Here is a 458619-nt window from a genome sequence, read left to right as displayed (position 1 = left end):
CAGCTGGCAAGCTCTGCACGAGGAGATCCGGACCCACGGCTACGAGCCGTACGGTCCGTGCCGTGAGTTCTACATCCGCGCCGCATCCTCCGATCAGTCGAGCTGGCTCACCGAACTTCAGCAGCCGGTCCGGGTGAACAAGAGCCCGTAAGCCGGAACACGGCGAGCAGGTAGGCTGGAGGAACCCCACTTTCAGATGTCTCGGCCACAAGCCGATGTGAAGGAGCCTTCCATGGAGATTACTCTGCGCGATGTGCAGGCGGAGGACTTGGACCAGTTCTTCGCCTTTCAGCAGGACGCTGACGCGGCTCATATGGCCGGTTTCGCGCCGACCAACCCCAGGGATCGGTCGATTTTCGACCACCACTGGGGCGAGCTTCTCAACGATAAGAGGTCCTTGGTCCGCACCATTGACGTGGACGGCCAAGCCGCGGGTTCAATCGCCGTGTTCCGCGATGGTGACATCCACGAGGTGATGTTTTGGACCGATAAGCAGTTCTGGGGCAACGGTGTCACAACCACAGCGTTCGACCAGTTCCTTGAGGAGTTCACCGAACGTCCCCTCCGTGCCCGGGTGGTTACTGACAATGTGGGCACGCTGAAGATTCTTGAGTCCCGCGGCTTCACCGAGATCGGGGAGGAACAGGTATTCTCCAATGCCCGCGCCCAGGTCATCACCGAGAAACTTTTTGAACTGACGCGTTGAGCGCCGCAGCTCAACGGTATGACGGCGTCTCACGCGATGCTCACTGCTGCGGCATTCTGGCCACTGGATGAACGGTTCGCCGCCAGGTCGGTGTGACCTACCCTGGTGAGGAATCTCCAGGAGCCAACGTCGCCCGGTAGGCGTGCTCCAGCTCTTCGAAGACGGATGGATGCTCCTGCGGCGGTGCTCCCAGGTGCATCGTGCGGAGTTCCGACATGAAGCGCTCCCACAACTGCGGCCCGCCATCCTCGAGCACCTTGGAGCGGATGCTCAGTTCCGGGCTCACCGGCAGAAATTTGCGACCCCAAGCGCCAAGCTGCACCAGCACAGGTACCAGCTGGATGGCCCTTTCGGTCAGACTGTACAGCTGGCGCTGCTTATGTGAGGGGTCCTGTTCCTTGGTGACCAACCCAAGGTCAAGCAGCTGTTTGAGGCGGGCGCTGAGGATGTTTGAGGCGATGCCCTCCTCAGACTCCCCCAACAACTGACGGTAGTGCCTGCGGTTTCCAAACATGATGTCCCGGATCACGATCAGAGACCAGCTGTCCCCCAACACTTCCAAAGACAGGTTGATGGGACAGCCTGATCGATGCTGCGCCGTTTCGGTCACGGGGTCCTCTCCCAAAGTTTGTATAACTGATTGCATTCTACCTTCGGTTGTGGTGCTATATGTACATGCTCCTGAGGGCGACCCTGATTTATGGCGCATCGCTGCCTCTGTACGGCGACAGAGCTGCAGGTCGACCACGTGTGGAACGTCGATGGACGGAGCGATGACCACCTTCATCTATTCCGCCGCAGCCTCCGCCGATGGATACATCGCTGGCCCCGGCGGCGACATGCAATGGTTACGGGCCTTTATGGGCGGGGACCCAGACCCGCTGTTGGAGAAGATGATCCCCCAGGTGACAGCACTGCTGATCGGCCGCACCACCTTCGACGGGGACGATCCGAACGCTGGTGACTCCAAGAAGGAGGGCGCTTTCGAAGGCCGCTGGGAAGGCCCCCAAATCGTACTGACCCACCGGCCCGCAGAAGGGGCAGCCGAAGGGTTCACCTTCACTCACTCTCTGGAGGAAGCCATTGAGACTGCGCGCCAAGCTGCCGGCACTGACGGAATGGTGCATGTGCTCGGGGCCGACGTCGCCCGCCAGTGCCTCGAAGCCGGTGTGTTGGACGAAGTGCTGCTGGCCACCGTCCCAATTTTTCTGGGTGGGGGGACCCCTGCATTGCGGGGCGCCAAGCGTTCGTTTCCGCTCGAAGTGGTCACCAGGTCACCGAATGGTTCGACATGCCACTACCGTGTGCTCAGGTGAACCCCGCACTGTGATCACTACTCGTCTGTGTCAGGTCTTGAGTCTCCTCAGAATTGGCGCGGCAGCAGGAGAGCCCGGACAATAGCGGCCTCGCGCCTGATTTCGGCATCTCGGATTCGACGCCGCCTGGTCTCGCGCCGCTTTCTAGGTTCAGTGGAGGCTGCTGCGGTGCGGTGGTTGTGCGCCATGAGGTTCTTCTCCGTAGACTAGTACCAAGAAATACTTGCAGAGTTTTCTTTGCAAGTATTTGAATGCAACTATACATCTGCAAAGGTTTCTCTGCAATATGTCTGAATCGCGCAGCACCGCGGAACGGTTCGCCGAAAATGCCCAGGTCAAAGATGTCCGCACCCTGAAGGCGTTCACCCATCCACTGCGGATGAGAATCCTCGACTACTTGAATGACCGAGAAGATGCCACGTCGACTACGCTGGCCAAACATCTCAATGAGTCAACCGGACAAACCTCCTACCATCTGCGGCAGTTGGAGAAATTTGGGCTCGTGGAAGAAATCGCCGGGAAAGGAACTGGGCGTGAGCGATGGTGGCGATCCAAGGGTCTCAACGTCGCCCCCGAGGACGCTCAGGCACTCGCCCAACAGACCCCTTTGCTGCGCACTCTCGCCCAGCGTCAAACTGCTGAACGTGCAGAGAAGCTCAGTGCCTTCCAGGGACGGCTCGCAGAGGAGGAGGCAGCGTGGGTGGAGGCCTCCGCCATGACTACTATCAGCACACCACTGACGGCTGCTGAACTCGCGGCCTTCCGCAATGAGGTGTGGGACGTCGCTGATCGTCATACGGAGGCTGCCAAGAGCCGCCGGGATGCCGGTGAGTCAGACGGCCGCCGCCGGGTGCGGATCCACTTTGACGCTTTCCCGCTTCCAGAGGACGACGCCGCGGGAGAAGATTGAGCGATAGCAGGGCTGGCACCTTCGCCGCCTAGCCCATCGCTCCAGCCCTGAATCGGCCCTTCACTGCGGCCGATCTCATCAGCCGACTGAGGCCATAATCTCAGTCATACGGTCAAGGAAAGCATCCACCTGAGCCTCGTCATAGGCCTCAGCCGCGGTTGCCGTCGCGAAGGTGATGGTGCGAATCTCGTCCACACTCATGGGATTTTCCCCATCGAGGTACTTCTCCAGTTCTCGGCATAAGTGGTCCACCTCACTCCGGCGATAACCTACCGTGCTTTCCCCGGCGGGCTCACGGAAGCGCTGCCCGTCAGGCCGCTCCATTCGGCGGCGCAGCGGCTGTGAACGGTAGTGGAGCTGCTCATACCAGGCATCCTCACCGAACTGATCAATGTAGCGGTCGCGCTCCGCCCCGGCGAAAGCGTCTTCAAGTCGGTCCAGGGCGGAATCAACCTCCACAGGACTGTATCCCCCGGGGCCCATAGAGAAGCTGGCCTGGCGAATCTCCGCAAGCGGCATGCCGCGACCGGAGTCATAGGCCTCGCGGGCGCGGGCCATGAACTGGTCAACTTCGGCGCGATCGTACCCCTGATCTTTATCCTCAAGCAGAGTGAACAGTGGTGCGGAAGTGGTAGACATAGCTATAAGCCTAACGGCAGACCGGCTGAGTCTCCGGTCAACGCCACGATCACGAAGTAAGCGGTGGGCATCGCGAACACAAGTGAGTCCAATCGGTCCATCACTCCGCCGTGGCCGGGCAACACTTGGGACATGTCCTTGATGGCGAGCTCGCGTTTGACCATCGACTCGCTGAAGTCGCCGGCGGTGGAGGCGACCACAACCGCGGCGGCCAATAGTGCACCCACATACACCGGTTCGTCGAAGATCAGCCACGAGGCCAGCACTCCCACCAGGATGGCCCCACCCATAGACCCGGCGAAACCTTCCCAGGACTTCTTCGGTGAAATCTTGGGGGCCATGGGGTGCTTGCCGAAAATCACTCCGACGACGTAGCCGAAGGTGTCATTGGAGACCACAAGAAGGACGACCACCACGAGTCTCCATTCACCCTGGTCAACCTGGATCACCAGCAGGGCGAAAGAGATCAGGAAGGGCACCCAGCAGGCGACGAAGAGCGAGGCCACAATGCTCCGGCCCGGGTCAGGCACACGCCACACGGCTGCGCCTACAAGGACGGCGACTCCGGTGATCATCAGCGCAAGGGTCAGCGCCTCCACACCACCCCAGTATGCTGCTGCGGGCATGGCAGCAGCACCCAGGTAGAGGGGAACTTTGGGGATCCGCAACCGAGGGGCGTCGTCGAGCTCATGGGCTTCGAGAGCCCGCGCCACTTCCCACACGCCCAGGCAGAGCACCACTATCCAAACGGCGATCAGCAGGGGTTGGAACCAGAAGATTCCGAAGACTGCCGGGACCAACAGCACTGTCCCGGTGGCGATGGCCGCAGGCAGGTTGCGCCCGGCCTTGACCCGACGCGCCTTTTCGGGAGCCGCAGCGGGCTGAGAGTCTCGTGGCGGCGTCGTCATCATGTGCTCAGACTTCGAGCAGTTCCGCCTCTTTGCGTTTGATCATCTCGTCAATGCGGTCGGTGTACTGCCTGGTCATCCCGTCGAGCTCTTTGAGCCCGCGGTCGCCGTCATCCTCGCCGATGTCGCCGTCCTTGACGGCCTTGTCGATGGCGTCCTTGGCTTTGCGGCGTGCGTTGCGAACCGAGACTTTGTGGTCCTCACCTTTGGACTTCACCAGTTTGACGTACTCTCTGCGGCGCTCTTCGGTGAGATCCGGCATGGTGATGCGGATCTGTTTGCCGTCATTGGAAGGGTTCGCGCCGATCTCTGAGTCGGACAGCGCCTTCTCGATCTCGCGCATCGCGGAGATGTCATAGGGAGTGATGAGGATGGTGCGGGCGTCCGGAGTGGTGAAGGAAGCCAACTGCTGCAGCGGTGTCGGCGCTCCATAGTAGTCGACCAGCACTTTGGAGTACAGGGAAGGGTTGGCCCGGCCTGTGCGCACGGTGGCAAAGTCTTCGGATGTGGCATCCACGGCCCGCTGCATCAAGTCGTCAGCTTCGAGCAGGGTCTCTTCAGTCACGGGTCTCTCCTTGAGCTGTAGGGTCTTAAATCACAGTCTATCGGTCAGTGACACCCCTTCAGGGAGTGACCAGTGTGCCGATCTCCTCACCGAGAAGCGCGCGCGTCACGTTGCCCTCAGCTTCCATCCCGAATACCCGCATATCGAGTCCGTTGTCATTGCACATTGTCATGGCGGTCTGGTCCATCACGCGGATATTGCGGTGCAGCGCCTCAGTGTAGGTGAGCCGGTCGAGCTTCTCAGCGTTGGGGTCCTTCTGCGGATCGGCAGTGTAGACGCCGTCCACCCCGGACTTACCCATCAGCACCATGTCGGCACCCACTTCGAGTGCCCTCTGGGCGCAGACGGTATCTGTGGAGAAGAACGGCATGCCGGCGCCGGCGCCGAAAATAACCACCCGACTCTTCTCCATGTGCCGGATGGCCCGAAGTGGAATGTACGGTTCTGCGACCTGGGCCATGCCGATTGCGGTCTGCACGCGGGTCGGCTGGCCGGACTGCTCCAAGAAGTCTTGGAGAGCCAAGGCATTCATCACCGTTCCGAGCATGCCGATGTAGTCCGCTCTGGACCGGTCCATTCCAGCCTTGGAGAGCTCGGCCCCGCGGAAGAAGTTGCCTCCGCCAACCACGACTGCGACCTCCACCTGATCGTAGACCGCGGCGATCTGTTCAGCTATCCCCCGCACGGTGGCGGGGTCGACTCCGACGGCACCTCCCCCGAAGACCTCGCCGGAAAGTTTGAGCAGCACACGACGGCGCGGGGTTGCGTTCTCAACCATCAGATTCCTTTCAGGGCAGACGAAAAGGGGGCGACCATCTGAATGAGATGGCCACCCCCTTTTCGGTCGGTCAGACGTTAGGGGTAAGTCTAACCGTTACGGTGGGTTCTTCAGCCTGTTTTCAGGAGCTGCCAACGCGGAAACGTGCGAACGCCACTGCGTTGGTGCCGGCCTGCTCCAGGACCTTAGCGACTGAGACCTTGGGGTCCTTCGCAAAAGGCTGGTCAACCAAGACGTGCTCTTTGAAGTACGCGTTGGTGCGGCCTTCGATGATCTTCGGCATAGCCTGCTCGGGCTTGTTCTCCGCCCGGGCAGTCTCCTCCGCGATCCGACGCTCATCGGCCACGGTCTCCGCTGGGACTTCATCCCGTGTCAGGTAAGACGGAGAGAAGGCGGCAGCGTGGACAGCCACGTCGTGTGCGGCGGTCTGAGCCTCCGGAGTGTCTGCGTCGACGGCCACCAGAACGCCCACCTGTGCGGGGAGATCCTTGGAAGTCTTGTGCAGGTATGGATCCACGTAGGAACCGGTGACCTTGGCCAGACGGCGGACCACGATCTTTTCACCGAGTATCGCACCACCTTCCTCGGTCACGTAGTCGCTGACCTTGCGGCCATCGAGATCAGCTTCAAGCAGCGCTTCGACGGAATCAACACCGTGGGCAACGGCTGCCTCGAGAACTTTCTCAGCGAGGCCGATGAACTTGTCGGACTTGGCCACGAAGTCGGTTTCGGCGTTGATTTCCAGCAGGTAACCGGTGGTGCCGTCAACGACCTTGGCCAGCACGATGCCCTCAGCGGCGGAGCGACCTTCGCGCTTCGCGGCGCCCTTGAGCCCCTTAATCCGAATGGCCTCGATGGCCTTGTCGACGTTGCCGTCAGCCTCGTCGAGAGCCTTCTTTACGTCCATCATGCCTGCGCCGGTCCGCTCGCGCAGGGCCTTGATGTCAGCAGCGGTGTAGTTCGCCATAAATGTCTGTGTCCTCTCAGATCAGAGTAGGTGGATCAGCTGTCGAAAGTCTTCTGAGCAGCCTCGCCGGCATCAGCGTTGACCGGCACTTCAGCCTCACCGGTCTCTGCCTGGGCGGCGGCATCCTCTGCAGTGCTGGGGGAAGACTGGTCCGGCTCCTGCTCTGCGACTGTCGCCGCTGAGTTCTGCTCGGCGGTCTTCTGCTCAGCTGCGTGCTTCTCCAGCAGTTCGCGCTCCCATTCGGCCATCGGCTCTGCTGCCGCACCGGAGCCGCCTCCGCGGCGCTCTTCGCGGGCAATCAGGCCGTCTGCCACGGCGTCGGCCACCACACGAGTCAGCAGGTCGACAGAGCGGATGGCGTCGTCGTTGCCCGGAATCGGGTAGTCAACCTCGTCCGGATCGCAGTTGGTGTCCAAGATCGCGATGACTGGGATGCCGAGCTTCTGCGCCTCATCGACGGCCAGGTGCTCTTTGTTGGTGTCCACGATCCACATGGCGGAAGGGGTCTTGGTCATGTTGCGGATGCCGCCGAGGTTGGCCTGGAGCTTGTCCAGCTCGCGACGCAGCAGCAGCAGCTCCTTCTTGGTGTGACCGGAGCCAGCGACGTCCTCGAAGTCGATCTCTTCCAGTTCCTTCATGCGCTGGACGCGCTTGGAGACGGTCTGGAAGTTGGTCAGCATACCGCCGAGCCAACGGTGGTTGACGTAGGGCTGCCCCACGCGAGTGGCCTGCTCTGCAATGGCTTCCTGACCCTGCTTCTTAGTGCCGACGAACAGGATGCTGCCACCGTGGGCGACAGTCTGCTTGACGAACTCGTAGGCGCGGTCGATGTAGCTCAGTGACTGCTGCAGGTCAACGATGTAGATGCCGTTGCGCTCAGTGAAGATGTAGCGCTTCATCTTGGGGTTCCAGCGGCGGGTCTGGTGGCCGAAGTGCACACCGGAGTCGAGCAGCTGACGCATAGTTACGACAGGCATGATGTCCTTTCACTGCCGGGCTTCTCACACAGGGGCCTGTGCAGCACCGGCTCAATTGTTTATCGGTTGCAATATTGCTCGGTTCTCCCGAGCTCCTAGCGCGGTCAGAGGTCTGACCTGATGCTCCCGGACACGCAAATGACTCCTTGTCAGGAGCGGATTGTCGTGGACCGAAGGGAACACCCTCACCCAAACTTCAAGTGAGCTTCCCACGCGCGTAGTCAGATGTCTTGTGGGCACCACGAAGTGCTCACAGTCAACCTGCTGGTTGTAGTCTAGCGCGGCCGCAGAGTTTTCCCCAACTGGGCGCGAAGGGGACCTCCTCCCCTGAGCCCCCACAAAATGAGGTCCTCCAGCTGCGAGGTCCGAGATGTGACTCACCCTGGTTCGATGGCCCCCGACCAATCCACGGCGACACCGGCACTCTTTCCGGATTCGGGCCGCCCTGTGCTCTGGTGGCCTCGTCCGCGCCAGCTACTGATGATGCTGCTGGTCGGCATTGCGATAGTGGGGGTGCCCCCGGCCGTTGCGCAGGATAATCCTCCTCTGTGGCTGCGCCCCGTGGAGGGTGACGTGGTGGAAGAGTTTATTTCTCCACCGGCACCATGGGCCTCCGGGCATCGCGGTGTGGACATGGCCGCTCCCGAGGGTGGAGAGATCCGCTCCCCCGCCGATGGTGTGGTGAGCTTCTCCGGCGTCGTCGTGGACCGTCAGGTGCTGTCCATCAATCATGGTGGTGGATACGTCAGCTCCTTCGAACCCGTCGAGTCCGACCTCAAGCCCGGCGACGCGGTTTCACAAGGCAAGGCCGTCGCATTACTCAGCACCTATAACGACGGTACCCACCACTGCGCATCCCCCTGCCTGCACTGGGGCGTGCGCCTGCACGGTGACTACATCAACCCACTCTTACTGCTCGGCGACCTGGAGCCATCGATCCTGCTCCCCCTCAACAACCGTTGAACGGCCCAAGAACGGCCTGACTCTCAGAACCCCGGAACCCAGTCCTCTCCGCCCTCAAGCTCAAGCACGCCAAGTCCCTCTGCACGCAGTTTGGCTGCTGGATATCAGGCAGGCTACGGGGACACAGGAGAAATCCTCGAAGGGCGCACTCCTCCTCTGTGCATAGAAGTAGGCCAGCGGCTCAGATACCCTACTGGATTGAGGCGAGCATACGCTCGAGAGCACCTTCGTCCAGCGACGCATTCTGGAAGCCGGTGAAGTACGTGCTATGAGTAACTTTGACGGTCTCTATCGAATCTGACCCAACCAGGACGATGTCGATCGTCCTGGAATCCCGGTATTGCTCCTCGAGGCTCTCATATCGCGAAGTTGCAGCCCGGGAGTCATGGCCAAAATCTTCGACGCCGATAAGTTCGTCGCGAGCATGGTCGAAGGTCAGTAAGAAGTGGCGGATAGAAGAACTCATCAGTCTCACCCACTCCTTTCTGCTCGTTGTACTAGATGGGCGATGCGAGCACGTTGTGTTCTGAGGGTATCAGCAAGCCCCTCAGGGACCGGTGAGCCTGTCTCCACTGCTTCGTAAAGGCTGGAAAGGTTTTTCATGTACTCCTGGTACTCAGAGCCACCGTCCTGTTTGTAGTTTATGCCCATCCGGGCAGAGACGTTCTCAACATCTTCAGCCCATGCATGCATCAGAGTCGTTCTCAGTTGCACTTCGATTGTTAGGCGTGTGCTGTGGTCCCGCACGAAGCAGTGCACGGCCCGATATCCGGATTCGCGAGGACTCCTCACATAGTCAGCAGGGTCCTCAGTACCGCCCCGCCAATTGGAGACGATGGCGGCATGAACATGATCCAGCTCCTGGAGGTCGTCCAACACGATTCGGCACCCACCGATGTCCCTCATTCTGGAAAGGTCCAGTCTTGGCTCGCGCCGCAACTTGTCCAGAATGGTCGGCATCTTCTTGAGCCGCTGAGTGACTCGAGCTTTGCTTCCAGCAGACATAAGTCGCTGTCGCAGACGATTGTTCACGCGAGTTAGCGGATCGCTGAACTGCGCCCGGTGGGCCTCGATGGTTCGAAGCGCTTGGTCTAACCCTTCCAAGTCCACGGAGGAGTCACCGCGGAAAAACTTGCGTACCTTACTCCCAGCCTTTTTGACCTGCTTGCTGCTGGGAGCCGTGTTCTCCATACACACCAGACTAAAACACTGCGAGAGCCTATCCCTGGTTGCCTGCGGTTGAGGCCAAGTCGTCTGAATTCTCACACGTAACGCAGGATCGTTCACAAGTTCCTTGGAGGAAAGTTGTTGCGAGCGACAGCAACCGCGCAGCACCAGCTCTTCTCACGTCCTGGTGGCGCCCTCCGTAGTCACGAGGACACAGGGCGGTCGACATAGGCGCACCCGCGAACCCGCAGACCCGATGCCCCGCCGACGGAGTCCTCAGCTTCTCCACAAGAAGTTGTCAACCGTCAGATGCTCTCCATCAACCACGGCGGACGAGCTGCACGCCGGAAGCCAACTCAGCGAGCGAGCAGCTCGTCCGCCTGGAGAAACTGGCGGCCTTTACTACGAGTAGAATCACTTGCCCTTGGTGGAAGGTGGATCATGTAGAACGTGAAAATACGCATATCCATAACGGCCAGGTGGTTCCTGAACCACTGGCAAGCCAAAGTCTTTGGCGTCGCCCTGTTTGCCCTAGCCGCCGCGTGGTGGTGGGGACCGCTGGGTTTTCTAAGCCTCAGTGCCGTCTCACCTGTTCTCGCTGCCCTCCTGGCAGGCATCGTTGTATTCTCCATCAACGAAACCGTTTCCGAAAGGCGTGCCGGAGAGCGCGCAGCCGACACAATCGCGCAGGATCGGGAACGCGAATCACGGGTCCATGAGAAACGAGTCAACGTGTACTACGAGCTCCTCGAGCACGTCCTAGGCTCGTTCAGTGGGACTGCTCCTAAACGGTCAGAAGTATCTATTCGACCGTTGATCGCGGTATGGGGATCTGAAGAGTTCACGACTGCGTACCAGAACTGGCGTAGTTCCATCGAGGGACTTGCTGGGACCGGCCGCGCCGTAGCTATTCCATCTGACCGCAAACGCCCGATCCAGGGTAGCCTTGCGGGCTTGGTCGCTACGGTCAAGAAAGATCTTGGGAAGTGTAGGAACTTCCATCTTCGGAAGGCCTCGACGTCTATCTGCGCACTGCCACGCCATCACTGGCCAGCAGTTGCTACACCCTCAACTGCGGAGAGCCGCATAAGGTCTCTTGACCTCTGCGGTGATCGCCCACTGCACGTCTCACCTGAGAATCTAAACGTATGACGAGCTCGGAGCGGGGGTGGGGTCATGTAAGCGTCGCCGCTGGCTTGAAGCTGGGCCTCACAGTATGAAGAGCAGCAAAGTCCGGTCGGCAGAATTGATGGTATGACCCATTCGACTCAAAGTATACGCTTATTTGCGCTGGATATTGGCGTTCTCGATACGAGAAATAGGGAATCTGCTTTTTTATCCACACTGCGCCCCTAAGCGTTGGATGTTTCAGGCAGGAAAGTCACTATCTCCGGGACCATGATCAGGATTGCCACAACAACGACATCTGCCAGTAGGAACGGCCAAACTCCTTTGAATATGGTTCCTAGCCCAGCCTCAGGGACAGCCCCTGAGTAAACAAACGCGTTCATGCCAACTGGCGGCGTAATGAGGGCCATCTCTGCAACCTTCACGACAAGGATACCTACCCAGATACCTTCAAAACCGTAACCAGTGAGAATCGGGTGGAGAAGGGGGCCCGCGATAAGAATCATAGACAGGCCGTCCAGGAACATACCCAGGGGCAGTAGGAGTAAGAGACATAACAGCAAGACTGCGTAAGGGGGGAAGTCCGCACCTACTACCGCATTCACCAGTGCTGCGCTGACTCCCGAGGTGGCCAAGAAGAATGTAAAGACACCTGCACCGACCATCAGGAGAAAGGTCATGGCGGTCAAACCCACTGCCTCGGTGAGTGAGCGTTGGACCATACGGAGCCATGAGGGTGGCCTATTGCGAATCAACAGGACTATCAATGCCGTTATTGCCCCAAACGAAGCCGCCTCCGTGGGAGTAGCGACTCCCAGGTAGATGGTGCCAATTGATACCATGAAGATGACAGATAGAAATAAGAGCCCCATAAGATCCAAGCGTTTTAACACCCCCACGGTAGCTTGAGGCTCGCTCTCTCGAGTAGCTGTAGAAGGGTAACTTACGTCGCTAGCTGCTTGGTCGCGGCGCTTCTTTAGCACCACAAGGATCATGATGGTAGCTGCGTAGGCAGCAATTGTCAGAAGCCCCGGACCAACACCGGCGAGTAGCATGGGGCCAATACTTACACCCGTCACAACTGCGTATAGAACCAATACAATAGAGGGCGGAATCAGTACTCCGAGAGTGCCCCCCGCGCACACTACCCCAGCCGCCAATCGGACACCGTGGCCGGCCCTTACTATGGCATCTGTTGAGACTCTGGCCATTGTCGCCACGGTGGCCACACTCGACCCCGTTACCGCGGCAAAGAACCCTGAGCCCGTGAGGGAAGCCAGCGCGGCTCCTCCTGGAACGCGACGTAGTAAGTCATTCGCCGCGTCGAAGCCAGCATCTGCCAACCGTGCGTTGACCGCTAACACGCCCATGAGGATGAAAAGCGGGATGATTGTAAGGGTGTAACTCGCCGAGACGTTGAAAGGTTGGCTGGAGATAGCGCTGAGAGCCCCTCCCATACTAAGCAGCAACGTGATGCCCAGAGCTCCGGATGCTAGCAAAGCGAGTCCGACGTGCAGCCGGAGCGCAAGGAGGAACAGGAAGGAAGTCATTACAGCGACTAGAGCGATTATAGTCTCGTTATCCACGGGGCACTTCCTCCGCTTCTGAATCTGTTTCGAGCGGTTTCGAGCTAGTGGGCATTGGTTTGGGTTCTCGGCTCTTCTGGAGTTGGAGGAAAACCATTACTTCTTTCCATATTGCTAGCACAAAGAAGATTGTGAAAGAAACGAGGAGAATCAGCCTCCACGGCGCTGTGGGGAGCCGAAGAATGTCATTGGTTCGATCTCCCCGGTCCACCGCATTAAGCCATGAGTCCGCGAGACCCCAGATAAGTAGAACTGCCAGCCCAGCCAAGAGCACCAACCGCAAGAGTGAGGAGAGTACCCGTGCGCCTATTGGTAACCGTTCTTCGACCAACCCCACGGCCACATGTTTACCATTGAGTTCAGCAGCGCCGAGTCCTAAGAAGGCTATAGCTACTAACAACATCGTCGAGATATCGATAGTCCCCAGAATTGACTGATTGCGCACGTTGCGGCTGAGAACATCCGTAACGGTTAATATCACAAGAGCAAGAAGAAAAACCCCCGCGATCAGACTAAAAACGCTGGCTACAAGGCGCGCTGGGCTAGGCAGCTCTGCTCTCATCAGTCGATTTCCATGCAAGCAATCAGCGGATCAGTGTAATCAGACTCGGCGGCGGCGTCTTCGATAAAGCTTCGATAGTCCTCAAGTACGCTCTCGGCGCCTTCGTCACCAGACTGTACCCACTCTTCCGCCAATCCTGCTTCATTCTGCCAGGATTCAACCTCGTCAGAAGAGAACGATGAGAATTCCGTCCCCTCCTCACGCAGCTCCTCACAGGCCTGCTCGGCAGCTTGATCGAGCTCTTCAAGACCGTACTCGACGGCGTTTCTTGAGGCCTCGAGGACAGCGTCTTGATAAGCCTCTGGCATTGAAGTGAAGAGATCCTCACTCATAACCACAACCGACGACGCGTACGAACCAATGCCAGGTTCGACGATGTAGGGCGTATTATCAGCCAGTCCGAAGGTAGAGAGGTTCGAAAGGCCAAGTGAAGTGTAGCCGTCGATGACGCCGCGGGACATTGATTCGTAAATATCAGTGGCGACCATGCCGACTGGATTTGCCCCCGCGGCCACGAAGGCATCCCCTACAACCCCGCCGGCTCTGATGCTTCGACCGGAAACGTCCTCCAATGACTCAGCGGGGTCGTTGAGGCCCAGCGTCGCGATTCCGATGGGTAGAGGAAACAGTTGCCTTACGCCTTGGTCCTCAAAGTTCGAACGGTATGCATCGTTCTCTTCGTAAAGACGGTTCAATGACCTGAGTTGCGCTTCTGGGTTTTCAGTTTCAAAAGGCATTTCTGCAACGGTGTACATGGGCAAATCACTGCCAGCGTAGATCGACCCTACTTGGGCTAGATCAGCCCGTCCGTCGGTAGTTGCCTGAAGCGAGTCTTCGGCGTCTACAAGGCTGCCTGAGTAATGAAAATTGACGGATATGCCACCTTCGGTGAGCTCTTCGACCTCTTCGGCCCAGCGCTGCACAGTGATGGATTGGTCTGATTCCTGAGTGGAATACGTAGTGTAGGTAATATCGAAGGTTTCGTCGACCTCAGATGCGTCGCCTCCCTGGTCTGCGTCGTTTCCGCACCCGACTAAAGCTAGTGTGCTGATAGAGGCAATCGCCAGCCCCTGGGATGCGCGCCTTTTGGCGCCGTATTTTGAATCAATGAAACGCATTGTAATGCTCCTGTTCGTTAGTTGGTGATGACGCGGTAACGCCTAAGCGACAGTGCGGGGTTAGACTCACGCACCGATTTGAGCCGCTCTTGGTGAAGCGCTGCTGTGGCAATGTCGGTATTCTCGCCTACCCCCGCCAGCGCAATGCCCATAGGGTCTAGGAGGAGGCTATTACCAGACCCGGTGGGGGGCGCCTGGTCGGCAGCTGCCACGTACACAGTGTTTTCTATGGCGCGAGCACGGACGAGGGTCGTCCAGTGAAACTCTTTCAGAGGGCCGGGCACCCATTCAGCTGGGACTGCAAGCAAGTCCGCTCCTGCGTCTACTAGAGTGCGAGACACCTCGGGAAACCGGAGGTCGTAGCAAGTCTGCATTCCCACTTTGAAAGGCCCCACGCTGAAAAGTTCGGGTTGCTTCAACGGACCGTGAAGCACAAGAGAGGATTCCTTATACCCGAATGCGTCATACAGGTGTACTTTGCGATAGAGCGCATTTATTTCGCCATCTTTGATCCCCAACAGGGTGTTGTATATCCTTCCTTGCCCTGCTGGTTCGTTGACACCGGCCACGAGTGCGAGACCCAACTCTCGGGACAAATCTTTCAACCGCTCGACCACGGGGCCGTCAAGTGCTTCTGCATTCTCCACCCAACGCTCATCCATAACGGGAAGTGTGTAGATGGAATACTCCGGTAGTACTAGAAGCTCGGCTCCTTGGCTAACTGCTCTGCGCGCGAGGCGTTCAATTTCATCGAGATTGTGTGCCTTATCTGCGGTGGGCGCGTATTGCGCGATAGATACTGTCAACATTATGCTTCGACCCTTTCAGGAGCACGATTGATCTTCGTCAGTGAGGCATGGGCACTCTGGAATCCCTGCAAGAGAGCTCCGTACTGCATTGTCAGAATCACTAATTCGGCATCCTCCCGAACAGCCAGTTCCTTCTCCTGGGGTGACCAGGCGGGCAGCACCCACGGTTTGCCCGCCTGGCGGGCTGCCTGGGCCAACAAGCGAATGTCCTCTAGGTCCTCAGTTCCGGCATCGTAGGCTCCGCGATTACGTCTCATGGAGAGATCAGACGGACCGACAAAAATGCCGTCAACAACATCAAGGGCAAGTATTTCCTCGATGTCTCTATAGGCGCTGGCATCCTCGATCATAGGGAAGCAGCGCGTACCCAAGTCTTGCTGAAGTAACCAGTCGTCGCTGAACCCTCCGTAACGGGACGTTCTCCCGCCCGCAAATGAACGCTCGCCCATCGGCGGGAATTTCGCGTACCCGCAAACCTCTGCAGCATGTTCTTTGGATTCAATGTGAGGAACCGCTACCGCATTGGCACCCATATCCAATGCTTGTTGAATGGCCTCTCTGGATGGCCCGAGCACCTTCACGAGGGCTTCCATCCCTCTAGCTCGAATAAAGGGGATCAGCCAGTTCAAAGACGGCAGATCGAAGGCACCATGTTCTACATCAAGAACCACGGTGTCGTAACCCACTTGCGCGGCGATCTCCACGGCAGACGCGGAAGGATCGGAGAGCCAAACCCCCGCCTTGCCTGTTCGTGATGTCTCAGGGTTCATATCTCCTCTTTCGCTCAGAACTAATGTGACGTAGACAATACACGAGACATATGCGCTGTGCATATAGTGTGTATACATCTAGAACTCACAGTGCGTCCTAAGCTAGAATCGCTGCATGACTAGTCAAGACGGCGATGCCCCGCGGAAGGGTGCGGCCCGACCCCGACCATCGGCCCGCGAGCGTGCTCACACATGGATCAGTAGCGCAATTCTTGCGGGCGACTTTGCAGAAGGTGAATTCTTGGATGAAATCACCCTGGCGCGAGAGGTGGGCACTTCTCGCACCCCGGTGCGTGAGGCGTTCCATCGGCTACAAGCCGAAGGCTTCGTGGACTTGGTCCCTCGGCGAGGAGCTCAAGTTCGTGTTATCAACGCGCGAGAACTCGAAGAGATTTACCAGGCGCGCTTTCTCATCGAGTCCGAGGCAATTCTTCGGATATGCCGCAAACGCAAGGGGGCCCCCGAACGCCTGGAAGAACTACTCGACGGAATGGAGACTGCCGGTCGCAAAAAAGATTGGCGCCTTTCAGCCAAGTTAGACCAAGAGTTCCACCTCTCTATCGTTCAGCAGCAGGGGAACGATGTGGTGTCTGAGATGTATGAATCTCTCGGCCCGCGCCACGTCAGATTAGCCGTTAGAACACTGGTCGAAGCCCCAGAGCGACTCCCAACTATTCAAGCTGAGCATCGCGAATTAGCTAACGCGCTGCAAAGTCACGACGGGTCGTACGGGGTTCAGGTCCTGCGGAAACATTTACGCATCGTGCCCGAAGTGGTGGAAGCTTTCCCCCAATAAGTCGTGAAACGGGGCAACCTCATGGAGCCCGACCCCAGACGTCTTGTGTTCGTTTCGGGTAGCCTTCGAGCCGTACATGGCAGATTCAGCCCCGCGACCCGGTGCGCGGTACCAAGCGGCGCGTTAGCACTCCCTAGTGGCCGTGCCCCTGGTCACGGGGACACAGAGGAATTGACCTAGGCACACCCGCGAACGCGCAGATCCGCTCCCCGGCAGATGGCGTGGTGAGCTTCTCCGGCGTCGTCGTGGACCGTCAGGTGCTGTCCATCAATCATGGTGGTGGATACGTCAGCTCCTTCGAACCCGTCGAGTCCGACCTCAAGCCCGGCGACGCGGTTTCACAAGGCAAGGCCGTCGCATTACTCAGCACCTATAACGACGGTACCCACCACTGCGCATCCCCCTGCCTGCACTGGGGCGTCCGCCTCCACGGCGAATACATCAACCCACTACTCATGCTCGGCGAACTCGAGCCCTCGGTCCTACTCCCATTGAACGATCATTGATTCGCATTGGTGCGCCCAATCAGGGCAGTGGGCGACCACAGCGATGCCTTTGGTGTACCGGTCAGATATGCCCTCAGAGTTGTGAACCAATCAACAGCTGGCGTGCCATAAGAGGAGTTTTACTCATTTTCAATGCGGCTCGGAGTTCAATTGATAGCGATACAGTCCCAGCAGTGCCAAGATGTGGACTGCGGCGCCGAGCTCGCAAACCGCCCAACAGAATGCATTTCACGACCACAGAGGAGCACCCGTGGCCCAGAGTCCCAGGCAGGATGCGGTGAAACACCCTCAGGAAGGCATCCACGGTAGCTCCCCGCGTACGCCCTCCTTCCGCGGCGGCGTCGACTGGATCCGCAATGTGATGCAAAAGCCAGAGTTCCTGACCGATGTGCTGCAGATTCTCAAGACTGTGATCGCGGGAACTGGGGCATGGTGGTTCTCCACCGCCGTTCTGGACTCTGAGCTTGCGTTCCTGGCGCCGTGGACAGCGTTGCTCACGGTCCACGCAACGGTTCACCGTTCACTCTCCCGGGGTGTGCAGACCACCATCGCGTCAAGTATCGGTGTGGGGCTGTCCTTCGTCATTGGATACTTCCTCGGTGTAAGCCTGTGGACCTTCGCTTTGGCTCTGCTCGTTGGTGTGGCTGCTGCACGTATCTCCTGGATCCGGGATGAGGGAGTTGCGATCGCCACTACCGCAATATTCGTGCTCGGCAGCGGGTTTGGTGAGCAAGCGCCATTGCTCGACGACCGGATACTTGAAGTCGCCGTGGGGGTGGCAGCCGGTGTTCTCGTCAACATGTTGATTGTCCCCCCACTCGGAGACAAACAGGCCGGGCGGTACGTGGACAGCCTCAATGAACGCATGGGGGGCCTGCTGGTCAACATGTCCCACGAATTCTCTGACTCTTGGGACACCGACAGGGCAGAAGCATGGTTCAAAGAGACGGAATCGATGAGTCAGGAGCTCAATTCGGCATGGACAGTGGTTCGTTTCGCCAGAGAGTCTCGCCGTGCCAACCCCCGCGGTCACCATGTCAGGAGCAAACTCCACCAGAGCGGCTGGAAGTCTGAGGAAGCGAGCTACGAAGAAATCCTAGAACGGACTGACGAGGGCATTTCACATCTGCGCCATCTGGCTCGCTCACTGCGGGAGGCCTCCTACTCTGACGGGGAATGGGATGACCGTTTCCGTGAGCGTTGGGCCCGCATCGTCGGAGACGTCGGGCGTTCGATCGCAGACCCGGACAAACAAGTCGCTCCCCTGCACGAAGACCTGACTTCCCTTTCCACAGCTATGGCTGCAGACAATAGGCTCCCAAAGGAGGCGTGGCCCACATACGGCTCCCTCGTAGCTAGCCTGCGCCACATGGTCCTAGTGGTCGACGACGTCGCCTCGGCCCGTAAGGCCCGGGAGGGACTGGCTGAGAACCCGAAGGTGTCTCATTAGAGACCGGGGGTGAGGCCGTCATAATGACCATTATCTCGATGCAGATGCGCAAACGTTAGAAGATGCTCGGATTACTGACCTTCGTGTCCGCACCCTAAAGTCTTGTTGGCAATTCTTACGAGCGGAGGTTGGCCTCGATGCGGTCGATCATGGCCTCCAGGCCGATCTCAAACTGCTCTTCGCTGGTGTTACGTTGCAGCAGTCCGCTGAGTTCCTGCACGGTGGGGTGAGTATCGAGGTTGATCCGGCCAAATGGAGCGGGCGCGGGTGCTTCCTCTTCCCGGATGGCCGTTGCAGGAGCCGTAGGGTCAGCTCCAGCATGCATGGCCTCTAACAGCAGATGGCCCATCAGGAAGCTGCTAAAGGATTGGTATACATCAACGACCATATCGTCGGGCAGGCCGTACTCACGTAAGGTGCGCAGTAGATGCTCGATCAAGTCCAGGTCGCGTATCGGAGGGCGGATCCACGGAGCTGCAGGGTGTTGAGTGACGACCAACGGGAAAGCCTTGGGGTGCCGAATCGCCACGTCACGAATTCGGTGGGCAATATCTTGCAAGTACCCCTGCCAGCTTTGCCCTAGAGCCTCATCGAGACCATCCACCACCCCTGACATCAACCGCTGCAATACGCAATCGAGCAAGGCTTCTCGACCTTCGACATGGCGATAGATCGCCATCGCCTCAACGCCGAGATAAGTGCCGAGCTTACGCATACTCAGCGAAACTGAGCCGTGCTCATCGATGAAGTCCAGCGCAGCTTGCGCTATTCGTTCGCGGTTTAGATGTGTGCGGACCATCTGCGCTCCCCTAACGGACATCCAACTGGCGAACAAGATCGCCTCAAGTTTACAGTGTAGTTCGGTCTGTGTTTACACTGTAATCAGCACGAATTCTTGGCTGAGCCGTATCGGCTGGCTAAGAGGGGTGCACAACCGCAGAATTGCAGGAAAGGAACCGGTCCAGTAAGAGTTTCTTGCCCGGCTACCTGCACCCGCAGAGCGGCGCACGGAGCACCGAGCGTTCTTCGCTGACGCAGAACACGCAGGAGCCCAAGCGTCGGTCCGGCAAGAGGCACGAGTAGACCTCAAGTGCTGAGTTCCGCAGCGACCGCCAGCAAAATCACTGGCGAGGTCCCGCTGAACGACGAGACATGATGAAAGTCTCGCCTGACCAGCAAAGGCGTCTGGTCAAGCGAGACGCTAACCTGTTAGGAATACTATGACTTCGAGTATAGAAACCACCGTTCGTGACCAATACCCGACTCGTACGGGTGACCAAACCACCGTGACGGATCGCCATGACCCAGTAGTCCATGGCTGGAACACTGAGGGCCCTCTGGATAGGAGCACGCTCCAGCACTACGAGGACACGGGATACCTGACGATTGACCGATTAATCTCTGAGGAAGAGCTTCAGCTGTTTCGAAACGAGCTTCATCGACTGGCCAACGATCCCCAGGTCAAGGCAGATGAAGCGACCATCGTTGAAGCAAAGTCTGACGAAGTGCGCTCGATCTTCGATATCCACCGCACGAATGAGATCTTCAAAAAGATTGCTAACGATCCCCGAGTAGTAAAACGTGCTGAACAGCTGTTGGGCTCAAGAGTCTACATCCATCAGAGCCGCATCAACTACAAACCTGGTTTCGTAGGTAAGGATTTCTGGTGGCATTCGGACTTTGAGACGTGGCACGCAGAGGACGGAATGCCCGCACCCCGGGCTGTGAGCATCTCTATCTCATTGACTGATAACTATTCATTCAATGGGCCCCTGATGATCATGCCCGGCTCTCATAAGAAGTACATCAGCTGTGCTGGCGGCACTCCAGAGGATAACTATCAGAAATCCTTGGTGATGCAAGGGGCGGGAACACCAGACAAGTACACCCTGACTGATTTCGCCGATCAGTACGGAGTCGATGTCTTGGAAGGCCCTGCCGGTGGGGCGGTCATGTTCGATTCCAACTGCATGCACGCATCCAATGGAAACGTCACCCCGTACTCACGATCCAACGTGTTCATCGTCTACAACTCCGTGGAGAACACCCTCGTGGAACCCTTCTCCGCCCCGGGTCCACGACCTGAGTTCGCAGGCAGCACTGACTTCACACCTGCAGGCTAAAGACTCTGACGTGGCTGCCCGGCCACCTGATGAATAAACAAAACCATGGTGCCCCCGGCGGAATGCTTCAAGAAGACTCCCTCCGGGGGCACCATGCGTTATGCAGGTGATGCCCGACCTTGTAGGCCCGTTACACAAGCCTCACTGGCTCGGCACGGCCTTGATGCCCGGGGGTCACTTAGCCCGACCTGGAGCCTTCTCCCAGGTCTCCGCTGGAATCCGCAGCAAATTGGAAGCGTCGTCCGCTGATTTCGGTGGGTATGATCCGCACATAGTGATCCTTGAGCGTTGGCACCCAGGGACGTAATTTCAGGTCCTCCGCCTCCTGGATTTCTGCAGACTTCTGCAACCATTGCGCATGACCGCGGACCATGACTGACCATGCCTGGTTAGAAGAGATGTCATCCACCTCAAAGAGCACCTTTTCATTGACCGTTAGTTCAGCCAACTTTGTGCCTGAAGCTGTTTGGAAAATGATTGCTCGGTCTGGTGAGCTGGCATAATTAATGGGAAATATATCCACTCTGCGATCCACCACTAGTACCAGGCGTCCGAAACTGTTCTTCCCCAGCAACCTCCAGATCTCTTCAGTGTCCAGGACACTTACCGAATGACTTTCCCCGTATTGATTCATCGCTAGCATCTCCTGGTCTGTTATCCGCGATACAAGTGGGCAGTTTGGGGGTGCATTCAACGTCGCAGCCGCCAGCATGGTGCAACTGGAGGCGAGGTCGAGTTCAACAGTGTCGGAATTGTCTGTCTCCTCTTAGCTCTTGTGAGTTGGCACTACCAGCACAGGACACACTGCGCGAGTGAGAACTGCCTGGCTGACTGAGCCCAGCACGAGACCGGCGAATCCACCGTGCCCGCGTGTTCCGACCGCGACGAGCGCTGCTGTCCTCGAAGCTTCCGACAGCACCCCGGCTGGCGAGCCGTCAAAGAACTGCCACCGAACAGTGATGTTAGGGAACATCTCAGAAATGTGTTCGGCTGAGCTCTGCAGTTGGTCGGTATACGGGCGGCGGAGATTTGGGAGCTCAAGATTGTGCTCAACTGTATTGGCAAACCAACGATTGTCTGCATTCAGTGGCGCAGCCGATACGAGGGCGAGAGGGCTATCGAGCATTGCAGCGGCCTCTGCCGCTAGTCTGACCACGTCGCTGGCATGGTCGCTGACGTCGACTCCTACAACGACTTCCGAGTCGAAGTTGAGTTCGGGGGCGACGTTGGCGAAATCTCGGCGGCCATGTGCTCGAGGGGCCGATTCCTCGACTTGGGAGAGCGGCTCACTCATGGCGGCATCGCCGTGGGCGAGATCTTGCGGCTGCGCAAGCAGGTTCTCTGTCGACTCGCTCTCCCACTTCTCCGGGATAACCACAGTGGGGCAATGCCCGTATGCGGCAAGCTTGGAAGAAACGCTGCCAAGGAAACGGCCAGAAAAACGGTTCCGCCCACGCTTGCCCACCACCGCGACTGCAGCCGTTCTGCTCTCCTCGACCAAGGTCTGCCCAGGGTCCCCCATTATGGTGCGGGTGGTGACTTTCACGCCAGAGCCCTCTGCCTGTGAAACATATCCACTCAGCATCCGCTGGGTCTCCTCTACCGCCGCGTCGAGGTAGTCGTCCATCATCGTGACGTAGTACGAGTCAGTCATCACCAGCCGCGGGAACGCTCCGACAAGCCGCAACGGTAAGTCACGACTCCTTGCGATCTTCAAACCTGCCAAGAACGCACGCTCGCTTTGCGCTGAACCGTCCATTCCGACCACAACGTCGCGACCTTGGTCCGCACTCACATCATGCGTAGGACTCATAGGTCGAGCGTATGCCCACTGCGCCGGCCGAAGTAGGGTCTAAGGGCCCTAGTAAGGCTCTAGTTGATGGAGGTGAGGCTGACGTCTAAACAGTCCCACAGTCCCACCGAGGAGTAACGCTCGCTACAGTCATCCCACGTGGCATAGTTACATCACACGAATCGGTAATATTTCGTACCCTGTTTCGATACTCTTGCACACACCGTATACTTACTTCACGTCACAGGGGAGTAAAATGCGCGTAGACAATTCGTTTTATAAAACCACGAGGGACGTTAGACTCCATAGCTCATCTCAGCAGGTCGTCGCTCCAGATCGCCGGTTGTTGGCTGCTCAACCGGGGCTGCAAAGCTTGTTCGAAGAATGTCAGCTCGTCACGAGTGAGCTGGACCTGACACGCGTTCTCCATCAGGTTGTGGAATACATAGTGACTCTGGTGGATGCACAGTACGGAGCGCTTGGTGTTCTTTCCCTAGATGGGTGGCTGGAGCAATTCATTCACGTCGGGGTCTCAGAAGAGCTCGTCGATCGGGTCGGTCACCTTCCCGAAGGACACGGGATCCTTGGTGCCGTCAACGATTCCTCCCGCCCGATCCGCTTGAAAGACCTCACTAAGGATCCTCGAGCAGTCGGCTTTCCCGAACACCACCCGCCCATGGACTCCTTCCTAGGTGTACCGATCAAGATTCGAGGGGAAACTTTCGGGAACCTCTATCTCACGAATCGCGCCGGGGGCCCCTTCACCGCAGAGGACGAGGAGCTAGTCACCGCCCTCGCGGCAACAGCGGCCACTGCGATTAATAACGCACGCCACTATGGTGAGGCTCGGCGCGCCCAGCAGCTCAGTGGCGCATTGAGTGAGGTGACCTCAGCCCTCCTGGCCTCTCCCAGTACTGACGCCCTCGGCGTGCTCACTGAAAGTGTTGCTGCTCTGACCCGTGCAGAGCTAGTCAGCGTCGTGGTCTCTGAAGCTGTAGGCAAGGAGCTTCACGTCGACTCCGCGCGAGGTGAGGGCGCCTCGCTGATTGAAGGCACCTCCGTGCCGTGGATAGATTGTGTCCTTTCGCGTGCCATGAGTGGCGAACCGGGAATAGCCCCCACGGACGGAGACGAACCGGTTCCATTCATGGGTGATATCCCTAGCGCCTCCATGATCGCTGTGCCGCTTGTGGTCTCCGGAGACCGAGTGGCCGCGCTGTGTGCCACCCGGACCGCAAATGAGTCACCATTTACCTCGAGCGAGCTTGAACTGCTCTCAGACTTCGCCTCTCAGGCTGGTCTTGCCGTAGCCCTTGCCTGGTCCCGGGCTGATCGGCAGCGGCTCGAACTAGTCGAGGAGAGGGCCCGCATCGCTCGGGATCTGCACGATCATGCCATCCAACGACTATTCGGCACCGGGCTGGGGCTGCAAACTCTGGCTTCGGCTGATTCGAACCACGCAGCTTGCCTTGAAGCACACGTCGCGGAGATCGATGCGGCGATCGCTGACATTCGCACCGCCATCTTCGCACTGCAGACCCACGCAACATCTCGGACTGCCAGACACCGTCTCTTGGACGTGATGTCTGAATTGGCTCCAAGGCTTTCCACCATCCCCCGCATGAGCTTCGCCGGACCTGTGGACCTGATCCTGGAGGACTCTTTGGCTGATGACGCCATCGCTGTGGTGCGTGAGGCACTGACCAATGTCGCACGCCATGCCCACGCAGATGCGGTCTCGGTAGAAATCAACGCCTCAGACACCCACCTCACCATCATCGTCGAGGACAACGGGATAGGCCCCTCCTCCGGCTCATCCCGCAGCAGCGGCACCAACAACCTCAGCGCCAGGGCTCGGGCTCGCGGTGGAGAATTTCAACTGACTCCTCGCAACTCAGGGGGCACCAGAGCCCAGTGGCATGCCCCCGTCCCCTCCTCAGAGCTCTCATGACACGGGTCTCCATAGTCGATGACCACGAGAGCGTCACACGGACGGGACCTATGGCCCTACAACTCCCTGTCACAGCGGACGACAGTGGAGGCAGGCTCGCACGACGGCGAGCAGACACGGAAGGGCTCCGCCTATGGACACTGCAACTAGGCCCCACTCGAGCAGATCGCACCATCCAGAGTGCAGGCAAAGCACCAGACATATGACATCTGCCATAGCGCCCTTCAACGGCCTGCACCTTCACCCCGCGAACCTGCGCCAGGCTGCCCAGTGCGCCATCGCGTAGCTGTGCGACTGCCACAGTCACAGTAGAAGGACATGACCATGACACGCTATATAGTGCGCTTCGATCCATTTGCCGGATTTCTGAGCCTCCGTAGCGAGCTCTTCAACGACGGGGCCTTGCCCGGCACAACGTCCACCACGGACATATACACCAATGAGGACAGAGAACTCGTTGTGGAGGCCCACCTGCCCAAGTTTGATGAAGAGAACATCACCATCAACCTCGCCCAGGGCGCCCTGGTCATCCGGGCCGAACGTCACAACGAAGATAAGAACAAGAAGTACTTGATCCGGGAAAGCAGCAGCAGCTTCTACCGCAGCATCGACCTGCCCGAACAGGCCGAAACCGAGCAGATCGACGCCACCTTCGAAGGCGGGGTCCTGAGGGTCAGGGTGCCTCTCAAGAGGATGCCGGCCCCCACAAGAATTCCTATCAGCAACGAAGACGCTATGAAGAACGGAACCTGAGCTGCCTGCACTCCTTGGGGCTGGGGGCCGTAGTGGTGACATCACCGCGCGGAATGTCTGACGGCATTGTTGCTTCTGTGGGGAACTTTGACAGATGACCCGCTGCATCAGGAAATCATCTGATCAACGGGCCACATCGGTAGGGGGTGCGGGACTTGAACCCGCGACCAAAGGATTATGAGTCCAATTTAGCACTTATCCCCGGTTGTCCCCCGTTGTCCCCCGTTGTCCTCTGACCTGGGGTTATGGCGCTAATGGGCGTCTCCGGTTGTCCTCGGCCGTCCCCCGTTGTCCGGTAGAAAGGCCGTCAAAAAGGCCGTCAGAATTCGCAGGCCTAGGCCCTCGCCAACACGCGCACTCGACGCGATTTGGCGTGCACTTAGCTAGTTTCGTGTGCGGACTTCGATGGGGAGGCGCCTCTTTGATCGTTCTTCGCGATGCTTTTCGCTAGCCGCAGCGTGGCTCTGGAAGCCTCAGACATGTCATCAGTCTCAGCGAGGTAGTTTTCATTCACACGTAGCACTTCCACGGCCTCCTTCAGCGTGATGGGTTCACCTCTGCTTTGGCGGATCAGGATGTCTTCCGAGATTCCCATTTTTCTAGCTATCGACTTCATGCCCTTCTCGGTGAACTCCTGTGCGGCTGGTCCACCAGGAAAATGTATGGCGAGCTGCAGGTCCTCACCAAGGTATTGAGTGAGGTCAATGGGGCGCGTATCTGCCTGCGCGACGGCCGTAGACAAAAGAGCGAACCAATGAAGTAAGGAACGCTCTGGATCCTGGGTATCGCCCATGATGCTGTTAGGAGTTGGCCACGGACTGAAGTGTGGCTGGTTAGTCTCCCAATCGATGGTGGCGTTGATTCCTATACCTCTGTCTAAGTAACAGACGGTGTCGACACGCTCTTGCGGCAAGATTTCCATTTGAGAGTCGTTGAAGACACCCGCATAGCTACCCTCACTTTCGAAGGCGAAGACGCTGTAATAGACGGGCATGTCAGTGTAGGTCTGACCGTATCGCTCGCGTTTCCGCACCAGACCTCCAGGCAAGAACGCCTTCTTCTGCAACGTCTTCACCTTCTGACAGCTTTTGATGAGATCCGAAACCATGTGTTTCTTTAGGCGCGTCTTCACCTCAATGACACCTATAATGCCTTCGACGGGCACCGAATGATTTCGACTGCCTTTTTCTCCAAATAACATTGGAGTTCGAGGCTTATCGAACAGGATCACATCGAGTTCACCACTGCGTCCTCCATCCACATCCACGACTTCACCAGAGGTAATTCCGACAGAGTCGGGCAGGTGGCGGCGTAGAAAATCGTGGAACTTCTCCTCGGCACTAGTCCCCTTGATGCCGTTATGGTCGAAGTTGTCACGAATGTTCTTCAGTTCCAGCCGGAGGCTCTCAGCTGTAGTCCGTAGGGTCGCTCTCAGCCCTTCAATATCATTTCTACTCATATCTTATCCTTTTTTTGGGACCGCAGTGAAGCGAATCTTCACGCGATAAATGTTAGGAGGTCATCTCTGCGTAACGGGCAAACAGAATCTCCTCTCGCTCCTTCTTAGACTCACAATGTCGATCGGCGCCGAACGCGTGGTCAACCACAGTGTCGAGCGCATTATGGGCTTTTAACAGGGCGGGGTCCATACCTAGCGGGTTGTACGCATCAGCTAAGGAACGGTCTGGATGCTGAGAGCGGGCGTCCAAGACGCCTTGTCCAGCCTCTATGATGCGTTGTCGTGAGCCCGTCTCTAGACCCGGCAAAGGTAACGTATTCCAGACCAAAGTATTTGAGAAACTCAGGTCGGACTTTAGTCGCCCTCCTACTGCCTTCTGCCAAGTAACAAACATTGAAGAACTTATGATGCCAAACAGGAGGCCGTGCGGATCCTCGGCGGTATAAACTTTGTCTCCCGCTATTATGTCCGGCGACAGGTGTTTGACCGTGTAGTAGCGTCGTGACCCCGAGACCACACGGGGGATGGCTACGTAGTTCGAGCCCGGCTGACGATTCTCCTGGAAAAGATGCGGGGTAGAAGCGCTCTCTCTAGTTGCTTTCTTATTGCTGCTCAGTCGTTTCTCCCTGACAGCGGTGACGCGTTCCCGAAGCACCTTTGAGCGGTTCAGGTCCTGCGGATCGAAATCCGGGCCGGCCATCCAGAGACACCACCGGTCCAGGCCCCGAACGAGCTCCCGCCCCATGCGGAATGGGCGAAGGTATTTCGCAGCGACGGGGTCGTTACTGACCTGTTCGTAGTCCGTCGGCTCAACGATTAGGTGCCCACCGTCGGTCGGCTGGCTTCCTCTTATGACTTCGGACGCTGCTGGGGCAAGAGGCTTCATGCGTTTGCGCACGAGCACTTCCGGTGCATCTATGAGGTAGGCGTTGATACCAGTTGACACTTTCTGCTCTAACGGTTCACCTTTGACCTCGGGATAGTCCCACAGCCGCCGCCGACCTCGTCGGGACCTTGTGAAACCGACGATGACGCAGTGAACAGCCGCCTGTCCGGGGGCCTCAGAACTCCAAGCGAAGGTGCGGTGCGCGAAGTTGATGGACCATCCGCGCTTGAAGATGGGGCCGAACAGCGCCGGCACTGGCTGCCCCTGGGCGATGGAATTGGTAGAGACGAAAGCGAACTGGCCAGAAGCTTTGGCGTAGTCGTAATAGTCGATCGCCTTCTTATACCAACCCGTCACGTAGTCCAAGTAACCGTCGTACTGGTCCCCCCAGACGTACTTCATGTCAGCTTTTTGGTCTGCGGATTTGATGTACTGCCCAATGAACGGGGGGTTGCCCAACACGTAGACGCTTTCATGTGCCTGTACCACGTCGTTCCAGTCCATCCTCAGCGCGTTTGCAGTGTGGATTGTTTCGACTTTGTCCAACGGTAGGAGCTCGGGTGCTACTCCAAGGCGCGCCTGCATCTCTAGGTTGGCTTGATGCTCTACGAGGTGGAGGGCGGTGGCGGCGATGCGGGCTGGCCAGTCCTCGATCTCGATTCCATGAAAATTTTGTACTCGGACCCGGATCTGTTCGCCGAGAAAAGTGAGGCCCTCATCTTCCAGGGCCGTCGATTTGCGGCCGCGTGCACGGTCGAGGTGTTGTATGCGTTCAATTATGCGTAGTTCGAGGTCGCGCATCTTTCGATAGGCGATAATCAGAAAATTGCCACAGCCACACGCGGGGTCGAAGAACTGCATCTCTCCCAGCCGCTCACGGAGATTACGTAACGCTCTCGGTTGATTCACCTTCTCTTCGAACTCCGTCTCGAGTTCGTCGAGGAACATGGGGCCGATTACGCGCAGAATATTAGTCTCGGTGGTGTAGTGCTCACCGAGTGACCTGCGGGCAGCCTTGTCTTTCACCGCTTGGAAAAGGGAGCCGAAGGTGGCCGGCGAGATTGTTGACCAGTTGAAATAACAAGCTTCGATCATGCGCGTTCGCATGTCCGAAGTGAAGAACGGAATGTCGACGCGTTCCTCAAACAGTCCACCGTTGACGTAGGGGAAGCGGGCTAGTAGCCCTGTCATGTTGGTCTGGCGCTTCTGCTCGGGCGTGCGCAGCACCTGAAAGAGCAGGTTCATCTGGGAACCAAGGTCTCCTCCGTCCTCGGCTGTGCGGTTCTCCAGAAACTCTAGGAACAGGTCTCGCTCCCAGAGCCCAGAGTCGTCCGCATACAGCGCGAAGAGGGTGCGCACCAGGAACACAGATGCTTGATGGTCGTCGTATCCGGACCCCGACAACCCTTCGTACAGGGAGGCCATAAGTTGCGCAGCTTTGATCGAGGCGGTTTCGCGCTCATCCCAGGAGACGTGTCGCTCTCCATAGCCGGCGAGGAAGCTCATTGAGTCAGCATGTTGTCTGAACTCCTGGAGGCTCCACTCGATGGGACCTTCGTCAGTACTGCGGATGTTGAGCAGGCGGAAGCGCTTGAAGTCACTAGTGAGGACGTGTGTGGGCATTTCGGTGTCTGAAAGCCCGTTCAGGTAGTCCAGCGCCTGGCGCTCGGCCTTCTCCAGGTCCCCGCCTTCGGATTTCATTTCGATGGCCAGCTTGCCGGGGACTAGCGCGTCGATGTATCCCTGCCGGCCCGTTGAGGTTCTCTTAGCTCGCATCTCGTAGAATGCTGCCCGCGTTTCGGTCAGGCCGTAGACCTGCAGAAGGTCTCGTACGAATTGCTGAGCCCACTGTCGCTCATCGCCGGGAATGTCCCGCCAGTCGTGGGCGAACTTGGATGCCCAGTTGCGGATCTCTTCGAACGAGCGAGCTTTCGACATAGTTCCCAGGCTATATGTCGGGGCCCACATTAACGCCTCGCTCCGCGTCTCGGGGCGCTCCAGTCGTCGGCGCGGGCGATTGTCCTCGCCGCTGCAGAACCCCTAACGTGGGCTGGACGCCCCCTCGCTCATACCTGAAAGGCAGCAGACGCATGACTCGCACACTCGCAGCCACCGCAGCACTCGCAGCGCTCGCCCTCGCAGCCTGCAGCAGCCCCAACAGCGGCTCGGACCCCCAGGGGGCACAATCACCCGCCAGCAGCCCAGCAGCCACTGAGAGCACCGAAGACGGGGCGGACCCCGTGGCCGACCTGCACCGCGTGGACTCCGCCCCAGGGCAGAGCACCGGGGGGCGGGCCGGCGGCGCTAGCGGCACCGGCCAGATAGCCGAGAGGCCGGAGTCCGCAGGTCCACCGACCGAACCATCGGGCAAATGGCCGGAAGAGCAGGAAACCGCATGGGAATACTCCGAGGACACCGGCTGGTACGAAGTCCCGGTGAACCTCGGTGTGGGCGCCGACGACTTCAACCCCGCCCCCGCGCCGGGCCCACAGATTGACGTGCCCCACACCGACACCTGCCCATACCATGAAGAAGTCGGGGCGGTCGATGGCAGCGTATCGGACCAGATAGACCGGGCGCTGGAGCTCGGCTGCGAGCTGGACATACACGGGACGGTCTCATTCGGCCAGCCCCTCGACGCCCCCGCGAACAGCAGCGGAACCTACAGCCTCACCAGCGTGCATGACGCCCTCAGCGTGATCGAAATGTGCGAACAGGGCTACATTCCCGCCGACGATCCATGGTGTGACCCAGATTTCCCAGGGTAGCCACCTTCCACCGGCAGAAACACGAAAGTGCCCCCAGCCCGCAAATGCGGGCCGGGGGCACTTTTATGTGCGCCTCGGGGCGCTACGCCGGGCTAGATCCGGTTGCGGCGCTGCAGGTCCGCCACCTGGGCCATTACGTCCTGGTTGAACCAGTGCGTGGACCAGATGTAGACGGCGGCGACAGTGGCGCTCATGATGGGCGTCTCGGAGCCTGTGGTCATGGACATGATGGGCTGGTCTCAGGTGTCCATGCTCAAGCGTTACCGGCACGTCATAGACGATATGCGCAGGGACGCAGCGCAGGTGATGGGGCAGGCGCTGTGGTCCGCGCCCTCTACGCCCGAGCCGGACCCTGATCCTTCGGACACCGTGGTGGAGCTCGACACCCTTCGTCGTCGGCGAACCTGGTAGAGAAAGGCCGTCAGGCCGCTAAATAGGGCCCCGCCGGAGATATGCTACGGGGCCCTCCCCTGTTATAGCCGGGATGTAGCTGGTAGGGGGTGCGGGACTTGAACCCGCGACCAAAGGATTATGAGTCCTCTGCTCTAACCAACTGAGCTAACCCCCCTCGCAACCGTTCCTGACGTGCAACGGCAGCCGCTCTATCCTAACTGAGGTGCGAGAGAACTGCGCCCAGCCACGAACGGAAGTACTTTCATTAGTGACCGAGCTCAACCCGTACGGAGGCCCGTGCACGAGGGTGCTCATCAGCGGCGATCTCCAGGGCTCGCAGGCCGTGCTGGTCAGGCAGTGCCTGCGCCATCTGCATGGCCACATGCTGGCAGACGACCTCGGTAGTTGAAATCTTGTGAGTGAAATCCGGGTGCTCATCCAAGTTTCGGTACCGCAGGTCATCTAGCACCTCAGAGAGCAGCGAGGTCGCCATACCGATGTCAATGACCACCCCGTGCTCGTCCAGCCCTTCCCGCTCAAATGTCGCGCTAATCGCCAAAGTCGCTCCGTGCAGCTGCTGCGCGGGGCCAAAGAAATCACCGGGCAATGAATGGGCGATCATCACGTGGTCGTCCACAGAGATGCGGAATACGGGCGTGTGGGCAGAGGTCATACGGCTCCTTGCATCTGGTACGGGGTGTAGGTAACCGCGTGCAGCAGTTGGCTCCGAGTCCAGTCTGCCTTACGCGCGAAGTCTTCAAATACTGAGGGAAGATCTTCCAAACTCGAGCGCCCGGTGACCAGTGCGTCGAATCGTGAATCCAACAGGTACAGGGAGGCGCCAAGGCGCTCTGCTCGGCTGCGTCGGAGCCGTTTGGGCACCGCCACCTGCCCAACCTGTGCACCGATGATCCGCAACCGCCGAGCGTGGAAGTCCACACCTAACGGGACGGCGGGCTCGCGCGTGCCGTACCAGGACATCTCGACCACAGCACCGTCGTCACCGGTGATCTCCAGGGCACGACGCAGACCGGCAGGGGCTGCCGAGGTATGGAACACGGCGTCGTTGTCCTTCGCGGCGTCATCGGGAGAGACCGATTCGAGGCCGAGCTCAGCCGCCAATGCGCGGCGAGTTGGGTCAATATCCACCACCTGCAGCCGGGCCGGTGTGACCTGTGACAGAAGCAGCGCCGTGACCAGCCCCACCAGGCCAGCGCCCACTACAGCCACCCGGTCACCCAGGGTTGTCTGGGCCTCCCATATGGCGTTGAGTCCCACCTCCGCGATGCCCGCCAGCAACGCTCGTTCGCTGGGTATGTGCTCAGGGACAACGTGGCAGGCCTCGGTCGGCACCACCGCGTGGGCCCGGTGACCAGTCAGCGTGAAGACCCGTTTACCCACTAGCTCCGCCGGGCCCTGGCGCACCACCGCTACATTGAGATAGCCGTGAGAGACCGGAAACGGAAGGTCACCTAACTGGTGTGGGGCCGCCATGAGTGGGGCCACCGACTCAGGGACCTCTCCTCGGTAGACCACCGTCTCCGTACCTGGAGATATCCCAGAGAGTTGAGTCTCCAAGAGCACCTCATCTGCACCGGGCTCAGGCGTAGGGACTTCACGCACCCGCGCAGAACTCGGCGCCTCGATCCATAATTCATGGGTGAAGGAAGTCATCTGACCTATCGTCGCACGTGGACCGGAGCAACACCTGGAAGTGAAAGACTGAGCTCCATGAGGCTCTTCATTGACTGCCGCTATGTGCGCCCGAAAGTACATGACGGGATCTCTCGGTACACCGCCTCTCTGGTCAGGTCCGCCGCTGGCATGGCTGACATCACCATGCTGGTTCACGACCCGGATCAGTTGAAACAGCTGCCGGACCTTCCACACCTGCGCCTCAGCTCACCCACCGGCCCGAACGAGCCGTTCGTAGCCCGCCAGATCAATCCCCACTCCCCCGATGTCGTGTTCTCGCCCATGCAGACTATGGGCAGTCTGGGCAGGCGTTATCGGCTGATCCTCACCCTGCATGACCTCATCTACTACCAACACCGGACCCCACCGAGGAACCTTCCGAGTCCGGTGCGGCTTGGATGGTGGCTCTACCACCTCAGCTATGTGCCGCAGCGGATGGCACTGAACCGGGCCGACGCCGTCGCCACCGTCTCCCAGACCACAGCCGAGCTGATCAGCGATCACCGACTGACCCACCGGCCGGTGCACCTGATCTCCAACGCCCCCCAAGAAGTGAACGAACCACGCGATCCCCATCAGAAACCTCAGAAGGACTTGGTGTATATGGGGTCGTTCATGGGGTACAAGAACGTGACGGCGCTCGTCGCGGGGATCAATGCGCTTCCCGACTATCGGTTGCATCTGTGCTCGCCTGTTGACCCGGCACAGCGGGCACAGCTCGCGGCACTCGCACAGCGGCCCGGGCAGCTGATCTTTCACAACGGTATAGCGGACTCGGACTATTACCACCTCTTGCGGCGAGCCACAGCACTGGTGACTCTCTCGCATGCGGAAGGGTTCTGCCTGCCGGTGGTTGAGGCTCTCAGTCACGGCACCCCGGTGGTCACCTCGGAGCTTCCGATCTTCCGTGAGGTCGCCGGATCTGCCAGCGCGACTCACGCCGCGCAGATTATCGGTGACGATGATCCGTGGCGTCTTGCAACTGCCGTGCGCAGCCTGGAAAATCCGCAGACCTTCGCTGCAGCCAGCCGAGCAGCCCGGGCACGGAGTCGAGACTACTCCTGGGCGCAATCGGCCACGCAGCTGATAGCGTTGGCCGAATCCTTGGCAGACACTAGCTAGCACATTCTGCGGGTTAACACTCGAACTGGTAGGTCTCTGCCCAATCGGCCCCGTAGTAGAGCTTCTCGTAGGTCGCCATGGTTCTGCCGATAGCGTGCTGGCCAGCCTTCTCTCGACTCACCCGCCCCATGGCAGCGCGCTGCTGTGGTGATATGCGGAAGATGCGGTTGAGCTGTTCGGCCAGGTGCTCGCTGTTGAACGGCTCAAAGAGAAATCCGTTCTCCCCCTCAGCCACCAAGTGCGGCAGTGCCAAGGCATCGGCCAGAACCACCGGCTTAGCTGCACTCATGGCTTCCAATGAGACCAGGGACTGCAGCTCGGAAGTGCCGGGCTGGCAGAACACATCGGCGGCGATGTAGGCTTCGCGCAGCTGAGCATCATCAACATGGCCCCTGAAGGTGAATCGATCCTCGATGCCCAGCTCTGCGGTCTGTTCGCGGAGCTTGTCCCGCTGATCACCATCGCCGACGATCTCTGCGCAGATACCCAGCTCCGGAGCAGTCTTGGCCACCGCGTCAATCAGCACGTCCACATTCTTCTCCACTGCGAGCCGCCCCACAAAGAGCACCGTTGGTTTGGTCCGCCGAGGAATGGATTCACCGGGACGGGGACTGTAATGGTCCACGTCGATTCCGTTGGAGAGCGGAAGCACATGCTCGAATCCACCCTTGGCACGCATCGTGTCCGCGGCCAGTGGGGTGGGAGTGGTGACCACAGATGCTCTGCCCATCAACCGCCCCATGTCCTTCCACGAATTCCTAGCCACTATCCGCTTGAACCACTTGGGGAACGGAAGGAAGGGGTCGAGGTTCTCCGGCATGAAGTGGTTGGTTGCCACGGTCCTGACTCGCGCGGCGTCGGCGGCGAGAATCGCGGCCTTGCCGATCATGTAGTGGCATTGCACGTGGACGACGTCAGGTCGAATCCTGTTCACGAGGCGACGCATAGCCGGTTCCACCAGCCACGGCAGGCACAGGCGGTGATATTCGTGCGTGGGTGCTTTGAAAGAGCGGAAGCGGTGAACCGTGGCTTCCTCGTGGTGTTCGACCACATCCGGGCCGGGAACCGGCCGCGCGGCCGCGATATGTACCTCATGCCCACGTGCTGTCATGTGCCTGGCTAAGCGATAGCCGAAGATTGCTGCTCCATTGACATCGGGCGGATAAGTGTCAGCAGCAATGAGAACGGTCAGCGACTTGCGGTGGCTCACTCTTCCTCGGCCCTCCGCGGGGAGCGTTCCGCTGCATCTGCAGGGCTGGCACGCGGAGGGGATGGGCGCGGGTCTGCCCTCCCGACAAGAGGACCACCGGCCGGTGCGGCTACGCCTATCCGGGCCCAGGTGCTGCGTCTCCACGGGTTGATGTTCGCTGCTCGCAGTTTCTTGAACTTGCCGAGTGCTTGGACGAAGTAGTCGGCGGAGGCGATAATGTGCATCACGGCCGCCGCGACCAGGAAAGATTCAACTATCAGCGGGAAGAGCCCATTCACATACTCGGCAAACTCTGGCAGCTGCGCCAGCAGAAGCAGCGGCAGGCTGACCATCAGTGAGGCGGTGCGCACTCTGCCCAGGCCTGAGACGGACAGTTGGGGTGATCCTGCAAAGAGGATGGCTGAGTTGACCAGGAGGACCAGGTCAGGAACAAGGATCGCCCATATGAGCCACCAGGGAGCGATCTCGGCGTGGACCAGGGTAAGCGTCACCACAATCATGGCGATTCGGTCAGCCAGCGGATCCAACCAACGGCCCACTGTGGACATCTGGTTGAAGAACCGAGCGATGAAACCGTCGAGCCAGTCGGTGGCTCCCAACGCAACTAAGACCCAGAAAGCGGGCATGTGCTCCTCTTCGCCCACGAGGTAGACGAAGACTGGGATGAGCAGGAATCGCAGAACCGTCACAACATTTGGGACAGTCCAGAAGGTCTCCCTGACGGTGTACTCGAAACCCCGGCGCGTTCCGGCACCAAAGATCCTCACGGGGCTCAGCTATTTCTTGATGAGCTCACGCAGAAACGCTCCGGCGGCAGCGGTGGAGCCCGCGGCCACAGCCAGCGGCTTCCAGCGCTCTGCCAAGAACTCCTTGGCGCCGCGACCCTCGTCATGAGGGGCGGTCTGCGGCTGAGCGGTTGCTGGGGGTGACGGCGCGATCGGGGGTTGTCCACCGCCCGCCTGCTCTTTACTCGAGCTGCTCTTTGTGAACCGGTTTCGGAGCTGGTCCTGCAGACCTGCGATGTGATCGCGGCGCAGGGCCGTACGGCGCAGCAGCTCAGTGTAAGTGGGCTTCTCCGGCTCACCCTCACCGGGGGTCTTCTTCTGCTCCGCGGCCCGACGCTTGGCCTCTTCTTTGGCCTGGCGACGCTCCTCATCCGCCCTGTCCAAAGACGCAGGATCGAAGTCAGAGCCCTCTCTCGCCACGCCGAGGTCCATTCGGAAACCGCGTATGGCATCCTGCGGGGTCAGAGGCTGAGCGCCCTTGAACTTCAGCAGGGCGACCAGCGCAAAGATCAGTGCGATCAGCAAGAAGGCCCCGGCCACGATGAGCGCGGCGACCCACAGTGCCAATCCCGCAGCGTGCAGTCCGGCGATTGCGGCCACAATCAGAGCCACCACCAGGAAGGTGAGAAACACCAGCCCGACAACCATGAGGGCTGCAGCGACACCAGCGGCGATTCCCTTCGCCTTCAACTGGGCGATGGCCAGGGAGATCTCATCGTTGATCTGCTTGGGCCCGAGCCTTGCGAGAACTTTGGCGACATCGAGCACGGAAGGTTTCGATGCCGCGCTCTGGTTAGTCTGCTGCGCCACGACAGCGCCTCCATCCATAGTTGAGAAGCGTGTATTCAGGTCCAAACTACCACCTGCATCCCTTGTCAGGTGCGCAGTGCACTGGCTTGTGTTGGCGCTAGACTTGAATGTATGGCCGGTAACTATGATCTCGATGAGCTGTACGCCAACACGTACACCGATGAGGACCGGCTTGCCTTTGAGACCCAGCCCGAATCGACCAAGAAGTTCCTGATCGCCTGGGCTCTGGCATTGTTTCTGGGCCCAATTGGAGCTCAGCGATATTACTTGGGATATCTTCCCACCGCTGTGCTGAAGACCAGCCTGTTCTGCGCAGGAGTGGTGCTGCTGATACTTGATGTGCCCAACGCAGGGCTGGCGCTGATCGGCGTGGTCGGTGCTTGGACGATCATCGACCTGTTCCTTCTGCTGTCGGGCACTATGCGGGACCGGGCGGACCGTCGGCTTCAAGGCTTCACCCGGTTCGCCGGCATCTGCGCGGCGGCCACTGTGCTGGTACTGGTCGGCTGGCTGATCGTCGCCCTGGTGATCGGCACCAGCTCCGGAGTGACCAGCTAGCCGTCGGGGTCGATTTTCCCCTGAGGCGTCTTTTTCTCCGCTTGGAATTGGTCTTCTATACGCCCGTAGGCCCAGTAGGCCGACAATGACATTCCCTTGCGTTCCAGCCCACGCTCCTTGACCAGCATCTTCCGGATGCGCTTCATCTGCTCCCGCTCCCCGTGGATGAAGACCTGGACGTCACCGTCGGGTATGTCCACGGCCTGCAGGTGCTCGGCGAGGCGGGTGGTCTCAGGTGTGAAATCGCCTCCCCGGTGCAGCCACCGTACGTCAATACCCTCTGGGGCGCTCAGGGGCACCTCCTCTGAGGAGTCACGAACCTCCAGAACCGCGACGCCGCGGGCGTTCCGGTCCATTCCTTCCAACGCTGCTGCGACAGCTGGCAGAGCGGCCTCGTCACCGGCAATGAGGTGAAAGTCGGCCTCGGGTCTGGGGGTGTAGCCCGAACCAGGTCCGAAGAAACTGATGAGATCCCCTGGCTGCGCTTGTGCGGCCCAGGGGCCCGCGACGCCTTCATCGCCATGGATGACGAAGTCCACCCAGATGTGCTTGTTCTTCCAGTCGATATGCCGGATGGTGTACGTCCGACGAACTGGCATCTGCTGTGCGGGGAGCAGTTCCCGGAGCGCCTCCATGTCGTAGGGCCTGCGCAGCCCCAGCGCTGGGTCGGCAAACAGCAACTTGATGTACTGGTCGGTGCCACCTTTGAATTCAATCGAATCAAACTGCTTCCCGCCGAGCACGAGGCGCACCATATGGGGGGTGAGCCGCTCCGTGCGGACCACTTCCAGCAGGGATTGGACTTTGGGCTTACGAGGCTTCTTCTGCTTGGCGGAGTTCGAGGGCGACATCACTTCAGCCTACAAGACAGGTGACCCTAAGTGGCCAAGGTGGCTACTACGAAAGATACTCATACTGAAATCTAGGAGAGAGTATCTTGAGTGCGAGTGGCTCAACTTTGGGAATACCTGCGGGGGCTCCGTCGTTTGATCGAATGACAGTGTCACAGTGGCACAGTCCACCGTTGTAGGTGATGAGTTGCTTCCCTGAAAGGAGCTGATTGCTGATGATCGACTCAACCTTTACCCGCCTTGATCCTTTCGCCCTGGTGGATGACATTCTCCGCCAGTCCCGCATGCCACAGTTCAACGAGGACCAGCGCAGATCCGGATTCGTTCCGCCTGTGGACGCCCGCAGGGAGGACGAAGACCTGGTGGCTTCGGTCGACCTTCCCGGCGTTGACCCGGAAAGTGACATCTCCGTAGAACTTTCCAACGGCGGGAGGACGCTGACCATCGCCGGCGAGCGCAAAGTCCGCCATGGGGCCGAGGGATTCCGCGAAGTCCGCTACGGCACCTTCTCCCGCACCCTGCACCTGCCCGAAGCCGTGCGCGACAGCGCCATCTCCGCTGAATACGAGGCCGGCGTCCTCACAGTGCGCGTGGCCGGTGTCTACGCAGAGGAGCAGCCGCAGCGCATCCGCGTCAGGTCCAACCCAAACTCGCAGCAGGTGAGCTCTACCGGAGCCGAAGCCAAAGAGATCAAACAGTAAGACCGCCGAGCACCACCATGTAGGTGCAGGAAGAGGGCCGCCGTTCCCGGCGGCCCTCTTCCTGTTCAACCCCTAGAAAACGATCGTCGTGCTGCCGTGCCGAATAACCCGGTCTTCGCAGTGCCACTTCACGGCTCTGGAGAGCACGGCGCGCTCCACGTCCGCCCCAAAACGTGTGAGCTGGGCAACGTCATCGGCGTGGGAGACGCGGATGACGTCCTGCTCTATGATGGGCCCCTCATCAAGGTCTTCAGTGACGTAGTGAGCTGTGGCTCCAATGAGCTTCACGCCACGATCTTTTGCCTTCTGGTACGGTCCCGCACCAATGAATGCGGGCAGGAAGCTGTGGTGGATGTTGATGATCGGGACACCGACTTCGGCGAGAAAGTACGGCGAAAGTATCTGCATGTAACGAGCCAGCACCACCAGATCAACCTTCCCACGCAGCAGCTTCAAGTGTTCGGCTTCAGCAGCATCCTTATTGTCCCGATCCACCGGGATGTGAAGAAAATCAATGCCAAAGCGCCGAACATCGCTCTCCAGGTCCGGGTGATTCGAGACCACCATGGAAATGTCCATCGGTAGGTCACCACGGCGATGGCGCCACAGCAGATCAAGCAGGCAGTGATCGGTCTTGGAAGCAAAAATGGCCACTCGCTTCGGCTCATCAGCCGCAGTGAGGTGAAACTCCATAGAGAATCGCTTCGCGAGTCGTTCCTCCACCTCTTGCTGAACCGTCTGCCGGCGCTGCGCGAACCCCGGGAGATGAAAGACAGTACGCTGAAAAAATTGACCGTTCTCCACACCTGTGGAGTATTGATCGAGCGTAATGATGTTCCCGCCAATGTCAAAGATGAGCTCTGAGACGGCAGCGACGATCCCATGCTGGTCCGGACAGGAGATCACCAGACGGGCGATGTCGGGACGCTGCTCACTGTTCATCGGGGACCTCCGGGCCAAAGCTGCCAGCGGACCAAAATGCCCTCCACCCGAAGGGCAGAGGGCACTTGGATCTTCGCTCCCCCGGCTGGACTCGAACCAGCAACCACCCGATTAACAGTCGGGTGCTCTGCCATTGAGCTACGGAGGAATGGACCTCGAAATTCTAGCAGGCCAGTGAGGTCCATGAAAAATCGGAACCTGCTTCAACGGCAATTATAAGATGGGAAGTGTGACTTACCTTCACCGCATCACCGTCTTCACCGGCGGCGCCTCAGGCCACGATCTGGCCTATCAGCAGCATGTGCGCACCCTGGGCGCCGAATTGGCGAGGGCGGCCATCGGGGTGGTTTACGGCGGCGGAAAAGTCGGATTGATGGGACAGATCGCGGACTCCGCACTGGAGGCCCGGGGAGAAGTCATCGGTGTGATTCCCGAGGTCCTGATGGAGCGCGAGGTCGCCCACCGCGGCATCACGTATCTCGAAATCGTGCCCGATATGCACTTCCGAAAGGCCCGCCTCGGCGAACTGGGCGACGCTTTCGTCGCGCTCCCAGGCGGCATGGGAACCCTGGAGGAGCTCTTCGAGGTGTGGACCTGGCAGTACTTGGGAATCCACGCCAAACCGGTGGCCCTCTACAACGTCAAGGGCTTCTGGAACCCGCTGCTGGAGATGATCGACCATCAGGTGGCCGAAGGTTTCATTGCAGGATGGCGGCGAGACGCCCTCGTCGTGGCCCGCACCCCGGGAGACCTCATCGCCCAGCTGCGCGCGTGGCGACCTCCCGTGCAAGACTTGTGAGCCTCACTTCAGGGGTTGATCGGACGAATGGTGAGCTCGTCAATGCCTGAAGCAGCCTCATTATCGACAGCTAAACGAGCGGACTTGGCGACCGCCTCCGGAGAGATGTAGCGAGCGCCGTCGTAATTGGTGTTCCCGGCGGCGGCCTGCAGGGCCACCTGCATATCGGTGTCGACCTGACCGGGATGCAGAGAAGTGACACGAACCTTGCCGCGCTCCTCTTCGCGCAGAGCATCAGTGAAGGCCCGCAGCGCGAACTTTGACCCGGAGTACAGCGCGCTGTTCGAACGGGATCTGAAACCAGCCCCAGAATTGATGGCCACCACATGCCCAGCGGCAGCTCGCAGGGCAGGCAGCGCCAGGCGCGTCAGCTCCGCTACGGCGAAGACATTGATCTCGAACATCTCCCGCCACTGCTCCAGTGGAGCCTCCCCCACGGGCGTTGTCCACGCCACCCCCGCAGAGTGGACCAACACGTTCAGCTCCTGAACTTCGGACTCTTCCCAGGCCCGCCGCACAGCTGCAGCATCCGTGAGGTCAGCCAGGAACGGCGCCGCGTTCGGAAGCGCAGAGACCACTTCGTGGACCCGTTCAGTGTCGGTACCACCGACCAGCACCCGGTGATCAGGAGCCAGCTCATGGGCAATCGCGCGGCCGATTCCCCGCGAACCTCCAGTGATCAGTGCAACTTTCTCAACCATGTGAGACAGCCTATCGTCACCCGCGTCCGCTCATCAGAGGCAGGGCGATACAGTGGTTTCATGACCTCTCCCGAGAACTCCCCTGCCAAGCAGCTGACGCTGAGCTCAGGGCTGATTGTCCGCGAACTCAGCAATTACGGAGAGCTCAAACAGGCCTGCCAGCTCTACCGCGGGGTGTTCGGCTACACCGGTGAAGACGAGTCACTGAACCCACGCATGTTGAGCTCTCTGTTGAGGCACTCAGGCTCGGTAGTCGGAGCGGTGGACCCTTCCGGGACAGTACTGGCCTTTGCCTACGGGTGGGCCGCCGTAGACACCGGCGACGACCCGCACGTTTACCACTTCTCACAGGCCGCCGTGGTCTCCTCCGTGCTGCAGGGGCAGGGTGTGGGCCGCTCGCTGAAAAGGGTCCAGGCGGCCATGGCGGAGAGGTCCGGAGCCCAACGGATGCGCTGGACCTACGATCCGCTAATGGCCCGCAACGCTCACTTCAACCTTGATGTGCTGGGCGCCTGCGGACGTTGGTACACCCCTGATGCCCAGGGCCTGCCGGGCACCGACCGGGTCACCGTGGAGTGGCGCTTCACCGACGACGACGCCCTCAGCTCTCCACAGACCGCAGAAGAGGCCCGCACTCCCCACGTCCCAGTGGGCGAGCTGCGCACTGACGCCAACGGCACTCACCTGGGTGTTCCTGCGGCCAAACCGGTGGACCCCGACCTCGCGGCCCGACTCCGCCAGCAAATCCGCGGCGTGTTCGAGGAGGGCTATGCCGCCATCTCTTGCTTCCGTACCGACCCGCACACTGCTGTGTACACCTTCCTGAAGGACTGATTTATGCGCATAGTTAACGCCACGCTCCACGATGTAGAACTCCCCCTGGTCCACTCATTTGAGACATCGAGCCACCGAAAGTCGTCCCTGAGGCACCTCCTGGTGGAGATCACCGATGAGTCCGGCGCCAAAGGTTGGGGGGAGATCGCTTCACCCGCCGGCCCCTATTATGCCTCGGAAACCACCACCATCGCCTGGCACACTGCGACGGCTTATCTCATTCCCGCTCTCCTGGGCGCAGAATGGGAACACCCCGATGAGGTCTCCGAGCTCTACGCCAAAGTCCGCGGGCACTGGTTCGCCAAGGCTGGGATCGATATGGCGGCGTGGACACTGTACGCCGACCGGACTCAGCAGCCTCTGGCAAAGGCGCTGGGCGGCACCCGCGGCACAGTGGTGGCCGGTGTCTCCCTGGGGATCGAACCGAGCATTGACGCCCTGCTCGACCAGGTGGCCAAACACGTGGACTCCGGCTACCCGCGAGTCAAACTGAAGATTGCCCCGGGGTGGGATGTGGAACCGGTCAGAGCGGTACGTGCGGCTTACCCCGACCTGGACGTGCACGTGGATGCGAATGGGGCTTACCCGGGTGACCGGCACGCCTTCGACGTCTTCCGCGCTCTTGATCCCCACCGCCTGACCATGATCGAACAGCCTTTCGCCCCTCGAAACTTCTTGGACTCTGCGCGGCTCCAAGCCGAACTGGAGACACCCGTCTGCCTCGATGAATCGGTAGAGACCCTGGACGACCTGCGTACCGCCCTGGAGTTGAAAGCCGGTGGGGTGCTGAACATCAAGGTCTCCCGCATGGGCGGGCTCAGCGCTGCACGGGACGCTCACGATGTTGCACAGTCAGCCGGCTGGCCCGTGTGGTGCGGCGGAATGCACGAGTTCGGGATCGGGCGACTCGCCAATGTGGCAATCTCTTCCCTGCCGGGTTTCACACTGCCCTCAGATGTGTCCGCCAGTGGAAAGTATTACGCCGAGGACATCATCAACCCCGCAGTCACGGCCGAAAGCGGCGTCGTCATGGTTCCCTCAACCCCCGGACTGGGCGCCGAGGTGCGCACTGCACTGATCGCTGCCCACGCAGCACGGACCGAGCACTTCTCGGCCTAGCCGCCGTCACTGCCTGGCGGCAGAACCTTCGTGCGTATCAAAGTGCACGTCGTCGCCTGAGTCCATGTCAGCCTTGTAGCCGCGTGCTCGCAGGACCGCCTGAATGGCCACGCCTGCCGCGACGACGCCGAGGCCTGCGCCGGAGACCATCACATCCGGGTAGATGAGCATGATTCCGCCGACGACCAGCAGTGTCCGGTCCACGATCATGCCCCGGGCTATCAGATAGCCCGCCAGCCCTGAGGAGACGCCGATCATTCCCAGGATCACCGTCCCCAGTGCAAGTATCAGCTCCGTGAACGTGCCCTCCAGCAGCAGAGCCGGCTCCAGGATGAAGGCATAGGGAATGAGGAACCCAGCTATTGCCATACGCATGGCGCTCACCCCGGCGCGCATGGGATTGGCACCGGCGATGCCGGCACCGGCGAATGCCGCAAGACACACTGGTGGCGTGACATCAGCCAAAATGCCGAAGAAGAAGACGAACATATGGGCCGCGATCAGCGGCACGTCGAAGTTCTGGTACAGGATCGGCGCGGCGACAGTAGCGGTGACCACGTAGTTTGCCGTGGTGGGCAGTCCCATGCCCAAAATGATGCAGGCGACCATCACCATGACCAGAACCAGCATGAAATTGCCGCCGGCGAGCTGGACCAGCCCCGCACCCAACTGGCCACCCAGTCCGGTGGAGGTGACCGTCCCGGCGACCATACCGGCGGTGGCACACGCTGCGATGACCGGGAGGGCCGTCCGGGCTCCTGCGATCAGCATCTGGGCGACCACATACACCAGGGAGAGAAACATCTTCCCGGTCTCCGTCAGTGGGCTCTTGCCCTCCTTGGTCGCCTGACTGATCACTGGGATCAGATGCTCGATGAGCGCGCGCAGCAGGCTGAGGCCCAGAGCGGCACCGATGCCGAAGAGCGCAGCTCGCATGGGGCTGGCCCCACCCAAGAGGGTGCCGATGATGATGACCAGCGGCAGCAGCATGTCGATGCGGGTGATGATGGACTTCCAGCTGGGCAGCTCGTCCGGAGGGATGCCCTTGAGCTCGTTGCGCTTGGCCTCGAAGTGCACCGAGAGGAAAGCCCCGGTGAAGTACAGCGCGGCCGGGATGATGGCAATGACGATCAGCTCGTTGTACTCCAGGCCCGAGATGTTCTGCGCCATGATGAATGCCGCTGCACCCATTATGGGCGGGACCATCTGACCACCGGTGGAGGCCGTCGCCTCCGTCGCTGCGGCGACATGAGGCTTGAATCCTGCGCGCTTCATGATCGGGATGGTGAAGGACCCAGAGGCCACCGTGTTCGCCACGGATGACCCGGAGACCATGCCCTGGAGTCCGGAGGCGGCTACCGCAGCCTTGGCCGGTCCGCCGCTGAACCGTCCGGCTGCGCGGAAAGCAAGGTCGTTGAAGAACTGGCCAATATTGGTGCGCAGCAGCACCACGGCGAAGAACAGGAACAGGAAGATAAACTCGGAGGAGACACGAATCGGCGTGCCGAAGATACCTTGGCCCGCCGAGAGGAACATATTGGTCGCGAACTCATTCCAGTCCTGTCCGCGGTGGCCCCAGTTCCCTGGCATGCGGGCGCCAGTGGCAAAGAGTGCGTAAAGGATGGCCACACCGGCCACCACCACAATGGGGGTGCCCACGCAGCGCCGCGTAGCTTCAAGGACCAGAAGGACCCCAAGTGTAGCGACCAGAATGTCAGTGTCGCTGTAGCCCAGGATCGCGACCTGGTTGGAGACCAGGTACTCGTAGTTGAAAAAGATGTAGAAGCTGCATGCGGTGGCCACCGCGGCCAGCACCACGTCATACCACGGGATGCCGCGGTGCCGTCCGGTGAGCACGTCCAGGACTTTGTTACCGCTGGGCTTCACCTGCAGCAGACGTTTGGATGCGGGATAGAGCAGAAAGGTCAGTGCGAGGGCGCCAGCCACGTGCAGTGAACCGTGCATCCAGGCGTTGTAGGGCCGTTCGAATGCGGCATAAAGATGGTAGAGGGTGAAGACGATAGCGATACCGCCGACGACCCAACCCCACCACCCGAGGTCAGTCCGAAATCGGCTGGAGATGTCGTGTGCGCGCAGGACATCGTCAGCCTTCTGCTGAGCCGCAGCCCCAGTGGCGGCATCCTCATCCTGTGAAGATGCCGGCCCCCGGGGCTGCGCGGCTGCGGCAGACTGTGTCACGGCAGGTCGACGTCCTGCTCTTCGTAGTAGCGCTCAGCGCCGGGGTGCAGCGGAATTTCACCGAGGCCCAGAAGCGCCTCATCAGTGCTGATGTTCTCACCGACCTCCAAGGTGATGCTGTCGGAGTTGTCGAACAGTGCGGCGGTGATGTCGTAAGCCAGATCGTCGCTGACCTGGGTGGTGGATGCCGCCAGGGCTGCGAAGACTGACAGGGTGGTGACGTCCTCGTCGAGGAAGTCATAGATGTCACCTTCGATGTCATACGGATCGAAGAGCCCACCCTCCGCGATCTCTTCGGCGTCAGAGTCGTCCACTGACAGCAGGGTCACATCGGTGGTGGCTGCCAATGAGGTCAGAGCTGCCACAGGGGGTCCGGCGACAAACATGGAGGCGTCGATCTGGTCATCGCCGAGCATCTCGGTAGATGCACCAAAGTCGGTGACCTCTGGGGTGTAGTCGATCTCGTAGTACTCGAGGATGGCGTCAGAGATTGCGCGAGTTCCCGATCCGGCGTCACCGACTGCGATGGTTGTGCCGTCCAGGTCCTCGATGGACTCAATGCCGGAGTCTTCGCGGACCACGATGTGCATAGCCTCGGGGTAGAGGTTGGCGATCCACCCGACGTTGTTGATCTCAATGCCATCGAGATCTTCGAGCTCGCCGTTGATGGCCTCCGCGGCGGTGTCATTCTGGGTCAGTGCCAGCTGAGACTGCTCGTTGTAGATGCGGCCCAAGTTCTCACCGGAGCCTCCGGACTCCACGTAGTTGACTGAGGCATCAGTCTCCGCAGAGAAGATTTCGGAGAGTTCACCGCCCAGCGGGTAGTAAGTACCACCAGTGCCACCGGTGGTGAACTCAAGGTCGGTGATGAAGTCGTCTTCGCTGCCGACCTCGACCTCGGCGTCGCCCTCATCCCCGTTGCCGTTGTCATCACCGTTATCATCCCCACAGGCGGCGAGTGCGGTCATCGCGGCCACGGCAGTCATTGCTGCGGCTGTTCGGCGGATAGTCATTGGTCCTCCTGGTAAAAATGATTCATGGGTGCGACCGAGCTGGTTCACCTCAACGCAAGCTTACGTTGAGGGTATCCCCAGCCGACCCCGTGGGGATCACACTAGAGCAGGTCAGCGGCTTTCGGCCAGTCCGCACGTGGGCTGAAACACAAACGTAACCTTCCCGCTCCCCGCGACGGTGGTCAACACGGCACTACTGCGCTCATACGTAGGATGGAGCCCATGACTTCTTCAGCTCGTACCGCCTCCGGACATGGACTCGCCACGATCGCCGCAAACGGCACCGTTCTGGATACGTGGTTCCCCTCCCCCGCACTCGCCCCTCTTGCAGAGAACTCCGACGACGCACTCACCCGTCAGCTCCAAACCGCTGAGACCGAGGACTCCGACCGCGGCGTCAAGATCCGAGCAGTCTCGGTGGAGACAGACCTGGACGCAGAGGCCACTGGGACCTCCGATGTGTGGCTGCGCCTGCACCTGCTTTCGCACCGGCTGGTCGCACCGAACAGCATCAACCTCGACGGGATCTTCGGTCACCTCTCCAACGTGGTGTGGACCAACTTTGGGCCCTGCAGCGTCGAAGGGTTCGAGCGGACCCGTCTGAAACTCCGGGGCCGGGGACATGTGACGGTGTACTCGATCGACAAGTTCCCGCGACTGGTCGACTACGTCACACCTTCAGGTGTGCGGATCGCAGATGCCGACCGCGTGCGGCTGGGCGCCCACCTGGCTGAGGGCACCACCGTGATGCATGAAGGGTTTGTCAACTTCAACGCGGGCACGCTGGGTGTCTCCATGGTCGAGGGCAGAATCTCCGCCGGCGTCGTCGTTGGCGATGGCACGGATGTCGGCGGAAGCGCCTCCATCATGGGCACCCTTTCCGGAGGCGGCAAGGAGAAGATTTCGCTGGGTGAGCGGGTTCTCCTCGGTGCGAATTCCGGGGTTGGCATTTCGCTGGGCGATGACTGCGTGGTGGAGGCCGGGCTTTACGTGACCTCCGGAACCAAAGTCACCGTGCTGGACAATGAGGGCGGTGTGAGCGGAACGGCCAAGGGTGCTGAACTGTCTGGCTCCAGTGGACTGCTGTTCCTCCGCGATTCCGTCACCGGCCAGGTGCAGGCCCGGCCGCGCAAGGGCCAGAAGGTTGAGCTCAACGCCGCGTTGCACGCCAACTGAGGCTGATCGATGAGTCCCTTCCGCAGACGCCGCACCACGGTGATCACTCGTCCTATGGCCCGACGCCGTCGACGACGCCGCGCGCTACTCGCGCTCGGGGTGACCACCGCGCTGGTTGCTGGGGCCTCCTACGGCACATGGCGCTACATTGAGGAGAATGAGTTTCTCTTGGATCAGCGGTGCGCGGTCAGAGTCGGAGACACCGATCACGAGCTGAGTCCTACGCAGACCCGCAACGCCGCACTCCTTGCGGTGACAGCTGTGAATCTTGGGCTTCCCCCAGAGGCTGCGGTTGACGCTTTGGCAATGTCCCTGCAGGAGACTGAGCTTAACGTCCGAGACTCCGGTGACGAGCGCGGATCCGAGGCGCTGTTCGCCCGGGGCGCGCCCGATTGGACCGCAGAGGACGGGGCCCGGCCCGTGGAGATCACCGTAGATGGTTTCTTCGAGGTGATGGAAGAGTCCTGGCGCGAAGGTCTCGACGCGGAAGAAGAGGATGAGGAAGCCGAACTCTTCTGGGCTCCGGATCTCGAGCTGGATGACGCTGCAGAAGCGCTGGACCGGCCGCACAACCCGCAGTTCTATCCGCAGCACGGATCTGCAGCCCGCGCATTTGCCTTGCCGCTGGCCGGGCAGACCCAGGGTCCGGACATGACCTGTCATCTGTCTCAGCTGGAGGTCCCGGGCCCAGACCCTGAAGGCGTGACCGAGGATCTGGTCACCCTTATGCCGACAGTCTTGGAGATCCCCTTCACCGAACAGGAGGAGGATGAGGACGATGACGACTTTGAGGCTGAGCCGATACTCGATGGCATCATCGAAACCTCCGGCGAGGAGGAGTCCGCACTGGTGTCTGTGCAGATGCCCGAAAAATCAGACTCCGAAGTCAATCATCAGTGGCTCACTGCGCACTGGGCAGTGGCCAGTGCCGAGGACTACGGCATCCAAACTGTCACTTCAGCGCCCTACCGCTGGGACCGCGACTCTGCTCGCTGGCAGAGACTTGCCGACGACGAGGCCGACTCCGTGCCTAGCGACATCGTGCAGATCGGATTCTCCCGCGACCACTGAGCTTGCTTGCCATTCCTCACGCTCACTGGCCGATTATGCCGCTGAATCTGCCCCCGGGAACCGGAATTGGCGACACTTGCGGCCAATGAGCAGCAGCGGCAGTGCCGGGTGCAGTGGGCAGCGTGCGGACAGCACTTTCCGCACCGCGTGCAGCAGAAAAGAACTCGCCGCACACTTCACAGAAGCGCTAGACGGTCTGGTCCGCGCTGACAATGCCTGTCATTAGTGGAGGATGACCTCCGCACCCCGCCGCAAAGTTCGACGACGCCGCAGCCGGGATTATCCATTACCTCTGCGCGGCGTGCGCTATGCCGAACTCACCGACGTCCCAAGACGCCGTGACATCAGGCACGCCACGCACGGAGGCGAGCTTCACGCAGTGGGGCACGGTCTCTATATCCCCGCCCCAGGGACACTTTCAGAGAAACATCGGGCCACACTGGAAGCTTTGTGCTGGGACTCAAAGCACCTCGTAAGTCACCACACAGCGGCCGCACTGTGGGGCCTCCTGGAGACGGATCCCGGACCGCCCTATCATCTGAGCACGCCGCCCCAGGGGTCGCGAATCAAGCGACCACACCTGGTGATCGCTCACCGCATCCACATTCCGGAGCCTGACCGTGCGGCTCTTGATGGGCTTGCCATCACTGCCCCGGCAAGGACGTGGGTCGACATCGCCCTAAACTCGTCAGTGCTCCAGGGCCTGATTGTTGCGGATCGTTGCCGACGCCGCGGGCGCACCAAATTCGGCGAGGACCCTCGCGCGATGGCGTCAGTTACGGAGCTGGACGCAGCCCTCATCAGACGTGGCAGACCACGCGGCATCATCCGCGCCAGGCAGGCGCTCCATCTGAGTCGGGACGGTGTGGACTCACCCCAAGAGACTCGACTGCGTTACTTCATGGCCATGGCTGGACTCCCAGAGCCCGCAGTGAACGCGTGGATCCGCGACGTCCACGGCAGAGGGGTGGTGCAACCGGACCTGAGCATCCAGCAGTACCGGCTCGCGATTCAGTACGAGGGATGGGAGTTTCACATAGAGGCGGACCAGATGGCCAAAGACATCCGGCGTCAGGAAATCACTGAGGCATTGGGGTGGGTTGAGGTGAGGATCACCCGGGAGCACATGCGCGGAGGCGGACACCGGGCGATCGACAAGCTTGTCCGAGCTCTGCGTCGCCAGGGCTGGAGGGGCTGAAGCTCTCAGTGACCAAATGTGCCGCTCCGGAATCCTCTGGAGCACCATCAGGGCGGCACATTCGCCCACTCAACGATTCTGAACGGCTCAGGCAGGGTAGTTCCGTAGGCCCTCTCCGGTGTAGACCTGGCGCGGACGGCCGATCTTGGTTCCACGATCGGTGAGCATCTCCCGCCACTGAGCGATCCAGCCCGGCAGACGTCCCAGCGCGAAAAGCACGGTGAACATCTTCTCCGGGAACCCGAGCGCCTTGTAGATCAGCCCGGTGTAGAAATCCACATTCGGGTACAGCTTGCGCTCCACGAAGTAGTCGTCCTCCAGGGCCTTGGCCTCTAGACGCTGAGCGATGTCGAACAGTTCGTCGTCGCCGCCGAGCTTGGCAAGCAGATCATCAGCCAGACCCTTGACGATGCGGGCACGCGGGTCGTAGTTCTTATACACCCGGTGGCCGAAGCCCATCAGTCGCACGCCGTCTTCTTTGTTCTTGACCTTCTCCATAAAGGTCTCCGGGGAGACGTCACCGGCCTGGATCTCGCGGAGCATCTTCAGAACGGCCTCATTCGCACCGCCGTGGGCTGGCCCGTAGAGAGCGTTGACACCGGCGGAGACGGAGGCGAAGAGGTTGGCCTGCGCTGAGCCCACCATCCGGACCGTGGAGGTGGAGCAGTTCTGCTCGTGGTCGGCATGCAGGATCAGCAGTGTGTCGAGGGCCTTCGACACATCCGGGTCCACCTCGTAAGGTTCCGCAGGCACACCGAAGCAGCCGCGCAGCAGGTTCTCCGCCAGGCTCAGGCTGTTGTCCGGGTACAGCATGGGTTGACCGACTGACTTCTTATAGGCGTAGGCGGCAATTGTCGGCAGCTTCGCGAGCAGCCGGTAGGTGGACCGTTCCACGTGGTCGGGGTTGAACGGGTCTAGCGAGTCGGGGTAATACGTCGACAACGCGGAGACGGCCGAGGAGAGCACCGGCATAGGGTGCGCGTCGCGGGGGAAGCCGGAGAAGAAGTTCTTGAGCTCTTCATGAAGCAGAGTGTGGCGCCGGGTGACCCTGTCGAAATCGGCCAGCTGCCCTTCGGTAGGCAACTCACCGTAAATCAGCAGATAGCTGACTTCCAAGAAGTTCGAGTGCTCCGCTAGCTGCTCGATGGGGTAGCCACGGTAGCGCAGGATTCCCTCATCGCCGTCGATGTAGGTGATCGCCGACTTCGTGTTGGCGGTGTTCATGAAACCGGGGTCGTAGGTGACCGCGCCGGTCGTCTTCAGCAGCGAGGCTATGCTCAGTCCGTCATTTCCTTCGACGGCGGGCTCCACCGGAAGGTCGAGCTCATGGCCCTGATATTTCAAGTGCGCTGGGGTCTGCTCGCTCACTGGCTCTCCTTAGGATCTTGAGGACACGCAGGGGTGACAACAGTAAGTAACCTACCGTGTTGCCGCGCGCTCGCGCGAATGCGAGGAAGTGGCCTCAGCTGGGCACGACAGGCCCTGAACTGGAGCTCAGTCGATCTGCAGCCGCTTGGATTCGCTCATCGCTGGCGGTCAGCGCCACGCGAATATACCCCTGACCTGCGGCACCGTAAAAGACTCCCGGGCCCACCAGTATGCCCTGCTCCGCCATGCGCTGCACCAGCCCCCAGGTATCCGCCGGGGCAGGTGCGCTGTCTCTGCACCACAGGTAAAGTCCGGCCTCAGAATGCTCCACCATCAGCCCGGATGCCTCCAGGGCGGGTCTTAGCACCGCGCGACGACGCCGGTAGACCTCCCGCTGTTCACTGACGTGGGTGTCGTCGCTCACTGCTGCGGTCAGCGCTGCCTGAACGGGGGCCGGCATAATCATCCCCGCATGTTTACGGGTGTTGACGAGGTTGGTGATCAGCTCCTGGCACCCGGCGACGAACGCTGCACGGTAACCAGCAAGGTTGGACTGCTTGGACACCGAGTACACCGAGAGAAGGTCGCGGTGGCTGCCACCGCAGACGCGGGGATCCAGAATGGAGGGGACCTCCGCAGACTCCCAGGCCAGCTCCGCGTAGCACTCATCGGACGCGACGACGGCTCCGGAGCGCCTGGCGAGTTCCACGACGGAGGCGAGCCGAGCGGAGTCGAGCACTTCTCCGGTGGGGTTGCCGGGAGAGTTCAGCCAGATGAGCTTGACCCGACTCAGAATTTCGGCGTCAAGGGAATGGATGTCATCAGTGGGCAGCCCTTCAGCGCCGGCCAGCACAGCTCCCATCTCATATGTGGGATAGGCGATGCGGGGATAGACCACGATGTCTTCGGCGCTCAGTCCGAGCAGTGTCGGCAACCACGCCACCAGCTCCTTAGAACCGATGGTGGGCATCACTGCGTCAGGGTGCAGGTGCGGCACATTCCGCCGACGGGCGTACCAGTCCGCGATAGCTTGGCGCAGTGACGCCGTGCCGTGCGTGGTGGGATAACCCGGTGCGTCGGCGGCTTCGGTGAGGGCGGTGCGGATCACCTGTGGCGTGGAGTCGACCGGTGTGCCGATTGAAAGGTTGACCGTTCCGTCAGCGTGCTGCTGTGCGAGTTCTCGGTACGGCCCCATCGCATCCCAGGGGTAGTCCGGGAGTTTCAGCATGTGCTCAGCCGTCAGTCGAGGTTGTGCTCTTGCGGCGGAAGCGCCTGAACGACCTCATGGTCCTTCTCAATCATTCCGAGGCGCGCAGCACCGCCTGGCGATCCGATGTCGTCGAAGAACTCGACATTTGCGCGGTAGTATTCGCTCCACTTTTCCGGAAGATCATCTTCGTAATAAATGGCCTCCACCGGGCAAACAGGTTCGCAGGCGCCGCAGTCCACACACTCATCCGGGTGGATGTAAAGAGCACGTTCACCCTCGTAGATGCAGTCGACCGGACACTCGTCAATGCAGGCCTTGTCCTTTAGGTCTACGCAGGGCAGAGCGATCACATAGGTCATAGTGTGCTCAAGTCTACCGGTCTTTGGCCAAGATCCATGTGCTGATCAGCATCGAGAGCAATGTCACTGCACCTGCGCCTAGCCACCACACCAAGGATGCGATCACAGGCCCCGGGAGCGTCTCCATGGCCAGTGGAGAATAAGGCACAACGAGCTGATCGGAACCCGGCCACAGGTAGGCGATGGTAGCCACGGTGAATGCGGTGCCACCCATGACTAAGACTTCCACCAGAGATCGGCCTGTGGTGCCTGCCCAGAGCAGAGCCAGCAGCAGCACCAGCAGGCCCAGTGCCGCGCCCCAGGGTATGACGAAGCCTGATTCGGCGCCCCCAACAACCCAGATATTTCCGTGCAGCACCGTGCCGAGCACCCCTAGGAATACCCCTGAGGCGAAGCAGATGCCAAGGAGGACGGGGCGAGGCATCAGCGGCTCAGACTCCCAGTGCCTGCTTCTTGCGGCGGGAGGCTTTGAGGCGCTCACTGGGATCCAGGAGGACCTTGCGGATGCGGATGGCCTCTGGTGTGACCTCCACGCACTCATCGTCGTTGGCGAACTCCAGGGACTCTTCCAACGTGAACTTGGTGGGCGGTGTGAGACCTTCAAAGGAATCAGCGGAAGCAGCTCGCATGTTCGTAAGCTTCTTCTCTTTGGTGATGTTGACTTCCATGTCCTCATTGCGCGAATTCTCTCCCACCACTTGCCCCGAATAGACCTCGGATGTGGCTTCGACGAAGAAGGTGCCGCGCTCCTGAAGGTTGATCATCGCGAAAGGTGTGGCGGTACCCGCGCGGTCAGCCACCAAGGACCCTGAGGTGCGGTACTCAATTTCGCCCTTCCACGGCTCGTACCCGGCCGAGTAGGACGACGCGATTCCTGCACCTCGAGTCTCGGTGAGGAAGCGGGTGCGGAAGGCTATGAGCCCACGTGCCGGAACAGTGAACTCCATGCGGATCCACCCGGAGCCGGAGTTGGACATGGTGGTCATGGTGCCCTTGCGGGCCGCCAGCAGCTGAGTGATGGCGCCCATGTACTCTTCAGGAGCATCGATGATCATAGCTTCCATAGGCTCGTGGAGGACACCGTCGACCTCCTTCGTGACCACCTGAGGTTTGCCGACGGTGAGCTCGAAACCTTCGCGACGCATCTGTTCCACCAGGATGGCCAAGGCCAGCTCCCCACGTCCCTGGACTTCCCACATGTCAGGACGATCCGTGGGGAGCACTTTGATGGAGACGTTACCGACAAGCTCCTGCTCCAGACGGTCCTTGACCTGGCGAGCAGTGACTTTGGCGCCTTTGACCCGACCTGCCATCGGGGATGTGTTGATACCGATGGTCATGGAGATGGCCGGGTCATCCACCACGATGTTAGGAAGCGGCTTGGGGTTCTCCAGGTCGGTAAGCGTTTCACCGATCATGATGTCCCCGATGCCAGCCACGGCGACGATGTCGCCGGGCCCAGCGGACTCGGCGGCGACGCGCTTGAGCCCCTTGGTCGCAAGCAGTTCGGTGATCTTGACGGTCTTGATCGTGCCGTCTTTGCGAGCCCAAGCGACCTGCTGGTTCTTGCGCAGAGTGCCGTTGAACACACGAAGCAGCGCAAGACGGCCCAGGAAGGGTGAGGCGTCAAGGTTCGTGACGTGGGCCTGAAGGACCTCGGCGTCGTCGTACGTCGGAGCGGGCACGTGCTCCAAGATGGTTTCGAATAGCGGTTCGAGGTCCTCGTTCTCAGGGAGGCCGCCGTCTGCCGGCTGTTCTTTGGATGCACGTCCTGCCTTGCCCGAGGCGTAGACGATGGGGAGGTCGAGCACCGCGTCCACATCTAGTTCGGGGTTCTCCTCCGCCACATCTGAGGCCAAGCCGAGCAGGAGGTCCATAGTGTCAGAGACCACGCCGTCGATCCGTGCGTCAGGCCGGTCAGTCTTGTTGACCACCAGGATGACAGGCAGGGACGCCTGCAGCGCCTTGCGGAGGACAAATCGGGTCTGCGGCAGCGGGCCCTCTGATGCGTCGACCAGTAGTACCACACCGTCAACCATTGACAGCCCGCGCTCCACCTCGCCGCCGAAATCGGCGTGACCGGGGGTGTCGATGATGTTCATGGTGACCGCCTCGGCGTCGGCCACCTTTTCAGCCGCTGGCCCTGCGTAGAACACGGTTGTGTTCTTGGCGAGAATGGTGATGCCCTTCTCTTTCTCCAAGTCCCCGGAGTCCATGACTCGGTCTTCAAGATCGCCGTGGCCGCCGACTGCTTTGGTCTGGCGGAGCATGGCGTCAACCAACGTAGTCTTGCCGTGGTCGACGTGGGCGACGATCGCGACGTTGCGCAGATCATTGCGTGACACAGTGCTCATGGAAAAAGAAGGGCCTTCCGAAAATAGGGATCAGCACTTCGACAGTCGAGTGCTCAACCACACTAGTGTACGCGAGATCAACCCATGATTTCTCATCGACGGGTGAGCATGGCTCAGCGGTCTTCGGCTGCGACGGCTTTGTTCGGCTCCGCGTGGTGGCAGGCGACCTGCTGTGTGACGCCAGTCCGGACTATGAGCTCCGGCTCATCCGTGGCGCAGATGTCGGTTGCTTTCCAGCACCGAGTTCTGAACCGACATCCTGAGGGCGGATTCGCAGGATTGGGCGGATCACCCTTGAGTACGATCTCGTCCCGTTGGCCCCGCAGCGTGGGGTCCGGAACCGGCACTGCGGACAGTAGGGCCTGCGTATACGGATGGGCCGGCGCCCCGTAAAGCTCATCATCAGTACCCAGCTCAGCCAGTCGTCCGAGGTACATCACGGCGAGCCGATCGGAGATATGGCGAACCACTGAGAGGTCGTGGGCGATGAAAATGTAACTCATGCCGAACTCATCCTGGAGGTCTTTGAGTAGATTCATTACCTGCGCCTGCACCGAGACGTCCAGCGCAGAGACCGGCTCATCACAAATGATCACATCAGGGTTAAGGGCCAGACCGCGAGCAATGCCTATTCTCTGCCGCTGCCCCCCGGAGAACTGATGTGGGTAGCGATTGATGTGATCAGGGTCGAGCCCCACCACATCAAGAAGTTCTTTGACACGGTTGCGCACACCCTGAGCGGGTTTGGCTTCGGGGTGCAGTTTGAAGGGCTCGGCAACTATGTCACCGACAGACATCCGCGGGTTCAGCGACGTATAGGGGTCCTGGAAAATGATCTGGATCTTTCGGCGCATGTGGCGCAGCGCTTCACCGCGCATAGCCAGAAAGTCCTCGCCGCGGAACCGCACAGACCCTGAATCCGGCTCCTCCAGACGCATTAACAGTTTGGCCAAGGTGGACTTTCCGCAGCCGGATTCCCCCACAATGCCGAGGGTTTCGCCACGCCTGAGCTGGAAGCTCACTCCGTCTACAGCTTGGACAGCCCCGGTCTGACGTTTGAAGATGAGACCCTCCCGGACCGGGAAGTGCTTGACGAGGTCTTCCACCTCTAGCACCAAATCGGTGTCTGCGGGTCGGATCGTGGGTGCGTCGTCGTTGGGCTGGCTCATGCTTGGGCCTCCTCGGGGGTCTGCAGGTGCCCACGGTGCATCTCCTCGCGATAATGACAGGCAGAAGTGTGCTCACCCACGATGGGCAGCAGCTCAGGCATCTCATTGCGGCACAGGTCGGTGGCGTATGGACAGCGGGGGCTGAACGGGCATCCAGAAGGCATGTCTGTCAGAGACGGGGGAAGACCCGGGATCGCATTCAGTCGTTCTCCAGCGGCATCGATCCGGGGCAGTGATTCCAGCAGCCCTTTAGTGTAAGGGTGTCCAGGTCTGGCATAGATTTCGTAGACATCCGCAGCTTCCATGACGCGTCCGGCATACATGACCGCGATCTTGTCAGCAACATCCGCGACGACGCCGAGATCATGGGTGATCAGGATCAATCCCATGTTGTTTTCGGTCTGGAGTTCTTTGAGCAGCCGCATCACCTGCGCCTGCACAGTGACGTCGAGGGCCGTGGTGGGCTCGTCAGCGATGAGCACATCAGGGTCGAGGGCGATAGCCATGGCGATCATGATCCGCTGTCGCATCCCACCTGAGAACTGGTGGGCATAGTCCCCTACACGTTGTTCAGCTGCCGGGATCCCTACCCGTTTCATCAGCTCAATTGCACGCTGCCGGGCCGGCCTGCGGCGCATTTTCTGGTGCACGCGGAACATTTCGGCGATCTGCCAACCCACCGGCAGCACTGGGTTGAGCGACGAGAGCGCGTCTTGGAAGATCATCGAGATGTTCACACCGCGCAGGCGACGCCGCTGCTCGGGTTTCATCGCCAGCAGATCCTGGCCACGGTAGCGGATCTCTCCGCCGGCGATGTGGCCAGGCGGCATGTCCAAGATTCCCATGATGGTCTGCGCCGTCACAGACTTCCCGGAACCTGACTCGCCGAGAATGGCCAGGGTCTCCCCTGCCTCCAGGGTGAAGTTCAGACCGTTGATGGCCTGAGCCACTCCTTGTTTGGTGTGGAACTCAACATGAAGGTCCTTGACCTCCAGCAGCGGACCGGTGCTGGTGAAGTCCCCATCACCCTGAGCTGGGGTGGTGGGCTGCGGTGCGGTTGTCATCTCTGACTCACCTCTTCTTGGACTTCGGGTCGAGGGCATCACGCAGCGCCTCACCCATTGTGGTGAACGCGAAAACGGTGAGCGCGACGAAGATCAGCGGGAACGTCAGCAGGTGCGGCATCTGCTGGAGGTAGCTCTGGGCATCGTTGAGCTGCAGGCCCCAGGAGATCGCCGGAAGCTGCAAACCGACACCGAGAAACGTAAGGGTTGCCTCAGCCCCAATGATCACCCCAGTGTAGACAGCAGCGTAGCCGACCACCGGCCCGAGGGAATTCGGGATAATGTGCCGGCGCATAATGGTGAGCGGGCCTGCCCCTAGGGCGCGAGCGGCGGTCACGTAGTCGTTGTTGATCACGGCCAGCACCGAGCCGCGCATCAGTCTCGCCATAGTGGGCCACGTGAAGACGATCAGGATAAAGGCTACGTCCCATACATTTCGGTTCTCCTGCACCGCGAGAAAGACCAATGCGCCGAGCATATATGGAATGGCGAAGATCAGGTCCGTCAGGCGCATCAGCACCGCGTCCACCCATCCGCCGAAGTAGGCCGCCATGAGCCCCAGCAGCGAGCCAAGTACGAGGATGCTGCCCGTGACGATCACACCGACTGCCATGGAGTTCGCAGCTCCGTAAATGACCCGGGTGTAGTAGTCGCAGCCTTGGATATCTGTTCCGAACCAGTGCTCCGCCGAAGGCTCTTGCCTAGACCGTCCGAGAAAACACTCCCTGGGGTCATGCGTGGCGAAGAGTTGTGGGAACAGCGCGACCGTGATCAGAACCAGCAGAAGCACTGCCGATACCAGAAACCATGGGTTCTTGCGCAGCGACCTCCAGGTGTCCATCCAGAGACTGGCGTCCTCCTGTGGACGTCCCTGAGTTGTGGGGCTGGGCGCCGGACCCCCCGCTGGGGCCGCAGAGCGCGATCTGGCAAGCTCAGTCATAGCGGCTCTCCTTAGTCGTACCGAATACGGGGGTCGAGGGCGGCGTACAGGAGATCCACAAGTAAGTTGACTACCACGTAGAAGAGGACGAAAAGCGTAACGATACCCACCACAATGGTGTTCTCCTGGGCCTGAATCGAGCGGAAGACTTGCCCACCGAGGCCGGGCATATTGAAGACAGACTCGACAACGATCGCTCCACCCATCATGGTGGCAAGGTCTGCGCCGAGGAAGGTGACCACGGGAATCAGTGAGTTGCGGAGACCATGCCGTGTGACCACTCGACTTCGTTTCATGCCCTTGGCGGTAGCGGTGCGCACATAGTCGGACTGCAGCGCTTCGATGAGTTCACTGCGCAGCATACGTGCGACGATGCCGGTGGAGACTGCTGCCAAGACTATGCCGGGCAGAATGTAGCTCACGAACCCATCGCGAATACCCGCAATGGGGAACCACCCCAGGTTGAGCCCGAACGTCAGCTGCAGCAGGAAGGCTATGGCCAGTGTCGGAAGAGCTACAGCGATGACTAGGGAGACCTGCACGAACCGGTCAATGAAGCTGTCCTTGTAGACAGCGGCGAGGATTCCGGCAATTGCTCCGATAATGGCTTGGAAGCCGAAGGCCACTGCCGCCAAGGTGAGCGTCACCGGAAGGCCTTGCTGGATGATGTCCAACACCGGACGACCCTGGAACGTAGTGCCGAAGTCTCCTTGCGTGATGACCCCCCACATGTACTTTCCATACTGCACGAGGAATGGGTCATCAAGGTTGTACTGATCACGAAGCTGCGCCTGGACCGCATCGCTCATTGGCCTGTCACCGGACAGCGCCCGGATGGGATCTCCCGGCATGAGGAAGACCATGGCATAGACGATGAGGGTTGCCGCAATGAGTACTGGAACGAACTGCAGCAGACGCCGAATGATGTATCCGGTCATTGGTGTCCTCGGGGGTGCGGGGCGGGTCGGGCTGAACTGGGCACAGAGAAGGCTATCAATGTTCTTTCAGGGGTTTCCCCTCCGCCTGGGTAAGGCCGGAGGGGAAACCGTTGAATTCAGTCCTCGTCAACCGTCACATCTTCGACCCGGACGTAACTCGAGAGGTCTGAGTACACGTTGTCCACACGGTCGGTATGAACAATGAAGTAGTCCTGGAAGAACAGCGGCAGCACCGGCAGGTCCTCCAGCAGGTGGTCTTCAGCTGCCTGGTACAGCTCATCAGCGTCTTCGGCATCCGCAAAGTTGGCTTCCCGAATGGCCTCATCAAATTCCTCGCTGCTGTACTCCGCGTTGTTCGAGGCAGCTCCAGTGGTGTAGAGCGGCTCCATCGCGTACTGAGCGCTGGGGTAGGCCAAGAGCCAACCCAGTCTGTATGGGCCGGTCACTTCGCGTGAATCATGAAGATCCAGATACTGAGCGAACTCCAGCGATTGGAAGGTGATGTCATCAACAGGAAGGTTGGACATCCACTGATTGGCAATAGCCTCCACGTATTCGTTGTGGCCGGTCCCAATATCTGTGTACATCGTGAACTCGGAGGGCCCACCGGCTTCCTCATAAAGCTCGGCAGCCTGTTCGGGCTCAAACTCACAGTACTCGCAGGCGTCATTGCGCGACATCGGCAGAATGGGTGGAAGTATGCCGTAGGCCGGAGTCATAGCGCCTTCGAAAATCTGCTCGTTGATCTCCTCCCGGTCCATGGCCATGGACAGTGCCCTGCGCAGATCGACATCTTCCCAGTCATCCTGGTAGGTCGGCAGACCTATGTAGACGAATCGCGATGATTCGTTCTGCGAGTAGTTCTCCCCGAAATCATCCTCGATCTGTCCGATACGGCTGGGTGGGACTTCACCGAGGATGTCCAACTCGCCGGCTTGGACATCGAGGTAGGCGGTTTCGATGTCGTTGTAGATGCGCCATTCGATACGGTCCGGAGTTCCAGGATCCTCCCCCGGCCAATCCTCATAGCGGTCCATATTGATCTCTGCATCGTGAACCCATTCACCGTCCATCTGGTAACGGCCGTTGCCGATGGGCGCCTGCTGAAAGGCATCCATGTCATCGAAGGCTGCCTCTGGCATGGGATAGAACCCGTTATATGTCAGCACAATCGGTAACTGTCCGAAGGGCTCTACGAGCTCTATCTCCAGGGTGTAGTCGTCCACCGCACGGATGCCTTCCATCTCTTCGGCTTCGCCGTTGACGACCTCCTCATATCCCAGGAACTTATCGTGGAAGTTTGCGGTGGCCTGAGCGTTGTCCGGGTCCACCACCCAGTTCCACGTGTCCACGAACGTCTGAGCGGTCACAGGGTCTCCGTTGTGGAACGTGTATTCGTCGGACAGTTCGAAGGTCCACTGGACTTGGTCGTCGGTCTGCCAATCAGTGGCCATGGCCGGTTGGGCCTCGTAGGTCTCGTAGTCGACCTCGGTAAGACCGGTGAACAGCTGCTGCAGGACACGTGAGCCACAGTTTTCGGTGTTGTTGCCAGGCTGCAGATTCTGCGGTTCGCAAGTGTAGGTGCTGATTGTGCCCCCACCTTCGGAGGCTTCTGCGTCACCATTGCCATTGCCATTGCCATTGCCGCAGGAGGCGGCCACCAGCGCCAGTGCCAGGGACCCGCCCACTACTGCCGCGGATCTGCCGCGGCGCCGGCGAGTTGGGTTCAGTACTCGTTCTGAGTTCATGATGATTAGCTTCTCGTTTCGGAGTTGTGGGGCAGAACGCAGCGGCCCGCACCATCCCAAGACCCAGGGCTGGTGCGGGCCATCATGCATCGGCTGCTATTCCTCGTCGGTGACCTGGAGCTGCTCAACGCGCAGGAAGGTGCGCGGGTCCATCGTGACCGAGTCGTGCTCGATCTGGTCACTGTGCACCACTCCCATGCTCTGGAACCACATGGGGATGACGGGCATCTCTTCCAGCAGGATGTCTTCTGCCTGCTGGTAGTACTCGTCGGCCTCCTCAGGGTCTGAGGCATTCGCCTGGGCAATGAGGTCGTCGAATTCCTCGTTGTCGAAGGTGGTGTAGTTGGAGGACTGACCTGACGTGTAGATCGGCTCCATCGCGTACTGCGGGCTGGGGTATGACAGGACCCATCCAAGCCGGAACGGACCGGTGACGGACTGGTCATCATGCAGGTCCAGGTACTGGGCGAACTCCAGGGACTGGAAGGTCACATCTTCAATGCCGAGGTGCTGCTGCCACTGGTTGCTCACCGCCTCAACCCAATCTTCGTGTCCTGCACCGGAGTTGAAGTAGACCGTCAGCTCACTGGGGCCATCTGCCTCCTCATACAGCTCGGCTGCGGCGTCCGGATCAAACTCACAGTACTCGCAGGCATCCTCGCGTGCTTGAGGCAGCATTGGTGGGATGATGTTGCGCGCAGGCACCTGGGCACCGTCGAAGATGCTGTCGATGATCTCTTCACGGTCTATTGCCATGGAGAGAGCATGCCGAACATCGGCATCGTCAAATTCTTCTTGGTACAGCGGCAGCCCCATGTAGGTGAATGACGAGGTCTCAAAGAGGGCCTGGTCATCGCCGAAGTCATCCTCCATAGTGCCCAAACGGCTTGGTGGCACATTGTCCAGGATGTCGAGTGCGCCGGCCTGAACATCCAGATAGGCAGTCTCAATGTCACTGTAGATCTGCCACTCGATGCGCTCGGGCACTCCCGGGTCCTCTCCCGGCCAGTCCTCGTAACGCTCAACCGCGATCTGGACGTCGTGTTCCCACTCGCCGTCCATCTGGTAGCGACCATTGCCGATGGGTGCGTCTTCGAAGGCTTCCGGATCGTCAAAGGCTTCCTGCGGCATGGGGTAGAAGCCTGTGTAGGACAGCATCATCGGAAGTGGGGAGAAAGGCTCGTTGAGCTCCAGCTCCAGAGTGTAGTCATCGACGGCGCTGACGCCCTCGAGCTCGTCCGCATCGCCCTCCACGAGGTCCTCATATCCGACGAAGACATCATAGAAATCGTTGTTCTGCTGGGCGTTCTCCGGGTCTACGGTCCAGTTGAACGTATCCACGAAGGTCTGGGCTGTGATTTCTTCACCGTTGTGAAAGCTCCAGCCTTCACCTATCTCGAAGGTCCAGACAGTCTGATCCTCATTGGAGTCCCAGCCGGTGGCCACACCGGGGACTGGCTCGAATGTGTCATAGTCCACCTGCGTCAGCCCGGTGAACAGCTGCTCAAGCACCCAGGAGCCGCACACCTCGGTAGAGTTGGACGGCATCAGATTCTGCGGCTGGCAGTTGTACACGGTGACGGTGCCTCCGCCGGATACCTGCTCGCCGTTCTCAGCGCCATTGGCGTCGGCGTCATCAGTGGCTTCCTCGCCATTCCCGCAGGCCGACAGCAGCAGGGCCAGGGAGGCTGTGGCAGCCACAGCGCCGCGGCGCCACCGCTGCCTATGGATTGCACGATTGCTCATCGAAGATCTCCTCATCATTGGGTCGATCGGGTAGTGCAGACCACGCTAGTACAGTTTTCTTTGCGGTTGTGTTTCGACACTGTTCAGTTTGGCCTTGAGTCTCATCGTATCGGCAGCTAACGCGATTTACGATGGGAATCTGTTCGGGTAACTCCCCATTTCTAAGCCCCTTCACTTGTCAGTCAGCCGCGAATAACAGGTAGCCGGCTTCCCAAGTGAGCAAGTAGTGATTCTCTCCCACGGGGGCCAGGTGCTGAAGCTCCTCAGCAGCAGCCTCATGGGCCTCGCGCGGTATCTCTATTTCCCCTTTGGCAGTGTGCGACCCAAGGGAGACTCCCGGGTCCGGCTGTACCTCTTCAGTGGCCACATCCACCAGGCTCACCTCGTGGTGGGGCGAATCTTGCTGGCCTCCGTGATAAATAAGGTATCCATTGGCCGAGGTCTTCCGAGCATTCAGGTTAATCGTTTGGCTCCAGGCGCGCACGGGGTCCGGCTGCGCGGTGAGCACCTCAACAGTGTCCACGGCTCCCTCCAGACGCACACACTTGGAGCCTTGCGCGGAGTTCTTATCAGCGATCACCAAGTCTGTATCGCCCCGGTACGTCGGGGTCTGGAGCACCACAAGGTCATCGGTAGTGCCCACACCGTAGAGCACCCGTGGGCGGTCGTCCCCGGCGAGATCCTGATCATGCACAGGATGATCCAACTCCGCGGTCCACGTGATGGCCTCAGCCGTCACGCTGAAGACTGACACGCGGTCAGTGGCAGACCAGAACGCCTGATGGTGTCCGATTACCAGGTCCTCACCGACGACGGCTGCAGAGGACTCCCGCTGAGTGATTGCCTCGTAGAACTGTCCCATCAGCGGCTCAGCCTCGAACTTTGCCGCCACGATCTCTGCAGCGGCGAGGAATCCTTCACCGTCGACCTCATCCGCCGCGGCTACCTCCTGCCGGTGCACTTCCCACTGATTCATCGGGCTCTCCACCGACTGTGGGTCACCGATCTGTACATACTCGCCACAGGTGAGGCCCAAAGTGTCCGTCAGCCCGGACTCTCTGGGATAGTCATAGATGACGAATGCCGCGACAATGACCGCTGCGGCCACCGCTAAGCCGAGGCCGACGGTCCGCCGGCGCCACCTTCGATGATTCTCATGCTTCTGCTGGTGCCACTGTTCGTCTTTCGCGCGGCCGTAGAAGCCGGTCAGCCTACCCTTGTCCTCTGCCATACGCATATCCCTTGAACAACACACCTGCTGACATTTCTGCGAGTCGCTATAGCAGACCCTGCGCTGCCAGCAGCTGATGCCGGGCCTCACGGCGCTCACGCTGCTCCTGCGGGTCCGGCACCGGCGCAGCGGCCAGCAGGCGTTTGGTGTAGTCCATCCTGGGCTCGCGCAGGATCTGGTGTTTGTTTCCCTGCTCCACTACTCGCCCCTTTTCCAGCACCATGATCTGATTCGCCAATTGGTCCACCACAGCAAGGTCGTGGGTGACGAAGAGACAGGCAAACTCGAACTGTTCCTGCAGCTCAATGAACATTTCCAGGACTCGGGCCTGGACGGAGACGTCCAAGGCTGAAGTCGGCTCATCGGCAATGAGAATCGACGGGCTCAGCGACAGCGCTCGGGCGATGCTGATGCGCTGTCGCTGACCTCCGGAGAGCTCGTGGGGGTAGCGGTTGGTCACGCTCCGGGGCAGTTTGACCGCTTCCAGCAGCTCCGCGGCGCGCTCTTTTCGGTCCTTGGGGGAACCTACGTTGTGCACCACCATGGGTTCGGCGATGATGTCCCCGATCGGGAACCGCGGGTCGAGGGAGGCCGCAGGGTCCTGAAAGACAACCCCTATGTCCTTCCGCACGGCCTTGCGATCCTTCCGAGAGAGGGTTGGCAGGTTGCGCCCACGAATCAGAAGTTCTCCGTGGTCGACATCGAGCAGACCGAGCACCGCCTTAGCGATGGTTGACTTTCCGGAGCCGGACTCTCCGACGAGCCCCAGAATTTCTCCCCTGGGAACAGTGAAGTTCACACCTTCGACCACGCGGATTCCCTTACCGCGGTTCTTATACGCGAGAGCGAGGTCCTTGGCCTCGATGGCAATTTCGGCCGCGGCAGGGGTCCCGGGCTGCTCCACCGGTTCCTCTGAGACCTTAACGCGCGGCGACTCAGCACCCTGTTTCTGGTGAAGCTTCGGCATAGCCTCCAGAAGGCGGCGCGTATAGGGGTGCTGGGGAGACATGAGAATCTGCTCTGCCGTGCCAGACTCCACCACTTCACCCTGGAACATGACCACGACTCGGTCGGCCATGTCCGCCACGACGCCCATATTGTGGGTGATCAACATGATGGCTGTATTGATCTCGTCCTTGAGCCTGCGCAGCAGGTCCAGGATCTCGGCCTGGACAGTGACGTCCAAAGCCGTCGTCGGCTCGTCCGCGATGATCATCGATGGGTTGCAGGCGATTGCCATGGCGATGACGATGCGCTGGCGCTGCCCGCCGGAGAACTGGTGCGGGTATTCGAAGATCCGATTCGCAGGGTCGGGGATGCCGACGAGTTCCAGCAGCTCAACACCCTTCGCCAATGCATCTTTACCGAATGCCACACCGTGCACTTCCATGGCCTCTTTGAGCTGGTCCGAGACTCTGAGAACTGGGTTGAGCGCGGTCATGGGCTCCTGGAAGACCATGGAGACCTCCGAACCCCGCAGCCGGCGCAGCTGAGTTGGGTCCATGGCGGTAATTTCTTGGCCGTTGAGGTACACCCTGCCGGAGACTGTGCCGTTCTTGGGCACAAGCCCCATGGCAGCTGCAGAGGTCACCGACTTACCGGAACCGGACTCGCCCACCACTGCCACCACTTCACCCGGCATGACATCGAAGCTGACGCCCTTGACTGCCTCCACGGTACTGAACTCCGTATTGAAGCTCACGTGCACATCTTGGAAACTGAGCGCAGCTTCTGGGCGCTCCACCCTCGCCGCCTCAGCGACTTCTTCCTGAGTCGCCGGTGCAGCGCTTCGGTATGCCATCACAGCCGCGTAAACGGCGATGAGCAGACCGATGCCAATGGCTGAAAGCGCCACCGAATCCGCCAAAGTGACCGCTGCTCGGTCGACTTGGGTTCCGCTGAGCCTCAGTGGCGTCATCACCAAGGTCGGACCGACGGCGATCACCAGCCACGCAATCATCAGTTTCAGCCCAAATTCTCGCTGCCTGAGCACCACCAGCTGTCCCAGTCCGGGAACCACCAGTGATAGCACTGCCGGCACCCAGGGGTTCGAGACGGACTTCTTCACCGCAGTGTCGTCCGAGGCTCTGTTCTCACTCATGTGTTCCTCCGCAACTGCAGGACGTTAGTCTTCGGTTTTTCGTGAGCGCTCACTGAGTTCACTCCTGGTCCTTGTCGGTGCTGCCCGACTCGGTGCCAGCGCGGCGCTGCTGCGACATGGCGAAGCCGCGCAGGCCGAGGATCTGACGCAGACCGGGACGGCGATCACCCTTGCGCTGCTGGCGCGGGTCGAAGGCGTCGCGCAGACCATCACCAATGAAGTTCACACACAGTGTGATGGTCAGAATGAAAATGCCGGGGATCCAGAACAGGTGAGGCCGGGTGTTGATCGCAGACTCACCCTGAGAGACGAGCATCCCCAGCGACACCTCTGGCGCCTGGATCCCCATACCAAGGTAGGACAGAACGGACTCAAGCAGAATCACAGCAGCGACGGTGAATGAGGCATTGACAATGATCACACCAATGGCATTGGGCAGCATGTGCTTGAGAATGATGCGCCAGGGGGAGGCGCCCATGGCGATCGCGGCGGAGACATACTCCTTCTCCCGGAGAGACAGCACCTCAGCGCGCACTAGGCGGGCCATGCCTGTCCACAGAGCCAGCCCCAGGGCAATGGCCAGAGGGAAGGGAGCGAACGGCATATCGCTGACGTAACTGCCCAGAATGGCCGCTATGACCAACAAGGGGACCACAATGACGAAGTCCGTCAGGGTCATCAGGACTGATTCGATCTTCCCCCGGAAGTACCCTGCGATGGCGCCGACGAGGATTCCGATCACTGACGAGACCAGGGCCACGACCGCTCCAATGATCAGCGACTGCTGTGTACCGCGCATGACCCGGGCGAAGATATCGCGAGGCAGCCCGTCCTGACCGAAAGGATGTGGGCCGACGATCTGGCCGTCTTGGAACATCGTAGGCTGCCCATCGTTCACCAGCTGAGCGCCCTGGGGGAGCCGGAAAGGATGCTGCCACCAACCCGGGATAATTCCATAACCTACAGAGGTGAAGGCGAGGACAGTGATGATCGACAGAACGACCAACGAGACCATCGCTGGCACGTGAGAGAAGAACCGTCTCCGAATCAGCTGGTTCTGGGAGTACGACTTGTGATCTGCCGTCAGCTTGGCGTCTTCGACCTCCGCGAGATCCACCATCTGCTGCTCGAGGTCAGAGTCTGGAGTCTGTTCGTTGCTCATACTCGGATCCTTGGGTCGAGAACGGCGTAGAGAATGTCGGCGATGAAGTTGAATATCACCGCTATCCCTCCGGTAAAGATAATGACGGCCATCACGGGGGCGGGGTCGACGTTGGTCAACCCGGTGATGAACATCGTGCCCATAGAGTTCCAGCCAAAGACTCTCTCAACGATGATCGCTCCTCCAACGAGCCCGGCGAAGTCGAACGCCACCAAAGTGGCAAGCGGGATCATCGCGTTGCGGAAGGCATGCTTGAGCACCACAGTGCGTTCGGTGACGCCCTTGGCCCGGGCCGTACGGATATAGTCCTGCTGCACCACCTCCAGCATGGAGCTGCGCGTGTAGCGCGTGTAGGTCGCCAGGGAGGTCAGCATCATCACCAGGGTGGGGAGCCAGAGCTGGCTGAGATGGTCCAGGGAGATGACCCAGAAGTCATCTGCGCGAAGATTCGGGGTGGAGGCTCCCACAGTCCGGATCGGGCGCGGTTTGACCGACAGCAGACCTGGCCAGGTGTACATGTAGTGGTCCAGAAGGATGATGCCGGAGGTCAGCATTCCGGTCAGCAGCGTCACTGCCGTGGCCTGGCCTTTGGCGTAGCCCCCAAAGATTCGTCCGATGGCCACGCAGATCACAATGGTGAGGGCGAACAGGCCCATGGGGATCAGGTAACCCTGCGCTCCGCGCATCAGGTCCCAGGTCAGCAAGTAGGAGAGGATGCCCAGCGCCGCGACGGCCAGTCCGCAGTAGAGCACCTTGCGGTTCTGCATCCCGGCGATGAGAGCCGTGAAACCTACCGCAAGCGCAACGGCGGCGACAGCGATGAAACCCGTGCCCAGCCGTGGCTGCTCCATGAAATGGATGTGATCCAGGAAAGGCATCACGGTGCAGGTGTAGATGAACATCACCGCACCTGTAGCTATACGGCGGCGGGGGCTCCCACCCAAGACCGTCGGGACGACGACGGCGAGCAGCAAGGCCACCACAAAAATTGTCGGAGCCGTGAAGTGCGGGTCAGCCATCCAGTTGTTGTAGCGAATCGCGAGGTATTCCTTGGCGATCACTGCAGCCCAGAACAGTGGCAGTGACCAAAAGAGGAACATCACGAAACTCATGGAGTAGTCGAATACCGAGTACTGCCGCATCGCTGAGACGATGCCGGTCAGAACGCCGAGAACGATAGCCAACAGCGTGGCGATCAGGACCAGCCGCAGGGAGACCTCAGCCGCGTTGGCGATCTGCGCTGTGACATCGCCGCCGTTGACTGTGGTCCCCCAGTCACAGGGCCCGATGACCCGGTCGGTGGGGTCGAGACAGCCCAGAACCCCGGTCAGCCAGTCCCAGTAGCGCTCATACCAGGGAAGGTAATACTGGTCGGTCCAGGGCAGCTCCAGGTTCAGCTGCTGGGCTCGGAGCTCCATTTGGTACTCGGCGTCAGCATCTGTGGACTCTCGGAGATCCTGCAACGGATCCCCGGAGTGGACTACAAGCGCATATGAGACAACGGATGCCCCGAAGAGGACAAGGAAGAGCCGTCCGAAGCGCTTAAAGATAAATTTCAGCACGGTGCGTTTTTCGCCTTCCGGTCTGTGCGGGTCAGTGAGCGCAGCACCGGCCGGGGCCCGGCAGAGAATCCTCTGCCGGGCCCCTGAACCTTGGTGCTTTACCGTAAGTGGTGAGGCCGGTCCCTAAGGGGACTGGGTCACTCAGCCCGCTGCCACTGCTCAGCGTTCCACGGCACGCTGGTCTGCGCGGCGGTCATCCGGACATTGGCGATGGTCGCATCTGCAGCCACGACGCCGGGGTGAACGTAGAGCGGGATGCCGTGCAGGTCATCCCAGAGCGCCTGTTCAATTTCGATCAGGGCTTCCATGCGCTCTTCGTCCGAGACGTTGTCGGCGACAACTCCCCACTGCTCGTCGACCGTGTCGTTGGAGAAGCCGGTGGAGTTCTGTGCGCCGTCAGAGGAGTAGATGTTCTGACCTGATACGACCTGGCCGGAGCCGGCCCAAGCGAACATCGCTACGCCGGACCAGTTGCCCTCAAGCAGCTCAGCTGAGAAGTCTGGGGTGCCAGCGTCCACGATGTCGAAGCCCGCGCCCTCAGAACCGCAGTAGGTGTCGATGATTTCCACAGTAGCGGCGCGGCGCGGCTGTCCGAAGTGGTTGATCTCCACGGTGGTACCGGCAGCGTCGTGCTCCTCGATGATTTCTGCGGCCGCGTCGACATCAGCCTCGTCATAGCGGCCGTCGTAGGCCTCCTCGACGTACTCCTCATAGTCGTCCTCGAAGGACAGCATTTCGCGGGCGTTGAGCACCTCAGCGTCGGGGTTGACCGGCGCGATGAGCTGATCGACGATCTCCTCACGTGGCAGGCAGAGCGCAAATGCTTCTGCCAGTTCCGGAGTTTCGGCGAATGGGCCCTGCTGGTACTGGAAGTCGATGTGCTCCCATGTGGCTACGTCACCTTCGTGGACGACGAAGTCGCCAGTCTCGGCAAGTGAATCAAGGCCCAGCTTCACGTCCTCGTCGCCCTGGGGCTCAACGATGTGAACGTCAAGGTTCTCCAGTGCCTGAACGTGTGTGTCCTCGTTCAGGAAGTCGAAGACCAGGTTCTCTGTCCCTGGTGGGGTGCCCCACCACTCCGGGTTGGGCTCCAAGGTCACGGATCCGCCCGTCTCCTCGCCCTCCCAGTTCCACTCGGCGAGCTGATAGGGGCCAGCGGACAGTGCGATCTCTGGATCCCACTCCCCCTCACTGCCCATGCCGGTGTTCCACACTTCCGCCACAGGTTCGAGAGCTTCAATGTCTCCCTCATCCATGGCCTCATCAAGCTCCTCAACGCTCATACCCGCCTGCTCGGCCACGATGTGAGCCGGAACGTTCGGTCCGCCGACCAACAGTTCCCAGTCGGCGTAGAAGTCCGGGAGCTCCATGGTGAACGTCTTGGAGTCTGGCTCCTCAGACTGGAAACCATCCGGAATGTACATCGCCAGCGACGTTCCCGACGGGCTGAAGCCTGCTCCCTCATCTTCGTCATCCTCAGTGCCGGCGTAGGCCTGCGCCGCCCAGTCGATCTGGTAGTCCCGGACTGTCACCGGTGTGCCGTCGGACCAGACCGCTTCATCGTTGATCGTGTACTCGACGGTATATGGGTCATCCTCACTGATGACCTCATAGCTGCCGAACTCTTCGTTGGGGTTGATCGACAGATCAGTCCCGAAGTAGATGAACCCGGAACTCATGCGGGCGGCAACGATGGCGTTGCTGACGGAGTTTGCCCCGGAGTAGTCGTCATTGACATTGATGAACGGGGATTCACCGGGAGAGACGATGATGGTGTCTTCCTGGGTTTCAAAGTCTTCCGGCATCTCCGCCAACTCACCGGAGTCGGGGAGCGTGGTGTAGAGGGCGCCCTCTTGGTCGAATTCTCCGCCGGTCCCCTCCTGGACGCCGCCGTCGCCGTTTTCGCCGTTGCCGTTCTCGCCGTTTTCGGCGCCGTTGGCATCGCCGTTGCCATTCTCCCCATCATCGCCGGGGGTGCATCCCGACAGGACGAGTGCGCTGGAGGCCACAATGGCCGCAGCAGCAGAGAGTTTGCGTAGTTTCACGTGTTGCTCCTCATGAAAGGTAGGTGCGGAGTAGAAGTGGCGTGTGCCACAAATCCATACTCAGGTGGCTCCCAGATTACGACCGAGTGACTCAACTGATGAGACGATTCGCGCCCCGTGATCGAATCGTTACCGAGTCATGTGCGGCGCAGAAGAAGCGACTAGCGCAAATCACAAAGAAGTCAAGGCGGTCATTTGAACATTCGTGAAACCGTTTCGCGCGGCCGCAGCCCTCAACGATGTCTGGGCTAGAGGCCTGCCATTCCGGGCAAGTCCGCACTCAGGTGGGGAACAGGTTGCCGCAAGGTTACCCAAAGTTCACAAGCACCTGACAATCACATGAAACATTTCGGTAACACGGACTGGGAGCAAGCTGTGCAAAGCCTGAGGATTTTCTCACGACGAATATGACGGAATATTTCACTTTGTGTCGTGAATCACACGACTACGTTTCCGAGGAATGCCGGCGCCAGAACTCGTCTGGATCATTGATGTTTCCCTTCGAAAGACGGAGCGCGCGGCCGGACGCCACGAGCTTCTCGTGCTTCGCGTGCTTCTTCTCCGCAGTTTTTGTCTCCCGAGGTGGCAGCATGATCGTGCGTTCGGCGACGATCCCAGCCTGGAGCTGGCGACCACGTTCCAGCTCGGCGTCGAGTTCCGCGCCCAGCAGCAGGACGATGTTCATGATGTAAACCCAGAAGAGGAAAATGATGACGCTGGCCAGCGCACCGTAGGTTGCCTCGTAGTTGGCAAAGTTCATGACATAGACCGCAATACCGGCGGTGCTGAGGATCATCACCAGGATCGTGACCAACGCCCCCGCTGAGGTCCACTTCATTCCCGCCTGCCGAATATTCGGCGTGGTGGAGTACAGCAATGCAATACCGGCCGCAGCCACCACAATGAGCACCACGGGGGTCGCCCAGTTCCACACTGTCAATGCCGTATCCCCCAGGCCTATGGCGTTGCCCAGAGATTCTGCGATTGGCCCGGAAACCACCAACATCATGCCAGCGGCCGCCACCAGAAGAATCAGTACCACCGTGACGAGGTAGACCAGTGGACGCAGCTTAAGGACCGAACGGCCTTCCTCGACTTCCCAGATTCGATTCATGGCTCTGGAAAATCCGTTGACATAGTTCGACGCCGTCCACATCGCCAGCAGGATGCCGACGACGAGCCCCAGCCCGGCTCCACCGACACCCGTAATGTTGCCGACGACAGTATCGACGGTCTCCATCACCTCCTCGTTGCCATCGGTCATGTCATCGACCATGTCAACGAAGAACCCCGTGACTCGATCAGCTTCACCGATGACCCCCAAAATGGAGACAAGGGCGATCAGCGCGGGGAAAATGGACAGGACCGCGTAGTAGGTCAGGCCGGCGGCCAGGTCTGTGCAGTGATCCCGCCCAAACTCGCTGAAGGTCCTTTTCAAGCTGTACTTCCATGTGGCAGCGGTCAGTTTCAGCGGCGATTCTGCTTTGTGCTCATCCTGGTCGCTACGGTCACCCTCCTCATGCTCCTCACGCTGGCGAGCCTTCACCATGAACGGCTGATCCGCTGCCGCAGAGACGGTGCCCGGCTGGGCCCCGTGCTCGTAGGTGGCAGTCTCATCAATGACTTCTATGGACTCATCATCCTGACGGCCCAGCTGGTGCGGCTGGAGGGCTGAAATCGCCGCGGGCTGCTCACGAAAAGTGTTCATGATGCCCCAGTATCCGGATACTTCCTGGGCGATCGGTGAACGCTGGGTGAAATTACCTTGAGGGTTCGCCGTGCGAGTCTGCGTCGAGGTCCCGTCGGGTCTTCAGCAGGTCATCGGTATGGGTGATCTCTGCAGGCATGGAGTTGTTGAGGTAACCAGAACGGGCGATCGCCATAGATCCCACGGCGGAGGTCAGAAGCTGCGCGATCACTGCCACCGCTGCCTTGATCAAGTTCAACCCACTGAAGTCCATCAGCAACGCACCGATGACAATGGACGCCACTCCCAGACCGGCGGAGGTGCCGACGGCAGAGGCGCGCAGGTAGAGGTCCGGGAGTCTGAACAGCCCAATCCCAGCCACAATGATGGTCACAATTCCCAAGAAGATAAACAGCAGGCCAGCGCCATGCATGAGGTCGTAGAGTTCCATCAGCGGCGACCTCCTGATCCGAGCCGGGCCATCGAGATCGCAGCCATGAACCCCAGCAGAGTGGCGATGAGAATGATGTCGAAGAGGGCTTCAATGTTGGCCCGCAACCCGATCAGCGCAATGAACCCGATGATTGCGAAGAAGATCAGGTCAGCGGCCACTGCCCGGTCGGTAATTTTTGGCCCCAGGTAGGCTCGCACCCCAGCCAGCAGCATTCCAAGTCCCAACAGAATCAGAGCTATCTCCAATGTGACGTCAGAAATCACCGAGCTCACCTCCGGGAGGCTCCTCAACCGGCTCCACGTCGGGGACCTGAATGGGACGTCTCAGGTCGCCCGGAGATCGGCGTAGGGCCCGCAGCATCCGATCTTCCATCTCTTGGATCTCCCCCACCAGGGACTCTCGGGAGTCGACGAACATCCCGTGCACATACAGGATCTGGTGCTCCCGAGAGATTGACAGGGTCAAAGTCCCGGGCGTCAATGTGATCAGGCAGGAGATCAGGGTCCATTCCGTGTCAGACCGACTGGCCGCTGGTACCGCGATGATCGCTGGGGCCATCTTCATCCGCTTCTTGGGCCGCAGGACGTCGAGGGTGACGTACACATTGGCGAGCACGAATGCTTTGGCGTACCAGACCAGGAAACTCAACATCCGCCAGGGCCATGAGGTCAGAGAGGATGCGGTGCTCATGCGTTCATCACCGCCTCCACGTATTCTTCGGGGTTCAGCAGGTTTTCCGCAGCCGTCTCCGACAGCATCATCAGCAGCTCGGCACCGAAGCCGAAGAACACAGTGATGGCGGCCAGGATGGCACCTGGAATGATGAGCTTGGCTGGAACTCTGACCGCCCGCTGGCGTGACAGCACTGCCGACATGGCGGCAGTGGGCGGGCCGATGGTGAGCGTGGGGCTCTCCGCCTGCGCCTGCACCCGGAGGTAGCGCTTGCCGTGCATCCGCTCCTGGTAGGCCAGGGCGTTTTCCTCCAGGTCCGCCGGGGGCTTGCCCATGAAGACGCCGACCCAGATCTTGAGCATTGACAGCAGGGTGAACACACTGACGATTACTGCTACCGCAGCCACCCAGTAGTGGGACTGCTCCAAAGTGGCCTGGATAATGCTGAACTTCGCCACGAAACCGGAGAACGGAGGCAGACCTGCCAGGGAGAGAGCAGCGATCATAAACGTGATTGCGATCAGCGGCTCGCGTTTGAGCATTCCTCCGAGCTTGTTGATCTCTCCAGTGCCATAGGTCTCCTCAATGGCGCCGGTGGACATGAACAGGCTGGCTTTCACAATCATGTGGTGCAGCAGGTAGAAGATCCCTGCAGTCAGCCCCAGTCCGGTGAAGAGGCCCACACCGATGAGGATGTAGCCGATCTGACTGATCATGTGGAAGACCAGGATGGACCGCGTGGTCTTCTCGCCAATAGCGCCCAGCACTCCGATGAGCATGGTCAGGCTGGTCACGACCAGTGCAATCCACAGGAACCGTTCGTCTCCGTCGAACATGACTGAGTAGATGCGGTAGATCGCGTAGATGGACACTTTGGTGTGGATGCCGGAGAAGAGCGCGGTCACCGCGGGGGACGTCATCGGGTAGGTGCGTGTGAGCCACCCATGCACCGGGACCACAGCAGCCTTGATTCCGATGGCGGTGAGGACGACGGCGCCACCCACCGCGACTGCGGGGTCGTCCACACCGGCCCCATGGAGTTCGGCGAGGTTCACCGTGCCGGCTGTGCCGTAGACCAGACCCACGCCGAAGAGGAGCAGCGTTGAGGCCAACAGGTTGACCGAGACGTAGATGCGCGCCCCGTGAGCGCCGAGCTTGGCTCCCATCATCGCGAGCAGCCCGTAACTCGGCAGCAGCATGACCTCGATGAAGACGAAGAGGTTGAAAATGTCACCGGTCATCAGTGCCCCCGCCACCCCGGCCATAAGGATCAGGACGAACGGATGGTAGAACCGTGACCGAGCCTCATGAGTCGCCATGGCGAACATGACACTGGTGATACCGAGGATCGTGATGATCATCAGCACCAGCGAGTTCAGGGCATCCACCACGAACGGGATGGCGACCTGGGGCGTGAAGTCCCAAAATCCCACTTTGTGGGCCAGCACGGTGCCGTCGTGGGTGGCGATCACCAGCAGGAGGGAGAAGACGAACATGGCGGTGAGGGTGCCAAGGCTGATGATGTGCCGAGCCCGCTTGCTTCTCCGCAGGGCCGCACCCAAGGCACCCATCAGTAGTGGGATACCGACCAGCAGCGGCAGCAGCGGAGGAAGGATCTCTGTCATCTCACGTCCTTCCTCGACTGGTGCTCGCCCGTCCCTTCATCAGCATTGGGCGCCTCCGCGGAGTCGTCGTCCCGACCTTCAAAATCGTGGACCGGGCTCAACGGTGATGCGTGCGCCCCTCCGGTGCCGGCGGCCATTGCCCCAGTGACCAGAGGGTCGAACATGGAGTCAGCATCCGCATCGGCGGCTCCCAGCACCTTAGCCGGGGACTCCTCGTCGTTCTCCGTGTCGTCGTCATGGGTGGTCGTAATCGCGAGGGTGATCATGAACATCGTGATAGAGAAGGCGATCACAATAGCGGTCAGCACGAAGGCCTGCGGAAGGGGGTCCCCACCATCGCCGTAGTCCGAGGTGCCGATGTACGGCACACCGCGAAAGGCGGTGTTCCCAGCTGCGAAGAGGAGCAGGTTGGCGGCATGGCTCGCCATAATGAAGCCCAGCACAATGCGGACCATACCCCGCTGCATGAAGAGGTAGACCGCTGCGGCGGTCAGCAGCCCGACTGCTATCGCAATACTCATCAGCTCTCATCTCCCCTGCTGGTCTTCGGTCGGCCAGCATAGGGTTCCGGGTGCCAACCTTCGCCCTCAGCCTCCAACGGCACGTCCCCGGGGTCCTCGCCTGCGTGCATTTCAATGCGTTCGATCTGACTCGTCCGCTGCCCCTGAGACTTCATATGGGCTTTGAGCAGTTCCGCCGGGTACCGCTGGGCCTGACCAAGCCGGTCCAGTGCCACCAGGACAGCGCCGATCACCGCCAAGTAGATGCCGACATCGAAGATCAACGCCGTAGTGAGGGTGAATCCCGCCTCTGTGCCCCATGGCAGGGGCAGGCCCTCCCAGATGACGATCGGGCGCAAGTACGACCCTTCCGCGCCGTCGAGGAAGCCCGCAAGGCCCACCACCGCGCCGATGGCGATGCCTCCGACGATGATCAGCGCATAATCGAAGCGCAGCTTGACCGCTGAGTCTGAAGGTGCCACCAAGTACCGCAGCGCGAAGAACCCGCCGAGCACCAGGGCGGAGATGAAGCCGCCGCCGGAGTCATAGTGGCCGCGGAGCAGCAGCACCACTGAGAGCAGCACAATGAAGGGGGCCATCCAATTGAACACGCTGCGCATGGCCTGAGTGTTGTCAGCGGCGTTGTCCAGCGGGGTCCCGATCCAGACCTTGGATTCAGCCGGATGGGAGTCAGAGGTGGAGAAGGCGGAGTTGAGGACCGCCAGGATGGCGAATCCAGCCACCCCGAGCACAGTCAGTTCGCCGAAGGTATCCAGTGCGCGGAAGTCGACCAGGATGGAGTTGACGGTGTTCAGCGCACCAACAGTCTCGTAGGTCTCCTCAAGGTACCACTGGGCCGCTGGCGACTGGCCTCGCCGATTGGTCAGTGCGTAAGCCGCCACGAAGGCGGCCAACCCGAAAGCGACTGCGAACACGGCTGAGACGGCGGTTCGCGACCGCGACACTTGGTGAAATTTGCGCGGCAGTTTGCGCAACACCAGCACGAGGACAACCACGGTGAGAATCTCCACCAGAAGCTGAGTCATCCCGACATCAACGGCACCCAGTGCGAAATACCAGGCTCCCACCACGAACCCTGCGCCGCCGGCAAGGACAACAGCCGCTGTACGGGACTGAGAGATCACGGTGCCCAGCAGGAAGAGGGCCAGCAGCCCGATGAGCACCCAGTCGGTCATACGGGTGTGGCCAGCAGTGAATTCACCGACCTCTCCGACGTTGAGCACTCCGGCTACGAATATGCCGACAAGGAAGATCCCTGGGGCCGTAAGGTGCACGGCGTGCACATCGGTGCGGGTAATGTCTCCCACGCGGCGGCCGAAGGCAATGCTGCCGATGCGCATCTGCTCCACCACTCCGACACCAGTCCATGGGAGCACCTTCCGCGGAATGAGACTGTCGAGTCGGGTGCGGCCCAGCACGGCTGCGAGACCGACGCCGATGATGATCACCGAGAGCATCAGATCGGTGCTGAGCCCGCCGTAGAGATAGAAATACGGCTCATAATCCGAGGTGGTTGACGCCTGCGTCGAGGCAGTGATCAGCCCGTCGAAAAGGAAGGGCACGAAACCCAGGACAGCGCCTGCCGCAGCGGGCAGCAAGGCCGGAGCGTAGAAGGCGAGCGGCGCCTCGCGGGCGCTCATAGGCGCCATAGGTTCTTTGGCGTCGTCGCGCCGTCCGGCCCCGGTGTAGCTGGTGAACACTCCCAAGACGATCCGTCCGCAGTACGCGAACGTCCCGAGTGCAGCGAGGACTCCGAGCACTGTGATGGTCCACGTCAGGCCCGGTCCGAAAAGCGCAGGATCCTCCGCAGCTGAGAGGAACCCCTTCAGGAGGTTCTCCTTGGAGACAAAGCCGAAAAGCGGCGGAATCCCAGCCATCGAGAGGCAGCCCAACACTGTGATGATGAAGCTGACCGGCATAGTGCCGCGCAGTCCGTTGAGCTCGCGGATGTCACGAGTGTGTGTTTGGTGCTCGATGAGCCCGACCATCATGAACAGACTGGACTTGAACAGTGCGTGAGCGATGACATGGATCGTGGCCGCGGCAATGGCAGTGGGAGTGCCGATGCCGATGATCGCCACCAAAAACCCCAATTGAGAGACGGTGGAATAGGCCATGATTTCTTTGATGTCATGACGCTGCAGGGCGAACAGGGCACCAATCAGGGCGGTGATGAGACCGCAGACGATCAGCAGGGTCTGCCAGACCGGGACCCCCTCAAACACCGGGGAGAAGCGCAGCAGAAGGTAGATGCCAGCCTTGACCATCGCCGCCGCGTGAAGATAGGCACTCACCGGGGCCGGGGCCACCATTGCGTCAGGCAGCCACAGGTGGAAGGGGAATTGAGCGGACTTGGTGAACGCGGCGAAGGCGATGAGGACCGCCACAACCCCAGTGAACACTGCGTCCTCAGCCCACACCTGATGCTGCAGAGCCTCCGAGAGGCTCGTGGTTTCAGTGCGGACAATAATCCACAGGACTGCAGTCAACAGTCCCAGACCACCTGCCATGGTGATCAGCAGCGTGCGCTGGGCGGGACCCGGCGCCCTGTCTCCGGAGCGGTTGATGAGGAAGAAGGAGCACAGGGTGGTGAACTCCCAGAAAACGAACAGCAGGATCATGTCATCGGCCAGCACCATCCCGGACATCGCGAAGACGAACAGCAGCATCCAGATGTAGTAGTCGCTGGTCTTCTTCTTCACCGAGAAGTACCGAGCGCTGTATGCCATCACCAGCGCTCCGATGAAGAGTACGAGCATCAGGAAGACCATGCCGAGGCCGTCGAGCCGGAGTCTGATGCCCACGTCGACTGTGGGGATCCACGGCAAGTACTCATCAATGGTCTGCCCTGCGATCACCTCCGGCAACCAGATGAGGCTCAGTCCACCCAGCACCGTCAGACCCGCAGCTGCGAACCAACCGGTGTCGCGGCCCAGAAATTTGTGTACCGCGGCTGCTGCGGGGACAAGCAGCAGGGTGAGAAACAGCAGGACCATCAGGGTCATTGGGCGCCTCCCGCCGGGCTCGGGGCGGGGAGCAGAGCTGAACGGCACACAGCGGGCAGGGGGCTTCGCGACATCTCCGCCTCCTGTGTGCTCGTGGTTGGTCAATCGGGTGCGATCAAGCGCAACATGCGCTCAGAGCATCCTACATTTTGACCCAATGAACGCAGTGTTGCGACTGCTCTTGCCGACCAGACTTCCCGGCACACCGTCCCTTACCCTAGCGAGTTCATAGGCTGCCGAGCAACGAGAGCGTCATCGCCCGGTGTTCTCAACACGCTGCTGTGCTATCAGGGCATGAATCTCAGGCGGTTGCTGCCATGTCAGTGTGCTGCAGGAAGCTGACCTCTCAACAACCCCCTGAAAGTTGGAAGTGACCTATTCGACGACGCCGCAGGCTACCCGGTCGCCGGTGTCGCCGGTGGTCTCCGACACCACATCGGGGCCGTAGGGAGCGTAGCGTTCAGGAACGTTGCCGTGATGGTCCGGTGCGGAGTGGATGATGACCGCTCGGCCGTCACCTTCGAGCAGCAGGTCCTCGCTGAGCCGGTCGGTCACCACTTCCAGGTAACCGGACTCGTCCTCATTGACCAGAAGGTTAGGGAGGCTGCCAGCTCTATCGGTGTGCGCCACCTCCCCCTCAGCATCAGCGACCCCCGGGGTCTCGGCCTCGAGCTCACCCTCCCCCTCGATGACGTCCATATCCTCGACATGATCACCTTTGAGAGAGCCGCCGGCGGAGTAGAAGTCTCCGATCTGACCCAGTTCGTTGGTCGACTGCGCCTCGCACGCGCCACGTTCGTGGATACTCACGCCCCGAAAGCCTGGTCCGAGACCCCAGGCCTCAAGACGCACCTGGACGCCAGCGTCCTCCTCCGCCTCTGCGAAGCTGATGCGACCGACATCGTTTCCGGCCACATCAGCCAGTTCTGCCTCAGCGAACGGTTCGTCGGAGGGATCAGCTGAGTCTTCGTGGGTTGAGCCCTCATCCGTCCCCTCATCGGCCGCGGTAGCAGTCTCTTGGTCGGGTTCGGGCTCGGGGGACGAGTCGGCATCGTCGTCGTTTCCGCATGCTGCGAGAAGAAGGATAGCGCTGAGCGTGAGGGGAATCAGGGCAGGCCTGGGGCGGGAGGTTTGCATCGCTGCACACTATAACCCCGCTGCGGCGCGGAATGCAGAGTACTCCAGCGTAGAAGAGTCACACCGCCTGCCGCGGCGGCTGTCAGCAGAACAGCCTGGGCGCCTACTGCTAGGTGCGGGCGTAGCCCATCAGCACGGTGGGTGGTTGAGGCGGGGTCCAGACGCCATTTGATCACTCCGTGGCAGACTGACACATATGGCTGAATCGATCTTCGCTGACCTGGACCGTTACGTCGCCCACCCCCGGACCGCCGGACTCTGCATGAGCCCTGACGGGTCCCGCCTGGTCACCACAGTGCAAACGCTGAACTCCAAGAAGAATGGCTACGTCACCGCCCTGTGGGAAGTGGATCCGACCGGCCAGAGTCCCGCACGGCGGCTGACCCGCAGCATCAAGGGGGAAGCCGGTCCCGCGTTCGCCGCCAACGGCGACTTGTACTTCACCTCAGCCCGCCCCGATGAAGCAGGAGAGGACGAAGACAGTGCTTTGTGGTGTCTCCCGGCGAACGGCGGTGAGGCTCGCGTGGTCAATCGCCGGGCCGGAGGCATCACCTCCGTGATCACCGCAGCTGAGGCTGATGTCACAACCGTCACTGCACCCCTGCTGCCCGGTGCTGCCGATGAAGACTCCCAGCAGAGCCTGCACAGCCTGCGCAAGGACAATTCTGTGAAGGCCGTTCTGCACTCCGGATACCCGGTGCGGTACTGGGATCATGACCTGGGGCCCGCCCAGACGCACGCGTTCATGCTGGAAGCCGAGGACACAACAGGCGGCGACGCGCCCCTCACCCCGGAGCCTGCTCTGCCACGATTGCGGTGGATCACGGAGGGCCTGGGCCGAACCTTTGAAGGCACTGTGCATCTCAGCCCCGATGGTTCTCAGGCACTTGTCGGTGTCACCGTGCCCGAAGCTAAGACTGACCGCCGCTCTGGCATCAGCCTGGTGGATACCGTCACCGGAGCACACCATATGCTGATCGACACTCCCGGCATGACGTTTTCCCCAGGGCCTATCAGCCCGGATGGCACCAAAGCTGTCGTCATTGCCTCAGCCAAGCCCACCCCGGACAACGCCCTCGCCCCTAGGCTCTCTGTCTTGAACATCAGCAGCGGGGCGGTGACGCCCGTGGCCGAAAATCTGGACCTGTGGCTGAACCCCGCCTCCTCCCACCCCTGGATCGACGAGCAGCGACTATTGGCGGTCGCGGACAGCAACGGCCGCGGCGGGCTCTTCATCGTAGACATCAACACCGGCGAAGCCACCCAGGTTCCGGTAGAAGACGCCGTCTATTCTGAGGTCTTCCCCGTCCTTCACGGGACCACGGCATACGCGGTGCGCAGCAGCTACGCCTTTCCCGATGAGGTGGTACGCATCGATCTCGACACAGGTGCCGTTACCCGCCTATGGAATCCCACCCAGCGGCCTGAGCTGCCCGGCACCTTGGAGGATGTCCACACTGACGCCAGCGACGGCGTGGTCGTCCGTGGATGGCTGTGCCTGCCCAAACGAGCCTCCGCTGAGCAGCCAGCTCCGCTGCTGCTCTGGATTCACGGCGGACCTCTGAGCTCATGGAACGCATGGACCTGGCGGTGGAACCCGTGGCTGGCGGTGGAACAGGGCTACGCGGTGCTGCTGCCGGATCCAGCCCTCTCCACCGGATACGGTCAGGATTTCGTCCAGCGAGGTTGGAACGCATGGGGGGATAAGCCCTACACGGACCTGATGAGCATCACCGACGCGGTCGAGGGTCGCGAAGACATCGATGCTTCCCGAACGGCGGCCATGGGAGGCTCCTTCGGCGGCTACATGGCCAATTGGATTGCCGGACAGACTGATCGGTTCAAGGCGATAGTCACCCATGCCAGCCTGTGGGCCCTGGACCAGTTCGGGCCCACCACCGACATGTCGCCGTTCTGGCGCCGGCAGATTGATCAGACCATGATGGACCGGGACTCCCCGCACGATTTCGTCGGCGAGATCGTCACCCCAATGCTGGTGATCCACGGCGACAAGGACTACCGCGTACCCATCGGCGAGGGGCTCAGGCTGTGGTATGAGTTGCTTGCCGACTCAGGACTGCCCGCTGACGAGAATGGGGATACTCTGCACCGGTTCTTGTACTTTCCGGATGAGAACCACTGGATCCTCAAACCACAGCACACCAAGATCTGGTATCAGGTGATCTTCACGTTCCTCGCCCAACACGTCCTCGGCCAGCAGAGAGAGCTTCCCCCTCAGCTGGGCCTAACCCCTCCGGAAGCACCTTCCGACGACGCTGGCTGAGCCCTACGTCCCTAAGGGGACTCACTTCCGCCGGACCTCGAAACCCTCCTGGGGCAGTGCTTGAAGTTCCTCCGCTGACGCTTCCCGGGTGTCCACCGCAGTGACCTCCGCCCGCTTCGGACCCTTGCCGCACCAGCTGATCAAAGAGTCGACGGCGGGACCATCGCCACCGATCAGCAACTCCACGGCGCCATCACCGGTGTTGCGCACCCAACCCACGAGGCCCAGCTCATCGGCCTGTCGCTTGGCGGAGTTCCGGTAGTTCACCCCTTGGACCCTGCCGGTGACGCGAACTGAGGTGCCTGCACTGAATTGAGATTCCATAGGCTCAGTCAAGCAAAGCTGGAGGCTGGTGTGAAGGGCACCTACCAGCGGGGCAACACCGAGCCAGTACCAGTGGTCGAATCGTAGGAGTAGACCTCTTTGCCCTCGATCCAGGTGCGCAGAGCCCGGTGGCGAGTGTCCAGCGGGTCGCCCTCCCAGAGCGCAAGGTCGGCGTCCTTGCCCGGCTCAATGGAGCCGATCCGGTCAGCGACCCCCAGCACTTCGGCGGGATTGATGGTAACCGCCTTGAGCGCTTCCTCCGATTCCATCCCCTCTTTGACGGCCAACGCAGCCTGATTGATTAGAAAATCGATGGGAACGACCGGGTGGTCGGTGATGATCGAGACCTTGACACCGGCCCGAGCCAAAATCCCAGGTGCGCGCGGACTGCGGGCCCGGACCTCCACTTTGGACCGCGAGACCATCATGGGTCCGTAGAGCACAGGGATTCCCCGAGCTGCGATGCGATCAGCGACCAGGTGTGCCTCAGTCCCGTGGTCCAGAACCAGCTCGTAGCCGAACTCCTCGGCGATGCGCAAGGCGGTCATGATGTCATCAGCTCGGTGGCAGTGCTGGCGCCATGGGATTTCGCGATTAAGAACTTTGGACAGCGCCTCGGAGACGAGATCGGCTGGGCGATCCTCAGCACTTTTGGCAGCCCAGTGCTGAGCCTCGGCAAATGCCTTCCGTGCCGCAAAAGCGGTTCCCAGCCGCGTGTTGGGCGCCTTCCTCTGGTCGCCGTAGACACGTTTGGGGTTCTCACCGAGGGCGGCCTTCAGCCCGGAGGGCGAGCGCAGGACCATATCGTCGACGACTGCGCCGTGGGTCTTGATCGCGACTGTCAGGCCACCGATGACGTTGGCAGAGCCCGGATTGACGTTGACGGTTGTGATGCCGTGGGAGAGAGCGTCGTCGAACCCGATGTCCACAGGGTTGATTGCATCGACAGCCCGCACCGCCGCAGTGACGGGATCAGTGGACTCGTTGAAGTCGGCCCCGGCCCAGCCTTCACCCTGCTCATGGACTCCCAGATGAACATGCGCATCAACCAACCCGGGCAGGATCCACCCGCCGGCGGCGTCGATCACTTCGTGCCCGGCCGGGGCTTCCACATCTGGACCCAGCGCGGCGATCCTCCCGTTGGTGACCAACACTGAACCGTCAAAGGACTCCGTCGTGATGGGGACCACCCGAGCGTTAGTGACTATATAGTTTCCTGAAGCAACCATGCGTCCACCCTAACGGAGCCGCTTGTACTAATGGTGCTGCGCAAGCTTCGCACCATCGCTATTCTCAATAGTCGGGCTTATTGTGAATACATGGGATCCAGGTATGGCCATAGTCAGGACGCGACGGCCCGCGACGCGGCTGCGCAGCGGCGTCGCCTGCTGATCGCCTGCGCCATCACCGCTGGAATTGTAGCGGCGCAAGCCATTGGTGCATGGATCACAGGGTCATTGGCGCTGCTGACTGACGCCGTCCACTCCCTCGCCGACAGCATCGGGCTAGTGGTGGCGGTCATTGCAGCCAGCTTGATGTTCCGCAGCGCCACCCGCACCCGCACCTGGGGATACCGCCGGGTGGAAACCCTAGCCGGCGCTCTGCAAGCGGCACTGCTGGTGGGAATCGCTGTCTACGCCGCTGTGGAAGGGATCCACCGCCTCAGGGATCCGCAGGAAATACTCCACGTAGAGCTGCTGCTCTTCGGTGCGGCGGGTTTGCTGGGAAACATTGTCGCCCTTCTTGTTCTAGCGCCTCAGCGGCGGGCAAACCTCAATCTGCGGGCTGCGTTTCTGGAGGTCTGCGCAGACGCGCTCGGGTCGCTGGGCGTCATCACAGGCGCGATAATCATCTGGGTCACCGGATGGTACGGGGCCGACGCCGTTATCGCCCTGCTGATTGCTGCGATGATTGTGCCTCGGGCGATTCTATTACTGCGGGAGACAGGTCGAGTGCTTCTGGAGTTCACCCCGCGCGGACTGGACCTGGACGAGGTTCGCCAACACATGCTCGCCCTCAACCACGTGGAGGAGGTCCACGATCTGCATGCCTCCACCGTGGCTACCGGGCTGCCCGTCATCTCCGCTCACATCGTTGTCGACGACGCCTGCTTCAGTGAGGGCTGCGGGCCCGAGACGCTAGCCGCCCTTCGCGCGTGCGTTGCAGAGCACTTTGATGTGCCAATCACGCACTCCACGTTCCAGCTGGAGACCGCGGAGTTGGCCTCCAGCGAGCGGCGCGACTCCAACACAAACCCCAGAACCTGCTCCTGACCAGGGGTTGCACTCCACGGAGGGCCTGATACGGTCCTGTTGACGGCACCGGTGCTGTCGCGAACTCCTTGGGTCCGGCAGCAACGGCTGCCGCGGACGAAGCACACATCGAAAGACCAAGGAGGCTCTGACCAATGACCACCATCGCCCCGGAAGTCGCCGACCTCTATCCCACACGGCAGGGGGAGAATCGCGTCATGCCCCGAGCGGGTGCTGTTGTGCACGGCACCGCAGACCAGGGTCCACTCGACGCGGCAACGCTGGAGAGTTTCGACCAGCGCGGTTACCTGACAATCGACAAACTCATCGACGACGATGAGCTGACCCTCTTCCGCAACGAGCTCAAGCGGCTCGCCGAGGATCCTCAGGTCAAAGCTGATGAGCGCACCGTGGTGGAAGCCAAATCCAATGAAGTGCGTTCGATCTTCGATGTCCACAGGAGCAACGAGATCTTCAAGAAGATTGCCCACGATCCGCGCATTGTGAACCGGGCACGGCAGATCCTCGGTTCGGACGTCTATGTTCACCAGAGCCGGATCAATTACAAGCCTGGCTTTGTGGGCAAGGAGTTCACCTGGCACTCCGATTTTGAGACCTGGCACGCGGAGGATGGGATGCCTACTCCGCGCGCGGTGAGCATCTCTATCTCGCTGACGGACAACTACTCGTTCAACGGGCCGCTGATGATTATGCCGGGTTCCCATAAGCACTACGTCTGCGCCGCGGGCGAAACTCCAGAAGACAACCATAAGCTTTCCCTGATCATGCAGGGAGCCGGTGTCCCGGCAGCCTCCACACTTGAGGAGTTTGCCAACATTTTTGGCATCGATGTGTTGGAGGGCCCCGCCGGAGGAGCCATCATGTTCGACTCCAACTGCATGCACGCCTCCAACGGCAACGTCACACCCTATCCACGCTCCAACGTGTTCATTGTGTACAACTCCGTGGAGAACAAGCTGGTGGAGCCGTTTGCAGCTCCGAAGCCGCGGCCAGGTTTCCTCGGAAGCCGGGACTTCACTCCGGCAGGGGGCTGAACCGCAGCTCCAAGGTGGGGGCAGACCGCGGCCTTCAGCGAGGACGCTGGAGCGCTATGACGGCGTCCATATCATCGTCGGGGGCGATCTTGTTGCGGTCAGCCCCGCCACAATCGGTGCAGCGATGAAGAAGGATATATCCCTTCTTGCCTGAGTAGTCCACACCCACGGGCCTCATGGGCCCGCCGCAGTCCGCGGCTCGATCCCCCGGCAGGTGATCGACATGGCGAGACCACAGGCAGTACGGACAGTGATTGCGGTAGCTCCCACCGGCGTGTTTGGGAACGGGCTCTCCGCAGTGGACACAGCAAAAGCCGGTGTTCTCAACGTTGCGCCTCCCTCCATGATCATCCTGAGCGGGGCTCACCCGGAGAGTCCCTTCTTGAGCTCGGGCCAGCGGGCAGGCCTGAACTCGACGAGGCGGAGTGCTGAGCCATGGCGGTGAAGTAGAGGCAGATCGTAGCCGCGGTGGCCACATTGAGCGACTCCGCCTTGCCATAAATCGGAATCGCCACTACGTGATCCGCCAACTCGATCTCCTGAACAGTGAGGCCGCGCGCTTCATTGCCGAAAAGCCAGAGCGTGGGCTCTGCGGCGTTGAATGGTCCCGTCTCCTCCCCTGAGGGCGACAGCTGAGTCAGTTGGACTTCAGCCTCTCCAGCGGAGGCCACCACCTGCCCTCCCGCGGACTTCGCGACCCGCGCGTACTCACCCATTTCAGCGCCAGTGAAGATGGGGACATGAAAATGAGATCCGGCCGCGGAGCGGACCACCTTCGGCGCCCAAGGGTCAGCTGCTCCCGAGGAGAGAACCACCATGTCGACTCCTGCGGCGTCAGCGGTTCTGATAATCGTCCCCACATTCCCCGGATCCTGAACGCGCACCATTCCGGCAATGAGCGACACAGAGGGCGCTGCTGTCGCTGACTCAAGGCTCCTGGACTCGGAGCTTCGATCGGGGATGCGAGCCACCGCCATCAATCCCTGTGAGGTCTCCGCATCGCCCATGGCTGCCAACACCTCAGGGGTTGCTTCGCGCAGGAAGGGACGCGCACCACGTGGCAGATCGAGGGTGGGGTCGAAAAGCACTGCACGCAGACGGTCCAACAACGCCTCAATATCTGGAAAGCGCTGCACTGCGGAGGCATCAAAAAACAAAGCATCCAACTCCGGCAGAACCGAGGAAACAGTCATCTCGTGGAGCAGGGAGCGCTCCTGAGGTTCGTACCGGGCTAACCACAGCGCCAAAGCTTCGCGCACCGGCTGGGGGCCCTCCGCCAAGAAGAGGCGGTGCTTCTTGCGGCCAGCACGAGTGGCCAGCGACGCGACACGCTTCACCCGCTCACTGCGCGGATTATCCATCAAATATTCGTCAATCACTGCATCACTCTCTCAGGCTCTAGGGCACAATCGGATGAGACGTCACCAGCCAGCCCCCCTGGACCAGGAATCCAGACGTCGCACGGTATCACTCGATGCTGCAGTTAATGCAACGATGCCCGCTCCATTGAATGGAAGCGGGCATCGTCGCGTCATGCCAATAGGTCAGGCAGAAGCCTTAGGGGCGTTGACGTCCGAGGGCAGAGCCTGGCGTGCAGTTTCCACCAGGGAGCCGAAGGCGTTCGAGTCGGACACGGCCAGCTCAGCAAGCATCCGGCGGTCGACCTCGACACCGGCAGCCTTCAGGCCTTGGATGAAGCGGTTGTAGGTCATGCCGTGAGCGCGGGAGGCAGCGTTGATGCGCTGAATCCAGAGGCGACGGAAGTCGCCTTTGCGCTTCTTGCGGTGCTGGTAGTTGTAGGTGTAGCTGTGCAGCAGCTGCTCTTTGGCCTTGCGGTACAGGCGGGAACGCTGTCCGCGGTAGCCGGAAGCCCGGTCGAGGACCTTACGGCGCTTCTTGTGGGCATTGATCGCCCTTTTCACACGTGCCATGAATGTTTCTCCTGTGAGCTAAGTCTGTGGTCTTACGTGATGCGTGGGACTCAGAGGCCCAGCATCTTCTTGATGCGCGATTCGTCAGCCTTGGTGACGATCTGGTCAGATGCCAGGCGACGCGTCAGACGCGAAGACTTGTGCTCCAGGTAGTGGCGGCGGTTAGCCTGCTGGCGCTTGATCTTGCCGGAGCCGGTCTGCTTGAAACGCTTCTTGGCCCCAGAGTGAGTCTTGTTCTTCGGCATAGAGCCGCACTCCTTCGGGTTGTTCGGACCTGCAGTGCCTTCACTGATCGCCAAGAAAACTTCGACGACGGCACGGAGGTGGGCTGCCCCAGCACAGGTGGTGAGCGACAGCCCCTTTGTCATGGGAGGGACGCATGTTCCACATGCGGGCACAAAGCGTCCAGACCCAACGACCCATGTTACGTGAACGCTTCCATCGACCCAAATTTGTTAGACACGCCTCACTACACTGCCGCGCCAGCGGCGGGGCCCCATTGAGGATTCGCAGGCGGCGTGAGTGTTTCAGCGGTTCTTGAGCTCGTCTGGAAGGTAGTCCTCCATGGAGTGCGAGAGCGGCTTGACGTCCTTCGCATCCGTGGAAACGCGCTTCTGGCGCTCCTGAGTCTTCTGGGCACGGCGTTCGTTCTTGGCTTTGGTCTTGGCCTTATTGTCCTCGTTGTCGGAGACTTCACCGTCGCCGCTGGCTGCAGCCTTAGCCTGCTGGGCTTTGGTGCGCAGAGGCCCAACGACCATTACCATGTGTCGGCCGTCCTGACGGGGAGAGGATTCCACCTGCCCCAGATCGGAGACGTCTTCGCTGAAGCGCTGCAGCAGCCGCACACCCATCTCGGGACGCTGCTGTTCACGTCCGCGGAACTGAATCATTGCTTTGACCTTGTCTCCGGCGTCCAGGAAACGGCGCGCGTGACCGACTTTGGTCTGGTAGTCGTGGTCGTCGATCTTCAGACGGAAACGAACTTCCTTGAGGGTGGTGGTGGATTGGTTCTTGCGGGACTCGCGGGCTTTGACCGCGGCCTCGTACTTCCACTTGCCGAAGTCCATAAGCTTGCAGACAGGTGGCTTGGCCTGCGGAGCAACCTCGACCAGATCAAGATCAGCTTCGCCCGCCAAACGCAGTGCGTCTTCGATTCTGACGATGCCCACTTGCTCACCTTGAGGGCCCACCAGACGGACTTCTGGAACTCGGATTCGGCTGTTGATGCGTGGTTCGCTGATCTGTCTTGCTCCTGATTCGATGAAAGATTCCATGAGGCCGATGTCTAGGCGCGCAGTAGCGCGGTTGAAATCGACTGTGAGAATCTTATCAGTATGACTAGTGACCAGAACACCCCGGATATTCAGAACCCTGCTGATGAGGACCTCGTGTCACTCACGGGCACCCACACCCGCGACATCGCCGAGGTCCCCGCCGTGGAGCTGATCAACACGGTGGCTGTGCACCTGATGAGCGCCGCCGCCGTGAAGACCGGCCTGGCAGATGGACCAGATGCCGAGGAACTCAAGGATCTCGACGAGGCCCGCAAGCTTATTACGGCCCTTGCCGGGTTGGTCACTGCCGCTGCGCCGGAGGTCGGCGGCACCCACGCGGCGCCCCTGCGCGACGGCGTGCGGTCACTCCAGCTGGCATTCAGGGAGGCTTCCCTGATTACCGATGAGCCCGGGAAGGGCCCCGGGGAGAAATGGACCGGCGCGGTCTCCTAAATTTGCAGCGGGTCTGCTAGTCCTGTTTCGCCTCGAGCCACTCCGCCGTCGGCCTTACGAACAGGAGCACCAACGCCGTGGCGGCAGGCAAGAGAAAGATCAGCCCCGTGGCAAGCGCACCGCCAGCAAAGAAGCTGAATGACAGCACCACAATGAGCAGCTGGAGCACCATGGCCGGGGTGCGCGCGGTGGCTGACCCGAGAAAGATGCGGAAACCCAGCAGCACCAGTACAGCCCCGGAGAGGATGTAGAGGACCGTCAGCGCAACCGTTCCAGCGGTGTCGAGGACCTCTGCATCCGAGCCTAGAGTGGTGATCAGGGTACCCCCTATGATCGCTGCACCCTGGCAGAAGAGGATCACGTAGACGATCCAGACAGAGGTCGGGCGTGGGGGTCTGACCGAGGGCGTCACTGACATGGAGACTATTCAACCACCTGCGCCCTGCTGCGAAGGGCACAGTAAAGCGTGGTGTCCCGCTCTCTGTGGGGAGAGTGAAACACCACGCCTCAGATACGCTTAGTCTGTTGTCAGCTGGCCCGGCGTGCGCGGGCAGCGCGACGTTTGAGTGCGCGCCGCTCATCTTCGGACATCCCACCCCAGACTCCGGCGTCCTGCCCGGTGTCCAGTGCCCACTGCAGGCAGGTGTCCATCACCGGGCAACGCCGGCAGACGCTCTTGGCCTCTTCAATCTGAAGCAGAGCGGGCCCGGTGTTACCCACGGGGAAGAAGAGCTCGGGATCTTTGTCCAGACAAGCTGCTCGGCTGCGCCAATCCATGGCGATCACTACTCCTTGTTCCTGACCACGTGACACGCGTCAGACCAGTCTTAGATGCTTTAGTATTAAAGGCTGGCATGTAACGAGCAGGCAAACAAGACCTCTCACTCAGTCAATGTGACAAAAATCTGTGTGATTCGTCACTTTCGCCCCTGGAAAGCTTCTGCGACAGCTTGCGGAGGGTGGGCCGGGCTACGGGTAGCGCCTGACGCTTCTTAGTGCTCAGCCGAGAATCGGGGCCCGAATCACCACCCGGGTCCCAGGTCTAGCCGGATCCTCACCGTGCCCGGGCAACCATTCGATGGCGCCGGAGAGCTCGCCACGGACCAGGGTGCGAACAATCTGCAGTCCCAGACCCGGCTCCCACTCACCGTCGGGGATTCCGACGCCGTCATCTGTGAGCTCAATCTCAAGCCGCTGGCGTCCAGCCGCGTCGGTGAGGCGCTTCACGCTCAGAGTCACCCGCAGACGCTCGTCCGCTGGAAAGTCCGGCAGTCCGTGCTCGACAGCGTTGGCGATCACTTCGGTGATGACCAACACCAAAGGCGTCACCATATGGGGCGGAAGCTGGCCGAAGCTACCTTCGAGTCTTGTTTCTGCGGTGTGCTCCGACTGCGCCATCTCGGCAGCAAGATGCAGCTGGCGGCGCATCAGCTCATCAACGTCTACGCTCTCTTCCAACCCCTGTGAGAGCGAGTCGTGCACCATAGCAATAGTCTCAACCCTACGCATTGCCCGGCGCAGTCCGTCGCGGCCCTCGCTTGACTCCATCCGCCGGGACTGCATACGCAGCAAGGCGGAGACCGTCTGCAGGTTGTTTTTCACCCGATGGTGGATCTCTTTGATCGTCGCATCTTTGCTCATCAGCTGCTTATCTCTGCGACGCAGCTCAGTAACGTCCCGACAGAGAACAAGTGCTGCGAATCGTTGCCCCTGCCGCAGGAGCGGGATGGACCGCAGGGTCACGGCAGCTCCGTGGGCCTCCAGTTCGGCCCGCATCGCGCGGCGCCCGGTGAGCATCAGTGGTTGTGACTCGTCGACAACGACGCCAGTCGCGCGTTGAAGCTCAGCCCCTATCCCAGCCAGGGACCTGCCCTCCAGGGCATCCTGAACCCCCAGCCGAAGCAGAGCGGAGACAGCGTTGGGGCTGGCGAAGGTGATCTTTCCCTCGGTGTCCAACCGCAGGAGACCATCCCCTACTCGCGGAGCACCGGAGTAACCGGTGAATTCCTGTGAGGCATCCGGCCATGCGCCCTCGGTCACCATGGTGAGCAGATCTGCAGCACAACGCCGATAGGTCAGCTCCATCCTGGACGGTGTGCGCAGCGCAGCGACCGAGAAGTGCAGCGTCATGACAGCCACCGTCCTGCCCGCACGCACTAATGGAATGGCGGTGACGCGCATCCGAGCCGGGGAGGGCTGGCCCTGGTCTGAGGAGTTGGTCTCTACCTGAGCCACCCAAGCCCGTTCCACCATTCGCCGCAGATCAGCTCGAATCCGATCACCGACGACATCCCGGTGGACCAAAGTTTGCGTTGTGGAAGGCCGGGCCTGAGCCAATGCGACATAAGAGCGGCCTGCCGGCTCCACGACCCCGTCAGCAGTGCTGGGAAACCAGAGCACAAGATCTGAGAAGGCCAGATCGGAGAGTAACTGCCAATCCCCCACCAGAGCATGCAGCCACTCCACATCCCGGCGTCTCAGGTGCCGGTTGCCGTCCAACCGTTCACTGAGCACATCTCCACCCACAGCTATGCGCCGACGAGACCGCGCAAATGACGCAGCAGAACTGTGATCGAAGCCATGGTGAACTGGTGGTCTCGCACCTCTGCCGAGAGCCGTTCTGCCCGCGCGAGTGAGGAGGCGTTGGCCTGTTTCCATTCGTCCAGTCGACGTTGCGCATCCTGCTGCGCGTCTGTCGTCGTCAGGATGGATTGGGTGATCTCATGGAGCGCGAAGTACAACTCGTCTCGCTGCGCGCCCCGAGCGAGTGCCTGCCACTTATCTTCCCGGGGAAGATTCGTGATGTGGTTGAGAAGCGAATCGGCATCGAAATCTGCGTACACCGCATAATAGACCTCAGCCACAATGCGAGAGTCCATACTGTGTGCACGGGCCAGAGCCGCAATGTCCAAGAGCGAGAATGACTCGAACAGCTCTGCGTACCAGGCAGCGAGCTCCTCCCCCATTCCCAGCTGCAGAACTTCCTGTCTTCTGGCGCTGACCCGTTCGGCGTCGGGCCCTGCCAGCAGCTCGTTGAGCTGTCGGTACAGCGGGGCCATGTGCACCTGGTACGCGGCGATGTCATTTTCCAACGAATCGCTCTCCACACCGTGGTTGACCAACCATCGCACTGCTCGGTCGAGCAGACGGCGCATATCTACATAGGCTTCAGCCCATGAGGAGGTGGGGAAGTCTACGGGAAGACGGCGCAGGGCGGCGTCGAACTCAGCAAGGTTGAACAGCTCGCGAGCAACGAGGAATGCGCGCACCACCTGGGCGGGAGAGGCAAACGTCTCCTCAATCGTGCGGAAGACGAAAGTTGACCCGGCCATATTGATCACGTCATTGGCCACCTCATTGGCGATGATTCGTTCGGCCAACGGATGCCGGGGAAGCTGCTCGGAAAACCGAGCGGTCAGCTGGCCGGGGAAGTAGTTCTCCAGAGTTTGCCGCAGCCACGGGTCCGCGGGAAGCGAAGATTCGGCCAGGGCCCCCTTCAGGTGAATCTTGGCGTACGCTGCCAGAACCGCGATCTCCGGGGCGGTAAGCGGCGCCACGCGGGCATCCAGCCTCTGCTGCATCTCCTGGTCCGTGGGCAGGACCTCAAGCTGCCGGTCCAGGCCTGCGTTTGCCTCTAGCCATGCGATAAGACGGCCGAAGCTGGGAGACCATTCTGTGAGCCGGTGTCGTTCAGCCAGCAGAAGCACGTTCTGGTCCTCATTGGTCCGCAGGACCAGCTCGGCGACCTCCTCCGTCATCTCCTCCAGCAGCCCGTTGCGTGACTCCGACTCCAGAAGACCCGAGGAGACCAGAGCCTCAAGGAAGATTTTGATGTTGACCTCGTGGTCGGAGCAGTCCACTCCGGCAGAGTTGTCAATAGCGTCAGTATTCAGCAGCACTCCGCACTGGGCTGCCTCAATCCGCCCAGCCTGAGTCAATCCCAGGTTTCCACCCTCGGCTACCACTTGCGCACCTACATCCGCGCCATTGATGCGGATACCGTTGTTTGCTCGGTCGCCAACATCCTCGTGAGACTCAGTCTCTGCCTTGATGTAGGTCCCGATGCCGCCGTTGTAGAGCAGATCGATGGGGGCTTTCAGCAGAGCCGTGATCAGCGCTGGGGGTGTCAGCTGATCAGCCTCTATTCCGAACCTCTCCTGCATCTGTGGACTGATGTCGATGCTGCGCGCATCGCGGGAGAACACCCCGCCTCCGGTGGAGATGAGGTCCGGGTCGTAGGCGTCCCAGCCGGATTTCTTAGCAGTGAACAACCTCTTCCGCTCAGCGTGGGAGAGCTGCGGATCTGGGTCTGGGTCGATGAATATGTGCAGATGGTTGAAAGCTGCCACCAGCTTGATGTGCTCGGAGAGGAGCATGCCGTTGCCCATCACATCGCCGCCCATGTCCCCGATGCCGACCACCGTGAAATCCTGGGTCTGAGTGTCGTGACCGAGGGTCTTGAAATGGGACTTGACCGACTCCCAGGCACCCCGTGCCGTGATCCCCATTGCCTTGTGGTCGTAACCCACCGAGCCTCCGGAGGCGAAAGCATCTCCCAGCCAATGACCATATTCCTGGCTGATCTCATTAGCCGTATCGGAGAAGGCGGCCGTACCCTTATCGGCCGCAACCACCAAGTAGGGGTCATCCCCATCGTGTCTGATCACGTTGTCGGGCGCCACCACCCGCATGGTGTCTTCACCGGTCACCTGGTTGTCCGTCAGGTCCAACATGGCGCGGATGAAAGTCATATACGCTTCACGCCCTGCTTTGAGCCAGGCTGAGCGGTCCTCAGTGGGGTCCGGGAGCTGCTTGGGGTAGAAGCCGCCCTTAGCGCCGGAGGGTACGATCACGGCATTCTTGACCATCTGGGCCTTGACCAGGCCAAGCACCTCCGTACGGAAGTCCTCTGATCGGTCTGACCAGCGCAAGCCCCCGCGGGCGATCCGGTCGAACCGCAGGTGTGAGCCTTCGACCGTGGGTGAGTAGACCCAGATCTCGTGGGCGGGACGAGGTGCTGGAGCAGCATCGATGGACTGTGGCCTGAGCTTCAGAGCCACCCAGTCCTTCCCTTGATAAAGGTTGGTGCGATCTGTGGCGTCGATAAGATTCAGGAACGCGGAGAGAACTCGGTCAGCATCCAAAGTTTTCACCGACTCCAAAGCAGTCAGGACCTGGTCGTGGCACGCTTGAACAGCCTCAGCACGGCCCGATCCCAGATTAGGGTCGAACTTCGCGGTGAACAGCGCAACCAGAGCCCGGGCCACCTCCGGGTTGGACAGCAGCGCGTCCGCCAAGAAGTCGTAGGAATTCGGCATACCCAGCTGTCGCATGTATTTGGCGTAGGCACGCAGAACCGTCACCCGGCGAATGTCCATCTGCAGGTGAAGGACCAGTCGCGAGAACTCGTCGGACTCCACTCGACCGACCAACACCTGGTGGTACGCCTCCTTGAAGACCTCACTGGTCCCGTAAGCATCGACCCCAGCCGGGTAGCAGATGCCCAGATCGTAGAGATAGCAGGTCTCACCATCGGCCGTGACGATCGTGTACGCTCGCTCGTCCAGCAGGGAAAGGCCGAAGTCGTCGATGATCGGCAGCGTGTCAGTCAGTGTCTTAGCGTCGGCCAGGTACAGCTTCAGGCGCATATCCGCCGGATCGTCCTGATCCGGGGCGTAGAAGTACAGCCTAGGACCCGCTTCAGGTTGGGCTTGGAGAGTCTCGAACTCGGCGGCGTCGTGCAGCGCATCGGGAACTTCGTAGACGGCGCGATACTCAGGAGGAAAAGCCTCACCCCAACGGCTGGATATGCGGTCGGCGTGGGCCAGGGAGTACCGTGCCGCGGCTTCCTCAGCTATACCCTCACCCCAGGACCGCACAGCCCGGGCCAACCTCACCTCGAGGTCCTCCTCGCTGATGCTCATTTCCTCGGCGTCGGGGTTCAGCCGCATCCGGAAGAACACGCGAGCCAGTACCGAATCGGAGAGCCGGACCGTGAAGTCGATGGACTCAGCATCGATGTGCGCCATCAGCTCGGCTTCAGTGCGCTGCCGAGTGTTCGTGTTGTACCGGTCACGCGGCAAGTACAGCAGTGCGGTCATGAAACGCCCGTAGTGGTCCTTGCGCAGGAACAGTTTGATGCGTCTGCGTTCCTGAAGCTGCAAGATTTGCCAGGCGACCTCTTCCACCTCGGCAATATCCATCTGCATCAACTCGTTGCGCGGATAGGTCTCCAGAATCTGGAGCAGGTCAGAACCGGAGTGTGAGTCGGGGCTGAACCCCGAGCGAGCCAAGAGCTGCTTGGCCCGCGAACGCAGCAGGGGGATCGTGGAAATTGACTGGGTGTAGGCCCGTTGACTGAAAAGTCCCAGGAAACGACGCTCGCCCATGACCTGGCCGTCATCACCGAAAGTCTTCACCGCCACATAGTCCATATAGGTGCGCCTGCGCACCGTAGAACGCGAGTTCGCTTTGGTGATGACCAGCGCCCGAGGCTGCAGGGCACGGGCGCGGCCGGCCGCAGAAAGTTCAGATGAGCTGCGGGACCGCGGGACTCCGTCGACGTCGGCGAGGATACCGAGTCCTGTGCCGGGTACGGGCTCAAGTCGAGCGTGTATGTCTTCGTCGTCGGGCCACTGATCCGAAGGGTCGGACCCCTCGGCATCGGCTGGCTCACCCCCCTCAAAGGTCAGTGAGTATTCCCGGTACCCCAGGAACAGGAAGTTCCCCTGGCCCATCCACTCCACGAACTCTGCGGACTCATCTCTGTCCATCACACCGTCGAGCCGCCGGATGGTCGACGCCGCCCGGTGTGCCTGCGCAATCATCCTCTCCTGGTCACTATGACTGGCGCGCACGTCGTGCAGTACCCTGCTGAGGCCGGCGGTCAGAGTCTCGGCGGCTTCCTCGTCAATGACCCTGTCCAACTCGACCGTAATCCAGGACTCCACCTCAAACCGGTCCTGCTCATCGATGAAGGCTGCCAGGCTGGGAAGCGCCTGCGTGTCCCCGGAGGACAGGGATCTGCCCTGCGTGGGCAGTGACTGGACGGCTTTCAGTCGGGCGTCTCGGGTGCTGCGCTTTGTCAGCAGGATGGGGTGCACCACCAAGGAGATCGCGTGACCGCACCGAGTGACCTCGCTGGTGACTGAGTCCACCAAATAGGGCATATCGTCGGTGGCGACCTGCACCACGCTCCGGTGGCCGGCGCGTGTAACAGCCACTGCCGGCCGGGCACTTCTGCGAGTATCAGCCAGCCGCACATGCGTCTCGACTCTCTGCAACCGCGCCGAGGCATCAATATCGGCGAGATCCTCTTGAGCAATATGGGCGAAGTAAGCTTCCGCGAGCGCCTCAAACTGATCGTCGTCCCGGGTCCAGAGTGTGGTGGGCTGCTCTGCCATCGCCTGTTGTCTTCTCCCTCGAAGTTCCAATGAAGCAATTGCCAGCCTATCCTCCGTTCTCACCCCCAGGAAGCCCTGCCAACGCTTCAGCGGGTCGCCGGCGGCGTGCTCGCCTGGCGGAGCCGGGAGAGCGAGCGATGCGACGACGACCTCTGTGGACTTCAATTCCCCCCAGCGCGGCGATCTGCTGACGCAGCGCTGAGTCGCCTGCTGATTCGGCGAGCACCTGACCGGCCCGCAGCGCACCGTCGCACGCTGCAGGCTCCCAAGGAAGGAATGCCGTGATCGGCTCATTTTGCCCAAGCTGGAACCACGCGTCGCTCAGCTGCCTACGCGGGGCACGTCCGACCACGTCCCTGCGGAGCTTGTTGACCACCACTTGCGGAAGGGGCGCTTCGGGCAGCTCCTCAGCAAGGTGCTGGACAGCTTTGATGAGCCGTGAAAAGCCGATGGGATCGGGTAGACCAATGACCAATGCATCATCTGCTGAACTGAGGACTGTCCGAGCAGCGGTGTTGCGTTGGACTGCAGGCTGTTCGTAACCCCATTCGTGATCGCAGGTGATCTCAGACGCAAGGTCCACTATGACGTGGTCGTAGCGACCGCGACACATGGTAAGCACTTTGTCCAACGCCCGGGGGCGGAGCTCAGTCCAGCGGTGCGGCCGAGGCAGCCCGGTCAGTACATCGAAACGGGCGTGCGCCACGTCCACTCCTGACGTGGCACGCAGCAGCACCTCTGAGTCTAGGTTGCCGAATTCGGCGGCACGGCATACCTGGGCGATACCCGCTGACTCCTCGAGGAGACCCAGGTGCACTGTGACTGAGGCGCCGTAGGTGTCGGCATCGATCAGCAGCACCGACCTGCCGCTCAGAGCCAGCTCCGCCGCCAGGTTTGCCGCCACCGTGGTGCGACCCGGTGCTCCCGCGGTTCCCCACACAGCGGTGATCCCCCGGGCGTTCTTCGTCGATGAAACGTGCTCCGCCCGACTGGGCTCCGGCGCCTCGGTCAAGCCCTGCGCCGCCATCATGGCCGCAAAGTCCGCGTCCTCCTCTGCGTGGTGAACCATGGACTGCTGCCCCTGCGGCGACGTTTCTGAACGTAGAGCATGGGCAAGCTCGGCAGCGGTGACGGCGTCGTCGAACGCTGTCAATCCCAACTCACCCAACCGGGCACGTTCCGAAGCGAGGTCGGAGATTGTGACAATCGCGGGGACGTCCCGGCGAAGGTCATGAATGGTGGTTTCGGTGACCTGGTGAGTGGTGCCGATGATGAGGACGGCATCAGCTCGACCCATACGGGCAACAGCGATGACCTCGGTCAGATCGGCGCAGCGCCGGTCGATGGTGACGTCAGTGTGAAGGCGCTCGAGCGCGGCCACATGGTCAGTGGAGAGTCGACCCGTGGTGATCACAGCGCAGCGTCCCATCAGTCCTCCCGTCCGCCTGCTGGCAGGACTGTCAGGGCATCACCGGCACCGAAGGCTGCCAGCAGGTCTGTCACCTCATCCGGATCGACCAGCAGTTCGACGGTCACGGCTGCGCTGGTTCCGAATGTCGAACTCGACTCTCGAATGTCGGTGACTTCCGCCGCCGTGGCCAGCCTAGTGACTTCACCGGTGTCGTCCACTGTCGAGTAGCCGGAGGCCGACCAGACGTCCACGCTGCGGCCCGGCTGCACTGACCGGGCCAGGTCATGCTGAACCTCGACCGTCACGGCCTGACGCAGCTGCGAGTCCACGGCTGCCAGTGCTGCCGCGGGCAGCAGCTCTCCTTCGGACAAGGGCCTGATCAGCTCGACATCCGGTGGAGGTTCGGCCTCAGCAGAGAGGTAGTGTTCAGCGGCGGCGTCGAGCCGAACATGCACCACGTGCAGGTCATCTGCGCTCAACCGCGTCCCGGTGCTGAGCTCCCGGTCGGCGGCGTAGACGGGGGCTGTGCGGTTCTGGGAATTGACCAGAAGCGTCATTCCGACGACCGAGACGAGGATCAGCGCAATGCCAATCAGCACCCGCGGATCTCTCCAGGTGGGGCGACGCAAGCGCCGGGCGGGTGCCGGTTGCGGGGCACTACCTGGCGAGGTGCGGTCGGTGAGCTCTGAGTCTCTGGATGTATAGCCCAACGTGGCCACTATCCACTCCTGATCACGATCCTGAGTCTGTTCGATACGAGTGTTCAGATGCTAACCGATTGACGATCCTGTGGCGAGGCCGCATCCACAACGCGGTGATGCTTGATTCTGAACTCGAGGGTGCCACAATAGGAACAAACAGAAGCAAACGTCAAGTAAGGTGCCAAAATGCGAACTTTTCTCACGTTGCCCGACGTGGCCGAGGCGCTGAATATCTCGATGTCGCAGACTCGCGCGCTGATTCAACGCGGAGATCTTGAGGGTATCCAGATCGGCGGCCGAGGGCAGTGGCGGGTGGAGGAGGCCAAGCTCGATGAGTACATCGATCGCCTTTACGCTGAGCAGCGGCAGGCGCGAGCTGAGCAGAAGAGCAGTTAGTCCGATCTAGACGCGTGCGCTGCGTACGGCCGTCATAACGGGCAGCGGTACGGTCTGGACACGCCGGAACTGACCCTCAGGTCGAATATCCAGGAAGTCTCGACCGATGCCAAGAAGTCTTCCCTCCACAAGAACTCCCGAGGCACAGTGCACTGCAATATGGGGATCCGCCTCAGCAAGTGCTCTCAGCGGGGAGGCAATCCCTAACCGTCGCCGAGCCGGACTGGACTCCACCTGGACGCGGCGCGTCATGCCGGAAACCAGTTCCAGCACTGCCACTGGCATCAGCCACTGATGCCCTCGACCCACACCGCTGACCCAGTCACTGCCCGCTGCCGTAATCTCCAGAGGGACAACTTCTCCTCCCCGCAGCCTGATAGCAAGCTGCTCACCAATGTGGCCGCGGAGGCGGTCGGTCAGTTCTGCCCGTGACCACTCGAGCGCAATTGTCTCAGCGACCCCGAACTCGAATTCTTCCTGCCGCAGGGCCGAGGTCTGAACCTCCAGATCGGCAAATAGGGCTTCCCAGCGCACTCTTGCCTCCTCATTCCAAGCCGCCAGACTTTGTGAGCTCAGTTTATGCACAGCGTATGGTGCACCACCAGAGCGTGCGTGTACTATCAGAAGACATCAAACAGCATTAAAAAAAATACTAAGGACTCATATGATGCCTTTCATTCCCAAACGTCCCTCAGTCCCCGCACCGCGCCACACAGGAGAGACCTCGCGCCCCCAAACAGATAAAACAACAGTCGCGCGTCCCGGGACGACCCTCTGGACACTTGCCGCCGAGCATCTTGGTGGTGACGCCACCGACTGGGAGATCGCTCAGGAATGGCCACGCTGGCACCGGTACAACCAAGACCGCATCGGCCAGGATCCTGATGGCCTGCGTCCCGGCACGATCCTGCGATTGCCGCCGCCGTCGGCGCGTTGATCGCAAGACTTTTTCAGCAGGTGCCCTCGTGAGGACAGAAGGAGAAGACGATTATGATCCCCGCCCCCCGAAAAGCAACAACGATGGTGCAGAACCTCGTGCCTCCTGGATCGCCGCCCCTGCGCGCTGGGCGAGGCTCGCAGGGCGCGGGTACGCAGAGCTGGACGGGCGAAGTCGATCCAGAGCACCGACTGTTCCGGATTCAGCGAGAGTCAGAGGTTCCACGACTGCTTGCCTTCATGGGGGAATGCGAGTCGGATGCCAGATCGGGTCAGGAAGACCCCCAACGTCCAGATACGCTGGCGAGCGAACGGCAGGAGCGCCGCCAGGTGGTGGCGGTGGCACGCGTAGTCTGTCAGGCCACCGCAGAGACCCTTCTGGGACTGCGCCCGGTCAGTCAGCTTCGCAGGTGGTTGGATGCCGAGGTTTACCACAAAGTGCAGCAGCGCTCCGCCATCATGGCAAGACACCGGCAGGGCTCCACAGTGCACCCCCGGCCGCTGATATTCCGCTCCGAACGTGCCTGTCAGCCGAGGCCCGGCTGCTGGGAAGTCACTGTCGTCTTCAGTGATGAACTCCGCACCAGAGCGTGCGCGATGAGACTCCAAGCCCACCGCGGACGGTGGCGGGTGGTCGCCATGGAGTTAGGCTAGCCCGCTAGGCCAACTAAGCCGCGGTGGGTCCCTTCGGCTCGCTGACTCCAGGCACCTGAACCGACTTGCCGGCAGCTGCCGCTCGGCCATCTTTGACTCCGGGAAGATTTGGTGCCGCAGACTGAGGAGTAACGGCTTTGATCTCTGCCTGGAAAAGCTTCCGGACGGATTCTTCTCTGATGTCCTCAGCCATAGCATGGAAGAGCAGATAACCCTCACGCTGGTATTCCACTAAGGGATCACGCTGGGCCATTGAGCGCAGACCGATCCCAGACTTCAGATAGTCCATCTCATACAGGTGATCCTGCCACTTCTGGTCGATTACCGACAGCAGAACGCGACGCTCGAGCTGGCGTAGCGGCTCCGCCCCCACCTCAGCTTCCTTCCGTTCATAGGCGATCTTGGCGTCGGAAGTGATCTCGCGCTTCAACATCTTGGCTGAGAGCTGGTCGATACCTCCAGCTTCCTCAATAAGGTCAGCAATCTCCAATGAGATGGGGTAGAGATCACGCAGATCGTCCCAAAGTCCTTCGAGATCCCAATCTTCGGAAGAGGAGGCGATGGTCTTCTCCTCAATAATCAGCGCGATAGCATCCTCTAGGAAGTGTTGAACTTTTTCATGGACGTCGTCCCCCTCAAGGATTCGCCGGCGATCCGAGTAGATGGCCTCACGCTGACGATTCATGACGTCGTCGTACTTCAGCACGTTCTTTCGCTGCTCAGTGTTCTGCGCCTCACGCTGCTGCTGAGCTGAAGCGATCGCTCCTGAGACCATCTTGTGCTCAACCGGCACATCGTCTTCCAACACAGATGACTGCATCAGCCGCTGGGCGGCCTGCTGGTTGAACAGGCGCATCAGATTGTCTGTCAGAGAGATGTAGAAACGGGATTCACCCGGGTCACCCTGACGGCCGGAACGACCGCGGAGCTGATTGTCGATGCGTCGGGACTGGTGCCGCTCAGTACCGAGAACGTAGAGTCCGCCGGAGGCACGGACTTCTTCAGCCTCTGCCTCTGTCTCCGCTTTGGCCGTTCCAAAGACGTCGTTCCACCTGGCCTCGTACTCCTCAGAATCCTCCTCAGGATCCAGCCCGAGCTTCTCCATTTCGCGGACGGCTTTGAACTCGGCATTGCCGCCGAGCATGATGTCAGTTCCGCGACCAGCCATATTCGTCGCTACCGTCACGGCACCTTTGTGTCCGGCCTGTGCCACGATGGCGGCTTCACGCTCGTGGTTTTTGGCGTTGAGCACCTCATGTCGGATTCCCTGCTTCGCTAACAGTTTCGACAGGTACTCCGACTTTTCGACCGACTCGGTGCCGACAAGTATCGGCTGACCCCTACGGTTGCGATCGGCGATGTCTTTGACAACGGCGTCAAACTTCACCAGCTCGTTGCGATAGACCACATCGTTGTGATCGGTCCGCTGCCGCGGCCTGTTCGGGGGGATCGGCACTACGCCGAGCTTGTAAGTTGACATGAATTCGGCAGCTTCAGTCTCGGCCGTACCAGTCATGCCGGAAATCTTGTGGTATTGACGGAAATAGTTCTGCAGCGTGACCGTCGCCCTAGTCTGGTTCTCGGGCTTGATGCGCACGTCTTCTTTGGCCTCGATAGCCTGGTGAAGACCCTCATTGTAGCGCCGACCCTTGAGGATACGACCAGTGTGCTCATCCACGATGTGCACCTCGTTGTCCACCACCACGTAGTCGGAGTCCCGCTTGTACAGTTCCTTGGCCCGGATGGCGTTGTTCAGGTACTGAATCAGTGTGGTGTTCTGAGTCTCATAGAGGTTCTCGATACCGAGATAGTCCTCGACTTTGTCGATCCCGGACTCCAGGACACCGACGGTGCGCTTCTTCTCGTCGACTTCATAGTCTTCGTCCTTGGTCAGGGTCTGCACCAACTTGGCGAAGTCGGTATACCACCGGGAGATGTCACCGCTGGCTGCCCCGGAGATGATCAGCGGAGTCCGGGCCTCATCAATGAGGATGGAGTCGATTTCGTCGATGATCGCATAGTGATGTCCGCGCTGGACGAGGTCGTCCAGGGACTGGGCCATATTGTCACGGAGAAAGTCGAAGCCAAACTCGTTATTAGTGCCATAGGTGATGTCTGCGGCGTAGGCTTCTCGGCGTTGAGCTGACTTCAGATTGTTAACGATGACACCGGTTGTCAGACCCAGGAAGCGATAGACGCGCCCCATCAGCTCCGCCTGGTACTTGGCCAGATAGTCGTTCACCGTGACCACGTGCACACCCTGGCCCGTCAGCGCGTTGAGGTAGGCCGGTGCGGTAGCGACCAGAGTCTTACCCTCACCGGTGCCCATCTCCGCGATGTTGCCCAGGTGAAGGGCGGCACCGCCCATTATCTGCACGTCATAGTGCCGTTGCCCCAGCGTGCGGCCAGCGGCCTCGCGGACTGCGGCGAAACTCTCCGGAAGGAGCGAGTCAAGCGACTCACCGTCTGCTACCCGCTCCTTGAATCGCTCAGTCTCCTGCCGCAGCTCCGCGTCGGAGAGCTGTTTGAACTCGTCCTCAAGCAGATTCACTGCGTCGGCGTAGCCGCGCAGCTTCTTGAGGATCTTCTTCTCCCCAGTCTTGAGGACTTTTTCGAGCAGGGTGGGCATAAGCGCGGGATCTCCGTCAAAGTTTCTACAGCGTCAACAAAACAGTGTATGCCCGAGAACCGCTGTCGGCTAACCTGCCGCATGGGTCGACAGGACTGGCGGAGCCCCCTTCCGTGTCAGAAGGAGGCTCCGGGTCAGTCCTGACTTAGGGACAGGATTGCGGTCTCAGGCGGAATTGACGTGCGAAAGTGTCGTTCCCTGTGAGGGACGGTAGGCGCGCTCCTCGACGTCGCTCTCAGCGGACTGACCCGAGGGATCCAGCGAGATCACCCCATAAGTCCAGCCCCGCCGACGGTATACAGCTGAAGGCTGCTGCGTCTCAGCGTCCAGATAGAGGTAAAAGTCGTGGCCCAGAAGCTCCATGGCATCCACCGCTGCGTCAACACTCATGGACTTGGCGGGGAACGCCTTGCGGCGAATACGAATCGGCTCTTCCCACTCATCGGTCTCCGGAGGCACCTCATCAACTGCCTCGGTGTCCAGCACCTGCTCATACAAGGGCCGGTCCGGGTCCACCGGAGTCAACCCGGCTAATGCCTGCCCGACGGACTGGGCAGGCTGGCCTAGCGTCCCGTTGCTGCGGGCTCGGGACTTCTTTTTGTCCCGCACCCTGCGCAGGCGCTCGCAAAGCTTGTCCCACGCAACCTCGAACGCCGCAAACTTGTCCTCGGCCTGCGCCTCGGACCGAACTATCTTTCCCCGTCCAACGAGAGTCAGTTCCACAGTGATCGACGTCTCTGCTCGGCGATGCGCGCTTTCACTGGACACCTTGACCTCAAGTCGCTGTCCCTTATCCGAGAGCTGCTCCACCTTGTCGAGTTTGGACTCGAGGTGCTCCTTGAACGCTGACGGGATAGTGATGTTGCGTCCGGTGTAGGTGGTCTGCAGAGTCATTATGGTTCTCCTTGACATCCGTCATGCGGTTGGCGCGACGACGGCTGGGGACTCTTTTCAGAGCCCACCGTCGCAGCGATGGGTCTCTTCATCTAAACACCCATACTTCACCGTATGCCTTGCGCGCCACTTTCGGAAGTGCTCACCGCACACCGTGTCCCGAGGTCCGTCGGTCAGACTCGTGACCAGCTCGCGGAGTGACTGCCAGCACTGCCGCCCCGCGCACAAGTGCCCCCGTTTCGACCAAGGCGGCGTACATCCCGTGCAGTGTTGCTCCGGTGGTGAGAACGTCATCAATTAGCAGCACCTCCCGCCCTGCAAGGCGGGGACGTGACTCGGCAGCCACACGGAACTGCCCTACTGCGGCGCGCCGACTGCGCTTTGAGCGGCCTTTTTGGCTGAGGGGACTGAAAACAGGCAAAGGTCTGCGCGAGCTGCGTCGCAAGCCCTGCCCGTATGGCCTGAACCCACGGGGAAGGGCCGCTTCGTTCACAAGCTCCTCCACCGGCGCCCGTCCTCGTCTCAGTCTCGCCCGCGGTGAGGTCGGCGGCCAGACGAGCAGAACCTCGTCATCCAGGAAAAATGTGTCGGCAGCAGCGCGCACTGAGCGGGTCAGAGCAGCAGCTAAGACACGCCTCAGCCCGATTCGCTCATAGTCCTTGAAAGCGACGACGACGTCGGCGACGAGGGTCTTGTACAAGCCGGCACTGGTGACCGGCAGGAGGTGGATTCCATGCTCATCCACTTCTGTGATCGGCAGCGCCTCAGCGCCACCCTCGGCATCGAAAGGATGCCGAGTGAGCAGTCGAAAGTCCAAGGAGCACTCTGGACAGAGGTCCGCAGCTTGGGCACCGCAGCCCACGCAGGACGTCGGCAGGAGCAGGTCAGCAGTCTGCCGTGCCGCACGCCGGAGTGAGCGGCCCATCGATGAGAACCACAACCGATCCAAATCTGAGCCGAGAGGCAACGGTGACCGTGTCATTCCTTCAGCATGACGCGCCGGACTCCCCCGCGCCACGGCATTCGCCTGGTTGTGGAAAGAACTCCTAGCCGGAGTAACTGAGATCCTGGACGTCGTCGTCGATCTCATCCTGAATCATGTTGGAGTCACCCACGATCTGCCACACACCCGAGTCCTCCTGCTCGAAGTACACCGGACGCCCCTCCCCCACCGAGACGTTGAGCAAACCCGACAGTCCTTCAGAAGGTGGCCCTGAGGCACCGGAAATGTTGATGCGCTGCATGTAGCGAGTCTCAACCTCCTCCGAATCGTGAGGGCGCCAAACAAGCACTTCGTCGTTGTTCGACCAGCGCACCTCCTCCAACTCCACCTGCTCATCATGGTGGAGGCGCTGGTGCTGCTCCAGGCCCCACGGCACCCCAGTGGCTCCGTCTCGCTGCACCGAGGCGATGTAGAGACTGCGCACTCCGGCGTCGTCCAGGATCAGTGCAGCTCTGGTGCCGTCTTGGGATATGCGCAGTGAAGTCACCTGGCGTCCTTCGACAAAGTCGGCGGTCACAGCCACCGAGCTGGCGTCCTCATCTTCATAGCTGAACGCCCGGATGGTGGCAGACCCTTCATCATTGCTGGTCACAGTCCACGTCCAACCGAAGTTGTCCATGGATGGCCGAGGCATGTGGTCTGACTCGACCAATAGCTCAGGCTCCTCAGCATCAGCCCGCACATGGTAGAGCTCATCCATGTCTCCCGACATCACGGCGATCACTTCCCCCTCTGCCTCGGTGGACACCGCAGGGAATCGCGGTTCGATGTCGCTGAGGTCCGGCATTCCCGCGACTCGTGAAGTGTCAGTGTTCAGCTGCCACACCAGTTCGTCATCCTGGACGCCGATCTGGCGCTCCAGCGCTCGCGGCTGCGTCTCAATCTGTAGGCCCTGCTCCTCGGGTAGCTCCGGAAGCTCCACATCCGCCCCGCCTACCGTCACCCGCACCTCACGGACCGAACTGAGTTGGGTCAGGGCCATAGAGAGCTGGTTGTGCATCAGGGCAATCTCCCGGTCGGAGGCGCCAGCGGTGACCGAGGGCTCCAGATCAACCGTTGCGGTACCTTCAGAGACTGGAACGGCCGGTGTGCCCAGGCTGGCATTTTCGTCGAATGCGGAGAGCACCCCCGGCGCCAGCCAGGGAGCCGGTCCGCGCAACAGAAGATCAACCAGTTCGGTGGACTGACCCGAGAGGTTGATCAGCCACCGCACGTCGGGCACCGCGTAGCGCTCCTGAGGATCATAGAAGTACAGGGTGAACTCGTCATAGGCACTGTTGAAGGCCCCCACTTCGAGGATCTTGCCGTCCGGGGCGCCGCTGATGCGCCATTCACCGTCCACCTCTTCGACCTCGAAGGTTTGGCTGGTCGGCTCATCAGGTCGGGCCATAATGCCGTCAGTGTCCACCCGGGCGTCCATTGTCAGTTGGACGTTGTACACCGCTTCCCCGGAGGCATCGACGCTCATGTTTCCCTCTGTGTAGACCAGCGTCTGCGCCCAGGGGTCCCACTCCTCGACGAAATCCTCGGTCAGGTACTCGCGGGCTACCGTGTGATCGTCGTCAGGGCGCGCTCCCGCCTGAAGGAATCCCTCGATGATGTCTTCAGGGCTGGCCCCGGACTCCGGGGACTGCACCACCACGCCGGAGTCCCGTTCGGACCCCGCCGGGGCCTCTGCTGTTCCCACGTCTCCATCGGTGGGCAGCGTAGGGGTACAGGCGGTCACCGCGAGAGAACTCGCGGCCACCAGGCCCACCCATCGTTTCAGTCCAACGCGCATCAGGCTCCGCCCTCCTTATACAGCGCCTGCTCATTGACCCGATCATGAGCCTGTTCCACCGCGATCAGGTCCGTATCGGCGCTTATTCGGTTCCGCTGCTCGACCGAGTAGACCGGCGGAAGGGCCAGCGGGGATGATGCGTACGGTTCGCCTTGAATACGAGGCAGCACCAACCGGAAACAGGAGCCCTGTCCGCTCTGACCCCACGCATCGAGGCTGCCCTGGTGCAGCCGGATGTCCTCCGTGGCGATCGACAGACCCAGACCTGAACCTCCGGTGGTTCGCGCACGGGCCGGATCAGCTCTCCAGAAGCGGTCGAAGACGTGGGCCACCTGGTCAGGGGTCATGCCCACGCCGTAGTCCCGCACTGCTATAGCCACCGCGCTCTCATTAGCGGAAATGATGAGGTCCACCGGCTGACCTTCGGAGTGTTCAATGGCGTTGTTGACCAGGTTCCGCAGTATGCGGTTGATCCTGCGCCGATCCACCTCAGCTATGTAGCTGTCTACATTGCCTGGGACGACCATATTCAGCTCCGCCCCGGCTCTGTCGGCCAAAGGCACGGCTGCGGTCATCACGTCTTCAGCTAACGCCCAGAGGTCCACCTCAGAGAGGGCCAATTCTGCGGCTCCGGCATCGAACCGGGACATCTCCAGCAAATCGGCGAGCAGCGCCTGGAAGCGTTCCACCTGGTGGTGCAGCAGTTCGGTGGAGCGTTGACTGACCGGGTCGAATTGTTCGCGAGACTCGTACAGCATGCTCGACGCCATGCTGACCGTAGTCAGTGGGGTCCGCAGCTCATGAGAGACGTCGGAGACGAAGCGCTGCTGCATCTGGGAAAGATGGGCCAACTGGGTGATCTGCTCCTGCAGGGTGGAGGCCATCCGGTTGAAAGACACTCCCAACCGGGCAATTTCATCCTCCCCCACCACGGCCAAGCGCTGGTCCAGCTGTCCGTCGGCGATCCGTTCTGAGACCTCAGCCGCCTGAGAAACCGGTCTCACCACCGACCGAGCGACCCATGCGGCGATCATCAGGTTCATCACCAGGATGGCCGCGGCTGCGATGAGAAACACCCGGAAAACAAAATTCACATTCTCTTGAACTGAGGAGAAGTCGTAGACGAAGAAGAGACCGTAGGGGGGGCCGGTAGGAAGCTGGATGCTTATTCCGAAAGCCACCCCGGGAGCCTCACCACCGTCATCGGTCTCAATTCCCACTGGTTGCCAGTGCTGGCGGTCGGGGCCGCTGACCAACACCGCCTCACGCAGCTCTGTGCTGATGACGTCCTGGGAGATGTCCGTGGAACGCGGCATCACCGGAAGGTTCTCTGCCTCCTCCAGGGGGATCAGGAGGCTTTCGCGGATCAGCGCCGATGATCCGCCCAGACCCTCGAATATCTCCGGGACGCGTTCCTCGAGGGTCGCTGACTCCGATGTCTCGATCGCGCCGAAGGCCCGGCGGGCTTCTGCCAACCCCGCAGTTGCTTCAGCCTCCACCTGCCCCAGTCGCTCTTGGTAGAGCCCTGTGGTGACTTGCTGCACCAGGAAGTAGGCGATCAATGCCGAACCCACCAGCGTGATGACACCAGTCAGCACCATGGCTCGAGCCATCAGGGAGCGCGCCCAGAACTTCGACAGCCTGGCCACGCGCCGCCGGAGAGTCGTCCTAGGCGCTGCGTCCGCGGATGCTGTGGGGTCCGGATCTTCCATCAGGCGATCACCTGGCGGGCTGCTCTGCTCAGTGATATCGGCGCCGCTCCTCAGCCGCCGGCCTTGTAGCCGATACCGCGAACTGTCTGAATGATCTCTGGGTTCTCCGGGTCTCTTTCGACTTTAGACCGCAGCCGCTGTACGTGGACGTTGACAAGTCGGGTGTCGGCCTGGTGGCGGTAGCCCCACACTTCCTCGAGCAGCATCTCCCGGTTCCAAACCTGCCAAGGCTTCTTCGCGAGTGTGGAGAGCAGATCGAACTCCAAGGGGGTCAGCGAGATCCGAGTATTGCCGCGGCGGACCTCGTGACCGGCAACGTCGATGGTGAGGTCTCCGATAGTCAGTGTTTCACCATCGGGCCTCCCTGACGGTTCCGGGGTGCGCAGCCGTGCCCGTACCCTAGCAACCAACTCCGCAGGTTTGAAGGGCTTTGGCACGTAGTCGTCAGCACCGGCTTCGAGCCCTCTGACCACGTCTGCGGTGTCAGACTTCGCCGTGAGCATCACAACGGGGGTGTCTGCTTCTTCGCGGATTTCGCGGCAGACCTCGATCCCGTCCTTGCCCGGCAGCATGAGGTCCAGCAGAACCAGGTCAGGTTCGGCGGCCCGGAATGCCTCGAGAGCGAGCTCGCCGGTAGCGCAGAAGGTCGGTTCGAACCCGTCATTGCGCAGCACGATTCCGATCATCTCCGACAGTGCCTCGTCGTCGTCGACCACCAAGATGTTAGCTCTCATGGAGCTCCGTCCTTCCTCACTGCTGCTGACGCCGGGGGATGCGGGGCCTTATGACCCGCACACCCGCTGATTATCCAGGATATATGAGGCGATAGGGTTGGACTCGTACCTCATGGTGGCTTATGGACAGGCGGGGTGGTATGAGCACGACGGCGGCGGCGCGGCTGGTTCATCCCCCGGTACGTCCCGGAGGTCTGTTTCCGTTGCGCCCGATGGCTCAGGATGAGATCTTCAAAGGCGCATTTACCGTTATTCGGCGCAATCGGCGCGCGACGCTGGGATTGCCCTTCGTAGCCGCTGTGATGAACTTCCTCATATCTCTGCTGCTGATTGCGGTGATGCCCGGGGACACCTATCTCCGGTTGCTCACAGATCCCGCGGCATTCGAAGACGAGGAGTTGTTGTTTGCTGCGTTGAGCGAGGGCGGAATGGTCCTCATGGTGCTGGCCACCTCCTTCCTCGGCGGATTGCTGTGGGCTATGTCTCTGGGGCTGCTTGCCATTCCGGTGGTTCGCTCAGTGTATGGTCTGCCGACCACGCTGCAGCAGACCCTGCGGCTGCGCGCGTCGAGGTTGGGGTGGCTGCTGTTGCATCTGCTGATTCTGCTGGTGGTGATCGGGGTTCTCGCTTTGGTCATCGTCATCGCAGGCGTGCTGCTGACAGTAGCCACGCTCGGTTTCGGTCTGCTGCTACTGGTGCCGGGGTTCCTCCTGCTGCTGTGCTGGCTGACCGCCGGGTTGATGTTCGGACCGCTTCTCATCATCGTAGAGCGGCGAAACGCGTTCAATGCCATAAGCAGGTCCTTCGCGCTGAACCGCGGCATGTGGTGGCGACACATCGGCACAGTGGCCCTCCTGTACCTGATGCTTCTCGTGGTGCTGGCAGTCACCTCACTGCCGGCCGGAATCGTGGCCAGCCTGGGTGGCGAGCTCGCTTGGCAGTCAGAGCAGGGACAAAATGACGTCATCGTGCTGCTGGTTCTGGGACTCGGGCAGCTCTACGACCTGGTGCTCAACACTCTGCTTGTGGCCCTCATCGGGACCGTCATCGGTGTCATGTACCTCAACGCCCGCTTCCGCCGGGAAGCTTTGGACGTGATGTTGCAGCACCTGGCTCCGCCCTCACCGCAGACCGATTCAGATGCTGAGTCTCTGGCTGCCGTGCTACCGGGCTCCCCTGAGCATCTAGCAGCCGGGTCCCGGACTCCTCCGGGGGGTGCGCCGCAATGAACCCGCAGCTGTATGACCGCGAGGGCGCCCGGCGCTTGTTGGAGGATGAGCTTGCTGACAGTTCCTACCAGCGGCAGTTCACCGGGCCGCTGCGCGAAGCCATTGATGCGTTTCTCGATTGGATGGCGGAGCGGGCTTTTTCGATCGGCGGAGTCGACGTTCCTTTTGGACCACTGCTGGTCCTGGGGGCCGTGATCGTCACCGTCATTATCATCATCGTGGTGGTTCGTCCACGGTTGCAACGGGGCTCCACGGCGCAGGAGGCGGTGCAGATAGATCCCCAAGTCACGGCCGCAGCGTTCCGCGCCCACGCTCAGGAATGCGCGCGCTCCGGGGACTTCAACACCGCCGCTCAAGAAGCTTTCCGCGCAGTAGTCCGAGCTGCTGAGGAGCGAGGGGTGGTGCGCCAGCAGCAGGGACGCACAGCTACGGAAATCGCCGAGAGCCTGAGCAGTTCGTACCCGCCCTTCAGCACGACTCTGCAGCGCGCCGCCGATCTGTTCAACCGCTCGCTCTACGGCTCAGTCTCACTTGCCAAGGCGGACTTAGAGTTCATCGCTGACTTGGACATGCAGCTGCAGAGGGAGCCTGCGCAACATGGTGGCTCAATTGACGGGCCCCACTTGGCGGTCCCCCGATGAGCTCCTCGACAGACCCATCAACTGTGGTCTCAGCCGGGACGGCTATGCGCTCGGCGGCTTCGCGTTGGCAGTTCTGGATCGTGCTTTTGGTGATCGGATCCGTGGTGGCGCTCCTCATCCAACTGTTGGACACCTCCGATACCGAAATCTACGGCACAGAGAACACCGACCTGGACGGATACGCAGCGGTGGCCAATGTTCTCGATGATCACGGCGTGAACCTGCACCGCGTCTATTCTGCTGAGGCCGCCCGAGAGCTTCTGGAGCAGGAGCAAGCTGCCAGCCTCGTCGTTCTCCTGCGCGAGTTTCCACCAGATGAGCGATTTGCTGCTGAGCTCGACGCTGAATGGGACGCTGGGCGTGAGGTGCTTTGGATCAGCGACGATCCCTGGCTCCTGACCGAAGTGTTCGCTGCTGAGACGCAGACCGGTGCCCGTATTCCAGTGGGCGCAGCCGGCACCCCCGAGGTGTTAGAGAGCGGCCCCCGCTGTGCGCTACCCGCCGCGGAGGCAGCCCGGAGCCTGCAGGCTCCGGGTGTGTCGCTGCGCACCGACTCTGGATGCTTCCCCATCGGTGAGGACGGCTACGTGCTGGCCGAAACCTCCCGCGGGGTGGTGTTCACCGCTCCGGAGGCATTCACCAATCAGCACATCACCGCGGAGGGCAATGCCGCCCTCGCGCTCGGACTGCTGGGAGCCAAGGAGGGGAACGACGCTGCGCCGCAGGATCTCATTTGGTACACGCCCTCGGGCGCCGATTCGGTCGGTGATCAGCAGTGGGGCTCACCGCTTGACTACCTGCCTGAGTGGCTCTGGCCTTTGGTCTGGTGGCTGATCATCTGTGCCGGCATAGGAATGGTGGCGGCCGGTCGGCGCTACGGGCCCGTGGTGAGCGAACCTCTGCCGGTCAATGTTCCAGCAGAGGAGGCAGCTGTAGGACGCGGTCGGCTGTATCAGCGCGCCAACGCGGTGCCCGCAACTCTCCAGGTGTTGCGCAGTGCGCACCTGCTGCGCCTGACCAAGCTGCTCAGACTGGGCCGGGGGGCCGCCCCGGAAACGGTCGCAGTGGCAGCTGCCCACGTCGCCGGGTGGGAAACGTCGGCAGTGCGCCAGCTGTTGGAGAGACCAGGACCCGATGGAGCCGCCCCGCCTCACGCTCCCGCGATGTCCCACAGGGATATGGTGACCCATGCTCAGGCGCTGGCGAAGCTGGAGAGTGATGTCAGGCAAGCACTCAGAACACGAAGGAGAACCGAATGAGCGATGACTACCCCGCCCATCACCGCACGATCGAGACCGCACGTCCTGTGATCTCCGCAGACGAGCTGCGCAGCCGACTCACCCGGGTGCGCGAAGAGGTCGCCAAAGCAGTCGTGGGGCAGGATGCGGCGGTAACCAGCGTCATCATTGCTCTGCTCGTCCGCGGACATGTGCTCTTAGAGGGTGTACCTGGCGTTGCCAAGACGCTGCTCGTGAGGGCAATCTCCGCCTCGCTGGGTCTGCGTACTGCCCGCGTCCAATTCACCCCTGACCTGATGCCCGGTGATGTCACTGGATCACTGGTCTTTGACTCCCAGACTGGAGACTTCAGCTTCCGGGAGGGGCCCGTCTTCACCAACCTCCTGCTGGCCGACGAGATCAACCGCACACCGCCCAAGACACAGGCCTCCCTGCTGGAAGCGATGGAAGAGAGACAGGTCTCCGTCGATGGTGCGGGCCGTCCCCTCCCGGACCCGTTCTTGGTAGCGGCCACGCAGAACCCCGTCGAGTACGAAGGCACCTATCCCCTGCCCGAGGCTCAATTGGACAGGTTCCTGCTCAAGGTGGAGCTTGGGCTGCCGGAACGGGAGCAGGAGGTCGAGGTGATCCACCGGCACGCCTCCGGGTTCGACCCCTCGGACCTGGCCGCCGCCGGTGTGCGTCCGGTGGCCCATGTGGAGGATGTGCTCGCTGCGCGAAAGTCAGTCAGTGAGGTGCAGATCGCCCCGGATGTCGTCGGTTACATTGTCGACATCGCGCGCGCCACCCGAGCTGCACCCAGCTTCCAGCTCGGGGTATCGCCCCGCGGGGCCACCGCTCTGATGAACTCCTCCAGGGCGTGGGCCTGGCTCTGCGGGCGTGACTATGTGACTCCCGACGACGTGAAGGCCCTTGCGCTGCCGGCCCTTCGCCACCGTGTAGCACTTACCCCTGAGGCGTCCATGGACGGCACCGGGGCTGACGACGTGCTGCAGAGCATACTGACGACGACGCCCGTCCCCCGGTAGAGACTGTGCTGACCCTTCGATACTTCTGGGTAGCCCTGGGGATGTCGGGCCTGGTGGTTCTGGTGCCGGCATGGCTGTGGTTATGGTTAGTGGTTCTCGCCGCCGTGGCATTGGTGGACATTCTGGCCTGCGCCTCCCCCCGCAAGGTGCGGCTGACCCGTCAGCCGACCAAGTCCACCCGGACAGGCGAACGGACCACGGCGGTGACCAGGGTGGAGAATCTGGGAGCGCGGACGCTTCGCGGCTGGGTCAAAGACGGTTGGCAGCCCACCGCTGGGGCCCGCAACGTCGTGCAATGGGCGCAGATCCGTGGGCACCGCTCAACTGAGCTGCAGGTGAGGCTGGAGCCGCAGAGGCGTGGTGAGCTGATCAGCGAGCACGTGACCATTCGGTCGCTGGGCCCGCTCGGGCTGGCTGGACGTCAGGTGACTCATCGGGTGCCTCAAACCCTGCAGGTGCTTCCCGAATTTGCCTCTCGCAAGCACCTTCCCTCCAGACTGCGCCGGCTGCGTGAGCTGGACGGAGCTACCGCGGTGCAGCTGCGCGGAGCGGGCACTGAGTTTGATTCGCTGCGCGACTACGTGCGCGGTGATGATGTGCGCTCCATTGACTGGCGGGCAACAGCCCGCCGCCAGGATGCCGCGGGGCAGCACCTGGTGGTGCGGACCTGGAGGCCGGAACGCGACCGAAGGGTGATCCTCTGCCTGGATGCCTCCCGGACCTCAGCGGGACGAATTGGGGACGAGCCTCGACTGGACGCCGGTGTGGAGTCGTCCTTGCTGCTGGGTGCTCTGGCCGCTCACGCGGGTGACCGGGTGGATTTCCTCGCTTTCGCGCGGGAAGTGACGGCCCGGGCGTCGTCGTCGGAGCGCGGCATCTTCCTGAACGTGCTCAGCATGGCGGCATCGAAGGTGGAGCCCGCGCTGGTGGAGGCCGACTTCGCACAGCTTCCCGGTCAGATAACGGCCATCACGACGCACAAGTCATTGGTGGTGATCCTCACCGCTGCAGACTCTCCCTCTCTGCAGGAGGGGCTGCTGCCCGTGCTTCCGGCGCTGACCGCCAAACACCGCGTGGTGGTGGCCTCGGTAAGCAATCCGGAGCTTATTCAGCGTGCTGCGACTCGGGAGACGGTCAGCGAGGTCTACGCAGCTGCGGCGGCGGAGCGCGCCATGATTGAGGCTGAGGCGGTCGCCTCGGAACTGCAGGCGATGGGAGTCGAGGTGGTCCAGGCTGAACCAGAGGCTTTGCCAGCGGCCCTGGCTGACTGCTACATCCGCCTGAAGGCCACCGGCAAGCTCTGAACGGAGGCGGCGCAGGCCACCTCACCACCTCACCACCTCACCACCTCACCCAATGGCCGATTGTGCCCCTAACGCACCGACCGGACCTCTCATATGCAGGCATTTAGGGCCACTGAGCGAAGTGGGCGCTTGGCAAAGAGAGGCCCGGTGCGGGAATGGTCGAGCCTCCAGATCCGTTGTACCCGGCTGTTGTCGCATGAGATCCCAATCCGTACCGTAGGTAGACATGAAAGTCCTTGCAGCTATGTCCGGCGGAGTAGACTCCGCCGTTGCCGCCGCGCGCGCTGTCGAAGCCGGCCATGAGGTGGTCGGAGTGCACCTGGCGCTGTCCCGCATGCCCGGGACGCTGCGCACCGGCTCGCGCGGCTGCTGCACCATCGAGGACTCCTCAGACGCCTGGCGTGCGTGCGAGAAGCTCGGCATCCCGTTCTATGTGTGGGACTTCTCCGAACGTTTCAAGGCCGATGTGGTGGATGATTTCATCGCAGAGTACGCTGCCGGCCGGACCCCCAACCCGTGTATGCGCTGCAACGAGAAGATCAAGTTTGAGGCGCTGCTGGATAAAGCCATCGCCCTGGGGTTCGACGCCGTCGCCACCGGTCACTACGCCACGATCATTGAACACGCCGACGGCTCCCGAGAGCTTCACCGCGCGGCCACATGGACAAAGGACCAGTCCTATGTCTTGGGCGTCCTGACTGAGCAGCAGTTGGCCCACTGCATGTTTCCACTGGGAGAGACACCGTCCAAAGAGCTGGTCCGCGCCGAGGCGGCCGAGCGTGGCCTTTCGGTGGCACAGAAGCCGGACTCGCATGACATCTGCTTCATCCCCGACGGTGACACCCGCGGCTGGCTGGCCGAGCAAATCGATATGACCGCTGGTCCAATTGTGGACTCCGACGGCAACCAGATTGGTGAGCATGAGGGAGCTCAGGCCTACACTGTCGGTCAGCGCCGAGGTTTGAAGCTTGGCCGTCCGGCGCCGGACGGCAAACCACGGTTTGTGTTGGAGATTCGTCCCAAGGAAAACACTGTGGTCGCCGGGTCGCAAGAACTGCTGGATATTGATCTGATCACTGGTATTCGACTCTCCTGGGCCGGCCCGCCGGTGGCTGAGGCCGTGACCGGAAGGTGGTTCGGCATCGAACTTCAGATCCGCGCCCATGCCGACCCGGTTCCCGCCCGCGCCCGGGTCGAGGGACAGGCGGCAGAACCGCAGCTCGTGGTTGAACTCATGGAGCCGCTCAAGGGGGTAGCCCCCGGCCAGACTGCAGTGATGTATCAGGGCACCCGCGTGCTCGGCCAGGCCACCATTGAGACAGCACGCTCCCACAACTATCAGCCGGTCTGACCTGTCGGGGTCGAGTCAGTAAGCTGGGCCTATGAGCACGGACCCGCGGGCGGGCGACGCCGCCAAGTACGTCGACCCTGAAATTATGGCTGAACTGTTGACGATGCGTTCCTCTATCGACAATATTGACGCCGCGCTGGTGCATCTGCTCGCCGAGCGGTTCAAGGCCACTCAGCGGGTCGGGGTCCTGAAGGCAGAGCATAAGCTGCCGCCGGCCGACCCTGGGCGGGAGAAAGCGCAGATCGAACGATTGAAACGTTTGGCTGCGGAAGCACACTTGGATCCGGACTTCGCGGAGAAGTTCCTGAACTTCATCATCGAGGAAGTGATCCGACACCACCACGCCATCTCAGAGCACCCGCCCCAGGACAGTGACCCTGGGGCCCCATTCGACTGGGCGAGCCAAGATTGACCGGGCCGCGGAGGACTCACCTGTGACGATCCGGGCCGCTGCCCCGGGCACCATGCCCGGTCATGACTTTCGCCGAGCCGCCGAGCAGCTGGAGCCTGAGCTCTCTGCTGCACACTTCGCTTCCCTCCCAGACCTGCCGGCTCGCGGTCACCACGGAACCCAGCTGGGCAGAGGCATCGCTCAGCTGGCAGAGCTCAACGCAGAGCTGACCTCCTTCGGGTGGCGCCTCGTCCAGCGACCAGGAGCTGATTATCACCGATGCTCGGGGATGCTCAGCTCCGATGTGGACACGCTCGCTGACGTACGCGGAGCCGAAGCGGAGCTGGGCAAGGAGCTCAGCCCGCTTCACCTCGAAGTGCTGGGACCGGTTTCGTTGGCTGCCCGGCTCCACCTGCCCAATGGGGAGAAGGTACTGATCGACCATGGCGCACGGCGGGACCTGACGCACGCGCTGGCCATGGGCTTGGCTGAACACGTTAAGCACGTTCGGCGGTCGGTTCGCCCGGAGTCACTGTGTGTGCTTCTCCAGGAGCCGGACCACCGCGCAGTACGCACCGGATCGGTACCCACAGTGAGCGGCTACCAAAGCATCCGGGCGCTGGGGCGCGACGACGCCAGGAGCATGATCAGCACCGTGGTGGACGCTCTGCGGAACGCCGGAGCTGACCAGGTGATATTCGACTGCGGGCAGATTGTAGAGGGTGAGCACATTGAGGACTTCTTCAGCCGCAGCTCCACTGCCGCAGACGGCTTCGTCATGCCGGTCCCCCGTGCCTCCGCCTCAGACTGGGAGCGGACCGCGGAGCTGGTGGAGGCCGGCGCGCAGGTCTGGGCCGGGTTGTTGCGCCCTGGTCCCCACGGGGGCCCTCAGGCACTGCCCGAAGTCTCTGCACTCATGAAGCGTCTGACCGGGCCGTGGCAAAGATTGGGGATGCCGCCGTCCTCCTTGTCTTCCATCACTGTGACCGGATATGGAGCCGCGGACCGGCATACCTTCTCCGAGGTGGCCGAGGCCGACTTCCTGCGTACCTGGAGCCGCCTGCGAGAAACTGCTGAGGCGCTCACCGACCAGATGCAGCACTGGGGAGAGAGCATCCGATGACCAGCGGCAGAACACCTGATGAGCCGAACGCCACGCGGCGTATTCCCCCGACCCCGGCGGATGAGTCTTTCTCCAGCGCGGCACACCCGTCCCCACCCTGGCACTATGAGGCACCGGCTGCCCGGCCTCAGCAGGCGACCGCGCCACAGCGCAGATCGAGCGGTTGTTTGGGGGTGGTGCTGACGCTGTGCCTGGCCGTGTGGGCCAGCATCGGCACTGTTCTTCTGCTCTACGCGTGGGCGCAGACCAGTGCCGGCACTCCCTGGACCTCATCCGTTCAACAGACCATCAGCGGCGCCATCAGTGATTCGGCGGGTTTCGGCGAAACGTTGGTGGCTGCGCCGATGCTCTTGGTCGCCGGCGCTCTCTGCGTGGTCGCGGCCCTGCTGATGCCCAGCGCCGTTGGTCTGGTGCGCGGTTCAGGAGTGTTCCTGCTGCTGGGCGCTGCTGCCACCTACGCCGCTGCGGTGGTCTTGGACCTGGAGGCACTCACGGGAGACACGCTCACCCGTTGGCAGGCGGCCGCTGAGCTGTGGCCCAGTGTCGAAATCGCGGACCTGGTCCTGGTGCCCCTCTTTGTTCTGGCTGCGCTGGTGTGCGTGATCACCACCTCACCACGCAAACGCTAGAGGCTCAGCTCGAGTGGCGGAAGCTCAGTCCCGCGGTGCTTTCTGCCCCTGCTGCACGTCTCGGAGTTCAGCTTGTGGGCCTGACCGGCTGCGGCGCGCCCCCGGTGACGGTCAGAAGCTGGTCAAATGTGGTGGGAAAGACTGTCTTGGGATGGCCGGCCGCGGCCCACACCTCCCGGTAGTCAGCGAGCGCGGGGTCAACATAGGTCACTACTCGCTTCGGATGACCCACCGGTGCCACGCCTCCAATGACTTGGCCGGTAGCCTCGAGCACGACCGCTTTGGAGGCCCGGCCGACGGTGCCACCGAGCTGTTCGCCCAGCCAGTCTGTGTCCACACGGTGCGCACCAGAGGTCAGCAGCAGGATCGGCCCGGCATTGAAGGTGAAGACCAAGGAGTTCGCGATCTGACCTACCTCTACGCCGAGGGCGTCGGCGGCGCTCTGCGCCGTGGTGACGGCGTCGTCGAACCACGTCACGTCAGGATGCAGACCGTACTCAGCGAGGTCGGTCAGGACTCGGGCCACTGCTGGATGTTCGTGATGTGCCATGGCACGAATCTACCGTTGGACGGCAGAGCGCGGCGCATCAGCTGCGAGACCAGCCCGGCGCGAGCGGGCAATGATCCCCGGCAAGGCCTCGGCGAGAGCTGCGACGTCGTCCTCCGTGGTGTTCCAGCCCAACGAAAAGCGCTGGGCGCCGCGCGCATGGGCCTCACTGAGACCCATGGCCAGCAGCACATGCGAGGGTCGCGGCACCCCCGCCGTGCACGCCGAGCCGGTCGCGGTGTCAAATCCAGCCATGTCCAGCATGAACAGCAGTGAGTCACCCTCCGCGCCATCGACGACGATGTGCAGGTTGTTCGGCATCCGCAGCTCCGGCGCCGTCCGAGGATCCGGACCGCACAGCCTGACTCCGTCCACACCCTCAACGGCCTCCAAGAGCTGATTGCGCAGCCCTGCCAACCGCGCAGCCTCCGCCGGGAGTTTCGCCACCGTCTCCTCCGCAACCGCGGCGAAGGCGCAGATCCCCGGGGCGTCCAGAGTCCCGGAACGGAGGTCGCGCTCCTGACCCCCGCCATGCAGCACCGGCACCAGCTTCACATCCCTGCGGACCAGCAGCGCACCGATACCTACCGGGGCGCCGATCTTGTGCCCACTCAACGCCAAAGTGGACGCGCCTGACTCCGCGAAGCTCAACGGCAGCGAACCGAAGGCCTGCACCGCATCCGTGTGGAACGGCACACCGACTTCTGCACACAGGCGGCCAATCTCCGCTATCGGCTGAACGGTCCCCACCTCGTTATTGCTCCACATGACGGTCACCAGCGCTGTGGACTCCGGGTCCTCCGCCAGCAGCTGAGCCAGGGCGGGCAGGTCTACAAGACCTTCACCGTTCACCGGAATGGTCACCAGTTGGGCCTCATGCTGGGCCTCCAGCCACTCGGCAGTGTCCAGCACAGCGTGATGCTCCGTGCCTGGCAGTAGGATGCGCGTACGCCGCGAATCCTCCGCTCGGCGCTGCCAAAAGAGGCCTTTCAGCGCCAGATTGTCCGCCTCGGTGCCACCTGAGGTGAAGATCACCTCAGAGGGATCAGCGCCCGCAGCGGACGCCAGCTGAGAGCGCGCCGAGTCCACCGCCAATCGTGCTCGTCGCCCCGATCCGTGGAGCGACGAAGGGTTCAGCAGCCTCGGCATCTGCTCGGTGAGCACCTGCACCGCGGTGGGCTTCACAGGGGTGGTGGCGGCGTGATCGAAGTAGCGAGGCATCAGGGTCAATTCTACGCGCGGTAATCTTGTAATACCGATGAATGAGCCCGACTTCTACACAGTGCTGGGGGTGGCGTCCGACGCCGAGACCCAGGTGATCCGTGCCGCCTACCGCCGGGCCGCACGTGAACACCACCCTGACCGGGGCGGCACCGCCGAGCAGTTTCACCAGATTCAGGCCGCCTGGGACGTCCTGGGCTCCCCGGAGGGGCGCGCAGCTTATGACAGTCGACGCCGTCGCACAGGCTCGGCGCCCTCAGCAGACTCCCCCGCGCCCACCGAGGAGGGCACTGGTTTCACCTATTCACGCAGTGAAACCTCACGCGGTGCGGCCCACCGGTCTGCGGAGACTCGGACACGCAGCAGGTCCGCCGCACGCTCCCCGCAGGCAGATCAGCCTCCCGTCTATGTTCCTCCGCTGTCCGATCCGGAGCCGCTGAATCTGATGCTGACCAGCCAGAAGGTTCACGGCGGATTCTCCTCCCGTGGGCTTTTCGGAGGACGAGCGCTGCGCCGTCAGCGCCGAACTGCTGAGCTGTTGGAGAAACATGTGCTCAGTGCGCTTCCGGCAGCCAGGTTGTTCAATGATGTCTCCCTGGAGGCGCCCACACGTGACCGGAAAGGGACATTGCAAGTACCTAAGGGCGCCGAGCGGGTGGATCACGTGATGCTCTGTGGTTCTACCCTGGTGCTGCTCAGCGGAATGGAGGTTCCGGGTGCCACCGCCTCTTGGGATGGCCGTGCGCTGCGCACCATGGGGCGGAGGGTGGCGCTGCCGGATCTGGCCACTGCGGCCAAGAAGCTTCGGATCAGTCTGTCCCAGCAGCTGCGTGCGCAGCCCCAGCAAGCAAGTGCTGTGGAAACCGACTGGCAGCACATTCTTATTGCCGCGGACGGGGACCTGTTCCATCCCGTGGTGGAGCCCCAGGGAGCAGCTCGGCGTGCAGTGACCCCTCTGGCCGCCGGGCGCGCCATAGGCCATGTGGTGAACGTGCTTTCTGCCTCCGGTCAGGCGAACCTGGTGAATCGACACCTCATCGCCGCCCTGCGGGGCCGAGTGACTGTGCTGGACGAGGCATGAGCGGGGTGGGTCTGCGGGTGGTGCTGGATCAGCCGGAGATTCCAGGGAATACCGGTAACATCATCCGGCTGGCGGCCGTCACGGGATTCGAACTGCATATCGCCGGTCCCACGCTCTTTGACTTCTCTGACACCAAGCTCCGGCGCGCTGGCCTGGATTATCATGACCTCGCCGTGATGACGGAGCACGAGCACCTCGAAGCGGCCTACCAGCACCTTGGCATCACAGCCCCTCCTACGCCCGGGAACTCGGCCGACTCACGGGTCTTCGCCTTCACAGGCGAGGGCACCACATGCCATACCCAGATCAGCTACCGGTCCGGTGACACCCTGCTCTTCGGCCGTGAGTCCACGGGGTTGGACGCCCAGGCAAAAGAGGATCCCCGTGTGAGCGCTACGGTGCGCATTCCGATGCTGCCAGGCCGGCGCAGCCTGAACCTGGCCAACTCTGTGGCCGTCGCCGTCTACGAGGCCTGGCGGCAACACGGTTTTCGCGGCTGATCAGGGCTCCGAAGCCCACAGCCGCCAGCGTGTTGGTGGGTGTTGGTCGCCTTTGCGTTCAGGTCCGCTGACTAGACTCTTCGGTATGAGCGAGACTCCCCGCCGCGACGGTTCGGCCTCCCCGCATGATGCCGAGCCGATCGCCGAGCCACCGGTGGACCTTGAACAAGACCAGCAGACTGAAGAGCCCACCCTCTCTGACCTGCTCACAAGCACCGCGCAGGGAGATCAAGCAGCGTTCTCCGCTTTCTTCGACGCCACCGCTGATGTGGTGTACGGGCTGGCACTGATCATGCACTCAGAGTATTACGACGCCCACTCCTCCACTATTGCGGTCTACCGGCACCTCTGGGATCAGGCCGACGCCCGAGCCCGAGACCTGCGTCTGCAGACGCAGGCATCTCAGCTGCTCACTGAGGAATTCGCCGAGGCAAGCCCGGAGCACCCCAGCTACCGTCCTAATGAGTATGAACTGGTCTTAGAGTGGCTGATACCACTGACCCATAGGATTTTTGTGGAGCGATTCCGAGACCGCACCACGACCCCCATCCCCCTGACTCCGGTCCCGCAGAGCGAAGGGGGCGGCGTCGCCGGTTTGCCGGAGGAGGTGTTGGAGGATCTGCTGGCCCTGTCCGATTCCCAGGCCCAAGCAATGGCCCTGACTTTTCTGGCCGGAATTCCCCACCAGGACGTAGCCCAGATGGTCGGGGCAGCGGTTCCGTCCATCAAGTCCAGGCTGCGTGATGCCATGACTCGGCTGCACAGCCAACGTGAAGCGCGGGACACCGGCTCAGATCCGATCCTTCGCGCGGCTGTGACCAAGGAGGATTTGGAGCGCTCCGGTGGTGTGAACCGGAACTTCTCGAATCAGATCGCAGCCGACCTGGATAAAGGTCTGTTGGTCGAGCTCGCGGAGCTCTACGCCCTCGATGCCGTCGACGACGCTGAGCGCGCACTGCTGGATGAGAAGGCCCTCACAGCCTCTGCCGAAGAGGCCCAACAGTGGGACACTCGTGTGCTGGCAGCACGGCGGACGCTGGCTGAGATCTTCGCTTCGGACCCTGTGGCGCCTCCCTCGACGCTCTTGCAGGAGTTGCTCGACGATCTCGGCGGCCAGGAGGTGGGAGTCGGATTGGTTGAGGACATCTCCACTCACACTGGGGAGGCGGAGCGCCGGAAGCCAGTGGTCAAGAAATGGATGTTCGTCGCAGGTTTCATCGCAATTGTGCTCATCGGCGCCCTGGTCATTTGGCAGTTCACCCTGCCCCGGGATGTCCAGGCTGTCGCGGATGCGGACCCGGATGCCTCAGTGGTGGAGGACTACGAGATGGACGAGGGCGGCACCATTGATGCGGTACTCGCTCCCACCGAGGATGTCGGATATGTCCAGTTCCAGGACGTCCCCAGCACCGAAGGGGAACAGACGTATCAGCTCTGGTTGCTGCCCAACGGAGCCGGCGAGCCTGCCTCAATCGGCAATTTCACCGCTGAGGAGCTGGAGGATGAGATCATCGACATCACCAATCTGGCCCAGCACCAGGCGCTGCTCGTCACCGTCGAGTCAGTCCGCGGAGAGGAGCGCCCGCAGGGCGACATTGTGGCCCAGCTTCCCCTGGACTAGAAACCTGAAATGGTCTGGGGATCGTTGACCACCACATGGTGGAACTCCTCCGCGTAGCCGCCGGAGCCGTGCACGGTCCGCAGTTGCTCGGTGACGAACTCGCGCATCCGGTCAGCGTCGCGGTGCTGACTGAAATGCCGACCCAGCGCGGACAGCTTCCGGTCCTCGTATCCGGTGACGTCCACCCGAAGATTCACCCGCTCTGCTGGCGAACCCATCAGCAACAGGTGCTGAACCTTGAACGCAGGCAGCCCGGCAGCCGCCAATTCCGGGTAGGCGAAAGGGTTCTCCACGTAGGGATAAACCGCACGCACCACTGCTTCACCGGTCGCCAGATGATCGGGATGGGCCTTCTGCAGGCGGTCCCAAGCCCGCTCCGGGTGGAAACTCAGCACCGCCTGAGGCTGAGTCTGACGCATCACACGCACCAGTTCACCCACCAGCTCATAGGTGGGCTGAACACATCCGTCACGCTCATCCAACACGATGACTTCAGATATCCCGACCACGCTGGCGGCAGCCTCCTGTTCCGCCCTTCTGATGCGGCTGGTCTCCTCAGCGTTCCTGTCGGTGTCGAACCCTCCAGCGTCACCTGTGGTCAGCAGGCAGAGGGCCACGTCGACCCCAGCCTCAGTCAGCGCAGCAATTGTGGCTGCGCTTCCGAAGTCGATGTCATCCGGGTGCGCAGCCACAGCCAGCACAGTGTCCAAGTTGAGTTCAGCGATGAGCTCAACCGGCTGGCAGAGCCGAGAGTCGGCTGGGGGCGGTGTCGGCATCGGTGAGATCACATGGAGGTGAGGGTGACGTCGACCTCAGTGGGTTCACCATCACGCACGACAGAGAGGGTAACGGTGTCATTCTCCCGGTACTCACGGATGATGGCTGTGAGACTGTTGGCGTCCTCGATACTGCGGCCTTCTACCGCTTGGATGATGTCGCCCTCTAGAATTCCGGCCTCCTCAGCTGGGGAACCCTCAGCCACCCCTGTGACCAGCCCTCCGACACTGAAGCCGGCCACCGGGACTGGCTGTCCGTCCTCATCCTGAAAGACCTCGATGTTGCGCTCATTGACTTCCGGGTCGGCTGACGCCTGGTACACGTTGACGCCCAGGAGCCCGTGGGAGGCCTCACCCTGTTCAATGAGATCCTCGGCGACTCGGGCGGCATAGTCGATGGGGATGGCGAAACCCACTCCGATCGATCCAGCGCCTTCGGACCCGAACATGCCTCCACCGGAGGTCGCGATGGCCACATTGACGCCGATGACTCGCCCCTCGCTGTCAACCAGGGCTCCCCCGGAGTTTCCCTGGTTGATGGCGGCGTCGGTCTGAATCACATTCAGGGCAATCGGCTGCGCCGCGGGATTGGTCCCCGGGAAGAAGAACTCGTAGCCGTCCTCCTCGGGGTCCCCAGGGTCACCGGGCTCCCCCGGCTGATTTGGCTGCTCTGGGAGCTCTTCCGCGTCGTCGTCGAAAAGGCCGTCAGGATCCGCCCCTCCCTCACCTTCGACAGCCGCTGAGGCCACCTGGATGGTCCGGTCCAAGGTGGAAACGATTCCAGTGGTGACCGTTCCGTCCAGATTCAGCGGCGCCCCGATGGCGATCGTCTGATCACCCACGTTGAGGTCCGCGGAGCTGCCCAGCTCCGCAGGAAGCAGATCCTCAGCGTCGGAGAGTCGGATCACTGCGAGGTCTGAGAGCGGATCGGTGCCGACCACCTCAGCACTGGTGACGCGTCCGTCAGAGAGCCGGACCTGAATCTCCGGGTTCGCCTCCGCGCCTCCGAGGGTGACCACATGGGTGTTGGTCAGTACATGGCCCTCATCATCAAGGATGATCCCCGATCCGGACCCCGCACCCTCTCCGCCGACTACCGCGAGGGTCACCACCGATGGTGCCGCCGCATCCGCAGCCGCAGAGATGGCGGTAGCGTCCTCCGGAGCGTTGATCTCAATCCCCCCGCCAGCGCCGTTGGCTGGCGAGCCTTGACCGTCCTGGCCCAGCAGGTACTGTCCGCCCAAGACCGCGCCACCTCCCAGCAGCCCCGCGAGTAGCACTCCCGCAGCGAAACCGCCCAACCCGACGCCACGCTTGCCTGACCCACCGCTTCGGTCCTGCACGTAGGAGGGCTGGGTTCCGGGGCCCTGATCAAATTCTCCGGAGCCTGAGGGCCCCGCCGCGGACGCAGAGGCGGCCCCCCCTTGGTCATGTGATGCGGAGAAGGACTCAGGCCCCGAATCACCTGGTCGCGTCATAGGGGCCCCGGGTGCGGGGATGTGGGCGCTGGGCCCAGGCGAAGAGGGTCGCTGCGGGTCGGGGAATTCGCCGCTGGGATGCTGTGACATTGACGTGTGGTGCTCCTGCATAGGACGGTGACGGACAGGCCAGCCAGATGACTTTGCCATTCGTACCTGGACAGTCCCTTCACCGATGATCGTCAGCAGTGTCTCCTATAGACTCCTGATTATGGTGCCAGAAACCCTGTTCACGCTTCCTGTGGCGACCGGCGCTGTGATCGTTGGGCCTCTACTCATCGGCGCGGCCATTTTGCTGCTCATCGGTGTGGGGGCAGTCTACCTCTCCGGAGGCAGGAAACGGACTCGACGTTTCATCGATGGCTCCGTTGGGAAGCCGAAGGGTGATATCGAGCGTGATCCCCTGGACCAGAAATCAACCGAGGAACTCAGGCTTCAGGCCGGTGAACTGTTGGTGGCCGCCGACAACGCCGTGCAGTCCAGCGACCAAGAGCTGTTGTTCGCCTCTGCCTCATACGGGGATGAACAGGTAGCGCCCTTTCAGGAGGACCTGAACCAAGCCAGGAAGCACCTGAGTGAGTCTTTCCGACTGCAGCAGCAGGTGGACTCTGCAGATGACGCCGACGAATCCCGGTCCCGCGACCTCTATAAGCAGATCGTTAGGAGCTGTGAACAGGTCAACGAGACTCTCCAGTCTCATAAGGACCAGTTTGATCAGCTGCGGAATCTTGAGCGCGATCCCACACCGGCGCTGAACGAACTGGTGCAACAGCTGGACCGCTTGCGGGACCGACGCGCCCGCGCAGGTTCAGCCCTCACCAGCCTGATCGAACACTATAGCGACGACGCCCTGGGCCAGTACCGCGACAATCTGCACCAAGCGGGCACCAGTCTCGAGGCGGCGGAGGATTCGCGGGCCCAGGCCTCTGCAGCCGTTGAGCAGGGAAACACTGCGGAGGCAGTAGTTGCTCTGCACTCCGGCGAGCAGGCGACCGCCGACGCCCAACGACTCCTGGAGTCGATGGAGGAAGCTGCCGAACGTCTCAAGAGCGCCGCCAAAAACATTGACGTGGGCATTGCTCAGACGGAGCAGGACCTCGCCCAGGCCAAAGCCACCTACCAGGCAGGTCAGGCCCCAGAGCTGGCGGGGCCGATTGCCGCTGCTGAGAACGCGGTCAGCCGAGCGAAACGCGCCTTGGACTCCGGGCAGCGGATCGACCCGCTGGAGCTGCTGCAGCAGCTGGAGCTTGCCCACCGTGAGCTTGACCTCCCACTGAACTCCGTGCGTGACCGCCAAGCCCAGGATCGCCGCGCCCGGGAGATGCTGCAGCATGAGCTGCTGACCGCTCGCCACCAAGTGCAGTCCTCCCTAGATTTCCTCCGCTCACGGCGCTATGGAGTGTCCTCCACAGCTCGGACCCGGATGGCTGAGGCCGAGCGCTGCCTGACGGAAGCACAGACAGTCGGGGACTCTCAGCCCTCCCGGGCGGTGGAGCTGGCACAGCAGGCCAAGACTTTGGCCGTGCAGGCCGCTCAGATCGCCGAGCGCGAAGCTGCGACTGCTCAGATGCAGTCCATGGGCGGCGGCTACGGCACCGGAGGCGGCTTCGGCGGCTTCGGTTACCCTGGCAGACACCGCCCCATGGGCTACGGAGGCGGCTTCGGCTATGGGCGCCGGCGGCGGCGGGGATTCTTCTGATAGGGCATTGCCGCAGAAAATATCCACCTAGGGGCTGATGTCATACCAGCCTATGGCGTTAGTATCGTGAAGGTGATCGATCAGAATGGTTCGACGCCCCTCAAGGAAAGGTGATCACTGTGACTAAGCAGTCCATTTTCGGCCGGATGTCCCAGCTGGTCCGCGCCAACGTCAACGCGATGCTGGACCGTGCCGAGGATCCGGAGAAGATGTTGGATCAGATGGTGCGTGATTTCACCGACAACATCCGTGAAGCCGAGGAGGCGGTCGCTCAGACCATCGGGAACCTGCGGATGATGGAGGACGACTACAAGGAAGACCTCGAGACTGCGCGCTCCTGGGGCCAGAAGGCATTGGCCGCCTCCCGCAAGGCCGATGATTTCCGCAGCGAGAGCAATGATGAGAACGCGGCGAAGTTCGACAATCTTGCCAAAGTGGCCATTCAGCGCCAGCTCGACGCAGAAAGCTCTGCTAAGAACGCAGAGCCCACGATCCAGTCTCAGCGGGAGATTGTGGAGCGCCTCCGGACCGGGCTGGAGCAGATGAAGACCAAGCGCCAGCAGCTGCTGTCGAAGCGTGACGAGCTGGTGGCGCGCTCGAAGGCCGCTCACGCCCAGTCCCAGGTACATGATGCGGTGAAGTCCATCGATGTGATGGATCCCACCTCGGAGGTGGGACGGTTCGAGGAGAAGATCCGCCGTGAAGAAGCGCGCGTGCGCGGCCAGAATGAACTCACCGCATCGAGCCTGGATGCCCAGTTCGAATCCCTGGAGGACCTGGGGGAACAGGCCGAAATTGAGGCTCGACTCGCGGCCTTGAAATCGAGCTCCTCCAGCCCGGCCGAGCTCAGCCCCGGAAGCGAATCGGGCACTGGCGTGACAGAAGAGGATTTCGCAGCCCTGGAGACTGAGAAGCATAAAGCCTGAGTCGGAATAATCTGAGACAATGGGGAGCTGAACTATCAGCTCCCCATTTCTTTGTCCAAGGAGACGAATGACCAGCACGGCCTACAACTATGGAACCCCCTCCACCGGCGCCACCACGGTGAATACCGGACTCGCTCAAATGCTCAAAGGCGGCGTCATCATGGATGTGGTCACCCCTGAGCAGGCCACAATCGCTGAAGAGGCCGGTGCCGTCGCAGTCATGGCCCTGGAACGGGTGCCCGCAGACATCCGCGCCACCGGTGGCGTGTCTCGGATGTCCGACCCGGACCTTATCAAGGGCATCATCGATGCCGTCTCCATCCCGGTGATGGCCAAGGCCCGCATCGGTCACTTTGTAGAGGCGCAGATCCTTGAGCATCTCAAGGTCGACTACATCGATGAGTCGGAGGTCCTCTCCCCTGCCGACTACGTCCACCACATCGACAAGTCCAAGTTCCAGGTCCCCTTCGTGTGCGGTGCGACCAACTTGGGTGAGGCGTTGCGGCGCATCACCGAGGGCGCCTCAATGATCCGTTCCAAGGGCGAGGCCGGTACCGGTGATGTCTCGGAGGCGATGAAGCACATTCGCACCATCAATGCGGAGATCGCACAGCTGCGGTCCATGGCGGAGAACGAGCTCTATGTTGCGGCCAAAGAACTGCAGGCGCCCTACGATCTGGTGCGGCAAGTCGCTCACGAGGGCCGCCTGCCGGTGGTGATGTTCGTCGCCGGCGGTGTCGCCACCCCCGCGGATGCTGCCATGATGATGCAGATGGGCGCAGACGGAGTCTTCGTCGGCTCAGGCATCTTCAAGGCTGGCAATCCGGCGGCCCGCGCTGCGGCCATCGTCAAGGCCACCACCTATTACGACGATCCGGAAGTCATCGCCGATGTCTCCACCGGCCTCGGCGAGGCAATGGTAGGGCTCAACGTCTCAGACCTGCCGGCCCCGCACCGGCTGGCAGAGCGCGGCTGGTAACACCGGAACTGCACCGCTCCGCTAGCTTCTCCACACATCATCAGCACTGTGTTGGGTCATCACCGTCCCATCTCGGCCTGAGAACCCAACAGATCCATGAGACTAACCAGCAGGAGGCTCTTTGGCTCCGAAGATTGGCGTCCTTGCTCTGCAGGGCGCTGTTGCTGAACACGAACGTGCTCTGCGCGACTCCGGGGCTGAGGTTCGCAAAGTCCGTCGGCCCGCCGAGCTCGAGGGTCTCGACGGCTTGGTCGTGCCTGGTGGCGAGTCCACGGCAATGGCTAGGCTGGCCGCACCGGTACAGCTGATGCCAGCCATTCGCCACCGGCTCGACGAGGGCATGGCGGTGTTCGGAACCTGTGCCGGTCTGATCCTTTCGGCAGACAAGGTTTCCGATGCAGAGGCTCTGGTGGGTTTCGAAAGGATCGGCGGCCTCGGCGTTGTCGTTCGCAGGAATGCATACGGCAGCCAGGTGCACTCGTTCGAGGACGACCTTGAAGTTACCGGTCTGGATTCGCCACTGCCTGCGGTGTTCATCCGCGCTCCGGTGATCGAAGAGATCACCTCTCCCAGTGTGGAGGTACTGGCGGAGGCTCATGGTCACCCTGTGGCGGTACGCCATGGAAGAGTTCTCGCTGCCAGCTTTCATCCCGAACTCACCCCGGACTACCGGCTTCACCAACTTTTCACTGACCTGAGTGCTGGGTAAGGTGCGATCGATGCCACGAAATCAGAACCCGTCCCTCCCCGCCGCCGCAGGTACGGCGGCTGTCTTAGCACTGGCTTCCTGTGGGACCTTCGGCGGTGAAACTTCCGAAGCTCAGGACGCCGGCCCGCCAGCCGATGCGCCCTCACTGGCCAATGAGCACGGTGGGTTTCTCCTTACCTCCCCCTCCGAGATCTCTCCTGAGGGCCAATCAGATGCACCGCATGTGCTCATTTTCAGTGATCCCGCGTGCCCCGCATGTGCGCAGATGGAGGCCGCCTTCCACAGCGATCTGGAGCAGTGGTTGACAGATGGGGACATTACCTTGGAATACCGAAGTGTGGCCTTCGTGAGCGACTATTCCAAGGCTGCCACGAATGCATTCGCCTGCATGGCCGAAGAGTCCCCCGAGAACTACTTCTCCTACGTGGGCCAGGTGACGGCGGAGCGCACCGAGGTGGACGAACTGAGCGAGCAGGATCTGGCTGATCGGGCGGAGAGTCACGGGGCTGACATCGGGCAGTGCCTGTCCGATGGGACCTTTGAGGGATTCGTCGACGACACCACCCAGGCAGCCCTGAACGAGGCCGGCATCGAAGGTACCCCCACAGTGCTCATCGATGGAGAGGAAGTCCCAGGAGATGAGTTCATGAACCTCGACCAGCACGTCACAGCCGCGGACAGCGAGTGACGCCCGCCCGGAGGTAACCTCCGCTCATGATGACAGCATTTCTCACGCCAGGTTTGGCATGATGTTCCCATGACTCAGGACCCTGCAGCTCAGGCAGCTGACCCGACCACCTCCCATGCACAGCTGTACGAGTTGGTTCGTGCTCGGCCTGACCTCCGGCCGATCATTGCTGAAAACCCCAACACCTACCCTGAGCTCCGTGAGTGGCTTGCTGGGCTCGGTGAGCCGGAGATCGACGCGGCACTGGCTCGTCGCCACGGGGCCCCAGACAGTGACCACTCCACTCAAGTTCTTCCGACGGACGAATTCGGCGCAGTTCACCATCCGCCTGTCCATCATGCCCCCACCCAGCCTGTGCCCCAGCAGCCCCGACCCGAATTTGACCAGCAAGTGTTCGGCTCTCCAGCTGGCTACGCAGCGGAACAGCAGCCCGCCTATACAGGCCATGCCGCCTACACCCCGGGAGCCGTCACCGACCCGGATGAGGGGGCAACACCTCGCAGAAGGAGGGGAGGAGCGGGTGTCTTGGTCTTCCTCCTTGGGCTGCTCACAGTAGGCGCGCTTGCCGCGACGTATTTCCTGCTGATGGGAAACCCCTTCGGCGACGATGAACCCGCAGCTGGTCAGCCCAACGCCAATGACTCTGCCGAGCAGGACGACGACTCCGAGCAGACTCAGCAGTCCCCACCTGGATCCGAGGATGACCCCGAGCAGTCTCCCGCTCCTGAAGATGATGATGAGGCAGATGACGACCAGCAGGAAGATGATGCAGAGTTCGAGCGGCCAGTTCCGGACGAGGCGCTAAGCATCACAGAGTTTTCCTCGCCCACCGGGAACATCAACTGCCAGCTTGATGCCGATGACCTGCGCTGCACCGTCACAGAGTACAATTTCGACGCACCGGAGGATTGCGAAGGAGGGGTCACGTTCCGGGTTTCCGACCAGGGCCCCGCCACCATCGACTGCAGCAGTTCGGTGTCTTCTCAGACACAGCAGCTGCAGTATGGCGAGCTGACCGGCAACACGGACTTCGCATGCGAGGCCAATGAGATGTTTTTTGAGTGCTGGTCCCAGCGCACCGGTGAGGGCTTCGAGATCGCCCGCGAATACTACGAGTTCACCAGCGAGTGATCCCGATGACCGCCGACGTGTCAGCAGGTGTGGAGCCGATTTTGCCACAGTCGGTGGACTAAGCTCTGCTCGATGCACAGATGACGACGTTCGTCCCGCGCTTCATCAAGGCAGACCCAGAACCCGGGCCGGGGTGGTGCTGGCTGCTGTGACTGCCTCCTCGTGACCAACTCCTGCGGAAATTACGGTGGCCACCGCCTCGTCCATGGTAAGAGTTGAGCCAGCCAGCGTCTCGGTTCCGCTCAGCAGTGGGACCGAATTCTGCACCTCGACGGCGAGGCCACCCAGCTGATATGTGCCGTCTCCCAGCCCAGTGGCGGCCATGGAGTCCGTCACCAGCGCTATCCTGCCCGGGGCTGCGGAGAATAGGGTCTTCACGAGGACAGGGTGCACGTGAACCCCGTCGGCGATGACCTCCAGGGTCACATGCTCTCGTTCTAGGGCAGCGCCTAGCGGTCCCGGTTCGCGGTGTCCGAGACCGGGCATAGCGTTGAACGCGTGAGTCACGAGGGAGGCCCCTAGGTCGAAGGCTGTGGCGGCATCCGTATACGTGGCTTCGGTATGACCTACCGCTACTGACACTCCTGCCTCCGTGAAGCGTCGGACGGCATCTTTGGCCCCAGGTAGCTCTGGGGCCAACGTGATCTGCCGCAGGATTCCCTCACCGGCCTCCAATAGAGTCTCCACCGCGTCAGGGGTGGGGGCGCTGAGCGCTTGGGAATCATGCGCTCCGCAGCGCGCGGCGGCGAGAAAGGGGCCTTCCAGGTGAACCCCGTAAACGGTGACTCCGCTGATTACGGCGGAGGCTGCGAGCACCTCTCGGAGTTCGCGCAGCCGTTGTGCCAACTGCTCCACCGGAGCACTGACCAAGCTCAGCAGCGTTCCTGAGGTGCCATGCTCCCGGTGCACGGCCAGGGCTTGGGCAATGTGAGCCTCTGCAGCGTCGTCGTAGGCGTGGCCTGCTGCGCCATGTGTGTGCAGGTCCAGGTATTCGGCGGCCATAGAGGCGGGCGCCCTTGACCCAGTGTGGCTCATGACGTTCCCGCGGCGCCGTAGCTGCCAGTGCGTCGCAGCTGGGAGGCGGCTGATTCGTCAGCAACCACCGTGAGGTCGGGATGGAGTTGCAAGGCAGAGGCCGGCACTGCAGATGTCACGGGCCCCTCCAATGCAGCCGCGAGCGCCTGAGCTTTCTCCGGGCCATAGGCCAATAGAAGCAGACGCCGCGCCTCTGTGATGGTCCCGATCCCCTGAGTTATGCAGTACGCGGGAACGTCCTCCACAGTGGCGAAAAAACGGGAGTTGGCCTTACGCGTTTCTTCACTCAGCTGGGTGACGCGGCAGCGCGAGTCGAGGGAGGACCCCGGCTCATTGAAGCCAATATGCCCATTTCGGCCGATACCGAGTACCTGGAGGTCTATTCCCCCTGCGGCGCGGATGGCCTGTTCGTACCTCTGCGCCGCCCGTAAGTCTTTCCCGTCATCCCCGGGGACGCGCACCAACTGCGGGTTCAGCCCTAGGGGCCGGGTGATCTGACGGTGTATGACTTCCTTGTAACTCTCCGGATGATCGGCGGGGAGGTCCCAGTACTCGTCAAGTGCGAATGCGCGGACCGCGCTGAGGTCCACCGGTGGTTTGCGGGCGGCCAAAGCCCTCCAAGTGCTCTCCGGAGAGGAACCGGTCGCAACTCCGAGGACGAATCCAGACTCTGTTGCTGCTAGTGCCCTCGCGATCTCCTCCGCGGCCAGATCACCTCCCTGTTCCTGCCCTGTGACAACAAAGAGCCGAGTCATAAGGCATCCTCCGCAACTGTGACCAGAATGAGTCCCCGAACATGGTCTTGCGTCGTGGCCTGACGTGTCTTGCAGGTCCGTCAGCATCTCGGCGGTGCTCGGAGCCGGATCTGGGCGAGTAATACCCTCAGATGTCGTCCTCGTAGGCGGGTCCCCCCTCACCCTCCCAGTTCTGCAGTTGGCGGATCCTGGAAGCTGAGTACTTGCGCCGCACCCCGTATCCGCCGTCATCATCTTCAGCGAAGAAGACGACGCCGTAATCCTCCAACGCCGCCCGCAGCCGCTCATTGGACTCAGCATTCAGCGAGACCCCGCGATGCTCGAAGTCGCGGACCCGCAGAGGATCGAGCGAGGCAGCCTCACCGATCACTTCAGTAGAAACCCGAGTGAGAGCGCGAGCTGCTCGAGCCAGGTCCGGTGTCAGAGGGGCGACATATCGCTTCATTTATCTAGTGTGTCAAACTTCACACTCGCAGGGAACAGCTGGGTGTGGTGCGCTGGGTCAGGTCAGACCACGCAAGTCATGTGGTGGTGACGACAAGCGATCCAGATGTGCGACCTGATCGCAGAGCAGTCATCGCAGCACCTGCCTGTTCGAACCCGTAACGCGTGGTCTCCGGAACGAGGTGCAGAGAATTCACCAGCCGAAGAAAGGCGGCTCCGTCAGCCCGGGTGTTGGCGGTGACGGTGCGTAGGTCGCGCTCGTTGAAGAGATTATGTGAGTACCCCATCTGTGGGATGTCGCTCATGTGAATGCCGGCCAGAACGACAGTTCCGCCGCGGTCGGTCGCCTGGAGTGCGAGCGGGACCAACTCACCGGCAGGAGCAAATACAATCGCTGAATCCAGCGGCTCGGGTGGGATGGCGGTCGCGTGACCGACGAACACAGCACCCATCCCGCGAGCCAGGTCCCTACTTCTCTCACCACGGGTCATGGCATAAATTCGCGCACCTGCGGCCAACGCGAGTTCGGCGGTGATGTGGGCGCTGGAACCGAAGCCGTAGATGCCCAGGCGACCGCCCGGAGGGAGGTTCGCCCGGGTGAGAGCCCGGTAGCCGATGATGCCGGCGCACAGCAACGGCGCCATTGTTGAGGGATCGGCTGCACCGGGGAGCGAATAGGCGAACGCCTCGGGTACTGCGACGTACTCCGCAAACCCCCCGTCGACGTCCCAGCCCGTGTACTGGGAGAAGGGGCATAGATTCTCGCGTCCCTCCCGACACCATCGGCACGCTCCACATGTGCGGTGCAACCAGGCAACGCCGACTCGGTCCCCATGCTTCTTCTCCAGAACGCCCAATCCCGTGCTGACTACCTTCCCTACGACCTGGTGCCCGGGGATCACCCCTAGCCTGTGCACAGGAAGTTCCTGGTCGATGACATGGAGGTCGGTGCGGCAGACGCCGCAAGCTTCGACCTTGACCAGTAACTCATCACTAGCAGGCTCGGGCATCGGACGCTCCGACAGCATAAACTTGCCCGCCTTCCCACTTGTGACCCAGGCTTTCACTGCCGTCCCACCGGACTGGTTGGCGGCCCGATGGAAACCTGGGTTTCGCGGGACAACCTGCTGGTGACTCCCAAGAGGATGAGGACCAGGCTGAGTTGACAGATGCCAGTCGTGAAGTAAACGACTTGCAGCCAGGAGATCGCGGCGATGATGCCGGTCTCAACGAAGATCCAGATGATCATCGCGAATCCTGCTACCGCCGTCCACAACAATGCCGCCTCGCGCCGTAACAAAAGCAAAATAGCCGCAATGACCTGGGTACCACCAACCACCATCAGAAGGATGATTCCTGGCCACAGAAACGAATCGAAGGGTCCATTGACAAGCATTGACCTCGGCATTCCGAGACCACCCGTGGCGAGAAGCGCGACACCACCGGCTATCGCCGTGATCGCGTTGAACATAGTCACGATGACGAGCATCAAGTAGGACAGGGGGCTCATAGACGGTCTCACCGTGGCGCTCACTCCCCACTTGGAGCAATTTCGATTCCGTCCCCATTTGATGACTTACGCGTCCTCCAAGGTAGAGGCGAAGGTCCCATAGGGAATTCACGTCACATGACCATTAGGCATCAGCGGGTGGACTTGTACCCAAGAAAACCACTAGCGCTCAGCAATCGTCCTGCTCAGCACATTAGATCGTTATGAGTCCTGTCCTAGGTGCTCTACCTCAACGAAAACGAGAGTTTGAGACGTGTTCCGATTCTCAACCCGGTGTTCTGAGCCCGCTGGGCGTGTATAACTCTGCCCTTCAACGAGTTCCGCGACGATCTCACTGCCATCAGAGTTTGTTACGTGCATGGTCTGAGTGACAAGGGGGACCACGACGTACTCGTGGTCGTGTCGGTGCATGGGAATCGTTTGTCCAGGCTCAATAGTCCACCGAGTGACACGAAAGAACTCATTCTCGAGCTGGACTTCGCATAAGGGTGGCACCTTGCTCACAATCACTCCTTAGGAGATCTATAGGCCTCCAGGTGAGGCAACACGCAGCAAATCACGGGCCCTAAAGCCATTAATTCTACGGCCCCCAGGAACACCCTGGGATTCATCCACTTTCAACCGGAGGGAATCTATTTCATGATGTAGGTCCACAACCGAACGTCGCGCCTCCGAAGACTGGACTGTGGCCCGGGCTCATATCGTGGACTGGAAGTCCCGTCTGCGGAACGCCACTGCGCCAATGCCAATCAGCAGCACCGCTAGGGCTGTGAGGATGAGCAGGGGCCACCACGTCCACTCTTCCGCCGGGTACTGCGCGGGGTGACCCAGCGGCGTCAAGTTGGCCGTCCATTCCGGCAGATCCAGCAGGGGCCCCAAGTACACAGTGACGAACGAGTAGGCCACCAACGCCCACACCCAGGCTGTGAACTTGGGGGCGATCCCCACGAGCGCAAAGCCAACTGCACTTACCACCCACAGCGCGGGGATGAACCCCGCGGCAGCAACCATGGTTTGACGCATCACCTCGCCGTCCACCACAGCGGCACCAGCCAGGCCAAAACCCAACGCCCCCGCGAGCATCACTACTGTAGTTGTCAGCACCGCACTGGCCACGTAGGCCCCGTAGTAGGTGCGGCGAGGAAGCCCCGCCACAAGCATCGGCTCGGCGCGACCTTCTACTTCCTCACTACGCATACGCTGCGCACTCAAGACGGCCGATGCCGAGGCGAAGACCGCGAGCACCATCATAATTGTCGCCACAAAAGAATCCATTATGGTCGCTCCGCCCGCTTCCGCGAACACGGCGCCCAGTTCTTCGAACTGCTCGATGAAAGACTCCATTTCTGGCAGCACCGAGCCGTAGGTGAGGCCCAAGGCGAACAGGCCCGCACTCCACCCGACCACCATGCCACGCTGCATGCGCATCGCGAACCCAAAAGGGTGGGTAAGTGCTGAAGACGCCGTGGCGGGTGACGGACGCGGCGCACGCAGGCCAGCGCCCACACCACGGCGAGTGCTCAGCATTGCAGCAAGCAAAGCCAGGACGAGCGCACCGATGAGCAGGAACGCGAGCGGCCACCAGCGATCGGTGTGAAACACGTGCGTGGCCTGTCCCCAACCCAGTGGTGAGACCCACGACAGTCCGTTTTCCGCTACGTCACCAGCTGATCGCAGCGCAAAGGCCACTCCCACCACGCCGACCCCCATACCGATCACCCCGCGTGGAAACTCACTGATCTGTACCACCACGAGCGCAACGGAGGCAAAGAACAGGCCAGTCGCAAAGTGCGCGGCGCCGTATAGAAGCGAACCGCTCCAATCGACGGTGTCGGCCCCAGCGCTGCCGAGAGCGAGTGTCACGGTGGCAGCGACGGCGAGATTTGCTGTCGCTACCGCCATATATGCGGCGAATGAGGAGGCGTGACGACCTACTACAGCCGAACGCACCAATTCTGCGCGACCCGTAGCCTCCTCAGTGCGAGTGTGGCGCACGATCAGCATTATGGACATGATGGCGACGGCAATGAGAGTCCACACCAACATTCGCTGGCCCATCATGACGCCCAACGTGTACTCCCCTGGCGCGTAGTTGGGTCCGGTGATCGCGACAATAGCCGGAGAGCTCATTGTCACTTCGATCTGCGCGACTGATTCCGGGTCATCAAAGGAGTCATCGATGGCTGCGAGTGCGGCCATCGACATCAGCGAGATCGACAGCGCCCACACCGGGATGCGAATGCGGTCACGGCGCAGCGCGAACAATAGCAATGTCCGCGTCCCTGCAAATACCGAACTCGAGCGCTTGTCCCCCGACCGCTTTGTCGGAGTGATCCGCCTGGTCGCGGTCATGATGCGCTCGCATTCGAGTCAGCGTCGCTGTAGTGACGGAGCAGCAGCTGTTCGAGCGTCGGCGGCCGGGACACCAGCGACCGAACGTGAAGGGTCGCCAACCGCTTCAGCACAGCGTCTAGGTGATCGGTTTCGACCTCAAAGTGAACCCGAACCTCATCCTGCTCAAACTCGTGGACGCCCTCCATGGCGGCCACATCATCGGCCGGGCTTGCCAAGTGCGCCGTAATGGAGGTGCGTGCCAACTGCTGGAGGTCAGTGAGCGTTCCGGTCTCGACAATATGACCTTGGCGGATAATCGAGACGCGGTCAGCCAGCACCTCAACCTGGGCCAGAATGTGGCTGGAGAGCAACACTGTGCGGCCTTCGTCGCGTGCCTCATGGATCATACTTTGGAAAACGGCCTCCATGAGAGGGTCAAGGCCAGCGGTGGGTTCATCGAGAATCAGCAATTCCACGTCTGCTGCGAGCGCCGCAACTAGCGCGACCTTCTGTCGGTTTCCCTTAGAGTAAGTGCGACCCTTCTTCGTCAGGTCAAGGTCAAATCGCTTCGCAACGTGCTCAACGCGGGCGCGGTCCACTCCGCCGCGCAGTTTGCCCAAGACGTCAATGGCTTGTCCGCCGCTCAAGTTTGGCCACAGCTCAACCTCGCCCGGAACATACGCAAGTCTGCGATGCAGCGCCACTGCCTGGTCCCAGGGATCGGCGCCAAGAACGGTTGCCGTGCCGGAGTCTCCTCTGAGCAGACCCAGCAAGATGCGGATGGCGGTAGTCTTGCCCGCCCCGTTGGGCCCTAGAAAGCCGTGCACCTCGCCTCGTTCCACGGTGAGGCTGAGGTCGGCCAGTGCCTGTACTTTACCGTAGGACTTGTCCAGTCCTTGGACTTGGATCACCGGATTGTCCATGGTTGTTCCTTTCCTGTGCTCTTGAGTAGGCGAGAAGTTACGCATCGGACGCCATCTTCACGACACCTGCGTCGAAGACTCCGTTGGCAAGGAACTGAAAGGCTGCGGTTGCTCGCTGATCATGGCATCGAAACGTCTCTCGCACGACGCGCAGCCTGCCCTTTGAACCAAAGTGGTGAATGATGAGCGCCGCAGAGGTACCCGCGTCTTCAGCGATATCTTCGATGTCGGCGACGGAAAGGCCCGTCGTGGCCAAGCAAGAGATCGCGGCGTTTCGGATGCGTGCGCGAGCGGTGCGGTCGCTCATGGTGTCCACCCCGGACTGTTGTGCCAATGCAACACTGACCGTAATACAGCATACTGAGCTCCATTCAACCGTACAAAGGAATGGCGAAATTCATCAGGGCCTCAAAGGGCGTCCCTGTGCCCAGATCGCTGCATTTCCAGGTGCGGAAGAAGCCGCGACATCCGGAATCCGATGGGCGTGCGGATGTAGTGTGCGTTATTCGCTGCGCAAAAAAGAAAAAGGGCCGCCAACTAAGAAAACTTCTCGTCAGCGGTCCTTACTCGTTGCGAGGGCAAGATTTGAACTTGCGACCTCCGAGTTATAGGTGCCATGTAGATAATTTTGCGTGCTAACTAGAGTTATCGCAGCTCAAGTCGCCATCATATGGTTCTCGCGCGTTATTGGAGATTACTGGTTTTGACCGTAGATTACCCTTCTAGACCGTAGTTCCTTGAGCTCCGCGCTTGCTCCTGTAAGCCGCTCTGGCAGCCCTGGTATCTGTGCGATCGGTGTAGCTGCGCAGGTTAGTCTGCTCGTCGTGGCCAAGCATTGCTGCTACGTCTTCACGGGCCATCCCGGCCTCGATATACCGACTGGTGAGCGTCGTTCTCCACATGTGACTACGTGCGCGCTCCAATAGAGGGATACCCAATTCCTTTGCCATGCCGCTGTACAGCTCAGCGATCAGCAGTCCTGCTCCGCCATTTCCACTACTCGGCCATCGCTTCTGCGGATCAGTGGGCCTCCCGATCAGGGAGCCGCCGTGGACAAGTGCTTCCTCGCGGCGGGCGGGCAGTCAATTGGCCAGTCTCTTGTCCGCGACCGGCGTTCGACGGGTGACGCCCATCCTAGCGATCTCCGCCGGGATCACCACATACAGGTCCCCAGTTGTATCGAGTCCGATTGGTGCTCGATCACCAGTCCGAATACTCTTCCCGCACCGCGGCAGTGGAGGTCATCTCCACGCAGGTCGGTGTCGGTCGTGACACCCTCCGGCGATGGGCGCGTCAACATCAGATCGACCACGGCACCCGCGACGGTGTCACCACCGTCGAGGACACCGAGCTAAAACAGTACGCATGGAGAACCGGCGGCTGAAAGAGACCAACGAGATCCTGCGCAGGGCCTCGATTTTCTTCGCAGGCGGATACTCGACCCCCGCAGCCGCTGATCTTGGCGTTCATAGATGAACTCAGGGGCCACGGTTTCGTTGTCGAGTCGATCTGTCAGATCCTCTCTGCCGAGTGTCTAAAGATCGCAGCGAGAACCTACCGGGCCTGGGCAAGAAGGAACCAACACGTCGCTGCCCGCACGATCACTGATGCTTCGGTGGAGTGCCGCATTCGGGAACTGGCCCTCAATAACCCTTCGCCACGGCAAGACCAAGCTCGCGCCGGTGGGCCTCTTCGGGCGGCAGAAGATGACCGCGCTGACCCGCCGCAGTATTCCGGGTGCCTCCCGGGGCGCAGTCGACCGGGCCATGCGCAACCTGGGGCTGGCCGGAGTACGCCGGGGCAAAGGCATCCTCACCACGATCCCAGCCAAGGACGGGGTCCTCGCCGGAGACTTGTTGAACCGGGACTTCACCGCCGACGCGCCGAATCGTGTATGGGTCGCGGACTTCACCTACGTGCGCACCTGGGCGGGATGGTACTACGTGGCGTTCATCGTCGACGTCTTCGCCCAGCAGATCTTCGGCTGGAACGGCTCCTGAAAGACGGAGACTCTCTGTCGGCTACTCATCGGGACTCTAGGGGCAAAGAAGCAGTGCTGATGCCGGATGGGACGATCGAGCTCGACGGGACGCGGTACAGGTCCCCCTCTGCCGCTGGCCACGCTCTGAGGAGGAAGTCGACGAACGGTTGGTACTTCTGGGCTGTGAATGATGGGCGCCGCATTAAGGACGTCCGCACCGAATTTCAGAGCATCAAGCTTTACGAAAGCTGATCGGTTTCATTGTGCGAGGAATTCTGTGAATGCCCTCGCCGAGGCACATTGTCGGGGGGGGTCGCTAGACTACCGTGCCCGACACAGTGACTTCTCCGAACGGCTGAGTACGGAGTCGGGCGTCCGCTCCAAATACTCGGCCACATACGGCCGGCCTATCCCGCGTACAGCAACCAAAATGCGTGCTTTGCAGAAAGCTCGCAGCAACTTTCGGGCCGGAATGCACCACAATTCGCGTCCACCCACCACTTCTGTGCACCGCTCACAGCATCCAGCAGTGGGTCTTGATGGAGGTTGGTGACCGGGTCAAACACGGAGAGCCGGTGCGGGACCTACTGGCTGTAGTGCAGCGTAGGACCCTGAAGCATTTCAGTGACGAGGTGTTGGCCCAGGAACTGCAGCGTCGGAGTGGCGGCGGTGATGAGCGCTCTTAGCTGAACAGTGGGACTTTGGACTCGACCGATTTCAGGTTCTGAAACCGGCTCCTATGTAGTTGCGCAGTCGGCTGGAATTGCCTTCAGCACAGCGTCTCGCAGCCGCAAGTCCCCTGACCCGAGTCCTGCAACGACCTCGGATAGAGTCACCTCGGTTTGGGAGATCACGCGAAAGCCTTCCTTGCGGGGTGAGTCAGCTACAAAGATTCGTGAGTAATCAGGAGAGGAGACAAGCCCAGGGGTCCAGTTCACTGTAGTCACAGCTGTCGGCCCGAAACGAAGGGTCACATGGGCATCGTCATCACTGGCGCGTCCCAGCTTGACTGACCATTCCCACTGACCCTGCCAATTCGAGGTCAGGCGAAGTCCACGAAGGAAGTGTTGGACTACGGAGACTCACGTATCAAGAATGTCTACCGCAGGTGGAACCCAAACTCGTTCGAAACCACGCTCATCGCCGCTCATCTGCCGAAGACGATGTGTCGGGAGATTCCCGACTACTACCCCATCGTGGATAAACAGACCGCGCAGCCGGTCATCGATACCGCCACTGGCGAACCGAGGATGCGCAGCCGGTGGGTCGCCAAAGACCGGAACGAGGCGATCCGGTACTTCACAGAAGTCCTGACCTACTACACCCGCGAGGTCCTCACAGGTGGTGCCGATGCCATCCACGGGTTCGACATCAACTTCGACGAATCCACCCCACACATCCAGATCATGGCCGACACACTGGCCCCTGACCCCAAACACGAAGGCAAACTCCGCGTCGACGCCGCACGCATGTGGGGAGCTCATCGTGATGTCACCGTCGACAAGATCGACAAAGTCACCGGCCACCCTGTCATAGATGAGAAGACAGGACAGCCGCAACAAGTCATGGAGCAGCCCAAAGCCAAAATGTCGCGCTACCAACAAGGACTCCGAGCGCACATGATCAACCGCGGCTTCCCGGTGGAGAGTGACTACGACCCGGAAAGGCACCTCTCCGGTCTCGGCAAAGACGAATACGCCGAAGTGATGGACACCCGACGCCAGACCCTGGACCAGACAGAGCAGCTCAAGGTCAAAAACGAAGACCTCAAGCAACGGGAGGCATCGGCGGAGGATTACCACGCGAGGCTGGATACATACCGAGACAACCTCACCAAAGAAGACAAGTGGTTGCGTTACGCCTGCGATCAAGTGGACCAGGAGAAATCCCGTGTCGCCTCCCGCTCCAGAGATCTCGACGACAGGGAAGCCGACATCACCCACCGCGATCAGCACGCCGCTGAGAAACTCTCTAAGGCTTCTGCAGAGCTCGAAGCCGCCGCCAGGGCCCGGGCAGCCGCGAAACGTCACCAGGAAACCCTGGAAGAGCGCGAAGAGCGCGTCACGGCCCGCGAGGCAATCGTAAAAGACGTCAACGACTTCCTCGACCGGATGAAGACCCCCGCCAAGGAGACCCTCCGGGAACACTTCGAAACATTCATGCACACCAGGGAGAAAAAGCGGCAGCGGATCAAAGACAAGTACCGCGCCGACGCCAAAGCCAGAACCCACCAAGGAGAACGCTCCGAACCCGACCGGGGCGGCCCGGTACTCGGAGGTTAACTCGCCGTCGAGTCGACAGAGTGGTGATGCAGACGTGCTGAGGATGGGCGCCACCGATGCTGAAAAGGCAGGCACGCCCACCGTGGCTGCCCCGGCGGGTCTCCGGACTGCCCGATAGGCTGAGGTGCAGAAACGTTGGATTGCGTCACACTGCTGAGGAGATCACCGGATATGAGTTCTGTTGCCCCTGAGATCGAGGTGACTGAGACCCGCTTGAACCCCAATCAGCGGGCTGAGCTGCATAAGACCATTTGGCGGATGGCCAATGACCTGCGTGGCTCAGTGGACGGTTGGGACTTCAAGCAGTACGTGCTGGGGATGCTGTTCTACCGTTACATCTCCGAGAACCTCACCGAATACCTCAACGAGCAGGAGCGCACAGCCGCCGACGGGGACCCGGATTTCGACTACGCGCAGCTGAGCAACCAGGACGCCGAATTCGGACGCGAAACCACCGTGGACGATAAAGGTTTCTTCATCCTCCCCTCAGACCTCTTCATCAACGTCCGCCAGCATGCCCGCCATGATGAGAACCTCAACGAGACCCTCGCCCAGGTCTTCCGCAATATTGAAGGCTCCGCGGTGGGGCACCAGTCGGAGTACGACCTCAAAGGACTCTTCGACGACCTCGACGTCAACAGCGCCAAGCTTGGCAACAGTGTCATCAAGCGCAACGAGAAACTGGTCAAACTGCTCGAAGCAATCGGGGACCTGAACCTGGGCCGGTTCGCCGATAACAGCATCGACGCCTTCGGCGACGCCTACGAATACCTCATGGCGATGTACGCCTCCCAAGCCGGCAAATCAGGTGGCGAGTACTTCACCCCGCAAGAAGTCTCCGAACTGCTGGCGAGAATCACCATTGCCGGCAAAACAGAAGTGAACAAGGTCTATGACCCGGCTTGCGGGTCAGGGTCTCTGCTGCTGCAGTTCGCCAAGATCCTCGGCAAAGACAAGGTCCACCAGGGTTTCTATGGTCAGGAGATCAACCTGACCACCTACAACCTGGCCCGGATCAACATGTTCCTCCACGACATCAACTACGAGAAGTTCGATATCGCCCACGGCGACACCCTCACCGACCCCCACCATATGGACGATGAACCGTTCGAGGCGATCGTGTCCAACCCTCCCTACTCCACCAAATGGGAGGGGGATGCGAATCCGCTGCTGATCGATGACCCCCGCTTCTCCCCCGCCGGGGTGCTGGCTCCAAAGTCCAAGGCCGACCTCGCCTTCACCATGCACATCCTGTCGTGGTTGGCAGTCAATGGCACCGCCGCCATCGTCGAATTCCCCGGGGTGCTCTACCGCGGCGGGGCCGAACAGAAGATCCGCAAGTACCTGGTCGATAACAACTACGTCGACACCGTCATCCAACTGCCACCAGACTTGTTCTTCGGCACAAGCATAGGCACCTGCATCATCGTGCTGAAAAAATCCAGACACGACAACAGCATCCTTTTCGTCGACGCCTCCGCAGGGTTCGAACGCCAAGGCAACAAGAACCGACTCACCCCAGACCACCGACAGAAAATCTTCGCAACTGTCACCGCCCGGAAGGACGTCGAGCACTTCGCCACCCTGGTCGAGAACACCCAGATCGCAGACAACGACTACAACATCGCGGTCAGCTCCTACGTCGAAGCCTAAGACACCCGCGAAGAAATCGACATCAAAGCCCTCAACGCTGAAATTGAGCGCATCGTCGCCCGACAAACTCAGCTTCGCCAAGAAATCGACGAAATCGTCGCCGACCTAGAAGGCCAGCCGCGATGAGCCGCATCGACGAACTGATCGGGGTTCTGTGTCCGGACGGAGTTCCTTATAGGAGTATCGGCGAAATATGTCAAGTGTCCGCCGGAGCGACCCCCTCCAAGGCTGAAACTGAGTACTGGGCAGGTGGAACTATCCCCTGGCTAAGCTCCGGCGAAGTGAATAAGGGAACGATCTACGAAGCCGATACCTACATCACTCAGGCTGGGTACGACTCCTGCAGTACGAAGATGATCTCGTCGGGCGCCGTAGTGATGGCACTGGCGGGGCAAGGCAAGACGCGAGGCACTGTTGCCCGAACACGTGTTGCATGTTGCACGAACCAGTCGCTGGCATCGATCGTCCCGAGTGGTGATGTTACGGGGGATTTTCTTTACTTCTATCTAACAACGCAGTACTCGCGGTTACGGGATGTTTCGTCTGGAGACGGCACACGCGGCGGCCTAAATTTGGCAATGATCCGGGCATATCGGGTCCCCGTTCCTCCTGTCGAGGTTCAGGACGAGATCGTGCGGATCCTCGATACGTTCAGCGCCCTGACAGCGGAGCTGGAGGCGGAGCTGGAAGCGGAGCTGGAAGCCCGCCGCACCCAATACGAACACTACCGCGAACAATTGCTCATCGTACCGGATTCCGCCTCTTGGGTCACTCTCGGTGAACTTTGCAAAATTGAGACAGGCAAGCTAAACGCGAATGCAGCTGTGGAAGATGGTGAATACGCTTTCTTCACTACCGCCCAGGAAATCTCGCGCATAGACCGATATCGATGGAATTCTGAGGCCTTGCTCATTGCAGGAAACGCGAATGTTGGCGCCGTAAAGCACTACGCCGGGAAGTTCGAGGCCTACCAAAGAACATACGTTTTGACGCAGTTCTCGGACCTTGTTGACGTTAGATTTCTCTTCTATGTCTTGAAGGCTGGCCTGCAGCGCTACCTGGAAGGGCGCACTAATCGTGCAGCAATGACCTACATCGTTCTAGGAACTCTGCGTGACCTGCCAGTTCCGGTTTTGCCTACCGCAGAACAGCGCCGGATCGTTAGAGTCTTAGACAGGTTCGATGTGCTCGTTGACGACCTCACTTCCGGTCTTCCTGCGGAGATTGAGGCGCGGCGGAAGCAGTATGAGTATTACCGTCATCGCTTGTTGAGTTTTGGGGAGGCCCCGGCGTGAGGGCTTCGGGCTCTGTGGTGCGGTATGACCCGATTGCGGTCACTCGGGAGTCGACCGTGGTGGCGGAGTATGAGGCTCCGGTGCGTTCGGCGGCTGATTACCAGTCTGAGCAGCAGTTGGAGGACACATTCATCGCTCAGCTGCAGGACCAGGCCTATGAGCGACTCACCATCACCAGCGATGCCGACCTGGTGGCGAACCTCCGGTCTCAGCTGGAGGCGTTGAACAAGGTCTCGTTCACTGATGCGGAGTGGGAGCGGTTCTTTAAGACCAGTGTTTCGAGTGCTACTGAGGGCATTGTGGAGAAGGCTCGGCGGCTCCACGAGAAGCGTGGGATTGAGTTGCTGGAACGCGATGACGGTACTCAGAAGAACATTCGTCTCCTGGACATCTCAAATATTCACAACAATCGGCTCCAGGTGCTCAACCAGTACGAGGCCGAGGGGGCGTATTCGAATCGGTATGACGTGACGGTGTTGGTCAATGGGCTACCGATGGTCCACGTTGAGCTGAAGCGTCGTGGGGTGGATATTCGGGAGGCGTTCAACCAGATCAGCCGATATCAGCGGGATTCGTTCTGGGCCGGGTCTGGGTTGTTTGAGTATGTGCAGCTGTTCGTGATCAGTAACGGCACGCTGACGAAGTATTACTCCAACACTGTCCGGGATGGGCACCTGCATGCGGCCAGAGCCTCGGGGAGGTCTCGGAAGCAGACGTCGAACTCCTATGCGTTCACCTCCTGGTGGGCTGATGCGAACAACAAGGCGATCACGGACCTGGTGGGGTTCACGAAGACGTTCTTCGCTAAGCACACGCTGTTGAATATCCTCACGAAGTATTGCGTGTTCGACGTGGATCAGAATCTGTTGGTGATGCGGCCCTACCAGATCGTCGCGGCTGAGCGGATTCTACGTCGGATCGAAACCGCCTCGAACTATAAGCGTTACGGTACCGTGGCCGCTGGTGGGTATATCTGGCACACCACCGGGTCGGGGAAGACCCTGACCAGCTTCAAAGCCGCCCAGCTGGCGTCGAAGCTGGAGACGGTGGAGAAGGTGCTGTTCGTGGTGGACCGCAAGGATCTGGATTATCAGACCCAGCGGGAGTATGACCGGTTCGAAAAAGGTGCCGTCGACGGCACGGAGAACACTGCCCATTTGAGGCAGCGGATGCAGGACCCGACCTCCAAGATCGTTGTGACCACGATCCAGAAGCTCTCCCGGTTTATTGAGCAGAACCCGAAGCACCCGGCGTTCGGTCAGCATGTGGTGTTGATCTTTGATGAGTGTCACCGGTCCCAGTTCGGAGGCATGCACACCGCCATCACCAAGAGCTTCAAGAAGTATCACCTCTTCGGGTTCACCGGCACCCCGATCTTTGCTGATAATTCCTCCGGGGGTGGGAACCCGCAGCTGAAGACCACGGAGCAGGCCTTCGGGGAGAAGCTGCACACCTACACCGTGGTCGATGCTGTCGGGGATAAGAACGTGTTGCCGTTCCGGATTGATTACATCAACACCATCGCGGTGAAGCCCGGGGGCGGAGACAGTGAGGTCTCCGCTATCGACACCGAGGCCGCGCTGATGCACCCGACCCGTATCCGCGGTGTGGTCGACTATGTGTTGGAGCACTTCGATCAGAAGACCAAACGCGACGCTCAGACGTACCGGTTCCGGCAAGTCAGCAATGTGGAAGCTGTCGTACGGGGTAAAGGTCGAGTGCAGGAAGACCGCAGGGACACCGCGCTGCGTGGCTTCAACTCGCTGTTTGCTGCCTCCAGCATCCAAGCGGCGAAACAGTACTACAACACCTTCGGCAAGGCACAGTTGGAACGGCAAGCTGAGAACCCCAGCTATCAGCCGCTGAAGATCGGTATTATCTACAGCTTCGCGCCCAACGAAGCCCAACCCGACGGGCTTCTGCCAGAGGAACGCTTCGACCCCACCGAGCTGGACACTGACTCCCGCACCTTCTTAGAGGACGCGATTCAGGATTACAATGACATGTTTTCCACCAGCTGGGACACCACTAGCGAGGGCTTCCAGGGCTATTACAAGGACTTCTCCGCCCGGTTGAAGAACCGCGAGCTGGACATGGCAGTAGTGGTCAACATGTTCCTCACCGGCTTCGACGCCACCACTCTGAACACCCTGTGGGTGGATAAGAACCTGCGGTATCACGGGCTTGTGCAGGCCTACTCGCGGACCAACCGGATCCTGAACTCGGTGAAGACCTACGGCAACATCGTAAGCTTCCGCGACCTCAAGCAAGCCACCGACGACGCCCTAGCCCTCTTCGGCAACAAAGACGCCGGCGGCGTCGTACTCCTGAAACCGTATGCAGAGTACTTGGAGGAGTTCTCCAACACACTGGAGGAGCTGCGCACGAAGTACCCCGACCCGACGGAGATACCCGCCAGCGAGGAAGCTCAGAAAGACCTGATCAGGTTGCAGGGCAAGATCATGAGGCTGCGCAACATCCTGACCAGCTTCGATGACTTCGCTGCTGATAACCCGCTGCCCGACGCTGAGTTTCAGGACCGGAAGAGCGTCTATTTGGAACTGCACCGGCAGTACCGGGAAGCAGCTGAGGGCGAGAAAGCCCAGATTCATGAGGACGTGGTCTTCGAGATCGAACTCGCCCGCCAAGATGAGGTCAATGTCGATTACATCCTCATGCTGGTGGATAAGAAACGCCACGCTGGCGGAGACGAAGACAAAGAAATCCGAGCCGATATTGAACGCTCCGTCGATGCCAGCCCCAGCCTGCGGAACAAGAAAGACCTCATCCTGCAGTTCGTGGACAAAGTCTCCATCACCGGTACGGTCGAGGATGAGTGGCGCTCCTACATCGAACAGAAGCGTACTGAGGAGCTGCACACTCTCATTGACGAAGAGAATCTCAAGCCCGAGGAGACCGAGTCGCTGGTCGCTGATGCCTTCCGCGACGGGGCTGTCCCCGCGGTCGGCACACGGATCAACACGCTCTTCGCCCAACGCAGCTCACGATTCTCCCGGGCCAACACCCACGGAGCAAAGAAGCAGACCGTCATTGACAAGCTCAACACCTACTTTGAACGGTTCAAAGGTCTCAGCGAATAAGTGGGTTTTGAACCGTACTGGGTTTGGTTCCGTCCTTGACGTGACTCTCCAAGAAACCCAGGGACGTTCAGTAGTAACCCGGGGCAGGCAGTTTGATAAGCGGAGAGTCGACGTGAGGCCAAGCGAGACCGTAGGGCTCGCACCTAGATAGGCTGGTTCTATGTCTGCAGACCAAAGGTCAGTGACCGATTTTGTCACGAGGCTGCTGCCTGGGCTGTCACGAAGCTTGGCGGAGGAGTTCAACGTCTTCCGAGTGATGCATCACGGCACTCACGAGAAACAGCTCTCCAATGTCTTCGCCTGGCTGATGCGAGAAGACGCCACCCATGAGCTAGGGGATGTTTTCCAGCGGATCTTTCTTTCACGAGTCAACGGAGCTCTATCGCAGGAGCGAAAGCTCCCAGCCACCGGCTACCGAGTCTTCCAAGAGGTCCAGACCGAAAGTGATGAGCAGTCAGGCATGGATATCGCCGACCTGCTCCTTGTCCGCAGTGATGCCGCCCTGGCCATCGAGAATTACGGAACCTCTGACGGCCACGGGCATGACTATTACCGCTATCTCGCCCATGCTGCCGGGGACCGGCGCAGGGCCGTGGTCGTCCTTCTGTGTATGCGACATATGCCCCATCTTCTGAAGGATGGGTGGGAACAGGCGGTCGTCGTCACCTACTCCGAACTCCTCAGCGATCTGAAGAACTATGTGGCGCGAGATCGGTCCTGGCGTGGCAGGCACCCTGAGCAACACTTCTTTCTCCAACAGATGTTTCACCAATTCGTGGAAGGACCAGCAGCAGTGAATCTCGACGATCAGCTCGCTTTCATCAAGATCATGTGTGAGACCGGAGAGTCATCCCGCTACGGGGCCTCCCGACGCGATCGTGCAGCCGAGGAGTTTGCCGACATCGTGGCTGAACATGCTCGCCGGCAATTCGAGGAGGGCCGCAGAACCCTCCGCCAGGTGAAAGCCTCACTGCGGGATTTCGCCCGGACACAGCTGCTGGACCAGGTCAATAAAGCGTTGGGGGTGGACCATTTCGATCGCGTGACCTCGAATTGGCAGGGTCAGTGGGAATGGTCAGTCAAACTGGGACGCGCCAGTGATGACGATGCCCATGTGACCCTTCGTTTCGGGCCGACAGCTGTGACTACAGTGGACTGGACCCCTGGGCTTGTCTCCACTCCTGATTACTCACGAATCTTTGTCGCTGACTCACCCCGCAAGGAAGGCTTCCGCGTGATCTCCCAAACCGAGGTGACTCTATCCGAAGCCATAGCCGGACTTGGGCCAGATGACTTGCGGCTGCGAGACGCTGTGCTGAAGGCAATCCCAGCTGACTGAGCAACTACATAGGAGCCGGTCGACCAGACGACTCAATCTCAAGCCCCAGGTGATCCGCTTCTGCTCCTCAGGCTCATTAGAGAGGAGTATGCGTTCATACCGGTATAACCGGTGCATAAGTTTGGCGACTGAACGTTAGAGTCGCCATCTTGCACCGACGTTCCACTGTCTATACCAGCTGAAGGCAAGTCTGGGCCTCCCACTTTCACGAATAACGCACAGACTTTCAAGGCGGAGACCGCAATGTCAGTTCCCTCAGCGACGTCAATGACCATGATCCTGGGACCCTCAACGGCTGCGTTGAGCACCCAGTTGTGCACGAACCCGTCGGCAGCAACCGTAGGCTCCACACAATGCAAACCAACCGTCAGACCCTCAGTAGGATTATGCTGGGCGTCGGCTTTGATGGGGTTCTTCATCAGTTTCAGCCCCCACGTGTTCGCAAGCGCCTGCGCCTGCATAGCTCGGAGAACCGGATCCTCACCGAAGATAATGATTGAGGCACCCCCGAGGGTGCGAACCTTCTTATCGAGGTCAACGCTCAGGTGCTCAGTGTCGTAGTTGGGACCGTAAACTCTGATGTCTCGATCAGACATGACCGGTTTCCTCTCTCATGCGTACTGGCAGTTAGGTCAGTTTTTCTTTCGCCCTCCCGCCTCGCATCCATGCGAGGTCAAACCAACACCCGATCATCGAGGAACGTAATTAACACATGCCGTTTCACGCCTTAGATCGCCCCCTGTCGGCCACAGAGATGGCGTAGGTGAACCACAACGACACAGTCAGCAGGTGGGAGACACCGACTAGCAATCGACAGTAGATAACCAGGCAGTGGACGCTTTAGGGTTATAGGAACAACAGTGTGTACAAGATGGCGCTAGAGGCTTGATATAGCGCCGACGTGGGGGTTGAACATGCCCTGAGAGCATGTTCAGTGACTAATCCTCGCAATCATCCGGTCTGTGGTGTATGCGCCACGAAGCTGGCTACTCAACACCCTCACGGAACACCCACACGACCCCTGGTCACTAGCTCAACGCCACTGGCAGCAGACTGTCGAAACCTCGAGCGTAACTGTCCCCCAGGAAGAATCTCAGGGCCCAGAGACCAACGGCACCGAAGCCATCGCTGAAGCAGGACTATAGGCCCGCAAAGGCTGGGCCGGACAACCCTGACACACCCGAGACACACACACTCTTGTTCCTATAACCCTAGAGCTTGGTCTAGAGCTTGGATGACTCTTGAAGGCAAAGAAAAAGGGCCGCTGTTCTAGGAAAACTCCTAGTCAGCGGCCCTTCATCGTTGCGGGGGCAAGATTTGAACTTGCGACCTCCGGGTTATGAGCCCGGCGAGCTACCGAACTGCTCCACCCCGCGTTGGGCTTCCCGTTTCCGGGACTTGTTTATCTTACATGCAGGCGAACCCCCCACAAAATTGGTGGCGGACTGGGGCGCTCTTCCCCGGGTCCGCCACCAATTCAGCGTTGAGTCGATCGGCTAGTCTGCCAACTGAGACTCGAGCTCAAAGAGCTCATCGAGCGTGTCTTCAAACTCGAGCTCGAGCTCCCGGTACTGGGCCATGTCACCATCAGCGAAGGCTTCGTTGCGCTCAGCCCAAATATCGGCTGCCTCTTGACGAAGCTCTTCCAGACGCTCCTCATCACCCTCGGCGGCAGGTGTCTCGTCCTGCTCGTCCTCATCCTCTTCCTCAGGGGCGGTCGCCTCCTCGGTTTCGGCCGGCGCCTCGTCTTCTTCCTCGGCCATGCCCTCCGCGCCTTCGACCGGGTCTGCGTCGACGAGTTCCTCCACCTCATCGGCGTCCACCCCGGCGCCCTCAGCGGCTTCAACTCCAGCGTCGCCGCCAAAGACCATGTCGAGAGCGTCCTGCAGGGTGTCGCCGTAACCGACGTTTTCACCGAAAGCGACCAGCACCATACGCAGCGCCGGGTAGGCGGCACCGGTCCCCGTCGCTTGAACGTAGACGGGCTGAACGTTGAGAATGCCATCACCGGCCGGCATGGAGATCATGTTGCCGCGCAACACCTGAGATCCGCCGAGCTCCAGCACGTTCAACTGAGACGCAATGGTGGAGTTCGAATCGAAGTTGGCCTGGGTCTGCCCCGGACCGGGAACTGCGGTGTCACGAGGCAGCTCCAGCATTCGCAACCTGCCGTAGTCCTCGTTCTTGACACCATCCTCACCAGTTCCGGCATCACCGGATGCCGCGAGGAAACCGTACAGCACATTGCGCTGCTGCCCGTCGGCCTCGGTGGCCGGGATGAACGTCGAAGTCAGCGAGAAGCTTGGTTCCTCCTGCTCGGGCATCTGAAGCGTCATGTAGTACGGCGGCTGGGGGTCCCCACCTTCCCTGGTCGGGTCCTCAGGAACCGACCAGGCATCGTTGCCCTCGTAGAAGTCATTCGGCGCATCCACGTGGTACTCCGTGAGCAACTGGCGCTGGATTCGGAACATGTCTTCTGGGTAGCGAATGTGGTCCAGAAGCTCCGCGCTCATCTCCGAGTACGGCTCCAACGAGGTTGGGAAGACCTGCTGCCACGCCTGCAGGATCGGATCCTGATCGTCCCAGGCGTAGAGCGTGACAGATCCGTCATATGCATCAACAGTTGCCTTCACCGAGTTCCGAATGTAGTTCACCTGTCCCGTCAGCTGCGGGGCACCCTGTGTGAGTGCGTCCTGCGTGGCGGACTCCAGCTGCTGCTCTGCGGAGTAGGGGAAGTCGTTGGATGTAGTGTAACCCTCCACAATCCATTTGATGCTTCCATCCACGATCGCTGGGTAGATGTTCTGGTCGACCTCCAAGTATGGGGCCACCTTCTCCACGCGCTCACGGGGGTGGCGATCGTAGAGAATCTGAGACTCTTCGTTGACGTCGCCGGAGAGGAATATCTCTGGAGACTGGAAGGTCAGCGAGTAGATCAGCCGGTTGAACAGGTTACCTACAGAAGGTCCACCGTCCCCGGTGAATGTGTACTGCGTATCCTGACCCTCGTCGCCGTTATCAGCAGCCTCCTCACCCTCTTCGTCATCGGTCAGTTCCACAGCAGGACGGTCCAGCTCTCTGGGAGCCGCGTCCTCCGGAGCGCCGACAATCGAATACTGCGGCGTGAATTCGCCGAAGTAGATGCGTGGCTCATAGTCCTCATCACTGGCCAAATCACCAGTCGTAGGTATGCCCTGAAGGCTGAAGTCGGGACGACCCTCAGGTGTGACCGTGTTCGCGTTGGCTGCCACAAGCCCGTAACCGTGGGTGTACACGAGGTGCTCGTTGACCCAGGAACCTTCGGGCGCGTTGACCTCGCGTGCGGTAATGACGGTGTCGAAGGTCTCGCCATCAATGTCGTAGCGGTCAAAGCTCAGCGTGTCTGGGAAAGTGTAGTACTGGCGGAACTGCTGGAACTGCCGGAAGGCCGCAGAGACGAGGTTCGGATCCAGCAGGCGAATATTCTCGATATTGGGAGCATCCCCCGACAATGCGCCTTCCTCAGCTTCCTGGGTGGCACGGTAGTTGATCTTGTTCAGCTCGTCGAGGCCGTAGGCGAAGCGCGTGAGGTCCATATTGCGCTCGATGTACTCGGCTTCAAGAGACTGCTCAGTGGGCCGCACCTGATACTCCTGCATCAGGAAGGGCACCACTCCGGTGCCGATGATCGCGGTCACCACGAGCAAGGCTGTTCCGATAATAGAGAAACGCCAACGCGCCGTGATCGCAGTGACCAGAAAGACCAGTGCCACCAGCACTGCGGCGATCGCCAGAATTGTCTGTGCAGGGATGACAGCGTTGACATCGGTGTAGAGCGCACCGGCCCAGGTGCCCCCTTGGTCTTGTAGGGTCGCGTAGCGTCCCAGCCACCAGTTGACGCCCTGGAGCAGGACAAACACGGCGGCGACGACGGCTATATGCCAGCGTGCGGCCTTCTCCACCACGACCTTGCCGGTGCCTTCAATTCGAATTGAGCCAAACAAGTAGTGACACAGTATGCCGGCGATTCCTGCCACGAGCACGGCTGAGATGAGGAAGCCGTTGATGAAACTCAAGAATGGAAGAGTGAAGATGAAGAAGCTGAAGTCTAGACCGAATTCTGGGTCGGTCTGACCGAAGGGTTCCTGATTGAAGAACAGCATCACCTGTTGCCAATTGGCCTGAGCTGCGGTGCCTGCGAAGAGACCCATCAGAGTGGGCAAGCCGAAAATCAGCAGGCGTCGCATGGACGTCAGAGTCGACTGATAGCGGTTGACCGCCTCACCGAGCTGACCTTCGAGTCCCAGCGGACGAGTACGGAACGCCATGAACAGGCTGACCCACACAAGGGCTGCCATGATCACGAACGCGACGGCGAACAACGACGCCCGGGCAATCCACTCAGTCCAGAACACCTCGGAATAACCCAAGTGGGAATACCAAATGACTTCTGCGTAGAACCCGGCGAATGCCACGAAAGCACCCAGCATGGCGGCGATGATGATGATGGTGATAATCAGCGCTGAGGGGCGACGCCGCCCCCCGGAACTGCCCGCCTGCCGACCGCCAGAGCTGTCGCCGCCTCCCCGATTACCGCCGTTACCCGCGCCGGAGCCGAAGACGCCACCGGAGAAGGGGTTCGAGTTGCCGAATCCCTGTGAGAAGCTCAACGTCTGTCCTCATCTCTATATGTACTCATTTTAGGTGCAAGTGTGCCGGGTCCTCACCGGCCGCAGGGCGAGAGCCCCGCGAGAAAGCTTTCATCACCGTCTCTGACGGCTTCAAGTACCTCGACTGCCTCATCAGCGTCATCGACCCCATAGACTTCCAAGTCGTTCGGAAGCCTGCCTTCCAGCTCATCACAGTTATCACGCGGAGCCAAGAAATACTCGGCACCCTGGCTGCGAGCACCGGCCACCTTCTGAGCAATGCCACCGATGGCGCCAACCTTCCCGTCAGGGTCGACTGTCCCAGTCCCAGCCCAGTCCTCCCCGCCAGTCAGTGACTCTTGTGTCATGGTGTCGATGATCCCCAGAGCGAACATCAGCCCAGCAGACGGTCCTCCGACCTCCTCAAGCTGAATGTCCGCCTGGACGGGGAACTCGAATTCGCTGCCCAGCAGAATACCTACGTAGTACTCCCCATCAGCTTCCTGATAGGTAGGTGCCTCGACTTCGACATGTTCACCGTCCCGGACCAGAGTCAATTCTATCGGTTCACCGGCGGCGTCATTGACGGCCTGGCGCAATCCTTCAATACCAGTGATCTCCTCGCCCCCAGCATTGAGCAGAATGTCCCCGGCGGCGAGCGCCTCGTGGGTCCCTGCGGCAATGGCCTCTTCCGTGAATTCCATAATCGAGAGTTCCACTGCGTAGTCCACCCCGAGGTAGTCAAGAGCGGCTGCAAGCGCCAACTCCTGCGACGACGCCATGGCCGCAGTATTGAGGTCACGGACCTCTTCTTCGGTCGTGCCTGACGGGTAGATCAACTCATGCGGTGTCATATCTACGCTGGGCGAGAGCCAGCCTCGGATCGCATCCGGCACACGCACGGTGGAGGTGGGAGCACCGTTGACATACACCGTGGTCAGGGCCAATGTGCCGTCGGTCTCGTAGGTCGAAGCACCGTCGACCGTGATCACGGGTTGATCGTCAATCTCTGAAATGGTGTCGAAAATCGGCCCCGGCGACTCCAGAAGGTAAGCGCTGGGAAGCGCCAGAGCACCCAAACCGGCGACCAGCGCACCTGCACCGGCAAGCGTCTGAACCGTTCTGCGCAGGGTCACCCCTGGTCTCCGCGGGAGGTGTCTGGACCGTCATAGCCACCGTCCAGCAGTTTCTTGAGCTCATCATCGATTTTCGCCGCCTCCGCCTGGCGCTCGGCACGCCGGCCGTGGAAGCCTGCGGGGTCATCCAGGTCTGTCTCATCGGGCTGGAGGTCCGGATGAGCCCAGACTTCGTCGCGCCCGGCGACCCCGTTCTGTTCCCTCAGGTGGGCCCACAGCGCGGCGGCATCACGCAGCCGACGGGGGCGCAGCTCGAGGCCCACCAGGGCAGCGAAAGCAGCCTCTGCTGGCCCACCGGTGGCCCGGCGGCGGTTCATCGTTTCCCGCAACTTGCCCAGGGAGGGCAGGTGGGCACCAGCTTCGGCGACAACGTCATCAACCCAACCTTCGACTAGGGCCAAGGTGGTCTCGATCCGACTCAGCGCAGCTTCCTGCATAGGGGTGCGGTCCGCTTGGAAGAGGCCCTCACCGAAGAGGTCCTCCATCTCTTGAGGGTTGGAGGGATCGATCTGGCTGGCTGCTTCTTCGACGCGCTCCATATTGATGTGGATTCCAGCAGCGTACTGGGCCACCGCGTTGAAAAGATCATCCTCCAGCCAGGGAGCCCGAACGAACAGACGCATTCGGGCAGCTTCGCGCAGGGCCAGATACAGCAGGACCTCCTCATCCTCCACCTGCAGACCCTGGCCGAAACTCTTGATGTTTCCCGGCACGAGGGCCATGGTGGGCCCTGCCAGCGGCAACCCGATGTCCGAACCGGAATGCACCTCACCGGCGAGTTCGCCGATGGCCTGGCCAATCTGTGCACCGAAGGCGACGCCGCCCATGCGTTCCATCATGCTCGCCACCTGACCAGCAGCACCAGGGGGCAGCATTCCCTTCATCTCTTCAGGTAGGTTGAGACCCTCACCGTCTTCGAGTTGCTGGCGGACTACCTGGCCCATGGCACGGCCTACGGATTCAGCCACCGGCTCGGTGAGGCGCTGCCAGGATTCGAATGTCTGCTCGATCCACTGCTTGCGACTCAGTCCCTGCCCGATGGCACCGATGGGTTCGAAGCTGGTGGCCTCGTTGAGCCACATTTCGGCGAGGCGAAGCGCGTCATCCACCTGTTTGCTCTCCACAGGGGTGACGGCGGCGTCGTTATCCCCCAGAGCTGAGACGGCTGCATTCTTGGTGAGCTCCCAGTTGACCGTTGCCTCGCCCTGGTTCTGCATAGCGGAGAACATGGCCTGGACTTGTCCCATGATCTGCTGCATCATCTGGGGGTCACCGAAGCCCGGGGGAAGCTGTGAGGGGTCGAAGCCGGGGGGAAACCCAGGGAAGCCGCTCGGGGCTCCGGACTGCTCCCCAGACCCGCCCGGGTTTCCGGTGAATCCCATCGAGGGACCGGAGTCACTCTTGGGAGAATCCTCCTCCCCTGTGCCGGACTTATCGCCGAAGGCCTCGCCGAAGAGTTTGCGCAGAAACTCTTCTTCGTTGGGCTCGCGGCGCTCGTTGTCGTCGGGCTGATCAGACATCGCTGGCTCCTGCTCCAGTTGAGACAAAGCGTGAGACTAAAGGGTATCGCTGGTGCCTGGTGTATGACGTCTCCGTTCGCTCACAGCCCGTTCAACTCTTCCCCGGCGAGCTCTTCGGAAGCCTCCAGGCACGCGCACTCCTGTCCCGGAAGGTGACGTAAGAGTTCGATGCTCCCAGTGGCTGCATCGGCCATCAGTCCTGCACCTGCGATTGCACACGGGACCATCCCGTCGATAAGCACCGCGACCTGCTGCGCCGCCACTGCCGCAGCGGCCTCCCCCAGCAGGCCCGCATCAGCGAATACGCGGAATGGGCGCCTTTCAGTCAGTCGACCCACGCCCATGCAGTGGCTGCAGACGAGCGACTCCTGCAACAGAAGCGGTCCGACTCGCCAACCGGTGGCTGTGACCATCACGGGCAGCACCGCAGCCGACTCTTCGAGACTGCCGTTGAGCACCGTGTCAGGCAACCTGTGACTGCCCACCAGAACGTGCAGGTCTGCTCCACGAATGGAGGAATCCGGAGGCGCTTCAACTACGGCGGATTCTTCTGCTTTGCCGGTGAGAAGGTCAGCAGCGGCCTCAGCCCGATTTCGCCCAACATCTACGGAACGAAACCCAGCATCCCGCAGGGTCACCTGATGATCATCACGAAGCACCAGGGTTCCGATTGTGTTTGTGATCAGGTGTTCGGAGATTCGAAAACCAACAGGATCGAGTCCTTCCACTACGACGGTGGCGAGTCTGCGCCTGGCTCGGCAGACTGCAGCGGGGTGTGGATCCTGCTGTGCAGCGACAGTACTCATGCGCTCTTTCCTTGTCGTTTGATGAATTTTGATACTTTTTATTATTGCCCGAGTTGATCTGAAGTCGTGAGTTTTCCACAGCACCCACTCTTGGGCGGCGTACACTGGCCACCGATGGCACAGCAGCAGACCGCGATCCAGATTGATGGCGAAGAAGTGATCGTGATTCGTTCCGCGAAGCGTCGAAGGACGGTGAGTGCGGATATGTCAGGCGGGTCATTGCGGCTCCGGGTGCCGATGCGTCTTTCGCGCGGCGACGTCGAAAAGCACGCGCGCGCCTTCCGGAAACGACTGGCCCACCGTGCCGCGCGAGCTGGGCGCAGTGATCAGGCCCTGTTGTCCAGGGCACTGGAACTGGCAGTTGAGTATCTCGACGATTCAGCGACCCCAGCCTCAGTGACTTGGTCTGAGAAGCAGCTGAAGAGATGGGGGTCGACCACCTCCACCACCGGAGAGATTCGGCTTTCTTCCCGCCTGCGCAGCATGCCGGGGTGGGTGGTCGATGCCGTCCTAGTTCATGAGCTGGCACACCTTATTGAGCCGGGGCATGGACCGCGATTCCAGGAGCTTGTGGCCCGCTATCCGCGTACTCAGGAGGCCGATGCTTTTCTTGCGGGAGTCATATGGGCGGATCAGCAGGCCCCACTTTAGCCAGCGTCGGTGAAGGCTCTGATAGCTGCTTTGAGGCGTTCCCCGTGCAGTTCCAGCTTGCGCTCTCCAATCCCTGGAATCTTCAGCAGTTCTGGGTCTGATAGCGGCTTGTGCTCCGCCAGATGCTCTAGAGTCGAGTCGGAGAAGACCATGAAGGCGCGGGTCTCCAGTTCCTGGGCGTAACCCCGGCGCCAGGCGCGCAGATGTTCGAACAGATCTTCGTCATAGCGGGGCGGACATTCCGCGCATCGGCGGCGCGAGATCTGTGTCCCGACGGTCAGCACCTCTCCGCACCCTGCGCACACCGCTGCCTTGCGCTTCCGGGCTGCCGCGTTGACGCTGAGCTTTCCATTTCCAGGGGCGATTCGGCGCGTTGGTTCTTCCAGCCCGAGCTCTCGTCGCAGGGGTATGAGGAACCGCGAACTCTTGCGTCGCCCACGACCGCCGGGATGGCGTGCCGCAGCGGACGACAGGTACAACCGAGTCTTGGCTCGAGTGATCCCAACGTAGAGCAGCCGACGCTCTTCATCGAGCTCCTCCTGTGACTGCGCAAAAGTGATGGGCATCAGCCCTTCGCAGAGACCGACCAGGAAAACCGCGTCCCACTCCAAGCCTTTGGCCGAGTGCAGGGACGCCAATGTCACACCCTCCACGGTGGGCGCATGCTGAGCGGCAGAGCGTTCCTCCAGCTCTGTCAGAAAAAGCTTCAGGGTAAGCTGCGGCCGCTCTTCGGCCAACCGCTCAGCCAGACCCACCAGAGCGGCCAACGATTCCCAACGCTCACGCACGGCACCGGCAGAGGAGGGTGACTGACTGGACCACCCGAGGGAAGAGAGCACACCCCGCACCGCCTCAGGTACCGACTCAGTTGAATCGTCCGCAATCAGCGAACTGGTTCGCAGCGCGGCGATACCTTCCCTCACCTCCGGGCGGGAGAAAAATCTTTCGGAGCCGCGCAGCTGATAGGAGATACCTGCTGTTGCCAGGGCTTGTTCCAGAGCCTGGGACTGGCCGTTGGTGCGGTACAGAACCGCGATCTCACTCAGCGGCGTCCCGGTTCCGGTGGCGTCAGCGACCTTCTCTGCAACCCACGACGCTTCGGCGTCATCATCGGGATGCTCCGTGAGTTCTGGACTCGGGCCAGCTCGGCGCTGGGAGATGAGCTGCAGCGGAGCAGGCCAGGACGCCGCTCCCCCGGGCCGACGATCGGCAAGAAGCGTGTTCGCCAGCTTGACCACTTCCGGTGTGGAGCGGTAGTCCCGGACCAACTTAACCACCTCGGCCTCCGGAAAGCGGCGCCGGAAGCTGAGCAGGTAGTCAGGGGTCGCCCCGGTGAAGGAGTAGATGGTCTGGGCGGCGTCTCCGACCACGCACAGCTCGTCGCGTCCCCCCAGCCACAGATCCAGCAGGCGCTGCTGCAGCGGGGAGACGTCCTGGTACTCGTCGACTACGAAGTGCCGGTACTGCTGCCTGACCTGAGCGGCCACTCGCTCATCAGATTCAAGCATGCCCACAGTGAACAGCAGCACATCCTCGAAATCCATCAGATGTCGATCCTCTTTGATGTCCTCATAGGCCTGGTAGAGGCGAGCGAAGGCCTGGTGGTCCGCTCCCGCAGGCGCTTCCCGGTCCGTTGCGTGGAGTAGATAGCCCTCAGGTGTCAGAGTGGAGACCTTGGCCCATTCGATCTCGGAAGCGAAATCGCGCAGGCCCGCCCTGTCCGTGGTCATGCGCAACCGCTTGCCAGCCTCCGCCAACAGCTTGATCTTGTAGTCGAGGATCTGAGGCAGGCTCCCGCCGACGGTGATCGGCCAAAAGTACTGCAGCTGACGCAGCGCAGCCGCGTGGAAGGTCCGGGCTTGGACACCCGGCGCCCCGAGAGCGGTCAGGCGTGAGCGCATTTCTGCAGCTGCTCGGGCGGTGAAGGTCACAGCCAACACCCTGTGGGGGTCGTACACTCCGGCACGGACGCCATAAGCGATCCGGTGTGTGATGGCCCGGGTCTTGCCAGTGCCAGCACCAGCGAGGATGCACAACGGACCGGTCAGGGCGGAGGCTGCCGCACGCTGCTCCGCGTCGAGCCCGTCCAGTACTGATTCGGGTGGGGCCTCCTGCACGGCATGGGTCATGGGCACTACCGTACCGCCGGAAGACCATCTGCCGACGCCGTTTTCCACAGTCCTCCGCGTTGCATGTCGGTTCTTGGTCCCCTGGTGGCTAGGCTGAGGTCCGTGCGATGGACTTCGATGGAATTGGCTGCCTTGGCGACCCGTGCGGTGCCGGGTCTCTCTCCGACCGGTGTGGCCGATGCTCCCGACGACGCCCGTGACTTCATGTCCGCCGTGGTCGTGGACGATTCGGGGAACAGATGGCGGGTCCGCGGACCGCGGCATCAGCAGGCCGCCATGCGCCTGGAGACGGAGGTGCAGGTACTGCGCGGGTTCTCCACCGCCATCCGCGCCGAGTTGCCCTTCCGCGTGCCGAGCGTGGCGGGTGCTACACGCGTTGAAGATATGCGCGTGTTTGTGTACAACCACCTGCCCGGTGAACCTTTGTCGCTGGGTGAACTGGTGGGTGCGGCGCCTGAGCTCATTGAGGACCTGGGGCGCACCATTGCCGCTGTGCACGATCTCTCCGAATCTGTCGTGGACCACGCCGACCTTCCCGGTTACAGTGCCGAACGAGTACGCCAACGCCGGCTGAATGAACTCGACGCCGCGGCATCCACCGGACGGATCCCCCCGCTTCTGCTGAGACGCTGGGAGCGCGCCATGGAGGATCGAGCTCTTTACGAATTTGCGCCCACTGTGGTTCACGGAGACTTGCACGAGGACAATCTGCTTATCGAGGGCGACCGCGTGATGGCTGTGACGGGTTGGACTGATCTCCATGTGGGGGACCCAGCTGATGACTTGGCCTGGCTCATCGCCTCACCCGACCACACCTTCAGCGATCGTGTGCTGGCGTCCTACGCGGCCCACCGAAACTCTGACCCGGACGAGCATGTGCTGCGACGGGCCGCGCTCTCCGCTGAGTTCGCCCTGGCTCAGTGGATGATCCGCGGGACCACTGGCGGGAACCAGCAGATGGTTGAGGAGGCTGCTGGTCTGCTCCAGCAGTTGGCCTCTGATATCGAAAACTATGGTGGACGTCCCATCGCACTGGACCCGCAGGCGGAAGAAGCTCCTGAGGCCTCGGCCGACACTCAGGACTCCAAGCCGGTCAGGCGTGCTGGCGCAGCAGCCACGATCGCTGGGGCCGGCGCCTGGGACACTTACGAAGACGATGACGAGCCTGCTTTCGTCACTGACGCGGACGTCGCCGGCTCAGCCGCTGACGAGGAATCGGACCAACCTACTGGTGCGGTGGCGCCGCTGGTTCCCGCAGGTGGTCCGCCTGCAGCTGAATCGCAGGAGATGAGAGTAGACGACGACCCGCTGACGGAGGAAATCCCGGCGTACGTCGACGACGCTGACGAGTTCGACCTTCCAGCCCCCGTGACTGGCTCGCTGCCGATTCAGCCGGATGGCGAATCTGAACGCCGAGCCAAACGGAAGAACTTCTTCCCCTCGTCTGCGGCTTCGGCGGCGAGCGCACGTTCTGCCAGCTCGTCGGCGTCGTCCTCATCGGCAGCCTCCGCTGCGTCCTCCGCATCAGCACAATCGGCACCGTCAGCTGACTCTGCTGATTCCGGGGCTTCCGCGGATTCGACCCGCTCCCCCTCCTTGGCTCACTCGGCGCCGAGCCCGGACGAAGCTTCCTCCTCCCTCTATGACCGCCATCCGGGGCTGCGCCCACCGGGGACCTGATCTGCGGTTCTGCCTCAAGTGCAGTTTCTGGGAATGATCGCAGCGAAAGCGCGGTTGGATTTTCGGTGACCAAGAACCACATGACCCGCACCCAAATGGTCTGGGCGATTCTGGCGCTCGCTACCGGTGGGTTCGCTATCGGGGTCACTGAGTTCGCCATCATGGGTCTGCAGCGGGAGATCGTGCTGGATCTGGGTGTGAGCTACGGACAAGGCGGAATGCTGGTCTCCGCTTACGCACTGGGCGTGGTGGTGGGAGCGCCGATTCTGGCTCTGATGGGCGCCAAGCGGGAACGGAAAACCTATGCACTCTTCCTACTGGTGCTCTTCATCCTCGCGCATGTGCTGAGCTTTGTCGCCCCGAACTTTGAGACGCTTCTGGCCGGACGGTTCCTCTCCGGGCTGCCGCATGGTGCGTATTTCGCCACAGCAGCCCTGATGAGTGCCCAAATGGTGGGCCCTGCCAAACGTGGGCGCGCGATCGCCGTGGTGCTCTCCGGGCTAGCGATCGCGAATGTCTCTGGAGTCCCAGCAGTTACCTGGACCGGCCAGCAGTTCGGGTGGCGCTGGATGTTCCTGATTGTGGCCCTCCTGGCGGTCCTTACGATGCTGGCGGTCGCCATTTTGGCTCCACGTCAGGATGCCCCCGCCGGCGCTACAGTGAGGGGCGAATTGCGGGCGCTGGCAAACCAGCGGCTGTGGGTGGGTGTGGGCCTAGCGATCATCGGGTTCTCCGGCATGTTCGCCATCTACACGTATCTTTCACACGTGGCGGTGGAAGTTACCGGTTTCAACGACAGTGCACTGCCGTGGGTGGTGTTGATCTTCGGGGCAGGAATGGTGATTGGCACGTTCACCGGTGGCGCGGCGACCGACAAGTCCGTCTTGGGGACGGTGCTGGTCGCCATGATATTGGTGGCCGTGTTCATGGGGCTCTTCGCCATGTTCGCTCATGTCCCCTGGCTGATGCTGGTGCTCCTCTTCTGTGTAGGGGTCTCCGCAGCGAACCTTGGGCCAGCGATGCAGACGCACCTCATTGACACAGCCCCCAAAGCCCCGCAGCTTGCTGCCAGTTTCCACCACTCCGCGTTCAACGCCGCGAACGCGCTGGGAGCCATTGTGGGCGGAGTGACCATCGACATGGGGCTGGGCCTTCGTGCTCCCGCTTACGCTGGTTCCATCGCGGCGGCGGTCGGCGTGGCCATCACGCTCTACGCCATTCTGCTTACCCGACGCGCTGGAGAGAAGGTCTGAGTCGTAAACTCCTCCTATGACGCATGCGACGCGCGCACTTCTGGGCTCTATTCCTGCATTGACCGGAAGCCCACCGGCCTTTCGTGCGGGGGAACTGCCAACTGAGCCGGTGGGGCTTTTTCTGACGTGGCTCGAGGTGGCGCTTGCCGCTGGTGTTGAAGAGCCGCGCACTGTGGCACTGTCCACCGTTGATGCGGGGGGTGTGCCTGACTCTCGGATGTTGATCCTCAAAGATGTTGACTCTCGGGGTTGGGCATTCGCCAGTACCGCCTCGAGTCGGAAGGGTCAGCAGCTGAGTGTGTGTCCCGCCGCCGCATTGACGGTGTGGTGGCAGCCGTTGATGCGGTCAGTACGTGTTCGTGGCCCTGTGGTGGAGGCACCGCGTGGGGAGAGTGTGGCGGATCTGCAGGCTCGCAGTCCGGCAGCGCAGGCATCGGTGGATGCCGATGATTGGACGCTGTGGCGGGTAGTGCCGAATCGGGTGGAGTTTTGGCAGGGTTCTCCCGACCGCGCGCACACTCGTGCGGTCTATGTCACTGAGGGCTCCGCGTGGCGGGTGAGTGTCGCCCAAGACTAAATCCGGTCTGATTCACTTCTCCCGAATGAGGGATTCTACTTCCCCCGCCTCGGCCAGCTGTTTAGGCGAGTGGATGATGCCCTGGTCCAGGTATGCGAAGTGCGCGCGGATGTTGTCCATAGGCACACCATAGAGCCGGCTGAACGCGATCTTGTACACGGCCAGCTGCAGTTCCTTCTCCTCCAAGTCAGGCCCTCTGGGGACATCACCGGTTTTCCAGTCGACCAAATCGAATGTGCATGCCGCCATTTTCCGGTCGCGCTCAGCACGGGGTAGCGCGGTCCAGGTCTCGTAGATGTGGTGGCTCAGTGCCGTTCCCTGTGCATCTCTGGCGAATACGGCGTCGATCCTGCCGCGCAGAGTAGTGCCTGCCAGTGTGGTCTCCAACGGGATCTCCACGGCGAAGGCAGGTTGGGCTGCCCAGGGACTGTTCTGGTAGCTGGCTCGGACTCGTTCCAACTCTAAGATGCCGTCGACGTCATCTAGGTTGTAGTTGGCGAAAAGCTCGTCGATATCCGGCAGCGACGCTTGCACTTCCAGGACCTGTTCGATGATTGCGTGAATGGCTGTGCCGCGCCGAGCCGCAGATGAGGGTCGCTGCGGGATCGGACGGCGTGCTTGCTCCAGCACCTGAGTGCGATCGTGCTTGAGCTGGACTACGGAGGAGGCCGACAACTGCTTGGGCAGCTCGAGAGAGCGGGCGGATGAGCGTCTCTGTTCGGCACGTTGTATCACTAGACGCGCCTGCTCAAGCCAGGGGTTCAGCTCATCCGCGGTGAGGTCTGTGGATTCTCTGAGCTGACGTGTCACCAGGTCAGCGGCCTGCTCCATGGCGGGCCGCCGAGTCAGGCGTGGTGGTGCGGCAGCACCGGGGTCGACGTCTTCGTAGGTGTCGATTGACGTCGGGTCCTGAAGGTCAGCCTTGATGAGGAGCTGCTGCCGCACCGGGAGCTCTTCCAGCGGATCATAGGGCCATGTGGCGCTGAGGGTGATGTTCGCCAGAGGATTCTGCTGCTCGGGGTCATGGTCATACCAGGCCAACTCCTGGAAATGGCCTGTGTTGGAGGCCTCTTGCGCAAGTTCGCGAACGTTGAGCAGGAAGGGCGAGGGCTCCTGCCCGCCGGAGGCCCCATAGAAACATGCTCCCGTGCACAGCAGCCGGGTCTTGGCTCTGGTCATGGCTACGTAGGCCAGGCGGCGGTCTTCTTCCTCACTGAACTCCACGCAGTCATCTTTGTAGACAGGGCCTTCATAGTCTTTCAGCGAGCTGGTGGCACCTGCTGATCGCGCCCAGACCTGGGCAGTTCGTTTGTCTGTATCCTCTCTCTGATCGCTGATCCATTGGGGCAGCGAGTCGGCATCTCCGCGCAGCGGCCATGGGAGGTCACCGTCCTTCTTGGTCCAGTTGGTGGCCATCCGGGGCAGACGCGGAAATCGGTCGCGGCGCAGTCCAGCGACGGCGACAACGTCCCATTCGAGCCCCTTAGATGCGTGGACAGTCAACAGCTGCACTGCTCCGGGCTGCGGGTCGGCAGGAGCCTGCTCGAGGGCCCTCTCCTGGTGGACTGCAGCGCTAAGCCAATCGAGAAACCCTGTGAGGTCCTGGCTGGTCGAGGATGCGGCAAACGATTCGGCGTACTCGATGAGCATGTCGAGTTGTCTGGTGGGGTGGTTGCCGACCTCCCAGGGTCGGGCTGAGACCTCCACACCCAGACCAGTTTCGTTGATGATGCGTTGGATGAGACTTCCAAGGTCCAGGTGAAGGAGCTCTCGGAGAGTCCGGAACTGGTCTCTGGCACGGGTTATCCGCTCGATGCCCTCTGCTGAGAAACCCCGTCTGGAGGTCTCATCGGCGGTGGGGTCGAGGTCGAAGTGGTCGAGGGCCTCAACAAGTGAGGGCATCTCATCGAGCTCGGGCTCAAGTGAGCTTTGAGTGTCCTCGTCGTGCGGGATGAAGCTGCCGTTGCGCTGCCGGGCGCGCCCCGAGGCGCGCCGACCCAGGAGGTAGAGGTCCCCGGGGCCGATTCTGAAGCGAGCTCCGCCGAGGATCCGGATGAGTTCATCGGAGCGTTTGGGGTCCGACAGGACCCGCAGGTAGGCGAGAAGTTCCACTATTTCGGGCCTGTAGAGCAGCCCGCTGAGCCCGGCGAGTTCGTAAGGGATTTCACTGCGGCGCAGGGCGTCGGCGATCTTCCCCAGGTGGCCGTGTGTCGTGGCGAGCACGGCACATTCGGGAGATTCTGCGCCTTCAGCAACATCCAGGGCGGACCGCATTTCTTCCACGATAGCTGCGGTTTCCTCGTCTTCGGTGGCGAAGAATCCGTAGGAGACGTGCCCGTCGGCGACGCTCTTCGCGGGCGCGATGGGTTGCGCCCGTTCCGCAGGGTCTGCGGGCCCTTCGGCCAGTGGCGTCCCTTCCGGGGTCAGCACGCGACCCTGGGTATCCATGCGGTCAGCGGTGATGAGTTCGGTGAGTTGACGGCGCAACCGCCCGGTGCCGCGATGCCAGCGGGGTCCGGTGGTTTCGGTGTAGAGCGTGAAGGGTTTGACCATCTTGTTAGCGACGTCGAGAATGCTGCGACCGTTGCGCCATGCGATGGTCAGCTGTTTCAGGTCTGCTGGCCGTGTTCGACCAGTCTGGCTGTCTACGGCAGGGAACGTTTGGGGGAATTGGAAGAGTTGGCCGGCCGAAGCTCCCCTAAACCCGTAGATGGATTGGTTAGGGTCGCCGACGGCGGTTACCGCATGACCGGTGCCCCGCCCGAAGAGATCGGCGAAGAGCTTCAGCTGCGCGTGGGATGTGTCCTGGAATTCGTCGAGCAGGATCACTTTGTACTTTTCGCGTTCGCGAGTCCGAACCGGTGAGTCTTCAGCTGCGGCGAGCTGCGCGGCATAGCGGAGGAGATCTCCGTGATCCATGAATGCTTCGGACTGTTTGGCCACTTGGTATTCGGCGGCGAGCTTGGCCGTTTCACGACGCAGCCTCAATGTGTTGAGCAGGTCTTGGCCTTTTTGACTGAGGTGGTGCTCCCACTCCTCAGCGCGGGTGATCTCCGTGTCTAACCAGCTGATGACCTCAGGGGGTGTCTTGAGGTGCTCCGCCATATCTTGGGAGAGTTTGAGCACCTGCTCGGGCAGGGAGCTGGCATTCGCTTCGGCTCGGATGAGCGCCGCGCCGTCCTGATACTCGGTGATGAGCCGGGTGATGATCTGCCATGACTGAGCGCCGCCGACGAGCTCTGACTCGGGTTCCAGCCCCATGTGCAGCCCGTACTCACTCACCAAGGAGTGTGCATAGGAGTGATATGTGGAGATGGTGGGTTCCACCACGCTGCTGAGGTCTATTTCTGGGTGCTCCGCATTGCCGTATGCCACGATGCGCAGATCAGGTGGGATAAGATCCTCAGCTCGGATCAGCTCTTTTTCCACGAGCTTCTTGAGTTTGTCAGTGACACGCTCGGCCAGTTCACCGGCAGCTTTGCGAGTGAAGGTGACGCCGAGGATCTCCGGAGGTGTGACGAATCCGTTGGCAACGAGGTAAACCACTCTGTCTGCCATGGTGGCAGTTTTGCCCGAGCCGGCTCCGGCCACCACCAGCATCGGTTCAAGGCCGGATTCGATGACGGCGCACTGTTCAGGGGTGGGGGTGAACTCTCCTAGTGCCTCTGCGATCTGAGCGGGAGTGAACTTCAGGGCTTTCTCCTGCACTGTCATGGTTGTGTCACCTGCCTGGTCTCTTCACAGAGCGGGCACAGCGGGCCGACTCGACATGTGCTCCAACGCCCGGACCCCGCGTTGGCGGCCGCTCTAGCCTCGAAAGTCGGCTGAGTCATGGCGTGGACGGCTTGCCGGAGCTGCCTCAGCGGCCACGCATCGGGTTCGTCGCTGGGGACAGCGTCTTGCTCCCGCACGGTGGCGTGCTTGTTCGTCGCCACGTAGAGAAGTGCAGCCTTCTCTACGTCTCCGAGCGTCTTCAGCGCGGGATCTCCCGCGACCAGCATCTGGTAAAGACCCAGTTGCGGATGGCGCTGTGTCTCAGCGAGGCTGGGAGCTTTGCCGCCCGTCTTGAGGTCGACGATGTGCAGCTTGTCAACGTCTCGTTCTATGCGGTCAATTTCTCCGGTGATGATGACGGCACTACGGCCCGTCACACCTTCGAGATTCACTCGCGCGGAGGCGCGTATCTCGGTCCCGATAACTTCGCGGTTGCCTACACGGGTGTGATAGCCAGCCAGTTGCCGCAGCATGTCTTTGGCCTTAGCCTTCTCGGCTTCACTTTCCCACCCGTCCTGCCGAAGTTCATGCCAGCGGTCTTCGAGCACCTGGCACAGCTTCTGGACATCGGTCTCTTCCGGGTGTTGCTCCGCGATGGAATGGATGAGCGTTCCGAGCATTCGGTGGAAGTCCGTAGGTTCGGTTCCGCCTGCGCGAGCGGTGAACCACTGCAGGGGCTGCGTGATGGCAGATTCTACTGTGGAGGGCGAGACGGTCAGCTCCTCACCAGGGTCAAAGATCGGCTCGGTGGTGGTCAGCTGGGGCAGGCCCCACCATGTGCGGGGATGCGCGCCGGGGATGCTGTGCTCAGCGAGTGCGGCGAGGGCCCGCGCGGCGGGCAGGTTTGTGGGATCTGTCTCAAGGGCTCCGCGCAGTTCCGCGACCAGGGACACCTCCGTGAGTGGACGGACTTGAGTCTCTGTAGGGGCCGGTCGGTCCTCAGCAGGAGTGATGAGGTTGAGCAGAGTGCTGGGTCTGTCCTCCTGGGTCTCGACCGCGACGGCGAACAACCGCTCGGTGGCTCGAGAGACAGCCGAGGCGAAGAGGCGGTATTCGTCTTGAAGCGTCTGCATGCGCTTGACCATCAGACTGCCGCTCACACCGCTGCTCTGCCCCTCGGCGACGTCTGCCAGTTCCCGGCTGCGAAGGAGCTCGCCGCGAGGTTGGAGGTTCGGCCAGGTCCCCTGTTGAAGATCCAATAGGACGACGGTGTCGAAGTGCCGTCCAGCTGCTGTGGTGGGGGTCAGCACCGCTACGCCATCCTCAGCTGAGAGGTTGTGCGCCAGGGTGTCCATGGGAAGTTCGAGACGCTGCATATAGTCAGCGAAATCACCGGCGGTCCCGTGCGGATTCTGCTGTTCAAAGCGTTCGGCGGCGTGGAAGAGTGCCAGGACAGCATCAAGGTCCCGATCTGCCCGTTCGGCATCCCATCCTGGGTGTTTGGTGGCTTCCCGCCAGACCTCTGCGAGACCCGCTGCATCCCAGACCTCCCAGAGCAGCTCACCAGGAGTCGGTTTGCCACTGGCGGCTGAGCGCGCAGCGACGATCATGAGTGCGATGCGTTTGAGTCCGTAGGCGGAGTTTGCGGGACGGTCACCTTGGGCGGGGGTGGTGATCGGGTTGAGGATCGGGTCCTGCGGGTCGTGCGCCGCAGCTTCAATGAGCTCATCCGAGCTGCGCACATCGCGACGCTGAGCTTTGGCGAGCTGACGTTCCTGCCTTCGCAGCTGCTGCCGGGTGCGCCGGAGGCTCAACGCGTCGCCGAGACCATACCTGGAGTCGATGAGCTCCAAAATCTCACTGAGACTGAGCCGCGGCTCGCCATGGTCGTGCACACGACTGGCCCAAGCAAGGAGCTTCAGCAGGGGGACCACTGCTGGCTCCTTGTTGAGCACGACGTCGCGCATGGACTGACGCACAGGCACCCCGTGTGCGGACAGTGCCCGGCTGATGCGCCGAGCACTGGTGCCGCTCCGGGTGACAACCGCCATCTGGCTGAACCCGACATGGCCGTAATCATGGCGACACAGTATTTCGGTGAGAACGGCGCGTTCAGCCGCGTGGTCGTTGACGACTGTGACAGCTTCAGCGGAGCCTGGGGGGGTGTTCGTTTCCCAGGTGCCGTGCAGGTACGGCTGCCACATGCGCCGCAAGGAAGCTTCCGCCGGAGCTGCGATCCTCCGGGCAGTTCTCGCATACACCTGAGCTACACGTCCGGACATGCCATGTCCCCTCAGCAGGTGAATCTGGGGCACCTCGCCGTAGAGCCCCCGCTTGGGGTCAGGCGCCATAAGCTCACTCCAGCCTTTGAGCTTGTCCGGTCTCGCTCCCCGAAACCCCTGAGTCACAGTATCTGGGTTCGCCAGAGCCAAGACCGGCCGCCCGGCACCGATGAGTCTCAGCATGCGGTACACACTGGGGCTGGCTTCATGGAGATCGTCTACTACGATGCGCATCAGCCGGTGGCGCTCTGCGTCCAAGAGCTCGGGGTTCTCCTCTAGGAGCCGGGCCGCCTCGCTGATCAGTCCGGCGGGGTCGTAGGCATCTTCGAAGTCGGCGGAGCTGAACCTTTCCAGGTAGCCCGAATAGACCTCGGCAGCTGCCCGCCATTCTGGGATGTGCTGCTGTTCAGCAGAGTGTTCCAACCAGGAGGGGGTGATGCCGTACTCACGCGCCCGGTCCAGGAGCTCCCGAACCTCTTTGCGGAAACCATCTGCCTTGGTGGCTTCCCGCAAGCTCGAGGGCCAGCGGTCAACAGCACCTTGGCGGACCATGTCTTGCAGGATGTCACCGATGATACGGTCCTGCTCGGCGCCGGAAAGCAGCCTGGGCGCCTGCGCGGCGAAGCGCAGAATCTTGCGGCGGCGGGCCTCTCCGAGCACCCAGAATGCATAGGAGGCGAACGAGCGCGAGGGCTGCTCACTCAGCGCGGCCTCGGGAGCCTCTGCCCCCCACCGGGATTCAATCTCATCGCGGAGCCGAGCCGAGGTGTCGCGAGTCGGCGACAGCACCAGGAGGTGCCGGGAGTCCTCTCCGGTGCGCAGAAAATCCAGAGCCGATTCCACTGCCGAGCTGCTCTTACCCGATCCTGGAGCCCCGTAGACGAGTGTGGGGCACGGGAGCGCCAGCGGTATGACCGGGCTGCGCTCACTCATCAGCTTTGTCTGCGCGTTCATCTGCTCCTGCCCACTTCGCTCTCCGTGCCTTTCAAGACTTTCATCCAGCGGTCCTCCCAGGTTACGTGCACCCACCGACATCCACTGGCTCCCCTCGCGGATCCCAGAGGGCTTCCACGCTGCCCGGTATGGTGTCGAGCATGGATAGCGATGCCCTGTTCGACCTCCATCCAACCAGTGACTCCTGGCACCGGCGGCGCCGGGTGGGGTTCGATGTCGAAACCACCTCCAGGTTCCCCGCTGAGGCCCGCATCGTGTCTGCAGCGCTGGTGACATGTGATCCCGAAGACGCCGCCTCACCCAGAGTTCGCGAGTGGCTTGTGGATCCTGGTGTAGAGATTCCCGAAGAGACAGTAGAGATACACGGGATCACCACCGATTACGTCCGTGAGCATGGCCAAGAGGCGTCCGAAGCAGTCGCGGAGCTTCTCGCTGCGCTGACCCGTGAGTTCATCTCCGGAGCTGCTGTGGTAGTGATGAACGCACCCTACGACCTCGCGGTGCTCCGAGCTGAAGCGGAGCGGTTTGGACTCGAATTCCCCCTCCCTAAGCCGGTCATCGATCCGCTGGTGATCGACAAACAGGTGGACCGATACCGGCGTGGCAAACGACGGCTCAATGATCTCTGCGGAGTCCACGGCGTGCAGCTGGCGGAGGCCCACTCGGCGGCCCCGGACGCCCTGGCTGCCGTACAGGTGGCTGATTGTCAGGCAGAGAAGTACCCGGAGCTTCAGATGCCAGCTCAGCAGCTTCACGACCTGCAGGTTGTTTGGAAAGCTGACCAAGCTGAGGACTTCCAGTCGTACCTGCGCAGGCAGGGAAAGACGGAGGCAGTGATCGATGGTTCGTGGCCGCTCTGATGGGTCAAAACCCTGCGGAAATACGCGACAATAGAGCCTATGAGTGAGACTCCCGAAGAATCGGAAAAAGACGACAAAGATCGCCGGTTCGAAGAACGGTGGAGCCGTGACCACGCTGACAACGTGCCACGGACCGCCTCAGGAGCGTTGCCGCCAAGCGTCCTGGTGATCGCTATCGGTGTCTTCGTACTCGGTTTCTGGCTCTTCCGACGTTGGCGTCAGCAGTACGTCGACTACAGCAACATCGGAGGATGGGGAGAACAGCTCCAGCCCGCGCTGTTGCTTCTCGGCATGACCTGAGCCACCAAGTCCTATGGTTCAGAGCGCAGAACCTTTCAGCCAGCGGCTGCGGCCGCTTGGGCTGCTTGCGGCAGAGCTCGGAGAATCCGCTCGACGGCGGCGTCCTCATGGGCTGCGGAGAGGAACCAGCCCTCAAAGACACTCGGGGGCAGGTAGACACCCTGTTCCAACATCGCATGGAAGAACGGACCGTAGCGGAAGGACTCCTGGGCCTGGGCCTCTGCGTAATTGTGCACTCCCGTGGCGGAAGTGCCGAAAGCGACGGAGAATAGAGAGCCGACCTTCTGAATGCTGTAGTCAACGCCAGCGTCTGTCAGCGCATCGGCAAGGCCGTCCGCGACCACCTGGGCTTTCTGGTCGATATGTTCATAGACTTCAGCGGTGGCGTTTTTCAATGTGGCCACACCAGCCGCCATGGCCACTGGATTACCGGACAGTGTGCCCGCGTGATACACCGGGCCGGTCGGCGCCAGATGCTCCATCACTCCACGGCGACCAGCCAAGGCAGCCGTAGGGAGACCGCCACCGATCACTTTTCCGAAGGTGAACAGGTCGGGGGTCCAGCCCTCGTTCCGACCGGAAGCACCCCAGTATCCGGCTTCCGTGATGCGGAAGCCGGTCATGACTTCGTCAAAGATCATCAGCGCACCGTCGGCAGCGGTGAGCTCCCGGATCAGCTGGTTGAAACCAGGCTCGGGGGCGACCACACCCATATTGGCCGGGGTAGCCTCGGTGATCACCGCAGCGATGTCTCCGCTGTGCTCAGAGAAGACCTTCTGCAGCGCTTCGCGGTCGTTGTACTCAATGACCACCGTCTCCCACGCCTGGGCCTCTGTGACACCTGCGGAGCCGGGCAGGCCCAGGGTCGCCACACCAGACCCGGCTGCAGCCAGCAGCCCGTCAGAATGCCCGTGGTAACAACCTGCGAACTTCACGATGAGGTTCTTACCGGTGGCGCCTCGGGCCAGTCTGATGGCCGTCATGGTAGCTTCAGTCCCGGTGGAGACCATGCGGATCATCTCCGCCCCAGGCACTCGCGAGCGCACCAGCTCGGCCAGTTCCGACTCCAGCGGGTGCGATGTCCCGAAACCAAGCCCCTTCTCGACGGTGGCACGTACGGCGTCCATCACGGCAGGATGGCTGTGCCCCAGCAGAGCCGGACCCCAAGACCCCACGAGGTCCACGTACTCTGTGCCCTCCACATCGGTGAGGTACGGGCCCCGGCCCTCCACCATAGCCACAGGCGTTCCGCCCACGGAGCCGAAGGCTCGTACCGGAGAGTTCACTCCCCCGGGCATCAGAGTCTGAGCAGTGGAAAAAAGGTGTTGGTTGGTCGTCATCATTTCTCCTGCAGCCAGCGGGCTGCCTCGGCGGCGTAATAGGTCAAGACATTGGTAGCTCCAGCGCGGCGGATCGCAGTCAGCGTCTCCAGCACTACGGCTCTGCGGTCCACCCAACCGTTGGCTGCGGCGGACTCAATCATCGCGTACTCACCCGACACCTGATACGCGGAGACCGGCACATCACTGATGTCAGCCACATCAGAGAGGATGTCCAGATAGGCACTGGCAGGCTTGACCATCACCATATCGGCACCCTCAGCCAGGTCGAGCTGGGCCTCCTTCAGCGCCTCAGTCCGGTTCCCAGCGTCCATCTGATACTGCCGACGGTCCCCTTGCAGCTGGGAGTCCACGGCCTCGCGGAAGGGCCCATAGAACGCTGAGGCGTACTTGGCGGAGTAGGCCAGGATCGGCACACTCTGGTGACCGGCGGCGTCGAGCGCGTCACGAATCACCGCGACCTGGCCGTCCATCATCCCAGAGGGGGCAACGACGTCAGCACCTGAGTCAGCCTGTACGACTCCCATCTGGGCATACAGCTGGAGGGTCTGGTCGTTGTCCACTTCCCCCTGCGGGTCTAACACCCCACAGTGGCCGTGGTCGGTGAACTCGTCGAGGCAGAGATCGCTCATCACCGGCAGAGAGTCACTTACATGCTGCTTGACCGCGCGGATGCTTCGGTTGAGGATTCCATCAGGATCAAGTCCTGCGGTTCCCTGCTCGTCTCGCTGGGAGGGGATGCCGAACAGCATGATGCCGCCCAGTCCCAGAGCTGCCGCCTCACCTGCAGCATCCAGCAGGGACTCCTCCGTGTGCTGCACCACGCCAGGCATGGAACGGATGGGGGCGGGTTCCGTCAGGTCTTCGCGGACGAAGACCGGCAGAATGAAGTCGGCGGGATGAAGCCGGGTTTCAGCCACCAGCCTGCGCAGGGCAGGTGTGCGGCGGAGCCGGCGCGGTCGGTCAGCGGGAAAAGCCATGGTCTTCAGTCTAGAGGGCCGCACGGTCGGTCACCTGTCCAGCTCAGCCAGAGCCTTCAGGGCTCCTTCGGCTGTGGGTTCGGGCAGGACGGCATCGGCGGGCCGGCCTAACTGCCGCAGCGTCCGGGCAGTCGGCTCTCCGATCGCCAGGATGTTCACGTCCGGGGTCTCAAGAGTGGCCCAGACTTCTGCGGCACTGGAACTGGTGACCAGGACCGCGTCGCCGGGGCTGAGATTGACCAGTGGATGGGGAAGGGCAGTGGTGAAATAGGCAGTCACCTGAGTGATGTTCCATCCCCGCTGCTCCAACCCCTCATAGAGTTGGGGTCTGGCTTGGGCAGACTGCGGAAGCAGCAGTTGTCCTTCAGGTTCAGGAGCGGGCAGCTCGGCAAGGATGCCCGCCGCGCTGTGCTGCTTCGGCATCCACGGGTTGCGTGCATCTGACACCTCATTCAGCACCCGCGCGGTCCCTGGTCCTACGACCGCTACTCGAGTTCGGACGGGGACGGTTCCGTCCCATCCGCAGGAGGCGAGAGCGCGCACCGTATTGGGGCTGGTGAGCACCAGCCAGTCGAACTCTCCGCGGGTCAGCTCATGAACGGTTCGGCTCAGCTCGGTGGTGTCGGCGGGGAGCACCTGCTGGGTCAGCGGCATGTGGGCAGCGGTGTGGCCAGCTCTGCGAAGGCCCTCCTCCAGCTCACCGGACTGCGCAGCGCGGCGGGTCAGGACGATCCGCATAAGAGCCTGGCGCGGGGACTTATCGGCAGCAGATCCACTGTGAGCTCCCGGTGCCCCGTCAACTGTCGATGACGTGCTGGAGCAGGCCACGGTCCTCGGCCAGGAGCGTCTCCGCTACGCGCGTTCCGAGTGCGGCGGCGGCCTCGATGCCAGCTTCGCGGCTTACTCCAGGTTCCAGAGTCAGCTCCTGGCCTGCCCGCTGGACGTCCGACCCGTCAGGGGCACAGACCATGGTGTCCAGACGCAGCTTCACGCTGCCGTCCGGTTCGTCCTCGCACCGTGCGAGGCCTCCGATCGGTGCTGAACAGCCTGCGTTGAGCCGAGCAAGCAATGCTCTCTCAGCGGTGGTCTCCAATCGGCTCTCCAGGTGATCGAGTTGGGCCAGGCTCACAGCAAGGGAGGTCCCCGGGGGGGACTCTTCGCTGCGCACCTCGACCGCTAGCGCACCCTGCCCTGGGGCCGGCAGCATCAGCTCGGGGTCCAGCAACTCTGAGATGTGCTCCTGGAGTTCCAGCCTGGCCAGCCCCGCACCGGCGAGCACCACGGCGTCCAAGTCCCCGCGGGCGGCGTCGGGGGCTTGGCTGGACTTCTCCGCGGCATCTTCGCGTCCGCGGACTCGGGCCAGACGAGTGCCGACGTTGCCTCGAATATCGACGATGTTCAGGTCTTGGCGGGCGGCCAGCAGCTGGGCGGCACGCCGGGGGGAGCCGGTGCCGACCTTAGCGCCTTCCGGGAGGTCATCGAGGGTCAGGTCGTCAGCAGAACAGAGGGCGTCGCGGACATCTACACGTTCGGGGACGGCTGCGATGCTCAACCCGTCCACATCCTTAGCGGGCAGGTCCTTCAGCGAGTGGACAGCCACGTCGATCTCGGTGTCGAACAGGGCCTTGCGCAGGGCGGTGGCAAAAACTCCGCTGCCGCCCAGCTGACTCAGCGGACCAGTGAGCACATCCCCTTCTGACCTGATGGTGATCATGTCAAAGCTGAGTCCGCCGAGCTCCGCGAGCGCTTCAGCCGCGGTGGTGCTCTGCCGCACAGCGAGTCTGCTCCCCCGTGTGCCGACCCGGAAGTTCTCCATCAGGCGAGCACTTCAAGCACGTCGATGGTCTCGGACAATCGGCGGCCGGTGTAGAACGGGATCTCGTCCCTGACGTGGTACCGGGTCTCAGACTCACGGAGTCGGCGCATCATGTCCACCAGGTCCCTGAGTTCAGGGGCCTCCAGCGCCAGAAGCCATTCCCAGTCGTTGAGCGCGAACGCGGAGGTCGTGTTGGCCAGCACTGAGGGGAATTCCTGACCCAGCTCGCCGTGCTCCCGCAGCATCTTGCCGCGTTTGGCAGGATCCAGCAGGTACCAGTCGTAGCTGCGGTTGAACGGATAGACCGTCAGCCACTCCTCAGGCTCGACCCCAATGGAGAACGCTGGCACGTGCCCCCGAGCGAACTCCGCGGTGCGGTGCACGCCCATGGCGGAGAAGGCGATCTGAGTGGTGCTGAGCAGTTCCGTCCGGTGCAGTGCACGCAGCGCTGCCTGAAGCTTCTCCGCCTTGTGGCCGGTGAGCCAGAGCATCACGTCGGCCCCAGCCCGCATCCCGGAGACGTCGTAGACACCCCGCAGCTGCGCGGCGTCATCGTCCTCTCCCAGTCCTCCGCCGGCGAGGGAGCCGACCAGCTCGTCGAACGCTGCGGCGGTCTTTTCGGCTTTGCGCCCGGCCGGGACGTCGGAGCGGTGCTTCGGCTCCCACCAGTCGACGGCTGATCGCGACTCGGTTCGGGCGAACACGGTGAAGAGAGTGAACCAGTCTTTTCCGGAGGAGTTGACATCTTCCGGGCTGCGCTGAGGGTTGCGGCCGTAAGTCATAGGCCCACCTTATCGCGCACCGGCAACTCACTTCTACGCAGTGTAGAACAATGCCTGCACACCAATGGCCGACGACGCCACCTCACGCACTGGGACCCAGACTCTTCTGGGTTGCTGAGGTCAGGGGGCCAGGATCTGCTGTGCGGTGCGCCGGGCATCAGGGATGATTTGAGCGAGTCCGGTGCCGGAGAACCATGCGCCGGTGACCGCGATACGCGGACCCTCTGCGGAATGCCGGGCGCGCAGCAGCTCCCGGATATGCTGGGCGTCGCTGCGCTGCTGCGGGGACCCTCCGGGCAGCCCGGCCTGCCAGCGCACCACCGTATGATCAACCAGCTGGTCGTGGGAGACGGCGATACTGGTCAGTGCTGGAAGATCCGTTATTGCGGCGCCCAGCAAGTCACTGTCCGACGAGCGGAAGCCCAGGCTGCCGGCGGTATCGGTGACACGCCCGAATGAGAGTCGAAGCAGATGGTGACTGGGCCCCAACTGGTGTTCCAGCGCCTGGGCCACCCACTCCCACTTGGCTGAGATATGCGTCATAGCCTTGGCTCGGATGTGGCGCACTGTGGGTGCGACGAGCATTCCGGTCCCTCGTGGCCAGACATCCATCTCAGGCGCATGGAGGAGCAGCGTCACCAGTGCCACGCCCGAGTCCTCACCCGGGGACCTAGAGGCACTGAGCCCGGCGGGCTGGCTGCCGCCGCTGATAAGACGCCGCACCTGTGGAGCTTCCGTGGCCACAATGACCGCATCTGCTTCCAATGTGCCCAAGTCTTGGACCTCAGTGTTGAGGTGGATGTTGGCGCCGAGCTGGCGCAGCTGCGACTCCAGGGCGCTGATCAGGGTGTTCATGCCGCCGTGCAGCGACTGGACTGCCGACCCCGCCGGGGCTGCGCGGCGTAGGCTTGCCACGGCCCGCGCCAGGGAACCTTCGGCGAGCATAGTGCGGTAGAGCTCGGGGTGCGCGGAGCTGATGGCCAGCTCATACGGATCGGCCGAGTGCACCCCTGAGGTGATCGGCGCCACCAACCGTTCGACCACAGCCGGACCCATGCGATCTGCGACCACCTCGCCCAGCGCTGGATTCTGCGCTGCGGACCACCTCATCGGCGAGTCGAAGTCCGCGGCGGCGCGGGCGGCGTGCTCTGCGCCGAGGATGGCGATAACGTCCTCCGCCCGCGGATTGGCCGGAACACCCAGCACTCCGGTGGCGGGCATCGGGGAAGCCTGGTCAGGCAGTTGGAGCCAAGCACCCAGTGGGTTGGGTGAGATCACCTGGTCCTCGAGGCCCAGCTCGCGGAGGAACTCCACGACGGCGGGGGTGCGTGTGGCGAAGGCTTCAGCTCCAGCATCTACCCGCACTCCGGAGAGCGCGACGGGGGCGATGGCGCCGCCGAGCCGAGACCCGGCCTCATAGAGATCCACCTGGTGCCCACTGCGCGCGAGCTCCCAAGCGGCGGTCAGGCCCGCGATGCCTCCCCCGATGATCGCAGTGCGGGTCATGGGTCAATCGAGTGGATGAGCTCCACCACGCGTGTCAGCACAGCAGGATCGGTTTCTGGCGGGACACCGTGCCCGAGATTCAACACATGTCCGGCCGCACCAGACCCGGCATCTATAACTTCCCGGACGTGAGCTTCCAGCACGGGCCAGTCGGCGGTAAGAAATGCCGGGTCGATATTCCCCTGCAGCGGCGTATCGGCGCCGAGCCGGCGGGTGGCCTCAGCAAGGTGGAGACGATAGTCGACGCCGACCACATCGGCACCAGCGGTCTTCAACAGATCGAGCACTTCGCTGGTGCCGGTGCCGAAGTGAACTAGGGGCGCCGACGCCCCGTCTGCTGCACCGACTCCGGAGACGTGGGAGAACGCAGCTGCTGAGTGCGGCAGAACGTGACGCTGGTAGTCGTTCCGGCCCAGCGAACCTGCCCAGGAGTCGAACAGCTGCGCGGCTGAGGCCCCCGCCATCAGCTGGGCGCGCATGAACCTGCCGGAAACATCGGCTGCCCATCCCGCCAGTGCGCTCCAGGTATCCGGGTCGGCGTGCATCATGGCCCGCGGGCCCAGATGATCGCGTGACGGCCGACCCTCGACCATATATGCGGCCAGGGTGAACGGTGCTCCAGCGAAGCCGATCAGCGGGATCCGGCCTAGTTCCGCCGTGGTGCGCTGAATCGCCTCGGTGATAGGGGCAAAGGCGGCGTCGTCAAGCTCAGGCAGCGCTGCGACATCGGCGGCTGTACGCACCGGGGAGTCCAGGACCGGCCCGACCCCTGGCTTGATCTCTACACCCACACCTGCCAGACGCAGCGGGATGACGATGTCGGAGAAGAATATGGCGGCGTCCACATCATGGCGGCGCACCGGCTGCAGGGTGATCTCGCTAGCCAGCTCCGGGTTCAGGCACGAGTCCAACATGGAGGTCCCTTCGCGCAGCCTCCGGTACTCGGGCAGGGAACGACCGGCCTGCCGCATGAACCACACCGGTCGTCGCTCTGGCTTGGCCACGGCTCCAGTGCTGGTTCGCGAGCCACGGTACTGGTTCAGCAGCGCGGAGTCAGAGGTGAGTCCGCGGACCAGGGGGTGAGCAGCGGGCAGGTGGGCCGTGGGCGTCGTCGTCATACTCCCATTCTGCCTTGTACAGCTGATACGCCGTCACGAAGCGCGAACATCTTCTACACACGATAGAATTGCTCCGCTGTGGTTCTTTTCTCACTTGTCGCAACCCACACTGATCTCGACCTCGAGACAGTCGGGACACTCTCCGCAGGAGCGGCCGACGTCGCCGCTTCTGTAGATCTGCCTGCCGTGACGCTGGCCACCTGCAACCGTCTTGAAATCTACGCAGAATCGGGCTCGGACTCTCCCGAGGCCTTGGAAGAAGGTCGCAGCGCTCTCCTGAGCGCAGTCGCTGAGTCCTCCGGGCTCGACCACGAGACGGTCGCGCGCTCCTTCAAGACCTTGGTGGACGACGAGGCCGCCCATCACCTTTTTGAGGTAGGAGCCGGCTTGGACTCGGCTGTGGTGGGTGAGCGTGAGATAGCCGGGCAGGTCAGGCGCTCATTGTCTGAGGCGCAGGCCGCAGGGACTGCTTCAGGAACGCTGACCAAGCTCTTCGAGTCTGCTACGCGCGCCGCGAAAGAGGTCGGCACCAAGACCGCCTTGGGCTCCCGTGGCCGATCAATCGTCTCCGTTGCGCTGGACATCGCTGGTGATATGCGCGGCCACGGCCCCTCCTTCTACCGCGACGCCAGAGTAGTCCTCATCGGCACCGGAGCTTACGCCGGTGCCGCGCTCTCTCAACTGGCAGAGCGGGCAGTCCCTGACATTGCGGTCTTCTCCGGGTCAGGCCGCGCCGAAGACTTTTTGTCAGCGCGCCGGGATGCACTGTTGGCCCGCGGAGGTCACGCCCGCTCCCTGCGGATGGACGAGTTGGCCGGGGCCTTCCGCGAGGCGGACGTCATTATCGGATGCTCGGGGGGAAACCGGCAGATCAGCGCCGGCGAGATCCGCTCCTTGGCCGCTCTGCATGAGAGAGCCGAGCCCCTGACGGTCATCGACTTGGCCCTGTCCCATGATTTCACCCCTGAGGTCGCCCAGCTTCCCGGGGTGGACCTCATCACCCTGGAGTCGGTTAAGGCCGCTGCGCCTGAAGAGACTTCCGCTTCAGTGGAAGATGCCCGCACGGTGGTTTCCGAATCGGTCAGGCAATACTTGGCCGAGCGTGCTGAGCGAACCGCTGATGACGCCATCGTGACGCTGCGCAAGCATGTGCAGTCCATGTTGGATGAAGAGATGGCGAAGGTCCGCAGACAGCACGGATGCACTGCCGCCGCTGAGGAGGTGGAGTTCGGCCTTCGCCGCATGGTTCGCAAACTGCTGCATGCACCCTCGGTGCGCGCCAAAGAGCTGGCTGCCGAGGGGCGTGCGGATGAATACGCGGCGGCTCTGCAGACCATATTTGGCGTAGACGTGGCAGCGGCGGAGGATGTCGGCCGAGAGGCCGCCCCGCGACGTCGCCGGCCTGAGGAGTTCTCTGCCGCCGAGCTCGCATATATGGCGGCGTATCTTGAACAGATTCCCGATGGCGGGTTCTGCCGACATCACCGTGCAGGGGAGTTCAGCATAGCCCGCCTCGAAGTGACTGAATCGATTCGCCGGAGCGCCTAAGCGGCCTCCCCCTTAACCTCCAGCCTGTGTACAGCTCGTCTTATGCGTGCGCGTACGTGGGGCTTCTAGCCTGATCGGTGTTGTTTGTTTGACCGTTGACACCGATTCTTAGGAGGGCGAAGCCTGTGAAACTGGCCGCCATTCGATCCATCTACGAGGCTGAGGCGCCATTCGCAACTGTTTACCTGCAGTCCCAGGCTGCAAGTCCCGACGCCGAGCAGGAGGTAAGGCTCCGGTGGGACGCCCTGCGCGGCCAGCTGGCCGACGCCGGTGCCCACGATGAGACCCTGACAGCTCTCGATGACGCCGTGCTGACTGAGGACATCACGGCCATCCAGACGGAAGGCCGAGTTCTGGTCGCCAACCGCACTGGTCTGCTGTTGGAAGAGGACTTCGACGCCACCCGTGACGGTGGTGACCGGGCCATCCTGGGTGAACCGCCGGCACTGGGTGACTATGTTCGCCAGCGGGCGCGGTCCGTGCGTGGGCTCGTCGTTCTCGTCGACAAGGAACGGGCCACCCTGCGGCGTGAAGTGTTCACCTCCGCGGCCGTTTTGGAGTCCGGCAGCGAATCCGCTGTCGAAGGATCCGCCACCGAGAGCGTCCACAAGCCCAGAGAGGGTGCCGAACATCACCGCCGCATGCAGCAGCGTGCCGAGGAGGCAGCCTGGCTAAACATCCGGGACATCACCGAGAAGGTGCGGAAGACCGCCGAGAAGTGGGCTCCAGATGCGGTGGTGGTAGCCGGGGAGGTCCAGGGCCGCAAGATGCTGCTTGATGAACTGCCGGTGCATCTGCAGGAGATCGCCCATGAGGTAGACACCGGCGGGGGAATCTCCAATGACTCAGCCGATGACGGTGCGGAACAGGCACTGACCGAGGCGCTGCAGAGCACTGCACGGCAGATCACAATTGATCGGGCCAGAGCGGAGACAGAGAGGTTTGGCAGTGCCCGTGCCAACGGCTTGGCTGTTGAGGGCGCGGAGAACATCCGCCGGGCCGCAACCCTTGGTGCTGTCGAGACTCTGCTGCTGCGCTACGACGCCGAAGCAGCGGAGGAGGACACCCTGCTTCGCGAGGCGGCGGCAGTCGATGCCTCGGTGGGACTCGTGGGCAGCTCAGTTTCGGACAATGCTGCAGCGATCCTTCGTTATGAGGCGCCGGTGGATCAGATGGATTACCAGCCCGCCTCCAGCTGAGCAGAACAGTGATTCACGTGGGGTGTGGAACTGCCGGTGGGATGTACTCTCACAGGAGCTCCACACCCCACCTCTGCGAACGAGGTCAAGGCTAGAGTGGGACGAGTGACGACTGCAGAGACCGCCGCGGGCACCGAAGCCTCACCAGAACTGCGCGAAGAGTATGCCGAACTCGTGGACGAAGTGGCCCGGCATCAAGTGGCCTACCACCAGAAGGACAGGCCGCTGATCACCGATGCGGAATACGACCAGCTGGTCCACCGACTGCGAAAGATTGAAGCGGAACATCCTGAACTTGCTTCTGCTGACTCGCCAACCCAGCAGGTGGGGGGTGCGCCTTCGGAGGCTTTTGCGCCAGTCGACCACTTGCGGCGCATGTACTCGCTGGAGGACCTGTTCTCCCCTTCCGAACTGCGCACCTGGTACGACCGGGCGGTGGCCTCCCTAGAGAAGCAACGCCCCGGCGAGCAGCCTCGTTGGCTCCTGGAGCTCAAGATCGATGGCCTGGCGATCAGCCTGCTGTACCGGCACGGCGAACTTGTCCGCGCCGCCACGCGTGGGGACGGGACAACCGGTGAGGACGTCACACACAATGTGCGCACCATTGGCGACATCCCACATCGCCTCTCTGGTACGAACCACCCCGAGGAACTCGAAGTGCGGGGCGAAATCTTCATGCCCTCGGAGGCGTTCGAGGCCTTCAACCAGACTTTGATTGATGCTGGTAAGACACCGCTGGCCAATCCGCGCAACGCCGCCGCCGGCTCGATCCGACAGAAGGATCCGGCCAAGACGGCGCAGCGGCCGCTGTCCATGTTCGTCCACGGGCTCGGCGCGCGCTCAGGTCTGGAGCCCACCAGCCAACACGATGCCTACGAGACGCTGGCCGCTTGGGGCCTGCCCGTCTCGCCATATACCGCCATTGTGGACACCTTTGATGAGATCCAGGACTACCTCGACAGTTATGAGCAGAAGCGGCACGATCTCCTCCACGATATCGACGGCGTCGTTATCAAAGTTGATGACTTCGCTCAGCAGCGCTCCCTGGGACACACCTCTCGCGTGCCTCGCTGGGCGGCCGCCTACAAGTACGCACCAGAAGAAGTGACTACCCGGCTGCTGGATATTCGGGAGCATGTGGGCCGTACCGGGCGTGTGACACCGTACGCGGTCCTAAAGAAGGTCAAAGTTGCCGGCTCGGAGGTCCAACGTGCCACACTGCACAATCAGGAGGTTGTGAAGGCAAAAGGTGTGCTGATCGGCGATGATGTCATGATTCGCAAAGCAGGTGACGTCATTCCTGAGGTGCTCGGCCCGGTACTCCCCTCACGGGAAGGCCGAGAGGACGAGTTGCAGGAGTACATTTTTCCTGAAACCTGCCCTGCCTGTGAGACCCAGCTAGCGCCAGGGAAAGCGGGTGATGTGGACTATCGCTGTCCGAATGCTGAATCCTGCCCAGCCCAACTCAGTGAACGGGTCGCGCACATAGGCTCGCGCGGCGCCCTGGACATTGAGTCCCTCGGCTATGAAGCGGCCCTGGCGCTGACCAATCCTGGACTGCGACGTCCTGCCGCAGAAGAGTTGATTGACCGTGAAGCGACGCAGGCCTCTGGCACGCCTGTGACCTTAGGCTCGGAGGGCCTCTCCGCTCAGATTCCGGTCCTCCGCACAGAAGCAAACCTCTTTGATCTCTCTCCTGCGGACGTCAAGGACGTCTATGTGTGGCGGGAGGTCAGACAAGCTGGTGAGCCCACCGGGAAGTGGGCTCCGTCGCTGTACTTCTGGACAAAACCGCAGTGGGATCGCGATGGATCGGTCAAGAAGCCTTCAGAACCGACCGCGAACACGCTTCAGCTCTTCGAAGAGCTTTACAAGGCTAAGGCGCAGCCGCTGTGGCGGGTCCTCGTTGCACTGTCCATACGCCACGTGGGGCCAACCGCTTCCCGGGCCCTCAGCTCGGCATACGGGTCCATGGAGAAGATCCGGGCCGCCGATGAGCAGGAGTTGGCCGGAATAGACGGGGTTGGCCCAGTGATTGCCGCCTCCATCCGCGAGTGGTTCCGGGTGGACTGGCACTGCCGACTGGTGGAGCAGTGGGCGGCCGCCGGCGTGCGCATGGAGGATGAGGTGGATGAAGACACCCCGCGGACGCTGGAGGGCGTCACCGTGGTGGTCACCGGTTCCCTAAAGGGATACTCCCGGGACGAGTCCAAAGAAGCGATCATAACCCGCGGTGGCCGCGCCGCGGGGTCGGTGTCGAAGAAGACCGACTTTGTCGTCGCTGGAGCAAATGCAGGAACCAAGCTGGCCAAAGCCGAGCAGTTCGGACTGCCGGTCCTCGATGAGGAGCAGTTCAACGACCTGCTGAACAACGGGCCAGAAAAATGGAAGAGAGCCGATGACTGATATTGACCTGCTGAAGAAACTCTTGACGATTGGCCGGGAGGCGGCCGCCGCCGGTGCGGCGGTTCTGGCCGAACGTGACACGGTCGCCCCCGCGGGCCAGCCATTGGATCACAGACGACATGGAATCACGACCAAGTCATCTGAGTCGGACTTCGTCACGGACTTCGATAAGCGGGCTGAGGAACAGGTGCGCGCCGTGATCAGCACCCACCGTCCGCATGATGTGATTTCCGGAGAGGAGCACGGGACCTCCTCCGTCGCTTCGCCCACGGGCTACCGCTGGTCAATCGACCCCTTGGATGGGACCACCAATTTTGTCCGCGGAATCGTCTATTACGGCACGTCCGTGGGCCTACAGGCGCCCGATGGACAATGGATCGTGGGCGTGGTCGTTGCCCCCGCCCTGCGTAAGGAGTGGTGGGCTGCTCGTGGACTCGGTGCTTTCACCGCCCGGAATGGGTCGGCGCCTGTGCCGCTGGAGGGGCCCCGGGGTGACATCAGCTCAGGGTTGCTGGCCACTGGATTCGGATACGACCCGCAACGGAAGGCACAGCAGGCGCAGTCGGTGGCGGCGATGAACGACCACTTCGGCAATATTCGTAGACTCGGCGCCGCAGCGCTCGATATCTGCATGGTGGCCGAGGGAGCTCAGGATGCTTATGCCGAGTACGGCATCCAGGAGCACGACTGGGCCGGTGCCGCCGTCATTGCCGACGAAGTCGGGGTGCCCGTTCGCAGGCCAGCCTCAGTCAACGGTTCGGAAGCACCTGACTGGTGCATCGTTGGTCGTATCGGTATTGGTGAAGAGGATCTGCAACCCGCACCGAGTCGCGTGTAGCAGGGATTGACCGTGGTCCACATCAAGCGGACCCGTTCTCATCCGCATGCCGCAGAAGTCGAAGCAGCCGGGCTGCGCTGGCTGAGGTCGGCTGAGCAGGCGGGGGGACCCCGCATCGTGAAGGTCCTGAGGACGGCGCCTTCAGCTCTCTACCTGCAGCGTATTGCCCCGGGCCGTGCAAACGAGTCTGATGCCGTTGCTTTCGGCGCCGCTCTGGCCAAGATGCATTGCGCTGTGTGGCCGCCGGAAACGTTTGCGGCTGAGAACAGGTCTCCCGTGCCGTTCGGTGCGCTGCCGCCGGACCACCCTGCAGGCACTCCCCCGTTGTTCGGCCCGGCCGACGAGTTGTTGGAACTCGGCGCGGGGAGACACCCATCGTGGGGGGTGTTTCACGCCACCGAGCGGTTGGAACCGGTACTCGCAGCCCTCCACGGGGCTGTGGCTCCAATGGATCTGCGCACGCTCCGACGCGCCCAGGACCGGATCGGCTCAGGGGTTTTCGACTGTGCAGAGCCCGCGTCCCTCATCCATGGTGACCTTTGGAACGGCAATGCGCTGTGGAGCGACTCCGGCGTGGTGTTGATCGACCCAGCGGCTCATACAGGACACCGCGAAGCCGATTTGGCCATGCTCCAACTGTTCGGTCTGCCGCATCTCGACGCTGTCCTGCACTCCTACCAGCAGACCGCGCCGCTCACCGATGGATGGAGGAACCGGGTCCCTATTCACCAACTGTTCTACCTGGCGGTCCATCTGCTGTTGTTTGGTCCTGGGTACCGCGACGCCACAATGGCCGCGGCTGAGACCACGCTTCAACTCGGCAACTGAGACCCTCAGCAGAGACCCCGGTGGGAATCCTGCTGAGCAGGCTCCCCACCGGGGTCTCGTGAACGAAGGTGCAGACAGAGTGCAGAGTCAGCGCTTTGGAGCAACCTTGGACTCGTCCACCACAACTTTCATATCCTCTGGACCGGGGATATATGCCGGATCCTCCAAGAGACGGCCTGCCTTGCGATCGTTGAGGTACTGGTGCATTTCCTTCTTGACCACCGGAGCAAGAATGACCAGCCCGATGACGTTGATGAAGATGCAGAGGAACAGCGCCGAGTCGGCGAAGTCAATGATGTTGGCGAAGGACACCAGGCAGCCAATAACGATCATGATCAGAACAATCAGGCGGAAGATGGTGTCCGTTGCCTGGTTGGTGCCGAATAGGTAGCGCCATGCCTGCAGACCGTAGTAGCTCCACGTGATGAGTGTGGAGAAGGCGAACAGGAAGACCGCGATGGCCAACAGCACGGAGAAGTTGTTGAAGAAGGTGTCGAAGGCCCCGAAGGTGAGTCCGATGGGGTCTTCGGCGTTGGCTTCAACGGCGCCGTCCCAGGTGGCCTGATCTGGGTACCAGGCGAAGATGATGACTAGTGCGGTCATGGTGCAGACCACCACGGTGTCGATGAATGGTTCCAGTGCCGCCACAAATCCTTCGGAGACCGGCCGGCGGGTCTTCACCGCAGAGTGGGCGATCGGAGCCGATCCAATGCCTGCCTCGTTGGAGAAGGCTGCGCGTTGAACACCGATGATGATGACACCGATCATGCCACCGGCGACACCCTCTGGGGAGAATGCTCCGCTGATGATGGCCGCGAAGGCTGCCCCGATGTTGCCGAAGTTGGCGAAGATGACCAGCAGGCAGGCGAGGACGTAGACAATTGCCATGGCGGGCACCAACGTGGCGGTGACCCTGGCAATGGACTTGATGCCGCCGATGATGACCAAGCCCACCAACCCGGCGAAGATGATGCCGAAGATCAGGGCGCCGGCATCGCCGTGAAGGATCGTGTCTTCACTGTTGGTGACCGTGCCAAGCGCATCGCGGATGCCCGCAAACGCGTTGTTAGCCTGGAACATGCCGCCACCGATGATGCCGAAGAGCATGATGGAGATGGCAAAGATACCGGTGATGATGGCCACTGGGACACGTCCCAAGCGTTGGAACGCTACCGGGAGGTACTTGAAGGGTCCGCCATGTACGATGCCGTTTTCGTCAATGGTGCGGTACCGGACTCCGAGGGTGCACTCGACGAACTTGGTGCACATCCCGAGCAGCCCAGCCAAGATCATCCAGAAAGTCGCACCCGGCCCGCCAAGCGAGACGGCTGCGGCAACGCCGGCGATGTTTCCAAGCCCCACGGTGCCGGAGACAGCCGCTGTCAGCGCCTGGAAATGAGTAACCTCGCCCGGATCGTCCTTCGAGGACCATTTGCCCCGGACCGTCTCCAGAGAAACGTGGAAACCGGTGAACTGCACTCCCTTGAAGTAGATCGTGAAGCCGATAGCCGCCACAATCGCCCAGAGAACTACCAGCGATCCGTCCCAGAGCATAGTGTCCTCAGGGAAGGGATCACCGAGTGGAACTTGTACGGAGGTACCAAAGATTAAGTTGACAAAAAATTCGGTGATAGTACCGAATTGTTCGTCAATAGTGTCAGCGAAATCCTGGATCGGCGATTGCTCCGCCGCCAGGATGTGTCCTTCAGGACTCATTTCCTTCATCCCCTCATGTGGACGTTAATGCAGTTATAAGGTGTCGTGAGGCACCCCTGGGGTGGCCCAGAATGAGCTTCAATCTACTCGTCTGCTGTTTCGCACTGTTTGCGAAATCCCACCCGAGTGTTAAGAGCACGTTTCAGGTCGAACTTAGCTTACACCCAGGATGTGACCATGGTCACGCATTTTCGAGCCGACATGTAAAATTAACGAAAATGGACGCCGTCTACTCGCTCAAATGAGCCAGCAGACGGCGTCCTACGAGGTCAGACGCGTGTGTCTACGAATTCCTGCCAAGTCTTTCCAGAACAATCTGTTTCACTTTTCCTGCATCTGCCTGTCCCCGTGTTTCTTTCATAACGGGTCCGATCAGCGCACCAATAGCTTTCAACTTCCCGGCTTTGACCTTTTCCACAACGTCGGGATTCTCCGCCATCGCCTTTTCAACAGCCGCAGTCAGAGCCCCATCGTCGGAGACCACTTCCAAACCGCGGTTTCGCACAATGTCGGCCGGGGATCCCTCACCGTCGACGTGGTGCTCCAAGACCTGCCGGGCGATCTTGTCATTGATGCTGCCAGCCTGGATGAGTTCATTGAGTTCTACGATCGTCGCCGACTCCACGCCAAGACCTGCAGGCTCGACCTCTCGGGCGTTGGCAAGTCGGGAGATCTCTCCCATCCACCACTTGCGCGCCACCGCAGGCGAGGCGCCGTGACTTACGGTCTCCTCAATCTGGTCCAGCAGTCCTGCGGCGATCACATCTCGGAACTCAGCCTCAGAGTATCCCCATGCTTCACGGAGCCTGCGGCGGCGCTGAGCAGGCGGCTCCGGCAACTCCGCCCGCAGGGACTCCACCCACTCTTTGGTGGTGACGATCGGAACCAGGTCCGGTTCCGGAAAGTACCTGTAGTCATCGGCGTCGGACTTGATGCGACCCGAACTCGTCGTGCGAGTGTCCTCTTTCCAGTGACGGGTTTCCTGCACGATTGACCCGCCGGCGGAGAGGATTCCCGCGTGCCGGCGAATCTCATACGTCACAGCATGCTCCACTGCGCGTATGGAGTTGACGTTCTTCGTCTCTGACCGAGTCCCGAAAACCCCGGCCCCAGGGCGCATGAGTGAAACATTGGCATCGCAGCGCACGTTGCCGCGCTCCATCCGGGCGTCGGAGATGTCGAGGCCCTTCACAATGTCCCTGATAGTGGACACATAGGCACGGGCGATTTCTGGAGCTCGCCTTCCCGCACCCGTGATGGGCTTGGTGACGATCTCGATCAGCGGAACCCCTGCCCTGTTGTAATCCACCAGCGAGTAGTCCGCACCTTGGATACGCCCGGAGGCGCCGGCATGAGTAAGTTTTCCGGCGTCCTCCTCCATATGCGCCCGCTCAATCTCGACACGGAACTTCTCACCATCGTCAAGCTCCACGTCCACGTGGCCGTCGAAGGCAATCGGCTCGTCATACTGACTGGTCTGCCAGTTCTTGGGAGTATCAGGATAGAAGTACTGCTTTCGCGCGAAGCGGCAGCGCTCGGCAATCGAGCAGTTCAGGGCCAGGCCCAGCTTGATTGCTGACTCCACAGCTTTGCCGTTGACAGCTGGCAGTGTCCCGGGCATGCCCAAGTCCACTTCATTGACGTTAGTGTTGGGCTCATCGCCGAAAGCATTGGGTGCCGAAGAGAACATCTTGGTGGCCGTATTGAGCTCTACATGCACTTCGAGGCCCATGACTGGTTCATAAGTTTCGATGGCTTCCTCGAAGCTGAGGGGTTCTACGGCATCCATGGCGGCCTGAGTCGTGGTGTTCATCCCGTAACCTCCTCAAGAGCGGGGACTTGCGCCCACAAGGGGGCATCGTAGGTGTCATTAAGCAGCTGCTCCAGGGCTCCGGCAGCGTGGTAGACGCGGGCGTCCTGCTTAGCGGGGGCCAAGAACTGGACACCCACAGGCAGGCCTTCGGACAACCCACCCGGGACTGAAATCCCTGGAATGCCCGCCAGGTTGGCCGGGATGGTCGCCACGTCGTTGAGGTACATCGCCACGGGATCGTCGAGCTTTGAGGCTAAGGGAAACGCCACGGTCGGTGAAGTGGGAGATACGAGCACGTCAGCTTGCTCGAAGGCGGCATCAAAGTCCCGCTGAATGAGAGTTCGGATCTTCTGGGCCGATCCGTAGTAGGCGTCGTAATACCCGGCAGACAGCGCGTAGGTGCCAAGGATGATGCGGCGCTTCACCTCGTCGCCGAAGCCTGCGGCACGGGTTGCTCCCATTACCCGCTCGATGGTCAGGGGACCTTCTTCGGGCAGGACCCGGGTTCCGTAGCGCACGCCGTCGTACCGGGCGAGATTGCTGGAAGCTTCCGAAGGCATTATCAAGTAGTAGGCACCCAAGGCATAGTCGAAGCTGGGGCAGTCGACCTCGACGATCTCGGCGCCATTCTCACGCAGCCTCTCGAGCGCCTCCTGAAAGCGGGCCAGTACTCCCGCCTGGTACCCCGCACCCTGTAGCTGCTTGATCACACCGATTCGAAGGCCGGCCACGTTCTTTGCAGAAGCAGCATCCACGAATGCGGGGAGTCTGCCCTCAGGGTACTCAGCCTCCGGCAGTGAAGTGGAGTCCTTATTGTCATGCCCGGCGATAAGTTCGTGGAGCAGCGCGGCATCCTCCACGGTTCGGGCAACGGGGCCGATCTGGTCCAAAGAGCTTGCCATGGCAATAGCGCCATAGCGGGAGACCCCGCCGTAGGTCGGCTTAGTCCCCACCGTGCCGGTCACCGAACCCGGCTGGCGGATTGATCCTCCCGTGTCAGTGCCCAGCGCCAGCGGTGCTTCGAAGGCGGCCACAGCGGCGGCGGAACCGCCTCCTGAACCACCGGGAATCCTCGTGGGGTCCCACGGGTTGCGAGTGGGGCCGAACGCCGAGTGCTCAGTCGAGGAACCCATGGCGAACTCGTCCAAATTTGTCTTGCCCAGGATGGGCATACGGGCAGCACGTATCTTCTCCACCACTGTGGCGTCATAGGGGCTCATCCAGCCTTCGAGCATCTTCGACCCGGCGGTCGTGGGCTGGCCCTTGGTGACGATGAGATCTTTGACAGCGATCGGAACTCCGGCCAGAGGGTGCAGCGACTCGGCCTCCGTGCCGCCTGCGGCTCGGGACCTGTCCACAGCGGCTGCTGTTTCAAGAGCCTCGGCCTCAGCTACGTGAAGGAAGGCATTGATGGTGCCGTCGACTGCTGCAATGCGATCCAGGTGGGCCTGGGTGAGCTCCACAGATGTAATCTCTCCCGCCCGGAGCTTGGCTGACATTTCAGCAGCAGTGAGTCGAATCAGAGAGTTTGAGGTGGATGTCATCAGCGATGCGCTCCTTCCTGTGCCACACTGCTGGTGACCGCGTCTTCAGCCTCTGTCAGAATGGCGGGAACTTTGAACCGAGAGTCTTCGGCATCGGGCGCACTCGCTAGGGACTCTTCGGCGGTGAAGACGTGCCCCACAGTGTCCTCACGGAACACGTTGGTCAGTGGCAGCGGGTGAGAGGTTGCAGGCACATCCTCACCGGCTGCCTCCTGGATCCGCTTGACGGAATCTACGATTACCCCGAGCTCGTTGGTCATCTTTTCCAGCTCAGCGTCGGTCATCGTAATATGGGCAAGTTTTGCAAGATGCTCGACGTCGGTACGCGAGATCTCAGACATGAAGCTCCCTTGAAAGTTGTAGTGAGTCAGTATCGGAGATCAGTCTAATGACTCAGTGATCCTTGACATCCACCAGGACCACCGTGACATTGTCCCGGCCGCCTTGGCGCAGCGCTTGGTGAATCAGCCAGTCCACAGTGTCCTGCACGTTGCGCCCCGCATTCAGAATCTGACTGATGTCATCATCGGTGAGCTCCCCGGTCAACCCATCGGAGCAGACCAGCAACCGCTGACCTGGTTGGACGGTCGCTTTGCTGAAATCGGCACCCCACATATCGCCGGCGCCCAAGGCGCGGGTAATGACGTTGCGGTTCGGGTGGGAGTGCATCTCTTCGGCGGTGATCATGCCGGAGTCCACCAGCTCCTGGACCTGAGAATGGTCCCGCGTGAGGCGAATGAGAGCACCGTCGCTCAGCAGATAGGTGCGTGAATCTCCGATATTGAACACCAACCACTGCCACTGACCGCTGGTGTCTTCGCTGGTGTTCCCGTCATCGGCTTCAACCACCACTGCCCCGGAGAGGGTGGTGCCGGCCTTGGAGTCCGTGGCGGAACGGATGCGCTCGTCAGCGTCATCCAGAAACTGACCGATCTCATGCTCACCGACCTGGCCGGCGTGAGCTTCCCAGCCCTCGGCCAATGCTTGGACGGCCAATGACGATGCGACCTCACCAGCTTCATGACCGCCCATACCGTCGGCCACAGCGAACAACCGATCAGTGACGACGAACGAATCCTCGTTGAGCTCGCGGCGAAGTCCTACGTGGGATCCGTACCCGTAGTCAACATAGGGCACCCTACTGCTCTCGCCTGATTCTGCACTCATTTCCACCGCCCCATCTTGTCACGAACCGTGCCTTTTCCCTGAGGCGGGTGTGCACTAAGCGTTATCAAGGGCGATCCCCCCTGCCCGAGCCCGCAAAAGCAGACTGGGTGAAACCTCCCCGAAGCCACGAACGATGCGTGGCGGCTGGGGCACCAGAAGGTAGTCCTGACTCACTTCGAGTGCTTCGGCCGTGGAGGAGTCCACCAGAATGGTTCCAGGATCGGCCAGCGAGGTCAACCGGGCCGCCAAGTTCACTGTGGGGCCGTAAATGTCACCCATTCGGGAGAGCACTCTCCCCCAGACCACAGAGACTCGGGCCTCAGGCAACACGTCATCGCCAGCTATAGACTCGGACAGCGCCAAGGCGATCTCCGCACCAGCTTCAGGGGTCTCAGCGTTGAAGAGGACCTCATCACCCACGGTCTTGACCAGCCGCCCTCCCCCGATAGAGATGAGCTCCGCACACTTGGATTCGAAACGTTGGACCATATGGGCCAGGGTGCGCTCACTCATCTGACGCGACAATGATGTGTAAGAGACGAGATCAGCGAATCCGACGGCGCGGGCCAGGGGAAGCGGGGCATCATCCCGCGAGGGGTCCACATCGGAGGACTCCCGGCCTCGATCCAATGAAGCCAATCCGGACTCCACCCGGACGGTCAACCGCTGCAAAGCCGCGGATAATTGGCGGCGCCAGGCGTATCCCAACAATTGGTGCAGCGGGTCTATCAGTTCCGGCAACGTGTCGAACACGTGGCTGCGGGCCTCAGCGTCAGAGAACTCCTGGTTCGCGATCTTGTCCTCCACCAGCGCCTCAATCTGCCAGACCACCATCCGGTCTGTCATCTGCCCGATTGAGCGGGTGAGCGAAATGGCGGTCTCCTCGTTGAGCAGGCCCTGCCGAACGAGCTTGACCATCTGAGCCAGCGCGTCGGCGTCTGCTTCGGTGAAGGCTTTGACGTCCTCGTCCAGGTTGGGGAAACCCAAGGCACGCCACAACTTTCGCGCCGAACGGGTGGAGACACCCATGCGCTGGGCCATTTGGCGGTAAGTCAGTGACCGTTCCGCACCCAGAAGCCGATGCTCCAGCTCGCGGATGTTGCGGTGCCACGCACGTTCTTCAAGACTGGGAGTGGGAATAGGCGCGGTGGCTCCGGCTCCTGCAGCGTGGGTTTGCTGGGCATCTTGGTCCGCGGGCTCTGAAGAATAGCTCTCCGGCCCGAACCCTCGGTCCGGCACTTGTCTGGGCCGGGAGTCGGCCTCCCGCGGCGGTCCGGGACGCTGAAGGTTGAAGTCACTCCAGTCGGCGCGGGCGGCCGCGAGCTCCTCAGCCGTGTATCCCGCCTCATTCGCGCCGCCGGAAACTTCGGCGGTCTCGTCGTCTGTGTAGCGGTTGGCGCCGAACTCGCGCTGCCGGGCGCGCTCCCCAGCGTCAGCCATGTCCACCGCCGAAGGAGGAGTCGCGCACGTCGCCCAGAACACCCTCTGTCGGCTGGCCGTGCTGGGCGGCGGCCACCCTCGCCTGAGCCCGGCGTCGGTAGTCTCCGAGCTCCTGCGCCAGCACGGTGTTGAAACGTTCAACATCTGGCATATCGCGCACGCGCGTGCGCTGATGCTGTCCATAGGCGCCGTGGATGAGTACCAGGTCCCCCGCTCCCGCCATCTCCTGCAAGGTCGACTGGCGCATCTCGTGCTGGCTCAACAGCGCCAGCGGAATCACCCTGGCCTGGGGCGCGCCGAGGAAGTTTTTCTGCACAATCCGCTCTGTGGTCAGGTAAGTCAGTCGGTTCAACCACTTGACCAATGGTTTGACTGTCCCGAGCCCAAGGGCCAGCAGACCCGCAGTCCAGAGAAGAAACACTGCGATGTAACTGTAATGCTGTAAGAAGGCCGGTTGAGTGTCTCGGGTGACATAACCCAGAAGGAAGCTCAGCAGCCCGATGGTCACCAAGAGGTTGACAGCGGCCGGAATCAGAGCGCGGTGATGTGCACGAGTGCGGATGATGGCCTGCTCGCCGTCCACCAACTTCAACAGCATCCCTGAGGCACCTCCTTCTTCTCTCTGCGTCTGCGCCACGGGGTCTTCAAGTCTACGCGGGCCCTCCGATCGGCCTCAGGTGCACCACATCTCCAGCATGGAAGGATTCCCGCCGCGGAGTGCGCTCTGCGTGCCACAGAGTCTCCTGAATCCCTCCGTTCCCGGTCTCACGCACTGCCCGACGCCGGCTGCGCACCTCCACCGTCAGTGCGCCGTCATACTCCACCGCCACGGCCTCACCGCGGACCGCCGAACCATCGGGAAGCTCAAGGCGCACCTCCTGCCCGACTGTGCTGATCGCGGAGACGATCTCACTTCGAATCGGCTCAATGCTTCCGTACTGCCGGACTCTTTCCAGCAGCACAGCCACTTCTTCGAGCCAATCACACAGCAGCGCACTGCGCAGCTGCCCGGCGGCGGCAGATCCAGGCGTCGGGGCCTCCTGCCCAGCTCTGCTCAGTTCCAGAATGACAGAAGTGGCCGTGGGCGTCGGCAGCTGTTGCCGGTTGATCAGTACGTTGATGCCGCAACCCACCACCACCGCTTCAGAGTCCCGGGGTGGGATGGCCGCCAATATCCCAGCGATCTTGCGCCCTTCAACGTGAACGTCATTGGGCCACTTCAACGCGGCAGGGATCTCGCGGCTGCGCAAGGCTCGGACCAATCCCAGACCCACACAGAGCGTGACCCAGTGACGTTGGACGACCGGGAGGCTCGGACGCAGCAGTACAGATGTCGACAGTGACGCCCCTTGAGGCGAAACCCATGAGCGGGTCTGGCGCCCACGGCCACCAGTCTGCTGCTCGGCGGTAAGCACGCTCAGATGCGGCACAGGCGATCCGGCCTCAGGGTTGCCTGCAGCTTCTAACAGGTCCTCGTTGGTAGAGCCCGTACTTTCCACCCGGTGCACTGCGGCGAAGAGGCCAGTGTCCACCAGCCGGCGCTGCAGAAGAGCGTCGTCGAGGCGTATGGCGGCACTGTCGGTCACTGTGTTGGCCTACAGGAAGATATCGGGCACGAGATCTTCGTCCGGGTCCACGGCATAGCGAGCAAGATCTGAGATACCGACCTTGGTAAGCACCTGCTCATCCGTCAAGAACACGCCACTTCCCAAATCTGCCTCTCCAGTAATCAGGGCACTTGCGGCATCGGCCACGATTTCCGGCGTCCGCGCCCCCCGTGCAAGTTGCTCTCCACCAGGAATGCTACGCAGGGCGGACGTCTCGATCAGCGTGGCCGGCCAGAGCGAATTGACACTCACTCCCGCGTCAGCGAGCTCGGCGGCCAACCCCAGTGTGGTCATAGACATAGCGTACTTACTCATGGTGTACGCCAGGTGTTTGCCGAACCACGCAGGATCGAGGTTCAGCGGCGGAGAGAGGGTCAGTATTTTTGGAGTCCACCCGTGCTGGTCTGCGCTTGCCCGTAGATGCGGAATAGCAGCCCGGGAAAGCGCGAAGGTTCCTCGCGCATTGATGTCGTGCATCAGGTCATAGCGCTTCATGTGTTGGTACTCGGCAGGACTCAAGTCGATCGCGGAGGCGTTATTGACCACCGCATCGATGCCGCCGAACCGCTCCACCGCTGATTCCACGGCCCTGGTCACGTCCTCATCGTTGCGAATGTCACCGACCACCGCCAAGCCCGTCCCTCCGGCGCTTTCCACATCGGCAACCGCGGTGTGGACAGTGCCCGGAAGCGAATCGTGCGGCTGGTCCGTCTTCGCCAGCAGTACGATGTTCGCACCCGCTGAGGCAAGCTTGACGGCGATGGCGTGGCCGATGCCGCGGCTGCCACCAGAGATGAGAACTGTTTTCGAAGCCAGAGCGTCTGTGGTCATGATCACAGCTTACTCACCAGTAGCAATCATTGTTAACTGTAATGTTGGAAGACCTCAGTTTTTGTAGGGTCCCTACATCCGTAACTTGCTCCTAGCTCATTAGACTGACGCAGAGTTTGTGGAACCCGTACAGCACGACGACGAAAGCGCCTAATAGCCCACATGGACAATTCACCACCCGGTGCCTCACGGCCGAAAACCACTGCTGACAAGCTGGCAGATTTTCGTCGTCGTCGTGATCAGACCCTCGCCCCCGCCGGCGAGGCAGCTATCGCGAAACAGCACAATCGCGGCAAGCACACCGCTCGCGAGCGCATCGAGATGCTTCTGGATGAGGACTCCTTCGTGGAGTTCGACGCACTCGCCGTACACCGCACTCATGCCTTCGGCATGGAGAAGAAGAAGCTGCTCGGGGACGGCCTGGTCTCTGGTTACGGCACCATTGATGGTCGAATGGTGGCCGTCTACGCGCAGGACTTCGCAGTCTTCGGTGGTTCGCTGAGCGCTGTCAACGGCGAGAAGATCGTCAAGGTGCAGGAGTTCGCCGCGCGCAACGGCTGCCCGGTGATCGGCATCAATGACGGCGGCGGCGCCCGGATCCAAGAGGGTGTGGCCTCGTTGGCCATGTTCGCCGATATTTTTCGCAACAACGTGCACTCCTCAGGCGTGATACCGCAGATCACCCTCATCATGGGGCCGGCCGCAGGCGGAGCAGCGTACTCCCCTGCCCTGACGGACTTCGTCATTATGGTGGACAAGACCTCACACATGTTCATCACCGGCCCTGATGTGATCAAGTCCGTCACTGGAGAAGATGTTGACATGGAGGCCCTTGGAGGAGCTCGGTCGCACAACACGACCACCGGCACCGCCACCTACATGGCCCTCGATGAGGAGGACGCCATTGAGTTCGCCAAAGAGCTGCTGGAATTCATTCCGCTGAATAACCTTGCTGAGGCACCGGTCGAACCCTTTGAGGAGCGGCCCAAGATTGAGGCTGCGGACGAGGCCCTGAACAGCCTGGTGCCCGACTCAGCTTCTGCCCCGTATGACATGGCCGCCCTGGTGGAGCAGCTCGTAGACGATGGCTACTTTCTGCAGTTGCAGGCTCTCTACGCTCCCAACATCATCACTGGTTTCGGTCGCATCTCAGGACGTTCGGTGGGCGTGGTGGCCAACCAGCCCAACCAGCTCGCGGGCACCCTGGATATCGCGGCATCCGAGAAGGCGGCACGGTTCGTACGTTTCTGCGACGCCTTCAACATCCCAATTCTCACTCTGGTGGATGTGCCGGGCTTCTTGCCGGGCACCGATCAAGAATGGGGTGGGATCATCCGGCGCGGAGCCAAGCTGCTCTACGCCTACGCGGAGGCTACTGTCCCCAAGATCACAGTGATCACCCGCAAAGCTTTCGGCGGCGCGTACATCGTGATGGGCTCCAAGAAGCTCGGCGCTGACATCAACTTGGCGTGGCCCACGGCTCAGATCGGTGTCATGGGCGCTCAGGGAGCTGTGAACATCCTGCACCGCCGTGAACTGTCCACGGTCGCCCAAGAGGGTGGGGACGTCGAGGAGCGCCGCCAGGACCTCATTGAAGACTATGAGGCTGCCCTGCTGAACCCGTACCAGGCGGCTGAGCGGGGTTATATCGACGCCGTGATAGAGCCTGCGGAAACCCGGTGGCAGATCGGCAAAGCGCTGCAAGCGACATATCACAAGCGTGAGTCCCCACCAGCCAAGAAGCACGGGAACATCCCGCTGTAGGCCTATGACACTCGACCGCGAAATGATCACGCCGCCTCCCGAAGTTGGGTCTGCCAGTCCACCGGACCGCGCACCGGGTTCCGAGGAGCGCACTCTTCCCCTCCAGGGCGTAGAGCTGACGGAGGAGGAGCTGGCTGCTGTGGTCGCCGTTCTGGCCACACTGGCCTCCTCACCCTCGGACGCCACTGACGCCGGAGGGACGGGCCCTGCCGATCGCGCGCTGCAGCGCAAGCACCGCCTCGCTCAGGATCAGCACGGACTGTGGGGCAGGCCTGGACCGGCCTCCTGGAACCAGGCCACCGGCGGGGGTCTGCGGTGACCCCGGCACGGCCTGATCAGCCGCGCCTGGTCCTGGCTTCAGCCTCGCCGAGCCGACGCATGATCCTCACCGAGGCCGGCATAGCCTTCGACGTGGTGGTCTCCACGGTGAACGAGCCGGCTGTCGTCGCCTCCGCCGTTGACGCAGGTGGTCCGCTCAGTCCAGCCGAGGAAGCCCTCCTGCTGGCCCGGGCCAAGGCCGAAGATGTGGCTGCCCGCCCCAGAGCGCGCGGAGCCTTGGTGCTGGGGTGCGACTCGGTCTTCGAACTGGGCGGCGTCACCTACGGCAAGCCATATGAAATTGATGTCGCCGTCGAGCGTTGGCAGCTCATGCGGGGACAGACCGGGACCCTGCACACGGGGCATTGGTTGGTGGACACGACCGAGAACCCCCAGTCGAAGCAGAGCAGGTGGTCTGCACCGGGGCTGGAGTACATCCTCGGTTCAGCTCCCACCGGACAGACTCGTGAGCTTAGCGCCGCGGGAGAGACCGTCTCCTCTGATGTTCTTTTCGGGCACCCGACGGGTGAGGAGATTCGAGCCTATGCGGAGACTGGAGAGCCGCTTCAGTGTGCCGGAGCCTTCACTCTCGAGGGCGGTGCGGCAGATTTTATCGAGCGGGTAGACGGTGACCGCGAGGCGGTCATCGGAGTCTCTCCTAGAGCAGTAGCACGGCTCATGGAGAGACTGGGACATGATTTGAAGGAATACACGGGAGTAAGGAAAGCCCCATGACAGAGTTCTCTAAGGTGCTCATCGCTAACCGCGGCGAAATTGCGGTGCGCATCATCCGCGCCGCGCAAGACGAGGGCCTGTCCACCGTGGCGGTCTACGCCGATCCGGACCGCGAGGCGGTGCATGTGGGTCTGGCTGACGAGGCCTACGCTCTGGGCGGCGCCAGTGCCGCCGATTCCTATCTGGTCGTCGAAAAGATTCTCGCGGCAGCCGAAGCCACCGGGGCTGACGCCGTCCATCCGGGGTACGGCTTCCTGTCGGAGAATGCCGAATTCGCCCGTGCTGTCATCAGCGCAGGTCTTGTGTGGATAGGTCCCAGCCCCAAAGCGATCGAGCGTCTAGGCGATAAGGTCTCCGCGCGTCAGATCGCCGAGAAAGTGGGGGCTCCACTGGCCCCGGGCACCAAGGAGCCGGTGAGTTCAGCCAAGGATGTGCTGCGTTTTGCAGAGAAGCAGGGTCTGCCGATAGCCATCAAGGCCGCTCACGGAGGTGGCGGACGCGGCATCAAAGTGGTTCGCGAGCATGACGAGATTGTGGAGCTCTACGAGTCCGCCGTTCGGGAGGCCACCGCTGCTTTCGGACGGGGTGAGTGCTTCATTGAGAAGTACCTAGACCAGCCCCGACACGTCGAGACACAGTGTTTGGCGGATCAGCATGGTCACGTCGTCGTGGTCTCAACCCGCGACTGCTCACTGCAGCGGCGCAACCAGAAGCTCGTCGAGGAGGCCCCTGCGCCCTTCCTCACCCGTGCCCAGAATCGCCAGCTGTACCGGTCCTCCAAAGCTATTCTTAAGGAGGCTGGGTATGCAGGGGCGGGGACGTGCGAGTTTCTCATCGGCGCCGACGGCACCATCAGTTTCTTGGAGGTCAACACAAGGCTGCAGGTGGAGCACCCGGTCACGGAAGAGGTGGCAGGCGTGGACCTGGTGCGCGAACAGTTCCGCATCGCTCGCGGGGAGCGGCTGGGCTACGACGACCCACCGCCGCGCGGACACAGTCTCGAGTTCAGAATCAATGGGGAGGACGCGGGACGCAATTTCATGCCAGCACCGGGCCGCCTGGAACGCTTCGACCTGCCCACTGGCCCCGGAGTTCGTGTGGACTCCGGTGTAAGGGCCGGGGAAACTATCTCGGGTGCTTTCGACTCTATGGTGGCAAAACTGATCGTCACCGGTGCGGACCGCCGCCAGGCACTGCAGCGGGCCAGGCGCGCGCTCCAAGAAATGACGATTGTGGGTATGCCGACTGTCATACCCTTCCACCGCAAAGTTGTGGAAGACTCAGCATTCGCGCCCGAGCTTGAGAAGCCACGAGCCAGGAAGTTCTCCGTCCACACCCGCTGGATTGAGACTGAGTTTCACAATGACATAGTGCCTTTCAACGCCCTCACGGCACATCCCGATACAGGCGATGCCGAAGGACGCGAGGAGGTGGTGGTGGAGGTCAACGGGAAGCGTGTTCGGGTCAACGTTCCTGCTGCCATGTCTGCCGGAAAGCTGCTCGGCAACGGTCAGTCCGTGTCCAAGAAGAAGCGCCGCAACCGCACTGCCACAGCAGCCGCCGCCAGTGGCGACTCCCTCACCTCCCCTATGCAGGGCACCGTGGTGAAGGTGGCGGTGAAGAACGGCACCAAGGTACAGGAAGGCGACCTGGTGGCCGTGCTGGAGGCGATGAAGATGGAGCAGCCGATCACCGCCCACAAGGCCGGCAAGATCAAGAGTCTCAAGATTGAGCCCGGCACAAGCCTCAAAGCCGGTGAAGTTCTGGCCACTATCCCGGACTGAGCCTCTGCTAAGCATCTGCCGCTACCGTGGTCTGTATGCGAACAGTTCTCACGCTGGTCTCGACGTCCTGCCTGTTGCTCATCGGCTGCGCATCGGACAGGCCGGCCAGCGGGGAAGAGACTACGGATACCGACGCCGCGGCGCCCGCCACAGCGTTCAGCATTGCCGAACACGATCAGTTCGAAGCTCCTTGGGCCCTAGAGTTTCTCCCCGGGACCGATGATTTGCTGATCACCCAGCGCACTGGTGGGCTCATGCTGCGGGACCAGGCCTCGGGTGAGGTCCGTGAGGTCAGCGGCGCCCCCAACGTGGATTCCGCGGGTCAGGGCGGCATGCATGATGTGGTCGCATCCCCCACCTTTGAGCAGGACCAGGTGGTCTACCTCAGTTGGGTCAGCTCATCCGACGACGGCGCTCAGGGCCGGGTGGGTCGGGCAGAGTTGAACTTGGATGAGGCCGAGCTGGGTGACATTGAGGAGATCTGGCAACAGGACCCGGCCCAGAGCACCGGTCACTTCGCCCTGCGAATGCTGATGCACGAGGATCACCTCTTCGTTACATCCGGTGATCGCCAGGAGAGTGACCTGGCACAAGACTTGGAGTCGAATCTCGGCTCCATCGTGAGACTCACCTTGGCAGGCGAGCCTGCACCCGGGAGCCCTTTCGCCGAAGACAGTGACGCCGCGGCGGGCCTCTACACGATCGGCCACCGGAATCCCCTGGGCATTGCCGCAGACAGCCAGGGAAACCTGTGGTCTTCTGAAATGGGCCCTGAGGGAGGCGATGAGTTGAACCTGATTATCGAAGGCGCCAATTACGGGTGGCCCGAAGTGTCGATGGGCGTTCACTACGGCGGCGGTGAGATCCCCGACCATTCCGACAACGACGAATTCGAACCACCCCGGACGTACTGGGTGCCGGCGATCTCCCCTGGCAATCTGCTGATCTATCAGGGTGACCTGTTCACCGGCTGGCGGGACAGCGCGCTGCTCGGTGGACTTTCGGGCCAGAACCTGGTGCGTGTGGAGCTCGACGGGGAGTCCGCCGAACAGGTCGACGAATGGGAGATGGGGGAACGCATCCGTGCTGTGGAGGAGGCTCCTGACGGAGCCTTATGGATCGCGACCGACGCAGGCGCCCTGATGGAACTCCGCCCTCCGCGTGATTGAGAGTGCGCAGTCGGCGGTTGACGCCGTGGCAGAGCGTTGGGGCGTTGAGGCCTCTCCTAGTCCAGAAGCCGTGACCCTGATTGTGGCAGCGGTAGCGGTGCTCACGGCAGTTCCTGGGATCTGGCGTGTGGCACGGCAGGCCTCGACCATCATCCACGAGATGGGTCATGTACTGGCCGCGTGGCTGACCGGCCGTCGCGTCTCGGGGATCAAGCTGCACTCTGATACCTCCGGTGTGACCGTATCCCGGGGACGGCCGCAGGGCCCGGGACTGCTGCTGACGTTTATAGCTGGTTACCCAGCGCCCGGGATTCTGGCCCTCGGTCTCATATGGTTGGCCGCATCCGGCCATTCAGGAGCTGCGCTGACTGTCTACCAGGCAGTGCTCCTGCTGGCTCTGATGCTGTCGCGGAACTTTGTGGGCATATTTTCTTGCCTGCTGGCTGCGCTGGGCACCGGGCTGATCTGGTGGCACAACGATCCCGATATCGTCGGGTACACGGTGGTGGCACTGGGCGTTTTCTATGCGCTCTCCGGTGTACGAGGGACCCTGGATCTTCTCCGGGTTCACCTCAGACCCCGATCTCGCTCTGCCTCCGCGGTCTCCGCTACCGACGCCACACAGGCGGCCCGGGCCTGGCGGATGCTGCCGATCCCAGCCGCGCTGTGGCTCATGATGTTCTTGGTCGCCAGCCTGGGTTGTGCAGTCGGAGTTTTCTGGCTGCTCTTCCAGTAACAGGCGCTCTCAGTGCGCGTTCACCGAGTGTTATTGGACGAGGCCGCCGCTACTATGAGGGAGACCGGCGCCAACATGCTCCCCAAGTACGAAGAGATCTCCCTGGGTGGCATGGCCGTCAACGTCACCGAATGCTGAGACTTCAGGAGGACGATGCACGATGGTACCGACCGCACACAGCTCAGACCCGCAGACCAAGCGTGAGCACGTCCTGACATTTTCGTGCCCCCAGCGTGCTGGGATCGTCCATTTGCTGACCGGTGTCTTGGTGCGCCACGGCGGTGACATCATCGAGCTCAAGCAGTTCGACGACTCACGCACAGACCACTTCTTCTCTCGCGTGCATTTTTCCGTCAGCAGCATGGACCGAGCAGTGCCCGATACATCACTCGAACAGGACTTCGCCGACTTGGCGTCAGAGCTGAATGCTGACTGGAGTCTCTCACCCCACGGAGCACGCCAGCGGGTCATAATTATGGTGTCCAAAGCGGGGCATTGCCTCAATGATCTGCTCTACCGGTCACGCGTGGGAGAGCTCCCCATCGAAATCGTCGCGGTCGTCTCTAACCACCCAGACCACCGCGAGCTGGTCGAGTGGCACGGAATTCCTTACTTTCATATACCGGTGACCAAGGAGACGAAGCCGGAGGCAGAAGCAGAGCTCCTGAAGTTGGTGGACCGGTTCGACGTCGACCTGGTGATCCTGGCCCGTTACATGCAGATACTCTCGGCGCAACTGACCACCGAACTTACCGGACGTGCCATCAATATTCACCACTCTTTTTTGCCGTCCTTCAAGGGCGCTAAACCCTACCACCAGGCCTACGACCGTGGGGTGAAGACGGTGGGAGCCACGGCCCACTATGTCAATGATGAGCTCGATGAAGGGCCCATCATCGCCCAGCAGGTGGTGCAAGTGGACCACACCTATGAGCCGGAGGACCTGATCGCGGCAGGACGCGACACGGAGTGCAAAGCATTGGCCAACGCAGTCAAGTGGCACTGTCAGAACCGAGTCTTCCTCAGTGGCAACCGCACGGTAGTGCTCTGAGCCCAGGGGGCAGCCCGAAACACGAGCATGAGCCACGCCCTCCGATACGGTGGAGGGGTGTCTGAGCCCGCTGCAAATTCGCTGAAACCACTCCTGAATCGGGAAGCGTGGGAGCTGCTGAACTCCCTCCCCTCGTACGATCAAGAGACCTCTGATGCGATGAACGTGACACTCCGTAAGCAGGGGTGGGATCCACAGACCGTGGCGGCGGTACTCACTCAGCTGCGTCTCCGCAGAGATGCCCGAACCAAGTTCGGAACTTTCGCCGATAAGCTGCTGCTGACTCAGCATGGACTGGAGCAAGCCACCCGGCTCCAGGTGGCGGCCCGCCATGCTCGGCGTTTCCGGAAAGCCGGTATCACGCACGTAGCGGACATGGGGTGCGGCCTAGGAGCGGACTCCCTAGCGTTCGCCTCAGCAGGCCTGAGAGTCACAGCGCTGGAGGCCGATGAGACCACAGCCGCAGCCGCACTGATGAACCTGCGGCCCTTTCCCGAGGCCCAGGTAGTCCACACCACGGCTGAGAAGTGGGTGGAGCAGCACCTCAACGAGGACGAATTCCGCGGTCTGGGAGTGTGGATGGACCCCGCCCGCCGCACCGATCACTCACGGATCTGGGATCCTGAAGAATTCAGCCCGCCACTGAGCTTTGTCACCAAGCTGGCCGCCACCGGACTCCCACTCGGTGTCAAACTCGGTCCCGGGATCCCCCATGACCTCATACCGCCCGAATGCGAGGCAGAGTGGGTCAGCGTCGAGGGCGAACTGGTGGAAGTCACCCTGTGGTTCAACGCCCTTGCCCGACCCGGTGTGAGACGAGCAGCGACCGTCCTGCCCTCCTCATCTGGTGAGATTGCCTCCATGAGCGCTTCCCCCGGAGAGACAGGTGGCATCGGGGCGGCGGAACTGTCATCACCTGAAGACTTCGGCCAGGAGCCGGCCATCTCGCCGACTGGTCCGGCTGGACTGTATGGCGTGCTGTGGGAGCCGGATCCCTCGGTCATCCGATCCGGACTGGTGGCGCAATTGTGCGAGCAGGTCCAGGGGCGACTTCTGGATGAGCGCATCGCGTATTTCTGCAGCAATGAGGACGAGCGCGCAGGGCCGCTACTGCTGGCGCGACGATTCCGGATCCTGGAGGTGATGCCATTCTCGGCCAAACGAATCAAACGATGGTGTGCCGCTCACCACGTCACCAGCATCGACATCAAGAAGCGAGGCGTAGATGTTGTGCCGGAACAGCTGCGCCAGCAAGTCTTGCCGAGAAAGCCCCACGGCTCGCACAGGCATGTCACGATCGTCATCACGCGTCTGGGCAACACCCGGCTGGCCGCCGTCGTGGAACCCTTGGGCTGACTCAGGTCAAGTGGGACTAGCCCTCCCTCGCAGTGCGGCCGCGTCGGCGCGCGGTGAACCAGGCCACTGCCGCCACGCCGGCTAGTGCCGATGCAAGCGCAACCCAGAAAGGGCCTCCCCATTGACCGGACTCGTCTTCGGTCTCCGCCCCACTCAGGGCGGCGTCGTCATCAACCTGTTCCGTTGGAGCCGGCTCGGCTGCTGCGGTCCCGGCATCTGCGGTCTCAGTGGGATCCTCTGGGGCCTCCGCCTCCTCTGGTTCCCCCAAAGCCGCATCGTCATCCCCCTCGGTCAACGGTGCGTCCACCTCAAACGAGAAGCCCAACTCTTCACTGTGGCCATCGGAATAGACCACGCGGTATCGGATCTCGTACTCACCATTAGGCAGCGGCTCTGGGATATCGGTGCGCATGGTGGATCCCTCAACTTCTGCGGGCTCCTCGGAAGCCCAGTCCTCCTCCTCCGGGCCAAGAACCAAGATCTCATTGGTGATGGCGTCGCCGGTGGTGAGACCTTCACCAAAGAACTCCAGAACCACCTCATCAGGAGATGCTTCGAGCACCTGATCGGCCTCAGGTGTGGAAGCGATCAAAGTGTCATGGGCGTGGGCCGGAGCAGATGCGACCGCACCCAGACTCATCCCTGCCAGCGCGGCGATGCCCAACCTCAGCGTGGCAGAAGAGTAAGGAATCGTATTCATAGCGTGATCTTTCCTTTTCGCAAAGTGGAATCAAGTGTGGGCAGCTTCTACTTGACGAGTGATGGCGGGCCCCGCAGCGTGCGCGGTCCTGAACCGAGCCAGGCGATCGGCGCATTTTCCACCCTTCGAGCGGTATCCGCGTCACTCGGCGGGGGTATATTCCGGGAGAGATCGAGATCAAGAAGCATCAGCGCTGGCGCGATGGCGATCCGGTCTACCATGCCACGAACCAGTGCGTCGCCGAAACAAAACAGCCCCAACGCACTCAACGCAGCCACGAGGTGAGCCAGCAGCATTGTCGTCTCGGTCTGCGCTGCCAGAGAGGGCGCAGCGCCTCCACCCGTTTCTACGAGAGTTGCTGGATCAGGCGAGTCGGCAGCCCTTTGGAGAGATGCGTTCGCTGTGACGCCGTGGTGCGCGTGGCTCTCGCGAGCTAGACCGGAGGAGGTCAATGTCGGACCAGGGAACAGTGCAAAGAGACCGTGCAGGACCACTTGACTGCCCAAGACCGCACCTGCCAACCGGCCAGGACTCATCAGCGTGCCGGACAATTGGACACAGATCGGAAGACTCACGACCAGAGCCAAGATCACAACCAGAAAGTGCGGAGAGTGATGGCCTGCCGCCGCATGCGCGAGGACTGCGGACCCCACCCCAACTAAGGCAGCCAGAGCTCCGCGGGTCAGCTGGGCGGGGGCGAAAAGGCGCCGCTGGTCATCGGCCACTGTCCAATTCTACAACTCGTAGAAAACCCTCCCAGCGAACGTCTACCTACTACTCAGATCGCGGCCTTGATAAAGTCACAGCGGCACGTGCTCCCAGCTACAGGAGATGATGATGTTCACAGGAAAAGTCGCGCTCGTCACAGGTGGCGGATCAGGTTTGGGCGAATCTATCAGCAAGGACCTCGCTCAGCACGGGGCGAAAGTCATCGTGACCGATATCAATCTGGAGACCGCCCAGAACACCGCCGAGGCGATCAATTCAGCCGGGGGCGAGGCAGCCGCATTCGCCCAAGACACAGCACAGGCGGAGGATTCCGAGAAGGCCGTCGACTTCGCCCTGGAGACGTTCGGAGGCCTGCACTATGCCGTCAACAACGCCGGCATCGCGGGGCAGCAGGCCCCAGCTGGCGATCAGGACCTCGACGACTGGAATCGGGTCATTAACATCAATCTCAATGGCGTCCTCTACGGGATGCGTTACCAGATCCCGGCTATGCTCCAACAGGGCGGCGAGCAGTGCGCCATTGTCAATATGACGTCCATTCACGGTTCGGTGGCTGCTATCGGCAATGGCGCCTACACAGCCTCCAAACACGGCGTCGTGGGTCTTACCAAGAATGCTGCCGCGGAGTACGGCCCTCAGGGTCTCCGCATCAATTCTGTGGGCCCCGCCTATATCGACACACCCTTACTTTCTGGTCTGCCTGATGACGTCATCGAGACTTTGAAGAGCCGGCACATGCTTGGACGGCTGGGCCGCCCGGAAGAGGTCGCCACAGTGACCCGCTTCCTGCTCTCGGAGGACGCCTCCTTTGTCACGGGAGCCTATTGGCTAGTGGACGGCGGTTACACCGCAGTTTAGGCTCCGGAGAAGTCTGAGACTCGGCACCTAATGGATATCCCAAGACGGAGCGGGAACCTTAGCATATGATGAGAGAACACCCAACAGGGGGTGCCAGAATGCTGGTCACTCTAGGAAAGAGGCTGTCATGAGCAAAGATGTTCACACCAATGAGTCCGATGTGTCCTTTGATTCTCCTGAGAGGCGACTCGGTGTCCTCGTGGGTTTCGACGGCTCCGCATCGAGCATCGCGGCCCTGAATTACGGAGCCCGAGTCGCGCGACGCCGCGGCACAGCGTTGACCGTGGTCAACGCTTACAGCATCCCCCCCAGCATGTACGTCTCGCCCAGCGCCGCGCCCGAGAAGCATGAGGCTCAGGAGAGGGCCGAGGCGTCAGAGCAGTTCCTGGACGAGGCGCGGAAGCACCTGCGTGACTACTCAGGTGAGGTTGCCTACCGGAGCGAGGTGGGAGACGCTGCGGGCGTCATGGTTGACCTCTCTTCGGATGCCCAACTCGCGGTCGTCGGCGCCCGCGGCAGAGGCGGATTCCTCGGCAGAGTCCTCGGTTCTGTCGCTTCAGCACTGCCAGGCCACTCCCACTGCCCCACAATCGTCGTCCCGCGGAAGTTCCAGACTAAGGAAGAGGGTGGAGAAGCAAGTTCCCACCTGGACCGGGCCGATACCCCCGTGGTCGTGGGAGTGGACAGTTCTCGCGAGAGTCGGGCCGCTCTCCTGCAGGCCGCAGAGGCCGCGGAGGAGCGCGAAACCTCACTTCAGCTGACCATGGCCCTGCCCCTACCAGGCACCCTGCTGTGGTACCCCGAGCTCAAGGACAGCGACCTACTCGAAAGTCGCGCAGCCCAGCTGAAGGATTTCCTCGATGAGGAAGTCCAGTGGTTGGCTCAGCACTACCCTTCACTCAAAGCCACGACCTTATTGGAACCAGGTGACCCCATCGCCGTGATGAGCAAAGAGACGAGTGCCGCGCAGCTGACAGTTCTGGGAACCCATGGGCGCGGGAATTTCTCGGGCGCAGTACTCGGTTCGGTCTCTCGCGGCGTCCTGCTTAAGGCTGAAGGTCCCGTGATGGTTGTCCCATTCTTGGAAGATCCGCGTCTGGACCGGGCGGACGCCACCGGCTCCGACCTCTGAGTCCCACTGTTCGCGATCACGCCGCCGTTTGAGCAGCCACGTCAGTGCTGTGAGATGCGGAAACTCGCGCAGCATTGCTGCGCCAATGGCCGCTAGCAGCACCGGCTGGTCGCTACACGCCGTGGCAGTGATCGCGAACATCAGAGTGGCGTGTTGCGCAGGTACGGTGAAGGCCAGCAGCGATTAGTTGCGAAAGACCATCATCAGCGCGCGCTCACTTCACTGAGGACCGAGGTCATCAGGAGGAGACAGACTAAGGTGAGTCGGTCATGGCCGACCTTTGCTGTCGCAGACGCGTGCGGAGCTCTTCTGAGCATCAGTGGTCGGCGGTGCTCCACGCAGGGAATGGATCTGGAAAAGTGGCCCACAGCTCGGGTCCGCCGACCAATTCATTGTCTGTCATCTCCATGTTCCACGTAGAGTTTATGCTAATGCTACTCATTCGCAATTGGAGGCACAAATGAAGGTTCGCAAATCGCTCCGCTCACTGAAGATGCAACCCGGTTCCCAGGTGGTTCGTCGGCGCGGCAAGACCTACGTCATCAACAAGCAGAATCCGAGGTTCAAAGGGCGGCAAGGATAAACCCTCACAGCGGCAGACCCAGAGAGTTCAATCTATTCAGCGGGAGAGCCACGTAACTGAGTGCCGCCCTCGCCGTGAGCAGTTGAGGCCCTCGCGAAAGACCCTCATCGAGACTTCGCTGAGCGGCTGACTCTAACGTCGACGGCACCAGCCTGCGGACCAGCTGTCGACAGACTAGGGCCGTGACGCCGAGGCTCAGTGCTCGTCGTAGTGGTCTTCGTGCTCAGCATGCCGGTGGCCATCGTGCACGTAGTCCACATGATCCCCGTGCTCCACTGCCTCGTGGCCGCAGTCAGGACCGTGTTTGTGATCTCCTATGGTGTGCTCTGCAGTCTTGTGATCATTCATGGCGAAACTCCTTCTGCCGCTGGCTGCGACGTGGTCCCTGCGGTCTCTTGGGCGTGAGCAATGGCATCGTTGACCACGTGCGAGACGTGATGGTCCGCGAGCCGGTAGTGCACTTTTTTGCCGCGACGATCGCTCCGGGCAAGCCCAGCCTGCTTCAAGGTCCGCAAGTGCTGAGAGACCAGTGGTTGTGACATGCCTGTCGCCTCCACCAGAGCACCCACCGTTAGCGGCTCCTGCTGGATCAGCTGCAGCAGCCGAAGCCTCGACTCGTGGCCGAGGACCTTGAACAGTTGAGCGGCCTGGGCCAACGCCAATTCGTCGCTCACAGTCACATTTCACCACACATATAAATTCATTGCAATATGTTTATCAAGACTCAGTCTCAGGAGAATGCTCCTGCCCTCGGCTTCCAGATCAGCATCTGGTGTGGCCCACCGGGTGCTCCCCGACCTCCACCGGCAGCGCACCGGGAGCTTCCGTACCGGTCAGCACGCCCACCAGAGCAGTGAATGACGCCTGGGTGCGGCCATACAGCGCAAGCTTGGTCTCCGCCGTGGAGTCCGCGAGCGCCTCGGGCCGGTCGAGGGAGACCACCACATCTCCCGAACTCGGCGCGGTTCCCCCCAGCAGAGTGACCACCGGGCCCCATCCCACCTCCAGCCCAGCCTCTCGCGCGGCCATTGCGAGCCGATCGCGATCCTGCTGGGTCCCACCGTGAATCTGGAGAGCCTCGGTGACCAATTCCGTCTCGCAATCGCCTTCCACGAGTGTGATCGACTGCACCGCCACATGTTCTGCCACTGCGGAGGGGTCCCCCGCATCAGGATGTTCGCTGGCCTCCTCCGCACTGGGGGGCTCGTCGCCCTCATTCCGGCTGTCCCCGTCAGCCGGGCCGTAGATCACCCGTCCCTGCAGCTCCTCAGGGGCCGACACACCGGGACCGGCGTCCAACTCGCCGGCGGCCAACTCCTGCTGCCAAAGGACCAGGGCCACTACCCGCTCGGCAGCCTCCACCAGGCGATCCTCCTGTAACTCGCCGGACTCCACAGCCGCCATAATTGCTGCATGGGCACCAGGTGATGAGTGCGGCATGAGGATCAGGTCCGCACCGGCAGCGAGCGCTTCGACCACCGCCTGATCACCGCCGAAACCATCGGCTATGGCCGCCATGTTCATAGCGTCTGTGACAATGACACCCTCGTGGCCCATCTCGCGAATTTCTGCATAGCCAGCAGAAGATAACGACGACGGCACCCCGGCTTCCAACTCCGGCACCTCAATGTGTCCCATCATCACCATCGGCGCTCCGGCCTCTATCACTTCAGCGAACGGTTTCCAGTCGCGTTCGCGCAGCTCGCTGAGCTCCCGCTGCTGCACCGGCAGCGTGTGATGGGAGTCGTCGGTAACGGAACCGTGCCCTGGGAAGTGTTTGATGGAACCGGCCAAGCCGGCGTCTGCCAGCCCACGGACTGCCTGGAGCGCGAGCGGCCCGACACTGTCTGGGTCGGCGCCGAACGTCCGTGAGCCCATGGTGGGGTCATCCGCACCGATCGTCACATCGGCATTGGGGGCAAATGTCACCGTAAAGCCTAAGTCGGCGAGATCCGCTGCCATATGCCGGTGGACTCCCCCGACGCTCCACAACTCTCCGCTGGACTGGTGGACGGCACCGGACCCCATCGGGGTGGGCCACTCATTCAGCGGGGCACCGACACGCGTTACCAGCCCACCCTCCTGATCCACTGAGATGATCGGTGGGACGGCCCGGGCGGAGGCAGCCTCAGGATCCGAGCCGGAGCTCGCGATGGTGTCAATTTGAGCTGCCAGCGCGTCCGTCGCGACCGCACCGGAGCTGCTGGGGATGTTGTGTCCCATCAGGATGACGCCTGCTAGGTGATGGCGCTCCACCAGCTCAGCCGCAGAGTCGACGTCAGTTCCGGAGTACTCACCAATGATCACCTGTCCGGCACGCTCGTCCAATGTCATCTCGGCGACCAACTCGGCAGCCTCGGAGCGGTGCTGCTCCCCAGGCCCGGCTAGTGCGGCTTCCTGAGCCCCAACAGCTTCGCTGAAGCGCTCCTCCTCTTCGGCCCGCTCCTGCTCGGCAGCCTCTTCCGCGTTCTCCTCAGCGCCGTCTGAGTCAGCGTCCACACTGCCGGGTGAGCCAACGTCGTCGTTTTCGGCACAGGAGGTCAGCAGGAACGCCCCCGTCAAGGCAGCGACAGTCAGAACGCGTGATAAAGACACCATCCCCACAAGAGTACGGTCTGCTGGACCCGGCTGGCAGCAGCCGCAGCAGACATCGAGACTCCACATAGGACCTCTCCAGGAAAGTGCGGATACAGTTAGCTCGTTGCACGGATGGCTGATGACAGGAGAAGCTCATGGGACTTGAGTTCGCCGAATCCCCTCGCTCGACTCTCGGTATCGAGTGGGAGCTTGCACTGGTCGATCGGCAGACCGGGGATCTGCGCAGTGTCGCTGAGCGCATCCTCGAGGCGACCCGGGCCGACCACCCCGAGCTGACTCGCGACCAGGAGCACCCCTACGTCAAACAGGAGCTGCTGCTGAACACTGTGGAGCTGGTCACCGACATCTGTGGCGACGTGGCCGAAGGGGTGGGCCAGCTTCGCGAGACCGCACTGAATGTGATGAAGCACTGCGAGCCGCTGGATGTGGAGCTCTATTGTCAGGGTTCGCATCCCTTCGCACCACCCACTAAGCAACCGGTGACCGATAAGGAGCGCTACAACGAGCTGATCCGCCGCACTCAGTGGTGGGGACGCCAGATGGTCATCTATGGGATCCATGTGCACGTCGGACTGCCCAGTGTGAAGTACGCCATGCCGGTGGTCAACGCGCTGTGCAACTACAACGCGCACTTCCAAGCGTTGTCAGCATCTTCCCCTTACTGGTCCGGTGAGGACACTGGTTACGCATCGAACCGCGCGTTGATGTTCCAGCAGCTGCCCACCGCCGGACAGTCGTATCAGTTCGATGAGTGGGCCGGGTATGAGAAGGCCGTTGCTGACCTTGAGCACACAGGCGTCATCAATGACGTGACAGAGGTACGCTGGGACTTCCGTGCCGTGCCCAGACTCGGCACAGTCGAGATGCGTATTTGTGACGGGGTGGCCACCTTGGACGAGATTGGCGCCTTTACTGCATTCACACAGTGTTTGGTGGAGGACACCATGCGGCAGCTCGACGGCGGGGGATCTGTGACGTCGATGCCGCACTGGTACGTCAAGGAGAACAAGTGGCGAGCGGCCCGCTATGGCCTCGATGCCATCATTATTCTCAACGAGCGAGGGGACGAGGAGCTGGTCACCGAGGCGATGGCCCGAGAGCTGGAGCGGCTGGAACCGGTTGCTCAAGATTTGGGATGCGCCGATGAGCTCCGTCATCTGGAGACCATCATGCGCAGCGGCGCGGGGTACCAGCGGCAGAAGAGGGTCGCCGACTCCCACGACGGTGACCTTCGCCAGGTAGTCCTGGACTCCGCGGCCATCACCCGCACCTCAATCAACGGTTGAGCGCTTGGTCCAGCCCGGGGCTCAGATGACTATGCGCTCAACTGGGAGGCTGGAATCGGCAGGGATTTCTAACGACGACGCCTGCGCTCCCGCACTGACCAGCTGAGCTCCCAGCGCGGCGACCATCGCGCCATTATCAGTACACAGTGGGATCGGCGGCACTGTCAGTTCGACCCCGGCGTCGGCGCAGCGCTGTGCGAGCAGCTCGCGCAGCCGCGAGTTGGCCGCGACTCCCCCACCCAATAACATGCTCGTCAGCCCGTGCTCCTGACAGGCCCGTACCGCCTTGGCAGTGAGCACATCCACCACCGCCTCCTGAAAGCTGGCCGCGAGGTCGGCTGTTGGAACGGCAAGACCCTGAGCCTCAAACTGTTCTGCGGCCCGGGCCACTGCTGTCTTCAGTCCGGAGAAGGACCAGTTGTGCCGGTGCTTACCGGGGCTCTGGACGGTCCCTTCAAACTTGGGCATCGTCAGCCCGCGGGGAAACCGAAACGCCTTCGGGTCCCCCATCCGCGCGGCGGCGTCGATCGCGGGCCCGCCAGGGTATCCCAGTCCCAGCAGGCGCGCGGTCTTGTCAAAGGCCTCGCCGGCGGCGTCATCGATGGTGGACCCGAGCAGCTCCACATCACGAGCCAGCGATCCCACCCGGAGGATTTCGGTGTGCCCGCCCGAGACCAGGAGCGCCGCGGTGTTCGGAGCCAGCGGCGAGCTGGCAGCGTCGTGATCGACCAGGGCGACCGCAACGTGGGCCACCAAATGGTTAACACCGTAGAGCGGCTTGTCAGCAGCCAATGCCAACCCCTTGGCGGCCGAGAGCCCCACCATCAGTGCTCCTGCCAATCCTGGCCCCGCGGTCACCGCGATCGCATCGATCTCGCGCAGCTCCACACCAGCTGTCTCCAGCGCTGTGCGCAGTGTGGGGGTGAACGCCTCCAAGTGAGCGCGAGCGGCGATCTCCGGGATGACCCCACCGAATCGGACATGCTCATCCATGGAGGAGGCCACCTCGTTGGCCAGCAGCCGGGTTCCACGCACAATTCCGATTCCGGTCTCGTCGCATGAGGTTTCAATGCCGAGCACGAGCGGTTCACTCATGGGCGCCTCTCCTGTCGCTGCCGATGGGCCCAACTCTGGGCGGAGGTTCGGCGAGCCGTTTACGCATGATGAGCGCGTCGCCGCCATCCGGATAGTACTCTCGCCGCAGATGAATCTGTTCGAATCCGCTGCGCAGGTACAACTTTTGGGCCCTCGGGTTGTCCTGGCGCACCTCCAGGAGAAGGTCCTCCGCTCCCCTGCGTCGCGCCTCCTGTTCGATCAGGTCCAGGAGGTGGGAGCCCAGTCCCCTGCCCTGGGCCTCGGGGGCCACGGCCAGAGTCTGGACATCGGCTAACGGCAGCACGCACATCATGCCGGCATACCCCAGCAGTCGGTCACCCTTCTCGGCCACCCAGTAGGCACGCGTGGCCCGGTGCGGCTCCACGCTCGGCTCTGCTTGGGCCAGCTCATCGTAGAAGAAACGCTCGGGCCACGCGTCATGTGGAAAAAGCCGGCGCTCCAGCTGGCTGGCCTGGGGCACATCCTGGGCAGTCATCGGCCGGATTGAGGTGCCGGGGATCGGCGATTCAGTGCTCACGCTGCACCCCCACCCGCGCAGAGCGTCGCTGGATGTGGGAAACAGCACCTCTTGGCGGTCTCATTTCCCACATCCCGCGACGCGATCTTGCGTGGATGAACCATCAGGAGCCTCCCTGGCGCATCTGCACAGGCACTTGCGCGTCAGATTCGCGCAGGTAGAGCGGGCGCGCCTGGCACAACACCCCGTGAAGCTCACCGACGAGCGCCCCTTCGGCCAACTGACCCAGCTCGGCAGCATCGGGCACCCACGCGGACGGGTCCTCATCCATCGTGGCGGGGCGCAGCTCCTGTGGGTACAGTCCCAGCCCGGCGCCCACTGCGGGCAGTTCCGGAAGGTCCGTGGCAGAAGCCCCAAAGGGCCCCCGGACCAAACGCGAACCTTTCTCATCCCTGATGTACTGGGCCCAGTAGACCTCGCGACGCCGGGCGTCGGTGGCCACGAGAAATTCACCCTCGACTCCCGCGTCGGTTGCACGCAGAGCAAGTGAGTCCAGACTGCAGATTCCGTGCAGCGGCTTGCGCCACGCCTCGGCGAGCGCATGTGCCAATGCGAGCCCCACCCGCAATCCGGTGAAGGGTCCCGGTCCCACACCCACCGCCACACCATCGAGATCCGCGCCGGTCACTCCTGCCCCGATCATCATTCGCTGAACTGCCGGAGCAAGGACTTCCGCGTGTGAGGTGGTCTGCTCTGTACGCCAGGCATCTAGAGGCGCACCGTCGCGAGTGAGGGCGACTGAGGCACCAGCCGAGGAGTCGATGGTTAGCAGAAGCACCCCACCATGGTAGCGAGCAACTCAGTCAACTCAGGACCACTCTCCCTGCGGGCTGTGATTCCAGGCGTATCAGCGCCGCCTGTTGAGTCGGTCGAGCACCTGCGGCACGGTTGCCCACCGCGCTCCGTAGCCGCGCAGCACTGCCTGGCGCGGTGACCCTAGGATGTCCCCTTCGGACTCACTGAAATCAGTCTCAATGACGGGGCCGCCGCCTGAGGATTCTTCGGAACCGGCCCCCGCCCCTGGCCGGACGGAGGACACCGGGGGTTGGCCAAGTTCCAGGTCCAGCCAAGAGCCGGAGTCGCCCACCAGTGCCCGCTCCACCAGACCGCGACCCCATTCGACCACTGTGACTGAGTCGTCCAAGGTTGACAGGAGGTCCAGCGACTCCAGGCCGGCGGCGTCGGTGCGGTAGGCGTCCACGTGGACCAATCTCGGGGCGTCGCCGCCGGCACTGGCATGGATTCGAGACATGGTGAACGTGGGCGAGCTCACCTGGCCTCTGACCCCTAGCGCGTGAGCGAGCGCGCGTGTGAAAGTGGTTTTTCCTGCACCGAGCCCGCCGGTGAGCACCACCAAATCCCCTGACCTCAGCTCCCCGGCGAGCGCATGGGCGAACTCCGCCGTAGCCTCCAGATCGGAGAATTCTTTCTGGAGCTGCCAGTTCTCCCCCGGCAGCTCCGCGGATGGGCGAGCCGGATCGATCACAGGCTCGGCTCCGCGTTGACCACCACCCGCGGGACGCGTGCGCCGATCCGCGTGACGATCTCGTAGTTAATAGTGCCGGCCGCAGTTCCCCATTCGGCGGCCTCAATGCCCGATTCTCCGCCGAAGACGACCACTTCATCACCGACTTCCACATCGGAATCGTCTCCGAGGTCCACCACGAACTGATCCATCGCGACCCGGCCCGCGGAGCAGTACCTGCGTCCCCGGATCAGAACCGGCGCCCCGACTGCGATGCGTGGAATGCCGTCGGCATAGCCCAGAGGGATCAGGCCTAATTTGGTAGGCGCCTCCACCCTGTGGGTCAGCCCGTAACTTATGCCCTGGCCCGCCGGAACCGTCTTGACATTGGCCACAGTGGTGCGCAGCTCCATGGCCGGCCTGAGTCCCAGGGATGCTCCGGTGCGGTCGGCGAACGGGCTGTGGCCGTACACGCCCACGCCTACTCGGACCATGTCGAAGTGCGCATCCGGTCGGGACAGCGCCGCTGGGGTATTGGCCACGTGCCGAAGATCCGGAACGATTCCGTGCCGTTCGGCGATTGCCAGGGCCTCGTGGAAAGCCTCCAGCTGCTCGTCAGTCTCTCTGCGGTCCGGCTCATCAGCGACAGCCATATGGGTGAAGATGCCCTCCACGCTGATTAAGCCGCGGTTCTTGAAGTCCGCCGCGCGGCGAACCAGTTCCGGCCAGTCGGCCATGGTCGCCCCGTTTCTGCCAAGCCCTGTGTCCACCTTCAGGTGCACTCGGGCTGGTTCGTGAAGGACGTTGGCCGCTTCAGCGATGGGGTCGAGATCCCAACCGGAAACGCCGAGGTCAATATGGGCTTCGATTCCGGCGGCGAAGTCTGTGTCCTGAGTGTGCAGCCATGCCAACAGCGGAGCCTCAATTCCCTCAGCGCGCAGCTGCAGGGCCTCAGCAATATGGGCAACGCCCAACCAGTCCGCCCCTCCGCGCAGCGCCGCCTGCGCGGCGGTCATCAGGCCGTGACCGTAACCATCCGCTTTGACCGCCGCCAGCACCTTGGCCGGCCGGACGTATTCGGCAATAGTTCGCACGTTGTGGGCGATGGCAGAGGCGTCGATGACGGCCGCACGCTCCGGTAACTTCATGGACCCCAGGGTACCGGGACAAGCAGAGACGGCTTAACAGTTCATCCACAGGTGGCCGGACAAGCGACCATTCTGAATTCTCAGCCCATCGCCCTCACCACGGCTGAGGCGCCAAAGCGGCCCCGTCCTTCCGGGTCGATCCGTTGTACTGCAGCGGTGTGCATGCTCACACCCTGGGCGGCGACGGTCAACCAGTCCTGTTCCTGCGTGGCGCACAGCGCACCAAGGATTCCGCTGAGCACATCCCCCGTGCCAGCCGTGGCCAGTCCCGGGGCCTGAGCCCGGTGAAGCAACACCTCACCCTGCGGCGACGCCACCACAGTGGTGGACCCTTTGAGCAAGACGCTGCAGTCTAAGCTCCCCGCCACTCTCCGTGCAGCCTCCACAGGGTCAGCCTTGGCGGAACCACTGTCCAACATGGATGCCAGCACCCGGTCACGGAGCATGACCGCGATCCGGCGCGCCTCGCCCACATGGGGGGTGATGAGGACGTTCGTGCTCAGTCCTCCTCGTCGGCGCAGTTGGTCCCTTATGAGCCCGAGCCCGGAGGCATCAAGGACGCACGCGGTTCCCGACTCCAGCACGTGCTCCAAGACAGCTTCAGCTTCGGAGAGCAGTTGCGGCTGGTCACCGAGTCCAGGACCAATGACGACGCCGTCACTTCTGTCCATTGCCGCAGGGGTGCTTGATGGCGGGACACCCACCACCTCCGGGTAGGCGCTGATGACCCGTGAACGTACTGCCTCGGGGGCCTGGAGGACCACCATCCCCACCCCTGTGCTGACCGCAGCTCCCGCAGTGAGCAGTGCAGCGCCCGGGAAGGCGGAGGACCCGGCTACCAGGTGCAGGACCCCCCGGGAGTACTTGTGGTCAGTGGGGAGGGGTGAGGAGACATTGGTGGGTTCCTGCACACTCGTCAGCCGCACCGGGGTTTTCGGAAGATGTCGTTCAAGTCCGATAGGCACAGTGTGCAGCATGCCGCTGAGTGTGCCGCCGCGTCCGGCGATCAGCCCCTGTTTCATGCCGCCGAAGGTCACCGAGAGGTCCGCGGCGATCACGCCTTCACCGGCGGCTCCGGTGTCGGCGTTGACTCCCGAAGGCAGATCACAGGCCACCACTAGAGGTCGGAGTGCGGCGTCGTCGTTGAGGATCTCCAGACCCGGCACCTGAGGGCGGACGAAATCTCCACGAAAGCCGGTACCCACCACCGCATCTACCAGTACCTCAGTTGATGGGGGAATGTGATCCACCACCCGACCTCCGGCTGCACGGAAGGCCTGCAGGCCCTCGGGGTGGGCACGGTCTCGGGTGAGCACTGCGGCGACAGCTGCTCCCCGTCGGGCCAAGTGGGCAAGTGCGTATAGTCCGTCGCCGCCATTGTTCCCGGGCCCGATCAGGGCGGTGATCCGCGCACCGTAGAGTCCACGGCCGCGCGCCGAGGAGTGGTGATGGGCGATGTGATGGGCCAGCCCGTAGGCGGCCCGCCCCATCAGGGCAGGGCCGTATCCGGTATCCAGAAGGGGCTTCTCGGCCGCACGAATCTGATCTCCGGTGTAGACGTTAACGAGCATGGCCACCTCCTGGTGCCTACTGTAGCGACCCTTCGGCCACCACCATCCCGGTAGCGAGGTCACCGTCATGGGACATCGACAGGTGCCACCGCTCTACTCCCTTCGCGTGAGCTGCCTCAGCCACCGTTCCAACCACCTCAACATGAGGGTCACCTGCTGAGTCACAGACCACCTGACAATCCTGCCAATTCATTCCGGCGGGGGCACCCAGAGCCTTTGCCACCGCCTCTTTCGCAGCGAATCGAGCAGCGAGGGAGCGAACGTTCAGTCCCCGCTCGGCGGGGGTGAAGAGCCTTTCGCGCAGAGCTGGGGCCCGCCGCAGCTGCTCAGCGAAGCGAGAGACAGCCACGACGTCGACTCCGATTCCGATGATCACCGGGGGTTTACTCCACGGTGACGGATTTGGCGAGGTTGCGGGGCTGATCCACGTCATAGCCCTTCTCGCTGGCCAGGGCACAGGCGAAGATCTGCAGCGGCACCGTGGTCAGCAGGGGCATGAGCAGCGGCTGAGTCTCGGGGACAAAGAACACGTTCTCCGAAAATTCGCGCACAGCCTCGTCGCCCTCCTCCGCGACAGTGATGGTCTTCGCGCCCCGGGCCCGCACCTCCTGAATATTGGAGACCACCTTCCCGTGCAGCGAATCCCGGCCACGGGGTGAAGGCACCACCACGAATACCGGCTGGCCCTCCTCAATCAACGCAATCGGCCCGTGCTTCAACTCACCGGCAGCGAAACCCTCCGCATGGATGTATGCCAGCTCTTTGAGCTTCAACGCACCCTCCATCGCCACCGGGAACCCTACATGCCGGCCCAGGAACAACACGCTCGGGGTCTGCGCCATCGCCTGGGCCAAGCTCTTGATGTCCACAGCCGAATCCAGAATCGTCTGAATCTTCGCCGGAATCTTGTGCAGGTCCGCCAAAATGTCACTGATCTGACCTGAGAACAACTGACCCCGCAGCTGCGCCAGATACAACCCCAACAGATAACTCGCTGCGATCATCGCGAGAAACGCCTTCGTCGAAGCCACCGCGATCTCCGGGCCCGCGTGCAGATACAGCACCGCATCTGACTCCCGAGGAATCGTGGAACCGTTGGTGTTACAGATGCTCAGCGTCCGGGCGCCCTGCTCCTTCGCGTAGCGGACCGCCATCAAAGTGTCCATCGTCTCCCCCGACTGAGAGATCGACACCACCAAAGTGGACGCATCTATGATCGGATCCCGGTACCGGAACTCATGAGCCAACTCGACCTCCACCGGAATCCGAGTCCAATGCTCAATCGCGTATTTCGCCACCGTACCCGCATACGCAGCCGTCCCACAGGCAAGCACAATAATCTTCGAGGTGTTCTTGAGCTGCTCAGGACTGATTCGCAGCTCATCCAAGGTCAACCGGCCCTCCGCGTCAGTGCGCCCCAACAGGGTGTCCTCCACCGCCTTAGGCTGCTCATTGATCTCCTTCTCCATGAAGGAGTCATAGCCGCCCTTCTCCGCAGCCGTAGCGTCCCAATCGATGTGGAACCGCTTCCCCGCTGCAGCAGACCCGTCGAAATTGATGATGGAGACATCCCCAGCAGTGATCGTCACAATCTGATCCTGCTCCAGCTCCACCGCCTCACGGGTGAAGTCGATGAAACCGGAGACATCGCTGCCCAAGAAGTTCTCACCCTCGCCGAGGCCCACCACCAACGGGGAGTTCCGCCGAGCCGCCACCACACGATCCGGCTGATCAGGGTGGACCACCAATAACGTAAAGGCACCTTCAAGATCATTGACCGCCTGGCGCATCGCCTCCGTCAGATCTCCAGTGTTCTGGAAAGCCTCCCCGATCAGCTTTGCGGCGACCTCGGTATCGGTCTGTGACTCGAACACATGCCCGGCCAAGGACAACCGCTGGCGCAGCTGCGCAAAATTCTCAATGATCCCGTTATGAATCACCGCCAACCGGCCATCATCACCGAAGTGCGGATGTGCGTTCAGATCTGTCGGACCTCCATGGGTGGCCCACCGCGTATGACCAATACCCACCGACGCCGGAGTCAGCGGTACCTGCTCAATTTCTGCAATCAGGTTCGCCAACTTCCCTGACTTCTTCCGGGCCTCCACCGCCCCTCCGGCCACAGTCGCCACACCCGCAGAGTCATAGCCGCGATATTCCAAACGCCGCAAACCCTCCACGAGCACATCCAAGGCATGGTGCTCAACAGACTTCTCCGGCAACCCGATATAACCAACGATTCCACACATGAGCCTCACAATACCGTGGAGACAATGGGAAATGGAGATGGTGGTAGGCGGTATCGTGTCCCCTGTGCAATCCCAGCCCGTCCACCCGCGCACTGCCCCTGTGCCTGTTCCTCCGGAGGTCAGTGGAACGGCACCCTGGGCTGGTTCCCCCCCGCTGGACAATGAGTCAACGCACTATTCCCCCTTTGTCGAGCTCGACCGAGCGGCCTGGGCTCGTCTGGCGGAGTCGATGGAGCAGCCGCTGAACCAAGACGACGTCGACCGACTGCGCGGCATCGGGGAGCATCTCTCCCTGGAGGAGGTGGCACAGGTGTACCTGCCGCTGTCGCGACTGCTCAACATTTACGTCGAGAATGCGGCGAGACTGCGCTCGGCCACCAACGACTTCTTGGGTGGAACCACCCGCCGCACTCCATTCATCATCGGAGTGGCCGGGTCCGTGGCCGTGGGAAAATCCACCACAGCGCGCGTGCTGCAGGAGATGCTGCGCCGCTGGTCCTCCACCCCGCGGGTGGAGCTGGTCACCACCGACGGCTTTCTATACCCGAATGCGGAGCTGCGCAGACGCGGCATGATGGATCGCAAGGGGTTCCCTGAAGCCTACGATCGTCGGCGTCTGCTGCGGTTCGTCTCCGAGGTGAAGTCTGGCCGCCCTGAAGTGCCGGCCCCCGTGTACTCTCACGTGAAGTACGACATCATGCCCAATGAGCGGTTTGTAGTGCGTCGGCCCGATGTGCTGATTCTGGAGGGGCTCAACGTGCTCCAACCTGCCAGAGTGCGCGAGGACGGCACCGCTGGACTTGCCCTGAGTGACTTCTTCGACTTTTCGATCTTTGTCGATGCCAAGTCCAGTCACATAGAGCAGTGGTACGTGGATCGGTTCATGCGCTGGAGGCATGGGGCGTTCGCAAATCCCGAGGCGTACTTCCACCAGTACAGCCGACTCAGCGACCAGCAGGCGGTGGCGCAGGCCACCGACATCTGGAAGCGCATCAACGGCCCTAATCTGCGTGAGAACATTCAGCCGACCCGGTCCCGCGCTCGGCTGGTGATGTCCAAAGACGACGATCACAGCGTGTCCCGCGTCCTGTTGCGCAAAGTATGAGTGGACTCGCAGAGCAGGTGGTGGCTCTGGGCGTCATCGCTCTTGCCCAGCTTCCGCAGCCGCAAGACCTGCAAGCGTCTCAGGCGAGCGGGGACCCAGACTCAATCCATGTGCTGGTCAACCGTCAGAATCCTCTGGAACCGGTGGACTACTCACCAGATGATCTGGCGGAGGTGGGTGTCCGCACTTCCGAACCGGAACCGGTGTATTTGCGGGAGGAGGCGGCCGAAGCTGCCGAGAAACTCTTTGAGGAGGCTTCGGACGACGGAGTCAGTCTCGCCGCGACGAGCGGCTACCGGTCCTTCGAATCGCAGGCGCGACTCTACTCAGCGCGCTATGCAGAGCACGGCGTTGAGCCCACCGATGAATTCGCCGCACGTCCGGGATACTCCGAGCATCAGACGGGTCTAGCGGTGGATGTCATCAGCATCGACAACCCTGAGTGCATTCTCGGAGAGTGCTTCCATGAGACCCCAGAGTTCGATTGGTTGGAGGACGGCGCCGACGACTTCGGGTTCGTGATCCGATACCCAGAGGGGATGGAAGACATCACCGGGTTCGCTTATGAGCCCTGGCACCTGCGGTATGTGGGTACGGAAACGGCCGCGGAGGTGGCGGAGCGCGACCTCACGTTGGAAGAGTATTGGCGGGAGCCTGCGGCTCCGGAGTACGACGATCCAGAACCCGACCCCGAACACCTGCGCCGCTGACGCCGACAACTCTGAAGCCGCCGCGAGGCAGGGACTGACCTCCTGCGGAACGACTAGTCACCGCGCGGCTCGACGATCGGCTCCTCCCCTGTGGGCGAGGGCGGTTCCTCACGCAACGCTTGGTCAGTCATCACCTCCAGCATGCGGTCCCATCGGTCCTGAACGGTCTCCTCGCTGAGCTGCACACCATCGGGAGTCGCACCCTCTGTCAGGTCCAGCAGCGGCCAAATTCCCCGGTGCGGCTCATCGTCGGTGGGCCCTCGGTCCACGGTGACCGGCAACCAGTCCATGGCGATGACCTCAGCAGCGTCGTCGTCGACTTCGACCGTGGCGTAGACCACGGTCCCGCTGGCCGTCTCTGGGATGCAGCAGGCCTCGTCCTGGTTGGAGAGGAAGTTGCCCATGGACCACACCACCCACATGCCTTCACCTTGGGGCCCGCCGTCCAAGTGCTCCACAGGCTGGGGAGTGTGAGAGTGCCCGCCGAAGACCGCGTCGATCTCACCTCCGGCCGCCACCCTTTCCCCGTACTCACGCTGCTCCGCAGTCGGCTCGTGAACGTACTCCGCCCCCCAGTGGACAGAAGCGACGACGATGTCTGCACCGTCCTCACGCGCTTGGCCTGCGAGTTCGGTGAGTTCATCCGCCGAGACATCAGTCACCCGCCACGGTTCGTCCTCCGGCGGGGGGTAACCGTCATTGTGAACCATGGTGGTGGCCAGATGCGCCACCGTGACTTCGCGGCCGCCCCTTTCCAACGTATACAGCTGTGGCCGATCAGCCTCCTCTGCTGTTCGCGCGGTTCCAGAATGCCCCAGGCCCACTTCGTCGAACACGTCGAGAGTCCTTTCCTGTCCGGGTACGCCCTGGTCGAAAGAGTGGTTATTGGCAGTGGAACAGCCGTGGAAACCCACTGAGGCCAAGTCCTGGATCAGTTTCGGTGGCGCAGCAAATACTGGATAACCGACTGGCTCGACCCCTTCGGGAGCTATCGGGACCTCCAATCCGCACAGAGCAAGGTCTGCACCGTCTATGAGATCTTCCACGCCTGCCATCAGAGGTGCGAAGTCGTAGTCTCCCTCCTCGGCGAGTGCGGCAGCCTCGTCGATCACATTGTCATGGATGAGAACGTCACCCGTACCTGCGATGGTGAACTGCTCCGGCTGCGGAGCCTCTGTCGGGGGCTCTTCCTCCGCGTTATTTCCCGTTCCGGGGGACTGATTGTCAGGGTCAGCGGTCGTGATCGATGCGGCGTCACCTTCCCCCGAATCATCGGCGCAGGCCGTCAGGGCAAGTGCTGCTCCCATTGCCACCAAGAGAGGCCTTAGAAACCGGTTTCGGGTGCTAGTCGAGTCCCACATTGTGTGCGAGCCTACCGCGTTCACCCACTACGGTGGAGTGATGCGCATACTTACTGTCGGCGCCAGCTTGATGCTCCTGATGGTGGGTTCCGCTTGCGCTGACGGGGAGGACTCCTCGGAGAGCCAGGACGCTGCCCCCGCTGAGAGCCCGGCTGCGGAGGACAAAGACACTGAGGACGCGGAGTCTGAGCTCGATCAGAGCTCAGACTCTGAGGATCATGACGACATTCCGGAGAGTTCCGAGCATGAACCGGTCAGCCAAGCATCGGCGGATCCGGACTCGGTCCACATCTTGGTGAACAAACAGAATCCGCTGGACCCGTTGGACTACGAACCGGATGACCTGCGGGAGGTGGATGCGCCGCGCGAATTCAGTGAGGCTCCGCTCCGTGACGAGGCTGCCGAAGCCTATGAGGAGCTTCACGCAGCGGCGGCCGGCGACAACATCGACCTGTGGGTGACCACCGCTTACCGCGACTTCGACTTTCAACAATCGCTGTATGAACAGCGCTTCTACGAGGATGGTGCGGCGGCCGCAGACCGGGTCAGTGCCCGGCCCGGATTCTCGGAGCACCAAACGGGACTTGCAGTGGATGTGGCCGACCTGGAGGATCGTGAGTGTTATCTGCGGGCCTGCTTCGGAGAGTCAGAGCAGGGCCAGTGGTTGTCCGAACACTCCGCTGAGTTCGGTTTCGTCATTCGGTATCCGGAAGGCGCCGAGGAGATCACCGGTTTTCAGTACGAACCGTGGCACCTGCGGTACGTGGGACAAGAGACTGCTCGTGATGTCTTCCAGCGTGGGTTGACCCTCGAGGAGTATTGGGATGAGCCTCCAGCGCCCGGCTATGACCAGGAGTATCAGCCGAGCCGTGAGGAATAGGCCATTCTCCCATGGCCGCTTGGACGACTTTCAGAGCGCAAGCTCTGCCTTGACCACGTCGGCGAGGACTTGAGATTCAGCGTGCGCGAGGTCCGCGGTGGGAGCTTCCACCATGACCCGCACCACCGGTTCAGTGCCCGAGGGACGCAGGAGCACCCTGCCATGCTCTCCTAAACGCGTTTCTGCGGCGTTGACCGCCTCCTGGACTGCGTGGTGAGTCTTCACCTTCGCCTTGTCCACTCCCCTGACGTTGATCAGCACCTGCGGAAGTCGCGTCATCGCTTCTTCGGCCAGGAGCCTCAGGGGTCTTCCGGTGGCCGCGACCCGAGCCGCCAGCTGCAACCCGGTCAGTAAGCCATCACCAGTGGTCGCATAGTCGGCGAAGATCAGATGCCCCGACTGCTCGCCTCCGAGGGAGTACCCGCCGGCCCGCATCGCTTCGAGAACGTAACGATCCCCCACTGCGGTCTCCACCAGTTCGATCCCGGCCGCAGCCATGCCCAATTTGAGGCCTAGGTTGCTCATCACGGTGACTGCGAGAGTGTTGTCCTTCAGTGCGCCAACTTCCTTGAGCGCCAGCGCGAGAACTCCCATGATCTGATCGCCGTCGACCAAGGCACCAGTGTGGTCCACTGCCAAGCAGCGATCCGCGTCCCCGTCATGGGCGATGCCCATATGCGCTCCATGGGAGACTACTGTTTCTTGCAGCCGGTTGAGGTGAGTTGACCCGTACCCGTCATTGATATTCAGGCCATCGGGTTCAGCGCCGATGACCACGATCTCCGCGCCCGCGGCGGCGAAGGCCTCCGGCGAACAACCACTGGCTGCCCCGTGTGCGCAGTCCAGGACGATCTTCAAGCCTTCTAGCCGCACTCCGCTGAGCGATTGCAGAAGATGCACCACATACCGGTCCTCTGCGTCGGAAAATCGCTGCACCCGGCCTACGTCGGAGCCTGTGGGCAGCAACGGAGGTTGACCGATCTGCACTTCGATCTCATCCTCGACTGCGTCGTCGAGTTTGTGGCCCCCAGCACCGAGGAACTTAATGCCGTTGTCTGGTGCTGGGTTGTGGGAGGCGGAGATCATGACCCCGAAGTCGGCGCCGAAGTCGGCGACCAGGAAGGCGGCCGCTGGGGTGGGCAACACCCCCGCGTCGTAGACGTCGACCCCAGAGGAGGCCAGTCCCGCCTCAACAGCGGCGGACAGAAATTCCCCAGAGACACGCGGGTCCCGTGCCAGCACTGCGACGGGACGCTTACCCGCGGGGGTGCGTCGATGTCCCAGCACCACTGCAGCGGCTTGGGAAAGACGGAGGGCCAGGTCCGCGGTCAGCAGCCCATTGGCCTCACCACGAACCCCATCGGTTCCAAATAATCTGGTCATATTGGTGGTGAGTCTAACGTCAGATGCTCAAAAAGCCTCGTTTAGAAAACCCTGACACGCATTTGGGCGTAAAACCTGTGGCCTAGCTTCGAATTAGCTGAGTGTTGTCTGTACGGTCTGTGCGAGCAGCAACACAGCCATCACCACCAACGCGGCGCCGGCGCCACCTTCGATGACACGGGTCCACAGCTGACTGACCGCCCTGCGCAGTCCCGCGATCAGTCCCGCACAGACGAAGCACCACACGACCGACGATGCCATGAAGGCCATGAAGAACACCGCCAATGGTCCAAGAGGCGCGTCCTGTCCGAGCGCACCACCAACTGCGCCACCTGCTCCGGCCCAATAGACCACATTCCACACGCTGGCCAATGAGACGAGTGCGCCTGCGGTCAGCGGCCCTCGCAAGATATTGCTGCGTGTCACCTGCGCGGCGACCTGCCGTGGTCTCGGCCTAATTGCATCTCTGACCCCCTGGAATCCGAGCACCAGGAGCACCAAACATCCGGCCAGAGTAAGGGGGACGTGTAGCTGAGGCTGGGTCAGCATCGCGGCCGCGCCAGCTAATCCGAGCACCGCCCAAGCGGCATCCCCCACCAGGGAGCCCACCTGGACGCCAAGAGCTGGACCAAAGCCGCCCCTGACCCCGCGGCGCAACGATTCGGTAAAGACCGGTCCAGGTGCTGCGTTGAACACCAGCCCCAACCACAATCCGGTGAGAATCAGCTCAATCACGTGAACAGCCTGCACGGACGCCGTGCGATACAGGTAGAACTGACTTGAGCGTTCCCGAGAAGAGAAATGCCCCGCTCGGGGGCCGAACGGGGCATTTCATCAACACTGGGAAATCAGCGCTTGGAGTACTGCGGCGCCTTGCGGGCCTTCTTGAGACCGGCCTTCTTCCGCTCCACCGCACGGGCGTCGCGAGTCAGGAAGCCTGCCTTCTTGAGAGCCGGGCGGTTGTGGTCGCGATCGATGCCGTTGAGCGCACGGGAAATACCAAGCCGGAGCGCACCTGCCTGACCGGAGGGTCCACCGCCGTCGATACGAGCCACGACGTCATAGGCGTCATTGAGGCCCAGCAGGGTGAAGGGATCATTGACCTCCTGCTGGTGCAGCTTGTTCGGAAAATAATCCTCCAAGCTGCGGCCGTTGAGCGTCCACTTCCCTGTACCCGGCACAATGCGTACGCGGGCACGAGCGCGCTTGCGACGACCGATGGCCGCGCCTGGCACAGTCAGTGGGGCACGCTCAGCGGTGGCCTCCTCAGTTGAGGTAGTTGGGGTCGATTCCGAGGTGAAGCTTGTCAGCTCCTCGGTTTCAGTAAGCTCTTCAGTGTTCTGAGCCACGGTTCTCCTAAAAGTCTCTAGAGTCGGGCCCGAATTACTGGGCGACCTGGGTAATCTCGAATGGCTTCGGCTGCTGCGCAGCGTGCGGGTGCTCACTGCCTGCATAGACGCGCAGCTTTGTCAGCTGAGCGGTGCCGAGCTTGTTGTGCGGAACCATGCCTTTGACGGCCTGCTCCACAGCTCGGGTGGGGTGGCGCTCGATCATCTGTTCGAAGTTGATCGAAGTGATGCCGCCCGGGAAGCCTGAGTGGCGGTAGTAGGTCTTCTTCGCTGCTTTATCGCCGGTGACGGCGACTTTCTCAGCATTGATAATGATGACGAAGTCGCCCATGTCCTGATTCGGGACGTAGGTGGGCTTGTGCTTGCCGCGCAGTAGCTGAGCTGCCTGCGAAGCCAAACGGCCCAAGACCACGTCGGTGGCATCAATGATGTGCCACTGCGGGTCGGCGTCGCCTTCTTTGGGGGTGTACGTACGCACGGTTGGTATGCCTTACGGTCGGTGTTCTACGGTTCACGCAGCGTCGGGGCAGTGTGTGAGATTCACTGCCTTCCAGCGCGTGATGCACTTGGTCTCAGACGCGAAAACCGTGGGTTTCCGCACCCTTCAGGTCGCAGCCGCCAAGGCGACTGCTGTTTCAGCGCGCTGCCCGATTCCCGGGTGAGGGCCGGGAAGATTCGGGGCCCGTTGTCTCCCGCGAGGTTCGTGGAGGCTTGACGGCCATGCAACTGGACCGCCTCAACACGAATCCAGGCAGGTCTGGACACGCACAACAACCCTTGACTATACCTGGTTGCTCACGACGCCGCCAATTCACCCTCCGCAGCTACGAAACGCGGAGGCGTCGGGGTGGCTTCCAACCGCCTTCTCATGACGGCGATGGCCTCAGGATGGGAGTCGATCAGGAGATACCTGCGATCCAGTGCTCCAGCCGCGGCCCCTAATGTTCCGGAACCGGCAAAAAAGTCCAGCACCCAATCCCCCGGGCGGCTTGAGGCAGCCACCATCCGTTTCAGGATTCCGACCGGCTTCTGCGTCGGGTAGCCGGTGCGTTCCCGGGCGTTGGGGGCGACTATCGTGTGCCACCACACGTCAGTGGGCAGTTTCCCGCGGGCGACTTTGTCTGGGGTCACCAATCCCGGCGCCATATATGGTTCCCGATCCACATCTTCATTGTTGAAATGATAATCCTTGGGATTCTTGACGTAGACCAGAATGTTGTCGTGCTTGGTGGGCCATCTGCGCTTCGCTCGAGCGCCATAGTCGTATGCCCAGATGATCTCGTTGAGAAAGCACTCCCGGCCGAAGAGCGCATCCAACATTACTTTGGCGTAGTGGACCTCGCGGTAGTCCAGGTGAAGGTACAGCGTGCCGGTCTCGTTCAGCAGCCTCCAGGCCTGCTCGAGGCGCGGGGCCAAGAAGTCCCAGTAGTCGCTGAATACGTCATCATAGGCGGTCAGCGCGCCCCGGAGAGTCTGATAGGTGTGCCCTTTAAAGCCCACACGGTCTCCGTCTGCGGCCCGCACGGTGCGCATGCGCTGGGCTCGCTGAACCCTCCCAGTATTGAACGGAGGGTCGATGCAGATCAGCTGAAAGGACCCCTCCGGCAGAGTTTCGAGCACCGGCAGGTTGTCCCCGGCGATCACAGTATTGGGTGCGGTGGGACTCCAGAGCGGCTCTTTCACCGCTCCAGCCTATCCAGGGGGGAACTGCGCTGCAGAGTCGATTGCGCTGCCAAGTCGAGCACCGCCTGGCACAGCGTCTCGGAATGTTGGAAAGTACCGGTGGAATGGCGAGACTTTCCAACATCTATAGACGCTCTGCTGGAGGGGGTTGGCTCAGTATGCCCGAGGAAGCGGCCGCTGCACGCTGGGTCACACCGTAGAATATGCCTTCTCCTGCATCTCCTCGATCTCCCGACCCTTGGTCTCCGGGAGATACTTCAGCACGAAGACCAAGCTGACTAGCGCACTCATGCCGTAGAACGCGTAGGCGAAGACTAGGGAAAGCTCTGCCATCTGCGGGAAGAGCGTCGAGATGAGAAAGTTGGATCCCCAGTTGAAGGCCGAGGCCACTCCGAGGGCCACGGCGCGGATTCGGTTCGGGAACATCTCTCCGAGCATCAGCCACATGAAGGGACCCCAGGTCGCGCCGAAGCCGAGCACGAAAACATTCGCTGAGACCAGGGCGATGACGCCCCACGGCTCCGGCAGCGAGACGACGGTCTCCACGTCACCGAATTCGTTGGTGGCCGTTGATTCAACAGCCTGCGAGAAAGCCACGGCCATCATCAGCAGGCCCCCCGCCATGACAGCGGACCCCACCGCCAGCGGAATTCGACGACCCACCTTGTCAACGATCAGGATGCCGACGATGGTCGCGAGGATGTTCACACTGGTAGTGATCACTTGGACCAAAAGTGCCTGGTCTTCAGCAATGCCCACCGCCTGCCACAGCGTGGTGGAGTAGTAGAAGATGACATTGATGCCCACAAACTGCTGGAAGACTGCAAGGCCGATGCCGACCCAGACAACCGGTATCAGTTTTCCGCTGACGAACAGGTCCTTGAGCTTCTGCCGGGCTTCCATATTGATGGTGCGCTGAATGTGCTCAATCTTGGCCGCGACCGCATCGGATCCGCTGAGACCAACCACATCGGTGAGGATCTTGGCGGCGGCGGCGTCCTTGCCGCGAGAGACCAAGTACCGCGGCGACTCCGGAATGCTCAGCGCCAACAGCCCGTAGATCAGTGCTGGGGCAGCTTCTGATAGGAACATCCATCGCCAAGCGTCGAGTCCGAACCAGAGCTCCTCTGCCGCGCCGCCGGCGATGTCGGCGAAAAGCGCATTTGAAATTGCTGCCATGAAGATACCGACGACGATCGCCAGCTGGAACAGTGAACCCAGCCTTCCCCGCCAAGCGCTCGGCGAGACCTCAGCGATGTAAGCCGGCGCGATCACCGACGCCATACCGACGCCGATGCCACCGACAAGACGCCAGAAGATGAGATCGTAGACGCCCACCACCAGCGCACATCCGATAGCAGAGAAAAAGAAGAGCGACGCCGCCAGCAGCATGGCTTTCTGGCGACCGACTCGGTCTGCGATGACTCCACCGCTGAAAGCCCCGACCACGCACCCGAGCAGAGCGCTGGAGACGCTAAATCCGCTCATCAGCGCTCCGAGCTCGAACTCTTCGCGAATGGGGGCGACGGCCCCGTTGATGACCGCGGTGTCGAATCCGAAGAGGAAGCCGCCGAAGGCCGCCACCATCACAATCCATGTGACAGCACCGAGGGCCGGTGATGCAGAGGGTGAATGTGGAGCCATGACTTCGAGGTCCTTCCAAGGTGAAGGGCTGGGCAGTGCGCGAGCCGAGTACATCGGCGCCAGAGGGATCCTACCCGAGAAGTCCACACGAGAAGTCGCTGACCAGCTCTTTCGCCCTCGTCGGGGGACCTCTCAGAGGTGTGGCCGACTGTGCCTCTCCCGGCGGGCACGTGTCTGCTCTGCTCGAGCGGCCAACTGCTCCTCCTCGTCGGGATAGTCGACCCGCTCGAGCACCAGTCCTTGAGGCGGGGCGAGCCGGACACGCTCGTCCCAGGCAGGTTCGGTGAGCCGCGCCATCAGCCACCCCGGCTCGCGACGGCCTTCGCCGACATCGAGACATGCCCCAATCAGCGCCCGGACCATATGGTGGCAGAAGGCGTCTGCGGTGACGAGTGCGGTGATCACCCCATCCGTCCCGCGACGGACACTGAATTCAGCCAGACGGCGAATGCTCGTGGCGTGCTCGCGGGGACGGCAAAAACTGCCAAAGTCGTGAAGGCCCAAGACGCTGGTGGCTTCGGCGTCCATCAGTGCAGCGTCCAGCTGACCGTTTGGCTGAAACTTTCGGGAGGGGCGGATCCAGGCGGTGTCGTGCCGTCTAAGCGGATCCCACAGCTCCACCCTATCGGCGATTCGGTATGTGTACGTGCGAGTCAGCGCTGAGAATCGGGCGTCGAAATTCGCGCTCACGCGATTCACCGCGTGGAGGACCACCGCCCCGCCCTCGCTGCCTAGCACGCCGTTGAGTCGCTGCAGCAGCGCGGCTTCCGGCGCGATGTCTCTGCCGCGGGCCAGGGACTCCCATTCAGCCTGGGTGAGGTCAAGGTGGACGACCTGTCCGCGGGCGTGGACCCCTGCGTCAGTGCGTCCGGCGACCACCACGGGCACGTCCCGGCGAATCACGGTGGCCAAGGCCCCGCGCAGCACACCTTCTACGGTCCGCTGTTCAGGTTGGTGAGCCCAGCCGCTGTAGGCGATGCCGTCGTAGGCCAGATCCAGACGAACACGCATGGCCATCACTCTATCCGCAGCGGCCAGTGCGCAGAACTATGGGGCGCTCAGGCCACGGGGCAGCAGGCAGGAACATCTATCTCCCCTTAAACCTGTGGGCCCCGACCAGCTGGTCAGGGCCCACAGAAGAGTTGATCCAGAAAGGTTACTTCTGGTCGTCAGACTGCTCTGTAGCGGACTCAGTCACCGCAGCGTCACTCTCAGTGTCGGCTGAAGACTCGGCCGCGGCGTCATCCGAGACCTCAGCCTGAGCTGCTGCAGTCTCCCCAGTCTTTGCAGTCTCGGTCTCCTGAGCCGCTGATGCAGCTGCCGCAGCAGACTCTGCGTCGCGGACAACCTGCTGCTTGGGGCTCACCGGCTCCATCACCAGTTCGATGACGGCCATGGGGGCGTTGTCACCCTTCCGGTTGCCGATCTTGGTAATGCGCGTATAGCCACCCTGACGCTCGGCCATGGCCGGAGCGATCACGGTGAACAGCTCGTGAACGATCGCCTGGTTGGTGGCGTTCTGCGCGCTGATCTTGGCGACCACCTGACGGCGGGCAGCAAGATCGCCCTTCTTTGCCACAGTGATCAGGCGCTCCGCGTATGGGCGAAGACGCTTAGCCTTAGTCACCGTCGTGGTGATCGATCGGTGCTCAAAGAGGCTAGCGGCCAAATTGGCCAGCATCTGCTTCTCGTGCGCCGGGCTGCCGCCGAGGCGCGGTCCCTTAGTGGGGGTTGGCATGGTCTCTTACTCCTTGTGAAAAGCGCTCACCGTCTGAAGCGAACGAATGTCTGGTACCTGTGGCTCAGTTGGAGAACTGAGCGTCGGCCTCGTCGTCGTACTCGGCCTCTTCAGCAGCGAAACGGGCCGCCGTCGGGTCAAAGCCCTCGGGCGAGTCCTTGAGCTGAAGGTTGTACTCAACCAGCTTCTCCTTGACTTCGTCGATGGACTTGGCACCGAAGTTCCGGATATCCATCAAGTCAGCCTCTGAGCGTGCGGTGAGCTCACCAATGGTATGGATGCCCTCACGCTTGAGGCAGTTGTATGAGCGCACAGTGAGCTCAAGATCCTCAATGGGGAGGGCCATATCGGCAGCAAGGGCGGCATCGGTTGGGGACGGGCCGATTTCAATGCCCTCGGCCGTGATGTTGAGTTCCTTGGCCAAGCCAAACAACTCCACCAGGGTGGAACCAGCTGAGGCCAGGGCATCACGTGGAGCCATGGACGGCTTGGCCTCAACATCGATAGTCAGCTTGTCGAAGTCGGTGCGCTGCTCGACACGAGTGGCCTCAACCTTGTAGCTGACCTTCTCTACTGGAGAGTAGATGGAGTCCACCGGAATACGGCCGATCTCCGAGTCCTCCAGCTTATTCAGTGCAGCGGAGACGTATCCACGACCGCGTTCGATGGTGAGCTCCAGGTCCAGGCGGCCGTCCTCATTGAGAGTCAGCAGCTGCTGGGCCGGGTTGTGGAACTCCACACCTGCAGGCGGGGTGATGTCCGCTGCGGTGACCGGACCGGGGCCCTCCTTGCGGAGGTAGGCGACAACAGGCTCATCGTGCTCGGAAGAGACGGAGAGCTTCTTGACGTTGAGGACCAGTTCGGTGACGTCCTCCTTGGCGCCGGTGATGGTGCTGAACTCGTGGAGGACACCGTCGATACGGATGCTGGTGACTGCCGCACCGGGGATGGAGGACAGCAGAGTTCTGCGCAGAGAATTGCCCAGGGTGTAGCCGAAGCCTGGCTCGAGCGGTTCGATGGTGAAGCGTGAACGGTTCTCGTCGACGACTTCTTCAGTCAGCGTGGGGCGCTGTGCAATGAGCACTGGTCATTCCTTTCAGAGTGCGTCCGCTATATGACGCATTCTTTCTAAGTGGTCTGCCGACCTACGAGCCCGCTGCCACGTGTGGCAGCGGAAGCGCGGGCCGGCTCTGGAGGGCTTGGTGAAGGAAGCCGCGTCAGACGCGGCGGCGCTTGGGCGGACGGCAGCCATTGTGGGCGCTGGGGGTCACGTCCTGGATCGAACCGACCTCCAGACCAGCGGCCTGCAGTGAGCGAATCGCTGTCTCACGTCCGGAGCCGGGGCCCTTGACGAAGACCTCTACCTTCTTCATGCCGTGCTCCTGGGCGCGCTTGGCTGCCTGCTCGGCAGCCATCTGCGCGGCGAACGGAGTGGACTTACGGGAACCCTTGAATCCAACCTCACCAGAGGAGGCCCATGAGATGACGGCGCCTGTGGAGTCTGTGATGGAGACAATGGTGTTATTGAAGGTCGACTTGATGTGAGCCTGACCCTGCGTAATGTTCTTTGATGCGCGGCGGCGTGGTTTGCGCGCCGCAGTACGACTCTTGGGGGGCATTGAAACTCCTGACTACTTCTTCTTGCCTGCGACGGTCTTCTTGGGGCCTTTACGGGTGCGCGCATTGGTCTTGGTGCGCTGACCACGGACAGGCAGGCCGCGGCGGTGCCGCAGTCCCTCATAGGAGCCGATTTCGACCTTGCGGCGAATATCGGAGGAGACTTCGCGTCGCAGATCACCCTCGACGGTGAAGTTGCCCTCGATGTAGTCGCGCAGAGCGACCAGCTGCTCGTCAGTCAGGTCTTTTACGCGGGTATTACCGTCAATACCTGTGACCTCGACGACTTGTTCGGCGCGGGTGCGGCCCACGCCGTAGATGTAGGTGAGTGCGATCACCGTGCGCTTTTCGCGCGGGATGTCGACACCAGCCAGACGTGCCATACGGCAGTCCTCCTTGCGTTCTTCCGAAGGTGTGTGACAGCGCGACCCCAATGGAATCCAACCTTGAGAGGTCTTCGTCCGACGCCGGAGGTGGCGTCTTCACCGGGTCTCCGGCCTTCGGGAACCGGAGGTATGCTCGCCAGCTCATTTCCGAGCTGCACTGCCATATCTGTATTGAGCTGTGTTGTGCGCAGGGCACGTCTTACGCCGTCAGGCGCGAGACGTTCAGCCCTGGCGCTGCTTGTGGCGCGGGTTCTTGCAGATCACGCGGACAATCCCACCGCGACGGATGGTCTTGCAATCCGAGCAGATCGGCTTGACACTCGGCTGAACCTTCATGTCGGTTCTCCTACTCTTGCTTACTTGTAGCGGTAGACGATGCGGCCGCGGTTCAGGTCGTAAGGGCTCATCTCCACTACGACCCGGTCCTCAGGGAGGATGCGGATGTAGTGCTGGCGCATCTTGCCCGAGATGGTGGCCAGGACAACGTGGTCGTTCTCCAGCTTGACCCGGAACATTGCGTTGGGCAGGGCTTCAACCACCCGACCCTCTACTTCGATGACGCCTTCTTTTTTCCCCATACTCTCCACACAACGATCGCGATCCAGCTGACCAGCTTCAGTGCAGAGCGAACTGCACCAAAAATGGATCAGAGAATCTGGGCTTTTGCTTTAGAGCCTCGCGGGCACACAGGACCGCAGAGACAACCAACAAAAGATACTACCGGAGTCAAGCGCGCCGCGCCAATCTGTGCATATCCGCGTCGACTACCTGCGACGTGTCACGGTATGGGCACCGGAGTCACACCCAGGGGTTCGAGGTCAGCGGCTCCCCCGTCGGGGGCCGTCAGGACCCAGACACCATCTTCATGCCGGCACACAGAGTGTTCCCACTGGCTGGAGCGTGCGTGATCGGTGGTCACCACAGTCCAATCGTCTTCCAGAACTTTGGTCTCGATACTGCCGCGCACCAGCATCGGTTCGATGGCCAAAGCCATACCTGGCTTAATCTTGGCGCCTTTCATGCCGGTGGCGTAGTTGAATACGTCAGGCGGTAGGTGCATAGCGGAGCCGATGCCGTGACCTACGTACTCCTCCAAGATTCCCAACGGCTGGCCAGGCTGGGAGCTGACGTAATCCTCCACTGCTTCCCCGATCTCCCCCACATGCTTGCCGGTGGCGAAGGCAGCGATCCCCCGCCAAAGTGCTGCCCGGGTGATCTCGGAGAGCCGCTCGTCCTCCGGGTCAGCAGTGCTTGAACTGCTGGAGCCGAGGATGATGGTGCGGGCGGAGTCTGAGTGCCAGCCGTGGACAATGCATCCCGCGTCGATCTTGAGGACGTCACCGGGCTCCAGGACGCGGTCCCCGGGTATGCCATGGACAACCTCTTCATTTACCGAAGTGCAGATGTGCCCGGGAAAGCCGTGGTAGTTGAAGAAGTTCGGCTTGGCCCCACGCTCAGCGATGAAGTCGGCGAAGAGCTGATTGAGCTCTCCTGTGGTCACGCCCGGTCTCGCGGCAGCGACTGTGGTATCCAGCGCATCGCACAACACCGAACCGGCTGCGTCCATGAGCCGCAGCTGCTCGTCGGATTTGAGCTCAATGCGTCCGCGGGAGAACACTTTAGACGTTCAGTGCTTTCAGAATGCGAGCGTTGACCTCGTCAACAGACCCGAGGCCGTTGACCTGTTTGACGAGATCACGGGTCTTGTATTCGTCGATCATCGGTCGGGTTTCGTTCTCGAAGAGTTCGAGGCGGCGACGGATGACGGTCTCGTCAGCGTCGTCGGCCCTGCCTTCAGTCTCAGCTCGGTGCTTCAAGCGCTGAGTGAGTTCATCAGTGTCCGCGGTCAGTTCCAGAACGACGTCAAGGTCGACCCCCAGGCGGCTCAGGATCTCGTCCAAGGTCGCTGCTTGGGTGCGGTTGCGGGGATACCCGTCCAGGAGGAAGCCATCAGCGGCGTCGTCCCAGCTGAGACGGTCCTCCACCAGGCGGTTGGTCAGCGAATCGGGCACCAGGTCTCCGGCGTCCACAAACTTCTTGGCCTCTTGACCGAGTTCGGTCTCTCCTTTGATGTTGGCGCGGAAGATGTCGCCGGTGGAAATGGCCAGAATGCCAAGTTTCTCGGAGACAAGTTTGGCTTGAGTACCTTTGCCGGAACCCTGTGGTCCAACGATCAGCATTCGCGTCATCGCAGCAGCCCTTCGTAGTTGTGTTGTTCCATCTGTGCACTGATCTGTTTCACCGTGGTGAGGCCGACACCCACCATAATCAGGATAGAGGTTCCGCCGAATGGGAAGTTCTGATCTGCTCCAATCAGCACGAACGCCATCAGCGGGATCAGCGCGACGAAGCCGAGGTACAGCGACCCTGGGAACGTGATGCGGCTGATGACGTAGGCCAGATAGCCCTCAGTCGGTTTGCCCGCGCGGATGCCTGGGATGAAGCCTCCGTACTTGCGCATATTCTCAGCGACCTCGTTCGGATTGAACGTGATCGATACGTAGAAGTACGTAAAGCCGACCGTCATGAGGAAGAACGTCGCCATATACACCGGGTGAGCGCCGTCGAAGTACTGGTTGAGGAAGACGAAGATTCCGGAGGGTTCCTCACCGGGCGCGGGCTGATTGAACTGCATCGCCACTGAGGGCAGCATCAGCACCGAGGAGGAGAAGATCACTGGGATCACGCCGGCCATGTTGACCTTGATGGGGATGTAAGTGCTGGTCCCACCTACGGTCCGACGACCGATCTGCTTCTTCGCGTACTGCACCGGCACTCTGCGCTGGGACTGTTCAACGAAGACGATCGCGGCGATCAAGCACAGGCCGATCACACAGATGGCGGTAAACACTCGCCAGTCCTGCTCGACCCAGATCTGCTGCATCGAGCCGGGGAAACCAGCAGCGATGGCCACGAAGATCAGGATGGACATGCCGTTGCCAACACCGCGCTCGGTGATCTGCTCACCGAGCCACATGATCATCGCAACGCCCGTGGTCATCACCAGGATCATCAGCAGGATGACTGGCATCGAATCGTCAGGAATGATCTCACCGGGCTCGCAGCCCAGCAGCGCTCCCGAGCGCGCCATGGTGACGAGGACCGTGGCATTGAGTGTTGCCAGGGCTAGCGTCAGGTAACGGGTGTACTGGGTGAGTTTGGCCTGCCCCTGTGCCCCTTCGCGCTGGAGCGCCTCGAACCGCGGAATCACCACTCGCAGGAGCTGCACGATGATGGCTGCCGTGATGTAGGGCATGATGCCGAGAGCGAAAACTGAGACCTGCAGCATCGCGCCGCCGGTGAACATGTTGACGAAGGAGTACAGTCCCCCATCAGTGTTGCCGAGAGCGAGGCAGCGCTGCACGCCGTTGTAGTCCACACCGGGTGCTGGAATGAATGCGCCGATCCGATAGATCGTGATGATCCCTAGCGTGAATAGGATCTTCATGCGCAGGTCAGGTGATGCGAACACCCTGGCTATTGCGCTGAACAAGCGTCCTCCTCTTTGGGCGCGGCAGTTCTCGTGGGCCGACCACAGTCATTCATCCTACCCGCCGCAATAGCGGTGTAAGAATCGGGGTCAAACACGTTCAGCCCCCGCTTGTGAAGCGGGGGCTGACTCATGTCTCAGATGGAGACGATCACTCAGCGGCTGGTGCGTTCTTCAGCGGAAGCTGCTGAACGGAGCCACCTGCGGCTTTGATCTTCTCTTCGGCGGAAGCCGAGAAGCCGTGGGCTTTCACGTTCACCGCGACCGAGATATCGCCGGATCCGAGGACCTTCACCGGCTTGCCCTTGCGGGCAACGCCCTTGGCGACCAGATCCTCAGCTGTGACATCTCCTCCATCCGGGTAGAGCTCGCCCAATTTGGTCAGGTTGACCGGGGAGTACTCAACTCGGAAAGGGCTTTTGAAACCGCGCAGCTTCGGAAGGCGCATGTACAGCGGGAGCTGTCCACCTTCGAAGCCAGCGCGAACTTGGTTGCGAGCCTTAGTTCCCTTGGTGCCTCGACCTGCAGTCTTACCCTTGGAGGCTTCACCTCGGCCCACGCGCTGGCGAGCCTTTTTTGAGCCACGGGCAGGTTTCAGGTCGTGCAGCTTCAGGACCTCAGACTCGGCAGGAGTGTTCTCTGCCATCACTTGGCCTCCTCGACTTTGACAAGATGCTTCACGGTGTTGAGCATTCCCACCGTGACTGCATCGGCTTCACGGACCACGGTGTGGCCGATGCGCTTCAGCCCCAGGGAGCGCACAGTCTCCCGGTGCTTAGGCTTGGTGCCGATGGTGGATTTGGTCTGGGTGATCTCCAGCTTCGCTTCCGAAACCTTGAGATCGCGTGCAGTGGTGTACTGGACAGCCATTGTCATGCACCTGCCTTCTGCGTACGTGCCTCGCGGTCAGCAGCCATAGTCCGCAGCATGGGCGCCGGAGCGACCTCATCAAGAGCCTTGCCGCGGCGCGCCGCCACAGCCTCGGGCTCTTCGAGCTGCTTGAGGGCGTCGATGGTGCCATGAACGATGTTGATGGCGTTCACCGAGCCCATGGATTTAGTCAGCACATCGTGGATCCCGGCGCATTCCAGCACAGCACGCACCGGACCACCCGCGATCACACCGGTACCAGCGGAGGCGGGCCGCAGGAGCACCACGCCGGCCGCATCCTCACCCTTGACCAGGTGCGGAATGGTGGAACCGACCCGAGGTACCCGGAAGAAGCTCTTCTTGGCCTCCTCCACGCCCTTAGCGATGGCCGCTGGAACTTCCTTGGCCTTGCCGTAACCGACGCCGACCGTGCCGTCGCCGTCGCCGACCACCACGAGAGCGGTGAAGCTGAAGCGCCGACCACCTTTGACAACCTTGGAGACCCGGTTGATGGTCACGACGCGCTCAAGGAACTTGTCCTTTTCTTCGTCACGGCCACCACGTCCACGGCCCTCGCCGCGTCCACGCCCACGTCCACGGCCCTCGCCGCGGCCGCCACGTTCACCGCGACGGGACTCGTTCTTCTGATCACCGGCTGTCTGAGTCTGGCCAGCAGCCTCAGCGTTGGTCTTGTCGTTGGACTCAGTCACCTGAACGTCCTTCTCATTAGTTGCGTTGTCACTCACAGCTTCAAACCGCCTTCCCGTGCACCGTCTGCGACGGCGGCCACGCGACCGTGGTATTTGTTGCCGCCGCGGTCGAAGACCACAGCCTCGATGCCAGCAGCTTTGGCGCGCTCGGCGATCAGTTCTCCGACCTTCTTAGCCTTAGCAGTCTTGTCACCGTCGAAACTGCGCATGTCAGCTTCCATGGTGGTGGCTGAGACCAAGGTCCTGCCCTCGAGGTCATTGACGACCTGGGCGACCATGTGGCGTGCGGAGCGGTTGACGACCAGGCGCGGGCGCTCTGGCGATCCTTCGACCTTCTTGCGCAGGCGCAGGTGGCGCCGGCCGCGGGCAGCGGACTTTGACTTGCCCTTGATACCGATAGCCATGGTTTACTTACCTGCCTTTCCGGCCTTGCGGCGAATCTGCTCGCCTTCGTAGCGCACGCCTTTGCCCTTGTACGGGTCCGGCTTGCGCAGTTTGCGGATGTTCGCAGCGACCTCGCCGACCTGCTGCTTGTCTATGCCGGAGACTGCCAACTTATTGGCACCCTCGACTGTGAAGGTGATTCCTTCTGGCGCTTTGACCGGAACCGGGTGTGAATACCCCAGGGCGAATTCGAGGTCGTTGCCTTTGGCCTGCACTCGATAACCGGTACCGACAATCTCGAGCTTCTTGGTGAAGCCCTCGGTGACGCCGATGATCATGTTATTGATCAGGCTTCGGGTCAGCCCATGCAGGGAACGGGATTCGCGTTCATCATTGGGACGGTGGACCGTAATGGTCCCGTCCTCGATCTCGACGGTGATGCCCTCAGCGAGCGTACGGCTGAGCTCACCCTTGGAACCTTTGACGCGGATGTCGCGGCCCTCGAGGCTGACCTCAAGGCCGGATGGGACGGTGATCGGAAGACGACCGATGCGTGACATAGTGCTCAGACTCCTTCCGGGTTACCAGACGTAGGCGAGGACTTCCCCACCTACACCCTTCTTGCCAGCCTGCCGGTCTGTAAGCAGACCGGAGGAGGTGGACAGGATGGCGATCCCCAGGCCGCCCAGTACATGAGGGAGGTTGTTGGACTTCGCATAGACCCGCAGGCCCGGCTTCGAGATGCGCTTGAGGCCAGCGATGGAACGTTCACGGCTCGGACCGAATTTGAGGTCGATGATCAGCTTTTTGCCGACCTCCGCATCCTCCTCGCGCCAATCAGTGATATAACCCTCAGCTTTGAGGATGTCAGCGATGCGAACCTTAAGCTTGGAGCTGGGCATCGTGACCTGGTCATGGAATGCCGAGTTGGCGTTGCGCAGACGAGTCAACATGTCTGCGACTGGATCAGTCATTGTCATATGGGACTTTTACTCTTCCTCGACGTGGTTTCCGCGCTCCGGAGCTGCGCTCTGGTGCACGGACCTGCGGCGTAGTGATTACTGGTTGCTCTTGAACGGGAAGCCCAGGGCGCGCAGAAGCGCCCGGCCCTCATCGTCGGTGGTCGCGGTGGTCACCACAGTGATGTCCATTCCGCGCGGACGGTCGATCTTGTCCTGATCGATCTCGTGGAACACTGCCTGCTCGGTGAGCCCGAAAGTGTAGTTGCCGTTGCCGTCGAACTGGCGGTCGCTAAGACCCCGGAAATCACGGATGCGCGGCAGAGCCAGCGTCACGAGACGGTCGAGGAACTCCCACATCCTGTCGCCACGAAGCGTGGTGTGAGTGCCGATCGGCTGGCCCTCGCGCAGTTTGAACTGAGCGATGGACTTCCGAGCCCTGGTCACCTTGGGCTTCTGGCCGGTGATCTTGGTCAGATCGTCGATAGCACCCTGGATAAGCTTGGAGTCCTTGGCGGCTTCACCGACACCCATGTTCACGACGACTTTGACCAAGCCTGGAACCTGCATGACGTTGGTGTAGCCGAACTCACTCTGCAGCGATTCGCGAATCTCTTCACGATACTTATTCTTCAGGCGAGGAGTGATCTTCTCTGCGGTCTCGGTCATGACAGCTCCTTCCCGGAGGCCTTGGCGTAGCGAACCTTCTTGACGTCGCCGTCTACCTCTTCGAAGCGGTATCCCACTCGGGTCGGCTTCTCGGTGTCCGGGTCGACTACTGCCACATTCGAAATATGAATTGGGGCCTCGGACTCCACGATGCCGCCTTCGTTCTGACCGAACTGGCCGGCACGCAGGTGGCGCTTGACCCGGTTGACTCCCTCGACGACCACGCGGTCAGTCTTAGGGATCACCTGGAGTACCTTGCCCTGCTTACCCTTGTCTTTTCCGGTGAGTACCTGGACGAAGTCATCTTTTTTGATCTTGGCCATGGTTACAGCACCTCCGGTGCGAGGGAGACGATCTTCATGAATCTCTTGTCGCGCAGTTCTCTACCAACGGGCCCAAAGATTCGGGTGCCGCGGGGTTCGGGGGTATCACCTTTGAGGATGACGGCAGCGTTCTCGTCGAAGCTGATGTAAGACCCATCTGTGCGGCGGGTCTTCTTGCGTGAACGAACGACGACGGCCTTGACGACCTCGCCCTTCTTCACGTTGCCGCCGGGGATGGCGTCCTTAACAGTGGCGACGAAAGTGTCGCCGATACCTGCATAGCGGCGTCCGGAGCCACCGAGCACGCGGATGACAAGGATTTCCTTGGCACCAGTGTTGTCGGCGATCTTCAGCCGCGATTCCTGCTGAATCACGTGTCTTCTCCTGTCGTCCTACTGGTCCTCGTGCATGCTGCGCGAGCCTGGTGGAACATCTAGATTTCTGGATGCTCCCCCGCCGCTTTCCCACACACCATGGCTCCTATGAGCTACCTATTTGGTGGATGGCCGAGGCGGCTTTGGGGGAAGTGCGCTGTCCGCGGCGGAGAAAAACTACGCGCACGGGCGCACAACTACAACAGTGTACACACAGAAGGCTCGGAACCCAACCTGAGGTTGGTAATCCGAGCCGTCTGTGCAAATTCGAACAACCAGCGGATTAGCGCCGGCCGGTTGAATTACTTGGCCTTTTCGATGACCCTCACCAGGCGCCAGCGTTTGGTCGCGGAGAGCGGACGGGTTTCAGAGATCAGAACCGTGTCTCCGATACCGGCTTCCTGATTCTCATCGTGCGCTTTGAATTTGGAGTGGCGCTTCATCACTTTCCCGTACAGGGAGTGCTTGCGACGGTCCTCCACCTCCACAACGATCGTCTTCTCCATCTTGTCGGAGACGACGACGCCGCGCAGATTCTTTCGATAGTTGCGCTCAGCAGAGGTGTGGTCCTTGCTCCGCTGAACGGCCTCAGTAGTGTTCTCACTCATGCCGAATCCTCCTCGGTCTCTTCAGCCTCAGCAGGGGCACCCACTGATTCACGGATGCCGAGCTCGCGCTCGCGCAGCACCGTGTAGATGCGCGCGATGTCGCGCTTGACGGTCTTCAGGCGAGCCGAGTTCTCCAACTGTCCGGTGGCGGACTGGAAGCGCAGGTTGAACAGCTCTTCCTTGGCCTCGCGGAGCTTGGTGCCCAGCTCAGCGTCGTTGAGCTCTGCCAACTTCTCAGTGGTCAGGTCTTGTGTTCCCACTGCCATGATCATTCACCACTCTCTCGGCTGATCACGCGTGCCTTCATCGGCAGCTTATGGATTGCCAGACGAAGGGCCTCTTTAGCAACCTCTTCGCTGACACCGGACAGCTCGAACATCACACGTCCGGGCTTGACATTGGCGACCCACCATTCCGGGGAACCTTTACCGGAGCCCATGCGAACTTCTGCGGGCTTCTTCGTCAGCGGGTGATCTGGGTAAATGCTGATCCAGACCTTGCCACCGCGCTTGATGTGGCGGGTCATCGCGATACGCGCTGACTCGATCTGGCGGTTGGTCACGTATGCCGGGCTCAGCGCTTGGATCCCGTACTCGCCGAAAGCCAGCTCAGTGCCGCCCTTGGCCATACCACTGCGCTTAGGCTTGTGGGGTTTGCGGTACTTGACGCGCTTAGGCATCAACATCAGTTCTGCCCTCCTTCAGCGGCAGGTGCTGCAGCGGCCTCTGGTGCTGCACCGTCACGGCCGCGACCGGCACCGCGACGACGGCGATCGCCGCCACCTGCGCCACCACGTCCACCGCGGTCTCCACCACGTCCTCGGCCGGAAGGCTGCGCTGCCTGCTGGGCAGCCAGTTCCTTTGCAGTCAGATCGCCCTTGTAGACCCAGACCTTCACACCGATACGGCCGAAGGTCGTCTTGGCCTCGTGCTTGCCGAAGTCGATGTTCGCGCGGAGGGTGTGCAGCGGCACACGGCCTTCGCGGTAGAACTCCGAACGGGACATCTCAGCTCCGCCCAGGCGGCCGGCGCACTGGATACGGATACCCTTGGCACCAGATCGCATGGCTGAGGAGATGGCCTTCTTCATGGCCCGGCGGAAGGCGACACGGGCGGCGAGCTGCTCGGCCACGCCCTGCGCCACGAGCTGCGCGTCAGTCTCGGGGCTCTTCACCTCAAGAATGTTGAGCTGGATCTGCTTCTTGGTGAGCTTCTCCAGTTCGCTGCGAATGCGATCCGCTTCTGCTCCGCGACGGCCAATCACGATACCTGGACGAGCCGTGTGGATGTCTACCCGGACCCGGTCGCGGGTACGTTCGATTTCGACTTTCGAGATGCCGGCGCGCTCAACGCTCTTCTCCAGCAGCTCACGAATCTGAACATCTTCCTTGACGAAGTCCTTGTAGCGCTGACCCGGTTTCGTGGAGTCGGCGTACCAGTGCGAGACGTGGTCAGTGGTGATGCCCAGACGGAAACCATTGGGGTTGATCTTCTGTCCCACTACTGATCTCCACCTTTCTCTTCTGTGCCGACCACGATGGTTACGTGGCTGGTGCGCTTGTTGATCCGAAACGCGCGTCCCTGTGCCCGGGGCCGGAACCGTTTCATGGTCGGGCCCTCGTCGACACGTGCTTCAGTAATGATGTAGTCGTCCTCATTGAAGGCGACTCCGTCTTTGTCGGCGTGCTGCCGGGCGTTGGCCATGGCGGATGCAACCACCTTGTACACCGGCTCCGAGGCGCCCTGAGGGGCGAACTGCAGAATGGCCAGTGCTTCATTGGCCTGTTTGCCCCGGACAAGGTCGACGACGCGACGGGCCTTCATAGGCGTCACACGCACATAGCGCGCAATTGCCTTGGCTTCCATTGCTTTCCTTCTCTCGTCTTCTCTAGAAGTTCAAGCCCCGCGTCAGCGGCGCTTGCCCCTCTTGTCGTCCTTCACATGTCCGCGGAAAGCGCGGGTCGAGGCAAACTCGCCGAGCTTGTGGCCCACCATCGACTCGGTGATGAACACGGGGATGTGCTTACGTCCGTCATGCACGGCGATAGTGTGACCGAGCATGTCAGGGATGATCATGGAACGGCGGGACCAGGTCTTGATGACGTTCTTGGTGCCCTTTTCGTTCTCAGCCTGAACCTTGAGGTACAGGTGCTGATCAACGAAGGGGCCCTTCTTCAGGCTGCGTGGCATGTTTCCAGGCTCCTATCGCTTGTTCTTCGTTCGACGGCGACGCACGATGAGTTTGTCGCTTTCCTTATTCGGGCGGCGGGTGCGACCCTCGGGTTTGCCGTTGGGGTTGACCGGGTGGCGTCCACCGGAAGTCTTGCCCTCACCACCACCGTGTGGGTGGTCCACGGGGTTCATGACCACACCGCGGACAGTGGGTCGGACACCCTTCCACCGCATACGGCCGGCCTTGCCCCAGCTGATGTTCGTCTGCTCGGCATTGCCGACCTGACCGATTGTGGCTCGGCAGCGGACGTCCACGTAACGCACCTCACCCGAGGGGAGACGCACCTGAGCGTACTTGCCTTCACGTGCCACGAGCTGGATGGATGCACCAGCGGAGCGGCCAAGTTTGGCGCCTCCACCTGGACGCAGCTCTACTGCATGGATGACGGTGCCGATCGGGATATTCCGCAGCGGCAAGTTGTTGCCCGGTTTGATGTCCGCATTCGGACCAGATTCGACTACCGCTCCTTGAACCAGCTTGGCTGGAGCCAGGATGTAGCGCTTGGTCCCGTCTGCGAAGTGGAGCAGAGCGATGCGAGCGGTCCGGTTGGGGTCGTATTCGATGTGTGCGACCTTGGCGGGGACTCCGTCGCGGTCAGCGCGGCGGAAGTCAATCAGACGGTACTGACGCTTGTGACCGCCGCCCTTATGCCGCGTGGTGATCTTTCCTGAGCTGTTGCGGCCGCCTGTCTTGTGCAGGGGCTTGAGCAGAGATTTCTCCGGAGTGTCCCGAGTGATCTCCGCAAAGTCGGCCACCGACGAGCCGCGCTGGCCCGGGGTGTTCGGCTTGAGATTGCGAATAGCCATGTGTATTTACTCTTCCTCGATCAAGTGGTTCCAGCTGCGCTACGCAGCGGATCCTCCGAAGATGTCGATTGCATGACCCTCTTTGAGAGTCACGATTGCACGCTTGGTGTCATTGCGCTTACCCCAGCCGAAGCGGGTGCGGCGCCGTTTGCCTGCGCGGTTGACGGTGTTGACCCTTTCGACCTTAACCCTGAAAATCTGCTCAACAGCGGCCTTGATCTCTGGCTTGGTCGCACCAGTCGCAACGAGGAAGGTGTACTTGCCCTCATCGATGTTGTTGTAAGACTTCTCAGAGATCACTGGGGCGATGATGACATCGCGCGGATTCTTTTCCGTCAGGACGCTCATTCGGCCTCCTCCTTTGTGCTGCCCTGGGCCTTGGCCAAGAATGACTCGTAGCCGGCCTGTGTGAAGACGACATCGTCAGAGACGAGAACGTCGTAGGTGTTCAGCTGATCTGCATAGAGCGCGTGGACCTCGGGGAGGTTGCGTACAGACAGCGCGGTCAGGTCGTCGCTGCGGTCAATGATGACGAGCCAGTTGCGGTTGCGACCGCCGAGCGCAGCCAGAGCCTCTTTTGCCGCTTTGGTCGAAGCATTCTCCGTCACTAGGACGTCCACGACGTGAATACGTCCGTGACGCGCCCGGTCCGAAAGCACACCGCGCAGAGCGGCTGCCTTCATCTTCTTGGGAGTGCGCTGTGCATAGTTGCGCGGCTGCGGACCGTGCACTACACCGCCACCGATCATGTGGGGGGCAATCATGGAACCCTGGCGCGCGCGGCCCGTGCCCTTCTGACGAAACGGCTTAGCCGTCGTGCCAGAACGCTCGGAGCGAGTCTTGGTCTTGTGGGTGCCCTGGCGGGCTGCTGCCTGCTGGGCGACGACAACCTGGTGGATCAGTGCGCTGTTGGTTTCAACGCCAAAGATCTCTGCTGGGAAGTCGACCGATACCTTGGAGCTCATGGCTTCATGCTCCCTTCACTGCGGTGCGGACGAGAATGACTCCACCCTTAGGGCCCGGAACCGCGCCTTTGATGAGCAGCAGATTCTTCTCGGCGTCCACGGCGTGGAGAGTCAAATTGTGTGTGGTCTGGCGGACGTTACCCATACGGCCGGCCATGCGCAGGCCTTTGAAGACTCGGCCAGGTGTGGCGGCGCCGCCGATGGCGCCTGGCTTGCGGTGATTCTTGTGCTGGCCGTGCGAGGCTCCCACACCGGCGAAGCCGTGGCGCTTCATAACGCCGGCGAAGCCTTTGCCCTTGGTGGTGCCGATGACATCGATCTTTTGGCCGGCCTCAAAGGTCTCAACCGAAAGGTCTTGCCCGAGCTCGTAATCTGCGGCGTCCGCTGTCCGAATCTCCACGAGGTGGCGGCGTGGGGTCACGCCGGCGTTAGCAAAGTGTCCGGCCATGGGCTTGGTGACTTTGCGCGGATCGATCTGGCCGTAGCCGATCTGAACAGCGCTGTAGTCGTCAGTCTCTGCGGTGCGCACCTGGGTCACCACGTTGGAGTCGGCCTGAATAACAGTGACTGGTACGAAGTTGTTGTTCTCGTCCCAGACCTGGGTCATGCCGAGCTTCGTGCCCAGCAGACCCTTGACAGGTGTGTCTACGCGGGAAATGTTGGTCATAGTTCTCTCAGCACCCCCTTCTACAGCTTGATTTCGATGTTGACGTCCGCTGGCAGGTCGAGACGCATCAGGGAGTCGACAGCCTTGGGTGTCGGATCCACGATGTCGATCAGGCGCTTATGGGTGCGCATCTCGAAGTGTTCGCGAGAGTCTTTGTACTTGTGCGGTGAACGGATGACGGTGTAGACGTTCTTCTCAGTCGGCAGCGGCACGGGGCCTACGACTGTGGCGCCTGCACGGGTCACCGTGTCTACGATCTTCCGGGCGGAGGTATCGATGACTTCGTGGTCATACGACTTCAGCCGGATGCGGATTTTTTGTCCCGCCATGGCGTTGAGCCTCTTTCTGACTTGGCTTGCAATACGTCCTCGAATCAGTCAGGCCATATCTGTGGCTGGACGCAGAGTCCCAGAAAGAGCTGTCAAACACCTTCTGCAGTTATGGCCTAACCGAGCAGCGCGAATCCGAATGATTTCGGGGTGTTCTCGCTGTTGGCGTCCGGTCCACGCGGTCGGGCGTGTCGCTTGAATGCTCTGGGCACAGCAACACCCGCATTGTCCCGGGTTATTTCTGAATGATCTCGCTCATGGACGCAGTGCATCCTGAGCAACTTGTCTATACTGTCATGCTGATCGGCATCTGGCAAGTCAGCTCTGCATCATCAAAAGCGCAACCAACAGAGAGGCCCCAACACCTCTCGGGTGTCAGGGCCTCTCCAGAGGAAGTGCAGTCGATCAGGCGAGGATCTTAGTGACCTTGCCTGAGCCCACGGTGCGGCCACCCTCACGGATAGCGAAGCCGAGGCCGTCTTCCATTGCGATCGGCTGGATGAGCTCGACGGTCATCTCGGTGTTGTCACCGGGCATCACCATCTCAGTGCCCTCGGGCAGCTCAATCACGCCGGTCACGTCAGTAGTACGGAAGTAGAACTGCGGACGGTAGTTGGTGTAGAAGGGGTTGTGGCGGCCACCCTCGTCCTTGGACAGGATGTACACGTTGGCGTCGAACTTGGTGTGCGGTGTGATGGAGCCGGGGGCTGCCACCACCTGACCGCGCTCGACGTCATCGCGCTTCAGACCACGAAGCAGCAGACCACAGTTCTCACCGGCCCATGCCTCATCGAGCTGCTTGTGGAACATCTCGATACCAGTGACGGTGGTCTTCTGCTTGTTACGGATGCCGAGGATCTCCACCTCAGAGTTGATCTTCAGCGTGCCACGCTCGGCGCGACCGGTGACCACGGTGCCGCGACCGGTGATCGTGAAGACGTCCTCGATGGGCATCAGGAACGGCTTGTCCTTGTCGCGCTCGGGCTCTGGGATGAACTCATCGACTGCGTCCATGAGATCCTCAACGGTCTTGACCCACTCAGGGTCACCTTCGAGGGCCTTCAGGCCGGAAGTCCGGATGACTGGAGCGTTATCGCCGTCAAACTCCTGTTCGGAGAGCAGCTCCCGAACTTCCATTTCGACGAGGTCGAGAAGCTCTTCGTCATCCACCATGTCCGACTTGTTCAGTGCCACCAGGAGGCTGGGCACACCGACCTGGCGAGCCAAGAGTACATGCTCACGAGTCTGGGCCATAGGGCCGTCGGTGGCGGCAACGACGAGGATCGCGCCGTCCATCTGTGCAGCACCGGTGATCATGTTCTTCACATAGTCAGCGTGACCTGGTGCGTCAACGTGCGCATAGTGACGCTTGTCGGTCTGGTACTCCACGTGGGACACGTTGATGGTGATGCCGCGCTCGCGCTCCTCAGGAGCGTTGTCGATCCCGGCGAAGTCCTTGGCCTCATTGAGGTCAGGAAACTTATCAGCGAGCACCTTTGAAATCGCGGCAGTCAGCGTGGTCTTGCCGTGGTCGACGTGACCGATGGTGCCGATGTTCAGGTGCGGCTTAGTCCGCTCGAACTTTGCCTTAGCCACAGGTTCCTCCTATAGAACGTGGTTTGAGTCAGTGAGACTTAATTCAGGCACAGGGGTGTCCCCGGCTGAAACCTTCGCAAGTCTACTCACTTCATGGGTTTTTGGTGAAATTTGTTTCTACGCGCCGAAACTACTCGCCGCGGTTCTTTTCGATGATCTCCTCAGCGACTGCCTTCGGCACCTCTGCGTAGGAGTCAAAGGCCATAGTGAAGACTGCGCGACCCTGTGTGCGGGAACGCAGCTCGCCGATGTAGCCGAACATCTCGCTCAGCGGCACCAGCGCCTTGACCACCTTCACCCCGGAGGCGTCATCCATGGACTGAATCTGACCACGGCGGGAGTTTAGGTCACCGATCACATCCCCCATGTACTCCTCAGGGGTACGAACCTCCACTGCCATCATGGGTTCAAGGATGATCGGGTTGGCCCGTCTGATGCCTTCCTTGAACACCTGGGAACCAGCGAGCTTGAATGCCATCTCTGAGGAGTCGACGTCGTGGTACTGACCATCGGTCAGGCGAGCCTTGACACCCACCATGGGATAGCCCGCCAGTACACCGAGCTGCATGGCGTCCTGGATGCCAGCATCAACCGAGGGAATGTATTCGCGAGGGATGCGGCCGCCCGTGACGGCGTTCTCGAACTGGTAGAGCTCATCCTCAGACGTCTCCAGCGGCTCGAAGTCGACGATTACCTTGGCGAACTGGCCGGACCCACCGGTCTGCTTCTTGTGGGTGTATTCGACCTTCTCCACCTTGTTCTTGATGGTCTCACGGTAGGCCACCTGGGGCTTGCCCACGTTCGCCTCGACCTTGAATTCGCGCTTCATACGATCGACGAACACGTCCAGGTGCAGCTCGCCCATACCGCCGATGACGGTCTGGCCGGTCTCTTCATCCAAGGACACGGTAAAGGTTGGGTCCTCGGCAACCAGCTTCTGAATAGCTGTGGAGAGCTTTTCCTGGTCACCCTTGGACTTAGGCTCGATCGCCACGTTGATCACGGGCTCCGGGAAGCTCATGGACTCGAGCACGATCTGGTTGTTCGGGTCGCACAGCGTGTCACCGGTGGTGGTGTCCTTGAGACCGATCACCGCATAGATGTGCCCAGCCTGAATTTCTTCGACCGGGTTCTCCTTATTGGCGTGCATCTGGAAAAGCTTCCCGATGCGCTCCTTCTTGCCCTTAGTGGAGTTCACGATCTGGGCGCCGGCGGACAGCTTGCCCGAGTAGACGCGGATGAAGGTGAGCGTGCCGAAGAAGGGATGCGAAGCGATCTTGAACGCCAGAGCGGAGAAGGGCTCTTCCTTACTCGGGCGCCGGGTCAGGATCTCGTCCTCGTCATTGGGCTTGTGGCCCTCCATCGCCTCGACGTCTGCCGGCGTAGGCAGGAAATCGATGACGGCGTCGAGCATGGGCTGAACACCGCGGTTCTTGAATGCGGAGCCGCAGAAGACCGGGTATGCCGCAGACGCTACAGTAAGGCTGCGGATGCCCTCTTTAAGCTCCTCGATGGAGATTTCTTCACCTTCGAGGTACTTATTCATGAGCTCGTCGTCAGCCTCTGCCACCTGTTCGATGAGCGTGTTGCGGTACTCCTCGGCGCGTTCTTTGAGGTCTTCCGGGATCTCCCGAACCTCGTATTCGGCGCCCATCGTCACGTCACCCTTAGCATCGCCGGGCCACACTAGGGCCTTCATCTGCAGCAGGTCGACGACGCCGATGAAGTCGCTCTCCGAGCCGATCGGCAGCTGCATCACCAGTGGTGTGGCGCCGAGGCGGGACTTGATGGTGTCCACCGTGTAATAGAAGTCAGCACCGAGCTTGTCCATTTTGTTAACAAAGCAGATGCGCGGCACGTTGTACTTGTCAGCTTGGCGCCACACGGTCTCTGACTGTGGTTCCACACCTTCCTTGCCGTCGAAGACAGCCACAGCGCCGTCAAGCACGCGAAGAGAGCGCTCAACTTCCACTGTGAAGTCAACGTGACCTGGAGTGTCGATGATGTTGATCTGGTTGTCACCCCAGAAGCAGGTCACCGCGGCGGAGGTGATCGTGATGCCGCGCTCTTTCTCCTGCTCCATCCAGTCCGTCGTCGACGCACCGTCGTGAGTTTCACCGATCTTGTGGCTCATGCCGGTGTAGAACAGGATACGTTCGGTTGCAGTGGTCTTACCGGCATCGATGTGGGCCATGATGCCGATGTTGCGGACCTTCTTGAGGTCAGTGAGCACCTCTTGTTGTGCCACGGTGAATTCCCCTATTCCTTATTACCAGCGGTAGTGGGCGAATGCCTTGTTGGCCTCGGCCATCTTGTGGGTGTCCTCGCGACGCTTGACTGCAGCACCTAGGCCGTTAGAGGCGTCGAGGATCTCGTTCATCAGGCGATCGGTCATCGTCTTTTCACGACGATCCTTGGCGTAGCCGACCAGCCAGCGCAGTGCCAGGGCTGTAGCGCGCCCAGGCTTGACCTCAACGGGCACCTGGTAGGTGGCGCCACCAACACGGCGTGAACGCACTTCCAGTGCTGGGCGCACATTGTCCATTGCGGTCTTCAGAGTGTCCACTGAGTTCTCGCCGGTCTTCTTAGCTACACCGTCCAGTGCACCATAGACAATGCGCTCAGCGGTTGACTTCTTGCCGTCGACGAGCACCTTGTTGATCAGCTGTGTCACCAGAGGTGAGCCGTGTACTGGGTCGTGGACGAGTGGGCGCTTGGGTGCGGGTCCCTTACGAGGCATTACTTCTTCTCCTTCTTGGCACCGTAGCGGCTCCGGGCCTGGCCACGGCCTTTGACACCCTGGGTGTCCAAGGCGCCGCGGACGATCTTGTAGCGGACGCCGGGGAGGTCTTTCACACGGCCGCCGCGCACGAGCACAATCGAGTGCTCCTGCAGGTTGTGGCCCTCACCGGGGATGTATGCGGTGACTTCGACACCGCCGCCCAGGCGGACACGTGCCACCTTGCGGAGCGCGGAGTTCGGCTTCTTTGGGGTAGTGGTGTACACACGAGTGCACACGCCGCGACGCATCGGGGACCCCTGCAGAGCGGGAGTCGCGTTCTTCGCGGCTTTGGGGGTGCGCCCCTTGCGCACCAGCTGCTGAATAGTAGGCACTATGCAATCTCCATTGTTGTTCAGGTCGTATGGCCGTTGCCGGCCGGGCAAGTCTCTGCGCCGGTGAAGCTCCGCCACTGCTTCAGGCTCCTAGCTTCTGCGGCCTGCAGCGAGACTTTGGGACCATTGCGACCCCTGCTCGCTACTGCCGCAAGCGGCTGAGCATGAAAATATGTGGCATTTGTTGCGCACCTTACCCGCAACCCGGACCGAGTCCTACTGCCACACAGAAACAATCAAGTCAACGGTACCAGCTGAGGCCGTTTCGTGCGAATGCCGCTTAGGCCTGTTCCTCTCGGCCCTCCCCCGCACACGACTGAGGGCCCAGAAGCTTGTGCGCTTCCAGGCCCTCAGTTCAGCGATTACTCTGCGATCCGGTGATTACCGAAAGTCGACATCGGTGTTGTAGTCCTCAAGCGGTATGGCATGGAACTCACTGTCTCCCTCGGCTCCGGCATAGTCGAAGCTTGAGCCGTAGAGGCTCGGTCCGGTGAAGAGATTCGCCTTGGCGTCTTCGGTGGGCTCCACCTGAGTCTGCGTGTAGCGGTCCAAACCGGTACCGGCCGGGATGAGCTTACCGATGATCACGTTCTCCTTCAGACCCAGCAACGGATCCGACTTGCCTTCCATCGCCGCCTGGGTGAGCACCCGGGTGGTCTCTTGGAAGGAGGCTGCGGACAGCCAGGAGTCGGTGGCCAGCGATGCCTTGGTGATGCCCATGAGCTCGTCACGTCCGGAGGCCGGACGTTTGCTCTGCTCAAAGGCTTCCTTGTTGGCCTGCTGGAATCGGAAGCGGTCGGCCAGCTCACCGGGGAGCAGGGTAGTCTCACCCGACTCGATGACGGTGATCCGCCGCAGCATCTGCCGGACGATGACCTCCACGTGCTTGTCGTGGATGCCGACGCCCTGCGACTGGTAGACCTCTTGCACCTCTGCCACCAGGAACTTCTGGGCAGCCCGGGGCCCGAGGACACGCAAGACCTGCTTAGCGTCAACGTGACCGCGCACCAGCTGGGTGCCGACCTCTACATGTGCGGTACCCGAGTTGTCGTCACCGAGGTCGATCAGCAGCCTCGCTCGGCGAAGCACCGGGTAGACCTGCTCCTCACTGCCGTCGTCCGGTGTGAGGACCAGCCGGGCCTGCTTCTCGTCCTCCTCAAAGTGCACACGGCCGGAGGACTCCGCGATGGGAGCCACGCCCTTCGGTGTGCGAGCTTCGAAGAGCTCCTGAATACGGGGCAGACCCTGCGTGATGTCGTCAGCTGATGCCACACCGCCGGAGTGGAAGGTACGCATGGTCAGCTGCGTACCTGGCTCGCCGATCGACTGCGCGGCGATGATACCAACAGCCTCACCGACGTCGACCCGGTGTCCGGCAGCCATGGAGCGACCGTAACAGGCAGCGCAGGTGCCAACCGGAGATTCGCAGGTAAGCACTGAGCGGACCTTGATGGTCTGCACGCCTGCCTCGAAGAGCTTCCCGATGAGCACATCGCCGACCTCAGTCCCGGCTTCTGCCAGAACTTCACCATTGGAGTCAGCCACGGTCTCGGCCAGGGTGCGGGAGTAGGACGAGGTTTCGACCATTTTGTGCAGCTCGAATTCGCCGCCCTCTTCAATCTCCTCCGTGACGTACTTGCGCCCTGACTTCACGAGCACACCATCAGGACGGAGGTCGTCCTCATGGGCGTAGTACTTGGGTTGAGCGATCGGCACGGTCAGTCCGCGGGAGGTCCCGCAGTCTTCGTCACGCACGATGACGTCCTGTGAGACGTCCACCAGACGGCGGGTCAGGTATCCGGAGTTGGCGGTCTTCAGCGCCGTGTCCGCCAGGCCTTTACGAGCACCGTGCGTAGCGATGAAGTACTCCAGCACCGTCAGGCCCTCACGGTATGAGGACTTGATGGGGCGCGGGATGATGTCACCCTTAGGGTTTGTCACCAAGCCGCGGATACCAGCGATCTGACGGATCTGGTTCCAGTTGCCTCGGGCTCCTGAGGTGACCGTACGGTTGACGTTGTTGAGGGAGTCCATTCCCTCCATCATTGCCTTCTCGATCTCCGAAGTGGCTTTGCCCCAGATCTCCTGGAGCTCCTGAGTACGGTTCTCCTTGCCGATGAAGCCGAGTCCGTACTCTTCCTCAACCTTGGCAACCTGCGCCTCGTACTTGTCCATGATGGCGGCCTTGTCGAAGTTGGATGTGATATCCGAGATCGCGACCGTCACCCCCGAACGGGTGGACCAGTAGAAGCCGGCGTCCTTGAGGTTGTCCAGAGTCTGGGCCACCTCAACGCTTGTGTAACGCTCTGAGATGTCGTTGATGAGTGTCCCCAACGACTTCTTGTCCGCCACTTGATCCTGCCAGGGGTAGTTCTGCGGGAGCAGCTCGTTGAACAGCACCTTGCCCAGTGTGGTGTCAATCAGCGCAGGCTGACCCTCTTCCCACCCGTCCGGTGCGGGGATCTGCTTGGAGGGCACGAAACCAACCACACGTATCTTCACCGGAGAGTTCAGGTGCAGCTCTTTGAGGTCGAAGGCCATCTGAGCTTCGCCAAGTGAGGAGAAGACCCGCCCGGCACCGACCTCGTCCTCGCGGACAGTGGTCAGGTGGTGCAGACCGATGATCATGTCCTGCGCCGGCAGTGCCACGGGGCGTCCGTCGGAGGGCTTCAGGATGTTGTTGGAAGAGAGCATCAGAATGCGCGCTTCAGCCTGCGCCTCAGGGCCCAGCGGCAGGTGAACCGCCATCTGGTCACCGTCGAAATCGGCGTTGAACGCAGCGCACACCAGTGGGTGAAGCTGCAGGGCCTTGCCCTCCACGAGCTGCGGCTCGAATGCCTGGATGCCCAGGCGGTGCAGCGTAGGTGCACGGTTCAGCAGCACGGGGTGCTCGGTGATGACCTCTTCCAGCACGTCCCACACCGCGGAACGCTGGCGCTCCACCATCCGCTTGGCGGACTTAATGTTCTGAGCGTGGTTGAGGTCCACCAGGCGCTTCATCACGAAGGGCTTGAACAGCTCCAGTGCCATCTGCTTGGGCAGACCGCACTCGTGCAAGCGCAGCTGCGGGCCGACCACGATGACCGACCGGCCTGAGTAGTCGACGCGCTTGCCAAGCAGGTTCTGACGGAACCGTCCCTGCTTGCCCTTGAGCATGTCCGAAAGCGACTTCAGCGGACGGTTGCCCGGCCCGGTGACGGGGCGACCGCGCCGGCCATTGTCGAACAGCGAGTCCACAGACTCCTGCAGCATGCGCTTCTCGTTGTTGATAATGATCTCCGGAGCACCGAGGTCCAACAGCCGCTTCAGGCGGTTGTTGCGGTTGATCACGCGGCGATACAGATCGTTGAGGTCGCTGGTGGCGAAGCGTCCGCCGTCCAGCTGGACCATCGGGCGAATCTCCGGCGGGATCACCGGCACGGCCTCAAGGACCATACCGGTCGGTGAGTTTCCGTTGACCAGGAAGGCATTGAGAACCTTCAGGCGCTTCAGGGCACGCGTCTTGCGCTGACCCTTGCCGGTGGCGATGGTCTCGCGCAGCGACTCTGCTTCGGCCTCCATATCGAAGGTCTGCAAGCGCTTCTGGATGGACTCTGCGCCCATGAAACCTTCGAAGTACTGGCCGTACTTGGCCCGCATCTCGCGGAACAGAGTCTCGTCACCCTCGAGGTGTCCGACCTTGATGTTCTTGAACCGGTCCCAGACGTTCTGGATCTGCTCAATCTCAGCATCAGAGCGCTTCCGCAGCTGCCCCATCTGCTTTTCCTTCGTCTCCCGGAACTTCTTCTTCTCCGCGGCCTTAGCGCCCTCGGACTCAAGTTCGGCAAGTCCGTCCTCCAGCTCTTTGGCGATGGCGGCGATATCGGCGTCACGCTGAGAGGTCAGGTGGTTGATCTCCTGGTCCACCTCAGCCTGCAGATTGGGAAGGTCCTCGTGACGGCGATCTTCGTCGACAGAGGTAATCATGTAGGCGGCGAAGTAGATGACCTTCTCGAGGTCTTTGGGCGCCAGGTCGAGCAGGTAGCCCAAGCGTGAGGGGACACCCTTGAAGTACCAGATGTGTGTCACGGGAGCAGCCAGTTCAACGTGGCCCATCCGCTCGCGGCGGACCTTGGAGCGAGTGACCTCCACTCCGCAGCGCTCACACGTGATGCCCTTGAAGCGCACGCGCTTGTACTTGCCGCAGTAGCACTCCCAGTCCCGGGAAGGCCCGAAGATCTTCTCGCAGAACAAACCGTCCTTCTCGGGCTTCAGTGTGCGGTAGTTGATGGTCTCGGGCTTCTTCACCTCGCCGTGGGACCAGCGAAGGATGTCGTCGGTGGTGGCCAGCCCGATGCGCATGGTGTCGAATGAGGATTCAGTGGACATAGTCCGGTATCTCTCTTTTCTTTGTCTAAATATTCGTCAAGCGTGTGAGTCGGAGGGAGTCGTTCAGACTTCTTCGACCGAGCTGGGCTCTGCCCGGGAGAGATCGATGCCGAGTTCCTCTGCGGCGGAGAAGCCGGAGTTGTCAGCATCAGCGTCGCGCATCTGGAAGGCGTCGCCGTGCTCGTTGAGCACTTCAACGTTCAGGCAGAGCGACTGCATCTCCTTGATGAGCACCTTGAAGGATTCCGGAACGCCGGGCTCCGGAATGTCTTCGCCCTTGACGATGGCCTCGTACACCTTGACGCGACCGTGAATGTCATCAGACTTGATGGTGAGCAGTTCTTGCAGGGTGTAGGCGGAGCCGTAGGCCTCCAGTGCCCACACCTCCATCTCACCGAAGCGCTGGCCACCGAACTGCGCCTTACCACCCAGCGGCTGCTGGGTGATCATGGAGTACGGTCCGGTAGAGCGGGCGTGGATCTTGTCGTCCACCAGGTGGTGGAGCTTCAGGATGTACATGTAACCCACGGCGACTGCGTCCGGGAACGGCTCGCCGGAGCGGCCGTCGAACAACCGGGCCTTACCATCAGGTCCGACCAGCTGCTCCCCGTCACGGGAAGGATTGGTGGACTCCAGGATTCCGGTGAGCTCGTCAGGCTCTGCACCGTCGAACACAGGCGTGGCGACCTTGCAAGGTCCGGTCTCCTTAGGCAGGTTCGGCAGTGCGTCGAGCCACTCGGGGTTACCAGCGATCTTCCACCCATTGGCAGCGGCCCAACCTAGGTGGAGCTCCATCACCTGCCCAATGTTCATACGGCCGGGCACACCCATAGGGTTGAGCACGACGTCGACCGCGGTGCCGTCGGGCAGGAACGGCATGTCTTCGACCGGAAGGATCCGGGAGATGACACCCTTGTTGCCGTGACGGCCGGCGAGCTTGTCACCATCTGTGATCTTGCGCTTCTGAGCCACATAGACCCGCACCACCTGGTTCACCCCAGGAGGCAGCTCATGGTCGTCGTCACCGTCGTCGAGGATGCGCACGCCGATCACTGTGCCGGATTCGCCGTGCGGCACCTTGAGGGAGGTGTCGCGCACTTCGCGGGACTTTTCCCCGAAGATCGCACGCAGCAGACGCTCCTCAGGTGTCAGCTCTGTCTCACCCTTTGGCGTGACGCGGCCAACCAGGATGTCTCCCGAATCAACCTCCGCGCCGACGTGGATGATGCCGCGCTCATCGAGCTGAGCCAACATCTCCTCGGAGACGTTTGGAATGTCCCGGGTGATTTCCTCAGCGCCGAGCTTAGTGTCCCGGGCGTCGACCTCGTGCTCTTCAATATGGATAGAAGTCAGGACATCGTCCTGCACCAGACGCTGAGACAGGATGATGGCGTCCTCGAAGTTGTAACCCTCCCAGGACATGAACGCGACAAGCAGGTTCTTGCCCAGGGCCAGCTCACCGTGTTCGGTGGAGGGACCGTCGGCGATGATCGACTGATACTCAACCCGGTCGCCTTCAGTGACACGGACCTGCTGGTTGTAGGCGTTGCCCTGGTTGGAGCGCTGGAACTTCATGATCGGGTAGTTGGTGTAGCTGCCGTCGTCGTTCTGAACGATGACGAGATCTGCGGCAACCTTGGTCACCAGACCCGGCTTCATGGCGGTGACAGAATCACCGGCATCGATCGCGGCGTACTTCTCCATACCGGTTCCGACCAGCGGGGACTCCGACTCCAGCAGCGGCACGGCCTGACGCTGCATATTGGCACCCATGAGTGCGCGGTTGGCGTCGTCATGCTCCAGGAACGGGATCATCGCGGTGGCCACTGAGACCATCTGCCGTGGGGAGACATCCATGAAGTCGATGCCCTCGGGCTCGACCAGAATGGGCTCGCCCTGCTCGCCCGACGCGACGTTGCCCCGGCAAAGGACGGTGCTCTCTGTGAAGCTGCCGTCCTCTTCCAACGGAGCATTCGCCTGGGCGATGTTGGCGACCAGCTCATCATCAGCGGTCAAGTACTCGATCTGGTCCGTGACCTTGCCCTCAACAACCTTGCGGTAGGGAGTCTCGATGAAGCCGAAGTTGTTGATCCGCCCGTATGTGGCCAACGAGCCGATCAGACCGATGTTCGGCCCTTCCGGGGTCTCAATGGGGCACATACGTCCGTAGTGCGAGGGGTGGACGTCACGAACTTCCATTCCAGCGCGGTCACGGGAAAGTCCACCTGGGCCCAGCGCAGAGAGGCGGCGCTTGTGGGTCAGCCCGGCCAGAGGGTTGTTCTGGTCCATGAACTGAGACAGCTGGGAGGTGCCGAAGAACTCCTTGATGGAGGCGACTACGGGACGGATGTTGATCAGCGTCTGCGGGGTGATGGCCTCGACGTCCTGCGTAGTCATCCGCTCACGCACAACGCGCTCCATGCGAGACAGACCCGTACGGACCTGATTCTCGATGAGCTCGCCCACAGCGCGGATGCGGCGGTTGCCAAAGTGGTCGATGTCATCGACGGTGACGGGAATGTCAACCTCAGCACCGTCACGCACACCCTTGGTATTCCGCTGACCGGCGTGCAGAGCACACAGGTAATGGATCATCGCGGTAATGTCCTCTTCAGTGAGAACACTGGCGTCGGAGTCCGTGAAGTCCTTGTCCACACCCAGCTTGCGGTTGAGCTTGTACCGACCAACTTTGGCCAGGTCATAGCGCTTCGGGGTGAAGTACAGCCCCTCGAGCAGTCCGCGGGCCGCCTCAACAGTCGGCGGTTCGCCCGGGCGCAGCTTGCGGTAGATGTCCAGCAGCGCCTCATCCTGCGTCTCGAAGGTATCCTTCTCAATCGTGGCGCGGATGGAGTCGTAGCCGCCGAACTCTTCGAGAATTCGGGACTCGGTCCACCCGATGGCCTTGAGCAGCGCAGTGACCGGCTGCTTGCGCTTCCGGTCCAGTCGCACACCGACCTGGTCGCGCTTGTCGATCTCCAGCTCGAACCACGCACCGCGGGACGGGATGACCTTCGCGGTGAAGATCTCCTTGTCGGTGGTCTTATCCTTAGCGGATTCGAAATAGGCACCTGGTGAACGGACCAGCTGGGAGACAACGACGCGCTCGGTGCCGTTGATGATGAACGTGCCACGGTTAGTCATGAGCGGGAAGTCGCCCATGAACACCGTCTGCTGCTTGATCTCACCGGTGTTGTGGTTCATGAACTCGGCTTTGACATACAGCGGCGCCGAGTAGGTGGTGTCGTGGTCTTTGCACTCCTCCACAGTGAACTTCGGGTCAGCGAACTCCGGATCGGAGAAGCTCAGGGACATCGTGCCCTGGAAGTCCTCGATGGGGGACATCTCCTCGAAGATGTCAGAGAGGCCAGAGGTGTCTGAGACACCCTTTATGCCTTTCTCCTTAGCTTCGGCCACGCGGGCGGCCCAGGCTTCATTGCCCACCAGACGGTCGAAAGACTCAATCTGCAGAGCCAACAGCTCCGGAACATCGAGGGGCTCGTGGATCTTTGCGAATGAGAGACGGCCGGCGTACTCGGGAGTGCGGGCCGATGCAGCGGTATTTGGTGAGGTGCTCGAGGCGACCAAGAGGGATCCTTCCACAGACCTTTTACGTATTGCGTACCGGATCGCTTCCACAGGTGTCTTGTAGGTTGCGCCGCTCGGAAGCAGCTTCAACCCCAATTGCGCCTACCGCTATATGAAGGCACGAAGATGTGAGGGGAAACGCGAAGTTTCAGGATACACAGAAAATCCGGGCGCACGCAAATGCACGCCTCATACCCCCAGATTGGGGGTGATGGCGTCCACAGTAGCACCTCAGCTGCGAACGCCGGAACCTCCCAAGGGCGTGTTGGTTGGCTGGCCGGTCAGACGATGCGCCGCCGCTCCGCCCACCGAGTGAGTTCGTGCCGACTTGAGAGCTGGAGTTTGCGCAACACTTTGGAGACGTGCGTCTCGACAGTCTTGATGGAGATGAAAAGCTCGGAGGCGATCTCCCGGTAGGTGTATCCGCGGGCGATCAGCCGCATCACCTCAACTTCGCGAGCTGAGAGACGGTCGAGCTGCTCGTCTCGAACATCTTCGGCAAATCCAGAGGTGCCGAAAGCGTCGAGGACGAACCCCGCCAATCGCGGGGAGAAGACTGCATCGTCCTCAGCAACTGCCTCAATAGCGCTCAGTAGCTCCTCAGTACTGATGGACTTGGTGACATAACCACGGGCACCGGCACGGATGACCGCGACCACGTCTGTCGCCTGATCTGAGACGCTGATCGCTAGGAACTTCACGTTTTCCAGAAGGTCGCGGCACATTTTGACCACTTCGGCACCACCACCTCCGGTGCCCCCTGGCATGTGCACATCCAGAAGTACGACCTCCGGCTTCACCTGGCGAATCAGCTGTGCGGCTTCATCGACAGTTGACGCCTCGCCGACGACTTCGACCGAGGCCCCGAGTTCCGCCCGGAGTCCCGCACGAAAGATTCGGTGATCGTCCACGATGACGATGCGGCGCGGCGTGCTCACTGCTGCTGCCTCTCTGCATCTTCTGGCAAGACCGAGCTCGGCGACCCATGTGCCTGCGGCTGCTCCTTCACCGGCATCGAGAGCTGAATCTCGGTGCCGGTGGATCGTGAGCGTATTCGGGCAGTGCCGCCGCTTCGATTCATTCGTCCGATGATTGACTCGCGCACACCCATGCGGTCCTCGGCGATAGCCTCCACCTCGAACCCGGGACCCCGATCCCGGACGAACACCGTGTCCTCAGTCTCTGTGGATTCGATGTAGACCGAGGCCGGTCCTGCGTATCGGATGGCGTTGAGGATTGCCTCCCGCGTTGCCGCGACTAACGGACCATGCTGACGGCGCCGCGACTCCCCCACCGTTACCACCTCCACTGGTACGGAGTGCAGCTCCTCCAGTTCGGCCGCCACAGAGAGTAACTGATCTTTCAGCGTTCCCGTGGCCTTCGCGTTCTGCCGGTAGAGCCACGACCGAAGCTGACGCTCCTGACTGCGTGCGAGACGTTCCACCTCCGCTGGTTCCGACTTCTGCTTCTGGATCATTGCTAGCGTCTGCAGCACCGAATCATGCAGATGTGCGGCGATATCTGCTCGCTCAGCTTCAGCAGCGGCGCGTTCCCGCTCAACCTGTGAGGTCCGGTAGAGCTTGATCAACCAGGGCGCAAGTACTAGCGCCAGTCCGGCCAGCAGAATCGCCCCCACTATCGTTCCTGCAATCAGTTCACCCGTGCCCACCAGACCGCCGGCGATGATGAGCATAGCCACGAGTACCAGGCCGGTGCCGAAAGTGACCTGCCACAGGGCCGCTCCACCCGGGCCCCGGGACGAGTCGCCCTGCGCAGCGAAAGTCCGATCCAACTGCGACCAGGTGAGGATCACTCCGCCGATGATGACTGCCGGGACCACTATGATTCGCCAATCAATACCCACCCCCAGCAGCTGCGCCAGCATGAGAGAACCGAGACCCATCAAAACTCCGCCGAGCAGGATCTCCGGCGAAGAAGTAAGCATGTCCAAGCTGCGCTGCACTCGGTTCGAAGCTCCGCTCTCCGGACTGTCCTGGGGATGTGGCTCGTGGGCCACCAGTGCCGGACCGCTGAGACCCCGGCCGGCTGCCTCGCGGGTGGGCTCCTTTTCAGTAGGTGTGAAAACCCACAGCCAGAGGTAGAGCAGCAGTCCGATCCCGCCGACCAACGTCAGCACAATGAACGCTACTCGCACTAACGGCACTGAGAGCCCGAGATGGCGGGAAAGCCCCAGACTGACGCCCGCCACCGGAGTTCCCGAGGCTCGACGCAGCGGAGGCCGCTGGGGTGCCTCATCCTGAGCCGGCGTCGTCGTCTCCACCTCTCCATAGTGTCACGCGCATCCCGCCGCATGACAGGCCTCCGGGGCCAGATCAGGGTGGGATCAGGGGACTCCCGTATAGCGTTGAGCGGCTGCGCAGGAGCACACTTGAAACATGCGCACTTCAGATCACCACCGAGGCGAGGCGGGACACCAAGTCTTCGATTGGGTCCGCACTCTGGGAGTCCACCGACCCGACGATGCCTGGGCAGGCGGTGTCTGTGCCGCCGCCGCTCAGAAACTCCGCTGGGACACCGCCTTGGTAAGGGGTATCGGCGTGGTCGCGTTCATCATCTTCTTTTCCCCCATGGCGCTTTTCTACGGGCTCGCATGGCTCTTTCTGCCGAACTCCCGGGGCGAAATCCATGCTCAGCAGGCACTGCGCGGTTCCTACCCGAGCGGATTCTGGGGAGCTGGCCTCATGACCGTGGTGGGAGCGGTGAACGTCTTCACCCCCAATATTGTGGGGCCGTTCGCAATACTGCTGAATCTCGTGATCATCGGTTTGGTCGCGTGGCTGCTGTGGGTCATTTTTCGCAGTTACCAGCGCGAGGCTGGCAAGAGGCCTCCTCAGGGAAGGGCCCCGAAGGCGGGGCCCACCTCCCGCAAGTCCGCGGATGCTCCGCATGATGTGGGGGCGCAGCCGGCCCAGCGGCCGGATGGCAAACCGGCCTGGTACCCCAAAGAGGGGCCCCCGCCGACGGAGCAGACCACTGCTTCAGCAGCGAGCGACCCTGTCGCACGCTCCTACGGGGACGCTTCTCAGTACCAGAGTGCGCGAGCTTCAGTGGGCGAAGTGAGCGGCTCAACTCCAACCGCTCGGAGGACAGCGGAGAACCCTCGGGTCGCTGAGGAGACGCGACGGCGCAGAATGGTCAGCCTAGGGCTAGCGCTGCTTGCAGTCCCGATGATTGCTGCGGCCATGTGGTTCGCCGCCACCGTTGGGCTCGCCACCACCAGCGCTGTCCTGCTTGGGCTGGCTTTGGTGGTGATCCTGCTGGCCCTGATGCATCTCGGCTCAGCGGTGAGGGGAAAACGGGGCCGCGCCGGGCTGCTGGGCACCTTCACGGTGTTGATGATGGTGGTGTTTCTCTTCGCCCCGGCGAATCTGCAGGACAGCTCCAACTACGTCTTCGGCAACTACACCACCCAGGCGGAAACGGTGAATACGGTCTTTGCCAGCACCACGGTGGACCTGCGACACCTGAGCAACGAGTTCACCCCGGAGGACGAAATCGACTTCTCTGACGCCACCGCCGCGGCCGAGTTCTTGGATGCCCGCGATTTCCACACGACAGTGGATGTCAATAATGCCTTTGCGAACACCTCAGTTGTGTTGCCGGATGACGTCTACTGGGAGCTCGACCCCGGGAACTTCCTTGGGAACTTTGATATCCGGACTCAAGGAATGAGGGATACCTACCAAGGCATCGGCGCCACACCCCAAAGCCTCGGGCCAGACGTAGCGGCAGGCACCGTGGAGCTGAAGGTGGGAAATGCTTTCGGCAATGTGGTCATCTACGACGAGACCACCTATGAACAGGATGTGCTCGGCATCTTTCCGAATGAGGAGCCGCAGCTGGACGTTGAGGAGGAGCAGTGATGAATGAGGAGGGCCATAAGCATCCCCAGGGCCCGGAGAGCCCCGCGGCCCGCCGTCACCAGCAGACCGTGCCGCGGCCGGCTGAACCGGAGGACGTCGACGCGCTGCTCGCGGAGTCCCTAAAAGCCCAGTCGGAACGTGACTTCACGTGGAAGGAGCCGGAGCGCAGGCCCCGTTGGTGGGAGCGCGCGGAGGCTACAGGCGAGGCCTCTGGTGGGGTGACTCCGGCGCCCAGCAGCAGTCGCGCAGCACAGTCGACCGGGAGAAAGTCCGAGGTGCGGATGAGGTCTGTCGTCTTCGCACTGATCAGCCTGGTGCTGGCGGGCTGGGTGGTCGCCTCCGTTGCTTTCGGCGTCACACTCGACCCTCTGGTGGTCGGATTGGTGATCTGCTTCCTGGCAGGCACGTCACTGATCATCGCCGGACTCCGGCCGAAGCCAGGCGCTCGTATCTGATCTGCTTGTCTGTGCGCAGCTCAGGATTCGCTCCGCAGACAGACGAAACCCCGGTCGGCTCCGTCAATGGAGTCGACCGGGGTTTCGTGCATCAAGCTGAACTTCAGCTGTCGGGTGCGGCCTGAGCCGCGCCGATCACTTGAGGGTGACGGTGGCGCCAGCGCCCTCGAGGGCGTCCTTGGCCTTCTCAGCCGCTTCCTTGTCCACACCTTCGAGCACAGCCTTGGGGGCGCCGTCGACCAGCTCCTTAGCCTCCTTCAGGCCGAGGGAGGTCAGGCCGCGCACCTCCTTGATGACACCGATCTTCTTGTCACCGGCGGCTTCGAGAACGACGTCGAACTCGGTCTGCTCCTCAGCTTCAGCGACCTCGCCGCCGGCTGGGGCTGCACCTGCAGCTGCCACCGGAGCGGCTGCTGTGACGTCGAAGGTCTCCTCGAAGACCTTCACGAACTCGGAGAGCTCGATGAGGCTCATTTCCTTGAACTGTTCAATCAGTTCGTCGTGGCTCAACTTAGCCATGGGATTGGCTCCTTACGTGTTTGAGACGGATCTTGTTTTCGTTTGTGTGCACTGACAAGGGTCAGGCAGCGTCTTCCTGCTTCGCGCGCAGGGCTTCCACAGTCCGAACCATCTTGGAGATCGGAGCCTGGAAGGTAGCGGCCGCCTTGGTCTGGGCGCCGATGAAGGCACCAGCCAGCTTGCCGAGCAGAACCTCACGGGACTCAAGATCCGCGAGCTTCTTCACCTCGTCCTCCGTCAGGGGCCGGCCATCCATGTAGCCGCCTTTGACGATGAGCTGAGGGTTGTCCTTGGCAAAGTCACGCAGAGCCTTTGCCACGTCCACGGCGTCACCGTGGACGAAAGCGATCGCAGAAGGACCGGTCATCTGTCCCTCAAAGGACTCGATGCCTACTTCCTTGGCTGCGATCTCGGTCAGCGTGTTCTTCACCACGGCGTAATTTGCGTTCTCCCGCACGGACCGCCGCAGTTGCTGCAGCTGGCCGACGGAGAGGCCGCGGTATTCCGTGAGCACAGCAGCGGTGGACGCGTTGAACAGCTCCTTGAGCTCTGCAACGGCAGCCGCCTTCTCAGGATTCGCCATGGCACTCCTTCCGAATTACATTGCCGGTCAGAGTCACGGGAACGAGGCATAGAAAAAGCCCCGTGCGCAGATGCACAGGGCTCAACACAACTCCGAATTCGGATGTCTCATGCTGGCGCTTTGTCCACCTGCGCAGGTCGCCCGTGAGGGTCTTTACAGCTCAGCCGTACTCCGGGGGTCCCGGTGACCACGAGACTCAGCGCCAACTGATTCTCGCACGGCTGAAGCGACCGGCGGTCTTTGGTCAATGAACGACTATACATGTCCCCAAGCAGACCGGCAAAATGCTCAGGATCTCATTACGTCCAGCTAAGGTCCCTGCTGATTGCTCACAATTCCCGGGCAGACCATGACCTGGAGTCTGCGATGCGTGGCGCGGCGATCTCCGTTCCGCGCACCGGGCTGAGACGCAGGGAGCCCCGCTCCCACAGAGGGGAACGAGGCTCCTGGAAGGCCACTGAGGGTTACTCAGCGACAACGACCTTGGTGACGTTCGGATCCACCTGGATGCCAGGTCCGAAGGTGGTGGAGACAGTCGCTTTGCTGATGTAACGACCTTTCGATGCGGAAGGCTTCAGCCGCAAGACTTCCTCCAGCACTGCTGCGTAGTTCTCAACCAGCTGCTTCGGCTCGAAGCTGGTCTTTCCGACCACGAAGTGCAGGTTGGAGTGCTTGTCCACGCGGAAGTCGATCTTTCCGGCTTTGATTTCAGTCACCGCTTTGGCCACATCTGGGGTCACAGTGCCGGTCTTGGGGTTCGGCATCAGGTTGCGGGGACCCAGGACCTTACCTAGTCGGCCGACTTTGCCCATCATGTCTGGGGAGGCGACGGCGGAGTCGAAGTCTACCCAACCCTCCTGAACCTTGGCGATCAGTTCGTCGCCACCGACGAAGTCTGCGCCGGCTTCCTCAGCCTTGGCAATATTGTCGCCCTGGGTGAAGACGACCACGCGGGCTGTCTTGCCGGTGCCGTGAGGTAGGTTCACTGTCCCGCGAACCATCTGGTCCGCTTTGCGCGGATCCACAGATAGCCGCAGGGCGACCTCTACGGTTGCGTCGGTCTTGGAGGGGTTTGTCTCCTTGGCCAGGTTGACGGCCTGAGCCGGGGTGTAGACGGTGTCTTCGCCGATTTTTTCGGCTGCTGCCTTGTATGCTTTGCTGCGCTTTGCCATCTGCGTTGTTCTCCTTAGCAGTTGTGGTACGTGGGCCGCGCTCGACCCTTCCCACAGTCCCGGGCTTCCGGGGGGTTTCTCAGTTGTCTTGAAGTTCTGATTCAGCTGTCGACGGTGATGCCCATGGACCGGGCCGTCCCGGCGACGATCTTGGAGGCAGCCTCAATGTCGTTAGCGTTGAGGTCTTCCATCTTGGTCTGGGCGATCTCCTCGACCTGAGCCTGGGAGAGTTTGCCGACCTTATCGGTGTGCGGCACACCTGACCCCTTGTTCACTCCGGCAGCCTTCTTGATGAGTTCTGCCGCGGGCGGGGTCTTGGTGATGAAGGTGAAGGAGCGATCCTCGTAGACCGTGATCTCCACAGGCACCACATTGCCGCGCTGGTTCTCCGTCGCGGCGTTGTAGGCCTTGCAGAACTCCATAATGTTGACGCCGTGCTGACCGAGTGCGGGTCCGATCGGCGGTGCCGGGTTGGCGGCACCAGCCTGGATCTGCAGCTTGATCAGCCCGGAGACCTTTTTCTTCGGGGCCATAATCTGTCCTTTACTAGTTTCCGTGCGTCCTGCACCCTCAGGAGCGAGGTCTGCAGGGATGAGCGAATCTGGCCGAGCCGCTCAGGTCGCCACCGTTCTCCCAAAGCACGGAGACCGGCGACGAAGTCTCTTCAGTTGTGGCGCAGGGCGGCACCGGTTGGTGCCCTCAGGCCCTGGGCTCAGTAAATCTTCTCAATCTGGTTGAAGTTCAGCGTCACCGGGGTCTCACGCTCGAAGATCGAGACGAGCACCACCAGAGTGCGCGCGTCAACATTGATCTCCGAGATAGTGGCAGGCAGAGTAGCGAAGGGACCGTCGGTGACAGTGACGGATTCGCCCACTTCGAAGTCCACTTTGACGTCTGAGGTGGGGGTCGGAGCAGCTCCGCCCTCTCCTTCGACGACTTCCACCTTGCGCTCCCCCGGCTTACCCAGTCGGTGCTCGGCGAGCATTGTGAAGACTTCGTCAGTGCCCAGTGGCTGTGGGTCATGGGCGTTTCCGACGAAGCCGGTGACGCCGGGGGTGTGGCGCACCACGCCCCATGACTCGTCGGTGAGCTCCATCCGCACCAGGACATATCCGGGAATGCGCACGCGATTGACCACCTTGCGCTGCGTGTTCTTGATCTCCACAACGTCCTCCATGGGGACGTCAATCTCGTAGATCTGCTCCTCCATGTCCTGAGTCTGGATGCGAGTCTCCAGATTGGACTTCACGCGCTTCTCATAACCGGCGTAGGTATGCACCACGTACCAGTCACCCAAGCCGCGCCGGAGCTCGCTCTTGAGCTCCTCGGCGCGCTGTTCGTAAGTCTTCTCCTCCTCCGCGGGGGCCTCTGCAGCCTCGGCTGCGTCGTCCTGCGTCAGTTCCTGATCAGACACGTTTCTCCTAGGTAAGTGTGGTGCGTATGCCGGCGGCAGCCGGATTCAGTTTGTTGTTGCGTCTCAGCTAAGCGCCTGCGCCGCCGCCGAACACGAGCTCCGAGATGTTGTCCAGCCCCCAGTCCAGCAGCGAAACGATACCGATCACGATCAGCACGAAGACCAATACGACGGCTGTGTAGTTCACCAGCTCCCGACGTGTGGGAACAATGACCTTCCGCAGCTCATCGAAGACCTGCTTCAGAAACAGCCAGACCCTCGACAGTGGGTTCTTCGGACGTGAGCTGCCACCGGAGGGGCCTCCGGGGTCTGTCACTGGTGTCTGGGACACGAAGACTCCATCTGCTTGCTGTGTTCGGTGTTCGGTGTGGCTGCTCCCCAGACTTCCGGAGAGGCGTTGGGCCAAGACCGCACCAGCCTAAGCCGTGCAGTCTCCCCCGTGGAGCAGCACTGCTCGCAACCCAGCGCTGTCCAACGCAGGGCAGACAGGACTCGAACCTGCAACCTACGGTTTTGGAGACCGTTGCGCTACCAATTGCGCCACTGCCCTATTGGCCATTGACCCTCATGTGCGAGGGCATGCCCAGTAGAGGTGTTCAAGACACCGGCAGCCAAGTCTACGCCGAGGCCCGGCAGAACACCAACTGCGCCGACGGCTGACGGTATACGCCAGCGACACCGCCCGATAGTGTTGAGTCCACCAGGTTCATTGTGCCCGCCCCAGAAAGGACGAATCTGCCATGCCACTTCCCCATTACCGAGTCTCCTCCCGAATCGGGTCGATCGCAGAGTCCGCCACGATGAAAGTCGACGCTAAGGCCAAGGCGCTCAAAGCTGCGGGTGAGGATGTCATTGGCTTCGGCGCAGGCGAGCCTGACTTTCCCACTCCCGAACATATTGTGGAGGCCGCAGTGGTCGCCGCGAAGGACCCCAAGAACCACAAGTACACACCGGCCGCAGGCCTGCCGGAGCTTCGGGAGGCCATCGCTGAGAAGACCACTCGAGATTCCGGGTACGCAGCGGAGGCCTCCCAGGTTCTGGTCACCAATGGGGGAAAGCACGCTGTCTACGCCAGCCTCGCAGCCCTAGTGGATCCAGGCGATCAGGTCATCGTTCCCTCCCCCTACTGGACGACCTATCCCGAGGCAATCAAGCTTGCCGGAGGCTCCACCGTAGAGGTCTTCGCCGGACCTGAGCAGGGGTACAAGGTGACGGTGGAGCAGCTGCAGGAAGCAGTGACGGAACGGACCAAGGCCCTCATGTTCGTCTCACCGTCGAACCCGACCGGAGCAGTCTATTCACCAGAGGAGACCCAGGCCATCGGTCGTTGGGCAGCTGAGCAGGGGATATGGGTCATCACTGATGAAATCTACGAGAAGCTCACCTACGACGACGTGCCCTTCACCTCCATTGCATCCGTCCCGGAGCTGGCTGATCAGGTGGTCATTCTCTCCGGAGTGGCCAAGACCTACGCCATGACAGGCTGGCGCGTCGGGTGGATGGTTGGTCCCACAGACGTGATCAAAGCTGCCACCACCCTGCAGACACATCTGACGTCCAACGTGGCGAACGTCTGCCAGCGAGCAGCGCTTGCTGCGATTACGGGCCCTGAGGAGCCTGTCCAGCAGATGCGCGAGGCCTTCGACAGAAGGCGCTCCATGATAGTCGAAAAGCTCAACAGGATCGCCGGTTTCGAAACACCGGTGCCGCAGGGAGCCTTCTACGCCTATGTTGACGCTAGAGGCGCCTTGAATCGCGAGATCGACGGATCGACCCCCACATCGACTGCTGAGCTCGCGGAGCTGATTCTGGAGAAGGCCAAAGTAGCAGTCGTCCCCGGGGAGGCCTTCGGACCTTCGGGCTATCTCCGACTCTCCTATGCTCTCGGCGATGAGGACCTCGCCGAAGGCATAGGGCGCATCGAACGGCTGCTGGGCAGCAAGTAGCGTTTCTGCGACTGAGGGCCGTGGAGCACCGGAGGCTCTGCTGCCGGTAATAGACTGAAGCTGCACCCCCTGCCGAGGATGTCAGGACCATGACGTTTCGCGCCACGCGAGAAAGAAGTGACTCATCCCATGCGCATTGGACTCCTGACCTCCGGAGGCGACTGCCCCGGCCTCAACGCCGTGATCCGCTCGGCCGTACTACATGGCATCAAGTCCTACGGTGATGAGTTTGTGGGGTTCAAATCCGGGTGGAAAGGAATGATCGAAGCAGATTACACCGAGCTGACGCGTCAGGATGTGCGCGGCATCGCCCGGGAGGGCGGCACCATATTAGGCACTTCTCGAACGCATCCTTATAACCACCCGCAGGGCGGGCCTGAAAAGATCGCTAAGCAGCTCAAGCGGCACGATGTGGATGCGGTGATCGCAGTAGGAGGCGAAGGCACTCTGGCTGGAGCCAAACGGTTGGCCGAGGACGGCATCCCCGTGGTGGGAGTCCCCAAGACAATCGATAACGACCTCAGGGCAACCGATTACACGTTCGGGTTCGATACCGCGATCTCCATAGCCACTGACGCTATGGACCGGCTCCGCACCACAGGCGAGTCCCACCACCGCTGCATGGTCTCGGAAGTCATGGGCCGCAACGTGGGCTGGATCGCCCTGCATTCAGGTATGGCAGCTGGGGCACATGCGATTCTCATTCCCGAACAGGAAGTCAGCATCAATCAGCTCTGCGAATGGGTGGAGCAGGTTCACTCCCGCGGCCGTTCACCATTGGTGGTCGTGGCTGAAGGCTTCATTCCCGAGAATTCCGAGGAGGCTCTGGCTGGTAAGGGACAAGAGGCTGACGGTCGTCCGCGGCTGGGTGGCATAGGGGAGTTCATCACCACGCAGATAGAAGAGCGCACCGGCATCGAAACACGCAACACAACCCTGGGTCATATTCAACGTGGTGGGAACCCGACCGGGTATGACCGGGTGCTCGCCACCAGGTTCGGCATAAAGGCTTTGGACCTAGTACACGAACGCGCCTGGGGACATATGGCGGCGCTTCGCGGCACAGAGATCATCACAGTGGACTTGGAAGAGGCTCTGGAGGGGCTCAAGGAAGTGCCCGCTGAGCGGTACGAAGAGGCGAAGATCCTCTTCGGTCGCTAGGTCTAGCGCCGGGGCCCGCGGAGGAAGTCGCCCTGCGGGCGCCCGACAGTCTTGCCAGCGTCGGGCCGGACAATGAGCTCTTGAGCGGCAGCGTAGAACGATGGCTCGGCCGGCAACTGCTCAGCATCAACCTCTTCTGACGCTGCCTGCTCGAGATCCCTGACCACCAGTTGCGCCTCAGGGTCGACTTTGCGTTTCACCAGGGCCAGCGCAATAGGTCCGGCCTCATGATGGCGAGCCACAGAGGTGACCACGCCCACAGCGCGTTCTTGAGTGAGTGCATCACGATCGGAGGAGTCCTTGGGTGCCAGCACGTCGGAACCGGGAGCCGGCAGGGTGTGTTCCGAGCCATCGATATGCAGAAAGACCAGGCGACGAGGGGGATGACCCAGGTTATGCACTCGGGCTATGGTCTCCTGACCCTTGTAGCATCCCTTACTCAGGTGCACGGCCGTCCTAATCAGGTCCAACTCATGCGGGATCGCCTTGATATCAACGTCGAAAGCCAGCCGGGGCCGCCATGCGGCGATGCGCAGCGCTTCAGCGGCGAGCGATCCGGCGAGCAACCAGCCATGACTCTCCACGTGTGTCATGACGTCGTTGAGCTTCTCACGGGGCACCAGGGTGAGATGCCAACTCCAGTCCTTGCCGGGGTGCTCCGACTCATCAATAGCCGCGTAGGACTCTGCGCCGGGGCCCAGTCTGGGCCACGGATCCGTCCACTGTGCCGGAGAGGTCACAGGCAAACCTTTGGGAAGTGGGGCCGTGCTGCCCAGTACCGCGTAGTCGTCCGTGCGGTCGGAGACCTCTACACGCAGGGCGAACTTCATGGACTCAAGCCACTGCGCCAGTGCAACACCCCGGCTCGCTTCAGTGATCAACCATGCCGTTTCACCATCGTCAATGATGGCAGGGGCATGTTCAATGCGGCCTGCGATGTCCAGCAGCAGCAGCTCTGAGCACTCGCCTGGACGAAGATCGGCAACTTGCTGGGAGGACAGGGTCGTCAGCCAGCTGAGTCGATCCGCGCCTGAAACGGTCACCACCGCTCGTGTGGACAGATCCACTACTGCCGAGCCTGCCTCTAGGGCACGCTGCTCTTTGGTGGGGCTGCCGTAGTGAGCCGCCGTCCCCGCGTCCGGCCCAGTGGCGGCAACCGCACCAGTGCGGAGCAGCAGGGGCGAGGTGTGGGCCGTGTCGTCAGGTCTCAGCGCTGGCCCTTGAACAGGCGGGACAGCACCACGAAGCTGATCCAGCCGATCACAATCACTGAAAGGACCAGCAGGCCGATGAAAAAGACCTCCAGCGCAAGAATCTGTGCGTCACTCATGACCCCATCCTAGCTGAACTATGCAATGAGAAGTCGCTCGGTGAAATACACCAAGACGCCCATCACAGCGATGGGTGCGGCCCCCACGGCCAGTCGGGAGAGGATATGTTCCGGCGGCCCCTGCAGAAAAAGGAATCGGCGAAAGCTGGCCAAGAGCACTCCACCGGCGAGTCCGAGAACTCCGGCAAACAACAGGGTCAGCTCCCCCCAGAGAAGTGCAATACCGACGGACGTGACGGTCGAGGCGAGGACAACCAGCGGCAGAACCAGCGCATCTCGAGCAGGGACACACGCTGCGGCCGTCCCAATACACATGACAAAAGCTGAAAGCGCCACTACGGAGAGTTCCCCGCCCGGGCCTGTGACCCCCAGAAAGCCCCAATCTTCGTAGGGGGCGAAGCCGCGGACTCGAAGTGCAGACAGACCGGCGCCGTCGGCGGCTTCCCTCATGCCGGCCGGGTACCTCAGCCCAGCCACCCAACCGGCTGCGGTGGTGGTGATCACGACTCCGGTGCATGCACCCAAGGTCGACTCCAGCCGATGCGGGCGCCCCGATCCTCGGATGACTTGGATCATGAACACCACCATGACTCCGAAGGCAAGCGACACCGACGACCAGAAGAACAGCGATTCGACCCGGTTCACGACTGCTGCCCCGAGCACTGCCACGATTCCGGCAGCCAGGATGACAGCGGACAGCGACTTCCGTGCCGTGACCCCCATCAGCTGCGGCCATCCCAATGCCACCACCCCGCACAGACCACACACCACCAGCAGCAGGGCCGTGACGCCGAACCACGAAGCCAATGCGATCGTGAGGGCGCTGACCATGGCGGTGAGCGCGACGGGCAGGTATTTCACGTAGTCCATCCTGCCAGAGCTCTCAGCATGGCTATACTCGTCACGATCGCTCTGGCGCTTTCCACCATGCGGCGGAAGGTGATGTGAGCCCTTAGTGTCACCCTGATTGACGAACCAAGTCGAGGGAGGATCCGCCGATGGCGCAGGTGCTGCTGCTCTCTGACGCCCCGGAAGACAGCCTGCCGTCTCTGGAGCTGCTCAACCACAGAGTGCGCCCTTTCCCGTGCGAGGCCTCCTCGATCGTGCGTGCTCCCAATGTGGACATCACACTGGTTGACGCCAGGACTAACCTTGCCCACGCTCGTTCCCTGTGCCAGTTGGTGAAGTCCTCCATGCTTTCCCCTGTCATTGTGGTGGTGACGGAGACCGGCCTTCCCACGCTGAACGAAGCGTGGCAGGCTGATGACTTCGTCCTCTCCGAGGCCTCCCCGGGGGAAGTCGACGCCCGCATCCGGATGGCCTCCGTCGAAGCTGAGGAGCAGACCCCAGTGGGTGAGATCCGCGCCGGCGCCATCCTCATTGACGAAACCACCTATATGGCTACGATCCATGGCAAGCTGCTGAACCTCACGTACAAGGAGTTCGAGCTGCTCAAGCACCTGGCGCTGCACCCAGGGCAGGTCTTCACCCGGGATCGGCTGCTTCACGACGTGTGGGGTTACGACTACTTCGGAGGCACTCGGACCGTGGATGTGCACATCAGGCGCCTGCGAGCCAAACTCGGCCCAGAGCACGAGTCGCTGATCGGCACCGTACGCAATGTGGGATACCGGCTTCTCACCGAGGGCGCAGACCGCCAGCAGCCACCCGAGAGCGACGGCGCTGACACTGCCTGAGCAATCCGGAGTCCTGGAGCATTAGGCTCAGACCATGAGCAACGACGTCATCATCGACCTCCTTGAAGCCACCCCCTCACCAGAGCAGCTGCATGGGTTGCAGGAGCTAGCAGCTGCGGCCCAGGCAAGTGACGGAGCACCGCCCTTTGGGGACCAGACATGGGTGGAGCTGGGCAAGTCCGACGGACCCTCCGGCGTGGCCGTCGGCTATGCCTGGGAGCCGACGCCCGACGGCAGCAGGGGCAGATTGGTCGGAGCAGGTGTCGTCGTACTTGGCGACTCTGATCAGGATGCGGACGACGCCGCCCCCCACACCTTGGAGCTGGTGGTGCACCCCCAGTGCCGGGAACGGGGTGTGGCCAGGCAGCTGGGGGCGACGCTGAGCGCTTCCGAACTTGCCGCACAGTCTGAGGGCCACCTCCGAGCGTGGGCCCATGGCGGACACCCCGGCGGGCCTCGCCTGGCCGCTCGATTCGACTGGTCGCCGGTGCGCGAGCTGTGGCAGATGCAGCTGGACAACTCCGTGGGGCTGCCGCGCCGAGAGCTGCCCAACGGGGTCAGCCTGAGAAGTTTCCGACCCGGCGAGGACGACCATACATGGCTGAGGGTCAATGCTGAGGCGTTCGCCGATCATCCGGAGCAGGGACGCCTCACGCTGGAGGACCTGCAGGCTCGAATGACTGAGGACTGGTTCTCCTCCGAAGGCTTCCTGCTGGCCTGGGAGCATGGCTCCGGTGGGCAAGAGCGGCTGATCGGCTTCCATTGGACAAAGATCCACCAACAACCCCAGGGCAAGCGTGTCGGGGAAGTTTACGTGGTCGGAGTGGCCCCAGCGGCCCAGGGCCGCGCACTCGGTGCCGCATTGACGGTGGCGGGAATCGAATACCTGAGGCAGCAGGGTGTCGACTCCGTGATTCTCTACGTGGACGCCGACAACGCGGCTGCCGCAGGTCTCTACAAGAAACTCGGCTTCACCATCAGCACAGTTGACACTCAGTACGCCCCTGGTGCTGAGCGTGGATACGCGCAGTCCTGAGGCGGGACCTCCGACGCACAGCGGAACTTGGAACCCCCGTGCTGGTATCTTTCAACCGTGACCACTTCGGAGCTCATGACTGAGGTACCCCGCCGCCGTAGCGCCTCTGTCGCCGACGATGGAACAGAGGCTGACGTTCTCGCCGCGGGTGCCCTGGTGTGGCGGGTCCATCGGGGCCAACTGCAGGTCCTGCTGATCCACCGGCCCCGCTATGACGATTGGTCCTTTCCCAAGGGCAAGCTTGATCCCGGTGAAACCCTGCCCGAATGTGCAGTCCGCGAAGTCGCTGAGGAGATTCAGCTGAAGGTGCGCTTGGGCGTTCCGTTGCCGATCACCCGCTACGAGATCACCAAGAAGACAAAACGGGGCCCGGTCACTCAGCAGAAGGAGGTCTGGTACTGGGCAGCCGAAGTTCTTCAGGGCCGGCCCCGTCCCGACGGTGACGAGGCGGACGACGCCGTCTGGACAGGCCCAAAGCGGGCTCGGCAGATGCTGACCAACCCTGGCGACCGGGAGCCGCTGGATGCGCTGGTGCAACTGCACGAGCAGAACTGCCTGCGCACTGTCCCGTTTGTCGTACTCCGTCACGCCAAAGCAAAGCCACGGTCCTCCTGGTCCAAAGCAGAGGCAGAGCGGCCGCTGGCCGCTACGGGCAAACGGCAGGCCAAGTCGGTGGAGCAGCTGCTGACGGCTTGGCGCCCGCGTCAGATCCACTCCAGCCCCTGGAGACGGTGCGCAGAAACCATCGCACCGTACGTCAAGAAGCATCACCACAGGATCAAGTACCGCAAATCACTCACGGAGAAGCGGGCCAAGCAGCACCCGGACAAAGCAGCTTCTCGGGTTCGTCGCTCCCTGGAATGGATGCATCCCTCGCTGGTGTGCACCCACCGGCCTGTGCTGCCTATCGTGCTCGGCGAGCTCGGCGGGTGGTTGGATGAGACTGGGCTCAGTGATGCCTTGCCTCTGCAAGACCCGTATCTGCGCCCTGGTGGTGTCGTGGTAGCTCAGCAGGCGGTGGACAAGGGCGGGCGCATCGTGTCCCTTGAAGTGTACGAGCCGCACGAAGACTGAGCCGCCTGCACGGGGAGAGGGTCGGTGACATCTCTCACATCAGAGGGCTACCCTTGCTCTATGGGCACACATCGTAGGAACGAGCAGAAGAACGTTCACCCGGCGGCCGAGTTGGTGATCGATCATGACCGGTGCCGTGCGGAGCTGTGGGATACCGTCCGGGGAGAACGGACGTTCATCGGGTTCGTCGGCTACGCGGAGGAGACCATCGGAGGGCAGCCAGTGTGGCTGCTGATGCACACAATCGTCAATGACCGCTTCGGACGCCAGGGTTATGCTCGCGCGCTGGTCACCCTGCTGCTGGACAGGCTTGCCGCGGAGGGCAAACGCTTCACCTCCGAATGCACCTACATTGACCAGTACCTGAGCCGCTATCCGGAATACCGGAAACACCAGGCGCTGCTGGCGTAGAATCACCAGCGTGACCTTCATCCCCACTCCGTACGAAGACCTGTTGGCAGAGGTGCTCGCCCACGGTGCGCGGAAATCTGACCGCACCGGCACTGGTACGCGCAGTGTCTTCGGCCGGCAGATCCGTTTTGACCTGGCCGACTCATTCCCGCTGATCACCACCAAACGCGTGCACTTCCGATCCGTAGCTCTCGAGCTGCTGTGGTTTCTGCGCGGCGACTCCAATGTCCGGTGGCTGCAGGAGCGTGGTGTGCGGATCTGGAATGAGTGGGCTGACGAGAACGGTGATCTCGGACCTATCTACGGCGCGCAGTGGCGGTCGTGGCCAACTCCCGATGGCCAAAACGTGGACCAGATCAAGGGACTGGTGGATCAGCTGCGTGAGAACCCCGACTCGCGCCGCCACGTAGTCTCCGCATGGAATCCCGGGCAGCTCTCTGACATGGCGCTGCCCCCATGCCATATCCTCTTCCAGTTCTATGTTGCTGACGGCCGACTCTCCTGCCAGCTGTATCAGCGCAGCGCGGACATGTTCTTAGGTGTGCCCTTCAATATCGCCAGCTATTCCCTGCTGACACTCATGGTCGCCCAGCAGGCCGGTTTGGCACCCGGCGAGTTCATCTGGACCGGCGGAGACTGCCACATCTACAGCAATCATGAGGCCCAAGTGCGTGAGCAGCTCACCCGCCAGCCTCGTCCGTACCCCCAGCTTCAATTCAGACGAGCCCCCGAGTCTCTGTTCTCCTACGAGTTCGAGGACTTCGAAGTCCTCGAATATGACCCGCATCCCACCATCAAGGCCCCGGTCGCCGTCTGAATGGCACGTCACCGGGGGGTCAACACGTGGGGGTTGCAATGATGAGCAGACACGTACCGGTAGGCATGATCTGGGCGGAGGCCCGCGGCGGGGTAATTGGATCCGGCGGCGCGATGCCCTGGCATGTTCCCGAGGACCTGGCGCATTTTCGCGACCGCACGAGGGGTTGCCCCGTGGTGATGGGACGGAAGACCTGGGACTCTCTGCCTTCGCGTTTCCGTCCGCTGCCCGGCAGAACCAATATTGTCATCACCGGCGACACCGCCACCTTCCGCGGATTGACCGAGTCCGGTGCAATGCCTGCACACTCGCTGCCGGAGGCGGTCGATATGGCCCACGCCCACGCCGAAGGGGCGCACACGGTATGGATCATGGGCGGCGGGTCGGTTTATGCGGAGGCGGTGGACAGCGGAATCGCAGAGCTGGCCTCGGTGACTCGATTGGATCTCGATTCGCCCGGTGACACTTACGCTCCGCGCCTGGATCCTGACGAGTGGGCTCTGGTGAACTCCGAGCCGAGTCAGGGGTGGATGACTTCCTCGACGGGGCTCGACTACCGGTTCGACACCTACCGGCGACGCTGAGCTTGGTCATCGGTGGTCGCGAAGACACACCACTCAGAACATTTCGTTACCCTAGAAGCTATGACATCTGCCTCTCCTTCCTTTGCCCTGTCCTCTCATGCCGGAACGACCCCGTCGGTCGGGCTGATCGGCTGGCGCGGCATGGTGGGCTCTGTCCTGATGCAGCGCATGGTGAGCGAAGGCGATCTGGCGCACATCAATCCGGTGTTCTTCTCCACCTCTGCTGCCGGTAAGCCGGCCCCGGAATTTGATGGAGCCTCCCCGGAGAGCGCCACCCTCCAGGACGCATACGACGTCGATGCCCTGAGCAAGCTTCCGATTATCGTCACCATGCAGGGTGGGGACTACACCAAAGAGGTCTACCCCAAGCTGCGCGCTGCCGGATGGCAGGGTATTTGGATCGACGCCGCCTCCGCGCTGCGCATGGCTGACGAATCGATCATCGTGCTGGACCCCATCAATCGCGACGTCATCGACGCCGGTCTCGCCGCAGGAGTCAAGGAGTTCGTCGGGGGCAACTGCACGGTCAGCTGCATGCTGATGGGCTTGGGTGGGCTGTTCAAGCAGGACCTGGTGGAGTGGGGCACCGCCATGACTTACCAGGCGGCATCCGGTGGCGGAGCCCGGCACATGCGTGAGCTGCTCAACCAATTCGGCCACCTCGGCAGCGCGGTGGAGACTGAGCTGGCGGACCCTGCCAGCGCCATCCTCGAAATCGACCGCAGAGTCCTCCAGGCCCAGCGGGGAGAGCTCGACGCCTCCCAGTTCGGTGTGCCACTGGCTGGATCACTCATCCCGTGGATCGACGCCGACTTGGGCAATGGAATGTCCAAAGAGGAGCGCAAGGGTTCGGATGAAACCAATAAGATTCTGGGCCGCGGCGACTCTCGTGCTCCAGGTGTGCAGCGCCGCGGCGACAGCATCCCGTTCGAGTCCCTCTGCGTCCGCATCGGTGCACTGCGCTCGCATTCGCAGGCGCTGACCCTGAAGCTCCGCGAGGACCTTCCCGTCTCCGAGATTGAACAGATCATCTCCGAAGGCAGCGCCTGGGCGAAGGTGGTGCCGAATGAGAAGGAGGCTACGATGGAGCAGCTGACTCCGGTGGCCGCCACCGGTGAGCTGACCATCCCAGTGGGCCGTATCCGGAAATTAGAGATGGGACCGGCCTACATATCCGCCTTCACAATCGGCGACCAGCTGCTCTGGGGTGCGGCTGAACCGCTGCGCAGAATGCTGCTGATCGCCATCGGCAAGCTCTGACGGAACGAGACCTCGAGTGACCGCCCCGCTGCAGATCGTAGCGCTGCTGTTCCCGAACGTCACCCAACTGGACCTCACGGGCCCAGCGCAGGTCTTTGCCCGACTCCCCGAAGCGGAGGTTCATTTCGCCTGGCGAGACCGGGAGCCTGTCCCCACTGATTCAGGCTTCTCCATAGTGCCGACCACCACGCTGACTGAGGCTCCGCAGGCTGATCTGCTGTTCGTCCCGGGTGGCTCAGGAGCCTTCGACCTCTTGGAGGACGACGTCGCTCTGGACTTCATTGCCGACCAGGCAGCGGGTGCCCGGTTCGTGACCAGCGTCTGTACCGGATCGTTCGCCCTAGGTGCAGCGGGCCTCCTGGCCGGCAAACGCGCCACGAGCCACTGGGCGTCGCTGCACATGTTGGAAGCTTTCGGCGCGGTACCGGTCAGCGAGCGCGTGGTGCGCGATGACCCTGTGATCACTGGAGCGGGAGTCAGCAGTGGGATCGACTTCGCATTGACGGTGGTGGCAGAACTCTATGGCGAACGTATGGCTCGAGATGTCCAGCTTTTCATTGAGTACGACCCGGCTCCACCGTTCGACGCCGGATCGCCGCTTCGACCCGAGGCCGATCAGCAGGAGGTCAAGGATCGCCTCGCGTCCGTCACGGAGCACCGCTCTCCCATGGTCGCCGCCGCGGCAGAACGGTTGGCCGATCGTCGCTGAGCGTTCTCAGCAATAAGACCCCTGCTGGCGCGGAAGGAGCCCTTCCCTTCCGCCGGAGACCCAGTCCGGAGAAAAACTGCGATCTCCGGCAACCTCATCTTCAAGCGCGTCCAGTGCGGTAACCAGGGCAATGCCCAGCTGCGCGTCCAATCCGGCGAGCAGCTCATCCAGGTGAGCGGCATAGCGAGTACCGGGAATCACTGCGAGATTCAGACCCGAGCCAGCAGCCTTGGCGAACAGCCAGGCGAGGGCAAGCGCCGCGGTGGGAAGACCCGCATCAGCCGCAAGGACTCTGGCTCTCTCTGCCACCTGGTGGTTGTGCTCCAGGTTTTCGGGCGCGAACCACGGGAACTTGTGGCGTGCGTCCTTCTCGGTCAGTGCCGTCGGGTCGAACAGGTCAGTGAGGAGCCCTCGTGCCACCGGTGAGAACGCCACGAAGCCGATGCCAAGCTCTGCGCAGGTGGGGATGACGTAGTGCTCCACATCCCGGGCGAAGATGCTCCATTCGGACTGGACCGCGGTGATCGGATGCGCCTGGTGTGCGCGGCGAATCTCACCGCTGGTGACTTCGGAGAGTCCTATGCTGCGCACTTTGCCGGCACTGACCAGCTCCCCGAGAGCACCCACCGACTCTTCGATCGGAACCTTCGGGTCCGGTCGGTGCAGATAGTAGAGATCTACATAGTCGGTTTTCAACCTCCGCAGGGAGAGCTCGACCTGCTCGCGAATATGCTCCGGACGCCCGTTGATGCTGCGCTTTCCTGTTTCACCCTGGGGTTCGATTCCACATTTGGTCGCCAGCGTTATGCTGTCGCGGCGTCCGTTGAGGAACCGTCCCAGGATGGTCTCGCTGAGGCCCATCCCGTAGATGTTTGCGGTGTCGATATGGCGCACCCCACGGTCGCAGATCTGGTGAAGCAGAGCAGCAGCAGCCGGTTCCTCGATGGGACCGTAGGCTCCGGCCAGCGACATTGCACCGTAGCCGAAAGCTGTGGTGGTCAATCCGTTCGGGCCGGCGCCGAGGTCAACAGTGCGCATTGTCATACAGGGGCCGCGCCTCAGTGGCCGGGTTCGCTGCCTACTGCAATGGGCAGGCGCACGGCGTTGCCCCATTCGGTCCATGAGCCATCGTAGTTGCGAACGTTCTTGTAACCGAGCAGGTGGCTGAGCACGAACCACGTGTGGCTGGATCGTTCGCCGATCCGGCAGTAGGCGATGACGTCCTCAGCCTCGCCCACCCCCGCTTCCTCCTTGTAGATCTGCTCAAGCTCTTCGCGAGATTTAAAGGTGCCGTCGTCGTTCGCGGCGCGCGCCCAGGGCACTGAGGCTGCGGTGGGGATATGCCCGCCGCGCAGGGCCCCCTCCTTGTCTTCGAATCCCGGTGCGGAGGTCACTTCACCTGTGTACTCGGCGGGAGAGCGGACGTCCACCAGGGGACCACTTCCGATATGGGCGAGCACGTCCTCACGGAAAGCGCGCCATTGGTCATCCTCGCGGCGCGCAGGAACGGGGTACTGCGCATGAACCGGGGTGGGCACTTCGGTGGTCACCTCGCGGCCTTCGTCGATCCACTTCTGGCGTCCGCCGTCGAGTAGCCTAAGGTCACTGTGGCCGAACAGGGTAAAGACCCAGAGCGCATACGCGGCCCACCAGTTGGACTTGTCGCCGTAGAAGACCACCGTGGTCTCCGGACTGATGCCTTTGGAACCGGCAAACTCTGCGAACTGCTGCTCGTTGATGAAGTCTCGGGTGACGGAATCATTGAGGTCTGTGTGCCAGTCGATCTTGATAGCGCCGGGAATGTGACCGGTTTCGTAGAGCAGCACGTCCTCATTGGACTCCAGAACCACCACGTTCGGATCGTCTTTGTGCTCCGCGAGCCAGTCCGTGCTCACCAGCGCATTGGGGTTGGAGTACTGTGTCAGATCCTTGGACATGATGGTCTGCCTCTCGGTTGGGGTTGCCTTCAATGTGTCACAGCGGACACAACATGGTGCATCCAGGTTAACTCTCATGACGATAGGCGCGGCACGCTGCCTCAGAACAGCCCGACCGGCCGACCGTCATCGTCGATGTCGATGTTCTCCGCCGCGGGAGACGCCCCGAGCCCTGGCATGGTTTGCATGGTCCCACAGATCGGGTATACGAACCCCGCCCCAGCGGAGAGCCGCACCTCCCGCACGGGCAGTCGCCAACCGGTCGGCGCCCCCACCAATTTCGGGTCCGCTGACATGGAGAGGTGCGTCTTGGCCACACACACCGGGAGCCGACCATACCCAGCCTCGGTGAACGAGGCCAGGTCCTTCGCTGCCGTCGGGGAGACCTCCACCCCGTCCGCTCCATAGATCTCAGTAGCGATGGTTTCGATCTTCTCGATCAGCGGCGCCTCGTCCGAGTACAGGAATCGGAACCGCCCCGGCTCCTCAGCGGCCTCCGCCACCGCCTCAGCGAGCTCGGCTGCCCCTGCCCCACCGTCGGAGAAGTGCGTGGAGACCGCACACCGGGCGCCCTCCTCCGCGGCCACTTGCGCAATGACCTCATGTTCGGAGGTGAAGTCGGTGGGGAACGCGTTGATTGCCACCACCGGGGTCACCCCGTGGCGGCGGATGATCCGCAATTGGGCGCGCAGGTTCTCCGCCCCGGTGCGAACCTCCTCCGGATTCTCCTCGCGCATGCGCTCCGGCAGTGACTTGCCGGCGACCACGCGGTGGTGGCCGGAGTGGACCTTCAACGCACGCACAGTTGTCACGACAACGGCAGCATCGGGCTCCAACCCGGAGACCCGGCATTTGATGTTGAAAAACCGTTCGGCCCCCATGTCCGCAGCGAACCCGGCCTCCGTAATGAGGTAGTCGGTGGTGCGGGCGCCTATCAGGTCCGCCACCACCGAGGAGTTGCCGGTGGCAATATTGCCGAAGGGCCCACAGTGAACCAGCGCCGGGGTGTGCTCAACTGTCTGCAGCAAGTTCGGCTGCAACGCCTCCCGCAGCAGCACGGTCATCGCTCCCGCAGCCTTGATGTCTTCGGCGGTGACTGGTTTGCCATCCCCAGTGGTGCCCACCACGATCCGTCCCAGCCGGCTGCGGAGGTCCTCCAGCGAGCGTGCCAGAGACAGCGTGGCCATGACTTCTGAGGCTGCGGTGATGTCGAAGCCGGACTGCCGCACGGGTCCGTTTGAGCTCGGTCCTCCTCCGGCGGGGCCCATGCCAGTGATGATCTGCCGGAGGGAGCGGTCGTTGACGTCCATCACGCGCCGCCAGGTCACCCGTTCGGGCTGCAGGCCGGAGGGGCTGCCGCGATGCAGGTGGTTGTCCACCATCGCTGCCAGCTGGTTGTGTGCGGCGGTGACAGCGTGCAGGTCACCGGTCAGGTGCAGGTTCAGCCGCTCCATCGGCACCACCTGGCTCCAGCCGCCACCGGTGCCGCCACCCTTGATGCCTAAGGTCGGGCCGAGCGAGGGCTGACGGACCGCGACCGCTGCCCGGCGGCCGGTCTGTTGCAACCCCTGCCCTAAGCCTACGGCGGTCGTCGTCTTGCCCTCCCCAAGAGGGGTCGGGGTGATTGCGGTGACCAGGATGTACTTCGCCCGGGGACGGTCCGCCAACCGGTCGATCGCAGCCAGATCCACTTTTCCCACTCCGCGCCCATACGGCTCGATGAGATCCTTGTCGAGACCCAATTCTGCGCCGATGTCGTGGATCGGGCGCAGCTGCGTCCGCGCGGAGATGCCCAGACTGTCCTGGGCGGTCAGCGGCACGGCAGGCCCCTCGTCGGCGTCCTGCTGGCCTGGGGAGTGGCTGGTGTTTGTCATCGATGATCTCTCCTCGAACCGTGCCGGCAGTCATGGGCGCCACCGCTGAGCCTCCTCGCACGCAGTGAAGCTGTAGAGGTGGACTCTCGACATTACGCTGTCCCCCGGTGATGGGCCAGCAATTTATGCAGACTGTTCCACTGCGCAACATCGCCAGACGACGACGCATCCCCCGGGGGTCGCCAGCGGGTGCCGTCAGTTCGCCTTGGGCAGGTGACCGTTACCCACGGAGAAGGGCTGCTTCGGGGTGTTCTTGGCGGGATCGACGAACGGTTTGGGCACCACCACGGCGGGGACCACGCCTGCGGTGGTCTCGACCTCCAGCTCGGTGCCGATCTCACTTAGCTCGACGGGCACCATAGCGTAGCCGATGTTGCGTTCCAGTCGCGGGGAGAAGCAGGCCGAGGTGACCTCTCCGACCCGATGTCGGCTTCGCCAGACGGGGAAAGCCTCGATCATCGAACCGTCGTTGAAGGTTCCCAGCGGAGACCCCCCGATATGCACGCCGACGAGCCTGCGGGTGACACCCTGCCGCTTGATGCGTGTCAGGGCCGCCTTGCCGATGAAGTCTGACTCCTGTTTCAGGTCCACCATCCACTCGTACCCCATCCCTACCTCGAACGGGTTGGTCTGGTAGGTGATGTCGCAGCCGTGGGACAGAATGCCAGCTTCGATCCTTCGCATGTGACAGGGACCTATGACCTGCATACCCAACGGCTCCCCGGCGGCCCAGACCGCTTCCCAGAGCCGCACGCCGTCACGCGAGGCGTGCTTGACGTAGATTTCAAAGCCCAGCTCTGCGGTGTAACCGGTGCGGGAGACTATGACCTCCATACCGCCGATCACGTACTCCTTGAGCCGGTAGTACCCGATGTCGAGCACCTCGGGGCCGAATACCGCCGCCATGACCTGTCCGGACAGCGGCCCCTGGACCTGCACAGGGCCTACGTCGGCCTCCTCGATGGTGACGTCCATTCCGGAGTTGTGTGCCAACCCGCGCGTCCAGAGCAGGATGTCACTGTCGGCCAGGGAGAGCCAGAAATGATTCTCTCCGAGTCGGAGCAGGACGGGGTCGTTGAGGATGCCGCCATCCTCGCCTGTCATAAAGACGTACTTGCACTGACCGACCTCGCATTTGTGGAGATCGCGGGGTACCAGCATGTTCGTGAAAGCGAAGGCATCAGGTCCGGTGATCTCGATCTGCCTCTCGACTCCCACATCCCACAGAGTCACCCCTTGGAGCAGAGCCCAGTATTCGGCAACCGGATCGCCGTAGTGACGAGGGTGATACATGTGGTTGTAGACGCTGTACATCGCGACGCCGTGTTGACGCGAAGCCCAGAAGAAGGGGGATTTCCGAAGCCGCGGATATAGGAGTATCCGGGGGTCCGGGATCACCGAGTCAACATCGTCTGTGAGGGCGAAATTGCTTTCGTTGAGAGTCATGGGAGCCTCCCTGCTGCCACATCATCGGGACACTTCCAGCATGACACTGTGTCGCGTATCACACAATAGGTTGCGCAATGCGCGACGATAACACTTGCCCTAAGCCTCTGGAACCGGCATGCTCAATACATCATGAGTACAGCGACGGCACACCCGTGGCACGACGACTCGCTCTCCTCCGGCCCTCCGGTGAAGTCAGTCGACCGCGCCTTGACAGTTTTGGACATCCTCGCGCGCGAGGGGGAGGCCAGTCTCAGTCAGATGGCCCGGGAACTCGGGGTGCACAAGTCCACTGTGGGGCGCCTGGTTGAGACCCTCGTCCGTCATGACCTGGTGGACGCCCCTAATGGCTCCGGCGGGTACCGACTCGGCGTAGGCTGTCTACGCCTGGCCGGCGCCACCGCCGCGCGCCGGGATGTGAGCCTGGAGGCCCAGCCGGTGTGCGATGAGCTCTCCGCGGTCATCGGGGAGACCACCAACGTAGCCATCACTCGTGAAGGCGTAGCAATTAACGTGTGTCAGTCCGAGGCTCACAGCACGGTGGCCATGCGCAACTGGATCGGCCAGCACACCGCCCTGCACGCCACGGCCAACGGCAAAGTACTGCTGGCCCACCTGCCGGAGGAGGACCGTGCCGCTCTGCTCGATACGGGCTTAACTCCGTTTACTGAGCACACGCTGACCTGTCCCGCGGCGCTCTCTGAAGAGCTGCACCGAATCCGCACCCGGGGCTGGGCCTTTGCTGTAGAGGAGTTCGAGGAGGGACTCAACGCCGTTGCCGCTCCAGTCTTCGACCACAGCGGCAACGTCGTCGCCGGGATCAGCGTGGCCGGCCCCTCATATCGCCTGCCGCCGGACCGGCTGCCGGAGGTCCGTGCACCGGTGCTCCGCGCCGCCAACGCTCTCTCTCTCCGGCTGGGGCACGTGGGCCATGTACGCGACTGAACGGCAGCTCCTCACCCTTTGACCCGCGCATGCTCTGGGTCGAACGGTGCCGTCCGGCCCACTGCCAGCACCTCGGCCGGCAGCCGCGCGCCCAAATACTCCACCTGCAGTCGGGCACCCGCCATCGCCCGCTCCGGCGGCAGGTAGGCCAGCATCACATACCGACCCAAAGACGGCGCCGGGCCCGCGCTGGTGATGTAGCTGCGCCGACCGTGGCCGTCCACTAGGGGTAGGCCGTCTTCGTCGAGCACCGGTTCGTTACCGGTGGGGAACCGGGGCGCGGCGACCCCTCCTCCGGTCAGGGCAAGCGTGCACAGCACCGAAGTCGGCTCCTGCCCCCGGGCCAACAAGTACGCGTCCTTGCCGAGGAAGTCCGCCTCCTTCACTTTCGGCAGCGCGAGCCCCGCCTCAACAGGGCCGCGATCCGGAGCGAGCTCGGCCCCGAAAAGTCGGTGCGCTTTCTCCAACCGCCCGGTGGTGCCGTAGACCCCTCCCCCTGCAGCGATGAGGCCGTGCGGTCGGCCAGCCTCCCACAGGGCATCCCATAGGGCCAGCCCTTGCTCCACCGGAAGGTGGATCTCCCAGCCAAGGTCTCCCACATAGGAGATTCGCACCATAAGCGTCGGGATTCCGGCGAGCACCACTTCCCGGGCGGTCCCGAACCGGAACCCCTCATCGGAGAGGTCGTCGTCGGTCAGCGTCTGCACTATGCGGCGAGCATGCGGCCCCCAGAGCCCGACCGCGCAGGTCGCCGACGTCAGGTCCTGGATCACCACGCGACCGTCGTCGAGGTCAGTGGCCAGGTGGCGGCGAAGCCAGGCGAGGTCACGCGCTCCGTCGGCAGCTCCGGTGATGACTCTGAAGTGGTGCCGCCCCAGTCGCACGATGGTCAGATCGGACCGGAAGCCACCGCGGACATCCAGCAGCGGTGTGTAGACGACCCGACCCTCGGCACAGTCAACGTCCCCCACCGCCATCCACTGCACCGCTTCCAGAGCTGCCGGACCAGTGACATCGATGATGCTGAAAGCAGTAAGGTCGAACATCGCAGCCCGCTCGCGCATGGCCAGGTGCTCGGCCTCGATAATTGGCGACCACCAGCGGGTGTCCCACTCGTGGACCCGGAGGTCGATGCGCCCGGCGTATTCCGCCACAAGGGGCGCGTTGGCCGCATACCACTGGGGACGTTCCCAGCCTGAGACCTCATAGTATTCCCCGCCGAGCGCATGGGTGCGCGGCTGGAAGGGGCTGGTGCGCATAGGGCGACTGCTGCTCCACTGCTCCCGCGGGTGCGCGATCCCGTAGACCTTTGGGAAACCCTCCGCCGCCCGAGCCCGGACATGGCGGCGTGTCCGACCGTGACGCGTGACGCGGGTGATGTCTGCACCATGGACATCCAGCTCAGAGGCGCCTGTGGTCATCCATTCGGCGACGGCTCGGCCGACGCCCGGACCCTCTTTGATCCACACGGCGGCCGCGGACCACAGTCCTCGGACCTCGGCGGTCTCTCCCAGCAGCGGGGCGCCGTCGGCGGTGAGCGAAAGCAGCCCGTTGATCGCATGAGTGGCCCCGACACCCTCGCGCCCGTGCTCACCGAGCAGTTCGGGATACAGACTCCGGGCCTGGGCCAGCTGCGGGCCGAAGTCCTCCTCAGTAAACGGCATCTGGGTGGGTGAGTCCTGCCCCCGCGCACCCAGCGGGGGGATATCGGCGGGCTCGTGAAGTATCGGCCGATGCGCATAGGAGCCCAGCTCCAGGTCCGCACCGCGCTGCCGGGCGTACATGCGGGCGTCCATGTCCCGGACCAGGGGCACTGAGATCCACTCCTCGGTGGCAGCCAGCTCAGGGATGGGCCCAAGGTCCATCATCTGGTGTACAGCGGGCACAAGCGGGATGCTCGCCCCGGCAAGTGCTGCGATCTGCGGACTCCACACCCCACAGGCCACGACCACGTGCTCAGCCTCCACCCAGCCGCGGTCGGTCTCGACGGCCCGCACCCGGCCCGGGATGTCCCCGCGCGTACCGGAGTGCACCGCGAGGCCGGTGACCTCGGTGCGGTCGGCGACCTGCAGGGCACCTAGCTCCACAGCCCGGCCTCGCATCAGCTCACCGGCGCGCACAGCATCGACGATCGCCCCGGTGGGAGTGTGAAATCCGCCCAGCAGCAGATCCTCCCGGATCCACGGCATGTGCTGTTTGACCTGTGCCGGGTTGATCAGCTCGGCATCGACACCCCAAGCCTCCGCGGAGGTCCGCCGGCGCCGCAGCTCTTGGAGACGTTCCGGGGTACGTGCCACCTCGATGCCGCCGCACTGGGTGAGAACTCCGAGTGCGGTGTACTGACGCAGCGAGTCCAGGGTGAGTTCGGTGATCTCCTTGGAGTGGTCAACCGGGAACACGAAGTTCGACGCGTGATCGGTGGAGCCCCCCGGCTCAGGCAGCGGTCCCTTGTCGACCAGCAGGATGTCGCGCCATCCGAGCTCCGCAAGGTGTCGGACGATCGAGCTGCCGACGATGCCAGCCCCGATGACAACGACGTGTGCACGGCCAGGCAGGTCTTTCATCGCTCTCACCACCACTGCTGGGCGACCCTAGTAACCTGATGATATACCCGACATCGAGCCGTGGACCATGGTCAAGCACGGAGAAATAACGCATAGAAAGTACCTGGTGGCCTTCACCACCGGCTCATGCAGAAGTGCTCACAGCTTGCAGCCGATCAAGACGGGCTCAGGGTGGAGTGTGATGCCGAACTTCTCGCGCACCTGGTCGCGCGCGGCGCGGGCAACGGTGAGCAGGTCTTCTGTCGAGGCGTCGCCCCTGTTCGTCACTGCCAGGGTGTGTTTGGTTGAGAGCGCCGCGCGACCCCCCACGAGACCGGCACCTTCGGCCCCCCTGCCCAGTTCCGGGCCATCGGCGAGACCGAATCCTTTGCCGCACCCGGCCTGATCAATCAACCAGGCCGCTGAGAGTTTGACCAGCGCCTGACCGTCTCCGCTGTACCCAGCCGAGAACCGTGGTGTTCGCTCCGGAAGCTCCTCAAGTCGCGCCTCCGCGATGATGGGATTGGTGAAGAAACTGCCGGTGGACCACGTGTCATGATCCTCGCCGTTGAGGACCATTCCTTTGTTGGAACGAAGCTCCAAGACCTTCTGCCGGACATGGGGCAGCGCCGCCCGACGGGAGGACTCCTCCGCGGTGTGGTCCAACCCCAGCGCGCGGGCGAGCTCGGCATAACGCACCGGAGCGGAGAGCGGCGGTCCCGCCTCATGGGTCAGGCGGAACGTGACCGACAGAACCACGTAGCGGGGAGACCCTGAGATGGTAGTGCGTTTAAGTAGGGAGTCGCGGTACCCGAATTCAAGGTCCTCATTGTTCAGCACCACAATGTCTGCCACTGCCCGGTCCCACGCCCGCACCTGAACGATAGTCTGCGAGACGTCAGAGCCGTAGGCTCCAACATTCTGAACCGGCACGGCACCTGTCGCACCGGGAATCCCAGAGAGCGCCTCCAGCCCGCAGAGCCCGCGCTCTACGGTCCACGCCACCACCCTGTCCCAATCGTGGCCGGCCGCCACGCGAACTTCGACCGCGTCGTCCCCGACGGGCTCCGCTGAGAGCCCATCGAATGCCAGCTGCAGAACCGTGCCGGAGAAACCGCGATCGCTGACTAACAGGTTGGACCCCCCGCCCAGGACTAGGAGGCTGTCCTGACCGGCGGTACGTGCTGCTTCGTCCGGGAGTGGGTGTGTCTGCAGAACGTCGACGGCCTCGGCCTCACTGCGGGCCACGATCCACCGGTCTGCGGGGCCGCCGACCCGTGCGGTGGTGTGGTCGGCGAGAATCTGCGCTGTGCTCACCCCACAAGCCTAACCGTCGAGCACTGTCGGATCATACGCGCAGGAAGCCGGGAGAGGCCCAACCGATCACTCCCCCAGCGGATTGAGTACCCTCCGGAGGAAATCCTGGGTGCGCGGTTGAGTGGGCGCACCGATCACCTGGTGGGCAGGGCCTTCCTCCACCACGAGGCCGTTGTCGAGGAAGACCACACGATCCGCGACTTCGCGGGCGAAGCCCATCTCATGGGTGACCACAAGCATCGTCATTCCCGCCCGAGCCAGGTCGCGCATGATGGAGAGCACCTCTCCGACGGTCTCCGGGTCCAACGCCGAGGTGGGCTCATCGAACAGCATCAGGCTAGGCTGCATCGTCAGCGCGCGGGCGATGGCGACCCGCTGCTGCTGGCCGCCCGAAAGCTGAGCCGGACGTCGGTCGGCGAGATGCTTCAACCCGACCAGCTCCAGGTGATGCAGCGCCTCCTCCTCGGCCGCATCTTTGGAGTGTTTGAGCACCCTACGCGGGGTGATCGTGCAGTTCTCGAGCACACTGAGATGCGGAAACAGGTTGAACTGCTGGAAGACCATCCCTATCTGTCGGCGCATCGCGTCAAGGTTGACGTCTTCGTGGGTGGCTTCGAACTGACCAACGGTGATGCGCCCAGCGTCAGGGTCCTCCAATCGGTTGACACAGCGCAGCAGCGTGGACTTACCGGACCCTGAGGCGCCGATGAGACACACCACCTGGCCTGGGCTGACGGTCATGTCAATGCCCTTGAGCACTTCAACGTCCCCGAATGACTTATGGAGGCCGTCAATCACCACACCGGCGGGGTCGGTGATCATCTGGCCCGGGTTTCCCGACACTTCACTCATGCGACTCCCGAGGAGACTGGGGAGGCTGTGGCCTTCTTCTTGTGGCGCCTCCGCGAGGAATTTGTGGGCGACCGCTCCTCCATCCGTCGAGCGAGTATGGACAGGGGGACGGTGATCAGCAGATAACAGACCCCGGCCACGACCAACGGGGTCATTCCGGCCTGATACATCGTGATGCCGTCGCGGCCCATTTTGGTGAGTTCCGCGGCCGAGCCTGCCATGCCGACGACGAAGATCAGCGACGAATCTTTGGTCAGCAGGATCGCCTCATTGGTCAGCGGCGGCAGCACAATCCGGAATGCCTGCGGGATCTGAATTGTCAGCATAGCCCGCCATGCTGGCATGCCCAGTGCACGCGCGGCCTCCATCTGGCCCTTCGGTACAGCTTGGAGGCCAGCCCTGATGGTCTCAGCGATGTACGCCGCTCCCACGATCGCTAGCGCCGTGGAGGCCGTTTGCAGCGTGCTCAGGTTCAGCCCGAATGCAAGCGAGGCACCGAACCCCAGTGCTATGAACACCAGGATTGCGGGGATGCCGCGAAAGAACTCGATGTAGAGCGTAGCGAACCACCGGTACACCGGGAAGGATGCGATGCGCATCAGCGCCAGCACCGTGCCGCCGATGAGCCCGAACAGGAACCCGAAGAATGTGTACCGGACAGTGTTCCACAGCCCGACGGTGATGACCTCAGGAAACATCGCCATCACAGGTTCAAGGTTGAAGAAGCTCCGCTGCACCGCCGTCCAATCGATGATGATGATCAGAACGACGACGATCCCAGCGAAGATCGCAGCCTGAATTCCTAGAGACAGCCTGGCTCGGTCGCGGTTGGAGAGCGCCATGATGACCTACACCTGGGAGCTTTCAGTCCTCTTCAGCGGCGTCGTCATCTGCCTCTTCGGGAGTCTCTGAGCGGAACCATGCATCCTCAATCTCCTCCAGAGCGCTGGATGAGTCCAGCTCCGCGAGGATCTCGTCGACGGCGTCGATGAGGTCCTGATTTTCCAGCTGCGCAGCTATACCGAGCTGTTCGCCGGTGTCGATCTCCTCAACGAACTCGAAGCGTTCGTCGTCACCTGCCTGGTACCCGATGATGGAGATGTTGCCCACGATGGCATCAACCTGGCCAGCGTCGAGACCCTGGAGCATAAGGCCGGAGTCTTCGTATTGGGTGACATCCAAGCCCAGCTCCTCCTCGGCGTAGTCGTGACCGGTAGTGGCTGCTTGGACGCCCACTGGGATGTCCTCCAGGTCATCTGTGGAGGAGATGCCGGAGTCGGCGGTGGCCAGCAGACCGAGGTTGTCATCGAGGTAAGGCTCGCTGAAGAGCATGTTGCCGGCGCGCTCCTCGGTGATGGTCATCCCAGAGATGGCGAGGTCGCAGTCTTCTGCGTTGAGCGCGACTCCGGATTCGATGCCATCCCAGGACGACTCAATGATTTCCAGTTCGAGGCCGAGCGCGTCTGAGATAGCAGTGGCAATGTCGATGTCAAAGCCGACCACATTGCCATCTGCGTCGTAGTACTCGAACGGTGGGTACGGCACATCTGAACAGATCTGCAGGACGCCCTCCTCCAGCGTTTCGACCTCAGCGTCGATCTCCACGTCCGTCTCGACCTCTGGCTGAGCCTCGGCGGAGTCCTCCTCGCCGCCGTTGTCCTCCTCATTGCCGTTGCCCTCTCCGCAAGCAGTCAGCGCGAGCGCCGCTATGGATGCCAGGGCAAGTGGCTTGAGCCACGGCTTCTCAGTCATCTGCTGAATACTGGTCATGTGATGGCTCCCTTAGTGTGGGCGCGGGGTGCGCTGCGCGGATGCGTGAGTGGGTGATGTCTCGGCTGGGCGTCGCTGAAAAGTCTCCGTGCGTTCAGTTTAGAACGACGACGACCTGGGCTTTGGTAAGAACTTTGCTCCGTGCGTCACCGGCGACCAGCTCCACGGTGAGGTCAATGCGCGCGGTGTTCGCCTCGGCGTCGACCCTTCCGACCTTCCCGGCGACCTCCAGGCGCGCCGTAGGGGTTTCCGGCGAGCCATGGTCGGGATCGGGGACCGGGACTGGCTGGGTGAACCGGGTCTGATAGTCCATCACTTTGGCCGGGTCACCGACCCAGTCAGTGACGAGCTCCACCGACACACCCATGGTGAGCATTCCGTGCGCAATCACGCCGTCGAGTCCGACTTCTTTGGCGAACCGGTCATTCCAGTGGATGGGGTTGTGGTCCCCGGAAGATGCTGCGTAGCGGAGGAGGTCCGCTCGGGAGAGCTCTACGGTGCGGTGGCCGATGCTCTGGCCCTTCTCCAGGTCAGTAAGCTTCGGCGTCATGCATCTGCCTCCTCAGTGCGGACCAGCAGCGTGGATGTGACTGTGGTGCGTGGGGCGTCGTCGTGGGTGATTTCGGTGACCGTAGTGACCATGGCACCAGAGCCCATGGTCCGAATCCGCTGCAAGGTTGTGGCGGCTGTCAAAGTCTCTCCAGCGGTGATGGGGCGATGGTGAACGAAACGCTCATCTGCGTGGACGACACGTGAGAAGTCGATGCCGACCTCGGGATCGGCGATGATGGCCGCTTCGGCTCGCTGAGAGACCACCACCCCAAAAGTAGGTGGGGCAATGAGATCCTCGTAACCCAGTTCCGCAGCTGCTTCCAGCTCAAAGTGGGCAGGATGCTGCGCTTTGACCGCACGAGCGAATTCTCGGAGACCCTCACGACCCACCTGGTAGGTGATGGCGGGGTAGGTGTGGCCCTCCCGTGCAGTATTGATGCTCATCCCTGACTCTTTCTCTCGCGGATGATGTGGAGTGCCTGGCGTTTGCGCAGGCCGATGCCGGTCACGTGGCTGAGAATACCGATGCCGATGAGCACGATTCCGACGGTACGGAACAGGGTCGAATCCGCCACCGCGGCGAAGACCAGAGCCAGAATGCCTAAGAGGCTGCAGGCCATGCCGGCGATCAGCGCGGCACGGTATGCAGGCGTCCCGGAGGCCCAGGGGTCGAACGGCTTGTCAATCATCGTGGGAATATCCTACCTGTGGAGGCTCCTCACTGATCTGTCAGAGCCTCGCGAGCCCCTGCTGGAATCGATCCAAAATGATCTCAGGCAGCCCGGGTGGAATATCGGCGGCACCGTCGGTGACATTGAGCACCGGCGCGGTGATCACGTCTGCTTGTTGCCGGGAGAGCAGGCGCTGAAAGTACCCGGGAGCCAGCAGGTAGCTGGTCAGGACAATCCGGCTCCCCGGGTGAGCGTCTCGAGCTGCTGAGACAGCCTCTACGACTGTTGGTTTGGCAAAGGATAAGTAGGCATCCTGGACGGGGCAGCGCAGGCGGTCAGCGAGCATACCGGCAGCGGTCTTGACGTCCCGGACGGCACCGCCGTCGGAGGACCCAGCTGCTCCGAGAATAATGACATCTGAGGCGGGGTCAGCACCCGATTCATTGAGCCGCTGCTCCAGGGCATCAGTGAGCCGTTCATCAGGACCCAGAGCGCCTGATACGACGACGATCCGTTCGCTCGCGTCAGCCGCATCCTGAAGGTCTACGTTGACGTGGAAACCTGCTGAGAGCAGCAGCGGGACGATGACCGCCGGGCCAGAGCCGGAGAGGGCGGACAGGGTCGCAGCCGTGTCGGGCTCTTCGACATCGACGTGCCCCAGCCGCAAGTCAGTGAGGGTTTCCGCTCCCGCCGCCCTAGTGACAGTCTGTTGGAACAGTCCCTGGACCGCAGCTTGGCCTGCAGGGCAATTCGTCCCGTGTGAGATCGCAGCCAGGACTGCGGTGGTGAGACCGGCAGTCGTGGGCATTTTCAGAGGAACACCTGCACCTGTCCGCTGGCGACCCTGACCGGATAGGTGGTCAGCGGCGGGCCTGGTTCCGAGACGCACTCCCCGGTTTCCAGGTCATAGACCTGCTTGTAGATGGGCGAGGCCAGGGTGGTTCGGCCCTCCGCGGAACCCACGATCCCCCGTGCCATGACATTCGCCTGTGCTCGCGGATCCCAGTGATCCACGGCTAGCACGCGATCATCTGGAAGCCGCACCAGGGCAATCTGCGCTCCGTGCAGCAGCGCGGCCTCGCCCCAGAGCGGCTCCAACTCATCTAGTGGACATATCTCACGCCACGCGCCTTGAGCGCCATCCGTGGGCGCGGAGATCAACCGTTCCAGCACTGCAGTCGCCATGAGACGTCCTTTCATAAAAGCGGTTCACTCCTCTTATGGGTTTCACATTAGAGGGACCGAATTACTGCAGAAACACCACGGTGTAACGTCCACATGAAACGGGGCTCACAGCGTCTCCGCCCCGCAGTGAGGACGGCGTCACATAGCCATCACATCCCTGACACCGGGCCGAAATCGACGCTCCCTAAAGTGATTCCACGCTCGGTAAACCACCTGAGAAAGGTAGTCCAATGTTTGGTGCCCCACCTTTCACCCATCACGTGGTGGTGGCCGGCGGAGGACCCGCCGCTCATCGCCTCACCGAAGCTCTGCTGGCCCGGGAAATCCCAGAGTTTCGAATCAGTGTGTACTGCGAAGAAAGCTCCCCGCCATACGACAGGGTGGCGCTGTCAAAGAGATTCGATGAACCGGAAAACGCCTTGCTGCTGGGCGACGCCACGTTATGGGACGACCCCCGCGTGGTGCTGCACACCGACCAACAGGTTGTGCAGCTGGATCCGGAAGCCAAGACAGTTACGCTGGCCGACGGTACCGCAGTGCAGTACGACGACGTCGTCCTCGCGACGGGCTCTTCCGCCCCCCGGCCGCCCATTCCCGGCAACCAGGACATCGCGGTGTATCGAACGGTCGAGGATGTGGACTGGTTGGTTCACCGGGTGGAGGAGCTGAGACTCCACCTCGGCCGGGTTCCACACTGCGCTGTCATCGGTGGCGGGCTCCTCGGCTTGGAGGCCGCTGGCGGGCTCGCTGGCCGCGGCGCAGAAGTCAGCATTGTGCACTCACGGGGACATCTGATGAATGCGCAGCTGGATGAGGGCGGCGGGCGGGCGCTGAATCGTCTGCTGGCCGACCAGGGATATCACCTGCGGCTCGGGGAGCGCCCGCATGCCCTGGGCAGCAACAGCGCCGGCCGTTACAGGTACAGCTTGGAGTTTCAGCACAGTGACAACCTTCCCTGCGACTTGGTGGTGGCAGCCATTGGCATCACCCCTCGCGACGAGTTGGCCCGTGCGGCTGGCCTGAGAGTCAGTGGCAGTGGCGGCGTCGTCATCGATGAGACCTGTCTGACCTCCGCGACCCATGTGTGGGCGATCGGCGAGGTGGCCAGCTTCGAAGACACCTGCATGGGGCTAGTTGCCCCAGCTAATGCAATGGCCGAGGTGGTGGCTGACCGACTCTGCGGTGGTCAGGCCAGCTTTGAGGGGTTCGACACCGCAGCTAAGCTCAAGCTCGCCGGGACGGATGTCGCGAGTTTCGGTGACACGTTAGGGGATACCGAAGGTGCGTTGGAGGTCGTCTACGCCGATCCTGCTCAGGGCCTCTACCAGAAGCTGGTCGTCACTGATGATGCGCGGACCCTGCTGGGCGGAGTGTTCGTCGGCGACGCCGGGCCATACACATCGTTGCGCCCCTTGCTAGGACGTGAGCTGCCTGCTGAGCCCAATGCGTTCCTCTCCGCCACCAGCGGAGCGGAGGTTGACCTCGAGCTGCCTGATGACGCCCAGATCTGCTCATGCAAAGACGTCTCGGCAGGCGCGGTGCGCGCGGCGGTGACCGGTGAAGCCGGCACAGCCCCCTGCGCGGATATGGGGTGCCTCAAATCCTGCACTGCGGTGGGGACCCAGTGCGGTTCCTGTCTGCCGGTAGCCAAGAAGGTTATGGAGAAGCAGATGCTCGCCCAAGGGGTGGAGGTCTCACGGGCTATATGTGAGCACTTCCCCCAGCCTCGGGCCGAACTCTTTGAAGGCGTTCGGGCAGCACAGCTGCGTTCGTTCACAGATATCGTGGAGCACTTCGGCACCCCCACTGACGCCTCAATGAATCTCGGCTGCGACGTGTGCAAACCGACGGTCGCTTCCATGCTCGCTGCCATGCACGACGAGTACATCCTGGGCACTGGCCGAGGAGGCTTGCAGGACACCAATGATCGCGCCCTGGCGAATATGCAGAAGAACGGCACATATTCGGTGATGCCTCGAATACCTGCTGGGGAGATCACTCCCGAGAAACTGGCGGTCATCGCTGACGTAGCCACAGAGTTTGGTCTGTACACGAAAATTTCGGCAGCTCAGCGAATTGATCTTTTCGGAGCTCGGCTCGAACAACTGCCAAGCATCTGGGCGCGCCTGGTGGATGCTGGTTTTGAGTCCGGTCAGGCATACGGCAAAGCACTGCGGAATGTGAAGTCCTGCGTGGGCAGCACCTGGTGCCGCTACGGAGTCCAAGACTCAGTCGCCATGGGCATCTTCTTGGAGAACCGCTACAAGGGCCTGCGCTCCCCGCACAAGATGAAGTTCGGAGTCTCCGGATGCGCCAGAGAATGCGCCGAAGCTCGCGCAAAGGATGTGGGCGTCATCGCCACCTCAGACGGATGGAACATGTACGTCGGCGGCAACGGAGGCGCGAACCCTGTACACGGAGAGCTGCTGGCCAAGGATCTGGATGATGACACTTTGGTGGCCTATATTGACCGGTACATCATGTACTACATACGCACTGCTGATCGTCTGCAGCGCACTGCACGGTGGATCGAAGAGCTTCCCGGCGGAGTCGCACACATTGAGGACGTTGTGGTCAGCGATTCGCTTGGGGTGGCGGCAGATCTCGAGCGAAGTATCGCCGATCACGTGGACCGTTACGAGGACGAATGGGCCGCCACTCTGCGAGATCCGGAGAAGCTCCGCCGATTCCGCAGCTTCGTCAATGCTCCAGAGTCACCTGATACTGACCTGAAGTATGTTCTTGAACGGGGTCAGATTCGCCCTGCGACTGAGCAGGAACGAGGTTCCACCGATCTTGTGCTCATTGGCCCCACGATCCCCGTCCGCGAAGAGCTCCGGAATCACGCTGCCAATGACTCGTCCCCCACGGGTGTGTCCGTCCAGGAGGCAAGAGCATGAGTGTTGGCCGGGTCACTTTGGTCGGTGCCGGGCCCGGTGCCGTTGACCTGATGACTGTCCGGGCTCGCGACGTGCTGGCCACGGCCGATGTAGTGCTCTACGATCGGTTGGCTCCGACGGACGAACTGCGCTCATGGGCCCCCAATGCGCACTTGTTCGACGTGGGAAAACGGCCGGGTCACCACCGGGTGTCTCAGGAAAACATCCATCAGATGATCCTGCGTTGGGCCGGCGAGGGTAACCACGTGGTGCGCCTCAAAGGCGGCGACCCGTTTGTCTTCGGCCGTGGATGCGAAGAGGTGGCGGCCTGCCGGGAAGCTGGAGTTCCAGTCACTGTTGTGCCAGGTGTCACGTCGGCAGTCTCGGTACCCGCCGCGGCGGGGATACCAGTGACCGCCCGCGGCATCAGCCGGGCTTTCACCGTCATCTCAGCCCACGATCCCCTCACCGAGGATGAGTTTGAGGGACTGGTCACATTGGGGGGGACGATCGTTCTCCTGATGGGGATCGGAACTCTGGGCCACACAGTGGAGGGCCTGATGAGACATGGCCTGCCCAGCCACACGGCGATTGGGACCGTAGAGAGCGCATATGGTCCTGAACAACGTGTCACCTTGAGTCAGTTAGACGCTGTGCACACCGTCGCTGCCTCTCGGCGACTCCGTTCGCCCGCAGTACTGGTCATCGGGGAAGTCGTCACCTTAGCTGCCGACGGCCCCGAAACCGGTGAGTCCTCCAACGTTTATGGGAGGGTTCTCCAGGCGGCTGCTACTGCGGCCCCCGCTGCAACCAATCTCTGACACAGAAGGATCTTCATCCACGGTGAGCTCCCCAGCATCCTCTGCCGAATCTCCCCAGCAGCTTCGGCAGACGTCTGAAATTCTCTCCCGCGGGGCTGTTGCCGCGCCTCTCCTGCCGCAGACGCTCTCTGGGTTCCGCATTGGGGTGACCTCTGATCGGCGCAGCGAAGAGCTCATCGCCGCATTTCAGCGGCGTGGGGCGGAGGTGACCCACGCCCCGGCTTTGCGCATCGCGTCACTGACCGAGTCTGTGACCCTGCAGCAAGACACAAACAAAATCATCTCCTCGTCACCGGATTACGCGATCATCACCACCGCGTACGGCATGCGTCGCTGGGCGGAGGCGGCCGAGACGTATGGGGTCTGGCCCGAGCTTCACGAGGCGCTAAGTGGTGCGAGCATTCTAGTGCGAGGGCCAAAGGCGCGCGGCGCGATTCGCGCTGCTGGCTTGGACGACGACGGAGCAGCTGAGGATGAGCGCACTGACACCATGCTGGATATGCTCCTGGAAAAGGATATTAGTGGCAAGACGATCGCCTTCCAGCTCCACGGGATGTTGAACCACCAGCAGGTCCACCGTATCGAGGCGGCGGGGGCCAAGGTCTTGACCGTGATGCCGTACACCTGGACCAAGCCCGCTGAAGATTCCGAACTGTTGAAGATGATCAGCTCCGTGATCGACCGGCAACTGGACATGGTCACATTTACCGCTGCGCCGGCAGTCGATGCTTTTCTCGGTGTCGCACAGCAGTATGGCAAGCGCGAGGAGCTCGTGTCAGCTCTGCAGTCGGATGTCCTCACAGCTGCGGTAGGGGCGGTGACCGCGGCCCCTTTAGCTGAGGCGGGCATTGAAGCGATCATTCCGGAGCGGTGGAGATTGGGCGCGCTGATCAAGAAAGTCTGCGACCACCTTGAGTCCCACCACATCCTCAAGGCCGAGACCGTCCGAGGACTGATGGAGATTCGTGGGCACCAGGTGCGATTCCCTGATAGCCCCACCCCTCCCGTGCGTCTCTCCCCCGCTCCCCTGGCGCTTCTGCGGGAGCTGGTGATGGCTGACGGTACGGTCCTCAGCAGGGAGGAGTTGCTGGAGAAGTTGCCGCACTGTGACAGTGAACGTGCCTTGGAGATGCTGGTCTCCCGCCTCCGCAAGTCACTTCAGGTTCCCTCCGTGGTGCAGACGGTGGTCAAACGCGGCTACAAGCTCGCGGTCTGAACCTTCTCCTCTTTCGTAGGAAGTTCGCGGCTGGGCCGGGTACGTCGGTGGGTGATGTAGATGGTCAGTCCCACGAACGTCAGGCCGCCAATCAGATTCCCCAGTACGGTTGGGATCTCATTCCAAATGAGGTAGTCGAGGACGGTGAAGTCTCCGCCCATCAGAAGCGCTACGGGGAAGAGGAACATGTTGACGATCGAGTGCTCGAATCCCATGTAGAAGAAGAGCATAATGGGCAGCCACATGCCGATCACTTTTCCTGACACACTGTCTGACATCATGGCGGCCACCACGCCCGTGGAAACCATCCAGTTGCAGAGGATCGCCCGGACGAACAGGGTCAGCATCCCTGCTGCGCCGTACTCGGCGTAGCCGACGGTCCTACCGTGGCCGATCTCCATAAGGGCTACCCCAACCTCATCGGGTGGGGTAGCGAACCCGGTGGTGTAATAGATAGCCATGAGCACCGCGACGGTGAACGCCCCCAAGAAGTTGCCGAGGAAAACCAGGCCCCAGTTGCGGAACATGGACTTCACGGTGACTCCCCGCCGTTTGTCCAGCAGTGCCAGCGGGACGAGTGTGAAGACGCCGGTCAGCAGGTCGAACCCCATCAGGTAGAGCAGCACGAACCCGACGGGAAAGAGCATGGCTCCCACGAGGGCGCTGCCGGTCTGTGCAGTGATGGTGATGGCGAATGCGGCGGCCAGTCCAAGGATGGCTCCACCCATGTATGCCCGGATCATCGTGTCGCGGGTGGACATGAACGACTTCTGCGCTCCTGCGTCGATCATTCGCACCGCCAGGTCCGAGGGTTTTACATAGGACATAAGATTCTCTTTCTCTGAATGACGGCCCCTGGGTGGGGGCGTGAGTCCTCCAAGAATCTCTTGGCAGCGTTTCCGATGAGTTGTGAGGCCGTTAAGTCAGTGCAAAGCCCGTCTCACCGGTGGTGATTGGCCCTGTGAGGCGCGTGTTACACACCGGAGATGACTTGATGTGGAGCATTGAGAGTACTTGTGCTCGCTCAGACCCGCCCCTAGGGTGGCTCGGAAACCTGGACATAACCGAACGGCAGTAATTTACCCATGGGGCGGCTGTCGCGGCCTACCTAAGTGAGCCCCCTGGGCGTCATGAGAAGGGGCCTCTCCCGATAATTACCAAGAGAGACCCCTTCTCAACGGAAGTATCCGGTAGCGGTGGGGGGGCTCGATCCCCCGACCTCACGATTATGAGTCGTGCGCTCTAACCAGCTGAGCTACACCGCCCCGACCAAATCCGCACCCATGATTCGCTATTCACAACCCACGGTACGGAAATGTCCAAGGCGCTATCTTTCCACACGCACTTCGCCTGGTCAAAGTGCTGGATTCAGGGCCTGAGAGCTTATGTCGACACGAAAATGGCCCGGGCGCAATCCTTCCACGCACCTAGTGTGCTGGGGTTTAGTTGCTGCGCCACGGGCCATCATCTGGAGCCCCAACCGGGAATCGATCCCGGGACCTCAGTCTTACCAAGACTGCGCTCTACCACTGAGCTATTGGGGCAACGGCAGTAAACATTAGCACTGGTTTGGACAGTCGCTCAAATTCATTCAACGCTGTGGACGCCGCGAAGAGTTGTCTCTGCCACCCGGAGACGGTGCCCTCTCAGCGCACGCACGCGAGGCGGTGGTAACGTCCGTACTACCGGCCTGCCGCTGCCCTGCGGCTCAACGGACCGTCGGCGAGACTTGCAGGAGTTCCGATGCCACAGTTCCAGTACGAAACGTATCTTCCTTTCTCGCGGGAGGATGTCTTCACCTGGTACACCCGCCCCGGCGCATTGACGCGGCTCCATCCACCATTTGCGGGTTCAGTGCTCCAGGAACCCCCGAACGGGCCGATAAATGGTGCGGGTTCAGTGATTACGCTGAACCTTCCAGGCCTTTTGGGGACAAGTGCCACCGCCGCGGCGAAAACGCTCACCTCCATTCTGCCCTTTCGGATACCGAGCAGCTTGAAATGGACCTCTCGCCACGAGGACTTCGAGCAGGGGCGCAGCTTCAGCGATGTCATGATCTCCGGGCCGATGCGCAGCTGGCGCCACTACCGCGAGTTCAGCGACGAAGGCTCCGGGACCATGCTTCGGGAGACTGTGACTTACGAATTCCCCGTCCTGTCACACCTGCCGCCAACGGTTACCAAACTTCTACATCGCGTGTTCGAAAACGAGCTTCGGCGTGTCTTCGACTTCCGCACCCGGCAGACCACTGAAGATCTGGCGTTCCACCAGAGCCACGGCACCTTAGCCAGTCAGAAGCATGTAAGCGAGAGTCACAAAACGCACATGCCAGAAATGCCCCGCGTGGTGGCAGTCTCCGGTGCGTCCGGCCTGATCGGCACCCAGGTGTGCGCCCTCCTGGGCGGCGCTGGCATTGAGATCCGGCGTCTTGTCCGCCGCGATCTCGATGAGCCCGGGAACGCCGCACATCGCCTGGGCCCTGACATCGCCTGGGATCCGGACAGCGGAAAGATCGACGACGCTGCGCTGGCTGAGGTGGATGCCGTGGTCCACCTGGCAGGTCACCCACTGGCCGCCCGGTTCACTGACGAGCACAAGCGCAAAGTGCGTGATTCCAGAGTGCGGGGCACCACCCTCCTAGCGGAGGCTCTGGGACACGCCGAGGCGCATGATCCGCGGGGTCGGGTGCTGATCAGCGGCTCAGCTATCGGTTGGTACGGCGCCACTCCGGCTGACCGACCTCACGAGGAAGAACTGCTGCACGAGGACACTGACGCGGGCACAGACTTCATTGCGGAGGTGTGTGGCGCCTGGGAGGACGCTGCTCGCCGAGCTGAAGCCTCGGGGGTGCGCGTTGCTATGATCCGGACTGGAATTGTGCAGTCTCCCTCTGGCGGCGCGCTGCAGCAGTTGCTGCCTCTCTTCGCTGTCGGAGCTGGGGGCCCACTGGGCCAGGAACAGGTTCAAAGCTGGATCAGCCTCGATGACATCTCGGCACTAATTGTGCACCTGGTGGTAAACCCGGAGGCTCAGGGGCCGGTAAATGGTGTCGCTCCGAACCCGGTGACCGCACGAGAGTACGCCACCACGCTCGGCAATGTGCTTCGCAGGCCCTCTGCCATACCAGTACCGACCTTCGGGCCTAAGCTGCTGCTGGGGTCCGAAGGAGCTCAGGAGATTGTGCTGGCCGATCAGAATGTCAGTGCGGAGCGTGCGATGCACCTGGGCTACGGGTTCCGCCACCCGGACCTGGACACTGCCCTCCGCCACGTCCTTGGCCGCAGCTGAGTAAACCATCGGAGCCGGCGAACCAGCGCCTAGCGCTGGGGACTCAGAGTTCGACGCGCCCCTTATCCCCCATGTTGGGTGTGCCGTTGGACACTGCAGAAGTCACTAGTTTTACCAACGCGACGGCTTTGCCCGGACCCTCCCAGTATTGGGCGTTGTCCGGGTCAACACAGAGCAGACGAGCCTCGGAATCGTCAGCACCCTTGGTGAAGTAGGCCTCAGCCCCAAGATCCTTGAGCTCCTGCTTCTTCTGCGCGTCATCCACCACAGTGGCGGTGCCGGTCACAGAGATCCAGGTCTTGTCTGCAACGAAGGCCAGATTGACGTGTCCGTCGCCGAGCACATCCTCGTTCTTCTCCGAGCCGGCGGGCGTAAAGAACCATAGGCGGTGGCCCTCGTCTATGTGGGAAACCGACATTGGCCGAGATACCAACCGGCGGAATTCGTCCACGGTAGTGAACATACATGTGCCGATGTCGTCGAGCCGTTTGATGATGTCCTGCGCGGTGAGTTCAGTCATGATCCTCTTCCCAATCTGTTTGACTACCGCTGCAGTCTAGACAGGATGAACTGAACAGCAGCTCGAGACTTGCCCGTGAGACCCTTGGGGGCAGCGTCACGGGCAAGGCTCAAAGCCAGGGTCTAGCGGTCGCGCCAGCGCGGTTTCTTTGCTGACTTCTTGGCAGGACGGTCGGTGTCGAACCCGGTGCGCTTCTTGGCGGAGTCGAATTTCCTGCCACTGCTGGGCGCGCCGTGCGGGCCCGAATCACGCTCGAGCCTGATGAGCTCTCCCCCGATGCGAGTCTTGGACAGGGCTGCCCATTGATCCTTGGTCAGCGTCTCGGGAAGCTCGACCAGGGAGTGCGTCGGGCGAATGTCGATGCTTCCGATCTGGCGAGCGGACAGTCCTGCCTCATTGGCGATTGCGCCCACGATGTGTCCGGGAGCGACGCCTGCCTGCCGGCCCACGGCGATCTTGTACATGGCGTTTCCCGGTCCAGCCACCGCAGGGGCGCCCTTATGACGGGGCCCGCGGTCCCGGGCAGCACCCTCACGCGGTCCGGGGTCACGGGCTGTTCGGTCTTCACGCTCGAAGTTCTGACCGGCCCGGGCCAAGTCATCCTCCGCCTTCTCATCCAGCAGCAGGGGACGACCATCGTGGACCACCGCCACCAGAGCAGCGGCGACGTCCTCAGCCGGGGTGTTGTGCTCGGCGACGTAGCTGGTGACGAGGTCACGGTAGTCTTCGAGGTCCTCGGTCGCCAGGGTCTGGGTGATCCGTTCAGAGAAACGGTCCAACCGGGAAGCATTGACGTCGGCGACGGTGGGCAGATTCATCTGTTCGACCGTCTGTCGAGTGGCCTTCTCGATTGACCGCAGCATCCGACGCTCTCTGGGGGTCACGAACAGGATTGCCTCACCGGAGCGCCCCGCTCGACCGGTCCGTCCGATGCGGTGAACGTAGGACTCGGTGTCCAACGGGATGTCGTAGTTGAAAACATGACTGATTCGCTCGACATCTAACCCACGTGCGGCCACGTCCGTAGCAACCAAGAGGTCGATCCGTCCGTCTTTCAGCGACTCGACGGTCTTTTCTCGCAGGTTCTGCGGGATATCACCGTTGATAGCCGTGGCCCTGAACCCACGGGCAGTGAGCTTGTTAGCGACCTCTTCGGTGGCCGAGCGGGTGCGGACGAACACAATCGCCGCCTCGTGGGGTTCCGTCTCCAGAATCCGCACCAAGGCTTCCGGTTTGGCGTGGTGCTTGATGAAGACGAACCGTTGCCGAGTGTTCGCGCTGGTGGTCGTCTTGGCCTTGACCGCCACCTCAACAGGGTCGTTGAGGTAATCCTCAGAGATCCTGCGAATCGCCTTGGGCATGGTTGCTGAGAACAGGGCCACCTGTTTGGTGTCCGGTGTCTGCGCAAGAATCTTGTCAACTTCCTCCGCGAAGCCCATCCGCAGCATCTCATCGGCCTCGTCCAGAATCAGGTGCTTGACCTCACTGAGGTCCAGAGAACCCTTGGACATATGGTCGATGACACGGCCCGGGGTACCAACAATGACGTTGGCGCCTCGGCGGAGCCCCTGCAGCTGCGGACCATACGGTGCGCCACCGTAGATGGGGAGCACAGAAATGCCTTCCAGTCGCGCCGCATACGAGGAGAACGCCTCAGCGACCTGAATGGCCAGTTCTCGTGTGGGCGCTAGAACCAGCGTGTTGGGCAGGGGACCCAGATCGCCGGATTCGTGGTCCGCTGCCATATGGGTCAGCGCCGGCAGCGCGAAGGCTGCGGTCTTGCCGGTGCCGGTTTGGGCGAGCCCGACGACGTCCCGGCCGGCGACGAGATGAGGAATGGTCTCTGCCTGAATGGGGGAGGGCGTCTCGTAGCCCATCTTTTCGATGGTGCTCAGCACCTTTGGGGATAAGCCCAGAGTGCTGAAGGCTGGCTGCTCGGTCTGAGGTGTTTCGGTCACGGTGACTCCTTGTCACGTTGGTGCGGCGTGATCCCCGCGTCGTGCCACAGAGTGCATGAGTCTTCTGACCACTTGTGCTCGAACTGCTGACGCTGGGCGCAGCAGTGCATGGGCACAGCAGGAATCATCATGTGATATCACGCTGGACATTTCACGGGGACGGACCACGAGGGTTTTCCGGAATCGACCCGTGACGAAAACAACGCTCAACTGGACCTACCGACCGGAGACCGGGCGAGCCAGGAGTCTGCACAGATAAACGGGATTATCCGGAGAGTGCTCACACAGTCTACGCTACACCGGGCCGATTTCCAGCATCGAGTCCGGGCGCACCGAACTGCGGGGGTTGCGCAGGCCGGTGCGAGGGCCTTCGCGATGAAACCTGAGGCAGGAGATCAGCGGCGCTGGGACATCTCCCGACGGAGGTTCTCCAGCTCCACAGTGGTGGCCGCCGTGTTCTGCGCCGTGCGAATCATTGAGACGTACAGCTCGAGAGTCAACCGAATCAGAATCAGGTAGAACGGCGCGGCCACGAGGACAATCAGCAGCAGCAGCAGTCCGGCCAGCGGCTCCTCCGTCATACTGACAAACGCGACAATGATGCCCACCAGCGTGAAGAGCCCGATCAGCAGCAGCGCGATGCCGTAGATGATCGCGGCGAACTTGATGGTGACAAAGCTTCTGAAGCTGAAGTCAAACAGTGCCTTGAAGAAACCGGCCGCGTTGGGCCCCTGGTCCCGGGGCGCGTGATATCCGCCGAACTGCTGCTGCTGATTCTGCTGCGGCTGGTCCCCGTTCGGGGGTGTAGGTGGCTGTGTCATGGTCCCTCCATCACTCTCAACTGCGCCTGTGGGCGAAACAGCAGTGCCGCCCAGTCTTCAGCCTACACACCCGGGGTGCGCGCTACTAGACGTTCGCTGACTCATCGCCAATTGTCGTGGATGGACCGTGGCCGGTGTTCACGACGGTCTGGGCGGGCAGATCGAGAAGCCTGGTCCGAATAGATTCCACGATGGTGTCGAAGCTGCTGTATGAGCGCCCTGTGGCACCTGGCCCACCCTGGAAGAGCGTGTCTCCGGAGAACAGCACGGCCTGCTGCCCCAAATCCTCCGAGTAGAAGCACGTGGAGCCTGGCGAATGCCCAGGCGTGTGGATCGCGCGAAGTGCCGCACCGGCTATTTCGAACGTGTCTCCGTCTGTAATCTCCCCATCAGGGTCCGTCCCCTCATGCACCTGATCCCAGAGCATGCGGTCCTCAGGGTTGAGGTGGATGGCTCCTCCGACCCTCTCCTTGACGTCCAGAACCTGGCGGATATGGTCGTCGTGTCCATGGGTCAGAAGAATCGCAGCGACTCTTCTCCCGTTCACCGCGGAGACTACAGCGTCGACGTCGTGGGCTGGGTCAATCACGATCACCTCATGGTCGTCGCCGACGAGCCAAACGTTGTTGTCCACATCCCAGGTGCCACCGTCCAGGGAGAAGGTGCCGGAAGTCTCCAGGTGTTCAATACGTGCGCTCATGTCTGATCCTCCTGCTCGTTGCGGTCCACTGATCTCATGCGGTGAGCTCCACGACAGTGCGCAGCACGTCTCCGCGATTCATGGTGTCGAAGGCCTCCTGCACTCTGTCCAGAGTAGTGCGCTCGGTGACGAAAGCCTCGAGGTCGAGGCGCCCCTGCTGACAGAGGTCTACCAGCATAGGAAAGTCGCGGGATGGGAGGCAGTCCCCGTACCAGGAGGACTTCAGTGCCCCGCCTCGACCGAAGACGTCGATCAATGGAAGTTCGATGGTCAGGGAGGGGTCCGGAACTCCGACCAGGACCACTCGTCCGGCCAGGTCACGGGCGTAGAAGGCCTGTTTGTAAGTTTCCGGGCGGCCGACGGCGTCGATGACCACATCTGCGCCGAACCCGCCAGTGCGCTCCCGGATGGCCTCCACTGGGTTGGTCTGCTGGGAGTTGATGGTGTCGGTGGCGCCAAGTTCTTGTGCCTGCTCCAGCTTTCGGTCATCAATGTCGACCGCAATGATGGTAGTCGCTCCGGCAAGTTTCGCACCGGCCACGGCGGCGGTGCCCACGCCTCCCACGCCGATGACGGCGACGGACTCACCCCGTTGAACGGCCGCGGTGTTGAGCACAGCTCCGATTCCGGCCATGATCCCGCAGCCCAAAAGACCCACTGCTGCGTTCGCGGAATCTGGAACGTCATCGATCACTGTGCACTGCCCGGCGGCCACCAACGTCTTCTCCGCGAAGGCGCCAATACCCAGAGCCGCCTCGAGTTCCGTGCCGTCGGTGAGCGTCATCTTCTGCGAGGCATTGTGAGTGTCGAAGCAGTACTTCGGCTCTCCCTTGCGGCAGGCACGGCAATCGCCGCATACAGCGCGCCAATTCAGAATGACTTTGTCTCCGACGGCCACTGAAGTGACTCCCTCGCCAATCTGGGAGACCCGGCCGGTGGCTTCGTGTCCCAGGAGGTAAGGAAAGTTGTCACCGACCTCGCCCTGTTGAAAATGTTGGTCGGTCTGACACACCCCGCAGGTCAGCACGTCGACCACCACCTCGCCTGGAGCTGGGTCGGGGATGATGATCTGTTCGATTGCAGCGGGCGCGTTCTTTTCTGTGACAACCACGGCGTTGACGGTGTGGGACATGGAAGGCTCCTTATGGCTGGCATGGCGGTCGGGCGACGCTGAACGTGTCATGAAGCCACAAGTCTAGTCTTCTCAGGATTCTGTGATCAGGCCTGGATCCTGTGGGCGTGGGTGTAGATATTTGCGCTCTGGCCGCGGGAGAATCCGACCAGTGTGAGCCCTGCTCGTTCGGCGAGGTCCACTGCCAATGAGGACGGCGCCCCCACTGCGCTGAGCATCTCGATCCCTGCGAGGGCTGCTTTCTGCACCAGTTCGAAAGACGCTCGACCAGAGACCTGAAGCACCGTCCCTTTCAGCGGCAGCCGGTCGCCCATAAACGCCCACCCTACGACTTTGTCCACCGCGTTATGTCGACCCACATCCTCCCGGAGGCAGCACAGTTCCCCATCGGCACCGAACAGTCCTGCCGCGTGAACGCCCCCCGTTTTTGCGAAGATCTTCTGATGATTCCGCAGCGTGTCGGGCAGCCGCAGCATCGTTTCCGAGCTGATTCGAAGTCTGGGTCCGTCCCCTGGCGCGGACGGCAGCGTCTTGTCTACGGCATCGATTGAGGCGGTCCCGCATATGCCGCAGGCTGATGTGGTGAGCACATTGCGCCTGTGCCCGGCGACTGGCGGGACCCGCAGCGGATCTACGTCACAGTCGATGACATTGTACGTTTGGTTGCCGAACTCATCAGTTCCGGCACAGTAGCGCAGGCTGCGCAGATCCTGGGCTGAGGTGAGCATTCCCTCCGCGACCAGGAAACCCGCGACGAGCTCAAAATCGTTCCCCGGGGTGCGCATGGTCACGGTGAAGGATTCTCCACCGAGCCTGATTTCCAAGGGTTCCTCAGCTGCGAGAACATCAAGCTTGCTGCGAAGGGAGAACCGTGCCTCCCCGTGTCCGCCGGCTGACTGCGAGTTTCCACCGTCGCGGTAAACGCGGGTCACCTGCTTGCGCTGCGTGATGCGACCCATTACGAAACTCCTGACGAATGGTCCTCGGACGATCTGGGCCAACCCACGGCGAGATTTGAGACGCCCGGCACCTCCAAGCATTCCACGGCCTCACCGGGAGCCAGACCGCCGGCAGGTACTACGGCGAAGACCTCGGCGTCTGCGAGGCCGCGCATCATGTGGGCGTTGGTGTGCGGCAAGGGCTCGACGGTCTCCTCACGGATCTGTGCCGGTAGGAGCCGCACTCCTGCGCGGGGCCCTTGAAGTGCGCTGCCAGCCATGACTGTCCGTGAATTCACTGCGGGGGTCACCCCACGCAGTGCCCGGATCAGGGGATCTCCCAGGACGGCAAGGGCGGCGAAGCCTGCCAGCGGATTACCGGGCAGGCCGAGGACGAAAGTGCTGCCCTGACGTGCTAGCAGCGCTGGATGCCCCGGACGCATGCTCACTGAATCGATCAGGATCTCGGCGCCGAGATGTGTCAGCGCTGGCCGGAGGACATCGGCAGGGGACCCCGCTGTTCCTCCGGTGGTGATGATGACCTCAGCGGGAGCGGAGTCTATAAGTTCGATAAGAGCCGCGGCGTCATCGTCGGTTCTGCGAACATCTTCAATTTCAGCACCCATAGCGGACACCATGGCAGGGAGCGCAAGGCCGAAGACGTCACGGACCTGCCCGGGCGCTGGAACTCCCGAGGTGATGACCTCTCCCCCGGTGAGGACCAGCCGGACCCGTGGTGGAGGGGTGACTGCGAGCCTGTCATATCCGGCCACGGCCGCGGTGGCGGCCCGCGCCGGGGTCAGGACCTGACTGGGCTCACAGAGCAGCTGCCCGGCCTGTGCCTCGCAGGCCTCGGGCCGGATATTGCGGCCTTGTTCAAGATCAGGTGTGCCGGGGTCAGCTCGAAGCTGCTGGCCATGGACAGCGCTGTGCTCAATGTGGCCGTGTTCGGTGCGGAGCACCGAATACGTGCCTGCTGGTACGGGCGAGCCGGTGACCACCTCCACCGCCTCCCCTGCGGCCAGTGGCTTCAGCACGACGCCGGGCCGCTGGGCTCCGTTGCTCCTGAGCCGCCACTGCGGATGATCTGCGGGAGTGACGGCCCAGCCGTCCATGGCGGAGCTGGCAGCATGTGGAATGTTCAGCTGGGCGGTGATCGGCTCGCTGAGGACACAACCGATGCTCGCAGCCAACGAGCGGCGGACCGGAGGCAGCGCTTCGGCCGAGCCGGCGATGCGCCGGGCCTCGGCAAAAGGACTCGGGGAATTCACCATGGGAGTGTCTTGCGCCGGAGTAGAGTCACCCGGGGGCCTGAGACCGCTGCTCGAGGAGGTTCCGCGTCACCTGCGTGGCCGCTTTCTGCGCCTTCTGGTAGTCCGCCTGGCCAGAGGCCTCGGCCAGTCCGGTCACGTAACCGATGAGGAAGGTCGTCACTGGCGCCGCAGGCCGGACCACCGTGTGGGCGGCTTCACCGGCGATCTTGAGGAGGTCGTTTATGCGCACGTCAGTGTCTTCGATCTCCAGGTGGCGAGTCAGCTCGCCGACCCACTGCTCGATTGCTTCGTGCACGGACTGCTCGGTCGTGGTGGGAATGTCAGCTTCTGCCATGGGGCTCCTCGCGGGTCTCGTCACTGACGTCACGGATCGGTGGTGACCAGACTCTCACATCAGGCTGGTCGCGGGGGACTTCCTCCGCCGGGGCGGTCATGTGAATAGCTGACGCTGTGCCTGCGCGCGTCTTCGGGTGTGTCAACGTCGCCGCTGAGATCGTACGGGAGAACCGGGTGTGCAGTCTGGGCGCCGTCGAGCAGCCAACGCAGTGACTGGCCGACCTCCTCCCCGGGCAGCAGGCGGTCCACTCGCTGTTGAAGCCACGCGCGGCCGACTGCGGAGCTGAGCATTTGGAACCTACCCTCAGCGTCTCGCGGAACTACAGCTTGTTCACCGGTCCCCTGCAGTACGGGCAGCCATTCCACCAGCCAATCGAGCAACGGCCCGGGATTTACCATGTCCACCGCGAACAGCAGGACCGCTTCGCTGGCATCTTCAGAATTCGCTGGGGGAAGGGCCCGCACCCCGGCACAGACAGCCGCAGCCGGTCCGCTCAGCGGCGGATCCTCGCGGGTCAGGCGCAGGTGTGGGGTCAGGTGCCTGCTCAGGTGCTGAGGACCAACGACGACGCCGGAGACACCCCGCTCTGCGAGCGCAGTTGCCCAGTGGTCCAACAGCGTGCGACCTGCACGGTCGAGGAGGGCTTTGTCCGTCCCTCCTAGTCTGCGGCCGGCTCCACCGGCCAATAGCACGGCATGAGCGTTCACCATCGGAGGCTGCCGCACGGTCCTGAGGTCCGCTACAGACCGGCCAGCGACTGTTCCAAGTCATCTACCAGGTCAGCGACGTCCTCGATGCCGACTGAGAGCCGCAGCAGGTTCACCGGCACGGCGAGCTCTGTTCCCCGCACCGATGCGTGGGTCATTTCATGCGGGTAGTTCATCAGGGACTCCACACCGCCGAGCGACTCGGCCAGAATGAAGTACTTGGTGGCCTCAGCCACCTTTCGGGCTGCTGGTTCCCCTCCCGCCAGCTGCAGGGAGACCATACCCCCGAAGCTGCGCATCTGTGTGGCTGCCAACTCATGTCCGGGGTGAGAGGCCAGACCGGGGTAGAGCACGCGCTCAATGGCCGGGTGACCGTCGAAATGCTCGGCGATGGTCTGCGCGTTGGAGCAGTGGCGGTCCATGCGCACGCCCAACGTTTTCAGGCCCCGAGTGGTCAGGTAGGCGTCCAAGGGGCCGGAGACGGCGCCGACAGCGAACTGCTGAAACGCGATCTTCTCAGCCAGATCAGCGGCTCCGGCGTCTGAGCCCAGCACTGCAGCGCCACCGACCACGTCCGAGTGCCCGCCGATGTACTTGGTGGTGGAGTGCACCACCACGTCGGCTCCCAGACGCAGGGGCTGCTGCAGGTACGGGGTAGCGAAGGTGTTGTCGACCACCAGCAGAGCGGAGTTGGCGTGCGCCATCTCTGCAAGGGCAGCGATATCTGTCACCGCCATCAACGGGTTCGAGGGCGTTTCCACCCACAGCAGGGTGGCGTCGTTGTGCTCCAGTTCGGATGCCACACGCTCATGGTCGCTGAGATCCAGCGGTGTGTTGGAGACGCCCCAGGCGGAGTGGATCTTGTCGAAGAGCCGGAACGTCCCGCCGTAAGCATCGTTGCCCATAACGATCCGTTGTCCTGGGCGCATCAGCCCACGGATGATCGCATCCTCGGCAGCCAGCCCGGAGCCGAAGCTGAAGGCATGCCTGCCGCCCTCCAGTGCGGCCAACTGGGTCTGCAAAGCCGTGCGGGTGGGGTTGCCGGCGCGACCGTAGTCATAGCCGTTGCGCAGGTTGCCGATACCGTCCGGGGCGTAGGTGGTGGAGAAGTGTATCGGCGGCACTACGGCACCGAATACTTGGTCCACCTCTTGTCCGGTGTGGATGGCGTGGGTGGAGAACCCGGGGTCGTGGTCACTCATCGATGGTGTCTTCCTCTCTCTTCGCGACCGAAAGGTGGGCCAACAGGTCATTGCGTGTGAGCACGCCGACGATATCGCCCTGGTCGGCCACCAGCAGGGTGGGGTTGGCACGCAGCTTCTCCAAGATGCGCGGGATAGGTTCGGTGATGCCGACCAGCGGGAGGCTGTCGTTGAGGTGCTCGGAGACCAGATCGTCGGGTCCGGCGTGGCCCTCGATGACGTCCTCCGAGAGGTGGGCGACGTCCACCACGCCGTAGACCTCGCCGATGCGCGCGGTACTCCCTGGCCGGTCGATCACCGGCACGATGTCCACTCCGTAACGGTTCATCACACTGACTGCTTCACGCAGTGTGGTGTCGCGGGTGATGGAGATGACCTCCGGGAGCGCATCGGAAAACATGTCTCTTTTTGCCCGCAGCAGGTCAGCGGCTGTCGAGTGCCCCGCACCGCCGGTGTGCGGCGGCTGCGGCGCGCTGGTGGCGATAATCTGGCCATCACGCACCGCTGCGCTGATCTCCTCGCTGGACTTCACGCTGATCTCGGTGCCGCTTGAGGTGGAGACCACATCACCGAATCCGTGGTCGATCATCCACTCGTCGTTGAATATTTTGCCCAGATAGCCGCGTCCTGAGTCGGGCAGCACGGTCACGACGATGTCCTCGGGGCCCAGGTTCTTCGCCACTCTCAGCGCGGCGGTCACAGCGAGCCCGGAGGAGCCGCCCACCAGTAACCCCTCCTCAGTGGCAAGCCTGCGGCACATAGCGAACGACTCAGCATCGGTCACCGCGTGCTTCTCATCGGGGACGGAGGGATCATAGTTAGGAACCCAGATGTCCTCACCTACGCCCTCTACGAAATAGGGACGTCCCTCACCGCCGGAATAGACCGATCCGTCGGGGTCGGCGACCACCACCCGGACGGGTCCCGAGGGACGGTCTGCGGAGACCTCTTTGAGGTAGCGTCCGGTTCCAGTGACGGTGCCTCCGGTGCCCGCTCCGACAACGAAGTGTGTGAGTTTCCCCTCAGTATCGGCCCATATCTCCGGGCCGGTGGTCTCATAGTGGCTGGCTGGGGCGCCCGGGTTGGAGAACTGGTCAGGCTTGTACCCACCCTCAATCTCTCGAGCCAGCTGGTCTGAGATCCCGTAATAGCTCAGGGGAGATTCCCCGTCCACCCCGGCCGGACCCACCACCACATCAGCTCCGTAGGCACGCAGCACGTCACGCTTCTCTTTGCCCACTTTCGGGACTGTGACGAACACTGCGCGGTAACCCTTCTGCTGGGCCACCAGGGCCAGCCCGACTCCAGTATTGCCGGAGGTGGGTTCTACGACGACGCCCCCGGGGCCAAGTTCGCCCGCTTCTTCTGCGTCTTCGATCATCTTCAGTGCGATCCGGTCTTTGATGGATCCGCCAGGGTTGAGGTACTCAAGCTTCACCAGGACTGTGGCCTCGATGCCCTCAGTAACACTGTTGAGGCGCACCAAAGGAGTACGGCCGATCAGCTCGACGACAGAGTGGGCGTATTTCATAGTCTTCAGCGTACCGGCGCGCACTCCAGCGCCCCAGCCTCTGCGACTTGTGACGCAATAATGACGCCACCGTTCGAAGGGCTGCGCGCGTAGAGTGGGCCGGTGACGTTCCAGGCTGTCAGAGTGGTCGATCTCGGTACACCCTTCGATCTCCCGCGAACCTTCTCCCCGCTTCAGCGCGGGTACGCCGATCCTTCAATTCGTACCGATCCTGGCACTTTCCGCGGAGGTGCTCGCGGCACCCCGGGATCTGGCGCATGGATGGCCCAACGGCAGTACGACGCCGCCGGTCGCCACCTGGGTGCCGCGACGCTCCGGTGGGACCAGCTGGACGCTTCCCAAGTGCGGGTGCGAGCCGTGGCTGATGGGGAGGAAGCGCTGAGTTCGGCCATGGAGCGTGCATCCGCCATGCTCGGGGCGCAGGATGACTGGTGGGAATTGGAGCTGCTGCTCGACGCGCTGGGCGACCGCCTTTCCACCACACTTGCGCAGGTGCGCCGCCAACATCCCGGAGTGCGACTGCCCGCCACCGGAGCGCTCTTAGACCAGATGGTCACAGCAACGCTGGAGCAGAAGGTCACCCACCGCGAGGCGAGGCATGGGTGGCGACAGCTTCTGCGCCGGCACGGAGACCCCGCCCCGGCCTCGGCTGAGCTCCGCACCCCGGACTGGCTGCGCCTGCCGCTGACGGCCGGGCAGCTGAGGCGGGTGCCAAGTTGGCAGTGGCACAAGATGTGGGTTCAGCCGCCACTGTCCAAGACCATCCTCAGGTTGGCAGACCGCGCTAGAAGCATACATCGCCTCGGCTCATCCACTCCCGTGGAAACCTCGAGCGTCCGTGCCCTGGCCCAACAGCTGCAGACCATTCCCGGTGTGGGACCCTGGACCACGGCTGAAGCGCTGCAGCGCTCCCACGGATCAGCTGATCTGCCTGCCGTGGGGGACTACCACTTGGCGCACTTCGTAGGCGAAGCGCTCACCGGCAAGCGGACCGACGACGCTGGCATGCTGGAGCTGCTGGAACCGTTCCGTCCGCACCGCCAGCGCGTGATCCGGCTCCTCAAGCTCTCCGGCTTCCGCAGTCAGCGGTTTGGCCCGCGCCTGGAACCAGCGGATCATCGGACTCGCTAGTCCTGCTGGGGAGATTCGCCCTCGGCCTGCTCTGCGACCTGCTTATGGACCTCGTCCATGTCCAGGTCCTTCACGGCGGTAACCACCTGTGTGAGCTGCTCGGCGTTCAGCGCCCCCGGCTGCGAAAACACCAGGACTTTCTCCCGGAACGCCATCAACGTGGGAATGGAGCTGATCTTTGCAGCTGCGGCGAGCTCCCGTTCCGCCTCGGTATCAACTTTGCCGAATGTGATCTCCGGATGCTGCTCGGAGATCTGCTCGTAGACTGGGGCGAACTGTTTGCATGGGCCGCACCAGTCTGCCCAGAAGTCAATGAAGAGAATGTCGGAGTCCTCCAGCGTCTGCTGGAAGATGTCAGAGGTCAGTTCAGTGGTAGCCATGGCCGCCACAATACGGCAGTCAGCCTGCAATGTGGAGAGCACAGAGGCTTTAAGCGGCCGGCGAATCGTAGAGATGTGCTGAGCGGCCCGGGACTCTCACATATGATCCCGGACCGCTGGGCGCCTGCGCTGCGAGCGCTTACGTGGCGGGTGAGGGATTCGAACCCACGTAGGCAGTGCCAGCTGATTTACAGTCAGCCCCCTTTGGCCGCTCGGGTAACCCGCCGTGATGAACGCGCCCGAGCGCAAGCACCGGTCAACTTTACCGCACCCCGACCGCAATTTTCGAATCCTGGCGACGAGTGCGATTTCAGGCTTGTTTTCATTGTGAGTCCGAGGCCGTCGACGTGCTGGAGCTTGATGCCGAGGGCCTCGAAGCTAGGCTCACTGATCTGAACGACCCACAGGACGTGACAGCTGCGGAAGCCACATTCTCACGAACGCCAGTCCTGGACGCGGCAGACTGTCTTGCCCCTTCTCACCGACATGTTTACCAGGCTCGACCCTGATCGATTCGTGAGATTCAGCTGAATACTGGCTGAAAAGGGTGCACCTCCTATCGCCGGGTATCTGATGAAAGGAACGCATGGACTCCAGTTCGCCCGTTCGCTGAAGTGGTGCGAGCTCGCCACGGAAGCTCCAGCCAGCTGATGCTGGCAGGCTCCAACGTGGTGGGAAGCCTGATCAACCTGATGAGCAACCTGGTGGCTGGGGGTGCCATCATTGCTCTGTTCTCACCACTGTCGTTCGTACAGGGTGTGCTGGCAGTGGCTTCTGGGGTCTTGCTCTACACCTTTTGGTCAGGTTTTCGCGCCTCGGCACTTACCGACTTCATGCAGGTCATGCGGGGAATCTCACGGCACAACAGTCGAACTTCTTCTCCTCGGAAGCGTTCATGCATCAGGGCGCTCCCTACATCGCCGCGGTTCTTGCCTACGCCATCGGCAACCAGACCATCGCTCAACGACTCTTTGCCGTGCGGGAGGACCACCGTGCTGGTGGCTCTTTTCCTGGTCATGATTGTTGGGGCACTCTCCTCCACCGCAGATTCTGACCTCTCCGCTCTGTCCTCCATTGTGATGGCGGACATCTATGGCCAGAACGTTGCAGCCCGCGGAAAGGCGCGCGCCAAGACAATGCTGTTCGTAGGGCGCGTGACGATGATCGTCGCCACCACGATCGCTGTAGTGCTTGCCGGCATGCAGCTGGACATTCTGGACATGCTGGTCTTTGTCGGCGCCCTCTGGGGCGCACTGGTCTTCCCGGTGATTGCAAGCTTCTACTGGCAGAAGATCACTAATGCGGGTTTCGTCACAGCGGTATTGACAGCGCTCGCAGTCTTCGTGCCCGTGCGGTTCGGCTGGGTCCCCTTAGACGTCACCCTCTTCGCCCTCGCAATAGATGTCCTGGCGGCTGTGGGCGTTGGGGTGGTGCTGGGCCTGATGGCCTTTGGGTTCTTCGGCCTCCAGGTGGGCAAGGTCGTAGGAATCGCTGCAGTTGCGGTGACGCTCCCCTTCGCACTGGGCTCCCTCCATGACTACACCGTGCTCAGCGCCTCTCTGGTGGCCTATTCAGTGAGCACTTTGGTTTGCCTCGCCATCTGCCTTCCGAACAGCGCAACCTTCGACTTCAGCGCCATCCAGAAACGCGTAGGCAACTTCGACACGACACCCGCTCAGCCTGAGACTCCGGAAACAGTATCCGCCGGCACCACCCGAGAGGAGAGCCCAACATGGAAACTCTGATGCTCACAATTTATGTCCTGATGTGGCCGGCTCTGGTGTTGGGAGTGTTTGCGGTGCTGCTCCGCGGCTTCATGACGGACTGGAATGAGGCACGCAGACGCGGTCGCAGAATCATCTGAGGCTACACCGGCAGGGCGCACCCAATGGGCGGGAGCCTGGGCCTGCAGCCTCAGCTCAGCTCAGCCCGCGCAAGCGAGCGATGACCCTGCAGCCGGGACTTCGAATTCAGCTTCGACAATGAGCGCCGTGGAGGCGTCGTAGTCTGTACTACACATCAGTCCGCAGAGAGAAGGAGCACTCATGGCTAAGGAATCGACATTCGACATCGTCTCCAAAGTCGACGCTCAGGAGGTGTCGAATGCACTGAATCAAGCGTCCAAAGAGGTCGCTCAGCGATACGACTTCAAGGGCACCGGAGCGTCTTTGGAACAGACGGGTGAGCTGATCATCGTCACCGCCAACGCTGAGGAGAGAGTCAAGGCCGCCAATGATGTGTTGGAGAGCAAGCTCATCAAGCGGGGCATATCGCTGAAATCCTACGAGGCCTCGGAACCGAAGCAGTCAGGCAAGGTGTACCGGATCGAAGGCCAGATCAAGGAGGGCATCGATCAGGCCACAGCGAAGAAGATCACCAAGATGATCCGTGACGAAGGGCCGAAGTCGGTCAAAGCTCAGATCCAGGGGGATGAGCTGCGAGTCTCATCCAAATCCCGTGACGACCTGCAGGCTGTGATCTCCATGCTGAAGGACTTCGAAGACGCTGACCTGCAGTTCATCAACATGCGGTGACCCTCAGTGTTGCCATAAAGGCGGCTCAGAGCAGGAAGATCAGTAATAGCGGCAGTGCGATGAAGATGCCCACCACCCACGCCAGTGCGACCAGGGTGCGCTCAGCGGCCAGATTCGAGATCCACTCGGCCCCCTTGAGTGGTATCTCACGAATGCCGGGCAGCCCGTAGATCACCGCTGTGCCGAGCACATTAAAGAACAGGTGAACCAGGGCGGCGGTCAGAGCGATAGTGCCCAGCTCGCCGTCGAAAGCGAAAGCGGCTACGAGCGCCGTGATCGTGGTGCCGATGTTGGCCCCCAGTGCGAAGGGATAGAGCTGGCGGAGAGTCAGCGCGCCGGAGCCGGCCAGCGGGACCATCAGTGCGGTCGTAGTGGACGACGACTGAACCATCACCGTCACCACAGCACCTGAACCGATCGAGGTGATCGGACCGCGGCCGATCGCGGAGTTGAGAACGCGCTGAGCACGACCCACCAACAGCGCCCTGAGCTTTCGACCAATGAGGTTGATCACTGCCAGAATCAGGGCGATGGCAACCACGATCATCGCCACACCGGCCCAGACCCCGGGCAGCCAGCCAAGGCTCCAGGTGATCAGCTGCGCCAGCGGCGTGGTAGCGCCCTTCACAAGAGTGCCCAAGCCACCGAAGATCATCGCGACAATGCCACCGTCGGTGCCGGACAGGGCCGAAGCGGAGGCCGTGGCGAGCCGCTCCAACAGCCCGAACGCAATCTCCAGCGGGAGGAAGATGGCAACGGCTAGAAGGTTGAAGAAGTCGTGCACAGTGGCGGCTGCGAAACCTCGCCGAAACTGGGCCTTATCCCGGACCATGCCCAGGCTGACCAAAGTGTTGGTCAGCGTTGTCCCGATATTCGCCCCCAGGATGATCGGCACTGCGATCCCCAGCGGCAGACCTCCCGCTACCAGTCCAACGGTGACAGAGGTGGTGGTGGAGGAGGACTGGCTCAGCGCGGTCGCGGCAATGCCGATCATCAGTCCGACGATTGGGTTGGCAGCGAACTCGAAGAGCGAAGCCGCGCGGTCACCTGCAGCGAGGGAGAAGCCTGAACCGATCACGTTCACCGCGGTGATGAGCACGTAGACGGAGGCCGCGACGATCAACCAGTTCAGAACGTTGACGGTTCTGGCGGAGAATCTGTGGTGGAGGCCTGCAGGGAGCCGGCTCGATGCCCCAGTGCCAGCAGCTAGGTCGGTGGTGAGCGTTTCATGCTTCTCCGGTGCTGGCAGTACAGCCATCAGCTCTCCGTTCGTGCGTGGTGAGGGAAAAACCTCGAAGGTACTGGCGCGATCCAGTTGCTCTGTCCTGTGCAGGCTGACAGTCGAAAGTGAACTGAAGGTAAACAAACTGGGAACTTCACTCAACAGATGCCGAGAGTGACGTGAATCTCGGCGGAACACCGCGTCATAGAATGGCGTTGATTGAGGTGAACGAGTCACTGACGTAGCAAATGACAGGAGTCAAGGATGCATCACCACCACGGACGGCTGCGCACTGCTGGGCTGCTGGCCTTCCTGTTCGCCATGGTGCTCATGGTGGGCGCCATTGTGGCCTACTCCATGCAAAGCCCGGCGGTGCTTTTCATATTTGCAGGGATCGGGGTGTTCTCCGTCGCCTACTCGTACTGGAATTCGGACAAGATCGCCATCCGCGCAATGGGCGCCTATCCCGTCAGCCGCGAGCAGGCTCCGGCCCTCTATGAGATGGTCGAGGAACTCGCCCACCGGGCCCAGGAACCGGTCCCACGCGTGTTCGTCTCACCCCAGCCGACCCCTAACGCCTTCGCCACCGGACGCAACCCGGAGCGTGGCGTGGTCTGCTTCACCGAGGGGATTCTGAACCTGTTGACCCCAAGAGAGTTGCGCGCAGTGACGGGTCACGAGCTGATGCACATCTACAACCGTGACATTCTGATCTCCTCAGTCGCGGCGGCAGTCGCAGGGTTCCTTACCACCATCACTCAGTTCTTCATCCTCTTCGGCGGCGGCCGCGGCCGTGGCGGAGGGGGCAACCCGCTGGCGCTGATCGGAGCACTGCTGGCGGTTATTCTGATGCCACTGGCTGCGAGTCTGATACGTTCAGCCATCAGCCGGACCCGCGAATACGACGCCGATTCAGACGGTGCTGAGCTCTCCGGGGATCCCCTGGCCCTGGCCTCCGCTCTGGACAAGCTGCAGAACGGCATCTCCAGGATCCCGCTGAAGGAGGACCCGAAGCATGATGCGCACGCTCATATGATGATCGCTAATCCGTTCGGCCCGCGGGCACGGCAGATGTTCTCCACTCACCCGCCGATGGACGACCGGATAGCGCGCCTGAAAGAGATGGCTGGTCAGGGCTGAGCGCGGCTGACCCTGACCATGTCCGCGCGGGGAACCACTTTGACCCGCTCACGCTGCACCTGACCTGACTCGGAAGCGGCTTCGCCGAGGGCAAGCTCGTGCTCATCGAGTTTCAACCAGCCCTCCCAAGTGGTGTACTCCACGCCTCGGGAATCCAGCAGTTCCAGGATCGCGCCCTCCTCCGGATGCTCAGCGAGAGGAAGGCGATCAATGTCGCTGATCAGGCAGTCCATCGTTTCCAACGCGTCACCCTTCGTATGGCCGATCAGCCCCACCGGACCGCGCTTGATCCAACCAGTGGCATAGGTGCCGGGGACGTGGCGTCCGTCCTCATCCAAGACGCGACCGGCCTCATTGCGCACCACCCCGCGCTTAGCATCGAATGGAATTCCTGCGATCTCCGAGCCGAAGTAGCCGATAGCGCGATAGACCGCCTGCACCGGGTAGTCCTGATACTCACCGGTGCCCCTCACATTGCCCGAACCGTCGAGCTCCATACGCTCGAAACGGATCCCGGCCACCTTTCCTGTCCCCTGACCGCCGCTGTCCTGGCCTTCAATGATCTCCACTGGCTGGTGAAGGAAGTGAAGGTGAAGTCTGCGGGAGGCCTCCTCAGTGCGTTCCTCCTGCTCGACCAGCCAGTTCGCGAGAGTGTTCACCATGGTCTTGATCTGATTATTGGACTTGATGGCCTCATCTGAAGCCTCGTCGAAGTCGAAATCCTCCTCGTAGAGAACTATGTCCACATCCTCTGAGTGCGAGAGTTCGCGCAGCTCCAGCGGGGTGAACTTCACCTGAGCGGGACCGCGTCGGCCGAATATGTGCACGTCCTTGACCGGCGAGGCCGCCAGCCCCTGGTAGACGTTGTCCGGGATCTCGGTGGCTAACAGATCTTCAGGCTGTTTAGAGAGCACCCGCGCCACGTCCAAGGCGACATTTCCGTTGCCGATCACCGCGACCTGTTCAGCCTCCAGGGGCCACTCACGCGGGTAGTCCGGATGCCCGTCATACCAGGACACAAAGTCAGCAGCGCCGAAGGAGCCCTCCAGCTCCACCCCGGGGAGATCCATCTCGACGTCCTTGACGGCGCCGGTGGCGAAGACGACAGCGTCGTAGTGTGCCCTCAGGTCATCGATACTCAGGTCTGAGCCGATGTCCACATTTCCGAAGAGCCGGACATCGCCCCGGTCCATGACTTTGTGCAGAGCCTTGATGATGCCCTTGATTCGCGGATGATCCGGCGCGACGCCGTAGCGGATAAGACCAAACGGGGCCGGGTACCGGTCGAAGAGGTCAATGGAGAAACGCAGATCGCGCTTCTTCTGGGCCTTGGCCAAGATGTCCGATGCGTAGACCCCGGCGGGACCTGCACCGACGACTGCAACACGGGTGGGCCGGGAGGTGTGAGTCTCAGACACTGTACGGCGGGTTTCCTTTCGATGAACGCGACAATCGCGCGGATTTACCTCAGGACAGTATGCCCTATGCGGCACTTGCGCCCATAGGTCGTGGCGGGTGCAACGGTGGTCCATCCGGAACACCCGCTTTGGTCAACGCATCGGGTTGCCGCACTTCTTCCCGGGGACCATAAGATGACATGAGAGCAGGCCGGAAACCGGTAGGCGCACAGTGGAAGGCGGGAAGTGAGCGAGCGATGGCGGAGATGTTCCTGGACAAGTTCAAAGCTTTGGTCCCCCGGTATCTTGACGACGAATGGACACCTGGCGAAGGTTACAGCCGCAGCGAGCTCAAGGAGCTGGTGGCGGACTCCGAGCTGCCGGAGCGAACAAGACTGCCGCTCATACTGGAGGAGCTGTATCTAGCTCTGGGCAAATGTGAGGAGATTCTGGAGGCTTACCACTTCATTTTCGATCCGGATGAGCTGGTCACAGAAGATGGTTACCTGCTGTTTCTGGAAGATGAGGAAGAACGTTGGGTTTGGGGCGTCGAGACGTCCGATCTCAACATTCCCGACCCGATGATTCACCGGCGCAACAACGACAAGTACGAGTGGACGCCGGAAGGGGCCACTGTGAGCGAATTCCTCTTTGACCTGCTGGAATTCTCGTTCGAGGAGGACTGACTGTGCCCGAGCAGATCTCCCAGCACACAGCTGAGCACACCCGCGCCACGCAGCAGCACGACGGAGCCGCGGTGCGGTGGGACTCTCATGCCCCTGAAGGATACGTCTGCCCCTTCTGCCAGTTCGCCGCCGGTGATGTCTCCGATGAGGGAAATCGGTGTGAGATCAGCGATCTCGTCTATCAAGATGAGGATTTGCTGGTGTTCATCGCCTGTGACGGATTCGGCCCGCACGCTGGGCATGCCATGATCATCCCGGTGGCCCATCGAGAGGCGCTGTACGATCTTGAAGATGATCTGCTGGCCAAGATCAGTATCTTTTCCCGGCACGTGGCGCTCGCCATCAAGCTTGCTTGGAATCCTGAAGGCACCTCAGTGCGGCAGCACAACGAGCCCGCCGGGAATCAACACGTCTGGCACTACCACCTGCATGTCTTCCCCCGCTACGGCGACGATCTGCTGTACCGGCAGATCCGCCACCCGTTGGAGATCGGCTACCGGGCACGGTTGGCCCGGGAGCTCAGGCCTGCGCTGGAGAAGGTCCTGGCTGCGGCGCACTAGGCTTCGCGGTCCACAACCGCGTCAGCGAAGCTCAGCAGCGCTGATTTCACTGTGGACTCAGGAAGCGGTGAAATGGCTTCCTTCGCCCGTATCGACCACCCCCGAGCTACTGCCCAGGCCTCCTCAGTGACTGGATGCGCCACCACAGCTCGCACAGCCTCAGCAAGCTCGGCGTCTCCGGTCAGGTCCCGGTCCACCAGGTCCAACGCAGCCTGGGCTGAGGAGTCTTTGCTCTGCGCGGCACGGCGCAGCAGCAGCACTGGCAGGGTGAGGACGTGCTCCCGGAGATCGGTACCCGGTGATTTGCCCGATGAAGCGCCCTCGGCGGTGAGATCGATGACGTCGTCGGCCAGCTGGAATGCTATCCCCACCGCCTCACCGTAGGTCTGCAGCAGCTGTGAGTGCCCTGGATCGGTGCGTCCGTAGTACGCCCCGAGCTGAGCAGCGGCGGCCACCAGCGAACCAGTCTTGTTGGCAATCACACCGAGGTAGTGGTCATAAGGATCCTCACCTTCGCGTGGGCCAACTGTTTCGCGCAGCTGCCCCATGACCAATCTTTCGAAGGTTTCAGCTTGGATCCGTGAGCCGTCGTCGCCGAGCTCGGTCATCAGTTGGGAGGCCCGGGCCAGAATGAGGTCACCGGTGAGGATGGCCACCGAATTGCCCCAGACTTCGTGGGCACTGGGCGCTCCGCGGCGCAGGGGCGCGGAGTCCATCACATCGTCGTGGTACAGCGTGGCGAGGTGGGTCATCTCCATCACCACAGCAGCTCGGAGCACTCGTTCGTTCACACCTTCGCCAAGCAGAGAGGTGAGTATGGTCAGCAGCGGGCGGATTCTTTTTCCGCCGGCCTCAGCTAAGTATCGCGCAGCGGAGTTGGCAAGCTCATCGGTGCAGGACAGGGCGGCCAGCAGCTGCTCCTCCACAGCCTCGAGGGACTCCGTGACCTGCGCGGTGAGCAGATCATCGTCGGCGAGAACATCGAATCCTGCCGGGAGGGGGACGCTGAGGGTGTCGTTCGACTTCGGCAGCTGAGTCCCGCTCACAGTCTGGCCAGCTGCTGCGCCAGCTTTCACACCGGAAACTTTAGATTCGGTCATTGGGCTCAAGCCTAGCCCTTCTGGCCCGGAGCGCCCTCACCAGAGGACGCTGAGCTGCGTGGAATGCCGGAATCGCCCTGCCGGGGCTTCAATGCGCGGTGGATAGCAACAATTCCTCCGCTGAGGTTTCTGTACTCCACCTCGGTCCAGCCGGCAGCACCCACCAGGGCCGCCAAAGCCCGCTGATCAGGCCATGCGCGGATGGACTCTGCCAGGTAGACGTAGGCCTCCGGATTCGAGGAGACGGCGCGGGCCACCGTCGGCAGAGCCCGCATGAGGTATTCGTTGTACACGATGCTGAAGGGTCTGACCGTCGGGTCGGAGAACTCCATGACCGCCAACCGTCCGCCCGGTTTCGCCACCCTCAGCATCTCGCTCAGGGCCACCGAGGTGTCGGAAATGTTTCGCAGACCGAAGCTGATCGTCACCGCGTCGAAGCTGTCATCGGCGAACGGCAGGTTCATCCCGTCCCCCGCGACGAACGTCACCTCGGGGTGCCTGCGCTTGCCCACCTGCAGCATGCCCAGAGAGAAGTCGCACGCCACGGCGGTCGCCCCCGCCCGGTGGAACGGAACTGTTGACACCCCGGTACCGGCCGCCAAGTCCAGTACGTACTCACCGGGTCTCACACCCAAAGCGTCGGTGAGCTTCCGTCGCCACCTGCGGTCCTGCCCCATAGAGATCACGTCATTGGTGAGGTCATAACGCTCGGCAACCTGGTCAAACATTGAGGCAACGTCATGCGGTCTCTTGGTAAGGTCAGCTCGGTTCCCTGCGCGGCGAATCACCCCAATATTCTCCCACGAGCCGGAGCGCCGCGTTGCCCGAACGGGCCGCGTAGGATGGGTAAGCCATGATCTCCGCGACATCCTGCCTCCACACCACTGCGCGGGACGTGGACCTTCCCGCCGGGCTGGTGGATCTCCTTCCGCACCTCAATCCTTCCGGCACGTGGATTCGCGAGGGCGAAGGTCTGATCGGCTTGGGGGTTGCAGCTGGCACCACAGCTGCCGGAGCTGGCCGCTTCAAGGAGCTTGCCGCCTACTGGGAATCCCTGCTGCGCTCGTCGTCGCCGCATGATGCTTCCGGGCCTGTCGCGTTGGTCTCCTTGACCTTCTCGGGTGAATCTGAGTCCCTCTCACGCTTGCTTGTTCCGGAAGTGTTAATCCGCTGCGCGGGAGGCCACACATCTCTGCTCGTGACCACAACTCATCCGGAGCCTGCTGCGCAGGTATTGGAGAGGCACGGCCTGCGTCTCGGTCAAGGGGGGCTGTTGCAGCCCACCGGGCCCGCACCTGCGGAGGCCATGCCGGAGTGCCGTCTGCGGCCCGGAGTTCAGTCCGAGCGCCAGTATCTCAGCGCCATCGCCGCCGGACTCTCCGCCGTCCATGCGGGGACTGTGGAAAAACTCGTGCTGGCCCGTGACGTCGTGGTCACCGCCTCATCGCCCCTGCCCTCGGGAAGGCTGCTGGCACGCCTGGCCACCGAGTACCCACAAACGTGGACCTACTGCGTGGGCGGCATCCCGACTGCCACGCATACTCTGCTCGGTGCGACCCCGGAGATGCTGGTGCGGCTGCGCGGCCACGAGCTGTCGTCCCGCGTACTCGCAGGCACCATCGACCGGGCCCGGCGGACCGCGGATTTGGTGCACGACGCCAAGCAGCACCGGGAACATGAGCTGGCCGTGACTTCCCTGCTGGAGCAGCTGCGTCCAGTCGCAGAGGATCTGCATTCCCCCACCGAGCCGAGCGTGCTGGCACTGCCCAATGTCTATCACCTGGCCAGCGATATCACCGGGAAGCTGACCGCTGATGCGTCAGGGCGCTTACCGACTCCGCTGCAGGTGGCCGAAGCCGCCCACCCCACCGCCGCAGTGTGCGGGACACCGACGACGACCGCTGCAGACCTCATTGCCCATTTGGAAGGTATGGACCGTGGGCCTTACGCCGGACCCGTGGGGTGGATCGACGCGGCGGGCAATGCCGACTTCGGGATCGCGCTGCGCGGCGGAGTGTTCGAAGGAGAGGTGTCCTCGACCGGCGGTGACACGCTGCGCATTTTCGCAGGCTGCGGAGTAGTGGCCGGATCTGAGCCGGAGTCAGAGTTGGCTGAGACCAGAATCAAGCTCAAGCCCATGTTGTGGGCGCTGGGGCTGGAGCTCTGATCAGGCCCTCATCGCTTGTGGCGCTGCTGCGGGTCTTGTCACAGTGACGCGGCCTGCAGCAGCCTCGCATGGAGTTCTCTGAGCCGGGAGCGGTCGGTGCGCAGCTCGATGATCCGGATGCCGATCCTGTCATTCGGGTAGGCCAGCGACCGGCCAAGCTCATCCAAGTCCTCGACGAACACGTATTCGTGCTGATAGGCGTCTGCGAGCGCCTCCACATCCACGGTCTGCGGAGTGCCGAAAAGTCGTTCGACGGTCGGCGCCTGCCCCGAGCGGCGGCCCACTTCGCCGTGCTCCAACTGGTCAAAGATCGCTCCACCTCCGTCGTTGATCACCACAATATCCAGATGCGGGATCTGTTCGGTGGCCGGTATCAGCAGGGCATTTGTGTCGTGGAGGAAGGTGAGGTCGCCCACCATGGCAGTGACGCGTTGACCTGCGGCCAGCGCCACTCCCGCGGCGGCTGAAACGTTGCCGTCGATCCCGGATACACCGCGCAGGGCGTACACAGCTCGCTGCGTCACTTCTCGACTGGTCACCCCGGGCAATGAACGGGTCAGTGCTGCCGCCAGGTCAACATCCCTGACCACTGAGGACGAGCCCAGTACCAGGGGCGTCCTGACAGTTTCGGCCACGAACTGCGCCGCACGGACTGAACTGAGGCTGCCGGCGGCGTCGTCGTCCTCGCGGAGCACCGTGTCTATAGTGCTCTGAGCCTGCAGCCCGGCCTCCTCCCAAGCCTGAGCCCAAGCAATTCCGGGTCGCCCGGCGAACTCGGCGAGCTCCTCCATGCCGGTGATGACTCGTCGGGGCAGTCGAGAATCGTGCCAGGGGCTGGCTCGGGGTGCGTACTGGACCACCTCAACATCTTCCCGATTGATGAGGTTCTGCACCGGTCTGGTGAGCGTGGGGCGTCCTGCAACGACTACCCGCTGCACCGCGGCTGCGAGCTCTGCCGCTCGGGTCCCGGGTGGGGACTGCAGCAGCAGCCGATACCCCTGGATAGGGGCCAGGTCAGTCCAGCGTGCCCCCGAGGTCGGCTCGGCGAGCATCGGATGGCTCAGGCCGCTGGCGAACTCGATGGCTTCGGGAGGTGCCTGGTCGCCCATGACAAACAGCACACGGCCTGGTCCCTGAACCGCTGGATCACGCACTGTCGAGGAGCCTTCCCCGGCCTCGGCTGTGCTCTGCGCCGTCTGCCCGGATGGGCTCCGTTGCTCTGGACTGACCGAACGGGCCGCGGCCACACGATAAAGGCGCGCGCGTTCCCGCGGCGGAATGACCCGCTTCCGCGCCCATCGCTGGGTGCCCGCTCCGGGTGTGCCAGTAGCGGGGACCAGCGGGTCAGCGAATCCGATATTGAGGTGTACCGGGCCGCAGGTGGACCTGGAACTCATTGTGGTAGATGCTTTCAGCAGCAGAGCCGCCTGTGTTTCAGCGGCGAGCATATCGTCGCGGGAGACCGGCTCCAGGCGGAGACTGCCGCCCTTAAGATCTGACTGCTCCAGATGCAGCTCGTCGCGCACCCTGCCGCTAAACATGCCCTGCTGCCAGAGAGTCTGGTTGGCCCCAGTTCCGTGCAGCAGCTCCGGGCGGTCGGCGGTGATCACAACCAGCGGAATCCCGGACATATCGGCCTCCATCACGGCCGGCAGCAGGTTTCCGGTCGCTGTGCCGGAAGTGGTGACTACACCAGCAGGTTCACCGGTGGACCTAGCTATGCCCAAGGCGGTGAATGCGGCAGAGCGCTCATCAGTTCGGATGTGCAGCGTCAGTGCTCCCAGCTGCTCCGCCTCTGCCAAAGCGTAGGCTATGGGGGCTGACCGCGAGCCGGGGGCCAGCACGACGTGGCGCATGTGCAGGGTCAGGCCGCGCAGGACCCGGCGCGCCAGTCTGAGCGATTCGGCATCGTGGGAATCGTCGAATTCCCGGAACGGGCCCCTCTCAGCTGCCATGGAGTACATCGTAGGCCTCGCTGAGCCGGTCGAACCACCAGGCCTGACGCTCAGCACTGACCCTGTGCCGGTGGAGCAACTCAGGATCAGGCTCCGGGGAACGGACCACTTTGCCATCCTCCCTGTCCTCCGCCAAGGGCACTGGGATCACACCAGCGCTCGGCAGCAGCGGGGCCGCGACCACATCGTGTTCGAAGAGACTCACCGTACCCAGACCGCAGGCGTAGGGCAGATCCGGAAGTTGTGCCGCCAGAGCCAGTCCCGCGGAGAGCCCGATGGACGTGTCCAGTGCTGAAGACACCACAGCGGGCAGTCCGGAACGATTCACGATATCCAGGGCGCGTGTGACGCCTCCCAACGGAGGCACTTTGACCACCATGAGATCCGCGGCCCCCAGCGCGGCCACTCGGAGCGGGTCATCGACCTTGCGAATTGCTTCATCGGCAGCGATGAGCACCGGGACTCCACGAGACCGCAGCTGCTCCCGAAGTTCTGCCAAGGGCTCAATCCCCGCCACCGGCTGTTCGGCGTATTCGAACGCCGGGCCGGCAATCTCTGCGATCTTGCAGAGCTGACTGACTGCCTGAGCCATGCTCCAGGCGCCGTTGGCATCAACTCGAATTCCTGCTCTGGGGAGCAGACGGCAGACCTCGGCCACCCGGGCCACGTCATCGGCTGTATTGGCTCCGGGTTCCGCGACCTTGATCTTCACGGCCGGAATCGAATCCAGGTCGCCGTAATTGGCGAGCACCTGCTCTACCTCTGCAGGTGCCACAGCGGGAACGGTGGCGTTGATGGGGACCTGTTCCCGAAGCGGGGCGCCGAGGCCTTCCCAGGCGGCAGTCACCGCGGCCCGAAGCCAATGAGCGGATTCCACCGGACCGTATTCCGGAAAGGGACCAAACTCTGCCCAACCCGCGGGACCGCGGATAAGCATCACTTCGCGCCGAGTCTGCCCCCGGAAACGTGTTCGCATAGGGAGCGAGACAGTTGCGGCGGCCTCGAGCAGCTCCCCGCGGTCTGGCAGTAGATGAATTTGCACAAGCTCAAGTCTATGTTCGCAAGTTCACAGGACTAGCTGGAAGAATGACGGTATGCCTTCATCCTCTGCGCTGCGCGCGCCCGCCCGGCGCACTGGTCTGTGGATCGCCGCGCTCGTGGTCACGGGGGTACTGTTTCTAGTGGTTTACGAGTACTTCGTCCGCACCGAGTCCGGGCAGTTCCTTGACAACGTGATGCGGACCACGGCGGACCACTTTGACCATCCCTTGCCTTATCTCAACCCGCAGAACCGTTGGATCACGTTCGTCATCATGGCCCCGCCGGCGTTCCTCTTCATCGCGATCGTGCTGGCGGGACGTAAGTACCTCGCTGGCCTGATCGCCCTGGGCACAGTACTAGGCGCCAACCTCTCCACGCAGATTCTGAAGTACGTGATGCTTGAGCGCCCGGACTTGGTGGGAAACCCCTCCTACTGGATCAGCAACTCACTGCCTAGTGGCCACACTACGATGGCCGCCTCCGCAGTGGTGGCCGTCTTCTTGGTAGCCAGTCCTAGAGCGCGCCCTGCTGTGGGCGTTCTCGGCGCGCTGTGGGCTGGCGGTTGGGGCACCTACATCTTCATTGAAGCCTGGCATCGGCCCTCTGACATGATCGCGGCCTACCTTGTTGCGGCAATTTGGGGGCTGGTGGGCGGTTGGTTGATCTTCCGTGCCGCTCCGCGTGACAACACGGTGATTACGGACGCCGAACCGGACGTGGCGCCCGCCGCGGGTGTGTGTTGGTTCCTGGGGATCGTTCTGACCCTCGGCGCAGGCCTATCGCTGGTCTTCGCCGGAGGATGGTCCGGGTTGGCTCGTTCTATGGAGGATCCCACCCTGTGGGCATGGGCCGCAGGGGCGCTGCTCTCGTTCGGTCCCGCGATGCTCACGGCCGCCGTGGGAATCAATTTCTTCTCTGCGGAGACCGGCCGACGGGCGCGTGGAGCAGAGGTACCTGCCGCGCGGGGAGCCCGGGTGGCCTATCCGATCCCGCCAGAGCTGCGGCAGCTCTACGATCGGGTCTGAAGACTTCTCAGACCTGTCCTGGATGGTAGCCGAAAAGCTCCTGATAGGACTTGTCCAGAATACGGCGGTACACCCCTCGTCTCCGGTGGATGCGGATAATCCACCCCAGAAGCAGCACATTAATCACGATGCTGGGCCCGGCAAAGAACATCATCATGGCGGCATCGTCGGCATTCTCGGCACTGAGGTCCTCGAAGAACACTGCCAGGCATCCGCCGGTCCACATCATGGAGGCGACCCACACGGCGTAGATGACACCCAGACCCCACATCGTCTTGTATCCGGGCGGCGGAGGCGGCACCTGCTGGTGCGGGCTCGCTGCGGCACGGTCCATTCTGCCGTGCACATCCGCCACCTCGACGCTGACCGACTCCGCTGACCCCTACTGGCGGTCTCCGGGGTAGTTGGCGGTCCTCGGCGCGTTCGGGTTCATCTCGCTCTCCTAGTGGTAGCTTTGCTCCGCCACAGTCTACCGAGCGGGTCTGAGACACTGGAGATTCTCATGTCAGCTGCAGCGCCCCATGTCATCGTCTCACCAGGTCCGGTTCATGCCGCCCTCACCTCCTGGTATCACCATGCCGCCCGGGATCTGCCCTGGCGCCGCAGGGACTGCACACCCTGGGGCGTCTTGGTGTCGGAAGCTATGCTCCAGCAAACCCCGGTGAGCCGAGTGGTGCCGCGATGGCAGGAATGGATGCGCCGCTGGCCCGAGCCCAAGGACGCTGCTCTTGCCCCCGTGGCCGAAATCCTCACGGTATGGGACCGCCTCGGTTACCCACGGCGCGCACTGCGCCTCCGAGAAGCCGCTCAGACTATCGTGGACCGCCATGGAGGCCGGGTCCCAGAGACGGCAGATGAGCTGCGGAAGCTGCCTGGTGTAGGTGAGTACACGGCTGCCGCCGTAGCCTGTTTCGCTTTTGAGGAGCCTGAGGTGGTTGTTGACACCAATATCCGGCGTGTCCTGGCGCGACTATTCGCCGGTCAGGCGCTTCCTGGGAAGACCTACACCGCCGATCAGCGCAGACTCGCCCGCGATGTCTTTCCTGACCCGGAGGCTGATGGCGGGCAGCTGGCCTGCACTTGGAACATCGCGGCCATGGAGCTTGGTGCGCTGGTCTGCACTGCGCGCTCCCCTGCCTGCTCGGAATGCCCGGCAGCTCAACTCTGCACCTGGCGGCTTGCCGGTTCTCCTCCTCCGACGGAGGAGCAGAGGACCCGCGCGCAGAGCTGGGCGGGCAGTGACCGGCAGGTCCGCGGCGCGATCATGGCTGCACTGCGCATCGGTGGGGTGGTTGAACGCAGCGATCTGCTCGACGGTCTCCCCCTTCCGACAGTGGACCTGGTGCAGCGGCGCCGGTGTTTGGAGTCCCTGCTCTCAGACGGGCTGGCCGAACAGCAGGGCGAGCGCGTCGCGCTGCCGGGGGCCCATTCGAGATGTTGAGCGTCTCTGAATATGGGAAACTTCCCCTCCCCCGCCCGTCATTTCCTACATTCTGCGACGCTCTGTGGTCGGCAGACCCTGCCGAGACATGTCCGTCCGGATCTAAACTGCTGGAATGAGGACCATTTTCGCGTACCTGCGCACGGCCGCGCGGTCCACGCGCAGTGCGGCCGCCAACCGAGCCCGAGCAGGTGCGGTGCGCTCCTGGCGCTCAGTGCTGCCAGCCCTGCAGATGGCTGTGGCCGGCGTAGGCGCGTACGTGATCTCAGAGCAGCTGCTGGGACACGAGACTCCGCTCTTTGCTGCAGTGGCGGCGCTTATCGCCATGGGGTTCACAAAGGAGCCTCGACTGCGGAAGGTCGTAGAAGTCGCCATAGGCTGCACATTGGGTGTGCTGCTGGCTGACATGCTGGTTCTGGGCCTCGGCGGGGGCGTCGTCACCGCTCTGGTCGCCGTGTTCTCCGCTGTGATGCTTGCTCGGTTCCTGGACCCCGGCCCCTTGTTGGCGATGCAGATGGGCCTCCAATCATTGCTGGTGGTTATGGTGCCAGTTCCAGCAGATGCCGTCCTGGGCCCATTTACTCGGTCCATAGACGCGGTGGTCGGCGGCGCGACGGCGCTGCTGATCACGTTGATTACCCCCAAGGACCCCAGGGGTGAGCCAGTCCGCGAGATGAGGGAAGTCGCTGATCAGTTCACGCTCGCGCTGCGGGAGACCGCCGCCGCGCTGCATACCTCAGATTCTCGGCAGGCATGGCATGCGCTGATTCGTGCCCGCGGCCTGCAGTCCCAGGTGGACGAGACCTCCAAAGCACTTTCGAGTGCCAAGGAGCTGACCCGTTACTCCCCTGCCCACCGTCGGCACCGCCATTACGTGCGCCGGATCGAACATACCGCCGGGAAGCTCGATCTGGCGGTGCGGAGTCTGCGCCTGATGACAAGACGGGCCGTCAGCACCATAGACCACGCTAGGCTCTCAGATTCGGGCACAGTCCAACTGGCTACCGTCTTAGAGCAGCTGGCTGACGCCGCGGGCCAGTTGGGTCAGGCCACCAGGGAGACGGGCCCGGGTTTCGACCGGTGGATGAATACCGCCCGAGACTCGCTGGCCGCCGTAGCCACCCGCCTGCACCCGCAACGACTTGATATCCACGATCTGGAGGGGGAGGCGTTGGTGCTGCTGGCCCGCACTATGGTTGTCGACCTGCTCGAGGCAACTGGCTGCGAGCACGACGACGCCTTGACCTACCTGCCTGCTCTCTGACACCTCTGAGCCTGAGCCCTAAGTGCATCAGCGCATCAGCGCGTCAGTGACCCGAGCAGCTCTTCCACACGTGCCCTGATATCATCGCGGATCCGGCGCACCGTCTGCAGGTCCTTGCCCGCCGGGTCCTCAAGCGCCCAGTCTTCGTAACGCTTTCCGGGGAAGTACGGGCAGTCGTCACCGCAACCCATGGTGACCACGGCATCAGACTCTCGGAGCATATCGGCGGAGAGCTCATGGGTGGCCTGATCGGCAATATCGATGCCTATCTCAGCCATAGCTTCGACCGCCAGCGGGTTGAGGTGCTCAGCGGGCTTGGTGCCGCCTGAGTAGACAACTACGCTGCCGGCTGAGAGCTCGCGAAGAAACCCTGCAGCCATTTGGGAGCGACCTGCGTTGTGAACGCAGACAAAGGTCACAGCGGGTTTGGCACTGCCGGGTTTCTGCATATTCTGCGCAACGGAGGGCGTTGACATGAGGTCACCTTTCTCAATGTGTGCGAGCGGGCGCTGGTACGTGAGGTGGGACGGTGTTGGCAGCCGCCGTGGGCGAGCGGAAGAATTTTCGGGCCCACAGGGCCACGCAGACCAGTCCTACCAGCACCGGAACCTCGATCAGGGGTCCGACGACGCCGGCGAGCGCTTGGCCGCTGGCGGCGCCGAAGGTGGCGATGGAGACGGCGATGGCCAGTTCGAAGTTGTTCCCGGCAGCGGTAAAGCTCAATGTGGTGGAGCGCTGGTAACCCATCCGAAGAAGCCAACCTATGACCATGGAGGCGCCGAATGTGGCCAAAAAGTAGATCAGCAGCGGTGCAGCGATCCGCAGCACGTCGAAGGGTTGATTCAGGACTTGGTCACCTTGAAGCGCGAAGAGAACAACGATGGTGAACAGCAGCCCGTAGAGCGCCCAAGGCCCGATGATGGGCAGGAGCTTCGCTTCGTAGGCGGCGCGGCCCATGCGAGCTTCGCCTATGGTTCGCGTGAGGAAACCAGCGAGCAGCGGAAGACCGAGAAACACGAGTACTGACACGGTGATCGCCCATATGGAGAACTCTGTGCTGGTGGTTTCCAATCCCAACCAACTTGGCAGCAGCTGAAGGTAGAACCACCCGAGAAGCCCGAACATGAATACCTGGAACACTGAGTTGATAGCGACGAGAACAGCAGCAGCCTCCCGGTCGCCGCAGGCGAGGTCGTTCCAAATGAGCACCATGGCGATGCAGCGAGCTAGGCCCACGATGATCAGCCCAGTTCGGTACTCCGGAAGATCAGGGAGGAAGATCCAGGCCAGGGCGAACATGAACGCAGGCGCGAGCAGCCAGTTGATCAACAAGGAGGTGACGATGAGGCGTTTGTCCGAAATGACCCTCCGGGTCTCGTTGTACCGGACTTTGGCGAGCACCGGATACATCATCACCAGCAGGCCCACCGCGATCGGGACGGAGACGCCTGCAATTTTGACTGATTCGAGTGCCTCTCCGAAGAGTGGGGCTGCCGCGCCCAGCAGCAAACCCAAAGCCATCGCAGCGAGGATCCAAAGTGGCAGGAACTTGTCCAGCAGGGAGAGCTTCTGAAGGACAGCTCCTGTGTCCGGGGGCTCAGAGTGGGTCACTAATGCCTCGTCGTCTAGGGATCAGGAGTATCATCGACAGGTATCGATGAAACGAGTATTCTTTACTACATCGACGTATGTCAATGTAGAAGCTGTGCTTTCCGAAAGGACCACGCCGTGACAACAATCCCCATCTCACCGAGCGCCATGGGAGATCCTGCTGGGGACCTCTCTGAGTGCTGCGGTCCTACGCCCGGGGCCCCCAAGCTTCAGAGCGAGTCCGCGACTGTGCTGGCGACCAAGTTCAAGGCGCTCGGTGACGCGAACCGTCTGATGCTGCTTGCCACGATAGCCAGCGGGGAGTCTGCCGAGGCATGTGTTTGCGATCTGACCGGGCCGCTGAATCTTGGGCAGCCCACGGTCTCCCATCACTTGAAGATCCTTGTTGATGCTGGATTTCTCACTCGTGAGAAGCGTGGAACATGGTCCTACTACTCGGTGGTCCCTGGAGCTCTGAGCGCGCTCTGCGCCGATCTCTGCTCGGAGTCTGTGCTCGGCGATCTCATGCGCACCCCCGATCCCGCCGAGCGCAACGCCTGACTATTTCTCGCCCAGCACCAAACCCAAAGCCTCGGCGAGCGACCCGACCTCGCGGACCGTCATCCCCTGGGGCACACTCTCCGTGTCTGCAGAGTCCTTTCCCGGAGGGGTCCGCGGAACAATGGCGTGGGTAAAGCCCAGTCGCTGCGCCTCCTGCAACCGTTGACCGAGGCCCTGAACCGGCCTGACTTCTCCCGCGAGCCCTACCTCGCCGAAGGCAAGGAATCGGTTCGGGAGCGGCTTCTCCAATGTGGCAGAGGCAATAGCCAGAGCCACCGCAAGATCTGCGGCCGGTTCGGTGATCTTGACTCCGCCCACCGTGGCCACATAGGTCTCTGACTTCATCAGGGTTGCCAGTTTTGCTCTCCGCTGCAGCACGGCCAGGAGCATGGAAACGCGTGGCGAGTCCAGGCCGGAGACGGCCCTACGCGGTTGCGCGGCGGGAGACTCGGCCACCAGCGCCTGAACCTCAGCGGTCAGCGGTCGGCGCCCTTCCAGGGTGATGGTGATGCAGGTTCCGGGCACGCGTTCCGTCATGGCCGAGACAAACAGCCCGCTCGGGTCTGCCAGGGAGACCAGGCCGTCCTCGGTCAGGTCGAAGCATCCGACGTCGTCTGTGGGTCCGTACCGGTTCTTGGCCGCTCGCAGCAGCCTCAGGCGCGAGTGGCGCTCTCCTTCGAACTGACAGACCACGTCCACCAGGTGCTCGAGCATGCGGGGACCGGCTATATTCCCCTCCTTGGTGACATGGCCCACCAGGATTGTGGTCATATTCCGCCGTTTTGCAGCCTCGATCATCGCGGCTGTGACTTCTCGGATTTGAGTGACCCCGCCGGCAGAGCCTTCCACCTCGGCCGATGAGAGTGTCTGAACGGAGTCCATGATCGTTAGTTGCGGGCCACCCTGACCCGCGCCGGTCTCTTCGATCTGCCCCAGCGCTTGGCCCAGGTCTGACTCAGCGGCGAGATACAACCCATCGGCCACAGCACTGATCCGCTCGGCGCGCTTCTTCACCTGAGCGGCAGATTCCTCCCCTGTCAGGTACAGCACGGGCTGGGCGGTATGTTTGCGCGCTACATCTGCGGCGGCCTGGAGCAGAAGGGTAGATTTGCCGACACCGGGCTCTCCTGCCATCAGAATGACTGCGCCTGGGACCAGACCCCCTCCTAGAACGCGGTCCAGCTCCCCGATCCCAGTCGGTCTGAACTCCGCCACGGAGGAGTCCACCTGGGCGATAGTTTGTGCCGGCGAAGACAGGGCTCGGGAAGCACCAGTCCGCGAGGCGGCCTTGTGCTTCTCCCCCACCGTTGCCCAGGAATGGCACTCGGGACAGCGCCCCACCCACTTGACGGTCTGCCAGCCGCACTCGGAGCACTCAAAACCCGCCGAGGATTTGTTCTTCGCCATGACCTCCACGTTATCCGCTTCCCCGGAAGCCTCTGCGAACCCGCAGTCCAGGCAGGGGAGCAAAAAAGTCGGGCCCGCTCACGGAGTTCGTGTGCGGGCCCGACAGAAGCGTTCTGGTAACTGTCAGCTTTCGATGGCTGCCGGCTCCTCAGCTGCTTCCAGCTGCTCAGTCGGCATCCGCCAGTCGAATGTCAGCTCCCGATCAGCCCCGGTGCCCTTGAGGCCAATGCTGATTTCCGCACCATGCGGGATCTCACCGTAGAGAATGCGCTCTGAGAGCTGGTCCTCAATCAAGGACTGGATAGCCCTGCGCAGCGGTCGAGCACCCATGGAGGGATCGTAGCCTCGATCGGCCAAGTACTCGCGGGCTTCGTGGGTAATCTCCACAGTCATCGCCTGCTCCGCCAGCCGGGTGCGCAGGCGATCCATGAACAGGTCCACGATCTTGACGATCTCCTCCTGCTCCAGTTGCGGGAACACGATGGTGTCATCGACACGGTTGAGGAACTCAGGGCGGAAGTGCTGACGCAGCTCTTGGCTGACCTTGCCCTTCATCCGCTCATAGTTGGTCGCGGTGTCCGTCGAGGATGTGAAGCCTGTCATCACACCCTTTGAGATCTCGCCGGTGCCGAGGTTCGTGGTCATGATGATCACAGTGTTCTTGAAGTCGATCGCCCGGCCCTGTGAGTCCGTCAGGCGGCCGTCCTCGAGGATCTGAAGCAGCGAGTTGAACAGATCTGCATGGGCCTTCTCGACCTCGTCAAAGAGGACCACTGAGAAGGGTCGACGCCGCACCTTCTCGGTCAGCTGACCACCCTCCTCATAGCCCACATATCCTGGGGGCGCGCCAAAGAGGCGCGAGACGGTGTGCTTCTCGCTGAACTCGGACATATCGAGTGTTATCAACGCGTCTTCGTCACCGAACAGGAACTCTGCCAAGGCCTTCGCCAGCTCAGTCTTGCCTACGCCGGTAGGCCCGGCGAAGATGAACGAGCCAGAAGGTCGGTTGGGATCCTTCAAGCCGGCGCGCGTGCGGCGGATGGCCCGTGAAAGGGACTTCACAGCCTCATCCTGTCCGATGACCCTCTTGTGCAGCTCCTCCTCCATGCGCTTGAGGCGGTCAGATTCAGCCTCAGTAAGCTTGAAGACCGGGATGCCGGTGGAGAACGCCAGCACCTCGGCGATCAGATCGCCGTCAACTTCGGCGATCTCGTCCATCGACCGCGACTTCCACGCCTCTTCCTTCTGGCTGCGCTCCTCAACAAGCTTCTGTTCCCTGTCCCGGAACTGGGCAGCACCCTCGAAGTCCTGAGAGTCGATTGCGGCTTCCTTCTCCCGCTTGACCTCTTCAATCCTGGCTTCATACTCCTTGAGCTCCGGAGGCGGAGTCATCTTCTGGATCCGCAGCCGAGCGCCTGCCTCATCGATGAGGTCAATCGCTTTGTCAGGTAAGAACCGGTCATTGATGTATCGGTTGGCCAGGTTGGCAGCCTGCTCCAGCGCCTCGTCAGTGATCGAGACCTTGTGGTGAGCCTCGTATCGGTCACGCAGCCCGCGCAGAATCTGCACTGTGGTCTCCACTGAGGGCTCATCAACCTGAATCGGCTGGAAACGGCGCTCCAGAGCCGCATCCTTCTCAATGTGTTTGCGGTATTCATCGAGTGTGGTGGCGCCGATAGTCTGCAGCTCACCGCGGGCCAGCAGCGGCTTGAGAATGTTGGCTGCGTCGATTGCGCCTTCTGCTGCACCAGCGCCGACCAGGGTGTGAATCTCATCAATGAACAAAATGATGTCACCCCGTGTGCGGATCTCCTTGAGCACCTTCTTCAAGCGCTCTTCGAAGTCACCACGGTAGCGCGATCCAGCCACCAGGGACCCGAGGTCCAAAGTGTAGAGCTGCTTATCGCGCAGCAGTTCAGGCACGTCACCATTGACGATGGCCTGGGCCAACCCCTCCACAACGGCGGTCTTGCCCACGCCGGGCTCACCGATGAGTACGGGATTGTTCTTTGTTCTGCGGGAGAGCACCTGCATCACGCGCTCACGCTCGTAGTCTCTACCGACCACCGGATCCAGCTGAGCTTCACGTGCGGCTGCGGTGAGGTTGCGACCGAACTGGTCGAGGACCACGGAACCCGCCGGGGTCCCGGAGGCACCACCCTGCCCCACTCCAGCACCAGCCTTCTCCTGCTGCTCTCCCCCGGAGTAGCCGGAAAGCAGCTGAATCACCTGCTGCCGGACCTTGTTGAGATCGGCATTCATCTCTACCAGCACCTGCGCGGCGACGCCCTCACCCTCGCGGATCAGCCCGAGCAGAATGTGCTCAGTACCGATGTAGTTGTGGCCCAGCTGGAGCGCTTCACGCAGCGAGAGCTCGAGCACCTTCTTGGCGCGCGGGGTGAAGGGGATGTGCCCGGACGGGGCGTTCTGGCCCGGTCCGATCTTTTCCTGCACCTTCTCCCGCACACCCTGGAGGTTGATGTCCAGGGACTCCAGCGCCTTCGCGGCCACACCTTCGCCCTCGTGGATCAACCCCAGCAGGATGTGCTCGGTGCCGATGTAGTTGTGGTTAAGCATGCGGGCCTCTTCTTGGGCCAGCACAACGACGCGACGTGCGCGGTCAGTAAATCTCTCAAACATAGCCAACTGACGCTCCCTACAGCATTGTCTTCAGAGAGTCTAAGGCTACGGCTACATGCTGCGGACTCCCCCACCTGTTCGCCACAGGGAAAAGACTGACCTCCGGCGCGGGGTCGTGGTACCCGTGCCGGAGGTCAGTCCCCAGCGATGTGTCAGCGTTTCTTGGCGTTGCGGTAAGCCTCAACTATGTCGCGGTGCAGGCGGCCACGCTTAGCCACCGTGTATCCATGAGAGACGGCCCACTCGCGGATTTTCTTGGCCTCATTCTGCGGTGAGGGCGGCGGTACCGCCTCCGCCTTCCGAACATACTTCTTGAGGGTGTCGCGCAGCTCTTTCGCGTTCGCCTCTGACAGGTCTATGGAGTAGAACCTGCTGTCAAGACCGAAGTGAACCGTCTCCTTGGCCGGTGATCCGTCCAGATCATCAACCAGGATTTCTTGAACTTTCTTCGCCATGGGCAATGCACCTCGCTGCTGAATATCGACAACCCCGAAAAACAGTGCTCTCTCCCCGCACTCTCAGAGCTGAAAAATGATGAAAAGTCGCCAGGGACCAATTCTCTGGCGACAGTTTCATTGTCCCAGGGAAAAACTATGACCGTCAACTCTGTAATTCTCAGGAAGAATTCAGCTTGGTTCACTCACTGATCAGCGTCTGATTCTCTGTTCGCGGGCTTATGAAGTTCCTGTCGGACGGCAGCCTCCATTGCCCGCTCCTTGCGGTCAGCCCGGAAGATTGCGCGCATCGCAAACCAAAACACCAGACCCACACCTATTGACGGGGCCAGCACTTCGAAGTAAGTCCAGAAATTCTCCATTTCGACTCAGCTTTCCGGCTTGAGAAGGGGAAATAGTATTGTTTCGCGAATACCTGATCCGGTGAACAGCATCACTAGGCGATCGATTCCCAAACCAATTCCGCCCATTGGTGGGGCCCCATATTCCAAGGCCCGCAGAAAGTCCTCATCAACCTGCATAGCCTCCTCATCTCCGCCAGCACCCTTCTGAGCCTGAGCAACGAGGCGTTCGCGCTGAATCACAGGGTCAATGAGCTCAGAGAATGCTGTACCGGTCTCCATGCCAGCAATGATGAGGTCCCACGCTTCAATGACTCCAGGCTTCTCGCGGTGCGGGCGAGCCAGGGGCTGCGCCGCAGGCGGATAATCACACACGAACGTGGGCTGCAGCAATGTCGGCTCCACGATCTCAGCGAACAGCTCCAGGACCAGCTTCTGAGCTTCCCAGGCGGGATCGACTCTGACCTGATGCCGCTCGGCTACAGTGCGCAAAGTGTCCGCATCCGTCTCTGGGGTGATCTCCTGTCCCACGGCCTCGGACAGACCCGGGTAGACCGACATCCATGACCACTCACCGCTGAGATCTACTACGCCTTTCGCTGTCTCGATCTGAAGGCCGGTGCCGACAGCCTCTGCGGCTTTGAGGATCATCTCCTGCATTCGTTCGGCCATGACATACATGTCCCCCCAGGCCTCGTAAGACTCCAGCATGGTGAACTCTGGAGAGTGGGTCGAGTCGACGCCTTCGTTGCGGAAGACGCGCCCGATCTCGAAAACTCGGTCGATACCGCCGACGACAGCGCGTTTGAGGTAAAGCTCTGTAGCGATCCGCAGAGTCATCGGCTGGTCGAATGCGTTGAGGTGGGTGCGGAAGGGACGGGCCTGCGCTCCACCGTGCATCAACTGCAGGATCGGTGTTTCAACCTCCACATAGTCGCGGGAGTGCAGGGCGCCCCGTATTGCGCGTACCACCGCGGCCCGCGTGTAGACCATCTCGCGGGCCTCATCGCGCACAATCAGGTCGGCGTACCTCTGGCGGACGCGGGTCTCCTCGTTGAGCTCCGCGTGCAGCACAGGCAGCGGCCGTATTGCTTTCGAGGCGAAGCAGAACGAATGCGCCATCACGCTGAGCTCGCCTCGCCGCGAGGTGATCACCTCACCCGTTACCTGGATGTGGTCCCCCAAGTCGACTGTTGACTTCCACTGGGCAAGACTCTCTTCACCGACCTCGGCAAGCGAGATCATGGCCTGCAATCGGGTTCCCCTGCCCTGGGGGCCGCCCTCCTGGAGCGTCGCGAAGCAGAGCTTGCCGGTGTTCCTGATGAACATCACGCGGCCGGTGATCGAAACCGTCTCTCCGGTGGAGGCCCCCGGCTCCAAGTCAGGGAATCGCCTGCGCACCTCAACCAATGAGGCAGTACGCTCCACCGCCACCGGGTACGGCGCCTCGCCCTGCTCCAGCAAGCGGGTGCGCTTGTCCATGCGCACAGCGCGCTGGTCAGTGGTGTCGATATCGTTGCTGGTGGAAGTCTGCTGAGTCACCCCGCCAGTTTACGTCTTCTACTCACAGTAGAAGAACTACCAGATCGTGACGCGCTGATCAGGCGGAAGATACATACCGTCACCTTCAGATGTGCCGAAAGCCTGGTGGAAGGCGTCAATATTCTTCACCGGTTGGGTAGCGCGGAACTCTGCCGGTGAGTGAGGATCGATGCTCAGTAACGTCAGTGCACGCTCAGGACGTGTCACGTTGCGCCACCCCTGAGCCCAGGCGAAGAAGAATCGCTGGTCGCCAGTGAGGTCTCCAACAGTGTCGTCGTCGTTGTCCTCAGGAGTAGCCACGTCAGTGATGGCGACACCCTGATTCCGCGCAGCCAGCCACAGCTTATAAGCCTTGTGGGCGATACCTATTCCCCCTAGGTCCCCGATGTTCTCTCCCAGTGTGAGTTCACCATTGACGGTGTGCGTATCGTCCAGGACGCTGGGGCTGAGCTTGCTGAACTGATCCACCAGCTGAGCGGTGCGCGCTTCAAAGGCCGCACGATCCTCACCGGTCCACCAGTCAGTCAGTGAACCGTCAGCGCCGTAGCGGGAACCCTGGTCATCGAAGCCGTGCCCGATCTCGTGCCCAATCACAGCCCCAATGGCACCAAAGTTTTGTGCCATGTCCCGGTCAGCTGAGAAGAACGGCAGCTGCAGGATGGCTGCGGGGAAGCAGATGACGTTTTCCAAAGGGTGGTAATAGGCGTTGACTGTCTGAGGAGTGATGTGCCATTCGTCCGGATCAGGACCATCGTCAATCTTGGCGACGTCCCGATCCCATTCGCCCTCAGCCGCGCTAGCGACGTTGCCGACAAGGTCGTCCGGGGCCACCGCGCAGGCGGAGTAGTCAGTCCAGGTTGCCGGAAAGCCAATTTTGGAGGTGAAGGCCTCCAGTTTGTCCAGGGCTTTGCCGCGAGTGGCCTCCCCCATCCAGTCCAAAGCCGTGATGGACCGCCGGTACGCCTCGATCAGCGCAGCGACGAGTTCATTCATAGCCTCCCGGGCCTGCTGGGGATAGTGCCGGGCCACATAGATCTGGGCCACGTCCTCCCCCAGGTGAGCGTTGGTCAGCGCGACTCCTCGTTTCCACCGCTCTTTCAGCTGAGGCGTACCGTTGAGAGTCCGCGCGTAGAAGTCAAAATGCTCCTCCACAACCTGAGCGTGCAGCAGCGGTGCCGCCCAGCGCAGCAGCTGCACGCGGAGCCAATGTTTCCAGGCGTCCAACGGGTGGTCAGTGAGCGCGGTCTGGAAAGCGCCGAGGACATTCGGCTGACCGACCACAATTTCCGCCGACTGAGCGTCAGTCAGGCCCCATCCCTGAAAGGCCTCCGTGACCAGCGGCATAGCCTGCTCAACTTCAGAGCGAGACTTCAGGTTGTAGCGTTTCTGCGCATCCCGCGTGGCCACACGATCCCAATGGTGCGAAGCCAGGTCCGTCTCCAGGGAGAAGACCGCGGTGGCCGCCTGGGCGGCATTTGCGACCCCTGCGATCGAGAGGAATGACTCCAGATGGGTCTGATACTTTTGCCGAATCTCTGTGTAGGTGTCCTCTCGGTAGTAGGCCTCGTCCGGCAGCCCCAAGCCGCCCTGCATGACATGGAAGAGCTCACGCTCCGGGTTGCCTGCGTCCCGGGTGACGCCCACCGTGAGCAGACCATCCAAACCTTGGCGCTGCCACTGGGCGCAAAGGCGCACGAGCTCCCCTGGTGTGGTGGCGGAGTCGATCTGGTCCAGACGCTCTTGGATTGGAGCCAGCTCAAGTTCCTCGGCTCGCTCAGCATCCATAAAAGCTCGGTAGAACGTGCCGATGCGCTGTTGGACATCACCAAATTCGGGGTCAAGCTCAGTCGCGTGGGCAGCAGCCGTCTCCGCGGACTCCTCGAGGATCGCGCGCACGTCTGCCTCAGCTTTGTCACGCAGTTCGAGGAAGGAGCCGTAAGCATCCAGGTCATCGGGAATCACTGCAGTCTTCAGCCACTCGCCATTGACGTGGTGGTTGAGATCGTCCTGTGCCCTGACGGATGAGTCGAGGTAGGGAAAGTCGGTCTTTGTGCTCATGAATCCACCCTACGTCAGGCCCTGCGGTGGGATGATTTGCCGAAGCGGCATCACAGTTCAGCCAGTCGGCGGTACGGCCGGCCGAAGATCCATCGTGTCGATCAGCCGCACTGGGCCCACTCGCGCTGCGATCAGCGCGAGCGCCGGTTGCTTCAGCACACCCTGCGCCGTCTCCCGCAGAGTGGCGGGATCCACGACTACGAGGTAGTCCAAGTCGATACGCTCTGAGGACTGCAGCTGTGTCCGCAGTCCTGGAAGGTCCAGGGGGCCTCCCGTCTCTGCTCGCGCCTTCAGGGTGAAGAGCGCACGGGATAGGCTCCGAGCGGCGTCGTAATCACTTTCGCTGAGCCGCAGGTTCCGGCTTGAGAGCGCAACCCCATTCTCATCCCGCACACTCGGCAGCGACCGAATCCGCACCGGAAGGTTCAGGTCAGTCACGAGCCGGCGGATCACGGCGAGCTGCTCAGCATCCTTCTGACCGAACCACGCTTCACATTCTGCCGGGGCTGGGGGCGAGAGTATGGTGAAGAGCTTCGTCACCACCGTTGCCACCCCATCAAAGTGTCCAGGGCGGGATGCCCCCTCCCACCGGCGGCCCAGCTCCCCAGCACTGACTCTTACGAGGGGACCTTCCGGATAACCGGGGTACATCTCCTGCAGTCCCGGAGCAAAGACGAAATCTGCGTCATGTTCGGCGAGCATCTGGAGATCCACCTCTAGCTGCCGGGGGTACAACTGGTAGTCCGTCGGATCATCGAACTGCAGCGGATTGACGAAGACACTGGCGATGAGAACGTCTGAACTCCTCCGGGCCGACTCCAACAGCGCCGCATGTCCGGAGTGCAGAGCGCCCATGGTGGGAACTATCCCGACTACCGGCCGTGCGGCGGTGGAATGTTGGGCGGCTCGCACCACGGCAGCGCGAATGCCTCTCACGGTGTCGAAGAGCTGGGTCACGCGCACAGTCTAATTGGGTCGCACTCCAGGGTCTGCACGCTACTCCGCCAAGAGATCAAGGAGCTCAGCCGCCTGGTTCTCGGTGAGAGTGCCGAGCGCAAGCGCCCGTTGCACGGCTGACTGCGCCATCGCAATATAGGCACTTCGGACGTCGGCCGGGAGACCGGAGTCCGCTAACACTCGCAGATGCTGCCGAACCGTACCTGCGTCACCGCGGGCCACTGGGCCAGTCAGCGATCCCGCACCAGAAGCCAGCGCATTGTCCAGCGAGGCCTGCATCAGTGGCCCGAGCACGTGCGAGGGATCCGCAATCCCAATCCGTTCCAGCACTTCGGAGGACTGTGCAGTGAGGATGTTGAGGTGATTGGAGGCGTGGGCCAATGCCGCATGGTAGGCGCCGCGGTGCTGCTCCTCCACCACCACAGGCTCACCACCCATTTCCACGGCCAGTGCCTGGGCGACTGGCATTACCTCCGGATCAGCCGTGACCGCGAACGCACTGGCATTGAGCCGCTGCAGGTCCATGCTCATTCCGCTGAACGTCATTGCCGGGTGGATGGCCAGGCCAATGGCACCTGCATCCGTCGCCGGCTTCAACACGCCGGTGCCGTAGCGGCCAGAGGTGTGGACCACCAGCTGTCCCGGGTGAAAATGACCGGCCTCTGCCGCTCCAGCCACCAGCTTCCCCAGTACGTCGTCAGGCACTGCCAGAAGGACCAGCTCAGCCCGGCGCACGATCTCCGGGATCTCCAGAACGGGGACACCCGGGAGCAGGTTCTCCGCTCGGTCCTGGGAGCCCACCGATACAGCGTGCACCCCCACTACCTGATGCCCTGCGCTGCGCAGCGCCGCACCCAGAACTGAACCGACCTTCCCGCCGGAAATGACTCCCACGCCCAACCGTCCCTCCCTAGCCCATGGGGGCAGGTCAGCGGCATAGGGATCGATCGGCACGGTCATCTTCGTTCGTCCTTACGTGGTGTGGGCGCAGAGGGCCGGTGGTGACGCTGCTGGGATAGATCCGCCAGCTGGCACGCCTGCAAGTCTATGGGGCGGAGGAAACCACTGCGTCGTCGAGCTTTTCCACCGCTTCTGCGACATTCTTCTCGAACTCCGCCAACTCCTCGGGCAGCATCCACTGGTTCCGGTCGGTGAGCCGCCGTGCCACCGCCGCGTATGCGGTCTCCTGCGTAAACAGGTGCCGGATATGCTCAAGATCCTGGTTCTTCGCCAGAGCCGTGATCGGGCCGGCGGGAAGGTGAATGTGCAGGGTGGCGACGTTCCGCCATCGCGCCAAGGGGCCCTGCTGCAGGGCAGTGGACTGAATACGCTCGTGGGGGACCATAGTCAGGCGCCGCGTCATCCATCCGTCACGGATGAGCAGTGCGCTGGGGGTAGTGAAGAAGCCGCGACGCCTGCGCACCAAAGGGTCGAATAGCGCCGCTCGCGCAGGAACCTCCGTGAAGCCCCGATTCGCCCCAGACCCCTGAAGACCTGCCATAAAGACCTGTTCGGGGCGTTCCACCCGCAGATCGGGGAACATTTCCGCAGTCAGGCGCATCACATCACCAGCGGTGCCCACCGGCAGCAGCGTGGTGCGCGAGTCCAGCCCGTACCCGGCCACGGTGACGATCACTTTGTACCACCCGAAGGGTCGCCACAGCAGACCCTGTTGGATCTGGATTCCCTGCACCCGCCCCGGAGGGACTGTCTGGGTATTGGTGGTGGTCAGCCCGTACTTGAGCCGCAGACCTGCCTGCGTCATGGTGGCAGTGAAGTTCCACCCTCCGGTGAGCTGGCCCCAGAACCCGACCACTGCGCCAAGGAGGATGGGGATACCTACTGCAGGTTGGAGACCTACCTCCATCACCATCGACGCGTCCTGCTCCCCACTGAACCACACCAGGGCGGTTGTCAGGCCCAGGTACGTCACGTAAATGCCAGCCACGAACACCACGATGACGCCACCGGGACCGCAGATCATCGAGGCGATCAGTCTCCAGATTGGTACGCGGGTGATCTGACGGTCCGGGACCGCAGCCGGTATCGGACTATCGGCTGGACCCGGCAGCTCGGTCGACTCCGTCGCAGAAGGTCTCGGGATGTTGGAAATGGCCTCAGAATCGTCGCTATTCCCCACATTTAGCGACGCGGAGTTGCTCGGATCAGGAGGAGGGGTGCCTTCCGGAGTTATGCCTCGGGCCGGCAGTCGGCCAGCGGCGCGGTCCATGATCTCGGTCCGCAGCCGCTCAGCCTCGCGCTTGCGCAGGAACGCCAGGGTGGCTGCAGTGCCGTCACCCTCAGCGACCTCAAACCGCAATTCGGCAAGTCTTGCGATCCGAGCCAGAAGCGGCTGACGGAGATCCACCGCCTGCACTCGGTCGATGCGCGCCTGACGGTGCTGCCGCACGAATATCCCGGACTTCACCATCACATGCTCTTCGGTGATCTTGTACCGCGTGAACCACCAGGAGAGGGTGAAGCCAACGAATATCAGCAGCGCCAGGGCAAGGAAGAGGCCGCCGCCGATCAGGTACGGCAATGGGTTGGACTGGACGTTCTCCACCAGCTGCCCGGTTCGCCAGGCGGTCCAGAGGTTGGACCACATCTCCCAGTTGTATGCGAAGAACGCGGCGGGAATCGCCACAATGGTGACCCATCCGCGCACCAGCGGACTCAGCGGATGGACCTTCGTCCAGGTCTCGTCGAACCACGCTTCTTTGGCGGGCTCCTCGGCCATCAGAGGCCTGCCAGACGTGCTTGTCCCCGGGCGGCGAGCTCATCGCGCAATCGAGCTCCTTCCGACCGCACTGCTCCTGGGATGGTGGCATCAGTCGCGGCTGAGGCGGTCTTGAGCTGAACGGTGCAAAGACCGAGCTTGCGCATGATGGGGCCAGCCTCGATGTCCACGTACTGCAGACGTCCGTAGGGCACAGCCACCACCCGCTGCCACAGGAGCCCTCGGCGAATCAGGAGGTCATCTGCACGCTCGTGGTACCCGATGGCGCGCACTCTCCGCGGTACGAGAGCCAGGTCCACGGCAGCCCAGAGCCCCAGACCCCCGATCACCAGGACCTGCAGCCAGAGCGGGAAGTCGACCCAAATCCCCGTCCAGCTCAGCAGGAGCGGGACCCCGACGATAGCGAACGTGACCAACCATCCGCCGATGCCGGTGATGTACTTGACCGTAATGTACTTCTCATCCACACGTGTCCATTCGACCCCCGCGGGGTCGATGGCCTCAGAGTGCAGCATGCGGCTCCGTTCCATTGTCGTCGAATCGTGTCTCGCCCTGCCCGAGGCCACGATCCGGTGGGAGTTTGCATAGCGTCTCCACCACAAACCCCGTAATCACCCAGACCATTCCGCCGATCACCACCACCAGGGCGGAGGTGACGTTCGGAGTCCCGGCACCTGCTGCGGGCGCCAAGTCGATCAGCACCCCTGCGTGCCAGCCAGCGATCAGCGCTCCCGCATAGGCGCAGGCCTGGCCGGCTGCCACCACCCTGACTGCCTGCAGGGGATGAAGTCTGCGTGCTGGCCGAGACTGGTTCGTACGGCCCTTTCGACCTGACTCATCAGCGGCCTCTTCAAACCGACGTTGGTCGCGCCAGACAATCAGTCCCAAGATGAGGACAACTCCTCCGATCGCCCCAAGTGTGATCGCCGAGGATAGCGGAAGCACCGGAGAGGTAAACCCGGCGGCCGCCATCAGGACCGTCGCCAGGTACCCGGCCAAGGCCGCGCCGAGGGCGATCACAAGCAGCCACAGCGGTCGCAGCTGGGTCACGTCTCGAGCCTCACCACGTCATCGAAGTCCTCGGCTTCCTGGGCCAGCTCGCGGACCGGGCGCCCGCTGAGCAGAGCCACCGGGTCCATCCAGCTCCAAGGCAGCAGGACAAAGGCTCGTTCGGCAGCAGAGGGATGCGGGACCTGCAACCGGGGAGAATCGATGTTTGCCGAGGCAAAGGTCACGATGTCGACATCGAGGGTGCGGGGCCCGTGCCGTTCCTCCCGGACGCGATTGTGCTCGGCTTCGATCCGCTGCGCAAGGTCCAGCAGACCATGGGGAGACAGCCTGGTCTCGATCTCCACCACTTGGTTGAGGAAGTCGCGCTGTTGCTCCGGTCCACCCACCGGTTTGGTCCGGGCCAGCGGTGAGACTTTGACAACGACGACGTCTTCGGCCTCCTCAAGCGCCTGAACGGCTGAGGCCAGTGTGGCCGACGAGTCACCAAGGTTGGACCCCAGGGCCAGCACGCTTCGCACGGGGAATGCCGCCGGGAGATCAGGGTCGCGGAAATGGCCTGTGGCGGAGGCGTCCTCGTGACCCAGCTCAGCCAGAGACGTGCGGTCGTAGTGGCCCAACCGTGCGGTAGGGGTGGTGACGGTGACACCTTCCTCGGCAGTCAGGGGAGATTCTGCGGTGGAGGCTGAGCCGCCCTGGTCCTCCACCAGCTCTCCCTCATACACACCCGACACGGCCGGCCGGGGTCGGTCCAATGCGGGACTGTCAGGAACCTCAGAACGAGTGCGGTGGACTGTGACAGAGACGTCGTCGAAAGTCTGGGTCAGGGGGGCGCGCGGTTTGTGGACAGTGACTGCGGCAGCTTCGATGCGCTTGTCCGATCGGATGATGGCTGCGGTCAGCGTTTCCGCAAGCGTCTCGATGAGTGCGAATTTCTCAGTCGAGACGATGCCCTCAATCAGGTCCGCGACTGCCGCGTAGGAGACGGTGTCACGAAGGTCGTCACTGCGGCCCGCTGGGCTGAGATCCAAGCGAAGTTCGGCGTCTATGACAAGTGGCTGCTCCGTGAGCTGCTCCCGGTCGAGCACACCGATGATTGCACTCAGCTGCAGGCCGTTCAGCCGGATCAGGTCGTAGCCCATGTTCCAAGGCTACGCCACGGGTCTGCCAGGATTGAAGCGTGCAGCTCTGAACCGGACTGTGGGTGCCGGGGCGGTCCTAACTGAGTGCCGTGAGCACTGCGAACGCATCTGATGTGGGGCGCGGGTCGTGAACCCGGACGGCCCAGCACCCGGCGTTCGCTGCATGGAGGTTCAGGGCGGCGGTTGCAGCTTCGCGCTCAGCTGCGCGGCGAGGAGTGCCCTCGGGATCTGCCAGGAGCTCCCCCAGGAAGCCCTTGCGCGAAACCCCCAGGAGTACACGGTGACCCAGTTCGGTGAACTTCGACAGGTGCCGCAGCACTTCCCAATTCTGCTGATGTGTCTTGGCAAACCCGATGCCGGGATCCAGCACAATCTGCTCGGCGGGGACCCCCGCGTCAAGGTACGGCTGGCGGATCGCTTTCAGTTCAGCTATCACTTCACCGACCACGTCACGGTACTTGGCACGCGTTTGCATGGTCCGGGCGTCTCCCCTGTTGTGCGTCAGGATGACCTCGCACCCGAAGTCAGCGACCGTGCGCGGCATCGCATCCGCTGTGAGGAGGCCGGAGACATCGTTGACGATCAGATCCGGTGCCCCATCCCCTGCGAGGTCCAGGACTGCCGCTGCTGTGTCGGGGTGCCGGGTGTCCACTGACAATGTTGTTGGGAGGCTGAGCAGAGCTTCCACTACTGGGAGGATTCGCTGCTGCTCCAGCTCTGTGGGCACAGGGTCAGCACCCGGTCGGGTCGATTCCCCGCCGATGTCGATCATGTCAGCTCCCCGAGCCAGCAGCTGCTGGGCTTCGGTCAATGCGGCCTCAACTGCCACGGGCCCATCCTGAGCTTCAGAGAGGAAGCGTCCACCGTCGGAGAAGCTGTCCGGGGTCACATTCAGGATGCCCATGATGCGCGTCATGTGGACACTCAGTTCCGCAGAATGAGGCTCATCGCCTCAGCACGGGTCGCAGCGTTGCGCAGCGCGCCTCGTACTGCCGAGGTGACGGTCTTCGCACCGGGTTTCGACACTCCGCGCATGGACATGCAGAGATGCTCGGACTCGATCACCACAATCACGCCCTCCGGCTGCAGATGCTCCATCAGCGCATCAGCGATCTGGGTGGTGAGCTGCTCCTGCACCTGGGGGCGCTTGGCAAAGATGTCCACCAGTCTGGCAAGCTTCGACAATCCGGTGACTTTCCCCTCCTCGGCGGGAATGTAACCCACATGAGCTTTGCCGTAGAAGGGCACCAGGTGGTGCTCACACATTGAGTAGAAAGCAACGTCCCTAACCAGCACAAGCTCCTGATGGCCGATATCGAAGGTGGTGCCCAACAGGTCGGCCGGTTCCTCGTGGAGGCCCTTGAAGGCCTCAGCGTAGGCCCGAGCCACTCGCGCGGGCGTCTGTTTCAGGCCCTCGCGCTCGGGGTTCTCTCCGATCGCCAGCAGGATCTCGCGGACTGCTGCCTCGATGCGTGGCAGGTCGACGACGTCGCTCACCTCATCCACCACGCCCTCCCTCCGGCAACTGGTGCGCTGAATGGCCGAAAATGCCGCTGACACGGAGCATTCTCCGGACTTGGAGCGGAACAATCGGCCACTGAAGATCGGAAACCGGCAGCTCAGCCATTCTCACCTTCAATCACCAGGGGGCGGTCCGGGCTGGACTCCCAGACCTTGCGGATTGGTCGCTTGGTCACGTCGGTGAAGATCTCGGCGACCTCCTTGGCGTTGAGGGTCTCCACCCGCAGCAGCTCTTCGGCTAACACATCCAGGATGTGCCTGTTCTCCGTCAAAGCCCAGTAGGCCTCGTCGTGGGCTTCGTCGATGATGCTGCGGACTTCAGAGTCGATGATGGCGGCGAGGTCCTCTGAGTACTCCTTGCCGGTGGTCATCTCCTTGCCCAAGAAGGGACTGGAGTCGCCGGAGCCGAGCTTCACTGAGCCCACCCGCGCGCTCATACCGAACTCAGTAACCATGCGACGTGCGGTGTCGGTAGCCTTCTGAATGTCGTTCGCAGCGCCGGTGGATGGGTCCCTGAAGACAATCTCCTCAGCTACGCGGCCGCCCATGGCGTAGGAAATCTGGTCCAACAGCTCGTTTCGTGTGGTGGAGTACTTGTCATCTTCGGGTATGACCATGGTGTAACCCAGCGCACGCCCCCGGGGCAGGATGGTGATCTTCGTGACCGGCGCAGAGTAGTTCAGTGCTGCTGCGACCAGTGCATGACCGCCTTCGTGATAGGCGGTAACCCGACGCTCGTGGTGCTTCATCAGTCGGGTGCGCTTCTGCGGGCCGGCCATGACCCGGTCGATAGCCTCGTCGATGGCACGATCGTCAATCAGGTCGGCGTTGGAGCGGGCAGTCAGCAGCGCGGCCTCGTTGAGCACGTTGGCCAGGTCAGCACCGGTGAAGCCGGGGGTCTTCCGGGCCACCTGCTTCAGGTCCAGGTCAGGCACCATAGGCTTGCCTTTGGAGTGGACGTGCAGGATCTGCTGACGACCGTTGAAGTCTGGGGCCTCCACGGGGATCTGCCGGTCGAAACGGCCTGGACGAAGCAGTGCCGGGTCCAGCACATCGGGTCGGTTGGTGGCAGCGATGACTATGATGTTCGCGTTGGCGTCGAAGCCGTCCATCTCCACCAGGAGCTGATTCAGCGTCTGCTCACGCTCATCATTGCCGCCGCCCACACCGGCACCTCGCTGGCGGCCCACGGCGTCAATCTCGTCGACGAAGATGATGGCCGGGGAGTTCTCTTTGGCCTGCTTGAAAAGGTCGCGCACTCGTGAGGCACCCACGCCCACGAACATCTCGACGAAGTCGGATCCGGAGATGGAGTAGAAACTGCCGCCGGCCTCACCGGCAACTGCTTTTGCCAGCAGGGTCTTGCCGGTTCCGGGCGGACCGTAGAGCAGAACTCCCTTGGGAATCTTGGCGCCCAGGCGCTGGAACTTCTCGGGTTCCGAGAGGAACTCCTTGATTTCGTGAAGCTCCTCGACGGCCTCCTCAGCTCCGGCGACGTCTTGAAAGTTGACCTGCGGCATGTCCTTGTCGAACATCTTGGCCTTGGACTTGCCGAACTGCATGACCCGCGACCCGCCGCCGGACATTCGCAGGATCAGCCAGATGAAGATCGCGGCGATGATCAGGAATGGGATCATGAACCCGAGCATCGACAGCAGCCAGTTCGACTGTTCGGGCTCGTCAGTGTACCCATCCAGGTCCGCCCCGGCGATAGACTCGGCGACTGTTTCCGCCCGCGCCTGGGAGAAGTGGAAGTGCACGGCGTCTTCGTACTCAGTGCCGTCCAGTTCGAAAGAGTCGGCCAATGTGAGATCAACCCGGGAGTCGCCGTCGTCGATCCGGGCCTCGGTAACGTCGCCGTCCTCGATCAGCTCCATGCCCACGTTGGTGTCTACCCGCTGGCCAGCACCGGATGAGCTGAACAGTGCGGGCACCGCCACAAGCAGGATCAGCACTGCCAGGAGAATCCAGAACAGCGGCCCGGTAAAGATCTTCTTGAAGTTCATTGAGCTCCGTCGCGCGCGTGCGAACACAGGGTAAGGGTCAGTTTTACACGGTACTAGAGCAGAACGACGCCAGCTAAGCCGGAGTGCCCGAAGTTCGCCTCAGGCGGAGGGTCCTTACTCGTAGACGTGCGGAGCGAGGATGCCGATGCAGTCGAGGTTGCGGTACTTCTCAGCGAAGTCGAGACCGTAGCCGACCACAAACTTGTTCGGGATGTCATACCCGACGTACTTCACGTCGATCGACACTTTGGCGGCCTCCGGCTTGCGCAGCAGCGTACAGATCTCCACTGAAGCTGGTCCGCGGGACTCCAGGTTGGCCTTGAGCCAGCTCAGAGTCAGTCCGGAATCGATAATGTCTTCCACGATCAGCACATGGCGGTTCATCAGGTCCGCATCGAGATCCTTGAGGATACGCACAACGCCGGAAGACTTAGTGCCGGATCCATAGGAGGAGACGGCCATCCAGTCCATGGTGATGTGCGAGGTCAGCGCGCGGGACAGATCCGCCATGACCATCACCGCGCCTTTGAGCACGCCCACGATGAGCACGTCTTTGTCGGCGTAGTCACGATCGATGTCGGCAGCAAGCTCGTCGACACGAGCCTGGATCTGATCGGCGGTGTAGAGAACTTCTTCGAGGTCGTCGTAGACGTCCTGGGAATCCATCGGCTCCGCAGTACTCCTTGGTCTCAGCCGCGCCCACCATTCGGCGGACGGTTCTCACCCTGATGGCGGAACGATCACCAGTTTTCCATAGTCCGGCGTCTGCCGCGCACCGCGGTGGATACGAATGTGTCCTTCCATCTCCACTGGACCTGTGGAGCGGCTTCCGGTCACCAGTTTCTCCGCAGCGGAGAGCCGCTCAAAGCTGGGGTTTGCTCCCCCGGCGGCAGCTACGGCGAGTGCGATGACGCGGCGACGTATGGCAGGCGGCTCCGCCCGCAGGGCCTTCAGCTTCAGCCGCAGTGCACCGTTTGGGTCGGGGTCTTCCAACAGGACCGGGAATATGTCCTTTGCCTGGGACTCCATGTAGTCGGCGTCGTCGGCTGCAATTTTCGCAGTGCGGGCCAATGATTCACGGAGGGAGCCTGAGAGCTCCCGCTCCAGATAGGGAAGTATTTCGGTGCGGATCTTAGAGCGCAGGAATCTGGGGTCCGCATTGGCCGGATCGTTCCACCACTGCAGCTGATAGTGCTCACAGATGGCCTCCGTGTCCGATCTGCTGAGGTTCAGCAGCGGTCGGCGGAAGGGGCCGCGGGCCGAGGGGATACCGGCCAGGGAACGGGTTCCGGAACCACGAGCCAGGCCAAGCAGGACCTGTTCCACCTGGTCGTCCTTAGTGTGCGCCAGCAGGATCCTGGAGGCACCGAGCTCCACCATCGCTTTGCGAAATGCCTGATAACGTCCGGTCCGCGCCGCCGCCTCGGGGCCCAGCGGGGATTCTGGATCCACATGCGCCGAATAGATCCTGACCGGCTCCAATCCAAGTTTCTTGAGTTGGCTCACCGTCCGACCGGCGACTTCCACAGAGTCGGGATGGAGGTCGTGGTCGACCACAACGCCGCCGACTTGTGCAGCCGCCGAGGGGCCGGTGGCGCGGTGGTGGTGCCAGGCGGCTGCGGTGGCCAGTGCCAAAGAGTCGGCTCCGCCGGAGCACGCCACGAGGTTGAGCCCGTGTGGATCGAGCATCTCGCCGACGGCTCTGCGAGCTGCGTGCCACGCTGATGGGGCCCCTGACATCTGCGGTGACCTACCCCTTGGGGGTGTAGCCCATTCTCTCGATCCAGGTGTCGGGGTTGTGCAGCTCCTCCTCGGAAGGCAGGTGCTCCGGGGAGTCCCAGATGGTGTTGAAGCGCTCCATACCGATGGTCTCGACGATATGTCCCACGAACTTCTGGCCGTCCCGATACTGGGCAGCCTTCACATCCAGCTGCAGCAGCTTGCGAACGATCTTCTCCAACGGAGAGCGGTTCTTGCCACGTTGTTCGAAACGGCGTCGAATTGTCTTGACTGTCGGAACGATCGAATCATCCACTGCATCCATGACCACGTTGGCGTGACCCTCCAGAAGGCTCATCACAGCGGTGAGATGGGACATGATTTCCCGGTCTTCGGGAGTCTGGAGAACCTCAAGCAGCCGATTCCGGGCAGGGACCCCGGCAGCGGCGTCGTGCTGATCGCTGACTTTCTGCTGGCCCATCTCTTGCCGCAGGCTCTTGACTGCCTCCACGATGCGCTGCGGAAGGCCGTCAGCCCGGCCCAGGGTGGAGCTCGACAACGTGCTGATCGAAGACATCAGGTGATCCCGCAACCAGGGTGCGGCTGCGAACTGCACCCGGTGGGTCTGCTCGTGCAGGCAGACCCAGAGCCGAAAATCGCTGCGGTCCACATTGAGCTGCTTCGCGATCTCTACGATATTGGGGGCGACGAGCATCAGCCGGCCCCCGGGGGCATGTTCCGAGGAGTGGAAGGGGTCGAACTGTCCGAGCACATTGGCGGAGAGGAAGGCCAGAATCCCACCCAGCTCGGCGCCTGCAGCGGCGGAGCCGAACACCTGCGCGCTGGATCCTTCGGACACCAGCTGCGGCTTCTTCTCCGCGACGGCATCCAAGGCGGGCCTGAGAAGCTTGCGGAAACTCTCTGTGTTGGCCGCGGACCAGCCAGGTCGATCCACCACCAGGACATCCCTCTGATCCTCACCCAGTCCCTCGGCAGCGCTCAATCCGGTGATCGTATGGACATACCCGACAGCTTCGGCCGCGGCCTGCCGCACGTCAGCGACTTCCCGGGCTGCTGCGGCGGGACTGAGCGACGGCCCCGGCGGAACCAGACGTGATGCAGTGGATCGCGCCACGTCCCAGTTGATGATCAGATCCGCCGGTGAAGTCATTGGTCCATCACACCATAGGAGCCTGGCCGTCACCTACCCATGGTCGCCCACGGTAGGTTAACGCCATGTCCGAGGATCCCATGCCGCACGCCCTGCCCCATCCGTGGACAGAGGATGCGGAGTTCGTGAAGCTCTACGACGTGGAGAATCAGGGGCTGTGGGACTTCGACTTCTACCGAAATCTGATACTGGAGCAGGGTGCCCGTCGGGTGCTGGATATCGGATGCGGAACCGGAGTGCTCGCCGTGAGTCTGGCGCGCGATGGGCTCCATGTCACGGGTGTCGATCCGGCTGGCGCCATGATCCGCACCGCGCTCCGCCGGGCGCGGGAATCGTCGGTGGAGCGCCGTGTGGAGCTCATCCACGGGACCGCCTCCCAGGTGACGCCCGCTGTATTCGACGCTGCCGTCATGATGGGGCATGTTGCGCAGTACTTCCTCTTCCGGGTGGATTGGGACCGGGCTCTGACGGAGACCTTCCGCGCCCTGAAGCCCGGAGGTTTCCTGACATTTGAGTCACGCAACCCGCATGGACTCGATCATGACTCCTGGGACAAGGAGTCGACCGAGGAAACCCAGGACCACCCGGAGGGCGGCCAGTTCACCTCATGGCTAGAGGTGGTGGAGATAGCGCACGACGACGCCGACGGCCCACTGATCACTGCCCGCGGCCACAACATTTTTCCCGACGGCAGGCACCTCACAGCCGATGAGCCCTTGCGCTACCGGCCTCTTGCGGTGTTGCGGGAGTCCCTTCACCGGGCTGGCTTCAGTGTGGAACAGACGTGGGGAGACTGGGACCGGTCCCCGTGGGAGACTGACTCCCCGGAGATCATTGTGCTGGCTCGGAAGCCTTCCTGAGACTCTCCAGGTACTGACCGTGGGGGCCGCTGCGGGCCAAGGGCCGGCCATCCAGGGCAAGGATGAATCCTGAGCCTACGGCGTCCTCCTCAGGAAGCTGCTCGGCGATCTCAGGGAGAACCCCTGGTCCTTCATTGCTGACCCAGCGCACACCGGTTCCGCGCAGTTGGTGCACAAACGTCTCCCGTTCCTGGGGTGACAGGTAGGCCAGCACCGCCGAGTGAAACACCACTGGGGTGGCACAGTCCGGCACTTGGGCCAACACCTCAGGAAGCTTCTCATTGAGGTCACCTGTGCTCAACACCGGCGGACATGCCGCCACCAACTGGGCGCCGGCTCTGATGCGCTCCACCCGGTACTCCATTCCGGGCCAGACCAGGGCTTCCAGCCACTGTCGGTTCAGTCCTATGGTGAGGTCCAGCGGATTGAGGTCGATCCCCGCCCTCCACGCCACCTCTGGGAGGCGGTCAGGGGGCTGCAGACCGTGCAGTTCACAGCTCAGCTCCACAGTTGAGGTGAGGCTCCCCGACGGGCTGAGCAGGGTGGTATCGGCATCTGAGGTGTACCGAGTCGGCCAGGCATCGGGATACAAGCACAGCCCTGCGGAGCAGCCAACCTCAATTAGCGCCAGAGGCTCTCCGGTCTCAGCCGCGATTCGCGCGAACGCCAGATTCAATACGGCGATCCTGCCCGCCTCATTGGTCTGAGTGCGGCGCTGCCGCATGGTTGCGCGCACAGCCCCCCATCGAGCCTGGAGCACCTGACGCGCCTGACTCCACGGCACCAGCGGCACACCATGGACCCTGGCAGCAGCGAAGAGCAGATTCGGCTGACGCTTCTGCGCTTCAAGCTCCAGAAGCAGCTCAAGTATGGCGGGATCATCCGCGACCGCTTTCGCCCATTCGGCGTAGAGCGGCGACACCGGCGCCGCTTCCACGTCGGCGAAGTGGCGGTAAAACCGTTGCATCTGTCCGATGCCCTCGGTCTCAATCTCCTGCATGGCAGTCAGCATACGGAGGGTCTCGCCAAAGGTTGAGTTGCTAATCTGGTGGTATGCCATGGTTTGCGTGGATCGTCATCGTTGCCATCCTGATTTTCGGACTCACCCAGGTGGTCAGTATGGCCACTGGACGTCCCCTGACTACCGGTTCGGACAGCGAAGAAGTGAAGAAACTCAGGAAACGCATAGAAGAGCTCGAGGCTTCACAGGCATCTCAGGAGATCGAGGACCGTATCCCCTCCAAGTCCGAGGTGAATCTCGCCGCTGACGATCGGTGGAGGATAGAGATGCTTGAAGCCCGCCTCGAAGAGGTGGAGAAAAACCGAAAAAACAAAGAAGATGGAGAGGATCCGGAGACGGACAACACCTTAACCTGAACCTCCCTCGCCCTATTGATTTGCGAGTGCAAATCTGAAAGACTTTGGGTTATGCGATGCGCAATGTCGTACCGTGCACTCTTGCTCGCTACACTTGCGCTCGCCAGCTGCGGCGATCCAGTTGCATCAGATGATAACGACCCGCCCTCACCAACTGCGGCCCCCGAAACCAGCGCCCTCCCTCCCACCGCCGAAGACACCGAAACCGGTGCAGACTCACCTGCGTCGGACGAGCCGACGGAAGAGGAGGGTGAGCCGCCTGATGAGGAGGATCCAGAAGCGGCGGAGGAGGAACTGAGCATTCCGCAGGAATGGATCACTCTTACCAGCGAGGCGTGGCCGGAATCGCAGGGTTTCGGCCAACACGCTCCGGTCCAAGAGTTCACCGATGAGTGTCTCCTCTTCGCCCAGGAACCTGAGTTCTTCGGTGAGGTCACCCAATTCAGGTTCTCCGGCTTCGGCTCGTACGGCCGCCCCACCACGACCTACGGAAACGAGCCCGCAACCGAGGACAGCTACCGGTACCTGTGCAGTCTCGGGCGCGCCGAAGATCAACGAGCAGCGGAAAGGCCGGTCTGGGCCCCCGAGGCGCAACTCATGGTCACCGAATCCGTGGAGCACGCTGAAGAGACCGTGGCCGCTTTCTTAGAGCAGACAGATCTTCCGGAACAGGTTCAGGAGGTCCAGACGATCCAGGTCCACGGAACGGAAATCCATACGGTAGAAAGAGAGTTTCCCAACAACCCCGGGAACGGCGGGGAACTGGGAGCAATTTATTACGACGAGGACGCTGGGGCCATCCTCAAGCTGCGGATGCACTCCATGGACGAGGAGCTGCGCGCCGAGCACGGAAGACAGGGGATTGCCGAGGACTTGGTCCGTCTGCTCCTGGAGAGTCGATGAGCCTGATGCCGGGGCCGTTAGACACTGAGCAGCAGCGCAGCCGAATAGGCGACAGCGAAGGCCAAGCCTAGACTTCCTGTCTGTTGGAGCACCGGGATGAGCGTGACGCCCTTTGGCCTGGGGCTGCGCCACGGCCACATGGTGATCAGCGGTGGCAGCGCCACGGGCCAGGCCAGGACGACCAACCAGAACCATGCGCTCTCACCAACGAGGGTGAGGGGCAGGGCCACGGCTAAGGCAACCATCAGGCAGTAGGCCAACCGCGCGCCAGTTTGACCGAAGCGCACCGCCAGCGTGTTCTTTCCGACCTCAGCGTCGGTAGGGATGTCCCGGACATTGTTGGCCATCAGCAGAGCTGAGGCGATCAGCCCGTGGGATACCGCGCCGATACTCGCAGTCACCGCAGGAAACTCCACGACGAAGCCGTGGACTCGCCCCACCTCCGTGATGGCGAAGGCCGTGCCGAGAGTGGCGACCAGGCCGAAGAAGACAAACACCATGACTTCGCCCAGCCCGCGGTAGCCATACGGCCTCGCTCCGCCCGTGTACCACCACGCGGCGACCACGCAGAGCACTCCTACGACCAGAATCCACCAGGCTTGGGTCAGCAGCACTATTCCCAGGCCGGCTAGGCACGCGACCCCGAAGCTTCCAAAGGCTGCGTACTTCACCTGCTTTGGTGCTGCCGCCCCGGAGGCGGTCAGTCGCTGGGGGCCTACCCGCACGTCATCGGTCCCGCGCACCCCGTCTGAGTAGTCGTTAGCGTAGTTCACCCCTACCTGCAGCGCGAGAGCCACCACCAGCGCAAGCAGCGCGACCACTGGGAGCTGCGCGTTGACGTTGGGCTGCAACCGGTCCACGGTAGCGAAGTCCAACGGCCCTAAGAACTGCGGCCAGGCTGCGGCGGCACCGATGAGCACCGGGCAGATTGCCATGGGGAGCGTACGGGGTCGGGCTCCGGTCACCCATTCACGGGTTTTGGCCATGGGCGGCACCTCTCTCCAGCATCTCGATCAGCGCCTGGCGGTCGGGCTTACCGTTGGGCAGTAGCGGCAGTCCGCCCAGCAACTCGTAGTGCTTGGGCACAGCGGCGGGGCTCAACCGGTCACTGATCAACTGATCGAGCTCTTCGAAGACATTGCCGCCGCGGGAGGCGGTGGAGAAAACCACAGCGGCAACTACCTTCTGTCCCCACTCGGCATCGTCGACCCCGGCTACGAAGGCTTCTCTGACACTGGGGTGAGACTCCAAAGCACGACGAATCTCCTCGGCGGAGACCTTAACGCCTCCGGTGATGAGTACCGAGTCTGCTCGGCCGGTGACGGTCAGTCGCGGCACGATCTGGGCGGAGTGTCCAGCGCCGCTGACTTGGGCGATAGTGTCCACTTCGGTGGCGCGCTGGGTGCTGAGCTCACCTAGGTCATCAGTGCGGAACCGCCGCTGCCGGCCCTGGTGGTCGTCGGCTTCTTCGAGCCGGAGCGGGGTGCTTTGAGGCGATCGGGCGTCGGGCGCCCACTCGAACTTCTCAGCGGTAAGCTCGGGGTCCTCATGGTAGCCCAGGGCCACCATGGGCCCGGACAGGAGTACCCGCCCGTGGGTGCCCAACTCCACAGTCACCCCGGGCAGCGGGTACCCGTCATAGACGCAGCCGCCGCAGGTCTCTGCCATACCGTAGGTACGGATCACGTTGAGGTCCAACCCACGGGCGTGGTCGAACAACTCAGCATTTGTGGGGGCTCCACCAAGGAGAATCGCATCGAAGCGGCGCAGCGCCGCAAGCAGCCGTTGGCTGGGGCGGGTGAGCAGTCTCTGGAGCTGGGTGGGGACCAAGGAGACGAAGCGCCGGTCTGCGGTGAGCTGCTCAGCTGCCTTACTGAATCGGTCCGGGTCTGTGGTCTGCTCCAACAGACTCACCGGCTCAGTGCCGCCCACGAGACTCCGCGACAGAACTGCGAGGCCGGCCACATAGCTGGGCTGGAGGGCCAACAACCACTGGCCGTGCCCGCCCAGGGCCTGGGCTGTCATTTCGGCGGATGCCTCTAGCGCCTCCCAGGAGAGCAGGGTCTGTTTCGGGGTTCCGGTAGAGCCGGAGGTGCGCACGACTACGCCGGCACCGGTGCCGAGCGCATCGGCGCGTTCGGTCCACTTCGGGGCGGCACCAGATTCCACAGACAGGAACTCCAATGGAGGGCAATCCGCAGCTCGAGTGACCTCAAGTGCCTTCAGCGCATTCTGCAACCAGTAATCATTCATGGGGTGACGACGACGCCGACTTCAGTAGTAGGGAGACTGTTGAATCGACACTATGCGATGTTGGCGTGGTTGGTGGTCCGCGACTCTGCTTTCGGGCGATCGACCGCGCAACTTCGTCGACACTCCGGCTGTCATTGCTGCTACACAGACCCTCCGACGGCGGGCAGGGGGTCGCCGCCGCCGGAGGGCGTCTGTGGTAAGCAAGCCGTGTGGCGTGCCTGGTGAATCTGATGTCTGCCACCTCTTCAGCAGCACCTCACCTATGTAGCTGTGCGTTAAGAGTTGTTCACGGTGGGTATCGGCGTCAATACGTTTGCAGTCAGTCTTCGGCATCACGATGGGATTCTGCGCGCCCAGGCGGACTCCCGCAATCTCGGCGCTAGTGCCCGCAAGGTCCCGGTTCGCAGGCTCGAAACGGGGTTACTCTGAGCATGTGTACATCATTAGGGAGATCTCGAGGGACGAATACTGGCGCTTTCTTCGCACGTATCCAGACGCCAGCTACCAGCAAACCCCTGAATGGGGTGATGCGCGCAGTGCAGAATGGGAACCGCGCCTTATTGGTTGGTTCGATTCCGTTTCACAGCTTTGCGCCGCCGCCGTGCTCCGCTACCGGCAGCTGCCCGGATTGAGCCGGTGGTTCGTCTTTATTCCTCAGGGCCCCCTCCTTGACTGGACGGGCCCGCATCTGTCCGAGCAATTGGAGGCCCTGAGGACTTACCTGAGTTCGCGCGGGGTCTTCGGAGTGCGGATCACTCCGATGGTTAGTCTGCGAAAGTGGGATGCGGCGACTGTCAAGGCAGGGTTGGCGGACCCTGATATCACCCGCATCTCCGCTATGGAAGCCACCGAAGTTAACCTGAGTGGCATCAGCCTGGTCAGCACACTGGGCGCTGCCGGGTGGCGCGAGGCGCCCGCTGAGAAGCGCACCAGTGCTACCTATCCGCGCTTCAATTATTGGTTGGACCTCGCCGGACGAAGTGAACAGGAGGTGCTGGATGGGACGTCAAAATCCTGGCGGCACAACGTGCGTAAGGCCGAGCGGGGCGGGATTGCAGTCACGTCCGGTTCGCGTGATGATCTTGAAGATGTTCACCGGCTTTACAGCGAGACCGCACGCCGGCAGAAGTTCCCAGCCCACCCGCGCGCCCATTTCGAGGCGATGTGGGAGTCGCTCGGCAACGGTTTTCCGGGGTACTTCAACCTGAAAGTAGCTCACTTTCAGGGCTCGGCAGTGGCGGCCAGTGCTACGGCCCAGGTCGGGAGCCTAGTCCAGAGTCTTTTCGCGGCGACGAGTACGGAGCGTACTGGCATCAGACCCTCAAACGCAGTGTGGTGGGCCCTCATCCGACAGGCGATCGCTGATGGCGCCGAACTCTTCGACCTCGGTGGAGTCGCTGACACGCTCGAAGAACATGATCCAACCGTGGGACTTGTGAGATTCAAAGCCGGTATGGGAGCCGACGTTCATGAGTACATGGGTGCATGGGATCTTCCGCTGCAACCCCAGCTGTATGCTGCCTTTACCCGGCTGCTACCTCTAGCGCAGGTGCGTAAGAGAGCAGCTTGGGCTCCGAAGATACGACGCCGGTGAACGGGGATATGACTCGTTCGTAACCTCGCTGACCGTCCGTCTTGCGGACTGTCAAACGAGGCGAGCCTGCTCCCTCCATCATGGCGCTACGACGCATCCTCTGCGCGAGCGCGCTCCCACTCCACTAATGCCTTCACGGCGGGTACCAGTTCAGCTGCCATCTGCTCATATACCTTGTCCCTGCAGCCATAAGGGTCAACGATGTCGTCGAAGCTCGGGTTCTCTGGGCGGCGCCGGTGACGTTGAGCCAACGCGACTAATGAATGCCATCTTTGGGATGGTTCGGCGGCAGTCTCAGCTGGCACCTGCGGAAGAATCCGCTCGAACTCGCGGAGCGTGAAAGTCCGCCTTAGAGCCGCTGGAACCAATTGCACAATGCTGCTGCGATGGTCGCGGGTCATGGTGAGGATGAGATCTGCTTCACGGACGAGCTGGGCCGTCACCTCCCTGGCCTTAAAGCCGCTCATGGAGACTCCGTGGCGCGCTGCGATCTCAACGATCTTGGGTTCGACGTCCCAGCCGATCAATCCGGAGGTTCCCGCACTACTAACGACGAACTGCCCTGGAGCTGACTGGTCGAATCCGTCTTGGAGCAGCCTTTCCGCCAACGGCGAGCGGCAGACGTTGCCGGTGCAGATCACGAGGACTGTGAATCCCTGATCCATAAGACTCCATTCGGCGCTCATCGGTACTGTAAGAGCAGACGGGTCAGATGAAAGACCGTGCGGAATCCGAGGAAGTTATAGACCTCTCCCAGCAGCCGCCTTTTCGTGCCGATCCCATGAGCGCGCACGGTAGGAACTCGGGACTTGTAACACTGGGCGGTGGCAAGTCGCTCCTGGTAAGAAAGTTCACAGTCCTCGTGGTGGAGGTCCCTGATGCAGGAGATGACATTCTTGGCCCGGATGTACTCGGCAGCACCCCGAACTTCGTTGACACCGAGCCGGTGGGCCCATGCGCACACGTCGTCGGAGACCGCCATGAGATCGGTGTACTTCTGCGGCAAGTAGCGTCTGGTCGCGGACTCCGTATTGGTCCGTCTGTAGAAGTACCCGGTGATTGGGATCGACCGCACCCGGGCGTCAAGGCGCGCGTAAGCAAGATTGAACAACAGGTCCTCGCCCATTCTGATCCCTTCTCTGAATCGACAGTGCCGCCTGACAATGGCCTCGCGGCGGTATGCCTTGTCCCAGAGAGCGTTGAGGCTCTCGCTGGCGATCAGCTCGGCCAGGGAAGCGCCGTCGAGGGCGAAGTCTTGGGCCCGGGAGGCGAGGCTCTCCGGCCCCTCCGCCCTCCCTAGCGCCTGATTGCCGCCTGTGGACGGGAGCTTATCGCTGGTGGCTTCAAACCAGATCAGGTCCACGTTGGGCTCACCCGCACGCACGATCGTCTCCACCAGCAACCGATCATGCATTATGTCATCGGCATCGACGAACATGACCCACTGACCGGTCGCGGCATCGAGGCCAGCGTTCCTGGCGGTGGAGACCCCGCCGTTGAATCGATGGATCGCCACGATGCGGTCATCCTGCTGCTCGGCTTCACTTAATATCCGCTCCGTTCCGTCGGTGGATCCGTCATTGACGACGACGATCTCTAGTTTCCAATACGACTGGTGGCGGACTGAGTCTAAGCACTCTGCCAGATGCTGCTTGCCGTCAAAGACGGGGATAACGATGGAGACCAGAGGTTCTGAGGCGCTCATGACGCCCTAAAGGGGACCGTCGCCCCTCGTGATCGGGCCCCTGCAGGTGAGCGCGTCCCAATCGCATCTCCCCGCCGCCTCCGGCTTATAGTCTCTTCAAGAAACGTCAGGACGGCCTCCGCGGAGTGGGAGAAGTCCAACGTGTGTGGATCGAATTTGAGCGGCTCCAGCAGACTTCCCGACTTCCAGTCCTTAGCTAGGCGGCGGGCCAAGAGTCCCGCCTCACCCTCGGGAAAGAGGGCCGCCTGAGGAATGTCGCGCACCCCTTTTACATCGAAGGCGTAGGTCGGCCGACCTACGGCCAACGCCTCCAGCATCACACGTGGTAGCCCCTCCCACGCTGAGGTGTGGATGAGTGCATGGCTTTCGGCGAGTATTTCTGCGGAGTCGCCGGGCCCTGTGGCGTCAACATGGTCTTCGAGTCCGCGACGGCGAATCAGTTCGCGGGTCGATAGCAACACCGATCCTTGACCAGTCATGGTCAGCGTGGCATCTACTCCGTCCCGCCGCAGTGCTTCGACGATGTCGATGGCTAGGTGGGGACGCTTGCGGTGGCTGAACTCCCCGATCCATGCCAATCGGAGCACGTTCCCTTCGATAGCTTCGTCCACATCAGGGGGCGGCACACGTGGGTAGGCAGCCGGTCGCAGTCCGACGCCGGTGGGGAGTCTCAGTATTCGGTCTGCGCAGAAGCGTTGGCCGAACCAGGAGTAATCGTCGGAGTTCATAGTGATCACTCCAGCGGTGTTCCACAGAAGCACCCGCTCCACCAACTGCCATAAGCGGTCAGAAGCACTTCTTCCCTCATTCCAGTGCAGCCCATGGCAGAAGTAGACCACCGGTACCGGAAGCCGCGCGGTCCGGGCCAGGGCCGAAGCGGTAGCCGTGTTGGTCAGCACAACGTCGAGCTGCTCCTCTTGCGTCCATGACTGGAGTCCGGACCACACACGCATAGAGCCAGGGCCGGGGCGCCGGGTCAGTCCCTCTATGACCCAACCAGTCCCGTCATCTGTGCCGGTACCCGCTGCGACGGAAACCTCATGTCCGGCCCCCGCCCATGAGGCGATCATGTCGGAGAAGAACCAATCCACCATCTCCCCCACGCTGGCTAGCACACCGATCTTCATGGCTGACTCCTAACATGGCTGGTTGCTGTGTGGAGACCCTCCGGGGGGGCCAGATGTTCGTATTCGGTAGCCCAGGCATGAGCCCTCGGCGTCGAGGCGAGGTCCCAGAGCTGAAGGTCGGTAGGCTGCACATCTCGTAGCGTGGCTGACCAACTGGAGTGCCGTACTTGGTGGGCACTCTCGGCGGCTGAGCCTGGCACTTTGTTCAGGACGATTCCGGTCGGGACCTCAGCGGCGCTGAGGGCCCTCAAAGCTTCTTCCACGTGATTGACCCGCACCTCGCCCACGGCGGTCACCAGCAGTAACTGCCCGACGTGCTTCGCCAACACCAGGGAATCGGCCGCAGTGAGCACCGGTGGGCCGTCGAGGATCACCATATCGAATTCGGCATTGAGCCGGTTCATCAGCGTGCTCATGGCCCGGGAATCCAGCAACCCGAGCGGGTTGGTGACCATTTTGCCTGCGGTGAGCACGTAGAGCTCATCGGTTCCCCAGGGTTGGAACAGTTCGGTGAGGTCCGCGGCCCCGAGAAGCACTGTGGTCAGTCCCACCGAGTTTTCGAGACCAAGCTTAGAGGCGACCGTTGGCTGCCTCAGATCGACGTCCACCAGTGCTACTCGGTTGCCAGAACGTGCCGCCGTGATCGCCAGGTTGATGCCTGTGGAGGTCTTTCCTTCTTTGGGCTGTGCGGAGGTCACCAAGATGGCCGGGTTGGGGTCGTCCACCTGCGCGAAGCGAAGTTCAGTCCACAACCGACGGAAGGCCTCCCCGCGAGGGTCGTCCAGGCGCAGTTCTGACACCAGCGAAGAGCCCTGCCCCGATGACTTCTTGGGGATCGAGCCAAGCAGAGTTCCTCCATTGAGCCGGGCCAGATCATCCCGGCTGCGCAGCTTATGGTCCAGAGTTGCCCGCATCAAGGTGACACACTTCTTGAGTTTCATGCCTAGCTCCACTTCGATACACCAGTATCAACCGATCAATGCTTCCTTGACGCTACGTCCGCTGCGATGCGGGGGCTATAGCCTTTAGTCGCAGGTACGGCCACCCGCACCAGCTCTGCGGTGATCCGCAGGGGAACTCATCCTCTGGGCAGCTGCAGTCCGGTGGCCACAACTCAACTGGGGCAGGTGCCGATAGAATGCCAACTAATCTGCAGCGCGAGGGTTGAGAGGCACACGAGTGGGAAAGATCAACGCATGAAGATCGTCATCGCGTCGGCCGGTCGCCGTGCTCACTATGTTGAGTGGTTCCAGGAAGGGTTGCGCGCCCAGGGCCTCGTCGGCGAGGTCGTCGCAATGGAGTACAGGACCGCCAGTCCGAGCTTGAGTCTCGCAGACCAGTCCGTCCCGATGCCCGCTTACAACAGTCAGGGTTACCGCGATGCGATGCGAACTTATTTCGATCGCGAGCGGCCGGAGCTCTTCCTGTCCCTCAATGACTATGAGCTGCAGATCCTCTCTCAAGGCTTAGCAGACGAACTCCGCGAATTCGACGGGGCTGTGCTTGTGCTCGAAAAGACCACCCAATCAATGGTGCTGGATAAGTACCGCATGGCGATCGCACTGGAAGAGTATGGAATACCCACTCCGGTCACGCGGTTGGGGAGTGAACTCGGACCACTTCTCGAGCTCGCGGCGCCAGGTGACCGGTTCGTGGTCAAGCACCGATTCGGAAGCGGTTCCACGGGCTTGCATTTCGCCACCGCAGCAGACCTCGGCCAAGCCGTCGCGGAGTCTGCAAGAACAGCCCTCGGCGACGACGGGCGCCCCGCTCAGAATGGCCCGAATTCGGTCGTGGTCCAGAAGTGGCTGCCCGGTATTGAGTACGGGGTGGACGGCGTGTTTGCTGTCGACAGAAGTTCTCGGATGCTGGGCGTGCTGGCACGACGCAAGGATCAGATGCGTGGTGGTGACACAGATGTCGCCACCACTGTATCCCCCAATCCGTTCCACAGCGCAATGCGCGGGATCGGAAACCTGCTCCGTCCCGCCGGAGCCATCGACGTCGATTTCCGGGAGACCGCCGAGGGAGAGCCCCTGGTGATTGACATCAACCCGCGTCTGGGTGGCGGGTACCCTTTCTGCCATCGTGCAGGAGCGGACTTGCCGGCCGCCCTCATCCGCTCCGCGGCGGGGCTGGATCACATCCCATCCCTCCTGGAATACGAACTCAACGTCACGACCGCCCGCCGGGAGGAATTCACCGTCCTCAGTGCCGCTGCAGAAAAGTAAGCCCACAAGTCCGCTCGCGCACGCTCAACCAGGTGAATTGGCGGTGCGGCCGGCCGGAGTCTTACGAGTGGTGGCCGGACTTCCGAGAGCAGCCGCGCCCATAAGTTCGCCGTTCTCATACCAGCGGCTGCCCTGCAGATATTCGTTGACGCCCCACTTGTGACGCACCTGAGTTAGTGTCTCCCCCTGTCGCACGTAGACAGCAGGTAAGTACTCAATGAACTGCGACTGGTAGCACATCGTGTACCCACCAACTTTGTAAAAGACGATCCGATCGCCGGGCTCCAGCGCGGGCGCATCGGTCAGCCGCGTGAGGCGATCATCTTCCATGCAGGTGAAGCCGCTGATGATCTGCTTTGGGCGAGATTCAGTCGCCTTAGTCTCAAGACGGGTCTCGAATCGGCGCTGGCGACGGAACAGCGGGTCGATGTTGGTCCGGCTCGCGTCCGTGACAACGAACGTATGGGGGCCGACATCTTTGACGTCGACCACGCTGGCATGAAATTCCACCGGGACGGCGATCAGAGAACCACCTGGCTCGACTATGAGACGGGTCCGCTGTGGGTCGACTGCGTGACCCAACGTCTCCCGGACCACTGCCACGTAGTCGTCAAATGTAGGGGAAGCCTCCTTACTGCCGAAGAAGCCTCCTCCAATATCGATCCATTCAAGGTCGAGCTCACGGGAAATCGTCAGATCGGCGGCGACTGATGCGGCTGCCCTGTATACGCCCAGGCTCTGCGAACGGGAGTTGCGGTGCATGTGAAGCCCGGCGACTCGCACACCAGCAGAGGTCAGTTCCGAAATCACCTGATCCAGCTCGCCATTGTCGGCATTGAACCCGAAGCGGCTGGCCTCATCTCCTGTGGTGCTTTCACCGGGGCAGAGAGATTCTAGGTCCCAGTTGACGCGCAGACCCACGGCCAGCTCCTTCTCTGGATGTTCGCGAGCGAACTCAGCGGTCCACGTGACTTCACGCTTCGCATCGAGATTGACAATCGAGTCTCCCTGAAGCGCGTAGCGCAGAAGGGCGCGGCTCTTGACTGGACCGTTGTAGACGATTCGATCTGGTGCATATCCTAAGGCGAGGGCCAACTCGTACTCGGTGTCTGACACGACCTCGGCCCACACCCCCCGGTCGCGCATGAATGACACGAGCCAGGGAAGCGAATTCGTCTTGAACGAGTACGAAAGTATTGAGTTCGGCCAATGCTTGTCCAGAGCTTGTTGGAAGCGACTGACGAAGTCATCAAGGATAGGTACATCGATCACGAAAGCAGGTGTCGGCGGTGCGAAGACCCCGGATCGGTCCGATTGTCTCATCTGGTCCCTCCTCTTTAATCCTTCATCCCGATCACCCTGAGCGGGATACGGGAGACTCTTTGTAGCCATAGGTACTGGTCTGGGCCAGATCGGAACTCTTGGTCGGCAGTCCGTTGAGAACGATGCCCAAGAGCCGACTGTCGATGCTGTCCAGATTGCTGATGGCTTGGGCGAGTTCCGGTCGTTTTGTCCGCTCAGCGGCGACAACGAGAATGGTGCCGGCCGCGGAGGCGGATACGACTGCCGCATCAGTGACAGGCAGCAGAGGAGGGGCATCGACTAGAACGTAGTCTGCGTCTTCGCTCAGATCTTTCAGCACGTGTCGCATCGTGGGAGAGCCGAGGAGTTCACTGGGATTTGGTGGGATTTGCCCAGAGGCTAGCACCGTCAGCCCCTCGACGCCCCAGGGTTGAACCACATCGCTCAGTTCGGCGCGATTGATGAGCACGTCGCTCAAACCCACCGCACCCTCTAAACCCATCACGTCAGCTACCTTTGGCTTGCGCAGGTCCCCATCAACCAGCGTCACCCGAGCTCCTGACTCGGCAAGGACGATGGCCAGGTTGGTAGCGACCTGAGTCTTACCTTCGCCAGGGACGGCACTGGAGATCACGAAGACCCGCTCTTCCGCGTCGGCGCCGAGGAACTGCAAGTTGGTCCTTAGTTTGCGGAAAGCTTCCGCAAGGACACTATGCGGTTCTTCGTGAACGATCAGTGGTCGCTGACTGATCTTTGCATCTTGCCCGAATCTCCCGAGCACCGGGGCCGTGGTCACCTGCTCCACGTCGCGTGCGGAATGAATGCGTGTGTCCAGCTGCTTGCGGCCTAGTACCACAGCCACAGCGATTGCCGCACCCACCAGCATTCCCAGGACTATATTGAGGTTGAGGTTCGGGCTGCTGGGACGCTCCGGTGGTGTCCCCGGATCGATCGTGTGGATCTGGACAAGGCTCTCATCGTCTGCATTCGAGACCTCAATCTGATCTTCCACCACCCGGGAAAAAACGTTCCCGGTGGTGGTGGCGATGGCGGCCGCTGTTTGTGGGTCGTCGCTGGTGGCCGTGATATTGATAAGCACAGATTCCGAGGGCGAGGAAACGTTCAATGCCTCTTCCAACTCTTCGGCTGTCAGCTCCGTATCCAACTCATCCACCACTTGCTCCAGCACGAGGGCGCTGGTAGTCACATCGATGTAGCTGGTCACCGCCAGTTGTGCGAAGCTGGCTCCTTGGACGAGGTCTCCCGTGGCCGCTGCGTCCCCACTCCGCACCGAAACGTATAGCTCTGTGGTGGACTGATACTTCGGCGGCGTCACAGAGGTCACTCCAAGACCGATGAGGCCTCCCACGAGTGTGCATGCGAGCAGCATCAGCCAGTTCTTCGCTAGAGTGCGCATGACGTCGTTCAATTCCATGCTCCGGCCCTCTTTCTGCTGCGCGATCACGCTACTGGGTGATTTAGGCAAATTTATCAGCTATTCTCGTTCGAGAGCCGGTTCGTCAACCTGGTTCTGAATGATGCAGTATGACGAGCCACGGTGCGTCTTCAGTGGGATTGGCGCTTGGTTCGGCTTCGGTCGCTGCTTCAGGCCGTCGTCCCCAGGACGCGCCCCGGACGTGATGGGAACAGATGTGACCTTGATACTGCGCCGCTCCAACGATCGCCCCCTGGCTTGGTGAGCTGACGTGGCTGCCTTCGCCGGGCCTCTTGAAGCGACGGGACGTCGCACCCCTCGAGCTGCGCTGGTGTTGCTGGTGCTGTTCGGCGTCGCTTTGAATCACACAAGCCTCCTATACGGCTTCAACCTGTCGGTCGCCGACGCCGTGGCCGCGATTATTCTGGCGATCGCACTCATGACCGGCAGGTTCTTTTTTCCACTTTCTGCCACCTACGTCTTTCTGATGTTATCGGTGCTTGTACTCATAGTGGGCGGGTTCATCACTCCGGTATTGTTTCCGATCGATTTGTCGGCGAGCCAGATGCTGTCGGACTACCTAAAGCTCGCCACGTCGTTCTGTTACTTTCTGCTAGGAATCAACATCGCCCGGACTGGGTATGCGCCTATTCTGCTGCGCGTCTTTGCGCTGACGGCTGCGGGCATCGGAGCCGCAGGCATCGTCTTGTCGAGCCTGCCTCAGGCCTTTCAGCCGGAGCTTCTCTTCTACGGCGAATTCAGGTTCCGCGGGTTCATCAATGATCCGAATTATTTTGCAGTTCTACAGATCGCTGCGATGGCGCTCCTCTGGGACGACGAGAAAGTCCGGGCGAGCGTGCGTGTTCCTGCACTCGTGATACTCAGTATCTCTGTGCTGTTATCAGCGTCCAAGACGGGCGCCATCGTCCTCATGATCTATTTGATCTGGCGCCTAGTGCGGACAATGGTCAGCGGAGCCACCGCACCCTCCTCTTACGTTCGTTTCCTCTGGATATTGCTGATGCTGATGGCTGCCGGTGTCCTCGCAGTGATGGCCTCCGATCCGGAACGCCGGCTCGAGTTGGCAACAACCTTTGAAGCCACCCCCGCCCTTAACCGTCTCGCGCCGTTGTTGATCGATTTCGAGTCCGGGATCGAAGGTGGTGGGTCAACCCGCGATGTGGCATGGGGTTCAGCGGTGACGATCATAGAGGCCGCACCGTTAATAGGGGTGGGAGTCGGAACGTACCTGGACGTCAGCCAAGCTTTGACCGGCCACGAGGAACTTGCTCACAATACGTTCCTGCAGATCGCCGCAGAGTGGGGCCTCCTTGTCGCCGGAGTCTTTGTTGCGACTGTGATCCTCTTGATGGTTAGACGCCCTTCGGGTGTCGACACCATGCACTTGTGGTTGAAGAACCGCGACGCTGTTTTGGTGATGCTCATGGGATCGATGGGAGTTTCGCTGAACAACGCACGCCAGTTCTGGTTGATTCTGGGCATATTGGTCGCCACTCACCTCTTTGCCTCCCTCAACTATGGCGCTAAACCAAAGACTAGGTCGTTGCAGGACGAACCTACGCACAATGTCACCTGAGGCTGCGGACTTCTGGTAAGTTGCCCTTCTCCTGACTCTGGCGACGAGGCACCGTAACGACTAATAGAAGAACGCATATGGAACGTCCCCAGGAGATTCCGAGAGCCAAGGAAAGTGCCACCGTCATTGGGGTCGCACCCAACTGCATTACCAACACGCTCACGCCGCTCCCGAAGCCACACGCAAGTGCCCAAACCCATGCCTGTACCGCGAATCGGTTAAGTACGTTAAGGCTGACGGTGTAGACGTACGTCGGCATGATGGGCAGCGCAGCAACCGCCAGCAGCGTGAGCTCGGCGTAGGTCATGCCGAATTCAGGCCCGAAGACCCATTGCAGAGCGGGCGAGCCCGCTGCAATTACGACTGGCACCGCTAGTAGTCCGATAACGATCAGAGCAGTGGCCATTCGGTGTGATTGCCGCAGCATGACATGCGAACCTTCGATTTCAAAGGTGAGTCGGAAGGAGGTGATCCAAATGCCGCTCAGGATCGAGCCGGAAAGGTGTGTGAATATGAGCAGAAAGGCAGCCGTGGTATACACCCCGACTTCGGCCTCATCGGCGATCCTGGCCAACAGGAGGATGGGGAGGTAATTGGCCACAACTGCCAAAGAATCAGAGATCATGGTTGGCACTCCGGCGGCGAGGACTCGTCGGTATCCTGTGCGGGCAGATCTGTCTCCCGCCGGCCGCAACACCATAGCGCGTTGGACTACGACCACGAGAGCCCAGGAGACCAAAGCTGATCCTAGTATCGCCGCGGCCACCGACTCGACGAGCCACAGAGCCAAAATGGCCAAAGCAATCGTGCCGGAACTGTTAACGAGATTCAGTGTTCCAATCTGTCGGAGCATGCCTCTGCGCTGCATCTGCGCGTAGCCGAGGTCCAGGTACGTGTCCGCGCATTTCATCAGCAGGACGGCTCCCCAGAGCCAGACACTGACGTCGACAAAGAACGAGAAGTAAAGGGTCACAAGCAACGATCCCAGCAGGATGCCACCCAGCCGCAGGGTTAGGTAGGTGCTCCACCGATAGGTCTCGCTCAGGCTGAGATACACCGTTCGCAGCCCGAGATGGCACGCCACAAAGATGGGCGTGGCAATGGCCAAGACCAGTGAATACTGACCGACAGCTTCGGCTCCTCCGGCAAACCGGGCGAAGAGCCACACGAGAACCCATTGCGTTCCGGCCCAGCTCAACGAGCCGGCGGCAAAGGTCATACCACCTTGCGGTTTCATGTAAACCGCCACATCATCGCAGCCCAGCAGCTTTCTGCGTGCCAGTGACCACGACATCCGGTGTCAGCCGTCCGCGGTGAGCGTCCAGCCCGGGGGTGTCGAAGCCGATGATGCCTTCGTGCTTGGCGCCCAGGTGGCCGTGTCGGTAGGTGTTCCATCCTTGCTGGGGGGCTAGCCCCAGCGTCGAGGTGACCAGGAAGTGCGGGACGTCGGCACCGGCGATGTGATTGAAAGGATAGCCCCCGCCGAACCGGGGATTAATGTCAATCACCTGCGGTTCGCCGCCATCGGGCACCATCACATCGATGTCGACGGTGCCTCGGATGTTCAGGGTCTCCGCGAGTGATGCTGCGAGGTCTTCAAACTGCCCGGACTCAACCGTGATCGCGGCGGACGTTTCTCCGTGACGCATGCTCAGTTTCCGTCGCGCCAAAACACCAGCGACTGCTCCTCCCTGAACTGGCGCAACGATGTCTATGCCGTACTCGGAGCCGCCCAGATCCGGTTGCATAATGAGCTCATGTTGGCGCTGCTGCCCAGAGCGGTCCGAACCGACACCGCCTTCCAGTCCCAGCCATCGTCGGGCTTCCTGGGAAGAGAGCCGACGCAACCCGGAAGAACCGCTTCCCCATCGATCCTTCAAAACGACACTAGGAAAGGTTTCGAGCAGCTCTGTCACGGCCGACACGTCCGAGAGCTGTACCGTAGTCGGAGTCGCAATTCCTGCGTCACGCAACACACGGAACATGTGGAATTTGTCGGCCACAGCGCGATGGGCAGCTGTGTTCAAGACCGGGACCATGACCCCGCGTGCTTCAAGGTCTGCGCTCAGCCCGCGGGACAGTGCTGTCAGTTCGTGGTCGTTCAGGGAGATGAACAAATCAGGTTTCAGCTGCTCCACGGTGGTCAGCAGCTGTGCCACATACTCCTCGCTGGTGAAGCCCGGCATATGTCGGAACCCGTCAGCGGCTGCAGCGGCTGCTGCACGATGATCATGGTCCAAGACCCAGACGTCGCCTGAGATCTCCGCGTCCATTAGTGCCTGTTGGAACCAATGGACCAGATACACGCGGCGGCCTGCCGAACTGATCACCACACGCATGTCAGTTCTCCGTCCCCTCAATGAAGGCGTAGGAATACACACCCGGTGACACCTGCGTGCCCGCCCTCGGGCTGCTCTGGTCCGCTGTATAGACGAAACCCAAATTCCGGGCCAGGTCACAATGCGCCCGGTTGTCACCCGGCATACGCAGCGCGATGCGGCGGGCTTCCAACGCACGTCCCCTGTTCATCAACCGGTTGAGCACCGCCTGAAACACCTCATCGTCCTGGTGGTCCGGATTCATCACGACGCTGGCGTCCAGATGAAGATTTCCGAGGCCGGCGAGCCCCCCGATGCCGACCGGCAAGTGTTCTTCGTTGAGATACACCCAGTAGCGAGTGCCGTCCGTGAAGCCACTTCCGGCCCCGTGGATATCCGCAGCCAATGCTTCCTGTTGCCATCGGTCTCGCAGATCGCGCCAATGCTCTGACCAGACTTGCTCGGTCAGACCGTCATCAGGTGTTGAACCCAGGAACTCCGCCATCGCGACGGTTGCTTCACCTTCGACTCCGGTTCGCGAGAGCACCCGGAGGACTGTGCGGGCCATAAGCGCTACATCTAAGAAGAGGTTGTGCCGGTCCACGTACTCGACGTCGAGGTCGAAACGTTCCTCCCAACCAAGTTGGTTTCGTCCGTTCACCTGCGCCAACCCCGTGATGCCGGGACGGACCTCGTGGCGTCTGGCCTGATGTGCGGTGTAGCGAGGCAGATACTCGGGGAGGAGTGGTCGAGGCCCGACCAAGCTCATGTCACCTTTGAGGACGTTGAGCAGTGTGGGCAGCTCGTCCAAACTGGCGGCCCGCAGCCGACGCCCGAAAGGCGTCATGCGCTGGTGGTCAGTGATAACTCCGTGGTCCGGGTCGGGTTCGAGCATGGTGCGGAACTTGTAGAGAGTGAACACCCGCCCGTCTCGCCCGAGCCGTGGCTGGTTAAAGAACACCGGGGAGCCCAACTTGATGCGCACGCTCAGCCAGACAGCACCGATGACCGGGGACAGCACGATCAACCCGACTCCAGCGCCGACCGCATCGACGGTCCGCTTAAGCGCATCGTTCAGTCGCTGGCGCAGTCTCATCATTGCCCTCCCACGAACTCGGTCAGAACTTGCAGCACACGCTGAATCTGATATTCACCGAGCGCAGAACCGCTGGGCAGCGCCAACCCGGTCTCGAACAACTGGGCAGCCGCACCCGTGAGCAGGCTGGGCGAGTCGACGAACACCGGCTGCAGGTGCATTGGCTTCCAGATGCGACGGGTCTCAATTCCGTGGTGGGCCATCTGCCGGCTCAGTTCGTCGATCGGGAAGGAGTGCACATCGGGGTCAATCAGAATTGCGGTGAGCCAGCAGTTGTCTTGGTCGTCCCCAGCTGCGCCGAAGATCTGCGTTCCTGGTGTCGCAGCGCACCACGCCCGGTATTGCTGACGGATCTCGCGCCGTCGGGCGATCATCGTCTCCAGCCGTGTCAGCTGTGCTCGTCCCAGAGCGGCAAGCAGATTGCTCAGCCGATAGTTGAAGCCGATCTCGGTGTGCTCGTAATGTGCCACCGGCTGGCGGGCCTGGGTGGAGAGGTACCGCACCCGTGCCGCCAGTTCACCGTCGTCGGTGAGCAACATCCCCCCGCCGGAGGTGGTCATGATCTTATTGCCATTGAAGGAGAGGACAGCAGCCTGTCCGAAGCTTGCCGCCGGCCGGTCCCGATGGGTGGCGCCCAATGATTCGGCGGCATCAGCCAGCACCGGGACCCCGTGGTGACCAGCGATGGTCTCGATTGCGGTGTAGTTGGCCGCCTTCCCAAGGAGATCTACTGGGATGATCGCGCCGACGACTTCGCCAGCATCATGCAGAGAGACTAGGGCTTGCTCAAGCAGGCTTGGCTCCATATTCCCAGTCGACGGATCGACATCCACAAAATAGGGCGTCGCTCCGGTATAGACGATGGCGTTGGCTGTGGCGGCGAATGTCAGCGTTGACGTGATCACCACGTGGCCGGGTTGGACTCCCAACGCCAACAGCCCCAGGTGCAGGGCCGCGGTCCCCGAGGCCAGGCCTACGGCGTGGCGGACACCCACGCGCTGGGCCATCGAGGCCTCGAATGCGTCGAGGTCTGGTCCGGCCGGGGCCACCCATCCGGACCGCAGCGCGGAGAGCACGGCGCACTCTTCGACGGGCCCAACATCTGGGGCGGAGAGGTGAATGGGCGCCGAAGCACTGGTTTGTGGCGGCTGCACAGTGAGCAGGTTCTTGGTCATGGCTGACTCCTAGAGCACCGGCGTGACGCTGGGGCCGAGGCTCAATGTCGTCGCTCCGGAAGTAAAGCGCCTAGGCAGCACGAGCTTCTCCAATCGCTTTGACTTCCGGAAAGCTAGCGAGCTTCAACCTAGAGTCGGTGCAGACATCTGCATAGAACCGCTCGATTGTGTGCCGCGAAGCGGTAGTGGGCGGGAGTATGGTGGCGTCTAGTTCCGGAGCCTCCACTCGGCTGATCTTCTCGTGGATCTTGACTACCGAGCCCTCATAGTCTCCGAACAGCTCCTCATCGAGCTTCTCGCCTGCACGCAGTCCGGTGAAGACGATCTCGGTAGGTGTGTTGGACATCGCCACTAGGTTGCGTGCGATGTCGACGATCTTCACCGGTTCACCCATGTCCAGGACCATGACATAGCCGTCCTGGCCTATGGTCGCAGCGTGCAGCACCAACTGGCAGGCTTCAGGGATGGTCATGAAGTACCGCGTCACGTCCGGGTCGGTGACTGTGACCGGGCCGCCCTGGCGGATCTGTTCTTGGAAAGACAGCAGCACCGACCCTCGAGAACCGAGCACGTTGCCGAATCGTACGGACAGGTAGGTGCCGGTGGAATCGTTGGTGATTCCGCTGACAAGCCGTTCGGCAACTCTCTTACTCCGCCCAAGTTCACTGGTCGGAGAGGCGGCTTTGTCCGTGGAAATGTTGACGAAAGTCTCCACCCCTACCGCTTCTGCGGCACGCAGAACGTTGAGGGTACCGTGCACATTGGTTTTCCAGGCTTCCTGGGGGAATCGTTCCAGCACCGGAAGGTGCTTCAACGCCGCGGCGTGAAACACGATCTGTGGTCTGGCTTCGTCAAAGACTCGCTCCAGTGCGTGCTGGTCGCGAATATCTGCCAGAACTGTGTTCGGGGATGTCAGCAGGGCCGAACCGTAGAGAGCCAACTCCACCCCGTGCAGTGCCGTCTCGTCACGATCGAGCAGGACCAGGCTCTCCGGATTGAGCGACCATAGCTGTCGGCACAGCTCGCTGCCGATCGACCCGCCAGCACCGGTGACCAGAACCCGTTTGCCGGCGATCTGGGCCCGGATCTCGGTCATATCAGTGTGGATTGGGCTGCGACCGATGAGGTCTTCAACCTTGATGTCGCGAATATCACTAACGTCCACCCGGCGGTTGACGAGCTCGGCCAGTGGAGGGATTGTCCGGAGCCAGCACCCCGACGACCGCAAGCGTTCACGGCAAACGGTGAGAAATTCGGGTTCTGAATCCGCGATAGCGATCACCACACCGGCGACATTCAGGCAATCAACTAGCTCGGCGACGTTCTCGCTGGTCCCCCTGACGCGGACTCCCTGAATGCTCAGGTGTCGTTTGCGAGGATCGTCGTCGATCAATCCCACCGGGAGATAGGGCCCAGTGGAATCCGAGAGCATCTGGCGCACCAGCGACTCCGCAGCATCGCCGGCCCCAACAATCAGTACCCTCTCAGCAGAGGTTGGACGCGTAGTCCTCTGGTGGAGGTAGCGGACAAGGTAGCGAGGCCCGGACATGAGCACCAACGCCGCTGTGACCATCAATACCGCGAGGGCGGCGTCAGCAGGACGCATGACTACGACCACACATCCGATAACAAGGGTGAGCGCGACCAACTCGCCGTACTCGGAGAAGCTGCCGTAATTGAAGCGATTTCCGTATAACCGAAGGATCCCGCCGAGCCCGACGTGAAGCGTCACCGCGACGAGTACCGCGAGGCTCAGGCCCGCATTCCATGAACTTCCGGAGGCCAGCCACACCAATGCGGCAGCCATAGCCCAGGCCATCACATCCAGGGGGATCTGAAACCAGGCTCTGTGTTCCCAGACGACCCTTAGGAATTTGGAGAACAGCCGCTCTTCTGGCACTACCAAGAGCGATTCCTGGTGATGTGTCGCTGCCATGTCCGTCTCCTCCTTGGGTCTCATTCCGCTTCTCTGTGGCGTAAGTACGGGCGATTCTGCATCTTCGGGATACCTACGGTGAACATCAAGCTAGATGGTTGGGGGCAACCGTTGAAGCAGTTCCGAAGCTTCTTGCGGACCTCCGCGGCGGCCCTGCGGCAACCCGCTATCCCGGTCGACGCCGTTGGGGCTCGATGGCTGCTGGGTAGGCATCACTACACCGTCGCCAGCCGCGGGGTTCCCGCGAGCCGAGCCATCAATTCAGTACGTGAAGATACTCCGAGCTTCCGGTAAATTGCGGTGAGCCGGAGCTCAACGGTGCGAAGGGAGACGAAGATGCGATTTGCGATCTCCCTGTTCTTCAGTCCGGCTTGGACCAACTCCGCGACCACGCGTTCCTCCTCCCTGAGACCAGTCAGCTCTGGGCGAGTTACCTCAGGTGGGTCGGGCGCATGAGGGAGTGCAGCGAGTTCCCGCACAGCGGGGGGGCCTGCACCGATCTCCTCAAACAGTGATTCGGCGATTTTCACATGGGTGCGTGAACGCGATGCGGATCCCAGTGAGACGAGTCGCTCTGCCAAAGCCGTATGGATGAGCGCCTGGTCGTGAAGAGATTCCGGGTGGGCCCGCAGTGCGGCCTGGAAAAGGTCCAGGGATTGCTGTCCGGGGGCGAGCAGGGCCTCACAACGGCGCACCGCGTCTTCAGCCCACCGTGATGGGGTCCGAGTAGTTCTGCTGCGCAACCGCTTCAGAAGCAGAGCCGCGTGTTCGCGTCGGCCCAGCCGAATCAGTGCCTCGATGAGATCCGGTTCGTGCCGGTACTTGTTCGGGTTGAGTTCACTTGCAGAACGTTCGTCACAGCGCTGAAGCTGTAGTACGGCCTCAGCGGGTAGGCCCACTCGCAGCAGGTAATGCCCCTGTAGGGCCCCCAGAGCTGCCAAGAGCCCCCCATTGCGGGTCTTGATGGCGTACCCAGCAAGTTCAGCCTCGGATCTCTCCGCGTCACTGGCTCGCCCGCTCATGAGGAGATGCCAGCACTGCAGGTATAGGAGCCGGTCCCGTCGGATCATGTCGGCAGCGTTCGGTGCGCCGGCGAGGGAATCAATCAGCCCCAGGGCGTGTCCGATCTGCCCAGCGCGGATCGCTATTTCAGCTTCCATGCATGCGGCCTCTGTTACCCAAGTACTGCTGTCGGCATGGAGTCGGGGTAGGAGGCCTAGACAAGCCTGAGCGCAATCATAGTGTTCCGTCATCATGAGGGCCCATGCCATGGCCAGCAGGTACTCCGCCCTCAAGTCATCCTCTTCATGGCCACTGAGTTCTGCGAAGCGCGCTAGAGCGAGCCGGTCATCTCCGCGGGCGGCGTCAACCGACATCTTGAGCCCGTCACGGAGTTGCCTCTCACGAGGCGTGAAGTGATCTTCGAGGGACTCCGCCTCTTTGAGGAGTTCACAAGCATCTAGGACTTCGCCGCGGTCGCAGTGCAATTGGCCTAGCTTCAGCTGCAGTTCTGCCACCTCGCGTGGGGCTGCAGAACGCTCGTCCCGGGTCCAGCTGCTGATGACCCGCGTGGGCAGCGTTTGGGTTTGGAGGTAACCAAGTTGGATGCTCAGCGTGCGAGCGCGCACGGAAACAGAGCAGTCATTCGAGCCTCGGGCAAACTGTAAGTAACGAGAGGAAAATATAAATTCATGACGACCAATAAGGACTTCCGCTATATCAGTAAATTCTGCGTCCAGTCTCCTGATCTCTGAACCGAGTGCGATTGCTCGCTCAATGAACTCGATGCCGACATCGACGAGCCCATTCTCGATGAATTCCAAGGCGTCTGCGGCAAGTTTCCCCGCAGTGCCACTGTCTACCGAAACGAAGGACCGATGCCAGTTCTCCAATTGGGCATGATGCCGAGCACAGGCTGCAGCTAGCCTCTCGTGAAAAACGTTGCGCAAACTGCCAGTCATTGACCAATGCACAGCGGCGCGCACCAGGTGATCCGTTACTAGAAGGTATGAACCGCGACGTTCGACCACCCCACGGGATTCCAGTTCAGCCACCAAAACGGTCAGCTCCGGAATCTCTCGTTCCAGGGCTGAGTAGGACGTCAGGGGCGCCAGGGAGAGCATCCTGAGCACATGTTCCAGGTCATCGTCGAGTTCCCCAACGATTTCGTGTGCCATCGACGCACCCTCCGGACCGATACGAACAGGGATAGTGATAGCGAAGCTGCCAGCCCGCTGGCTGTCGGTCATAGCCTGAAGGATCAGTCCAAGCGCATGGGGCCGACCTGAGGCGGCTCGCACGGCTATCCGTCCGGAGGCAGGACAGATGCCTCCAGCAGTGGTGCGGTCAGCCAGCTCGATCATTTCGGCGTGCCCCCGAGATAGGAGCTCCAGACGTGGGATCCCATCAAATGGACTCTCACCGGTAATCTGCCGAGCCGAGACGACAATACGCACTCGATGATCACTCATGCGGCGGAGAACATGACCCATAGCCGCCTGTGAGGCGTCGTCCATGTCATCAACACCAGGGATTATGATCAGTGTGTCGTCAGGGATCTGAGCCGAATGCAGAGCTGTCAATACAGTCGATGCCAGTTCGAAGTCCGTGAGGCTCTCGCCGGCCAGCTCTCCCGCGAAGGCCTCTACACCCAGGGATCGGAGGCCTGCCAGCACAATTTCGAGACCTGAGCGTCTGATCGCAGCTTCTTTGCGGTGATAAGGGATCCGAACAGTTCGTCCGCCCCACCGGTTTTCCAGGCTGCGCAACAGAAAAGAGGTTCCTGAGCCGATCTCCCCTGTGACTACGGCGACCTTGTGTTGCGTAAGCAGGGTCCTCAGCCGTTCGAGATCCTCACGGCGCACTAAGCCTTCCATGAAACTCACCTCCTCGCGAATGACTGGGCGGAGTATGCGACCGTGCAGGGCGCCTTGACAGTGGACACTTGGTGCTCATCCGTGGAGCATTCTGAGCGACGCTTCATCACTGAGGTGACTAAAAACAACATTATTCCCCCTGGCGAAAAAATTTAAAGCAAAACCACTAAAAGCGGTTCATTCATTCTAAGAAGTGGGGAATTCCGAAAGAAATCCGCAATTGTTCGCGACTTTGGGGGCTGGTCCCTGTTACCCACCGCAGCGGCGGAGAGTCTCCGATGGCACCATTGCGCAGGGCTATCCGTGTGCGCTACGTATTCTCCGCAATCAGGTTTGCGATAGGTACTCAACACCTACAGAGAGCGTCCAGGGAACCGGTTCTGACGTTGGGGCCTCGAAGGTCACGTGACATGGCTGGCATCACCAATACCTGCGATGCAAACCACTTGATTGCGTCCTCAGCTGTGTGTGTCGGCAGTCAGGTGCTTCCGCCAGGCCCGGACGGCAGTGCGCGAAGCAATCCGTCCATCGCCATCATGGCCCCGCCCAGCACTGCCGGCAATCCGCCGCCCGGATGGACCGATGCACCTACTCGCCACAGCCATGGCCGCTTCAGGCTATGGTGAGCTGGACGGTGCAGGGGCCCGCTCATCAACACAGGACGAATCGGTCCATACAGGGCACCTCCGGAAGCGCCTGCGAGACTGAAATAGTTCGGATCCAGGATGGCGCATTCCTCGGCATGGGTGTCGAAACTTCCGGGCAGCCCAGCTGTGTTCCACACACGGCGAAGTTCTCGGTCCACAAAGTCACTTTGGAGGCCATAGCGTTGCCCATTTGAGGGCGCTGTCAACAGCACCGCTAGTGTATCGGCGGCATTGGTGCCTGAGTCCGTCGCTGGATAGTGATTGAGAAACGCCATTGTCTGAGCCGGCTCGCGTTGAGCCTCCAGACTTGCGTAGAGCTCCGGTGGGTCCTCGGGCAGCACTACGCTATGCCGCGACACATCCGCCGGAAGGGGACGCTTGAGCGCCGCGTACACAGCGACCGCCGAGCAGGAGAGCTTCCGGGGCGGTCGAGGTGTGCGCCCACGCAGCAGTCCCTCGAGGCGGTGCGCGTCTATGCTGCTGACCACAGCGTCCGCCCGATATGCCCGTTGGGCAGTCCTGACTTCTCCCCGCTCCAGGCTAAGCACGGGCTCATCGGTGCGAACATCGACCCCTGCAGCTCGCGCCAGCCGCTCGAGAGCCCGCACCAGTTCGTGTATGCCGCCCCGCGGCACCCACACCCCGTCTCGGGCCATCACCGCAGGCATGCTGGCATACAACGCCGGGGTGCGGGATGGGCCCACCCCGGCGTTTAGTGTGTGGATAGCGATCACTTCGCGCAGCCCGTCGGGCAGCCAGGTGAGACTATCGAGATAACTGCGGGTAGTGAGCCGGTGCCCGTAGAGGCGCCCCAAACGAGCCAGAGAGGGGTGTGCATCACGTGCCAACGGGGCGGTGGTCAGAAGCCGGGTCACATCCGGCCCAATCGGACCGTGCAGCGCTGCGAAACGCTCCCACGCCGGGTGCCACGGGTGTCCCGGCGGAACCGGCAGGGAACAGACTTGCCCGCGGAAGAAGTACCGACCTACTTCCGGAAGTCGCTCCAAGTTCAGCCTGGCTGTCTCTTCGGCCGCCAAGGATGGACCCTGACTGGAGTCATCCAGTCGGCGCAGCAGCTCTTTCCAGACGGCCGGAAATGTGAACAGCGAGGGGCCGGTATCGATGACTTGCCCATCAACTTCGATACGGCGGCTCTTACCGCCCAGGTTCGAGTTACCTTCCAGAAGCGTGACAGCGTGTCCCGCCCAGGCTGAGAGCGCTGCCGCCGTCAGGCCTGCCACTCCCCCACCAACCACCACGACACGACTCATGGGTACCACCCCAGCAGCAGCGCCGCAGCCAGTTGAATGCCGGCCACAGCTCCGGCGACATAGGGAAAAGCAATGGAGTAGCGGTACAAACCATGGGCGGTGGTAATGAGAGGGGAGCGGTACAGCTTGTAGAGCAACCCTGCGCTGATAAGCGCATTGACAACCGCGACAGGAACATTAACCATTGCAAAACCGATGGTAGCTGACGTCCACCAGAGCCCACTCCAGAGCACCACTCCGCGAACACCGAGGCGCACTGCTGTGGTGGTGATTCCGGCTGCCTTGTCTTCCTCGATGTCCTGCACTGCGTCGAAAGTGTGCTTAGCCACGCTCCATGCCATGAGCGCAAGTGCGGCGGCCCAGATCGGATCGGTTCCTAAGGCGATCGGAACAAAGACCATAGGCAGGGCATAGGCGGCGTTGCTGAGCGAATCCAAGAAGGGGCGGGCCTTGAACCGTAACGGTGGCGCCGAATAGAAAACGAAAATCAGTAGGTAGAGCCCTATCCACAGAGGTGCAGCACCGGGAAGCGCCCAGACGAAGTAAATCAGGAACGGAAGATTGGTCACAAGAACTGAAACCCAAATCGAGAAAACCTCACCAGCGCGAATCCGAGCGCCTTCCAGAGAGCCCTTACGCGGATTACGCGCGTCGGTTTCTTGATCGAAGATGTCATTGACGCCATAAATGAGCAGGTTGAATGGCAGCGTCAGCCACAAGAGCAACGCCAGTGCATCCCAATGCCACAAGTGACCGGCCAGCCACATTCCCAGGACGGCGGGACCGATGGTATTGATCCACAGCACCGGCCGTGAAATATGGACCATTCGTTGGACGACAGATTCAGTTCCCGAATGAGGTTTGACGGTGGAGCCCCTTCTGCCTCGTAGGAATAGTGGTGCGTGAACGACCTATATGGCTGTATTCGCCGGTGGCCTGATTCTCGCGTGTCCAGCCGCTGACGCCCGGCGCACGCCCGCGAGCGCCTCCTAAGGTCGCTGACCTGGATAATCTGCAGATCTAGTAGTAGTACGGGAAGTCGGTCCAATTCGGCTGCCGCTTCTGCAGGAACGCGTCGCGGCCCTCGACAGCTTCATCAGTCATGTAACCCATACGTGTGGCCTCTCCGGCGAATACCTGCTGACCAGCCAGACCGTCGTCGGGAGCGTTGAAGGCAAATTTCAACATGCGCACCGCCTGCGGGGACTGCTTGGCAATGTCGCCGGCATATTCCAGGGCCACCGATTCCAGGTCTTCGTGGTCCACCGCCTCATTGACTGCGCCCGCGGCGACCATGTCCTCGGCGCTGTGCTCCCGAGCCAGGAAGAAGATCTCCCGGGCTTTCTTCTGTCCGACCTGTTTGGCCAGCAACGCGGAGCCGTAGCCAGCGTCGAAGGAGCCGACCGTCGCGTCAGTCTGCTTGAACTTCCCGTGCTGACGTGAGGCGATCGTGAGGTCGCACACCACGTGAAGGGAGTGTCCGCCTCCGGCGGCCCATCCGTTGACAACGGCAATGACCACCTTGGGCATGGTGCGGATCAGCCGCTGGACTTCCAGTATGTGCAGCCGACCGGCCTTGGCAGGGTCGATCGTTTCGGAAGTCTCGCCTTCAGCGTATCGATAGCCGTCCCGGCCTCGGATACGCTGGTCTCCGCCGGAGCAGAAAGAGTGCCCTCCGTCCTTGGGAGAGGGGCCGTTGCCGGTAAGCAGGACGGCACCAACGTCGGGGGTCATCCGTGCATGGTCGAGTGCCCGATAGAGCTCGTCGACTGTGTGCGGGCGGAAGGCGTTTCGCACCTCCGGACGGTCAAATGCGATCCGCACGGTCGGCAGGTCGTGCGTGTTGGACCCGTCTGGTTCACGCTTTACCTGGCGGTGGTAGGTGATATCGGTGAAGTCAAAGCCTTCGACTACGCGCCAGCGTTGGGGGTCGAAGGTGTCCGAGACGCTGTGGGGAAGGTTCATGTCAGTCGCTGGGCCCTGCCCCGCGGTCATCATCCTTCTTCTCGCGATTCTTCTCAGCGGCCCGCTCCTCAGCCTCTCGCTTGCGGCGGTTCTCTTCTGCCTGGCGTCGGGCCTCTTCTTCACGACGCTGGGCTTGACGGCGTTGGAACTCAACCTTCCGCAGGAACTCAGGGTCGTCATCGGGGGCCATCGGGCCCTTACGTGGGCCGCCTCCGCCACCGTTACCGCCACGGGCTTTGCCGAAGCCCAACCACAGCCCGGCGCCAAGAAGCGGTAGCAGAATGATGATCGGTACCCACGCCGTCTTGGGAAGCACGCGCACTTTGTGCTTGGGCGTCTGAATGCAGTCGACCGTGCTGTAAATCAGCAGACCGAGAGCGACTACGCCGAGAGCCATGAAAACCCGAACCATACAATCTAGCGTAGTAGACCCGGCGTGAGGCCGTGTCCGTTTCCGCTCCGCGCGGACCGAGAATTACCCGCCCTGGTCACCCTTCGGCCCGCCCTAGCCGATCCTGGTCATGCGGGCGGGGCTGTTCGGCGGGCTCGTGGAACTGCTCGGCTAGCTCGTCCTCGGCTGCATTGTCTTGTCGCTCAGATGTGGACCGGCGGCGCCGTCCCAACCATCCGGCCAGTTGCTCCCCGGCTGCGATACGCCAGGAGTTGAAGAAGAGGTAGCTGACCATCCAAGAAACCGCCAAACCGATGATCACCGCGAATATCAAGGTGAAGCGTCCCAGATCTATGTAGAGGCAGCCGAAGAAGACCACGGCAAAGATGCCCAACCTTAGGGCGGAGTACTTGAGCACGGCCATTCGACGGTCCTCCGACTACTCGGGCAGCCCGGCGTAAGAGTGCAGGCCGGGGAACCACATGTTGACGACTGTGTAATTGATGATGATGCAGATGAAACCGATGATCGACAGCCACGCCGCCCGGTTGCCGGTCCATCCGCGGGTCGCCCTGGCATGCAAGTAACCGGCGTACACGACCCAGATGACGAACGTCCAAACCTCTTTGGGATCCCAGCCCCAGTACCGGCCCCAGGACTCATTGGCCCAAATGGCACCCGTGATCAATGGTCCCAGAGTCCAGAAGACGAATCCGACGGCGTTGAGCCGGTAGGCCCAGGATTCAAGTGAGAAGGCGCTGGGCACCAGGCGCATAAACTGAGCCTTGGTGAGGCCACGTTCGAACCCGCCCTTGGGGGCACCGTTCAACGCCCGCTCACGCCGGGCCTGGACGAGCTGTAAGACGTTCATGGCGAATGTGAGAGTGAAGACCGCCATCGCCAGGACGGCCAGAGTGACGTGAATGGCGATCCATGGGCTCTGCAGGGCGGGCTGAACATGACCTATGGGTGTGGGGAAACCAATAGTGGCGCCGGCCATCATCGTCACCACCAGGCCGATCACGAATATACCCAAGAACCGCAGGTCACGCCGGATGAGCACCACGAGAAACACTACGCTGACCACCAAGGCGGCAGCGGTCAGGAACTCGAACATATTGGCCAGTGGCCACCGCGCGGCGGCTACGCCGCGAGAAACGACGGCGAAGGCGTGGGCGGCGGCAGCCACTGCGGTCAGCGCCACTGCCACGTTAGCGAAGGGACGGCTGGTGCCGACGTACGCGAGGTCGTCGTCCACCAGGTCTGCGGCGGAGGCGCTCGCCGGTGAAGCTGAGGCAATGTCGTCGTCGTGCCCGGGCGTGCCGGCCCCTACGAGTTGCCGTGAACGCTCCTGCTGCTGCTCGGCGGACAGTTCGGCCTCCACCCGGCGGATGGTGGCTGAACTGCGCACAGTGTCGACTGTGAACAGGATGAATGCCAGGGTGTAGATGAAAGCGCTGATCAGCATAAACAGCTCTGAGTATTCGGCCAGCTGCACATTGATTTGTGGCAGGTGTGCCGACAGCGGCGCTACTACATTCATGACTCGTTGTTCTCCTCTGGGGGGCGGACCGGCCAGGTTTTCTCAAACTGGGTACGCAGAGCGATGTTCTCGTCCCGGAGCCGGAAATCTTCGCCGCGGGCGAGCAGTCCGTATGTGACCAGTGTACGCCCGTGCTCGTTCTGCTCCACAGTCACCCAAGCTCGCCGTCGGCGCAGGAAGAGGCTGGTGATCAGCCCGGCTGTGGCGGTCAGCGCGAAGATCAAAATGGCCGTGGTGCCTGGGTTGTAGTGAATATCGATGGCAATGTAGTCCTGGACTTCTTCGAACTCCACCGATCCGAGACCGTCGGGCAGCTCGTGGGTCTCTCCGATCCCTAAGGTGATAGCGCCGGCCTCGGAATCACGGGAGTTGAGTTCGGTAAGGTCTTCGGTGTCGAGGACATAGACGTTCTGCGGTACACCTTCATCGAGTCCGAGGTCGCCGGCGTAGGAGTTGAGGTGCAGTTCCGGATTGCCCAGCTCAGGGTCGATCGAGATCGCCAACCCATCGCCGGTGTCATGGGCGGTAGGCAGGAACAGCCCCACGAAGCCCAGCTGCTCGGGAGCGGCGTCGGGCGCCTTGATGACGGCCATCGACGTGTAGAGCGGGTCGTCGGGGCGTGTGATCACCGGGCCTGAGAAGGCGACCTCCCCGTCACCGTCACGAACCGTAATCACCGGGGCATAACCGTTGCCCACCAGGTAGATCTGGGCCCCACCACCGAGTGAGAGCGGATGGTTGACCTTGAGCTCCGTCTGTTCGGGCTCAGCGTCGGGACCATCTTGAATGGTGACGTCTGCGGTGAAGTCCAGGGCCTGGCCGTAATTGGGGTTGGGTTCTCCGTCGAAAAGCTGTCGGTCGAAGGCTCGCTCGAAGCTGTCGAGCCGGATGGAGAACGGTTCAAGGTTTTCTTCCTGGAACCAGGTGCCCGGGTAGAAGTTGTCATAGGCGACCAGCGCATTGACGAAGGCCTCATCCTCGATCATCACCTTCTGACCCCGGTAGCTGAACATGGCACCGGCGGCGACGAAGATGAGCACCCCCACGAGTGAGACGTGGAAGACGATGTTTCCGATCTCCCGGAGGTAGCCTTTCTCCGCACCGACGGAGCCAGTGCCGTCGTCGTTGCGCCGTATATCAACCCGGTAGCGGCGCTTCTTCAGGACTGCACCCGCGTCGGTCAGCGCAGTCGCCGGATCGGGTCCTTCGCTGTCCAGCTCGAGGGCGCCGTATTCGGGCAGACGCTGGAGCCTGCGTGGAGTGCGCGGAGGTGGGCTGATCATCTGCTGGTAGTGCTTGCGTGCTCGCGGAATGATGCATCCGATGAGCGATATGAACAGCAGGATGTAGATCGCAGAGAACCACACCGAGGAATAGACGTCGAACATCTGGAAGAAGTCCAGAACCGGGCCCAGGGTGGGGTTGTCTTCAATGTAGGTCTGGACGGCGAAGGAGTCCTGCACCCGCTGTGGGAAGATGGACCCCGGGACAGCGGCGATCGCCAGGAGCAGCAGAAGCATCAGCGCGGTGCGCATCGAGGTCAGCTGGGTCCAGGCCCAGCGCAGCATCCCCTTCAGGCCCAGCGCCGGGGCGGTGACCTCATTCTTGGAAAGGCCCTGGGCATCGTTGAGGGCGTCCTCGCGGGCGTTGTCGCGGTGCGCGGAGGGCTGCACTTCAGTGGTGGTGTTGTTCTCGGTGCTCATCAGATGGGCATCACTATCTCTGATTGGAACCAGTCCTGCAGCGCCCACACCCAGGTGTTCCAGATGCCGGTGGCCATGAGCACGCCTATGAGGACCAGCAGTCCTCCGCCGGTCCGCATCACGGTGCGCTTATGCCGTGTGAAGAAGCTCAGGGTCCGCATACCGCGCTGCATCCCTAAGCTGATGAGGATGAATGGGACACCGAGACCCAAACAGTAGATGAAGACCAGTGCCGCGCCGCGGGTGTGCTCGGCTCCCCCGGGATCCCCTACCACCAGGGCCAGCACGGCGGCCAGAGTCGGGCCCATGCAGGGAGCCCACCCGATGCCGAAGGTGGCACCCAGCAGCGGCGCCCCCAGCAGCCCGTCGGGTGGGCGGCGGTGAATCTTGCGCTCCCGCTGGAAGAAGTTGAAGGCGCCCATGAATATCAGGCCCATGAGGATAACGACGACTCCGAGCACCTGGGTCAACCACGCGCCGTCGAACCGGAGCCACACAGTGGCCTGGACGAACACCGCACCTATGAGGAGAAACACCACACTGAATCCGAGCACGAACAGTGAAGCTCCGAGCACCATCCGGGACCGAGCTCGATCGTGGAGTTCGACCCCTGAAAGTCCGGTGACATAGCCGAGATAGCCGGGGACCAGCGGCAGTACACAGGGAGAGAGGAAAGAGACAAGCCCAGCCAGCAGCGCCACCGGGGCAGCGATGAGCAGTGAGCCGTCGGAGACGATCTCCGCGAAGGGGTTCGAAGACATTGCCGGTGTCGGCAACAGGGTCAAGCTCATATGGCGGGCAGGGTTCCCGCGGCAGCGTCGTTCACGGCAGCTTCAGCCTGAGCAGGATCTTCCTCAAGGGCCGTCGTGATCAGTGCACGCAGGGTACCCGGGTCCACCAACCCGCTGATCCGCGCTGAGACCCGACCCTGCCGGTCCAGCACAAGTGTGGTGGGCACCGCGGAAGGGTGGACGTAGTCCGTCATCGACATCAGCACAGTCCCACCGCGGTCTTCCATGGAAGGGTAAGTGATGCCGAAAGTGCGCTCGAAGGCTTCGGCGGTGGCCTGGGTATCCCGGGTGTTGACCCCGTAGAACTGGACCCCGTCGGGTTCGAACTCTTCGTAGATCTCTTGGAGGTCTGGGGCTTCCTTCCGGCAGGGAGCGCAGGCGGCGTACCAGAAGTTGATGACGCTCACCTCGTCCTGGAAGGTCTCTTCGGTGACTGACTCGCCTTCAAAGGTCTCAGACTCGATGACCACGGAGTCGCCACGGTTCTCCGAGGCGAACTCCTGCACAGAACCGTCTCCAGCGACATAGTTCGACCCGTCATTGGAGGCCCGCTGCGCGAGATCGTCATTGCCGTCGGACCCGCACGCGGTCAGCGCCAAACCAGCGGTCATCACCGCTGCGGCCAAGGACCGTAGGCTAAGGCGACGTGAGTGTGAGTGTGCGGGAGGCATCAGTACCGAATTCTACAGCTGGTAGAAGTGGGCCGCCAATCTGGAACCTCAAGGACAGGCTTACTTCCGGACCAGGCGAGCGATGGCGTCGGAGGCTTCTTTGATCTTCTCTTCAGCCTCAGCGCCGCCATCCTGTGCGGCTCCCACCACGCAGTGCTTGAGGTGATCGTCTAGCAGTCCGAGAGCAACATTGTTCAGCGCGGATGTGATCGCGCTGATCTGGGTGAGTATGTCAATACAGTACGTGTCCTCCTCAACCATCCGGTGGATTCCCCGAGCCTGGCCTTCGATGCGCTTCAGTCGTGCGAGGTAGCGGTGCTTATCGCTGATGTAGCCATGGCTGGCCGACGTCGATGGTGTGGGGGCGGTCATCGTCCTTGTCTCCTGCTTTCTGCGTGCGCCGACTGGGAGGGTTGCTGCGGTGCTGGTGAACGCTCGAGAGTTCTACCGGTGCTGGCTTCGGGGGTGAGGTCGAGTCGACGCAGCAGTTGGGCGTTGAGGGCCACCACGACTGTGGAGGCGGACATCAGGATCGCTCCGATGCTCATCGGCAAGACAAATCCTATGGGCGCCAACACACCGGCGGCCAGTGGCACGGCAGCAATGTTGTAACCTGCAGCCCACCAGAGATTCTGCTTCATTTTGCGGTAGCTGGCCCGCGAGAGCTCAAAGATCGAGAGCACCGACCGGGGGTCGGATGAGGCGAGAATGACTCCGGCCGAACCGATGGCTACGTCGGTGCCGGCGCCGATAGCAATGCCGACATCAGCTTGGGCCAATGCGGGGGCGTCGTTGACCCCGTCGCCGACCATCGCCACTTTCTTGCCTTCGTCCTGCAGCTCGGCGACCTTGGCGGCCTTATCTTCGGGGCGAACCCCGGCGAAGACCCGGTCAATGCCGAGATCCGTTGCGACGGTTTCAGCCACGGCCTGTGCGTCTCCGGTGATCATCACCACCTGCACACCGAGAGCGTGCAGGGCATCGACCGCATCTCGAGACTCAGGTCTGATTTCGTCAGCTAGCCGCAGCGCGCCGATGACCTCCCCCTCCGCAAGGACGTGGAGGATGATTGCGCCCTCATCACGCCACTGATCGGCGACAAAGAGCTCGCCCTGTCCGTGTTGGTCCAGCAGGTAGGGGCCGCCGACCTCAACCACAGCTCCATCAACGGTTGCCTTCACCCCCACAGCCGGGGAGGATGAGAAATCACGGGCGTTGGGCACGTCCAGATTGCGGGCGCGTGCGGTTCCCACGATCGCTCGGGCCAGGGGGTGCTCGCTGCCAGATTCAGCGGCTGCCGCCAGGGCAATCACGTCATCTTCGTGGCGATCCCCCACCGGATGCACACCAGTGACGGTGGGCTCTCCCTTGGTCAGAGTTCCGGTCTTGTCGAAAAGAACTGAGTCCACGGTGCGCATGGACTCCAGCGCGAGCCGGTCTTTGATGAGTACCCCGCCGCGGGCGGCCCGTTCGGTGGCGATAGAGACGACCAGCGGTATCGCGAGCCCCAAGGCGTGAGGGCACGCGATCACCAGTACGGTGATTGTGCGCACCACAGCCGCATCTGGCATACCCAGCAGGACCCAGGTGATCGCGGTCACTACCGCGGCTCCAAGTGCGAACCAGAACAACCAGGCGGCAGCAGTGTCGGCTATGCGCTGTGCGCGGGATGAGGAGGCCTGAGCGTCGGCGACGAGCTTCTGGATTCCGGCCAGGGCTGTGTCCTCACCGATCGCAGTGACCTCGACTCTGACCCCGGAGTCTGTAGCCACTGTGCCAGCGACGACCTGGCTGCCGGTGTGGCGTCGCACCGCTTTGGATTCACCGGTGACCATCGACTCATCCATGCTGGCACTGCCATCGACGATCTTCCCATCAGCGGGGACTGAGGAACCGGGCCGGACAATCACCACATCTCCCACCCGCAGATCAGACGGAGCGACCTTAATGATGTCTCCACCCTCGACCTTCTCCGCCTCGTCCGGCAACAGGGCAGCTAGAGAGTCCAATGCAGACATGGTTTGGGCCAGGGATTTCATCTCAATCCAGTGACCCAACAGCATGATGACCACCAACAGGGCCATTTCCCACCAGAAGTTCAGTTCATGATCAACCAGGCCGAGGGTGGCACCCCAGGAAGCCACAAACGCCACTGTGATAGCCAATCCAATCAGCAGCATCATGCCAGGCTGCCGGGCCCGGATCTCTGAAACGGCGCCACTCAAGAACGGCTGCCCACCCCAGGTGTAGACGATAGTGCCCAGGACGGGGGAAACCCACCAGACCCACGCAGCGTCGGGCAGTCGATACCCGAGCAAGTCGGCGAACATGTGGTTGAATCCCACCACGGGCACCACCAAGATGAGCATGATCCAGAACAGGCGGCGGAACTGCGCGACATGGTCTCCATGCCCAGCGTGTCCCCCGTGTGCTTGGTGACCAGCGTGGTGCTGTCCTTCGCGCCCATGGCTCTCAGGATCATGCCCTTCTGGTCCGCTGTGGTGGCCATGCTGCTCGCGGTGCCCATCGCGTTGAGTCGCGTGATGCGAGCCGGCTGGGGGTTGACTCATAACTGCTCTCTTCTTCCATCGATGCCGCTCAGCCCGTCGATCTGGGAGACATCGGTGCGAATTGCGGCCTCATAGAGCCCGCAGCTCATCCCTGTCCCTTGGTACTCGTTGGCGGTAACCATGAGACACAACACCTGGGGTCGACTTTTTCATTAATCGCGTATACCCCTGTGGGGTATACCCGTACTCAGATATACGCCTATGGGGCCGGTGCGTCAAGAGATGTGGGCCACGAGAAGAGCTTCACGCACATAGGTCGCCTTCGTTACCAAGTTGTGACAAGTATATAGAGTTGTTATAAAGTTAGGGTGCACTCCGCAGAGGAGTCTCGAACTCGGTGCAGCTCCTGCCACTGTCCCGGGTCTTCGCAGAACTACCGCATTCCGCAGGAAAGGTCCCAGAAATGACAAACACTCCCATTCATGCCTCGCGCCGTGCTCGCCGGCGTGCGGCCAGTAAGACGCTCGCCCGAACCAATGCATCATCGGCTGGCCGCGCTACTGCAGCCGTCCTGGCCGCATCCGGCCTGGTTATCACAAGTGGTGTGGCTGCTAACGCCAATTCAGACTCCGGGGAAAGCCGCGATGCTGTCACCGTTCAGCTCGACACCTCGGAGCTCACCGTAGAACGCGCCTCCACCGTTGCTCCTCAGGCTGTCAGTGCCTCCCCTCAGGTGGAACTCGCGTTTGACCGACCTGCGCTGACTTCCGAGGCCGCCCCCGAGCCAACACCAGAACCAGCTCCGGAGCCGGAGCCTGAGCCCATTGTCGAAGCTGCCCCGGAGCCTGAGCCCGTTGTCGAGGCTGAGCCGGAGCCCGAGCCTGAGCCCGTTGTCGAGGCTGAGCCCGAGCCGGAGCCGGAGCCCGAGCCTGAGCCCGTTGTCGAGGCTGAGCCCGTTGTCGAGGCTGAGCCCGAGCCCGAGCCGGAGCCGGAGCCGGAGCCTGAGCCCGTTGTCGAGGCTGAGCCGGAGCTGGAGCCGGAGCCCGCTCAGGAAGAGCCCCAAGAGCAGGAGTCTCAGCAGGCTCAGCAAACACAGGCGCAGCCTGCGCAGCAGGAGCCTGAGCAGCAGAGCCAATCCGACAGCGATCCGTCCGTCGCAGGTGAAACTCAGGATCCGCCGTCCAGCAGTGGCGGTAGCAGCTCCGTGGTAAGCGCAGCCTACGCGGGACTGGGAGTGCCTTATCAGTGGGGCGGGACCACAACTTCCGGGTTCGACTGCTCCGGGTTTATCAACTGGGCCTACAATCAGGCGGGCCGCGGCGGGCTCCCCCGCACCACATATGGGATGGAATCATCCCTGCCGCGAGTCTCCAGCCCCCAGCCAGGGGACATTGTCCTGGCAAATAACAGCAGCCATGGTGCCATTTACGTTGGTAATGGCCAGGTGATTTCCGCGACTCCTTCCGGAGGTGTCCGTGTTCACGGCCTGAATGAGAGATGGCACCAAGTAAACGCGATCCTTCGGCCCGGAGGCTGAACGCCTCTCAAGGTGCCCTGAATGTCACCGCTCGCCCTGTTGGGGTCTATGCCCCCGGCAGGGCGAGCGCCTGCTTACTGAGTTCTCTGTTGGGTTCGGTGTAACTCACAGATTCCACCCCGGTGGGTCCGATGCGCAGGCTTGTGACCGATGTCAGAGTGCATTCGCGCTGCCGCGGGTCGTGCCAGAGGGGACGCTGCTCGGCCCACAGCCGGGTGACCCAGATCGGCAACTGGTGAGAGACGATGACCGCTTCGGCCCCGTCGCCATGATCCGCGAGCGCACGGTCAGCGAGGTCCTTCACCGCTTGTAGTACGCGCTCCACCTGGTGTTTGTAGGGCTCACCCCAGGAGGGTCGGAACGGGTTGCGCAGCAGCGGCCAGTACTGAGGCGTGCGCAGGTGTCTCTTGATGTTGGAGAGACCTTCAAAGGCGTTCTCTGCTTCCAGGACGCGGTCTTCGATCGTCACTGGCAGGCCTAGCCGACCCGCCAGTGGGGCGATGGTCTCCTGAGCCCTCTGCAGCGGCGAGGCTGCCAGCAGGTGTACCGGCTGGCCCCGGTCAGCCCGCTGGGCAAAATAGTCGGCGATGCCATCGGCCATCTGTTGACCCAGGTCAGACAGACCGAACCCGGGCAACCGTCCGTAGAGGACTCTCTCAGGATTGTGCACTTCGCCGTGCCGGACCAGATGAACAGTTGCAGTCTCAGTCATAGGTATAAGTCTTGCAGTTCCTGGAGAAAATTCAGAGCCGGAGACTACAGTGGCGTCCATGAGTACTTCGCCGAACGATGGGGCTGATTCACAGCCCCCGCAGGGAGACGATGTTCCCGACCACCCGGAGGAGCGGCCACAGCCTCGCTACGGGGCCTTCGCATCCAAGGATGACGCGCCGCAGGGAGGGGGTGACGCCACCGCTGAGCCGCCCCCCGGTGCCACCGAAGGAACTGCACCTCAGCCCGGCGGCCCGTACAACCCCTATGGACAGCCCACCTGGGGGCAGTCCGGTGGTGAGCAGCATGGCGAGGAGGCCCCTGGAACGTGGCAGTCCGGAGCGTGGCAGCAGGGCTATCAGAGTCCTTCGGGAAACCCCTACGGGGAACAGCAAAGTCAGTCTGCCTGGCAGCACTCGGGCAGCCCACAGCAGCACAGCGGCTACCCGCCGCAGACCTACGCGGGCGCTGAACGTCCTAGACGTCCCGGGACCCTGTGGGGCGCCCTCGCCGCGCTGCTTGCCGCTGGCGTGACCGCCCTGATTTGGGGAATTTACGTCTTCGTCACACTGCCGACGCAGAGCCTGGAAGAGGTCTTCGGAGGCGAATTCTCCCAGATGTTCGCTGAACAGATGGAGCGTCAATCAGCCCAAGATCCGGAGCTGCAAGACCTCAGCGCCCAGGAGATGGAAGAAGTCACCCTGTTGGGCATCGGCATGATCGCCCTGGTCTGGGGATTTGTTCTTCTGGCCCTCTATGTGGCGGCCGCATTCCTCGGCTCCATGGCCGGTAACGCCGGACGTATCCTGGCCACCATCTGGGCCGGGCTCAGCCTGTTGTTCTTCGTGTTGGGATATGACGGGGTCAGCTACGCGCTCATCTTCGCCACCGTGGTCCTGAGCATTGTGGCGATTGTGCTGATGTGGCTGCCGAGCTCAAGTCAATATGTCCGCCATCGCAAGTGGGAGAAGGAAGTCAGCCGTGGTGGTTACTACGGCAACGCCTCCCCGCATTCCTGAGAGAGCTCTTCGCGCAGGTGGATCCGACCCCCGGCGAGCGCATCCAACGTCGCCACGAGCAGACGGCGTTCCTGAACCTTGATCCGCTCGTGCAGGGAGGCAGCGTCGTCATCGTCTCTGACTTCAACCGCGGCTTGGGCAAGGATGGGCCCGGTGTCCACCCCGGCATCCACTTGGTGCACGGTGCAGCCGGTAATTTTCACGCCGTGGGCGAGCGCATCGCGGACCCCATGGGCACCTGGAAAGCTGGGCAGAAGGGCCGGGTGTGTATTGATGACTGGCACCCCCAGACGCGTAAGAAATTCCTCGGAGAGGATCTTCATGAACCCGGAGGTCACCAACACCTGTGGGTTGTGACGACGCACCTCCGCGCAGAGCTCCCTGTTCCACCGCGCCCTCCGCTCCGCGGACGCTCCCCGCTCCAGAGGCACGGAGAAAGTAGGCACGCCGGCAGCCTCAGCGCGCTGAAGCCCCCCGCACCCAGGGACATCGGAACCGACGGCAGTGATCTGTACGTCCAGCTCTGAGGACCCGGCAGAGTCGAGCAGCGCCTGCAGGTTCGATCCCGAACCGGACACCAGCACCACAATTCGCATCGTTCTCACGCCTCCCGTCTCAGGATTAACCGGAGATCCGGTTCGCTCTTCCGTAAGCCTATAAGCTGGTGAGACGATGAGTGCCACCCCTCCCCCAGATCACCCGACCACACCGCCTACACCCAGCCCTGTGAAGCCTTCCAAGAGGAAAGAGCGCCCAGAGCTCGACGACGACACTCGAAGGTCCTATGCGCGGCTCATCGGGTGGTTGGTGCTCGCACTGGTGATCGCATACGCGGGCCTGCAGATGCCGCTGCCCTGGCGCCTGGCGACCATCGCAGCGTCCCTGGTCGGCGTAAGTCTCGCAGTGTTCCTGCTGGTGCGCTCCCTGCGGAGACGATTGCCGATCACGATCATGGTCGGCGCATTGGTTTTTTTCACATGCTTCGGGTTCTTCCTCTTCACGGCCGGATTTCAGGCGATATTCTGGGAAGCCTCGGTGCAGTTTGATGAATGTCTGCGCAGCTCCGTCACGGAAAGAGCCACCCAGAGGTGTTACGACGCCTATGAGCAGAACATGCTCGACTCTATCCCCGGGTTGCGCTGAGACGGTGGCGGCAACGCGCTCACTGACTATGGCGCCCAAGGGCGTAGTAGTCGATTTCCTCCACCAGTAGATCAACTACCGACGCTGGCTGCGAAAGCATCGGCCAATGCCCACTAGAGATGTGCCTGCGCCGCCATCGCGCAGCGCCCCGAGCACCTGTCGGCGCGTTGCGCCATGCCTGCTCAGCTCCTTCGGGAGACAGCGCCACATAGGTTGATGGTTGCACATCCACAGGGAAGTTCATGCGAGCCGGGTCAGTGATGGTGTGGCCAGGATGTGGCGTAAACCGGTCAGCAAGGAAGTCCCGGTCTGCCTCCTGCAGGTCAGCCTCGTCTTCGAGCATCGCTCGATCTGGCGGCATCCAGAGATTGCCCGCCTTGGCAATATCTGCTTTCTCCTGCTCACGCTGCTCAGGCGAGGAGCCCCAGTCATCCACCAGTGACCGCCCATCAGAGGGCAGAAACCCACCAAAGTGCACCAACCCTGCGATGGCTTGTCTGAGGCGGTCTGCCACCTGGGAGGTCACCATGGACGAATACGAATGCGAAACCAAGACAACCGGCTGATCAATCTCGGTCACACGCTTCACCAGCTGCCGTACGTGATCTTCCAGCCGGAGCTGCGCGATGTCACTGCGGAGCTCCCCCGCAGCCAGGCCCTCCAGCGTGAGGACCTCTGCCTCGAACCCACGGTTGATCAAGCTGCGAGCTGTGGCCTCCCATATCCACGCGCCCATCCAAGCACCTGGCACAAGAATTGTTCGCGCGTGAGGCTCACTCACGACTCTCCCGGAAACTGGTTGCTTCTCTTGACCAGTTTCACGCTAGCCAATCCGATAGCAAAATGCAATCAGTTAAACTATGGAATCGACTGAACCGCTCCCGAGCAGCCCCGCCACACCCTTATCGCGCCTGTGCGGAGAACGAGTCCACCTCCGCGTCCTCGGGCTCCACTGCACGACGACGCGGCACCAGCAGCCTTGCGGCAGGAGCAGCCAAATAGCCAACCACCGTTCCAACCGCGACCCAGATAGCCAGCAGCCCTGCGGTGAGCGCGGCATGGGGGCCCACATCATTGAGCTGTCCCATCCCCAACGAGATGTGTGACAGCCACAGCGGTCCAATGAGCAGCGCACCAGCCACTACCCCTGTGAGCGCCCCGAGTGCCAGTGTCGACACCGTCAAAGAAACGGGCCGCAGCTTCAGCTTCAACTGACACCAATCGTCAAAGTGGTTCTCTCCCTCGCGCATCAACCACCATCCGGCCACCACACCTGCCAGAACCGGAAGGATGAGGGTAGCCATGGAGTACTCGTAGACTTGGTCGGGCAACGCCGCAAGCACCGGCACAGCCGGAACGGGGCCGAGCTCTGTCTCTAGCGGGCCCACGGGTGACCCAGAACCGAAGTTGAACCCCGCGCCAGTGGAATAGGCCAGCGCCCACAGCACCAAGTTGGGCGCCAATCCAAGATGCAGCAGGGTCAAGCCGATGGCGCCGGAGATGCCCGCATCGAGCTCCTGGTAAGTGTTGGCCACATCCATCCAGCGCCAACCCACCCAGCCTGCCAACAGCAATGCCGAAAGGCCCACGGTAGTGAGGGCTGCGGCCGTCCCTCCGCGCAGGACAGCCCACACATAGGCACCTGCCCACTTCAATCGCTGAGAGAGCTCTTCCACCCGGGACTCCAAATCCACACCGATCATTCGGGTGGCACTGCGAGCCTCTGCATAACATCCGCCAAGGGACCCGACTCCTGTGAGGGCCGCGGCGGCCACGCCAGCCCACACCGTCGTTTCCGCATCCTGGATTCCAATGCGCGCAAGTCCTACCGCTGCGCCTGCGTAGGCGAGAGTGAAAACGGAGAGGCCCTGCCACAGCTGGAGGGGGTAGGCGCCCTGCGCCAAGCGGCGTCCTGCGCGCCAAGCCAGCAGGAACGGCACCACCGTGAACCCTAACGGCACCAGGTGAAACCAGACGGCTCCAGGATCCCCCGAGAGATTCAACGGTGCCGCATGGATCATAAGCCATACCTGGGCGGCCATCTCTGAGGTGGCCTGCGGATCGAAGTCCCCCCAACTGCGAACCAAACCGGCACCGAATACCGGTACAGCGACCAGCAACGCCGTGCCAAGAACCGCCTGGAGTGCCTCAAAGAGGCCAAAAAGCCACAGCGGCGGTGTGGGAAGTTTACGCATCGGGTCCATGCTAGTCCCGGTGGCGGGGAAACCCCGCTCACCTCTCGGCCGTGTACAGCAGCCACAGCCTTCAACCGCTAGTCCCGGTGACCCGGTGGCCTAGTCTGAGTTGACTCCACGCGGGCGGCGCGGACGCTCAGAGCAATCCGTGGTTCGCGAGCGAGGTCGCGATGTCTTTGCCGTCGGGCCCATAGATCCATGGAATCTTAGTTTCACCGACTTGTTGAATGCCCGGCAGGGGTTCGCCGTTGTCAGAGACACTCATCAGCTGCTCGCTATCAGGATGCTCGGCTCGACCACCTGCCAACACCGCCTCCGAATAGGTGAGTTCGCGAATGATGACCGCGCGGACCGAAGCCGGATGGCGGCGAGCAAAGTCTGCGTAGATCATCGGATCGTGCTGGCCGTCGTCGCCGATAAGCACCCATTTGACCTGCGGAAACTCCTCAGCCAGCCGGTCAAGCTGCTCCACTTTGTGCTGCTTGCCGGAACGGAACCACCGATCCTGTGTGGGGCCCCAGTCGGTCAGCAGCATTGGCCCATGGGGGTACAGGTTCCGAGTCAGGAAGCGGGTCAAAGTTTGAGCCACGTTCCAGGCGCCGGTCGAGACGTATATGACGGGCGATCCAGGGTTCTTGTTCAGCAGTCTCTCCATCATCACGGCCATGCCCGGAGTCGGTGTTCGGGCATGCTCATCCAGCACGAAGGAGTTCCACGCTGCCAGGAATGGGCGGGGAAGTTTGGTGACCACGACAGTATCGTCGATGTCGCAGATGACGCCCGAGGTGACGTCCTCACCGACGATCTGCACCTCAGCCTTGGTTTTTTCCGCGCCTGAGGCCTCCAGGGTCACCTCATGCCACCCCGGTGCAAGCTCGGCTCCGGCCGGCAACTCAAGCACCTGGTCTAAGATTCCGCCCCGGTCTGCAGCCATACTGAAGGTATGACCAGCGACCCTTGCTGTCACCTGGGCGAACGGCACTGGGGCGGACACGAAGTTGCGCCAGCCGCGCACGCCGTCAGCGATGACCTTCGCCACTCTGCGGCCACCTTCGAAATCGGTGCCCGGAGCCATCACGATGCGCGAAAAGACTCGCACCCAACGTGGAGACCCGTATCCGGCCAACGAGAGCACAGTCACGTTCTGACCCCTTTGGCGCGCCTGATTCAGCCGGAACTGGTGCCAACGGTCTTCGATCTTCATCGCGCGGTTCCGCGCCGAATGCGAGTAGTGCTCCCGCACCGCTGCCAAGTCCTGACGGATCTCAGTGGGCTGGGGCTTTTCAGTCCTCATTGACCCCCATACTAATCAAAGCAGAGGCTGACCATGCCACCTGGCCGCCGCAGCGCCGTGCCTGACCCCTCAGATAGTGGTGCGCAGCGCGGTCTCCTTAATGAGGAGGTTCGTGATGATTGCTGGCAGGGTCAGACAGGCTGCCACCAGGAACATGGTGCCTGTCGCATCGGCGTAGGTAGGGGAAGGAGCCGCACCGTTGACCTCTGCCGCGGTGACTCCAGCGACCTGCAGCGCCATCACCGACCCCAAGATGGAGGTACCGGCTGCACCGCCGAAGACGCGGAAGAAAGCTATCAGCGCGCTAGCCTGGCCCACTCGGGTAACTGAGACGGTGTTCTGCACAATCAACATCAGGTTCTGCATTTGGGCACCGAAGCCGAGGCCGACGATCAGCAGGTAGGACAGCACCAACGGAAATGGGGTTCCCGCACCCACGGTGGAAAGGGCGAACATGCCCGAGCTCATAATGAACGAGCCGGAGACGATATAAACCTTCCAGCGGCCATAACGCGTGATCAGCCTCCCGGTGGTCAGCGCACCGATAAGGTTGCCCAGCACCAACGGCAGAATCATGAGGCCGGACTCCGTAGGGCTGAGCCCCCTCCCGATCTGGAAGTACTGCCCCAGGAAAGCGGGCATGCCAAACAGGCATACCGCAATGGAGGCAGAGGAGACTGCGGCTAGAAAAGTGGTGCGGTCAATGAGCATGCGGAGCTGAATGATCGGATTGTGAACTCTGCTCTCAACTACTACGAAGACCGCCAGCAGCACCAGTGCCGACGCCAGGAAGAGCGCGGACTGCCAAGAGACCCAGGCAAAGAACTCCGGAGTGCCGGCAAAGGAGAGCCAGATCAGCAGCAGCCCCGAGGCGACTACCAACAGCAGCGCGCCCAGATAGTCGATGCGGCCAGGAGTGCGAATCACAGGGACCCGCAGCGTGGTAGCGACCATAATGAGCGCGAAGACCGAGAGCGGAACCCCGACGAAGAAACACCATCGCCAACCCAAAGTGTCGACGGTGATTCCGCCGATCAGCGGGCCTAGAGCTGTGGCTGTTGCGAGGCAGGCGCCGATGTAGCCGGCGTACTTGCCGCGCTCGCGCGGGGAAACGATGGAAGCCATGATGGCCATTGCCAGAGCGGCCAAACCGCCCAGGCCGATGCCCTGCACAAAACGTGCAGCGATGAGGGTTTCCATATTGGGGGCGAACCCGGCACCGAGGGATGCCAGAAAGAAGATCACGTTCGCCACCTGAAACAAAGTCTTCTTGCTCATCATGTCGGCAAGCTTTCCCCAGACAGGGGTCGACGCTGCGTTGGCCAGCAGTGTGGCCGTCACAACCCATGAGTACTGGATCTGGGTGCCGCCGAGCTCCTGAGAGATGACGGGCAGAGCAGTGACGACGACGTTCATCGAAACCATCGCGGCGAAGAAGACCGCCAGGATGCCAGCAATAGCCCACCTGAGGTCCCGGTGGGTCATTCCTTCCGGAAGGTTGGTGCGCACAACACTAGAACGCGATTTTAGTTGCATTTGCGAACTAGTTTACGGTCCGCCCCCTCGCTATGCAACACTCACACCGAGAAGTGCCCCCAGCAGGTAGGTGATGAGCGCTGCGCCGATCCCTATGGCCAACTGGCGCAGCGCGCGCTTGAGCGGCGAGGCGCCCGATAGCAGGCCCACCGTGGCGCCGGTGCATAACAGTGCGATGCTGACCATCGCCGTAGAGAGTCCTACCGCCCACCACCCGACGGCACCGAAGAGGTAAGGTGCCACCGGAATCAGAGCACCCACGGCGAAGAAACAGAAGCTGGATCCGGCAGCGGTCCACGCGGAGCCGACAGCCCGGTGCTCATCAACGTCACCCTCTGGGTTGAAAGAACGTTCGGGCTGACAGTCACACTCGAAGAATCCCAGACGTTCCAAGGCACGATGCTCGGCATCCTCGATGCTCATGCCCCGGGCCCGGTAGACAAGAACCAACTCGTTATGGTCAAAGTCGAGGTCAGGTGCCGCTCGGACAGTTGCCTGGGTGGGCCGGGTGGCGTCGAGCAGCTCACGCTGGCTCCGTACCGAGATGAACTCCCCGGCTGCCATCGACAATGCGCCTGAGAGCAGCCCTGCAATGCCGGTCAGAAGCAGGACAGTCGCTCCCACCCCAGTGCCCCCCATGCCCATTATCAGAGCGAAGTTGGAGACCAAGCCGTCGTTCGCGCCGAACACAGCGGCCCGGAAACCCCCGGAGAGCTCCACCCTTCCGCGCACAGCCAGAGCGCGGACCACTTCTTCATGAACTTCTTCATCGGCCGCCATTCGGCGGGTCGCATCCTCGTCGCGCTCGTAGGGAGATCCGCTCTCAGCTCGCTGGGCCAGTGCCAGAACGAAGACGGACCCGAAGATGCGGGCGAACCAACCCAACACCACCCGGTGCGCTGAGGGTGAGGGCAGATTCTTGGCGTGGTCGCCCAGCAGATTCCTCCAATGGGCCTGATGACGACGCTCGGCAGCCGCCAACCCTAGAAGGATCTGCCGTTCCTGGCCGGACTTTCGCTTGGCAAGCCGTTCGTAAAGCCTCGCTTCAGCGATCTCGTCGGCGAGGTATTTTCTCCATCGCCGAATCTGCTGAGGGTCCGGTCGGGGGTCGTCGGTTTCAGTGTTCACGCACTCATACTGCCGTCTTTGCCGCCGACGCGGCTCGACGGAACCGGGTATGACGAATCTTCAGCACGCCTAAGCGTTTGCCATGCCTAAATCCCGAGAGGAAAAGGTTCAGGCATCGCGGCGCACGAACCGAGCGACGACGTATTCGGAAGTGGGAGCCTGCACCCCGGGGCCCAACCCCACATAACCGGGTGCCAAGTGAAGGTCCTCTGTCTCGGTCCCATCCCAGGTTTGGCTGCCTCGTACGCCGAATGGAAGGAACCTGCCACCGGCTCGGCGCAGAACGAGCTGGGCAGCCGCCACGTCCCAGGGGCTGGTGCGGCAGTTGATCACAGCGTCGGACCACCCGGCTGCCAGGTGGCACAGCTCCAGGGCCCCGGAGACGATGCGGCGCACGGTGGCGTAAGTCGTCACCAATGTGCCGAAGGTCTGCAGGGCGTCCACACCGTACTTTTCGACCACCCAGACGCCGGGGAAATTGGTCAGAAGAGAGAGATTCGCCTCCGGAACTCCTGCCTTAGACGTAGGGCTCAGCACCTCCTCCGGGCCATCGCCGACCGCGAGGTACGCGGCGTCATCATCGGCTGAGAACGTCCAACCGTTGATGGGGTCGTACACCACGCCGGCAAGCACCGCATCATCAACCGCCGCCGCCACGGAGACGCTGAACATGGCGAACCCGTGAGCAAAGTTGGAAGTGCCATCGATGGGGTCGATAATCCACTCCACGCGGCCCTCACCGTGGGATCCGCCTTCTTCCCCGGTGAATCGGGAGTCCGGTACAGCACCGCTGAGCAGATCGATCAGCGTGGTCTCTGTCTGCCGGTCCCAGACGGTCACCAGGTCATGGGCGGAAGTCTTGAGCTCCACCTCCATGTGCGACCGAAAAGCTTCCTTGAGCGGATACCCGGCGGCATGAGCGGCCGCTACGGCGATGTTGCGCAGTTCAGCTGCAGTGGGCAGATCGGCGGATGTGTGAGTCATGACCCCACTTTAGAGCTCGAAGCTCGCTCTGCTGAAACCTTGCCGAGCATCCCGCTTCCCTCTGGGGAGGCGCTCAGTAGACTAGAGACGCTGGGCAACGCGGTCCGGCCGAAGGTGGAGAGGAGCAACCCCTCATGTTTGAACATCCGGATGACCATCCAGTCCTGAAGTTGACCGAAGACCAGTGCTGGAAGCTGCTGGAGGGAACTCAACACGGTCGCTTGGTCGGCGTTGTCGGCGGACGCCCTGACATTTTTCCCATCAACATCGCCGTCCGCGATGGAAGTGTCTTCTTTCGCACGGCCCCAGGGACCAAACTGGCGGAGATAGCCATTAACGACCATGTGCTGATAGAGGCCGACGGGATCCTCTCCGATCAGGCCTGGTCGGTGGTGGTGCGGGGGTCGGCACGGCTGCTGGAGACCTCGAAGGAGATCGCGGCTGCGGAGACACTGAGTCTCAGCCCCTGGGTGCCTGGCCTCAAGGAGCAGTTCGTGCAGGTGACTCCTGATGAGATCAATGGGCGGCATTTTCTCTTCGGTCCTTACCGGGAGCGCGAACTCGGAGAGGGTTCAGAGTCCGGGGGTGACTGACCGTCGGGTTGTTTCCGTTTGACAGCAGAGGCACCGCTCCCCACTTGCGTGGAAGGCGGTGCCTCTGCTGTGTCCGGATTACTTCTTGAACGTGCTCTTCACTTTGTCGACGAGCGCGCCGGACTTCTCTTTGACCGTCTCGGCGGCCCCGGCGACGGGCGAGGAGTCAGAGGTGCCGTCACCCTTGTGGATCTCGCGCAACAGTTGGGCGGTCTCCGACGGTGTCTTGCCGACTTTCACTCCTGCGGCTTCCAGCGCCTCTTTCTTGGCTTCCGCTGTGCCCGATGAGCCGGAGACGATGGCCCCAGCGTGGCCCATTGTCTTGCCCTCTGGCGCAGTGAAGCCCGCCACGTAGCCGACCACCGGCTTGGTGACGTGGGCCTTGATGTACTCGGCGGCACGCTCTTCAGCGTCTCCGCCGATTTCACCGATCATCACAATGGCCTCAGTGTCCGGGTCTGCTTCGAAGGCCTCCAGCGCATCAATATGCGTAGTGCCGATGACTGGGTCACCGCCGATACCGATGGAGGTGGAGAAACCGATGTCGCGAAGTTCGTACATCATTTGGTAGGTCAGCGTTCCGGACTTGGAAACCAGGCCGACCGGACCCTTATTGGTGATGTTTGCCGGTGTGATGCCAGCCAGTGACTCACCTGGTGTGATGATGCCTGGGCAGTTAGGGCCGATGATGCGGGTCACCGGTTTGCCGTCGGCGCCGGTCTTGGTCAGCGACAGGTTGAAGAACTCTGCCGAATCCTGGACCGGGATGCCTTCAGTGATCACCACGAGCAGACCGATTCCGGCCTCGATGGCCTCCACAGCCGCATCTTTGGCGAACTTCGGCGGTACGAAGACGACCGAAACGTCTGCGCCGGTCTTTTCCATGGCTTCGGAGACCGAACCGAAGACGGGGAGGTCGACATCTTGGCCGGACTGATCCTTATGAGCCACGGTGGTGCCAGCCTTGCGAGCATTGACACCGCCAACGATGTTGGTGCCTGCTTTGAGCATCAGCGCGGTGTGTTTGGTGCCTTCGCCGCCGGTGATGCCCTGGACGATGACTTTGGAGTCCTTGTTCAGGTAGATAGACATGTGTGTGCGCCTCAGTCCTTACTTGTTAGCCAGCTCGGCGGCCTTGTCAGCGCCGCCGTCCATCGTGTCAGCGGTGATGACCAGCGGGTGGTTGGCCTCCTGGAGAATCCGGCGACCTTCGTCCACATTATTGCCGTCCAGACGAACCACCAGCGGTTTGGTTGCGGTGTCCCCGAGGATCTCAAGAGCTTTGACGATGCCCGTAGCCACCGCGTCGCAGGAGGTGATGCCGCCAAAGACGTTGACGAATACTGACTTCACCTGGTCATCACCCAAGATGACGTCCAGACCGTTGGCCATCACCTCAGCGGAGGCTCCGCCTCCGATGTCCAGGAAGTTCGCCGGTGTGACTCCGTTGTGAGCTTCGCCCGCATAGGCCACGACGTCCAGGGTGGACATGACCAGCCCCGCGCCGTTGCCGATGATTCCGACTGAGCCGTCGAGCTTGACGTAGTTGAGGTCATTGGCTTTGGCCTTCGCCTCCAGCGGGTCCTCGGCGGACTCGTCCACCAGATCCGCGTGACCGGGCTGGCGGAACGCAGCGTTCTCGTCAATAGTGACTTTGCCGTCCAAGGCGATGATGGCGCCATCGCCGGTCTTGACCAGCGGGTTGACCTCCACCAGGCTCGCGTCCTCAGCTGCGAAGGCGCCCCACAGCTTCTGGAAGGCCTCCACCAGGGCAGGGACCTCCTCCGCGGAGAAGCCTGCTTGCCTGGCGATCTCAGCGGCGGCATCGGCGTCGATCCCGTTGTTGGGGTCAAAGTTGTACCGGACAAGCTTCTCCGGGGATTCCACGGCGAGCTGCTCAATCTCCACGCCGCCTTCTTTGGAGCACATGGCCAGGTAGTTGCGCTCGGCCCTGTCCAACAGTATGGAGAAGTAATACTCCTCTGCGATATCTGCACCCTGGGCGATCATCACCCGGTGCACGGTGTGCCCCTTGATGTCCATGCCCAAGATCGCCTGCGCGTGTTCGTAGGCCTCGTCGGGGGTCTTGGCGAGCTTCACGCCGCCGGCTTTGCCGCGTCCACCCACCTTCACCTGAGCTTTGACGACGACGACGCCGCCAATCTTCTCGGCAGCTGCCTTTGCTTCTTCTGGGGTTTGCGCCACGATTCCGGCGAGCACAGGTACTCCATGTGCCTCAAACAGATCGCGCGCCTGGTACTCATACAGGTCCACGTGTGGTGTCCTTCTGCGTCGAAGTCAACTTCACTTATTGAGTGCCGCCAGAGCATAACTGCCGCTAGCTGACCTTCTCAACTGGAGCATATCGCAGGAGAAGTCGCTTCTCTGATCCGGCGAAGCTCACTTTGGCCACTGATTTGTCTCCCGAGCCCTCCACGGAGAGCACTTCGCCACGGCCAAACTTTGCATGCTGCACCTGATCACCGGGCACCAGGGACGGAATCTCCCGCTCGGGGTTGACGTGGGACCGTGGTGCGCGCTTGGCCACTGGGCTGAATGTGGCATCTCCGCCGGGCCCGCCGGTCAGTGAAGGCTCCGCGCCCCAACCGCTGCCCACCGACCGTCCAAAACCCGCGGATCCGCGGGTCGGAACGCCTGAGGGCGACCACGTGGAGGACGAGGAACCGCTGTTCTCAACCAGGTCCTCTGGCAGATCCGCCAAGAACTGGCTGGGCGGATTGTGCTGGGTCTGACCCCATAAGCTGCGTGATTCGGCACGGGTGAGATAGAGCTGCTGCTCGGCGCGAGTCAGTCCCACGTACGCCAGACGGCGCTCCTCTGCCATCTGCTCAGGGTCCCCCATGGACCGCTGGTGGGGGAAGACGCCATGTTCCATACCTGTGAGGAACACCACGGGAAATTCGAGGCCTTTCGCTGTATGCAGGGTCATCAGCGTGACCTGACCCTGCTCGGCGGCAAGTCGTTGTGACTCAGCATCGGCTGCATCTGGGATGGCGTCAGCATCGGCGATCAGGCTCACCTGTTCCAAGAAGTCGGCCAGGGTGGGTTCTTCCTGCGTGGTTTCGTACTCTTTGAGAACCGCGACCAGTTCTCCCAGGTTGTCGGCGCGGGATTCGTCCTGAAGATCTTTGGATTCGCGCAGGGCAGCCATCATGCCGGACTGCTCCAGAGCCGCTTCCAACACCACTGAGGGTTTCTCAGTAGTGGCCAGGGAGGCAACGTCGTCCATCATCCGCACGAATGAGCCGATGCTCTTCACCGCCCGGGAACCCAAGCCGGTGTCCTCCACTCGGCGCAGCGCCTCGAAGAACGTGGTGCGGTCCCGCGCGGCGAGCGCGGCGATGGTGGACTCGGCTTTGTCCCCGATGCCCCGTTTGGGCTCGTTGAGGATCCGTCGAAGGTTGACGTCATCATCAGGGTTGTTGATCACGCGCAAGTACGCCAGCGCGTCTTTGATCTCTTTGCGGTCGTAGAAGCGCGTGCCGCCGATAACTCGGTAGGGGATCCCTCGGTTGATCAGGCGTTCCTCCAGGGACCGAGACTGCGCATTTGTACGGTAGAAGACCGCCACATCGGAGGGGCGGATCCCTTGGTTATCACCGAGCTGGTCGATTGTCCGAGCGATCCATTCGGCCTCATCAGATTCCGAGTAGGCGGTGTGGACGGTAACTTTGGTTCCAGCCCCGTTCGCTGTCCAGAGCTCCTTCTCCACCCGCGCGGGGTTCTGGCTGATGACCGCGTTCGCGGCAGAGAGGATGTTCTGCGTGGAACGGTAGTTCTGCTCCAGTTTGATGGTGGCCGCGGCGGGGTAGTCCCGTTCGAATTCCACGATGTTGCGGATGTCTGCGCCGCGGAAGGCGTAGATGGACTGATCGGAGTCTCCGACGACTGTCAGCTCCGCTGGCGGAGTGTCCACGTCCGCGTCCGGTCCGGTCAACAGCCGGATCAGGCGGTACTGGGCGTGGTTAGTGTCCTGGTACTCGTCGACCAGCACGTGCCGGAACCGGCGCCGGTAGTTGTCCAGCACCGCGGGAAAGGCCTCGAGCATGTAGACGGTCTCGCAGAGCAGGTCATCGAAGTCATAGGCGTTGGCGGCGCGCAGCCGTTGCGTGTATTCGCGGTAGACGGTGACCACCGCTTCACTGAACGGCTCATTGGGGGCCTTGGCGCCGAACTCCTCCGCGTCGATCAGCTCATTCTTCAGCGCAGAGATCTTATTGCGCAGGGCCCGCGGGTTGAACCGTTTGGGGTCCAGCTGATGCTCTTTGCTGATCTGGGTGACCAGACGCAGCGCATCGGCAGCATCGTAGATGGTGAAAGTCGACTTGCGGCCGATGGTGGGCGCCTCTGCGCGAAGGATGCGCACGCATGAGGAGTGGAAGGTGGAAATCCACATCCGTTCCGCGGTGGGGCCGATCAGTTCCGCGACGCGGTCCTTCATCTCCCGGGCAGCCTTATTGGTGAAGGTGATGGCCAGGATCTCATGCGGCCGCGCCTGTCCGGTCTGAATGAGATGGGCGATCCGGCGCGTGAGCACCCGCGTCTTCCCCGAACCAGCCCCAGCGACAATCAGCAGCGGCGCGCCGGTGTGCAGCACGGCTTGCTGCTGCTGCGGGTTCAGCCCCGCTGTAGCACCATGCGACGACGCCGGACCCTCCTGTCTCGGCGCAGCCTCCACTTGATCCCACGGCACGTCCGAACCCGCGGCGGGCTGGGGCACTCGGGGGTCATGGGGCGTCGTCGTAGGTCTCTCAGAAGGAGGTGTGAAGAGGAATTCCATATCCTCTCCAGTCTACTTGCGCCGCCGGAGGTCCTCCTCCGCGCTCAGAGCCCGTGACCACAGTCAGGTCTGGGAGGATGGAGCCATGTCCAAGCGGCGGAAGAAGAATCGTGGCAACCCGCAGCGCAGCGGAGACGGCGCCAGCGGACCGCTGCGTCCCGGCCAACGCAGCGCACAATCCGCTCCGCAGACGGAAGGCTCGCCCCGCATTCTGGTCTACGCGCTGTTGGGGGTCACCGTGTTCATGGGGCTGTATCTGCACGCTTATGCGATGCCGCAAATGAGCTACTTCGCCGATGGGCTGTCCATGCCTGGCGCTCGATTCACCGGTTACGACGCCGCTGACATCGCAGCTCTGCAGACAGCCTTTGAGAGTGACGCTGAAGGACAGCTGAACTTCCTCCACAAGACCGCTGGGATCGTATTTCCAGTGACGGTTTTCCTGTCCACGTGGGCAACGCTCGGATTGTTGGCGCACGGCTGGTGGCGATGGATCGCAGTGGCTGGTGCGGCGGTCTTCGCTGCCGTCGATATCGCCGAGAATTTCCTCATCGACGGCATTCTCACCCAGGATCCCGTGGACACGGGGGCCGTGGCGTTGAGTTCTGTGATGACCACGCTCAGTTGGATACTCCTAGGGACCATCGGGGTCACCGTGATCGCCGTGGTGCTGCGTGATTTCATCCAGACCGGCAGGCAGCCGCGCCGAAATCCCGCATAGCGGCTACCATGGACGGGTGCTGTTTCCAGCACGCCAAGCCTCAGTAGCTCAGGGGATAGAGCACCACTCTCCTAAAGTGGGTGTCGCAGGTTCGAATCCTGCCTGGGGCACAAGACGGCAAGTCGCGGCGGCCCACCACCGACGAGTTCGAGGTCGCCGAATTGGCGCGCTGAGCGGGGTGCGCCTGGTCACAAGCCAAATTTTGGGGCTTCAATCACAGGGCAGGTGTCCATCACTACGTCGAGCCCGGCGTCCCTGGCGCGGGCGGCCGCCTCATAATCCACCACCCCAACCTGCAGCCACACCGCCTTAGCTCCTACCTCGATCGCCTGGTCTACCACCGGCCCGACCTTCTGCGAGTTGACGAAACAGTCGACGACATCGATCTCTCCGTCGATCTCAGCCAACGTGCGGTAGCCGGCTTCTCCGTGCACGCCTTGACCAGCAAGATTCACCGGAATGATCTCCATGCCTAGACGGTCACGAATCATCAGGGAGACGCCGTGTGCAGGGCGGCGAGTGTTAGGGCTGAGGCCCACGATCGCCCAGCGACCCATGGTGCTCAGCAAGCGGCGTATGGTCGCCGGGTCCTGGTAGTCGCTGGTGGAAACCATCTACCCACGATAGCTGAGCAGCCTCGTGCACACTGGGAGTATGGACACCCCAGATTTTGTGACTGTGCAGACAACCACCGATACCGCCGCCGAAGCCGAGAAGCTTGCCTCTGCCGCAGTGGAGCAGCAGTTGGCCGCCTGCGTGCAGGTCTCCGAGGTTCGCAGCTACTACCGATGGGAGGGTGAGACGCATCATGACCCGGAGTTTCTGCTGACGCTGAAGACTACGGCCGCATCCCTTCCGGGGATCAAGATGTTTCTCTCCCAGGAGCACTCATTCGACGAACCTGAGTTGATCGTGCAGCCGATCATCGCTGGCGGGGACTCCTACCTGCAGTGGATCGCGGACAGCACAGCCCCTGAATGAGGCTACACAGCGATCTGCGCAATGCACGGTGATGAGATCGTGTGCTCCCTCGGGCGTGATCTGCGCATGGCATCAGAAATCGCCGAGCATTTCTTCCATGTGCTCGACTTCAGCTCTTTGATCTGCGATGACGTCCTCGGAAAGTTCGTGGACCCCTGAGTGCTCCCCCTCCCTCAGATGTTCTTCGGCCATGCTTACCGCGCCTTCATGATGATCGATCATTTGCTCCAGGTAGAGTCGTGAGGCTCCATGGCCGTGGGCACTCTCGAGGTCCTCGAGCTCCTCATGGCTCCTCATGCCGTGATGCCCATGAGATGGATCTCCATGGCTCCCATGCTCGTCTGGTTCGTGCCCCCACCTCTCCATCCACTTCTCCATGTGATCGATCTCTGAATGATGTGCCTCCCGAATGTCTTCCGCTAGGGCAGCCACGTCCAGCGCGACGATTGCCTCAGACTCATGTGCGCTTGTCTACGCTGAGGGAGACATTGTTAGAGCATCCTTATGAAATGAAGAAACATCGTTAGTGGATCCTTATGAAACCCGAGCCAGGCGTGGTGGTCTGGTTGGATGTCCGGGCTAACCTCGCGCATCGGCACGGAGCCGCGGCAGAGTAAGCAGAACCTCCAGCGGACCCCTTTTGAACACCAGCAACCACAGCACGGCGAAAAGCATCAGTCCCGCCCCCAGCGCCAAAGTGGTTGTTACTCCGCCGATCAGGGTATCGGGACCTGGACGCACAATCAGAGCGAGAACGATCAGGTGGACGACATAAGCAGTCAGGGCGGTTCGCCCCAGCGCCACCAGGGGTCTTGTGCCAGCCCGGTTCCAGTCGCGAACCTTGAGACACAAGCCGAGCACAAAGACTGCTGCGCCGGTACTGCCGAGCACCCATAAAGGCATCTCGGAATGAGCCACGTCACTGACGAGCCGCTGCCATGCGGTATGACTGGTGGGCTCACCGAACGCTGAGATCAACGCGAAAGACACCGCGCGGGTCAATAAGGCGGCAAGAGCTCCCCACATCACCAATCGAGTGGTCACCTTAGAGTCGGTGAGATCTTGACGGCCCAGCCACATACCGAACAGAAAAGGTGCTGCCCACACGACGGCAGGGTACGGTCCGGTGAGCAGGGTTCCGGTGACGATCTCCCACAGGGGTGACGCCGCTGTGACGGGATCCCGGTCAAACGCCTTGTCTGTATGCTCCTGCGCCACGATCCACAGCACGGGGCCGATGCTGACACTGAGTCCAGCGAGCAGGAGGAGAACTCGTCCGCTGACTCGCACCAGGGGTAGCCCAATAAGAAAGAGCGCAGCGTAGGTCGTCAGGATGACCCGGATCCCATGGTCGAGTTCCTGCAGCAGCAGCCCGACCGCCATCAGCAATGCCGCCCTCCAAAGCACCTTTCCCCAAGGCAGTGAAGCGCCCCCCTGCCAGCTACTGCGCGTCAGCAGAGCAAAACCGATCCCGCCCAGCAGGACGAACAGTAAGGACGCCCGCCCGTGAGGAGCCCTGTAGAGCAGCTCCACCACAGAGTCTCCGCCTCGCGGACCGACGTTGATGGCGATCATGCCGAGGATAGCAAGGCCCCGAGCCGCGTCCAGAGCAGATATGCGCATCCGGCTCGACGCGGGACGTTGGGCGGAGGGGGAACTGCTTTCAGGTGACAATCTCAGTCTCTCCCAGTTTGGTCGATAGGTTTCACGTGGAGCAGTCCCCGGCCGCCACTCATCGGACCGGGGTGGACTCTCTGCCCACTTCGCCAGGAGAGGATTTGGATCTGAGCAGTGCCGGAAGTGTCAATGATCACCGTAGAATAACCGCGAATAATGGTCCAGTGAGAGGCGAAAATTGAACACTACGCGCGAGGGCGGCAAGGTTCTCCGTTGGGCTCGAATTCTGCTACCCGCCATCGCGGTCTTGGTCTGGCTTGCCATCACGGCCGTCGGGGGCCAGACATTCGGCAAAGTCTCGGAAGTGATCTCTAATGATCAGACCACCTTCCTGCCTGCCGACGCCGAATCCACTTTGGCGCTGGAATTGAGTCAGGAGTTTTCCGACGACGACGCCGTCCCCGCGACAGTCGTAGCGGAACCGTCTGCCAGCGAGGTCACCGAGCAGCAGTTGTCCGCCTTGGAGGCCGCCTCTGGCGAGTTCGCCGACCTCGAGGGCGCAGTTCAGGTGCTGCCCCCTCAAGTCTCTGAGGATGGGGAAGCCGCGCAGATCTTGGTCCTGATGGACGATCAAGCCGTTGAGGAAGGGGCGGTGGACGGCCTCAGGGCCGCCGTCGAAGACCTCTTGCCGGAGAATGAGTGGACAGCGCATGTGACGGGGCCGGCTGCCCTCTCCGACGACTTCGCCGAAGCTTTCTCCGGCATCGACGGCCTACTGCTGCTGGTAGCAGTGGTCGCGGTGTCCATTATTCTGGTGCTGGTCTACCGCTCCGTGATGTTGCCGTTCCTGGTGTTGCTCTCTTCCATGGCTGCGCTGTGTGCAGCGATCGTCGTGATCTACTACATGGCACAGATGGAGTGGATCCAGCTCAATGGTCAAGCGCAGGGCATCCTCTCCATACTGGTTATCGGTGCTGCCACCGACTATTCCCTTCTGCTTGTCGCTCGATATCGAGAAGAACTGCTGCACCGAGAAGATCGGTTCTCAGCGCTTTGGCTGGCGTGGCGCCGTTCCCTACCCGCGATCCTGGCCTCCGGAGGAACTGTCGCGGTAGCCCTGCTGGCCCTACTCTTCTCAGACCTGAACTCCAACCGCGCCCTGGGACCTGTGGCCAGCGCCGGCATCGTCTTTGCCATGATCGCGACGCTGACGTTCCTCCCTGCTTTGCTAGCCCTGCTCGGTCGGCCAGTGTTCTGGCCCAAAACGCCCCGCGCAGCGGCGGCGGTTTCCGCGTCGGAGCCCGGCAGGCGCCAGCGCCGTCAGGAACGCAAGCAGGCCCGTTTGTGGACAGCCGCGGCGTCGCTTGTCCGCCGCCGTCCCCGTACCATTTGGGTGCTTGTCACCCTCCTGCTGCTGGGCGGCTCCGCTGGCGTGTTGGATCTGCGGGCAGAAGGCGTCCCGCAGTCTCAGCTCGTGCTTGGCGAGACTGACGCGAAGTCCGGTCAGGAGATGTTGGAACGGCACTTCGATGCCGGGACGGGTGCGCCGACCGATGTCTACGCCCCAGCTGATGAAGCGGCCGAGGCACTGACGATCGTACAGTCTGTCGACGGAGTCGGTGAGGCCTACCTTGTCTCCGAGGAAGGCTCCCCCGCCCAGTCCCCTGCCGAAGCCGCCGAAGCCGCCGGTTTCGTGGAGCTGTCAGTCACTCTCACCGACGCGGGTGATTCACTGGCTGCGGAGAACACCATCCGTGAACTGCGAGACGAATTGCAGGAGTTGGATGGTCAGGCCCTTACCGGTGGCACGACCGCCACCCAGCTGGATACCAATGAGACAGCACAGGACGACCTGCTGACCATCATCCCAATCGTCCTCGCCGTGATTCTGGTGTTCTTGGTGATTCTGCTGCGATCACTGGTTGCCCCGGTGCTGCTGCTGGTCACCACTGTGCTGTCTTATTTGGCCGCCCTAGGCATTTCCGCCCTGGTATTCAACTACGTCTTCGGCTTCCCGGGCGCTGACCCCACCGTGCCGCTGTTCGGCTTCGTGTTCCTCACCGCCCTTGGCGTGGACTACAGCATCTTCCTCACCACTCGAGCGCGCGAGGAGACTCCACTGCGCGGCGCACGGGAAGGTCTGCTGCATTCACTGGTCATTACCGGCGGAGTCATCACCAGTGCCGGCGTAGTACTGGCAGCGACGTTCGCTGCACTGGCAGTGCTGCCCCTGATGTTCATGGTCCAGTTGGCCTTCCTGGTCTCCCTCGGTGTCCTGATAGACACCCTGATAGTCCGCACCCTCCTGATCCCGGCGCTAGGCGTCGATCTGGGCGGGCGCTTCTGGTGGCCGTCCCAAATTCATCGCCAGCACGAAGCCGCTCAGGGCGCTGACCGCACCGCGAGAATCCCAGAGCGGGTCTAAATGGCAGCGCTGGTGGTCCCAACGGGCCCACCAGCGCTGCGCAGAGTTAGCCAGGACCAGATGCCCAGCCTCAGGGCGCGATCCCTGCCGCTGCGGGGCGGAAGCCCAGTCGGACATTCTCACAGCAGCCCGGACGGCATACATCGAACCATGGCCCAAGCTCCGTCACGTGGGGCCGCTCCTCGGGCGGAACAGCTGCCATGCGCTCCTGCAGCAAGTCCACGACGCTGCTGACAAATGCATGATGCACTCCCGGGGTGGGCGTCCGGGTGGCCTTCAGGCCAGCCTCCTGGGCTGCCTCAAGTGCCTCGTTGTCGAGGTCCCAGAGCACCTCCATATGGTCGCTGAGGAACCCGAGGGGAACCACCGCGACGGCCTTGACTCCCTCCGCAGGAAGCTCTGCAATGCGATCACATACATCCGGCTCCAGCCACGGCTGAGTCGGTGGACCCGAACGTGACTGGTACACCAACTCCCATCGAGTCCCATGATCGGCTTTGCCCTCTTCGGTCAGCTGCTCCATAATTTGGGCACCGACAGCTTTGTGCTGCGCGGCGTAGGCGCCCCCTTCCCCCAGGCCGAGCTCCCGGGGGCCCGACCGCTCCGCATCGGCAGTGGGAATGCTGTGAGTGGCGAACAGTATTCGGATCTCCTCCGGGGCCAGTCCGTCGTCGGCGAACTCGTGGAGGGCTGCCGCCACGCCTTCGGCGAACGGCTGAACGAAACCGGGCACGTCAAAGAACTGCCTAATTTTGTCAATGCGCACCACCCCCGCCAAACCGGTGTCAGTGATGGCCCGGGCGAAGTCCTCCCGATACTGGCGGCAGCTCGAATAGGAGCTGTATGCACTGGTCGCAAATGCCAGAAGGCGGGTGTGCCCATTGGCTGCGGCTTCTTTCACCGCATCTTCCAAGTAGGGGTCCCAGTTGCGGTTCCCCCAGTACACCGGGTATGTCATTCCTCGTTCCCGCAGCTCCTCCACCAACGCTGCACGCAGCTGACGGTTATGTTCGTTGATGGGGCTGACACCACCGAAGTGTCGGTAGTGCGTGGCGACCTCTTCCAAACGCTCATCCGGGATGCCGCGGCCCCGAGTCACGTTACGCAGGAAGGGGATGACATCCTCCTGACCCTCCGGTCCGCCAAAACCGGCCAGCAGAATTGCGTCGTATTCTTGGGGCTCGGACACGTGCGGAGGGCCGGCCACCGAGGCCTCATTGGCGTGCGGCACCTCTGCAGCACCGCGTGTTGTCTCAGTCATGATCAGGTTCCTTTCTGCGTGGGGATGAGTTGGACCTCCGGCAGGCACGCTCAGCGGACTGCCACATCATGGAGAACCGAATATTCGGAAGAGAAGAAGGGTCAGGGCAGCTCCAACCGCGTAGTTGATCCACAGGAAGTGGCGCCAACCACCGTGCACCCGGCCAGCCTGGTGATCGGTGAGATTTCGATATGGCGCCGCCGCTGCAAGATAGGGCAGAGCCAAGAGCCCGGCGAGCGCCCCGGGCCATCCGACACCGAGCATCAGCAGGCCAGCAGCTGCCCAGAGGGCCATGGCGGAACGGACAGTTTTCTGAGCTCCCAGCGCTGTGGCAATGGATTTGATACCGGCGGCGCGGTCGGGGGCGATGTCCTGGACTGCCCCGAACGCGTGGCTTGCCATGCCCCAGAGCAGGAAAGCGGTCAGGATGCAAAGAGTAACCAGGTCAATGCTGGCTCCCGCCAAGACGAGTCCATATACCGCAGGGCTGACGAAGTGCACACTCGAGGTCAACGAGTCCAATCCTGGGATTTCTTTGAATCGCAGCGGAGGTGCCGAGTACGCCACCACAGCGAAGAGACTGCAGGCCAGCACGATCCAGGAGTGCCACGTGCCGAGCAGAATCAACGCTGCGACGAAAGGCAGACAGACTGCCGCGGAGGCAAGTAAGACCGGTTTGTGGAGGCGCGGTGCGAGAAGTGCGCCTTCGGCGCCACCCTTGCGAGGGTTGGCGACATCTGAAGCGTAGTCGAAGACGTCATTGATGCCGTACATGGCCAAGTTATAAGGAATGAGGAAGAACAGCGTGCCAATGATGAGCGCGGCGTCGATTTCGCCAGCGGTCAGCACGTAGGCCACAGCGAATGGATACCCGGTGTTGATCCAACTCAGCGGGCGTGATGAGCGGAGCATGTCAGTGAGCATCGGCTCTCCTGCGGGTCTGCACCCGACCGAGCAACACCCACAGCGCCGGGAGCAGAAGCACAGCCGCGATCGAGTAGCTGAAGTCTTCAATCGGCGCCACGCCCAAACGCACGCCCGAAATGTGCTCTTCCGAATAGTCGACGAGTCCGACGCCGATAATCACGTTGTCGAAGACAGCGGTGAGCAACAGCAGCACCGCTGTTGCGATCGCCACCGCCTGCCAGGAGAAGTCTGCGGGACCCCCAGTCCGACGGTGTATGACGAGCGCCCCCCCGGCGATGAGAGCCGCCACCGCAAGGAAGCCTGCCGAAAGTACCACGTAAGTCATGACTTGGCCCTCCTCTCCAACACCCTCTGAGAACCCAACACCAGCACCATGGTGATGTGGCAGAGGAACAGCAGGAAAACCAACTCCTCCAGCGGCAACTCCGGCCCTAACATTATGCCGGTCATGTACGGTCCTGTGCCCTGAAAGAAGATCCCCAGCGCGATCCCGGCGATATCCCACAACAGGAAGAAGACCGCACCAATGACCAGAATGACGCTCGCGCGGAGCGGCTCTCGGAAGATGAAGACACTGTGCCTCCAGTCGATGAGCAAGATGCAGGCCGCTGAAGTCAGCAGGGCAGCGAGGTACAACAGATTCGTCGGCTCAACCGGCACGCGAGGCCTCCACCGGGCCTGTCCTGGTGTCGCCTCGTACCGACTTCAGCACCAGCTCAGCGCTGATCAGGCACATTGGCACGCCAATTCCTGGCATCGTGGTTGAACCAGCATAGAAGAGTCCCTCTACCTTGGGAGAAGTGATAGGTCCACGGAAGAACGCACTTTGACGCAGGGTGTGGGCGGGGCCGAGGGCCCCTCCCTGCCATGCCCCAAAGTCACGGGCGAAGTCCGCTGGCCCCACGCTTCTCCGAACCACAATCCGCTCAGCAAGATCAGGGATATCCGCCCATTCAGCGATTTGCCGGATGGAATCATCGACGACGCGCTCTACTGCTTCGTCACCTGTCCGGTCGGTGCCACCGGATCCCAAGGACGTGTCGGCGCGCAAGGGCACCAAGACAAAGAGATTCTCGTGACCTTCGGGGGCCACAGCGTCGGAGGCGCTGGGCCGGCAAACATAGATTGATCGGGGCGGCCCCGCCGCTGGAGTCTTCCCCGCGATCTCATCGAAGCCCCGCTGCCAGTTTTCGGTGAAAAGCAGCGTGTGATGGGTCAGCTGGGGAGTTTTCCCCCGGACTCCCAGCAGCGCCAGAACTGCACTGGGGCCAGGGTCCCTGCGCTTCCAGGCGCGCGACGATCGCGTTCTGTCCCGGGGCGCAAGCAGCTGAGTTTCCGTGACATGCATATCAGCGCTGGCCACCACTACATCAGCGGCGATGAACTGTCGCCTTCCCCTGGCATCTGTGAAATGGACACCGGTCGTGCGGCCTCGGGAGGTTGTGATGTGCTCGGCTCTGCAGCCCGTCTTTAGACTCACACCCTGCTGTTCAGCCATGCGAGCCACTGCACCGACGACTGCACTGAAACCGCCTCGAGGGTAGAGAACTCCCTGGGAGATGTCTAGATGACTCATGAGGTGATAGAGGCTCGGCGCATCGGATGGCGAAGTGCCCAGGAAGACTGCTGGGTATCCGAGGATCTTCTGCAGTCGCTCATCCTTGGTGTGGCGGGCGATGAATCTATCAAGCGGCTCAGAGAGCAGACGCAGAAGTCTAGGGAGGCGCTTGAGCAGCGCGGGGTCAAGAAAGGCCCCCAGATTGGAGAAGGTGGAGTACAGCAACCGCTGGGTTGCCAACTGGTAAGTCTCCGAAGCCGAGGCCAAGTAGTCGTTGAGCGCCTCCGGGGAGATACCCAAAGACAACAGGGCCTCCTTACTCCGCTGCGCCGGGAGATCGAACGGCTGGCCGTGACCTTCGAAGAACACTCGGTAGGCGGGGTCGAGCTCTTGAAGGTCGAGCTCATCAGCAACTGATGTGCCGAACAGCTCGAAAAAATGCTCAAAGACCTCAGGCATCAGGTACCAGGATGGCCCAGTCTCGAACCTGAACCCCTCATGCGTCCACTCTGCGGCACGCCCACCAAGCTCACTTCGGGCTTCCAACAGCGTCACTTCAAGACCGTCGCGCGCCAGCATCGCTGCCGTTGCCAATCCGGAGAATCCACCGCCGATGACCACAGCCTTGCTAGCGACCGCGGATCGCCGGCTCATGATCCTCGTCCCGATGGGAGTGGAATCAGAGTCTCAGCGAGGATTCGTGCTTTGACACGGTTCGGTACCGAGACTCGGGCCTGATGGAGAGACGCGGCGTCCACCCGGCGCAGCCGCTCATTGAGCTCCGTGAAGAGAGCCGCCGCAAGGGCAGTGGCTCGGCGCGAACCGGGTGGCAGCAGGGGCAGCACCCTGCGTGCTTCGGCGAGATCAGCATCAATGTCGGCGATGATTTCGGACTTTCTGTGGTCATTGAGGGTCCCAGGGGACGTTCCGGGGAAGTACGTGCGGCCAAGTCGCTGGGAATCTTCGGCAAAGTCGCGCAGGAAATTGATCTTCTGGAAGGCCGCACCGAGCCGCGCGGCGCCAGCCTCAAGACGACTCAGGTCTTCCTCCCAGACCTGGTGGTCTTGCAGGAATACTCGAAGACACATGAGACCCACTGCTTCGGCGGAACCGTGTACGTAGGTTCTGTACTGTTCCTCGCTCAGCGACACCACCGGCTCCAGGTCTCTCCGCATGGACCGAAAGAAGGCGCGGACCAAGGACTCTTCGATGCTGGCCGCTCGACCAGTCATCGCAAAGGAGTGAACAACAAGATTGGCGCTGAAACCACGTTCCAAAGCTGCAAGCGTCTCTTCCTCCAAAGCGTCCAACACTCCTCGGCGGAGGGCGTCGTCGAGCCCGGCCTCTTCCGCAGTGCCGTCAACGATCTCGTCTGCAATGCGGACAAGAGCATAAACGTTGCAGATACCGGCCCGTGTGTGGGCCGGCAGCAAACGTGTGGCGAGACCAAAAGACGTCGAGTACTCGCGAATCACGCGGGACGAGGCCCTCTCCGCAGTTCGCGAATACAGTCCCAAGTGCGTGGAGAATTGAGGCGCCTTCACTGATGTCCTCGACCAGCCCGGGAGGTGTCTGCACCTCTTTGGTAGATAGAGAGTTGTGCCGCTTGGCTTACCAGCCATGGAGAAAAGGCCCAGGGGGCCGACTCCACAGCAGCCGCGAGTCTCTCCGGTTCGACCCACATGAACTCGGCGACTTCCTTGGGGTTCGGCTCAGTGACGCTCACAGCTGAAGCGGAGAACACTGGACAGATCTCATTTTCTACGACGCCCGAAGCATCGGTTGCTCGGTACCGGAAATCTGGGAGCTCAACCGAGACGTTGTCCAACTCGATGCCCAACTCGTGCCGGGCGTGTCGGTGCACAGCATCTTCGAGATTCTCTGAGGGCTGCGGATGACCGCAGAAAGAATTCGTCCACACACCGGGCCAGGTAAGTTTGCCCAACGCACGTCGCGTCACGAGCACCTCTCCTGAGGAGTTGATTACGTGACAGGAGAAGCCAAGGTGCAGTGGCGTCTGGCTTGAATGGACGCGCTCTTTGAGTTCCGTGCCACACGGTTCACCCTGGTCGGTGAGGAGCACGACGTGACCTGCTGAGCTCTGCATGTAGGCAGCACCCCTATAGTTAATAGTTAACTTAGCTAGCATTGTGCTCGTCTAATAGTAACCTAAGGAAGACTTATGGCGAAGAACGGTCTAGGCCCTGGAGAGGCTGAAAAATCCTCCATGATGGACCCTCGATTGCTGGACCCGGATGAGGAACTGGTCAAGCACCGGTGGCTCGACGACGCTGAGCTCGATCAGACCGTTCGGCTCCTCGAGTCGCTCAGACGATGGCACAACGCTGAGCGCAGCACGAGCGAGGCTATGCGGAAAGATATGGATCTGGGCGAGTCCGATATGCGCGCCCTTCGGTACATTATCGCGGCCCAAGTCAATCAGCGGCTGGCGACTCCCAGCGAACTTGCCCAGCACCTGGGCCTCTCGACTGCAGCGGTGACCAAGGTATTGGATCGTCTCGCCGAGCGAGATCATATTCGCCGACTGCCGCACCCTGAGGATCGCAGGAGTACTGCGATCGAGGCGACCGATGAGACCCGGAAGACAGCTCGGCGCATCGTCGGCCGGAGCCATGCTGGTCGGTTCAATGTGGCTGCTGCACTGACAGCGGAAGAACGCGAGGTTGTCATTGGGTTCCTCGATGCGCTCTCAGCCACTGTTCCCCCAGAATGAGACCGGCCGAGAACCACATGAATAGTGGGTGGGCGGCGGTTTAACGGATCCGGCCCCCGGTTCCACCTTTGGAGTGGAACCGGGGGCCGGTCTTTAGGAAGAGTGGGGGTCAGACAGCGCTGACGTTCTCCGCCTGCAGGCCCTTGGGGCCGGATGCAGTCTCGAACTGAACCTGCTGGTTCTCCTCGAGAGTCTTGAACCCGCCGTGGCCGGGCTCAATTGCGCTGTAGTGAACGAATACGTCGTCCGAACCGTCTGAGGGGGCAATGAAGCCGTATCCCTTTTCGGCGTTAAACCATTTTACGGTGCCAGTGGCCATGTGTGTTCCTAACTACTGTGTTACTTGCAATGCACCGATAGGTTCACGGTGCTGGGCCACACCAACCAGGCCAGGTCAGTGTGGGGTACTTGAGGTCACTGGGGTAAAACAATGACGTTCAATATCCCCCAACCCTACGCTACGAATTGGACACAGCCAATATTTACAGAATTGGGCCTGCGCGCCAGACCTCAGGGGTCCGGCGGGGGCGATTCACGCTTCACGCAGGGAGCGCCGTGGAATCAAGGAAGGGCATCCAGATCTCCCGCGGCGCATCGAGCTCGGCTGGGAGCCACATATGGTGAGGTGGGACTCGTGGAGTGGTAAGCAGGTTCCATCCCAGCTGCTCCAGAGTCTTGTCCCCTTTGCGGACGTTGCAGGGGCCGCAGCACGCCAGCAGATTCTCCCAGCTGGAATCTCCGCCCCGGGACTTGGGGATCACATGGTCGACCGTCGCTGCCGATCTCCCGCAATAACCGCACTGCTTTCGGTCGCGCCGCAGGACACTGCGCCGTGAGGGCGGCCCCGGGTTCCTGCGTGCCACCCTCACGTATTGATGAAGAAGGATCACCGCCGGACGCGGGATCAGAACAGAGGGAGCGACTATTGGGAGGCCGTCTTCGGCCAGCACGCTGGCCTTGCCGCGCATGACAAGCACCGCCGCGCGGCGCGATGTCACCACGTTCAGCGGCTCATACCCTGCGTTGAGCACCAAGGTTCGCATGTGTGTTCCCGGGTCTTCTCCCCGTGTCTCGTGCTTCTGCTGTGGCGGGGGTTCCTCAAATTACTATAAGCCCCTGCGCGACATCCGGGCGTACGCGCGGTCTGCAGAAACACCTGTGGGGTGCGACTACGAAAGAGTCGCACCCCACGAATGTGAAGCGTTAGGTCCCTGATCCTCAGGAGGGGCGCAGGATCGCGATTACGTTGTGCCAGCTCTCATGGTAACCGTGGGTGGTAACCCCGGAGGCGGCGAGTGCGCCGATCATCTGGCCATTGCCGACGTAGATTCCAGCGTGGTACTGGCTCCGAATGCCACCCACCACCACGATATCGCCGGGCTGCGGTGAAGAGACCCGCGGAAGTGAGGCCATCATGCCGTGGGTGCTGCGTGCGCCCCCGGGCAGCGGCTGGCCGGCCTGAGCGTAGGCCCAGTTGATGAAGCCGGAACAGTCCATACCGCCTAGTGTCGAGCCGGCCCAGACATACGGAGTGCCGATTGCGCTGTAGGCCGCGCTCACTACGGAGCTTCCAGCGGCCGGAGCGGGCTCGGTCTCCACAGTGCTGCTGGCTGTCTGTGCGACCTCAGCGGTCTGTGTGGCTGGTGTCTCCGCGACCTCTGTGGTCGGCGTCTCAGCAGCCTGCGTAGTTTGGGCAGTTGTTTGCGCGACTGTCTCAGTCGTCGTCTGTGTCTCTGCAGTTTCTGCAGTATGGACCTCCACCGCTGCGGACTCAGCAGCGGTGGACTCCGCTGCAATTGGCTCTGCAGTCGCTGGCTGGCTGGAAGTGGCAGCCTCAGCCGGTCCTTCAGAGCTGACGGCTGGGCGGTCGAATGTCAGCTCCACGTCGGTGGACGCCGACACGGCAGCTGGGGTCGCTTGAGAGGCTAACTCGATGGCGTCAGCGGGCTGAACTGCCAGTGTGGCCTGGGCCCGACCTTCGGACTGAGGATCGCCTTCTGCCATGGCAGCGACCGAGGTCGTCAGAAGGAGTCCGGAAGTTCCGAGGACGACGCCAACTTTGCGTCCGGTCTTTGCCGCACGAGTCTTTGCAGCCAGCCGAGCTTCAGCTTCTGCAGCTACGCGGCGCTCTCGCCGCGTCTGAATGGGAGTCTGTTCGATCATCACTGGAAGACTTTATAACGGACACGTCTCGATGTCACATTTAGATTACGAGTCTCGTAATACTTGCACATCTGGACCTGTGTAGAGCCTGGGAATCTGGTGCTTCAGCGCCACTCTGGACCCTCTTTTTGGGCATCGAGCAGCCAGGGGAAGGCTTAAATGCGAGTGTGGGGCGCGACTCAGGCCTGAGTCGCGCCCCACACTCGTGAGATTCGTTATCTAACCGAGTCGTGTTTAGCCCGGGCGGTGGTAGGTGGTGACGTTGTGCCAACCAGCATGCAGATCGTGAACTCGCACTCCAGCGGATGCAGTTGTGGAGATGACCTGACCATTGCCAACGTAGATTCCTCCGTGGGAGTTGCCGTTGGACAGCACGATGTCTCCCGGTGCTGGGCTGGACACGCGCGGCAGCGATGCCATGCCGTGAGTGGTCCGCGGGACGCTGATTCCGGCCTGTGCATAGGCGTACTGGATCATGCCGGAGCAGTCGATTCCGGAACCCGGAGTCGTTCCGCCCATCACGTGAGGAGTGCCCAGGGTTGAGTAAGCGGCGGAAACCACGCTGCTGCGGCCACCGGACCCCGATGAAGGAGCAGACTGCTGTGAGGAGCTGGCGGTGCTGGAAGAGCTGCCACCATTCGAGGAGCTGGACTGAGTGGAGCCTGACTGGCTAGAAGAGCTGCCACCATTCGACGAACCGGACTGAGAGGAACCTGACTCGCTCGAAGAGCTCCCCCCATTCGACGAACCGGACTGAGAGGAACCTGACTCGCTCGAAGAGCTCCCCCCATTCGAAGAGCTGGACTGAGTGGAGCCTGACTGGCTAGAAGAGCTGCCACCATTCGAGGAGCCGGACTGACCCGATGCGCTGCTGGCTCCAGCTGAGGCCTGAGTCTGCTGCGGAGCAGGCTCTGCCGGTTCAGCCGGTTCAGCCGGTTCAGCAGGCTCTGCCGGTTCAGCAGGCTCTGCCGGTTCAGCAGGCTCTGCCGGTTCAGCAGGCTCTGCCGGTTCAGCAGGCTCTGCCGGTTCAGCAGGCTCTGCCGGTTCCGCAGGCTGTGCCGGTTCAGCAGGCTCAGGAGTGCTTTGGGTGGAGAACGCGGGACGCTCGAAGCTCAGAGCGGTTTCTGCGGGAGTACTCACTACTGCAGGCGCCTCGACGCTGGCCCGCTCGACGCTCAACATCGCCGCGGTAACCTCAACCGTGCCCGAGGCGCGGCCATCATTGGCCGAAGTCTCGGCCCCGGCTGCTACGCCAGTGCCGATTACGAGTCCTGCGGAGGCCAGGACGGCAGCAGTGGTGCGGCCGGCGTGTCCTGCACTGGAGCTCTTGCGAGCGCGGCGGTCACGGCGCGATACGAAAGTGTTGTTATCAGTCACGTGAATAAAACCTCTCCCTGCAGTGGGCGGCAGTTAAGCGAACATTCCTCCAGCTGACATGCAGGGTTGGCGCCTGCTGGAAGATTCTCGGGTGCATTTTGGACATCTGCCCCGAGCACGCGACCGACTTTATAACAGATTGATATAAATGTCACACTTAGGTCACGAGTTACTCAGCGTCGGCCAAAATCACACTGGACACTGTCACGGAATCGTCACGGATGACAGGTCAGAGTCACGCTTGTGAGGAAGCTGTTAGCGGTCTTCCTTGACGAAGATGTGCTGTGCGATCTCCAAGGGAAGCTCCACTTCGAGGCGGCCCTCGACATCGTCATCGACCACAAACTCAGCGTAGGCCTCGCTCAACCCTGTCACCCTCAGGGAGGCACCGGGCCGCAAGCCCACGTCAAGAAGCTGGCTCAGCACTTCGGGCTCCACCTGGACAGACTCGGCAAGACGCTGAACCTTCCACAGTGAAGCCCCCGTCCCGGCGCCGTACTCTGTGGCGACCTCACGCAGGTTCTTCCGCGCCAACTGCGCCGGATGCGCCCCAACGTTGACTCCGAGCTCTTCCAGACCGGGGATCGGGTTGCCGTAGGGAGACTCCACGGGATCGTCGAGCAGTTCCACAAGCCGGCGCTCCACCCGCTCGCTCATCACGTGCTCCCAACGGCAGGCTTCTTCATGTATGTAAGGCCATTCCAGGCCAATCACGTCAGAGAGCAGCCGTTCCGCCAGGCGATGTTTGCGCATCACCTGCACCGCCCGCCCCCTGCCCTCATCAGTCAGTTCCAGGTGCCGCGATTCCGTCAGCCGCAGCAGGCCGTCGCGCTCCATGCGCGCGACCGTTTGGGAGACCGTGGGACCCGAATGCTCGAGGCGTTCCGCGATGCGGGCGCGCAACGGAACGATCCCTTCCTCTTCTAGATCCAGAATCGTTCGCAGATACATCTCGGTGGTGTCGATGAGATCAGTCAACGTCTGCGCTCCTTGGTACTGTAATCACCGATGGACGGTGTGCTCGGTCCAGCATATCCGTGCAGCAACATTCCACCACCTGGTCCCCTATATACATGTCTGTATCTTGCCGAGTAGTACCCACCCCAAGGAGTGCATGTGAGCCCCGAGATCGTCACGATACCTACCGAGCTGCTGCCGCAAGATGGCCGGTTCGGCGCTGGTCCGTCCCGAATTCGTCCTGAGCAGGTGCGCGCCCTTTCCGACGCCGGACGCCGCCTCCTGGGCACCTCTCACCGGCAAGCTCCGGTCAAGAATCTGGTGGGCAGCATCCGCGAGGGCCTCAGAGATCTTTTTCGCCTCCCTGAAGGGTACGAGGTGGTGCTCGGCGTCGGCGGGTCGACGGCCTTCTGGGACATTGCAAGCTTCGGTCTGGTGCAGGCCAAGGCCCAACACCTCTCCTTCGGGGAGTTCGGCGGAAAGTTTGCTCAGGCCACGGACTCCGCCCCATTCCTCGAGCCCAGCTCAATCATCACCTCCTCGCCAGGGACCCGCCCTATGCCGCACGCCGAAGCCGGGGTGGACGTCTACGCTTGGCCGCAGAACGAAACGTCAACCGGAGTTGCCGCGCCCGTGCACCGAGTACAGGGAAGTGACGACGACGCCCTGATCATGATTGACGCGACATCTGCAGCTGGTGGACTTTCGGTGGACATCGCTGAAACTGATGTCTACTACTTCGCCCCCCAGAAGAACTTCGGCTCCGATGGCGGTCTCTGGGTGGCCATCATGTCCCCTGCCGCCCTCGCCCGGGCTGAACAGCTCGCCGCTCAGCGATGGGTACCCGCGTTTCTGAGCCTGACAACGGCAATCGAGAATTCCAGGAAGGACCAGACCTACAACACCCCGGCGTTAGCTACCCTAGTGACGCTGGAGGAGCAGATCCGATGGATCAACACCTCCGGCGGTCTAGGCTTCGCCTCAGCTCGCACCGCGGACTCAGCGCGTCGTGTCTATGACTGGGCCGAGGGGCACCGGGCAGCTGAGCCTTTCGTGCGCGACCCCGCCGACCGATCAAACGTTGTCACCACCGTCGATCTCACCGACTCAATGGATGCCGCTGCGGTGTCAAGCACCCTACGAGCCAACGGAATCGTCGACGTCGAGCCTTACCGAAAGCTCGGCAGGAACCAATTGCGGATCGCGACCTTCGTATCAGTTGATCCGGAGGATGTCAGCGCTCTGCTGAAGTGCATCGACTACGTGCTCGACGCCTAAGAGGACTCGTCCTTGTCCGCGTCTGCGAGACGTTCGGACCAGGGCACCCACTCGGGCGCGATGAGCGCATCGTGCCCGGGGAGCAGGCCCAGTTCGCATACGGTGACCTTCTTGCTTCGGGGGGCGCGAGCCACCGTGACAAACCACTCCCAGCCGCGGTACCCGGGTCGGTCGGCCGCGAACCGATGTGTGATCAGTCGCTCTCCGTCAGCTCTGGTGCCGAGATGCTCGCCAATCTGAGCCGCGAGAGCGACCTCGCTCAGAGCCGAGCGTGCAACGCTGACGGCCTCAACCAAGGCCGCGTCCTTCTTATATGAGGCCATGATCACGCGTCGAAATCGTCAGCCACGCGGCGCAGCAGCGCAGCGATCTTTTTGGACTGCTCGGCTTTGGGGTAGTGACCATTGCGCAGCTGACCGGTGGTGTTGTCCAGGACATTGACCAGATCCTGAACCAACTCACCCATATCTTCGGCAGGCTTGCGCGTGGCGCGGACCATCGACGGCGCTTCGTTCAGTATGCGGACGCTCAGCGCCTGCTTTCCTCGACGTCCATCAGCGATTCCGTACTCCAAACGCGTTCCCGACTTCACAGTGGCGACTGAGGACGGAAGCGCAGATGAGTGCAGGTACACCTCTTCGCCGGTGTCACCGGTGACAAATCCGAATCCTTTGTCAGCGTCGAACCATTTCACTTTTCCCGTAGGCACGTGTGTACTACCTCCTTTTGAGCAAGTACCAGAATACCCCCAACCCTCGAGGGATAGAATTGCAGGATGTCCGCTTCAACGCCCGGTGTGCTTTCACGCGCCTCCCTGATCTTGGGCGTCGGCGTCACCGCTCTGTCCTTCATCGCTCTGATCGCCATCCTGGTCCTCTACTTCTCAGGACTGGTCCCTCACGCCGGCCTCTATTGGGCCGCGCTCTGGGGATTCCCGGCCGGCTTCGTATTAATGTGCCTCTACATTATGCTCAGCCTCGGGCGGCGCCGAACGCCCTAACTCCTGTTGCCCTGCAGCAGCCCTGAAAAAGCTAACGTTGCATTCGGCAGGCGTACAGTCACTACTCAGGAAATAGTCCGATACTGGCTCTGTGACTGATAAAACACCGGAAGCCAAGCTGCTGGTCGTTGACGACGAGCCCAACATCCGTGAACTCCTCGCGACAAGCCTACGATTCGCGGGCTTCGATGTGGCAGCCGCGGCCAACGGGCGCGAAGCGCTCGACATCGCTGAGAAGTTCCAGCCTGACTTGGCTGTGCTCGATGTGATGCTGCCGGACATGGACGGCTTCACCGTCACTCGGCGACTACGCGCTTCAGGCAAGCACTTTCCAGTACTTTTCCTCACCGCGCGCGATGATACTGACGATAAGATCACCGGCCTGACGGTGGGAGGTGACGACTATGTGACCAAGCCTTTCTCCCTTGATGAGGTTGTAGCACGCATCAAGGCCGTACTGCGTCGCACCGCTCCCTACGACGACGAGGACGCGGTCATCAGGATCGACAACCTTGAACTGGACGATGATGCCCACGAAGTCCGCCACGAGGGTGAGATCATCGAATTGTCACCAACGGAATTCAAACTCCTCCGTTATCTGATGATGAACCCCAACCGTGTCCTGTCGAAGCAGCAGATTCTTGACCACGTGTGGGAATACAACTTCAACGGTGACGCCTCGATCGTTGAATCCTACATCTCCTACCTCCGTCGCAAGATCGAATCCGGAGCTGAGGGGGCGCCGGCGATTCAGACTAAACGCGGAGTGGGTTACGTGCTGCAGACGTGGGAGCGACGCCAACGCTCGCAAGGAGCTACTCCCTCCTCGTAGCTGAAGTGAGCTGAGAGGTCCACTACCGAGATTGCGGTAGTCACCATTGTTTCGCGCTGCGGGGCCTAAACTCTTACCTATGCGTCTGCTCTCCGCGATCTCCCGAGCTTGGCGGAGGACCTCTCTGCGAAGCCAGTTGGTCACCATCACCTCCGGTCTGCTGCTGTTGACTTTGATAGTCACCACGTTCGTCTCGGCCTCTCTGTATCGGCAAGAGCTGCTTCGAAACATGGATGAGGACCTTAGAAGCAACGCCCAGGCGCTGACAAACTACTTCTACGACATCCGCTCTGATGACTTCGACGAGGGTGAGGAAGAGACAAGCCCCACATGGGCTGAGTTTCAGTCCATCTTTCGTTTCTACGGCTGGATGCTGGACGATCAGGGGGATCCGATTCCGGGCCTATCACTGCGAGCCAGCAACATGGAGACCGCCGATGTTCCTCAGATCCCCCGGCTGACCCCTGATGAAGCGGCCGAACTTGGTCACGAATCGTTCAACGTTCCCGGGACCCAAGAGAACTCTCGCGGCTTCAGAGTTCAGGCTCATCATTTGATGCACGGCGAGGAGTCCGTCATTATCGCGCTTCCCATGGAGAGCGTCGAGACTTCTGTAGAACGCGCAAGCTTTCTGGTGGCAACAATCGGACTCCTCGCGACTCTGGGGGCCTCCATCATCGCCTACTCTCTGACCACCAGAGCCTTCAGGCCGCTTCTCAGGGTGGAGAAAACCGCTGCCGCAATCGCCGGGGGGGACTTCGCCCAGCGCGTTCACACTACTGCACCGCTGGAGACGGAGATCGGGCGTTTGGCTACTGCGCTGAATGTGATGCTGGAACACATTGAGCAGGCTTTTGCGCAGAAGGAAGCCTCGGAAGAAAAGATGCGCCGCTTCATCCAGGACGCTTCCCATGAGCTGCGCACACCTCTGGTGACCATCCGAGGCTTCTCAGAGCTGTACCGACAAGGTGGGCTCAACGACAACCCGGACGCTGTGGGCACCGCTATGGGGCGAATTGAGTCAGAGGCCACCCGATTGGGTCAACTCGTAGAGGACATGCTCACCCTCGCCAGGCTCAACGAGCAGCGGGCTATGGAGCCTAAGCCACTGGACCTCAATATCATCGCCCACGAAGCGGTCATGGATATGACCGTCAACGCCCCAGATCGCGAAGTCAAAGTAATTGGTCTTGACGGTGGCTCACCGTCCCCGGCTCCGGTGATCGGCGACGAGGGACGGATCCGTCAGATCGTCACGAATCTGGTGACAAATGCCCTCCGCTACACGCCGGAAGGAACCCCCATGGAGTTGGCGGTGGGCACCCAGAGTTTGGTGGAGGGAGTTGTGGAGTCAGTTCTGGAGGTGCGGGACCATGGTGAGGGGATCGACCCTGAGGACGCAGAGAAGATCTTCGAGCGTTTCTACCGGGCTGACAGCTCACGACAGCGTGAAACTGGCGGTACCGGGCTGGGACTGGCGATCTGTGCCGCCATCGCCGCCCAGCATGGTGGCAGTGTTCGCCACTCGGAGACGCCGGGCGGGGGTGCAACCATGACGTTGCGACTTCCCACTGACGATACCCTCGACTCTGACGACGATCACGAACTTGAACTCACAGAGGAGGAGCTGGAGCAGTTCCGCACGGCAGCACGGGGCGCTCAGGAGGGCTGAGCCCATCCGAGGCGCAGCGCAGCGTTTTCCCCAGGTTCGGATCTGCGCCCCACGACGCGCTCCAAGGTGCCCACTGCTAGTTCCTGCTCTGTGCACCGAAACACTAGAGTCCTAGCGTGGTAAGCGGAAGGGACTTCATCGGTCCTTTCTCAGCCACTCAGAACTAGGAACGGAGCAGCCTCATGGCGATATTTCAGATCGACACCGGAGATCTAATGGCCAAATCAGGCGCGGTGGAGGCCACGCTGAGCCGCATTCAGTCCGATGTCAGCTCCATGGAGGGCCAACTTCGCCAATTGCAGGAGACGTGGAAAGGTTCCGCCTCAGGGGCGTTTCAGGACGTGCTGACCCAGTGGCGTGCGACCCAGGTCCAGGTTGAGCAGTCACTGGCCGGTGTCAGGCAAGCGATGTCTGCGGCGTCCTCACATTATGAGGAGACTGAGCTCGCCAACGCTCGCATGTTCGGCCGATGAGCGCATAGAAAGACCCGCAGGCCCTGGGCCTGCGGGTCTTTCTATGCGTGTGGTGGGCTACATCATCCCGCCCATGCCACCCATGCCGCCCATGTCGTCCATGCCGCCTGCACCGCCACCGGCTGGCTGCGGTTCAGGCTTGTCAGCCACCACTGCTTCGGTGGTCAGGAACAAGCTGGCAATGGATGCCGCGTTCTGCAGTGCTGAACGAGTGACCTTGACTGGATCGGCCACTCCGGCCTCCAGCAGATCCTCATACTCGCCGGTCGCAGCGTTGAGCCCTTGGCCGGTGGCCAGGGACTTCACCTTCTCCGCCACGACACCGGCTTCCAGACCCGCATTTACTGCGATCTGCTTCAGGGGCGCCTCGATGGCGAACTTCACGATGTTCGCACCCGTGGCTTCATCATTCTCCAGGGAGAGAGACTCAAAGGCACGCGCACCAGCCTGGATCAGAGAGACCCCGCCGCCGGCGACAATTCCTTCGTCTACTGCAGCTTTGGCGTTGCGCACTGCGTCCTCGATGCGGTGCTTACGCTCTTTGAGCTCAACCTCAGTTGCCGCACCAGCCTTGATCACTGCAACACCGCCGGCAAGCTTGGCGAGCCGTTCTTGGAGCTTCTCGCGGTCATAGTCGGAGTCCGTGTTCTGGATCTCCGCCTTGATCTGGTTGACGCGACCGGAGATCTCGTCGGCGCTGCCAGCGCCTTCGACGATGGTGGTCTCGTCCTTAGTGACCACAACCTTGCGGGCTGTGCCGAGCAGGTCCAGATTGGCGTTCTCCAGGGAGAGTCCAACTTCCTCCGCGATGACCTGGCCACCGGTCAGGATGGCGATGTCCGCCAGCATGGCCTTGCGGCGGTCGCCGAAGCCAGGAGCCTTGACGGCCACAGACTTGAAAGTTCCCTTGAGCTTGTTGACCACCAATGCGGCCAGCGCCTCGCCCTCTACGTCCTCAGCAATGACCAGCAGCGGCTTGCCGGACTGCATCACCTTTTCCAGGATGCCGATGACGTCCTTGACGGAAGAGATCTTGGAGTTGGCAATCAGAATGTACGGATCCTCCAGCACTGCCTCCTGACGCTCTGCATCAGTCACGAAGTAACCGGAGAGATATCCCTTGTCGAAGCGCATACCCTCAGTGAGCTCGAGCTCAAGCCCAAAAGTATTGGACTCCTCGACCGTGATCACACCTTCTTTGCCCACCTTGTCGAGAGCCTGCGCAATCAACTCACCAATCTGCTTGTCGGCAGCAGAGATGGACGCCGTGGCGGCGATCTGCTCCGTGGTCTCAACTTCCTTGGCTGAGCTCAGCAACTCTTGAGTCACAGCGTCCACGGCTTTGTCGATGCCGCGCTTCAGAGCCATGGGGTCAGCACCTGCGGCTACGTTCCGCAGACCCTCTTTGACCAGAGCCTGGGCAAGAACGGTAGCGGTGGTGGTTCCGTCGCCTGCGACGTCGTCAGTCTTTTTGGCGACCTCTTTGACCAGTTCAGCACCGATCTTCTCGAATGGATCCTCGAGTTCGATCTCTTTGGCGATGGAGACACCATCATTGGTGATTGTGGGTGCGCCCCAGGACTTCTCGAGCACAACGTTTCGGCCGCGGGGGCCCAAGGTGACCTTGACGGCGTCAGCGAGGCTGTTCAGTCCCCGCTCGAGGCCGCGACGGGCCTCCTCGTCGAATGCAATGGTCTTAGCCATATCGGCACATGTCCTTCCTGGACGTGAGTAGATTCGGACGGTATTAGCGTCTGGGTCCCTGATTTCAGAAACCCGTGCAAACGCGGCAACGTTTGTGCGGGCCACGTCAGGGACGGACCATGTCAGATGCCCGCGACGGACGGCCGACTCCCGGGTGTCACTCCGGGCGTCATGAGGGCCTCACCTGATGGGTTCGTCTTAGCAGTCTCATCATGAGAGTGCTAAGACAATTTTTAGCACTCTGTGGCTGAGAGTGCAAGAAACGAGGTGCTCCTGAACGGACCTTCTACTGGTATTCGGGCCCGATGACCACGACGATGGTCTGCCAGCTTCCACCCTGGGAAACGTTGTCGATGCCTAGCTCCTCGCCGATGGCCTCAGCGAGCTCCTGCTGCTCTTCACCGGGGTAGATGATTTGCGGGGTGGTGGGCGTTCCCCAGTTGGCGAAGTCCCAATCGATGGACTGCTGAACGTCGAGCCCCAGGTCGTCAAGCTCAGAGGTGACCTGCCCTGCCGAGCCGTCAGGCGCGCCAGCGTTGACGGCTCGCACCGGGTACTCGTCACTCAGACCTGCAGCGGCCTGCTCTTCTTCAGTCTCCCCGTTTTCGCCGTTTTCGCCGTTTTCGCCGTTATCGTCGGCTTCGCCATCGTCGCCGTTCTCCTCACCCTCATCCTCACCATTGCCCTCTTCAGCATCGGCGTCGTCAGCTGTGTCCTGCTCCTCAGCGACCGGGGCGTCGTCCTCTTCACCGGCTTCCCTGATGACGAACCAACCCACTGCGGCGATCAGGACCACCGCGATCACCACCAGACCAATCCACTTCAGCATGCCTGAGGACGCAGCAGCCGCCTTCGGGTGCGTACCGGGGGCTCGATGCTTACCGACTTCGTCCGGCCGGTAGGGCTGCACCTCGTCGAACTCATCATGGGAGAACTGGCTCATGCCCCTATACTACGGGCGGCGCAGGGCGGCCAGCGGCATATCCGCACACCGTGATCCCTCGTGAGTCGTTTACCCTGGTGTGCTGTGAGTGCTTTTGGAAAACTGCTCAAGCCTTTGGACCCCGGTTGGGAGCGCGCGCTTCGCCCAGCAGAGCCGCAGTTCGCCGCCGTCGCTGAGGAAATGAAAACGAGGCGTGGACGAGGGGATCATATCCTGCCCGCGCCTGCTGATGTGCTGCGCGCTTTCCGGCAGCCTTTCGAAGATGTCCGGGTGCTGATTATCGGGCAGGACCCCTACCCGACGCCGGGCCACCCCATCGGGATGTCTTTTGCCGTTGCTGAGGACGTCCGGCCCCTGCCCAGGTCGCTCGGCAACATCTTCAAGGAGTTGCACAGCGACCTCGGTATCCCACCGAGTCCGCACGGTGACCTCACGCACTGGGCCCGGCAGGGAGTGCTGATGCTTAACCGGGTGCTCACTGTCGAGGCTGGGACCCCGGCCTCGCATCGTGGAATTGGGTGGGAAGCGGTGACTGAGACGGCTGTGCGGGCCCTTGCCGATTCCGGCAGACCACTGGTCGCAATTCTGTGGGGAGCGCAGGCGCGGCAGCTGCAGCCGATCCTAAACGCGGGCGCGAATACTGAAGTGATTGGCTCCCCGCACCCATCACCGCTGTCCGCATCGCGTGGGTTCTTCGGCTCCCGCCCGTTCAGCCGCACCAACGAGCAATTGCAGCGCCTGGGCGCCGAGCCTATCGACTGGCGACTGCCTCTTCACGGAGCCTGACTGGCCGATTGGGCCGCTGATGCAGGCCTTGGGAGTTCTCCAGAGCGGCACGCTAGGCAATTTAGCGCCGGGGTGCAGACAGTGAGCCTGACGGGTCAGCGGCGGCGAGAATTGGACCGTTCGTTGGACTCCAACTTGGAGGTGAAGCGCCTCATGACGACGTCGCCCAGAACAATTCCGGCGGCAATCGCCATAATAATGATCAGTGCGTTGAAAAGCTCGAACAGCCCGCCCATCATTGAACCGGCAGTGTTCTCGATGGCGATCTGGTACATGCCGCGGAAAACCATCAGGCCCGGGAGCATGAACATCATGGCCGGCACCGCTACGACGAGCTGAGGAGCTCCCAGTCTGAGCGCCACCACACGGCCCAGCGCTCCCACCACGAACCCTCCGAGCACGGGGGTGAAGCGATCGCCCAAGCCTATGACTTCTCCCATGTAAAGCGCGCAGAAGCCGAGAGCGCCTACAGCGCCGGTAGGGAGAATCAACGCCGGCCGTGTCTGTTCTACGATCGCGGCGGCACTGCAGGCGAAGAAGACCAGGAGAATAAGCGCTGGCGCCGGGTAGAGGCGCGTGAGCCCCTGGGCCAGCTCTGTTTGGACGATCCCCAGCAAGTCGGCGCCGACGACTGCCGCCATGATCCCGGAGGTCATGCCTGCGAAGGCGATCATGGTTGACACCAGACGTCCAGCCGCAGTCATGGGAAACCCGTTGATGGCATCCTGAATCGCTCCCACAATCCGCACACTGGGCAACAGGATCATCAAGCCTCCTGCGGTGACCATGGACGGAGTGATGTCGGCGTCCAGCCCAAAAGCGATCATCGCGAAAGCTGAAGCGGCGAACCCTCCTCCGGCGAGAGTGAAGAACTCCGGAACCCTCCATAAGGTCAACTGGCGGGCAGTCCACATGACCAGCAGGGTTGCAGCAAATCCGGCAGCTGCGTCGAGAATCGGCGCCCCAAGGTAGCTGGCGAAGAGACTTGCAAACATGGCTCCGCTCAAGGTGACCAGCCACCGCGGGTAGGGTTTGGGCTGCCGGGTGATCTCCTTCAGCTCTGCTTCAGCCTCCGAGCGGGTCAACCTCCCGGAAGTGACGTCAGCCACCAGTCGGTGCACCGCGGAGAGCGCCTGAAAGTTCTGCGACCAGGAACGGACCACCCGCACCCTGGAGTAGGGGATCTTTGCTTCGGGCGCCCAATTCAGGCTGATGGACTGGTTGGTGATGTCCGCGTCAGTGTTCTTCATCCCGAACGCCGTAGTGACCGCGATGATGGAGGTCTCAACCTCTAGGGCGCCAGCGCCGTAGCGAAAGAGCGCTTCCCCCAGGTCAAGCACGAAGCTCATGGTCTCGAGCTCGTCGAGCCCCTCGTGCGCATCTCCTTGAACAGTGTGCTGAAACGGAGTGCCCTGGAGCCGGTCCACGATCGACTGCTCTTCTGTCTTCGGGCGCTCCGTCTGCATGATCTTGTTGAAGACGAACTGCGGGTTAACCCGGCGGTCGAAGACCGTGCGGTTCAGCAGAGCAGAGGCTTTCCCTCCCGGCCTGATTCTTGGGCGTAGCCAGGAAGGGCGCAATACAGAGCGTCGGCGCATCGGCTCGCCAACATCCACCTGCGGGATCGGCGATGAAGGGCCTGTGATGGGGGGCAGGGTAATCGGACCGGTCAAGGCCACGGGATGTGAGGGGCCCGGGGTCTCCGAGTCGACCATCGGGACCGCTGAAGTTAGAGTCGGCGGTTCCCGGGTGTCGGCGAGGGAGAAGTCATCGGTATACGCATGGCGGGTCGAATCGACTTCCTCCGCCGCGGCCTCTTCCGCAGCACGCGCCGCGGCCTCAGTGTCGTACTCCTCCCACTCTAGGTAGGTGTCCTCCCCAGCGGCGGCCCAGGAGGCTGCAATCGAGCCAGTGAGGTTCTTGAGGAATCCTTCATCTTGTTCTTCCGGCTCGACGTCTGAGGGCCGGATTACCGGAATCATGCTGGTGTCGGTGGTGGGTCCAGAGATGACCGGGTCAATAGGGGCAGTCCGGTGGACTGCCGCGGCGTCGTGATTCCCGCGCGCGGAACCTGGTGCGCGCGTTCCTCGCTCCGGCATGAAACCTCCCGCAGACAAGACAATCTAACTCAGGCCTGTCCGACGTGGGCCTGGCACAATGAAAAAACATGCAGCCTGAGAGCCAGTCTGCTATGGACAGAGCGTCCCTTTGGTGGATCTGAATGGACTCGAACCATCGACCTCACGCGTGTGAAGCGTGCGCTCTAACCAACTGAGCTACAGATCCGGAAACCACAGAATCCTAGCACCTGCAAGGCGCCGGACCCAACTCAGCGTATGGCCTCCGCGATAGGCGTTTCCCCGTCGAAGAAATTCACGGTGCTGCGCCGCGCGACGTCAGCGGTGAGAACATGTGAAATGACCTCTGCGACGTTTGCCCGCGAGGTCGACACTGCTTCTTTGCCGCCTTCGGAGCTGGCCTCTGCCGCGCTGTCAGCGTCGACCACCGTAATCTGTCGGGTAGCTGGTTCGGTTGTCAGCGCTCCCGGCCCCAGGATGGTGTACTGGAGCTCAGTACCACGCAGGTGGTTGTCCGCGTGATGCTTGGCCGCTGCATAGGGATAGAAGGAGCTCTCCGGGTCAAGCTGGTGGATGTCCACCTCAGAGCGGGCATAGGAGACCATGACATAGCGGCTCACCCCCGCCTGGGCGGCGGCATCCATCGTGCGGATAGCGGCGTCCTGGTCGACTGCTTTGGTCCGAGCCGGGTTCCCGCCGCCTGCGCCGGCGGAGAACACGACTGCCTCGGCGCCGGAGAAAACCTCCGCCAAGGCCTCAGAGTCGGCGCTCTCGACGTCTAGAACCACGGGCGAAGCGCCAGTGGCGGTGACTTCTTCCGCCTGCTCCGGGTTGCGAATAATGGACTCTACTGAGAATCCAGCTTCCACGAGCTTGGGGGCGGCCAGGAGTGCAATCTTTCCGTGCCCTCCGACGATGACAACTTTTCTCTGATCAGCCATACCCTGCTTAACACTGAACCACTGGGACTATTCCTCGCGGCTCAGCCTAGCGTCTGCGCACCGACTGGCGTCTCCAAGCCCATCTGCCAGAAGGCGGCTTCCATGCGTGTGGCAGTCGCGAATGTCTCGGCAACCTCGTTAAAGCGCCCCTCCGGAAGAAAGCGCTCCCCCAGGGCGTCAATGTCGGCGACAGCATCGGTCGCGAGCTGTTGAGACTGATCCGACGCGTACTCGGCAATCCAATCGGCGTACGGGTGGTCGGGATTCGCATCTAAGGCAGGCTGGAGCCGGGCTCCGATCTCGGCATAGCCCACCACACACGGCGCCAGGGCAACCTGAAGGTCAAGGAGGTCTCCGCGCATTCCCGCGTCTAACACGTATCGGGTGTATGCCACCGTCGCGGGATGCTCCGGGGTGGCTTCCATCTCTTCTCGGCTGATGCCCCACCTCGCGCAGAGCCGGACGTGCAGCTCCGTCTCTTCCACTGATGCGCTGAGCCCGCGTAGGCCTTGGGTGATGTCAGCCAAGGTGCGGCCCTTGTACGCGGCCAGGGCGTAGGCGCGAGCAAACTGGATCAGGAACAGATAGTCCTGTATGAGGTAGTTCTGAAAAGCCGCTTTCGGCAGGGTGCCGGCTTCGAGTTGATGCAGAAAGCTGTGATCCGTGTATGCCGACCATTCGGCTTCGGCGGCAGTCTTCAGACGTTGGAACAGTGTCATACGGCGCTCCTTTCCCTCCGGCGGTACGAGCCGCGTCAGGTTCATAGGGTCCCGCGCGAGTGCTCAGCGCGATCTCAGCTCCTTTTTGGGAGCTCCCCTCGGACAGTCTTGACGGTATCAAAGTGCCCGAATGCGGTTGCGATCGCAGCACTGAGGACTGCCTTGTGCGAGCACGGTGCCACTGGGCCAGATATGCTCTTGTATTTCGTAAGCCTAGAGTTGCGTAATACATGCAGCCTTCGGTAAGCTAGCGGCACTTGGGTGCGACACAGCGAGAGAGACAACTCGCTGAGAGGGGACCAGCTCGGTGCGGGCTGGTCCCCTTCTTTCGTCTCTCCCCCTGGAGGTCCGTCACGTCAAGGCCCGGTCCATCAGCGATCATGGTCCTATGACAAGAGACGACCAGTCACCGGAGGCCCATTCGCGCGGCCGGAAACTCATGGCCGGAACTGTGACAATCTTGGTGGGGATCGCGATGGTGTTGGTACTCGTCTGGGCCTTTCAACGCTCTATGATCTACTTCCCAGAGACCTCTGAGGTGCCGCCGGTTGCCGATGTCCTCCCAGGTGGTGAGGAGCTCACCCTCAGAACCTCTGACGGACTCGACCTGGGTGCCTGGTTCGCCCCGTCCTCGCCGGAGGTTGAGGATCGAGATTTAGCCGTGCTCATGACCCCGGGCAATGGTGGAAACCGGGCGTCACGGGCTGGCTTGGCCCGAGAGCTTCAGGAGCAGGGTTTCGCCGTGCTGGTCCTGGACTATCGCGGATACAGCACCAACCCGGGCACCCCCAGTGAGACAGGACTCATCCGTGATGGCCTGGCGGCTGTCGACGCCCTCGAGAGCCAGGGTTACCCGCCTGAGCGCACCATCTACTTTGGAGAGTCCATCGGCGGCGGCGTGATCGCAGCGCTGCTGACCCACCACCCGCCAGCCGCAGCAGCGTTCCGCTCTCCTTTCACTGAATTGGCGGACGTAGCTCGCGAACACTACCCATGGCTTCCGGTGCGCACGATTCTTCGCGACGAGTTTCCGGTCACCACGCACGTGAGTCAAACCCAGGTCCCGATCTCTGTAATCCGGGCGGAACACGACTCGGTCGTCCCGGCTCGGCTCAGTGCCGACGTTGCCGCCGCGGCTCCCAATCTCGTGGAGGAACGGGTTGTCGAGACTGCTGACCACAACGACCCAATCATGTTCGGCCCCGAGGTCGCGGCGGTGGTGGCGCGTCTGGCAGAGACCATCGACCATTGACCCACGCGTCTCACCGCTGCCCTGCCTTAGTTCGCAGGCAACCACCCCGCAGCTTCGTCAGGTTGTCAGGGGTTGTCGCGGAGAACTGTGACCTTACTGGATCGCGGAGGCGCGTGAGCCTGTCGAACGGGCGGCGTTCGCGTCCGGGGGCGTGGCACGCAGGGTCATGCCTAGCAGGAGCGTGCCTATGCTCAGCGCAGCTGCGGACCGGAAAGCCAAACGGAATCCTTCCAGTGCCGCCTGATCCGGGTCAGCTCCTTGGGCCGCTGCCAAGGCTGCTCCGAGGCCTACCAGCGCCACCAGCGCGGCAGTCCCGATGGCCGCGGCCAACTGTTGAAGCGTGTTGAGCACCGCGGACCCGTGGGAGTACAACGGCTGCGGCAGCGGGTTCATAGCCGTGGTGAACGCCGGCGTGAATAGCAGAGCCAGGCCGCCCGAGAGCACCAGATGCAGGCTCAAGACCATCCACAGCTCTGTCTCCGGTTGCAGCAGGCTCATGCAGAACAGGGCCAGGATCAGGATCGAAGCTCCCGGAATCACCAGCGGCTTAGGTCCTACTCGGTCATATATGCGTCCGATAAACGGCGCCATAAGAGCCATCAGCAGGCCCCCGGGCAGCATGAGCAAACCGGTGGCCAGGGTGTCGAGCCCGCGCACCGATTGGAGGAACAGCGGAAGCAGAATGAGCGCTCCGAACAGCGCCACCATCATCATCAGCATCATGAGCAGACTGCGGGTGAACATGGTGTACCTGAAGGGCTTGAGGCTCAGCAGCGCAGAGTCGCTCCGCTGGAGGCGGACCTGGAGCAGGGCAAAAGCGGCCAGGCTGCAGACCCCGACAATGAGCACCCCGACGGCCACAGGATCGACGCCGGGACCCTCCGCAGCCGCTTCGACATCCTCTGTGCCGTGCCCACCCCCGATCTGGCTGATGCCGTAGACCAAACCTCCGAAGCCGGGCACTGCGAGCAGCAGCGAGGGCACGTTGAGTGGTTTGCCCACGCTTCCGGGCTCAGTGTTCAGCCTGGGGCGCCCTAGGAACAACGCTGCCAGCGCAATAGGCAGAATGGTCAGAAACAACCAGCGCCACTCAGCCAGGTGAAGGATGAACCCGGAAAGCGCCGGTCCCGTTGCAGGGGCCACTGAGATGACGATCGCGATGTTTCCCATCACCACCCCGCGGCGACGCAGCGGCACTAGCGTCAGTACCGTGGTCATCAGGAGCGGCAGCATGATGGCAGTACCTGCCGCCTGCACCACACGGCCAGCCACCAGGAAGCTGAACCCCGGGGCCGCAGCGCTGAGCGCGGTACCAGCGATAAACAGAATCATTGCTGCAGTGAAGACGCTTCGCAGGCTGAACCGACCGATGATGAACCCGGTGGTCGGAATGACCACCGCAAGTGTGAGCATGAACGCGGTGGTAAGCCACTGCACCGTCGTCTCGGCGACCTGGAACTGCTCCATGAGCGGAGTCAGGGCCACATTCATGATCGTCTCGTTGAGGATCATGACGAACGCCGCGATCAGCAGGGCACCGATAGTCAGCTTGTCCGCGATCGGCATACGGGCGTTGTCCATCACCAACGACCTGCGGTCAGCAGCAGGTTCTTCAGGCCTACGGGCCCGTGACGCGGATTCCACGAGATCCTCCTCGGGGCACACGACGCACAGTGCCCATCATCAGCAAGAGACTTAGTGGGGAGAAGCCCCACGAAGAAGTCACCCAACAGGCGGATACTCCAGGCAACGCCGTACAGCATATGCCCCTGGAGAAACCTTGACCAAGTGTTTATCCGCAACCTCCTCTGCACAGCGGCTACGTATGTTGGGGCAGGCTTCTGTCTTGTACGACTACATTGCCTCACGCCGAAACATCCTTGTTTGGGGCTCTGACCTGGACAGATTCAGGTAGAGGAGTCCAGCAATTCATCAGGGTGTGTCCACGCTCACACCACCTACGCGTCCTAGTTTTGACACCTCTTGCATTAAGGCAAGAGCCCCGGCCGGGCAATTGATCAGGATCTAGAACGAAAGTGAGCACCCCATGGATACACGAAACATTGATTTGGACGCACTCGAAGGCGCAACCGTCTACGACAGCGAGAACAAGAAGGTCGGTACAGTCGGCCAGATCTACCTGGACACCAACACCGATGAACCCAAGTTTGTCACCGTCAATACCGGGCTTTTCGGGACCAAAGAAACGTTCGTACCCTACCAGGACGCTCACCACACGTCCGAGGGACTGAAGGTGCCGTACACCAAAGACTTCATTGGGGACGCGCCAAACATCGACGCTAACGGGCCCCTTGAAGGCGACGAGCAGCATCGAATCTTCGACTACTACCAGCTCGGCTCCGGCGCAGCTTCTGGTACGCGCACCTCCGACCCTCAGGCGGGTAGCGCCGATGTGACCGGACCTGGGGCTCCCTCGGCAGGCGCCGGCGCGGGTGATCACGTCGACGCCGAGGCTCAGGCAACCGCTCACGAGGAACGGCTCAAGGTTGGCACCGAACAGCACCAGAGCGGCCAGGCTCGGCTACGTAAACGCGTCCGTACTGAGCACCAAAACGTCGAGGTCCCGGTGAAGCGTGAGGAGCTCGTGGTCGAGCGAGAGAGCATCGATCCCAACTCCCCTGAAGCCCGGTCCACCGGCAGTATTGACGGGGATGCTGCTGCTGTCGAGGAGACCGTCACACTGCGTGAAGAGCACCCGGTCGTAGATAAGGAGACTGTCGCGACCGAAAAGGTCAACGTCGGTAAGCGGACTGTTCAGGATACAGAGACTGTTGAGGGCGATGTCCGCAAAGAAGAAATCGAGGTCGAAGGCGACGATCGGCCTGAGACTCACCGATGATCGAGGATAGCCATCACCAGGTCCTCTCGGCCTGACTCGCCAGGACGCCGGGTTAGCACTAAAGCGAGCCCGGCGTCCTTGGTGTCCGCGGAGGAACAAAGCTGGGGCCTCCACCACAATGACTTGAGCTGCCCAGCAGTTCTTGACGCGGGTTGTTGATGGAGCTCCCGACGGAGTTCGAACCGAGCAGCCCGGCAGCTTCGACAGTCGCAGGCTCGCGAATTTCAGGGGCTTCTGAAGATTGGGGAGGTCGTTCAGCCTGAGGAGCCCAGTCGTTGAAGGGGTTGATGCCCCAGAAATCATTCCAAGAAAGGGGCCTCTGATGGCTCACCACTCCCGCACAAACACGCAAAGTGTGAACGCAAACGCTCCGCACCCCGAAGACAACAGGAAGCCCGGGTCCCCTACTGAGATCACGAAGCCCTCGTGGATGTTCATACTCAAAAGCACACTCCGAGAGTTCACCACCGACGGTTGCCTCGATCTGGCTGCGAGCCTTACCTACCGCATGGTTCTCGCAATTTTTCCGGCATTGATCGCTCTGGTATCTCTGTTGAGCCTGTTTGGCCAAAGCGGTACGACCGTCACCGCAGTGCTCGATGAGGCTCAAGGGACTGTTCCTGCCGAGACATGGGACACCGTGCAACCGGCACTGGAATCTATCCTCACCGCCCCTGCTCCCGGAGTTGGGTTGATTATCGGTCTCCTGATCGCGTTGTGGTCGGCGTCGAGTTATGTGAAGGCCTTCGGTCGGGCAATGAACGTTATCTACGAAGTTCCTGAGGGCCGTGGAGGCATCAAGCTCAATGTGCAGATGTACCTCCTCACCGCCCTTCTCCTGGTGCTGTTAACAGTTGCCCTGATGGTCTTCGTGTTGTCGGGCCCTGTGGCCCAAGCCGTAGGAAGCGCGATAGGGCTGGGCATTGTCGCGATGACCGTGTGGAACATTGCTCAATGGTTCCTTCTTGGTTTTGTGGTGATATTCGCTGTGGCTCTGCTGTACTACGCCACCCCTAACGTGCAGCAGCCGAAGTTCCGTTGGATAAGTATTGGTGCGCTGGTCGCCATAGTCGTTGCGGTCCTGGCGTCTGCGGGCTTCTTCTTCTATGTGTCCAATTTTGGAAATTACAATGCCACGTACGGGGCCCTCGCTGGTGTCATCATCTTGCTGCTGTGGCTCTACATTATTAACGCGATCTTGCTCTTCGGGGCTGAAATTGATAGCGAAATTGAACGAGCCCGCGAACTACAGGCAGGAATATCTGCAGAAGAAGATCTCCAATTGCCCGCACGCGACACCAAGGCCAGCGATAAGAAAGCCAAGAAGCAGCGTGAGCACCTCGAACGCGCTCGTAATCTGCGAAGATCCGCTGGCCATAACCGCCACGGTGCGGTAGCTGACCACCGAGAACTTAGTGGTTAGAGTCCGACGCTCGGGCACGGGGCGTTGATGGAGCCTCCTCCCGGGTTCGAACCGAGGACCTACTGTTTACAAGACAGTTGCTCTACCAGCTGAGCTAAGGAGGCACGGGCGGCGCTCATAAGGCGCTGCACCGGCACACCAGTCTAGCGCCGAGTCGGCCATTCTGACCAACTCGCGTGAGGCGCGCGGTTAACCGAGCAGGGAAGATTACTCGTTTTCGGCGTCGTCGCCCTCTTCGATGTCTTCATCCTCGACGTCTTCCACGTCCTCCTCGACCTCATCAGCCAGCTCTTCACCGGTCTCGCTCTGATAATCCTCCACGGCGGCGAGAATGACCTCTCCGGTGGCCATAATGTCTTCGACCTGTTCACCATCCACATAGATGGACGGAGTGGCCGTTACGCCGTTGGCGCTGGCCAGACCCGTGGTGTAGCTGACGAAGGCGCGGTAGTCCCCATCCTCCACACAGTCGGAGATGTCTACCCCGTAGTCGTCCTCCGCACGCGCTGAGAGCTCCTCGTTTGAATAGTCCGCGCCCTGAGCGCTCTCTGCGGTGACCGAACCGAGGAACGGCGAAAAGTGCTCCGGATGTTCCTCGGCCATACAGGCGAAGGCGTTTGCTGCGCGCGCTGAGTACGCAGTTGGCTGGAACTGGACAGAGCGATACTCCAACGTAATTGCACCGGCGTCCACCCAGTCGGTCAGCATCTGGTGGTAGGCCGCCTCGAAGCTCCCACAACCGGGGCAGGCAGCGTCGGTGTAGATCACCACATGCGGCGGCTCGCCTTCTTCGCGCGGTTCCACACCGACCGGCATATCCTCGGGCGATTCCGCAGCCGGGACATCCTCTATGTTCTCCGCGTCGACAGTGCCGATATCGTCACCCTCCGCCAGCTCCGAGGAGGAGGTCAGCACGAATCCACCCTGCTCATTCGCTGCAGTAGGCGCCGGTCCCTCCGTGTAGTTGCCGTTATCCCCACGGTTGACGACCCAAAGGGTCAGTCCCAACACGACGGCGACCGCCACGACAACAACGCCAATCCGCAGCAGCAGAGACTGCATCTTCTGCTTGCGCTCCTGCTCCTGCTGGAGTTTGCGGGCTTGTTCGCGCGCACTGACGCCGTTTCGTGCCATAGAGGAGCTCCATTTGAGTATGGTCTGAAGACTGAGGACAACGGGTCCAGGATACCGCTCGTGTCTAACCGCTCAGGGTAGGGTGAAACAAAGAGCCGAAAGGGGCGAGCACGCGATGACGGAGACTGCCGAGAAGGACACACACCGGACCGGATATGACTTTGTGGTGGTCGCCAACCGACTCGCCGTCAATGGTGTCACCGCCAGCGACGGTTCGACCGGCTGGCAACGCTCCCCCGGCGGCCTGGTCACTGCACTGGCGCCGATCCTGGCCAGTTCGGGAGGTGCCTGGGTCGGCTGGCACGGTGCCGCAGATGAGACCTTGGAACCCTTCGACCACGACAGCATGCACCTCCACCCGGTGCCGCTGAGCGAGGAAGAGGTCGAGGACTTCTATGAGGGGTTCTCCAACGGCACCCTCTGGCCGCTCTATCACGATGTCATCGCACGCCCATTGTTCCACCGTCACTGGTGGGACGCGTATAAGCGGGTGAACCAACGGTTTGCGGAGGCCGCCGCTGCGGTCGCCGCCGAGAAGGCGACTGTCTGGGTTCAGGACTATCAGATGCAGTTGGTTCCGCAGATGCTGCGCGACATCCGCCCTGACGTGAAGATCGGCTTCTTCAACCACATTCCGTTCCCACCCCCGGGGCTGTTCGCGCAGCTGCCCTGGCGTCATCCGGTGATGAAGGGCCTTCTAGGTGCGGATCTCATCGGCTTCCAGAGAGAATCTGACGCCAAGAACTTTCAACGCGCGGTCCGGGACAGGCTGGGCTTCTACATCAAATCAGATCGCGTATACGTGCCGTTGGAGGACGAGGCTGCGGCACCGCTGGAAGGCTTTACCGCCGACCCGGCCCGCGGAACTGCCCCACGGCAGCTATCAGCCCCGGCTGACGGAACCTTCCGGCCGTCCGAAGCCACTGCCTTCCCCATCTCGATCGACACAGACCGGATCGTGGAACTGTCCAACAACCCGAAAATCATCTCCCGCGCTGCGCAGATTCGCGCCGAGCTGGGCAACCCCGAGACGATCTTCTTGGGCGTAGACCGGTTGGACTACACCAAGGGCATCCGCCACCGCATGAAGGCCTACGAAGAGCTCCTGCAGCAGGAGAAGCTCCAGGTGGGCAAGCACACCATGGTCCAGATCGCCTCCCCTTCACGCGAAGGAGTGGAGTCCTACCAACGGCTGCGCGACGAGATTGAACTAGCGGTGGGCAGAATCAACGGTGAGTTCGACACGATGGGCCACACCGCCATTCGGTACCTGCATCACTCCTATCCCGTCGAGGAGATGGTGGCGTTGTACTTGGCGGCCGACGTCATGCTGGTCACAGCCCTACGTGACGGCATGAACTTGGTGGCCAAGGAATATGTCGCCGCCCGCAGAGACGGGACCGGAGTCCTGGTTCTCAGCGAGTTCACCGGTGCCGCCGACCAGCTCAGACAAGCTCTACTCATCAATCCCCATGACATTGACGAGCTTAAGGCGGCGATCGTCCAGGCCGCGGTGCTGGATCAGGAGGACGCACGCAAACGCATGCGCTCCCTGCGCCGCCAGGTGGTCAGCCACAACGTGCAGCGTTGGGCTGAAGAGTTTATGCACCGCCTCCACCAGTTGTAGGGCGGCGCCCCTATAGCCGCAGTGCCCCATCGGGCCCGTGTATTGTGACATTCGGTCCCGCGCCGGCGGTGGAATCGGCCACCGGAGCGGGCACACCCTAGTGAACGGAGACTGAGATGGCCCTGCCCCCTGACTTGGAAGCCGCACTGAAAGATTTTGCTGTCCGGGAATCTCTCCTGGTGTGCTTGGACTTCGACGGCTGCGTCGCTGAACTGGTTGCCGATGCCGCGTCGGCTCGTCCCATCCCGGGCAACGCTGAGGCAATAGAGCGGCTGGCCCAGGTGGACGGGGTGACGATCGCCTACGTGTCGGGCCGTCCACTTCAGACGTTGCATGAGCTGGCAAGTCCCCCCGCGGATGCTCTGCTCTTCGGTTCCCACGGCGCAGAGCGGTGGATGGGCCCTGATTCCCCAGGGCTGGAGCTCGACACCGCACAGACTGCCGAGCGCCGAGAGGTGCTCAGCACACTTGAGTCCGTCGCCGCCGAACATGAGGGAGCCTGGGTGGAGCACAAGCCAGCAGGTGGTGCCATTCACGTACGCCCCATTGAAGACGAAGTCTATGGAGAAGCAGTCCTTGACGAGGCTCGGAGTGCGCTGGCGATGGTTGACGGTGCGCACATCAAGGAGGGTAAGCAGATCCTCGAAGCCGTCGTGGTGAAGTCAACCAAGGGAGAAGCTATCGAGGAACTGCGCGACTGGACCTCTCCTGACGCGGTCTTTTTCGCCGGCGACGACGTGACTGACGAGCAAGGATTCGCGGTTCTGCGTGCCGGGGATGTGGGACTCAAAATTGGTCAGGGTGAGACGAAGGCAGGCTTCCGAGTCCCCGAGCCTTCTGACCTGGCTGCGGTTCTGCATCGCATTATCGAGCTGAGGGCTCAAGCCGACTCATCAGCGTGAACGGCCCAACTCTCCCCTTCCGTGCGGGCTTAGGCCTAGACTTTGGACCATGACCCGCGCCACCGGCCTGAGCCTCACCGCCTCAGGCACCATCCCCCAGGAACTTCTGGACCTGCCGTGGCATCTGCCGCTGGTCAAGTGGCCAGCTGACGTGCTCGCCGCCCTGCCGCGGGGCATCTCCCGGCATATTGTCCGGTTCGCCTATCTGGGTGGCTCTGTGATCGCCATCAAAGAAACCTCGGAGCGTGCGGCCCGGCACGAATACCGGATGCTTCGCCAGCTGGGCCGGTTGGGCGCACCGTGCGTCAAACCTGTCGCCGAGGTGACAGGGCGCGCAGATGAGCAGGGCGAGCCGCTCTCGCCAGCGCTGGTCACTCGACATCTGCGGTTCTCGCTGCCCTACCGTGCGGTGTTCAACCAGATGATGCGCAAGGCCACGCTACAGCGGCTGATTGATGCCCAGGCGCTGCTGATGGTTGAGCTGCACCTGCTCGGTTTTTACTGGGGGGATGTGTCACTGTCGAATACGCTCTTCCGCCGTGACGCTGGGAACTTCAAGGCCTACCTGGTGGACGCAGAGACGGGAGAGCTCCACCCGAAGCTTTCAGCCGGCCAGCGCGAATATGATCTGGAAATCGCGCAGATAAACATTGCCGGTGAGCTGATGGACCTTATGGAGGGAGGGTTCGTCGATGAGGACGTCGACGCCGTCGCTACCAGTGGGCAGTTCATCGATTCGTACCGGGGCCTGTGGCACGAACTCACCGGAGACACAGCGTTCAACCCTGATCAGCAATGGCTGATGGAAGAGCGGATCCGGCGACTCAACGAACTGGGCTTCGACGTGGAAGAGTACGACATTCGCTCCGCCAGTGACGAGGGCCACCTCCTGCTGCGGCCCAAAGTGGTGGACCCAGGACACCATCAGCGCCGACTCATGGCCCTGACCGGCCTCGACGTCCAGGAGAACCAGGCCAGGCGGCTGCTGGGCGCAATTGATGCGTACCGGGCAGCAATCGACCCGCACGGCGACGAGGCTGTGGCCGCACACAAGTGGACCCAGCAGGTGTTCCAGCCGACGATCAGCAAGATTCCCCGAGAACTGCGCAACAAGCTAGAGCCTGCAGAGATCATGCACCAACTCTTGGACTACCGGTGGCAGCGGTCCGAAAGTGAAGGAAGGGACGTCCCGCTTGAGGAGGCGCTGCCACATTTCATCGAGGATGAGCTGCGCGGCTACCGTGATGAAGCGATTCTGATGGTGAACCCTCCCACCGACGTGATGAGACAGATGGAGCTGGAGGCCAACTCCGCCACCGCTGAAGACGACGACGCCGGGCACGACGAGGACGCTTCAGCCTGGTACTCCTAAATCGCGCCTTCTGGTCACTGACGGCCCGGCAGGTGGACCCCCGCCAGCATGCAGCGTACAGACCCGCCGGAGGACTCGATGGTCGAGACATCACTTGTCAGGATCCGTGAAGTGCGCCTGATCGCCTCGATCTGGTCGGACCGCAGTGCGCGGTATGCGGTGGTCGACATCACGAGCACCGGGCCTGCGGAGCCGGTGAGCTGCAGGACGTTGCCCGAAAAAAGCCGAACCTGAGCTTCAGTGAGCTCCACAATCGTCTCACTGGCACAGCGCAGTTGATTCAGTACACGATCGCGCTCTGCCGCATCAGGGATCAGGCCACTTGCGATCACCGAGACGGTCTCCCCTACGCTCATCATCACATTTGTGTGATAAATCGGCGTGCCGGAGGAGTCCACGGCGTCAAAAAGCACCGGTTCCAATTCCAGCGCTGCGCAGTAGCGCTGGAACAGTCGCGGCGTCAGCCGGTGGGACCGGCCGCCATAGGCCAACCCCCGTCGATGGTCGATGACCACCGATCCGGTGCCCTCGAGAAATTCTCCGCGGTTCTCTTCTTCGCTGAGATCCAGCACTTCACGAATTTCGAACTGGCGACCCAGGAGCTCAAGGATATCTGACCTGCGCTCATGCCTGCGGTTCGGCGCGAACATCGGGCACAGCACCACTCGGCCGTCGGAATGGGTGGTGAACCAATTGTTCGGGAAGACGCTGTCCGGACTCAGCCCGAGCTCATCATCGACCAGGGTGACTCCGATCCCTTCCTGAGCCAGCGCATCGGCGAGCTGGGTGCTCTCAGCGTAGGCCCTACGGGCAGCCTGGCTTCCGCTCAGGCTGAGATCACGCTGAAAGGCATTGTCGCCTGCTGTGGCCTGGTTGACCGAGAACCGGTGGGGCCGCACCATCACTACGTGGGAAGGTGACTGCATGGGCGCCATATTGGCGGCAGCGAGGAGTTGAACGCCCATCACTAACCCACCGGCTTCAGGGTGTTGACCAAGGAGAACAGATCCTTGGGATCCTCTGGATCAGCAACCAAATCAATATGGGCCTGCAGATCCGTCCCAGCGGTGGCGTCGCGCAAGCAGCGCAGCGCTGAGAAGTCCGCTATGGCGAATCCCACAGAGTCGAAAATTGTGATCTGCTCTTCCGAGCTCCGGCCCTCTTCTGCACCGGTCAGGACCTTCCAAAATTCCGTGACGGGGAAGTCGGGGGCCATCTGCTGGATCTCACCTTCAATACGTGTCTGTTCGGGGTACTCAACGAACACCTTGCTGCGCATCAGAAGCTGTGGATCGAGTTCCGTCTTGCCAGGGCAGTCACCGCCGACGGCATTGATATGGACGCCACTGTGCACCTGTTCGCTGCTGAGGATAGTGGCGCGGGCTTTGTCCGCCGTGCAAGTGGTCACGATATCGGCGCCAAGCAAGGCTTCCGGGGTTGACCCAGCAGCAAGAATGTCGAAGCCCAGGGGCTCAAGGTTGCGGCGGAGCTTCTCGACGGCAGCAGGGTCGACGTCGTAAACGCGCAGCTGATCAATGCCCATAAGGGCACGAAAAGCGAGGGCTTGAAACTCCGCTTGTGAACCCGCACCTATCATTGCCATCACCGAGGCTCCGGGTCGCGCCACTCGACGAGCCACCATCGCCGAGGTGGCTGCCGTGCGCAGTGCAGTGAGCAGAGTCATCTCTGCCAGAAAGGTGGGGTATCCGTTGTCGACTTCAGCGAGCATCCCGAATGCGGTCACTGTCTGAAATCCGCGGGCAGGATTAGAGGGATGGCCGTTCACGTATTTGAAGGCATACTCCTTATTGTCCGAGGTCGGCATGAGCTCGATCACGCCGAAAGGAGTATGGCTGGCAACGCGCGGGACTTTGTCGAACGCTTCCCAGCGCGCGAAGTCCGCTTCGAGGTACTCGACCATCGCGGTCATGATCGGCTCGACGCCGTCTTGTTGAATCCACCGTGTCATGTTCTTGACGTCCACGAACTGAGTCATTGGGGCCTCCATCGCCGGGCTTGCAGGGTATAAGACCAGAGTACGGATATCGATGTGCAAACGAAATATCCAGTACGCAAACCTTTTGCGCAGAGATTGAGCAGAGTGCCACTGATGACCTAACATATTGCCATGGAGAAGCTGACGGACGTAGATCGCGCACTCATTTCAGAGCTCAGGCGCGATGGGCGTGCACCAGTGTCGACTCTGGCGGAACGCCTGGGCGTCTCGCGCGCCACAGTGACGAAGCGGATCGACAGGCTGACCGCTCAAGGTGTCATTGTCGGTTTCAGTGTGCGAATTCGTGATCCCCAGCAAATCTCCGAGATAAGAGCGATCAGCCTCCTTGAGCTCTTCGGGCGCGCGACCAGTCAGGTGATTGCAGAGCTGCGCGGCTACCCGGAAATCACGGCTCTACACACCACCAATGGCGCCTGGGACTTGGTGGCGGAGATTTCATGCAGGGACCTTCAGGAGTTTGATGCTCTGCTGAGTCGCCTGCGCGGGGTTAAAGGAATTATGAACTCAGAAACGAGTCTCTTGCTGAGCTCTGTGGTCAGATGAAGCAGGCAGGGGGCGCGGCCTCAGCTTCAGCGCCTCAACAGTTTGCGGCCGATTTCTGCCGCGGTGCGATTCATCAGTGGTACCGCATGCCGGACGAACGCATCATCCATCCGAGCGGTCGGACCGGACACGGACAGGCCCATGCGCGTGGGCCCATGGGGAATTGACACAGCCAGGCATCGGACCCCAACTTCTTGCTCCTCGTCGTCCAGAGCGTACCGTTGCCGCGAGATGACGGGCAGCTGGTCGACAAGCGCCTCGGGCTTCGTGAGGGTCTTAGGCGTCATCGCTGGCATACCCGTGGAGGCCAGCACCTCGCGCACCCGCTGGGGTTCCATCGTCGCTAGCATTGCCTTCCCGACGCCGGTGGAATGCATATACGCCTTGCGCCCCACTTCGGTGAACATTCGCATGGAGTGAGGCGAGGGGGCCTGTGCGATGTAGACCACCATCTCTGACTCCATCGCAGCCATATTGACGCTCTCGCCGAGCTCTGCGACCAAGGACTGCATTTGGGGTACGGCGAGCCCTCCCAATTGACGCGTGGCACCTTCCCCCAGAGGCACCAGATGGGCTCCGAGCGCGTAGCGCTTATCGGGAAGCTGATGGACCACCCCCAGAGCGATCAAGGTGTGCAGCAGCCGATGAACGGTGGGACCAGCCAGACCGGAGGCCGCCTTGAGCTCACCCGCGGTCGCACTACCGTCGAACTGCACCAGGTCATCCAACAGTCCGAAGGCGCGCTCGATAACCTGTACGCGCTGGGGTTGGCGCCGTGTGAGTGAGTCCGTATTGTGGACATCATCTTCCATACTATGGATTCTATGACATAGAAATGGGTGCAGTGAACCCGTATGTCACTGTGACCCTAAGGAGCAACTATGGCCATCACCGTTAATCCCCCCTACGAGGCCGACGGCACCGACCTCATCCTCACTGAGGAGGCTCTGCAGTTTATTGAAGAGCTGCATGCCAAGTTTGCTGGGCCCCGGGACGATGTACTCAGCAAGCGCGCCGCAGCTCAAGAGCAGGCTGCGCGGACAGGTGCTATGGAGTTTCCGGCTGAGACGGCTGACGTTCGCAAGGGGGACTGGACCGTCGCTGAGCAGCCGCAAAGCCTGGCTGACCGCCGTGTTGAGATCACGGGCCCCCCTGCTCCGGCGAAGATGGCAATCAATGCGCTGAACTCCGGAGCCAAGGTGTGGTTGGCCTGCTTGGAGGATGCGCTATCCCCATCTTGGCAGAATGTTGTCGACGGGCAGAAGAACCTCTATGAGGCTGCCCGTGGCACGTTGCAGTTCACCTCTCCTGAAGGAAAGCAGTACAACCTCCGGGATGACGTGCCCCTGCCAGTGGTCGTTGTGCGCCCCCGGGGCTGGCACCTGCCAGAAAAGAACATCACCATCGACGGCGAACGAACGATCGGCGCATTGGTTGACTTTGGCCTGCATTTCTTCCACAACGCCAAAGTCCTCAGCGAACAGGGCACCGGCCCCTTCTACTACCTCCCTAAGCTCGAACATTACTTGGAGGCGCGGCTCTGGAACGAGATCTTCACCTTCGCGGAGGAGAAGTTGGGCATCCCCCACGGCACTGTCCGAGCGACGGTCCTGATTGAAACTATTCCGGCGGCGTTCCAGATGGAGGAGATTCTCTACGAGCTTCGCGATCACGCCTCCGGACTCAACGCTGGCCGCTGGGACTACCTCTTCAGCATCATCAAGTACTTCCGCGCCTCGGGATCAGACTTCGTACTTCCCGACCGAGCCCAAGTCTCCATGACCCAACCGTTCATGCGCAGTTACACCGAACTCCTGGTGAAGACGTGTCACCGACGCGGGGCCTTCGCCATGGGAGGAATGGCTGCATTCATCCCGAATCGGCGGGAACCTGAAGTGACCGCCCAGGCCATGGACAAGGTCCGCGAGGATAAGTCCCGCGAGGCTCAGGACGGTTTCGACGGCTCGTGGGTGGCTCACCCGGATATGGTCGACCTCTGCGCTGAAGAATTCAGCAAGGCACTGGGAGACAAAGCGAACCAGATTGATCGGCAACGCGACGATGTGGACGTCTCGGCAGAAGACCTGCTCAACATTGGGGCGGCACAGGGCGATGTGACCGAGCAGGGAGTACGGATGAACTTGTACGTCGCTGTCTATTACACCGCCGTGTGGCTGTCCGGCAACGGTGCCGTCGCTATTCACAATCTCATGGAGGATGCCGCTACCGCGGAGATTTCCCGATCCCAGGTTTGGCAGCAGATTCACAATGGAACTGTCACCGCCGACACTGGGGTGCCAGTGACTACGGATCTGGTGGAGAAGCTCCTCGACGAAGAAGTGAGTCGGCTGCGCTCCGAGATCAACGACTCCGAGACCTTCGGCAAGTACTTTGAACCGGCTGCCGATGTGGTCAGGAAGCTGGTGCTGGACACGGAGACTTACGAGGACTACCTCACCACTCCAGCGTATGAGCTCCTGCGCTGATGCCAGGCCTATAGATCCTCATCTGTGAAGAGGCGCTCATCGGGGTCGGTGAGCGCCTCTTCCAGTAGCGCCCGATTGGTCTTCAGCGCCTGCAGATCATTCTTCACCACTTGGTCTCGGGTCTTGGCGACTGCCTGAGCTACCAGATTGATCTGTGCTTTGAACTCTTCTGCATGCTTCGGCTTAGCCGAGTCAGGCAGCCCCAAGAACAGATGCAGAGTCCTGGGCAGGTGGCGAGAGATGGTGTGAAAAACGGCGTCTTGCTGCTCCGGGACACGGTCAAGGGTGTCCCAGCGTTCGACGATCTCTTCCAAGCCGACTACTGTCATACGCAGCTGGCCGTGGCTTGAGGGGGGAAACTGGTGGGCTTTGTCGTGAACCGTCGATTTGATGTCGCTCAGACGCGATCTGAGTGACTCCTTCTGGTTGGTCAATTCCTCAGTCTTGCGCTGGAGGCTGAGTTCGCGTCCGTACAGCATCCCGTATGTGCCTCCCCCCGCGGCTCCACCCACAACGATGCCGGCAGCGAAAGCCCAGGGGCTGGGAAGCATAAGAATGAGAAGCACCGCGAAGCCAATAAGAAATGCAACGGCAGACGCCGTGTACTTCAGCTTGTTCTGCTGTTGCCTGCGCTCAGGCGTGGGGCCTTGAATTGTCACTAACTCAGCCTATCTGTGAAAAGTGGGCACGAGCTTGATGAGCGCAGTCGAGCCCGGACGTTGATTCGCACGCCCCAAACTTATGCAGTTCAATGCCCGGTTCTGGCAGCAGCCGCGAAAGGGCCCGGCTGGTTGCCCGCCTAGATGGCGCAGTCACCCACCATGACCGAACACACCAGAGACTTCACATGGTCGGGGTGACAGGATTTGAACCTGCGGCCTCGTCGTCCCGAACGACGCGCGCTACCAAGCTGCGCTACACCCCGTTTTGCAAATGCCAAGCATTGAGTCTACCGCGGCTCAGTGCCGTGCGAAAAATTGCATTCGACACAACTAAGGCCCGAACTCTGCGCCATTGCTGAGTTCAGGCCTTAGTTTTATGTTGTGTCCGGCGGTGTCCTACTCTCCCACACCCTCTCGGGTGCAGTACCATCGGCGCTGTGGGTCTTAGCTTCCGGGTTCGGGATGGGACCGG

434 protein-coding genes, 12 tRNA genes, 1 rRNA gene, 4 pseudogenes and 1 riboswitch (1 of these 452 only partly in view) are annotated in these 458619 nt (G+C 61.7%); of the genes and pseudogenes, 142 read left to right on the top strand and 309 right to left on the bottom strand.

The annotated features are described in order from the left end of the window. Positions 1 to 151 carry the end of a GyrI-like domain-containing protein gene (locus tag D3250_RS07270; protein WP_119902692.1) on the top strand. Its footprint begins 317 nt before the window's first position, so 151 of the gene's 468 nt are visible here — the last part of the coding sequence; its start codon lies beyond the left edge, outside the window; the stop codon is at positions 149 to 151. A gap of 81 nt (positions 152 to 232) precedes the next feature. Continuing rightward, entirely contained in the window at positions 233 to 706 is a 474-nt protein-coding gene (locus D3250_RS07265; protein WP_318778945.1) for a GNAT family N-acetyltransferase, read from the top strand. Between the two features lie 97 nt (positions 707 to 803). On the opposite strand, the gene D3250_RS07260 is transcribed toward D3250_RS07265, so the two are convergent. Continuing rightward, a complete protein-coding gene (locus tag D3250_RS07260) occupies positions 804 to 1316 on the bottom strand; it encodes a winged helix-turn-helix transcriptional regulator (protein ID WP_225973204.1) in 513 nt (170 codons plus the stop codon). Positions 1317 to 1479: 163 nt separating this feature from the next. Between D3250_RS07260 and D3250_RS07255 the strand changes: the two genes are divergently transcribed. After that, entirely contained in the window at positions 1480 to 2022 is a 543-nt protein-coding gene (locus D3250_RS07255) for a dihydrofolate reductase family protein (RefSeq protein ID WP_225973203.1), read from the top strand. 286 nt (positions 2023 to 2308) lie between these two features. Next, positions 2309 to 2932, top strand: a complete 624-nt coding sequence (locus tag D3250_RS07250) for a winged helix-turn-helix domain-containing protein (protein ID WP_119902688.1) — start codon at positions 2309 to 2311, stop codon at positions 2930 to 2932. Positions 2933 to 3010: 78 nt separating this feature from the next. On the opposite strand, the gene D3250_RS07245 is transcribed toward D3250_RS07250, so the two are convergent. The 6 genes from D3250_RS07245 to rpsB all read right to left on the bottom strand — a co-directional run bounded on the left by D3250_RS07245 (position 3011) and on the right by rpsB (position 7766). Further along, positions 3011 to 3571 carry a DivIVA domain-containing protein gene (locus D3250_RS07245; RefSeq protein WP_119902687.1) on the bottom strand — a complete coding sequence of 187 codons (561 nt, stop codon included), beginning with the start codon at positions 3569 to 3571 and terminating at the stop codon, positions 3011 to 3013. A 2-nt stretch (positions 3572 to 3573) separates the two neighbouring features. Then, positions 3574 to 4482 carry a phosphatidate cytidylyltransferase gene (locus D3250_RS07240; RefSeq protein WP_119902686.1) on the bottom strand — a complete coding sequence of 303 codons (909 nt, stop codon included), beginning with the start codon at positions 4480 to 4482 and terminating at the stop codon, positions 3574 to 3576. 4 nt (positions 4483 to 4486) lie between these two features. Beyond that, entirely contained in the window at positions 4487 to 5044 is a 558-nt protein-coding gene (gene frr / locus D3250_RS07235) for a ribosome recycling factor (protein ID WP_119902685.1), read from the bottom strand. 58 nt (positions 5045 to 5102) lie between these two features. Further along, positions 5103 to 5822, bottom strand: coding sequence for a UMP kinase (gene pyrH, locus D3250_RS07230; RefSeq protein WP_119902684.1), 720 nt, complete (start codon positions 5820 to 5822; stop codon positions 5103 to 5105). 121 nt (positions 5823 to 5943) lie between these two features. After that, positions 5944 to 6789 (bottom strand): translation elongation factor Ts, encoded by an 846-nt coding sequence (gene tsf, locus D3250_RS07225; RefSeq protein ID WP_119902683.1) that lies wholly within the window; start codon positions 6787 to 6789, stop codon positions 5944 to 5946. Between the two features lie 35 nt (positions 6790 to 6824). Next, complete coding sequence (gene rpsB / locus D3250_RS07220) at positions 6825 to 7766, bottom strand: 30S ribosomal protein S2 (protein WP_119902682.1); 942 nt, start codon at positions 7764 to 7766, stop codon at positions 6825 to 6827. A 390-nt stretch (positions 7767 to 8156) separates the two neighbouring features. On the opposite strand from rpsB, the gene D3250_RS07215 reads away from it, so the two are divergent. After that, positions 8157 to 8729 carry a M23 family metallopeptidase gene (locus D3250_RS07215; protein WP_225973202.1) on the top strand — a complete coding sequence of 191 codons (573 nt, stop codon included), beginning with the start codon at positions 8157 to 8159 and terminating at the stop codon, positions 8727 to 8729. Positions 8730 to 8919: 190 nt separating this feature from the next. On the opposite strand, the gene D3250_RS07210 is transcribed toward D3250_RS07215, so the two are convergent. Further along, positions 8920 to 9195 (bottom strand): hypothetical protein, encoded by a 276-nt coding sequence (locus D3250_RS07210; protein ID WP_119902680.1) that lies wholly within the window; start codon positions 9193 to 9195, stop codon positions 8920 to 8922. Between the two features lie 5 nt (positions 9196 to 9200). Beyond that, a complete protein-coding gene (locus D3250_RS07205) occupies positions 9201 to 9920 on the bottom strand; it encodes a RelA/SpoT domain-containing protein (protein WP_119902679.1) in 720 nt (239 codons plus the stop codon). A gap of 426 nt (positions 9921 to 10346) precedes the next feature. Here D3250_RS07205 and D3250_RS11720 point away from each other — a divergent pair, with 426 nt between their 5' ends. Next, positions 10347 to 11048 (top strand): hypothetical protein, encoded by a 702-nt coding sequence (locus D3250_RS11720; RefSeq protein WP_147383502.1) that lies wholly within the window; start codon positions 10347 to 10349, stop codon positions 11046 to 11048. A 200-nt stretch (positions 11049 to 11248) separates the two neighbouring features. Here the strand turns inward: D3250_RS11720 and D3250_RS07195 are convergent, their stop codons facing one another. Genes D3250_RS07195 through D3250_RS07175 form a run of 5 tightly spaced genes read right to left on the bottom strand, consistent with a single transcriptional unit; the run spans position 11249 to position 15869 of the window. Next, positions 11249 to 12610, bottom strand: a complete 1362-nt coding sequence (locus tag D3250_RS07195) for a TRAP transporter large permease (RefSeq protein WP_119902677.1) — start codon at positions 12608 to 12610, stop codon at positions 11249 to 11251. Further along, positions 12603 to 13172: a TRAP transporter small permease gene (locus D3250_RS07190; protein ID WP_119902676.1), complete on the bottom strand. Its 570-nt coding sequence runs from the start codon at positions 13170 to 13172 to the stop codon at positions 12603 to 12605. The genes D3250_RS07195 and D3250_RS07190 overlap by 8 nt, the downstream gene beginning before the upstream one ends. Continuing rightward, on the bottom strand, positions 13172 to 14290 hold the full coding sequence (dctP, locus tag D3250_RS07185) for a TRAP transporter substrate-binding protein DctP (RefSeq protein ID WP_119902675.1): 1119 nt from the start codon (positions 14288 to 14290) through the stop codon (positions 13172 to 13174). Before dctP ends, D3250_RS07190 begins: the two co-directional genes overlap by 1 nt. Before the next feature lie 17 nt (positions 14291 to 14307). Continuing rightward, complete coding sequence (locus D3250_RS07180; protein ID WP_192892572.1) at positions 14308 to 15099, bottom strand: carbon-nitrogen hydrolase family protein; 792 nt, start codon at positions 15097 to 15099, stop codon at positions 14308 to 14310. After that, complete coding sequence (locus tag D3250_RS07175) at positions 15099 to 15869, bottom strand: HpcH/HpaI aldolase family protein (protein WP_119902673.1); 771 nt, start codon at positions 15867 to 15869, stop codon at positions 15099 to 15101. Before D3250_RS07175 ends, D3250_RS07180 begins: the two co-directional genes overlap by 1 nt. 115 nt (positions 15870 to 15984) lie before the next feature. On the opposite strand from D3250_RS07175, the gene D3250_RS07170 reads away from it, so the two are divergent. The 3 genes from D3250_RS07170 (at position 15985) to D3250_RS07160 (ending at position 18621) form a co-directional block, all read left to right on the top strand. Next, complete coding sequence (locus tag D3250_RS07170; protein ID WP_119902672.1) at positions 15985 to 16665, top strand: GntR family transcriptional regulator; 681 nt, start codon at positions 15985 to 15987, stop codon at positions 16663 to 16665. 170 nt (positions 16666 to 16835) lie between these two features. Then, the gene (locus D3250_RS07165) at positions 16836 to 17171 is read left to right on the top strand and encodes a M23 family metallopeptidase (RefSeq protein ID WP_119902671.1); all 336 of its coding nucleotides are present in this window, start codon (positions 16836 to 16838) and stop codon (positions 17169 to 17171) included. A 250-nt stretch (positions 17172 to 17421) separates the two neighbouring features. Beyond that, on the top strand, positions 17422 to 18621 hold the full coding sequence (locus tag D3250_RS07160) for an FUSC family protein (RefSeq protein WP_225973201.1): 1200 nt from the start codon (positions 17422 to 17424) through the stop codon (positions 18619 to 18621). A 115-nt stretch (positions 18622 to 18736) separates the two neighbouring features. Here the strand turns inward: D3250_RS07160 and D3250_RS07155 are convergent, their stop codons facing one another. Continuing rightward, the gene (locus D3250_RS07155) at positions 18737 to 19420 is read right to left on the bottom strand and encodes a TetR/AcrR family transcriptional regulator (RefSeq protein WP_158583097.1); all 684 of its coding nucleotides are present in this window, start codon (positions 19418 to 19420) and stop codon (positions 18737 to 18739) included. A gap of 421 nt (positions 19421 to 19841) precedes the next feature. Here D3250_RS07155 and thpD (D3250_RS07150) point away from each other — a divergent pair, with 421 nt between their 5' ends. Then, the gene (thpD, locus tag D3250_RS07150) at positions 19842 to 20744 is read left to right on the top strand and encodes an ectoine hydroxylase (RefSeq protein ID WP_119902669.1); all 903 of its coding nucleotides are present in this window, start codon (positions 19842 to 19844) and stop codon (positions 20742 to 20744) included. A gap of 178 nt (positions 20745 to 20922) precedes the next feature. Here the strand turns inward: thpD (D3250_RS07150) and D3250_RS07145 are convergent, their stop codons facing one another. Together D3250_RS07145 and D3250_RS07140 are read right to left on the bottom strand one after the other, a co-directional pair. Next, positions 20923 to 21378: a pyridoxamine 5'-phosphate oxidase family protein gene (locus tag D3250_RS07145; RefSeq protein WP_225973200.1), complete on the bottom strand. Its 456-nt coding sequence runs from the start codon at positions 21376 to 21378 to the stop codon at positions 20923 to 20925. Positions 21379 to 21510: 132 nt separating this feature from the next. Beyond that, positions 21511 to 22557, bottom strand: coding sequence for a universal stress protein (locus D3250_RS07140; RefSeq protein ID WP_119902667.1), 1047 nt, complete (start codon positions 22555 to 22557; stop codon positions 21511 to 21513). Between the two features lie 235 nt (positions 22558 to 22792). Between D3250_RS07140 and D3250_RS07135 the strand changes: the two genes are divergently transcribed. Continuing rightward, positions 22793 to 24487 (top strand): sensor histidine kinase, encoded by a 1695-nt coding sequence (locus D3250_RS07135; RefSeq protein ID WP_119902666.1) that lies wholly within the window; start codon positions 22793 to 22795, stop codon positions 24485 to 24487. Between the two features lie 324 nt (positions 24488 to 24811). Continuing rightward, positions 24812 to 25240, top strand: coding sequence for an Hsp20/alpha crystallin family protein (locus D3250_RS07130; protein WP_158583095.1), 429 nt, complete (start codon positions 24812 to 24814; stop codon positions 25238 to 25240). Positions 25241 to 25381: 141 nt separating this feature from the next. Here the strand turns inward: D3250_RS07130 and D3250_RS07125 are convergent. The 3 genes from D3250_RS07125 to D3250_RS07115 form a co-directional block, all read right to left on the bottom strand. Further along, positions 25382 to 25454: transfer RNA gene (locus D3250_RS07125), tRNA-Met, on the bottom strand. Positions 25455 to 25619: 165 nt separating this feature from the next. After that, positions 25620 to 26699 (bottom strand): DUF6602 domain-containing protein, encoded by a 1080-nt coding sequence (locus D3250_RS07120; protein ID WP_119902664.1) that lies wholly within the window; start codon positions 26697 to 26699, stop codon positions 25620 to 25622. 52 nt (positions 26700 to 26751) lie between these two features. Beyond that, positions 26752 to 29523 (bottom strand): DNA methyltransferase, encoded by a 2772-nt coding sequence (locus D3250_RS07115; protein ID WP_119903035.1) that lies wholly within the window; start codon positions 29521 to 29523, stop codon positions 26752 to 26754. 152 nt (positions 29524 to 29675) lie between these two features. Here D3250_RS07115 and D3250_RS07110 point away from each other — a divergent pair, with 152 nt between their 5' ends. Both D3250_RS07110 and D3250_RS07105 read left to right on the top strand, forming a co-directional pair. Beyond that, complete coding sequence (locus D3250_RS07110; protein WP_119902663.1) at positions 29676 to 30353, top strand: hypothetical protein; 678 nt, start codon at positions 29676 to 29678, stop codon at positions 30351 to 30353. Positions 30354 to 30545: 192 nt separating this feature from the next. After that, positions 30546 to 30764 (top strand): phage integrase family protein, encoded by a 219-nt coding sequence (locus D3250_RS07105; protein WP_147383500.1) that lies wholly within the window; start codon positions 30546 to 30548, stop codon positions 30762 to 30764. An 80-nt stretch (positions 30765 to 30844) separates the two neighbouring features. On the opposite strand, the gene D3250_RS07100 is transcribed toward D3250_RS07105, so the two are convergent. The 3 genes from D3250_RS07100 to D3250_RS07090 all read right to left on the bottom strand — a co-directional run bounded on the left by D3250_RS07100 (position 30845) and on the right by D3250_RS07090 (position 32420). Further along, positions 30845 to 30921, bottom strand: a tRNA-Ile gene (locus tag D3250_RS07100). Positions 30922 to 31011: 90 nt separating this feature from the next. Next, positions 31012 to 31419 (bottom strand): 6-pyruvoyl trahydropterin synthase family protein, encoded by a 408-nt coding sequence (locus D3250_RS07095; protein WP_119902661.1) that lies wholly within the window; start codon positions 31417 to 31419, stop codon positions 31012 to 31014. Next, complete coding sequence (locus D3250_RS07090; protein ID WP_192892571.1) at positions 31416 to 32420, bottom strand: zinc-dependent alcohol dehydrogenase; 1005 nt, start codon at positions 32418 to 32420, stop codon at positions 31416 to 31418. Before D3250_RS07090 ends, D3250_RS07095 begins: the two co-directional genes overlap by 4 nt. A 57-nt stretch (positions 32421 to 32477) precedes the next feature. Here D3250_RS07090 and D3250_RS07085 point away from each other — a divergent pair, with 57 nt between their 5' ends. Continuing rightward, on the top strand, positions 32478 to 33563 hold the full coding sequence (locus D3250_RS07085) for a glycosyltransferase (RefSeq protein WP_119902660.1): 1086 nt from the start codon (positions 32478 to 32480) through the stop codon (positions 33561 to 33563). 13 nt (positions 33564 to 33576) lie between these two features. Here D3250_RS07085 and D3250_RS07080 read toward each other — a convergent pair whose 3' ends face one another. Genes D3250_RS07080 through D3250_RS07070 form a run of 3 tightly spaced genes read right to left on the bottom strand, consistent with a single transcriptional unit; the run spans position 33577 to position 36368 of the window. Then, on the bottom strand, positions 33577 to 34773 hold the full coding sequence (locus tag D3250_RS07080; protein WP_119902659.1) for a glycosyltransferase: 1197 nt from the start codon (positions 34771 to 34773) through the stop codon (positions 33577 to 33579). Then, on the bottom strand, positions 34770 to 35540 hold the full coding sequence (locus D3250_RS07075) for a CDP-alcohol phosphatidyltransferase family protein (protein WP_119902658.1): 771 nt from the start codon (positions 35538 to 35540) through the stop codon (positions 34770 to 34772). Before D3250_RS07075 ends, D3250_RS07080 begins: the two co-directional genes overlap by 4 nt. Before the next feature lie 9 nt (positions 35541 to 35549). Continuing rightward, complete coding sequence (locus D3250_RS07070; protein ID WP_158583094.1) at positions 35550 to 36368, bottom strand: phage holin family protein; 819 nt, start codon at positions 36366 to 36368, stop codon at positions 35550 to 35552. Positions 36369 to 36479: 111 nt separating this feature from the next. On the opposite strand from D3250_RS07070, the gene D3250_RS07065 reads away from it, so the two are divergent. After that, the gene (locus D3250_RS07065) at positions 36480 to 36926 is read left to right on the top strand and encodes an NINE protein (RefSeq protein WP_119902656.1); all 447 of its coding nucleotides are present in this window, start codon (positions 36480 to 36482) and stop codon (positions 36924 to 36926) included. Here the strand turns inward: D3250_RS07065 and D3250_RS07060 are convergent. Further along, the gene (locus D3250_RS07060) at positions 36923 to 37777 is read right to left on the bottom strand and encodes a siderophore-interacting protein (RefSeq protein WP_119902655.1); all 855 of its coding nucleotides are present in this window, start codon (positions 37775 to 37777) and stop codon (positions 36923 to 36925) included. The genes D3250_RS07065 and D3250_RS07060 overlap by 4 nt on opposite strands. A 215-nt stretch (positions 37778 to 37992) precedes the next feature. Between D3250_RS07060 and D3250_RS07055 the strand changes: the two genes are divergently transcribed. Then, positions 37993 to 38478: an Hsp20/alpha crystallin family protein gene (locus D3250_RS07055; protein ID WP_119902654.1), complete on the top strand. Its 486-nt coding sequence runs from the start codon at positions 37993 to 37995 to the stop codon at positions 38476 to 38478. A gap of 72 nt (positions 38479 to 38550) precedes the next feature. On the opposite strand, the gene purU (D3250_RS07050) is transcribed toward D3250_RS07055, so the two are convergent. Beyond that, positions 38551 to 39420 carry a formyltetrahydrofolate deformylase gene (purU, locus tag D3250_RS07050; RefSeq protein WP_119902653.1) on the bottom strand — a complete coding sequence of 290 codons (870 nt, stop codon included), beginning with the start codon at positions 39418 to 39420 and terminating at the stop codon, positions 38551 to 38553. A 76-nt stretch (positions 39421 to 39496) separates the two neighbouring features. Then, positions 39497 to 39568, bottom strand: a tRNA-Asn gene (locus D3250_RS07045). 81 nt (positions 39569 to 39649) lie between these two features. Here D3250_RS07045 and D3250_RS07040 point away from each other — a divergent pair. Beyond that, the gene (locus tag D3250_RS07040; protein ID WP_225973199.1) at positions 39650 to 40219 is read left to right on the top strand and encodes an LOG family protein; all 570 of its coding nucleotides are present in this window, start codon (positions 39650 to 39652) and stop codon (positions 40217 to 40219) included. Between the two features lie 8 nt (positions 40220 to 40227). Here the strand turns inward: D3250_RS07040 and D3250_RS07035 are convergent, their stop codons facing one another. Next, entirely contained in the window at positions 40228 to 40920 is a 693-nt protein-coding gene (locus D3250_RS07035) for an SDR family oxidoreductase (RefSeq protein ID WP_119902651.1), read from the bottom strand. Between the two features lie 60 nt (positions 40921 to 40980). Here D3250_RS07035 and D3250_RS07030 point away from each other — a divergent pair, with 60 nt between their 5' ends. Then, the gene (locus D3250_RS07030) at positions 40981 to 41754 is read left to right on the top strand and encodes a hypothetical protein (RefSeq protein WP_119902650.1); all 774 of its coding nucleotides are present in this window, start codon (positions 40981 to 40983) and stop codon (positions 41752 to 41754) included. 3 nt (positions 41755 to 41757) lie between these two features. Continuing rightward, positions 41758 to 42873 carry an o-succinylbenzoate synthase gene (menC, locus tag D3250_RS07025; protein WP_119902649.1) on the top strand — a complete coding sequence of 372 codons (1116 nt, stop codon included), beginning with the start codon at positions 41758 to 41760 and terminating at the stop codon, positions 42871 to 42873. A 6-nt stretch (positions 42874 to 42879) separates the two neighbouring features. On the opposite strand, the gene D3250_RS07020 is transcribed toward menC, so the two are convergent. Together D3250_RS07020 and D3250_RS07015 are read right to left on the bottom strand one after the other, a co-directional pair. Continuing rightward, a complete protein-coding gene (locus tag D3250_RS07020; protein ID WP_119902648.1) occupies positions 42880 to 45072 on the bottom strand; it encodes a TRAP transporter permease in 2193 nt (730 codons plus the stop codon). Beyond that, entirely contained in the window at positions 45069 to 46085 is a 1017-nt protein-coding gene (locus D3250_RS07015) for a TAXI family TRAP transporter solute-binding subunit (protein ID WP_119902647.1), read from the bottom strand. Before D3250_RS07015 ends, D3250_RS07020 begins: the two co-directional genes overlap by 4 nt. Positions 46086 to 46307: 222 nt before the next feature. On the opposite strand from D3250_RS07015, the gene dapD reads away from it, so the two are divergent. The 3 genes from dapD (at position 46308) to D3250_RS07000 (ending at position 49530) form a co-directional block, all read left to right on the top strand. Beyond that, positions 46308 to 47261: a 2,3,4,5-tetrahydropyridine-2,6-dicarboxylate N-succinyltransferase gene (gene dapD, locus D3250_RS07010; RefSeq protein ID WP_438830132.1), complete on the top strand. Its 954-nt coding sequence runs from the start codon at positions 46308 to 46310 to the stop codon at positions 47259 to 47261. A 9-nt stretch (positions 47262 to 47270) separates the two neighbouring features. Then, positions 47271 to 48332 carry a hypothetical protein gene (locus D3250_RS07005; RefSeq protein ID WP_119902645.1) on the top strand — a complete coding sequence of 354 codons (1062 nt, stop codon included), beginning with the start codon at positions 47271 to 47273 and terminating at the stop codon, positions 48330 to 48332. A 232-nt stretch (positions 48333 to 48564) separates the two neighbouring features. After that, positions 48565 to 49530 (top strand): type IV toxin-antitoxin system AbiEi family antitoxin, encoded by a 966-nt coding sequence (locus tag D3250_RS07000; RefSeq protein ID WP_119902644.1) that lies wholly within the window; start codon positions 48565 to 48567, stop codon positions 49528 to 49530. A gap of 87 nt (positions 49531 to 49617) precedes the next feature. On the opposite strand, the gene D3250_RS06995 is transcribed toward D3250_RS07000, so the two are convergent. The 24 genes from D3250_RS06995 to D3250_RS06880 all read right to left on the bottom strand — a co-directional run bounded on the left by D3250_RS06995 (position 49618) and on the right by D3250_RS06880 (position 79628). Then, a complete protein-coding gene (locus tag D3250_RS06995; protein WP_119902643.1) occupies positions 49618 to 50898 on the bottom strand; it encodes a citrate synthase in 1281 nt (426 codons plus the stop codon). A gap of 94 nt (positions 50899 to 50992) precedes the next feature. Then, complete coding sequence (gene dapC / locus D3250_RS06990) at positions 50993 to 52126, bottom strand: succinyldiaminopimelate transaminase (RefSeq protein ID WP_119902642.1); 1134 nt, start codon at positions 52124 to 52126, stop codon at positions 50993 to 50995. 11 nt (positions 52127 to 52137) lie between these two features. Continuing rightward, the gene (fdxA, locus tag D3250_RS06985; RefSeq protein WP_119902641.1) at positions 52138 to 52467 is read right to left on the bottom strand and encodes a ferredoxin; all 330 of its coding nucleotides are present in this window, start codon (positions 52465 to 52467) and stop codon (positions 52138 to 52140) included. Between the two features lie 13 nt (positions 52468 to 52480). Further along, the gene (locus D3250_RS06980) at positions 52481 to 52891 is read right to left on the bottom strand and encodes a hypothetical protein (RefSeq protein WP_119902640.1); all 411 of its coding nucleotides are present in this window, start codon (positions 52889 to 52891) and stop codon (positions 52481 to 52483) included. A 7-nt stretch (positions 52892 to 52898) separates the two neighbouring features. Then, complete coding sequence (gene typA / locus D3250_RS06975; protein ID WP_119902639.1) at positions 52899 to 54821, bottom strand: translational GTPase TypA; 1923 nt, start codon at positions 54819 to 54821, stop codon at positions 52899 to 52901. Between the two features lie 113 nt (positions 54822 to 54934). Continuing rightward, positions 54935 to 55990, bottom strand: coding sequence for an ABC transporter ATP-binding protein (locus tag D3250_RS06970; RefSeq protein WP_119902638.1), 1056 nt, complete (start codon positions 55988 to 55990; stop codon positions 54935 to 54937). Next, positions 55987 to 57054: an ABC transporter ATP-binding protein gene (locus tag D3250_RS06965; protein WP_119902637.1), complete on the bottom strand. Its 1068-nt coding sequence runs from the start codon at positions 57052 to 57054 to the stop codon at positions 55987 to 55989. Before D3250_RS06965 ends, D3250_RS06970 begins: the two co-directional genes overlap by 4 nt. A 7-nt stretch (positions 57055 to 57061) precedes the next feature. Further along, complete coding sequence (locus tag D3250_RS06960; protein ID WP_119902636.1) at positions 57062 to 57994, bottom strand: ABC transporter permease; 933 nt, start codon at positions 57992 to 57994, stop codon at positions 57062 to 57064. Positions 57995 to 58005: 11 nt separating this feature from the next. Further along, positions 58006 to 58932, bottom strand: coding sequence for an ABC transporter permease (locus D3250_RS06955; protein WP_119902635.1), 927 nt, complete (start codon positions 58930 to 58932; stop codon positions 58006 to 58008). 116 nt (positions 58933 to 59048) lie between these two features. Further along, positions 59049 to 60680, bottom strand: coding sequence for a peptide ABC transporter substrate-binding protein (locus tag D3250_RS06950; RefSeq protein WP_158583093.1), 1632 nt, complete (start codon positions 60678 to 60680; stop codon positions 59049 to 59051). 96 nt (positions 60681 to 60776) lie between these two features. After that, positions 60777 to 62426: a peptide ABC transporter substrate-binding protein gene (locus D3250_RS06945; RefSeq protein WP_158583092.1), complete on the bottom strand. Its 1650-nt coding sequence runs from the start codon at positions 62424 to 62426 to the stop codon at positions 60777 to 60779. A gap of 178 nt (positions 62427 to 62604) precedes the next feature. Beyond that, entirely contained in the window at positions 62605 to 63657 is a 1053-nt protein-coding gene (locus D3250_RS06940; protein ID WP_119902632.1) for a hypothetical protein, read from the bottom strand. Positions 63658 to 63703: 46 nt separating this feature from the next. Continuing rightward, entirely contained in the window at positions 63704 to 65758 is a 2055-nt protein-coding gene (locus tag D3250_RS06935; RefSeq protein ID WP_225973198.1) for an ABC transporter ATP-binding protein, read from the bottom strand. Between the two features lie 58 nt (positions 65759 to 65816). After that, complete coding sequence (locus D3250_RS06930) at positions 65817 to 66920, bottom strand: ABC transporter permease (RefSeq protein WP_119902631.1); 1104 nt, start codon at positions 66918 to 66920, stop codon at positions 65817 to 65819. Further along, on the bottom strand, positions 66917 to 68482 hold the full coding sequence (locus D3250_RS06925) for an ABC transporter permease (RefSeq protein WP_119902630.1): 1566 nt from the start codon (positions 68480 to 68482) through the stop codon (positions 66917 to 66919). The genes D3250_RS06930 and D3250_RS06925 overlap by 4 nt, the downstream gene beginning before the upstream one ends. Positions 68483 to 68619: 137 nt before the next feature. Further along, on the bottom strand, positions 68620 to 70527 hold the full coding sequence (locus tag D3250_RS06920) for an ABC transporter substrate-binding protein (protein WP_119902629.1): 1908 nt from the start codon (positions 70525 to 70527) through the stop codon (positions 68620 to 68622). A 445-nt stretch (positions 70528 to 70972) separates the two neighbouring features. Continuing rightward, positions 70973 to 72235 carry a YihY/virulence factor BrkB family protein gene (locus D3250_RS06915; protein ID WP_225973197.1) on the bottom strand — a complete coding sequence of 421 codons (1263 nt, stop codon included), beginning with the start codon at positions 72233 to 72235 and terminating at the stop codon, positions 70973 to 70975. 52 nt (positions 72236 to 72287) lie between these two features. After that, entirely contained in the window at positions 72288 to 72665 is a 378-nt protein-coding gene (locus tag D3250_RS06910) for a cation:proton antiporter (RefSeq protein WP_225973196.1), read from the bottom strand. Then, positions 72665 to 72940 carry an MrpF/PhaF family protein gene (locus D3250_RS06905; RefSeq protein ID WP_225973195.1) on the bottom strand — a complete coding sequence of 92 codons (276 nt, stop codon included), beginning with the start codon at positions 72938 to 72940 and terminating at the stop codon, positions 72665 to 72667. Before D3250_RS06905 ends, D3250_RS06910 begins: the two co-directional genes overlap by 1 nt. After that, complete coding sequence (locus tag D3250_RS06900; protein WP_119902627.1) at positions 72921 to 73358, bottom strand: Na+/H+ antiporter subunit E; 438 nt, start codon at positions 73356 to 73358, stop codon at positions 72921 to 72923. The genes D3250_RS06905 and D3250_RS06900 overlap by 20 nt, the downstream gene beginning before the upstream one ends. Continuing rightward, a complete protein-coding gene (locus D3250_RS06895; RefSeq protein WP_119902626.1) occupies positions 73355 to 74965 on the bottom strand; it encodes a monovalent cation/H+ antiporter subunit D family protein in 1611 nt (536 codons plus the stop codon). The genes D3250_RS06900 and D3250_RS06895 overlap by 4 nt, the downstream gene beginning before the upstream one ends. Continuing rightward, positions 74962 to 75486 carry a sodium:proton antiporter gene (locus tag D3250_RS06890; protein WP_119902625.1) on the bottom strand — a complete coding sequence of 175 codons (525 nt, stop codon included), beginning with the start codon at positions 75484 to 75486 and terminating at the stop codon, positions 74962 to 74964. Before D3250_RS06890 ends, D3250_RS06895 begins: the two co-directional genes overlap by 4 nt. Then, positions 75486 to 78491, bottom strand: a complete 3006-nt coding sequence (locus D3250_RS06885; protein WP_119902624.1) for a DUF4040 family protein — start codon at positions 78489 to 78491, stop codon at positions 75486 to 75488. The genes D3250_RS06890 and D3250_RS06885 overlap by 1 nt, the downstream gene beginning before the upstream one ends. A 375-nt stretch (positions 78492 to 78866) precedes the next feature. After that, entirely contained in the window at positions 78867 to 79628 is a 762-nt protein-coding gene (locus D3250_RS06880) for a superoxide dismutase family protein (RefSeq protein WP_119902623.1), read from the bottom strand. Between the two features lie 196 nt (positions 79629 to 79824). On the opposite strand from D3250_RS06880, the gene D3250_RS06875 reads away from it, so the two are divergent. After that, positions 79825 to 81912 (top strand): S9 family peptidase, encoded by a 2088-nt coding sequence (locus D3250_RS06875; protein WP_119902622.1) that lies wholly within the window; start codon positions 79825 to 79827, stop codon positions 81910 to 81912. Between the two features lie 21 nt (positions 81913 to 81933). On the opposite strand, the gene D3250_RS06870 is transcribed toward D3250_RS06875, so the two are convergent. Beyond that, positions 81934 to 82236 carry an acylphosphatase gene (locus D3250_RS06870; protein ID WP_119902621.1) on the bottom strand — a complete coding sequence of 101 codons (303 nt, stop codon included), beginning with the start codon at positions 82234 to 82236 and terminating at the stop codon, positions 81934 to 81936. A 41-nt stretch (positions 82237 to 82277) separates the two neighbouring features. Continuing rightward, complete coding sequence (locus D3250_RS06865) at positions 82278 to 83465, bottom strand: amidohydrolase (protein ID WP_119902620.1); 1188 nt, start codon at positions 83463 to 83465, stop codon at positions 82278 to 82280. Positions 83466 to 83555: 90 nt separating this feature from the next. Here D3250_RS06865 and D3250_RS06860 point away from each other — a divergent pair, with 90 nt between their 5' ends. Together D3250_RS06860 and thpD (D3250_RS06855) are read left to right on the top strand one after the other, a co-directional pair. Next, positions 83556 to 84509 carry a cation diffusion facilitator family transporter gene (locus D3250_RS06860; RefSeq protein WP_119903031.1) on the top strand — a complete coding sequence of 318 codons (954 nt, stop codon included), beginning with the start codon at positions 83556 to 83558 and terminating at the stop codon, positions 84507 to 84509. Between the two features lie 134 nt (positions 84510 to 84643). Continuing rightward, positions 84644 to 85543 carry an ectoine hydroxylase gene (gene thpD / locus D3250_RS06855; protein ID WP_119902619.1) on the top strand — a complete coding sequence of 300 codons (900 nt, stop codon included), beginning with the start codon at positions 84644 to 84646 and terminating at the stop codon, positions 85541 to 85543. 34 nt (positions 85544 to 85577) lie between these two features. Here the strand turns inward: thpD (D3250_RS06855) and D3250_RS12200 are convergent, their stop codons facing one another. The 5 genes from D3250_RS12200 to infC all read right to left on the bottom strand — a co-directional run bounded on the left by D3250_RS12200 (position 85578) and on the right by infC (position 88748). Beyond that, positions 85578 to 85910, bottom strand: coding sequence for an RNHCP domain-containing protein (locus D3250_RS12200; RefSeq protein WP_225973194.1), 333 nt, complete (start codon positions 85908 to 85910; stop codon positions 85578 to 85580). After that, the gene (locus tag D3250_RS06845) at positions 85891 to 86922 is read right to left on the bottom strand and encodes a TrmH family RNA methyltransferase (protein WP_225973193.1); all 1032 of its coding nucleotides are present in this window, start codon (positions 86920 to 86922) and stop codon (positions 85891 to 85893) included. Before D3250_RS06845 ends, D3250_RS12200 begins: the two co-directional genes overlap by 20 nt. Before the next feature lie 165 nt (positions 86923 to 87087). After that, positions 87088 to 87474 (bottom strand): 50S ribosomal protein L20, encoded by a 387-nt coding sequence (gene rplT, locus D3250_RS06840; protein WP_119902617.1) that lies wholly within the window; start codon positions 87472 to 87474, stop codon positions 87088 to 87090. Between the two features lie 50 nt (positions 87475 to 87524). Beyond that, positions 87525 to 87719 (bottom strand): 50S ribosomal protein L35, encoded by a 195-nt coding sequence (rpmI, locus tag D3250_RS06835; RefSeq protein ID WP_119903029.1) that lies wholly within the window; start codon positions 87717 to 87719, stop codon positions 87525 to 87527. 282 nt (positions 87720 to 88001) lie between these two features. After that, on the bottom strand, positions 88002 to 88748 hold the full coding sequence (gene infC, locus D3250_RS06830; protein WP_119902616.1) for a translation initiation factor IF-3: 747 nt from the start codon (positions 88746 to 88748) through the stop codon (positions 88002 to 88004). Between the two features lie 60 nt (positions 88749 to 88808). On the opposite strand from infC, the gene D3250_RS06825 reads away from it, so the two are divergent. Beyond that, positions 88809 to 89201 carry a DUF1844 domain-containing protein gene (locus D3250_RS06825; RefSeq protein WP_119902615.1) on the top strand — a complete coding sequence of 131 codons (393 nt, stop codon included), beginning with the start codon at positions 88809 to 88811 and terminating at the stop codon, positions 89199 to 89201. A gap of 16 nt (positions 89202 to 89217) precedes the next feature. Here the strand turns inward: D3250_RS06825 and D3250_RS06820 are convergent, their stop codons facing one another. The 6 genes from D3250_RS06820 to D3250_RS06795 form a co-directional block, all read right to left on the bottom strand. Next, positions 89218 to 89619 carry a hypothetical protein gene (locus tag D3250_RS06820; RefSeq protein WP_119902614.1) on the bottom strand — a complete coding sequence of 134 codons (402 nt, stop codon included), beginning with the start codon at positions 89617 to 89619 and terminating at the stop codon, positions 89218 to 89220. 110 nt (positions 89620 to 89729) lie between these two features. Then, positions 89730 to 89978 (bottom strand): WhiB family transcriptional regulator, encoded by a 249-nt coding sequence (locus D3250_RS06815; RefSeq protein WP_028463811.1) that lies wholly within the window; start codon positions 89976 to 89978, stop codon positions 89730 to 89732. A gap of 222 nt (positions 89979 to 90200) precedes the next feature. Further along, positions 90201 to 91715 carry a sensor histidine kinase gene (locus D3250_RS06810; protein WP_119902613.1) on the bottom strand — a complete coding sequence of 505 codons (1515 nt, stop codon included), beginning with the start codon at positions 91713 to 91715 and terminating at the stop codon, positions 90201 to 90203. Between the two features lie 14 nt (positions 91716 to 91729). Continuing rightward, entirely contained in the window at positions 91730 to 96604 is a 4875-nt protein-coding gene (locus tag D3250_RS06805) for an NAD-glutamate dehydrogenase (RefSeq protein ID WP_119902612.1), read from the bottom strand. 46 nt (positions 96605 to 96650) lie between these two features. Beyond that, positions 96651 to 98033, bottom strand: coding sequence for a CpaE/TadZ family protein (locus D3250_RS06800; RefSeq protein ID WP_119902611.1), 1383 nt, complete (start codon positions 98031 to 98033; stop codon positions 96651 to 96653). Then, positions 98033 to 98614 carry a CpaB family protein gene (locus D3250_RS06795; RefSeq protein WP_119902610.1) on the bottom strand — a complete coding sequence of 194 codons (582 nt, stop codon included), beginning with the start codon at positions 98612 to 98614 and terminating at the stop codon, positions 98033 to 98035. The genes D3250_RS06800 and D3250_RS06795 overlap by 1 nt, the downstream gene beginning before the upstream one ends. Before the next feature lie 288 nt (positions 98615 to 98902). Here D3250_RS06795 and D3250_RS06790 point away from each other — a divergent pair, with 288 nt between their 5' ends. After that, entirely contained in the window at positions 98903 to 99112 is a 210-nt protein-coding gene (locus tag D3250_RS06790) for a helix-turn-helix domain-containing protein (RefSeq protein ID WP_119902609.1), read from the top strand. 6 nt (positions 99113 to 99118) lie between these two features. Here the strand turns inward: D3250_RS06790 and D3250_RS06785 are convergent, their stop codons facing one another. Further along, the gene (locus D3250_RS06785) at positions 99119 to 99646 is read right to left on the bottom strand and encodes a hypothetical protein (protein ID WP_119902608.1); all 528 of its coding nucleotides are present in this window, start codon (positions 99644 to 99646) and stop codon (positions 99119 to 99121) included. A 130-nt stretch (positions 99647 to 99776) separates the two neighbouring features. On the opposite strand from D3250_RS06785, the gene D3250_RS06780 reads away from it, so the two are divergent. Both D3250_RS06780 and D3250_RS06775 read left to right on the top strand, forming a co-directional pair. Further along, complete coding sequence (locus D3250_RS06780; RefSeq protein WP_119902607.1) at positions 99777 to 100049, top strand: LysM peptidoglycan-binding domain-containing protein; 273 nt, start codon at positions 99777 to 99779, stop codon at positions 100047 to 100049. Between the two features lie 53 nt (positions 100050 to 100102). Further along, positions 100103 to 100702, top strand: coding sequence for an Rv3235 family protein (locus D3250_RS06775; protein WP_119902606.1), 600 nt, complete (start codon positions 100103 to 100105; stop codon positions 100700 to 100702). A gap of 13 nt (positions 100703 to 100715) precedes the next feature. Here the strand turns inward: D3250_RS06775 and secA are convergent, their stop codons facing one another. The 6 genes from secA to mtrA all read right to left on the bottom strand — a co-directional run bounded on the left by secA (position 100716) and on the right by mtrA (position 109454). Further along, on the bottom strand, positions 100716 to 103331 hold the full coding sequence (gene secA, locus D3250_RS06770; protein ID WP_119902605.1) for a preprotein translocase subunit SecA: 2616 nt from the start codon (positions 103329 to 103331) through the stop codon (positions 100716 to 100718). 165 nt (positions 103332 to 103496) lie between these two features. Further along, complete coding sequence (gene hpf, locus D3250_RS06765) at positions 103497 to 104225, bottom strand: ribosome hibernation-promoting factor, HPF/YfiA family (protein ID WP_119902604.1); 729 nt, start codon at positions 104223 to 104225, stop codon at positions 103497 to 103499. Between the two features lie 142 nt (positions 104226 to 104367). After that, complete coding sequence (locus D3250_RS06760) at positions 104368 to 105207, bottom strand: ComF family protein (protein WP_158583091.1); 840 nt, start codon at positions 105205 to 105207, stop codon at positions 104368 to 104370. Positions 105208 to 105271: 64 nt separating this feature from the next. After that, positions 105272 to 107008, bottom strand: coding sequence for an LpqB family beta-propeller domain-containing protein (locus D3250_RS06755; RefSeq protein ID WP_119902602.1), 1737 nt, complete (start codon positions 107006 to 107008; stop codon positions 105272 to 105274). Then, positions 107008 to 108720 carry an MtrAB system histidine kinase MtrB gene (gene mtrB / locus D3250_RS06750; RefSeq protein ID WP_119902601.1) on the bottom strand — a complete coding sequence of 571 codons (1713 nt, stop codon included), beginning with the start codon at positions 108718 to 108720 and terminating at the stop codon, positions 107008 to 107010. Before mtrB ends, D3250_RS06755 begins: the two co-directional genes overlap by 1 nt. A 50-nt stretch (positions 108721 to 108770) precedes the next feature. Beyond that, positions 108771 to 109454 carry an MtrAB system response regulator MtrA gene (gene mtrA, locus D3250_RS06745; protein WP_119902600.1) on the bottom strand — a complete coding sequence of 228 codons (684 nt, stop codon included), beginning with the start codon at positions 109452 to 109454 and terminating at the stop codon, positions 108771 to 108773. A 140-nt stretch (positions 109455 to 109594) separates the two neighbouring features. Between mtrA and D3250_RS06740 the strand changes: the two genes are divergently transcribed. From D3250_RS06740 to D3250_RS06700, 9 genes are all read left to right on the top strand, one after another. Then, on the top strand, positions 109595 to 110683 hold the full coding sequence (locus tag D3250_RS06740) for a hypothetical protein (protein WP_147383498.1): 1089 nt from the start codon (positions 109595 to 109597) through the stop codon (positions 110681 to 110683). Then, a complete protein-coding gene (locus tag D3250_RS06735) occupies positions 110680 to 111324 on the top strand; it encodes a DUF4129 domain-containing protein (protein ID WP_119902598.1) in 645 nt (214 codons plus the stop codon). Before D3250_RS06740 ends, D3250_RS06735 begins: the two co-directional genes overlap by 4 nt. Continuing rightward, positions 111321 to 112583, top strand: a complete 1263-nt coding sequence (locus tag D3250_RS06730; RefSeq protein WP_119902597.1) for a DUF4350 domain-containing protein — start codon at positions 111321 to 111323, stop codon at positions 112581 to 112583. The genes D3250_RS06735 and D3250_RS06730 overlap by 4 nt, the downstream gene beginning before the upstream one ends. After that, positions 112580 to 113590: an AAA family ATPase gene (locus D3250_RS06725; RefSeq protein WP_119902596.1), complete on the top strand. Its 1011-nt coding sequence runs from the start codon at positions 112580 to 112582 to the stop codon at positions 113588 to 113590. The genes D3250_RS06730 and D3250_RS06725 overlap by 4 nt, the downstream gene beginning before the upstream one ends. An 8-nt stretch (positions 113591 to 113598) precedes the next feature. Further along, the gene (locus D3250_RS06720; RefSeq protein ID WP_438830139.1) at positions 113599 to 114894 is read left to right on the top strand and encodes a DUF58 domain-containing protein; all 1296 of its coding nucleotides are present in this window, start codon (positions 113599 to 113601) and stop codon (positions 114892 to 114894) included. Positions 114895 to 115120: 226 nt separating this feature from the next. After that, positions 115121 to 116245 (top strand): tRNA 2-thiouridine(34) synthase MnmA, encoded by a 1125-nt coding sequence (gene mnmA / locus D3250_RS06715; protein ID WP_119902595.1) that lies wholly within the window; start codon positions 115121 to 115123, stop codon positions 116243 to 116245. A 31-nt stretch (positions 116246 to 116276) separates the two neighbouring features. Beyond that, positions 116277 to 116657 (top strand): chorismate mutase, encoded by a 381-nt coding sequence (locus tag D3250_RS06710; protein WP_119902594.1) that lies wholly within the window; start codon positions 116277 to 116279, stop codon positions 116655 to 116657. Between the two features lie 22 nt (positions 116658 to 116679). Then, positions 116680 to 117759 (top strand): hypothetical protein, encoded by a 1080-nt coding sequence (locus tag D3250_RS06705; protein WP_119902593.1) that lies wholly within the window; start codon positions 116680 to 116682, stop codon positions 117757 to 117759. Continuing rightward, positions 117756 to 118388, top strand: a complete 633-nt coding sequence (locus D3250_RS06700; RefSeq protein ID WP_119902592.1) for a hypothetical protein — start codon at positions 117756 to 117758, stop codon at positions 118386 to 118388. Before D3250_RS06705 ends, D3250_RS06700 begins: the two co-directional genes overlap by 4 nt. A 67-nt stretch (positions 118389 to 118455) precedes the next feature. On the opposite strand, the gene D3250_RS06695 is transcribed toward D3250_RS06700, so the two are convergent. Together D3250_RS06695 and D3250_RS06690 are read right to left on the bottom strand one after the other, a co-directional pair. Next, entirely contained in the window at positions 118456 to 118938 is a 483-nt protein-coding gene (locus D3250_RS06695; protein WP_119902591.1) for a YbaK/EbsC family protein, read from the bottom strand. 9 nt (positions 118939 to 118947) lie between these two features. Beyond that, positions 118948 to 120156 carry a cysteine desulfurase family protein gene (locus D3250_RS06690; RefSeq protein ID WP_119902590.1) on the bottom strand — a complete coding sequence of 403 codons (1209 nt, stop codon included), beginning with the start codon at positions 120154 to 120156 and terminating at the stop codon, positions 118948 to 118950. Positions 120157 to 120193: 37 nt separating this feature from the next. On the opposite strand from D3250_RS06690, the gene D3250_RS06685 reads away from it, so the two are divergent. The 3 genes from D3250_RS06685 to D3250_RS06675 all read left to right on the top strand — a co-directional run bounded on the left by D3250_RS06685 (position 120194) and on the right by D3250_RS06675 (position 123358). Next, complete coding sequence (locus tag D3250_RS06685; RefSeq protein WP_119902589.1) at positions 120194 to 121237, top strand: J domain-containing protein; 1044 nt, start codon at positions 120194 to 120196, stop codon at positions 121235 to 121237. Next, complete coding sequence (locus D3250_RS06680) at positions 121234 to 121737, top strand: tRNA (cytidine(34)-2'-O)-methyltransferase (RefSeq protein ID WP_119902588.1); 504 nt, start codon at positions 121234 to 121236, stop codon at positions 121735 to 121737. Before D3250_RS06685 ends, D3250_RS06680 begins: the two co-directional genes overlap by 4 nt. A gap of 85 nt (positions 121738 to 121822) precedes the next feature. Next, positions 121823 to 123358, top strand: a complete 1536-nt coding sequence (locus D3250_RS06675; protein WP_119902587.1) for an anti-sigma factor domain-containing protein — start codon at positions 121823 to 121825, stop codon at positions 123356 to 123358. On the opposite strand, the gene D3250_RS06670 is transcribed toward D3250_RS06675, so the two are convergent. Further along, the gene (locus tag D3250_RS06670; protein ID WP_119903027.1) at positions 123355 to 124134 is read right to left on the bottom strand and encodes a PIG-L deacetylase family protein; all 780 of its coding nucleotides are present in this window, start codon (positions 124132 to 124134) and stop codon (positions 123355 to 123357) included. The two genes, D3250_RS06675 and D3250_RS06670, sit on opposite strands and share 4 nt — an antisense overlap. A gap of 8 nt (positions 124135 to 124142) precedes the next feature. Beyond that, positions 124143 to 125702, bottom strand: a complete 1560-nt coding sequence (locus D3250_RS06665; RefSeq protein ID WP_225973192.1) for a S1C family serine protease — start codon at positions 125700 to 125702, stop codon at positions 124143 to 124145. 121 nt (positions 125703 to 125823) lie between these two features. Here D3250_RS06665 and D3250_RS06660 point away from each other — a divergent pair, with 121 nt between their 5' ends. From D3250_RS06660 to D3250_RS06635, 6 genes are all read left to right on the top strand, one after another. Continuing rightward, on the top strand, positions 125824 to 127311 hold the full coding sequence (locus tag D3250_RS06660) for a coiled-coil domain-containing protein (protein ID WP_147383497.1): 1488 nt from the start codon (positions 125824 to 125826) through the stop codon (positions 127309 to 127311). A gap of 119 nt (positions 127312 to 127430) precedes the next feature. After that, positions 127431 to 128237 carry a PspA/IM30 family protein gene (locus D3250_RS06655; protein WP_119903026.1) on the top strand — a complete coding sequence of 269 codons (807 nt, stop codon included), beginning with the start codon at positions 127431 to 127433 and terminating at the stop codon, positions 128235 to 128237. Between the two features lie 67 nt (positions 128238 to 128304). Continuing rightward, the gene (gene pdxS / locus D3250_RS06650; protein ID WP_119902584.1) at positions 128305 to 129216 is read left to right on the top strand and encodes a pyridoxal 5'-phosphate synthase lyase subunit PdxS; all 912 of its coding nucleotides are present in this window, start codon (positions 128305 to 128307) and stop codon (positions 129214 to 129216) included. Positions 129217 to 129337: 121 nt separating this feature from the next. Continuing rightward, positions 129338 to 129925, top strand: a complete 588-nt coding sequence (gene pdxT, locus D3250_RS06645) for a pyridoxal 5'-phosphate synthase glutaminase subunit PdxT (protein WP_119902583.1) — start codon at positions 129338 to 129340, stop codon at positions 129923 to 129925. Between the two features lie 10 nt (positions 129926 to 129935). Next, the gene (locus D3250_RS06640; RefSeq protein ID WP_119902582.1) at positions 129936 to 130613 is read left to right on the top strand and encodes a DsbA family protein; all 678 of its coding nucleotides are present in this window, start codon (positions 129936 to 129938) and stop codon (positions 130611 to 130613) included. 69 nt (positions 130614 to 130682) lie between these two features. Beyond that, positions 130683 to 131744, top strand: coding sequence for a variant leucine-rich repeat-containing protein (locus D3250_RS06635; protein WP_119902581.1), 1062 nt, complete (start codon positions 130683 to 130685; stop codon positions 131742 to 131744). 105 nt (positions 131745 to 131849) lie between these two features. Here the strand turns inward: D3250_RS06635 and D3250_RS06630 are convergent, their stop codons facing one another. The 10 genes from D3250_RS06630 to D3250_RS12195 all read right to left on the bottom strand — a co-directional run bounded on the left by D3250_RS06630 (position 131850) and on the right by D3250_RS12195 (position 139695). After that, positions 131850 to 132746, bottom strand: coding sequence for an N-acetylglucosamine-6-phosphate deacetylase (locus D3250_RS06630; RefSeq protein ID WP_225973191.1), 897 nt, complete (start codon positions 132744 to 132746; stop codon positions 131850 to 131852). Between the two features lie 29 nt (positions 132747 to 132775). Beyond that, on the bottom strand, positions 132776 to 133534 hold the full coding sequence (locus tag D3250_RS06625) for a glucosamine-6-phosphate deaminase (protein ID WP_119902579.1): 759 nt from the start codon (positions 133532 to 133534) through the stop codon (positions 132776 to 132778). Positions 133535 to 133661: 127 nt separating this feature from the next. After that, the gene (locus D3250_RS06620) at positions 133662 to 133979 is read right to left on the bottom strand and encodes a hypothetical protein (protein WP_119902578.1); all 318 of its coding nucleotides are present in this window, start codon (positions 133977 to 133979) and stop codon (positions 133662 to 133664) included. Positions 133980 to 134055: 76 nt separating this feature from the next. Then, complete coding sequence (locus tag D3250_RS06615) at positions 134056 to 135006, bottom strand: zinc-dependent alcohol dehydrogenase family protein (protein WP_119903025.1); 951 nt, start codon at positions 135004 to 135006, stop codon at positions 134056 to 134058. A gap of 35 nt (positions 135007 to 135041) precedes the next feature. Next, the gene (locus tag D3250_RS06610) at positions 135042 to 135488 is read right to left on the bottom strand and encodes a hypothetical protein (RefSeq protein WP_119902577.1); all 447 of its coding nucleotides are present in this window, start codon (positions 135486 to 135488) and stop codon (positions 135042 to 135044) included. Positions 135489 to 135689: 201 nt separating this feature from the next. Beyond that, positions 135690 to 135983 carry a cupin domain-containing protein gene (locus tag D3250_RS06605; protein WP_192892587.1) on the bottom strand — a complete coding sequence of 98 codons (294 nt, stop codon included), beginning with the start codon at positions 135981 to 135983 and terminating at the stop codon, positions 135690 to 135692. 201 nt (positions 135984 to 136184) lie between these two features. Next, on the bottom strand, positions 136185 to 137840 hold the full coding sequence (locus D3250_RS06600; RefSeq protein ID WP_147383496.1) for an ABC transporter permease: 1656 nt from the start codon (positions 137838 to 137840) through the stop codon (positions 136185 to 136187). Beyond that, positions 137837 to 138745, bottom strand: coding sequence for an ABC transporter ATP-binding protein (locus tag D3250_RS06595; RefSeq protein ID WP_119902574.1), 909 nt, complete (start codon positions 138743 to 138745; stop codon positions 137837 to 137839). The genes D3250_RS06600 and D3250_RS06595 overlap by 4 nt, the downstream gene beginning before the upstream one ends. Positions 138746 to 138782: 37 nt before the next feature. Then, positions 138783 to 139052 (bottom strand): TetR/AcrR family transcriptional regulator, encoded by a 270-nt coding sequence (locus D3250_RS06590; protein ID WP_119903024.1) that lies wholly within the window; start codon positions 139050 to 139052, stop codon positions 138783 to 138785. A gap of 415 nt (positions 139053 to 139467) precedes the next feature. Next, positions 139468 to 139695, bottom strand: coding sequence for a tyrosine-type recombinase/integrase (locus tag D3250_RS12195; protein WP_119902573.1), 228 nt, complete (start codon positions 139693 to 139695; stop codon positions 139468 to 139470). 242 nt (positions 139696 to 139937) lie between these two features. Here D3250_RS12195 and D3250_RS06580 point away from each other — a divergent pair, with 242 nt between their 5' ends. The 8 genes and pseudogenes from D3250_RS06580 (at position 139938) to D3250_RS06550 (ending at position 150396) form a co-directional block, all read left to right on the top strand. Further along, positions 139938 to 140129, top strand: a complete 192-nt coding sequence (locus D3250_RS06580) for a hypothetical protein (protein ID WP_119902572.1) — start codon at positions 139938 to 139940, stop codon at positions 140127 to 140129. Between the two features lie 466 nt (positions 140130 to 140595). Next, positions 140596 to 140742, top strand: a pseudogene (locus D3250_RS12230) (DDE-type integrase/transposase/recombinase); the annotation flags it as partial. After that, positions 140679 to 140978, top strand: a complete 300-nt coding sequence (locus D3250_RS12190; protein ID WP_158583089.1) for a restriction system modified-DNA reader domain-containing protein — start codon at positions 140679 to 140681, stop codon at positions 140976 to 140978. The pseudogene D3250_RS12230 and the gene D3250_RS12190, both read left to right, overlap by 64 nt. Before the next feature lie 815 nt (positions 140979 to 141793). After that, on the top strand, positions 141794 to 143008 hold the full coding sequence (locus D3250_RS06570) for a hypothetical protein (RefSeq protein ID WP_147383495.1): 1215 nt from the start codon (positions 141794 to 141796) through the stop codon (positions 143006 to 143008). A gap of 171 nt (positions 143009 to 143179) precedes the next feature. After that, positions 143180 to 144787 (top strand): annotated as a pseudogene (locus D3250_RS06565) (type I restriction-modification system subunit M). After that, complete coding sequence (locus D3250_RS06560; protein WP_119902569.1) at positions 144784 to 145956, top strand: restriction endonuclease subunit S; 1173 nt, start codon at positions 144784 to 144786, stop codon at positions 145954 to 145956. Before D3250_RS06565 ends, D3250_RS06560 begins: the two are co-directional and overlap by 4 nt. Then, the gene (locus D3250_RS06555) at positions 145953 to 149057 is read left to right on the top strand and encodes a type I restriction endonuclease subunit R (protein WP_119902568.1); all 3105 of its coding nucleotides are present in this window, start codon (positions 145953 to 145955) and stop codon (positions 149055 to 149057) included. Before D3250_RS06560 ends, D3250_RS06555 begins: the two co-directional genes overlap by 4 nt. Before the next feature lie 160 nt (positions 149058 to 149217). After that, positions 149218 to 150396: a PD-(D/E)XK nuclease family protein gene (locus D3250_RS06550; protein ID WP_119902567.1), complete on the top strand. Its 1179-nt coding sequence runs from the start codon at positions 149218 to 149220 to the stop codon at positions 150394 to 150396. A 38-nt stretch (positions 150397 to 150434) separates the two neighbouring features. On the opposite strand, the gene D3250_RS06545 is transcribed toward D3250_RS06550, so the two are convergent. The 6 genes from D3250_RS06545 to D3250_RS06520 all read right to left on the bottom strand — a co-directional run bounded on the left by D3250_RS06545 (position 150435) and on the right by D3250_RS06520 (position 158486). After that, positions 150435 to 150992: a hypothetical protein gene (locus D3250_RS06545; protein WP_119902566.1), complete on the bottom strand. Its 558-nt coding sequence runs from the start codon at positions 150990 to 150992 to the stop codon at positions 150435 to 150437. 706 nt (positions 150993 to 151698) lie between these two features. Then, positions 151699 to 151772 (bottom strand) — tRNA-Met (locus D3250_RS06540). 120 nt (positions 151773 to 151892) lie between these two features. Further along, positions 151893 to 155045 carry a UPF0182 family membrane protein gene (locus D3250_RS06535; protein WP_119902565.1) on the bottom strand — a complete coding sequence of 1051 codons (3153 nt, stop codon included), beginning with the start codon at positions 155043 to 155045 and terminating at the stop codon, positions 151893 to 151895. Between the two features lie 53 nt (positions 155046 to 155098). Next, entirely contained in the window at positions 155099 to 156160 is a 1062-nt protein-coding gene (locus D3250_RS06530) for a YlbL family protein (protein WP_119902564.1), read from the bottom strand. Continuing rightward, a complete protein-coding gene (locus D3250_RS06525) occupies positions 156157 to 157680 on the bottom strand; it encodes a zinc-dependent metalloprotease (protein ID WP_119902563.1) in 1524 nt (507 codons plus the stop codon). The genes D3250_RS06530 and D3250_RS06525 overlap by 4 nt, the downstream gene beginning before the upstream one ends. Before the next feature lie 80 nt (positions 157681 to 157760). After that, on the bottom strand, positions 157761 to 158486 hold the full coding sequence (locus D3250_RS06520) for a ubiquitin-activating E1 family protein (protein ID WP_119902562.1): 726 nt from the start codon (positions 158484 to 158486) through the stop codon (positions 157761 to 157763). A 114-nt stretch (positions 158487 to 158600) separates the two neighbouring features. Here D3250_RS06520 and D3250_RS06515 point away from each other — a divergent pair, with 114 nt between their 5' ends. Beyond that, positions 158601 to 159137 carry a M48 family metallopeptidase gene (locus tag D3250_RS06515; protein ID WP_119902561.1) on the top strand — a complete coding sequence of 179 codons (537 nt, stop codon included), beginning with the start codon at positions 158601 to 158603 and terminating at the stop codon, positions 159135 to 159137. Here the strand turns inward: D3250_RS06515 and D3250_RS06510 are convergent. Then, positions 159134 to 161266, bottom strand: coding sequence for an ATP-dependent DNA helicase UvrD2 (locus D3250_RS06510; RefSeq protein WP_119902560.1), 2133 nt, complete (start codon positions 161264 to 161266; stop codon positions 159134 to 159136). The genes D3250_RS06515 and D3250_RS06510 overlap by 4 nt on opposite strands. A gap of 102 nt (positions 161267 to 161368) precedes the next feature. Between D3250_RS06510 and D3250_RS06505 the strand changes: the two genes are divergently transcribed. The 3 genes from D3250_RS06505 (at position 161369) to D3250_RS06495 (ending at position 164776) form a co-directional block, all read left to right on the top strand. Continuing rightward, positions 161369 to 162946, top strand: a complete 1578-nt coding sequence (locus tag D3250_RS06505; protein WP_158583088.1) for a phosphotransferase — start codon at positions 161369 to 161371, stop codon at positions 162944 to 162946. A gap of 80 nt (positions 162947 to 163026) precedes the next feature. Continuing rightward, entirely contained in the window at positions 163027 to 164199 is a 1173-nt protein-coding gene (locus tag D3250_RS06500) for an MFS transporter (protein WP_119902558.1), read from the top strand. 16 nt (positions 164200 to 164215) lie between these two features. After that, complete coding sequence (locus D3250_RS06495; RefSeq protein ID WP_119902557.1) at positions 164216 to 164776, top strand: pyridoxine/pyridoxamine 5'-phosphate oxidase; 561 nt, start codon at positions 164216 to 164218, stop codon at positions 164774 to 164776. Positions 164777 to 164788: 12 nt separating this feature from the next. On the opposite strand, the gene D3250_RS06490 is transcribed toward D3250_RS06495, so the two are convergent. Further along, positions 164789 to 168490, bottom strand: a complete 3702-nt coding sequence (locus D3250_RS06490) for an ATP-dependent helicase (protein ID WP_119902556.1) — start codon at positions 168488 to 168490, stop codon at positions 164789 to 164791. Further along, on the bottom strand, positions 168487 to 171726 hold the full coding sequence (locus tag D3250_RS06485) for a UrvD/REP family ATP-dependent DNA helicase (RefSeq protein WP_158583087.1): 3240 nt from the start codon (positions 171724 to 171726) through the stop codon (positions 168487 to 168489). The genes D3250_RS06490 and D3250_RS06485 overlap by 4 nt, the downstream gene beginning before the upstream one ends. Positions 171727 to 171866: 140 nt before the next feature. Between D3250_RS06485 and D3250_RS06480 the strand changes: the two genes are divergently transcribed. Together D3250_RS06480 and D3250_RS06475 are read left to right on the top strand one after the other, a co-directional pair. Next, entirely contained in the window at positions 171867 to 172586 is a 720-nt protein-coding gene (locus tag D3250_RS06480; protein WP_119902554.1) for a 3'-5' exonuclease, read from the top strand. Between the two features lie 39 nt (positions 172587 to 172625). Next, entirely contained in the window at positions 172626 to 172886 is a 261-nt protein-coding gene (locus tag D3250_RS06475) for a hypothetical protein (RefSeq protein WP_119902553.1), read from the top strand. A 35-nt stretch (positions 172887 to 172921) separates the two neighbouring features. Here D3250_RS06475 and hemL read toward each other — a convergent pair whose 3' ends face one another. The 7 genes from hemL to hemE form a co-directional block, all read right to left on the bottom strand. Then, positions 172922 to 174226 (bottom strand): glutamate-1-semialdehyde 2,1-aminomutase, encoded by a 1305-nt coding sequence (hemL, locus tag D3250_RS06470; RefSeq protein ID WP_119902552.1) that lies wholly within the window; start codon positions 174224 to 174226, stop codon positions 172922 to 172924. After that, positions 174226 to 175206, bottom strand: coding sequence for a porphobilinogen synthase (gene hemB / locus D3250_RS06465; RefSeq protein WP_119902551.1), 981 nt, complete (start codon positions 175204 to 175206; stop codon positions 174226 to 174228). Before hemB ends, hemL begins: the two co-directional genes overlap by 1 nt. A gap of 30 nt (positions 175207 to 175236) precedes the next feature. Continuing rightward, positions 175237 to 175944, bottom strand: a complete 708-nt coding sequence (locus D3250_RS06460) for a uroporphyrinogen-III synthase (RefSeq protein ID WP_119902550.1) — start codon at positions 175942 to 175944, stop codon at positions 175237 to 175239. Between the two features lie 58 nt (positions 175945 to 176002). Continuing rightward, on the bottom strand, positions 176003 to 177022 hold the full coding sequence (gene hemC / locus D3250_RS06455; protein WP_119902549.1) for a hydroxymethylbilane synthase: 1020 nt from the start codon (positions 177020 to 177022) through the stop codon (positions 176003 to 176005). After that, positions 177022 to 177804, bottom strand: a complete 783-nt coding sequence (hemQ, locus tag D3250_RS06450; RefSeq protein WP_119902548.1) for a hydrogen peroxide-dependent heme synthase — start codon at positions 177802 to 177804, stop codon at positions 177022 to 177024. The genes hemC and hemQ overlap by 1 nt, the downstream gene beginning before the upstream one ends. 120 nt (positions 177805 to 177924) lie before the next feature. Next, complete coding sequence (hemG, locus tag D3250_RS06445; protein ID WP_119902547.1) at positions 177925 to 179310, bottom strand: protoporphyrinogen oxidase; 1386 nt, start codon at positions 179308 to 179310, stop codon at positions 177925 to 177927. Beyond that, entirely contained in the window at positions 179307 to 180428 is a 1122-nt protein-coding gene (hemE, locus tag D3250_RS06440; protein ID WP_119902546.1) for a uroporphyrinogen decarboxylase, read from the bottom strand. The genes hemG and hemE overlap by 4 nt, the downstream gene beginning before the upstream one ends. Positions 180429 to 180506: 78 nt before the next feature. On the opposite strand from hemE, the gene D3250_RS06435 reads away from it, so the two are divergent. The 5 genes from D3250_RS06435 to D3250_RS06415 all read left to right on the top strand — a co-directional run bounded on the left by D3250_RS06435 (position 180507) and on the right by D3250_RS06415 (position 187247). Beyond that, positions 180507 to 181976 carry a glutamyl-tRNA reductase gene (locus tag D3250_RS06435; RefSeq protein ID WP_119902545.1) on the top strand — a complete coding sequence of 490 codons (1470 nt, stop codon included), beginning with the start codon at positions 180507 to 180509 and terminating at the stop codon, positions 181974 to 181976. 125 nt (positions 181977 to 182101) lie between these two features. Further along, a complete protein-coding gene (locus D3250_RS06430; RefSeq protein WP_119902544.1) occupies positions 182102 to 183175 on the top strand; it encodes a baeRF2 domain-containing protein in 1074 nt (357 codons plus the stop codon). Positions 183176 to 183280: 105 nt separating this feature from the next. After that, positions 183281 to 185581, top strand: a complete 2301-nt coding sequence (ligA, locus tag D3250_RS06425) for an NAD-dependent DNA ligase LigA (protein WP_225973190.1) — start codon at positions 183281 to 183283, stop codon at positions 185579 to 185581. Further along, positions 185574 to 186419 carry an inositol monophosphatase family protein gene (locus tag D3250_RS06420; protein ID WP_119902543.1) on the top strand — a complete coding sequence of 282 codons (846 nt, stop codon included), beginning with the start codon at positions 185574 to 185576 and terminating at the stop codon, positions 186417 to 186419. The genes ligA and D3250_RS06420 overlap by 8 nt, the downstream gene beginning before the upstream one ends. A gap of 12 nt (positions 186420 to 186431) precedes the next feature. Beyond that, a complete protein-coding gene (locus D3250_RS06415) occupies positions 186432 to 187247 on the top strand; it encodes a fructosamine kinase family protein (RefSeq protein ID WP_225973189.1) in 816 nt (271 codons plus the stop codon). A gap of 87 nt (positions 187248 to 187334) precedes the next feature. Here the strand turns inward: D3250_RS06415 and D3250_RS06410 are convergent, their stop codons facing one another. The 9 genes from D3250_RS06410 to D3250_RS06370 form a co-directional block, all read right to left on the bottom strand. Further along, positions 187335 to 188963, bottom strand: a complete 1629-nt coding sequence (locus tag D3250_RS06410) for an alanine/glycine:cation symporter family protein (protein ID WP_119903021.1) — start codon at positions 188961 to 188963, stop codon at positions 187335 to 187337. A 283-nt stretch (positions 188964 to 189246) separates the two neighbouring features. Beyond that, positions 189247 to 190752 (bottom strand): Asp-tRNA(Asn)/Glu-tRNA(Gln) amidotransferase subunit GatB, encoded by a 1506-nt coding sequence (gene gatB, locus D3250_RS06405; RefSeq protein WP_119903020.1) that lies wholly within the window; start codon positions 190750 to 190752, stop codon positions 189247 to 189249. A gap of 20 nt (positions 190753 to 190772) precedes the next feature. Further along, positions 190773 to 192320: an Asp-tRNA(Asn)/Glu-tRNA(Gln) amidotransferase subunit GatA gene (gene gatA, locus D3250_RS06400; protein WP_119902542.1), complete on the bottom strand. Its 1548-nt coding sequence runs from the start codon at positions 192318 to 192320 to the stop codon at positions 190773 to 190775. Then, positions 192320 to 192661 (bottom strand): Asp-tRNA(Asn)/Glu-tRNA(Gln) amidotransferase subunit GatC, encoded by a 342-nt coding sequence (gene gatC / locus D3250_RS06395; protein WP_119902541.1) that lies wholly within the window; start codon positions 192659 to 192661, stop codon positions 192320 to 192322. Before gatC ends, gatA begins: the two co-directional genes overlap by 1 nt. Positions 192662 to 192713: 52 nt before the next feature. Continuing rightward, positions 192714 to 193487, bottom strand: a complete 774-nt coding sequence (locus tag D3250_RS06390) for a PP2C family protein-serine/threonine phosphatase (protein WP_119902540.1) — start codon at positions 193485 to 193487, stop codon at positions 192714 to 192716. 54 nt (positions 193488 to 193541) lie between these two features. After that, positions 193542 to 194927 (bottom strand): adenylate/guanylate cyclase domain-containing protein, encoded by a 1386-nt coding sequence (locus tag D3250_RS06385; RefSeq protein WP_119903019.1) that lies wholly within the window; start codon positions 194925 to 194927, stop codon positions 193542 to 193544. Then, positions 194920 to 195564, bottom strand: a complete 645-nt coding sequence (locus D3250_RS06380) for a PH domain-containing protein (protein WP_147383494.1) — start codon at positions 195562 to 195564, stop codon at positions 194920 to 194922. Before D3250_RS06380 ends, D3250_RS06385 begins: the two co-directional genes overlap by 8 nt. A 13-nt stretch (positions 195565 to 195577) precedes the next feature. After that, complete coding sequence (locus D3250_RS06375; protein ID WP_119902538.1) at positions 195578 to 196513, bottom strand: biotin--[acetyl-CoA-carboxylase] ligase; 936 nt, start codon at positions 196511 to 196513, stop codon at positions 195578 to 195580. Positions 196514 to 196522: 9 nt separating this feature from the next. Next, on the bottom strand, positions 196523 to 197365 hold the full coding sequence (locus D3250_RS06370) for an SDR family oxidoreductase (RefSeq protein WP_119903018.1): 843 nt from the start codon (positions 197363 to 197365) through the stop codon (positions 196523 to 196525). Positions 197366 to 197527: 162 nt separating this feature from the next. On the opposite strand from D3250_RS06370, the gene D3250_RS06365 reads away from it, so the two are divergent. The 9 genes from D3250_RS06365 to D3250_RS06330 are packed head-to-tail and all read left to right on the top strand — an operon-like array spanning position 197528 to position 206278. Next, positions 197528 to 199129: an acyl-CoA carboxylase subunit beta gene (locus D3250_RS06365; RefSeq protein WP_119902537.1), complete on the top strand. Its 1602-nt coding sequence runs from the start codon at positions 197528 to 197530 to the stop codon at positions 199127 to 199129. A gap of 4 nt (positions 199130 to 199133) precedes the next feature. Continuing rightward, positions 199134 to 199448, top strand: coding sequence for an acyl-CoA carboxylase subunit epsilon (locus D3250_RS06360; RefSeq protein ID WP_119902536.1), 315 nt, complete (start codon positions 199134 to 199136; stop codon positions 199446 to 199448). After that, the gene (locus tag D3250_RS06355) at positions 199445 to 200182 is read left to right on the top strand and encodes a Maf family protein (protein WP_225973188.1); all 738 of its coding nucleotides are present in this window, start codon (positions 199445 to 199447) and stop codon (positions 200180 to 200182) included. The genes D3250_RS06360 and D3250_RS06355 overlap by 4 nt, the downstream gene beginning before the upstream one ends. After that, positions 200179 to 201966: an acetyl/propionyl/methylcrotonyl-CoA carboxylase subunit alpha gene (locus D3250_RS06350; RefSeq protein ID WP_119902535.1), complete on the top strand. Its 1788-nt coding sequence runs from the start codon at positions 200179 to 200181 to the stop codon at positions 201964 to 201966. The genes D3250_RS06355 and D3250_RS06350 overlap by 4 nt, the downstream gene beginning before the upstream one ends. Before the next feature lie 35 nt (positions 201967 to 202001). Further along, positions 202002 to 203135, top strand: coding sequence for a PQQ-dependent sugar dehydrogenase (locus D3250_RS06345; RefSeq protein ID WP_119902534.1), 1134 nt, complete (start codon positions 202002 to 202004; stop codon positions 203133 to 203135). Then, positions 203128 to 203871, top strand: coding sequence for a M50 family metallopeptidase (locus D3250_RS06340; protein ID WP_119902533.1), 744 nt, complete (start codon positions 203128 to 203130; stop codon positions 203869 to 203871). The genes D3250_RS06345 and D3250_RS06340 overlap by 8 nt, the downstream gene beginning before the upstream one ends. 12 nt (positions 203872 to 203883) lie before the next feature. After that, a complete protein-coding gene (locus D3250_RS12100) occupies positions 203884 to 204009 on the top strand; it encodes a hypothetical protein (protein ID WP_264080528.1) in 126 nt (41 codons plus the stop codon). 22 nt (positions 204010 to 204031) lie between these two features. Continuing rightward, entirely contained in the window at positions 204032 to 204922 is an 891-nt protein-coding gene (gene purU / locus D3250_RS06335; protein WP_119902532.1) for a formyltetrahydrofolate deformylase, read from the top strand. Between the two features lie 57 nt (positions 204923 to 204979). Next, the gene (locus D3250_RS06330) at positions 204980 to 206278 is read left to right on the top strand and encodes a THUMP-like domain-containing protein (protein ID WP_225973187.1); all 1299 of its coding nucleotides are present in this window, start codon (positions 204980 to 204982) and stop codon (positions 206276 to 206278) included. Between the two features lie 16 nt (positions 206279 to 206294). Here the strand turns inward: D3250_RS06330 and D3250_RS06325 are convergent, their stop codons facing one another. Continuing rightward, entirely contained in the window at positions 206295 to 206978 is a 684-nt protein-coding gene (locus D3250_RS06325) for a copper resistance CopC family protein (RefSeq protein WP_119902530.1), read from the bottom strand. Between the two features lie 47 nt (positions 206979 to 207025). Further along, positions 207026 to 207703, bottom strand: coding sequence for a hypothetical protein (locus D3250_RS06320; RefSeq protein WP_119902529.1), 678 nt, complete (start codon positions 207701 to 207703; stop codon positions 207026 to 207028). A gap of 106 nt (positions 207704 to 207809) precedes the next feature. Here D3250_RS06320 and D3250_RS06315 point away from each other — a divergent pair, with 106 nt between their 5' ends. From D3250_RS06315 to ykgO, 3 genes are all read left to right on the top strand, one after another. Beyond that, entirely contained in the window at positions 207810 to 208565 is a 756-nt protein-coding gene (locus tag D3250_RS06315; RefSeq protein ID WP_119902528.1) for an SDR family NAD(P)-dependent oxidoreductase, read from the top strand. Positions 208566 to 208692: 127 nt separating this feature from the next. Further along, complete coding sequence (locus D3250_RS06310) at positions 208693 to 209697, top strand: universal stress protein (protein ID WP_119902527.1); 1005 nt, start codon at positions 208693 to 208695, stop codon at positions 209695 to 209697. Positions 209698 to 210157: 460 nt separating this feature from the next. Further along, positions 210158 to 210280 (top strand): type B 50S ribosomal protein L36, encoded by a 123-nt coding sequence (gene ykgO, locus D3250_RS06305; RefSeq protein ID WP_119902526.1) that lies wholly within the window; start codon positions 210158 to 210160, stop codon positions 210278 to 210280. Between the two features lie 195 nt (positions 210281 to 210475). Here ykgO and D3250_RS06300 read toward each other — a convergent pair whose 3' ends face one another. The 3 genes from D3250_RS06300 to D3250_RS06290 all read right to left on the bottom strand — a co-directional run bounded on the left by D3250_RS06300 (position 210476) and on the right by D3250_RS06290 (position 212878). Beyond that, positions 210476 to 210628 (bottom strand): zinc transporter permease, encoded by a 153-nt coding sequence (locus D3250_RS06300; protein WP_119902525.1) that lies wholly within the window; start codon positions 210626 to 210628, stop codon positions 210476 to 210478. Next, complete coding sequence (locus D3250_RS06295) at positions 210625 to 210954, bottom strand: ArsR/SmtB family transcription factor (protein WP_119903016.1); 330 nt, start codon at positions 210952 to 210954, stop codon at positions 210625 to 210627. Before D3250_RS06295 ends, D3250_RS06300 begins: the two co-directional genes overlap by 4 nt. Positions 210955 to 211042: 88 nt before the next feature. Continuing rightward, positions 211043 to 212878: a glycoside hydrolase family 3 protein gene (locus D3250_RS06290; RefSeq protein WP_158583086.1), complete on the bottom strand. Its 1836-nt coding sequence runs from the start codon at positions 212876 to 212878 to the stop codon at positions 211043 to 211045. A gap of 134 nt (positions 212879 to 213012) precedes the next feature. On the opposite strand from D3250_RS06290, the gene D3250_RS06285 reads away from it, so the two are divergent. Next, entirely contained in the window at positions 213013 to 214164 is a 1152-nt protein-coding gene (locus D3250_RS06285; RefSeq protein ID WP_119902523.1) for a glutamate--cysteine ligase, read from the top strand. 21 nt (positions 214165 to 214185) lie between these two features. Here the strand turns inward: D3250_RS06285 and tsaD are convergent, their stop codons facing one another. From tsaD to glmS, 8 genes are all read right to left on the bottom strand, one after another. Beyond that, a complete protein-coding gene (gene tsaD / locus D3250_RS06280) occupies positions 214186 to 215259 on the bottom strand; it encodes a tRNA (adenosine(37)-N6)-threonylcarbamoyltransferase complex transferase subunit TsaD (RefSeq protein WP_119902522.1) in 1074 nt (357 codons plus the stop codon). Then, positions 215252 to 215755 carry a ribosomal protein S18-alanine N-acetyltransferase gene (gene rimI, locus D3250_RS06275; RefSeq protein ID WP_119903015.1) on the bottom strand — a complete coding sequence of 168 codons (504 nt, stop codon included), beginning with the start codon at positions 215753 to 215755 and terminating at the stop codon, positions 215252 to 215254. Before rimI ends, tsaD begins: the two co-directional genes overlap by 8 nt. Before the next feature lie 145 nt (positions 215756 to 215900). Next, positions 215901 to 216575: a tRNA (adenosine(37)-N6)-threonylcarbamoyltransferase complex dimerization subunit type 1 TsaB gene (tsaB, locus tag D3250_RS06270; RefSeq protein WP_119902521.1), complete on the bottom strand. Its 675-nt coding sequence runs from the start codon at positions 216573 to 216575 to the stop codon at positions 215901 to 215903. A 69-nt stretch (positions 216576 to 216644) separates the two neighbouring features. Next, positions 216645 to 217283, bottom strand: a complete 639-nt coding sequence (tsaE, locus tag D3250_RS06265; protein ID WP_225973186.1) for a tRNA (adenosine(37)-N6)-threonylcarbamoyltransferase complex ATPase subunit type 1 TsaE — start codon at positions 217281 to 217283, stop codon at positions 216645 to 216647. Then, positions 217280 to 218410, bottom strand: coding sequence for an alanine racemase (gene alr, locus D3250_RS06260; RefSeq protein ID WP_119902520.1), 1131 nt, complete (start codon positions 218408 to 218410; stop codon positions 217280 to 217282). Before alr ends, tsaE begins: the two co-directional genes overlap by 4 nt. 80 nt (positions 218411 to 218490) lie before the next feature. Next, positions 218491 to 219981: an NAD(P)H-hydrate dehydratase gene (locus tag D3250_RS06255; RefSeq protein WP_158583085.1), complete on the bottom strand. Its 1491-nt coding sequence runs from the start codon at positions 219979 to 219981 to the stop codon at positions 218491 to 218493. 16 nt (positions 219982 to 219997) lie between these two features. Beyond that, positions 219998 to 220357, bottom strand: coding sequence for a holo-ACP synthase (locus tag D3250_RS06250; protein WP_119902518.1), 360 nt, complete (start codon positions 220355 to 220357; stop codon positions 219998 to 220000). Between the two features lie 7 nt (positions 220358 to 220364). Then, positions 220365 to 222230, bottom strand: a complete 1866-nt coding sequence (gene glmS, locus D3250_RS06245) for a glutamine--fructose-6-phosphate transaminase (isomerizing) (protein ID WP_119902517.1) — start codon at positions 222228 to 222230, stop codon at positions 220365 to 220367. Positions 222231 to 222294: 64 nt separating this feature from the next. Between glmS and coaA the strand changes: the two genes are divergently transcribed. Then, the gene (coaA, locus tag D3250_RS06240) at positions 222295 to 223335 is read left to right on the top strand and encodes a type I pantothenate kinase (RefSeq protein WP_438830131.1); all 1041 of its coding nucleotides are present in this window, start codon (positions 222295 to 222297) and stop codon (positions 223333 to 223335) included. Continuing rightward, positions 223332 to 224045, top strand: coding sequence for a M15 family metallopeptidase (locus D3250_RS06235; protein ID WP_119902516.1), 714 nt, complete (start codon positions 223332 to 223334; stop codon positions 224043 to 224045). The genes coaA and D3250_RS06235 overlap by 4 nt, the downstream gene beginning before the upstream one ends. A gap of 53 nt (positions 224046 to 224098) precedes the next feature. Here the strand turns inward: D3250_RS06235 and D3250_RS06230 are convergent, their stop codons facing one another. Then, on the bottom strand, positions 224099 to 225352 hold the full coding sequence (locus D3250_RS06230) for a CapA family protein (RefSeq protein ID WP_158583084.1): 1254 nt from the start codon (positions 225350 to 225352) through the stop codon (positions 224099 to 224101). 94 nt (positions 225353 to 225446) lie between these two features. Between D3250_RS06230 and D3250_RS06225 the strand changes: the two genes are divergently transcribed. Continuing rightward, positions 225447 to 226286 carry a M15 family metallopeptidase gene (locus D3250_RS06225; RefSeq protein ID WP_147383493.1) on the top strand — a complete coding sequence of 280 codons (840 nt, stop codon included), beginning with the start codon at positions 225447 to 225449 and terminating at the stop codon, positions 226284 to 226286. A gap of 30 nt (positions 226287 to 226316) precedes the next feature. Here D3250_RS06225 and glmM read toward each other — a convergent pair whose 3' ends face one another. From glmM to D3250_RS06005, 44 genes are all read right to left on the bottom strand, one after another. Further along, on the bottom strand, positions 226317 to 227669 hold the full coding sequence (gene glmM, locus D3250_RS06220; RefSeq protein ID WP_119902513.1) for a phosphoglucosamine mutase: 1353 nt from the start codon (positions 227667 to 227669) through the stop codon (positions 226317 to 226319). A 93-nt stretch (positions 227670 to 227762) separates the two neighbouring features. Further along, a complete protein-coding gene (locus tag D3250_RS06215) occupies positions 227763 to 228404 on the bottom strand; it encodes a LysE family transporter (protein ID WP_119902512.1) in 642 nt (213 codons plus the stop codon). Between the two features lie 113 nt (positions 228405 to 228517). Continuing rightward, positions 228518 to 229018, bottom strand: coding sequence for a 30S ribosomal protein S9 (rpsI, locus tag D3250_RS06210; RefSeq protein ID WP_119902511.1), 501 nt, complete (start codon positions 229016 to 229018; stop codon positions 228518 to 228520). 34 nt (positions 229019 to 229052) lie between these two features. Continuing rightward, positions 229053 to 229496, bottom strand: a complete 444-nt coding sequence (gene rplM / locus D3250_RS06205) for a 50S ribosomal protein L13 (protein ID WP_119902510.1) — start codon at positions 229494 to 229496, stop codon at positions 229053 to 229055. A gap of 317 nt (positions 229497 to 229813) precedes the next feature. Continuing rightward, on the bottom strand, positions 229814 to 230701 hold the full coding sequence (locus D3250_RS06200; RefSeq protein ID WP_119902509.1) for a DNA-methyltransferase: 888 nt from the start codon (positions 230699 to 230701) through the stop codon (positions 229814 to 229816). Between the two features lie 189 nt (positions 230702 to 230890). Beyond that, positions 230891 to 232345: a sugar porter family MFS transporter gene (locus tag D3250_RS06195; RefSeq protein ID WP_119902508.1), complete on the bottom strand. Its 1455-nt coding sequence runs from the start codon at positions 232343 to 232345 to the stop codon at positions 230891 to 230893. Positions 232346 to 232477: 132 nt separating this feature from the next. Further along, positions 232478 to 233356 carry a tRNA pseudouridine(38-40) synthase TruA gene (gene truA / locus D3250_RS06190; protein ID WP_119903012.1) on the bottom strand — a complete coding sequence of 293 codons (879 nt, stop codon included), beginning with the start codon at positions 233354 to 233356 and terminating at the stop codon, positions 232478 to 232480. Positions 233357 to 233501: 145 nt separating this feature from the next. Beyond that, the gene (rplQ, locus tag D3250_RS06185; RefSeq protein WP_119902507.1) at positions 233502 to 234083 is read right to left on the bottom strand and encodes a 50S ribosomal protein L17; all 582 of its coding nucleotides are present in this window, start codon (positions 234081 to 234083) and stop codon (positions 233502 to 233504) included. A 64-nt stretch (positions 234084 to 234147) separates the two neighbouring features. Next, entirely contained in the window at positions 234148 to 235167 is a 1020-nt protein-coding gene (locus D3250_RS06180) for a DNA-directed RNA polymerase subunit alpha (protein ID WP_119902506.1), read from the bottom strand. 133 nt (positions 235168 to 235300) lie between these two features. Further along, complete coding sequence (gene rpsK, locus D3250_RS06175; protein WP_119902505.1) at positions 235301 to 235702, bottom strand: 30S ribosomal protein S11; 402 nt, start codon at positions 235700 to 235702, stop codon at positions 235301 to 235303. 12 nt (positions 235703 to 235714) lie between these two features. Continuing rightward, positions 235715 to 236083: a 30S ribosomal protein S13 gene (rpsM, locus tag D3250_RS06170; RefSeq protein WP_119902504.1), complete on the bottom strand. Its 369-nt coding sequence runs from the start codon at positions 236081 to 236083 to the stop codon at positions 235715 to 235717. A gap of 225 nt (positions 236084 to 236308) precedes the next feature. Beyond that, positions 236309 to 236422: a 50S ribosomal protein L36 gene (rpmJ, locus tag D3250_RS06165; protein ID WP_119902503.1), complete on the bottom strand. Its 114-nt coding sequence runs from the start codon at positions 236420 to 236422 to the stop codon at positions 236309 to 236311. Between the two features lie 20 nt (positions 236423 to 236442). Next, positions 236443 to 236664 carry a translation initiation factor IF-1 gene (infA, locus tag D3250_RS06160; protein WP_119902502.1) on the bottom strand — a complete coding sequence of 74 codons (222 nt, stop codon included), beginning with the start codon at positions 236662 to 236664 and terminating at the stop codon, positions 236443 to 236445. A gap of 200 nt (positions 236665 to 236864) precedes the next feature. Beyond that, the gene (gene map / locus D3250_RS06155) at positions 236865 to 237704 is read right to left on the bottom strand and encodes a type I methionyl aminopeptidase (RefSeq protein ID WP_119902501.1); all 840 of its coding nucleotides are present in this window, start codon (positions 237702 to 237704) and stop codon (positions 236865 to 236867) included. A 1-nt stretch (position 237705) separates the two neighbouring features. Continuing rightward, positions 237706 to 238275: an adenylate kinase gene (locus D3250_RS06150; RefSeq protein WP_119902500.1), complete on the bottom strand. Its 570-nt coding sequence runs from the start codon at positions 238273 to 238275 to the stop codon at positions 237706 to 237708. After that, complete coding sequence (gene secY, locus D3250_RS06145) at positions 238272 to 239579, bottom strand: preprotein translocase subunit SecY (protein WP_119902499.1); 1308 nt, start codon at positions 239577 to 239579, stop codon at positions 238272 to 238274. The genes D3250_RS06150 and secY overlap by 4 nt, the downstream gene beginning before the upstream one ends. Positions 239580 to 239727: 148 nt before the next feature. Beyond that, positions 239728 to 240222: a 50S ribosomal protein L15 gene (gene rplO, locus D3250_RS06140; protein ID WP_119902498.1), complete on the bottom strand. Its 495-nt coding sequence runs from the start codon at positions 240220 to 240222 to the stop codon at positions 239728 to 239730. Further along, a complete protein-coding gene (gene rpmD / locus D3250_RS06135; protein WP_119902497.1) occupies positions 240222 to 240446 on the bottom strand; it encodes a 50S ribosomal protein L30 in 225 nt (74 codons plus the stop codon). The genes rplO and rpmD overlap by 1 nt, the downstream gene beginning before the upstream one ends. A gap of 2 nt (positions 240447 to 240448) precedes the next feature. Next, positions 240449 to 241192, bottom strand: coding sequence for a 30S ribosomal protein S5 (rpsE, locus tag D3250_RS06130; protein ID WP_119902496.1), 744 nt, complete (start codon positions 241190 to 241192; stop codon positions 240449 to 240451). Continuing rightward, positions 241189 to 241560, bottom strand: coding sequence for a 50S ribosomal protein L18 (gene rplR / locus D3250_RS06125; RefSeq protein ID WP_119902495.1), 372 nt, complete (start codon positions 241558 to 241560; stop codon positions 241189 to 241191). Before rplR ends, rpsE begins: the two co-directional genes overlap by 4 nt. A 3-nt stretch (positions 241561 to 241563) precedes the next feature. Then, entirely contained in the window at positions 241564 to 242100 is a 537-nt protein-coding gene (gene rplF, locus D3250_RS06120) for a 50S ribosomal protein L6 (RefSeq protein WP_119902494.1), read from the bottom strand. A 21-nt stretch (positions 242101 to 242121) separates the two neighbouring features. Next, positions 242122 to 242520 carry a 30S ribosomal protein S8 gene (rpsH, locus tag D3250_RS06115; protein WP_119902493.1) on the bottom strand — a complete coding sequence of 133 codons (399 nt, stop codon included), beginning with the start codon at positions 242518 to 242520 and terminating at the stop codon, positions 242122 to 242124. A 78-nt stretch (positions 242521 to 242598) separates the two neighbouring features. Then, the gene (gene rplE / locus D3250_RS06110) at positions 242599 to 243168 is read right to left on the bottom strand and encodes a 50S ribosomal protein L5 (RefSeq protein ID WP_119902492.1); all 570 of its coding nucleotides are present in this window, start codon (positions 243166 to 243168) and stop codon (positions 242599 to 242601) included. Beyond that, complete coding sequence (rplX, locus tag D3250_RS06105) at positions 243165 to 243491, bottom strand: 50S ribosomal protein L24 (protein ID WP_119902491.1); 327 nt, start codon at positions 243489 to 243491, stop codon at positions 243165 to 243167. The genes rplE and rplX overlap by 4 nt, the downstream gene beginning before the upstream one ends. Before the next feature lie 2 nt (positions 243492 to 243493). Next, positions 243494 to 243865, bottom strand: a complete 372-nt coding sequence (gene rplN, locus D3250_RS06100; RefSeq protein ID WP_119902490.1) for a 50S ribosomal protein L14 — start codon at positions 243863 to 243865, stop codon at positions 243494 to 243496. A gap of 302 nt (positions 243866 to 244167) precedes the next feature. Continuing rightward, positions 244168 to 244473 carry a 30S ribosomal protein S17 gene (gene rpsQ, locus D3250_RS06095; RefSeq protein ID WP_119902489.1) on the bottom strand — a complete coding sequence of 102 codons (306 nt, stop codon included), beginning with the start codon at positions 244471 to 244473 and terminating at the stop codon, positions 244168 to 244170. Next, positions 244470 to 244739 (bottom strand): 50S ribosomal protein L29, encoded by a 270-nt coding sequence (rpmC, locus tag D3250_RS06090; RefSeq protein WP_119903011.1) that lies wholly within the window; start codon positions 244737 to 244739, stop codon positions 244470 to 244472. The genes rpsQ and rpmC overlap by 4 nt, the downstream gene beginning before the upstream one ends. 2 nt (positions 244740 to 244741) lie before the next feature. Beyond that, complete coding sequence (gene rplP, locus D3250_RS06085) at positions 244742 to 245158, bottom strand: 50S ribosomal protein L16 (RefSeq protein ID WP_119902488.1); 417 nt, start codon at positions 245156 to 245158, stop codon at positions 244742 to 244744. Next, positions 245158 to 245973 (bottom strand): 30S ribosomal protein S3, encoded by an 816-nt coding sequence (rpsC, locus tag D3250_RS06080; RefSeq protein ID WP_119902487.1) that lies wholly within the window; start codon positions 245971 to 245973, stop codon positions 245158 to 245160. The genes rplP and rpsC overlap by 1 nt, the downstream gene beginning before the upstream one ends. Further along, a complete protein-coding gene (rplV, locus tag D3250_RS06075; protein ID WP_119902486.1) occupies positions 245973 to 246338 on the bottom strand; it encodes a 50S ribosomal protein L22 in 366 nt (121 codons plus the stop codon). The genes rpsC and rplV overlap by 1 nt, the downstream gene beginning before the upstream one ends. 42 nt (positions 246339 to 246380) lie before the next feature. Continuing rightward, positions 246381 to 246662, bottom strand: coding sequence for a 30S ribosomal protein S19 (gene rpsS, locus D3250_RS06070; protein WP_119902485.1), 282 nt, complete (start codon positions 246660 to 246662; stop codon positions 246381 to 246383). Between the two features lie 12 nt (positions 246663 to 246674). Next, entirely contained in the window at positions 246675 to 247511 is an 837-nt protein-coding gene (gene rplB, locus D3250_RS06065; protein ID WP_119902484.1) for a 50S ribosomal protein L2, read from the bottom strand. 39 nt (positions 247512 to 247550) lie between these two features. After that, positions 247551 to 247859: a 50S ribosomal protein L23 gene (gene rplW / locus D3250_RS06060; protein WP_119902483.1), complete on the bottom strand. Its 309-nt coding sequence runs from the start codon at positions 247857 to 247859 to the stop codon at positions 247551 to 247553. Continuing rightward, positions 247856 to 248476: a 50S ribosomal protein L4 gene (gene rplD / locus D3250_RS06055; protein WP_119902482.1), complete on the bottom strand. Its 621-nt coding sequence runs from the start codon at positions 248474 to 248476 to the stop codon at positions 247856 to 247858. The genes rplW and rplD overlap by 4 nt, the downstream gene beginning before the upstream one ends. 4 nt (positions 248477 to 248480) lie before the next feature. Next, positions 248481 to 249143, bottom strand: a complete 663-nt coding sequence (gene rplC, locus D3250_RS06050) for a 50S ribosomal protein L3 (RefSeq protein WP_119902481.1) — start codon at positions 249141 to 249143, stop codon at positions 248481 to 248483. A 20-nt stretch (positions 249144 to 249163) separates the two neighbouring features. Further along, positions 249164 to 249472, bottom strand: a complete 309-nt coding sequence (rpsJ, locus tag D3250_RS06045; RefSeq protein ID WP_119902480.1) for a 30S ribosomal protein S10 — start codon at positions 249470 to 249472, stop codon at positions 249164 to 249166. A 405-nt stretch (positions 249473 to 249877) separates the two neighbouring features. Continuing rightward, positions 249878 to 251068, bottom strand: coding sequence for an elongation factor Tu (tuf, locus tag D3250_RS06040; protein WP_119902479.1), 1191 nt, complete (start codon positions 251066 to 251068; stop codon positions 249878 to 249880). Positions 251069 to 251198: 130 nt separating this feature from the next. After that, positions 251199 to 253316 carry an elongation factor G gene (gene fusA / locus D3250_RS06035; RefSeq protein ID WP_318778944.1) on the bottom strand — a complete coding sequence of 706 codons (2118 nt, stop codon included), beginning with the start codon at positions 253314 to 253316 and terminating at the stop codon, positions 251199 to 251201. A gap of 21 nt (positions 253317 to 253337) precedes the next feature. Then, positions 253338 to 253808, bottom strand: coding sequence for a 30S ribosomal protein S7 (rpsG, locus tag D3250_RS06030; RefSeq protein WP_119902478.1), 471 nt, complete (start codon positions 253806 to 253808; stop codon positions 253338 to 253340). Next, positions 253808 to 254182, bottom strand: a complete 375-nt coding sequence (gene rpsL, locus D3250_RS06025) for a 30S ribosomal protein S12 (protein ID WP_119902477.1) — start codon at positions 254180 to 254182, stop codon at positions 253808 to 253810. Before rpsL ends, rpsG begins: the two co-directional genes overlap by 1 nt. 381 nt (positions 254183 to 254563) lie before the next feature. Further along, the gene (rpoC, locus tag D3250_RS06020) at positions 254564 to 258550 is read right to left on the bottom strand and encodes a DNA-directed RNA polymerase subunit beta' (protein ID WP_119902476.1); all 3987 of its coding nucleotides are present in this window, start codon (positions 258548 to 258550) and stop codon (positions 254564 to 254566) included. 63 nt (positions 258551 to 258613) lie between these two features. After that, on the bottom strand, positions 258614 to 262135 hold the full coding sequence (gene rpoB, locus D3250_RS06015) for a DNA-directed RNA polymerase subunit beta (RefSeq protein ID WP_119903009.1): 3522 nt from the start codon (positions 262133 to 262135) through the stop codon (positions 258614 to 258616). Between the two features lie 281 nt (positions 262136 to 262416). Then, entirely contained in the window at positions 262417 to 263073 is a 657-nt protein-coding gene (locus D3250_RS06010; RefSeq protein ID WP_119902475.1) for a response regulator, read from the bottom strand. Continuing rightward, positions 263070 to 264416 (bottom strand): ATP-binding protein, encoded by a 1347-nt coding sequence (locus D3250_RS06005; protein WP_119902474.1) that lies wholly within the window; start codon positions 264414 to 264416, stop codon positions 263070 to 263072. Before D3250_RS06005 ends, D3250_RS06010 begins: the two co-directional genes overlap by 4 nt. A gap of 115 nt (positions 264417 to 264531) precedes the next feature. Between D3250_RS06005 and D3250_RS06000 the strand changes: the two genes are divergently transcribed. After that, the gene (locus tag D3250_RS06000) at positions 264532 to 266019 is read left to right on the top strand and encodes a PspC domain-containing protein (RefSeq protein ID WP_119902473.1); all 1488 of its coding nucleotides are present in this window, start codon (positions 264532 to 264534) and stop codon (positions 266017 to 266019) included. After that, positions 266019 to 266474 (top strand): hypothetical protein, encoded by a 456-nt coding sequence (locus tag D3250_RS05995; protein ID WP_119902472.1) that lies wholly within the window; start codon positions 266019 to 266021, stop codon positions 266472 to 266474. Before D3250_RS06000 ends, D3250_RS05995 begins: the two co-directional genes overlap by 1 nt. A 135-nt stretch (positions 266475 to 266609) precedes the next feature. On the opposite strand, the gene rplL is transcribed toward D3250_RS05995, so the two are convergent. The 7 genes from rplL to D3250_RS05960 all read right to left on the bottom strand — a co-directional run bounded on the left by rplL (position 266610) and on the right by D3250_RS05960 (position 270712). Then, positions 266610 to 266993: a 50S ribosomal protein L7/L12 gene (rplL, locus tag D3250_RS05990; RefSeq protein WP_119902471.1), complete on the bottom strand. Its 384-nt coding sequence runs from the start codon at positions 266991 to 266993 to the stop codon at positions 266610 to 266612. 61 nt (positions 266994 to 267054) lie between these two features. Then, positions 267055 to 267576 (bottom strand): 50S ribosomal protein L10, encoded by a 522-nt coding sequence (gene rplJ, locus D3250_RS05985; protein ID WP_119902470.1) that lies wholly within the window; start codon positions 267574 to 267576, stop codon positions 267055 to 267057. A 464-nt stretch (positions 267577 to 268040) separates the two neighbouring features. Continuing rightward, complete coding sequence (rplA, locus tag D3250_RS05980; RefSeq protein WP_119902469.1) at positions 268041 to 268748, bottom strand: 50S ribosomal protein L1; 708 nt, start codon at positions 268746 to 268748, stop codon at positions 268041 to 268043. Between the two features lie 101 nt (positions 268749 to 268849). Next, a complete protein-coding gene (gene rplK, locus D3250_RS05975) occupies positions 268850 to 269281 on the bottom strand; it encodes a 50S ribosomal protein L11 (RefSeq protein ID WP_119902468.1) in 432 nt (143 codons plus the stop codon). Between the two features lie 179 nt (positions 269282 to 269460). Continuing rightward, complete coding sequence (nusG, locus tag D3250_RS05970; protein WP_225973184.1) at positions 269461 to 270162, bottom strand: transcription termination/antitermination protein NusG; 702 nt, start codon at positions 270160 to 270162, stop codon at positions 269461 to 269463. A 67-nt stretch (positions 270163 to 270229) separates the two neighbouring features. Beyond that, positions 270230 to 270493 carry a preprotein translocase subunit SecE gene (secE, locus tag D3250_RS05965; RefSeq protein ID WP_192892569.1) on the bottom strand — a complete coding sequence of 88 codons (264 nt, stop codon included), beginning with the start codon at positions 270491 to 270493 and terminating at the stop codon, positions 270230 to 270232. Positions 270494 to 270639: 146 nt separating this feature from the next. After that, positions 270640 to 270712: transfer RNA gene (locus D3250_RS05960), tRNA-Trp, on the bottom strand. 190 nt (positions 270713 to 270902) lie between these two features. On the opposite strand from D3250_RS05960, the gene D3250_RS05955 reads away from it, so the two are divergent. Together D3250_RS05955 and D3250_RS05950 are read left to right on the top strand one after the other, a co-directional pair. After that, positions 270903 to 272108, top strand: a complete 1206-nt coding sequence (locus D3250_RS05955) for a pyridoxal phosphate-dependent aminotransferase (RefSeq protein WP_119902466.1) — start codon at positions 270903 to 270905, stop codon at positions 272106 to 272108. A gap of 129 nt (positions 272109 to 272237) precedes the next feature. Continuing rightward, complete coding sequence (locus tag D3250_RS05950) at positions 272238 to 273269, top strand: 6-phosphofructokinase (protein WP_119902465.1); 1032 nt, start codon at positions 272238 to 272240, stop codon at positions 273267 to 273269. A 2-nt stretch (positions 273270 to 273271) separates the two neighbouring features. On the opposite strand, the gene ygfZ is transcribed toward D3250_RS05950, so the two are convergent. The 3 genes from ygfZ to D3250_RS05940 are packed head-to-tail and all read right to left on the bottom strand — an operon-like array spanning position 273272 to position 275469. After that, positions 273272 to 274444: a CAF17-like 4Fe-4S cluster assembly/insertion protein YgfZ gene (ygfZ, locus tag D3250_RS05945; RefSeq protein WP_119902464.1), complete on the bottom strand. Its 1173-nt coding sequence runs from the start codon at positions 274442 to 274444 to the stop codon at positions 273272 to 273274. A gap of 32 nt (positions 274445 to 274476) precedes the next feature. Then, the gene (locus D3250_RS12095) at positions 274477 to 274599 is read right to left on the bottom strand and encodes a hypothetical protein (protein ID WP_264080522.1); all 123 of its coding nucleotides are present in this window, start codon (positions 274597 to 274599) and stop codon (positions 274477 to 274479) included. Between the two features lie 18 nt (positions 274600 to 274617). Then, complete coding sequence (locus D3250_RS05940; RefSeq protein ID WP_119902463.1) at positions 274618 to 275469, bottom strand: hypothetical protein; 852 nt, start codon at positions 275467 to 275469, stop codon at positions 274618 to 274620. A 128-nt stretch (positions 275470 to 275597) separates the two neighbouring features. Here D3250_RS05940 and D3250_RS05935 point away from each other — a divergent pair, with 128 nt between their 5' ends. The 8 genes from D3250_RS05935 (at position 275598) to D3250_RS05900 (ending at position 282187) form a co-directional block, all read left to right on the top strand. Further along, the gene (locus D3250_RS05935) at positions 275598 to 276296 is read left to right on the top strand and encodes a winged helix-turn-helix transcriptional regulator (protein WP_119902462.1); all 699 of its coding nucleotides are present in this window, start codon (positions 275598 to 275600) and stop codon (positions 276294 to 276296) included. Positions 276297 to 276330: 34 nt separating this feature from the next. Beyond that, the gene (gene mshD / locus D3250_RS05930; RefSeq protein ID WP_119902461.1) at positions 276331 to 277332 is read left to right on the top strand and encodes a mycothiol synthase; all 1002 of its coding nucleotides are present in this window, start codon (positions 276331 to 276333) and stop codon (positions 277330 to 277332) included. 75 nt (positions 277333 to 277407) lie between these two features. Continuing rightward, a complete protein-coding gene (locus tag D3250_RS05925; protein ID WP_119903007.1) occupies positions 277408 to 278406 on the top strand; it encodes an NUDIX hydrolase in 999 nt (332 codons plus the stop codon). A 60-nt stretch (positions 278407 to 278466) separates the two neighbouring features. After that, positions 278467 to 278817 carry a GNAT family N-acetyltransferase gene (locus tag D3250_RS05920; RefSeq protein WP_119902460.1) on the top strand — a complete coding sequence of 117 codons (351 nt, stop codon included), beginning with the start codon at positions 278467 to 278469 and terminating at the stop codon, positions 278815 to 278817. 10 nt (positions 278818 to 278827) lie between these two features. Beyond that, positions 278828 to 279634: a thymidylate synthase gene (locus D3250_RS05915; RefSeq protein WP_119902459.1), complete on the top strand. Its 807-nt coding sequence runs from the start codon at positions 278828 to 278830 to the stop codon at positions 279632 to 279634. 41 nt (positions 279635 to 279675) lie between these two features. Then, positions 279676 to 280218: a dihydrofolate reductase gene (locus D3250_RS05910; protein WP_119903006.1), complete on the top strand. Its 543-nt coding sequence runs from the start codon at positions 279676 to 279678 to the stop codon at positions 280216 to 280218. A gap of 60 nt (positions 280219 to 280278) precedes the next feature. Beyond that, positions 280279 to 281478 (top strand): aspartate-semialdehyde dehydrogenase, encoded by a 1200-nt coding sequence (gene asd / locus D3250_RS05905; protein WP_119902458.1) that lies wholly within the window; start codon positions 280279 to 280281, stop codon positions 281476 to 281478. A 16-nt stretch (positions 281479 to 281494) separates the two neighbouring features. After that, entirely contained in the window at positions 281495 to 282187 is a 693-nt protein-coding gene (locus D3250_RS05900; protein WP_119902457.1) for a DJ-1/PfpI family protein, read from the top strand. A gap of 6 nt (positions 282188 to 282193) precedes the next feature. On the opposite strand, the gene D3250_RS05895 is transcribed toward D3250_RS05900, so the two are convergent. From D3250_RS05895 to D3250_RS05880, 4 genes are all read right to left on the bottom strand, one after another. Then, positions 282194 to 283231 (bottom strand): aldo/keto reductase, encoded by a 1038-nt coding sequence (locus D3250_RS05895; RefSeq protein WP_119902456.1) that lies wholly within the window; start codon positions 283229 to 283231, stop codon positions 282194 to 282196. A gap of 14 nt (positions 283232 to 283245) precedes the next feature. Further along, positions 283246 to 284124, bottom strand: a complete 879-nt coding sequence (locus tag D3250_RS05890; RefSeq protein ID WP_119902455.1) for a sulfurtransferase — start codon at positions 284122 to 284124, stop codon at positions 283246 to 283248. 101 nt (positions 284125 to 284225) lie between these two features. Beyond that, positions 284226 to 285998 (bottom strand): formate--tetrahydrofolate ligase, encoded by a 1773-nt coding sequence (locus tag D3250_RS05885; RefSeq protein WP_119902454.1) that lies wholly within the window; start codon positions 285996 to 285998, stop codon positions 284226 to 284228. Positions 285999 to 286193: 195 nt separating this feature from the next. Next, entirely contained in the window at positions 286194 to 287444 is a 1251-nt protein-coding gene (locus D3250_RS05880) for a glycine cleavage T C-terminal barrel domain-containing protein (RefSeq protein ID WP_119902453.1), read from the bottom strand. 132 nt (positions 287445 to 287576) lie between these two features. On the opposite strand from D3250_RS05880, the gene D3250_RS05875 reads away from it, so the two are divergent. Next, positions 287577 to 288389 carry an IclR family transcriptional regulator gene (locus tag D3250_RS05875; RefSeq protein ID WP_119902452.1) on the top strand — a complete coding sequence of 271 codons (813 nt, stop codon included), beginning with the start codon at positions 287577 to 287579 and terminating at the stop codon, positions 288387 to 288389. Positions 288390 to 288400: 11 nt separating this feature from the next. On the opposite strand, the gene D3250_RS05870 is transcribed toward D3250_RS05875, so the two are convergent. The 10 genes from D3250_RS05870 to nirD form a co-directional block, all read right to left on the bottom strand. Continuing rightward, a complete protein-coding gene (locus D3250_RS05870) occupies positions 288401 to 290953 on the bottom strand; it encodes a GcvT family protein (protein ID WP_119902451.1) in 2553 nt (850 codons plus the stop codon). A 138-nt stretch (positions 290954 to 291091) separates the two neighbouring features. Continuing rightward, positions 291092 to 292249 (bottom strand): UDP-N-acetylmuramate dehydrogenase, encoded by a 1158-nt coding sequence (locus tag D3250_RS05865; protein WP_225973183.1) that lies wholly within the window; start codon positions 292247 to 292249, stop codon positions 291092 to 291094. A gap of 66 nt (positions 292250 to 292315) precedes the next feature. Further along, positions 292316 to 293101 carry an amino acid ABC transporter ATP-binding protein gene (locus tag D3250_RS05860; protein WP_119902450.1) on the bottom strand — a complete coding sequence of 262 codons (786 nt, stop codon included), beginning with the start codon at positions 293099 to 293101 and terminating at the stop codon, positions 292316 to 292318. Then, on the bottom strand, positions 293098 to 293943 hold the full coding sequence (locus tag D3250_RS05855; RefSeq protein WP_119902449.1) for an amino acid ABC transporter permease: 846 nt from the start codon (positions 293941 to 293943) through the stop codon (positions 293098 to 293100). The genes D3250_RS05860 and D3250_RS05855 overlap by 4 nt, the downstream gene beginning before the upstream one ends. 22 nt (positions 293944 to 293965) lie before the next feature. Beyond that, positions 293966 to 294871 carry an ABC transporter substrate-binding protein gene (locus D3250_RS05850; RefSeq protein ID WP_119902448.1) on the bottom strand — a complete coding sequence of 302 codons (906 nt, stop codon included), beginning with the start codon at positions 294869 to 294871 and terminating at the stop codon, positions 293966 to 293968. A 94-nt stretch (positions 294872 to 294965) separates the two neighbouring features. After that, positions 294966 to 295421 (bottom strand): MaoC family dehydratase, encoded by a 456-nt coding sequence (locus D3250_RS05845; RefSeq protein ID WP_119902447.1) that lies wholly within the window; start codon positions 295419 to 295421, stop codon positions 294966 to 294968. After that, a complete protein-coding gene (locus tag D3250_RS05840; protein ID WP_119902446.1) occupies positions 295418 to 295867 on the bottom strand; it encodes an FAS1-like dehydratase domain-containing protein in 450 nt (149 codons plus the stop codon). The genes D3250_RS05845 and D3250_RS05840 overlap by 4 nt, the downstream gene beginning before the upstream one ends. Next, entirely contained in the window at positions 295864 to 296112 is a 249-nt protein-coding gene (locus D3250_RS05835; protein WP_119902445.1) for a UbiA prenyltransferase family protein, read from the bottom strand. The genes D3250_RS05840 and D3250_RS05835 overlap by 4 nt, the downstream gene beginning before the upstream one ends. A gap of 40 nt (positions 296113 to 296152) precedes the next feature. Further along, the gene (locus tag D3250_RS05830; protein WP_119902444.1) at positions 296153 to 296902 is read right to left on the bottom strand and encodes a sirohydrochlorin chelatase; all 750 of its coding nucleotides are present in this window, start codon (positions 296900 to 296902) and stop codon (positions 296153 to 296155) included. 2 nt (positions 296903 to 296904) lie between these two features. Further along, positions 296905 to 297279, bottom strand: a complete 375-nt coding sequence (gene nirD / locus D3250_RS05825; RefSeq protein WP_119903004.1) for a nitrite reductase small subunit NirD — start codon at positions 297277 to 297279, stop codon at positions 296905 to 296907. 230 nt (positions 297280 to 297509) lie between these two features. Between nirD and nirB the strand changes: the two genes are divergently transcribed. Genes nirB through D3250_RS05810 form a run of 3 tightly spaced genes read left to right on the top strand, consistent with a single transcriptional unit; the run spans position 297510 to position 302195 of the window. Beyond that, positions 297510 to 300179, top strand: a complete 2670-nt coding sequence (gene nirB, locus D3250_RS05820; RefSeq protein ID WP_119902443.1) for a nitrite reductase large subunit NirB — start codon at positions 297510 to 297512, stop codon at positions 300177 to 300179. Next, positions 300176 to 300979 carry a uroporphyrinogen-III C-methyltransferase gene (gene cobA, locus D3250_RS05815; RefSeq protein WP_119902442.1) on the top strand — a complete coding sequence of 268 codons (804 nt, stop codon included), beginning with the start codon at positions 300176 to 300178 and terminating at the stop codon, positions 300977 to 300979. The genes nirB and cobA overlap by 4 nt, the downstream gene beginning before the upstream one ends. A 22-nt stretch (positions 300980 to 301001) precedes the next feature. Then, positions 301002 to 302195: a uroporphyrinogen-III synthase gene (locus D3250_RS05810; protein WP_225973182.1), complete on the top strand. Its 1194-nt coding sequence runs from the start codon at positions 301002 to 301004 to the stop codon at positions 302193 to 302195. Here D3250_RS05810 and D3250_RS05805 read toward each other — a convergent pair. The 3 genes from D3250_RS05805 to D3250_RS05795 all read right to left on the bottom strand — a co-directional run bounded on the left by D3250_RS05805 (position 302177) and on the right by D3250_RS05795 (position 303739). Then, the gene (locus tag D3250_RS05805) at positions 302177 to 303022 is read right to left on the bottom strand and encodes a formate/nitrite transporter family protein (RefSeq protein ID WP_119902440.1); all 846 of its coding nucleotides are present in this window, start codon (positions 303020 to 303022) and stop codon (positions 302177 to 302179) included. The two genes, D3250_RS05810 and D3250_RS05805, sit on opposite strands and share 19 nt — an antisense overlap. Before the next feature lie 364 nt (positions 303023 to 303386). Beyond that, positions 303387 to 303460: transfer RNA gene (locus D3250_RS05800), tRNA-Met, on the bottom strand. A gap of 204 nt (positions 303461 to 303664) precedes the next feature. Next, positions 303665 to 303739, bottom strand: a tRNA-Thr gene (locus tag D3250_RS05795). 199 nt (positions 303740 to 303938) lie between these two features. Here D3250_RS05795 and D3250_RS05790 point away from each other — a divergent pair. Then, on the top strand, positions 303939 to 305483 hold the full coding sequence (locus D3250_RS05790) for a TIGR01777 family oxidoreductase (RefSeq protein ID WP_119902439.1): 1545 nt from the start codon (positions 303939 to 303941) through the stop codon (positions 305481 to 305483). Between the two features lie 43 nt (positions 305484 to 305526). Here the strand turns inward: D3250_RS05790 and D3250_RS05785 are convergent, their stop codons facing one another. The 11 genes from D3250_RS05785 to D3250_RS05735 all read right to left on the bottom strand — a co-directional run bounded on the left by D3250_RS05785 (position 305527) and on the right by D3250_RS05735 (position 316603). Beyond that, positions 305527 to 306003, bottom strand: a complete 477-nt coding sequence (locus D3250_RS05785) for a pyridoxamine 5'-phosphate oxidase family protein (RefSeq protein WP_119902438.1) — start codon at positions 306001 to 306003, stop codon at positions 305527 to 305529. A gap of 122 nt (positions 306004 to 306125) precedes the next feature. Beyond that, entirely contained in the window at positions 306126 to 307961 is a 1836-nt protein-coding gene (locus D3250_RS05780) for a DEAD/DEAH box helicase (RefSeq protein WP_225973181.1), read from the bottom strand. Positions 307962 to 308356: 395 nt separating this feature from the next. Beyond that, positions 308357 to 308782 (bottom strand): DUF4282 domain-containing protein, encoded by a 426-nt coding sequence (locus D3250_RS05775; RefSeq protein ID WP_119902437.1) that lies wholly within the window; start codon positions 308780 to 308782, stop codon positions 308357 to 308359. Positions 308783 to 308867: 85 nt separating this feature from the next. Next, entirely contained in the window at positions 308868 to 309482 is a 615-nt protein-coding gene (locus D3250_RS05770; RefSeq protein WP_119902436.1) for an MBL fold metallo-hydrolase, read from the bottom strand. Between the two features lie 34 nt (positions 309483 to 309516). Next, positions 309517 to 310614 carry an S-(hydroxymethyl)mycothiol dehydrogenase gene (locus D3250_RS05765; protein WP_119902435.1) on the bottom strand — a complete coding sequence of 366 codons (1098 nt, stop codon included), beginning with the start codon at positions 310612 to 310614 and terminating at the stop codon, positions 309517 to 309519. Between the two features lie 86 nt (positions 310615 to 310700). After that, positions 310701 to 311573, bottom strand: a complete 873-nt coding sequence (gene fdhD / locus D3250_RS05760; protein ID WP_119902434.1) for a formate dehydrogenase accessory sulfurtransferase FdhD — start codon at positions 311571 to 311573, stop codon at positions 310701 to 310703. Then, a complete protein-coding gene (locus D3250_RS05755) occupies positions 311573 to 312826 on the bottom strand; it encodes a molybdopterin molybdotransferase MoeA (RefSeq protein WP_119902433.1) in 1254 nt (417 codons plus the stop codon). Before D3250_RS05755 ends, fdhD begins: the two co-directional genes overlap by 1 nt. Positions 312827 to 312851: 25 nt before the next feature. Continuing rightward, on the bottom strand, positions 312852 to 313160 hold the full coding sequence (locus tag D3250_RS05750; protein ID WP_225973180.1) for a DUF6457 domain-containing protein: 309 nt from the start codon (positions 313158 to 313160) through the stop codon (positions 312852 to 312854). A 59-nt stretch (positions 313161 to 313219) separates the two neighbouring features. Further along, entirely contained in the window at positions 313220 to 313873 is a 654-nt protein-coding gene (gene mobA, locus D3250_RS05745) for a molybdenum cofactor guanylyltransferase (protein ID WP_119902432.1), read from the bottom strand. Between the two features lie 29 nt (positions 313874 to 313902). Further along, positions 313903 to 315072: a cystathionine gamma-synthase gene (locus D3250_RS05740; RefSeq protein ID WP_119902431.1), complete on the bottom strand. Its 1170-nt coding sequence runs from the start codon at positions 315070 to 315072 to the stop codon at positions 313903 to 313905. Further along, on the bottom strand, positions 315065 to 316603 hold the full coding sequence (locus tag D3250_RS05735) for a pyridoxal-phosphate dependent enzyme (RefSeq protein ID WP_119902430.1): 1539 nt from the start codon (positions 316601 to 316603) through the stop codon (positions 315065 to 315067). The genes D3250_RS05740 and D3250_RS05735 overlap by 8 nt, the downstream gene beginning before the upstream one ends. 102 nt (positions 316604 to 316705) lie before the next feature. Between D3250_RS05735 and D3250_RS05730 the strand changes: the two genes are divergently transcribed. Beyond that, complete coding sequence (locus tag D3250_RS05730; RefSeq protein ID WP_192892568.1) at positions 316706 to 317734, top strand: DNA-3-methyladenine glycosylase family protein; 1029 nt, start codon at positions 316706 to 316708, stop codon at positions 317732 to 317734. On the opposite strand, the gene D3250_RS05725 is transcribed toward D3250_RS05730, so the two are convergent. Together D3250_RS05725 and D3250_RS05720 are read right to left on the bottom strand one after the other, a co-directional pair. Then, positions 317731 to 318114, bottom strand: coding sequence for a thioredoxin family protein (locus D3250_RS05725; protein WP_119902429.1), 384 nt, complete (start codon positions 318112 to 318114; stop codon positions 317731 to 317733). The genes D3250_RS05730 and D3250_RS05725 overlap by 4 nt on opposite strands. Before the next feature lie 144 nt (positions 318115 to 318258). Then, positions 318259 to 318340: transfer RNA gene (locus D3250_RS05720), tRNA-Tyr, on the bottom strand. 388 nt (positions 318341 to 318728) lie between these two features. Here D3250_RS05720 and D3250_RS12225 point away from each other — a divergent pair. The 4 genes and pseudogenes from D3250_RS12225 to D3250_RS05710 all read left to right on the top strand — a co-directional run. After that, positions 318729 to 318944: pseudogene (locus D3250_RS12225) on the top strand (sodium:solute symporter family transporter); the annotation flags it as partial. Between the two features lie 168 nt (positions 318945 to 319112). Continuing rightward, the gene (locus tag D3250_RS05715) at positions 319113 to 319859 is read left to right on the top strand and encodes an SLC5/6 family protein (protein WP_438830138.1); all 747 of its coding nucleotides are present in this window, start codon (positions 319113 to 319115) and stop codon (positions 319857 to 319859) included. Then, entirely contained in the window at positions 319847 to 319978 is a 132-nt protein-coding gene (locus D3250_RS11985; RefSeq protein WP_225973179.1) for a putative transporter small subunit, read from the top strand. Before D3250_RS05715 ends, D3250_RS11985 begins: the two co-directional genes overlap by 13 nt. Before the next feature lie 181 nt (positions 319979 to 320159). Then, positions 320160 to 320648: a YajQ family cyclic di-GMP-binding protein gene (locus D3250_RS05710; protein WP_119902428.1), complete on the top strand. Its 489-nt coding sequence runs from the start codon at positions 320160 to 320162 to the stop codon at positions 320646 to 320648. A 25-nt stretch (positions 320649 to 320673) separates the two neighbouring features. On the opposite strand, the gene D3250_RS05705 is transcribed toward D3250_RS05710, so the two are convergent. Then, positions 320674 to 321906 carry a Na/Pi symporter gene (locus D3250_RS05705; RefSeq protein ID WP_119902427.1) on the bottom strand — a complete coding sequence of 411 codons (1233 nt, stop codon included), beginning with the start codon at positions 321904 to 321906 and terminating at the stop codon, positions 320674 to 320676. 228 nt (positions 321907 to 322134) lie between these two features. Between D3250_RS05705 and D3250_RS05700 the strand changes: the two genes are divergently transcribed. Then, on the top strand, positions 322135 to 323010 hold the full coding sequence (locus D3250_RS05700; RefSeq protein ID WP_119902426.1) for a M48 family metalloprotease: 876 nt from the start codon (positions 322135 to 322137) through the stop codon (positions 323008 to 323010). Here the strand turns inward: D3250_RS05700 and D3250_RS05695 are convergent. Then, positions 323001 to 324428 (bottom strand): FAD-dependent oxidoreductase, encoded by a 1428-nt coding sequence (locus D3250_RS05695; protein WP_225973178.1) that lies wholly within the window; start codon positions 324426 to 324428, stop codon positions 323001 to 323003. The genes D3250_RS05700 and D3250_RS05695 overlap by 10 nt on opposite strands. A gap of 236 nt (positions 324429 to 324664) precedes the next feature. On the opposite strand from D3250_RS05695, the gene D3250_RS05690 reads away from it, so the two are divergent. After that, positions 324665 to 325093, top strand: a complete 429-nt coding sequence (locus tag D3250_RS05690) for a hypothetical protein (protein ID WP_119902424.1) — start codon at positions 324665 to 324667, stop codon at positions 325091 to 325093. Positions 325094 to 325164: 71 nt separating this feature from the next. After that, a complete protein-coding gene (locus D3250_RS05685; RefSeq protein ID WP_119903000.1) occupies positions 325165 to 325653 on the top strand; it encodes an HIT family protein in 489 nt (162 codons plus the stop codon). Here the strand turns inward: D3250_RS05685 and D3250_RS05680 are convergent. Both D3250_RS05680 and D3250_RS05675 read right to left on the bottom strand, forming a co-directional pair. After that, entirely contained in the window at positions 325650 to 326753 is a 1104-nt protein-coding gene (locus D3250_RS05680) for a polyprenyl synthetase family protein (RefSeq protein WP_119902423.1), read from the bottom strand. The genes D3250_RS05685 and D3250_RS05680 overlap by 4 nt on opposite strands. 11 nt (positions 326754 to 326764) lie before the next feature. Continuing rightward, the gene (locus D3250_RS05675; RefSeq protein ID WP_264080524.1) at positions 326765 to 327538 is read right to left on the bottom strand and encodes a demethylmenaquinone methyltransferase; all 774 of its coding nucleotides are present in this window, start codon (positions 327536 to 327538) and stop codon (positions 326765 to 326767) included. Positions 327539 to 327606: 68 nt separating this feature from the next. Between D3250_RS05675 and D3250_RS05670 the strand changes: the two genes are divergently transcribed. Continuing rightward, complete coding sequence (locus tag D3250_RS05670) at positions 327607 to 328920, top strand: isochorismate synthase (protein ID WP_119902421.1); 1314 nt, start codon at positions 327607 to 327609, stop codon at positions 328918 to 328920. Between the two features lie 38 nt (positions 328921 to 328958). On the opposite strand, the gene menD is transcribed toward D3250_RS05670, so the two are convergent. Both menD and D3250_RS05660 read right to left on the bottom strand, forming a co-directional pair. Next, complete coding sequence (menD, locus tag D3250_RS05665) at positions 328959 to 330875, bottom strand: 2-succinyl-5-enolpyruvyl-6-hydroxy-3-cyclohexene-1-carboxylic-acid synthase (protein WP_158583083.1); 1917 nt, start codon at positions 330873 to 330875, stop codon at positions 328959 to 328961. Beyond that, positions 330865 to 331911: an o-succinylbenzoate synthase gene (locus D3250_RS05660; protein ID WP_438830137.1), complete on the bottom strand. Its 1047-nt coding sequence runs from the start codon at positions 331909 to 331911 to the stop codon at positions 330865 to 330867. The genes menD and D3250_RS05660 overlap by 11 nt, the downstream gene beginning before the upstream one ends. 58 nt (positions 331912 to 331969) lie before the next feature. Here D3250_RS05660 and D3250_RS05655 point away from each other — a divergent pair, with 58 nt between their 5' ends. Then, positions 331970 to 332941 (top strand): phosphatase PAP2 family protein, encoded by a 972-nt coding sequence (locus D3250_RS05655; protein WP_119902419.1) that lies wholly within the window; start codon positions 331970 to 331972, stop codon positions 332939 to 332941. Between the two features lie 7 nt (positions 332942 to 332948). On the opposite strand, the gene D3250_RS05650 is transcribed toward D3250_RS05655, so the two are convergent. Then, the gene (locus tag D3250_RS05650) at positions 332949 to 333275 is read right to left on the bottom strand and encodes a hypothetical protein (RefSeq protein ID WP_158583082.1); all 327 of its coding nucleotides are present in this window, start codon (positions 333273 to 333275) and stop codon (positions 332949 to 332951) included. A 168-nt stretch (positions 333276 to 333443) separates the two neighbouring features. On the opposite strand from D3250_RS05650, the gene D3250_RS05645 reads away from it, so the two are divergent. Together D3250_RS05645 and D3250_RS05640 are read left to right on the top strand one after the other, a co-directional pair. After that, positions 333444 to 334382 (top strand): HhH-GPD family protein, encoded by a 939-nt coding sequence (locus tag D3250_RS05645; protein WP_119902417.1) that lies wholly within the window; start codon positions 333444 to 333446, stop codon positions 334380 to 334382. A gap of 115 nt (positions 334383 to 334497) precedes the next feature. Then, positions 334498 to 335646, top strand: coding sequence for an FUSC family protein (locus D3250_RS05640; protein ID WP_225973175.1), 1149 nt, complete (start codon positions 334498 to 334500; stop codon positions 335644 to 335646). Between the two features lie 35 nt (positions 335647 to 335681). Here the strand turns inward: D3250_RS05640 and D3250_RS05635 are convergent, their stop codons facing one another. Together D3250_RS05635 and arsB are read right to left on the bottom strand one after the other, a co-directional pair. Then, entirely contained in the window at positions 335682 to 336122 is a 441-nt protein-coding gene (locus D3250_RS05635) for an arsenate reductase ArsC (RefSeq protein WP_225973174.1), read from the bottom strand. Positions 336123 to 336135: 13 nt separating this feature from the next. After that, complete coding sequence (gene arsB / locus D3250_RS05630; protein ID WP_119902416.1) at positions 336136 to 337257, bottom strand: ACR3 family arsenite efflux transporter; 1122 nt, start codon at positions 337255 to 337257, stop codon at positions 336136 to 336138. A gap of 117 nt (positions 337258 to 337374) precedes the next feature. Here arsB and D3250_RS05625 point away from each other — a divergent pair, with 117 nt between their 5' ends. Next, a complete protein-coding gene (locus tag D3250_RS05625) occupies positions 337375 to 337797 on the top strand; it encodes an ArsR/SmtB family transcription factor (protein WP_438830130.1) in 423 nt (140 codons plus the stop codon). On the opposite strand, the gene radA is transcribed toward D3250_RS05625, so the two are convergent. The 17 genes from radA to D3250_RS05540 form a co-directional block, all read right to left on the bottom strand. Beyond that, the gene (radA, locus tag D3250_RS05620; RefSeq protein ID WP_119902415.1) at positions 337798 to 339204 is read right to left on the bottom strand and encodes a DNA repair protein RadA; all 1407 of its coding nucleotides are present in this window, start codon (positions 339202 to 339204) and stop codon (positions 337798 to 337800) included. A 123-nt stretch (positions 339205 to 339327) separates the two neighbouring features. Continuing rightward, positions 339328 to 341844, bottom strand: a complete 2517-nt coding sequence (locus D3250_RS05615; protein WP_119902414.1) for an ATP-dependent Clp protease ATP-binding subunit — start codon at positions 341842 to 341844, stop codon at positions 339328 to 339330. Between the two features lie 152 nt (positions 341845 to 341996). Next, positions 341997 to 342299 (bottom strand): histone-like nucleoid-structuring protein Lsr2, encoded by a 303-nt coding sequence (locus D3250_RS05610; RefSeq protein WP_119902413.1) that lies wholly within the window; start codon positions 342297 to 342299, stop codon positions 341997 to 341999. Positions 342300 to 342667: 368 nt separating this feature from the next. Then, positions 342668 to 344182 (bottom strand): lysine--tRNA ligase, encoded by a 1515-nt coding sequence (lysS, locus tag D3250_RS05605; protein WP_119902412.1) that lies wholly within the window; start codon positions 344180 to 344182, stop codon positions 342668 to 342670. Between the two features lie 36 nt (positions 344183 to 344218). Further along, positions 344219 to 346240: a M13 family metallopeptidase gene (locus D3250_RS05600; RefSeq protein ID WP_119902411.1), complete on the bottom strand. Its 2022-nt coding sequence runs from the start codon at positions 346238 to 346240 to the stop codon at positions 344219 to 344221. A gap of 57 nt (positions 346241 to 346297) precedes the next feature. Next, complete coding sequence (panC, locus tag D3250_RS05595; protein WP_192892567.1) at positions 346298 to 347197, bottom strand: pantoate--beta-alanine ligase; 900 nt, start codon at positions 347195 to 347197, stop codon at positions 346298 to 346300. 39 nt (positions 347198 to 347236) lie between these two features. Beyond that, on the bottom strand, positions 347237 to 348157 hold the full coding sequence (locus D3250_RS05590) for a Rossmann-like and DUF2520 domain-containing protein (protein ID WP_119902409.1): 921 nt from the start codon (positions 348155 to 348157) through the stop codon (positions 347237 to 347239). A gap of 85 nt (positions 348158 to 348242) precedes the next feature. Next, complete coding sequence (locus D3250_RS05585; protein WP_119902408.1) at positions 348243 to 349937, bottom strand: PH domain-containing protein; 1695 nt, start codon at positions 349935 to 349937, stop codon at positions 348243 to 348245. Continuing rightward, on the bottom strand, positions 349937 to 350449 hold the full coding sequence (locus D3250_RS05580) for a PH domain-containing protein (RefSeq protein WP_119902995.1): 513 nt from the start codon (positions 350447 to 350449) through the stop codon (positions 349937 to 349939). The genes D3250_RS05585 and D3250_RS05580 overlap by 1 nt, the downstream gene beginning before the upstream one ends. After that, a complete protein-coding gene (locus D3250_RS05575) occupies positions 350439 to 350987 on the bottom strand; it encodes a DUF3180 domain-containing protein (protein ID WP_119902407.1) in 549 nt (182 codons plus the stop codon). Before D3250_RS05575 ends, D3250_RS05580 begins: the two co-directional genes overlap by 11 nt. Next, complete coding sequence (gene folK / locus D3250_RS05570; RefSeq protein WP_119902406.1) at positions 350984 to 352087, bottom strand: 2-amino-4-hydroxy-6-hydroxymethyldihydropteridine diphosphokinase; 1104 nt, start codon at positions 352085 to 352087, stop codon at positions 350984 to 350986. The genes D3250_RS05575 and folK overlap by 4 nt, the downstream gene beginning before the upstream one ends. 76 nt (positions 352088 to 352163) lie before the next feature. Continuing rightward, on the bottom strand, positions 352164 to 353003 hold the full coding sequence (gene folP / locus D3250_RS05565; RefSeq protein ID WP_119902405.1) for a dihydropteroate synthase: 840 nt from the start codon (positions 353001 to 353003) through the stop codon (positions 352164 to 352166). A gap of 8 nt (positions 353004 to 353011) precedes the next feature. Continuing rightward, positions 353012 to 353593, bottom strand: coding sequence for a GTP cyclohydrolase I FolE (gene folE, locus D3250_RS05560; protein ID WP_225973173.1), 582 nt, complete (start codon positions 353591 to 353593; stop codon positions 353012 to 353014). 113 nt (positions 353594 to 353706) lie between these two features. Further along, positions 353707 to 355614 (bottom strand): ATP-dependent zinc metalloprotease FtsH, encoded by a 1908-nt coding sequence (ftsH, locus tag D3250_RS05555; RefSeq protein WP_119902404.1) that lies wholly within the window; start codon positions 355612 to 355614, stop codon positions 353707 to 353709. A 114-nt stretch (positions 355615 to 355728) separates the two neighbouring features. Further along, a complete protein-coding gene (gene hpt, locus D3250_RS05550) occupies positions 355729 to 356280 on the bottom strand; it encodes a hypoxanthine phosphoribosyltransferase (protein WP_119902403.1) in 552 nt (183 codons plus the stop codon). Positions 356281 to 356334: 54 nt separating this feature from the next. Continuing rightward, positions 356335 to 357354: a tRNA lysidine(34) synthetase TilS gene (gene tilS, locus D3250_RS05545; RefSeq protein WP_119902402.1), complete on the bottom strand. Its 1020-nt coding sequence runs from the start codon at positions 357352 to 357354 to the stop codon at positions 356335 to 356337. A gap of 10 nt (positions 357355 to 357364) precedes the next feature. After that, the gene (locus D3250_RS05540) at positions 357365 to 358504 is read right to left on the bottom strand and encodes a zinc-dependent metalloprotease (RefSeq protein ID WP_119902401.1); all 1140 of its coding nucleotides are present in this window, start codon (positions 358502 to 358504) and stop codon (positions 357365 to 357367) included. A 65-nt stretch (positions 358505 to 358569) separates the two neighbouring features. Between D3250_RS05540 and D3250_RS05535 the strand changes: the two genes are divergently transcribed. Continuing rightward, positions 358570 to 359364 (top strand): class I SAM-dependent methyltransferase, encoded by a 795-nt coding sequence (locus D3250_RS05535; protein ID WP_119902400.1) that lies wholly within the window; start codon positions 358570 to 358572, stop codon positions 359362 to 359364. Here the strand turns inward: D3250_RS05535 and D3250_RS05530 are convergent. Further along, positions 359336 to 360364 carry a DUF2332 domain-containing protein gene (locus D3250_RS05530; RefSeq protein ID WP_225973172.1) on the bottom strand — a complete coding sequence of 343 codons (1029 nt, stop codon included), beginning with the start codon at positions 360362 to 360364 and terminating at the stop codon, positions 359336 to 359338. The two genes, D3250_RS05535 and D3250_RS05530, sit on opposite strands and share 29 nt — an antisense overlap. Positions 360365 to 360417: 53 nt before the next feature. Between D3250_RS05530 and D3250_RS05525 the strand changes: the two genes are divergently transcribed. After that, positions 360418 to 360741 (top strand): hypothetical protein, encoded by a 324-nt coding sequence (locus tag D3250_RS05525; protein ID WP_119902399.1) that lies wholly within the window; start codon positions 360418 to 360420, stop codon positions 360739 to 360741. Positions 360742 to 360804: 63 nt separating this feature from the next. Further along, on the top strand, positions 360805 to 361644 hold the full coding sequence (locus D3250_RS05520; RefSeq protein WP_119902398.1) for a hypothetical protein: 840 nt from the start codon (positions 360805 to 360807) through the stop codon (positions 361642 to 361644). Between the two features lie 17 nt (positions 361645 to 361661). Here D3250_RS05520 and D3250_RS05515 read toward each other — a convergent pair whose 3' ends face one another. Then, complete coding sequence (locus D3250_RS05515; protein ID WP_119902397.1) at positions 361662 to 362630, bottom strand: 1,4-dihydroxy-2-naphthoate polyprenyltransferase; 969 nt, start codon at positions 362628 to 362630, stop codon at positions 361662 to 361664. Continuing rightward, a complete protein-coding gene (locus D3250_RS05510) occupies positions 362614 to 363897 on the bottom strand; it encodes an AMP-binding protein (protein WP_119902396.1) in 1284 nt (427 codons plus the stop codon). The genes D3250_RS05515 and D3250_RS05510 overlap by 17 nt, the downstream gene beginning before the upstream one ends. Before the next feature lie 433 nt (positions 363898 to 364330). Here D3250_RS05510 and D3250_RS05505 point away from each other — a divergent pair, with 433 nt between their 5' ends. Continuing rightward, a complete protein-coding gene (locus D3250_RS05505) occupies positions 364331 to 365491 on the top strand; it encodes a lipid II:glycine glycyltransferase FemX (protein ID WP_158583081.1) in 1161 nt (386 codons plus the stop codon). A gap of 86 nt (positions 365492 to 365577) precedes the next feature. Here the strand turns inward: D3250_RS05505 and D3250_RS05500 are convergent, their stop codons facing one another. Genes D3250_RS05500 through D3250_RS05485 form a run of 4 tightly spaced genes read right to left on the bottom strand, consistent with a single transcriptional unit; the run spans position 365578 to position 369264 of the window. Next, positions 365578 to 366156: an arsenate reductase/protein-tyrosine-phosphatase family protein gene (locus tag D3250_RS05500; RefSeq protein ID WP_158583080.1), complete on the bottom strand. Its 579-nt coding sequence runs from the start codon at positions 366154 to 366156 to the stop codon at positions 365578 to 365580. Between the two features lie 17 nt (positions 366157 to 366173). Further along, a complete protein-coding gene (locus tag D3250_RS05495; protein WP_119902393.1) occupies positions 366174 to 367196 on the bottom strand; it encodes a glycosyltransferase family 2 protein in 1023 nt (340 codons plus the stop codon). After that, entirely contained in the window at positions 367193 to 368323 is a 1131-nt protein-coding gene (locus D3250_RS05490) for a glycosyltransferase (protein ID WP_119902392.1), read from the bottom strand. Before D3250_RS05490 ends, D3250_RS05495 begins: the two co-directional genes overlap by 4 nt. Then, the gene (locus tag D3250_RS05485) at positions 368320 to 369264 is read right to left on the bottom strand and encodes a CpsD/CapB family tyrosine-protein kinase (RefSeq protein WP_119902391.1); all 945 of its coding nucleotides are present in this window, start codon (positions 369262 to 369264) and stop codon (positions 368320 to 368322) included. The genes D3250_RS05490 and D3250_RS05485 overlap by 4 nt, the downstream gene beginning before the upstream one ends. A gap of 255 nt (positions 369265 to 369519) precedes the next feature. Between D3250_RS05485 and D3250_RS05480 the strand changes: the two genes are divergently transcribed. Further along, positions 369520 to 370554 carry an ATP-grasp domain-containing protein gene (locus tag D3250_RS05480; protein WP_119902390.1) on the top strand — a complete coding sequence of 345 codons (1035 nt, stop codon included), beginning with the start codon at positions 369520 to 369522 and terminating at the stop codon, positions 370552 to 370554. 24 nt (positions 370555 to 370578) lie between these two features. Here the strand turns inward: D3250_RS05480 and D3250_RS05475 are convergent, their stop codons facing one another. Both D3250_RS05475 and D3250_RS05470 read right to left on the bottom strand, forming a co-directional pair. Continuing rightward, complete coding sequence (locus D3250_RS05475; protein WP_119902389.1) at positions 370579 to 371877, bottom strand: type III PLP-dependent enzyme domain-containing protein; 1299 nt, start codon at positions 371875 to 371877, stop codon at positions 370579 to 370581. A 31-nt stretch (positions 371878 to 371908) separates the two neighbouring features. Beyond that, on the bottom strand, positions 371909 to 373291 hold the full coding sequence (locus tag D3250_RS05470; RefSeq protein WP_119902388.1) for a tyrosine-protein kinase domain-containing protein: 1383 nt from the start codon (positions 373289 to 373291) through the stop codon (positions 371909 to 371911). Between the two features lie 271 nt (positions 373292 to 373562). Between D3250_RS05470 and D3250_RS05465 the strand changes: the two genes are divergently transcribed. Continuing rightward, positions 373563 to 374888: an O-antigen ligase family protein gene (locus D3250_RS05465; protein WP_147383489.1), complete on the top strand. Its 1326-nt coding sequence runs from the start codon at positions 373563 to 373565 to the stop codon at positions 374886 to 374888. On the opposite strand, the gene D3250_RS05460 is transcribed toward D3250_RS05465, so the two are convergent. The 18 genes from D3250_RS05460 to D3250_RS12090 all read right to left on the bottom strand — a co-directional run bounded on the left by D3250_RS05460 (position 374881) and on the right by D3250_RS12090 (position 395963). Beyond that, on the bottom strand, positions 374881 to 376107 hold the full coding sequence (locus D3250_RS05460; protein ID WP_119902386.1) for a lipopolysaccharide biosynthesis protein: 1227 nt from the start codon (positions 376105 to 376107) through the stop codon (positions 374881 to 374883). The genes D3250_RS05465 and D3250_RS05460 overlap by 8 nt on opposite strands. 31 nt (positions 376108 to 376138) lie before the next feature. Continuing rightward, entirely contained in the window at positions 376139 to 377227 is a 1089-nt protein-coding gene (locus D3250_RS05455; protein WP_119902385.1) for an ATP-grasp domain-containing protein, read from the bottom strand. Position 377228: 1 nt separating this feature from the next. Continuing rightward, on the bottom strand, positions 377229 to 378305 hold the full coding sequence (locus D3250_RS12135) for a sugar transferase (RefSeq protein WP_318778943.1): 1077 nt from the start codon (positions 378303 to 378305) through the stop codon (positions 377229 to 377231). Continuing rightward, positions 378302 to 379477, bottom strand: a complete 1176-nt coding sequence (locus tag D3250_RS05445; RefSeq protein WP_119902383.1) for a DegT/DnrJ/EryC1/StrS family aminotransferase — start codon at positions 379475 to 379477, stop codon at positions 378302 to 378304. Before D3250_RS05445 ends, D3250_RS12135 begins: the two co-directional genes overlap by 4 nt. 70 nt (positions 379478 to 379547) lie before the next feature. Then, positions 379548 to 381413: a nucleoside-diphosphate sugar epimerase/dehydratase gene (locus D3250_RS05440; RefSeq protein ID WP_158583079.1), complete on the bottom strand. Its 1866-nt coding sequence runs from the start codon at positions 381411 to 381413 to the stop codon at positions 379548 to 379550. A gap of 215 nt (positions 381414 to 381628) precedes the next feature. Next, positions 381629 to 384289 carry a LuxR C-terminal-related transcriptional regulator gene (locus D3250_RS05435; protein WP_119902381.1) on the bottom strand — a complete coding sequence of 887 codons (2661 nt, stop codon included), beginning with the start codon at positions 384287 to 384289 and terminating at the stop codon, positions 381629 to 381631. Positions 384290 to 384767: 478 nt separating this feature from the next. Continuing rightward, positions 384768 to 386207 (bottom strand): phytoene desaturase family protein, encoded by a 1440-nt coding sequence (locus D3250_RS05430; RefSeq protein WP_264080521.1) that lies wholly within the window; start codon positions 386205 to 386207, stop codon positions 384768 to 384770. Then, positions 386204 to 387034, bottom strand: coding sequence for a UbiA family prenyltransferase (locus D3250_RS05425; protein WP_119902379.1), 831 nt, complete (start codon positions 387032 to 387034; stop codon positions 386204 to 386206). Before D3250_RS05425 ends, D3250_RS05430 begins: the two co-directional genes overlap by 4 nt. 193 nt (positions 387035 to 387227) lie before the next feature. Next, entirely contained in the window at positions 387228 to 388172 is a 945-nt protein-coding gene (locus D3250_RS05420) for a 1,4-dihydroxy-2-naphthoyl-CoA synthase (protein WP_119902992.1), read from the bottom strand. Position 388173: 1 nt separating this feature from the next. Further along, a complete protein-coding gene (locus D3250_RS05415) occupies positions 388174 to 388584 on the bottom strand; it encodes a PLD nuclease N-terminal domain-containing protein (protein WP_119902378.1) in 411 nt (136 codons plus the stop codon). A 76-nt stretch (positions 388585 to 388660) separates the two neighbouring features. Then, positions 388661 to 388987 carry a DUF4229 domain-containing protein gene (locus D3250_RS05410; protein ID WP_119902377.1) on the bottom strand — a complete coding sequence of 109 codons (327 nt, stop codon included), beginning with the start codon at positions 388985 to 388987 and terminating at the stop codon, positions 388661 to 388663. A gap of 15 nt (positions 388988 to 389002) precedes the next feature. Next, positions 389003 to 390106 carry a c-type cytochrome biogenesis protein CcsB gene (gene ccsB, locus D3250_RS05405; protein WP_119902376.1) on the bottom strand — a complete coding sequence of 368 codons (1104 nt, stop codon included), beginning with the start codon at positions 390104 to 390106 and terminating at the stop codon, positions 389003 to 389005. Continuing rightward, a complete protein-coding gene (gene resB, locus D3250_RS05400; protein WP_119902375.1) occupies positions 390103 to 391809 on the bottom strand; it encodes a cytochrome c biogenesis protein ResB in 1707 nt (568 codons plus the stop codon). The genes ccsB and resB overlap by 4 nt, the downstream gene beginning before the upstream one ends. Continuing rightward, positions 391809 to 392600 (bottom strand): cytochrome c biogenesis CcdA family protein, encoded by a 792-nt coding sequence (locus D3250_RS05395; protein WP_225973171.1) that lies wholly within the window; start codon positions 392598 to 392600, stop codon positions 391809 to 391811. The genes resB and D3250_RS05395 overlap by 1 nt, the downstream gene beginning before the upstream one ends. Further along, positions 392597 to 393226: a TlpA family protein disulfide reductase gene (locus D3250_RS05390; protein ID WP_225973170.1), complete on the bottom strand. Its 630-nt coding sequence runs from the start codon at positions 393224 to 393226 to the stop codon at positions 392597 to 392599. Before D3250_RS05390 ends, D3250_RS05395 begins: the two co-directional genes overlap by 4 nt. 105 nt (positions 393227 to 393331) lie before the next feature. Beyond that, complete coding sequence (locus tag D3250_RS05385; protein ID WP_119902372.1) at positions 393332 to 393643, bottom strand: metal-sensitive transcriptional regulator; 312 nt, start codon at positions 393641 to 393643, stop codon at positions 393332 to 393334. Then, a complete protein-coding gene (locus tag D3250_RS05380; RefSeq protein ID WP_192892565.1) occupies positions 393640 to 395841 on the bottom strand; it encodes a heavy metal translocating P-type ATPase in 2202 nt (733 codons plus the stop codon). Before D3250_RS05380 ends, D3250_RS05385 begins: the two co-directional genes overlap by 4 nt. Continuing rightward, positions 395838 to 395963 (bottom strand): hypothetical protein, encoded by a 126-nt coding sequence (locus tag D3250_RS12090; protein ID WP_264080520.1) that lies wholly within the window; start codon positions 395961 to 395963, stop codon positions 395838 to 395840. Before D3250_RS12090 ends, D3250_RS05380 begins: the two co-directional genes overlap by 4 nt. A gap of 281 nt (positions 395964 to 396244) precedes the next feature. Here D3250_RS12090 and D3250_RS05375 point away from each other — a divergent pair, with 281 nt between their 5' ends. Beyond that, positions 396245 to 397318: a C40 family peptidase gene (locus D3250_RS05375; RefSeq protein WP_147383488.1), complete on the top strand. Its 1074-nt coding sequence runs from the start codon at positions 396245 to 396247 to the stop codon at positions 397316 to 397318. Between the two features lie 46 nt (positions 397319 to 397364). On the opposite strand, the gene D3250_RS05370 is transcribed toward D3250_RS05375, so the two are convergent. Then, the gene (locus D3250_RS05370; protein WP_119902370.1) at positions 397365 to 398030 is read right to left on the bottom strand and encodes a histidine phosphatase family protein; all 666 of its coding nucleotides are present in this window, start codon (positions 398028 to 398030) and stop codon (positions 397365 to 397367) included. Between the two features lie 58 nt (positions 398031 to 398088). On the opposite strand from D3250_RS05370, the gene D3250_RS05365 reads away from it, so the two are divergent. Next, complete coding sequence (locus tag D3250_RS05365; protein ID WP_119902369.1) at positions 398089 to 399048, top strand: hypothetical protein; 960 nt, start codon at positions 398089 to 398091, stop codon at positions 399046 to 399048. On the opposite strand, the gene purN is transcribed toward D3250_RS05365, so the two are convergent. Next, positions 399021 to 399644: a phosphoribosylglycinamide formyltransferase gene (gene purN, locus D3250_RS05360; protein ID WP_119902368.1), complete on the bottom strand. Its 624-nt coding sequence runs from the start codon at positions 399642 to 399644 to the stop codon at positions 399021 to 399023. The genes D3250_RS05365 and purN overlap by 28 nt on opposite strands. 130 nt (positions 399645 to 399774) lie before the next feature. Between purN and D3250_RS05355 the strand changes: the two genes are divergently transcribed. After that, positions 399775 to 400191, top strand: coding sequence for a hypothetical protein (locus tag D3250_RS05355; RefSeq protein WP_147383487.1), 417 nt, complete (start codon positions 399775 to 399777; stop codon positions 400189 to 400191). A 19-nt stretch (positions 400192 to 400210) separates the two neighbouring features. Here the strand turns inward: D3250_RS05355 and D3250_RS05350 are convergent, their stop codons facing one another. From D3250_RS05350 to D3250_RS05325, 6 genes are all read right to left on the bottom strand, one after another. Continuing rightward, positions 400211 to 400972: an alpha/beta fold hydrolase gene (locus D3250_RS05350; protein WP_147383486.1), complete on the bottom strand. Its 762-nt coding sequence runs from the start codon at positions 400970 to 400972 to the stop codon at positions 400211 to 400213. A 121-nt stretch (positions 400973 to 401093) separates the two neighbouring features. Continuing rightward, positions 401094 to 402386, bottom strand: coding sequence for a cell division protein PerM (locus tag D3250_RS05345; protein ID WP_147383485.1), 1293 nt, complete (start codon positions 402384 to 402386; stop codon positions 401094 to 401096). A 136-nt stretch (positions 402387 to 402522) separates the two neighbouring features. Then, entirely contained in the window at positions 402523 to 403680 is a 1158-nt protein-coding gene (locus D3250_RS05340; protein ID WP_119902364.1) for an App1 family protein phosphatidate phosphatase, read from the bottom strand. 69 nt (positions 403681 to 403749) lie between these two features. Further along, positions 403750 to 405189, bottom strand: a complete 1440-nt coding sequence (locus D3250_RS05335; protein WP_158583078.1) for an MFS transporter — start codon at positions 405187 to 405189, stop codon at positions 403750 to 403752. 57 nt (positions 405190 to 405246) lie between these two features. Continuing rightward, positions 405247 to 406344 (bottom strand): VIT1/CCC1 transporter family protein, encoded by a 1098-nt coding sequence (locus D3250_RS05330; RefSeq protein WP_119902362.1) that lies wholly within the window; start codon positions 406342 to 406344, stop codon positions 405247 to 405249. A gap of 108 nt (positions 406345 to 406452) precedes the next feature. Further along, positions 406453 to 407328 (bottom strand): inositol monophosphatase family protein, encoded by an 876-nt coding sequence (locus tag D3250_RS05325; protein ID WP_119902361.1) that lies wholly within the window; start codon positions 407326 to 407328, stop codon positions 406453 to 406455. Between the two features lie 134 nt (positions 407329 to 407462). Between D3250_RS05325 and D3250_RS05320 the strand changes: the two genes are divergently transcribed. Beyond that, a complete protein-coding gene (locus tag D3250_RS05320; RefSeq protein ID WP_119902360.1) occupies positions 407463 to 407921 on the top strand; it encodes a pyridoxamine 5'-phosphate oxidase family protein in 459 nt (152 codons plus the stop codon). A gap of 186 nt (positions 407922 to 408107) precedes the next feature. Here the strand turns inward: D3250_RS05320 and sucD are convergent. The 3 genes and pseudogenes from sucD to pcrA all read right to left on the bottom strand — a co-directional run. Beyond that, positions 408108 to 409013 (bottom strand): annotated as a pseudogene (sucD, locus tag D3250_RS05315) (succinate--CoA ligase subunit alpha); the annotation flags it as partial. 18 nt (positions 409014 to 409031) lie between these two features. Further along, the gene (gene sucC / locus D3250_RS05310; RefSeq protein ID WP_119902359.1) at positions 409032 to 410195 is read right to left on the bottom strand and encodes an ADP-forming succinate--CoA ligase subunit beta; all 1164 of its coding nucleotides are present in this window, start codon (positions 410193 to 410195) and stop codon (positions 409032 to 409034) included. A gap of 64 nt (positions 410196 to 410259) precedes the next feature. Then, positions 410260 to 412722 carry a DNA helicase PcrA gene (gene pcrA, locus D3250_RS05305; protein ID WP_119902358.1) on the bottom strand — a complete coding sequence of 821 codons (2463 nt, stop codon included), beginning with the start codon at positions 412720 to 412722 and terminating at the stop codon, positions 410260 to 410262. Here pcrA and D3250_RS05300 point away from each other — a divergent pair. Together D3250_RS05300 and D3250_RS05295 are read left to right on the top strand one after the other, a co-directional pair. Next, a complete protein-coding gene (locus tag D3250_RS05300; protein ID WP_158583077.1) occupies positions 412706 to 413443 on the top strand; it encodes a hypothetical protein in 738 nt (245 codons plus the stop codon). The genes pcrA and D3250_RS05300 overlap by 17 nt on opposite strands. A 37-nt stretch (positions 413444 to 413480) precedes the next feature. After that, positions 413481 to 413553 (top strand) — tRNA-Arg (locus D3250_RS05295). A gap of 78 nt (positions 413554 to 413631) precedes the next feature. Here the strand turns inward: D3250_RS05295 and D3250_RS05290 are convergent. Further along, positions 413632 to 414057, bottom strand: coding sequence for a CoA-binding protein (locus D3250_RS05290; RefSeq protein WP_119902356.1), 426 nt, complete (start codon positions 414055 to 414057; stop codon positions 413632 to 413634). Between the two features lie 40 nt (positions 414058 to 414097). Between D3250_RS05290 and cutA the strand changes: the two genes are divergently transcribed. Continuing rightward, on the top strand, positions 414098 to 414424 hold the full coding sequence (cutA, locus tag D3250_RS05285; RefSeq protein WP_119902355.1) for a divalent-cation tolerance protein CutA: 327 nt from the start codon (positions 414098 to 414100) through the stop codon (positions 414422 to 414424). A gap of 72 nt (positions 414425 to 414496) precedes the next feature. On the opposite strand, the gene D3250_RS05280 is transcribed toward cutA, so the two are convergent. Together D3250_RS05280 and D3250_RS05275 are read right to left on the bottom strand one after the other, a co-directional pair. Continuing rightward, positions 414497 to 414856, bottom strand: coding sequence for a DUF305 domain-containing protein (locus D3250_RS05280; protein ID WP_158583076.1), 360 nt, complete (start codon positions 414854 to 414856; stop codon positions 414497 to 414499). Between the two features lie 147 nt (positions 414857 to 415003). Next, the gene (locus tag D3250_RS05275; RefSeq protein ID WP_119902353.1) at positions 415004 to 416047 is read right to left on the bottom strand and encodes a DUF418 domain-containing protein; all 1044 of its coding nucleotides are present in this window, start codon (positions 416045 to 416047) and stop codon (positions 415004 to 415006) included. A gap of 232 nt (positions 416048 to 416279) precedes the next feature. On the opposite strand from D3250_RS05275, the gene D3250_RS05270 reads away from it, so the two are divergent. Beyond that, positions 416280 to 418466, top strand: coding sequence for an MMPL family transporter (locus D3250_RS05270; RefSeq protein WP_119902352.1), 2187 nt, complete (start codon positions 416280 to 416282; stop codon positions 418464 to 418466). A gap of 70 nt (positions 418467 to 418536) precedes the next feature. On the opposite strand, the gene D3250_RS05265 is transcribed toward D3250_RS05270, so the two are convergent. From D3250_RS05265 to idi, 7 genes are all read right to left on the bottom strand, one after another. Then, on the bottom strand, positions 418537 to 419727 hold the full coding sequence (locus D3250_RS05265) for a ferrochelatase (RefSeq protein ID WP_119902351.1): 1191 nt from the start codon (positions 419725 to 419727) through the stop codon (positions 418537 to 418539). A gap of 66 nt (positions 419728 to 419793) precedes the next feature. After that, positions 419794 to 420651, bottom strand: a complete 858-nt coding sequence (locus tag D3250_RS05260; RefSeq protein ID WP_119902350.1) for a prenyltransferase — start codon at positions 420649 to 420651, stop codon at positions 419794 to 419796. After that, on the bottom strand, positions 420641 to 420979 hold the full coding sequence (locus tag D3250_RS05255; protein WP_119902349.1) for a lycopene cyclase domain-containing protein: 339 nt from the start codon (positions 420977 to 420979) through the stop codon (positions 420641 to 420643). The genes D3250_RS05260 and D3250_RS05255 overlap by 11 nt, the downstream gene beginning before the upstream one ends. Next, a complete protein-coding gene (locus D3250_RS05250; RefSeq protein ID WP_225973168.1) occupies positions 420976 to 421314 on the bottom strand; it encodes a lycopene cyclase domain-containing protein in 339 nt (112 codons plus the stop codon). The genes D3250_RS05255 and D3250_RS05250 overlap by 4 nt, the downstream gene beginning before the upstream one ends. Then, positions 421304 to 422866 carry a phytoene desaturase family protein gene (crtI, locus tag D3250_RS05245; protein ID WP_119902348.1) on the bottom strand — a complete coding sequence of 521 codons (1563 nt, stop codon included), beginning with the start codon at positions 422864 to 422866 and terminating at the stop codon, positions 421304 to 421306. The genes D3250_RS05250 and crtI overlap by 11 nt, the downstream gene beginning before the upstream one ends. After that, positions 422863 to 423756 carry a phytoene/squalene synthase family protein gene (locus tag D3250_RS05240; protein ID WP_225973167.1) on the bottom strand — a complete coding sequence of 298 codons (894 nt, stop codon included), beginning with the start codon at positions 423754 to 423756 and terminating at the stop codon, positions 422863 to 422865. Before D3250_RS05240 ends, crtI begins: the two co-directional genes overlap by 4 nt. Next, positions 423753 to 424319 carry an isopentenyl-diphosphate Delta-isomerase gene (idi, locus tag D3250_RS05235; RefSeq protein WP_119902346.1) on the bottom strand — a complete coding sequence of 189 codons (567 nt, stop codon included), beginning with the start codon at positions 424317 to 424319 and terminating at the stop codon, positions 423753 to 423755. Before idi ends, D3250_RS05240 begins: the two co-directional genes overlap by 4 nt. 75 nt (positions 424320 to 424394) lie before the next feature. Here idi and D3250_RS05230 point away from each other — a divergent pair, with 75 nt between their 5' ends. Then, positions 424395 to 424946 (top strand): MarR family winged helix-turn-helix transcriptional regulator, encoded by a 552-nt coding sequence (locus D3250_RS05230; RefSeq protein ID WP_225973166.1) that lies wholly within the window; start codon positions 424395 to 424397, stop codon positions 424944 to 424946. 109 nt (positions 424947 to 425055) lie between these two features. Here D3250_RS05230 and D3250_RS05225 read toward each other — a convergent pair whose 3' ends face one another. The 5 genes from D3250_RS05225 to D3250_RS05200 form a co-directional block, all read right to left on the bottom strand. Then, a complete protein-coding gene (locus tag D3250_RS05225; RefSeq protein ID WP_119902345.1) occupies positions 425056 to 425265 on the bottom strand; it encodes a cold-shock protein in 210 nt (69 codons plus the stop codon). A 220-nt stretch (positions 425266 to 425485) separates the two neighbouring features. After that, positions 425486 to 425989 carry an HNH endonuclease gene (locus D3250_RS05220; RefSeq protein ID WP_119902344.1) on the bottom strand — a complete coding sequence of 168 codons (504 nt, stop codon included), beginning with the start codon at positions 425987 to 425989 and terminating at the stop codon, positions 425486 to 425488. Positions 425990 to 426164: 175 nt separating this feature from the next. Continuing rightward, entirely contained in the window at positions 426165 to 427109 is a 945-nt protein-coding gene (locus D3250_RS05215) for a C40 family peptidase (RefSeq protein ID WP_147383484.1), read from the bottom strand. Between the two features lie 234 nt (positions 427110 to 427343). After that, the gene (locus tag D3250_RS11850; RefSeq protein ID WP_192892564.1) at positions 427344 to 428486 is read right to left on the bottom strand and encodes a C40 family peptidase; all 1143 of its coding nucleotides are present in this window, start codon (positions 428484 to 428486) and stop codon (positions 427344 to 427346) included. A gap of 255 nt (positions 428487 to 428741) precedes the next feature. After that, complete coding sequence (locus D3250_RS05200) at positions 428742 to 429464, bottom strand: iron-dependent transcriptional repressor DtxR (protein WP_119902341.1); 723 nt, start codon at positions 429462 to 429464, stop codon at positions 428742 to 428744. Positions 429465 to 429602: 138 nt separating this feature from the next. Here D3250_RS05200 and serC point away from each other — a divergent pair, with 138 nt between their 5' ends. Continuing rightward, entirely contained in the window at positions 429603 to 430721 is a 1119-nt protein-coding gene (gene serC, locus D3250_RS05195; RefSeq protein ID WP_119902340.1) for a phosphoserine transaminase, read from the top strand. Here the strand turns inward: serC and D3250_RS05190 are convergent. After that, positions 430718 to 431044 carry a DUF3027 domain-containing protein gene (locus D3250_RS05190; RefSeq protein WP_119902988.1) on the bottom strand — a complete coding sequence of 109 codons (327 nt, stop codon included), beginning with the start codon at positions 431042 to 431044 and terminating at the stop codon, positions 430718 to 430720. The two genes, serC and D3250_RS05190, sit on opposite strands and share 4 nt — an antisense overlap. A 2-nt stretch (positions 431045 to 431046) precedes the next feature. Then, positions 431047 to 431430 carry a cold-shock protein gene (locus D3250_RS05185; protein WP_119902339.1) on the bottom strand — a complete coding sequence of 128 codons (384 nt, stop codon included), beginning with the start codon at positions 431428 to 431430 and terminating at the stop codon, positions 431047 to 431049. A 66-nt stretch (positions 431431 to 431496) separates the two neighbouring features. On the opposite strand from D3250_RS05185, the gene D3250_RS05180 reads away from it, so the two are divergent. From D3250_RS05180 to D3250_RS05165, 4 genes are all read left to right on the top strand, one after another. Continuing rightward, complete coding sequence (locus D3250_RS05180; protein WP_119902338.1) at positions 431497 to 431721, top strand: hypothetical protein; 225 nt, start codon at positions 431497 to 431499, stop codon at positions 431719 to 431721. A gap of 91 nt (positions 431722 to 431812) precedes the next feature. Then, complete coding sequence (locus D3250_RS05175) at positions 431813 to 432553, top strand: response regulator transcription factor (protein ID WP_119902337.1); 741 nt, start codon at positions 431813 to 431815, stop codon at positions 432551 to 432553. Positions 432554 to 432632: 79 nt separating this feature from the next. After that, positions 432633 to 434225 carry a sensor histidine kinase gene (locus tag D3250_RS05170; RefSeq protein WP_119902336.1) on the top strand — a complete coding sequence of 531 codons (1593 nt, stop codon included), beginning with the start codon at positions 432633 to 432635 and terminating at the stop codon, positions 434223 to 434225. 182 nt (positions 434226 to 434407) lie between these two features. After that, on the top strand, positions 434408 to 434698 hold the full coding sequence (locus tag D3250_RS05165; protein WP_119902335.1) for a WXG100 family type VII secretion target: 291 nt from the start codon (positions 434408 to 434410) through the stop codon (positions 434696 to 434698). A gap of 57 nt (positions 434699 to 434755) precedes the next feature. Here the strand turns inward: D3250_RS05165 and groL are convergent, their stop codons facing one another. Together groL and D3250_RS05155 are read right to left on the bottom strand one after the other, a co-directional pair. Next, entirely contained in the window at positions 434756 to 436402 is a 1647-nt protein-coding gene (gene groL, locus D3250_RS05160) for a chaperonin GroEL (protein ID WP_119902334.1), read from the bottom strand. 286 nt (positions 436403 to 436688) lie between these two features. Next, positions 436689 to 437345 (bottom strand): LytR C-terminal domain-containing protein, encoded by a 657-nt coding sequence (locus D3250_RS05155; RefSeq protein ID WP_119902333.1) that lies wholly within the window; start codon positions 437343 to 437345, stop codon positions 436689 to 436691. A gap of 84 nt (positions 437346 to 437429) precedes the next feature. Here D3250_RS05155 and D3250_RS05150 point away from each other — a divergent pair, with 84 nt between their 5' ends. After that, the gene (locus D3250_RS05150; protein WP_119902332.1) at positions 437430 to 438131 is read left to right on the top strand and encodes a uracil-DNA glycosylase; all 702 of its coding nucleotides are present in this window, start codon (positions 437430 to 437432) and stop codon (positions 438129 to 438131) included. Between the two features lie 95 nt (positions 438132 to 438226). On the opposite strand, the gene D3250_RS05145 is transcribed toward D3250_RS05150, so the two are convergent. The 4 genes from D3250_RS05145 to D3250_RS05130 form a co-directional block, all read right to left on the bottom strand. Beyond that, positions 438227 to 440230 carry a threonine/serine exporter family protein gene (locus D3250_RS05145; RefSeq protein WP_119902331.1) on the bottom strand — a complete coding sequence of 668 codons (2004 nt, stop codon included), beginning with the start codon at positions 440228 to 440230 and terminating at the stop codon, positions 438227 to 438229. A 110-nt stretch (positions 440231 to 440340) separates the two neighbouring features. Next, positions 440341 to 440417: transfer RNA gene (locus tag D3250_RS05140), tRNA-Val, on the bottom strand. Positions 440418 to 440460: 43 nt separating this feature from the next. Beyond that, entirely contained in the window at positions 440461 to 441150 is a 690-nt protein-coding gene (locus D3250_RS05135; protein ID WP_119902330.1) for an SDR family oxidoreductase, read from the bottom strand. 41 nt (positions 441151 to 441191) lie between these two features. Further along, positions 441192 to 441869 (bottom strand): TenA family protein, encoded by a 678-nt coding sequence (locus D3250_RS05130; RefSeq protein ID WP_119902329.1) that lies wholly within the window; start codon positions 441867 to 441869, stop codon positions 441192 to 441194. After that, positions 441864 to 441978: riboswitch (TPP riboswitch) on the bottom strand. It overlaps the preceding gene by 6 nt. A 279-nt stretch (positions 441979 to 442257) precedes the next feature. Here D3250_RS05130 and D3250_RS05125 point away from each other — a divergent pair. Then, positions 442258 to 443121 (top strand): alpha/beta hydrolase, encoded by an 864-nt coding sequence (locus D3250_RS05125; protein WP_225973165.1) that lies wholly within the window; start codon positions 442258 to 442260, stop codon positions 443119 to 443121. A gap of 93 nt (positions 443122 to 443214) precedes the next feature. On the opposite strand, the gene D3250_RS05120 is transcribed toward D3250_RS05125, so the two are convergent. After that, positions 443215 to 444765: a DHA2 family efflux MFS transporter permease subunit gene (locus D3250_RS05120; RefSeq protein ID WP_225973164.1), complete on the bottom strand. Its 1551-nt coding sequence runs from the start codon at positions 444763 to 444765 to the stop codon at positions 443215 to 443217. Between the two features lie 403 nt (positions 444766 to 445168). On the opposite strand from D3250_RS05120, the gene D3250_RS05115 reads away from it, so the two are divergent. Further along, positions 445169 to 445981, top strand: a complete 813-nt coding sequence (locus D3250_RS05115; protein WP_119902327.1) for a DUF2382 domain-containing protein — start codon at positions 445169 to 445171, stop codon at positions 445979 to 445981. 430 nt (positions 445982 to 446411) lie between these two features. Then, complete coding sequence (locus tag D3250_RS05110) at positions 446412 to 447404, top strand: YihY/virulence factor BrkB family protein (protein WP_225973163.1); 993 nt, start codon at positions 446412 to 446414, stop codon at positions 447402 to 447404. 28 nt (positions 447405 to 447432) lie between these two features. Here the strand turns inward: D3250_RS05110 and D3250_RS05105 are convergent. Next, positions 447433 to 447508: transfer RNA gene (locus D3250_RS05105), tRNA-Thr, on the bottom strand. 103 nt (positions 447509 to 447611) lie between these two features. Next, positions 447612 to 448538, bottom strand: coding sequence for a thioredoxin domain-containing protein (locus tag D3250_RS05100; RefSeq protein ID WP_119902325.1), 927 nt, complete (start codon positions 448536 to 448538; stop codon positions 447612 to 447614). 115 nt (positions 448539 to 448653) lie between these two features. On the opposite strand from D3250_RS05100, the gene D3250_RS05095 reads away from it, so the two are divergent. From D3250_RS05095 to D3250_RS05085, 3 genes are all read left to right on the top strand, one after another. After that, the gene (locus tag D3250_RS05095; RefSeq protein WP_119902324.1) at positions 448654 to 450165 is read left to right on the top strand and encodes an alpha,alpha-trehalose-phosphate synthase (UDP-forming); all 1512 of its coding nucleotides are present in this window, start codon (positions 448654 to 448656) and stop codon (positions 450163 to 450165) included. A 116-nt stretch (positions 450166 to 450281) separates the two neighbouring features. Next, the gene (otsB, locus tag D3250_RS05090) at positions 450282 to 451067 is read left to right on the top strand and encodes a trehalose-phosphatase (RefSeq protein WP_119902323.1); all 786 of its coding nucleotides are present in this window, start codon (positions 450282 to 450284) and stop codon (positions 451065 to 451067) included. A 49-nt stretch (positions 451068 to 451116) separates the two neighbouring features. Then, positions 451117 to 452439: a DUF4032 domain-containing protein gene (locus D3250_RS05085; protein WP_119902322.1), complete on the top strand. Its 1323-nt coding sequence runs from the start codon at positions 451117 to 451119 to the stop codon at positions 452437 to 452439. A 14-nt stretch (positions 452440 to 452453) separates the two neighbouring features. Here the strand turns inward: D3250_RS05085 and ctlX are convergent, their stop codons facing one another. Continuing rightward, entirely contained in the window at positions 452454 to 453404 is a 951-nt protein-coding gene (gene ctlX, locus D3250_RS05080) for a citrulline utilization hydrolase CtlX (RefSeq protein WP_119902321.1), read from the bottom strand. A gap of 2 nt (positions 453405 to 453406) precedes the next feature. Beyond that, positions 453407 to 454435, bottom strand: coding sequence for an ornithine cyclodeaminase (ocd, locus tag D3250_RS05075; RefSeq protein ID WP_119902320.1), 1029 nt, complete (start codon positions 454433 to 454435; stop codon positions 453407 to 453409). 132 nt (positions 454436 to 454567) lie between these two features. Here ocd and D3250_RS05070 point away from each other — a divergent pair, with 132 nt between their 5' ends. Next, positions 454568 to 454999, top strand: coding sequence for an Lrp/AsnC family transcriptional regulator (locus tag D3250_RS05070; RefSeq protein WP_119902319.1), 432 nt, complete (start codon positions 454568 to 454570; stop codon positions 454997 to 454999). A gap of 26 nt (positions 455000 to 455025) precedes the next feature. Here D3250_RS05070 and D3250_RS05065 read toward each other — a convergent pair whose 3' ends face one another. After that, positions 455026 to 455811 (bottom strand): IclR family transcriptional regulator, encoded by a 786-nt coding sequence (locus D3250_RS05065; RefSeq protein ID WP_119902318.1) that lies wholly within the window; start codon positions 455809 to 455811, stop codon positions 455026 to 455028. 69 nt (positions 455812 to 455880) lie between these two features. Between D3250_RS05065 and aceB the strand changes: the two genes are divergently transcribed. Next, complete coding sequence (gene aceB, locus D3250_RS05060) at positions 455881 to 457485, top strand: malate synthase A (RefSeq protein ID WP_119902317.1); 1605 nt, start codon at positions 455881 to 455883, stop codon at positions 457483 to 457485. Positions 457486 to 457493: 8 nt separating this feature from the next. On the opposite strand, the gene D3250_RS05055 is transcribed toward aceB, so the two are convergent. The 3 genes from D3250_RS05055 to rrf form a co-directional block, all read right to left on the bottom strand. Then, positions 457494 to 458144: a hypothetical protein gene (locus D3250_RS05055; RefSeq protein ID WP_119902316.1), complete on the bottom strand. Its 651-nt coding sequence runs from the start codon at positions 458142 to 458144 to the stop codon at positions 457494 to 457496. Between the two features lie 189 nt (positions 458145 to 458333). Next, a tRNA-Pro gene (locus tag D3250_RS05050) sits at positions 458334 to 458410 on the bottom strand. A 120-nt stretch (positions 458411 to 458530) separates the two neighbouring features. Further along, a 5S ribosomal RNA gene (gene rrf / locus D3250_RS05045) occupies positions 458531 to 458619 on the bottom strand; the annotation flags it as partial.

It is taken from the genome of Nesterenkonia natronophila (assembly GCF_003595215.1).
Taxonomy (GTDB): domain Bacteria; phylum Actinomycetota; class Actinomycetes; order Actinomycetales; family Micrococcaceae; genus Nesterenkonia; species Nesterenkonia natronophila.
This window is presented reverse-complemented; position numbering and strand designations above follow the sequence as displayed.

What these genes read in the sequence shown, in the direction of transcription:
- D3250_RS07265 (WP_318778945.1), top strand. Translation starts at nt 233, where the DNA reads ATGGAGATTACTCTGCGCGATGTGCAGGCGGAGGACTTGGACCAGTTC.
- D3250_RS07255 (WP_225973203.1), top strand. Translation starts at nt 1,480, where the DNA reads ATGACCACCTTCATCTATTCCGCCGCAGCCTCCGCCGATGGATACATC.
- D3250_RS07250 (WP_119902688.1), top strand. Translation starts at nt 2,309, where the DNA reads ATGTCTGAATCGCGCAGCACCGCGGAACGGTTCGCCGAAAATGCCCAG.
- D3250_RS07245 (WP_119902687.1), bottom strand. Translation starts at nt 3,571, where the DNA reads ATGTCTACCACTTCCGCACCACTGTTCACTCTGCTTGAGGATAAAGAT.
- D3250_RS07240 (WP_119902686.1), bottom strand. Translation starts at nt 4,482, where the DNA reads ATGATGACGACGCCGCCACGAGACTCTCAGCCCGCTGCGGCTCCCGAA.
- pyrH (WP_119902684.1), bottom strand. Translation starts at nt 5,822, where the DNA reads ATGGTTGAGAACGCAACCCCGCGCCGTCGTGTGCTGCTCAAACTTTCC.
- tsf (WP_119902683.1), bottom strand. Translation starts at nt 6,789, where the DNA reads ATGGCGAACTACACCGCTGCTGACATCAAGGCCCTGCGCGAGCGGACC.
- rpsB (WP_119902682.1), bottom strand. Translation starts at nt 7,766, where the DNA reads ATGCCTGTCGTAACTATGCGTCAGCTGCTCGACTCCGGTGTGCACTTC.
- D3250_RS07215 (WP_225973202.1), top strand. Translation starts at nt 8,157, where the DNA reads ATGGCCCCCGACCAATCCACGGCGACACCGGCACTCTTTCCGGATTCG.
- D3250_RS07210 (WP_119902680.1), bottom strand. Translation starts at nt 9,195, where the DNA reads ATGAGTTCTTCTATCCGCCACTTCTTACTGACCTTCGACCATGCTCGC.
- D3250_RS07205 (WP_119902679.1), bottom strand. Translation starts at nt 9,920, where the DNA reads ATGGAGAACACGGCTCCCAGCAGCAAGCAGGTCAAAAAGGCTGGGAGT.
- D3250_RS07190 (WP_119902676.1), bottom strand. Translation starts at nt 13,172, where the DNA reads ATGAGAGCAGAGCTGCCTAGCCCAGCGCGCCTTGTAGCCAGCGTTTTT.
- dctP (WP_119902675.1), bottom strand. Translation starts at nt 14,290, where the DNA reads ATGCGTTTCATTGATTCAAAATACGGCGCCAAAAGGCGCGCATCCCAG.
- D3250_RS07180 (WP_192892572.1), bottom strand. Translation starts at nt 15,099, where the DNA reads ATGTTGACAGTATCTATCGCGCAATACGCGCCCACCGCAGATAAGGCA.
- D3250_RS07175 (WP_119902673.1), bottom strand. Translation starts at nt 15,869, where the DNA reads ATGAACCCTGAGACATCACGAACAGGCAAGGCGGGGGTTTGGCTCTCC.
- D3250_RS07170 (WP_119902672.1), top strand. Translation starts at nt 15,985, where the DNA reads ATGACTAGTCAAGACGGCGATGCCCCGCGGAAGGGTGCGGCCCGACCC.
- D3250_RS07155 (WP_158583097.1), bottom strand. Translation starts at nt 19,420, where the DNA reads ATGGTCCGCACACATCTAAACCGCGAACGAATAGCGCAAGCTGCGCTG.
- thpD (WP_119902669.1), top strand. Translation starts at nt 19,842, where the DNA reads ATGACTTCGAGTATAGAAACCACCGTTCGTGACCAATACCCGACTCGT.
- D3250_RS07145 (WP_225973200.1), bottom strand. Translation starts at nt 21,378, where the DNA reads ATGAATCAATACGGGGAAAGTCATTCGGTAAGTGTCCTGGACACTGAA.
- D3250_RS07140 (WP_119902667.1), bottom strand. Translation starts at nt 22,557, where the DNA reads ATGAGTCCTACGCATGATGTGAGTGCGGACCAAGGTCGCGACGTTGTG.
- D3250_RS07135 (WP_119902666.1), top strand. Translation starts at nt 22,793, where the DNA reads ATGCGCGTAGACAATTCGTTTTATAAAACCACGAGGGACGTTAGACTC.
- D3250_RS07130 (WP_158583095.1), top strand. Translation starts at nt 24,812, where the DNA reads ATGACACGCTATATAGTGCGCTTCGATCCATTTGCCGGATTTCTGAGC.
- D3250_RS07120 (WP_119902664.1), bottom strand. Translation starts at nt 26,699, where the DNA reads ATGAGTAGAAATGATATTGAAGGGCTGAGAGCGACCCTACGGACTACA.
- D3250_RS07115 (WP_119903035.1), bottom strand. Translation starts at nt 29,523, where the DNA reads ATGTCGAAAGCTCGCTCGTTCGAAGAGATCCGCAACTGGGCATCCAAG.
- D3250_RS07110 (WP_119902663.1), top strand. Translation starts at nt 29,676, where the DNA reads ATGACTCGCACACTCGCAGCCACCGCAGCACTCGCAGCGCTCGCCCTC.
- D3250_RS07105 (WP_147383500.1), top strand. Translation starts at nt 30,546, where the DNA reads ATGATGGGCGTCTCGGAGCCTGTGGTCATGGACATGATGGGCTGGTCT.
- D3250_RS07095 (WP_119902661.1), bottom strand. Translation starts at nt 31,419, where the DNA reads ATGACCTCTGCCCACACGCCCGTATTCCGCATCTCTGTGGACGACCAC.
- D3250_RS07090 (WP_192892571.1), bottom strand. Translation starts at nt 32,420, where the DNA reads ATGACTTCCTTCACCCATGAATTATGGATCGAGGCGCCGAGTTCTGCG.
- D3250_RS07085 (WP_119902660.1), top strand. Translation starts at nt 32,478, where the DNA reads ATGAGGCTCTTCATTGACTGCCGCTATGTGCGCCCGAAAGTACATGAC.
- D3250_RS07065 (WP_119902656.1), top strand. Translation starts at nt 36,480, where the DNA reads ATGGCCGGTAACTATGATCTCGATGAGCTGTACGCCAACACGTACACC.
- D3250_RS07060 (WP_119902655.1), bottom strand. Translation starts at nt 37,777, where the DNA reads ATGTCGCCCTCGAACTCCGCCAAGCAGAAGAAGCCTCGTAAGCCCAAA.
- D3250_RS07055 (WP_119902654.1), top strand. Translation starts at nt 37,993, where the DNA reads ATGATCGACTCAACCTTTACCCGCCTTGATCCTTTCGCCCTGGTGGAT.
- purU (WP_119902653.1), bottom strand. Translation starts at nt 39,420, where the DNA reads ATGAACAGTGAGCAGCGTCCCGACATCGCCCGTCTGGTGATCTCCTGT.
- D3250_RS07035 (WP_119902651.1), bottom strand. Translation starts at nt 40,920, where the DNA reads ATGGTTGAGAAAGTTGCACTGATCACTGGAGGTTCGCGGGGAATCGGC.
- D3250_RS07030 (WP_119902650.1), top strand. Translation starts at nt 40,981, where the DNA reads ATGACCTCTCCCGAGAACTCCCCTGCCAAGCAGCTGACGCTGAGCTCA.
- menC (WP_119902649.1), top strand. Translation starts at nt 41,758, where the DNA reads ATGCGCATAGTTAACGCCACGCTCCACGATGTAGAACTCCCCCTGGTC.
- D3250_RS07015 (WP_119902647.1), bottom strand. Translation starts at nt 46,085, where the DNA reads ATGACTATCCGCCGAACAGCCGCAGCAATGACTGCCGTGGCCGCGATG.
- dapD (WP_438830132.1), top strand. Translation starts at nt 46,308, where the DNA reads ATGACTTCTTCAGCTCGTACCGCCTCCGGACATGGACTCGCCACGATC.
- D3250_RS07005 (WP_119902645.1), top strand. Translation starts at nt 47,271, where the DNA reads ATGAGTCCCTTCCGCAGACGCCGCACCACGGTGATCACTCGTCCTATG.
- D3250_RS07000 (WP_119902644.1), top strand. Translation starts at nt 48,565, where the DNA reads ATGACCTCCGCACCCCGCCGCAAAGTTCGACGACGCCGCAGCCGGGAT.
- dapC (WP_119902642.1), bottom strand. Translation starts at nt 52,126, where the DNA reads ATGCTGAAACTCCCGGACTACCCCTGGGATGCGATGGGGCCGTACCGA.
- fdxA (WP_119902641.1), bottom strand. Translation starts at nt 52,467, where the DNA reads ATGACCTATGTGATCGCTCTGCCCTGCGTAGACCTAAAGGACAAGGCC.
- D3250_RS06980 (WP_119902640.1), bottom strand. Translation starts at nt 52,891, where the DNA reads ATGCCTCGCCCCGTCCTCCTTGGCATCTGCTTCGCCTCAGGGGTATTC.
- typA (WP_119902639.1), bottom strand. Translation starts at nt 54,821, where the DNA reads ATGAGCACTGTGTCACGCAATGATCTGCGCAACGTCGCGATCGTCGCC.
- D3250_RS06970 (WP_119902638.1), bottom strand. Translation starts at nt 55,990, where the DNA reads ATGAGCCAGCCCAACGACGACGCACCCACGATCCGACCCGCAGACACC.
- D3250_RS06965 (WP_119902637.1), bottom strand. Translation starts at nt 57,054, where the DNA reads ATGACAACCGCACCGCAGCCCACCACCCCAGCTCAGGGTGATGGGGAC.
- D3250_RS06960 (WP_119902636.1), bottom strand. Translation starts at nt 57,994, where the DNA reads ATGACTGAGCTTGCCAGATCGCGCTCTGCGGCCCCAGCGGGGGGTCCG.
- D3250_RS06955 (WP_119902635.1), bottom strand. Translation starts at nt 58,932, where the DNA reads ATGACCGGATACATCATTCGGCGTCTGCTGCAGTTCGTTCCAGTACTC.
- D3250_RS06950 (WP_158583093.1), bottom strand. Translation starts at nt 60,680, where the DNA reads ATGAACTCAGAACGAGTACTGAACCCAACTCGCCGGCGCCGCGGCAGA.
- D3250_RS06945 (WP_158583092.1), bottom strand. Translation starts at nt 62,426, where the DNA reads ATGAGCAATCGTGCAATCCATAGGCAGCGGTGGCGCCGCGGCGCTGTG.
- D3250_RS06940 (WP_119902632.1), bottom strand. Translation starts at nt 63,657, where the DNA reads ATGGCAGAGGACAAGGGTAGGCTGACCGGCTTCTACGGCCGCGCGAAA.
- D3250_RS06935 (WP_225973198.1), bottom strand. Translation starts at nt 65,758, where the DNA reads ATGAGTGAGAACAGAGCCTCGGACGACACTGCGGTGAAGAAGTCCGTC.
- D3250_RS06930 (WP_119902631.1), bottom strand. Translation starts at nt 66,920, where the DNA reads ATGAGCAACGAACAGACTCCAGACTCTGACCTCGAGCAGCAGATGGTG.
- D3250_RS06915 (WP_225973197.1), bottom strand. Translation starts at nt 72,235, where the DNA reads ATGAACACTTTTCGTGAGCAGCCCGCGGCGATTTCAGCCCTCCAGCCG.
- D3250_RS06910 (WP_225973196.1), bottom strand. Translation starts at nt 72,665, where the DNA reads ATGGAACTCTACGACCTCATGCATGGCGCTGGCCTGCTGTTTATCTTC.
- D3250_RS06900 (WP_119902627.1), bottom strand. Translation starts at nt 73,358, where the DNA reads ATGAGCACCGCATCCTCTCTGACCTCATGGCCCTGGCGGATGTTGAGT.
- D3250_RS06895 (WP_119902626.1), bottom strand. Translation starts at nt 74,965, where the DNA reads ATGACAGAGATCCTTCCTCCGCTGCTGCCGCTGCTGGTCGGTATCCCA.
- D3250_RS06890 (WP_119902625.1), bottom strand. Translation starts at nt 75,486, where the DNA reads ATGAGTATTGCGATAGCAGTCGGGCTGCTGACCGCCGCAGCGGTCTAC.
- D3250_RS06885 (WP_119902624.1), bottom strand. Translation starts at nt 78,491, where the DNA reads ATGACCCTGATGGTCCTGCTGTTTCTCACCCTGCTGCTTGTCCCCGCA.
- D3250_RS06880 (WP_119902623.1), bottom strand. Translation starts at nt 79,628, where the DNA reads ATGCAAACCTCCCGCCCCAGGCCTGCCCTGATTCCCCTCACGCTCAGC.
- D3250_RS06875 (WP_119902622.1), top strand. Translation starts at nt 79,825, where the DNA reads ATGGCTGAATCGATCTTCGCTGACCTGGACCGTTACGTCGCCCACCCC.
- D3250_RS06870 (WP_119902621.1), bottom strand. Translation starts at nt 82,236, where the DNA reads ATGGAATCTCAATTCAGTGCAGGCACCTCAGTTCGCGTCACCGGCAGG.
- D3250_RS06865 (WP_119902620.1), bottom strand. Translation starts at nt 83,465, where the DNA reads ATGGTTGCTTCAGGAAACTATATAGTCACTAACGCTCGGGTGGTCCCC.
- D3250_RS06860 (WP_119903031.1), top strand. Translation starts at nt 83,556, where the DNA reads ATGGGATCCAGGTATGGCCATAGTCAGGACGCGACGGCCCGCGACGCG.
- thpD (WP_119902619.1), top strand. Translation starts at nt 84,644, where the DNA reads ATGACCACCATCGCCCCGGAAGTCGCCGACCTCTATCCCACACGGCAG.
- rplT (WP_119902617.1), bottom strand. Translation starts at nt 87,474, where the DNA reads ATGGCACGTGTGAAAAGGGCGATCAATGCCCACAAGAAGCGCCGTAAG.
- rpmI (WP_119903029.1), bottom strand. Translation starts at nt 87,719, where the DNA reads ATGCCGAAGAACAAGACTCACTCTGGGGCCAAGAAGCGTTTCAAGCAG.
- infC (WP_119902616.1), bottom strand. Translation starts at nt 88,748, where the DNA reads ATGGAATCTTTCATCGAATCAGGAGCAAGACAGATCAGCGAACCACGC.
- D3250_RS06825 (WP_119902615.1), top strand. Translation starts at nt 88,809, where the DNA reads ATGACTAGTGACCAGAACACCCCGGATATTCAGAACCCTGCTGATGAG.
- D3250_RS06820 (WP_119902614.1), bottom strand. Translation starts at nt 89,619, where the DNA reads ATGTCAGTGACGCCCTCGGTCAGACCCCCACGCCCGACCTCTGTCTGG.
- D3250_RS06815 (WP_028463811.1), bottom strand. Translation starts at nt 89,978, where the DNA reads ATGGATTGGCGCAGCCGAGCAGCTTGTCTGGACAAAGATCCCGAGCTC.
- D3250_RS06805 (WP_119902612.1), bottom strand. Translation starts at nt 96,604, where the DNA reads ATGGCAGAGCAGCCCACCACACTCTGGACCCGGGACGACGATCAGTTT.
- D3250_RS06800 (WP_119902611.1), bottom strand. Translation starts at nt 98,033, where the DNA reads ATGGGACGCTGCGCTGTGATCACCACGGGTCGACTCTCCACTGACCAT.
- D3250_RS06790 (WP_119902609.1), top strand. Translation starts at nt 98,903, where the DNA reads ATGCGAACTTTTCTCACGTTGCCCGACGTGGCCGAGGCGCTGAATATC.
- D3250_RS06780 (WP_119902607.1), top strand. Translation starts at nt 99,777, where the DNA reads ATGATGCCTTTCATTCCCAAACGTCCCTCAGTCCCCGCACCGCGCCAC.
- D3250_RS06775 (WP_119902606.1), top strand. Translation starts at nt 100,103, where the DNA reads ATGATCCCCGCCCCCCGAAAAGCAACAACGATGGTGCAGAACCTCGTG.
- secA (WP_119902605.1), bottom strand. Translation starts at nt 103,331, where the DNA reads ATGCCCACCCTGCTCGAAAAAGTCCTCAAGACTGGGGAGAAGAAGATC.
- hpf (WP_119902604.1), bottom strand. Translation starts at nt 104,225, where the DNA reads ATGACTCTGCAGACCACCTACACCGGACGCAACATCACTATCCCGTCA.
- D3250_RS06760 (WP_158583091.1), bottom strand. Translation starts at nt 105,207, where the DNA reads ATGACACGGTCACCGTTGCCTCTCGGCTCAGATTTGGATCGGTTGTGG.
- D3250_RS06755 (WP_119902602.1), bottom strand. Translation starts at nt 107,008, where the DNA reads ATGCGCGTTGGACTGAAACGATGGGTGGGCCTGGTGGCCGCGAGTTCT.
- mtrB (WP_119902601.1), bottom strand. Translation starts at nt 108,720, where the DNA reads ATGGAAGATCCGGACCCCACAGCATCCGCGGACGCAGCGCCTAGGACG.
- mtrA (WP_119902600.1), bottom strand. Translation starts at nt 109,454, where the DNA reads ATGAGAGCTAACATCTTGGTGGTCGACGACGACGAGGCACTGTCGGAG.
- D3250_RS06740 (WP_147383498.1), top strand. Translation starts at nt 109,595, where the DNA reads ATGAGCACGACGGCGGCGGCGCGGCTGGTTCATCCCCCGGTACGTCCC.
- D3250_RS06735 (WP_119902598.1), top strand. Translation starts at nt 110,680, where the DNA reads ATGAACCCGCAGCTGTATGACCGCGAGGGCGCCCGGCGCTTGTTGGAG.
- D3250_RS06730 (WP_119902597.1), top strand. Translation starts at nt 111,321, where the DNA reads ATGAGCTCCTCGACAGACCCATCAACTGTGGTCTCAGCCGGGACGGCT.
- D3250_RS06725 (WP_119902596.1), top strand. Translation starts at nt 112,580, where the DNA reads ATGAGCGATGACTACCCCGCCCATCACCGCACGATCGAGACCGCACGT.
- mnmA (WP_119902595.1), top strand. Translation starts at nt 115,121, where the DNA reads ATGAAAGTCCTTGCAGCTATGTCCGGCGGAGTAGACTCCGCCGTTGCC.
- D3250_RS06710 (WP_119902594.1), top strand. Translation starts at nt 116,277, where the DNA reads ATGAGCACGGACCCGCGGGCGGGCGACGCCGCCAAGTACGTCGACCCT.
- D3250_RS06700 (WP_119902592.1), top strand. Translation starts at nt 117,756, where the DNA reads ATGACCAGCGGCAGAACACCTGATGAGCCGAACGCCACGCGGCGTATT.
- D3250_RS06695 (WP_119902591.1), bottom strand. Translation starts at nt 118,938, where the DNA reads ATGGCACATCACGAACATCCAGCAGTGGCCCGAGTCCTGACCGACCTC.
- D3250_RS06690 (WP_119902590.1), bottom strand. Translation starts at nt 120,156, where the DNA reads ATGCCTCGCTACTTCGATCACGCCGCCACCACCCCTGTGAAGCCCACC.
- D3250_RS06685 (WP_119902589.1), top strand. Translation starts at nt 120,194, where the DNA reads ATGAATGAGCCCGACTTCTACACAGTGCTGGGGGTGGCGTCCGACGCC.
- D3250_RS06680 (WP_119902588.1), top strand. Translation starts at nt 121,234, where the DNA reads ATGAGCGGGGTGGGTCTGCGGGTGGTGCTGGATCAGCCGGAGATTCCA.
- D3250_RS06675 (WP_119902587.1), top strand. Translation starts at nt 121,823, where the DNA reads ATGAGCGAGACTCCCCGCCGCGACGGTTCGGCCTCCCCGCATGATGCC.
- D3250_RS06670 (WP_119903027.1), bottom strand. Translation starts at nt 124,134, where the DNA reads ATGCCGACACCGCCCCCAGCCGACTCTCGGCTCTGCCAGCCGGTTGAG.
- D3250_RS06665 (WP_225973192.1), bottom strand. Translation starts at nt 125,702, where the DNA reads ATGTCACAGCATCCCAGCGGCGAATTCCCCGACCCGCAGCGACCCTCT.
- D3250_RS06660 (WP_147383497.1), top strand. Translation starts at nt 125,824, where the DNA reads ATGGTGCCAGAAACCCTGTTCACGCTTCCTGTGGCGACCGGCGCTGTG.
- pdxS (WP_119902584.1), top strand. Translation starts at nt 128,305, where the DNA reads ATGACCAGCACGGCCTACAACTATGGAACCCCCTCCACCGGCGCCACC.
- D3250_RS06640 (WP_119902582.1), top strand. Translation starts at nt 129,936, where the DNA reads ATGCCACGAAATCAGAACCCGTCCCTCCCCGCCGCCGCAGGTACGGCG.
- D3250_RS06635 (WP_119902581.1), top strand. Translation starts at nt 130,683, where the DNA reads ATGACTCAGGACCCTGCAGCTCAGGCAGCTGACCCGACCACCTCCCAT.
- D3250_RS06630 (WP_225973191.1), bottom strand. Translation starts at nt 132,746, where the DNA reads ATGGCCGCCGAATACCTGGACCTGCACACACATGGCGCAGCAGGCCAC.
- D3250_RS06625 (WP_119902579.1), bottom strand. Translation starts at nt 133,534, where the DNA reads ATGACTCGGCTCTTTGTTGTCACAGGGCAGGAACAGGGAGGTGATCTG.
- D3250_RS06620 (WP_119902578.1), bottom strand. Translation starts at nt 133,979, where the DNA reads ATGAAGCGATATGTCGCCCCTCTGACACCGGACCTGGCTCGAGCAGCT.
- D3250_RS06615 (WP_119903025.1), bottom strand. Translation starts at nt 135,006, where the DNA reads ATGCTGTCGGAGCGTCCGATGCCCGAGCCTGCTAGTGATGAGTTACTG.
- D3250_RS06610 (WP_119902577.1), bottom strand. Translation starts at nt 135,488, where the DNA reads ATGAGCCCCCTGTCCTACTTGATGCTCGTCATCGTGACTATGTTCAAC.
- D3250_RS06600 (WP_147383496.1), bottom strand. Translation starts at nt 137,840, where the DNA reads ATGACCGCGACCAGGCGGATCACTCCGACAAAGCGGTCGGGGGACAAG.
- D3250_RS06595 (WP_119902574.1), bottom strand. Translation starts at nt 138,745, where the DNA reads ATGGACAATCCGGTGATCCAAGTCCAAGGACTGGACAAGTCCTACGGT.
- D3250_RS06590 (WP_119903024.1), bottom strand. Translation starts at nt 139,052, where the DNA reads ATGAGCGACCGCACCGCTCGCGCACGCATCCGAAACGCCGCGATCTCT.
- D3250_RS12195 (WP_119902573.1), bottom strand. Translation starts at nt 139,695, where the DNA reads ATGGCAAAGGAATTGGGTATCCCTCTATTGGAGCGCGCACGTAGTCAC.
- D3250_RS12190 (WP_158583089.1), top strand. Translation starts at nt 140,679, where the DNA reads ATGGTACTACGTGGCGTTCATCGTCGACGTCTTCGCCCAGCAGATCTT.
- D3250_RS06560 (WP_119902569.1), top strand. Translation starts at nt 144,784, where the DNA reads ATGAGCCGCATCGACGAACTGATCGGGGTTCTGTGTCCGGACGGAGTT.
- D3250_RS06550 (WP_119902567.1), top strand. Translation starts at nt 149,218, where the DNA reads ATGTCTGCAGACCAAAGGTCAGTGACCGATTTTGTCACGAGGCTGCTG.
- D3250_RS06545 (WP_119902566.1), bottom strand. Translation starts at nt 150,992, where the DNA reads ATGTCTGATCGAGACATCAGAGTTTACGGTCCCAACTACGACACTGAG.
- D3250_RS06525 (WP_119902563.1), bottom strand. Translation starts at nt 157,680, where the DNA reads ATGTCTGATCAGCCCGACGACAACGAGCGCCGCGAGCCCAACGAAGAA.
- D3250_RS06520 (WP_119902562.1), bottom strand. Translation starts at nt 158,486, where the DNA reads ATGAGTACTGTCGCTGCACAGCAGGATCCACACCCCGCTGCAGTCTGC.
- D3250_RS06515 (WP_119902561.1), top strand. Translation starts at nt 158,601, where the DNA reads ATGGCACAGCAGCAGACCGCGATCCAGATTGATGGCGAAGAAGTGATC.
- D3250_RS06510 (WP_119902560.1), bottom strand. Translation starts at nt 161,266, where the DNA reads ATGACCCATGCCGTGCAGGAGGCCCCACCCGAATCAGTACTGGACGGG.
- D3250_RS06500 (WP_119902558.1), top strand. Translation starts at nt 163,027, where the DNA reads ATGACCCGCACCCAAATGGTCTGGGCGATTCTGGCGCTCGCTACCGGT.
- D3250_RS06495 (WP_119902557.1), top strand. Translation starts at nt 164,216, where the DNA reads ATGACGCATGCGACGCGCGCACTTCTGGGCTCTATTCCTGCATTGACC.
- D3250_RS06490 (WP_119902556.1), bottom strand. Translation starts at nt 168,490, where the DNA reads ATGACAGTGCAGGAGAAAGCCCTGAAGTTCACTCCCGCTCAGATCGCA.
- D3250_RS06485 (WP_158583087.1), bottom strand. Translation starts at nt 171,726, where the DNA reads ATGAACGCGCAGACAAAGCTGATGAGTGAGCGCAGCCCGGTCATACCG.
- D3250_RS06480 (WP_119902554.1), top strand. Translation starts at nt 171,867, where the DNA reads ATGGATAGCGATGCCCTGTTCGACCTCCATCCAACCAGTGACTCCTGG.
- D3250_RS06475 (WP_119902553.1), top strand. Translation starts at nt 172,626, where the DNA reads ATGAGTGAGACTCCCGAAGAATCGGAAAAAGACGACAAAGATCGCCGG.
- hemL (WP_119902552.1), bottom strand. Translation starts at nt 174,226, where the DNA reads ATGACGACCAACCAACACCTTTTTTCCACTGCTCAGACTCTGATGCCC.
- hemB (WP_119902551.1), bottom strand. Translation starts at nt 175,206, where the DNA reads ATGGCTTTTCCCGCTGACCGACCGCGCCGGCTCCGCCGCACACCTGCC.
- D3250_RS06460 (WP_119902550.1), bottom strand. Translation starts at nt 175,944, where the DNA reads ATGCGGATCGTCCTGACCCGCCGCGCTGCGCAGTCCGGTGAGCTGGAG.
- hemC (WP_119902549.1), bottom strand. Translation starts at nt 177,022, where the DNA reads ATGGAGAACTTCCGGGTCGGCACACGGGGGAGCAGACTCGCTGTGCGG.
- hemQ (WP_119902548.1), bottom strand. Translation starts at nt 177,804, where the DNA reads ATGACTTACGGCCGCAACCCTCAGCGCAGCCCGGAAGATGTCAACTCC.
- hemG (WP_119902547.1), bottom strand. Translation starts at nt 179,310, where the DNA reads ATGACCCGCACTGCGATCATCGGGGGAGGCATCGCGGGCCTGACCGCC.
- hemE (WP_119902546.1), bottom strand. Translation starts at nt 180,428, where the DNA reads ATGACGACGACGCCCACGGCCCACCTGCCCGCTGCTCACCCCCTGGTC.
- D3250_RS06420 (WP_119902543.1), top strand. Translation starts at nt 185,574, where the DNA reads ATGACTGATATTGACCTGCTGAAGAAACTCTTGACGATTGGCCGGGAG.
- D3250_RS06410 (WP_119903021.1), bottom strand. Translation starts at nt 188,963, where the DNA reads ATGAGTCCTGAAGGACACATCCTGGCGGCGGAGCAATCGCCGATCCAG.
- gatB (WP_119903020.1), bottom strand. Translation starts at nt 190,752, where the DNA reads ATGGATGCCGTAGAACCCCTCAGCTTCGAGGAAGCCATCGAAACTTAT.
- gatA (WP_119902542.1), bottom strand. Translation starts at nt 192,320, where the DNA reads ATGACATCCACCTCAAACTCTCTGATTCGACTCACTGCTGCTGAAATG.
- gatC (WP_119902541.1), bottom strand. Translation starts at nt 192,661, where the DNA reads ATGTCTGAGATCTCGCGTACCGACGTCGAGCATCTTGCAAAACTTGCC.
- D3250_RS06390 (WP_119902540.1), bottom strand. Translation starts at nt 193,487, where the DNA reads ATGAGTGCAGAATCAGGCGAGAGCAGTAGGGTGCCCTATGTTGACTAC.
- D3250_RS06385 (WP_119903019.1), bottom strand. Translation starts at nt 194,927, where the DNA reads ATGGCTGACGCTGGGGAGCGCGCCCGGCAGCGCGAGTTCGGCGCCAAC.
- D3250_RS06370 (WP_119903018.1), bottom strand. Translation starts at nt 197,365, where the DNA reads ATGACCACAGACGCTCTGGCTTCGAAAACAGTTCTCATCTCTGGTGGC.
- D3250_RS06365 (WP_119902537.1), top strand. Translation starts at nt 197,528, where the DNA reads ATGGACAATTCACCACCCGGTGCCTCACGGCCGAAAACCACTGCTGAC.
- D3250_RS06360 (WP_119902536.1), top strand. Translation starts at nt 199,134, where the DNA reads ATGACACTCGACCGCGAAATGATCACGCCGCCTCCCGAAGTTGGGTCT.
- D3250_RS06350 (WP_119902535.1), top strand. Translation starts at nt 200,179, where the DNA reads ATGACAGAGTTCTCTAAGGTGCTCATCGCTAACCGCGGCGAAATTGCG.
- D3250_RS06345 (WP_119902534.1), top strand. Translation starts at nt 202,002, where the DNA reads ATGCGAACAGTTCTCACGCTGGTCTCGACGTCCTGCCTGTTGCTCATC.
- purU (WP_119902532.1), top strand. Translation starts at nt 204,032, where the DNA reads ATGGTACCGACCGCACACAGCTCAGACCCGCAGACCAAGCGTGAGCAC.
- D3250_RS06325 (WP_119902530.1), bottom strand. Translation starts at nt 206,978, where the DNA reads ATGAATACGATTCCTTACTCTTCTGCCACGCTGAGGTTGGGCATCGCC.
- D3250_RS06315 (WP_119902528.1), top strand. Translation starts at nt 207,810, where the DNA reads ATGATGATGTTCACAGGAAAAGTCGCGCTCGTCACAGGTGGCGGATCA.
- D3250_RS06310 (WP_119902527.1), top strand. Translation starts at nt 208,693, where the DNA reads ATGAGCAAAGATGTTCACACCAATGAGTCCGATGTGTCCTTTGATTCT.
- ykgO (WP_119902526.1), top strand. Translation starts at nt 210,158, where the DNA reads ATGAAGGTTCGCAAATCGCTCCGCTCACTGAAGATGCAACCCGGTTCC.
- D3250_RS06300 (WP_119902525.1), bottom strand. Translation starts at nt 210,628, where the DNA reads ATGAATGATCACAAGACTGCAGAGCACACCATAGGAGATCACAAACAC.
- D3250_RS06290 (WP_158583086.1), bottom strand. Translation starts at nt 212,878, where the DNA reads ATGGTGTCTTTATCACGCGTTCTGACTGTCGCTGCCTTGACGGGGGCG.
- D3250_RS06285 (WP_119902523.1), top strand. Translation starts at nt 213,013, where the DNA reads ATGGGACTTGAGTTCGCCGAATCCCCTCGCTCGACTCTCGGTATCGAG.
- tsaD (WP_119902522.1), bottom strand. Translation starts at nt 215,259, where the DNA reads ATGAGTGAACCGCTCGTGCTCGGCATTGAAACCTCATGCGACGAGACC.
- rimI (WP_119903015.1), bottom strand. Translation starts at nt 215,755, where the DNA reads ATGACTGCCCAGGATGTGCCCCAGGCCAGCCAGCTGGAGCGCCGGCTT.
- alr (WP_119902520.1), bottom strand. Translation starts at nt 218,410, where the DNA reads ATGAAGTTACCGGAGCGTGCGGCCGTCATCGACGCCTCTGCCATCGCC.
- D3250_RS06255 (WP_158583085.1), bottom strand. Translation starts at nt 219,981, where the DNA reads ATGCTCGTTAACGTCTACACCGGAGATCAGATTCGTGCGGCCGAGAAG.
- glmS (WP_119902517.1), bottom strand. Translation starts at nt 222,230, where the DNA reads ATGTGTGGAATCGTTGGTTATATCGGGTTGCCGGAGAAGTCTGTTGAG.
- D3250_RS06235 (WP_119902516.1), top strand. Translation starts at nt 223,332, where the DNA reads ATGAGTGGACTCGCAGAGCAGGTGGTGGCTCTGGGCGTCATCGCTCTT.
- D3250_RS06230 (WP_158583084.1), bottom strand. Translation starts at nt 225,352, where the DNA reads ATGGGAGCAGCACTTGCCCTGACGGCCTGCGCCGATGATTCGGGGGAA.
- D3250_RS06225 (WP_147383493.1), top strand. Translation starts at nt 225,447, where the DNA reads ATGCGCATACTTACTGTCGGCGCCAGCTTGATGCTCCTGATGGTGGGT.
- glmM (WP_119902513.1), bottom strand. Translation starts at nt 227,669, where the DNA reads ATGACCAGATTATTTGGAACCGATGGGGTTCGTGGTGAGGCCAATGGG.
- D3250_RS06195 (WP_119902508.1), bottom strand. Translation starts at nt 232,345, where the DNA reads ATGGCTCCACATTCACCCTCTGCATCACCGGCCCTCGGTGCTGTCACA.
- truA (WP_119903012.1), bottom strand. Translation starts at nt 233,356, where the DNA reads ATGCGTGTTCGTCTGGATCTGGCCTACGACGGCATCGCCTACAGCGGC.
- rplQ (WP_119902507.1), bottom strand. Translation starts at nt 234,083, where the DNA reads ATGCCAACCCCCACTAAGGGACCGCGCCTCGGCGGCAGCCCGGCGCAC.
- rpsK (WP_119902505.1), bottom strand. Translation starts at nt 235,702, where the DNA reads ATGCCCCCCAAGAGTCGTACTGCGGCGCGCAAACCACGCCGCCGCGCA.
- rpsM (WP_119902504.1), bottom strand. Translation starts at nt 236,083, where the DNA reads ATGGCACGTCTGGCTGGTGTCGACATCCCGCGCGAAAAGCGCACGGTG.
- rpmJ (WP_119902503.1), bottom strand. Translation starts at nt 236,422, where the DNA reads ATGAAGGTTCAGCCGAGTGTCAAGCCGATCTGCTCGGATTGCAAGACC.
- infA (WP_119902502.1), bottom strand. Translation starts at nt 236,664, where the DNA reads ATGGGGAAAAAAGAAGGCGTCATCGAAGTAGAGGGTCGGGTGGTTGAA.
- D3250_RS06150 (WP_119902500.1), bottom strand. Translation starts at nt 238,275, where the DNA reads ATGACGCGAATGCTGATCGTTGGACCACAGGGTTCCGGCAAAGGTACT.
- rplO (WP_119902498.1), bottom strand. Translation starts at nt 240,222, where the DNA reads ATGGCAGAGAACACTCCTGCCGAGTCTGAGGTCCTGAAGCTGCACGAC.
- rpmD (WP_119902497.1), bottom strand. Translation starts at nt 240,446, where the DNA reads ATGGCTGTCCAGTACACCACTGCACGCGATCTCAAGGTTTCGGAAGCG.
- rplR (WP_119902495.1), bottom strand. Translation starts at nt 241,560, where the DNA reads ATGGCTATCGGTATCAAGGGCAAGTCAAAGTCCGCTGCCCGCGGCCGG.
- rplF (WP_119902494.1), bottom strand. Translation starts at nt 242,100, where the DNA reads ATGTCACGCATCGGTCGTCTTCCGATCACCGTCCCATCCGGCCTTGAG.
- rpsH (WP_119902493.1), bottom strand. Translation starts at nt 242,520, where the DNA reads ATGACAATGACTGATCCAGTCGCAGACATGTTGACTCGTCTGCGCAAC.
- rplE (WP_119902492.1), bottom strand. Translation starts at nt 243,168, where the DNA reads ATGACCGAGACCGCAGAGAAGATCACTCCTCGCCTGAAGAATAAGTAT.
- rplX (WP_119902491.1), bottom strand. Translation starts at nt 243,491, where the DNA reads ATGGCCAAGATCAAAAAAGATGACTTCGTCCAGGTACTCACCGGAAAA.
- rpsQ (WP_119902489.1), bottom strand. Translation starts at nt 244,473, where the DNA reads ATGAGTGAGAACACTACTGAGGCCGTTCAGCGGAGCAAGGACCACACC.
- rpmC (WP_119903011.1), bottom strand. Translation starts at nt 244,739, where the DNA reads ATGGCAGTGGGAACACAAGACCTGACCACTGAGAAGTTGGCAGAGCTC.
- rplP (WP_119902488.1), bottom strand. Translation starts at nt 245,158, where the DNA reads ATGTTGATGCCTAAGCGCGTCAAGTACCGCAAACCCCACAAGCCTAAG.
- rplV (WP_119902486.1), bottom strand. Translation starts at nt 246,338, where the DNA reads ATGGAAGCCAAGGCAATTGCGCGCTATGTGCGTGTGACGCCTATGAAG.
- rpsS (WP_119902485.1), bottom strand. Translation starts at nt 246,662, where the DNA reads ATGCCACGCAGCCTGAAGAAGGGCCCCTTCGTTGATCAGCACCTGTAC.
- rplB (WP_119902484.1), bottom strand. Translation starts at nt 247,511, where the DNA reads ATGGCTATTCGCAATCTCAAGCCGAACACCCCGGGCCAGCGCGGCTCG.
- rplW (WP_119902483.1), bottom strand. Translation starts at nt 247,859, where the DNA reads ATGAGCGTCCTGACGGAAAAGAATCCGCGCGATGTCATCATCGCCCCA.
- rplD (WP_119902482.1), bottom strand. Translation starts at nt 248,476, where the DNA reads ATGAGCTCCAAGGTATCGGTCGACTTCCCAGCAGAGATCTTTGGCGTT.
- rplC (WP_119902481.1), bottom strand. Translation starts at nt 249,143, where the DNA reads ATGACCAACATTTCCCGCGTAGACACACCTGTCAAGGGTCTGCTGGGC.
- rpsJ (WP_119902480.1), bottom strand. Translation starts at nt 249,472, where the DNA reads ATGGCGGGACAAAAAATCCGCATCCGGCTGAAGTCGTATGACCACGAA.
- rpsG (WP_119902478.1), bottom strand. Translation starts at nt 253,808, where the DNA reads ATGCCTCGTAAGGGACCCGCACCCAAGCGCCCACTCGTCCACGACCCA.
- rpoC (WP_119902476.1), bottom strand. Translation starts at nt 258,550, where the DNA reads ATGTCCACTGAATCCTCATTCGACACCATGCGCATCGGGCTGGCCACC.
- D3250_RS06000 (WP_119902473.1), top strand. Translation starts at nt 264,532, where the DNA reads ATGCGCACTTCAGATCACCACCGAGGCGAGGCGGGACACCAAGTCTTC.
- D3250_RS05995 (WP_119902472.1), top strand. Translation starts at nt 266,019, where the DNA reads ATGAATGAGGAGGGCCATAAGCATCCCCAGGGCCCGGAGAGCCCCGCG.
- rplL (WP_119902471.1), bottom strand. Translation starts at nt 266,993, where the DNA reads ATGGCTAAGTTGAGCCACGACGAACTGATTGAACAGTTCAAGGAAATG.
- rplJ (WP_119902470.1), bottom strand. Translation starts at nt 267,576, where the DNA reads ATGGCGAATCCTGAGAAGGCGGCTGCCGTTGCAGAGCTCAAGGAGCTG.
- rplA (WP_119902469.1), bottom strand. Translation starts at nt 268,748, where the DNA reads ATGGCAAAGCGCAGCAAAGCATACAAGGCAGCAGCCGAAAAAATCGGC.
- rplK (WP_119902468.1), bottom strand. Translation starts at nt 269,281, where the DNA reads ATGGCCCCGAAGAAAAAGGTCTCCGGGCTGATCAAGCTGCAGATCCAG.
- D3250_RS05955 (WP_119902466.1), top strand. Translation starts at nt 270,903, where the DNA reads ATGCCACTTCCCCATTACCGAGTCTCCTCCCGAATCGGGTCGATCGCA.
- D3250_RS05950 (WP_119902465.1), top strand. Translation starts at nt 272,238, where the DNA reads ATGCGCATTGGACTCCTGACCTCCGGAGGCGACTGCCCCGGCCTCAAC.
- D3250_RS12095 (WP_264080522.1), bottom strand. Translation starts at nt 274,599, where the DNA reads ATGAGTGACGCACAGATTCTTGCGCTGGAGGTCTTTTTCATCGGCCTG.
- D3250_RS05940 (WP_119902463.1), bottom strand. Translation starts at nt 275,469, where the DNA reads ATGGACTACGTGAAATACCTGCCCGTCGCGCTCACCGCCATGGTCAGC.
- D3250_RS05935 (WP_119902462.1), top strand. Translation starts at nt 275,598, where the DNA reads ATGGCGCAGGTGCTGCTGCTCTCTGACGCCCCGGAAGACAGCCTGCCG.
- mshD (WP_119902461.1), top strand. Translation starts at nt 276,331, where the DNA reads ATGAGCAACGACGTCATCATCGACCTCCTTGAAGCCACCCCCTCACCA.
- D3250_RS05925 (WP_119903007.1), top strand. Translation starts at nt 277,408, where the DNA reads ATGACTGAGGTACCCCGCCGCCGTAGCGCCTCTGTCGCCGACGATGGA.
- D3250_RS05920 (WP_119902460.1), top strand. Translation starts at nt 278,467, where the DNA reads ATGGGCACACATCGTAGGAACGAGCAGAAGAACGTTCACCCGGCGGCC.
- D3250_RS05910 (WP_119903006.1), top strand. Translation starts at nt 279,676, where the DNA reads ATGAGCAGACACGTACCGGTAGGCATGATCTGGGCGGAGGCCCGCGGC.
- asd (WP_119902458.1), top strand. Translation starts at nt 280,279, where the DNA reads ATGACATCTGCCTCTCCTTCCTTTGCCCTGTCCTCTCATGCCGGAACG.
- D3250_RS05895 (WP_119902456.1), bottom strand. Translation starts at nt 283,231, where the DNA reads ATGACAATGCGCACTGTTGACCTCGGCGCCGGCCCGAACGGATTGACC.
- D3250_RS05890 (WP_119902455.1), bottom strand. Translation starts at nt 284,124, where the DNA reads ATGTCCAAGGATCTGACACAGTACTCCAACCCCAATGCGCTGGTGAGC.
- D3250_RS05885 (WP_119902454.1), bottom strand. Translation starts at nt 285,998, where the DNA reads ATGACAAACACCAGCCACTCCCCAGGCCAGCAGGACGCCGACGAGGGG.
- D3250_RS05880 (WP_119902453.1), bottom strand. Translation starts at nt 287,444, where the DNA reads ATGACTCTCAACGAAAGCAATTTCGCCCTCACAGACGATGTTGACTCG.
- D3250_RS05875 (WP_119902452.1), top strand. Translation starts at nt 287,577, where the DNA reads ATGAGTACAGCGACGGCACACCCGTGGCACGACGACTCGCTCTCCTCC.
- D3250_RS05870 (WP_119902451.1), bottom strand. Translation starts at nt 290,953, where the DNA reads ATGAAAGACCTGCCTGGCCGTGCACACGTCGTTGTCATCGGGGCTGGC.
- D3250_RS05860 (WP_119902450.1), bottom strand. Translation starts at nt 293,101, where the DNA reads ATGAGTGAAGTGTCGGGAAACCCGGGCCAGATGATCACCGACCCCGCC.
- D3250_RS05855 (WP_119902449.1), bottom strand. Translation starts at nt 293,943, where the DNA reads ATGGCGCTCTCCAACCGCGACCGAGCCAGGCTGTCTCTAGGAATTCAG.
- D3250_RS05850 (WP_119902448.1), bottom strand. Translation starts at nt 294,871, where the DNA reads ATGACCAGTATTCAGCAGATGACTGAGAAGCCGTGGCTCAAGCCACTT.
- D3250_RS05845 (WP_119902447.1), bottom strand. Translation starts at nt 295,421, where the DNA reads ATGACGCCGAAGCTTACTGACCTGGAGAAGGGCCAGAGCATCGGCCAC.
- D3250_RS05840 (WP_119902446.1), bottom strand. Translation starts at nt 295,867, where the DNA reads ATGAGCATCAATACTGCACGGGAGGGCCACACCTACCCCGCCATCACC.
- D3250_RS05835 (WP_119902445.1), bottom strand. Translation starts at nt 296,112, where the DNA reads ATGATTGACAAGCCGTTCGACCCCTGGGCCTCCGGGACGCCTGCATAC.
- D3250_RS05830 (WP_119902444.1), bottom strand. Translation starts at nt 296,902, where the DNA reads ATGCCCACGACTGCCGGTCTCACCACCGCAGTCCTGGCTGCGATCTCA.
- nirD (WP_119903004.1), bottom strand. Translation starts at nt 297,279, where the DNA reads ATGGCGACTGCAGTGCTGGAACGGTTGATCTCCGCGCCCACGGATGGC.
- nirB (WP_119902443.1), top strand. Translation starts at nt 297,510, where the DNA reads ATGTTTGGTGCCCCACCTTTCACCCATCACGTGGTGGTGGCCGGCGGA.
- cobA (WP_119902442.1), top strand. Translation starts at nt 300,176, where the DNA reads ATGAGTGTTGGCCGGGTCACTTTGGTCGGTGCCGGGCCCGGTGCCGTT.
- D3250_RS05805 (WP_119902440.1), bottom strand. Translation starts at nt 303,022, where the DNA reads ATGTCCTATGTAAAACCCTCGGACCTGGCGGTGCGAATGATCGACGCA.
- D3250_RS05790 (WP_119902439.1), top strand. Translation starts at nt 303,939, where the DNA reads ATGCCACAGTTCCAGTACGAAACGTATCTTCCTTTCTCGCGGGAGGAT.
- D3250_RS05785 (WP_119902438.1), bottom strand. Translation starts at nt 306,003, where the DNA reads ATGACTGAACTCACCGCGCAGGACATCATCAAACGGCTCGACGACATC.
- D3250_RS05775 (WP_119902437.1), bottom strand. Translation starts at nt 308,782, where the DNA reads ATGACACAGCCACCTACACCCCCGAACGGGGACCAGCCGCAGCAGAAT.
- D3250_RS05770 (WP_119902436.1), bottom strand. Translation starts at nt 309,482, where the DNA reads ATGAGCGCACGTATTGAACACCTGGAGACTTCCGGCACCTTCTCCCTG.
- D3250_RS05765 (WP_119902435.1), bottom strand. Translation starts at nt 310,614, where the DNA reads ATGTCCCACACCGTCAACGCCGTGGTTGTCACAGAAAAGAACGCGCCC.
- fdhD (WP_119902434.1), bottom strand. Translation starts at nt 311,573, where the DNA reads ATGGGTCGCATCACGCAGCGCAAGCAGGTGACCCGCGTTTACCGCGAC.
- D3250_RS05755 (WP_119902433.1), bottom strand. Translation starts at nt 312,826, where the DNA reads ATGGTGAATTCCCCGAGTCCTTTTGCCGAGGCCCGGCGCATCGCCGGC.
- D3250_RS05750 (WP_225973180.1), bottom strand. Translation starts at nt 313,160, where the DNA reads ATGGCAGAAGCTGACATTCCCACCACGACCGAGCAGTCCGTGCACGAA.
- mobA (WP_119902432.1), bottom strand. Translation starts at nt 313,873, where the DNA reads ATGGTGAACGCTCATGCCGTGCTATTGGCCGGTGGAGCCGGCCGCAGA.
- D3250_RS05740 (WP_119902431.1), bottom strand. Translation starts at nt 315,072, where the DNA reads ATGAGTGACCACGACCCCGGGTTCTCCACCCACGCCATCCACACCGGA.
- D3250_RS05735 (WP_119902430.1), bottom strand. Translation starts at nt 316,603, where the DNA reads ATGAAATACGCCCACTCTGTCGTCGAGCTGATCGGCCGTACTCCTTTG.
- D3250_RS05725 (WP_119902429.1), bottom strand. Translation starts at nt 318,114, where the DNA reads ATGGCTACCACTGAACTGACCTCTGACATCTTCCAGCAGACGCTGGAG.
- D3250_RS11985 (WP_225973179.1), top strand. Translation starts at nt 319,847, where the DNA reads ATGGAAACTCTGATGCTCACAATTTATGTCCTGATGTGGCCGGCTCTG.
- D3250_RS05710 (WP_119902428.1), top strand. Translation starts at nt 320,160, where the DNA reads ATGGCTAAGGAATCGACATTCGACATCGTCTCCAAAGTCGACGCTCAG.
- D3250_RS05705 (WP_119902427.1), bottom strand. Translation starts at nt 321,906, where the DNA reads ATGGCTGTACTGCCAGCACCGGAGAAGCATGAAACGCTCACCACCGAC.
- D3250_RS05700 (WP_119902426.1), top strand. Translation starts at nt 322,135, where the DNA reads ATGCATCACCACCACGGACGGCTGCGCACTGCTGGGCTGCTGGCCTTC.
- D3250_RS05690 (WP_119902424.1), top strand. Translation starts at nt 324,665, where the DNA reads ATGGCGGAGATGTTCCTGGACAAGTTCAAAGCTTTGGTCCCCCGGTAT.
- D3250_RS05680 (WP_119902423.1), bottom strand. Translation starts at nt 326,753, where the DNA reads ATGACCGAATCTAAAGTTTCCGGTGTGAAAGCTGGCGCAGCAGCTGGC.
- D3250_RS05670 (WP_119902421.1), top strand. Translation starts at nt 327,607, where the DNA reads ATGATCTCCGCGACATCCTGCCTCCACACCACTGCGCGGGACGTGGAC.
- menD (WP_158583083.1), bottom strand. Translation starts at nt 330,875, where the DNA reads ATGGCAGCTGAGAGGGGCCCGTTCCGGGAATTCGACGATTCCCACGAT.
- D3250_RS05655 (WP_119902419.1), top strand. Translation starts at nt 331,970, where the DNA reads ATGCCTTCATCCTCTGCGCTGCGCGCGCCCGCCCGGCGCACTGGTCTG.
- D3250_RS05650 (WP_158583082.1), bottom strand. Translation starts at nt 333,275, where the DNA reads ATGGACCGTGCCGCAGCGAGCCCGCACCAGCAGGTGCCGCCTCCGCCG.
- D3250_RS05645 (WP_119902417.1), top strand. Translation starts at nt 333,444, where the DNA reads ATGTCAGCTGCAGCGCCCCATGTCATCGTCTCACCAGGTCCGGTTCAT.
- D3250_RS05640 (WP_225973175.1), top strand. Translation starts at nt 334,498, where the DNA reads ATGAGGACCATTTTCGCGTACCTGCGCACGGCCGCGCGGTCCACGCGC.
- D3250_RS05635 (WP_225973174.1), bottom strand. Translation starts at nt 336,122, where the DNA reads ATGTCAACGCCCTCCGTTGCGCAGAATATGCAGAAACCCGGCAGTGCC.
- radA (WP_119902415.1), bottom strand. Translation starts at nt 339,204, where the DNA reads ATGGCGAAGAACAAATCCTCGGCGGGTTTTGAGTGCTCCGAGTGCGGC.
- D3250_RS05615 (WP_119902414.1), bottom strand. Translation starts at nt 341,844, where the DNA reads ATGTTTGAGAGATTTACTGACCGCGCACGTCGCGTCGTTGTGCTGGCC.
- D3250_RS05610 (WP_119902413.1), bottom strand. Translation starts at nt 342,299, where the DNA reads ATGGCGAAGAAAGTTCAAGAAATCCTGGTTGATGATCTGGACGGATCA.
- D3250_RS05600 (WP_119902411.1), bottom strand. Translation starts at nt 346,240, where the DNA reads ATGAGCACAAAGACCGACTTTCCCTACCTCGACTCATCCGTCAGGGCA.
- D3250_RS05590 (WP_119902409.1), bottom strand. Translation starts at nt 348,157, where the DNA reads ATGACCGTGCCGATCGATCCCTATGCCGCTGACCTGCCCCCATGGGCT.
- D3250_RS05585 (WP_119902408.1), bottom strand. Translation starts at nt 349,937, where the DNA reads ATGGCCGAGGAGCCCGCCAAAGAAGCGTGGTTCGACGAGACCTGGACG.
- folK (WP_119902406.1), bottom strand. Translation starts at nt 352,087, where the DNA reads ATGGGCTACGACCTGATCCGGCTGAACGGCCTGCAGCTGAGTGCAATC.
- folP (WP_119902405.1), bottom strand. Translation starts at nt 353,003, where the DNA reads ATGACGCGCATCATGGGCATCCTGAATGTGACCCCGGACAGCTTCTCC.
- ftsH (WP_119902404.1), bottom strand. Translation starts at nt 355,614, where the DNA reads ATGAACTTCAAGAAGATCTTTACCGGGCCGCTGTTCTGGATTCTCCTG.
- hpt (WP_119902403.1), bottom strand. Translation starts at nt 356,280, where the DNA reads ATGGATTCCCAGGACGTCTACGACGACCTCGAAGAAGTTCTCTACACC.
- tilS (WP_119902402.1), bottom strand. Translation starts at nt 357,354, where the DNA reads ATGTCAGGGGCCCCATCAGCGTGGCACGCAGCTCGCAGAGCCGTCGGC.
- D3250_RS05540 (WP_119902401.1), bottom strand. Translation starts at nt 358,504, where the DNA reads ATGACTTCACCGGCGGATCTGATCATCAACTGGGACGTGGCGCGATCC.
- D3250_RS05535 (WP_119902400.1), top strand. Translation starts at nt 358,570, where the DNA reads ATGTCCGAGGATCCCATGCCGCACGCCCTGCCCCATCCGTGGACAGAG.
- D3250_RS05530 (WP_225973172.1), bottom strand. Translation starts at nt 360,364, where the DNA reads ATGCAGGAGATTGAGACCGAGGGCATCGGACAGATGCAACGGTTTTAC.
- D3250_RS05525 (WP_119902399.1), top strand. Translation starts at nt 360,418, where the DNA reads ATGCCATGGTTTGCGTGGATCGTCATCGTTGCCATCCTGATTTTCGGA.
- D3250_RS05520 (WP_119902398.1), top strand. Translation starts at nt 360,805, where the DNA reads ATGTCGTACCGTGCACTCTTGCTCGCTACACTTGCGCTCGCCAGCTGC.
- D3250_RS05515 (WP_119902397.1), bottom strand. Translation starts at nt 362,630, where the DNA reads ATGGCCAAAACCCGTGAATGGGTGACCGGAGCCCGACCCCGTACGCTC.
- D3250_RS05510 (WP_119902396.1), bottom strand. Translation starts at nt 363,897, where the DNA reads ATGAATGATTACTGGTTGCAGAATGCGCTGAAGGCACTTGAGGTCACT.
- D3250_RS05500 (WP_158583080.1), bottom strand. Translation starts at nt 366,156, where the DNA reads ATGGATCAGGGATTCACAGTCCTCGTGATCTGCACCGGCAACGTCTGC.
- D3250_RS05495 (WP_119902393.1), bottom strand. Translation starts at nt 367,196, where the DNA reads ATGAGCGCCTCAGAACCTCTGGTCTCCATCGTTATCCCCGTCTTTGAC.
- D3250_RS05490 (WP_119902392.1), bottom strand. Translation starts at nt 368,323, where the DNA reads ATGAAGATCGGTGTGCTAGCCAGCGTGGGGGAGATGGTGGATTGGTTC.
- D3250_RS05485 (WP_119902391.1), bottom strand. Translation starts at nt 369,264, where the DNA reads ATGAAACTCAAGAAGTGTGTCACCTTGATGCGGGCAACTCTGGACCAT.
- D3250_RS05480 (WP_119902390.1), top strand. Translation starts at nt 369,520, where the DNA reads ATGAAGATCGTCATCGCGTCGGCCGGTCGCCGTGCTCACTATGTTGAG.
- D3250_RS05475 (WP_119902389.1), bottom strand. Translation starts at nt 371,877, where the DNA reads ATGAGACAATCGGACCGATCCGGGGTCTTCGCACCGCCGACACCTGCT.
- D3250_RS05470 (WP_119902388.1), bottom strand. Translation starts at nt 373,291, where the DNA reads ATGGAATTGAACGACGTCATGCGCACTCTAGCGAAGAACTGGCTGATG.
- D3250_RS05460 (WP_119902386.1), bottom strand. Translation starts at nt 376,107, where the DNA reads ATGACCTTTGCCGCCGGCTCGTTGAGCTGGGCCGGAACGCAATGGGTT.
- D3250_RS05455 (WP_119902385.1), bottom strand. Translation starts at nt 377,227, where the DNA reads ATGCGTGTGGTGATCAGTTCGGCAGGCCGCCGCGTGTATCTGGTCCAT.
- D3250_RS12135 (WP_318778943.1), bottom strand. Translation starts at nt 378,305, where the DNA reads ATGATGAGACTGCGCCAGCGACTGAACGATGCGCTTAAGCGGACCGTC.
- D3250_RS05445 (WP_119902383.1), bottom strand. Translation starts at nt 379,477, where the DNA reads ATGACCAAGAACCTGCTCACTGTGCAGCCGCCACAAACCAGTGCTTCG.
- D3250_RS05440 (WP_158583079.1), bottom strand. Translation starts at nt 381,413, where the DNA reads ATGGCAGCGACACATCACCAGGAATCGCTCTTGGTAGTGCCAGAAGAG.
- D3250_RS05435 (WP_119902381.1), bottom strand. Translation starts at nt 384,289, where the DNA reads ATGGAAGGCTTAGTGCGCCGTGAGGATCTCGAACGGCTGAGGACCCTG.
- D3250_RS05430 (WP_264080521.1), bottom strand. Translation starts at nt 386,207, where the DNA reads ATGAGTCGTGTCGTGGTGGTTGGTGGGGGAGTGGCAGGCCTGACGGCG.
- D3250_RS05425 (WP_119902379.1), bottom strand. Translation starts at nt 387,034, where the DNA reads ATGGTCCATATTTCACGGCCGGTGCTGTGGATCAATACCATCGGTCCC.
- D3250_RS05420 (WP_119902992.1), bottom strand. Translation starts at nt 388,172, where the DNA reads ATGAACCTTCCCCACAGCGTCTCGGACACCTTCGACCCCCAACGCTGG.
- D3250_RS05415 (WP_119902378.1), bottom strand. Translation starts at nt 388,584, where the DNA reads ATGGTTCGGGTTTTCATGGCTCTCGGCGTAGTCGCTCTCGGTCTGCTG.
- D3250_RS05410 (WP_119902377.1), bottom strand. Translation starts at nt 388,987, where the DNA reads ATGGCCGTGCTCAAGTACTCCGCCCTAAGGTTGGGCATCTTTGCCGTG.
- ccsB (WP_119902376.1), bottom strand. Translation starts at nt 390,106, where the DNA reads ATGAATGTAGTAGCGCCGCTGTCGGCACACCTGCCACAAATCAATGTG.
- resB (WP_119902375.1), bottom strand. Translation starts at nt 391,809, where the DNA reads ATGAGCACCGAGAACAACACCACCACTGAAGTGCAGCCCTCCGCGCAC.
- D3250_RS05395 (WP_225973171.1), bottom strand. Translation starts at nt 392,600, where the DNA reads ATGAGCTTGACCCTGTTGCCGACACCGGCAATGTCTTCGAACCCCTTC.
- D3250_RS05385 (WP_119902372.1), bottom strand. Translation starts at nt 393,643, where the DNA reads ATGACCGCCCCCACACCATCGACGTCGGCCAGCCATGGCTACATCAGC.
- D3250_RS05380 (WP_192892565.1), bottom strand. Translation starts at nt 395,841, where the DNA reads ATGAGTCAACCCCCAGCCGGCTCGCATCACGCGACTCAACGCGATGGG.
- D3250_RS12090 (WP_264080520.1), bottom strand. Translation starts at nt 395,963, where the DNA reads ATGGTTACCGCCAACGAGTACCAAGGGACAGGGATGAGCTGCGGGCTC.
- D3250_RS05375 (WP_147383488.1), top strand. Translation starts at nt 396,245, where the DNA reads ATGACAAACACTCCCATTCATGCCTCGCGCCGTGCTCGCCGGCGTGCG.
- D3250_RS05370 (WP_119902370.1), bottom strand. Translation starts at nt 398,030, where the DNA reads ATGACTGAGACTGCAACTGTTCATCTGGTCCGGCACGGCGAAGTGCAC.
- D3250_RS05365 (WP_119902369.1), top strand. Translation starts at nt 398,089, where the DNA reads ATGAGTACTTCGCCGAACGATGGGGCTGATTCACAGCCCCCGCAGGGA.
- purN (WP_119902368.1), bottom strand. Translation starts at nt 399,644, where the DNA reads ATGCGAATTGTGGTGCTGGTGTCCGGTTCGGGATCGAACCTGCAGGCG.
- D3250_RS05345 (WP_147383485.1), bottom strand. Translation starts at nt 402,386, where the DNA reads ATGCGTAAACTTCCCACACCGCCGCTGTGGCTTTTTGGCCTCTTTGAG.
- D3250_RS05340 (WP_119902364.1), bottom strand. Translation starts at nt 403,680, where the DNA reads ATGAGGACTGAAAAGCCCCAGCCCACTGAGATCCGTCAGGACTTGGCA.
- D3250_RS05325 (WP_119902361.1), bottom strand. Translation starts at nt 407,328, where the DNA reads ATGACTCACACATCCGCCGATCTGCCCACTGCAGCTGAACTGCGCAAC.
- D3250_RS05320 (WP_119902360.1), top strand. Translation starts at nt 407,463, where the DNA reads ATGTTTGAACATCCGGATGACCATCCAGTCCTGAAGTTGACCGAAGAC.
- pcrA (WP_119902358.1), bottom strand. Translation starts at nt 412,722, where the DNA reads ATGGAATTCCTCTTCACACCTCCTTCTGAGAGACCTACGACGACGCCC.
- D3250_RS05290 (WP_119902356.1), bottom strand. Translation starts at nt 414,057, where the DNA reads ATGGTTTCCACCAGCGACTACCAGGACCCGGCGACCATACGCCGCTTG.
- cutA (WP_119902355.1), top strand. Translation starts at nt 414,098, where the DNA reads ATGGACACCCCAGATTTTGTGACTGTGCAGACAACCACCGATACCGCC.
- D3250_RS05275 (WP_119902353.1), bottom strand. Translation starts at nt 416,047, where the DNA reads ATGCGCATATCTGCTCTGGACGCGGCTCGGGGCCTTGCTATCCTCGGC.
- D3250_RS05265 (WP_119902351.1), bottom strand. Translation starts at nt 419,727, where the DNA reads ATGACTGAGACAACACGCGGTGCTGCAGAGGTGCCGCACGCCAATGAG.
- D3250_RS05260 (WP_119902350.1), bottom strand. Translation starts at nt 420,651, where the DNA reads ATGCTCACTGACATGCTCCGCTCATCACGCCCGCTGAGTTGGATCAAC.
- D3250_RS05255 (WP_119902349.1), bottom strand. Translation starts at nt 420,979, where the DNA reads ATGACTTACGTGGTACTTTCGGCAGGCTTCCTTGCGGTGGCGGCTCTC.
- crtI (WP_119902348.1), bottom strand. Translation starts at nt 422,866, where the DNA reads ATGAGCCGGCGATCCGCGGTCGCTAGCAAGGCTGTGGTCATCGGCGGT.
- idi (WP_119902346.1), bottom strand. Translation starts at nt 424,319, where the DNA reads ATGCAGAGCTCAGCAGGTCACGTCGTGCTCCTCACCGACCAGGGTGAA.
- D3250_RS05230 (WP_225973166.1), top strand. Translation starts at nt 424,395, where the DNA reads ATGGCGAAGAACGGTCTAGGCCCTGGAGAGGCTGAAAAATCCTCCATG.
- D3250_RS05225 (WP_119902345.1), bottom strand. Translation starts at nt 425,265, where the DNA reads ATGGCCACTGGCACCGTAAAATGGTTTAACGCCGAAAAGGGATACGGC.
- D3250_RS05220 (WP_119902344.1), bottom strand. Translation starts at nt 425,989, where the DNA reads ATGCGAACCTTGGTGCTCAACGCAGGGTATGAGCCGCTGAACGTGGTG.
- D3250_RS05215 (WP_147383484.1), bottom strand. Translation starts at nt 427,109, where the DNA reads ATGATCGAACAGACTCCCATTCAGACGCGGCGAGAGCGCCGCGTAGCT.
- D3250_RS05190 (WP_119902988.1), bottom strand. Translation starts at nt 431,044, where the DNA reads ATGGCCTCATATAAGAAGGACGCGGCCTTGGTTGAGGCCGTCAGCGTT.
- D3250_RS05180 (WP_119902338.1), top strand. Translation starts at nt 431,497, where the DNA reads ATGTCCGCTTCAACGCCCGGTGTGCTTTCACGCGCCTCCCTGATCTTG.
- D3250_RS05170 (WP_119902336.1), top strand. Translation starts at nt 432,633, where the DNA reads ATGCGTCTGCTCTCCGCGATCTCCCGAGCTTGGCGGAGGACCTCTCTG.
- D3250_RS05165 (WP_119902335.1), top strand. Translation starts at nt 434,408, where the DNA reads ATGGCGATATTTCAGATCGACACCGGAGATCTAATGGCCAAATCAGGC.
- groL (WP_119902334.1), bottom strand. Translation starts at nt 436,402, where the DNA reads ATGGCTAAGACCATTGCATTCGACGAGGAGGCCCGTCGCGGCCTCGAG.
- D3250_RS05155 (WP_119902333.1), bottom strand. Translation starts at nt 437,345, where the DNA reads ATGAGCCAGTTCTCCCATGATGAGTTCGACGAGGTGCAGCCCTACCGG.
- D3250_RS05145 (WP_119902331.1), bottom strand. Translation starts at nt 440,230, where the DNA reads ATGCCGGAGCGAGGAACGCGCGCACCAGGTTCCGCGCGCGGGAATCAC.
- D3250_RS05135 (WP_119902330.1), bottom strand. Translation starts at nt 441,150, where the DNA reads ATGGCTGATCAGAGAAAAGTTGTCATCGTCGGAGGGCACGGAAAGATT.
- D3250_RS05130 (WP_119902329.1), bottom strand. Translation starts at nt 441,869, where the DNA reads ATGACACTGTTCCAACGTCTGAAGACTGCCGCCGAAGCCGAATGGTCG.
- D3250_RS05125 (WP_225973165.1), top strand. Translation starts at nt 442,258, where the DNA reads ATGACAAGAGACGACCAGTCACCGGAGGCCCATTCGCGCGGCCGGAAA.
- D3250_RS05115 (WP_119902327.1), top strand. Translation starts at nt 445,169, where the DNA reads ATGGATACACGAAACATTGATTTGGACGCACTCGAAGGCGCAACCGTC.
- D3250_RS05110 (WP_225973163.1), top strand. Translation starts at nt 446,412, where the DNA reads ATGTTCATACTCAAAAGCACACTCCGAGAGTTCACCACCGACGGTTGC.
- D3250_RS05100 (WP_119902325.1), bottom strand. Translation starts at nt 448,538, where the DNA reads ATGGCACGAAACGGCGTCAGTGCGCGCGAACAAGCCCGCAAACTCCAG.
- D3250_RS05095 (WP_119902324.1), top strand. Translation starts at nt 448,654, where the DNA reads ATGACGGAGACTGCCGAGAAGGACACACACCGGACCGGATATGACTTT.
- otsB (WP_119902323.1), top strand. Translation starts at nt 450,282, where the DNA reads ATGGCCCTGCCCCCTGACTTGGAAGCCGCACTGAAAGATTTTGCTGTC.
- D3250_RS05085 (WP_119902322.1), top strand. Translation starts at nt 451,117, where the DNA reads ATGACCCGCGCCACCGGCCTGAGCCTCACCGCCTCAGGCACCATCCCC.
- ctlX (WP_119902321.1), bottom strand. Translation starts at nt 453,404, where the DNA reads ATGGGCGTTCAACTCCTCGCTGCCGCCAATATGGCGCCCATGCAGTCA.
- ocd (WP_119902320.1), bottom strand. Translation starts at nt 454,435, where the DNA reads ATGACTCAGTTCGTGGACGTCAAGAACATGACACGGTGGATTCAACAA.
- D3250_RS05070 (WP_119902319.1), top strand. Translation starts at nt 454,568, where the DNA reads ATGGAGAAGCTGACGGACGTAGATCGCGCACTCATTTCAGAGCTCAGG.
- D3250_RS05065 (WP_119902318.1), bottom strand. Translation starts at nt 455,811, where the DNA reads ATGGAAGATGATGTCCACAATACGGACTCACTCACACGGCGCCAACCC.
- aceB (WP_119902317.1), top strand. Translation starts at nt 455,881, where the DNA reads ATGGCCATCACCGTTAATCCCCCCTACGAGGCCGACGGCACCGACCTC.